The sequence below is a fragment of the Leptospira kobayashii genome (assembly GCF_003114835.2).
Classification (GTDB): Bacteria; Spirochaetota; Leptospiria; order Leptospirales; family Leptospiraceae; genus Leptospira_A; species Leptospira_A kobayashii.
Genome location: NZ_AP025028.1, coordinates 1,618,358 through 2,079,730, shown reverse-complemented (window position 1 = coordinate 2,079,730; position 461,373 = coordinate 1,618,358). Strand labels below are relative to the sequence as shown.

409 protein-coding genes, 2 tRNA genes and 3 pseudogenes (2 of these 414 only partly in view) are annotated in these 461,373 nt (G+C 40.0%); 209 read left to right on the top strand and 205 right to left on the bottom strand.

Translation table 11 applies throughout. The features are described from left to right. The 5 genes from DI077_RS09100 to DI077_RS09080 all read left to right on the top strand — a co-directional run. Window positions 1–612 carry the 3' end of an LIC12015 family putative lipoprotein gene (locus DI077_RS09100; protein ID WP_109019829.1) on the top strand. 909 nt of this gene lie to the left of the window's left edge, so only the last 612 of its 1,521 coding nucleotides appear in the window; its start codon lies off the left edge, out of view; its stop codon occupies window positions 610–612. Window positions 613–720: 108 nt separating this feature from the next. Next, on the top strand, window positions 721–1,122 hold the full coding sequence (locus tag DI077_RS09095) for a helix-turn-helix domain-containing protein (protein ID WP_109019987.1): 402 nt from the start codon (window positions 721–723) through the stop codon (window positions 1,120–1,122). 115 nt (window positions 1,123–1,237) lie between these two features. Next, window positions 1,238–2,830, top strand: coding sequence for a sodium-dependent transporter (locus tag DI077_RS09090; protein WP_109019828.1), 1,593 nt, complete (start codon window positions 1,238–1,240; stop codon window positions 2,828–2,830). A 114-nt stretch (window positions 2,831–2,944) separates the two neighbouring features. Beyond that, window positions 2,945–4,945, top strand: coding sequence for an ATP-dependent DNA helicase (locus tag DI077_RS09085; RefSeq protein ID WP_242935140.1), 2,001 nt, complete (start codon window positions 2,945–2,947; stop codon window positions 4,943–4,945). Next, window positions 4,942–5,814 (top strand): hypothetical protein, encoded by an 873-nt coding sequence (locus DI077_RS09080; protein WP_109019827.1) that lies wholly within the window; start codon window positions 4,942–4,944, stop codon window positions 5,812–5,814. Before DI077_RS09085 ends, DI077_RS09080 begins: the two co-directional genes overlap by 4 nt. Here the strand turns inward: DI077_RS09080 and DI077_RS09075 are convergent. Together DI077_RS09075 and asnS are read right to left on the bottom strand one after the other, a co-directional pair. Next, window positions 5,777–6,580 carry a hypothetical protein gene (locus DI077_RS09075; RefSeq protein ID WP_109019826.1) on the bottom strand — a complete coding sequence of 268 codons (804 nt, stop codon included), beginning with the start codon at window positions 6,578–6,580 and terminating at the stop codon, window positions 5,777–5,779. The genes DI077_RS09080 and DI077_RS09075 overlap by 38 nt on opposite strands. 58 nt (window positions 6,581–6,638) lie before the next feature. Continuing rightward, the gene (gene asnS, locus DI077_RS09070) at window positions 6,639–7,940 is read right to left on the bottom strand and encodes an asparagine--tRNA ligase (protein WP_109019985.1); all 1,302 of its coding nucleotides are present in this window, start codon (window positions 7,938–7,940) and stop codon (window positions 6,639–6,641) included. Between the two features lie 55 nt (window positions 7,941–7,995). Here asnS and DI077_RS09065 point away from each other — a divergent pair, with 55 nt between their 5' ends. From DI077_RS09065 to DI077_RS09045, 5 genes are read left to right on the top strand one after another with little or no spacing between them, the layout of a single operon-like run. Continuing rightward, window positions 7,996–8,853, top strand: coding sequence for a tetrahydrofolate dehydrogenase/cyclohydrolase catalytic domain-containing protein (locus DI077_RS09065; RefSeq protein ID WP_109019825.1), 858 nt, complete (start codon window positions 7,996–7,998; stop codon window positions 8,851–8,853). 1 nt (window position 8,854) lies between these two features. Continuing rightward, window positions 8,855–9,823, top strand: a complete 969-nt coding sequence (locus tag DI077_RS09060) for an acetylxylan esterase (protein ID WP_109019824.1) — start codon at window positions 8,855–8,857, stop codon at window positions 9,821–9,823. Between the two features lie 5 nt (window positions 9,824–9,828). Then, entirely contained in the window at window positions 9,829–11,283 is a 1,455-nt protein-coding gene (cysS, locus tag DI077_RS09055; RefSeq protein WP_109019823.1) for a cysteine--tRNA ligase, read from the top strand. Then, the gene (gene rlmB / locus DI077_RS09050) at window positions 11,265–12,032 is read left to right on the top strand and encodes a 23S rRNA (guanosine(2251)-2'-O)-methyltransferase RlmB (RefSeq protein WP_109019822.1); all 768 of its coding nucleotides are present in this window, start codon (window positions 11,265–11,267) and stop codon (window positions 12,030–12,032) included. Before cysS ends, rlmB begins: the two co-directional genes overlap by 19 nt. Window positions 12,033–12,043: 11 nt before the next feature. Next, complete coding sequence (locus tag DI077_RS09045) at window positions 12,044–13,129, top strand: esterase/lipase family protein (protein WP_109019821.1); 1,086 nt, start codon at window positions 12,044–12,046, stop codon at window positions 13,127–13,129. An 18-nt stretch (window positions 13,130–13,147) separates the two neighbouring features. Here DI077_RS09045 and DI077_RS09040 read toward each other — a convergent pair whose 3' ends face one another. Genes DI077_RS09040 through DI077_RS09015 form a run of 6 tightly spaced genes read right to left on the bottom strand, consistent with a single transcriptional unit; the run spans window position 13,148 to window position 21,788 of the window. Beyond that, window positions 13,148–14,884, bottom strand: a complete 1,737-nt coding sequence (locus tag DI077_RS09040; protein WP_109019820.1) for a sodium:solute symporter family protein — start codon at window positions 14,882–14,884, stop codon at window positions 13,148–13,150. Then, window positions 14,881–15,648, bottom strand: a complete 768-nt coding sequence (gene hisF, locus DI077_RS09035; protein ID WP_109019819.1) for an imidazole glycerol phosphate synthase subunit HisF — start codon at window positions 15,646–15,648, stop codon at window positions 14,881–14,883. The genes DI077_RS09040 and hisF overlap by 4 nt, the downstream gene beginning before the upstream one ends. A 1-nt stretch (window position 15,649) precedes the next feature. Continuing rightward, window positions 15,650–17,122 carry an Asp-tRNA(Asn)/Glu-tRNA(Gln) amidotransferase subunit GatA gene (gene gatA, locus DI077_RS09030; RefSeq protein WP_109019818.1) on the bottom strand — a complete coding sequence of 491 codons (1,473 nt, stop codon included), beginning with the start codon at window positions 17,120–17,122 and terminating at the stop codon, window positions 15,650–15,652. Beyond that, entirely contained in the window at window positions 17,119–17,403 is a 285-nt protein-coding gene (gatC, locus tag DI077_RS09025) for an Asp-tRNA(Asn)/Glu-tRNA(Gln) amidotransferase subunit GatC (RefSeq protein WP_109019817.1), read from the bottom strand. The genes gatA and gatC overlap by 4 nt, the downstream gene beginning before the upstream one ends. Before the next feature lie 12 nt (window positions 17,404–17,415). Beyond that, window positions 17,416–18,822 (bottom strand): undecaprenyl-phosphate glucose phosphotransferase, encoded by a 1,407-nt coding sequence (locus DI077_RS09020; protein ID WP_109019816.1) that lies wholly within the window; start codon window positions 18,820–18,822, stop codon window positions 17,416–17,418. Beyond that, on the bottom strand, window positions 18,822–21,788 hold the full coding sequence (locus DI077_RS09015) for an LPS-assembly protein LptD (protein WP_242935139.1): 2,967 nt from the start codon (window positions 21,786–21,788) through the stop codon (window positions 18,822–18,824). Before DI077_RS09015 ends, DI077_RS09020 begins: the two co-directional genes overlap by 1 nt. A gap of 208 nt (window positions 21,789–21,996) precedes the next feature. Between DI077_RS09015 and DI077_RS09010 the strand changes: the two genes are divergently transcribed. Then, window positions 21,997–22,401, top strand: a complete 405-nt coding sequence (locus tag DI077_RS09010; RefSeq protein ID WP_135354865.1) for a hypothetical protein — start codon at window positions 21,997–21,999, stop codon at window positions 22,399–22,401. 1 nt (window position 22,402) lies between these two features. Here DI077_RS09010 and DI077_RS09005 read toward each other — a convergent pair whose 3' ends face one another. Further along, window positions 22,403–23,494, bottom strand: a complete 1,092-nt coding sequence (locus DI077_RS09005) for a response regulator (protein ID WP_109019814.1) — start codon at window positions 23,492–23,494, stop codon at window positions 22,403–22,405. 68 nt (window positions 23,495–23,562) lie between these two features. On the opposite strand from DI077_RS09005, the gene DI077_RS09000 reads away from it, so the two are divergent. Then, on the top strand, window positions 23,563–25,584 hold the full coding sequence (locus DI077_RS09000) for an ATP-dependent helicase (RefSeq protein ID WP_109019813.1): 2,022 nt from the start codon (window positions 23,563–23,565) through the stop codon (window positions 25,582–25,584). A 47-nt stretch (window positions 25,585–25,631) separates the two neighbouring features. After that, window positions 25,632–26,198 (top strand): MORN repeat-containing protein, encoded by a 567-nt coding sequence (locus DI077_RS08995; protein ID WP_109019983.1) that lies wholly within the window; start codon window positions 25,632–25,634, stop codon window positions 26,196–26,198. Window positions 26,199–26,253: 55 nt separating this feature from the next. On the opposite strand, the gene DI077_RS08990 is transcribed toward DI077_RS08995, so the two are convergent. Both DI077_RS08990 and DI077_RS08985 read right to left on the bottom strand, forming a co-directional pair. Then, a complete protein-coding gene (locus tag DI077_RS08990) occupies window positions 26,254–27,033 on the bottom strand; it encodes a M48 family metallopeptidase (protein WP_109019812.1) in 780 nt (259 codons plus the stop codon). Between the two features lie 34 nt (window positions 27,034–27,067). Further along, on the bottom strand, window positions 27,068–29,164 hold the full coding sequence (locus DI077_RS08985) for a GGDEF/EAL domain-containing response regulator (RefSeq protein ID WP_109019811.1): 2,097 nt from the start codon (window positions 29,162–29,164) through the stop codon (window positions 27,068–27,070). A 98-nt stretch (window positions 29,165–29,262) separates the two neighbouring features. Between DI077_RS08985 and DI077_RS08980 the strand changes: the two genes are divergently transcribed. Together DI077_RS08980 and DI077_RS08975 are read left to right on the top strand one after the other, a co-directional pair. Next, on the top strand, window positions 29,263–29,442 hold the full coding sequence (locus tag DI077_RS08980) for a hypothetical protein (protein WP_109019810.1): 180 nt from the start codon (window positions 29,263–29,265) through the stop codon (window positions 29,440–29,442). 107 nt (window positions 29,443–29,549) lie between these two features. After that, window positions 29,550–29,873, top strand: coding sequence for an STAS domain-containing protein (locus DI077_RS08975; protein ID WP_109019809.1), 324 nt, complete (start codon window positions 29,550–29,552; stop codon window positions 29,871–29,873). Between the two features lie 6 nt (window positions 29,874–29,879). On the opposite strand, the gene DI077_RS08970 is transcribed toward DI077_RS08975, so the two are convergent. Then, window positions 29,880–31,466, bottom strand: a complete 1,587-nt coding sequence (locus tag DI077_RS08970; protein WP_109019808.1) for a tetratricopeptide repeat protein — start codon at window positions 31,464–31,466, stop codon at window positions 29,880–29,882. Then, window positions 31,463–32,992 (bottom strand): PP2C family protein-serine/threonine phosphatase, encoded by a 1,530-nt coding sequence (locus DI077_RS08965; RefSeq protein ID WP_109019807.1) that lies wholly within the window; start codon window positions 32,990–32,992, stop codon window positions 31,463–31,465. The genes DI077_RS08970 and DI077_RS08965 overlap by 4 nt, the downstream gene beginning before the upstream one ends. 65 nt (window positions 32,993–33,057) lie before the next feature. Between DI077_RS08965 and DI077_RS08960 the strand changes: the two genes are divergently transcribed. Further along, window positions 33,058–34,122 carry an LB_137 family protein gene (locus tag DI077_RS08960; protein WP_109019806.1) on the top strand — a complete coding sequence of 355 codons (1,065 nt, stop codon included), beginning with the start codon at window positions 33,058–33,060 and terminating at the stop codon, window positions 34,120–34,122. Here the strand turns inward: DI077_RS08960 and DI077_RS08955 are convergent. The 3 genes from DI077_RS08955 to DI077_RS08945 are packed head-to-tail and all read right to left on the bottom strand — an operon-like array spanning window position 34,119 to window position 37,531. Next, entirely contained in the window at window positions 34,119–35,465 is a 1,347-nt protein-coding gene (locus DI077_RS08955; RefSeq protein WP_109019805.1) for a PrsW family glutamic-type intramembrane protease, read from the bottom strand. The two genes, DI077_RS08960 and DI077_RS08955, sit on opposite strands and share 4 nt — an antisense overlap. Before the next feature lie 59 nt (window positions 35,466–35,524). Further along, window positions 35,525–36,736, bottom strand: coding sequence for a VWA domain-containing protein (locus tag DI077_RS08950; RefSeq protein WP_109019804.1), 1,212 nt, complete (start codon window positions 36,734–36,736; stop codon window positions 35,525–35,527). Window positions 36,737–36,739: 3 nt separating this feature from the next. Beyond that, window positions 36,740–37,531 (bottom strand): AAA family ATPase, encoded by a 792-nt coding sequence (locus DI077_RS08945; protein ID WP_109019803.1) that lies wholly within the window; start codon window positions 37,529–37,531, stop codon window positions 36,740–36,742. Between the two features lie 152 nt (window positions 37,532–37,683). Here DI077_RS08945 and DI077_RS08940 point away from each other — a divergent pair, with 152 nt between their 5' ends. Both DI077_RS08940 and DI077_RS08935 read left to right on the top strand, forming a co-directional pair. Further along, on the top strand, window positions 37,684–39,648 hold the full coding sequence (locus DI077_RS08940; protein WP_109019802.1) for a hypothetical protein: 1,965 nt from the start codon (window positions 37,684–37,686) through the stop codon (window positions 39,646–39,648). A gap of 2 nt (window positions 39,649–39,650) precedes the next feature. After that, window positions 39,651–40,358 carry a carbon-nitrogen hydrolase family protein gene (locus DI077_RS08935; RefSeq protein WP_109019801.1) on the top strand — a complete coding sequence of 236 codons (708 nt, stop codon included), beginning with the start codon at window positions 39,651–39,653 and terminating at the stop codon, window positions 40,356–40,358. A 2-nt stretch (window positions 40,359–40,360) separates the two neighbouring features. Here DI077_RS08935 and DI077_RS08930 read toward each other — a convergent pair whose 3' ends face one another. From DI077_RS08930 to DI077_RS08920, 3 genes are read right to left on the bottom strand one after another with little or no spacing between them, the layout of a single operon-like run. Continuing rightward, window positions 40,361–40,930 carry a lipoprotein signal peptidase gene (locus DI077_RS08930; protein WP_109019800.1) on the bottom strand — a complete coding sequence of 190 codons (570 nt, stop codon included), beginning with the start codon at window positions 40,928–40,930 and terminating at the stop codon, window positions 40,361–40,363. Window positions 40,931–40,946: 16 nt separating this feature from the next. Beyond that, the gene (locus tag DI077_RS08925; protein WP_109019799.1) at window positions 40,947–42,596 is read right to left on the bottom strand and encodes an ABC1 kinase family protein; all 1,650 of its coding nucleotides are present in this window, start codon (window positions 42,594–42,596) and stop codon (window positions 40,947–40,949) included. Next, window positions 42,593–43,660, bottom strand: coding sequence for a Gfo/Idh/MocA family protein (locus DI077_RS08920; protein WP_109019798.1), 1,068 nt, complete (start codon window positions 43,658–43,660; stop codon window positions 42,593–42,595). Before DI077_RS08920 ends, DI077_RS08925 begins: the two co-directional genes overlap by 4 nt. A 54-nt stretch (window positions 43,661–43,714) precedes the next feature. Between DI077_RS08920 and DI077_RS08915 the strand changes: the two genes are divergently transcribed. The 3 genes from DI077_RS08915 to DI077_RS08905 are packed head-to-tail and all read left to right on the top strand — an operon-like array spanning window position 43,715 to window position 46,778. Next, window positions 43,715–45,103: a UDP-N-acetylmuramoyl-tripeptide--D-alanyl-D-alanine ligase gene (locus tag DI077_RS08915; protein ID WP_109019797.1), complete on the top strand. Its 1,389-nt coding sequence runs from the start codon at window positions 43,715–43,717 to the stop codon at window positions 45,101–45,103. 46 nt (window positions 45,104–45,149) lie between these two features. Further along, window positions 45,150–45,641 (top strand): 5-(carboxyamino)imidazole ribonucleotide mutase, encoded by a 492-nt coding sequence (gene purE / locus DI077_RS08910; RefSeq protein WP_109019982.1) that lies wholly within the window; start codon window positions 45,150–45,152, stop codon window positions 45,639–45,641. 21 nt (window positions 45,642–45,662) lie between these two features. Further along, window positions 45,663–46,778 carry a 5-(carboxyamino)imidazole ribonucleotide synthase gene (locus tag DI077_RS08905; RefSeq protein WP_109019796.1) on the top strand — a complete coding sequence of 372 codons (1,116 nt, stop codon included), beginning with the start codon at window positions 45,663–45,665 and terminating at the stop codon, window positions 46,776–46,778. Here DI077_RS08905 and murC read toward each other — a convergent pair whose 3' ends face one another. From murC to rsmH, 7 genes are read right to left on the bottom strand one after another with little or no spacing between them, the layout of a single operon-like run. Further along, window positions 46,779–48,221, bottom strand: a complete 1,443-nt coding sequence (gene murC, locus DI077_RS08900) for a UDP-N-acetylmuramate--L-alanine ligase (RefSeq protein ID WP_109019795.1) — start codon at window positions 48,219–48,221, stop codon at window positions 46,779–46,781. A 3-nt stretch (window positions 48,222–48,224) separates the two neighbouring features. Beyond that, entirely contained in the window at window positions 48,225–49,310 is a 1,086-nt protein-coding gene (locus tag DI077_RS08895; protein WP_109019794.1) for a UDP-N-acetylglucosamine--N-acetylmuramyl-(pentapeptide) pyrophosphoryl-undecaprenol N-acetylglucosamine transferase, read from the bottom strand. Continuing rightward, a complete protein-coding gene (locus tag DI077_RS08890) occupies window positions 49,307–50,449 on the bottom strand; it encodes an FtsW/RodA/SpoVE family cell cycle protein (RefSeq protein WP_109019793.1) in 1,143 nt (380 codons plus the stop codon). Before DI077_RS08890 ends, DI077_RS08895 begins: the two co-directional genes overlap by 4 nt. Before the next feature lie 4 nt (window positions 50,450–50,453). After that, window positions 50,454–51,566 carry a phospho-N-acetylmuramoyl-pentapeptide-transferase gene (gene mraY, locus DI077_RS08885; RefSeq protein ID WP_109019792.1) on the bottom strand — a complete coding sequence of 371 codons (1,113 nt, stop codon included), beginning with the start codon at window positions 51,564–51,566 and terminating at the stop codon, window positions 50,454–50,456. 10 nt (window positions 51,567–51,576) lie between these two features. Further along, window positions 51,577–53,103, bottom strand: coding sequence for a UDP-N-acetylmuramoyl-L-alanyl-D-glutamate--2,6-diaminopimelate ligase (locus tag DI077_RS08880; RefSeq protein WP_109019791.1), 1,527 nt, complete (start codon window positions 53,101–53,103; stop codon window positions 51,577–51,579). Next, window positions 53,100–53,456, bottom strand: a complete 357-nt coding sequence (locus DI077_RS08875; protein ID WP_109019790.1) for a hypothetical protein — start codon at window positions 53,454–53,456, stop codon at window positions 53,100–53,102. The genes DI077_RS08880 and DI077_RS08875 overlap by 4 nt, the downstream gene beginning before the upstream one ends. Next, window positions 53,453–54,379, bottom strand: coding sequence for a 16S rRNA (cytosine(1402)-N(4))-methyltransferase RsmH (gene rsmH, locus DI077_RS08870; protein WP_109019789.1), 927 nt, complete (start codon window positions 54,377–54,379; stop codon window positions 53,453–53,455). Before rsmH ends, DI077_RS08875 begins: the two co-directional genes overlap by 4 nt. Before the next feature lie 73 nt (window positions 54,380–54,452). Between rsmH and DI077_RS08865 the strand changes: the two genes are divergently transcribed. Then, complete coding sequence (locus DI077_RS08865) at window positions 54,453–54,965, top strand: HIT family protein (RefSeq protein ID WP_109019788.1); 513 nt, start codon at window positions 54,453–54,455, stop codon at window positions 54,963–54,965. Window positions 54,966–54,970: 5 nt separating this feature from the next. On the opposite strand, the gene DI077_RS08860 is transcribed toward DI077_RS08865, so the two are convergent. Continuing rightward, a complete protein-coding gene (locus tag DI077_RS08860; RefSeq protein ID WP_242935436.1) occupies window positions 54,971–55,801 on the bottom strand; it encodes a CheR family methyltransferase in 831 nt (276 codons plus the stop codon). Window positions 55,802–55,897: 96 nt separating this feature from the next. On the opposite strand from DI077_RS08860, the gene DI077_RS08855 reads away from it, so the two are divergent. After that, the gene (locus DI077_RS08855) at window positions 55,898–56,644 is read left to right on the top strand and encodes a menaquinone biosynthetic enzyme MqnA/MqnD family protein (protein WP_109019787.1); all 747 of its coding nucleotides are present in this window, start codon (window positions 55,898–55,900) and stop codon (window positions 56,642–56,644) included. A gap of 5 nt (window positions 56,645–56,649) precedes the next feature. On the opposite strand, the gene DI077_RS08850 is transcribed toward DI077_RS08855, so the two are convergent. The 4 genes from DI077_RS08850 to DI077_RS08835 all read right to left on the bottom strand — a co-directional run bounded on the left by DI077_RS08850 (window position 56,650) and on the right by DI077_RS08835 (window position 61,806). Next, the gene (locus DI077_RS08850) at window positions 56,650–57,291 is read right to left on the bottom strand and encodes an LIC11874 family lipoprotein (protein WP_242935136.1); all 642 of its coding nucleotides are present in this window, start codon (window positions 57,289–57,291) and stop codon (window positions 56,650–56,652) included. A 38-nt stretch (window positions 57,292–57,329) separates the two neighbouring features. Next, window positions 57,330–58,757 (bottom strand): ammonium transporter, encoded by a 1,428-nt coding sequence (locus DI077_RS08845; RefSeq protein WP_109019786.1) that lies wholly within the window; start codon window positions 58,755–58,757, stop codon window positions 57,330–57,332. 15 nt (window positions 58,758–58,772) lie between these two features. Beyond that, window positions 58,773–60,593: a SpoIIE family protein phosphatase gene (locus DI077_RS08840; RefSeq protein ID WP_109019785.1), complete on the bottom strand. Its 1,821-nt coding sequence runs from the start codon at window positions 60,591–60,593 to the stop codon at window positions 58,773–58,775. A gap of 157 nt (window positions 60,594–60,750) precedes the next feature. Beyond that, the gene (locus DI077_RS08835; RefSeq protein ID WP_109019784.1) at window positions 60,751–61,806 is read right to left on the bottom strand and encodes a hypothetical protein; all 1,056 of its coding nucleotides are present in this window, start codon (window positions 61,804–61,806) and stop codon (window positions 60,751–60,753) included. A gap of 53 nt (window positions 61,807–61,859) precedes the next feature. On the opposite strand from DI077_RS08835, the gene DI077_RS08830 reads away from it, so the two are divergent. The 3 genes from DI077_RS08830 to DI077_RS08820 all read left to right on the top strand — a co-directional run bounded on the left by DI077_RS08830 (window position 61,860) and on the right by DI077_RS08820 (window position 64,892). Then, window positions 61,860–62,285 (top strand): hypothetical protein, encoded by a 426-nt coding sequence (locus tag DI077_RS08830; protein ID WP_109019980.1) that lies wholly within the window; start codon window positions 61,860–61,862, stop codon window positions 62,283–62,285. Window positions 62,286–62,360: 75 nt separating this feature from the next. Continuing rightward, a complete protein-coding gene (locus DI077_RS08825) occupies window positions 62,361–63,806 on the top strand; it encodes an AsmA domain protein (protein ID WP_109019783.1) in 1,446 nt (481 codons plus the stop codon). Between the two features lie 273 nt (window positions 63,807–64,079). Further along, window positions 64,080–64,892 (top strand): SDR family NAD(P)-dependent oxidoreductase, encoded by an 813-nt coding sequence (locus DI077_RS08820; RefSeq protein WP_109019782.1) that lies wholly within the window; start codon window positions 64,080–64,082, stop codon window positions 64,890–64,892. Here the strand turns inward: DI077_RS08820 and DI077_RS08815 are convergent, their stop codons facing one another. After that, complete coding sequence (locus DI077_RS08815; RefSeq protein ID WP_109019781.1) at window positions 64,893–65,294, bottom strand: SRPBCC family protein; 402 nt, start codon at window positions 65,292–65,294, stop codon at window positions 64,893–64,895. A gap of 92 nt (window positions 65,295–65,386) precedes the next feature. On the opposite strand from DI077_RS08815, the gene DI077_RS08810 reads away from it, so the two are divergent. From DI077_RS08810 to DI077_RS08800, 3 genes are read left to right on the top strand one after another with little or no spacing between them, the layout of a single operon-like run. After that, the gene (locus DI077_RS08810) at window positions 65,387–67,510 is read left to right on the top strand and encodes a 7TM diverse intracellular signaling domain-containing protein (protein WP_109019780.1); all 2,124 of its coding nucleotides are present in this window, start codon (window positions 65,387–65,389) and stop codon (window positions 67,508–67,510) included. Between the two features lie 46 nt (window positions 67,511–67,556). After that, window positions 67,557–67,778, top strand: coding sequence for a ribbon-helix-helix protein, CopG family (locus tag DI077_RS08805; RefSeq protein ID WP_109019779.1), 222 nt, complete (start codon window positions 67,557–67,559; stop codon window positions 67,776–67,778). Then, a complete protein-coding gene (locus DI077_RS08800) occupies window positions 67,775–68,137 on the top strand; it encodes a type II toxin-antitoxin system VapC family toxin (RefSeq protein ID WP_109019778.1) in 363 nt (120 codons plus the stop codon). Before DI077_RS08805 ends, DI077_RS08800 begins: the two co-directional genes overlap by 4 nt. A gap of 49 nt (window positions 68,138–68,186) precedes the next feature. Here DI077_RS08800 and typA read toward each other — a convergent pair whose 3' ends face one another. After that, on the bottom strand, window positions 68,187–69,989 hold the full coding sequence (gene typA, locus DI077_RS08795) for a translational GTPase TypA (RefSeq protein ID WP_109019777.1): 1,803 nt from the start codon (window positions 69,987–69,989) through the stop codon (window positions 68,187–68,189). A gap of 114 nt (window positions 69,990–70,103) precedes the next feature. Here typA and rplU point away from each other — a divergent pair, with 114 nt between their 5' ends. The 10 genes from rplU (at window position 70,104) to rsfS (ending at window position 76,948) form a co-directional block, all read left to right on the top strand. Then, complete coding sequence (rplU, locus tag DI077_RS08790; protein ID WP_109019776.1) at window positions 70,104–70,412, top strand: 50S ribosomal protein L21; 309 nt, start codon at window positions 70,104–70,106, stop codon at window positions 70,410–70,412. Then, window positions 70,413–70,736: a ribosomal-processing cysteine protease Prp gene (locus tag DI077_RS08785; RefSeq protein WP_109019775.1), complete on the top strand. Its 324-nt coding sequence runs from the start codon at window positions 70,413–70,415 to the stop codon at window positions 70,734–70,736. An 11-nt stretch (window positions 70,737–70,747) separates the two neighbouring features. Beyond that, window positions 70,748–71,005, top strand: a complete 258-nt coding sequence (gene rpmA, locus DI077_RS08780; RefSeq protein WP_109019774.1) for a 50S ribosomal protein L27 — start codon at window positions 70,748–70,750, stop codon at window positions 71,003–71,005. A gap of 84 nt (window positions 71,006–71,089) precedes the next feature. Further along, entirely contained in the window at window positions 71,090–72,109 is a 1,020-nt protein-coding gene (obgE, locus tag DI077_RS08775) for a GTPase ObgE (RefSeq protein WP_109019773.1), read from the top strand. Further along, on the top strand, window positions 72,099–72,971 hold the full coding sequence (gene proB, locus DI077_RS08770) for a glutamate 5-kinase (protein WP_109019772.1): 873 nt from the start codon (window positions 72,099–72,101) through the stop codon (window positions 72,969–72,971). The genes obgE and proB overlap by 11 nt, the downstream gene beginning before the upstream one ends. Next, on the top strand, window positions 72,971–74,230 hold the full coding sequence (locus DI077_RS08765; RefSeq protein WP_109019771.1) for a glutamate-5-semialdehyde dehydrogenase: 1,260 nt from the start codon (window positions 72,971–72,973) through the stop codon (window positions 74,228–74,230). The genes proB and DI077_RS08765 overlap by 1 nt, the downstream gene beginning before the upstream one ends. A gap of 2 nt (window positions 74,231–74,232) precedes the next feature. Beyond that, window positions 74,233–74,832, top strand: a complete 600-nt coding sequence (locus DI077_RS08760; protein WP_109019770.1) for a nicotinate-nicotinamide nucleotide adenylyltransferase — start codon at window positions 74,233–74,235, stop codon at window positions 74,830–74,832. Then, window positions 74,829–75,425: a bis(5'-nucleosyl)-tetraphosphatase (symmetrical) YqeK gene (yqeK, locus tag DI077_RS08755; RefSeq protein WP_109019769.1), complete on the top strand. Its 597-nt coding sequence runs from the start codon at window positions 74,829–74,831 to the stop codon at window positions 75,423–75,425. Before DI077_RS08760 ends, yqeK begins: the two co-directional genes overlap by 4 nt. 1 nt (window position 75,426) lies before the next feature. Then, window positions 75,427–76,581, top strand: coding sequence for an LCP family protein (locus tag DI077_RS08750; protein ID WP_109019768.1), 1,155 nt, complete (start codon window positions 75,427–75,429; stop codon window positions 76,579–76,581). A gap of 1 nt (window position 76,582) precedes the next feature. After that, window positions 76,583–76,948 carry a ribosome silencing factor gene (gene rsfS / locus DI077_RS08745; protein ID WP_109019767.1) on the top strand — a complete coding sequence of 122 codons (366 nt, stop codon included), beginning with the start codon at window positions 76,583–76,585 and terminating at the stop codon, window positions 76,946–76,948. Here the strand turns inward: rsfS and DI077_RS08740 are convergent. Next, on the bottom strand, window positions 76,935–79,028 hold the full coding sequence (locus tag DI077_RS08740) for a thioredoxin domain-containing protein (protein ID WP_479724460.1): 2,094 nt from the start codon (window positions 79,026–79,028) through the stop codon (window positions 76,935–76,937). The genes rsfS and DI077_RS08740 overlap by 14 nt on opposite strands. Before the next feature lie 229 nt (window positions 79,029–79,257). On the opposite strand from DI077_RS08740, the gene DI077_RS08735 reads away from it, so the two are divergent. The 3 genes from DI077_RS08735 (at window position 79,258) to DI077_RS08725 (ending at window position 82,920) form a co-directional block, all read left to right on the top strand. Beyond that, complete coding sequence (locus DI077_RS08735) at window positions 79,258–80,829, top strand: TolC family protein (RefSeq protein WP_423241786.1); 1,572 nt, start codon at window positions 79,258–79,260, stop codon at window positions 80,827–80,829. A gap of 2 nt (window positions 80,830–80,831) precedes the next feature. Beyond that, window positions 80,832–82,013 (top strand): M20 metallopeptidase family protein, encoded by a 1,182-nt coding sequence (locus tag DI077_RS08730; protein WP_109019764.1) that lies wholly within the window; start codon window positions 80,832–80,834, stop codon window positions 82,011–82,013. Window positions 82,014–82,158: 145 nt separating this feature from the next. After that, complete coding sequence (locus DI077_RS08725) at window positions 82,159–82,920, top strand: enoyl-CoA hydratase/isomerase family protein (RefSeq protein WP_109019763.1); 762 nt, start codon at window positions 82,159–82,161, stop codon at window positions 82,918–82,920. On the opposite strand, the gene DI077_RS08720 is transcribed toward DI077_RS08725, so the two are convergent. Genes DI077_RS08720 through DI077_RS08705 form a run of 4 tightly spaced genes read right to left on the bottom strand, consistent with a single transcriptional unit; the run spans window position 82,921 to window position 86,885 of the window. Continuing rightward, window positions 82,921–83,382: a MarR family winged helix-turn-helix transcriptional regulator gene (locus DI077_RS08720; RefSeq protein ID WP_109019762.1), complete on the bottom strand. Its 462-nt coding sequence runs from the start codon at window positions 83,380–83,382 to the stop codon at window positions 82,921–82,923. A gap of 22 nt (window positions 83,383–83,404) precedes the next feature. Then, on the bottom strand, window positions 83,405–84,721 hold the full coding sequence (locus DI077_RS08715; protein ID WP_109019761.1) for an aminopeptidase P N-terminal domain-containing protein: 1,317 nt from the start codon (window positions 84,719–84,721) through the stop codon (window positions 83,405–83,407). Further along, a complete protein-coding gene (waaF, locus tag DI077_RS08710) occupies window positions 84,718–85,785 on the bottom strand; it encodes a lipopolysaccharide heptosyltransferase II (RefSeq protein WP_109019760.1) in 1,068 nt (355 codons plus the stop codon). Before waaF ends, DI077_RS08715 begins: the two co-directional genes overlap by 4 nt. Next, complete coding sequence (locus DI077_RS08705; protein WP_109019759.1) at window positions 85,782–86,885, bottom strand: thiolase family protein; 1,104 nt, start codon at window positions 86,883–86,885, stop codon at window positions 85,782–85,784. Before DI077_RS08705 ends, waaF begins: the two co-directional genes overlap by 4 nt. A 77-nt stretch (window positions 86,886–86,962) precedes the next feature. Between DI077_RS08705 and bfr the strand changes: the two genes are divergently transcribed. The 4 genes from bfr to DI077_RS08685 all read left to right on the top strand — a co-directional run bounded on the left by bfr (window position 86,963) and on the right by DI077_RS08685 (window position 90,079). Continuing rightward, window positions 86,963–87,433 carry a bacterioferritin gene (gene bfr / locus DI077_RS08700; RefSeq protein ID WP_109019758.1) on the top strand — a complete coding sequence of 157 codons (471 nt, stop codon included), beginning with the start codon at window positions 86,963–86,965 and terminating at the stop codon, window positions 87,431–87,433. 194 nt (window positions 87,434–87,627) lie between these two features. Continuing rightward, the gene (locus tag DI077_RS08695) at window positions 87,628–88,587 is read left to right on the top strand and encodes a THUMP domain-containing class I SAM-dependent RNA methyltransferase (protein WP_423241776.1); all 960 of its coding nucleotides are present in this window, start codon (window positions 87,628–87,630) and stop codon (window positions 88,585–88,587) included. Next, on the top strand, window positions 88,584–89,735 hold the full coding sequence (locus DI077_RS08690) for an acetylglutamate kinase (RefSeq protein ID WP_109019756.1): 1,152 nt from the start codon (window positions 88,584–88,586) through the stop codon (window positions 89,733–89,735). Before DI077_RS08695 ends, DI077_RS08690 begins: the two co-directional genes overlap by 4 nt. Before the next feature lie 2 nt (window positions 89,736–89,737). Next, complete coding sequence (locus tag DI077_RS08685; RefSeq protein ID WP_109019755.1) at window positions 89,738–90,079, top strand: thiol-disulfide oxidoreductase DCC family protein; 342 nt, start codon at window positions 89,738–89,740, stop codon at window positions 90,077–90,079. On the opposite strand, the gene DI077_RS08680 is transcribed toward DI077_RS08685, so the two are convergent. The 3 genes from DI077_RS08680 to DI077_RS08670 are packed head-to-tail and all read right to left on the bottom strand — an operon-like array spanning window position 90,063 to window position 92,948. Then, window positions 90,063–90,749, bottom strand: a complete 687-nt coding sequence (locus DI077_RS08680; RefSeq protein ID WP_109019979.1) for an iron-containing redox enzyme family protein — start codon at window positions 90,747–90,749, stop codon at window positions 90,063–90,065. The two genes, DI077_RS08685 and DI077_RS08680, sit on opposite strands and share 17 nt — an antisense overlap. Window positions 90,750–90,757: 8 nt before the next feature. Continuing rightward, a complete protein-coding gene (locus DI077_RS08675) occupies window positions 90,758–91,750 on the bottom strand; it encodes a D-alanine--D-alanine ligase family protein (RefSeq protein WP_109019754.1) in 993 nt (330 codons plus the stop codon). Continuing rightward, window positions 91,728–92,948: a KamA family radical SAM protein gene (locus DI077_RS08670; protein ID WP_109019753.1), complete on the bottom strand. Its 1,221-nt coding sequence runs from the start codon at window positions 92,946–92,948 to the stop codon at window positions 91,728–91,730. The genes DI077_RS08675 and DI077_RS08670 overlap by 23 nt, the downstream gene beginning before the upstream one ends. Before the next feature lie 83 nt (window positions 92,949–93,031). Between DI077_RS08670 and DI077_RS08665 the strand changes: the two genes are divergently transcribed. The 3 genes from DI077_RS08665 to DI077_RS08655 are packed head-to-tail and all read left to right on the top strand — an operon-like array spanning window position 93,032 to window position 95,816. Continuing rightward, window positions 93,032–93,676, top strand: a complete 645-nt coding sequence (locus DI077_RS08665) for an HAD family hydrolase (protein WP_109019978.1) — start codon at window positions 93,032–93,034, stop codon at window positions 93,674–93,676. Window positions 93,677–93,710: 34 nt separating this feature from the next. Next, window positions 93,711–94,544, top strand: a complete 834-nt coding sequence (locus DI077_RS08660) for a GerMN domain-containing protein (RefSeq protein ID WP_242935426.1) — start codon at window positions 93,711–93,713, stop codon at window positions 94,542–94,544. A gap of 60 nt (window positions 94,545–94,604) precedes the next feature. Next, window positions 94,605–95,816, top strand: coding sequence for a GGDEF domain-containing protein (locus tag DI077_RS08655; protein ID WP_109019752.1), 1,212 nt, complete (start codon window positions 94,605–94,607; stop codon window positions 95,814–95,816). Between the two features lie 140 nt (window positions 95,817–95,956). Here the strand turns inward: DI077_RS08655 and mqnC are convergent, their stop codons facing one another. Beyond that, window positions 95,957–97,057, bottom strand: a complete 1,101-nt coding sequence (mqnC, locus tag DI077_RS08650; RefSeq protein ID WP_109019751.1) for a cyclic dehypoxanthinyl futalosine synthase — start codon at window positions 97,055–97,057, stop codon at window positions 95,957–95,959. Between the two features lie 126 nt (window positions 97,058–97,183). Between mqnC and DI077_RS08645 the strand changes: the two genes are divergently transcribed. From DI077_RS08645 to DI077_RS08630, 4 genes are read left to right on the top strand one after another with little or no spacing between them, the layout of a single operon-like run. After that, window positions 97,184–99,286 (top strand): heterodisulfide reductase-related iron-sulfur binding cluster, encoded by a 2,103-nt coding sequence (locus DI077_RS08645; protein WP_109019750.1) that lies wholly within the window; start codon window positions 97,184–97,186, stop codon window positions 99,284–99,286. Window positions 99,287–99,331: 45 nt separating this feature from the next. Beyond that, the gene (locus DI077_RS08640; RefSeq protein WP_109019749.1) at window positions 99,332–100,138 is read left to right on the top strand and encodes a FecR family protein; all 807 of its coding nucleotides are present in this window, start codon (window positions 99,332–99,334) and stop codon (window positions 100,136–100,138) included. Continuing rightward, window positions 100,135–101,100: an LBF_2017 N-terminal domain-containing protein gene (locus tag DI077_RS08635; RefSeq protein WP_109019748.1), complete on the top strand. Its 966-nt coding sequence runs from the start codon at window positions 100,135–100,137 to the stop codon at window positions 101,098–101,100. The genes DI077_RS08640 and DI077_RS08635 overlap by 4 nt, the downstream gene beginning before the upstream one ends. Before the next feature lie 3 nt (window positions 101,101–101,103). Continuing rightward, window positions 101,104–103,029 carry a SpoIIE family protein phosphatase gene (locus DI077_RS08630; protein WP_109019747.1) on the top strand — a complete coding sequence of 642 codons (1,926 nt, stop codon included), beginning with the start codon at window positions 101,104–101,106 and terminating at the stop codon, window positions 103,027–103,029. 7 nt (window positions 103,030–103,036) lie between these two features. Here the strand turns inward: DI077_RS08630 and DI077_RS08625 are convergent, their stop codons facing one another. Next, window positions 103,037–104,626, bottom strand: a complete 1,590-nt coding sequence (locus tag DI077_RS08625) for a peptide chain release factor 3 (RefSeq protein ID WP_109019746.1) — start codon at window positions 104,624–104,626, stop codon at window positions 103,037–103,039. A 136-nt stretch (window positions 104,627–104,762) separates the two neighbouring features. Between DI077_RS08625 and DI077_RS08620 the strand changes: the two genes are divergently transcribed. Then, window positions 104,763–106,796: an NHL repeat-containing protein gene (locus DI077_RS08620; RefSeq protein ID WP_109019745.1), complete on the top strand. Its 2,034-nt coding sequence runs from the start codon at window positions 104,763–104,765 to the stop codon at window positions 106,794–106,796. Continuing rightward, window positions 106,786–108,795: a tetratricopeptide repeat protein gene (locus DI077_RS08615; protein ID WP_109019744.1), complete on the top strand. Its 2,010-nt coding sequence runs from the start codon at window positions 106,786–106,788 to the stop codon at window positions 108,793–108,795. Before DI077_RS08620 ends, DI077_RS08615 begins: the two co-directional genes overlap by 11 nt. On the opposite strand, the gene DI077_RS08610 is transcribed toward DI077_RS08615, so the two are convergent. Next, window positions 108,746–109,360 (bottom strand): hypothetical protein, encoded by a 615-nt coding sequence (locus tag DI077_RS08610; RefSeq protein ID WP_109019743.1) that lies wholly within the window; start codon window positions 109,358–109,360, stop codon window positions 108,746–108,748. The genes DI077_RS08615 and DI077_RS08610 overlap by 50 nt on opposite strands. 7 nt (window positions 109,361–109,367) lie before the next feature. Then, entirely contained in the window at window positions 109,368–109,823 is a 456-nt protein-coding gene (locus DI077_RS08605; protein ID WP_174705628.1) for a methylglyoxal synthase, read from the bottom strand. Between the two features lie 55 nt (window positions 109,824–109,878). Between DI077_RS08605 and DI077_RS08600 the strand changes: the two genes are divergently transcribed. Beyond that, window positions 109,879–110,703 (top strand): FcpA-related putative periplasmic flagellar protein, encoded by an 825-nt coding sequence (locus DI077_RS08600; protein ID WP_109019742.1) that lies wholly within the window; start codon window positions 109,879–109,881, stop codon window positions 110,701–110,703. On the opposite strand, the gene DI077_RS08595 is transcribed toward DI077_RS08600, so the two are convergent. The 3 genes from DI077_RS08595 to miaB form a co-directional block, all read right to left on the bottom strand. Continuing rightward, window positions 110,704–111,537 (bottom strand): hypothetical protein, encoded by an 834-nt coding sequence (locus DI077_RS08595; protein WP_174705631.1) that lies wholly within the window; start codon window positions 111,535–111,537, stop codon window positions 110,704–110,706. It lies immediately after the preceding gene. A gap of 67 nt (window positions 111,538–111,604) precedes the next feature. After that, complete coding sequence (locus tag DI077_RS08590; protein ID WP_423241775.1) at window positions 111,605–113,257, bottom strand: LptF/LptG family permease; 1,653 nt, start codon at window positions 113,255–113,257, stop codon at window positions 111,605–111,607. Further along, complete coding sequence (miaB, locus tag DI077_RS08585; RefSeq protein WP_109019740.1) at window positions 113,223–114,602, bottom strand: tRNA (N6-isopentenyl adenosine(37)-C2)-methylthiotransferase MiaB; 1,380 nt, start codon at window positions 114,600–114,602, stop codon at window positions 113,223–113,225. Before miaB ends, DI077_RS08590 begins: the two co-directional genes overlap by 35 nt. 91 nt (window positions 114,603–114,693) lie before the next feature. Between miaB and DI077_RS08580 the strand changes: the two genes are divergently transcribed. Further along, on the top strand, window positions 114,694–115,302 hold the full coding sequence (locus DI077_RS08580) for a DnaJ domain-containing protein (protein ID WP_109019739.1): 609 nt from the start codon (window positions 114,694–114,696) through the stop codon (window positions 115,300–115,302). Here the strand turns inward: DI077_RS08580 and DI077_RS08575 are convergent. From DI077_RS08575 to DI077_RS08565, 3 genes are read right to left on the bottom strand one after another with little or no spacing between them, the layout of a single operon-like run. Continuing rightward, window positions 115,295–116,437 (bottom strand): DUF1574 domain-containing protein, encoded by a 1,143-nt coding sequence (locus DI077_RS08575; RefSeq protein ID WP_109019738.1) that lies wholly within the window; start codon window positions 116,435–116,437, stop codon window positions 115,295–115,297. The genes DI077_RS08580 and DI077_RS08575 overlap by 8 nt on opposite strands. Window positions 116,438–116,444: 7 nt before the next feature. Continuing rightward, complete coding sequence (locus tag DI077_RS08570; RefSeq protein ID WP_109019737.1) at window positions 116,445–117,878, bottom strand: MBOAT family O-acyltransferase; 1,434 nt, start codon at window positions 117,876–117,878, stop codon at window positions 116,445–116,447. 34 nt (window positions 117,879–117,912) lie between these two features. Continuing rightward, window positions 117,913–119,082, bottom strand: a complete 1,170-nt coding sequence (locus tag DI077_RS08565) for a class I SAM-dependent rRNA methyltransferase (RefSeq protein WP_109019736.1) — start codon at window positions 119,080–119,082, stop codon at window positions 117,913–117,915. A 56-nt stretch (window positions 119,083–119,138) separates the two neighbouring features. On the opposite strand from DI077_RS08565, the gene DI077_RS08560 reads away from it, so the two are divergent. Next, a complete protein-coding gene (locus tag DI077_RS08560; protein ID WP_109019735.1) occupies window positions 119,139–121,718 on the top strand; it encodes a SpoIIE family protein phosphatase in 2,580 nt (859 codons plus the stop codon). An 18-nt stretch (window positions 121,719–121,736) separates the two neighbouring features. On the opposite strand, the gene DI077_RS08555 is transcribed toward DI077_RS08560, so the two are convergent. From DI077_RS08555 to DI077_RS08520, 8 genes are all read right to left on the bottom strand, one after another. Next, on the bottom strand, window positions 121,737–122,603 hold the full coding sequence (locus DI077_RS08555; protein ID WP_109019734.1) for an undecaprenyl-diphosphate phosphatase: 867 nt from the start codon (window positions 122,601–122,603) through the stop codon (window positions 121,737–121,739). Between the two features lies 1 nt (window position 122,604). Further along, entirely contained in the window at window positions 122,605–123,294 is a 690-nt protein-coding gene (locus tag DI077_RS08550; RefSeq protein ID WP_109019733.1) for a lipoprotein LipL31, read from the bottom strand. A gap of 69 nt (window positions 123,295–123,363) precedes the next feature. Then, a complete protein-coding gene (mfd, locus tag DI077_RS08545; protein ID WP_109019974.1) occupies window positions 123,364–126,789 on the bottom strand; it encodes a transcription-repair coupling factor in 3,426 nt (1,141 codons plus the stop codon). A gap of 36 nt (window positions 126,790–126,825) precedes the next feature. Beyond that, complete coding sequence (gene panC / locus DI077_RS08540; RefSeq protein WP_109019732.1) at window positions 126,826–127,677, bottom strand: pantoate--beta-alanine ligase; 852 nt, start codon at window positions 127,675–127,677, stop codon at window positions 126,826–126,828. Next, on the bottom strand, window positions 127,674–128,969 hold the full coding sequence (hisD, locus tag DI077_RS08535) for a histidinol dehydrogenase (RefSeq protein ID WP_109019731.1): 1,296 nt from the start codon (window positions 128,967–128,969) through the stop codon (window positions 127,674–127,676). Before hisD ends, panC begins: the two co-directional genes overlap by 4 nt. Window positions 128,970–129,014: 45 nt before the next feature. After that, a complete protein-coding gene (locus DI077_RS08530; RefSeq protein WP_109019730.1) occupies window positions 129,015–130,217 on the bottom strand; it encodes an LIC11435 family protein in 1,203 nt (400 codons plus the stop codon). Then, a complete protein-coding gene (locus tag DI077_RS08525; protein ID WP_109019729.1) occupies window positions 130,207–132,327 on the bottom strand; it encodes a FecR family protein in 2,121 nt (706 codons plus the stop codon). Before DI077_RS08525 ends, DI077_RS08530 begins: the two co-directional genes overlap by 11 nt. A gap of 8 nt (window positions 132,328–132,335) precedes the next feature. After that, complete coding sequence (locus DI077_RS08520) at window positions 132,336–135,164, bottom strand: adenylate/guanylate cyclase domain-containing protein (RefSeq protein WP_109019728.1); 2,829 nt, start codon at window positions 135,162–135,164, stop codon at window positions 132,336–132,338. Between the two features lie 50 nt (window positions 135,165–135,214). Between DI077_RS08520 and DI077_RS08515 the strand changes: the two genes are divergently transcribed. Together DI077_RS08515 and DI077_RS08510 are read left to right on the top strand one after the other, a co-directional pair. Further along, window positions 135,215–135,985 carry an exodeoxyribonuclease III gene (locus DI077_RS08515; RefSeq protein WP_109019727.1) on the top strand — a complete coding sequence of 257 codons (771 nt, stop codon included), beginning with the start codon at window positions 135,215–135,217 and terminating at the stop codon, window positions 135,983–135,985. Between the two features lie 32 nt (window positions 135,986–136,017). Then, window positions 136,018–136,995, top strand: coding sequence for an LEA/WHy family protein (locus DI077_RS08510; protein ID WP_109019973.1), 978 nt, complete (start codon window positions 136,018–136,020; stop codon window positions 136,993–136,995). 16 nt (window positions 136,996–137,011) lie between these two features. Here the strand turns inward: DI077_RS08510 and DI077_RS08505 are convergent, their stop codons facing one another. Together DI077_RS08505 and mgtE are read right to left on the bottom strand one after the other, a co-directional pair. Beyond that, a complete protein-coding gene (locus DI077_RS08505; protein ID WP_109019726.1) occupies window positions 137,012–137,644 on the bottom strand; it encodes an LA_2219 family laminin/E-cadherin/plasminogen-binding protein in 633 nt (210 codons plus the stop codon). 57 nt (window positions 137,645–137,701) lie between these two features. Next, entirely contained in the window at window positions 137,702–139,105 is a 1,404-nt protein-coding gene (gene mgtE / locus DI077_RS08500) for a magnesium transporter (RefSeq protein ID WP_109019725.1), read from the bottom strand. 62 nt (window positions 139,106–139,167) lie between these two features. On the opposite strand from mgtE, the gene DI077_RS08495 reads away from it, so the two are divergent. The 3 genes from DI077_RS08495 to DI077_RS08485 are packed head-to-tail and all read left to right on the top strand — an operon-like array spanning window position 139,168 to window position 141,867. Continuing rightward, complete coding sequence (locus DI077_RS08495; protein WP_109019724.1) at window positions 139,168–139,860, top strand: hypothetical protein; 693 nt, start codon at window positions 139,168–139,170, stop codon at window positions 139,858–139,860. Window position 139,861: 1 nt separating this feature from the next. Then, entirely contained in the window at window positions 139,862–140,905 is a 1,044-nt protein-coding gene (locus tag DI077_RS08490) for an OmpA/MotB family protein (RefSeq protein ID WP_109019723.1), read from the top strand. Next, window positions 140,902–141,867, top strand: coding sequence for a cation diffusion facilitator family transporter (locus DI077_RS08485; protein ID WP_109019722.1), 966 nt, complete (start codon window positions 140,902–140,904; stop codon window positions 141,865–141,867). The genes DI077_RS08490 and DI077_RS08485 overlap by 4 nt, the downstream gene beginning before the upstream one ends. Here the strand turns inward: DI077_RS08485 and DI077_RS08480 are convergent. Then, window positions 141,864–142,835 (bottom strand): acyl-CoA/acyl-ACP dehydrogenase, encoded by a 972-nt coding sequence (locus DI077_RS08480; protein WP_109019721.1) that lies wholly within the window; start codon window positions 142,833–142,835, stop codon window positions 141,864–141,866. The genes DI077_RS08485 and DI077_RS08480 overlap by 4 nt on opposite strands. After that, window positions 142,832–145,771, bottom strand: a complete 2,940-nt coding sequence (uvrA, locus tag DI077_RS08475) for an excinuclease ABC subunit UvrA (protein WP_167837122.1) — start codon at window positions 145,769–145,771, stop codon at window positions 142,832–142,834. Before uvrA ends, DI077_RS08480 begins: the two co-directional genes overlap by 4 nt. A gap of 218 nt (window positions 145,772–145,989) precedes the next feature. On the opposite strand from uvrA, the gene DI077_RS08470 reads away from it, so the two are divergent. Continuing rightward, the gene (locus DI077_RS08470) at window positions 145,990–147,507 is read left to right on the top strand and encodes a S49 family peptidase (RefSeq protein WP_242935425.1); all 1,518 of its coding nucleotides are present in this window, start codon (window positions 145,990–145,992) and stop codon (window positions 147,505–147,507) included. 6 nt (window positions 147,508–147,513) lie between these two features. Here DI077_RS08470 and DI077_RS08465 read toward each other — a convergent pair whose 3' ends face one another. Continuing rightward, window positions 147,514–148,530, bottom strand: a complete 1,017-nt coding sequence (locus tag DI077_RS08465) for an L-threonylcarbamoyladenylate synthase (RefSeq protein ID WP_109019720.1) — start codon at window positions 148,528–148,530, stop codon at window positions 147,514–147,516. Between the two features lie 4 nt (window positions 148,531–148,534). Further along, on the bottom strand, window positions 148,535–150,124 hold the full coding sequence (locus DI077_RS08460) for a glycosyl hydrolase family 18 protein (RefSeq protein ID WP_242935424.1): 1,590 nt from the start codon (window positions 150,122–150,124) through the stop codon (window positions 148,535–148,537). 164 nt (window positions 150,125–150,288) lie between these two features. On the opposite strand from DI077_RS08460, the gene DI077_RS08455 reads away from it, so the two are divergent. Then, window positions 150,289–150,999, top strand: a complete 711-nt coding sequence (locus tag DI077_RS08455; protein WP_109019718.1) for a queuosine precursor transporter — start codon at window positions 150,289–150,291, stop codon at window positions 150,997–150,999. A gap of 12 nt (window positions 151,000–151,011) precedes the next feature. Beyond that, window positions 151,012–151,785 carry a glycerophosphodiester phosphodiesterase gene (locus DI077_RS08450; protein WP_109019717.1) on the top strand — a complete coding sequence of 258 codons (774 nt, stop codon included), beginning with the start codon at window positions 151,012–151,014 and terminating at the stop codon, window positions 151,783–151,785. 15 nt (window positions 151,786–151,800) lie between these two features. Here the strand turns inward: DI077_RS08450 and DI077_RS08445 are convergent, their stop codons facing one another. Further along, window positions 151,801–152,157 carry a hypothetical protein gene (locus tag DI077_RS08445; RefSeq protein ID WP_109019716.1) on the bottom strand — a complete coding sequence of 119 codons (357 nt, stop codon included), beginning with the start codon at window positions 152,155–152,157 and terminating at the stop codon, window positions 151,801–151,803. Between the two features lie 212 nt (window positions 152,158–152,369). Here DI077_RS08445 and DI077_RS08440 point away from each other — a divergent pair, with 212 nt between their 5' ends. The 8 genes from DI077_RS08440 to DI077_RS08405 all read left to right on the top strand — a co-directional run bounded on the left by DI077_RS08440 (window position 152,370) and on the right by DI077_RS08405 (window position 160,475). Then, window positions 152,370–153,374: a cytochrome-c peroxidase gene (locus DI077_RS08440; protein WP_109019971.1), complete on the top strand. Its 1,005-nt coding sequence runs from the start codon at window positions 152,370–152,372 to the stop codon at window positions 153,372–153,374. 106 nt (window positions 153,375–153,480) lie between these two features. Beyond that, window positions 153,481–153,765 carry a methylamine utilization protein gene (locus DI077_RS08435; protein WP_109019715.1) on the top strand — a complete coding sequence of 95 codons (285 nt, stop codon included), beginning with the start codon at window positions 153,481–153,483 and terminating at the stop codon, window positions 153,763–153,765. After that, complete coding sequence (locus tag DI077_RS08430) at window positions 153,762–154,136, top strand: c-type cytochrome (RefSeq protein WP_242935423.1); 375 nt, start codon at window positions 153,762–153,764, stop codon at window positions 154,134–154,136. Before DI077_RS08435 ends, DI077_RS08430 begins: the two co-directional genes overlap by 4 nt. A 5-nt stretch (window positions 154,137–154,141) precedes the next feature. Then, window positions 154,142–155,863, top strand: coding sequence for a methyl-accepting chemotaxis protein (locus DI077_RS08425; protein WP_109019714.1), 1,722 nt, complete (start codon window positions 154,142–154,144; stop codon window positions 155,861–155,863). 54 nt (window positions 155,864–155,917) lie between these two features. Next, window positions 155,918–157,363 carry a hypothetical protein gene (locus DI077_RS08420; protein ID WP_109019713.1) on the top strand — a complete coding sequence of 482 codons (1,446 nt, stop codon included), beginning with the start codon at window positions 155,918–155,920 and terminating at the stop codon, window positions 157,361–157,363. An 18-nt stretch (window positions 157,364–157,381) separates the two neighbouring features. Beyond that, the gene (locus DI077_RS08415; protein WP_109019712.1) at window positions 157,382–158,884 is read left to right on the top strand and encodes a 2-isopropylmalate synthase; all 1,503 of its coding nucleotides are present in this window, start codon (window positions 157,382–157,384) and stop codon (window positions 158,882–158,884) included. A 6-nt stretch (window positions 158,885–158,890) separates the two neighbouring features. Then, a complete protein-coding gene (gene hisC, locus DI077_RS08410; protein ID WP_109019711.1) occupies window positions 158,891–159,976 on the top strand; it encodes a histidinol-phosphate transaminase in 1,086 nt (361 codons plus the stop codon). Between the two features lie 85 nt (window positions 159,977–160,061). Further along, window positions 160,062–160,475 carry a hypothetical protein gene (locus tag DI077_RS08405; protein ID WP_109019710.1) on the top strand — a complete coding sequence of 138 codons (414 nt, stop codon included), beginning with the start codon at window positions 160,062–160,064 and terminating at the stop codon, window positions 160,473–160,475. Window positions 160,476–160,541: 66 nt separating this feature from the next. Here the strand turns inward: DI077_RS08405 and DI077_RS08400 are convergent, their stop codons facing one another. Then, window positions 160,542–160,940, bottom strand: coding sequence for an Hsp20/alpha crystallin family protein (locus DI077_RS08400; RefSeq protein ID WP_109019709.1), 399 nt, complete (start codon window positions 160,938–160,940; stop codon window positions 160,542–160,544). Between the two features lie 10 nt (window positions 160,941–160,950). Beyond that, window positions 160,951–161,394: an Hsp20/alpha crystallin family protein gene (locus DI077_RS08395; RefSeq protein WP_109019708.1), complete on the bottom strand. Its 444-nt coding sequence runs from the start codon at window positions 161,392–161,394 to the stop codon at window positions 160,951–160,953. Between the two features lie 152 nt (window positions 161,395–161,546). Between DI077_RS08395 and DI077_RS08390 the strand changes: the two genes are divergently transcribed. Beyond that, the gene (locus DI077_RS08390; RefSeq protein ID WP_109019707.1) at window positions 161,547–162,008 is read left to right on the top strand and encodes a RidA family protein; all 462 of its coding nucleotides are present in this window, start codon (window positions 161,547–161,549) and stop codon (window positions 162,006–162,008) included. 1 nt (window position 162,009) lies between these two features. Beyond that, window positions 162,010–162,540 (top strand): hypothetical protein, encoded by a 531-nt coding sequence (locus DI077_RS08385; protein ID WP_109019706.1) that lies wholly within the window; start codon window positions 162,010–162,012, stop codon window positions 162,538–162,540. A 40-nt stretch (window positions 162,541–162,580) separates the two neighbouring features. On the opposite strand, the gene clpA is transcribed toward DI077_RS08385, so the two are convergent. From clpA to DI077_RS08360, 5 genes are read right to left on the bottom strand one after another with little or no spacing between them, the layout of a single operon-like run. Further along, on the bottom strand, window positions 162,581–164,845 hold the full coding sequence (gene clpA, locus DI077_RS08380; RefSeq protein ID WP_109019705.1) for an ATP-dependent Clp protease ATP-binding subunit ClpA: 2,265 nt from the start codon (window positions 164,843–164,845) through the stop codon (window positions 162,581–162,583). After that, on the bottom strand, window positions 164,845–165,186 hold the full coding sequence (gene clpS / locus DI077_RS08375; protein ID WP_174705626.1) for an ATP-dependent Clp protease adapter ClpS: 342 nt from the start codon (window positions 165,184–165,186) through the stop codon (window positions 164,845–164,847). Before clpS ends, clpA begins: the two co-directional genes overlap by 1 nt. Then, on the bottom strand, window positions 165,170–166,357 hold the full coding sequence (locus DI077_RS08370) for a GNAT family N-acetyltransferase (protein ID WP_109019703.1): 1,188 nt from the start codon (window positions 166,355–166,357) through the stop codon (window positions 165,170–165,172). The genes clpS and DI077_RS08370 overlap by 17 nt, the downstream gene beginning before the upstream one ends. A gap of 15 nt (window positions 166,358–166,372) precedes the next feature. Then, window positions 166,373–169,522, bottom strand: coding sequence for a SpoIIE family protein phosphatase (locus DI077_RS08365; protein WP_109019702.1), 3,150 nt, complete (start codon window positions 169,520–169,522; stop codon window positions 166,373–166,375). Between the two features lie 24 nt (window positions 169,523–169,546). Then, window positions 169,547–170,215 carry a DedA family protein gene (locus DI077_RS08360; protein ID WP_242935422.1) on the bottom strand — a complete coding sequence of 223 codons (669 nt, stop codon included), beginning with the start codon at window positions 170,213–170,215 and terminating at the stop codon, window positions 169,547–169,549. Window positions 170,216–170,249: 34 nt separating this feature from the next. On the opposite strand from DI077_RS08360, the gene DI077_RS08355 reads away from it, so the two are divergent. Genes DI077_RS08355 through DI077_RS08335 form a run of 5 tightly spaced genes read left to right on the top strand, consistent with a single transcriptional unit; the run spans window position 170,250 to window position 174,807 of the window. Next, window positions 170,250–170,720 carry a hypothetical protein gene (locus DI077_RS08355; RefSeq protein WP_109019701.1) on the top strand — a complete coding sequence of 157 codons (471 nt, stop codon included), beginning with the start codon at window positions 170,250–170,252 and terminating at the stop codon, window positions 170,718–170,720. A gap of 4 nt (window positions 170,721–170,724) precedes the next feature. Next, window positions 170,725–171,846: an AI-2E family transporter gene (locus DI077_RS08350; protein ID WP_109019700.1), complete on the top strand. Its 1,122-nt coding sequence runs from the start codon at window positions 170,725–170,727 to the stop codon at window positions 171,844–171,846. Beyond that, the gene (gene xseA, locus DI077_RS08345; protein WP_109019699.1) at window positions 171,839–173,122 is read left to right on the top strand and encodes an exodeoxyribonuclease VII large subunit; all 1,284 of its coding nucleotides are present in this window, start codon (window positions 171,839–171,841) and stop codon (window positions 173,120–173,122) included. Before DI077_RS08350 ends, xseA begins: the two co-directional genes overlap by 8 nt. 2 nt (window positions 173,123–173,124) lie before the next feature. Next, window positions 173,125–173,397, top strand: coding sequence for an exodeoxyribonuclease VII small subunit (locus DI077_RS08340; RefSeq protein WP_109019698.1), 273 nt, complete (start codon window positions 173,125–173,127; stop codon window positions 173,395–173,397). A 6-nt stretch (window positions 173,398–173,403) separates the two neighbouring features. Then, window positions 173,404–174,807, top strand: a complete 1,404-nt coding sequence (locus tag DI077_RS08335; RefSeq protein ID WP_109019697.1) for a high affinity choline transporter 1 — start codon at window positions 173,404–173,406, stop codon at window positions 174,805–174,807. Here the strand turns inward: DI077_RS08335 and DI077_RS08330 are convergent. Beyond that, window positions 174,773–175,825: a D-alanine--D-alanine ligase gene (locus DI077_RS08330; protein WP_109019696.1), complete on the bottom strand. Its 1,053-nt coding sequence runs from the start codon at window positions 175,823–175,825 to the stop codon at window positions 174,773–174,775. The two genes, DI077_RS08335 and DI077_RS08330, sit on opposite strands and share 35 nt — an antisense overlap. A gap of 45 nt (window positions 175,826–175,870) precedes the next feature. Here DI077_RS08330 and DI077_RS08325 point away from each other — a divergent pair, with 45 nt between their 5' ends. The 6 genes from DI077_RS08325 (at window position 175,871) to ptsP (ending at window position 182,613) form a co-directional block, all read left to right on the top strand. Beyond that, the gene (locus DI077_RS08325; RefSeq protein WP_109019695.1) at window positions 175,871–177,283 is read left to right on the top strand and encodes a hypothetical protein; all 1,413 of its coding nucleotides are present in this window, start codon (window positions 175,871–175,873) and stop codon (window positions 177,281–177,283) included. Next, window positions 177,280–178,056, top strand: coding sequence for an MlaE family ABC transporter permease (locus DI077_RS08320; protein WP_109019694.1), 777 nt, complete (start codon window positions 177,280–177,282; stop codon window positions 178,054–178,056). Before DI077_RS08325 ends, DI077_RS08320 begins: the two co-directional genes overlap by 4 nt. Window positions 178,057–178,064: 8 nt before the next feature. Then, complete coding sequence (locus DI077_RS08315; protein WP_109019693.1) at window positions 178,065–178,853, top strand: ABC transporter ATP-binding protein; 789 nt, start codon at window positions 178,065–178,067, stop codon at window positions 178,851–178,853. A gap of 34 nt (window positions 178,854–178,887) precedes the next feature. Further along, entirely contained in the window at window positions 178,888–179,661 is a 774-nt protein-coding gene (gene mce, locus DI077_RS08310) for a mammalian cell entry protein Mce (RefSeq protein WP_109019692.1), read from the top strand. Window positions 179,662–179,912: 251 nt separating this feature from the next. Beyond that, window positions 179,913–180,818: a UDP-3-O-acyl-N-acetylglucosamine deacetylase gene (gene lpxC, locus DI077_RS08305; RefSeq protein ID WP_109019968.1), complete on the top strand. Its 906-nt coding sequence runs from the start codon at window positions 179,913–179,915 to the stop codon at window positions 180,816–180,818. A 64-nt stretch (window positions 180,819–180,882) separates the two neighbouring features. Further along, on the top strand, window positions 180,883–182,613 hold the full coding sequence (gene ptsP, locus DI077_RS08300) for a phosphoenolpyruvate--protein phosphotransferase (protein ID WP_109019691.1): 1,731 nt from the start codon (window positions 180,883–180,885) through the stop codon (window positions 182,611–182,613). Window positions 182,614–182,663: 50 nt separating this feature from the next. Here the strand turns inward: ptsP and DI077_RS08295 are convergent, their stop codons facing one another. Together DI077_RS08295 and DI077_RS08290 are read right to left on the bottom strand one after the other, a co-directional pair. Then, window positions 182,664–183,968, bottom strand: coding sequence for a peptide MFS transporter (locus DI077_RS08295; RefSeq protein ID WP_109019690.1), 1,305 nt, complete (start codon window positions 183,966–183,968; stop codon window positions 182,664–182,666). Further along, entirely contained in the window at window positions 183,944–184,504 is a 561-nt protein-coding gene (locus DI077_RS08290) for a cob(I)yrinic acid a,c-diamide adenosyltransferase (RefSeq protein WP_109019689.1), read from the bottom strand. The genes DI077_RS08295 and DI077_RS08290 overlap by 25 nt, the downstream gene beginning before the upstream one ends. A 230-nt stretch (window positions 184,505–184,734) precedes the next feature. Between DI077_RS08290 and DI077_RS08285 the strand changes: the two genes are divergently transcribed. Both DI077_RS08285 and DI077_RS08280 read left to right on the top strand, forming a co-directional pair. Then, window positions 184,735–185,583, top strand: coding sequence for a flagellin N-terminal helical domain-containing protein (locus DI077_RS08285; protein WP_109019967.1), 849 nt, complete (start codon window positions 184,735–184,737; stop codon window positions 185,581–185,583). 104 nt (window positions 185,584–185,687) lie between these two features. Beyond that, a complete protein-coding gene (locus tag DI077_RS08280; RefSeq protein ID WP_109019688.1) occupies window positions 185,688–186,422 on the top strand; it encodes an OmpA family protein in 735 nt (244 codons plus the stop codon). A gap of 90 nt (window positions 186,423–186,512) precedes the next feature. Here the strand turns inward: DI077_RS08280 and DI077_RS08275 are convergent, their stop codons facing one another. After that, window positions 186,513–186,830, bottom strand: coding sequence for a YbaB/EbfC family nucleoid-associated protein (locus tag DI077_RS08275; RefSeq protein WP_109019687.1), 318 nt, complete (start codon window positions 186,828–186,830; stop codon window positions 186,513–186,515). A 92-nt stretch (window positions 186,831–186,922) separates the two neighbouring features. Here DI077_RS08275 and DI077_RS08270 point away from each other — a divergent pair, with 92 nt between their 5' ends. Then, window positions 186,923–188,278, top strand: coding sequence for an ion transporter (locus DI077_RS08270; RefSeq protein ID WP_109019686.1), 1,356 nt, complete (start codon window positions 186,923–186,925; stop codon window positions 188,276–188,278). Here the strand turns inward: DI077_RS08270 and DI077_RS08265 are convergent. Both DI077_RS08265 and DI077_RS08260 read right to left on the bottom strand, forming a co-directional pair. Then, the gene (locus DI077_RS08265; protein ID WP_109019685.1) at window positions 188,275–189,231 is read right to left on the bottom strand and encodes an alpha/beta fold hydrolase; all 957 of its coding nucleotides are present in this window, start codon (window positions 189,229–189,231) and stop codon (window positions 188,275–188,277) included. The genes DI077_RS08270 and DI077_RS08265 overlap by 4 nt on opposite strands. Window positions 189,232–189,255: 24 nt before the next feature. Continuing rightward, window positions 189,256–190,062, bottom strand: a complete 807-nt coding sequence (locus DI077_RS08260) for a ParA family protein (protein ID WP_242935421.1) — start codon at window positions 190,060–190,062, stop codon at window positions 189,256–189,258. 59 nt (window positions 190,063–190,121) lie between these two features. On the opposite strand from DI077_RS08260, the gene DI077_RS08255 reads away from it, so the two are divergent. From DI077_RS08255 to DI077_RS08245, 3 genes are read left to right on the top strand one after another with little or no spacing between them, the layout of a single operon-like run. Beyond that, window positions 190,122–190,496 carry a YopX family protein gene (locus DI077_RS08255; protein WP_109019684.1) on the top strand — a complete coding sequence of 125 codons (375 nt, stop codon included), beginning with the start codon at window positions 190,122–190,124 and terminating at the stop codon, window positions 190,494–190,496. A gap of 6 nt (window positions 190,497–190,502) precedes the next feature. Then, window positions 190,503–191,999, top strand: a complete 1,497-nt coding sequence (locus DI077_RS08250) for a tetratricopeptide repeat protein (protein ID WP_109019683.1) — start codon at window positions 190,503–190,505, stop codon at window positions 191,997–191,999. A gap of 35 nt (window positions 192,000–192,034) precedes the next feature. Continuing rightward, window positions 192,035–193,909, top strand: a complete 1,875-nt coding sequence (locus DI077_RS08245) for an AMP-dependent synthetase/ligase (RefSeq protein WP_109019682.1) — start codon at window positions 192,035–192,037, stop codon at window positions 193,907–193,909. Window positions 193,910–193,926: 17 nt separating this feature from the next. Here the strand turns inward: DI077_RS08245 and pepN are convergent, their stop codons facing one another. Together pepN and DI077_RS08235 are read right to left on the bottom strand one after the other, a co-directional pair. Beyond that, complete coding sequence (gene pepN, locus DI077_RS08240; RefSeq protein WP_109019681.1) at window positions 193,927–196,533, bottom strand: aminopeptidase N; 2,607 nt, start codon at window positions 196,531–196,533, stop codon at window positions 193,927–193,929. A gap of 43 nt (window positions 196,534–196,576) precedes the next feature. Further along, window positions 196,577–196,846, bottom strand: coding sequence for an RNA recognition motif domain-containing protein (locus DI077_RS08235; RefSeq protein ID WP_109019680.1), 270 nt, complete (start codon window positions 196,844–196,846; stop codon window positions 196,577–196,579). 157 nt (window positions 196,847–197,003) lie between these two features. Between DI077_RS08235 and DI077_RS08230 the strand changes: the two genes are divergently transcribed. From DI077_RS08230 to DI077_RS08220, 3 genes are read left to right on the top strand one after another with little or no spacing between them, the layout of a single operon-like run. Further along, window positions 197,004–198,650 carry an EAL domain-containing response regulator gene (locus tag DI077_RS08230; protein WP_109019679.1) on the top strand — a complete coding sequence of 549 codons (1,647 nt, stop codon included), beginning with the start codon at window positions 197,004–197,006 and terminating at the stop codon, window positions 198,648–198,650. Next, entirely contained in the window at window positions 198,647–199,765 is a 1,119-nt protein-coding gene (locus DI077_RS08225) for a hypothetical protein (protein WP_109019678.1), read from the top strand. The genes DI077_RS08230 and DI077_RS08225 overlap by 4 nt, the downstream gene beginning before the upstream one ends. A gap of 55 nt (window positions 199,766–199,820) precedes the next feature. After that, on the top strand, window positions 199,821–200,120 hold the full coding sequence (locus tag DI077_RS08220) for a YciI family protein (RefSeq protein ID WP_109019677.1): 300 nt from the start codon (window positions 199,821–199,823) through the stop codon (window positions 200,118–200,120). Between the two features lie 21 nt (window positions 200,121–200,141). Here DI077_RS08220 and DI077_RS08215 read toward each other — a convergent pair whose 3' ends face one another. Continuing rightward, a complete protein-coding gene (locus DI077_RS08215; protein ID WP_109019676.1) occupies window positions 200,142–201,017 on the bottom strand; it encodes a LysR family transcriptional regulator in 876 nt (291 codons plus the stop codon). Between the two features lie 107 nt (window positions 201,018–201,124). Here DI077_RS08215 and leuC point away from each other — a divergent pair, with 107 nt between their 5' ends. After that, entirely contained in the window at window positions 201,125–202,528 is a 1,404-nt protein-coding gene (gene leuC, locus DI077_RS08210) for a 3-isopropylmalate dehydratase large subunit (protein ID WP_109019675.1), read from the top strand. Continuing rightward, entirely contained in the window at window positions 202,525–203,145 is a 621-nt protein-coding gene (leuD, locus tag DI077_RS08205; RefSeq protein WP_109019674.1) for a 3-isopropylmalate dehydratase small subunit, read from the top strand. The genes leuC and leuD overlap by 4 nt, the downstream gene beginning before the upstream one ends. 53 nt (window positions 203,146–203,198) lie before the next feature. Here leuD and DI077_RS08200 read toward each other — a convergent pair whose 3' ends face one another. From DI077_RS08200 to DI077_RS08190, 3 genes are all read right to left on the bottom strand, one after another. Beyond that, a complete protein-coding gene (locus tag DI077_RS08200; RefSeq protein WP_109019673.1) occupies window positions 203,199–203,426 on the bottom strand; it encodes a hypothetical protein in 228 nt (75 codons plus the stop codon). Between the two features lie 105 nt (window positions 203,427–203,531). After that, the gene (locus DI077_RS08195; protein WP_109019672.1) at window positions 203,532–204,197 is read right to left on the bottom strand and encodes an NAD-dependent epimerase/dehydratase family protein; all 666 of its coding nucleotides are present in this window, start codon (window positions 204,195–204,197) and stop codon (window positions 203,532–203,534) included. Further along, entirely contained in the window at window positions 204,198–204,353 is a 156-nt protein-coding gene (locus DI077_RS08190; protein WP_167837121.1) for a hypothetical protein, read from the bottom strand. A 172-nt stretch (window positions 204,354–204,525) separates the two neighbouring features. On the opposite strand from DI077_RS08190, the gene DI077_RS08185 reads away from it, so the two are divergent. Continuing rightward, window positions 204,526–205,062 (top strand): TetR/AcrR family transcriptional regulator, encoded by a 537-nt coding sequence (locus DI077_RS08185; RefSeq protein WP_109019671.1) that lies wholly within the window; start codon window positions 204,526–204,528, stop codon window positions 205,060–205,062. Here the strand turns inward: DI077_RS08185 and DI077_RS08180 are convergent. Beyond that, on the bottom strand, window positions 205,042–206,652 hold the full coding sequence (locus DI077_RS08180; protein WP_109019670.1) for a xylulokinase: 1,611 nt from the start codon (window positions 206,650–206,652) through the stop codon (window positions 205,042–205,044). The genes DI077_RS08185 and DI077_RS08180 overlap by 21 nt on opposite strands. A 126-nt stretch (window positions 206,653–206,778) precedes the next feature. Between DI077_RS08180 and DI077_RS08175 the strand changes: the two genes are divergently transcribed. Continuing rightward, window positions 206,779–208,002, top strand: a complete 1,224-nt coding sequence (locus DI077_RS08175; RefSeq protein WP_109019965.1) for an MFS transporter — start codon at window positions 206,779–206,781, stop codon at window positions 208,000–208,002. 657 nt (window positions 208,003–208,659) lie between these two features. On the opposite strand, the gene DI077_RS08170 is transcribed toward DI077_RS08175, so the two are convergent. Further along, window positions 208,660–209,316 carry a TetR/AcrR family transcriptional regulator gene (locus DI077_RS08170; RefSeq protein ID WP_109019669.1) on the bottom strand — a complete coding sequence of 219 codons (657 nt, stop codon included), beginning with the start codon at window positions 209,314–209,316 and terminating at the stop codon, window positions 208,660–208,662. Between the two features lie 86 nt (window positions 209,317–209,402). Between DI077_RS08170 and DI077_RS08165 the strand changes: the two genes are divergently transcribed. Genes DI077_RS08165 through DI077_RS08155 form a run of 3 tightly spaced genes read left to right on the top strand, consistent with a single transcriptional unit; the run spans window position 209,403 to window position 212,205 of the window. Then, entirely contained in the window at window positions 209,403–210,872 is a 1,470-nt protein-coding gene (locus tag DI077_RS08165) for an aspartate aminotransferase family protein (RefSeq protein WP_109019668.1), read from the top strand. 29 nt (window positions 210,873–210,901) lie between these two features. Next, complete coding sequence (locus DI077_RS08160; protein ID WP_109019667.1) at window positions 210,902–211,558, top strand: class II aldolase/adducin family protein; 657 nt, start codon at window positions 210,902–210,904, stop codon at window positions 211,556–211,558. Then, window positions 211,555–212,205 (top strand): class II aldolase/adducin family protein, encoded by a 651-nt coding sequence (locus tag DI077_RS08155; protein ID WP_109019964.1) that lies wholly within the window; start codon window positions 211,555–211,557, stop codon window positions 212,203–212,205. Before DI077_RS08160 ends, DI077_RS08155 begins: the two co-directional genes overlap by 4 nt. Window positions 212,206–212,478: 273 nt before the next feature. Here DI077_RS08155 and DI077_RS08150 read toward each other — a convergent pair whose 3' ends face one another. After that, window positions 212,479–213,114: a response regulator gene (locus DI077_RS08150; protein WP_109019666.1), complete on the bottom strand. Its 636-nt coding sequence runs from the start codon at window positions 213,112–213,114 to the stop codon at window positions 212,479–212,481. A gap of 14 nt (window positions 213,115–213,128) precedes the next feature. Continuing rightward, on the bottom strand, window positions 213,129–216,251 hold the full coding sequence (locus DI077_RS08145; protein WP_109019665.1) for an ATP-binding protein: 3,123 nt from the start codon (window positions 216,249–216,251) through the stop codon (window positions 213,129–213,131). Between the two features lie 561 nt (window positions 216,252–216,812). Here DI077_RS08145 and DI077_RS08140 point away from each other — a divergent pair. Beyond that, the gene (locus tag DI077_RS08140; RefSeq protein WP_109019663.1) at window positions 216,813–218,282 is read left to right on the top strand and encodes a sensor histidine kinase; all 1,470 of its coding nucleotides are present in this window, start codon (window positions 216,813–216,815) and stop codon (window positions 218,280–218,282) included. A gap of 4 nt (window positions 218,283–218,286) precedes the next feature. Here the strand turns inward: DI077_RS08140 and DI077_RS08135 are convergent, their stop codons facing one another. From DI077_RS08135 to DI077_RS08115, 5 genes are read right to left on the bottom strand one after another with little or no spacing between them, the layout of a single operon-like run. Further along, complete coding sequence (locus DI077_RS08135) at window positions 218,287–218,877, bottom strand: HAD family hydrolase (RefSeq protein ID WP_109019662.1); 591 nt, start codon at window positions 218,875–218,877, stop codon at window positions 218,287–218,289. 23 nt (window positions 218,878–218,900) lie between these two features. Beyond that, window positions 218,901–219,506, bottom strand: coding sequence for a molybdenum cofactor guanylyltransferase (gene mobA / locus DI077_RS08130; protein WP_109019661.1), 606 nt, complete (start codon window positions 219,504–219,506; stop codon window positions 218,901–218,903). After that, window positions 219,487–219,930: a molybdenum cofactor biosynthesis protein MoaE gene (locus DI077_RS08125; RefSeq protein ID WP_109019660.1), complete on the bottom strand. Its 444-nt coding sequence runs from the start codon at window positions 219,928–219,930 to the stop codon at window positions 219,487–219,489. The genes mobA and DI077_RS08125 overlap by 20 nt, the downstream gene beginning before the upstream one ends. After that, the gene (locus tag DI077_RS08120; protein ID WP_109019659.1) at window positions 219,931–220,173 is read right to left on the bottom strand and encodes a MoaD/ThiS family protein; all 243 of its coding nucleotides are present in this window, start codon (window positions 220,171–220,173) and stop codon (window positions 219,931–219,933) included. Beyond that, window positions 220,174–221,115 carry a radical SAM protein gene (locus tag DI077_RS08115; RefSeq protein WP_109019658.1) on the bottom strand — a complete coding sequence of 314 codons (942 nt, stop codon included), beginning with the start codon at window positions 221,113–221,115 and terminating at the stop codon, window positions 220,174–220,176. A 133-nt stretch (window positions 221,116–221,248) separates the two neighbouring features. On the opposite strand from DI077_RS08115, the gene DI077_RS08110 reads away from it, so the two are divergent. After that, complete coding sequence (locus DI077_RS08110) at window positions 221,249–222,322, top strand: HesA/MoeB/ThiF family protein (protein ID WP_109019657.1); 1,074 nt, start codon at window positions 221,249–221,251, stop codon at window positions 222,320–222,322. Here the strand turns inward: DI077_RS08110 and DI077_RS08105 are convergent. The 7 genes from DI077_RS08105 to nirB all read right to left on the bottom strand — a co-directional run bounded on the left by DI077_RS08105 (window position 222,319) and on the right by nirB (window position 231,983). Next, the gene (locus DI077_RS08105) at window positions 222,319–224,475 is read right to left on the bottom strand and encodes a molybdopterin-dependent oxidoreductase (protein WP_109019656.1); all 2,157 of its coding nucleotides are present in this window, start codon (window positions 224,473–224,475) and stop codon (window positions 222,319–222,321) included. The two genes, DI077_RS08110 and DI077_RS08105, sit on opposite strands and share 4 nt — an antisense overlap. 98 nt (window positions 224,476–224,573) lie before the next feature. After that, entirely contained in the window at window positions 224,574–225,935 is a 1,362-nt protein-coding gene (locus DI077_RS08100; protein ID WP_174705625.1) for an MFS transporter, read from the bottom strand. Window positions 225,936–226,152: 217 nt separating this feature from the next. Further along, a complete protein-coding gene (locus DI077_RS08095) occupies window positions 226,153–227,346 on the bottom strand; it encodes a molybdopterin molybdotransferase MoeA (protein ID WP_109019655.1) in 1,194 nt (397 codons plus the stop codon). Next, window positions 227,343–228,257: a bifunctional molybdenum cofactor biosynthesis protein MoaC/MoaB gene (moaCB, locus tag DI077_RS08090; protein WP_109019654.1), complete on the bottom strand. Its 915-nt coding sequence runs from the start codon at window positions 228,255–228,257 to the stop codon at window positions 227,343–227,345. Before moaCB ends, DI077_RS08095 begins: the two co-directional genes overlap by 4 nt. Window positions 228,258–228,266: 9 nt before the next feature. Further along, window positions 228,267–229,058 carry a uroporphyrinogen-III C-methyltransferase gene (gene cobA / locus DI077_RS08085; protein WP_109019653.1) on the bottom strand — a complete coding sequence of 264 codons (792 nt, stop codon included), beginning with the start codon at window positions 229,056–229,058 and terminating at the stop codon, window positions 228,267–228,269. Between the two features lie 6 nt (window positions 229,059–229,064). Beyond that, a complete protein-coding gene (nirD, locus tag DI077_RS08080) occupies window positions 229,065–229,445 on the bottom strand; it encodes a nitrite reductase small subunit NirD (protein WP_109019652.1) in 381 nt (126 codons plus the stop codon). A gap of 15 nt (window positions 229,446–229,460) precedes the next feature. Further along, complete coding sequence (gene nirB / locus DI077_RS08075; protein ID WP_109019651.1) at window positions 229,461–231,983, bottom strand: nitrite reductase large subunit NirB; 2,523 nt, start codon at window positions 231,981–231,983, stop codon at window positions 229,461–229,463. Between the two features lie 423 nt (window positions 231,984–232,406). On the opposite strand from nirB, the gene DI077_RS08070 reads away from it, so the two are divergent. From DI077_RS08070 to DI077_RS08020, 11 genes are all read left to right on the top strand, one after another. Then, window positions 232,407–235,913 (top strand): nitrate reductase, encoded by a 3,507-nt coding sequence (locus DI077_RS08070; protein WP_109019962.1) that lies wholly within the window; start codon window positions 232,407–232,409, stop codon window positions 235,911–235,913. A 152-nt stretch (window positions 235,914–236,065) separates the two neighbouring features. Further along, window positions 236,066–236,350: an LIC10816 family protein gene (locus DI077_RS08065; RefSeq protein ID WP_109019650.1), complete on the top strand. Its 285-nt coding sequence runs from the start codon at window positions 236,066–236,068 to the stop codon at window positions 236,348–236,350. A 341-nt stretch (window positions 236,351–236,691) separates the two neighbouring features. Further along, on the top strand, window positions 236,692–238,131 hold the full coding sequence (gene ccoN, locus DI077_RS08060; RefSeq protein WP_109019649.1) for a cytochrome-c oxidase, cbb3-type subunit I: 1,440 nt from the start codon (window positions 236,692–236,694) through the stop codon (window positions 238,129–238,131). Continuing rightward, entirely contained in the window at window positions 238,128–238,817 is a 690-nt protein-coding gene (gene ccoO, locus DI077_RS08055; RefSeq protein ID WP_109019648.1) for a cytochrome-c oxidase, cbb3-type subunit II, read from the top strand. Before ccoN ends, ccoO begins: the two co-directional genes overlap by 4 nt. Before the next feature lie 11 nt (window positions 238,818–238,828). Beyond that, window positions 238,829–238,975: a CcoQ/FixQ family Cbb3-type cytochrome c oxidase assembly chaperone gene (locus DI077_RS08050; RefSeq protein ID WP_109019647.1), complete on the top strand. Its 147-nt coding sequence runs from the start codon at window positions 238,829–238,831 to the stop codon at window positions 238,973–238,975. A 1-nt stretch (window position 238,976) separates the two neighbouring features. Further along, complete coding sequence (locus DI077_RS08045) at window positions 238,977–239,510, top strand: cbb3-type cytochrome c oxidase N-terminal domain-containing protein (protein ID WP_109019646.1); 534 nt, start codon at window positions 238,977–238,979, stop codon at window positions 239,508–239,510. A 40-nt stretch (window positions 239,511–239,550) separates the two neighbouring features. Continuing rightward, window positions 239,551–240,930: a cytochrome c oxidase accessory protein CcoG gene (ccoG, locus tag DI077_RS08040; protein WP_109019645.1), complete on the top strand. Its 1,380-nt coding sequence runs from the start codon at window positions 239,551–239,553 to the stop codon at window positions 240,928–240,930. Continuing rightward, window positions 240,914–241,399 (top strand): FixH family protein, encoded by a 486-nt coding sequence (locus tag DI077_RS08035; RefSeq protein WP_109019644.1) that lies wholly within the window; start codon window positions 240,914–240,916, stop codon window positions 241,397–241,399. The genes ccoG and DI077_RS08035 overlap by 17 nt, the downstream gene beginning before the upstream one ends. Then, entirely contained in the window at window positions 241,396–243,843 is a 2,448-nt protein-coding gene (locus tag DI077_RS08030; protein ID WP_109019643.1) for a heavy metal translocating P-type ATPase, read from the top strand. The genes DI077_RS08035 and DI077_RS08030 overlap by 4 nt, the downstream gene beginning before the upstream one ends. Beyond that, on the top strand, window positions 243,840–243,998 hold the full coding sequence (ccoS, locus tag DI077_RS08025; protein ID WP_109019642.1) for a cbb3-type cytochrome oxidase assembly protein CcoS: 159 nt from the start codon (window positions 243,840–243,842) through the stop codon (window positions 243,996–243,998). The genes DI077_RS08030 and ccoS overlap by 4 nt, the downstream gene beginning before the upstream one ends. Next, window positions 243,999–244,748 (top strand): sulfite exporter TauE/SafE family protein, encoded by a 750-nt coding sequence (locus DI077_RS08020; RefSeq protein ID WP_242935419.1) that lies wholly within the window; start codon window positions 243,999–244,001, stop codon window positions 244,746–244,748. A gap of 42 nt (window positions 244,749–244,790) precedes the next feature. Here DI077_RS08020 and DI077_RS08015 read toward each other — a convergent pair whose 3' ends face one another. The 5 genes from DI077_RS08015 to DI077_RS07995 all read right to left on the bottom strand — a co-directional run bounded on the left by DI077_RS08015 (window position 244,791) and on the right by DI077_RS07995 (window position 250,317). After that, window positions 244,791–245,417: a dienelactone hydrolase gene (locus tag DI077_RS08015; RefSeq protein ID WP_242935418.1), complete on the bottom strand. Its 627-nt coding sequence runs from the start codon at window positions 245,415–245,417 to the stop codon at window positions 244,791–244,793. Window positions 245,418–245,495: 78 nt separating this feature from the next. Next, window positions 245,496–246,176 (bottom strand): Crp/Fnr family transcriptional regulator, encoded by a 681-nt coding sequence (locus DI077_RS08010; RefSeq protein ID WP_109019640.1) that lies wholly within the window; start codon window positions 246,174–246,176, stop codon window positions 245,496–245,498. 144 nt (window positions 246,177–246,320) lie between these two features. Next, window positions 246,321–247,679: an MBL fold metallo-hydrolase RNA specificity domain-containing protein gene (locus tag DI077_RS08005; protein WP_242935417.1), complete on the bottom strand. Its 1,359-nt coding sequence runs from the start codon at window positions 247,677–247,679 to the stop codon at window positions 246,321–246,323. Window positions 247,680–247,802: 123 nt separating this feature from the next. After that, window positions 247,803–248,537 carry a LytR/AlgR family response regulator transcription factor gene (locus DI077_RS08000; RefSeq protein ID WP_109019638.1) on the bottom strand — a complete coding sequence of 245 codons (735 nt, stop codon included), beginning with the start codon at window positions 248,535–248,537 and terminating at the stop codon, window positions 247,803–247,805. After that, on the bottom strand, window positions 248,530–250,317 hold the full coding sequence (locus DI077_RS07995; RefSeq protein ID WP_174705624.1) for a PAS domain S-box protein: 1,788 nt from the start codon (window positions 250,315–250,317) through the stop codon (window positions 248,530–248,532). Before DI077_RS07995 ends, DI077_RS08000 begins: the two co-directional genes overlap by 8 nt. Window positions 250,318–250,406: 89 nt before the next feature. Between DI077_RS07995 and DI077_RS07990 the strand changes: the two genes are divergently transcribed. The 5 genes from DI077_RS07990 (at window position 250,407) to DI077_RS07970 (ending at window position 254,809) form a co-directional block, all read left to right on the top strand. Next, entirely contained in the window at window positions 250,407–251,123 is a 717-nt protein-coding gene (locus DI077_RS07990) for an Hsp20/alpha crystallin family protein (RefSeq protein WP_242935416.1), read from the top strand. Window positions 251,124–251,557: 434 nt separating this feature from the next. Then, a complete protein-coding gene (locus tag DI077_RS07985; protein WP_109019637.1) occupies window positions 251,558–252,706 on the top strand; it encodes a cytochrome-c peroxidase in 1,149 nt (382 codons plus the stop codon). A 25-nt stretch (window positions 252,707–252,731) separates the two neighbouring features. Further along, the gene (locus DI077_RS07980) at window positions 252,732–253,826 is read left to right on the top strand and encodes a metallophosphoesterase family protein (protein ID WP_109019636.1); all 1,095 of its coding nucleotides are present in this window, start codon (window positions 252,732–252,734) and stop codon (window positions 253,824–253,826) included. Window positions 253,827–253,871: 45 nt separating this feature from the next. Beyond that, window positions 253,872–254,306, top strand: coding sequence for a c-type cytochrome (locus tag DI077_RS07975; protein ID WP_242935415.1), 435 nt, complete (start codon window positions 253,872–253,874; stop codon window positions 254,304–254,306). Window positions 254,307–254,320: 14 nt separating this feature from the next. Then, window positions 254,321–254,809, top strand: a complete 489-nt coding sequence (locus DI077_RS07970; RefSeq protein WP_109019635.1) for a hypothetical protein — start codon at window positions 254,321–254,323, stop codon at window positions 254,807–254,809. A gap of 29 nt (window positions 254,810–254,838) precedes the next feature. Here the strand turns inward: DI077_RS07970 and DI077_RS07965 are convergent, their stop codons facing one another. After that, on the bottom strand, window positions 254,839–256,668 hold the full coding sequence (locus tag DI077_RS07965; protein WP_109019634.1) for an FG-GAP-like repeat-containing protein: 1,830 nt from the start codon (window positions 256,666–256,668) through the stop codon (window positions 254,839–254,841). 420 nt (window positions 256,669–257,088) lie between these two features. On the opposite strand from DI077_RS07965, the gene DI077_RS07960 reads away from it, so the two are divergent. Beyond that, complete coding sequence (locus tag DI077_RS07960) at window positions 257,089–258,855, top strand: methyl-accepting chemotaxis protein (RefSeq protein ID WP_109019633.1); 1,767 nt, start codon at window positions 257,089–257,091, stop codon at window positions 258,853–258,855. Window positions 258,856–258,894: 39 nt separating this feature from the next. On the opposite strand, the gene DI077_RS07955 is transcribed toward DI077_RS07960, so the two are convergent. Together DI077_RS07955 and DI077_RS07950 are read right to left on the bottom strand one after the other, a co-directional pair. After that, window positions 258,895–260,139 (bottom strand): MFS transporter, encoded by a 1,245-nt coding sequence (locus DI077_RS07955; protein WP_109019632.1) that lies wholly within the window; start codon window positions 260,137–260,139, stop codon window positions 258,895–258,897. 18 nt (window positions 260,140–260,157) lie between these two features. Continuing rightward, window positions 260,158–260,739: an NADPH-dependent FMN reductase gene (locus DI077_RS07950; RefSeq protein WP_109019631.1), complete on the bottom strand. Its 582-nt coding sequence runs from the start codon at window positions 260,737–260,739 to the stop codon at window positions 260,158–260,160. A gap of 190 nt (window positions 260,740–260,929) precedes the next feature. Here DI077_RS07950 and soxR point away from each other — a divergent pair, with 190 nt between their 5' ends. Continuing rightward, window positions 260,930–261,373, top strand: coding sequence for a redox-sensitive transcriptional activator SoxR (gene soxR / locus DI077_RS07945; protein WP_242935414.1), 444 nt, complete (start codon window positions 260,930–260,932; stop codon window positions 261,371–261,373). A gap of 98 nt (window positions 261,374–261,471) precedes the next feature. Beyond that, window positions 261,472–261,924, top strand: coding sequence for a PAS domain-containing protein (locus DI077_RS07940; RefSeq protein WP_109019629.1), 453 nt, complete (start codon window positions 261,472–261,474; stop codon window positions 261,922–261,924). Between the two features lie 15 nt (window positions 261,925–261,939). On the opposite strand, the gene DI077_RS07935 is transcribed toward DI077_RS07940, so the two are convergent. The 5 genes from DI077_RS07935 to DI077_RS07915 all read right to left on the bottom strand — a co-directional run bounded on the left by DI077_RS07935 (window position 261,940) and on the right by DI077_RS07915 (window position 267,628). Beyond that, entirely contained in the window at window positions 261,940–262,527 is a 588-nt protein-coding gene (locus DI077_RS07935) for a Crp/Fnr family transcriptional regulator (protein ID WP_109019628.1), read from the bottom strand. 79 nt (window positions 262,528–262,606) lie between these two features. Then, on the bottom strand, window positions 262,607–264,613 hold the full coding sequence (locus DI077_RS07930; protein ID WP_109019627.1) for a methyl-accepting chemotaxis protein: 2,007 nt from the start codon (window positions 264,611–264,613) through the stop codon (window positions 262,607–262,609). A gap of 439 nt (window positions 264,614–265,052) precedes the next feature. Then, window positions 265,053–265,439: a transmembrane 220 family protein gene (locus DI077_RS07925; protein WP_109019626.1), complete on the bottom strand. Its 387-nt coding sequence runs from the start codon at window positions 265,437–265,439 to the stop codon at window positions 265,053–265,055. A gap of 132 nt (window positions 265,440–265,571) precedes the next feature. After that, on the bottom strand, window positions 265,572–266,561 hold the full coding sequence (locus DI077_RS07920; RefSeq protein ID WP_109019625.1) for an aldo/keto reductase: 990 nt from the start codon (window positions 266,559–266,561) through the stop codon (window positions 265,572–265,574). A gap of 2 nt (window positions 266,562–266,563) precedes the next feature. After that, a complete protein-coding gene (locus DI077_RS07915) occupies window positions 266,564–267,628 on the bottom strand; it encodes an NAD(P)-dependent alcohol dehydrogenase (RefSeq protein WP_109019624.1) in 1,065 nt (354 codons plus the stop codon). 281 nt (window positions 267,629–267,909) lie between these two features. Here DI077_RS07915 and DI077_RS07910 point away from each other — a divergent pair, with 281 nt between their 5' ends. After that, window positions 267,910–268,923 carry an AraC family transcriptional regulator gene (locus DI077_RS07910; protein ID WP_242935413.1) on the top strand — a complete coding sequence of 338 codons (1,014 nt, stop codon included), beginning with the start codon at window positions 267,910–267,912 and terminating at the stop codon, window positions 268,921–268,923. A 39-nt stretch (window positions 268,924–268,962) separates the two neighbouring features. Here the strand turns inward: DI077_RS07910 and DI077_RS07905 are convergent, their stop codons facing one another. Both DI077_RS07905 and DI077_RS07900 read right to left on the bottom strand, forming a co-directional pair. After that, the gene (locus DI077_RS07905; RefSeq protein ID WP_109019623.1) at window positions 268,963–269,883 is read right to left on the bottom strand and encodes a helix-turn-helix domain-containing protein; all 921 of its coding nucleotides are present in this window, start codon (window positions 269,881–269,883) and stop codon (window positions 268,963–268,965) included. Window positions 269,884–269,899: 16 nt separating this feature from the next. Continuing rightward, the gene (locus tag DI077_RS07900; protein WP_109019622.1) at window positions 269,900–270,793 is read right to left on the bottom strand and encodes an NmrA family NAD(P)-binding protein; all 894 of its coding nucleotides are present in this window, start codon (window positions 270,791–270,793) and stop codon (window positions 269,900–269,902) included. A 643-nt stretch (window positions 270,794–271,436) separates the two neighbouring features. Between DI077_RS07900 and DI077_RS07895 the strand changes: the two genes are divergently transcribed. Further along, a complete protein-coding gene (locus tag DI077_RS07895) occupies window positions 271,437–272,033 on the top strand; it encodes a hypothetical protein (protein WP_135354864.1) in 597 nt (198 codons plus the stop codon). Window positions 272,034–272,164: 131 nt separating this feature from the next. On the opposite strand, the gene DI077_RS07890 is transcribed toward DI077_RS07895, so the two are convergent. Next, window positions 272,165–272,725 carry a TetR/AcrR family transcriptional regulator gene (locus tag DI077_RS07890; RefSeq protein WP_242935412.1) on the bottom strand — a complete coding sequence of 187 codons (561 nt, stop codon included), beginning with the start codon at window positions 272,723–272,725 and terminating at the stop codon, window positions 272,165–272,167. A gap of 121 nt (window positions 272,726–272,846) precedes the next feature. On the opposite strand from DI077_RS07890, the gene DI077_RS07885 reads away from it, so the two are divergent. Continuing rightward, window positions 272,847–273,992 carry an FAD-dependent oxidoreductase gene (locus tag DI077_RS07885; RefSeq protein ID WP_109019620.1) on the top strand — a complete coding sequence of 382 codons (1,146 nt, stop codon included), beginning with the start codon at window positions 272,847–272,849 and terminating at the stop codon, window positions 273,990–273,992. Window positions 273,993–274,014: 22 nt separating this feature from the next. Next, complete coding sequence (locus DI077_RS07880; RefSeq protein ID WP_109019619.1) at window positions 274,015–275,538, top strand: FAD-dependent monooxygenase; 1,524 nt, start codon at window positions 274,015–274,017, stop codon at window positions 275,536–275,538. A gap of 171 nt (window positions 275,539–275,709) precedes the next feature. On the opposite strand, the gene DI077_RS07875 is transcribed toward DI077_RS07880, so the two are convergent. From DI077_RS07875 to DI077_RS07865, 3 genes and pseudogenes are all read right to left on the bottom strand, one after another. Then, complete coding sequence (locus DI077_RS07875) at window positions 275,710–276,003, bottom strand: beta propeller repeat protein (RefSeq protein ID WP_242935411.1); 294 nt, start codon at window positions 276,001–276,003, stop codon at window positions 275,710–275,712. Window positions 276,004–276,690: 687 nt separating this feature from the next. Then, window positions 276,691–277,074 (bottom strand): annotated as a pseudogene (locus DI077_RS19860) (IPT/TIG domain-containing protein); the annotation flags it as partial. Between the two features lie 595 nt (window positions 277,075–277,669). Then, a complete protein-coding gene (locus tag DI077_RS07865) occupies window positions 277,670–278,266 on the bottom strand; it encodes a TetR/AcrR family transcriptional regulator (RefSeq protein ID WP_109019617.1) in 597 nt (198 codons plus the stop codon). A 116-nt stretch (window positions 278,267–278,382) separates the two neighbouring features. Between DI077_RS07865 and DI077_RS07860 the strand changes: the two genes are divergently transcribed. Continuing rightward, a complete protein-coding gene (locus DI077_RS07860; RefSeq protein ID WP_109019955.1) occupies window positions 278,383–278,856 on the top strand; it encodes a PaaI family thioesterase in 474 nt (157 codons plus the stop codon). Between the two features lie 99 nt (window positions 278,857–278,955). Here DI077_RS07860 and DI077_RS07855 read toward each other — a convergent pair whose 3' ends face one another. Then, the gene (locus DI077_RS07855; RefSeq protein WP_109019616.1) at window positions 278,956–279,816 is read right to left on the bottom strand and encodes a flagellar hook-basal body protein; all 861 of its coding nucleotides are present in this window, start codon (window positions 279,814–279,816) and stop codon (window positions 278,956–278,958) included. Between the two features lie 121 nt (window positions 279,817–279,937). Here DI077_RS07855 and DI077_RS07850 point away from each other — a divergent pair, with 121 nt between their 5' ends. The 5 genes from DI077_RS07850 to DI077_RS07830 are packed head-to-tail and all read left to right on the top strand — an operon-like array spanning window position 279,938 to window position 285,365. Next, window positions 279,938–280,300 carry an RNA recognition motif domain-containing protein gene (locus tag DI077_RS07850; RefSeq protein WP_109019615.1) on the top strand — a complete coding sequence of 121 codons (363 nt, stop codon included), beginning with the start codon at window positions 279,938–279,940 and terminating at the stop codon, window positions 280,298–280,300. Further along, entirely contained in the window at window positions 280,300–281,508 is a 1,209-nt protein-coding gene (locus DI077_RS07845) for an ATP-grasp domain-containing protein (RefSeq protein ID WP_109019614.1), read from the top strand. Before DI077_RS07850 ends, DI077_RS07845 begins: the two co-directional genes overlap by 1 nt. Before the next feature lie 3 nt (window positions 281,509–281,511). Further along, on the top strand, window positions 281,512–282,120 hold the full coding sequence (locus DI077_RS07840; protein ID WP_109019613.1) for a class I SAM-dependent methyltransferase: 609 nt from the start codon (window positions 281,512–281,514) through the stop codon (window positions 282,118–282,120). A gap of 3 nt (window positions 282,121–282,123) precedes the next feature. Next, on the top strand, window positions 282,124–283,011 hold the full coding sequence (locus DI077_RS07835; protein ID WP_109019612.1) for a class I SAM-dependent methyltransferase: 888 nt from the start codon (window positions 282,124–282,126) through the stop codon (window positions 283,009–283,011). Between the two features lie 5 nt (window positions 283,012–283,016). After that, window positions 283,017–285,365: a YhjD/YihY/BrkB family envelope integrity protein gene (locus tag DI077_RS07830; RefSeq protein ID WP_109019611.1), complete on the top strand. Its 2,349-nt coding sequence runs from the start codon at window positions 283,017–283,019 to the stop codon at window positions 285,363–285,365. On the opposite strand, the gene DI077_RS07825 is transcribed toward DI077_RS07830, so the two are convergent. From DI077_RS07825 to DI077_RS07780, 10 genes are all read right to left on the bottom strand, one after another. Next, on the bottom strand, window positions 285,362–285,850 hold the full coding sequence (locus DI077_RS07825) for a rod-binding protein (protein ID WP_109019610.1): 489 nt from the start codon (window positions 285,848–285,850) through the stop codon (window positions 285,362–285,364). The genes DI077_RS07830 and DI077_RS07825 overlap by 4 nt on opposite strands. Before the next feature lie 10 nt (window positions 285,851–285,860). Next, window positions 285,861–286,982 (bottom strand): flagellar basal body P-ring protein FlgI, encoded by a 1,122-nt coding sequence (locus DI077_RS07820; protein ID WP_109019609.1) that lies wholly within the window; start codon window positions 286,980–286,982, stop codon window positions 285,861–285,863. Next, window positions 286,979–287,716, bottom strand: coding sequence for a flagellar basal body L-ring protein FlgH (locus DI077_RS07815; protein WP_109019608.1), 738 nt, complete (start codon window positions 287,714–287,716; stop codon window positions 286,979–286,981). Before DI077_RS07815 ends, DI077_RS07820 begins: the two co-directional genes overlap by 4 nt. Continuing rightward, window positions 287,713–288,645 (bottom strand): flagellar basal body P-ring formation chaperone FlgA, encoded by a 933-nt coding sequence (flgA, locus tag DI077_RS07810; RefSeq protein ID WP_109019607.1) that lies wholly within the window; start codon window positions 288,643–288,645, stop codon window positions 287,713–287,715. Before flgA ends, DI077_RS07815 begins: the two co-directional genes overlap by 4 nt. Window positions 288,646–288,662: 17 nt before the next feature. Next, entirely contained in the window at window positions 288,663–289,460 is a 798-nt protein-coding gene (gene flgG, locus DI077_RS07805; protein ID WP_109019606.1) for a flagellar basal-body rod protein FlgG, read from the bottom strand. Between the two features lie 73 nt (window positions 289,461–289,533). Next, window positions 289,534–289,968: a dUTP diphosphatase gene (dut, locus tag DI077_RS07800; protein WP_167837133.1), complete on the bottom strand. Its 435-nt coding sequence runs from the start codon at window positions 289,966–289,968 to the stop codon at window positions 289,534–289,536. Beyond that, window positions 289,968–291,251, bottom strand: a complete 1,284-nt coding sequence (locus DI077_RS07795) for a M16 family metallopeptidase (protein WP_242935409.1) — start codon at window positions 291,249–291,251, stop codon at window positions 289,968–289,970. The genes dut and DI077_RS07795 overlap by 1 nt, the downstream gene beginning before the upstream one ends. A gap of 44 nt (window positions 291,252–291,295) precedes the next feature. Continuing rightward, window positions 291,296–293,386 carry a polyribonucleotide nucleotidyltransferase gene (gene pnp, locus DI077_RS07790; RefSeq protein WP_109019604.1) on the bottom strand — a complete coding sequence of 697 codons (2,091 nt, stop codon included), beginning with the start codon at window positions 293,384–293,386 and terminating at the stop codon, window positions 291,296–291,298. Window positions 293,387–293,391: 5 nt separating this feature from the next. Further along, window positions 293,392–293,658 carry a 30S ribosomal protein S15 gene (gene rpsO, locus DI077_RS07785; protein WP_109019603.1) on the bottom strand — a complete coding sequence of 89 codons (267 nt, stop codon included), beginning with the start codon at window positions 293,656–293,658 and terminating at the stop codon, window positions 293,392–293,394. Window positions 293,659–293,683: 25 nt separating this feature from the next. Next, window positions 293,684–294,619, bottom strand: a complete 936-nt coding sequence (locus DI077_RS07780) for a pseudouridine synthase family protein (protein ID WP_109019602.1) — start codon at window positions 294,617–294,619, stop codon at window positions 293,684–293,686. 413 nt (window positions 294,620–295,032) lie between these two features. Here DI077_RS07780 and DI077_RS07775 point away from each other — a divergent pair, with 413 nt between their 5' ends. Next, a complete protein-coding gene (locus DI077_RS07775) occupies window positions 295,033–296,328 on the top strand; it encodes a hypothetical protein (RefSeq protein WP_242935408.1) in 1,296 nt (431 codons plus the stop codon). 55 nt (window positions 296,329–296,383) lie between these two features. On the opposite strand, the gene DI077_RS07770 is transcribed toward DI077_RS07775, so the two are convergent. From DI077_RS07770 to rimP, 6 genes are all read right to left on the bottom strand, one after another. Continuing rightward, the gene (locus DI077_RS07770; RefSeq protein WP_109019600.1) at window positions 296,384–296,614 is read right to left on the bottom strand and encodes a hypothetical protein; all 231 of its coding nucleotides are present in this window, start codon (window positions 296,612–296,614) and stop codon (window positions 296,384–296,386) included. Between the two features lie 203 nt (window positions 296,615–296,817). Further along, entirely contained in the window at window positions 296,818–297,639 is an 822-nt protein-coding gene (locus DI077_RS07765) for a sulfurtransferase (protein WP_109019599.1), read from the bottom strand. 469 nt (window positions 297,640–298,108) lie between these two features. Continuing rightward, window positions 298,109–298,531 (bottom strand): 30S ribosome-binding factor RbfA, encoded by a 423-nt coding sequence (gene rbfA / locus DI077_RS07760; RefSeq protein WP_109019598.1) that lies wholly within the window; start codon window positions 298,529–298,531, stop codon window positions 298,109–298,111. 12 nt (window positions 298,532–298,543) lie between these two features. Then, window positions 298,544–301,294 carry a translation initiation factor IF-2 gene (infB, locus tag DI077_RS07755; protein ID WP_242935407.1) on the bottom strand — a complete coding sequence of 917 codons (2,751 nt, stop codon included), beginning with the start codon at window positions 301,292–301,294 and terminating at the stop codon, window positions 298,544–298,546. A 15-nt stretch (window positions 301,295–301,309) separates the two neighbouring features. Next, on the bottom strand, window positions 301,310–302,692 hold the full coding sequence (gene nusA, locus DI077_RS07750) for a transcription termination factor NusA (RefSeq protein WP_109018524.1): 1,383 nt from the start codon (window positions 302,690–302,692) through the stop codon (window positions 301,310–301,312). Between the two features lie 2 nt (window positions 302,693–302,694). Beyond that, entirely contained in the window at window positions 302,695–303,231 is a 537-nt protein-coding gene (rimP, locus tag DI077_RS07745) for a ribosome maturation factor RimP (RefSeq protein WP_242935406.1), read from the bottom strand. 73 nt (window positions 303,232–303,304) lie between these two features. On the opposite strand from rimP, the gene DI077_RS07740 reads away from it, so the two are divergent. The 3 genes from DI077_RS07740 to DI077_RS07730 are packed head-to-tail and all read left to right on the top strand — an operon-like array spanning window position 303,305 to window position 306,522. Beyond that, on the top strand, window positions 303,305–304,426 hold the full coding sequence (locus DI077_RS07740; protein ID WP_242935405.1) for an LIC_12708 family protein: 1,122 nt from the start codon (window positions 303,305–303,307) through the stop codon (window positions 304,424–304,426). Continuing rightward, the gene (locus tag DI077_RS07735; protein WP_109018522.1) at window positions 304,427–305,899 is read left to right on the top strand and encodes an NAD(P)H-hydrate epimerase; all 1,473 of its coding nucleotides are present in this window, start codon (window positions 304,427–304,429) and stop codon (window positions 305,897–305,899) included. Further along, complete coding sequence (locus DI077_RS07730) at window positions 305,899–306,522, top strand: hypothetical protein (protein ID WP_109018521.1); 624 nt, start codon at window positions 305,899–305,901, stop codon at window positions 306,520–306,522. Before DI077_RS07735 ends, DI077_RS07730 begins: the two co-directional genes overlap by 1 nt. A gap of 6 nt (window positions 306,523–306,528) precedes the next feature. On the opposite strand, the gene DI077_RS07725 is transcribed toward DI077_RS07730, so the two are convergent. Genes DI077_RS07725 through DI077_RS07705 form a run of 5 tightly spaced genes read right to left on the bottom strand, consistent with a single transcriptional unit; the run spans window position 306,529 to window position 309,116 of the window. Further along, complete coding sequence (locus DI077_RS07725; RefSeq protein WP_109018520.1) at window positions 306,529–306,831, bottom strand: HigA family addiction module antitoxin; 303 nt, start codon at window positions 306,829–306,831, stop codon at window positions 306,529–306,531. A 56-nt stretch (window positions 306,832–306,887) separates the two neighbouring features. Beyond that, window positions 306,888–307,121 carry a type II toxin-antitoxin system RelE/ParE family toxin gene (locus DI077_RS07720; RefSeq protein WP_109018519.1) on the bottom strand — a complete coding sequence of 78 codons (234 nt, stop codon included), beginning with the start codon at window positions 307,119–307,121 and terminating at the stop codon, window positions 306,888–306,890. 59 nt (window positions 307,122–307,180) lie between these two features. Continuing rightward, entirely contained in the window at window positions 307,181–307,936 is a 756-nt protein-coding gene (locus DI077_RS07715; RefSeq protein ID WP_109018518.1) for a UDP-galactose-lipid carrier transferase, read from the bottom strand. Next, window positions 307,933–308,691 (bottom strand): polyphosphate kinase 2 family protein, encoded by a 759-nt coding sequence (locus DI077_RS07710; RefSeq protein WP_109018517.1) that lies wholly within the window; start codon window positions 308,689–308,691, stop codon window positions 307,933–307,935. Before DI077_RS07710 ends, DI077_RS07715 begins: the two co-directional genes overlap by 4 nt. A 53-nt stretch (window positions 308,692–308,744) precedes the next feature. Then, a complete protein-coding gene (locus tag DI077_RS07705) occupies window positions 308,745–309,116 on the bottom strand; it encodes an HIT family protein (protein WP_242935404.1) in 372 nt (123 codons plus the stop codon). Window positions 309,117–309,145: 29 nt separating this feature from the next. On the opposite strand from DI077_RS07705, the gene DI077_RS07700 reads away from it, so the two are divergent. Together DI077_RS07700 and DI077_RS07695 are read left to right on the top strand one after the other, a co-directional pair. After that, a complete protein-coding gene (locus DI077_RS07700) occupies window positions 309,146–309,982 on the top strand; it encodes a hypothetical protein (protein WP_109018516.1) in 837 nt (278 codons plus the stop codon). 14 nt (window positions 309,983–309,996) lie between these two features. After that, window positions 309,997–310,068, top strand: a tRNA-Arg gene (locus DI077_RS07695). A gap of 4 nt (window positions 310,069–310,072) precedes the next feature. Here the strand turns inward: DI077_RS07695 and DI077_RS07690 are convergent. Further along, window positions 310,073–311,398 (bottom strand): transposase, encoded by a 1,326-nt coding sequence (locus DI077_RS07690; RefSeq protein ID WP_242935403.1) that lies wholly within the window; start codon window positions 311,396–311,398, stop codon window positions 310,073–310,075. A 498-nt stretch (window positions 311,399–311,896) separates the two neighbouring features. Between DI077_RS07690 and DI077_RS07685 the strand changes: the two genes are divergently transcribed. Together DI077_RS07685 and DI077_RS07680 are read left to right on the top strand one after the other, a co-directional pair. After that, the gene (locus DI077_RS07685; protein ID WP_109018514.1) at window positions 311,897–313,288 is read left to right on the top strand and encodes an ATP-binding protein; all 1,392 of its coding nucleotides are present in this window, start codon (window positions 311,897–311,899) and stop codon (window positions 313,286–313,288) included. Beyond that, a complete protein-coding gene (locus DI077_RS07680) occupies window positions 313,288–314,160 on the top strand; it encodes a DUF4435 domain-containing protein (protein ID WP_109018513.1) in 873 nt (290 codons plus the stop codon). The genes DI077_RS07685 and DI077_RS07680 overlap by 1 nt, the downstream gene beginning before the upstream one ends. Before the next feature lie 199 nt (window positions 314,161–314,359). On the opposite strand, the gene DI077_RS07675 is transcribed toward DI077_RS07680, so the two are convergent. The 6 genes from DI077_RS07675 to DI077_RS07650 all read right to left on the bottom strand — a co-directional run bounded on the left by DI077_RS07675 (window position 314,360) and on the right by DI077_RS07650 (window position 325,142). Next, window positions 314,360–317,068, bottom strand: coding sequence for a TrlF family AAA-like ATPase (locus DI077_RS07675; protein ID WP_109018512.1), 2,709 nt, complete (start codon window positions 317,066–317,068; stop codon window positions 314,360–314,362). 247 nt (window positions 317,069–317,315) lie between these two features. Then, the gene (locus DI077_RS07670; protein ID WP_167837064.1) at window positions 317,316–317,891 is read right to left on the bottom strand and encodes a tyrosine-type recombinase/integrase; all 576 of its coding nucleotides are present in this window, start codon (window positions 317,889–317,891) and stop codon (window positions 317,316–317,318) included. Between the two features lie 407 nt (window positions 317,892–318,298). Continuing rightward, a complete protein-coding gene (locus tag DI077_RS07665; RefSeq protein WP_109018510.1) occupies window positions 318,299–320,263 on the bottom strand; it encodes a heavy metal translocating P-type ATPase in 1,965 nt (654 codons plus the stop codon). Between the two features lie 68 nt (window positions 320,264–320,331). Further along, window positions 320,332–323,436, bottom strand: coding sequence for an efflux RND transporter permease subunit (locus tag DI077_RS07660; protein ID WP_109018509.1), 3,105 nt, complete (start codon window positions 323,434–323,436; stop codon window positions 320,332–320,334). Then, entirely contained in the window at window positions 323,402–324,709 is a 1,308-nt protein-coding gene (locus DI077_RS07655) for a TolC family protein (protein WP_109018508.1), read from the bottom strand. The genes DI077_RS07660 and DI077_RS07655 overlap by 35 nt, the downstream gene beginning before the upstream one ends. A 46-nt stretch (window positions 324,710–324,755) precedes the next feature. After that, the gene (locus DI077_RS07650; RefSeq protein ID WP_109018507.1) at window positions 324,756–325,142 is read right to left on the bottom strand and encodes a hypothetical protein; all 387 of its coding nucleotides are present in this window, start codon (window positions 325,140–325,142) and stop codon (window positions 324,756–324,758) included. Window positions 325,143–325,262: 120 nt separating this feature from the next. Here DI077_RS07650 and DI077_RS07645 point away from each other — a divergent pair, with 120 nt between their 5' ends. The 3 genes from DI077_RS07645 to DI077_RS07635 all read left to right on the top strand — a co-directional run bounded on the left by DI077_RS07645 (window position 325,263) and on the right by DI077_RS07635 (window position 329,740). Continuing rightward, window positions 325,263–325,622: a DUF3703 domain-containing protein gene (locus tag DI077_RS07645; protein ID WP_109018506.1), complete on the top strand. Its 360-nt coding sequence runs from the start codon at window positions 325,263–325,265 to the stop codon at window positions 325,620–325,622. Between the two features lie 1,528 nt (window positions 325,623–327,150). Then, a complete protein-coding gene (locus DI077_RS07640; RefSeq protein WP_109018505.1) occupies window positions 327,151–329,409 on the top strand; it encodes a bifunctional DNA primase/polymerase in 2,259 nt (752 codons plus the stop codon). Between the two features lie 16 nt (window positions 329,410–329,425). Continuing rightward, entirely contained in the window at window positions 329,426–329,740 is a 315-nt protein-coding gene (locus tag DI077_RS07635) for a hypothetical protein (protein WP_135354823.1), read from the top strand. 525 nt (window positions 329,741–330,265) lie between these two features. Here the strand turns inward: DI077_RS07635 and DI077_RS07630 are convergent. The 3 genes from DI077_RS07630 to DI077_RS19765 are packed head-to-tail and all read right to left on the bottom strand — an operon-like array spanning window position 330,266 to window position 338,136. Continuing rightward, window positions 330,266–330,685 (bottom strand): hypothetical protein, encoded by a 420-nt coding sequence (locus tag DI077_RS07630; RefSeq protein ID WP_109018503.1) that lies wholly within the window; start codon window positions 330,683–330,685, stop codon window positions 330,266–330,268. After that, entirely contained in the window at window positions 330,678–330,995 is a 318-nt protein-coding gene (locus DI077_RS07625; protein WP_109018502.1) for a hypothetical protein, read from the bottom strand. The genes DI077_RS07630 and DI077_RS07625 overlap by 8 nt, the downstream gene beginning before the upstream one ends. Beyond that, window positions 330,970–338,136, bottom strand: coding sequence for an RHS repeat-associated core domain-containing protein (locus tag DI077_RS19765; protein ID WP_109018501.1), 7,167 nt, complete (start codon window positions 338,134–338,136; stop codon window positions 330,970–330,972). The genes DI077_RS07625 and DI077_RS19765 overlap by 26 nt, the downstream gene beginning before the upstream one ends. A gap of 295 nt (window positions 338,137–338,431) precedes the next feature. Between DI077_RS19765 and DI077_RS07610 the strand changes: the two genes are divergently transcribed. The 3 genes from DI077_RS07610 to DI077_RS07600 are packed head-to-tail and all read left to right on the top strand — an operon-like array spanning window position 338,432 to window position 341,313. After that, window positions 338,432–339,337 (top strand): LA_3334 family protein, encoded by a 906-nt coding sequence (locus DI077_RS07610; protein WP_109018515.1) that lies wholly within the window; start codon window positions 338,432–338,434, stop codon window positions 339,335–339,337. Then, on the top strand, window positions 339,338–340,729 hold the full coding sequence (locus DI077_RS07605; protein ID WP_109018500.1) for a Kelch repeat-containing protein: 1,392 nt from the start codon (window positions 339,338–339,340) through the stop codon (window positions 340,727–340,729). Continuing rightward, on the top strand, window positions 340,729–341,313 hold the full coding sequence (locus DI077_RS07600; protein WP_109018499.1) for a hypothetical protein: 585 nt from the start codon (window positions 340,729–340,731) through the stop codon (window positions 341,311–341,313). Before DI077_RS07605 ends, DI077_RS07600 begins: the two co-directional genes overlap by 1 nt. On the opposite strand, the gene DI077_RS07595 is transcribed toward DI077_RS07600, so the two are convergent. Then, window positions 341,310–341,681, bottom strand: coding sequence for an LIC_13246 family protein (locus tag DI077_RS07595; protein ID WP_423241774.1), 372 nt, complete (start codon window positions 341,679–341,681; stop codon window positions 341,310–341,312). The two genes, DI077_RS07600 and DI077_RS07595, sit on opposite strands and share 4 nt — an antisense overlap. 151 nt (window positions 341,682–341,832) lie before the next feature. Here DI077_RS07595 and DI077_RS07590 point away from each other — a divergent pair, with 151 nt between their 5' ends. Continuing rightward, complete coding sequence (locus tag DI077_RS07590) at window positions 341,833–342,186, top strand: hypothetical protein (RefSeq protein WP_109018497.1); 354 nt, start codon at window positions 341,833–341,835, stop codon at window positions 342,184–342,186. A gap of 10 nt (window positions 342,187–342,196) precedes the next feature. Here the strand turns inward: DI077_RS07590 and DI077_RS07585 are convergent, their stop codons facing one another. Both DI077_RS07585 and DI077_RS07580 read right to left on the bottom strand, forming a co-directional pair. Continuing rightward, window positions 342,197–343,249 (bottom strand): hypothetical protein, encoded by a 1,053-nt coding sequence (locus DI077_RS07585; RefSeq protein ID WP_135354820.1) that lies wholly within the window; start codon window positions 343,247–343,249, stop codon window positions 342,197–342,199. A 32-nt stretch (window positions 343,250–343,281) separates the two neighbouring features. Further along, window positions 343,282–344,745 carry a hypothetical protein gene (locus DI077_RS07580; RefSeq protein ID WP_135354819.1) on the bottom strand — a complete coding sequence of 488 codons (1,464 nt, stop codon included), beginning with the start codon at window positions 344,743–344,745 and terminating at the stop codon, window positions 343,282–343,284. 139 nt (window positions 344,746–344,884) lie between these two features. Here DI077_RS07580 and DI077_RS07575 point away from each other — a divergent pair, with 139 nt between their 5' ends. After that, entirely contained in the window at window positions 344,885–345,217 is a 333-nt protein-coding gene (locus DI077_RS07575) for a helix-turn-helix domain-containing protein (protein ID WP_109018494.1), read from the top strand. Between the two features lie 47 nt (window positions 345,218–345,264). Here the strand turns inward: DI077_RS07575 and DI077_RS07570 are convergent, their stop codons facing one another. Genes DI077_RS07570 through DI077_RS07560 form a run of 3 tightly spaced genes read right to left on the bottom strand, consistent with a single transcriptional unit; the run spans window position 345,265 to window position 348,938 of the window. Beyond that, complete coding sequence (locus DI077_RS07570; protein ID WP_109018493.1) at window positions 345,265–346,176, bottom strand: hypothetical protein; 912 nt, start codon at window positions 346,174–346,176, stop codon at window positions 345,265–345,267. A 43-nt stretch (window positions 346,177–346,219) separates the two neighbouring features. Beyond that, entirely contained in the window at window positions 346,220–347,128 is a 909-nt protein-coding gene (locus tag DI077_RS07565; RefSeq protein ID WP_109018492.1) for a DUF2971 domain-containing protein, read from the bottom strand. A gap of 37 nt (window positions 347,129–347,165) precedes the next feature. Next, window positions 347,166–348,938: a DUF4209 domain-containing protein gene (locus DI077_RS07560; RefSeq protein WP_109018491.1), complete on the bottom strand. Its 1,773-nt coding sequence runs from the start codon at window positions 348,936–348,938 to the stop codon at window positions 347,166–347,168. A 478-nt stretch (window positions 348,939–349,416) separates the two neighbouring features. Between DI077_RS07560 and DI077_RS07555 the strand changes: the two genes are divergently transcribed. Then, the gene (locus DI077_RS07555) at window positions 349,417–350,679 is read left to right on the top strand and encodes a hypothetical protein (protein WP_109018490.1); all 1,263 of its coding nucleotides are present in this window, start codon (window positions 349,417–349,419) and stop codon (window positions 350,677–350,679) included. Between the two features lie 428 nt (window positions 350,680–351,107). On the opposite strand, the gene DI077_RS07550 is transcribed toward DI077_RS07555, so the two are convergent. From DI077_RS07550 to DI077_RS07540, 3 genes are read right to left on the bottom strand one after another with little or no spacing between them, the layout of a single operon-like run. Further along, window positions 351,108–351,638, bottom strand: coding sequence for a hypothetical protein (locus DI077_RS07550; protein WP_135354818.1), 531 nt, complete (start codon window positions 351,636–351,638; stop codon window positions 351,108–351,110). 46 nt (window positions 351,639–351,684) lie between these two features. Next, window positions 351,685–352,011 carry a hypothetical protein gene (locus tag DI077_RS07545; RefSeq protein WP_109018488.1) on the bottom strand — a complete coding sequence of 109 codons (327 nt, stop codon included), beginning with the start codon at window positions 352,009–352,011 and terminating at the stop codon, window positions 351,685–351,687. Further along, window positions 352,001–353,590, bottom strand: coding sequence for a transposase (locus DI077_RS07540; protein WP_242935402.1), 1,590 nt, complete (start codon window positions 353,588–353,590; stop codon window positions 352,001–352,003). The genes DI077_RS07545 and DI077_RS07540 overlap by 11 nt, the downstream gene beginning before the upstream one ends. Window positions 353,591–354,821: 1,231 nt before the next feature. On the opposite strand from DI077_RS07540, the gene DI077_RS07535 reads away from it, so the two are divergent. The 4 genes and pseudogenes from DI077_RS07535 to DI077_RS19855 all read left to right on the top strand — a co-directional run. Beyond that, complete coding sequence (locus DI077_RS07535; protein ID WP_167837094.1) at window positions 354,822–356,303, top strand: amidohydrolase family protein; 1,482 nt, start codon at window positions 354,822–354,824, stop codon at window positions 356,301–356,303. Between the two features lie 686 nt (window positions 356,304–356,989). Then, the gene (locus DI077_RS07530) at window positions 356,990–357,745 is read left to right on the top strand and encodes a helix-turn-helix domain-containing protein (protein WP_109018977.1); all 756 of its coding nucleotides are present in this window, start codon (window positions 356,990–356,992) and stop codon (window positions 357,743–357,745) included. 334 nt (window positions 357,746–358,079) lie between these two features. After that, window positions 358,080–359,225, top strand: coding sequence for an FAD-dependent oxidoreductase (locus tag DI077_RS07525; RefSeq protein WP_109018976.1), 1,146 nt, complete (start codon window positions 358,080–358,082; stop codon window positions 359,223–359,225). 539 nt (window positions 359,226–359,764) lie between these two features. Beyond that, window positions 359,765–359,932, top strand: a pseudogene (locus tag DI077_RS19855) (SBBP repeat-containing protein); the annotation flags it as partial. Between the two features lie 222 nt (window positions 359,933–360,154). On the opposite strand, the gene DI077_RS07515 reads toward DI077_RS19855, so the two are convergent. Continuing rightward, window positions 360,155–360,748, bottom strand: a complete 594-nt coding sequence (locus DI077_RS07515; RefSeq protein ID WP_109018974.1) for a Vps62-related protein — start codon at window positions 360,746–360,748, stop codon at window positions 360,155–360,157. 583 nt (window positions 360,749–361,331) lie between these two features. Here DI077_RS07515 and DI077_RS07510 point away from each other — a divergent pair. Together DI077_RS07510 and DI077_RS07505 are read left to right on the top strand one after the other, a co-directional pair. Beyond that, the gene (locus DI077_RS07510) at window positions 361,332–362,039 is read left to right on the top strand and encodes a FecR family protein (protein ID WP_109018973.1); all 708 of its coding nucleotides are present in this window, start codon (window positions 361,332–361,334) and stop codon (window positions 362,037–362,039) included. A 30-nt stretch (window positions 362,040–362,069) separates the two neighbouring features. Further along, window positions 362,070–362,672 carry a hypothetical protein gene (locus tag DI077_RS07505; protein ID WP_109018972.1) on the top strand — a complete coding sequence of 201 codons (603 nt, stop codon included), beginning with the start codon at window positions 362,070–362,072 and terminating at the stop codon, window positions 362,670–362,672. Here the strand turns inward: DI077_RS07505 and DI077_RS07500 are convergent. The 6 genes from DI077_RS07500 to DI077_RS07475 all read right to left on the bottom strand — a co-directional run bounded on the left by DI077_RS07500 (window position 362,669) and on the right by DI077_RS07475 (window position 371,380). After that, window positions 362,669–365,950 carry an efflux RND transporter permease subunit gene (locus DI077_RS07500; RefSeq protein ID WP_109019006.1) on the bottom strand — a complete coding sequence of 1,094 codons (3,282 nt, stop codon included), beginning with the start codon at window positions 365,948–365,950 and terminating at the stop codon, window positions 362,669–362,671. The two genes, DI077_RS07505 and DI077_RS07500, sit on opposite strands and share 4 nt — an antisense overlap. A 14-nt stretch (window positions 365,951–365,964) precedes the next feature. Next, entirely contained in the window at window positions 365,965–367,065 is a 1,101-nt protein-coding gene (locus DI077_RS07495) for a heavy metal-binding domain-containing protein (RefSeq protein WP_109019005.1), read from the bottom strand. 4 nt (window positions 367,066–367,069) lie between these two features. After that, window positions 367,070–367,513 carry an LIC13259/LIC11441 family protein gene (locus DI077_RS07490; RefSeq protein ID WP_109018971.1) on the bottom strand — a complete coding sequence of 148 codons (444 nt, stop codon included), beginning with the start codon at window positions 367,511–367,513 and terminating at the stop codon, window positions 367,070–367,072. Between the two features lie 20 nt (window positions 367,514–367,533). Next, window positions 367,534–368,901 carry a TolC family protein gene (locus tag DI077_RS07485; protein WP_109018970.1) on the bottom strand — a complete coding sequence of 456 codons (1,368 nt, stop codon included), beginning with the start codon at window positions 368,899–368,901 and terminating at the stop codon, window positions 367,534–367,536. A gap of 39 nt (window positions 368,902–368,940) precedes the next feature. After that, window positions 368,941–369,363 carry a hypothetical protein gene (locus DI077_RS07480; protein WP_135354834.1) on the bottom strand — a complete coding sequence of 141 codons (423 nt, stop codon included), beginning with the start codon at window positions 369,361–369,363 and terminating at the stop codon, window positions 368,941–368,943. A 103-nt stretch (window positions 369,364–369,466) separates the two neighbouring features. Continuing rightward, window positions 369,467–371,380, bottom strand: coding sequence for a choice-of-anchor D domain-containing protein (locus DI077_RS07475; protein ID WP_109018968.1), 1,914 nt, complete (start codon window positions 371,378–371,380; stop codon window positions 369,467–369,469). 596 nt (window positions 371,381–371,976) lie between these two features. On the opposite strand from DI077_RS07475, the gene DI077_RS07470 reads away from it, so the two are divergent. The 6 genes and pseudogenes from DI077_RS07470 to DI077_RS07445 all read left to right on the top strand — a co-directional run bounded on the left by DI077_RS07470 (window position 371,977) and on the right by DI077_RS07445 (window position 375,608). Beyond that, the gene (locus DI077_RS07470) at window positions 371,977–372,336 is read left to right on the top strand and encodes an ArsR/SmtB family transcription factor (RefSeq protein WP_109018967.1); all 360 of its coding nucleotides are present in this window, start codon (window positions 371,977–371,979) and stop codon (window positions 372,334–372,336) included. A gap of 38 nt (window positions 372,337–372,374) precedes the next feature. Next, entirely contained in the window at window positions 372,375–372,866 is a 492-nt protein-coding gene (locus DI077_RS07465; protein ID WP_109018966.1) for an SRPBCC family protein, read from the top strand. Window positions 372,867–372,891: 25 nt separating this feature from the next. Continuing rightward, window positions 372,892–373,350 (top strand): annotated as a pseudogene (locus DI077_RS07460) (VOC family protein); the annotation flags it as partial. A gap of 18 nt (window positions 373,351–373,368) precedes the next feature. After that, the gene (locus DI077_RS07455; protein ID WP_217351549.1) at window positions 373,369–374,100 is read left to right on the top strand and encodes a DNA alkylation repair protein; all 732 of its coding nucleotides are present in this window, start codon (window positions 373,369–373,371) and stop codon (window positions 374,098–374,100) included. 51 nt (window positions 374,101–374,151) lie between these two features. After that, window positions 374,152–375,054, top strand: coding sequence for an AraC family transcriptional regulator (locus DI077_RS07450; RefSeq protein ID WP_242935400.1), 903 nt, complete (start codon window positions 374,152–374,154; stop codon window positions 375,052–375,054). Window positions 375,055–375,125: 71 nt separating this feature from the next. Next, complete coding sequence (locus DI077_RS07445; RefSeq protein ID WP_109018964.1) at window positions 375,126–375,608, top strand: GyrI-like domain-containing protein; 483 nt, start codon at window positions 375,126–375,128, stop codon at window positions 375,606–375,608. Between the two features lie 83 nt (window positions 375,609–375,691). On the opposite strand, the gene creD is transcribed toward DI077_RS07445, so the two are convergent. The 3 genes from creD to DI077_RS07430 all read right to left on the bottom strand — a co-directional run bounded on the left by creD (window position 375,692) and on the right by DI077_RS07430 (window position 379,245). Continuing rightward, entirely contained in the window at window positions 375,692–377,023 is a 1,332-nt protein-coding gene (gene creD / locus DI077_RS07440; protein WP_109018963.1) for a cell envelope integrity protein CreD, read from the bottom strand. A 97-nt stretch (window positions 377,024–377,120) separates the two neighbouring features. Further along, window positions 377,121–378,560, bottom strand: a complete 1,440-nt coding sequence (gene creC, locus DI077_RS07435; protein ID WP_109018962.1) for a two-component system sensor histidine kinase CreC — start codon at window positions 378,558–378,560, stop codon at window positions 377,121–377,123. 4 nt (window positions 378,561–378,564) lie between these two features. Beyond that, window positions 378,565–379,245, bottom strand: coding sequence for a response regulator (locus DI077_RS07430; RefSeq protein WP_109018961.1), 681 nt, complete (start codon window positions 379,243–379,245; stop codon window positions 378,565–378,567). A gap of 106 nt (window positions 379,246–379,351) precedes the next feature. On the opposite strand from DI077_RS07430, the gene DI077_RS07425 reads away from it, so the two are divergent. The 6 genes from DI077_RS07425 (at window position 379,352) to DI077_RS07400 (ending at window position 389,834) form a co-directional block, all read left to right on the top strand. Next, entirely contained in the window at window positions 379,352–383,422 is a 4,071-nt protein-coding gene (locus DI077_RS07425) for a LamG domain-containing protein (protein WP_109018960.1), read from the top strand. Between the two features lie 15 nt (window positions 383,423–383,437). After that, window positions 383,438–385,426 carry an adenylate/guanylate cyclase domain-containing protein gene (locus DI077_RS07420; protein WP_109018959.1) on the top strand — a complete coding sequence of 663 codons (1,989 nt, stop codon included), beginning with the start codon at window positions 383,438–383,440 and terminating at the stop codon, window positions 385,424–385,426. A gap of 4 nt (window positions 385,427–385,430) precedes the next feature. Next, the gene (locus tag DI077_RS07415) at window positions 385,431–387,560 is read left to right on the top strand and encodes a FecR family protein (RefSeq protein ID WP_167837092.1); all 2,130 of its coding nucleotides are present in this window, start codon (window positions 385,431–385,433) and stop codon (window positions 387,558–387,560) included. 43 nt (window positions 387,561–387,603) lie between these two features. Beyond that, on the top strand, window positions 387,604–388,710 hold the full coding sequence (locus tag DI077_RS07410; protein ID WP_135354833.1) for a hypothetical protein: 1,107 nt from the start codon (window positions 387,604–387,606) through the stop codon (window positions 388,708–388,710). A gap of 67 nt (window positions 388,711–388,777) precedes the next feature. Beyond that, the gene (locus tag DI077_RS07405) at window positions 388,778–389,080 is read left to right on the top strand and encodes a hypothetical protein (RefSeq protein WP_109018956.1); all 303 of its coding nucleotides are present in this window, start codon (window positions 388,778–388,780) and stop codon (window positions 389,078–389,080) included. Between the two features lie 7 nt (window positions 389,081–389,087). Next, on the top strand, window positions 389,088–389,834 hold the full coding sequence (locus tag DI077_RS07400) for a Dph6-related ATP pyrophosphatase (RefSeq protein WP_109018955.1): 747 nt from the start codon (window positions 389,088–389,090) through the stop codon (window positions 389,832–389,834). On the opposite strand, the gene DI077_RS07395 is transcribed toward DI077_RS07400, so the two are convergent. Further along, complete coding sequence (locus tag DI077_RS07395; protein WP_109018954.1) at window positions 389,797–391,821, bottom strand: PP2C family protein-serine/threonine phosphatase; 2,025 nt, start codon at window positions 391,819–391,821, stop codon at window positions 389,797–389,799. The genes DI077_RS07400 and DI077_RS07395 overlap by 38 nt on opposite strands. 74 nt (window positions 391,822–391,895) lie before the next feature. Then, complete coding sequence (locus DI077_RS07390) at window positions 391,896–392,072, bottom strand: hypothetical protein (RefSeq protein WP_167837091.1); 177 nt, start codon at window positions 392,070–392,072, stop codon at window positions 391,896–391,898. 59 nt (window positions 392,073–392,131) lie between these two features. Here DI077_RS07390 and DI077_RS07385 point away from each other — a divergent pair, with 59 nt between their 5' ends. The 3 genes from DI077_RS07385 to ruvA all read left to right on the top strand — a co-directional run bounded on the left by DI077_RS07385 (window position 392,132) and on the right by ruvA (window position 394,126). After that, on the top strand, window positions 392,132–392,614 hold the full coding sequence (locus DI077_RS07385; RefSeq protein WP_109018953.1) for a MarR family winged helix-turn-helix transcriptional regulator: 483 nt from the start codon (window positions 392,132–392,134) through the stop codon (window positions 392,612–392,614). Between the two features lie 2 nt (window positions 392,615–392,616). Then, window positions 392,617–393,450, top strand: coding sequence for a DUF2225 domain-containing protein (locus DI077_RS07380; RefSeq protein ID WP_167837090.1), 834 nt, complete (start codon window positions 392,617–392,619; stop codon window positions 393,448–393,450). A 79-nt stretch (window positions 393,451–393,529) separates the two neighbouring features. After that, complete coding sequence (ruvA, locus tag DI077_RS07375) at window positions 393,530–394,126, top strand: Holliday junction branch migration protein RuvA (protein WP_109018951.1); 597 nt, start codon at window positions 393,530–393,532, stop codon at window positions 394,124–394,126. Between the two features lie 48 nt (window positions 394,127–394,174). Here ruvA and DI077_RS07370 read toward each other — a convergent pair whose 3' ends face one another. From DI077_RS07370 to DI077_RS07355, 4 genes are all read right to left on the bottom strand, one after another. Beyond that, window positions 394,175–394,759, bottom strand: coding sequence for an NAD(P)H-dependent oxidoreductase (locus tag DI077_RS07370; protein WP_109018950.1), 585 nt, complete (start codon window positions 394,757–394,759; stop codon window positions 394,175–394,177). Window positions 394,760–394,795: 36 nt separating this feature from the next. Further along, entirely contained in the window at window positions 394,796–395,518 is a 723-nt protein-coding gene (locus DI077_RS07365; protein ID WP_109018949.1) for a siderophore-interacting protein, read from the bottom strand. A 135-nt stretch (window positions 395,519–395,653) separates the two neighbouring features. After that, entirely contained in the window at window positions 395,654–396,238 is a 585-nt protein-coding gene (locus tag DI077_RS07360) for a hypothetical protein (protein WP_109018948.1), read from the bottom strand. Further along, window positions 396,239–397,783: a restriction endonuclease gene (locus DI077_RS07355; protein ID WP_109018947.1), complete on the bottom strand. Its 1,545-nt coding sequence runs from the start codon at window positions 397,781–397,783 to the stop codon at window positions 396,239–396,241. Window positions 397,784–398,056: 273 nt separating this feature from the next. Between DI077_RS07355 and DI077_RS07350 the strand changes: the two genes are divergently transcribed. From DI077_RS07350 to DI077_RS07330, 5 genes are read left to right on the top strand one after another with little or no spacing between them, the layout of a single operon-like run. Next, window positions 398,057–398,383, top strand: coding sequence for an FtsX-like permease family protein (locus DI077_RS07350; RefSeq protein ID WP_242935399.1), 327 nt, complete (start codon window positions 398,057–398,059; stop codon window positions 398,381–398,383). After that, window positions 398,383–399,054, top strand: coding sequence for an ABC transporter ATP-binding protein (locus DI077_RS07345; RefSeq protein ID WP_109018946.1), 672 nt, complete (start codon window positions 398,383–398,385; stop codon window positions 399,052–399,054). Before DI077_RS07350 ends, DI077_RS07345 begins: the two co-directional genes overlap by 1 nt. Further along, window positions 399,051–399,968: an ROK family protein gene (locus tag DI077_RS07340; protein ID WP_109018945.1), complete on the top strand. Its 918-nt coding sequence runs from the start codon at window positions 399,051–399,053 to the stop codon at window positions 399,966–399,968. The genes DI077_RS07345 and DI077_RS07340 overlap by 4 nt, the downstream gene beginning before the upstream one ends. Further along, entirely contained in the window at window positions 399,965–400,312 is a 348-nt protein-coding gene (locus DI077_RS07335; protein ID WP_109018944.1) for a histidine triad nucleotide-binding protein, read from the top strand. Before DI077_RS07340 ends, DI077_RS07335 begins: the two co-directional genes overlap by 4 nt. A 42-nt stretch (window positions 400,313–400,354) precedes the next feature. Then, window positions 400,355–401,320 (top strand): lysylphosphatidylglycerol synthase transmembrane domain-containing protein, encoded by a 966-nt coding sequence (locus DI077_RS07330; RefSeq protein ID WP_109018943.1) that lies wholly within the window; start codon window positions 400,355–400,357, stop codon window positions 401,318–401,320. Here the strand turns inward: DI077_RS07330 and DI077_RS07325 are convergent. The 3 genes from DI077_RS07325 to DI077_RS07315 all read right to left on the bottom strand — a co-directional run bounded on the left by DI077_RS07325 (window position 401,305) and on the right by DI077_RS07315 (window position 404,003). Continuing rightward, entirely contained in the window at window positions 401,305–401,766 is a 462-nt protein-coding gene (locus DI077_RS07325) for a VOC family protein (protein ID WP_109018942.1), read from the bottom strand. The two genes, DI077_RS07330 and DI077_RS07325, sit on opposite strands and share 16 nt — an antisense overlap. Before the next feature lie 222 nt (window positions 401,767–401,988). Beyond that, complete coding sequence (locus tag DI077_RS07320; RefSeq protein WP_242935398.1) at window positions 401,989–403,269, bottom strand: NHL repeat-containing protein; 1,281 nt, start codon at window positions 403,267–403,269, stop codon at window positions 401,989–401,991. 107 nt (window positions 403,270–403,376) lie between these two features. After that, window positions 403,377–404,003, bottom strand: a complete 627-nt coding sequence (locus DI077_RS07315; protein ID WP_109018941.1) for a response regulator — start codon at window positions 404,001–404,003, stop codon at window positions 403,377–403,379. Window positions 404,004–404,103: 100 nt separating this feature from the next. Here DI077_RS07315 and DI077_RS07310 point away from each other — a divergent pair, with 100 nt between their 5' ends. Continuing rightward, window positions 404,104–405,912 carry a sensor histidine kinase gene (locus tag DI077_RS07310; RefSeq protein WP_167837088.1) on the top strand — a complete coding sequence of 603 codons (1,809 nt, stop codon included), beginning with the start codon at window positions 404,104–404,106 and terminating at the stop codon, window positions 405,910–405,912. Here the strand turns inward: DI077_RS07310 and DI077_RS07305 are convergent. Together DI077_RS07305 and DI077_RS07300 are read right to left on the bottom strand one after the other, a co-directional pair. Further along, a complete protein-coding gene (locus tag DI077_RS07305) occupies window positions 405,909–406,574 on the bottom strand; it encodes a hypothetical protein (protein WP_109018939.1) in 666 nt (221 codons plus the stop codon). The genes DI077_RS07310 and DI077_RS07305 overlap by 4 nt on opposite strands. A gap of 203 nt (window positions 406,575–406,777) precedes the next feature. Continuing rightward, window positions 406,778–407,224: a DoxX family protein gene (locus DI077_RS07300; RefSeq protein WP_109018938.1), complete on the bottom strand. Its 447-nt coding sequence runs from the start codon at window positions 407,222–407,224 to the stop codon at window positions 406,778–406,780. A 306-nt stretch (window positions 407,225–407,530) separates the two neighbouring features. Here DI077_RS07300 and DI077_RS07295 point away from each other — a divergent pair, with 306 nt between their 5' ends. The 4 genes from DI077_RS07295 to DI077_RS07280 are packed head-to-tail and all read left to right on the top strand — an operon-like array spanning window position 407,531 to window position 411,759. Beyond that, window positions 407,531–408,910 (top strand): APC family permease, encoded by a 1,380-nt coding sequence (locus tag DI077_RS07295; RefSeq protein WP_109018937.1) that lies wholly within the window; start codon window positions 407,531–407,533, stop codon window positions 408,908–408,910. Beyond that, window positions 408,907–409,449: a carboxymuconolactone decarboxylase family protein gene (locus tag DI077_RS07290; protein ID WP_109018936.1), complete on the top strand. Its 543-nt coding sequence runs from the start codon at window positions 408,907–408,909 to the stop codon at window positions 409,447–409,449. Before DI077_RS07295 ends, DI077_RS07290 begins: the two co-directional genes overlap by 4 nt. Continuing rightward, a complete protein-coding gene (locus DI077_RS07285; protein ID WP_109018935.1) occupies window positions 409,442–410,248 on the top strand; it encodes a mycofactocin-coupled SDR family oxidoreductase in 807 nt (268 codons plus the stop codon). Before DI077_RS07290 ends, DI077_RS07285 begins: the two co-directional genes overlap by 8 nt. Window positions 410,249–410,253: 5 nt before the next feature. Continuing rightward, window positions 410,254–411,759 (top strand): M20/M25/M40 family metallo-hydrolase, encoded by a 1,506-nt coding sequence (locus DI077_RS07280; protein WP_109018934.1) that lies wholly within the window; start codon window positions 410,254–410,256, stop codon window positions 411,757–411,759. Window positions 411,760–411,764: 5 nt separating this feature from the next. Here the strand turns inward: DI077_RS07280 and DI077_RS07275 are convergent, their stop codons facing one another. After that, window positions 411,765–412,895 (bottom strand): MBL fold metallo-hydrolase, encoded by a 1,131-nt coding sequence (locus DI077_RS07275; protein WP_109018933.1) that lies wholly within the window; start codon window positions 412,893–412,895, stop codon window positions 411,765–411,767. A 71-nt stretch (window positions 412,896–412,966) separates the two neighbouring features. Between DI077_RS07275 and argC the strand changes: the two genes are divergently transcribed. Continuing rightward, window positions 412,967–413,989, top strand: a complete 1,023-nt coding sequence (gene argC / locus DI077_RS07270; protein WP_109018932.1) for an N-acetyl-gamma-glutamyl-phosphate reductase — start codon at window positions 412,967–412,969, stop codon at window positions 413,987–413,989. A 235-nt stretch (window positions 413,990–414,224) separates the two neighbouring features. Next, window positions 414,225–414,632, top strand: coding sequence for a hypothetical protein (locus DI077_RS07265; protein ID WP_109018931.1), 408 nt, complete (start codon window positions 414,225–414,227; stop codon window positions 414,630–414,632). Between the two features lie 46 nt (window positions 414,633–414,678). On the opposite strand, the gene DI077_RS07260 is transcribed toward DI077_RS07265, so the two are convergent. Further along, entirely contained in the window at window positions 414,679–415,842 is a 1,164-nt protein-coding gene (locus DI077_RS07260; RefSeq protein ID WP_109018930.1) for a deoxyguanosinetriphosphate triphosphohydrolase, read from the bottom strand. Between the two features lie 51 nt (window positions 415,843–415,893). On the opposite strand from DI077_RS07260, the gene DI077_RS07255 reads away from it, so the two are divergent. From DI077_RS07255 to DI077_RS07220, 8 genes are all read left to right on the top strand, one after another. After that, window positions 415,894–416,526, top strand: a complete 633-nt coding sequence (locus tag DI077_RS07255) for a DedA family protein (protein ID WP_109018929.1) — start codon at window positions 415,894–415,896, stop codon at window positions 416,524–416,526. Then, entirely contained in the window at window positions 416,523–417,002 is a 480-nt protein-coding gene (locus DI077_RS07250; RefSeq protein ID WP_109018928.1) for an LIC11661 family lipoprotein, read from the top strand. The genes DI077_RS07255 and DI077_RS07250 overlap by 4 nt, the downstream gene beginning before the upstream one ends. 174 nt (window positions 417,003–417,176) lie before the next feature. Then, window positions 417,177–418,076 carry a TRAP transporter TatT component family protein gene (locus DI077_RS07245; protein ID WP_109018927.1) on the top strand — a complete coding sequence of 300 codons (900 nt, stop codon included), beginning with the start codon at window positions 417,177–417,179 and terminating at the stop codon, window positions 418,074–418,076. 23 nt (window positions 418,077–418,099) lie between these two features. Beyond that, window positions 418,100–419,110, top strand: a complete 1,011-nt coding sequence (gene dctP / locus DI077_RS07240; protein WP_109018926.1) for a TRAP transporter substrate-binding protein DctP — start codon at window positions 418,100–418,102, stop codon at window positions 419,108–419,110. 36 nt (window positions 419,111–419,146) lie between these two features. Further along, window positions 419,147–419,851, top strand: coding sequence for a TRAP transporter small permease (locus DI077_RS07235; RefSeq protein ID WP_109018925.1), 705 nt, complete (start codon window positions 419,147–419,149; stop codon window positions 419,849–419,851). Continuing rightward, complete coding sequence (locus DI077_RS07230) at window positions 419,851–421,155, top strand: TRAP transporter large permease (protein ID WP_109018924.1); 1,305 nt, start codon at window positions 419,851–419,853, stop codon at window positions 421,153–421,155. Before DI077_RS07235 ends, DI077_RS07230 begins: the two co-directional genes overlap by 1 nt. Window positions 421,156–421,282: 127 nt before the next feature. After that, the gene (locus DI077_RS07225) at window positions 421,283–421,810 is read left to right on the top strand and encodes a hypothetical protein (protein WP_242935397.1); all 528 of its coding nucleotides are present in this window, start codon (window positions 421,283–421,285) and stop codon (window positions 421,808–421,810) included. Window positions 421,811–421,843: 33 nt separating this feature from the next. Next, entirely contained in the window at window positions 421,844–422,422 is a 579-nt protein-coding gene (locus tag DI077_RS07220; RefSeq protein WP_109018923.1) for a DUF1564 family protein, read from the top strand. 16 nt (window positions 422,423–422,438) lie between these two features. On the opposite strand, the gene DI077_RS07215 is transcribed toward DI077_RS07220, so the two are convergent. The 8 genes from DI077_RS07215 to fliS form a co-directional block, all read right to left on the bottom strand. Next, window positions 422,439–423,134: a response regulator gene (locus tag DI077_RS07215; RefSeq protein WP_109018922.1), complete on the bottom strand. Its 696-nt coding sequence runs from the start codon at window positions 423,132–423,134 to the stop codon at window positions 422,439–422,441. After that, window positions 423,127–425,700 (bottom strand): sensor histidine kinase, encoded by a 2,574-nt coding sequence (locus DI077_RS07210; protein WP_109019000.1) that lies wholly within the window; start codon window positions 425,698–425,700, stop codon window positions 423,127–423,129. The genes DI077_RS07215 and DI077_RS07210 overlap by 8 nt, the downstream gene beginning before the upstream one ends. A gap of 8 nt (window positions 425,701–425,708) precedes the next feature. Further along, a complete protein-coding gene (locus DI077_RS07205; RefSeq protein WP_109018921.1) occupies window positions 425,709–426,281 on the bottom strand; it encodes a potassium-transporting ATPase subunit C in 573 nt (190 codons plus the stop codon). After that, window positions 426,281–428,332, bottom strand: a complete 2,052-nt coding sequence (kdpB, locus tag DI077_RS07200; RefSeq protein ID WP_109018920.1) for a potassium-transporting ATPase subunit KdpB — start codon at window positions 428,330–428,332, stop codon at window positions 426,281–426,283. Before kdpB ends, DI077_RS07205 begins: the two co-directional genes overlap by 1 nt. Before the next feature lie 9 nt (window positions 428,333–428,341). Further along, on the bottom strand, window positions 428,342–429,979 hold the full coding sequence (kdpA, locus tag DI077_RS07195; protein WP_109018919.1) for a potassium-transporting ATPase subunit KdpA: 1,638 nt from the start codon (window positions 429,977–429,979) through the stop codon (window positions 428,342–428,344). Window positions 429,980–430,058: 79 nt separating this feature from the next. Further along, window positions 430,059–430,592, bottom strand: a complete 534-nt coding sequence (locus DI077_RS07190) for a J domain-containing protein (protein WP_109018918.1) — start codon at window positions 430,590–430,592, stop codon at window positions 430,059–430,061. Continuing rightward, window positions 430,571–430,981, bottom strand: coding sequence for a flagellar protein FlgN (locus DI077_RS07185; RefSeq protein WP_109018917.1), 411 nt, complete (start codon window positions 430,979–430,981; stop codon window positions 430,571–430,573). Before DI077_RS07185 ends, DI077_RS07190 begins: the two co-directional genes overlap by 22 nt. 27 nt (window positions 430,982–431,008) lie before the next feature. After that, window positions 431,009–431,455, bottom strand: a complete 447-nt coding sequence (gene fliS, locus DI077_RS07180) for a flagellar export chaperone FliS (RefSeq protein WP_109018916.1) — start codon at window positions 431,453–431,455, stop codon at window positions 431,009–431,011. Window positions 431,456–431,543: 88 nt separating this feature from the next. On the opposite strand from fliS, the gene purN reads away from it, so the two are divergent. The 6 genes from purN to DI077_RS07150 are packed head-to-tail and all read left to right on the top strand — an operon-like array spanning window position 431,544 to window position 437,080. Beyond that, complete coding sequence (purN, locus tag DI077_RS07175; RefSeq protein ID WP_174705616.1) at window positions 431,544–432,173, top strand: phosphoribosylglycinamide formyltransferase; 630 nt, start codon at window positions 431,544–431,546, stop codon at window positions 432,171–432,173. After that, a complete protein-coding gene (purH, locus tag DI077_RS07170; protein ID WP_109018914.1) occupies window positions 432,170–433,711 on the top strand; it encodes a bifunctional phosphoribosylaminoimidazolecarboxamide formyltransferase/IMP cyclohydrolase in 1,542 nt (513 codons plus the stop codon). The genes purN and purH overlap by 4 nt, the downstream gene beginning before the upstream one ends. 2 nt (window positions 433,712–433,713) lie before the next feature. Further along, on the top strand, window positions 433,714–434,478 hold the full coding sequence (locus DI077_RS07165; protein ID WP_109018913.1) for a hypothetical protein: 765 nt from the start codon (window positions 433,714–433,716) through the stop codon (window positions 434,476–434,478). 40 nt (window positions 434,479–434,518) lie between these two features. Continuing rightward, entirely contained in the window at window positions 434,519–435,199 is a 681-nt protein-coding gene (locus DI077_RS07160; RefSeq protein WP_109018999.1) for a hypothetical protein, read from the top strand. Window positions 435,200–435,240: 41 nt separating this feature from the next. Then, the gene (gene fsa / locus DI077_RS07155; protein ID WP_109018912.1) at window positions 435,241–435,885 is read left to right on the top strand and encodes a fructose-6-phosphate aldolase; all 645 of its coding nucleotides are present in this window, start codon (window positions 435,241–435,243) and stop codon (window positions 435,883–435,885) included. A gap of 46 nt (window positions 435,886–435,931) precedes the next feature. After that, entirely contained in the window at window positions 435,932–437,080 is a 1,149-nt protein-coding gene (locus tag DI077_RS07150) for a helix-turn-helix domain-containing protein (RefSeq protein ID WP_109018911.1), read from the top strand. 13 nt (window positions 437,081–437,093) lie between these two features. Here DI077_RS07150 and DI077_RS07145 read toward each other — a convergent pair whose 3' ends face one another. Together DI077_RS07145 and DI077_RS07140 are read right to left on the bottom strand one after the other, a co-directional pair. Beyond that, window positions 437,094–438,128, bottom strand: coding sequence for a DUF1574 domain-containing protein (locus DI077_RS07145; RefSeq protein ID WP_109018910.1), 1,035 nt, complete (start codon window positions 438,126–438,128; stop codon window positions 437,094–437,096). A 54-nt stretch (window positions 438,129–438,182) separates the two neighbouring features. Continuing rightward, window positions 438,183–438,914, bottom strand: coding sequence for a pseudouridine synthase (locus tag DI077_RS07140; RefSeq protein WP_109018909.1), 732 nt, complete (start codon window positions 438,912–438,914; stop codon window positions 438,183–438,185). Window positions 438,915–438,963: 49 nt separating this feature from the next. Here DI077_RS07140 and lipA point away from each other — a divergent pair, with 49 nt between their 5' ends. Beyond that, entirely contained in the window at window positions 438,964–439,875 is a 912-nt protein-coding gene (lipA, locus tag DI077_RS07135) for a lipoyl synthase (protein ID WP_109018908.1), read from the top strand. 58 nt (window positions 439,876–439,933) lie between these two features. Beyond that, the gene (locus tag DI077_RS07130; RefSeq protein WP_109018907.1) at window positions 439,934–440,221 is read left to right on the top strand and encodes a hypothetical protein; all 288 of its coding nucleotides are present in this window, start codon (window positions 439,934–439,936) and stop codon (window positions 440,219–440,221) included. A gap of 96 nt (window positions 440,222–440,317) precedes the next feature. Here the strand turns inward: DI077_RS07130 and DI077_RS07125 are convergent, their stop codons facing one another. Further along, window positions 440,318–441,499 carry a lipoprotein LipL45 gene (locus DI077_RS07125; RefSeq protein ID WP_109018906.1) on the bottom strand — a complete coding sequence of 394 codons (1,182 nt, stop codon included), beginning with the start codon at window positions 441,497–441,499 and terminating at the stop codon, window positions 440,318–440,320. Window positions 441,500–441,760: 261 nt separating this feature from the next. Between DI077_RS07125 and DI077_RS07120 the strand changes: the two genes are divergently transcribed. After that, on the top strand, window positions 441,761–443,083 hold the full coding sequence (locus DI077_RS07120) for a radical SAM protein (RefSeq protein ID WP_109018998.1): 1,323 nt from the start codon (window positions 441,761–441,763) through the stop codon (window positions 443,081–443,083). A gap of 35 nt (window positions 443,084–443,118) precedes the next feature. After that, window positions 443,119–445,197, top strand: a complete 2,079-nt coding sequence (locus DI077_RS07115; protein ID WP_109018905.1) for a PP2C family protein-serine/threonine phosphatase — start codon at window positions 443,119–443,121, stop codon at window positions 445,195–445,197. On the opposite strand, the gene DI077_RS07110 is transcribed toward DI077_RS07115, so the two are convergent. After that, window positions 445,198–445,539 carry a hypothetical protein gene (locus tag DI077_RS07110; protein WP_135354832.1) on the bottom strand — a complete coding sequence of 114 codons (342 nt, stop codon included), beginning with the start codon at window positions 445,537–445,539 and terminating at the stop codon, window positions 445,198–445,200. 129 nt (window positions 445,540–445,668) lie between these two features. Beyond that, window positions 445,669–446,475: a PhzF family phenazine biosynthesis protein gene (locus tag DI077_RS07105; protein ID WP_109018903.1), complete on the bottom strand. Its 807-nt coding sequence runs from the start codon at window positions 446,473–446,475 to the stop codon at window positions 445,669–445,671. A gap of 74 nt (window positions 446,476–446,549) precedes the next feature. Between DI077_RS07105 and DI077_RS07100 the strand changes: the two genes are divergently transcribed. The 4 genes from DI077_RS07100 (at window position 446,550) to DI077_RS07085 (ending at window position 449,782) form a co-directional block, all read left to right on the top strand. Further along, entirely contained in the window at window positions 446,550–447,959 is a 1,410-nt protein-coding gene (locus tag DI077_RS07100; RefSeq protein ID WP_109018902.1) for an aminotransferase-like domain-containing protein, read from the top strand. Window positions 447,960–448,111: 152 nt separating this feature from the next. Next, on the top strand, window positions 448,112–448,288 hold the full coding sequence (locus tag DI077_RS07095; protein ID WP_109018901.1) for a YegP family protein: 177 nt from the start codon (window positions 448,112–448,114) through the stop codon (window positions 448,286–448,288). Window positions 448,289–448,488: 200 nt separating this feature from the next. After that, a complete protein-coding gene (locus DI077_RS07090; RefSeq protein WP_109018900.1) occupies window positions 448,489–449,418 on the top strand; it encodes a peptidoglycan-binding protein in 930 nt (309 codons plus the stop codon). A 124-nt stretch (window positions 449,419–449,542) separates the two neighbouring features. After that, window positions 449,543–449,782 carry a hypothetical protein gene (locus tag DI077_RS07085; RefSeq protein WP_109018899.1) on the top strand — a complete coding sequence of 80 codons (240 nt, stop codon included), beginning with the start codon at window positions 449,543–449,545 and terminating at the stop codon, window positions 449,780–449,782. 13 nt (window positions 449,783–449,795) lie between these two features. On the opposite strand, the gene DI077_RS07080 is transcribed toward DI077_RS07085, so the two are convergent. After that, window positions 449,796–449,868, bottom strand: a tRNA-Phe gene (locus DI077_RS07080). Window positions 449,869–449,901: 33 nt separating this feature from the next. Here DI077_RS07080 and DI077_RS07075 point away from each other — a divergent pair. The 3 genes from DI077_RS07075 (at window position 449,902) to DI077_RS07065 (ending at window position 452,556) form a co-directional block, all read left to right on the top strand. Beyond that, a complete protein-coding gene (locus DI077_RS07075) occupies window positions 449,902–450,867 on the top strand; it encodes an alpha/beta fold hydrolase (protein ID WP_109018898.1) in 966 nt (321 codons plus the stop codon). 241 nt (window positions 450,868–451,108) lie between these two features. Further along, the gene (gene coaE, locus DI077_RS07070) at window positions 451,109–451,735 is read left to right on the top strand and encodes a dephospho-CoA kinase (RefSeq protein WP_242935396.1); all 627 of its coding nucleotides are present in this window, start codon (window positions 451,109–451,111) and stop codon (window positions 451,733–451,735) included. Next, window positions 451,732–452,556, top strand: a complete 825-nt coding sequence (locus DI077_RS07065) for an SPOR domain-containing protein (RefSeq protein ID WP_109018897.1) — start codon at window positions 451,732–451,734, stop codon at window positions 452,554–452,556. Before coaE ends, DI077_RS07065 begins: the two co-directional genes overlap by 4 nt. Before the next feature lie 82 nt (window positions 452,557–452,638). Here the strand turns inward: DI077_RS07065 and DI077_RS07060 are convergent, their stop codons facing one another. The 7 genes from DI077_RS07060 to DI077_RS07030 all read right to left on the bottom strand — a co-directional run. Continuing rightward, entirely contained in the window at window positions 452,639–453,751 is a 1,113-nt protein-coding gene (locus tag DI077_RS07060; RefSeq protein ID WP_109018896.1) for a hypothetical protein, read from the bottom strand. A gap of 50 nt (window positions 453,752–453,801) precedes the next feature. Beyond that, a complete protein-coding gene (locus tag DI077_RS07055; protein ID WP_135354831.1) occupies window positions 453,802–454,587 on the bottom strand; it encodes a hypothetical protein in 786 nt (261 codons plus the stop codon). Continuing rightward, the gene (locus DI077_RS07050) at window positions 454,580–455,002 is read right to left on the bottom strand and encodes a hypothetical protein (RefSeq protein WP_109018894.1); all 423 of its coding nucleotides are present in this window, start codon (window positions 455,000–455,002) and stop codon (window positions 454,580–454,582) included. The genes DI077_RS07055 and DI077_RS07050 overlap by 8 nt, the downstream gene beginning before the upstream one ends. A 400-nt stretch (window positions 455,003–455,402) precedes the next feature. Continuing rightward, a complete protein-coding gene (locus tag DI077_RS07045) occupies window positions 455,403–455,789 on the bottom strand; it encodes a hypothetical protein (RefSeq protein ID WP_109018893.1) in 387 nt (128 codons plus the stop codon). After that, the gene (locus tag DI077_RS07040) at window positions 455,786–459,571 is read right to left on the bottom strand and encodes a polymorphic toxin-type HINT domain-containing protein (protein WP_167837086.1); all 3,786 of its coding nucleotides are present in this window, start codon (window positions 459,569–459,571) and stop codon (window positions 455,786–455,788) included. Before DI077_RS07040 ends, DI077_RS07045 begins: the two co-directional genes overlap by 4 nt. A gap of 895 nt (window positions 459,572–460,466) precedes the next feature. Then, window positions 460,467–460,913: a hypothetical protein gene (locus DI077_RS07035; RefSeq protein WP_109018890.1), complete on the bottom strand. Its 447-nt coding sequence runs from the start codon at window positions 460,911–460,913 to the stop codon at window positions 460,467–460,469. Beyond that, window positions 460,906–461,373, bottom strand: the end of a protein-coding gene (locus DI077_RS07030; RefSeq protein WP_109018889.1) for a TIGR04388 family protein. 5,826 nt of this gene lie beyond the right edge of the window; 468 of the gene's 6,294 nt are visible here — the last part of the coding sequence; the start codon falls outside the window, past its right edge; the stop codon is at window positions 460,906–460,908. The genes DI077_RS07035 and DI077_RS07030 overlap by 8 nt, the downstream gene beginning before the upstream one ends.

Genomic DNA, 461,373 nt, shown 5'->3' with positions numbered 1-461,373 from the left:
GAGGTGAGCGGAATTGAAGTGAATCCGATTCCTCCTGTATTCGGGCCGGAAGGAATTGATCCTAAAAATTACGGGCCCGATTTGGTTCTCTATACTAAAAAGGATAAATCCACTTATACTTGGAAAGATTTGGAAAATGATTTTGCATCCGTTCCAAACGCTTTGAAATCAGAATACAAAGATCCTAAATTAAAAATATGGGATATGCTAAACCTCTTCCAATCCACCTTATTGCAGGGCAAAATTGCGCAAGAAACTCCGGAAGTGCAAAAAATTTCCAAAGAAACCAGTTACCTTATGCAATTGGATAAAATGAGAGTTTCTCTCGCTTTAAAAGCATTTCAGGATGAAGTGAAATCTGTACCTGTAAACGTTACGGAACAACAGCTACGAGATTCCTACGAAGCAGGCAAACTTTATGCATATTCCACACCCGATCCCAAAAATCCTCAGAATAGAATCACTCAGAGCTACGCACAAGTTCGGGAAAGAATCAAATCCGAGATGGAAGGGGCGCAAAGGAACGCTTTTGTAGAGCAAAAGATTTCCGGTCTTAAGACTACTTACAACTTAAAAGTAGCTCAAGATCGCTTAAAAGAAGTTACATTATAAGAATTTATGACAAACAGGAAAATAAGTTTTTTATTAAATTTTTTTCTTGTTTTTTGTTACTTTAGACCTAGTCTGTAGTTAGAGGGTAAAATGAATAATCACATTTATATGCTGCGTAAAAAGCGCGGAGTTAAACAGTATGATATGGCTCGCGCTCTCGGCGTTTCTCCGAGTTATCTATCAAAAATCGAAACAGGTGCCCAAGAGCCTACGGAAAAATTCAAAACCTCATGTGCTAAGTATCTAAAGACATCGGTGGATAAGCTTTTTAATGAGAATCTCGTGGAAGACATCTATCCTGAATTTGCCAATGGATTGAAGAACAAACTTTGGGCTGTCCGAAGAGAGATGGGAATCAAACAGTATGATTTCGCTAAGAAATTAAAAGTTTCGACTCCTTTCCTTTCCAAGGTAGAACTTGGGCTTTTGGAGCCACCGGAAGATTTTAAAACTCTGGTTTCTAAAGTGCTTAAGATGGAAAAGGGCGATCTTTTCCTCGCCTCAAAATAGTTACAACTAGCTAAAAATATAAGCAGGTCGGAATTTCCTTCCTGCTTCTTTCTTTTTCCAAAATCTTTTGAAAAAGATTTTGTCACATACCTTCCTTCACTTCTTATAGTCCTTGATGAATTCTTCTCATGATGGATGGGCCACCCGAATCGGGCTCATACTCGCAGTTGCTAGCGGTGCCATAGGTCTTGGCAATTTCCTACGTTTTCCGGGACAAGCTGTCCAAAACGGTGGTGGTGCCTTTATGGTTCCCTACATCATCAGCTTTATTGTGTTAGGTATTCCTGTCTGTTTGGCGGAATGGACGATGGGAAGGATGGGAGGAAAACACGGGCATAGTTCTCCTTTTATCTTCAAAGAGTATTTGAAAGGATATTCTTTGAAGATCACGGGAACCATCGGGGTCATGATCCCTGTGATGATCTATGTATATTACGTATTCATTGAATCCTGGTGTCTTGCTTACGTTTATTACTTTTTAGTCGGCGGACTGGAATTGGGGAGAACTGCAGCGGGCAATATTGCGGAACAAAAAGAAATCATTTCGCAATCCTCCGATTTTTTCCTAAATCTAACCGGTGCTAAAGAAAATGGAGCTTCTTTCGAAAGTTCCATCCTGATTTTCTTTTTACTCTGTTTTGCATTTAATTTTTATTTGGTATATCGTGGACTTTCCAAAGGACTGGAAGCATTTGCGAAATTAGCGATGCCACTTATGGGGATTTGTTCCACGATCGTACTCATTCGTGTATTGACCATTCCCGGAATCGAGTCCGGCCTCGCGGTTATGTGGAATCCTGATTGGTCGACTTTGAAGGAACCTAAGGTTTGGATCAATGCGGCGGGGCAGATCTTTTTTTCCCTTTCCACTGGATTCGGTATCGCACTTGTATTTTCCAGTTTTTTGAAGAAAAAAGACGATGTTGTTTTATCCAGTCTTTCCTCCGCATCTTTGAATGAGTTCGCAGAAGTAGTATTTGGTGGTATGATTACCATTCCTGTGGCATTTTTGTTTTTGGGGGCGACTGTTACTTCTTTCGGGACTTTCGGAATGGGTTTTATCGCACTCCCTGCCGTGTTTAGCATGATGCCCGGGGGAAATCTTTTCGGCGCTCTTTGGTATTTTGTGCTTTTTCTTGCGGCGCTCACCTCTTCCATTACCATGCTCCAGCCTGGAATTCTGTTTTTGGAAGAAGGTTTCGGTTTCAGCAAAAGAAAGTCTTCTTTCATCCTGTTTTTATTTACATTTAGCCTTTGTTTGCCGATTGTTTATTTCAATAAGGATTTTGCCGCTCTGGATATCGCGGATTTTTATATCGGAACGATTATGATCTATATACTCGCATCGATCCAGATTTTCGTATTCTATTTTAAAATCGGGGTGGATCGGGGAGTGAATGATGCCAACCAGGGCTCCCTGATTCCTTTTCCGAAAAGCATTCGGTTTCTGATGAAGTATGTCACTCCCTGGTTTTTGTTATTCGTGTTTATCTCCTTTTGTTATATGAATTTGCCGGAGTATCTGGACAAGATGAGTCCTGAAAAAATGGGTCAGATCGCTTCGAATAAGGGGGAAAATGTAACCGATGCGGAAACAAAAGCCTATATCGCACGTTATGTGGTTTTGGGACTAGTCGCAGTTTTCATATTATTGTATTTTACCGTGAGCCGGGCACTGTCTAAGAGAAGCCAAGGAAATCCTGCATGAACGAACCGGTAGTTATGAATTGGCAAGGCATATTGATTATGTGTACTTCAATTGTACTGGTTTGTTCGATTTGCATTTATTGTATTTATCATCTAGTTAAAAACAGGGAATAATTTGTCCAATACCCAAGATATATTCGCAAAATCCTTACCTAAACTTTGGAAAGATTATGAAGCTAGGCCGGAACAAGTTTCCATGGCTGTCGCTGTGGAGTCAGCTCTACTAAAAGGAGAATCTCTGGCTGTGGAAGCGGGGACAGGAGTTGGAAAATCACTCGCTTATTTGATTCCTGCGGCCCTCTATTCCATCGAAAATGATTGTATCGTTGCCATTTCCACAGAAACAAAATCCTTACAAGATCAGATTCTAAAAAAAGACATAGCACTTGTGAGTGAAGCGATCGGACAGGAAGTCCGTGCTCATGTTGCTTTGGGAGCGAACAATTATCTTTGTAAAAGAAAATACGGTAAGATCATGGATCGGGGAGATTTCGGTCCGGAAATGGAAAGGGAAATCGATCAGTTCGTAAAATGGGAAAGGGCAACGGAAACGGGAATTCGTTCCGAGTATGAAGGTTTTGTTTCCGGGTCTTTTTGGAATTCCGTAGGCCGTGAGTCTGAGAACTGTTTATCCAGAAATTGTCCCAATTTTTCCTCTTCTTATTATTTTTTAGAAAAGGAAAAATGGAAAAAAGCGAATATACTGATCATTAATCACCATTTGCTAGCAAGTCATTTGGCAGGTGATTTTCGGATTTTACCACCTTTTCAACATTTGGTGATCGATGAAGCGCATTCTTTTCCCGAGGCTGTGGGAAAAGCATTCGGCTCCGAGTTGAAATATGAGCTTCTGATCAACCTACTTCATTATCTCTACCATCCCGAAAAGAAAACAGGTTTTGCTTCCAAACTTCCCGACAAAAAGAAAGACATCGTTGCAGACGCCATTCAAAAGGCGGAGAGTTACGCTTCCGATTTTTTCCGATTGTTGTTTTCCGAAATCCCTTTGAATTTTCAATTTTCCTTCCGGCATACCAGCCGCATCAAAGCAGACGATGGCGCTTTGGAAGATTCTTTGTATGATCTTTCCGAAATCTGTTTGGGGATGTTGGAAAAGTATAAAAAAGATAGCGATGATAACGATGAAAAAGAAATCGCTTTGGCTTTGGAAATGGTAGGCACTCAAACCAAAAAAGCAGCAGCTTTTGTGGAAGAGTTTCGTACAAAGAAAAATTCAAATCTGGTATTTTGGATCGAAGCTCCGAATCAGACTGCAAAAGACCGCTATTATCACTTATATTCCCAACCGAAAAACACGGAAGAAATTTTGTCCAAGTCCCTTTTTCCCAATATGGAATCGGTTGTTATGACTTCTGCAACTTTGTCCCCTACTCCGGGAAACTTCCAATATTTCCTGAAAGAGATCGGAACAAAAGATGTGCAAACGAAAACCCTCGCTTCTCCATTTGCATATAACACACATTCGGTTTTATTTGTTCCGAAGCAAGTAGCGGATCCGGTCTCGGACCCTCGTCGAAATAAAATCGATGTTAGTTTCTGGGTGGAAAAACTGATTAAATTATCGAAGGGAGACGCATTCGTATTATTCACTTCCAATAAACTTTTGAGTGAGGTTTACGAAGATTTGGTGGACAAATTGGATTTCCCGCTTTTTTCTCAAGTCCACTTGGGCCCGATCCAAGCGAAAAGGGAATTTATGCAAACGGAACAAAGTGTTTTATTCGGAGTTTCCAGTTTTTGGCAAGGGATCGATATCAAAGGCGATAAACTTAGAAATGTAATCATCACCAAACTTCCTTTCCAGGTTCCGACGGAACCTGTGTTGCAGGCAAAAATGGAAGATATGGAGAAGGAAGGCAAAAGTCCTTTTTGGGAAATGCAAGTACCGAAGACCTGCTTACTTCTCCGCCAGGGTTTCGGAAGATTGATCCGCTCATCCTTTGATACGGGGATGGTAAGCATTCTGGACCCGAGGGTGCATACGAAATCCTATGGTAAAAATGTAATCCAAAGTCTTCCCAAAGGTGTTCCCGTTGTAACGGAATTTCCGGAACTGGAAAGAAAATTCAATAATCTACCGAAGATGAAAGTATGAAGAGAAAAAGTTTTGTTCTGACAATCTTTACGATTCTATCCGTAGGATCTTTTTCCGGTTATGCGGAAAGTTCCGTGGACAGGGATTTTTTTCAAACCGAAACCAATTGGTATGAATTGACGGTCACTGCAAAAATCAATGAACCTTTACCGAAAATCGTCTTTGATGAGGATGATCCCGATTTCGGAAAACCGGGAACTGCTACGAACAAAGGTAGATCGGATCTACTTGCCCGTAAAAAAGCGAAAGAAAAGTTAAGGATGAGGCTGAGTCAAAGGATAGAGTCCTTATTTTTGAATTCTGATCATACTTTATTCGAATATTCGGGGAGTAATCCAACTGTTCGTTCCCGGATCAATTCCTTCATCAGCGAAGAAAAAGAAACATATGATTTCCAACCTAAAAAAAACATTTTGGAATCAAAAGCGAGTCTTCATTTAGCCACAAAACAAGGATTACTTGCTTATCTTCCTATGGAATACGGAACGGAAGAGATTCCTATTTTCAATGAATCCGTACTTCCTGTTGCTTTTACCGGCCTTGTCGTGGATGCGAGACATTTGAATTTGCGTCAGTCCCTGTTTCCCAAGATTCAATCGGACAGAGGCCTTGATATTTACTCACCCGTATATGTAAAAGAATCCTATGCAATCGAAACAGGTTATGTGGTTTATAGAACTGATAATAACGAACGTTATTTGGAAAAAAGGGTCGGGAAAAATCCCTTTTTCGTCTTAGCTTTGGGATTGGCCGGCAAAAACGCAACCGATTTGATTTTACCGAGTGACGAGGTGGCTAAACTACTTAGCCACCCAGATTCAAGAAAGAATCTTACACGTTGCAGAGTGATGATTTTAGTTTCGAAGTAAGAGATAGAAAAGTTTTTTCCGCTTTTTCATATTCTCCGTGGAATAGATAAGCAAATCCCATATCTTCCAATTCTCTTGCGGTTAATTCCGAAACGCGACTTTCCAGATTGCTGATTTTGGAAAATACAAGCGAGTAAGAAGATTTTTTTTCCTCAAAACTAGGAAGTTGCAATTTCCCCGGAATGTTTTCGAAGATTACATTTGCTTCCTTATGACGATCCAAAAACAGTAAGGACATTCCTACCATTTTATGCATTTCAACGTCATTCAGAAGCTTGATGTTTTCGCGGAACAATTTGATCACTTCTTCGTATTTACGTAAGTGATACGTGCTTGTGATTTCTTCCTTGATGAAAGTCGTATCGTTATATTTCTTTTTGTACGCGCTTAAGATCGATTTTGCTTCCGCAAAGTTTTCCGATCTGAAATAAATTTTGAGGGCAAGATTTACGATCGCATAACAGATAGGAGAGTTTCCCGAATTGAAATAAAGAGAGACCTGTTTTGCAGCTTCTTTATCTTTTCCCATTCCGAAATTTACCAGCGCTTCCACCATGGGGGATAAAACTGAAATTCCTTTGGGGCTGGGATTTATACTTTTCCCGGACACTTCAAAGAACGCTAGGAAACTAAGATGTTGTAGATAATGATTACTAGGATTGTTTTTCGCCAAATAAAGGACTTCTTCATTGGAACCAACTTCGAACAGATCCCACGCTTCTTGCTCGATAGTAAGGTTTTGAACTTGTGTTGCTTGTTGCGCCATGGATCACCTCGCTATGGAGATGATCGGCTTTTTTGTAGTGATTCCCTGAAATAAATTTTTAGGGATGTAGTCTATAAATCATTCTGGGAAAAGGAATACATTCCCTGACATGGGGAAGTCCGCAAATCCATGCCAAAATGCGTTCCTGGCCCATTCCAAAGCCGGAATGAGGAACGGAGCCGAATTTACGAAGGTCCAAATACCAGTCGTAGGATTCAATCGGTAGATTTTCTTCTTTGATTCGTTCCACAATTTTATCGTAACTTTCTTCCCTTTCCGATCCGCCTATGATTTCCCCTACATCGGGAACGATCAAGTCGGCACATAGAACCGTTCTCGGGTCTTCCGGGTTTTGTTTCATATAGAAAGCTTTGATGGCGCGAGGGTAATTTTTAATAAACAATGCGCTTTTGAAATGTTCCGTGAGAATTGTTTCTCTTTCCGCATTGATATCTTCTCCCCATTCTATGCTTTCCCCTTTGGATTGTAAGATGGAAATAGCTTCCGAATAGTCGATCTTTGGAAACGAAGACCGGACGGACGCAAACAAGGAATCTACATCTCTCTCAAGGATTTGCAATTCAGGGAGGCATCTTTTGGCTACAGTCTCTACAAGGGTTCGGATGAAACGGTCCTGAAAGGAAATATTTTCTTCGTTATTCAGAAATGCCGTTTCCGCTTCCAGCATCCAAAACTCAGTTAGATGTCTTCTTGTTTTGCTTTTTTCCGCCCGAAATGTAGGGCCGAAACAATACACTTTGGAATGGGAAAAAGCTGCAGTTTCCAGATAGAGCTGTCCCGTTTGAGCAAGATAAGCTTGTCCTAAATCGAAGTATTCTGTGGAGAATAAGGTTCCTGCGGATTCACCTACGGAACCGGTTAGGATCGGAGTATCGATCAAAGTGTATTCTTCGTTTCTGAAAAACTCCCGGATGGCGAAAGAAAGTTCCGAGCGGACTTTCAGGATCGCTATCTGTCGTTTGGAACGGAGCCAAAGATGGCGGTGGTTGTGTAAAAAATCAGGTCCGTGTTCTTTGGGGGTAATCGGATAATTTCCCGAAGTTCCAATGATATCAAAGGACCCGAGGACTAGTTCCCTGCCCCCCGGAGCTTTGGGATTTTCCGAATAACTTCCTAAGATCCGTAAGGATGTCTCCTGAGGGATGGTTTTCAGGAATTTGAAGGTTTCTTCCCCCAATTTTTCCTTTTCTATAACGACCTGAATGATCTTTCCATTGGTTCTAAATTGAAGGAATTGCACATGGTTGTTTCCACGGATTCCGTGAACCCAGCCCAGAACTTCTTGGGGTGCTGAGGTGGGAGGAGTATTTTCTGCGAGCGTTGTCGAAGTATGAGACATGGATGGTTTTTCTGTTTGCCAGTTCGATTTTCTTTGAAATTTTGAACTTAACTGAATGAAATCTCCCACCCTACTCGACGGTAAAGCGATTTCCGCAAAGATTAAAGACGGAATCGCAAATGAACTTAAAAAATCCGGCCCAGGAAAAAATCCACCGACTCTGGCGACCATTCTAGTCGGTGATAACCCGGCTTCCGAAACCTATGTGAGCATGAAGGTGAAGGCATGTCATGCGGTGGGAATTCTTTCCAAATACGTCCGCCTTCCCCAATCGACAACCACAGAAGAGTTGTTAGTTGAAATTGGTAAGTTGAATGACGATCCTTCCGTTCATGGAATCCTATTGCAACACCCGGTCCCTCACGGGATTGATGAGAGAGCTTGTTTTGATGCCATCTTACCTGAAAAAGATGTGGATGGCGTGACTACGAACTCGTTTGGGAAACTTTCCATGAATAAGGCGGCTTATTTTCCATGCACACCTTACGGAATGATTTTACTTTTACAGGAATATGGAATTGAAGTTGCAGGCAAACACGCGGTCGTGGTAGGACGATCACCTATCCTTGGTAAGCCGATGGCGGTTATGTTGACCAATCTGGATGCTACCGTTACACTTTGCCATTCCAAAACAAAAAATCTTCCCGAGCTTGTAAAACAAGCCGACATTGTAGTCGGTGCCGTGGGAAAACCCGAATTCATCCAAGCGGATTGGATCAAAGAGGGAGCGGTTCTGCTTGATGCAGGCTATAACGTAGGTAATGTGGGAGACATTCAAATTTCAGTTGCGAAGGATAAGTCTTCTTATTACACACCAGTTCCCGGCGGAGTCGGACCGATGACGATTGCAGTGTTGTTACTTCAGACTTTATATTCCTATCAGGGAAAATTTTCACCACCGTTAGCCAGATAAAATGCCACAACCAATTAGTTTCGATGAATGTTTTCAGACTTTTCCCAAATTGGATCCTCCCAGTGATTTGGAATCCTTTTGGAAAGAAGGTTTTCAAGAATTAAAAAAAGTCCCGATCAAAGCGACTTATAAAACCGTTTTGAAAGGTAGTTTTATCTGGGAATCTCTAAACGATGTTAGTTTCCAGGGAATCGGAAACTATACGATCCATGGAAAACTTGCCATTCCCAGAAAAAGAGGAGATCGGCCGGTTGTTGTTTTTTTTCATGACTATCTCGCTCCTGAAGAAGAAATTCAAAAAGGTTATTCCGATCTAGGAGTGGCGCAACTTCATATCAGCTTGCGCGGGCATGGAGAAGAAATGATCCAGGCTCCGATTGATCCGAATACAGGAAACAAACTGCCGAATTGGTCTCCCAATTATTTTGCAACGGGTCTTGATGCAAAAGAAGATTTTTATATGAGAAAACTTTACTTGGATGTGATTCGAACCATCGAATTCCTACGTTTGAGTGACGGAATCGACGGAGACCAGATCATTCTTCATGGAAAATCGCTAGGTTCCGCATTATCCGTATTTGGTGCCGCATTTACCGATCGGATCAAAGGTTTGATTTTAGAAACACCTTCTTTTTGTTATATTGATAAAGACCAACTTTCTTTGAAAGCAAATCCTTGGGTCAGGGAAATGGCTCCCAGTCTGGAAAAACGGGCAACAAAAAAGATAGATTATAAAAAAGAACTGGCCTACTTCGATGCCGTTTATTTCGCCAAAAAGATCAAAATACCGGCCCTATTCACCTGCGGAATGGAAGACAATCTTTCCCACCCTAAGGCGATCTTTGCATTGTTCAATCATATGAATTGCGATAAGAGAATGCAGATCTATCCTACGGAAGGCAATGAAGCGGGAAAAGAAAAACAGCCGTTAGTAAATATAGAATTTGTAAAAGAAATTTTTCAACTTTAGAATCTATGTCATTTCAGTTTTATAATTCCAAATCAGGGAAAAAAGAGCCGTTCCTTCCTAAAGATCCGAATCGGGTGAAGATTTATTCCTGTGGCCCTACCGTTTATAATTTTGCCCATATAGGAAATATCAGATCCTTTCTGTTTGTGGATGTTCTCAGGCGTGCCCTTCTTTCGGAAGGTTATGTTTTGGATCAATCCATGAATATAACCGATATCGATGATAAGATCATCAATGCGTCTATCGAGAAAAAACTTTCCGTAGAGGAAATCACCGCGCCCTGGACAAAGGCATTTTTTGAAGATTTAGAATCTTTGAATATTCTGAAATTGGAACACTATCCGAAAGCTACCGAATCCATTGAAGATATGGTCGATTTGGTTCATCGCCTGCAAAAAAACGGACTTGTTTATGAAAAAGACGGAAGTCTTTATTACTCGATTCAGAAGTTCAAAGGGTATGGTGAACTTTCAAAAATCGACGTAGCCGGAATGAAATCAGGTGTTCGAAACGATGCCGATGAATACGAAAAAGACGATGTTCGTGATTTCGTACTTTGGAAAAATCAAAAATCCGAAGGAGAAAAATCCTGGGAAACGGATTTGGGAAAAGGCAGACCCGGCTGGCATTTGGAATGTTCCGCAATGATTCGAAAAGTCTATGGATCGGGAGTGGACATTCATACCGGAGGGATCGATTTACTTTTCCCCCATCATGAAAACGAACATGCACAGTCGCAAGGCGCTTATCCAGAAGAAGAATTCGTAACAACATGGCTTCATTGTGAACACTTGTTAGTTGAAGGTGAAAAAATGTCCAAAAGTAAGGGCAACTTTTTTACCTTGCGGGACATTTTGGAAAAAGGTTACGATAAAAAACAAATCCGTTATTTGCTGATTTCTTCGCATTATAGATCCAAACTTAATTTTTCTTTGGCAAAATTGGAAGAAGCGAAACAAGCTCTGGAACGAATTCAAACTACATTATTTCGAATTCTCGAATCTTTGGATTATGTTTATGAAAATCCGGAAAGAGTAAATATTCAAAGCATCAAAGCAAAAATCAAAAATAATCAGATCCTGTCTGCGTTGACCGACTTTGAAAGTGGGTTTTGTGATGATTTGAACCTTCCTAAATCTTTGGGTTCTTTATTTGAGTTTATCAAAGAAATCAATCAATCCTATGACAAGAACCTTTGGGTCGGAAATGATCATTTGGAACTGGTTTATTATTTTCTATTTGTGGACTCTTTGTTAGGTGTTTTGGACTTTAAGAAAGAATCTCCCGTTTTCTCTCTTGAAGAAGAAAATGAAATCAACGGTCTTGTGGAAGAAAGAGCAATGGCGAAAAAGAATAAAAATTTTGCAAGAGCGGATGAAATCCGTAATATACTTAGCTCACGCGGAATTCAGCTATTAGATACAAAAGAAGGAATCACTCAGTGGAAAAAAGTCCAGTAGACATACTCTTTGGAAAAAGGAATTTTTATGAGTTCCTGGAATCGTTGGAAAAAATGGTTCCTGAAAAAGGTGTAAAAACGATCAAAGAAATTCTGATCAAAGATTCCTTTAACCTTGAAGAAAAAAGAAAGATTCAAACCTTTGTTCCTCCCAATATTAAGATAACATCCGTAAGTGGCCGTGAATTGGATCGTATTGCCAGTGATAAAAATCATCAGGGATATGTGATCATTCGAACCAAACAAAAATCATTTCAGTCTCAAAGCTGGGAACAATTTAAATCTGCGGTGGAATCCGGTGAAGGCCCTATTTTGATTTTGGACAGAATCCAAGATCCTGGGAATTTGGGAAATATTCTCAGAACTGCAGAGTGTTTCGGAGTAAAACACATTCTAATGTCCGATCGGGATACAAGTCCCATTACTCCCGTAGTGGAAAAATCTTCCGCAGGTGCCATTCATCATTTGAATATATTCAGAGTTTCGAATTTAGCACAGAGCTTAGAGTATTTAAAGAAAAATGAATATTGGATCATGGCCACCGACGAGGAAGGTTCGGAGGAAATTTGGGAAACCTTGCCTGAACCCGAAAATTTGGCGATCATACTGGGAAATGAAGGGGAAGGTGTTAAAAAAATACTTTTGGAAAATTCCGATTATATTGCAAGAATCGGGCTTCACGGGTCAGTATCTTCCTTGAATGTTGTAGTAGCTTGTGGTATTACTTTAGATAGAGTTGTAAATGGATAAGAGTTTCATACATGTATCTAAAACGTTTTATATTTCTTGTTTTTAGTTTATGTTTTTTGAATCAGTGTATCTACGATTTTTATAAAAAAGAATTCGAAACGGATAAAAATTCAAATCGTTACTTTTTGTTAGCTGCCTTCGGGTTGATTTCCAATCCGAATCATAAACTTTTTCAATTCCTTCCCGCTACATCCAGAAATCTAAAAAATGAACAATTCATAGATTCTAATTTTTCAGAGAAAAACAACGGTCGTCCTAAAATTATTTTTATTCACGGATGGAATCCTGCGGAAAGAGACTCGGATCCTGTTCCCGGTGATTCTAAAAAAATTGAAAACATCCAAAACACATTTCGGAATGGAATCATTCATTATCAGGAAAATATCAGTTCCGCTAAAGATAAGTATGAATTGTTTTTGTATACTTACCGTACTTCCAGCGGGGTTTTGTTCAACGGTCGGAATTTTGCCTCTGTTCTAAAAAGTACATTCAAAAAAGACGATAAAGTCATCGTGATTGCTCATTCCATGGGCGGGATCGTTACCAGAAGTGCCATGTTGTCTTCCGATTATGAGGCGGGGTTGATTGATGGAGTCGTAACTTTGGCATCTCCTCAGTACGGATCTCCTTTCGCCACGCCTAATTTTTCAGATGATCCGTTATTGAAAAATATGGTTACCTATCTTACCGGTACTTTAGGAGGAAGGGATCTTCGTCATACGAATAAAGGAACGGGGCAGATCACAATCACCGGTGCTGAAAACGATACTTTGGATTATATCAATACCAACCTAACGGATAACTCCAGATTTATTTCTTATTATGGGGAATTGAACGGATGCACTGGAAATGAAACTTTCTATTATGCTACCGGTTGTCAGATTCTAAGTTCTACGAACGCAGGCTTTTCCGTAAATGACGGAATTGTTCCGGGAAATAGCGCTGTTTTGGGCAACCTAACCCGCAAACAGTCGAAGTTTACGGGTTACGATCATTCGATGATGGCATTTCAAACTACGGATGTGGACGATTTGAAAAGTTTGACTTTGTTTCAAGCAGTCATTATTAGTGTCGATGAATTATTGGCTTTGCCTTAAGACATCAATTAGTACAAGTTAGTCCTTTATCGCTTTTTGTATGGAAATTCCCATAAGAGGTAAACTGGATAAAAATATGATCAAAGAAATCACCAAACTTTCCCGATTCCAAAATAGAGATTGAATGCTGTAAAGTCCGCTGAAGATGAGTAAAATTCCGGAAATGACTCCCAGAAGTGAATAAATCAAATGATTCGAATATTCTTTTAATGGAATACCGTTTGATAATTCTTTCGCTAGGCCTTTCCAGAATAGGATCGGTGGTTTAGTTTTATTGTAAAATTCCAATAAAACCGTAGGTGAAGTCCCGGGAAGTAATCTCGTACTGATTAAAAGTACAATCACGCTGGAAACGGAAGTGCATAAAATGGAGTAAGGAAAAGGAACTTTCAAGACTATCGAAAAAACTATATAAAAGAATGGAGATACGAAGAGGGCTAAGATTTCCGTAAACGCTGAAATCCTCCAGTAATACCATCTGGCAATCAGCACAAATCCGATCCCGGAAGATGCTTCCAGTAAAAACACCCAAGCACCTTTGATCGTATCCATTCCGTAAAGTGCAAGTAACAAAGATAAGACGCCTGTCAGAATTTGGATCAGGTAGGATACTTTCAGGTAATAACTGTCCTGTTTGGATTTTTGGAGAATCGGCTTCCAAAGATCCACCACCAAGTAGGAAGCACCCCAATTGAGATGGGTGGCGAGTGTGGATAAATAGGCAGCGAGAAACGCGCTTAGTAACAAACCTTTCATTCCGGGAAATGAGATTTCATTTAAGATGAGTAAAAAACCTTTTCCGCTTTCTTCGGGACTTAAAACAGGAAAAAGAATCAGAGAGGCGATCGCCACTAATATCCAAGGCCAAGGTCTTAAAAAATAATGGGCGAACACAAACCATAAAGAACTTTTGAAAGCTGACTTTTCATCGCTCGTTGATAAAATCCTCTGTGCAATGTATCCCCCTCCTCCCGGTTCCGCTCCTGGATACCAGCTTGACCACCAAATAACAGTTAGCATGATTAGAAAATGATCGAACGGTAAACCGGAATCAGTGGTAAAGGAAGGAAAAAAATGAAATGTGGAAGGTGGCAATTTGTCTTTTAATCCGGATAAACCTCCGACAGAAGGTAGATCCAGGACTTGCCAGGCATAAATCAAACAACCTCCCCAAGCTAGAAAAAACTGAAACACATCTATATATGAAATTCCACGAAGACCCGCAATCGAAGTATAAATAATTCCAATAAACAAAAGTAATGCGAGTAAAAGTCCGCTGGAATACTCCGGAAAAAATACCTGCAATATCTTTAACATTGCCAGATTGACCCAACCGAGGATTACCAAATTCAGAAATAACCCGATGAATACCGATTTGAATCCTCTTAAATACAGGGCTTCTTTACCGGAATATCGGATTTGTATCAGCTCCAGATCCGTTGTGGCGCCGGATCGTTTCCATAATTTGGAAAAAAAGAATACTGTAACGAATCCTCCGATTGCCATATACCACCAAATCCAGTTTCCCGAAATACCGTTGTTACGAACGATTTCAGTGACTGCAAGAGGAGTATCCGCGGCAAAGGTTGTTGCAACCATCGCAGTGCCTGCAACAAACCAGGACATTTTGCCTTCCGCTTGGAAATAGTTTTTTAAATTGGGCTTACTTAGTTTTGAAGAATATACTAATATTCCTAGAATGATCAGGAAGGGAGAAACAAAAAGAATCAGATCAAAGGTAGAAAACTGAATCATAGACGAACTTTAATACCCATCTCTCTCATAGTTTGTTTTGTCTCTTTGATTGAATACTCTCCGAAATGAAAGATTGACGCGGCCAAAACCGCATCCGCTCCACCGCGAAGGATCGCTTCGGACATATGTTCCGGATTTCCAGCTCCACCGGATGCGATTACGGGAATACTCAGGTTGGAAGTGAACTGTTTGAGTAAATTTATATCAAATCCGTCTTTCGTTCCGTCTTTATCCATGGATGTCAGAAGTATTTCACCTGCTCCTAGTTCGGCGGCTTCCATTCCCCATTCCAAAGCATCTCTTCCGGTTTCAGTACGTCCTCCGTTCAGATATACTTCAAAACGTTTCCTTTCCTGGTTGAATTTCGAATCGATGGCACATACGATGCATTGAGATCCGTAAATTTGACTGGATTCCGTTAACAAAGCCGGCCTTTGGAATGCCGCCGTATTGATGGAAACTTTATCGGCGCCCTTATTCAATACCGATCTAACATCATCTAACGTGCGTATTCCTCCGCCGACTGTGAAAGGAATGAAAATTTTACTTGCGACTTCTTCCACAAGATTTAATAAAATATCTCTTTTGTCGCTCGATGCAGTTATATCCAAAAAACAAAGTTCGTCTGCCTGGTTTGCTTCGTAGGCGATTGCGCAAGATACAGGATCGCCAGCATCCACTAGGTTTACAAAATTGACACCTTTGACGACCCTCCCCGCTTTGATGTCTAAACAGGGAATTACTCGTTTGGTTAGCTCGTCCATCTTATTGAATTTGAGAAGGTAGAGTGATTGTCGTATCAGGCAATTGAGCTAAGGAACTTGCAAAGGAAAGAAGTGATTCTTCTTCAAAATGGGAAGTGGTCAATTGCATCCCGATGGGAAGTCCGTTTTCATCAACTCCCGCCGGGCAACTGATTGCAGGAACTCCTGCCAGGTTAACGCTTGTTGTGAGAACGTCGGCAAGATACATCTGAATCGGGTCTTTTGTTTTTTCTCCGATTTTAAAAGCGGTTGTGGGAGAAGTCGGTTGCAGAATTACATCCACTTCCTTAAAGAACGAGTCGTATTGTTTTCGAATCATCACTCTTGCTTTTTGGGCTTTCCCGTAATAAGCATCGTAATAACCCGAACTCAAAGAAAATGTTCCGAGCAGAATTCTCCTTTTTACTTCATCTCCGAATCCTTTGGATCTGGATTCCACATACAAATCCTCCAATTTACCACTACTTCCTTCCACTCGGAGGCCGTATCTGATTCCGTCAAACCTGGATAAGTTGGAGGAACATTCCGCAGTTGCTATCAGATAATAGATGGGAATCGAGTAACTGAATACGGAAAAATCCAATTCCTTCAGGATTGCTCCTTCTTTTTCCAGATTCTTCTTCATATCTTCGTATTTTTTGAGAACGCTGGGAGACCAATCGGATGCATTCTTTGTAGACATTACACCGACTTTCACTCCTTTCCAGGATTTTTGTTTTACATTGGCACTTGAAAACTGTTTTCCGATAACGGTTGTTTGGTCTCTTTCGTCCCTTCCGTTCAAAACCGAAAACAAATCCACAACTCCTTGGATGTCATTCGAAAAAGGACCGATTTGATCCAGGCTGGAAGCATAAGCAACGAGACCGTATCTTGAAATGCGTCCATAGGTAGGTTTCAGCCCCCAGATTCCGCAAAGGGATGCTGGTTGGCGGATCGATCCGCCTGTATCCGAACCTAAGGCAATGGGAACCATTCCTGCAGAAACCGCCGCCGCCGAACCACCGCTAGATCCTCCGGGAATTCTCGTTGTATCGAAAGGATTGGTGGTGGTTTGAAATGCACTGTTTTCCGTAGAAGAACCCATGGCAAATTCATCCATATTGGTTCTGGGTAAAAATATAAAACCTTTGTCTTTTAATCTCGAAATTACCGTTGCATCATAAGGGGATCTGAAGTTTTCCAATATCTTTGAAGAACAGGAAGTGATCTCTCCCGATACACAGATATTGTCTTTGATTGCGATAGGAATTCCGTCGAATTCTGAAACTGTTTTTCCCGATTTTCTTCTTTCGTCACTCACCTTTGCCTGGTTAGTTGCTTTTTCCCGGTTTGTTTCCAAAAATGCTTTGATTTTTGATTGAGTTTCATCGATCCGATCGTAATAGGAATTCACCAAGTCAACTGAGGAAAAGTCTCCTTTTCCGAGGCCTTCTTTGATTTTTGAATAGGATAATTTGAATAGTTCTTTCATGTTTCGATCACCTGAGGAACAACAACATAACCGTTTTCATACGAAGGGGCGATTTTCGCCAGATCTTCCCGACGAAGAGCATTTTCCGCTATGTCCTTTCTTAAAACTTGCATCGTTTGACCGTAGATTTCATCGTCACCGACGGATGATGTATCCAGGTTTTTTATTTCATCCACATATTTTACGATTCTGGAAAAATCACCTAACATTCCTTCAATCTCGTTGTCGTTGATATTGAGTTTTGAAAGTCCCGCAATTGCCCTTAACTGTTTTTCATCCATAATCTTTTTCCTTTAGTATGCATTTCTATCAACAACCGCTTTCCATGGAGTGAGTATGATAATTTTAATATCGAATATCAAACTCCAGTTTTCTATATAATAAATATCTGCTTCAATCCGTTTTTCAATGGAGGTGTCTCCGCGCAAACCTTGGACTTGCGCCCAACCGGTAATCCCAGCTTTCGCGGCATGCCTTCTCATATATTGGTGATGTTCCGTTTGAAATTTTTCAACATAAAATGGTCGTTCCGGTCTGGGGCCAACTACGGACATATCTCCGAATAATACGTTGAAAAATTGAGGTGTTTCATCTAACGATAGTTTTCGTAAAATGGCTCCGATTCGGGTAACCCTAGGATCGTCTTTTGTAGTCCAGAGAGTATCCGAATCCGATTTTTTTTGAACGATCATGGATCTGAATTTCATCATTCCGAATATCCGATTGTCCAATCCGATACGTTCTTGTTTGTAAAAGACGGGTCCGGGGCTGCTTAGTTTTACCAAAATACTGATGATTAGATAAAAAGGACTGAAAAGTATGATAAATAACAGAGAGAACGCGATATCGAAACTTCTTTTGATCACGCGATTGTATCCCAATCGAAGAGGAATGTTTCGTATGGAGATAATAGGAATCCCATCGATGATTTCCGTTCTACCTTTTGCGGTGATGATTTCTTCGTAACTCGGAATTACTTTCAAGTCGATCCCGTAATAATCGGAAGTATCGATGACTTCTTTCAGATAATCCCCTTCTTCATGGGAAAATGCATAAACGATCAAATCCACTTCATTTGATTTTACATAGTCTTCGAGTTTTTTTACATTTCCCAGGATTTGATATTTGGATTCACCTATGTTCAAAGAAACTTTTCCGGTAAAAAGTCCTTTGACTACATATCCGTAAATGGAATGTTTTTGAATCGAATCGGCGAAATTTTTAGCGGATTTTCCCGTCCCTATCACAATCACGGAACGTAAATTATACCCTTTTTTTCTGAGTACTCTTAATATCCCGCGCAGTACCAAATGAGCAAGACTGATACTGATAATCGCACCTAGCGCAAAATAGGTGATCACAAGTCTTGAAAAACTTTCTCCGCGGATAAAGAACAATAGAGCCAATACCAAGACTAAATTCAGTCCTACTCCTGAAACGATTCCGAAAAATTCATCGGTGAAGGATAGTCCTCTTCTCGGATGATACAAATCGATGGATAAGAATGCAATGACTTGAGTGATAGCAAGTACGATCGCTAGAATCAAATAGCTGGTTTCATCGATCACTTGCCTTTGGAATTCGGAATCATCCAAAAGATAATAGCGGATAAAAAATGAAATCCCGAAACTGAATCCTGCAATGAACAGATCGGTAAATAAAAACAAGAGTTTGAAGGATTGGCTTCTTTCTTTCAGCATTATTGCGACTCCGAGGAAACTCCGGCCGTTGTACCATCCAACGGTCGTTTTCTGAATCTATACAATCTTATCCTTGTCGCAGTGGAAGGTGCGGATTCTCCGAAACTGAAGTTCGTCAGGTTGACTGAAAAATAAACCGATTGATCGTAAAACGTCAACTGGTTGTTTCCGCTGAGACCTCCGGGTAATGCGCGCAAATTCATACTGTAACCAAGTCTGTATTCCCAGTTATGAAGATCCAATTTGAAGGTCATCATAAATCTGTTTATATTGAAAACTGCCTTTTGTCTTTTGTCTTGGCCTTGCAGTCCTGTTCCGGCAGCCGTATCTTCCCAAATCGTCGTTTGGTCGTAATTAGTTCCTGTTTGAGAAGTATAAAGTTCCGGAGTTGTGGAAAGTGCGTAAAACTGGCCTTGTGCAAGTGCTGTCAGTCGCCATGGTTCTGTTACACGAGAATCAAGTTCCAACTCTATACCCGCATATCTGGTGAGTTTTGTGTCCGTACGAAAGAAAAAACGATAACTGTCCAAATAATTGTCTTTATACACATGATACCAGGTGGAACCCACTTCCAGACTCCGAAAGGCACGAATGATAGGCCAGGAAAATCCCCCCATTTTATAAGACAGTGTTAAGTTATTGGAAAGAGGACGGTTTTGAGGAGTATGATGAACATAATCGTTATTGATAAATATCCCCGAATAGAAATTTCTTTTGCGTTCCAATAAACTCGGCCTTCTTGTTTTGAATCCGTCAACAAAGTCGATGAATCCTCCGATTCTCATAACCGTATAATACCATCTTTGTGTGTTTGCGATTCCGGGATTGTATTCCGCGGAAATGTTTCTTAAATCGCGGATCGTTCTAAGAGATACATCCCAATCGCTGAGAGCATAACTTTCCAAAGCGAATTCCGCTTCGTGTTGACGGACCGTTCCCAGAACAGGGTCTTTCAATTCCGCTTTCGGTGCGTCCAGCTTTCTGTAAGTTGTACTGAAAAAGATTTCAGGAATACCGAATCTTGCAGTATGTGCCTGGCGAACATATTGATAGGATTGCTGCTTTAATATATTTGCATATGCTTTATTCGTTTGTATATCGGGACTATTGGAATCTGTTCCGCTTCCCGGAAATTCAACGGTTTGTTTCTGTGCTCCCGCGTAGATGGAAGGTGTAAACGATGCGTAAGTCCCTAAAGCGATGGGAGATCTGAATCCCGTTTCCCCAAGTACCATCGTTTGGGTTCTAAGGACGTAGTCTTTGTATTGTCCGTTGATGTCTGTGGTATTTGTATAAGGAATTTTCGATTGAGTCGGCGCTCCGTAAAGGCGATTGATATTGGTTTGAAAAGTCAAGTCCCAATAAATAGGACTGTTCCAATACGGAGTCGTTCCCACTTGGGTTGAATTTCGAATGGTAACGCTGGGGAGACCGTCTTGAGCAGCAAAATACTTGTTAGCCTGCAGTTGGTAGAGCATAGTCCTGCTAAGACCCATATGAACGCTCAAATCACCCCGGTTTTCAGTATAATTCAAACTCCAGTTGAGCAGGTTTCGTATATTTCCATATCTTACATCCCTTTGCGTAAAAAGAGATTGAATCGAATTGGAAGGTTCATATCGGTTTCCGAATTCATAATTGTATCTGTAATTGCTATAGTTTTCGTAGACCAGTTGTAAGTTTTTAGTTACGTCTTTATTGAAGTCATTTGATTTTGCATTGATTCTGAATTCCCCCTTCCACCAAGGATCGTAATCCACCCCAGTATTCCGATAAGGCAGTCCCAAGTTTGGAAATTGTTCTCCTCGATCCACAGTGTTTGTAACTGCGGCATTTCCGATTCCTAAGTTTTTGAATCTGTCTTCATACACGCTTGTAATTGTGTTCTTTTTATAATTGGCGTAACCTACGTTGATGTTATAGTTTAAGTTAGGTGATACTTTCCAGAGTTCAAGATTGACGGCTTGCCCCGTTTTTTCATAAAGATCGAAGCGGAATTTATAACCGTTTGCCAGGAATATGGAATTAGGATAAGGATCGGACCACTGGTAGCTGTTCTGCATAAACCAGCCTTGAGTATTGTTTTTACCCGTTTGTACCATCCATCCGTTTCCTGATTGCGAATTGTACAAAAAGGGAAGAAAGAACATCGGTGTTCCCCCGACCTTGTAAGTGACCATATATGCCACAACGGATTTGTCGTCATGGATCATGATTTTTTTTGCCTGAAAGGATTCGTGAGGAAGCTCCGCATTACAAGCGGTAAAGTATCCCATTTCCAAAAGATAACGTTTCTCATCCAATCGTTTGAGCTTTTGTCCGATGAAAAACGAAGGGTAAACGCTAAGTTTCGAATTATAAACAACACCTTGGTTCAATTTGATGTCGTATAAAAATCTTTCTCCGTTTACTTTTGCCTGACCATCTCTGTATTCTACTCCGCCTTCCGCATAAATTTCCTGCCGGGAAGAGTCGATGGATACGGAGTCTGCTTCCAATTCCCCATCCCGAATCTTGAGCTTTACCTTTCCCCGCAGAACAAGTACCCCGCCTTGGGTTTTATCGATATTGAGAAGTTGTCCTTCTGCAGCATTTTGAATTTGGATAGGAGATTCTTTTTTCTTTTGCGCACCTAAAATACTTTCCTGTGTGATTTCGGGTGCGAGCGGAGGAACCAAAGCTTCCCGCAAACGTTCTCTTTTTATATAAATGGTTCCTTGGTTGTTTAAGCCGAGATTGCGGAGAGTGTCATCCACTTCTCTGTCCGTCATTGTATCGACTGATTTTTGAACCAAATTCCGTTGAATGGATTGGGCGGTTGCCTTTCTTTCTTCTTCCTGAGGATTGTTTTTGGGACCTGCAAAATCGGGAAATAATAGCTTTAATCCCTCCGTATCTTGCGAATGCAATTGAGGTGAGTGAATAAATCCCAAGATCAAAAAGAAAATAAGTAGGTATTGGCGCACGAGGAAAGAATGCTTTGGAAGTATAGAACGACGATTTCAACTCTTGCCAAAAAATCAATGGGAAAAGCAAATCCGCAACTTTTCTGCCGGTGAAAACCAATAAAATGAGTCTGATAAATTTGACAAAATTTCCAGAAAAGGGTTTGCATCCGGACTCAAAACGGACATAATTTTCATGCAAAAGTCCGAGACTTTCGGGAGAGTTTTCATGCTCAAAACATATTCAGGGGAAAGAATTCCTGGAACGGTCAATTACCATGTTTATGTTCACGAAGGGAAAAACAAACGACCTATTTTAATAAATAATCAGTTAAAATGGGAAGACCTGAGATCCGATTCCGATCTGGGACTTAGGAATGAAATTCTATATCGGATTTGTCTTGCCATCTTATTTGATTACTCAGGGAATCTAGAGTTGACTGAGTTTTATTTCAGGGACTTTAAAAAGAATATAGAACGCCTGCTTTGCGAAGATCATTGGTTGATTCATTCTGCGAGAATCGAGGCTTTCCTGGAATCCATTTATGAAGAAGGTGATAATACTACGGAAAGCTCCGATCCGAAAGAGGGTAATGAAAAAATAAGGGAAGGAATCAAATCCAGAGTTCCTTGAATTAGTTTTTTTCAGAAATCGGGAAAGTGATCATCCAAATCCCACCGTCCGCAAGTTCCGTCCTCTCTAATTTTCCTTTATGTTCTTCAATCAGATTCTGTGTGATGTCCAAACTATTTTGGCTGGGGGCAAGTTTGGACGGATCTATTTTCCCATTATCAATGATTTGAATTTTTATACTTTTTTCATCGGTGGTTTCTTCCGATTGAAGTTGGATCGATATTTTTCTGTCAGTTGTGTCGGTATTGTTCAACACTCTTCCGCGGGCATCTTGCAGTAGATTCAAAAATACTTGTTTGATTTTTTGGCTTTGGCAAAAATAAAGAGGAAGTTTTTCCGATTCGATTTCGCACTGGATTCCTTCTTTTAAAAAATATTGATGCAAAAAGGATCTGGTCTCCAACATAATTTGATAAAGATCGGAATAAGTGAGCAAAGTGGAAGTTGTTTGGGAATAAGAAACTAGATTTTTTATAATCTTTGCGATTCGCTCCGATTCACTGCTTATCTTTTTCGCATGTTCCCTAATGGATTGTTTTCCGATTTGGGAAGCTTCTTTTGCTACCAGTTCTGCGAGATTTAAAATAGAAGTGAGAGGATTGTTGATATCGTGGGAAATACTCGCGGCAACGAGTCCGATTGTTTCCCATTTTTGCGTTTCGGATAATTTATTTTGAAAATCTTTCAGCTGTTTTTGAATACGCGATTTGTAAATCGCCATTTCCACAGATATATACAGATCACGGCTGTTAAACGGTTTTATGAGGTATCCGAAAGGTTCCGTGGATTTGGCCCGGTCCAAAGTGGAATCGTCGGAGTAGGCTGTCAGATAGATAATGGGAAGATCTTTTCTTCTTTTGATGATCTTTGCGGCTTCGATTCCGTCCATTTCACCATTTAACATGATATCCATGAGAACCAGATCAAATAATTGGTTGTCTACGCAGTCGATTGCCGCTTGACCTTCCGATACGTATTCGGATGAATAACCGAATTGTTTGAGAGTAGAACAGATATTGATGGCAATAATCCGTTCGTCTTCAACAACGAGAACCCTCTTGGGGGATGTTTGGGAAACTACGTCGGTTACCATAGAATTAAGGGGAGCATTTTATCTAGGTCCGATTTTTCTAGTTTGTCAATCGAATCAAAAATAAAAACATGATACCAGTGAAAAAAGAGACCACATTGAATTCCGCTCAAAAAGAAGCGGTTCTTTGGACCGGTTCACCCGTACTAGTCATTGCAGGAGCGGGAACCGGCAAAACAAATACTTTGGTGCATCGTCTTCTTCATTTGGTCAATTCGGGAGAAGACCCCAGATCCTTATTGCTTCTAACATTCACAAGGCGAGCTGCAAAGGAGATGTTGCAGAGAGCCTCGGCTTTGCTCGACACCCGGATGAATTCGGTGACGGGAGGAACTTTTCATTCATTTTGCCATCTTTTCCTCAGAAAATACATTCAGGTACTGGGACATTCACCGAATTTTTCGATTCTTGACGAAGAGGATGCCATCCAACTAACAGGCATGGCTCGCGATTCCGTTTTAATGCAAAAACAGACAAAACGTTTTCCTAAAAAAGAAACGCTTCATGAAATATTTTCTTCTTCCTTCAACAATCAAACTTCTATAGAAAAAATTCTAACGAAGGATTATGCCCAATTCTTATCGCAAATCAAAGAGATCCAAACAATCAAAGAAAAATACGAATCCCTGAAAATACAAAACCAGTCGGTGGATTTCGACGATTTATTAGGACTTACGAAACAAATTTTGGTAGAAAATGAGAATATTCGAAAGTATCTATCCGGCGTATACAAACATGTTCTTGTAGATGAATACCAGGACACAAACAAGATTCAGGCACATATTGCCTGTTTGCTCGCAAGCATCCACGAAAACATAATGGTTGTAGGTGATGATGCCCAATGTATCTACGGATTCAGAGGGGCGAACGTCCGCAATATCCTCGATTTTCCGAAAATATTCCCGAATACCAAAAAAATCACTTTGGAAGAAAATTACAGAAGCTCCTCCCCTATTTTACATCTGGCGAATTCCGCCTTATCCAAGTTTGTTGAAAAATACGATAAGAACCTTTATACGAACAAAAAAACCACTTCTAAAAAACCTGTTTTTATGAAATTGACTACAGCGGAAAAGGAAGCGACTTTCATCTCTGAAAAGATTCTGGAACAAAATGAATCAGGAATCGCGTTTAAGGATATTTCCATATTGGTTCGTTCCGGATGGCATGCTAACTTGATCGAACTTGAGTTGAATCATAAGGGTATTCCCTATCGTAAGTTTGGCGGTAGAAAGTTTTTGGAACAATCCCATATCAAAGATGTGATTTCTTATCTGAAAATTCTGGTCAATGCGAAAGACTGGCTTTCCTGGAATCGTATCTTGAATCTTGAGCCCGGAGTCGGTCCCAAACAAACCAGTCTGTTTTTAAGTCTTTTACAAAAGGATTCTCTTGAATTGGAAAATCTTTTCTGGAAAGAAGAATCCTTTTGGATCGGTTTTCAAAACGAAGCAAAATCGAATATTTCAAAATTATTGGATCTTTTGCACGGGATCGGTAAAGACGGACCTATTTCTCCTTCGAAAGCGTTGGAAAGTATTTTGGAATACTACCTTCCCCTCTTGGAACAAATTTACGATGATGCCAAAAAAAGATCTGATGATTTGGAATCTTTGCATTTACTCACCAAAGAATATTCCGAGCTTTCCGATTATTTGGGTTTCCTAAGTCTGGAGACAACGGAATCTTTGTTAGATTCTCCGGACAAAGATCGCGAAGAAGAGGGATATGTTACGGTTAGTACGGTTCATTCCGCGAAAGGATTGGAATGGAAAATCGTATATTTTGTGCATCTACTGGAGGGCCAACTTCCTTCGAATTGGATTCGTACTGTGGAGGATTTGGAAGAAGAAAGAAGGCTGTTCTATGTGGGAATCACTCGCGCCAAAGAAGAGCTTTATCTTACCGCCCCTCTTCAGTTGGAGAAAAAAAACATTCAATTTCAATCTGTTACGCGATTTTTATCCGAATTGGAAAACTTGGATGAATTGGTCGAAACAAGAGAATACGATAAATCTTCCGATGCAATCAAGTCGGAAAATATACAAAAACAAGGCCGATTTCAGGACATTCAAAATTACTTTTTGAATTGATTTTCTATTTTTTTTTAAGTCCAATATTGGATAGTTCGGAGGTTTTCATGAAATCACTCTCTTGGAAGAGGACATTATCACTACTTATTTTCGGTTCTTTTTTTTATTTCATTTCTTGTTCTTCTACTCCCAAAGAGGGAGAGGCAAACAAAGAAGGCACGGAACAATCCAACCGAAGTGTTGAAAACATAGATGTACAAGATCCAAACAAACAAGACTCGAATGAAAAGAAGTTCGGCTGTGTGGAAGGAGATTGCGTCAACGGAATCGGAAAATACATCTACGAGAACGGTGATATTTACCAAGGTTCTTTCAAAAACGACCAACGAGAAGGACAAGGTAATTTTGTTTATACCGACGGAGAAAAATTCTCTGGCATTTACAAAGAAGACAAAAGATCAGGTCCCGGAGAATACCAATTCAAAAACGGAGACAAATACGTCGGAGAATTCAAAGACGGAGGCATCAACGGAAAAGGAACTTACAATTTCAAAGATGGCAAATCGTTGAATGGTGATTTTACCAACGATGGGATGGAAGGAACTGGAACTCTGATCGAGGACGGAAAGCCTCGCAATTGCAAAGTACAAGCAAGAAAACTTCTTTGCGAATAAACTAAGATCCCTTAGGCCCTTTCCCGAAGATTCTCGGGAAAGGTGATTTCATCTTTTACAATTTACAATTCGGTTGTTTTCCACTCGACTTTGCTATCTGGTATTTCTGCAAAGACTCGGACATTTTTTCATTCAGCTGTTTGATTCTCGTTTCATCGGAAGGATGAGTGGAAAGAAATTCGTTTGTTTTACTTCCTCCCAGTGCGCTCATATTCTTCCATAAGGTAACGCTTTCTTTCGGATCAAAACCCGATTTTGACATGATATCGAGTCCAATGATATCAGCTTCGGATTCATGCGTTCTTGAAAACGGTAACAGAACACCATACTGCATCCCCGCTCCAAGTACTCCCGCCGCCTGGTCTTTTCCCAATGCTTTCACAATGGATTGCGCCCCGCCGGCGATTTGGTTTTGAGAAACTCTTTCATTCCCGTGCCTTGCGATCACGTGACCGATTTCATGTCCTAAAACAGCTGCTAACTGGTCGGCCGTTTTTGCCACTGGCAAAATACCAGTGTGCACACCTATTTTTCCACCAGGTAACGCGAATGCATTCGGAGTGCTGTCCCGAAAAACAACCACTTCCCAGGATTCCACACCGGTGTCGTCTTCAGTCACCTGCAATTCCGCATTAACGATGCAATTCACGTAACGATTGACGGCCTCTCCCGTATCGATGGGAGTTTTCTTTTTCATTTCTTCAAATGCTTGAACTCCCATCGTGTTCATATCGGGGTCCTTAACGAGTAACAGTTGTTTTCTGCCTGTCGGCGAAGTTTGGCAACTTAGTGCGAAAATAACCGTAGCGGAATAAAATAGGTTTTTATAGTTCATACTCTCTCTTCTTTATTTTGTTTTTTAATTCAGCCTATATGGGTTTAAAGTCTTTCACGAATTCTTTGGCTTCTTGCAATGCCATCGGCTTTGCAATCAAATACCCTTGTATCATATCGCATTTATAATCCGCAAGTAAATCAAATTGGATTTTGTCTTCCACTCCTTCCGCAATTACTTTCAATCCCAAATCATGCGCCATATGAATGATGGAAATCAACAGTAATGCCTCCTTGGAGCCCGGGACGACATTATTCAAAAACGATTTATCCATTTTTACTGTGGAAAGTGGAAGTTTTTCCAAATAAGAAAGGGAAGAAAATCCGGTTCCAAAATCATCCAAAGCGATTTTCACTCCCAAATCCCTCAGATTAGAAAGGATGGGTATGGTTTCGTTCATATTTTTCATTGCAAGACTTTCGGTTATTTCCACTTGCAAAGAAGTGAATGGAATTCCCGTTTTATTATGAACATCCACGATCCAATGGAATATATTCTGATGCTGGAAAACTTCCGCCGATAGATTGATCGCGACCGAAACTTTTTCCGTCACAAATGAAACTTCATTTACGAATAAACATGAGTCGTCTAATACGTATTTGGTGAGAGGGACGATGAGGCCCGAATCTTCCGCCATCGGAATGAAATCAACGGGAGGAACCAGCCCTTTTTTGGGATGTTTCCAACGAACCAATGCTTCCCAATGCCCAATTTCTTTTTCTTTCAAATCGTAAATCGGTTGGTAATAAACTACAAATTCATTTCTTTCGATCGCTTTTTTTAAATCGTTTTGTATCTCCAATTGGTAATGGATTTTTTCCTGCATAGTTTGGGAAAAGTTGGAAACGGTTCCGATTTTACTTTCTTTGGAATGAAACATTGCAATTTCCGCATTCTTCAAAATTTCTTCCGCTTCTTTTCCAGCCATACCGAATGCGGCAATCCCGGAAGAAGCCGTCAGATAAATCTCATACCCGTTATAAGGAATGATTTCCTTCAGATAGTCCAAGAGCTTATTTGCAAAATCATTTGCTTCATTCAATGATAGAAAATCCACAACAAGTACGGCAAACGTATCCGCGCCGAGCCTTGTGACTGTTGCATTACCCCCGGAGACGGATACTATTCTTTTCGCATAGATACGAAGAATATCATCGCCGGATTCGTTTCCCAAGGAGTTGTTGATCCGTTTGAAATTATCTATATTTACGGAAACAACTATAGGAAATCCTTTCGAGTTTAAATTGTATTCGGAAATTCTTTGTTCGATTCTGGCCAAAAAGAGAGCTCTGTTGGGCAAACCAGTCAGGCTATCATAGAATGCATCGTGCGTTAGTTGGTCTTCCGCGAGTTTACGGTTCGTGATATCATGATGAATGGCAATGTATTGAAAGATGGATCCGTCCGGGGCGGAAAAAGGCACAATTGTAGTATCTACCCAAAAGAAGTTACCGTCCTTTTTGATATTTCTGATTTCCCCTCTCCATACTTTGCCTTTTTGAATCACCTCCCACATCTCTTTCCATTCTTCCAAAGTTTTATCATCCGACTTTAGAATCCGATGGGACTGGCCGATCAGTTCCTCTTTATGATAACCCGATACTGAGGAAAATTTTTCATTCACATAAGTGATGATTCCGCTTGCATCTGTTATAGAAACGATCGTCGCTTGATCCAGTGCGAATTTTTGGAATTGAATTTCCCGTAAAGACTCGCCTAGATAGTTCGTTGTGATTTCTTTTTCCCGTCTGTAAACAAGCTCTCTTCTTTCTCTTTCCAAGACCAGAGGGAGTCGAAACAAACTGGAATGTTCTATGATATCGGCGGCTCCCGCTCGCATAACCTGAAGTGCGTTGTTCAACACACTGTCTTTCGCGACTACAATGAAAGGAATATCCAGGTTTTTTTGTCTAAGGTCGGCTAGCAGATCCTGAGCCGTTTTTCCGTCCTGCCAATCCATGCTACAGACTATGGCATCCCAGTCTTCTTCGACCACCCTCTCCTCCCAATCCTTCCAAGATGAGACTACCTGGTAAAGTGGGGAAAAGCCGTGTGTTTTGATCTCTCGAATCAGCCGGTATACTTCTTGAGTGTCTGACTCGACAACGAGCAGACTGAGTGGGCTTCCCATATCCTAATAAGATAAAATTTATCGATTAGAATCAACCTTAAGATTAAAATTCTACTGGAAAACGTTTTGATTTTTTGAAAATTTACATCTAATATACCGTGCACCCGAAATCTTTTGATTCAATCTATCTGAAGAAAGCTTATCTGGAAAATGAACTGAAAAGAATGCTCCAGGATATCGCTCACTTGGATTATCGTGATTTGAACGATTATGATAAGGGAGGGTTTGATGGTTATAACCAAGCTCTCACTGAAATTCTAAAGAAATTAAAAACTTAGTCAAATACCTAATCTCGAAAGGTGAGCCATCTCCTTGCGGTTTCGTACAAAAAGTCTTTACAAATTTAGGATGGTTGACGAGACTAATAAAGCTAGCAGGAAGTTCAATGAATTTCACAACAAAACAAGTTAAAAATCATACAGTCGTTACTTTAGAAGGTTCCCTCGATATTTATTCAGCCCCAGCGCTTAAAAAAGAGCTTCATAAAATCATAGATGATGGCGCAGAGTCAGTTGCCATTGATATGGTGAATATCAAATTGTTGGATTCTTCCGGTATTGCGCTTCTTGCAAATCTACAAAAAAAGCTTAAATCAGAAGAAGGAACTTTTTTCCTACTCAATGTCAGCCAAGACGTTATGGTGATTTTGAAATTGTCCAGTTTGGATAAGTTTTTTACTATTTTGAATGGAGAAGGCGACCTTCCTTAAGCCTTCTTAGTTTACTTTCACTTCCTTTAGCTCCGAGTCTTGGATTTTGGTTTCCAGTTTCTTTGAGCTAAACCACTCCCCCTCTTTATTCCTCTCCAGTTTGTCAAATATCGTAGATTTCCCTCCTTTTTCTTCCACTAGAAGGCCTTTGTCTCCCTTCGGAACAGTTGTCAAAACCGAGCTGATCAATTCAATCGGAAGTTCCAAGCTGAAATCCCCTAATTTCAAACTGGCGATTTTGCCGTTCGTGCGAAGAGAATCGCAAGCAATCACTCTACCATCCGTTAGGCGAACTTGCAGTTTTCCTTTTTCTTCTGGTCTTACAACGGCGACATTCGGGATTTTTCTTTTTTCAACCTTGACTACTTCGACAGGTTGTTTCTCTTCTTTTTTTTCTTCTATGGGAAGTTCTTCTTTCAGAATAGGGATTTTTTCTTCCTCTACTACGGTGAGTAGTTTTTTTGTTTCAACTTTGGATTCTTCCAACGAGTCTTTTAGGTTTTCCTTGATTTCCGCCAGCTCTTTGGCCTCTTCCGTGCCTGTTTTTCCGGTTTCCGCTTTTAGGATTTTTTCTATAATGATAGGTTTTAAGACTAAGGATTTACCCTCTTCAATTTGTTTCGCAGCCTTATCATCGCCTAACTTTTCCGCTTCGCCCTTACTGAATTCAACCAGGGATTTGTTTTCCTGGTAAAAATTTCCGATGAGAAGGAGTCGTCTGTTGGCGCGAATTGCAACTTCCTTATTGTCTTTTTGTTTAACAAGTTGGATGTATTCCTTCACCGCATTGGAAGTTTTGCCCAATTCTTCCATGGAACGGGCTTTGATATAGGATTGGTCATTGGTGAGTTTAGGAAGAGACTCGAGGGTTTTCAAGGTTTCTTCATAATCTCCCGCTTGAAAAAGGGAATAAGCCAGTTCTTCCGGTTTTTTATTGGAAGTTTTCAAATCCAATTTTCTCTTATCACCTTCCTGTAAAAAACTGATAAGTAGTTCCGCATTTTCGGCATAATGGGTTCCGGGAAAGATGTCGATTGCTTTCTTTAGTTTAACGTAGGCTCTTTCCCTTTCTCCCATCATTACCAAACAATATCCGTTGTGAAGTAATGTAAATGCCAGCTCGTCAGCAAGAGATCCTTCCAGAATCTCCTCCAGCTCTTCATACTTTTTGCTGGATATGGAAAACTTGCGGGTTCTTTCCATATAAAAGGCAAATTGCAACCTGATGATCGTTTTCTGTTGTTCTTCCAGTTCCAAAAAGGGTTTAAAATTCAAAGCTCGAACCGCATTGATCACAGCAAGGCCGAACTTATCCCTCCAGCTCATCTCCAATTCCAAACCCTTTGTTTCCGAGTTCATAATCCCGGATTCGAGGATATTCACTTTTACTTCCTGGAGATAATCATCTTTGGAAAGGAACATTTGTTTGAGCCTCTCCCGCAAAGTTTGGGAAGATAACTCATAATTCATCAACTGGTCTCTGAGAATTCCGAATCTAAGTTCCTGGAGCTTCACACCAACTATCGATTGTGATGCGAGTCCGAAAAATCCGAATAATAGGATAAAGATTAGGAAAAAAAGAAATTTTCTCATTCCGGTACTTCAATGATAATCATAGTCACGTCGTCTTTGTATTCTTCGTGAGCCAGCTCCAATTCTTCCATCGCTTTTTCCACAATCTCCGAATTGGAATCGTCTATATGATTTAAGACGATTTCAACGAATCTTTCCAAACCGAAAAGTCCGCCTTCTTTGACCGGAGTTTCGACCACACCGTCGGTATAAAGTATGATTTTGTCTCCGGGCTCGACCGAAAACTCATCCAAAGAGTATTGGATATCGTCTCCCATTCCCAACGGAGGTCCGGAACTGTCGATGTACCTGACTTCTTTGGTTGATGGTCTGATGATAAAAGGAGCATTGTGACCGGCATTTACAAATTTCACTTTGCCCGGTTCGTTAAAAACCACAAATACTCCCGTCGCAAAGAAAGACGCCTGCAGTCTGTTTGCGATGACCTCGCCCAGACTATTGATCGCATGTATGGGAGAATGATTTTCCTTAACAATGGATTGAAGCGACATCGCCATAACAACTGTTACTAATGCAGCGGAAACCCCGTGTCCGGAAGCATCAGCTAGAAAAAAACAATAGGATTCGCTACTATCTTTTTCTTCTTCAAAATGAAAGTATTGATAAATATCTCCCGATACTTCGCGCATCGGTCTGTAAAGTTTTCCGATTTTGAACTTTTTGTATTTTTTGTTAGACGGTAAAAACAGTTCCTGAACTTCTTTTCCGATCTGAAGCTCCTGGCCGATTTCATCGTTCAGTTTGGTAATCGTATTGACCTTGGTTTCGATTTCTTCCGCCATTCCGTTGAAGGAACGGCCCAAATTGTCCAACTCGTCTTCGTTTTTAAAATTCCATTCTATCCTGGTTTTCAACTCTCCCATCGCCATTTTTTTAGAAGCGGAATCCAGGATATCCACCCTTCTGAAAATCGCACGATAGACCAATATGGCAAAGATCAAATGGAATACCACACCCCAGACAACCGCGTAGGCCACTTGGATGTAGAGCTGTTTCAATCTTTCCTGGATGGAAGCAATATTGAAATGTGTGAATAGGAAAATCTCTTCCCCGGTTTTGGAATGGATGGGAAGTAAAAAGTCAACGGTGAAATCCTTCTCATTTAAATCCAAATTGTATCGTGATTTAAACAAACTTCCGTCTTTGTCTGCCGACACTTCTTTAGATTTCCGAAGTAAGAATTCCGACACCTGTGAAGTTGATTCGTTTGAAAAAGGTTCCTGCAGCCATACCCTACCGTCTTGCTGGAAAATAAGGAATTTTTCTATATCGTATAACTTTAAAGTTTTACGAAAAACTTCAAATACTTCGTCTCTTTCTTCTGTAATTCCGATATTTTGCAGATCGGCGAGTATCGTATTTGCCAAATTTTCAGACTGAAATTGGAAATTTTTCAAAAGCAAATCAGATTGGTTTTCGAATATCATCACTGTGAAAAAAATGATATTGAGAAGGGCTAAAAGTGAATAGAATAGACCGATTTTAAATCGGAGAGAATTCGTAGTTTTGATTTTACTTTTCGTCACGGCGGCTATTGATATTGTCGATAATTCAGATAGATAAATCTATCATAAAATAGAGAAAAGCAACTTTGACAGGCATTCCGAACATTCATTCTTCCCGAAAAAACAACAAGGGTATAGTATTCTCTCTTCTTTTTCTTTTATCGGTTTTACCTTCTTTCGCTGATAAATTGAAGCTGAAATCAGGTGAGATAAGAAACGGACGTGTGCTCACTGTTACAACTACTCAGTTGGAATGGCAAGAAGAAGGCAAAGTAAGTAAATATCCTCTTCAGGAAGTCATTGGAGTGGAAGTCGGCTATGACGGAATTCCTTTCTGTATGGAAACAAAGCCATGGGGAAAGGAAAGATGCGACCTATTTCTTCATAAATTAAATTCCGAAAAAATTTCCTTCTCCTACCAGGAAAGCCCTCTTCAATTGGAATCACTTCCGGTTCCTTTGATTGAATCATTGAATATCAGAAATGTTCCGGGCCAAGAGATCATCAGGTTTTTGGAACAGGGTACATCCGGATTCTGGAAATCCAAAAACTTCAGCGGGTTTGCCGGCTTGAAATCCTTTAAAGAAAATCGATTGGAATTGATATCAAACGAGAAAGACAAAAAGACAGTGATTGTCGAATTGGAAAATTTTGAAACTTTTTCCATTCCTAAAAAAAACAAGGTGAAGGAATTTTTAACCACCAATTCGGTGAAGCTGATTCCGGGGTACAAACCTTTTACGGAAAAAAAATACGGCAAATCCACTTTGATTTTCGGAACGGCAGCACTATCCGCCTTGGGAATGATTTATGAATACAATCAATCTGTCCAGGCTATCAATGGAAGCCAGGAATTTATTCCCGGTTCCGACGGTAGAGTGTATGTCGTGAGTAATGTCCTCTCAACTGATAGATATGATTTTCACAATCAAAGATTTCAAATGTACAGCGGGATACTAGTGGCTGTTCTCGCTTATTCTTTATTTGATAATTTTTATATCGGACAAGTGGAATCCAAAGACGGAAATACCGGTTCCGTATGGTTGAAGGCTGACGCAAAAGCAGGAGTCATTTCACAAAACAGGGGTTATGGAGGAGCCGCCTCTAAAGAACAAATCCAATACACTCTCGAAGTAGAATCCAGATTTTAATTTTGACTCTTCCTCACAAATAGGTTCTTTAGATTTTGGCGGGAACGAATCAGGTTCCAATGTATCAAATACTTCCATTCGATTGAATCCAATTCGCACATAGCTCCGCAGTTGCCTTCCATGTTTTCTTTGGACCAAATGATTCTGCCTTTTATATTTTTATAACAAGTCACCCCTACCCATAAATCGAATATCACTCTTGTATTAGGTGGGTAGATTTTGGAAACAGGGACATAAAATTGGTTTAAATAGATATAAAACAGAGAAGTGTTTTCTTCATCGTTTTCCCATTTCAAATCCACTGATCCGAACAATGGGACCGCAAGCATCCTATCTCTGAAAAAATAAGGATTCAATACCCCTCCGAAAAAAAACATGATCCCGATGACCGCCGGATAAATTACAAACAATGCGAAATAATCTTTGATTTCAAGATCTGTAAACGTACGGGTGATCCACTCCGGATGATAGATCAACACAAGAATGGAAACAATGGAAGGAACCAAAAAAAAAGCAGTCAGTAAATTGACCCGGATGTTCGGGATTTGGAACAAACTGATATTTTCATTCAGGATATGTTTTTGGACATTTTGAATCCAACCCTCATGTCTGTTATGCCTACTCAAGATTTCATAGTCTTCCACTGTCATATTCATGAGTTTCAAAACCGAGCCGGGTAACAAGATTCTTGATTTAGCAATTGTTACCTCTAATATGAAGAACAAAACCAAAATACAAAACGGTAAAATCGATGTGATACCGGAATCGGTAAATAAGGAATAATTATAAAGAGCGTGTATGAAAATACAAAAACCGATTCCGATAAAGAGTCTTATGAAACGATAGATTCTATTACCGGAGAATAGGAAAATCATAAGAAAGGCACCGATAAGACCTCCGTTGATCATATGAATGGGAAGTGCCGTAATGGATCTGAGCACCTGAGACCAAAGACCCGAATCGATGAAGTAGAGAATATTTTCGAGCAGTCCGAAACCTCCTCCTAAAACCAATCCGTAAAAAATACCGTCAGTTACGGTAAATTCATCCTGGTTTTTGCGAAAGAAAAGATAAATCCCGAGTAGCTTGGCAAATTCTTCCACTGCTCCGGAAAGTACAATCGCTTTAAATTCATGTCCTGGATAAGGATTGATTGATAATACTAATGACTGTAATGCTAGAGCGATGCCTACGCTGAAAATGGAAAATGCAATCGCAGTATAATGTAAATAAGATTCGGAATGACGATAGAAATGAAACCGATAAAATGAGTAATAAAATACGAGAGTGGCAAAATTGATCAAAAACATGACCAAACTTGAAAAATTTAAAAATGATGCCATATCGTATCTTTATTAACGACATTTATAATCGCCAAATTGAAAGAAAGGATCTTTCTTCGTTAGGATTTACCCAATAATTTTCTGACAGATTTGCGAATGCCATCTATGGTGAGAGGATACATTGTCACTACATCTTCGATTGCCTGAATAGTCGGTGCCGTCCAAAATTTCTTAGGTTCCGGATTCAACCAAACGGAATCCGGGAACTTTTCAATCAACTCTTTCAAGGAATCAAGACCGCTTTTTCTTTTTCTGTTTTTCTCTTCCTGAGATTCTCTATGATAGGAATACGGATTATAAGGAGCACTCATCAGTTCGTAAGGAGCCATATAAGCATCTCCTACAAATATGAGTTTTGTGTTTTTGCGAAACCTTTCTTCAAAATGTTTCAGAGTGATACTTTTGCTAAACTCGTGCGTTTCATACAAGCGGTCATGAAAGATATTGTGAAAGAAAAAGTTATGAACTTCTTTGAAGTGGTACAAACTTCTACTGGCACTGAAGAGTTTACTCACCCGATCGGAATGAGGGGTCATACTTCCTCCTATGTCGAGGATCAAAACCAATCTCAATGCATTTTTTCTTGATCTTTCTTCGATGATTTCGATATCACCCCCGTTTTCACAGGTTCTTTTTACCGTCTTATCTATGTTAATTTCTTTTCTGCCTTCTTTTTGCAGGACTCTGATTTCTTTTAAAGCGATTTGGATGGAACGTGTATCCAAAATTTCGTCTTCCCTATAGGCCCGGTAGTTTCTTTCCGTCCAAAGATTGATTCCTGTGCGAGCACCCTTTCCTTCCATATCCCCACCGATACTTAGTCCGTTCGGATTGAATCCTGAGTTTCCGAAAGGAGAAGTTCCGGAAGTTCCCACCCATTTGTTTCCCCCGTCATGGCGGCCTTTTTGTTCTTCCAGTCTTTTTTTTAATTCTTCTAACACCTGCTCGATGGACATGTTCGGGGCTTTATCTTTTTGTTCCGAGGATAAAATTCTGTCCGCTTTTTCTTCCAGCCATTCCAGAAGTGATTCTCTAAAGGGAATCCTTGTTTCGGAAAGTCCCCCGAAAGTTTTGGAAAATGCCAAATCATAACCGTCGTAATACTTTATATCTTTTGCAAAATTCAAACGACCTACCCTGTAAAGAGTTTCCATGGAAATATATCCGGCAGGATCAGTTAGCTTTTGCAAAGACATGAGAAATGACAGAAGCTCTCCGATGGAACAAGCAACCGACTCATTTCTCAAAGTATAGAAGAAATTTAAAAACATAACTTAGTTTAAATGAACCCGATAGTCGTCTTCCGACTTGAATAAAGTTCCTGCAAAAGGGATAACAGTATTGGATTCCAATTTTTCACCCGAGTGGAGTAATACCTGAATCCAGTCCAGTAATTCGCTTGTAGATGGTTTTTTACGCAAACTTTCTATCCTTCGAACGGAATAAAACATTGCCAACGCCTTCTCCAGGAACTCGGTTTCAATTTTTGGGAAATGGGAATTTACTATCTCTTTCATGATTTCCCTATTCGGAAATTCTATATAATGAAAAATACATCTTCTTAAGAACGCATCGGGGAGTTCCTTTTCGTTATTGGAGGTGATGATAACAAGAGGTCTTTCTTTTGCGACTATATGTTCTTTGGTTTCAGGGATAAAAAATTCCATCTTATCCAACTCCAAAAGCAGATCGTTCGGAAATTCAATATCCGCTTTATCGATCTCATCGATCAGCACTACGGATCTTTTAGGAAATGAAAATGCCTCTCCCAAGGCCCCCAGTTGGATATAGTTTTTCACTTCCCTAACCCTTAGTTTTGTAGCTTCGTCGGAAAAACGGGAATCATTCAATCGGGAGACTGCGTCATAAAAATAGAGTCCCTCTTTGGCAAGGCTTGTCGACTTGATATGCCATCTGTAAAAAGGTAATTTTTTGGACTCGGCGACATGAGTCGCGAGAAGAGTTTTTCCGGTGCCCGGCTCTCCTTTTAAAAGAAGAGGTCTTTGGGTGATTTCTGCAACTAAAACCGCCTCTTTGAGTTCATCAGAAAGAATATAATCAGCCATTTCATCTGCCTTGTCGATTTTGATTGGTTCAGGGCCGGGTTTGCAGGCCCACTAGTCTCCATTTATCCAGAATTTAGGGATTAATCCATTAAAAATTGCTTTTTGTTAGAAATTGAATTCTCTAATCTAGTAAAGGGTTCGAAATTATAAGTATGCCAGAATTCGATAATACAAAACGCTCAATTGGCGTAAATCGCCTGGACGACTCTGCCAGAAAGGACATGTTCAACAAGTTCGTGAGCGCTGGGGGTGAGGTTTTAAAAGAGAAACCTGATCCGAAAGAGGAAGAGAACAAGCGCAATCGTCCGGAGCCTAAAGTCCGCCAAAGTACTGTTTCACGCGGTTCCAGTGATGAAGGAAAGTCCAGATCCAGATCAGGTGGCGGATCGGGAAGAGATTCCAAATCCGGTTCGGGTGGTAGCGATAACAAACCTTCAGTCGATCCTAAACTTGAATACGAGAAAGAAATTTCCAGTTTTATCGCACGATTTTCAGTGAAACTGAAATGTTGGATGGGAAGGGTCACTGCTTTCGGTTCCAGCGATTTGATTCCCGGTTTTATGCACGAGTTTAGCACTAAGGGCAAACAGGCGTTAATTGAGTGTAATTACAGCGCTACTGAGATTTTGGGAAATCCTTCCATCTCACCAGGGTTATCCGCGAAATTGGATAAGATCAATCCGTTGCTTGTGGAACTGATCGCGATGTGTCAGAAACTTTATAATGGTCCTGAGTTGACGGACATTACCGAGCCGATTCTAGTTGCTCCCGAATCTCCCGTTGCAATCGAAAGAGTAAAAACACCGATCTATAATCTCTTCAAAAAGATGTACATTCTCTATCCTTATCAAGAGACATTGAAAAAATCATTTTTACAAGCCTATGATGAAATGCAGAAAATTGAAAATAAACCTGCATTGATTTATGCTTCCAAAAAAAGAAAAATCTCCCAAGAGATAGATACATTATTCAATACATTCTTTGAAAAGTTATACTTAGTAGTGATTCGGGCGGAAAACAAAAACATTCCGCTTGTTTCCCGTTATATGGAGTCATTGCTCGGAATTGTTCCGGAAGACAGACCAGGTCAAAGAAAGGCGGGTGAAAACGTTCCCGGCGGAATAGATCCGAAGGCGAAAGCTGAGGAAGCCAAAAAGCAGGAAGAAGAGAAAGAAAAAGCCAAAGAAGACGAAAAAGAACCTGTTTCTCTTTCCAAAGAAGAAGCTTACGGGCTTCGGCTTATGCAAATGTATTCCATAGCCAAACTTCGAAAAAAATTCGATCCGAAAAATGAATTCGGATTTGTTCCCGATTCGGATAAGGTTCTACTTTCCTATTTTTATTTCAGAGAATTTGACGATGAGTATTCTTTCGTATTAACAACCAAAAAAATAGATTTGAAATTGGTTCACTTGAACGGAGTAAAAATAGATTACCGTCAAAAGATGTTGGATATTTACGAATCCACTAGACCGGTTACGGATCAGTATCGAATTTATCTTGATGTGATTCGCGAATTGCAAAAACACAAGGCAAATCCCGGTGCCAATTATATCGAGGCGTCCAAAAAATTGACGACCATCGAGCAAAAACGAACCGGCCAATCCAGAACAGTTCGAAATGGAATCAAAGAATTTGCGCAAAAGTCAAGGGACATCCTTTTAGACCTCATCAAAGATATGAAATCAAAAAAAGAGATCGTTGTGAATATGAATGACGTGATCACTTTTGATGCGATGGAATCCCGCAAACGGTTGAACAAAAAACCCATCAAACAATGTGTAATGGAAGCATATTGTTTTGCATTGGCCTTGTTTGATCGAATCGAATCGGGAGATTTATACGGTGGTCTTGTTGAGCTCACTCCGGAACAAATGAAAGAGTCTTTCGGAATGGAAGTGCAGGAAAATGCAGCCGAAAATCCCGGACTGGAAGAATCTAGTCTGGCAGGAGGCCAAACGGAGTCTGCGGTACCATCTAATCCTGGTGCTGTTGCTTCTGTGCCGCCTACTTCTTCCTCTTCAGAAGATTCCGATCCTTTAGACGAAGACCTTGATGAGTTAGAACATGTCGATCATGATGATGACGACATCCTCCCCAAAGGAAACCCAATTTAAGAATGCCAACCATTAAAATTTCTATTTATCAAAAGAATATTCACAAGCGATTCACAAAAGACGAAATAGGAAAGATAGCTCTTGCCAGGGCTAATTTCCTTCTTTTACCGGAAAGTTTTCCTTTTTTCTTCCAAGCGGATTCTCCCAGTGCCGCGGCCAAACATGAAAAAGAATACCAAGATCATTTGCTTGAAATTTCAGAAACATTCAAAGGCGTCATACTCGGAGGAACCCATTACAGAAAGAATGAAGAAGACAAATTGGTGTCCGCTTCCCCCATCGTTCAATCCGTAGTTTTAGTCGATTTTTACGAAAAAAAGACGTTGGGACCGGAAGAAACGGAATTATCTCCAGGCCAAACAGAATCCATTTTTATTATGGGTGGTCTTCGGTTCGGGATTTTGGTTGGAGAGGATATTAATAACCAGTCTATTTGGGATCATTTTGAAAAAGATAAAATCGAAGTGATTTTTCATCTTTCTTCGGAACAAGGTGTAAGATCCTATGAAGAAGATTTGGAGTTTTTTGCAGGTCTTTCCAAGAAGACGAAGACTCACATTATACGTGTTTGTGGGGTTTCTGAAAATAAGAAAGGAAGGAGTTTGTATGCATCTCCTTCCGGAGTAAACTGGAAAGTGGGAAAAATGGAAGAAGACAAAGAGGTTTTTAAAACTCTCTCTGTCACGGTTACTTCCAATTTCTTTTTATAAGATTATTTTTTTGCTTCTTCTTTCCAATCCATTGTGATGAGAAGAAGTACGATTCCTATCGATACACAAGAATCCGCCACATTGAATGCAGGCCATCTTTCGAAGAGTAGAAAGTCCGGCCATTCAAAGTCCAGAAAATCGACCACACCGATGAACTCGATTCCCGGTCTTTCCGGGCTGAATCCGAAACGAAAACCTTCTCCGGGAATTTTCACAAAGAACTTGTCACTTAGGTTTCCGAATGCACCCGCCATCACTAAATTCCAACCCCAGGGATTCCCCAAATCGGAATTGGACCAACGGTAAAAAATCAAAAAGAGTATGGCGAAACTAGTCGCAAATAAAGAAGGAAGTGCATTGTTCTGAAATAGGCCAAAAACAAAACCGGTGTTAAATGTTAAAGACAGACGGAAAAAATCTCCGATTACTGGAATGCTTTCATACGCTTGCATTTTTTTGATGATGATGTACTTGCTTGCCAAGTCGAGTATGAGCCCAAAGATCACAAAGGCAATGTATTGGGGTTTATAAACCGATAAAAAAGGTTTTTTAGGAAGTTCGGGAAATTGCATCGATAACACTCTTGTACTATTTTTTATTTTGATAAGCCCATGCGGAGCGCGCAAAAGACCAAAAGGAAAGACCTGCTAACATATAAAATAACAGACTTGGTTCTTTCCAGGATTTTTCTGCATAGTAAATTCCGAAATAGAAAAATAAAGATCCGAGTACCCCGAAACTAAGCAATTCTCGCAAAAGGATTTTGCGTTCCGCAGTATCTTTGTCTTCGGTCCATTGGAATTTAAATTCCCCACGGTTCAGCTTATAAAAAAATTCATTCAGTTCTTTCGGCAAAGAAAGTGCACTTGCCACAATTTCTTCCCCTTCCTCTCTCCAACGTTTTCTCCAGGAACTGCCTTTCAAAACTACCTGTTGGAAAGGTTTTTCCGCATATTCGAACAAAGACCTGGTAGGATCCAAATAGGAAAAATTTCCCATAAGAAGAGCAAGAACCCTGTGTAAACTTAAAAAATTGGGAGGAAGTTGTAAGGCAGCGAGAAGCCTTTTTAAACTAACTTGGATTTCACGTAGAAAACGTAAGTCCTCTCCCGGTTTCAATGTGTCCCAACCTATATTTCTGAAATTCTTGGTGGAGGATAGAATTCGATTGAGTTTGCTCAGAGAGTATTTAAGGATTTTACATAACTCTTCTTTCTTAAGATTTTCACTCACCGCTCCCATTTCTATCAACACTTCCGCCATAGTATGGTAATCTTTTTGCATGGAGCTGATGAGAAGTCTTTCCAAGTTTCTGGAATCGTCTTCGCTGATTTCCTGAACCGCTCCAAAGTCGATAAAACAGAGTTGACCGTTTTCAAGTAAAATCAAGTTTCCGGGATGAGGGTCTGCGTGGAAAAACCTGTATTCGAAAATCATTAGCATATAGGCGCGAATGAGTTTTTCCAAATAGGGATTTTTTCTATTTCCGAATTCATGAGGTGGAACTTCGTAAATTTTTTTACCTTCGATGAATTCTGTAACTAATATCGATTTTGTGCAAAATTCAACCACGGGTTCGGGAAAACAAAAATCCTTTTCCGTTTGAAAGGCAAGGATCGTCTTTTGCAAATAATGCAGTTCGTTCCTCAGATCCAATTCCTTATGAATCATTTCTTCCAGTTGTTTTGCGACTTCTCTTCCTGAAATTGAAAACAAAAAACGATCCACGATCCAAATGATTTTTTTGATGGTTTTTAAATCGGCTCTCGCTTCTTCTTCGATTCCGTTGTAAAGAACCTTGATCGCTACTTTTTTGTCTTTATAATAACCGATATGCACTTGTGCCGTCGAAGCACTTGCATGGGCTTCCACACCTATATCGTGAAATACTTCCTGCATTGGTGTGGAGAAATTGGAGTGCCATCTTTTTTGAATTTCGGAAAAAGGTTTTGAAGGAACTCTGTCTTGCAAGTCCTGGAGTTCCCATAAAAATTCTTCCGGCAACAGATGAAATAAATTGCTGATGAACTGTCCGATCTTTATATAGACTCCGCCTAACGAAAAGAATATATCTTTTGCTTCTTTGCCTTTTTTCGAGAGGAATTTTTTTTTCTTTGTCTCCCAGGAAGATTCCGAAATGAATTTTCTTAGAAGTTTGGATCTAAGATAATAAGCAAAAATCGTCTTAAAAACAAAAGAGTATATTCTTAAAGAACGGACTTTGGGTTCCGGATTCATTCAGATTTCCTAAAATTATATATTGATTCTAAACTGTCCAGAATGTGAATATTATCCTCAATATTGCCTTCTTGTCTATTTTTTTTACCTCGGATAACCTCTACGATTTCCTGATAAATCCCCAAAAATGCATTTGATTTTTCCGAATCCGGGAATTTTGGAATTTGGATCGGGCTTAAGCTTTGGAAACCTTTATAAAGTTCGGAAGTTTTTCCTTCCCAGAATTGAAATCCGTCATTTGATAAAATCAAACGGTGGGAATTGGTTAAAATATCCAATTCGAATTGAAAATAATCCCTTCCACCGGAAACATCCAAATAAATTTCAATTCCGTTCTTCGCTGAAAACCACGCGGTAGCTCTGTCTTCAATAGTTCCTTGTTTGGGGAAAACAAGTTTCGCATAATTTAGCTTTGGTTTTCCAAAAAACCAATGAATCAGGTCCATAGCATGGGTTCCGTCATGAAGGAGAGGGCCTCCTCCCGATTTGGAAAAAGCTAAACCTGGATTTTTTGCCGAAGTAAAAACATTCGCCCGTACGGATTGTACTTTTCCGAAGCTTCCTTTTTGCAAAAGATCGCGGACAAAGAGATATCTAGGATGATAACGTCTTTCATGATTGACCCAGATACGTGCGTTCTTTTTGTTCATCAGATTTCGCAACAGGACTCCTTCTTTTTTGGAAAGTGCCACAGGTTTTTCAATGAGTAGATTTTTAATTCCAAAATTTAATAATTGTTTGGCTGTATCGAAATGACTGGAAGACGGTGTTGCTATAACGGCAAGATGGGAGGCAGATTTTGCGCGAGCGAAGCTTTCGATTTGTTTCCGGTTCAGATTTTCTAAAATCGGAAATTCGGGAGGTAGACCCCATTGGTCCCGGAAGTCATTTCTTCTTTCCTCTTTGGTTTCAATGGCGAGTCCCAACTCGAAATTCTTTTTACCGAAACCGGAAAATAACACACCTGCATGGGTGCATGGTTTTTTGCGAAGCGGGTCCAGTTCCAGTTTACTGGCAATTCTACCCAAACCAACCAGAATGACTTTGATTTTACGATCTGACATCTTAAGTTTTTCTTCCAAATCCTTCCTATCTTATCCAGAATGGTCAAGGGTAATATGATCTCTCATTTTCGATATTCTTTGTTTACCGTTCTCAAAGTATTAAATCAAAAGAATGATTTTGGACCGGATTCCGATTTTCTTTTCAAATTCATTTCCACTTCCTCTGTCGAGTGTAAACCGGGAACACTGTTTGTTCCTTTAAAGGACAAAAGGGATGGTCATGATTTTATCCCCGATGCGATTTCCAGGGGAGCTGATTATTTTTTATGTGAAAAGGGAAATCCCATCTTGCAAAAGTTAAGCGAATCCGACAAAAGAAAGGCAATTTTAGTCAAAGATGGCCTGATCAGTCTAGGAATGCTCGCGCATTTTCATAAAAACCGCTTTTCCCCTCTGATCATTGCAGTAACCGGTTCTTCCGGAAAAACCACAACTAAAGAGCTGATCGGAAACTTGTTTCAGTTTTTACCTAAGTCTAGTTTGGTGGTTACTGAAAAAAATTATAACAACGAAATAGGTGTACCTTTTACTTTATTCAGAATTACTGAGTCCACTCAAGTTGTAGTTTGCGAGATGGGTATGAATCATCGGGGAGAGATAGCGAGACTTTCCAGGATTGCAAATCCGAACATCAGCCTCATTACCAATATCGGTTCGGCTCATATAGAGTATTTGAAAAAGCCCGAAAACATCGCATTGGAAAAAGCGGATATCACGGAAGGTATGGATGAGTCGGGTATGCTCTTTTTACCGGAAGATGCCTCTTATTTGGGTGAAGTGAAAACCTATCTTAAAAAGAAAAAAAAGAATCTAATTCTTTGGAAACAATCCGAAAAATCCGATCTCAAAATTCTAAAAAAGTCCAAAGACGGATTCTTACTATCTTACCGTGGCAATCAGGTTCACTGGAAAATTCCAGGGATCACTCTTTTAAGCAATGTTAGGGGAATGTTGGCTATAGGAGAATACTTGAAATTGCCCGAAGCCCATTTGGTGAAAGCGATCGAAACCTATCGATCCCCTGACAAAAGATTGAACATTCAAAAGAAACATTATACGATCATAAACGATACTTATAACGCAAATCCCGAATCCATGGAATCCTCGATTCTCGCAAGTGTGCAAATCGCTTCGGGAAAACCTCTGGTTTGGGTGCTTGGAACTATGAAGGAGTTGGGAAAATACTCCAAACACTATCACAGGAAAGTGGGAACTGTTTTGAAAGATTTTCCCGAAGGGATTTTACTTACTTACGGAAAAGACGCACGGGAAATCGCAAATGCGAGAAAAATAGGATTCAATCTGTCTTTTGATGAAACGGAAAATGATCGAATTCTCCTTGTTAAATGGATCAAAGAACATGCCTCAAAGGGGACCGTGATTTTGGTCAAAGGCTCCCGTTCCATGAAAATGGAAACATTGGTTGCCGATTGGGAAGAATAAAGGCTTGAATCTAAGGATACTCTGAAAGAATTAGTTTATGCCGGAAATCAAGGGAAAAGTTGCTGTCATCATGGGGTCCTATTCCGATTGGGAAACGATGAAGGAGTCTTGCAAGCTTTTGGAAGAGTTCTCCATTCCCTATCATAAGGAAATCGTTTCGGCACACCGTTCCCCCGAATTGATGTTTGAATTTGCAAAAAGTGCAAGGGAAAACGGATATTCCATCATTATCGCCGGTGCCGGTGGTGCCGCACACTTACCAGGTATGGTTGCCGCACTCACCACATTGCCAGTATTAGGTGTCCCCGTTCAATCCAAAGCACTCTCGGGCCAGGATAGTTTGCTTTCCATCGTGCAAATGCCAAAAGGTGTTCCCGTGGGAACACTTGCCATTGGAACGAGCGGTGCTGCCAATGCTGCTCTTCTGGCAATTCGGATTCTTTCCATTTCCAATCCCGGTTTGCATGAGGATCTTTCTTTGTATGCGGAAAAAAGCAAGGAAGAAGCTATTTCACGTAACAAAGATTTGTTGATTTAATTCTCTCAGGCGACTATAAGAATGGCTAAACGTAAAATTGGAATTTTAGGCTCTGGGCAATTGGGTCAGATGATGATTCAGGAAGCCAATTTGCTAGGTTTTGATGTGATCTGTTATTCTCCCGATTCCAATTCCCCTTCCAAAAAAGCGGGAGCTTTGGAAATCACCGGAGAGTATTCCGATCATAAAAAATTATCCGATTTTCTATCCGGAATTGACGTGCTTAGTTTTGAGTTCGAAAATATTCCGAGCACTACTCTTGATTTTTTAGAAGAGTATTCATCCAAAAACAGGCTGAATATTTATCCGCCTCCTTCCTCTTTAAAGATCGCACAAGATCGTTTTTTGGAAAAATCCCATTTTTTGCATTTAGGACTGAAAACACCGAAGTTTCATCATTTAACAAGTAGTAATGCGAATGATTCGGTCTCCATTCCCTTTCCCTGGATCATCAAAACTTTAAGATTCGGATATGATGGAAAGGGCCAAGTCAAAGTAACAAACGATTCCGAATTTTCAAAATTCAAATCGACCCATTTTGCGACCGGTAGGGAAGAATATCTGATCGAAGAAGTGATTCCATTTGATTTGGAAATCAGCGTGATTTTAAGTAGATTTACGGACGGTGAATCCATTTCTTACGGAACGATTGAAAACATCCACAAACATCATATTCTGGATGTCTCCATATTCCCTGCTCGTGTTTCCGGGGATTTAAAAGATAAGGCAGTATCGATTGCCAAAACTCTTGCCGACTCGCTTTCTTATGTAGGTACTGTAGGAGTTGAGTTTTTTGTGAAAAACGGTGATTTGTATTTGAATGAATTTGCTCCACGCCCGCATAACTCCGGTCATTTTAGTCAGGATTGCGGTTCTTTTTCCCAGTTTTTACTTCATATTCTTGCGATTACAAATCAAAAATTTCCTACAAAATTCAATCCTGAACCCACAGTTATGAAAAATATCTTGGGCCATGAATATACCGAGTCTTTGAAAAAATGTTTCGAATTGATCAGTGACGATCGTTATCGTTTGCATTTATATTCCAAAGAGGATCCGAGAGTGGGAAGAAAAATGGGGCATATCAATTTTGCGGGAAAATTCGAGGATATAGACCCTTTGTTTTTTACGATTTAATCAGGTCTTTAAAAAAGTTTCTCCCCACAAACGAACGTTACCTGCTCCGAGGCAAAGAAAACAATCTCCTGGTTCCAAGACAATTTCGATTTCTTTTAAATCTTCATCGATGATTCCTGATAAAAGAGTATGATTTTTATTTGTTAAGTGATTCGCAATGGTAGCTGTGCTGATTCCTGAGATTTCTTTTTCTCCCGCAGAATAGATAGGTAACAAGAATAGATTTTCAGAATGAGAAAGTGCTTCGGCTAGTTCCTTTTGTAGAATTTCGGTTCTTGTAAAGCGATGAGGTTGAAATAGAACGACTAATTTTCCTTTGTTCCTATAGGACTCTTTCAAAGATTCAATTACCGTTCTGATTTCAGTCGGATGATGACCGTAATCATCCATAACTGTAATCGAATTTTTGATCCCAAGAGTTTCCTGCCTTCTTTTTACACCCACATAAGAAGATAGAATTTTCACTGATTCCCGGAAATCCAAACCTACTAGAAAAGCTGCGAAAATAGCACATAGACTATTCCGAAGGTAATGAGTTCCCGAAAAAGGAAGTTTTACTTCATATCTTTCCCGTTCAAAATCAAAAAACAATCGTTCTTCTTCGACCTTATAATGTATGAAATGAACCCTATCGCCTAACTTTGCCTTTAGATCTGAAAATAGATTCTTTTGTTCCGAATTTTGAAATAGTTCTTCATTTCCCAAAAGCCATAAATGAAATTCAGGGTGTGGAACGTTCGTTTTGGAAAGAAGTTTCAGAACTTTTAAAATCCCCTGGTCGTGGGCTTGCACGATCGCGCTGCCTTTTGTTTCGGGAGCAAGATATTTAACGAAAGCTTCTTGTAGTGTTTTTTCATCTCCGTAATAATCGAGATGATCATTGTCTACGTTTGTTGCGATTCGAATCGCAGCAGTATGTCCGAGAAAGGTTCCGTCCGATTCATCCGATTCATAGACTCCCCAGTCTCCTTTCCCCGCTTTGCCGCCTTTTTTGCCCAGAAGATCCGTATCTCCTCCGATCATAATGCTCGGGTCTTTTCCGGTTTTTTCCAAAATTTGGGAAACCATCGCTGTAGTCGAAGTTTTCCCGTGCGAACCAGCAACCGAGATAGAGGACAATCTTCCGAATACTTTATGAAGGATTTGCGATCTATGAAAAAGAGGTTTGCCCAGATCTTTTACGTTTCGAAAGATTCCGTTGGTTTCATCATTGATCGCGGAACTGAAAACGACAAAATCAATCGAGGCCGGATCAAATCCTGAAATGTCCTTTTGAATTTTAGCGCCTCTTTCTTTTAGGAAAAGAGTAACATCTGATTCCTTTTTATCATAACCAAATACCAGATAACCCAAATCCAAAAGAATATGGGCTAGACTGGACATACCGCTCCCCCCAATCCCTAGGAGAAGAACTTGATTGCCGGGAAGATCTTCGATGATCATAAATTAATGAGGAAAAAAATAAGAAATAGTTTGGTAGGCAGCATTTACATTGGAAAGACGCAATGAGTTTTGACCCATAGTTTTGAGTTCTTCCGGATTTGATTTCCAGTTTAACAGGTATTTTACGAGTGGAGTCGGATCTTCCGAAGTGGATTGAATCGTATAAGCAGCGCCTTCTTTTTCAACATACTCGGCATTTTCCTTTTGATGGTTGTCAGCAGCGTAAGGATAAGGAATCAAAACCATAGGGAGTCCGAACACCAGGCATTCGGCGATAACGCCTGCCCCAGATCTGGCAACGACGAGGTTGGCCCATTCATAGTTAGGCCTCATATCATTCGCATACGAAATGATTTCCGCAGGACCTTTCGCTTTTTTAACAGTTTCATCGTATAAGGAAGTCCCGGTTAGGACCCTAAATCTGAATTTTTGAGAAATTTCCGAATTCTCCATGGTTTTAAGAATCATGTTATTGAGCTGTCTTGCCCCTTGAGAACCGCCTAACACTAGAACATTTACAGTGCTTTTTCGGCTATCGTGCAAGTTTTCATTCTGTCTTATGTTCAATGATTCCGGAACTACTTTTTTGCGAATAGGATTTCCTATGATTTTTGTTTCTATGGAAGCGGCTAAAGAATCCTTAATCGGAAAACTAAGAGCCAGTTTTTCCGCATACTTCGCAAAATATCTGGTGATCTTTCCGGGAATACAATTTTGTTCGCATAAAAATAACTTCTTACGAAAAAGAATCGCATATAGAATGGCGGGGAAACTGGAATATCCTCCCATACCAATAACGGCTGTTATTTTTCTTTTCTGAAATGTCAGAATTGTTTTTATAAATTGGATTAGAAATAAAATCGGATAGATCGGTACGGACAAACCGCGAAATTGAGGAACATTATGCCATAGAACTTCGCAAGGAGCATTCTGTAAATCGGGGTTGTTTTGATTTCTGAGAAGGGAATGAATATAGACATCGGAAATACGGAAGACTTCCTTTTTTTCCACCAAAATTTCGGCAAGTGCTACCCCAGGAGAAATATGACCGCCTGTTCCACCTGCTGCAATAATGACTGATTCATTCATAAAGCCAGATTCTCTTTCTTGGTAATATTGGCAAGGATTCCCATAAGTATAAAAATTGTAATCAGGGAAGATCCTCCGTAACTTAAGAAAGGCAAGGAAATTCCAGTCACCGGTGCTAGGCCCGTGACTACATAAAGATTGATCAGAATCTGAATGGACAATAAAAGCAAGATGCCCGTTCCCAAAAAGAAACCTAACTTATCTTTGACTTTCAAAACCAAAAGATAAATCCGGTAGAGAAAAAATAGAGTCACTGCAAAAAAAATGATAAATCCCAAAAATCCGAAGTCCTCTACAAAAGAGGCAAGCACAAAGTCAGTGTGGCTATAGGCCAAATATCTATGGGAATAACCGGAACCGATCGGGCGACCGAAACTACCTCCGTCAAAAAACGCTCGGAACGAAGTCACTAGTTGATGTCCTTCATCAAATCTGTATTTGTACGGATCGAGCCAAATTTCAAGTCTCTTCTTTCTATAACCGACTTGAGTGACAAGGACGAGTAAAAGAGGTAGAATGGATAAACCCAAAATGAAAATTTTCTTAATGGGAAATCCTACCATCAGCACAAAGAAAAAAATCACAACGAGTATTTCCACCGTTGTACCAAACGCAGGTTCGGCGACTATCAACATCAAAATGATTAAAATCGTAAAAACGGATACAATGTTCTTTCTGTTCCATTGTATTTTTTTAGGATCGAAGGATTGAAAAAAAAGAGATAAGAAAAGAAGTAAACTGATTTTACTAAACTCCGAAGGTTGAACCTGAAATCCTCCTATCAAAATCCATCGGTTGAAACTTCTGCCGTAAGTAGTGCTTACCGATTTCCCTACTCCCGGAATGAACACGGAAACCAGTAATATTACGCTGAGCAAACAAAAAGGAAATGATAATTTGACAAGGAAAGAATACGGAATTTGAGCAAATATAAGGAATAATACGATTCCTATGCCTCCCCAAACCAGCTGTTTTTTCAAATAATAATTCGGATCAGCAAATTCACGTTCGGCGGGAATTACGGATGCACTGAACATCACGATGACACCGAATCCGAATAGAAAAAAAAGAGAAAATAACAAAGGCAAATCAACTTTGTATCTGCCGATGACAAAAATTTCTCTTAAGGAGGAAATCATAATCTCACTGGATTTTTAAGGTAGAAAGGGAAATAATCGCAAGTATGATTCCTACGATCCAAAAACGAATGACTACTTTTTCCTCGGACCATCCTAAAAGTTCGAAATGATGATGTAAAGGAGCCATTTTGAAAATTCGTTTTCCTCTCAATTTGAAAGAACCTACTTGCAACATTACGCTGAGTGCTTCCGCTACAAAAATCCCTCCCAAGATGATCAGTAATATTTCCTTTTTTAGCATAATAGCCGTTAAGCCGAGTGTGGAACCTAAAAACAAAGATCCTGTATCACCCATAAACACTTGTGCCGGATGGCAATTGAACCATAAAAACCCAAGTAAGGCTCCCGATAAACCCGCAAGAAAAATGGAATACTCGTGTGCTCCCGGCAGATAAGGAACATTCAGATAATTGGCGGCCACGGGAGTACCCGAAACGTATGCTAGAAGCGCCATAGTCGCAGTAGCAATAACAACAGTCCCACTTGCGAGCCCGTCCAGACCGTCGGTAAGATTAACCGCATGAGAACTTCCGATGAGTACGATAATCCCGAAAGGAACTGCCATAAAACCCAAAGTAAGAAGCGGTCCTTTTAAAAATGGGATGAACAAATCTGTAATTTCGAAAGGGATTCCCTTACTTTCAACCGTATTCGGTTTTCCTGTGAAGTAATAAAAGGTGGATGTAACTGTTAAGGCGATCAGAACAGTGATGATGAATTTTGTCCTCGCCCTCATTCCTCCTTTGATCTTTTTTACCGATTTCATATAATCGTCTGCGAATCCTAACAGACAAAAGGCGATTGCGGAAAGAAGGAGAAGCCAGATATTCAGATTGGAAAGATTTCCCCAAAGGAGAGTGGATACGCTCAAAGATACGATCATGATGAGTCCACCCATGGTAGGAGTTCCCGATTTGGCAGCATGAGATTCCGGTCCGTCGTTTCGAACGGATTCTTTGAATTTTAAAGACTGCAAAAAATAGATCATCCTTTTCCCGTAAAGGAAGGTGATAAACATGGCAGTGAGTCCCGCCATCATTGCCCGCAACGTAACATAATGAAAGATTCTTAAAAATCCCAAATCATTCCCAAAGGTCTCATAAATCCAATGAAACATATACTCTTTCCTATCGATCCTTTTCCCAATTTTGAAAAGCTTTCTTTACTTCTTCGTGATCATTAAAATCCGTTTTTGTTTTTCCTATAATTTGATAGGTTTCATGGCCTTTGCCGGCAACAACGAGTATCCCGTCTTTTTCCAACATGGAGATCCCGTATTCAATGGCGGATCTTCGGTCTACTATGGTTTCATATCTTCTGAATCCTCGGGAAAATCCGGATTCCACTTCATCCAAAATGAATTTTGGATCTTCCGTTCTGGGATTATCGGATGTTAGTATAACGAAGTCGGAATATTCTTCCGCAATACGGGCCATCATCGGTCTTTTGGTGCGATCCCTATCTCCGCCGCAGCCGAATAAACAAATCAATTGTTTCGGGAGGATTTCTTTGCAGCTCTTTAGGATATTTTCCAAAGCATCAGGAGTATGCGCATAATCGATTACAGCAATACGACTGTTATCTGATGCAGGAATTACCTGAAACCGGCCCGGAACCGTAGGAATAGACTCAATTGCGCGAAGAGTATCTTCCCAGGGAAACCCTAGCTCAAAAGAAATAAATGCAGCTAAGCTAACATTGAATATATTGAAATTTCCGAGTAGATTCGTTTTTACTTTTCGAACTTCGATAAAAGGTACGTCTTTTTCCTTTCTATGAAGTCGGAACTCGCTTCCGGTTAACGAAAGTTTTGTGTGTGAATAATTGAATTCGCCTGCACTTCCCATCAGATAGATGGGAGATTTTAGACCTGCGGCCGTTAGTTTCGCCACCATAAGGTTTCCACCGGGAACGTCCGATGCTACAATTCCGAACTTATTTGCACGGGATGAAGATTCCAAAATTTGAAATAATTTGAATTTACTCTCCAGATAATCTTCCATTGTGGAATGAAAATCAAGATGGTCTTGAGTGAGATTGGTGAATGCAACACCTTGCAATTCGAGACCGGAAGTTCTCCCTAATTTCAATCCATGGGAACTCATTTCGATAAAGACATATTCCACACCCGCATCTACCATCTCCTTTAAGATCAGATTTAAAGAAGAAGAATCAGGTGTAGTGTATCCTGTTTCCAGTATCCGGTCCAAAATCCGGATATGAACGGTTCCGATTAGTCCGCATTTTTTTCCCAGACTTGTTGCTATGTGAAATAAAATAAAAGTTAAGGATGTTTTTCCGTTGGTACCTGTGATTCCGACTAGTTTTAATTTTTTACTCGGGTTTCCGGAAAGTAAAGATGCGATCTTACCGTGCACATCTCCCACATAACCTTCCGCTTCCAAAATATTCGTAAATCCTTCTATTCCGGGAATTTTCAATTGAGAAGAAGAAACTAAAACCGAATGAACTCCCATGTTTTTTGCAGCTTCGATAAACTTCGGATAATTTTCCGTCTGACCTTCCGGCAGAACGAATATATCACTTGGCGAAAGTTTGCGAGTGTCTGCCCAAATGTAATTTATATCAAGAAAAGCGTCCCCTTTTCTAACTTTAATTTCAGGGATTCTTTTTATGATCTCTGCAATTTTCAATGAATCGTATCCTTTATGTTAGGCTCCCTTGGTAATTCGATCGTTATGATCCGATTGCCAAGGCTAATGGGTAAATATTGATATGTTTTACGATACAATGCTTCTATTCTTTCGGCGGAGGTGTAGGAGACAATTCCGATTTTCAACTCATCATTTTTTCGGACCAATTCTTCTTTCTCCGTATTTTTCTGATGAATGAGTCTTTTCAGTCTTGCCGTTTCCAGCCCTTGCCAAACCAGAAAATAAAATAAAAAATAAAAAGGAGCGAGATAGATAACTGGGTACAAAGGAAAAAAGAAGTCTTTATAAGTTCCTTTGATCTTCTGAAAACTGAATGGAAAATGAAATTTCATCCTATAGATTCTATCGGAAGGATTCTTCTTAAACCTCTCAGCTTTGCGGATCTCGAGGCACGATTGGAGCGAATTTCTTCGTCCGTGGGCAAAATAGGTTTTTTGGTTAAAATGGAAAAATCACCCTGATCTTTCAAATCCCGAAACGTCCATTTGACAATCCTGTCTTCGAGAGAATGAAAGGAAATGCATGCCATGACTCCTCCCGGATTTATGAGAGAAGATAAGGAACGAATTCCTTTCTCCGCATGTTCCAGTTCGGCATTTACCTCTATGCGAAGCGCTTGGAAAACCTTTGTAGCGGGATGAGCATCTTTCGGCCAAAGTTTTCTAGGAATGGAGCCCTTCACTAACTCTGCCAGATCCAGATTGGTTTCGAATTTTTTTTTGCGACGAACTTCGATGATATTATTTGCAATTTTTAAAGCCCATCTTTCTTCCCCATAGTCCCAGAATATTTTTTTCAGATCCAGGACACTGCTGGTATTTACAATATCAGCGGCCGTTTTTATGCCCAGCCTGGGTTCCAACCGCATATCCAGAGGTTCTTCCTGTTTGAACGTAAACCCACGTCCGGAATGTAAAAAATGAAACAAAGACACTCCCAAATCCACAAGTACTCCATCTAGGCCGGGGCAACCGATTCCATCCAAAACTTCTCTGTCGATTTCCGAAAAGTTTAGATTGTAGGGAAATACTTGTCTGCCGGAAGGAAGGTTGGCTTTTGCTCTTTCCAACATCACTTCGTCCCGGTCCACAAGGATTAAATGACAATCCGGAAATCGTTCCAGAATCAATCGGGAATGCCCTCCTTCTCCTGCAGTTCCGTCTAAAAACCATTTCGGAGAGGAGGAAGACTCTGTTTGAGAAAGAAGTTGGATGACTTCTTCGGGAAGAACGGGGATATGAGGAGAAAGAGACACGTATGACTTTCTTTCTTAAATACTTTCAAAATCCTTGCAATCTATAAATGAATGAAGAATCATGAAAGTAACGATGGCGCAATTTGAGGAACACTCTCATAGGAAGAATTTATTTAGCGTAAGTAAGCTCAAATATGCAAAAGGAGACAGACCTGCGGTTGATTGCATTTTATGCGGGGTGAGAGACAAAGAGGAAATCGTTCCTAATCTATCCATTGCCAGTACGGAACTTTCCGTAGTTTCCGTTAATTTATATCCTTATAATCCGGGTCACATCATCATTTTTCCCAAAAGGCATATTCTTTCTTACACAGAACTCACGGAAGAAGAAGCTTTGGACATCCATAGACTCACCGTAAAGACCTTAAAAGTTTTGGAAAGGCAATGGAAAGTGCAAGGCTTTAACTTGGGTTATAATTTAGGAAAAAATAGCGGCGGTTCCATCCCTCATATTCATGAGCATATAGTACCAAGATTTCCCAACGAAGCGGGGTTTTTGGATGTATTTGCAAATACAAGGGTGGTTATTTACGAACCGTACGCGATGCTCGAGGAGCTGAAAAAATTTTGGGATATGGAAGTTTGACTTTTTTAAGTCTTTTTTTGATAAACGGTATGTCCTAAAAATTTAAACCGATCGGAAATTCCGAACATGGTTTCCGAATGACCCAGTATCAAAAACCCGAGTGGCTTCAATAATTCTTCAAATTGAGAAAACAATACTTTTTGCGTTTGTTTGTCAAAATAGATCACTACGTTTCTGCAAAAGATCAAATCCATTTTTTCTTTGAAAGGAAACGGATGGTGCAATAAATTGATCTGTTTGAATTCTATTAGATTTTTCAAATGAGGTTTCGCTTCGTAATAAATCTGATCGGCTTTGACATGTTTGTTGAAATGTTTTTGTTTCATTGCCTCACTAACAGGCTCAAGGCGATCGGCCTTGTAAAATCCGTCTTGGGCGGTATTTAACACTTGTGTATCGATATCGGATGCATAGATTTTCAAATTCCAACCCGGCTTATTTGCAAAATATTCATAAACGGTAATGGCAATGGAATAAGGTTCTTCTCCTGTGGATGCGGCGGAACACCAAATACGTAAGGATTTGTTTCCTACTGCTTTGGACTGCTCTTCAAATTCAGGGAAATAAGTATTTTTTAAAAATTCGAAATGATGATTCTCTCTGAAAAAGTCGGTCTTGTTTGTAGTGATCCGATTGATGAGTTCCTGCATCTCTTCACTTGCAAACTTGGGATCTTTTTTCAATTTTAGAACATAGTCTTCATAACTCGCAATATTGAGAGTACGTAACCTTGCATTCAACCTGGATTGGACCATGATCTTTTTGTGAGGGGCTAGAAAAATGCCCGCTTGTTTGTAGACCAGATCTTTGATAAATTCAAATTCAGGGTCGCCTATTGTATTTTAAACTGCTCTAAAATCCAAGGTATCCTCCCATTCATGTCATAGGTTTTCTTTACTCTGACAAGCTGTTTTTTAATATAGAAATGGACTATGAAAATCGGAATTGTAAAACACCTAAATGCCCGCCCTCTTACTTATTTTTTTGAAAACCATCCGGGTTATGAAATTGTTTCCGACAATCCTAGCTTTCTAATAGAAGAACTAAAGGCTGGCAAGCTGGATTGTGCCCTTATTTCCTCCATTGAATGCGAAAGAAACAGTCAAAATCTTTCTTATTCCAAATCAGTGGGAGTTTGTGCCAGAGAAGTTGTACGTTCCATTCTGTACTTTGAAAATAAAAACGAACCGCACCCTCCGAAAGAAATCCGCACCGACAGCGGTTCCCGGTCAAGTGTTGCCCTGCTACAATGTATTTTTCATTTGGTTTACGGTTTTACTCCCAAAGTAATTCCCACGGATGCGAAAGAAATCAATCTTTTAATGGAAAAGAACGAAGAATCCCATTTATTATTTGGAGATCATGCTTTGTTACATAATGCAACGGGAGATTACCAAATCTACGATTTGGCATCCTGGTGGAATCAAATTACGAAAACTAACTTTTGTTTTGCGTTCTGGGCCTATCCCAAATCAAATCCGATAGAGGATTCATTTTTTACAAATGCGCTGGAATACGGACTGGCGCATATAGAAGAAATCATCCAAAATGAAAAAAGGCTTCCTACTGCGATTGTCGATCGGTACTTGCGAAAAGAACTGCATTATTATCCGGACAAGCTCAACTTGGACGGGTTTCGATTGTATATTGATACTTGTAAGAAAATCGGGATACTTTAATTGAATTAATAAAAGCGGATTTTGTAATCCCAGGATTTTGCATCTTGGTTTTCGATCGTATCTTGCAAAGGGAAAGCATAAAGAACATTGCCGAGACCTACGAATCCCCGATTTGAACTGCATTCCGAATCTTTCGGAAAAAGAACTCTGAATTGGATCTTTCCTTCCTTTAGCAGTCTTAAGGTTTCCGTAATGATCTTCTTTTCTCCGACGCTTGCATTCTGCACAATAGTGTCTGTTAGGTTAGGAAATTCTCTTTTGACATTCAGAGACTTCCCTTTTGTTTTGATGCTTAAATTTCCGAGTAAAATCCCATCCAGTAGACTTGGATCTTCGAAATCAATTTTATAGGATACCTTAGCTTTTCTTTTGAAAAATGGGTCCGCATTTTCCGATTTTTCCAATTCACGGAATGTGAAATCCCTAAGTAACAGACTATTATTCGTTTTGGATTTCAACTTGGCTTCGATGGACGCTTTGTCCGAAGGAAGAAATTTTATAAGAGAGTCCATAGACTCTTTCTTCAAAGGAACGATATAAGAAATTTCAACTGTCCCGGAACTGGATTTACGAAATAGAATGGTTTCTTCGTATTCAAAACATCCGAATAAGGAGAGTAAAAATAATGGGATTAAGAAGCGAACCACAACTATGGCTTCCCAGTTTGGGAAGCCAAGGTCAAGGATTATTTGGAAACCGGGTAGGCTTCGTTTCCGTGTTCTAAAATATCCAATCCGACGAGTTCTTCTTCTTCGGAAACTCGTAAGCCAATCGTATATTTGAAAACCAGGAAGATCAGTATGCTAGTTCCGAACGTCCAAGCAAATACAATTCCTATTCCAATCGCTTGAACAATCAGTTGATTCCAGCCCGCTCCGTAAAATAGACCTGTATTGAGGTTGAATAGTCCACAAGCCAAAGTCCCCCAAGCACCACAAATACCGTGAACGGAAACCGCTCCCACCGGATCATCGACTTTGATTTTATCAAAGAACAAAACGCTGAAAACGACGATTATTCCCGCAACGAGACCGATGATCACCGCGCTACCGATCGTGACTCCATCGCAAGGTGCGGTGATTGCCACAAGCCCCGCGAGTCCCCCGTTCAAAGTCAGACCGATGTCCGGTTTTTTAAACATAAGCCAGGTGGTAAACATTGCACCCAAAGCACCTGCAGATCCTGCCATATGAGTCACTACCGCAATCGCCGCAAAACTTCCTCCGTCTACGGAAGTAGTCGAGCCAGGGTTAAATCCGAACCAACCGATCCAAAGAATAAATACTCCGAGTGCCGCCATAGACATGTTATGCCCTAAAATCGGATAGACCCTTCCGTCCGACTGGTATTTTCCAAGTCTCGGCCCGAGAACGATGGCTCCTGCTAGTCCGGCCCAAGCCCCCACACTGTGAACCACAGTGGATCCGGCAAAATCCAGGAAATTAACTCCTTCCTTACCTGCTTCCGCACCGAAATTGATTGTCTCTAAAAATCCGGGATTTCCAAAAAGTCCACCCCACATCATCGATCCTGAAATCGGATAAATAAAACCTGTAATGATAAAAGAGAAAAGAATATAAACCGGAAATTTGGTTCTTTCCGCTAAAGCCCCCGATACAATCGTTGCAGCAGTAGCTGCGAATGCCATTTGGAAAACAAAGAAAGTATATTTGGAAGGATCGAAACTACCGTCTCCGGCGCTTAACAAACTATCTGCGATCGCAGGAGTTCCTAAAACGAAACTATCCCATATTTTGGGTCCGAACAGAAGGGAAAATCCGATCAGCCAAAAAGCCATCGCTCCGACTGTCATATCCGAAAAGTTTTTCATAAGGATGTTCACTGTGTTCTTGGCACGAGTGAATCCTGCCTCTACATAAGCAAAACCGGCTTGCATAAAGAAGACCAAAAAGCCTGCGATGCAAGTCCATAACCAGTTTGTTTCATCTCTTAAAGTGGAAAGGCCCGCTTTCAGGCTGGCGAGCTCATCCGCGGTTGATACGGTTGTTTTTTCTTCTGCCGATGTTGGCACAGCTTCCGAAGAAACGGAAGACACAAGCACGATCGTTAAAAACAGAAGAATCAGTGTTTTTGAGATTCTTATCTTTGTCATTGTTATTCCTTTTACCTAACTGGCCTTTTGGGCAATTCCCTCTAACTTCACAAGAGAAGCTTTGAGTTCCGTATTTTGCGGTGTGTTTTTCACACCCTGTTGTAAAACTTTAATCGCCTTCGGTTTCGCATTTTCTTTTAGATAGCATTGTGCAAGTAGAATGCTTGCTTTTGCAAAGGAGTGATCGGAAGAAAGTGCCATTTTCAAAGCTCTTTTGGCTTCCGAGATTTTGCCTGCTTTATAATAGGCTCGCCCCATCATAAAATGGGATGCAGCTGTAGTGTCCCCTGATGTTTTCAAATATTCTTCCAAATAGCGGATTGATTCCAAGTAATGTCCGTCACGATAATTGATCTTACCCAAGAACATCAAAGTTTCCTTCAAAGAAGGTTCAATCGAAAACGCTTTGGAAGCGAGTGCGTAAGCATCTTCCGATTTCAATTTTGCATTTGCCTGTTTCGCCATATGAATGTAATGCGAAGCTTCGGGGAGCGCGTCGTTGCAATGGAGAAATAAATACGAAAGATCGTCTCCGATCGGAGCCGCACCTTGGTATTCTTTAAAACGGCTTAAGAATTTCAAGGATAAGGTTTTCAAATCGAATTTACCCTTTCCTTCAATAAGTAACTTTTCCCTTTCGTCATGCAACCAACTTAACAAACGTTCCACGCCTGCTTCTTCCTTTTCAGGGTTTCTTTGTTCGCTGAATCCGTCCGATATCAATAACAAAAAATCACCTGGTTCCAAACGTCCTTGTTTTTCCTCGTAATCAAGCTTGTTTACCGGAAGAATCCCCAAAGGAACTCCTTTTGTATCGTACTGTTCGAAAATATCGTCCGCCGCTTTGTAATGAAGCATTCTTTGGTGGCCTGCATTTACATAACCAAAACTATAATCACTGAAAATCCTGACTAAAAATGCTGTGAAATAAGTCGATTCGGGCAATTGTCCTCTGAGGTTTTCGCCTAACTCTTCCATGATTTCAGTGAGTCCCAGCCCCGCAAGAACGGATCTTCTGAACTGGTGATGGATCGCCATGGTTACAAGTGCTGCCGGAATTCCATGACCGGATACATCGATGTTCATTGCGGTTAAGGAATGGCCTTGTCTTACAATGTCCACCAAATCCCCGCTCACTTCCGCCATAGGTTCGTAATGGGTAGCAAAATCCACGCCGTTCCAAGGGCTTAAATCCTGAGGTAAAATCTGACTTTGTACATTTCTCCCCATCTTCAAATCCCATTCGAGCTGGGTGAGAATGGCCGCCTCGCGTGCGCGTGCAGTGACTAACCCTTCAATCAACCTAACGCTCGATAGAGCAAGCGCCAATTGAGAAGTCAATGCTTCCAAAATTTCCAAATCGTCCTGGATATAAAAGTTTTCCCGATTGCTTTCTACGGCAAGGCAGCCCAAAGACTCTTCCTTTTGCATAATGGGAACACACATTACCGAACGTGTTTTTTCTCCTTCGTCGATAAAATCGGGAGAACGGGTCAGGTCGTTTACCAGAATGGGGTTTCCGGATTGAAATACCGTCCCGGAATAACCTTCTCCCGATTTCAAATTTCTTCTGGGAGGTTCGGTTTCGACTACAAACTTAACAGGAACTAAAAATTCTCCATCCCATAACCGGAGTGTGGTATTATCAGATTCAAAAATCTCCTGACAAATGGAAATGACTTTGGAAAAAAGTTGATCTTCTTTGTCTGAATTGGCAAATTCTTTGGAGATATAGAGAAGGATGGAAATTTTATCTTTATCAGTTAATCCTCCGACGACCTTGTTTTGTCCTCGGAAGTTGACTAGCATACGTTTAGATACTTTAAAATCAACCATAGGTGGTACCTTTATCTACTTTGATGCAAAAATCGTACCGACTAAGCAACTAGTTGAGAAAAGCCAATTTCTCACATATTTTTCTACAAACTGCCCAAATAATTGACAGTCGAAATAGTTCGATCCCAAAAAACAGACAACATGCTTAAATAATAGGCTATCTTATGTCTTCTTGTTTTTCCTGTTCCGTTTCCCAGGCATAGGTAAATTGAAAACCCACCTTTGTTTCTCTTGCATAGGGAGAAATCATCCCGGTAAGTCCAGTTTGTTGCAGATAAACCCCACCCCAAAATCCATTTCCGATTACAGAAGGTAAAATCTCACCCGAAGCACCGATGGATGCACCTAGAGATTTATACAAAACTCCTTCCTCAGAAGGATAAGCTATGGATGTAATTCCTGTTAGTAGGCTGAGTTTGGGAAAGGGGAGATAACCGATTCCTAAACTTCCCGTATAAGAATCCCGTAATAAAAAAGGAGGCTTTTCTTCGATCCCGTTTTGGGAAAACATCGCCCTTTCCCAAAAGGTCCGAACCAATTCTCCATAGAGAAAAAATTCCGAATTGATTTGGTACTGAGCGCCTACGGACATTCTTTCCGGTAATCTTTCCTTTAGTTTTTCCGAGCCGAGGTAATTTTCAAAACGATACAGTCCCGGAGATTCCGCAATCCAACCGAAATTCCATTTTCCGAGGATGAGTCCTACGCTTGCGGAAAGATTCCAGGAGTAAGAACTGTAACCTCCCGGGCGATTGGACATGGTCGGTCCCAGATTCACTCCCAAATAAAGATATTCCGTAAGTTCATAACTGACGATTCCGCTCAGTGCGTAATTTTCCATCCGGTTGTCCGCTTCAAAGAAACGATTGTAGATAGGTTTGAATCGAATTCCCACACCCCATTTTTCTCCCAAACGATAAAATCCTCCTCCTCCTAAAAGAAAAGAAGATGAAGAACCTCTACTTTGGGAAGTTCCCAGGTTTGCATCTACGGAATTTGTTTTTGAATTCATTAAAAAAGAAGTATTGCCATACAAATTGGACATTTGGTGGCGAAGCCCCGCTCCTATCGAAAATAAACCGGCGTTATATGCCGAAGATTCGCTGGATGTATAACCTGAAAATTGAGCGAACAAGGAAAAACGAGAAAACCCAGATAAGATCAAAAATAAAAAAAGAAACAAACTGATTTTTTTTGAAGCGGTGAAAATCATTTTACCGTCATCAAACCGACTATTTCATGGAAAGAAAAGGGATTATTTTTCCGATGCCAGCACCAATGTTCAAACAGTTCCGCTCTCCACAAGGTTGGTATTCCCTGCTTTATCCCGCAGATTGGGAATTTATGGTGGTGGAAGAAATCCCTGCCTTCTTTCGGGAAGACGGATCGGGAGCTCTTCAGTTTTATGCATTCGAATCGAAACAGGATCGTTTTGATGCAAGTGAGGAACTTACCAATTATCTTAAAATTCATGAAATAGATTATGATGAGGATAAAGTAGCCCATTTCGAAAATAACGAAGGTTCTTCCATCCGTGCATGCGAATTTCAAAAAGAAGATCGAGTATGGCTCGTTTATCTCATTGCAAATGACAAAAGAATGTTACTTGCCACATACAATTCGGATGAAGCCGTAGAGGACGAATTATTTCAAAATCTTTCGGATATCATTAGCTCCGTTCGTTTTCTATAATTTTTTTACTTTACAACCCCTTTTCTTTCGGAGATTCTTTTCCAGATTTTCTAACCAATATCTAGGGAGTTTTTCATGAAAAAAATAATTTACGCAGTGGGTGGACTCTTGGGTTTACTGATTGTGGTTTTAGTATTAGCTCTTGTTTTTGCGGGAAGTTTTTTAACCAACGAATTTTTAGTAAAACAAATCGAATCTGCGATCAGCGTCCGTGCCAATGTTGATAAGGTGAATATCAATCTTTTCAGTGCACTTTCAAGTATAGAAGTGGAAGGAATCCAGCTTGCCTATAGAGACGAAGTGGCAAACAAAGGAACACCTCTTTCCGAAAGAAAATCCATCTCTTCTCCGGTTCTCTCCATCAAAAAAGCCGACATCAAATTATCTCTACTTGGTATCTTATTAAAAAAATTCGAACTGAAAAAACTTGTGATAGTGGAACCTAAAGTTTCCATCATCATGTTTGAAAACGGTAGCAACAATCTGCAACCTCTCTTCAAAGCACCGGCCATAGTGAACGGAGAACCGAATCCCGCATTGACACCGGAAGCGATTGCGGAACGAAAAAGAGAAGAAGCCGAGGCAAAAGCGGAAGCGGATAAAGAACCTTCCAAACCTTTTTCGGCAAAAGATATTCCTGTTGCCATCAAGATGGGATTAGTCGGTGTTCAGAACGGAGATATTCAAATTACGATGAAAAAAACAGGACAAGTGATCCTGTTAAAAGCACTCGATTTTGAATTGAAAAACATCGATATTGACGGAAGCGATTTAAAAGATCATAACCATGTGGGCGTAAATTTCGATACGGAGGCTTCGATCTTAGGCAGAACGAAAAAGGAAGCTGCAAAATTCATTTTGGAAACCGAAGGAGATGTAACTCCGTTCATTGAAAAATCCGGATTAGTGAATCCTAAAGTTGACTATGAAGTTACTATGGAAAGCGGATCTTTTCTTTCCGGATTTGCCGCGTTCGATGCCATCTCCGGAAATTTACCGCTTCTCAGCCAAGCAGGTTTGAAACTGGATAAACTTACTGAAAAAGCGGAGCTTAAAAAGGATGTGAGTTTTAAAGTTTCGTATAGCAATGGAAAGGTGACTTTCCTGGATGAACCTACTTTCCCTACGAAAAATTACGATTTGCAGATCAACAAAGGATCGTATTTGGTCATCACAAATAATACTCATGAAATGAAGATGGGTGTTTTGTATGATGAAGATGAATCCAAAAAATCAATCGCAGGGGTAGATGAAAAAATCGCTGCTGCTACCAAAGGACAGGGAAATCCGAAAGAACTTAGAAATAAGCTATTGGGAAATGTAATCAAAGGTGATCGAATCAATATTCCGTTTAAAACTTACGGAGACATTCGCAATCCGAACGTTTCCTTAGGAGTTGAGATCGGATCATTGACAAGTCTCGTCGGTGGGGCTGTTAAAGATTTAATCAAAGGGAAAGCAAGCGATGCTTTAAAATCAGTTCCGGGAGCAGGAGACGCTTTAAAAAAGTTCGGTTTTTAATGTAACTTGTAATATCTGATACAGATAAGGGTTGGGATTTCCCTAACTCTTATCTGTTCCTTTCCTCAATCCCTTTCTTTATTTAGCCAAAGAACAAACACAAAAAACATACAGACAGACACAAATATGTCGACCGACTAATACCAGATATTTGGCCGTTCGGGTTATGATTGACACGATCTGATTTTAAATAGGTATAGGTTGGATCGGGAAAATGTATGTTTCCTTTTTAAAAAGACATATAGATCAAAGACAAGCTAGAGATAAGAAAGAATGAAAAAAGTAATACTACTGACAGGTGCCGGCGGAGGGATAGGAATTACCACTGCGAAAGAACTTCAAAGGGAAGGTCATCTTCTTTGTCTGACCGATTTACCAAAAAGTTTGGATTCACTGAAAAAGAATCATCCCGAATTGGTAAAAGAAACGGATCTTTTTCCATGTGATATACGGGACTTGAAACAAATCAAAAAAACCATAAAAAATATTGTTAGTAAATACGGAAAAATTGATATTCTCATCAACAATGCCGGTGTTATGCGACCTGAAGGTTTTGTCGAAACGAGTTATGACGAAATAGAAGAACAAATCCAAGTCAATTTATTCGGAACAATCTATTTCACAAAGGAATGTATCTCTTTCCTTAAAATATCCAAAGGGAAAATCATTATCATTTCTTCCTTGGCAGGTGTTGTCCCCGCTCCCAATCATTCCATTTATTCCGCTACCAAATTTGCTCTTAGAAGTCTTTCGTTATCACTCGGTTTGGAACTAAAATCTTACGGAATCGGAGTTGTCTCCATTCTTCCCGGTACAATTGATTCACCGATGACCAATTATATGGCGGGAAGAAATAGCTCGCCAATGGCATATCTGAATCCGCCTATATCCCCTACTTATGTAAGTCGTGCGATCCGAAAGGCAATCGACTCAGAAGCTCCGGAGATATATGTTCCTTATTCGCAAGGATTAATGGCAAGAATCGGTTTGTTTTTTCCGTCACTACTTTCAAAAATTTATCCCATAATGGCTAAGAAGGGAATTTCCAATCTAAAAAAATGGAGTGAAGAAGGTGTTTTTAAGTGACTATAATTGAGTTTTCATTTCTGAAATTCGTTTCAATTCCGAATTCATCGCATTGTGAACAGAACGTATCTTGGATTGAATGTATTTGTGTAACAGATTCGGCATCCATCCGGAGAGAACTGCTTTATGGGTAAAAGTTACTTGGTTTCGGCTGTTATTGGAAAATTGAAATCTATGATCACCATAAAATACAAATTTAGTGAAGCCGCCCTTCCAACTGATCTCTTCGTAAGGAATGTACGCATAAATGTTTACCAAAGTTGGAAGATAAACATGCTTAAAAAAATAATCGAAAATAAATACCTTTCGGTTCAATTCGACTTTGCCAAGAACCAGTTTGATAAACGGATTCCATTTAGGAAACTCCCTAAAGTCAGTAAAATCATTCCACACTAATTCCATTGGAGCGTTTATTTCTATGGAAGTTATTATTTCTTGCTCTTTCACTTTGGTTACTCTAAAATAAGTCGGATTAGGTTAATATTAAGAAAAACATGAAGAAGTTGCAATTATTATCCACAAATGCTTTTATTTTCTTTAGCTTTTTTACTACCTTACTGTCCCAGCCGATACAAACTAACAACCGCGAGGGGAGCTCTTTTGTAGGGAAATATGTCCATTATTTGGAAGATCCCGAATCGAAATTGGATTTTGCCGCAATTTCTTCCGAAGAAAAAAAATCTTCGTTTCTAAAATCCGAATCCGATACGATCAATTTCGGACAAACTAACTATAGTTATTGGCTGAAGATGGATTTTAAGAACGAAACCGATGAAAAAACAAGGCAAATCCTTGAAATCGATTACAGCAATATTGATGAAGTCGAATTTTATCAACCGCTTCTGAAAAACTCCGAAATTGTTTACGAAGTCCAAAAGACGGGAATGAAATTTCCATTTTCGTCCAGAAAATGGATCAATCGGAATTTCATATATTTGATCGAGTTGTTGCCCGGAGAAAACAAAACTATTTTTTTTCGCACCCGGACAAGTGGCGGACTGATACTTCCCTTGGTTCTGTGGAACGATATCAGTTTCATGTTGCATGATTCCAATGTACAACAAGGTTTGGGTTTTTATTACGGCCTAATGGTTGTAATGTTATTGTACAACCTTTTCATTTACCTCTCAGTGAGAGATATCAGTTATTTTTACTATATAGGATACATATTCGGACTTCTTGGAATACAATTGGTTCTGACCGGACATGGATTCCAATATTTATGGTCCGATTTTCCCTGGATGCAGAGAAATTTTTATGTTGTCTTTTCGGGAATTTGCCTTGTTTCTTCGCTTCTTTTTGCAAGATCATTTCTCAATATCAAGGAACATTCCCCATTACTCAATAAGATTATCGGTGTTTTGGTATTTTTGAATATACTGGTTTTCTTTAGTGTTTACTTTTTGCCGCCGGAATCCACCGTTAAGATCGCATTGATTGTCACGGTTCCGAGCGCAATCATTCCTTTTTTCGCGGGGATTGTTAGTTTTATGAAAAATTACAAACCTGCCAGATATTATCTTTTGGCTTTTTCCGCATTGATACTGAGCGGATTACTTGCAGTCTCCAAGTTTTTGAATGTACTTGGTTCCAACTTTTTCACTGATTACGGATTGTACATAGGTTCGGGAATGGAGGTTGTGCTGCTTTCCCTCGCTTTGGCATCCAGAATTAATATCATAAAAAAAGAGAAAGAAGAAGCCCAGGCAAAAACCTTGGAAATGCAAAAGATACTTACCGAATCTTACGCGCGTTTTGTGCCGAGAGATTTTTTAGCGAACCTTGGAAAGGAATCCATTCTGGATGTAAGATTGGGAGATCAAATCCAAAAAGATATGGCCGTTTTATTCAGCGATATTCGTTCCTTTACAACTTTGTCGGAAAAAATGTCGCCGGCGGAAAATTTTAATTTTATCAATTCCTATTTGGGAAGAATGAGTCCTATCATTCAAAAGCACAACGGGTTTATCGACAAATTCATCGGAGACGCGATCATGGCTCTTTTCGATAAACAGGTTTTGGATGCAGTGGCGGCCGGAGTTGAAATGCAGCTTTATCTGAAAGAATACAATGCATTTCGCGCAAGAAGAACATATGACCCGATTCAAATCGGAATAGGAATTCATTCCGGTTCGCTTATGTTAGGAACGATCGGTGCGGAAGAACGTTTGGAAGGTACGGTTATTTCCGATACCGTCAACCTGGCTTCCCGAATCGAAAACCTAACAAAAGTATACGGTGCAAGAATTGCAGTTAGCGAAAGTGCGATCGTCGAAATCAAAAATAATCAGTTTAGTTTTCGATTTTTAGATAGAGTGAAAGTAAAAGGAAAACAAAAGCCGGTTTCCATTTATGAAATATTGGACGGAGACGAAGAACAGCAACGTGATTTGAAAAACAAAACCAAATCGGATTATGAAAGCGGTGTAAAATCCTTTCATACCAGAGAGTTTTCCGAATCCAAATCTTATTTTGATAAAGTAATCAAAGAAAATCCGAATGATAAGTCCACCCAATTGTATTTAAAACGGCTTTATACTGTTGCCAATCCGGTTACAATCAATAAGGATTCAGATTCTATTTTTCCTCCCGACGAAACGACTCACCCGAATGAATGAGTAAAAAACACTTGTCAAACTTGCGATATCGTTATCATATATCGTTATGAGGACAATTTTAGAAATTCCCGAAGAAAAGATCGAGATTTTGGATGAAATTTCGAAGGAAGAGAATGTATCCCGTGCCGAATTGATCAGAAAGGCGATCGATCACTATCTTTTGGATTTTCCCAGAACCAGGAGAGAGGCGAGTTTCGGTATTTGGAAGTCTCAAAAACAGGATTCCCTTCAGTATGAAAAGTCAATTCGGGATGAGTGGACTTCTTGAAGGCTGTTTTCGATACAAATATACTAATTGATTACCTATCCGGATACAAAGAAGCTAAGGAAGAAATTTCTAAATACGAAGAACCGATGATCAGTATCATCAGTTGGATGGAGGTTCTTGCCGGTGCGAAAGCGGAAGAAGAGCCTATCATCCGGAGTTTTTTGTCTAGTTTTCAGATCATTCAACTAACAAAAGAAATCGCTGAGGAAGGAATTCGATTGCGAAAAAAATATAAATCGAAACTTCCCGATTCTATTATTTGGGCCAGTGCATCACAGAATGGCTGGACACTCATCACAAGAAACACCAAAGACTTTTCCTCTTCCTATCCTGGAATTATCATTCCCTATAAGATCTGAGTAAAGTCCTCAGTGTCTATGAAATCAAAGTTTCTTGCCTAAAAAGATCCTACTTGCCGGATCTTTTTCTCATACTTGCATCTAATACTTTTTTACGCAAACGAAGGCTTTGCGGAGTGACTTCCAAAAGTTCATCATCATCCAAGAACTCAATGGATTGTTCCAAAGTGAGTTTTTTAGGAGGTGTTAAACGAATGGCATCATCCGATCCGGAGGCGCGAACGTTTGTAAGTTTTTTCTCACGTACAGGGTTTACTTCCAGGTCGGTATCTCTGCTATTCATTCCTAGAATCATTCCCGGATAAACCGCCACTTGTGGCTCGATGAAAAGATCCCCTCTTTCTTGTACTTTCCAGAGAGCGTAAGCAGTTGCATCACCGGAGTCCATAGAAATCAAAGCTCCGTTTTTTCTACCTGGAATTTCACCTTTGTATTTATCAAAACGTAAGAAGCGGCTGGACATTACTCCTTCACCACGTGTCTCGGAAATAAAATGTCCTCTGAATCCGATCAGTCCCCGAGTGGGAATTACGTATTCTACACGAGTGATCCCGGAAGTATGAGCGTCCATTCCTTGCAATTCGCCCTTTCTGCGATTGAGCTCTTGGATACATGCCCCCGAATATTGGTCCGGTAGATCCATCACCAAAGTCTCGTAAGGTTCTATTTTTTCACCGTTTTCATCTTTTTTCAAAATCACTTCAGGACGGGATACTTGTAGTTCGTATCCTTCTCTTCTCATGGTTTCAATCAGGATGGAAAGATGAAGCTCTCCACGACCTAAAATTTTAAAACGATCTTTGTCTTCCGTTTCTTCCAAACGAAGTGCCACGTTTGTTTCCAATTCGCGATCCAATCGTTCTCTTAGATTTCTTGTAGTTACGAACTTTCCTTCTTTACCGGCAAACGGAGAGTTATTGACCATAAAGAACATGGATACGGTAGGTTCTTCCACTTGGATGGCAGGAAGAGGGAGAGGATTTCCAAAATCACAAACAGTGTCCCCGATAAATACGTCGGGAATACCTGCGATAGCTACGATATCACCCGAAGCTGCTTCTTCGATTTCGTAACGAGTGAGTCCTTCGTAACCGTAAAGTTTGGAAATTTTATAATTTGCAGTGGTTCCGCCGGTTTTAGCAAGAGTTACATCCTGGCCTTTTTTAATTTTGCCCGCGTACATCTTTCCGATCGCGATACGACCTACATAATCATTGTAATCCAAAGCAGTAACTTGGAATTGCAAAGGTCTTGTATCATTGATCTCCACAGGAGGAACATGAGCCAAAACTTTGTCTAAAAGAGGTTCGATATTGGTTCCGGGAGCTTCGGATAATTCATTAACCGCCCAACCTTGTTTTGCGGAAGCATAAATGATGGGAAAATCCAATTGTTCTTCCGTAGCACCTAAATCAGAAAATAGGTCGAAAACTTTATCTACTGCGAGGCTTGGTCTTGCACCGTCGCGATCCACTTTGTTTACGACTACGATCGGTTTGTGGCCCAATTGAAGAGATTTGCCTAACACAAATCTTGTTTGAGGCATCGGTCCGTCGAATGCATCGATGAGTAAAAGAGTGCAATCCGTCATGGATAGAACCCTTTCCACTTCCCCTCCGAAGTCCGCGTGACCCGGAGTGTCTACGATATTGATACGAGTGTTTTTATACTTTACAGATGTGTTCTTTGCGAGAATAGTAATACCTTTCTCTTGCTCCAATTGGTTGGAGTCCATGATTCGTTCACGGTCTTCTTTGGCAGTGACGGCGCCCGTATGGCGTAAGATACAATCGGTAAGGGTAGTCTTTCCATGATCGACGTGAGCGATGATGGCGATGTTGCGAATTTCCATTATTTTTACCAGGTATTTAGAATGTTCTTTGCTGTCGATGTGGATTTGCATTTGACAAGGAGCTAGACTTGTAAATCCTGGTAAGAACCACTAGTTTGAGATTAGGAAAGGTATATGTTTGCCATCATAGAACTCGGAGCTAAACAATTTAAAGTAGCTCCAGAACAAATTTTCACAGCAGAAAAAACAGGTAGTATCGTAGGTAATACTTTCGATGCAAAGGTTCTACTCCTTTCTGACAATAACAAAGTAAATATTGGTTCTCCTGCTCTTTCGGGCGCAAAAGTTACATTGAAAGTTTTAGAAGATTTAAAAGCGGATAAAATCCACGGATTTAAATACAAAAAACGCAAAAACTACAAAAGAGCTTGGGGTCACAGACAACAAATGCAAAAGCTTCAAGTAGTTTCAATCAACGGATAATTGATTTATACAAAGGTTTTTTACCAAGGAGGTTCGATCGCAGGTTTTGAGATCCAAGGGCATTCTCCCAAAGATTGGGGAGACAAAGGAGAAAATCTTCTTTGTGCAGGAGTTTCCACTCTAGTTCAGAGTGCTCACTCCTATTTGAGCTGGCAAAAGGCTTTGGATTTTGAAAAAAAAGAAGACGGTTACTTAAAGTTTTTGGTCAGGGAACAAGGGTTACCCGATTATCAAAAGCTTTTGCAGATGGTTGAGTTCGGTCTCAAGAGTTTGCAAGTGAGTTTTCCCGATGCGATACGAATCGAAGAAATAGGAAATAATTAAGAGGTATTCAAATGGCTACAAAGAAAGGCGGGGGATCCACAAAGAACGGTCGTGACTCGGTTTCAAAACGTTTAGGCGTTAAAGTTTATGGTGGGCAGTGGGCAACTTCCGGCAACATCATTGTAAGACAACGCGGAACTGAATTCAAACCGGGCAAAAACGTAGGGATTGGTCGTGACCATACTCTATTTGCATTGACTGACGGAGTTGTTGCTTTTGAACACGTATCAAAAGAAAGACAACAAGTATCTGTTTACCCGAAAAGCTAATCTGCTTTCTGGAATCCAGAGAGCAGACCGAAACCCGTTTGAGTTCATTCTCCAACGGGTTTTTTTATTTTGGAATCATAATAAATGCCTAGTTTTATAGATGAAGTTCCCATTCGAATCAAAGCCGGCCACGGCGGAGCCGGAGCTGTACATTTTCATAAAGAGAAATTTGTAGAGTTCGGAGGTCCTGACGGAGGGGATGGAGGAGACGGAGGAGATGTGATTTTGGTTGCAGAATCCAGAATCATGACTCTCGAAATTTATCTGCCAGACAGACTTTACAGTGCTATGGACGGAGAACCCGGATCGGGAAACGAACGACATGGTAAAAACGGAGAGGATCTGATCCTCAAAGTACCTGTCGGCACACAGGTACTAGATGCGGTTACCATGGAACTTATGTATGATTTCACCAAAGACGAGGAAATCTACAAAATCGCAAAAGGTGGTCGCGGGGGAAAAGGAAATACGTTTTTTAAATCTTCCACCCACCAAACACCTCGGTTTTCCCAGCCGGGAGAAGACGGTGACGATTTTTCTGTCATACTCCAACTCAAGTTACTTGCGGATTTAGGGATCGTTGGTCTTCCCAATGCGGGCAAATCCACCCTACTTTCCAAAATCACTCATGCGCATCCTAAGATTGCAGGTTATGCTTTCACTACCCTTTCGCCTAACCTAGGCATTGTTCACAGAACGAACGATATGTTCCGTTATACTGTGGCGGATATTCCGGGAATCATTGAAGGAGCTTCGCAAGGTATAGGACTTGGAATTTCTTTTCTGAAACATATAGAAAGAGTGCAAGGGATTCTGTTTTTATTCGACGGTGGAAATCTCAATCTGGTAGACGAATTGGATATGCTTCGCAATGAACTCGGGTCTTATAATCCTGTTTTATTGGAAAAACCGTTTCTGATAGTAATCAATAAAATGGATATTTGGGATGATCCTAGTTTCACGGAAGAAATCAAAGAAACTTATAAGGATTTGGGTGAAATTCTTTTTATATCCGCAGACAAAGAATTGAATTTGGATTATCTTTTGGAAAGGATTGATAAAGTATTCTTTCCGGAACAAACTAAAATCATTTATGAGAACTAGAAAGGAATATTCAGACCGGATAAAAAAAGCGAAAACGATCGTGATCAAGATTGGGTCCGCTCGTGTTTCCGGAGAAACTTCCAAAATCAACGATTTTTTATTCGGACTTTCCGGTGACATTCGCAACTTACGCGACCAGGGAAAAGAAGTAATCCTTGTTTCCTCGGGTGCGATCGCACAAGGCAAAAAACTCTATCATCAAATCTATAACAAAGAAGTGAACGGTTCCGTAACTCTTTCCGAAAAACAAGCGTTTGCCGCTATGGGACAAAACAGACTTCTCAATCTATACGAAAGTTTTTTTAGTAGAGTCAATATTTCCATTGCGCAGATATTATTCGGAAGGCACGACCTTCACGAAGAAAAAAATCTAACCAATCTAAAGAACACATTCCGTCAGTTGCTAGACTGGGGAATATTACCGATCGTAAATGAAAACGATTCCATCGCAACCGAAGAGATCAAGATCGGAGACAATGATATTTTATCATCAATCGTTGCTTCCATCGTAGGTGCAGATCTGCTTCTGATTCTGACGGGAGTTGATGGATTTTTGGTCGAAGAAAAGAAAATAAATTTGGTGGAAGATATTTCCTCAGCTCTGGAAGGGCACGCAAAAGGACCGTCCGGTCCCGGAACCGGGGGAATGGCAACCAAACTGAAAGCGGCAAAATTGCTTTTGCCTTACGGAATCTATACCGGAATCGTAAACGGAGAGGAGAAAAACGTAATTTCCCGTTTTTTCCAAGATGAAAATTTCGGAACCCTTGTTGCTAATTCCGTTTTTCAACACAGATCGCCTAACGAAAAAGAAGTCCAAGATCAGTTTTTATCCATTTCCAAAGAAGAAGGTGAAATGTAATGAGCTCACAAACGTTAGAAAATACAGCACTGGAAATTGCCAAAAGAGCAAAAGATGCAAGTTTAAATGTACGTTCGTTAAGTACAATTCAGAAAAATAAAGTATTACATAACCTGATTCAAATATTGAAGGAGTCCGAATCCGAGATCATTTCCGAAAACAAAAAGGATATGGATGCGGGCAAATCCAAAGGAATTTCCGATTATTTGTTGGATCGGCTTCTTTTGGATGCGAAAAGACTTTCGAATATCTACAAAAGCGTGGAAGAAATCATCAATCTTCCCGATCCTGTGGGAGAAGTGGTAAGAGGAATCACTCTTGCTAACGGCCTGGAACTTAGCACCAAACGGGTACCAATCGGAGTTGTTATGACCATCTTCGAATCCAGACCGAACGTTATTATAGATATCGCTTCCCTATCCTTTAAATCGGGAAACGCATGCATTCTTCGCGGAGGATCGGAAGCATTTCATTCCAACCGGATTCTCAGCAATTTGTTTCACAAAGCTCTGGAAAAGGAAAAAATTGATCCGTCTTGCGTGTGTTTTGTGGAAAATACCGAAAGAGAAGCGATGATCCCCTACTTTCAGCTGGATCATTTGATCGATTTGATCGTACCTAGAGGCGGAGAAGCACTCATTAAATTCGTATCCCAAAACAGCAAAATTCCTGTCGTCAAACATGATAAAGGTGTAACAAATCTTTTTGTAGATGCATCCGCAGATCCTAATATCGTGATTCCTGTGATCATCAACTCAAAAACCCAAAGACCCGGAGTTTGCAATGCTTTGGAAAACCTGATCCTTCACAAAGATTATCCTTATACCAAAGAATTGTTTTCCGCACTGGAAGAAAAAGGGGTTCAATTGCTTGTCGAAGAGAGACTTCTCTCTTTGACTTCAAAAGGCAAACTCGTCAAAGAAGAAGATTATGATTTGGAATTTTTGGATCTTCGCCTGAGTGTGAAGACAGTCTCCGGCGTGGAAGAGGCGATTCCTTTTATTCAGAGTCATAGTTCCGGACATACGGAATGTATCCTGACCGAGTCGGCCACTTCCATTCATAAATTTCAAACCAAACTGGACAGTGCCGCGATCTTTGTAAATTGTTCCACCCGTTTTCATGACGGAGGAGAATTCGGGCTAGGTGCCGAAGTGGGAATTTCCACCGGCAAACTTCACGTGAGAGGACCTATGGGACTTATCCACCTAACAACTACAACCACATTCGTTACGGGTAGCGGTCAAATCCGATCCTAAAAATGATGATTGTATACGGAGGAAGTTTTGATCCGCCTCATCTGGGGCATTTTTCCATTGTGGAAAAATTGATTCAAAGTTTTCCCGATCCGAAAAAAATTCTGATCATTCCCAATCATATATCCCCTTTCAAAGACAAAAAACTTCTGGATATAGACGATATCTGGAAATTGTCGGAACTCACATTTTCCTCCCTTTTGAGCGACTCAGTCGAATTGGTTGATATGGAAATCAGAAGCAAATCTTCCAGTTATACTTACGACACGATTCTAAAATTGACGGAAAAGTATCCGAACGAACCTTTTTATCTCTGCGTCGGAGAGGACAGCCTTATAGGGCTTATGCAATGGTATCAGTTTGAAAATTTGAATCTGTTGATTCATTCCTATATCATTTTACGTAGAACCACCGAAGCTCCCCATCTTTTGAGTTTTCCCAATCAGGAAATCGAAAACAAATCGATTGTAATGGATAATCCGATCTGGGGCGTTTCTTCTTCCAAAATCAGAAATGAAAGAAATTTAGAATATGCAAAACAATGGATGAATCCGGATGCATTCGAGTTTTTAAAAGAACGAGGATGGTTTCAAACAGGCCAATGAAAACCATCGAAGATTGGATTTTATTTTTTCTTGCGAAAGTTCCTTTGGAAATCACCCAAACCAGGTGGGAACATTGTTTAAGAGTGGCAAATCATGCGGAGAAACTTGCAAACATAAATAGATTGGAGAATCCTAAAAAAGCATATCTCGCAGGAATTTTACACGATATCACCAAACAAAAAAAGTATGATTTCCACATTGCCTTATTCGAATCCGCCGGATTCCCGAATTGGAAAGAAATTCCCAAAGAGGCATACCATGCCTTCACCGCACCGATTTTCATTCAAAAAGAATTCGGATTTTCAAACGAAGAGGTTTTCAGCGCTATGCAATGCCATACTTTGGGCGGAAGAAATCTGACTCTGATTCAAAAGATTCTTTATGCCAGTGATTTTTTAGGATCCGAGTATGCGGAAAAACAGGACAGATTCGAAGAATGGAAAGAAAAAACCGAAGAAAATTTGGAATTCGGTGTTTATTTGAAAGCAAGTAAAACCATCACAAATCTAATGGAAACGGAAAGCACTATCCACCCCTATACGATCGAAACTTATAACCAAACGATACCAAACTTGAATTTTGGAAAAAAATAAAATGAAATTAGAACCGAGCACACCTCAGAAAAAACCATTTTTCCTTTTAATCGCCGCAGGCGGTTTTCTGTTACTGGCCATATTGATTTTAACTTTGAGAAACAAAGGCGGCTTTTCCGTCGAAGGAAAAGTAACATCCGCTAAACGAGTCAATTTTTTAGTACATATCATTTCCGACTCGGATAAGTATCTTTTTTCCTTTTATTCGGAACTTTATCCTACGGAAAAAAAAGTAGCTCTGTTTTTCGTCAATCCTCTCACAACATTCGAAGACGACGATACTACTCTGGAAGAAAAAGGAAAAAAAGCCCCGGATGTATTGGAATCCGCACTCGAAGATATATTCGACCATTCCATCCAATATAAGATCACTTTATCGGAGTCCAATTTCAAACATATAGTAGATCTATTGGGTGGCCTGGAATTGTTTTTTGAGCCGAAATCAATCCGTCTTACCGAAAAATACAATCGTAAAAACCGTATCTATAATCTGGACGGAGAGGATTGTTTCGATGTTCTTAGCCATCTTCAGGACAAAAAAGCTCTCTCTTATATCCAAAGATTGGAAACGGGAGAAAGCATCATACTCACTTTGCTGGAAGCGATTTATTTGAAGAAAGATATTATCACCAAACAGAAGATTGCCCTCATTCATGAAAAAATAGAAACAAACTTAAGTTTGAAAGAATGGGAAAGTTTGGTGGATTATTTTAAAAAAGAAAAAGTGAATTACGGAGTATCCGAATTGCCTGCGGAACCTGTGCTTCGGGTAAAAAAGAAAGACGAAATGTTAAAAGCAAAAAGTGACACTGTAAAAGTCGCTTTTGCAAAATTTTCTTCCGATCTTAAATCAATGTATTTTTCCGACGGAGAAAGAGCAAGGATCGAAGTATTGAACGGAACCAGTAAAAACGGACTCGCACGTTACGGAAAGTCCCTTTTGAACGACAAAGGATTGAAAGTTCTTACAGTTGACAATGCCTGGGAAGAAGATTTCAAAAACAGCGTGATTTTAAATAGATCAGGTAACACGAATTATACGGATTCCATTTCGGAAACATTTCAAGGCAGAAAGGTTTATTACGCCTTAAGAAAAGATTTAGGATTAGATGCAACAGTGGTTTTAGGGGAAGACTTCCAGGGAACCAAGGAATAAAATGTCAAAAATTTCAGAAGAAAGTTTAACTCATTTAAAAAAAATAAAACAGAGCTTAAGCGATAAAAAATGCGAGCAAATCCAAATACTCGACTTGCAAGATGTGAACAGTTATCTTTCCATATTTGTGATCGCCACCGCCAAAACGGAAACACAAGCCAGATCTTGTGCGAAAGATATAGAAAAGTACATGAAACCGCTCAAACTAGCAGAACGAAGAAACCACCTAACGGATCTTCCTAAGGATGCCACGGGGTGGGTTCTTTTGGACTACGGTGAGATCTGCGTTCATATCATGACGGAAGAGATGCGCAGTTATTATTCCTTGGAAAGACTTTGGGGAGATGCCAAAGTTATTTCCCTATAAGTAATTTTGTAGCTTCCAGGCCTTTTACAGGTGTTTCGCAAACCAGGTTTTTACATACATAAACTTGGTGCGAATCTCCCGCCGTTCTGAATTCCAAAAGAGGAATTTCGTTTGCGTATTTTTTTGCATCTTCCTCTTCCATAACAATCCAAACCACATTGGGATTCAAACGGGAAGACAATTCTTTTTTGATTTCTTCCGCTTCCGCGCGGTTTTCCTTTTTAAAGATGACTGCAACTTCGTTCGGTCCCTGACTCCATTTCAAATAAGCATCCAACATAAAAGAATAACTGGTGGAATTTTCCGATAATTCCTTTTTGAAATAGGAAAAAATGTTTTTCGCCTTATCCCAATAAGAACCTACTTCCACTCCGAGTCCGGATAATAACAGAAAAACATGGGCCATCGTGGAATTGCCGGAAGGTTCTACTCCATCGTATCCTTCGATTGTCCTGACAATTAAATCTGTGTTAGTTGAAATCGATTCATAATACACTCCTGCTTCGGATACAAAATATTCCTCAATGATTTTAAGTGTGGATTTTGCATTTCTGAAATATTCGATATTTCCCGTTTCCTGGAAAAGTAGTAACGAAGAATAGGTGAATTCGGCATAATCCGTCAGATTCCCCTGGAAACGGGCTTCCCCTTCCCTGTATCTGCGGTATAAAAATCCATCTTTGTTTTTGAGATTTTTATCTATAAAAGAATAAATGCGAACCGCATCCTCCAGATAAGTTTTGTCTCCCGTGGCTTGGGAAGATAAAATCAAAGCTCGAATGTACAGACAATTCCAGGAAGTGATGACTTTATCATCCCGGAGAGGTCGGATTCTTTGGGATCTGCGGGATAATAATCCATTTTTCGCTTCTAGTAAAGTTTTCTCTTCTGATTTTGAAATTTCCTTTTTCGTTTGGAATGGATTTGTCCCGGCGATGGTTTCGTTTAAGATCGTGTGACCTTCAAAATTCCCTTCCGGGGTAACATTCCAAATTTTTTTGATCCAAGGGTCGGAAACAATTTCATCAAATTCTTTCTCAGACCAAATATAAAATTTCCCTTCTTCTCCTTCCGAATCGGCATCCTCGGCACTCGCGATCCCTCCTTCCGGTAAAGTCATATCCCTTCTGTAATATCCAATAATATCTTGGATGGCAGAACGAAAGAAAGGATCTTGTGTAACTTGAAAAAGTTTGGCAAGTGTTGTCAAATATAGGGAATTATCATAGAGCATTTTTTCAAAATGTGGTACCAACCACTCATGATCCGTGGCATAACGGCAAAGCCCACCACCTACTTGATCGTAAATCCCTCCCTTTTTCATTGCATAAGCAGTATTATAGGCTATTTCCAATGCATGGGGATTCCTAAAAAAATAGGAATGATGAACCAGATAAGATAAACTCATGCTAGGTGGAAATTTGTTTTGTTGGTTCATCTTAAAACCGAAAAATACAGGGTCATACACCTGAAAGAACGTTCGGTATGTTTTTTCAAACACATCCGTAGAAGGCAGACTTTCTCCCAAGGTTTTTCTTTCGGAGTCACGTAGATGATCCGCCAAATCCTTGGCAGCCTGTTCCAGCTCTCCTTTCTGGTTTTGCCAAGCATTTGCCACAAGTAAGAGTACTTCTTTGAAACCTTTCCTACCGTAACGTGCTTCCGGCGGGAAATAGGTTCCTCCCAGAATCGGTTCCTTCTCAGGGGTAAGAAAAAGATTCAATGGCCAGCCGCCTTGTTGTCCCATTGCATGCAACGCATCCATATAGATTTTGTCTATATCCGGCCTTTCTTCCCGATCCAGTTTTATGGAAACAAAATGTTGATTTAAAATTGTAGCGGTATTCTCATCCTCGAACGACTCCCTTTCCATAACATGACACCAATGGCATGTGGAATACCCAATAGATAACAGAATGACTTTGTCTTCCTTTTTGGCTTTAGCGAATGCCTCTTCCCCCCACGGAAACCAATTTACAGGATTGTAAGCATGTTGTAACAGGTAAGGGCTTTTTTCGTGGATTAGGTGGTTGGATTTCTGATTTTGATTAGACTGCACGTTGGTTGGTTTCCTCAGAATTTATTTCCGGAAAGTTTCGAACTTCAGTCTAGGTAATTTGTCTTGGCTTGGCAAGATCGTTTTTCTACCCTGTCTCCTGAGGGGTCAAAAACAAATTCCATTGAACGCAAATCAGTCCCTTTTTTGGCAAATTAACACAGCATCAAGAATGTTGACCAATTGTTTAATATTCTTGGTTTCCCTTAGCCTAACACCTAACCTCGAGGCAGAAGACGAATTTGAAGAACAAATGCGGCGTTACCAATCTTCTCATTGGGGAATCGGTGGAACGGAAGTCCCGGAAGAAAAAATAAATCCGAATAAAAAAGTCCTTCATCTAACAATTGCACAAGCCATAGAGCAAGTGATTGAAAACAATATCATAGTCCAAAATGCAAAATTGGAGATTGTAAAGGCGGACACTCCCGAGCTGAAAAATCAGTCTCGTTTTACCTGGAAGGCACTCGCGGGGATCCAAAGTGCGAAACAATACTTTCCGGACAATAGAAACAACTTATTCGCGGGAACTCAAAGACAAAACGATAAGATTTCCGCAGGAATTGAAAAACAATTCAAAACGGGAACTTATTTTAAAACAGAGATTTCAAGCGTTCGTTTCGATACGAATGCTTTTGAAAATCCTTACAATCCGCAAACCGCCGCCTTCTCTTCTCTTGCCACAAAACCGATGTATACCGGTGCCGTATCGTTTACACTTTCCCAGGAACTTTTAAAATACGGATTTGGCAGAACCGAAGAAGATAGGGAAAAACTTTTAAAAAACCAAACATTACTCGTTCGTGAAAATTACATCAACGTACTCACTCAGCTTGTAGTAAAGATTTTGGTTGATTACTGGTCTCTTGGAATCATAGATTCTCAAATTTCCACTTTTGAAAAAGTATTAAAAAATACGGAAGAAATTCGCAAACTCACCGTTCGGAAACAATCCCTCGGCCTTTCAGAAGGATTTGAAGTAAACCAATGGAATCAAGCTTATCTACGGGCTTCTTCCCAATTGGAAAAAAGTAAAGTCGATCGTTTGGAAGCAGAAAGAAATTTAGTTCGTATCTTGAATGTAGATCCTTCTTCCAGCGTTGCCGGTGTAACTGATCTTACGGAAACCCTACCAGTGGGAATCGATCGTGAAAAAGACAAAGCTTATGCTCTGAAAAACAGAATTGATTATCTTATGTTACAAAGACAGAAAGAAATCGCAAGACTTGCACTTGCCAATGCTAATGATGAAGATCATCCTTCCTTAAAAGCAAGTGTCGCTTATAGTTCCATCGGTCAAAATTTTATTTCTCCTCAGGAAGCTTATATCGCAAGACAAAACGGAATTACATCTCTTCGATTTCCTCAAATTTCCGCAGAAATAAAAATGAGCTACCCACTCTGGGACAAAGCTGCAAAAGCCGGTATCAATGAAGCGGAAGTGAATCAAAAGTTAATAGAGATTCAACTTAGCAATTTGGAACAGGAAATCACTCAGGAAATCGATACCCGTTATGAAATGGTAGTCTCCAGTCATACTTTATTGAACGATTTGAAGAAAACCAAAAAAGAAACGGAAGTATTTTATAACGGTTTAATGGATCGTTTCCGCCAAGGAAGATTTACAGCCGTTAACGTAAAGAACGCACTGGACTCTCTTGCGCAAGCTGAACTTGGTGTAACTCAAGCAAGAATCAATTTTAATATCAACCTGGTTCGCTATGAACTTGCAAAAAACTCCTTATTTGAAAAATACGGAGTCGATCTTTATGCAATTCTCGCGGAAGTCGAAAAAAAGGCGAAAACGGAAACGGATAAATTATAATCATGAAAGTGAACGTATCTGCAGGCAGGAAGGAAGAATTAATTCGTTACAGACGAAAAATTCATTCAAATCCTGAACTCAAATACGAAGAGAGAGAAACTGCCGATTACGTTGCTTCTCACTTGAAATCTCTGGGATATAGTTTCGAAGAGAATATTGCGGAAACCGGAATTGTTTGTCTTGTGGATTCGGGAATTCCGGGAAACACGATTCTAGTTCGGGCGGATATGGATGCTCTTCCCATTTTGGAAGAGAACCATGTTGATTATAAAAGTCGAAATAATGGCAAGATGCACGCTTGCGGTCATGACGGCCATACAAGTGTACTCATGGGACTTTCCTCGGAACTAAAAGAATCATTGAAATCATTCGTTCCGAAAGGAAGAGTTTTACTTTGTTTTCAGCCTGCTGAAGAAGGCGGATCGGGTGCAGACAAGATGATCGAGTCAGGGATTTTGGATCGTTACAAAGTGGATGCATGTTTTGCACTTCATGTTTGGAATCATATCGACTTAGGAAAGTTAGGTGTTGTGGACGGAACAATGATGGCATCCGTTGACGAGTTTCATATTACAGTGAAAGGAACAAGCGGTCACGGCGCTATGCCTCAACATACCGTAGACCCGATCGTAGTAGGTTCACATATTGTCACCGCATTACAAACCATCGTATCCAGAAATGTAGATCCTCTCGAACCATGTGTAGTGACGGTAGGTTCCTTTCATTCGGGAAATGCATTCAATGTAATTCCGGAAACCGCAGAACTTCGCGGTACAGTTCGTACTTATTCAAAAGAAGTTTATCAAAAGGTTCCGAAAAGATTGGAAGAAATCGTAAAAGGGATCGCCAAATCGTTCGGTGCTGAAGTTGATTTCGAATACAAACGGATTGACAAACCCACAATCAACGACCCCGAGATGGCGGACATTGTCAGAGAAGCGGGAAAAAACATACTCGGTCCTGATTCCATCACGGAAGAAAATACCAGAACTATGGGAGGGGAAGATTTTTCCGCCTTTCTTATGGAAAGGCCGGGATGTTACTTCTTTATAGGCTCTCGAAATGAGAAAAAAGGATTCGTTCATTCCCATCACAGTTCTTTTTTCGACTTCGATGAAGACGCACTCTCAAACGGGCTTTCGGTTATGAAAGAAGTCATCCGCTTGTATCTGGAAAAAAACTAAATCCGCCTACCCTAAGAACCAATTCGTCTTTTGTTCTTTCCAACCAAATAATCCTTTAACCTTTTCATTTTATCTAATTTTTCATTTACAAAAATTCTTAAAATGATATTTGTTAGATATCTAACTATCTCGCAGGTTGATTTATATGATCCATTTACAAATCGAAGACGAAATCGCGACCATTACTTTAGACACAAACGAATCCAATAGTTTTACTTTGGAAAGTTTTCAAAAACTAAGTGAGTCTATTCAGGAAGCGGAATCAAAACTCTCCAAAATACTTATATTAAGAAGTGCTCGCCCGGGTGTATTTTCCCAAGGGTTAAACCTTACGGAACTCAGTGGAGACAGATCGGAAGAGTTTCTCAATTTATTCTTACATTACTTTTTCGGAATCCTGGAAAAAGTTTATACATTCCCTGGTGTAGTCATTTCAGAAGTGGGCGGACATGCTATGGGATACGGTGCTATGCTTGCGATCGCAAGTGATTTCAGATTCGGTTTGGAAGGGACAAGGATCGGTCTTCCCGAAGTGAAATTAGGAATCAGAGTTCCTTCTTTCGTCGCAATGATGTTAAGAGACATTATCGGTGCAAGAGAAGCGGACAGTCATATCCTCCAAGGAAATGCATACAAAGCGAGTGAAGCCAAAGAACTAGGATTATACGATGAGGTCTATTCGGATGCGAATTCGGTCAAAGATTCTGCAGTGAAACTGGCACGCAAACTGACTAAAAATTCATTCGGAGCAACCAGATCTTCCAAGGAAGCACTCAGACATTTGAACGGAGATTTGAAAAAACTGCTGGAGTTCGATAAGGAAAAAACATTCGAAAGCCTTTTCACAGACGATGCGATTGAAGGAATTTCGGCTGCCGTTGCCGGAAGAAGACCTCAATTCAAATAATCAGTTTTTGAATTTATTCTGATAAGTATAATTGTACGTTTTTTCCAAAAGATTGTACAATTGTGCGGATTCTTCGGGGTTTAGACCCCAAAGTTTCAAAGAAAAAACTTTTACAGAGATCTCTCTTGCCGGTTTTTGAAACGCCTTTCCTTCTTTGGTCAAACTTACCATAATCTCTCTTTTGTCCAAAGGGGAGATTTCTTTTTTGACTAGGTTCAAAGATTCAAGCTTTGTTATTAGAACCGTAACAGTCGGTTTGGTTCGATGGATTTCTTCTGCAATCTTGGACATATTGCAAGCTGTCTGTTTGCGAAGAAGATAAGTGATAATCTCAAAATGAGATGCGGAAAGTGAAGGGAATCCCAGTTTTTTCAGTTCATCTTCCACCGTTTCAGTCAGAAAATCACTCAAACGTCCTAAGAATTTTACCGCATGAAATCTTTTTTTGGAATTCTTTTTCAAAACAGCTACACTTCTAAAAACATCAGCCTTTCATCGCCTCGATTTCTTCGATCTCTTTAGGAATATCCTTTGTCAAATTGACGGGAGAATTTCCATGAACCAGAATATCATCTTCAATTCTGATTCCTATCCCTCTGAATTCTTTAGGAATCAAAACGTCATCCGGATCAAAGTATAACCCTGGTTCTACGGTAATCACTTGTCCGTTAACAAGTTTTCTGCTTTTTCCTTGCATATAATACTTGCCCACATCATGAACATCCATTCCCAGATAATGTCCGGTTCTATGCATATAAAACTTTTTATATGTTTCCTTTTCCAAAATCGAATCCATGCTACCGGAAAGAAAACCCATTTCCTTCAAACAATCGGCAAGAAAGTAAACTGTCTTAGTATGGATTTCATTGAAAGGAGTTCCTTCTTTCGAATAAAGTATCGCATTTTTTTGAGAAGCAAGAACGATTTCATAGATGGTTTTCTGCGCTTCGGTAAATTTTTTCCCGGCGGGAAATACTCTTGTTACATCGGCAGTGTAGGAATTGAATTCGGCCCCGGAATCAACTAAGATCAAATCATCTTTTTCCAAAACGCTATCATTACTCACATAATGCAGCACGCATGCATTTTTACCCGTCGCGACGATGTGTCCGTAACCTCCTCCCCATGCACCGTGTTTTAGATATTCATGTTCCAAAATCGCTTCCAATTCATATTCGTATAGGCCTGGTTTGGATTCACGAATGATTCTATCATGCCCGAATTTAGTGATTGCAGCCGCTTGTTTTAAAATTTCAATTTCTTCTTTGGACTTTTGCAACCTCATCTCATGCAAGAACACAGGTTCGATGATTTTTTCCGGACCTACTTTGCCTTCCCGAACCCTTGAAGATACAAGTCTTGCGGTAGAAATCAAATCTCTATCCTTGTCCGAGTCCAATCCGAAAAAATAATAAAGTGTGTGATTTCCTAAAAGTAATTCCGACTTTTTTTCATCCCACTCGTTTATTTCAAAAACCAAATCCAGTTTTAAGAGTTCTTTGATTTTTTCCTTGCCCAGACGAATCCCCGTCCAGATTTCTTTTTCTTTGTCTTTAGGAAGACAGAACATTCCCGCCTTATTTTTTGTTATGAATAAAATCGAATCCGCTTCCGTGATTCCCGTGAGGTAATAAAAATCTGAGTCTTGGCGAAACTTATATTCTACATCTCTGTTTCTGATTTTATCATTTGCTCCGAAGACAAACAAGATCTCCCCTTCGCTTAATTTCTGTTTCACGGACTGGATGCGTTTTATGTGAATGGAATAATCCGTTTTATTCTTTTTTAAAGTTTGATTCATGATGATTTCAATATTTCCTCTAAAGATTCGAAAAGTTTTTGGGGTTGTTGGTCTAACATACAACGAAAATGGGACTCAGGACAAATTCTCCCGCCATGGATACCGCATGGTCTGCAATCTAGCCCGCTTACTTCCATAATCCTGTTTCTTTCGGATAACGTAGAATAGCCGAAGGCGGGAACAGTTGCACCGTAGATCATGACAGTAGGGACATTGAAGGCGGAGGCAAAATGAATGGGACTGGAATCGTTCGATACGATTGCACTTGCATTTTGAATCCAAACTGCAAGTTCGGATAGAGAAGTTTTGCCTACAACGGACATAAGTCTTGTTCTTTCGTGGGACTTGAGAGGTTCAATGGACAATAATTGAAAGATTTTTTCTTCTATGGATAGATCCGCTTTAGAACCGATTAGAATTACCGCTTCCGTTCTCTTTCTCAAAATAAGGCTGATAAAACTTGCGAATTTTTCTTCCGGCATACGTTTTGTTTCCCAAAGAGAGGACGGTGCAATGATGATATAATCCCTTTTGGTCACCTTCATTCGATTAGCTGCGGACTCGAAACTTTCTACGTCGGACGCTTTGGGATACAAAAATGGCCTTCTATCCCTTCCGACGGGATATTCGGAAACATCATCATACAAAAGGGAAAACAATTTCTCTACTTCATGAGGCCCTAGTTTCGGCCTGGAAACTTTTTTAGTATGCAAAAAAGAAAACCCAGATTCCAAATATCCGACCCGGAATTTTGCGGAGGAAAACCAGGATAACAGACTGGATCGGAATGAAAAATGAGCGGAATATACCTGATCGTAATGTTCCCGTCGCAAACTTCTCGCAAAACGGAAAAAAGCGATCGGATTTTTTTTGATCGTTTTTTTGTCTATAGGCACAACCCTATCTATGTCAGGATTTCCATCTAGCACCTGTTCTGTTCCTTTATTGACCAGAACATGCAATTCCGACTCAGGGAATTTTCTTTTGACTGCCCGAAAAAAGGGGGTCGATAGAATCAAGTCCCCCAAAAAAGCAGTTTGTATGATCAGTATTTTTTCCGTCATTTTCCGTGTTCTAAAACAGTAGCAAAATTGTTCGTAGCAAGTCCACCAATACTATGAGCTAGTCCCAAGCGCAAATGCTCTCTCTGTTGAAATGATCGGCATAATTCTACAATTTGAGCAAGTCCCGAAGCGCCCACCGGATGGCCCCTGGATTTCAATCCACCGGAGGAATTGATGGGAAGCTGTCCTTCCGGATGGGTGATTTTGCTGATTACTTTCGCCAAAGCTTCCCCCCTTCCGAAAAGCCCCGCATCTTCGGCACCTATGATTTCAAAAGGAGTAAACGCATCATGTAATTCTGCAATCTGAATCTCTTCCGGGCCGACCCCGGCGTCCTTGTAAGCGGAAGCAAAGGCGTGGACACTTGCATCAAAGCTAGGATCTCCTCCCGCCAGGAAGGCAGCTGTGCCATGCCCTATCCCTTTGACTGAGACAGGGCTTTTGTCTACGGACAGAATCACAGATGCGGATCCGTCCGACAAAGGAGAGATATCATACAACCCGAGCGGGCTTGTGATCATGGGTTGTTTTTCATATTCTTCGAAGCTTAAGTTCTTTTTGATCTGAGCAATAGGATTTTTCAATCCGTTATCGTGTAATTTTTTGGATATGGAAAACAAATCTTTCTTTGAGTATCCATATAACTCCAAATAACGGTTGGTGATCATCGCGCCTCCTTGCGCCATTGACATTCCTAAATTTCTTTGGGAGTCGGAAAGAACGGAGCCTAACAGTAAATTGTTTTCTTCCCGGTTCAACTGAGACATGATCTCAGTCGCAACCACTAATCCATGTTTGTATCTACCGGATTGAATGAGATTGACACCTAGTTGCAGTGCGGAAGCGCCGGAAGATGATGCTGTTTCCATACGGATCGCATAAGGATGTTTTAAGCCGAGCGCCTGTACTAGTTTTGCGGGAAGATGAAAGTCTTTAGTGTATCGGTCAGGAGAGAAACTAGCATAGATTAGGAATTCCAGTCTGTGAGAACCGAACTCAGTCACAGAATCCTTTACGGTTTGATAAGATAAACCAAGGTGAGATCCGTTGAATTTTCCAAATGGACTTAAAGAAGGACCATGTATAAAAACTTTAGCCATAAGAATATAGTTTAAGCTTGCTTATAAAGTGAAAGCATTTTATCATTCCTAATAGATATAGAAATGGAGTATCCGTTATGAAAGGTAAAAAAGAAGTACTCGAAATTTTAGCCGAAGTTCTTTCCGCAGAACTTACCGCAATCAATCAATACTTTATCCACGCAAAACTTTGTAAAAACTGGGGTTATCTTACCCTTGCAGAATATCTGAGAAAAGAGTCCATCGAAGAAATGAAACATGCTGATGAGATCATCGAAAGGATTCTTTATTTGGATGGAGTTCCCGATCTTCAAAAGTATATGAAAATTAATGTCGGCAAGACGATGTCTGAATTATTCCAACATGACCTCCAATTGGAATACAATGCTGTCGAAAGATTGAACCGAGGAATCGACATTTGTGTGGCTGGCAAAGACAACGGAACCCGCGAATTATTGGAAAGAATTTTGGTTTCCGAAGAAGAACACATTGACTGGATCGAAACTCAACAGAACATCATCAAAGATATCAGTCTTGAAAAATACTTGGCTGAAAAATTAGGAGAATAAGGATAAAACCATCTCAAACGGTCTACCATGCTGTCTGCGGAGAAGGACTTTCTCCGCTTCTTATAGAAGAAATCGGCAAATCCCACCTTACCGTAATTAACTCCAATCGTGGCGGCGTATTTTTTTCCGGAAAACCCGGTCATATCGTAGATTTTGCTTTATCTACCAGATTCGCATCCAGAATCAATTTACAATTGGTTCAGGAAAAGGGAAACGATTACGAAGACCTTTACAAGGCAGCCAAAAAACTACCTTGGGAAAAATGGATCGAACAGGATCTTTCCTTTCGGGTGGATGCCCAAACAAAAGACAAACTCAGCAATTCACAATTCGCCACCCATAGACTCAAAGATGCCATTCTTGATTATTTAAGGGATAAAAAAATCCCCCTTCCCGGTATCGAAAAAAAGATTCCCGATATAACAATTGCTTTACGGTCATTTTTGGATAAGTTCAGTATAGAACTTTCTCTTACAGGCGAATCTCTTTCCAGAAGAGGTTACAGAGTCGAAGCGGGACTTGCTCCCGTTCGCGAAACGATTGCACAAGCTATGCTCGCGGTATCCGAATGGAAACCGGGAAAAGTATTAGTCGATCCAATGTGCGGATCGGGAACGGTTTTGATTGAAGCCGCACTTCTGGAAAAATTAAACGGAGAGATCAATCGTTATATCCTGGAAGAGTCTTCCGTATTTAGCAAATTATTTCCCGATTTCGTATTTTCCAAAGCGGTGAATCCTCCTCCGAAGGCATTTCGTTATTTCGGGTTCGATCATGATTCCGAAGCGATCCGCATCGCCAAACAAAACGCATACGAAGCAGGAGTCGAGGATTGGATTCAGTTCGAAGAAGGAGATGTTTTGGAACTGAAAAACTCTTTCGGAGAAGAAGGCCATATCGTTACCAATCCTCCTTACGGAGACCGATTGGGAAAACCGATTGATAATTTACGGGAAATGTACTTTCAAATGGGGAAAGTTTTTAAAAATGAATTTCCCGGTTGGAAACTTACCGTATTATGCGGTGAATTTTCCCTTTTGGGAAAATTAGGACTGAAAGAAAAATCCCATTTCCCTCTGCGGCATGCCAACCTAAAGGCAAAAATAGTCGATTACGAAATGAGAAAATCCGGTCTAATCCCTCAGAATCAATGAACTCAAAAGATATCTTAACCCGAGTTTTTGAAATCACCCAAGATCCTCGGGATGGTATTTTATTTTTAAATGAATTCAAATCGATTTCACCTGAAAGTTTCGCACTTCTGTTTGCGGATGCGGAAACGATATTGGATAGTTCCGGAGTATTGTTTTCAGACATCAAACTGCTACACCAATTGGATCTTTTTCCGGTAGTAGTTATAGAAGAAGACTCTTACAATTATCTAAAAGTTTTTTTCCCTCAGACCGGATTTCAAAACGAAGATTCCAAATTCGGAATCGGCTTCCCTTATTCTCTCATCTCCAAAGAAAATCTACTCATCGAAGTGAAAGACTCCATCTCCAGAAAAAAGATTCCGGTTTTGCTTTGGAATAAGGAAATGGATGAGTTCATCCGGTTTTTAAAAGAAACCAAATCCATTCTGCATTCCAATAAAGTGATTTTGGTCAATTCAGAAGGACCTCTGCGGGAAGAAAATTCGGGCAAAGTGATTTCTCTCATTCAATCGGGGGAAGCTTTGGAAAAACACAAAACCAATCTTTCCTATTCCTCTAAAAATAAAAACTTTCTATCGATCGCCGAGTCACTTGTTACCGACTCCGATAATCCTAAGTTTTCCGTCGTATTGACATCTCCCTATACCATTCTCAGAGAGTTGTTTACGGTCAAAGGAAGCGGAACACTGGTTAAAAAGAAAAATAAAATCAGCAAATACGAATCCGTTTCGGAAATCGATAAGGACAAAGTGTTCGCACTCATCGAATCTTCTTTTTCCAAATCTTTGAAACCTTCATTTTTAGAATCGAAATTCGATGTATTGTATCTGGAAGAATCCTACCAAGGCTGCGCCTGGCTGGAAAAAACGGAATTCGGATTCTTATTGTCCAAGTTTGCAGTCAATGGAATTGCAAGAGGAGCTGGTGTAGGTCGTGATATTTGGGATATACTTATGGGTGAAAACACCCCTCTCTTTTGGAGATCCAAACCGGGAAATAATATCAACAAATGGTATATGAATATCGCACAAGGTTTAGAGAAAGATGAAAATTGGTTTTACTACTGGCTCGGCTTGGACTCCGATCTGATTCCCAAAGTCATCCGTCATTTAAAAAATCAACCTGAAGATTTTTATCCCGGTAAATAGTCTTGAAAGCAAAATTCTTTTACGACGGTGACTGCGCTTTTTGTTTGGGACTTGCCGACTATTGGAAATCGCAAATCGATCCTGAAAAAATTGATTTTCTTTCCTTTCGAAATTATTCAGAACCTGAGTTATTGAATTTCCATAACCAGCTAACACTGAATCGATGTGAAGGAAATGTGCAACTGGTTTACGGAAATTCCAGACTGCCGGGATTTTTCGGAGTAAGACGTATGCTCTTCTGGACAAAATACAAATACCTGGCACCGGTCTTGTATTTGCCTTTGGTACCTTTTCTGGGAGTGGGAGTGATGTATTTTTTGAAGTTTTTTAAGTCGAAAAAATAAGTTTTCTACTGGGAGAAATTCTCTCAAGACCTATGTAAAATTTTTCACGTGCGTTTAACGCGAGTAAGTTTCCCTGTTCTACTTCTTCCTTTTCCCTTTCCGTGAGAGCAGTTTCACCGATCAAATCGAACATTCTTTTGCTATGACCTTCATCTGCATCCAAGTTGACAGTGAAGAATTTCCCTTCCGGCAGATTCCGTTTTTCTTTCAACACCTGGTACGCATCAGATACGAGGGAATATTCCAATTTCAAAAGATATTCATTTGCAGGTCCAAGCGCTCCCAACCCGTAAAAAAATCCTTTTTGGATGATGGCCGACATATCGGACAAGTATTCTTTCGTTTCGGAAAGTATGGTATTGGTTTGCAGATCAAATCCTAGTTTTGTAAGAAAGGTTTCCAAAATAGAAACATGAGTGTCCTCTAGTTTACCTTCGCCTAACTCTTCCCAGATATTTTCCACAAGAACGATTTTTGCCTTTTGATTTCTTGTTTTTGCGGCAACCAGAAGAAACCAGTCCACAAATCCGATGGATACGAAATATTCCTGGGATAACCATAAGATCAGATCTTCAAAGTTGATTTCTTTTTTTCGGCCGAGTAGCCATGGGTTTTTTAAAACAGGATGATTTTGTACGTCTGATTTTAATTTTTCTTCGAAAGGATTCATACCCGGAATCACTCACCTTTTCCGTAATTAAATCTTTTGGATTCCAAATGTTCTTTTTTTGCAAATTCCAAACAGGCTTCCACTAGTTCCCGATAAGGTTTTCCCGAATTTTGCCAAAGTATAGGCAGGCTAGAATACACCGGTGAAAAACCGGGAGTGAGATTGATTTCCAAAAAATACACATCGTTTCCTCTTAGAATGAAATCAACTCGTCCGTATCCTGAAATTTGGATTTCCCCCGCCAATGCCAAAGAGGCATTTTGAACGCTAAGCATGATTTCCTCTTCCAGATCAAAAATCAATTTTTCAGGCATCTCTGCTTTGGATTTTATCTTGGAAGAATAAACTTTTCCGGGATAATCGACTCTTGCCACGTTGCTTGCGAAATAATCCGGATCATTTCCCAGAATAGCAACTGTTAGATCACTACCTTCGATGTATTCTTCCAAAAGAATCGTATCAAAAGTTTTGAATAATTCGGAAATCAACGAATCAAATTCTTCCTGATTACGAATGATATTTTTTTCAGAGATTCCTATGCTTGATCCTTCTCCATTCGGTTTTGCAAAAATAGGAAACTTAAGATTCAGAGAAAAGTCTTTCCCTTTTCGGATGACTTGGTCTTCGGGAGTTTTGATTCCTAATTTTCTAGCGATTTCTTTCGTTCTATATTTATCCAGGCTGATATGTTGTGCATAAGAATCCGAGCCGGTATGGCAAATTCCCAAATACTCGCATATGGAGGGAATATAACCTTCTCTGTTTCTGGAGGAATACCCTTCGACCAAATTCCAAACGATGAGTTTGTCTTTTTCATTAGCTCCGACGAATCCTAAAATCGTGGACAGGATTTTTTCCTGAGAATGAAAAATTGTACATCGGTAGCCAAGCCCAATGATTTCCTTACGCAAGAGTTCAATGGAATCCAAGGATTCCCATTCTCCCGTAAGCAGAGTGGGTTTGAAATCGTATACATCGCTAGCGAGAAGTACTGTCTGCAATTAGTTTCTCCCATTCCTGTTCATTCAAAATATGATAAAAAGACTCGTATTCCGATCCGGAAGGTTCAAAGGAAAAATGAACCTTCCCCGTAACTGCGGAACGAAATGCGTGCTGCCTCGTATCCGGAAAATATCCCAAATACCAATTAGGTGATAAAGTGATCTTTCCTCCGCCCCCTGGCAAATCATTTACAAATTGAGGAATTCCCATTCCCGCAATTTTTCCACGCATATAGGATACGATTTCCACACCTTTTTGCAAAGGAGTTCTAAAACCACGTGAACCGGGGATAAGCTCCGGGTCATAGAGATAATAAGCACGCACTCTCATTTCGAGTAGTTTTTTATGCAACTCCAACATAATTTCACCGGAATCATTGATCCCTTTTAAAAGTACCGATTGATTTCCCACGGACACACCGGACTTTAACAGGCGTAAAATTGCCTCTTTTGCTTCGGGAGTGCATTCTTTCGGATGATTGAACTGGGTATTGCAAAATACGGACAGGGAGTCGTTGTTATGTGATTCTATAATGGAACAAAGTTCTTTTGTTATACGAAAAGGAAGAGTCACCGGATTTCTAGTTCCCAATCTGCAGATTTTTACGTGGGGTATGGAGGAAAGTTCTCCTAAAATCCAATCGATTCGTGCATTCGAAAGATTCAATGGATCTCCGCCGCTGATCACAACATCTTCAATTTCGGAGTGAGTCCGGATATAATCGAAAGCGGATTCCAAATCCTCTTTTTCCATCCTTTCTTTGGGAGAGGAAACCTTTCTGCCTCTCATACAGTGTCTACAATAAACGCTACAGGAATGATTGGAAAACAAAAGCACCCGATTGGGGTACATATGAGTGAGTCCTCTTACGGGTGAAAGTCTCTCTTCATGGAGAGGATCGGAAGATTCCTCCACGGACAAAACGGATTCGGAGGAATCGGGAACAATCATCCTGCGGATGGGACATTGGGGATCAAATGGATCGGATAATTTAAGATAATAAGGGGTAGCGGATACGTTCAGGCGAATTGTCTCTGCAATTCCCTTTTTTTCCGAATCAGTCAGTAAAAAATACTTATCTAAATCTTCTCCTTTCACCCGATTTTGAAGCTGAGAAGTAGAATCAAACCAATTGGTTCGGGAAAATAGCTCCTCGCGGTTCTTTTCGATCGTTTGAACATCTAAAATCGAAGGCATAGTCCTTGAATTCCTTACTTGCCAACACACCGCCAATTTCTTTTTTGGTGGTAATGCTTGAAAATCGTGCGGAAGATATTAAGATGGTGGCCTTCGATGTCGATGGTACCCTCTTCTCCTCTGAATCCATCATATTCAAGACCTATGTCCAGGCAATCGAAGAGTTTGCCCTGAAGACAGGAAAAATCACAAATTTACCCACGCATGACCAGATCATGTTACAGATTGGTAAACCAGTCCGAGAAATTTTCGCCAATCTACTACCGTCTCTTCCTCTGGAAGAAAGAGAAGTGATTTCCAATCGGGTTTTGGAACTACTCTGCGATTCCATCCGAAACGGAGGTGGGGATTTCTATGCAGGTGTGGGATCTACGGTTCGGTATCTGAAGGAAAAAGGATACACAATCACTTGTGCCTCCAACGGAAGGCGCAGCTATGTAGAAACAGTCCTGGAAACAGCAGGAGTATTGCATTATTTTGAACCGATCATAGTCATCAATCAGGAGAATGTTTGTACAAAAACGGATATTCTTTCCGAATACATCAAAAAATACGGTTACAAGTCCAACTCCATTGCCCTCATTGGGGACAGATACAGTGATTGGGAAGCCGCAAGAAATAACGGATGTTTATTCGGATATTGTTCCTATGGGCATGCCACAAACGGGGAAATTCCCGATTTTGAGTGGAATTTCAAGGAACTGGAAGCTTTAAAAGAGATTTTTTAAGTGCTAGTTTCCTTAGTTTTCCGAAGTTTATAATGTGGCAATCCCGCAGCAAAGCTCATCACCGGACAAATTGAAATCACTCACCTATATCATAGGCGGGCTCTTTTTCGTACTGGTTTTGATTGAAAAGTCTCTCGGCTTTTCCCAAGCAAACATCAAACAATCATTTAGCACGGAAAGTTTTAGAAATATAGGAAGCGGAAATTCCTTATTCGAAAAAAATCAAAAATCACCAAGGGCAAACGACCCACTAACATCTAATGAATGGGAAGACGATCTTGCCTGGGAAGAAGAAGCATTGGAAGATCCGATTCTCATCGGAGAAGAAAAGAAAAAAATAAAAAACCAAGACGATGGATTTTCCATCCCTGAAATTTCTTTACCGGAAGACAGTTTTCCCGGTGGCGGAAAAAAAATTCAGGACAAAAGCGGTTATTTATCCATTTATTTTTTAAAATTCTACGGCCAGGGAAAGAATAGCCAATCGCAATTAGTGAAAGTCTCCCGGGAATTTCAGGGAGGAGATCCGATTCATTTTTTAGTAAAAAAATTATTGGAAGGCCCGAGTCCTGAAGAAAAGTCCAAAGGGATTCTCAATTCTCTCCCGAAAAAGCTCAAATTTGATCCTAATTACCGATTAGAGGACGGAATCTTACATTTGTCCTTTTCTAAGGATTTGGAATGGGGAGGAAGCCCGGAAATCCTAAAGGATAGAATCGATCAAATTTGCTATAGTTTGATCGGAAATTACGGAATCAAAGGGTTGAATGTTTACGTAGAAAGAACCAGACTCAGATCCCTAGGCGGGGATGGAATGGCCCTTCCCGAAATCTTAGTGAAAAACCCAAGAAAAATCATTTTGTTCTAATCCACCTTAATTGTTGCAAGATTCAATCGTCTATCTTAGGATGAGAAAGTTAGGCTGATAATGCGCAGGTACAGTTTCAGAAGAGCTATTTTTATATTCCGTAGGCTATTTCTACGTACGTACCACCCTACCTTTATCGCTACAAATATATCCGATATTCGTTCTTCCGTAATGATATTCGGGGTACTTTCCGCATTTACATCCGTTGTCTCACTACTGTTTGTCGATTCTCTTGTGCGCACGAAAGAAGCTAGTTTTTGGATCGTATTCTTTCGCATATCCGCATTGCTCATTTGTTTTTCCTGTTACTTACTCGCAAAAAAAAGGATTCGATTCTTCGAAAGACATATATTTTCCTTCACCGGGTTTTTTATCGCATCTTTAATCCTTGTTTATATTCCAATGATGGTTTATGACAAGCCGAATCATTCCTATTACCTTTTCGGATCGGCCATAGTCATTGCAAGTTCCGCCATCATTCTTTGGATCGAGCCTGTTCGTATCTTCGCACTATCGATTCTATTTTTATGCTTATTCATTCCTCTTCATTTGAACTTTTCTCAAATTATGGGATTCGACCGATTTGTATTTTATCAGGACATGTTAATCGTATCCTTTCTATTAGGTGTCGGTCTCACGGCCAATTTAATGATCAATTACTGGAGATTTGAAGAATATCGCTCCAAAATCAGGCTTCGTGTAACCGTTGGTAAACTACTCAGAATCAACCAAAAGATCCATGATCTGTCCAGGATTGATTCCATGACGGATCTATTCAACCGTCGCCATCTACTGGAACAATTCGATCTCTACAAAAAAAGATCCAAACGGGAGGGATTTTGTATCGGTTTGGTGATTTTGGATCTGGACAGGTTGAAATACATCAACGATAAATACGGACACAAACAGGGAGACCTTGCGATTCAGGCATTCGGAAAGACTCTCAGATCCAGAGTTCGTTCCACTGATATTGCCGCCCGTATCGGAGGAGATGAATTTTGTATTTTGGGATCTCCGATTGATCCGATCGGCTTGGAAACACTAACGGAAAGTATACGGGAAAAGATAGAAGTCTTGAGAATCCCCGTTTACAATCAGGCGGGGGAAACAATCCAAATCACTGTTTCCATCGGTGCGACTATCTTTTCTCCTACGGAAGATCCTAGTTTTGATGAACTATATCATAAAATCGATACAGCACTTTACACTTCTAAAAATGAAGGGCGTAACCGGATTACGATCCTTCCCCCTTCCGACTCTCTCCCTGTGTAATTTTTTTAAAAAATGATTGGACAAAATCTGATTACTTTTATCAAATGAAACTGAGACTGATTCTCAGTCTAATCCTTGACGGATAAGGTGTAAAGATTAGAGGGGGGGAATTCTCCCCTTATTTTTTGTCTCCCTACTTTTTAGAAAGAACTCAGTTCATACCTTTCCTGGTACAATAAATCCCTTCTTACCGGTTCAAACCCACCTTCTCTTAGGAATTTCTGAGCTTCCTTTTCCGTTTTCAATCCGAAAGAACGAAGTACATTTTCTTCGATCACTACGGAAGAAATATCATCTGCACCGCTATAAAGTGCAAGTTGCCCCACTCCTTTTCCCAAAACCATCACAGAGGTTTCAATATGGGGGATATTATCCAGGAAAATTCTGCAGATTCCCAATACCTTCAAGTATTCATGCGTGGGAACGGAACGAACCTTGAATCGTTTGGTTTGCGGTTGGAACGTCCAGGGAATAAAAGATAAAAAGCCACCTGTTCTGTCTTGCAAATCCCGAACTACTTTTAAATGGCTGATGATTTCCTCTTTGGTTTCTTCCGATCCGAATACTATATTGGCGGAACCGGGAAGACCGACTTCATGGCAGGTCTCCATAGCGCGTACCCATTCTTCGACGGAAGCTTTTTTAGGAGAAATGATTTGGCGCATACGTTCTGTTAGGATCTCTGCCCCTGCACCCGGAACGGAATCAAGTCCTACTGATTTGAGTTCCAAAAGTACATCTTTCAAAGGTCTTTTGGTAATGGTTTCCAAATTGATGATTTCTACGGGAGAAAAAGCGCGGATGTGCATGTCAGGAAATCTTTGTTTCACTCCTGCAATCACATCTAAATAGTATTGATACTCAATATCAGGAAAGACTCCACCTTGCAGAAACAGTTGGTCCGCGCCCATCTCCACAGCATAATCCATCTTTTCCAAAATCTGATCCAGAGTGAGGATATATCCTTTTCCATTTCCAATTTCGTCCATAAAGGAGCAAAAATTGCATTCTACATTGCAATAATTAGTATAATTCACCACACGGAACATTGTGTACGAGGCCTGGGTATGAGGACGAACTTTTTCCCGTAAGAAACGCGCGACCATTTGGACTTTCAAAAAATCGGCCTCCTCATAAAGAAGGAGTGCCTCTTCAGGGGAGATTCTTTTGCCCTCTATGGCTCGGATCAGTACTTGATCGCTCGGGTTTTCAGCGGAAAAGGAAAATGAAGAAGGGATCATAATTTACCTATATTAAAACCTTTCGAATCATCCTTTCTAAACATAGCAAAAAATGAATTTTCCTGGACATTCATTTTTCTATGAAAATCCTAGGAAATACAACACACCTCAAGGGCAAAAATATAAATGGACATCGGAAGAATTATCTTTCACCTTCTTTTCACCGTTTTCTTTATCGTGGCAAACGTAGTGTTTGTGCGAGCGATCCTATACCGTCTGCGTTTGATCTTCAACGGAAGACCAGCTTTCTTTAACGAAGACATCACCAAAAACCTAAACCTACCGTTTAGACTTAAAAGTTTCCTTGAAAACGTAGTTTTGCAAAAGAAAAACTTCAAGGAACCTCTTCGTGGGATCATGCATGCCTTTATTTTTTACGGGTTTTTAGTTTATACCATCCACACTACAAGCCAGATGATCGCAGGTATCTTCGGTTACCTCATGGACGACCCGTATCAATTTGCACTTCCTAAATTTCTATTTGGTGAAACTGCAAATCATATCTACGAACAAACCGTAAACTACGTTTCCATTTTAGTTCTCATCGGTCTTGGTTTCTTTGCTTGGAGAAGATGGATTAGAAAAGCTCACGGCTTGGACGTTCATTCCCCTGCTTCCGCGATCGTAATCAGTATGATCGGAACCCTGATGATCACCACCTTACTTGGAAATGGTGCAAAAACCGTTGCAGCAACATATTATTCTCATGCAGGATTGATTGACGGCGGTATCGGAAAAGTTTGGGAACTCGTAGGAGTATCCAATTCCGGTGCGGATCTGGTAACACAGATTATGTGGTGGGGTCATATCCTGACCGTTTTTGCTTTTATGTTGTATGTTCCTACATCAAAGCATGCCCACTTGATCTTTGCACCTATCAATTACTTCTTTGCAACCGACACTCCCCGCGGACAACTTTCCAAACTCAATTTGGATGATGAGAATGCTGTTTGGGGTTCCAACAGAGTGGAAGATTTTCCTTGGCCGAACCTGCTTGACGGTATGTCTTGCATCGAATGCGGACGTTGCCAGGTAGAATGCCCTGCGAACAGAACGGGAAAAATGCTCAACCCTAAAGCAATCATCGTGGAACTAAAACACCAGTTACTCGAAAAGATGCCGGAAGTAGAAAAAGCCCGCGCAGGAAAAACTCCGGAAGAAGCTGCAGAAGCCGTAGCAGCTCTCGAAACGGGAGTTATCAATTCACATGAAGGCTTAAGCGAAGAATCCATCTGGGGATGTACTACTTGTTATGCGTGCGTGGAAGCATGTCCGGTAGGAAACAACCAGGTAAACGCCATCATCGAAATGAGAAGACATTTGGTTCTTGCCGAGTCCAAAATGAGTCCGGAACTTCAAAAAGCATTTACCAATATGGAAAACAATTCCAATCCTTGGGGTGTAGGTGCACATACAAGAGCGGATTGGGCGGAAGGCCTCAATGTAAAAGTTCTTTCCGAAGCGGAAGACAAAAACGTAGACGTGCTTTATTGGGTAGGTTGCGCAGGGGCTTTCGACGAACGTAACAAAAAAATCTCCCGTGACTTTGTAAAAATCATGCAAAAAGCGGATGTTAACTTCGGAATCCTAGGAACAGAAGAAGGTTGCTCCGGAGATTCCGCGAGACGGGGAGGAAACGAATACCTCTACCAAACATTAGCTCAACAAAATGTGGATACCATCAACGGTTACGGAATCAAAAAAATAGTAACCGCTTGCCCGCATTGTTACAACACAATCAAAAATGAATATCCTCAGTTTGGCGGAGACTTCGAAGTAATCCATCACTCAGAATACATCAACCAACTTTCCAAAGACGGCAAGATTGATGTTAAAGTGGCGGATGATGCAAGCCAAGGCAAATACACTTACCATGACTCCTGTTATATCGGACGTTATAACAATAACTACGAAAACCCGAGAGATGTTGTTAAGAAAGTATCCGGTGGAAAACTGGAAGAACCGAGCGATCACCATACAAAAGGTCTATGTTGCGGTGCCGGCGGGGCTCAGTATTGGATGGAAGAACACGTGGATGAGTCCAATCCGAACAGTATGCGTGTAAACAGCAAACGAACCGGTCAGCTTTTGGATACAGGAGCCACTACGATTGCCACTGCATGTCCTTTCTGTATTACTATGATCACGGACGGCGTCAAAGCCGCAGAAAAGATTGATTCGGTAAAAGTGAAAGATATTGCCGAACTGGTGGCTGAAAATCTAAATTAAGGTTTGACCTAGACTCCTGAAGGAGGCGAATATAAGGTTTCTCTAATGAAAGATCTTATGTTTCCTGCCTCCTTTAGGATTTTCCTATTCTCTCTCGTATTCTTATTTTTATCTCAAACCACCTCCCCTCAAACTCAGGAAGAAGATCCTAAAAAAGATGGGATCATCATCACCGTGGAAAAAGGCCAAACTCTCTCTATCATTTCCAAGACCTATCTGGATGATCCGAGAAAGTGGAAGGAGCTCCTTAAATCCAACAAGATTGACAATCCCAATCTGATTCTACCGGGGATGAAACTTTGGGTACCAGCAAGTTTAGGGAAAAAACCGATTGCCGAAGTAAGTCGACTAACAGGCGCTTCTGAGTTGTTATTATCCTCAAAAAAAGAAACCACTTGGTCGAGTGCGAATGTCGGCACAGGACTTTATCTTCATGATGAAGCCCGCACCAAGGAAGAATCATTACTAGAACTTCTTCTGAATACAGGATCCAGTTTGGAACTTTCTCCCAATAGTCACATAGTAATGGAGAAGGTAAAAAATGAAAAAGATCCCGATTCCTTTTATCTGAAAAAAGGAAGAATGAGAGCCATCATCACAAAAGGAATTCCCACTCGTAAAATGTTTATTCTTCGCACGCCTGCGGCGATTGCAGAGGTAAAAGGTACTGAATTCATTACAGAAGTGGACGAAAAGGAGAATACTAGTCTTGGTTGTTATGAAGGAAGAGTGGATGTATCCGCACAAAACGTGACTGTTGAAGTAAACGCAGGTTATGCTACATACGTTGAAAAAGGAAAACCTCCTACAAAACCGTTTTTAATCCCTGCTCCTCCGGAAATACAACCGTGAAATCCTATCTTTACCTGATTTTTTTTATAAATTTATCATTACTCACTCATTCTTTATTCTCCCAAACAGCCGCTATTCAGAATGAAAAAGGGGAATTCCAAATGACAGTTTTGTTGGATGGAAAAAATCCTATCATCAAAGAATATGAAATCGAACTGGCACAGGAAAAAGAAGAAAACAAATCGGAAGAGCTTAGAACTTTAAAGACAGTAAAACCGGGAAGAATCGTTCTGGATGTACCGAATCAATTTCAATATTTCCGGGTTCGAGCGGTGGCACTCTTGAATATCAGAGGTTACTGGACCGAATTCCACCAAATCAAAAGATTTCCTTTTTCAAAAAATAAACAGGAAGTAAGAGAAGTAGTCGTTCCGCAACCAATAACAAAACCGGATTTGTTTTTCTCTTTGAAAAGCCGCAACGGACAATTGGAACAATATTTAGCGGAACCGAAGCTCCGATTGAGCTCCAAAGACGATACCAAATCGAATCAAATCTTTTATCGTTTGCAAAATTCACCTTGGCAGTCTTCGGAAAACATCGTAATCGATTTTCCGGAAGACGGAAATTATGAACTGGAATATTATAGTGTGGATCTTGTAGGGAACAAAGAGGTTTCACAATTTTTACAATTTACGGTAGATAGAACTCCACCGAGTACCACCGCCCGTTTTTCGGAAATAAATTACGTTGGAAACGGACAAAACTATCTTCCCTACCGATCGGAACTCCGTTTGGAAACCTATGATGCAGGCTCCGGTACTGACTCTACTCTTTATCGTTTGGTTTGCGACAAAAGCAGTCCGAAGGATTGGATAAAATACAAATCCCCTATTCCACTTCGAGACCTAGGTTTGGAAAAATGCGAAGAAGGCGTTTTGGAATATTATTCCCAAGACCAAGTGGGCAATCCGGAAATTCCGAATCGTATCTTACTCAATCTGAAGACAGAATCAAAATAATCCATGTTTCGAAAACTTCCCTTGCTTTCCATTCAATCCATTTGGGATGTCATTCTTTCCAAAGCATTTTTAAAACTATTCTTCTCGTTGTTTTTTTTAATCATTTTACCATATGCAATCTTCATTAGTTCTTTTTTATATTCCACCTATACCGAATCTCTCGATTGGAACTACAGATTCCAATTAACAAGAGTTCAATTACTATCAATCGATCTGGAGAACCATATTAGGGATCAATTGTCAATTCAATCTCAGGAAAAAACCCATCATTTCGAAGGAACGTTTTCCGAACTGGGAACATCAGCATCTTTTAAAAATTGCAATTTGAATCTTGATGATCTGTCGGAAGGAAGAGAAAGGACTACTTTTCTGTTTTCCTGCAAGGAAGAAAATCGTTATAAAAACTGGATTGCATTAGTCGACAAAGAGAAAGTTTGGATTTACTCTTCCGGTTTTTTAGAAGATCAGGTTTTGGAAACTCCGTTTAGCGAACCGAATGAAACCATTTTTTTATCCAATGCTGGCAATCCCAACGGGATCTCCAGTTTGATTGAAGAGGATTTTTCCATCAATCCAGATTGGAAAGAATTGATATCTCCTTCGCTCGGCACTGAGGAAAGATTTCCCAAAATCAGAGAAGTAACATATCACGCGGAAACTTATTTTTTATCGGGATTTCCCATGTACGGACTTCCTTTTCAGGTTTTTGTGGCAAGTCCCAAAGAATCGGTTTTGATTCCGATTCGAAAAAATCTGATTAAAAATACGATCTTTCTTATCATACTAGTGATGCTTTCTATCGGATTCTCCGCATGGATTGCAGGAAGGGAGATGGAGGATAAAAGAAAATTATCAATCATCTTCCAGGAATTTCCACATGCGGCCGCATTATTCGACTTAGATGGAAAAGTGCTTTTGATCAATCCGAATCTGGAATCGAAAATTTCCATCAAAAACCTGCGCATTGCGAATCGAACCGCTTATGATGTGATTCTCAAACAAGTAATTGAGTTTTTGGAAGATGCTAAAAACGAAAAGAAAACCAGCGTTACCAATCGTAAGGAAGAATGGGAAGCATTGAACGAATCGGGAGGGATCTATCATTTGGAAGTACAATACCATCTATGGTATTTGGAAAACAAATCCAATAACAATCCCAGAGGCGCGTTGATTCTCATCCAGGACATTACCGAAAAAAAACTGGTTTTTGAAAAGGAGATGAGTTATGCGAGAAATCTTCAAAAAAAATACCTTCCTCAAAAAAGAATAGAAATCCCGGAACTCAATTACGATTATTACTACCAACCTTTGATCCAGGTGGGTGGGGATTATTACGATTTTCTTAGTCTTGGTAATGACCGTTATATTTTTGTAATCGGAGATATTGTAGGCCACGGGGTTCAGGCGGCTATGATGATGACGGTGGTAAGAGTCATATTCCACCAAGTGGTCAAAGAAACGAATGACCCGAAAGAAATCCTTACCAAACTCAATGCAGGTGTTCGGAATAATTTGCCGGACTCCTACTCCTTCGTTCCTCTTATGTTTCTATGTTTTGATTTTCAAAATAAAAAAATCCAATACGGAAACGCAGGCCATCCCGGAATGATTCGGATTTCCAACGGGAATATAGAATGCCCGGAAAGACTCAATCCAATGTTAGGGATGCTGCCGAGTTTCACTCCGAAGGTTTTAGAACTTCCTATTCTGCCGGGAGACAGATATTATCTCTTTACCGATGGGCTTCGTGATGTTCGAAATACGAAAAAAGAGGAATTGGGAGATGATGAATTGGTATCCCTATTCGTAAAACTCTCTTCTGCGGATTTATTCACTGTAAAGGAAGAATTGATCAATAAAATCAAATCCTTTGCACAAGGTGCTACCTATCCGGATGATATCACCTGGATAGGTCTTGAAATAAAATAAAGATAGATTAGTCCTGATAAGGAGGACTTGCCAGTAGATCAATGTCTTCGTTGTTTTTCTGGAAATAATTCATATCCCATTCCGTATCAAACAACAAAGCCGCATTCCCATGCATATCTTCCACCAAATTGGCATTACTTGGAACTTTCGCCCGATCCGCAAAAGAAATCCAACGGGATATTCCGTAAGGCAACACATGTAAATTCGTATCTGCTGCGTATTCGTCTTTCAGTCTTCTTTGAAATACTTCAAATTGCAGTTTGCCCATAGCGCCGATGATGGGAACCCCGCCGCCGATGGTTCTGGAAGTAAACAGATGTAATATGCCTTCTTCTGCCAACTGATCCAAACCTTTTTTAAAAGATTTGAGTTGCAAAGTGTCCTTACAAGAAATCGTGGCAAAAAGTTCCGGAGCAAAACTGGGAAGAGGTCTGAGCATAGGTGCATTTCCAGAAGATAGAATATCTCCGATTTTAAATGTTCCAGGATTTACAAGACCTATGATATCTCCCGGATAAGCCAAATCCACTGTGTTACGATCCTGGCCGAAAAATGCAAATGAGGATGATAATTTCACCTGTTTGTCCAAACGGTTGTGATTTACATTTAACCCGCGTTCGAAGACGCCGGAACAAACTCTTAAAAAAGCGATTCTATCCCTATGCGCCTTATTCATGTTTGCCTGTACTTTAAAAACGAATGCGCTGAAAGGAGAATTTACGGGATCCAGTAAATTACCGTCACGAAGGGGAATATGATCCGGAGCAGGCGCCAATTGTAAAAATTTATTTAAAAATAATTCGATACCAAAATTATTTACCGCCGAACCGAAGTAAACTGGCGTTTCTCTGCCGACTAAAAATGCGGTCGGATCGACGGAGCCGATTCCATTTTCCACCAAATCAATCTGTTCTCTGAATGCGGAAACGATCTCCGCATCGAATTGTTCGTCGAGACTTTTGTCATTCGGTCCCGAAACACGGAACGCAGCCTTTTGTTTTCCTCCGGGGGTTCTGTCAAAAAGATGAAGTTGTCTTTCGCGTAAGTCGTAAACTCCCTTAAAATCGTATCCGGTTCCCAAAGGCCAAACATCAGGCACTGCTTTGATTCCCAATACCTTTTCGATCTCATCCAAAAGAGCATACAGGTCTTTTGTGGGGCGATCCATTTTATTGATAAATGTGATGATGGGAATTCCACGATCCCTACAGACCCGGAACAATTTTACAGTCTGCGGCTCTACCCCTTTTCCTGCATCCAATACCATTACGGCTGTATCGGCTGCCATTAAGGTTCTGTATGTGTCCTCGGAAAAGTCTTCGTGGCCCGGAGTGTCCAGTAGATTTAAAATGGAGTTGTTGTATTCAAATTGAAGAGCTGCCGATGTGATGGAGATCCCTCTCTCTTTTTCCATTGCCATCCAATCGGAAGTGGCAGCCTTCCCTTCTTTGCGGGCCTTTACAGCTCCGGCAAGCTGGATCGCTCCCCCATAGAGCAATAATTTCTCTGTAAGCGTGGTTTTTCCCGCATCGGGGTGCGCAATGATGGCAAACGTTTTGCGACGCTTTACCTCTTTTTCGATCAATTCAGGGGACATAAAGGCATTTCCAGTCTGGGAAAATCGGGGAATCTGTCGAGAATAAACAAGATCTAGGTAAGTTTTGAAAGAATTGAGCGAGTAAGAGATTGACGCGCAAATTATGTCCCATTAGATAGGGAGGGGAGCTTAGAATTTGAAACGGATCATTTTTATCTTATTTCTATTCGTTTCGACCCAAATCGCATCCATTGATTTTCCTAATTTTCAATTGGGCGAAGAAGCCGCAAAAGAGGAATTTAAAAAAGGTTTAACTTATAAAAACCTAAAAAAATATTCCGCAGCAAAAGAGAGATTTCAAAAATCGGTTTCCTTGAAAAAAGATTTCCACCTGGCACGTTTGGAACTTGCAAACAATTACTTTTTGTTAGGTGAATGGGAACAATCTCTCGAAGAGTTGGAAATTCTTTCCACTCAAAGAAAATCGGACCTACTACTCCAAACTAAAATCGAATCCCTCCGATTGAATATCGCCGGCGGAAGTTCTTCTTTGGAGAGAATCTTTTTCAAAACTTTGGATGGTGATCAGTTTCGGGGAAATAGATTTCGAAATCCGGTGGACATAGCTTTCGATGAAGACGGTTTTTTCTATATAGCCGGTTTTGATACTTCCAATATCGTTCAATTCAATGCAAACGGAGAGCCTGTTTCCAATTGGAAAGGAAGTATCACCAAAAGATTGGAAAAACCCGTTTCTCTTGCTTATCACAAACAAAAGTTATACGTATGTGATTTTGCAAGGGATGAAGTTTTGGTTTTTAATCTGAAAGGAAAATTATTAAATACTATAGGCGGCCCGGGTAGCAATCAGGGAAGTTTTCACGGCCCTGCGGGAATCGCATTCGACACATCGGGGAATTTTTATGTTTCCGATTCGGGAAACAACAGAATTCAGAAATTCAATTCAAACGGCTCTTTTGAATTCGCGTGGAATGGAAGTGATGATACATTTTTGAAAAACCCTGCAGGGATTTTTGTTTATCAAGACAAGATCTATGTGGTGGATAAGGATAATGTTCGCATTCTGGTTTTTGATTTTGACGGAAATTTACTGTCAAAGATCACAAAACAGGAATGGAAACGTCCCAGAAACATACGCATTTTGGAAAATGAAATGTACGTGACGGATGAACTAACCGGCATTTGGTCCTATTCCCTGGAAATGGGAGAATGGAAACTACTTCCCAGATTCAGAGACAAAAAGGGAGTATATCGGGTGTTAAATCGTCCGTTTGCCGTAAATATCGATCCGACCGGTTCTTTCTACGCGGTTGATTTCGGAAAACATAGAGTCGATGTTTTCTCCGGGAAGAACAATCTACTTTCCAACTTGGACTTGAAAATCGAATCCGTAGATACCTCCGAATTCCCAAACATACATATTTATACCAGACTGAGAAACCGTGCAGGCAAGGAAATCATAGGCGTAGATAGATTGGCATTTCGGGTGTATGAAAATGATAATATGACTCCTTTGTTTTCTCTGGCAAAGAAAGAAAAGCTAAATGAAAAAATGAATCTTGCCTTCGTTTATGAAAATAGCGAAATTCTTGGGAAATCGGAAGGATTGTTGAATGATTCTCTGATTCCTTTTTTCCGATCTCTAACGGAATGGGACAACATATCATTGTTTCGGGCCGGCAAAGATTCAAATCTCATCATTCCCTCCACGAAATCCCAGAAAGAAATTTTAGCAAAGATAAGAGATTCTAAAAAAGAAGAAAATTTTAATTTCGGTAAATCTGCAATCTCCGCACTAAATCAACTAACAATGAATATCGGACCGAGAATCCTGGTCTTTCTTGTTGCCTCTGAAAGCAAAGAGAGTCATTTTTTACAATATTCCAAATCCAGAATCGTAGATTATGCGAAAGCACATTCGATTCCCATATTCGTATTGTCCACTTCATCCTCTCCTTCCGTTAAAAAATCATGGGTCGATATCACGGAACCGACGAATGGGAAGTTTATTGTTTTGGACGGAGAAGGAGAAGAAAGAAATTTATATTCGATTTTCAGATCCTACTTCGATTACAGATACATTCTTTCCTACAAAACGGATATCAATCCCGAGTTGGTAGACAGATATATCAAACTGGTTGTAGACGTGGACTACAGAGGAGTCAAAGGAAAAGATTTGGGAGGGTATTTTGTACCTTATGAAAACTAAATTTTTTCTTATCTCCCTGATCTTAATCGGTTTCGGTTCGATCGAGTCCCAGACGGTATTGGAAGAAATTGAAATAGGAAAGGAAAAACAATCCCAGAATGATTGCAGGAAAGGAATCGTTCATTTCCAAAATGCGCTTAGAAAAAACAACAATTCCATCGAGGCGAAGATAGGATTTGCGGAATGTTCCAAAACATTAGGGTCGCTAACCGATGCTAAACGGGCATTCGCCGAGGTATTGTCCCGTTCTCCTAAAAATTTTCCTGCGGTGATCGGGCTCTCGGAAATCAACATAGATTTGGAAGAATTTTCCGAAGTTCCCAAACGAATCGACCCTCTACTCGAAGAATTTCCGAATCATTCCAGTTTGCGGATTTTGGAATCGCGTTATCTTTATGCGATAGGAAGAAAGGAACTCGCGATTCATAAGCTGAAAATCTTAAGTGAAAAGCTGGGGTATCCGAAAGACGTAGAGAAAATGTTAGGTGAACTTTATTTGCGATCTTCCCAATGGAAAGAATCGGAAGAAAGTCTGAAACGGTATATTTCTCAAAGTCCAAGCGATCCGGACGGATTCTATCTGATTGCAAAATTGGGTTTGTACAGGAACTATTTCCATGTCCCAAATTTACTCAGTTCCCTTGCCGATGTGGAGGAAAACATCAACAACGCTTTGAATCTGGATAAAAAACACGAATTATCCAGATTATTATTAGTGAAGTTGAAAATGATTCAATCTTACTCTTCGGGAAATTTAGATACGAATATTTTGGAATCCGGATTCAAATTGATCTACGAGTTAGCTCGTGAATTTCCAGAGAACAAACATTACCATGCATTGGAAGCCGCGCTCGGTGAAGAATTGAACCGTTCCAAGTTTGCAAGTTTTCATTACAGAAGGTCTTTGCAAATCGATGATTTGGATGAAATAGAAAGATTCGCAGCGGAAGAGTATGTAATCAAAAACGAAAAGGAAGAATCCAAACTCAGACGGGAGTTAGGTGATTACAGAAGGGACAGATATATCTCTGAAAAATACTCATTATTCTTCAAGTCAGCGAAATTCCATCTATTACGAGCGAAAGATCTCAATCCTCAATCCCCTACGATCCGGCGAGAATTATTGGATTCCTACAATCTAAGCGGGGAATCCATTCAATACATCAATCTGCTTTTACGCCAAAGAGAGGAAGATCCAACCAACTTCAAAATGCAAAACAAACTGGAATTTGCGATTGCGAATCTAAAACAATCTCTGGAATCTCAAGAAGGTTATGTGACAATAGAACAAAGCGGAGTACATAACTCCGTTGTTTCAACAAGTCCGGAAGTTTTTGTTTTCGATTTGGAATCGAAGGTAGCTTTTCCGGAACATTATTTTGCAGGAAGACTATTATCCAAAGCTTTAAGATACAATTTACAGAACTTATTCAATGTCAGACTTCCTTCCGACTCCGAGTTTCAAATGATTCGGACTTCCCTGAAAGAATTGGATTTTCATCCTTATTCCAAGACGATTCCGTTTTCCGTCGAGTCTTTGACCGTTTTAGATAAGGAGAGAAGAAATACGGCTAAAATCCGTTATGTGGTCCATGGAAATTACCAGTATGCGAATGATTCCATCGATGTGGAGATCTATCTCTATGACAGGACCACTTCCAAAAACATAGGCGTTTGGAAAACAAATCAAAAAGGAAGAGACGGACTTTCCACCATACTGAATCGCATTTCGGAAAAAATAAAAAACTCGCTCCCCATAGAAGGAAAGATTCTTAAGGTAAAAAAAGATGAAGTGCTTGTATCTTTGGGCAAAAGAGACGGACTTACTGCAAAAACGGTGGTTCGGTTCGTAAGAAAAGGATCTTTGATCACAGAAGGTGATGTAACTGCACTCGGACAGGATATCAGCATTATAAAACCTAAGAACAGAGGTTGGGAAAAGGAATTGGCTACGGGCGATTTTGTAACGGTTCGTTTAGAGCAGGATACAAAGAAGTAAGATAAATAAGGATCTGGTCTGAAATTTCCTCTTCCTCAGACTCAGTAGGATGCAGAGGACTAAATTCGATCTGAAACATATCGTTTTTTGAATAAATGGAAACCACTTCCTCTCGAAGCAAAATCTTCCGAATCGGTTCGAATGTATTGCTGTTCTTTTCCCCTGTCCAGCCCTGTCCGTTCGAAGTAAAACTCTTGTTAGAGAGAATCCTTTGTATATTTTCTTTCGGGGTATTTTCCCAATCCAATACTATTTCAGGATAATATAAAAAAGCACCTTCTTCCCGGGAATAAGACAGATATCCGGTTTGAAGTTCTTTTAAATCCTTTTCTGAAATCAAAACCTTCGTAGATTCCTGCCCGATCTCGTAATTGAATGTTTTACTGAAACCGGCATACACTACTCCCTTTCCCATGGAATTCCGATCAATCCGAATCTCAAGTCCAATCACTGACTTATCCTTTCTCATTTCCTTTTCCAGTCTTTCCAACGCGAAAGAGTCCAAAGAAAAGGATTTTTTTCTTTTTTTCTTTCCGGAGAAAAATTCTAAAATTTTCGCGAACATAGATAAATCAATGTTTAACGGCAAGTCTGGAACCGTAGTCAATCAATTGGCGATTGTATTCTTTCTCCATAAGTGGGGATGAAATTAGAAAATCGGCGCTGGCACGGTTGCATGCCATTGGAATATTATAAAGAACTGCAATACGAAGAAGTGCTTTTACATCCGGATCATGCGGTTGCGCAGTCAATGGATCCCAGAAAAACACCATGAAGTCGATTCCATCGTCTACGATCTTTGCTCCGATCTGTTGATCTCCCCCGAGTGGGCCTGAAATAAAGCGATGTACAGGCAACTCAGCCCGTTCGTGGACTAACTTACCAGTAGTTCCTGTTGCAGACAGTCTGTGTTTGGCAAGAGTCCCCTTATTATAAAGGACCCATTCCAACAAGTCTTCTTTTCTATTATCATGGGCGATCAGAACTATATTTTTCGTAATCTCCATTTTTCTCTGAATTTGTGTCATGATATGATAGTTCTTGCCAAGTTCCTAGATTCAAGGAAAGTTTATAAAAAGCGTTATGGAAAAAATACTGTCTCGTTTCTACATTTCAATTTTAGTCCTTATTTCTATTTTTCCTCAGGGAAGAACCAACGCTGATTCCCAAAGCTCAGTCTCCAGAAATACATCCGATTCCAAAATCGAACAAATTCTACCCACTTCTCCGGACAAAGATTCTCCTTGGGGAACCGGACCGGAACGATTTCAAGAAATGGAAATCCTGGATTTGGTAGATGAAGCTTCTTCCCAACGAAGATGGAAGGAAGCGAATAAAGAATATTCCATAGCGATCGAAGGATTTGAAATCGCGACCAAATCGGTTGCAAAAAAAAGAGAAGAAGCAAAATCCCTTGTCTATTACGAAGATCGTTATGATTGGCAAAGAAAAGCACGCAACGAAACAAGAGAAAAGGAATTTCAAAAAACACTTTCGGATGCTCGTAATCAGGCCGTCCTCCGGTTGATCAAAGCAATGGCTTTTTTGGATAAGATAGAAAATCCGAAAGTAAAATCAAGCGAGCCTTATTTGGATTTGAAATCAGGGCTGTATAGAGAATATATCAAACATCAAGATGCATTTAAAAATTATATGCAGTCGGCGGATTTTTTAGAAAGATACATCAGTCTTTCCGAGAAAAACGAAAAGGAAGCGGAACCACATCGCTTACTTGCTTTATCGTATGAAAAACTGGAATTCAATGCGACGAAAGGTAAAAATCCCTCCATTGCGGAAGAATGGAGAGAGTCCAAAAAGAAACATCTACTCCGATTTGCAGAATTACATTACGGAAGAGAATCGAAAGAATTTACTGCAATCGAAGAAAAGATCGCTCGGGATATCTGATCACATCCCGAGTTTTGCTTTCAATGCCTTGTTTTCTTCTACCAAATCTCTGATTTCCTGTTCCGTATATTGAAAAAGTCTATCTTGAGCTTTCAAGATTTTGTCCAAGTTCATCTCTTCGATTCTGGAATAATTTAAAACTTCTTCGGTTGCTTTCTGAAGCTCTAACGCTTGTTTAAGTTCTCTTTCTCTTAATACATCCAATTGTTCGCTCGCTTTCACTCTGCCGTGAAGCTCAATCATCTCTTGGTTCTTAAGATCTGTTACTTTTTCTAAAGCAAGATTGATTCCCGCTTGGGATTTTTTTACCTGTTCTTCGTATTGAAGTATGGATTTTAATGCGTCGTTTTCTCTTTTTGAATCTTCATATTCTCTGTGAGCAAGTGTAAAGACTCCTTCGAAAAAACCTACGTTCTGCAAACAGCTGTTACCTATGTCTAAAGCGGCTGCCTTATAAAATTCCGCTTGGATCGAACGATCCAAAATCAATCGTAATTCTTGGGTACGAATCGGATTTTCCAAAACCAGAAATCTTGAATTTTGATCAAAGTCTTTCTGAATTTGCGCTCCCCCGTCTTCCGAATGAACTAGGATCAAAGATAAAAAAGGATGTAATTCGAATTCTTTTTTGATTTTGGTCTGAATGGTTTTCCATTCAGAAAGGCTGATTTGCAAAAATAGAATGTTTATATCATTGGCTGATAGTTCGATTTTTCCAATTTCACTGAGAGAAATATTATTCACTTGGATTTTGATTTTCGGATGTTTCCATAACTCCAAAGGAAATGCACGGTTATGGGAAAGATTCCAAATAATAGAAGTTTTCAACGATATGACTCCAAAAAGATCTTCTAATTGATTGAACACGCCAAGGAGGGAATTTTCCAGCAAAATTTTACCTTTATCCCCGTTTCCTAAATTGATTTTTCAGGTCCTGCAGGCGGTTTTTGGACCGGTCCCAAACCTCGCCGCATTTGTCCTTAGCTTTAAAATAAAAACCCAATTTGGCTCGAATTGATTCAGGTAGCTTTGCATCTGTTCTAGATATCATAATATATACGGAAATTCCGGCAATTACCATATTTGCAGACCAAGGACCAACCCAATCGGGAACATTTGCTTTATAAGATATCCCCGAACCAAATATAAAAAACAAATAATAAATTAATAGAAATACAACTGCAAGCGTAAAACTCATTCCTTTTCCGGATCTTTTGACTACAAGCCCCAAGGGAAAGGAAAGAAAGAAAAAAATCTGACAAGAGAGAGGGGTTGCAAACCGCTTATGAATCTCCACATTGAAAGAAGTAAGTGTTTTTTTAGATTCATTCAAAAGTTCTGTCAATTGGGAAAAAATGGAAAATTTTTGCGTAAGCTCCGACTGATCCATCGTTCCGTTCGATTGGCCCAAAATAATCTCATATTTCAGTTGCTCAACAATACCACGGAGCCCTTCCACACCTTTGATGGACATTCCCATTTCCTTTAACATCTCTAGACCGGGGATATTTTCCAGACCTTCGCTTTCTATGGAATTTCGAATATGGATGAGCATGGGAAGTGAAAAAGTATCCGGTTTTACATTGATTCCAAGGGTTTTGGTTTCTTGTTTGGGAGGAACATTATAGTCCATTTCTCCGTTTAGAAAATTGGTAATGCTAAGCCCTCCGTTTTCCGTATTCCATTCCACAACAAATCCTTTTTTCAATCGAATTGACTTTTCATATTCTCCCTTGGGATTCTTTTTCTCGACTAACATTCCTTCCTTGGCGTTGATGATCTGCGTGACTTTGGATCCGCCCATGGGAATGGCAAGGTTATTGAACATGATATAATCGGTTCCTTCCGCGGAAATCTGCCATTCGCGAATCTGAACCTTACTTAAATTTCCATCGTTATCCACTCCGCCCGAATAGAGGGTCCTGCCTTTTTCAGCAAAAAGATCCTGTGTTTTATCTCCGGAAAACTGTCCCGGCTGAATAGCGAGTAACGGATTGTAGGTGGTAATCCAGTTATCAAACTCCTTCATCTTTCTTGTATTTTCCGGCCCAAGATAAAAATTAAGATAACCTACAATCAGAGTCATCACGAAGCCGAATGCCAAAAAATTCGAATAGATAAACGGGAAAGATACACCGGAAGCACGCATCGCAGTGATTTCCGAATCACCTGACAGGCGTCCTGCGGCCATAATTCCAGACATCAAACAAGCCATTGGAATCGTCATAGGCAACGTATTTCCGAAAACATACCCCATATAATCCAAAAGTCTGAAAAAATCGATTCCTTTGCCCACAAATAGACCGATCATCTTTTGAATGGCTACCGCCATGTATATCATTGTAAAAAAAGACAATGCTACCAAAAAAGGGCTTAGAATTTCTTTTAGGATATAAATACGTAAGATAGGAGGTTTGAATTTTTTTAAAAAACCACCCTTATCCGTATGAACTTGAAAACCGGGGGGAAGATCCTCTTTGGAAAAAACCCTTACGGTTCTTAGATCTACCTTTTTCGTATTATCCACGAACCGCCTTTCCCCTAAGGGTTGCACTGGATGCTGATTCGACTTGCACCGGGATGGTTTTTCCGATCCAATCCTTAGGGTCGCTACTTTCTCCCGAAGGGATCGGGAATACGATCATTCTACCGCAATGGGATCTACCGCATAACTCGAGTTTACTTTTTTTCGAAGTATTTTCGATCAATACATCGAATGTGGTTCCTATTTTCGAATTATTTCTTTCATGGGAAATTTTAGTCTGTAAATCCACGAGTTCGATGAGTCTTTGCGATTTTTCCTCTTCGGGAACATCATCGATAAACTTCCGCTTGGCGATCGTTCCTTCCCTTTCGGAATATTTGAACATATAAGACATGTCGTATCCGACTTCTTTTACAACTTTTAAAGTTTCCTGGAATTCTTCCCTGGTTTCTCCGGGAAACCCTACGATGATGTCGGAAGTGATCCCTACATCGGGGATTTTTTTCCGGATCATATCGACCACATCCAAGTATTCTCTTTGAGTGTAACTTCGTTTCATATCCCGAAGCACTTTATCGTTACCCGCCTGCAAAGGCATATGAATCTGAGAAGAAAATCTTTCCTCTCCCGCCATAAGATCGATTAGGTGAGTTGGGAAATCTTTAGGATGAGGGGAAGTAAAACGAAGCCTTTCTATTTTGGTTTGTTTTAAAATCTCTTCTACTAGTACGGCAAAATCCGAATGTTCGTGAGCATAACTATTTACATTTTGTCCGAGAAGAGTCACTTGTTTGACTCCTAGATCGATCAGTCCTTGGATTTCTCTGATAATCGATTCCGGCTCTCTGCTTCTCTCTCTTCCACGGGTATAAGGAACCACACAAAAAGTACAAAAATTATTGCATCCCCTCATGATTGTGACGAAGGCTTGGATTCCGTTGATTACCTTCGGTTCCAATTCATCATAAGTTTCCAATTTGGAAAGTCGGGTGAGTTGTACATCTCTTTCCCCTCCTCTAATCTTTTTAATCAGCTCGGGAAGATTGCGATAATTGTCAGGGCCTACAATCAAATCCAAAGGGAGTTCCTGGTGGAATAAATCTTCTCCCAGGTTTTGCGCCATACAGCCCAAAACACCGATCACAAGGTTCGGATTTTTTTTCTTTAAGTAACCGAGGGATTGAAGTCTGCCGTAAATTTTTGCGTGGGCGTTTTCGCGGACAGCGCAAGTATTTAGAAAAATAATATCCGAGTCTTCAATGGTAGTTGCGGATTCGTAATTTTCTTTTTTGAAAAGCTCACGGACGATTCCGGAATCGTATTCGTTCATTTGACACCCGTAGGTTTCTACGAAAACCTTACCCAATTCAGCTGGGTGGGAAATAGATTCCGATTCTTGCAGGGACAGACTCATATAATTCTATGATTTTTCGAAAAATCGTCTTGTAAAGCAAAGAACATCCCTTATCTCATAGGAATCCAAAGGATTACGCCTTGGAATCATTATGCCGAAAGTCAGGAAGGAAACATATTACGAAACCCTTTGCGTTTCCAAAACGGCAAAAAAGGAAGAAATCCTCTCTCAATACGAGGATTTAAAGGGGTTCTGGGTCTCCCTACTTCCCAAAGCTCCCTTTGAGGCCGAGACAAAACTGATAGAATTGACCCGCGCTTTTCAAATTCTGAACAATCCTGCGGATAGAAAAGAATACGATGAATCATTGGATTTTGATTTTGTACTTTTGGATGGAAAAACAAAAGATCCTGAAATGGAAGAAGCGTATTCGGTTTATAGAGCCACTCATGGCAAAACCTACCAAGAAATACTAACCGAGTTTAGTCGATTTAAAGAGGAATTGGGCGATACTCTTTGGATGTTAAAAACAAGCACACTCTATCTTTTAGGAATATTATTCTCATATACGATCGTAACTTTATCCCTTTCTTTTTTAGAAACATGGATCAGAAATTACGAAATGTTTTACCAATTCGTAAATAGATATCTGATCCCCGGATTTTTGATTTTGGGTTCGGTCGGATTTTTGCTTTTTAGAAATTTTTTTCTGATTCCAAAAGCAAAACGAAGAAAAGAGCTGAGAAAGAAACTTAATTAGATCCGGCCAATTCCTTCGGGAATAAAATCGGTAAAAGGTTCGAAAAACAAGCTCCGCTCAAATGGAGGGAATCCACAAAATCCTTGCAGGTCCAACGATTGTCACTCACAGGATCGATGATAAAATAAGGACTGTTTGGTTTTGAATCCAATGTTCGAATGATTGCGAATGTTTCTTTATGAAACTCTTTCCAGATTCCCGATTCTTCCATACGGCGTCGAAGAGGTTCCGCAACTACCGGATAATAAAATACGATCGGAATATTTTTACCTTCCATAATGCGGACTATCTCCTTAAAGAAATAAATCTGAGTCGGAGCCAATTGGTAATTCTTTAGATACTGATTGTAAATGTTCTCTGCATCTTTTTCCAAAAAGAAATCCGCATTTGCAAATTTGATCTCGTTGGGCAATGCTCCGAATTTGATTCTATTGGCAAGCTTGATCTTATCCAGGTAACCTCTTTTGTGTTCTTTGCCTGTGATTCCGAGTCCTGCCACAGGAATAAAACCGACTTCAATCTCCTTATTATTTGCTTTGATTGCCGAAGGATCGAGAGGGTATTTATAAAGTGCAAAAAGTTTCTTTAAAAAATAAGTCTCCACTTCATCGACCGAAAATCCGTCCGCATCCGTTTTCCAAGGGTTAATCGACTTTAGTCTGTAAAAATCCAGATGTTCCAAAACAAATTTCATATCATAGGAACCGTTTAACGAATAGTCGATGGAAGAACGAGTGAATAGAATGGGATCGATCTCCACCATCACGTAAGAAATGGGAAGCTTCTCCTCCAATATCCTATGCAACCAATAGTATTGAAAGGAAGGAGGACCAAGAGGTGCCGCAAAATTAAAACTATTCGTATTCGGAACAAATTTCCGAATCTGTTCCGAATCAAATTCTCCGGAACGGGAGCTACCGAAGATCAATCCGATTTTTTTAGCAGGGTCTTTTTTGTTTTCTTCCAAAAGAACCTGATAGAGATCTTCTTTCAGTTCGTAAAAACTTCTTTCAATCTTTTTCCAACTATGTGTATTTTCTACAACGACAGGCAAAAAGAAAAGTTTATCGATTCCGAAAAGAATCAAACAAACAAACAAAGGGTAAAATAGAAAAGGTTGTTTTTTCCAGCTCATATATATTTCAGAATTGAAAGTAAATAAATTCCGTTCCTCCGGGAGCGAGATAACCGAGCAAAACCAAAGAGAAAAATCCGAATACTACTAGAAAACCAAGACTCTTGGCAGTAGACCAGTTAGCACGGGGAAAACTTTCTTTGGTTTGAAGATAGTTAAAAAGAAATGTAACTACTAACGAATACAATACGAATTCGGTTTTCACTATCCTTTCTCCGGAATGACCGAAGAAAGCATTGCTTAAAAGCTGTAAAGACCTGGGCATATCGGGTCCGTTGAAAAATGCAATCGTGATGGCGAAAAGTGAAAATGCATAAAAAACACCTAAAACCTTTCTATAGGTTGGCAAAGGTTTTTTGGTATCGATTCCTTTCGATTTTCGGTACGTTTCCCATTTTCTTTCTATACTGAGGGAAATTCCGTGTAGAAACCCCCACATAAAAAAAGTAACGTTTGCTCCGTGCCAGATCCCTGCAGCGGAAAAAGTGACGATGAGGTTGAAATATTGTCTGATTTCGGAAACCCTGGAGCCACCTAACGGCACGTAGATATAATCCTTGATCCAGGAGGAAAGAGTCATATGCCATCTCGCCCAAAGCTCCCTATTGGAAACCGAGAGAAAAGGAGCTTTGAAATTTTCAGGCAAATCGATTCCGAGTAATTTACCGAGTCCTCGGGCTAGATCGGTATATCCGGAAAAATCACAGAACACTCTCGCCGCATAACCGAACATAGCCAACCAATTTGTCAATTGGTCGAATCCGTTCGGATTGGAAAAAATCGGTTCGATGATAGGAGATAGATTATCTGCAATGACTACTTTTTTAAGAAGACCGAGAAATACCAAATACACCCCTTCCAAAAGCTGGTGTTTGTTCGCAGTCCATTTTTCCAATTGATAAAAGAACTCTCCGTGGCGAACAATGGGACCCGCTACCAATTGAGGAAAAAAGAAAATGAATAACCCGAAGCGGAGAAAGTCAGGGTTTTCTTTTGCATCCCCCCGTTTCACATCAACAGCATAGGCAATCATTTGGAAACTATAGAAGCTGATTGCCAAAGGTAATGTGATCGACTCAAATCCGAACTGGCTATGTAAAAAATCCTGAATGTGTTCCGGTTGAAAGAACTGGGAGCCTGTAATGTACAAAAGACTGTCCCAGAAAAAGTAAAAGTATTTGAAGAAGAATAGATTACTTAAATTTACAAATAAGAGAAGATGAAAAAATTTCGAGTTCGGATCTTTTTGCACTCTTTGGTTGCATAGATGATTGAACAACACCAATGCTAAAAAATGAAATGCGAAAGGGAGTGACCACGCCGCGTAAAACAGTATGGATACTAAAAACAAAAATACCAATCGAAAACTTCCTTTAACGGACCAATTTACGATGTACACAATTAGAAAAAAGGCAAGAAAACTGAGCGATGTGAATTTCATCTTAGATTGTTCCCATTTTTAAAATCTTTTCCGATTAATCAACTTGAATCACAAGACCTTTAAGGTATTCCCCTTCCGGATGATAGATGGAAAATCCGTGATCCGGGCTTTGGGTCATTTTATATAAAACTTTTACATTCCGTTTTGCGTCTTTTGCCGCACCGAAAATAATCTTTTGAAATAAATCGGGGGATATATGTTGGGAGCAGGAAAATGTAAATATAAGCCCTCCCTTCTTGATTTTGGAAATCGCTTTCAAATTGATCTCCTTATATCCTCTGGTTGCTTTGGGAACGGTTGCCGCCGATTTGGTAAACGCGGGAGGATCGAGGACAATCAAGTCATATAGATCCGAATCCATCGTCTTCAGATATTCGAAACTATCCGCCACTATACTTTTGTGTTTTTTCAAAACTGCCGAATCGAAATTCAGACTTAGATTTTTCTCACACAACTCAATCGCCGATTTGGAAATGTCCAAAGTATGAACCTGTCTTGCCGCATTTGACAATGCATAAACACTAAAGGCTCCCGAATAACCGAATGTATTTAAAACCGTTTTGCCTTCGGAATGTTCACCTAACAAGAATCTGTTTTCCTTTTGGTCCAGAAAAAATCCAGTCTTTTGACCTGCTTCCAAGTCTGCGATAAATTTAAACCCGTTCTCCAAAAACCCGGAAGTTTTGGCATTCCCTTTCCAATATTCGGAAATCATCTCATCGGAATGATCCGATTTTTCCCTTTTTTCCAAAATGGTATCAAAACCTTTTTCTTCCAAAAAAGAAAACAAAGTCTGTTTATGAAGTCTGGCTCCCGGTGTGCGAAATAGAATTACGGCAGTCGTCGCATAACAATCCACAATAAATCCCGGGCATCCATCCCCTTCGGAATTTAAAAAACGAAATGCATTTGTCTTTTTGGGATCGATCAGATCTTTTTTTCTCTGGAAAATAGCCTCAAACCGATCTTTCCAAAACCCAGGGGAAACATCCGTAAGTGCTTCCGTAAAAGAAAAAAGCCGAATCCTGATTTGACTTTTTGGGTCGTAATGCCCCCAACCTAAAAAACTTCCCGAAAACGACTCTACGCGTACAGTTTGCCCGGAGAAAATATCCTTAGGAATGGATTCAATCGCCCCGGAAAATACCCAGGGGTGAAAATTGAGAGCTGCTTTTTCTTTATCTTTTTTAAGTCGAATCGACATAAATTTCTTTAAAATGTCATTTAAATATTACAAAAATATGAATACTGAATATAGGAATGAAATCTTCTCTATTTTCGCTTTTACTCATCTTTCTTCTAACTCTTGCGGAACTTACCGCTGAGACTGCTATTCCCCTCCAGATTGAGAATCTGGATTCTCCTGTCAGCTTAGATTCTGAGGCAGGTTCGGAATCCCCCTGGCTCGCCAAAGAAGGAGCCCTCTCTCAGGAAGAAATCCAAGGCATAAACTTTTCGGATTTTAAAAGGGAGACCTGGAAACCGGTCCGGGTTCCGGGAAATATCCTGAAAGATGTTCCCGAAATGAACCAAAAAAAGACAGTCTCTCTCTTAAAATGGATCCGTCTTCCCAAAGACGCAAAAGGAAATCTGGCAATCCGCTTGGGAGTGATCAATGATAGAGATAGAATTTATGTGAACGGCAACTTTCTAGGAGGAAGCGGAAAATGGGATTCGGAAGATCCCCAATGTTATGACAAAATCAGACTGTATTCCATTCCTGATAAATTTTTAAATTACGGAAAAGAAAATTCGATACTGATGATCATTCAACCTTACTTTGATTATACGGTAGGAGTAGAACAGGACAGAACCGAAATCGGCCTTGCCGATAAACTTTTCAAAGACTACTATCGGGAAGAATACACAAAGCTGTTGTTTCTTATGATTTACCTGACGGTCGGAGGTTACTTTTTATTTTTATTCGTTCGCAGAAGAAGGGAATCGGAAAACTTTTTCTTCGGACTTTTTTCAATCGGACTCGTAGTTTATAATCTGCTTCGAAACCAAATCAAATATGAATTCGGTATCAGTTTTCTGCCCATGAAACAGGTGGAATACATTATTTTAGTGACACTCATTCCTTTGATGTTTCATTTTATCCGGAAATTATTCGATTACAAATACAAACTTTTTTATAAGATTCTGGATGCTCTTGAGCTCGGATTCATCATATCGTTTTTATTCACTTCCGATATAGAGTATTATAACTTTATGACGACTAATGTGATTCAACCGACCTGGTTGCTTTATGTGATCGTTATCTTTTATTTTTTGATAAGAAAAATAAGGGAAAAAGATAGAAAGGCTTATTACATACTTGCCGGACTTATCATTATCATTCTGGCGACGGTTCTGGATATACTTTCGACCCGTGGAACGATTATCTTCCCTCGGATTTTAGGTTACTTCTTTCTGGCATTTATCATAAGTTTGGCGACAATTCTCGCAAACTCGTTTGTAAAACTGAACGAAGAAGTGGAAGATCTCAACAAAAATCTTGAGAAAAAAGTTGAAGAACGTACAAATGCACTCAATCAGACATTGAAGCAAGTCAACGAATTGAAAGATCAACAGGACGGGGACTATTTTTTAACTTCACTGCTGATCAATCCCCTTGCCCGTAACGATAATAAAAGCCAGAATATTCTGACCGAATTTTATACCAAACAAAAGAAAAAATTCGAATTCAGAGGCAAAAAACACGAGATAGGCGGAGATATTTGTATTTCCTCGAATTTGGAACTATCTTCCAAACGTTATACAGTATTCGTAAACGCGGATGCAATGGGAAAATCAATACAAGGGGCCGGAGGGGCCTTGGTCCTTGGAGTCGTATTTCACGCAGTCCTTGCACGCTCTCAAACTACGAATAATCAATCAAAGTCTCCCGAAACATGGTTGAAAGAACTATTTCTCGAACTTCAAACCGTATTCGAAAGTTTTGACGGCTCCATGTTGCTTTCCTTAGCGCTAGGATTGATTGAAGAAAACACTGGATTTCTTTATTATATAAATGCGGAACACCCGTGGACGATTCTTTACAGAGATGAAAAAGCGTCTTTTATCGAAGAGGAATTGTGGATTCGAAAACTGGGAATTCCGAAAAACGATGATAGTTTCTTCATCCAAACTTTGCAACTTTATCCGGGTGATGTTCTTATTTGCGGATCGGACGGACGGGATGATTTGGCACTACCTACAAGTAGTTTGGAAAATAGGATCATCAATGAAGATGAAACATTAATCCTTGGCTCCATAGAAAAGTCGAAAGCGGATTTACAGATGATCGTTCAGGATCTATCCGATTACGGAGAATTCACCGATGATTTAACATTGCTTAAAGTTACTTATTTGGGTCCGGAACAAACCAAATCGGAAATTCCTGAACATTTGCAAACAACCTGGGAAGATGCTAAAACAAAGGCGAAATCCGAAAAAATCAAAGAAGCAAGTGTTTTACTGGAATCCATTGTCAGGGAAATTCCGGAACAGGAATCGATACTTTCCCTACTCGGACAAGTCTATTATAAATTGAAAATCTGGGAAGATGCTACAAATTATTTGGAAAAGGCGATCGCACTTCGACCGGACAAAGAGGATTTGATTTTACTACTCTCCATTGCTTTTAGAAAGAAAGGAGATTTCAACCGTGCGATCGATTGGGGAGAAAAACTCTTTCTCAGAAATCCCTGGAATACCAAAAATACGATCCATCTTACAAATCTTTATTGGAAGTCCGGAAACAAAAAAAGAGGCGTAGCCGTTCTAAAGAAAGCGATGTTAAACGACAAAGACAATGAAACCTATCTGGAATTGTACGACAAACTGGAGAATTGAAACTCTTCGTTTTTTTTATTAAGAAGCCGATTTATAAAAATAAATCAGCACAACAAGTCCGAGGATCAGTCGGTAAATCCCGAAGGAAATAAAACTTCGTCTTCGTAAGAATTGTAAGAACAAACGGATGATTACGATACAAACCAGAAAAGATACGATGCTTCCGAAGAGTAAAATTCCTACTGTTTCCGAATTCAAAATCGCTCTGTGTTTATAGAGTTTGTACAAACCGGCGATCGTTAACACAGGCAAGGCGAGGAAAAAGGAAAATTCAGCGGAATCTTTTTTGGAAACTCCTAAAAATCTAGCGGTTATGATGGTTGCTGCAGAACGGGAAACTCCCGGAATCAAGGCAAAACATTGAAAAACGCCGATCAGAATCGCGTCCTTCATTCCGATATGTTTTTCTTCCGATACTGCAGTTTGCGGATTCTCGCGGCGGGATCTCCAAATTTCTACACCGATCATCACCAAACCGCCAATAAACCATGCTAAAGAAAGTATCAATAGAAGATAAGGACTTTGTTTGATCTGATCCAATTTGGATTTGAACACAAAGCCGAAAACAAGGATTGGCAAAATACCGAAGAGTATATTTCGGTAAAACAAAAATCCCGTCTCTTTCGATTTGTCACCTTTCAGATACTGAAAGGATTCGAAAGCATGCGCCGTTAGTTTTTTATAATATAAATAAAATACGGAAAGGATTGCTCCCGATTGGATGAAGATATCGAATAAATCTTCGAAAGATTCACTGATATCCCCTAACCCGGTAAAAGGGAAAAAATGACTGAATAGAAAAAGGTGACCTGTAGAGGAAACCGGAAGGAACTCCGTGGCGGCTTCGATCAAACCACGGAGAAAGGCGTTAAGAGTATTGTCCAGATTACTTTTTTTCTACTGTTGTAGAAGGGTTCGGTTCAATTGCTTTTCTTTTAGGAGCAAGATACGCATCCAAATCGAATTTCTCATTTCGTTTGATTGTAATTTCTTCTTTGATACGTTCCACTACCAAAGGAAGTTGCTCTCTCGTTTGAACTTGTTTCATTTGAGCTTTTGCAAAAGATAAACATTTATCAATTGTTAAAGAAGCAATGTTTTTGTCCGTATTGCGCATTCTTTCGCATTCCGCTTTTGCTTGGTCATCGGAGATTTGAATTTTTTTCTCAACCTGCTCCGAAACGTACATTTGCGCGATAGTTTGCATTTCAACTTGTTTTAAAACCTCTTGTACATCGGGGCGAGAGAAATAACCTTTTTTCTCCGCAACAAGTTTTGTCATGATCATCTGTCTGTAAGTTTGGTAAAAGTTTTTCTTTTGCAATTGGTAGTTCAAATCTTGGAACTGACCAGGCACTTCGGAAATGTCTTTTTCAATGAACTCAAGTAATGTCTTTTTTTCAATATTTTGCAATCTGCTGATAGAATCCAAAGCGGTATCGTAAGCAGCTTCGAAATCTTTAACAGTGATTTTATAACCGTCTAAGGTTTCAATGACAGGGCTTGTGTCCCCGCAATTGACTAAAAGAAAGCTGGAAAAGCTAAGGATAGAAAGGATTAGAATTTTTTTTGCCATGGAGGGAAATCCGACCGACTTTATTGTATATTTTGTGAAAAGATTTTCTAAAAACAGACCGTCTGTCCATCACTTTTTTACTACAGGAGGTTGGTCCAGAGAAAGAAAGATGAGTAAAGACAATAGCTTTTTGATCTTTTTCAGATCGTCCTTTTCGTTCGGCGAATAACGTAGAATGGACGGCTCTTGCGGGTGAATGAGTAGTCCGGGAAACTTTCCCAATGCCTGAATGATCTTATCCGGGTTGCCTCTGAAATAAGTTCCGCATTTGAATCGGACTTCCTCTCCTTTTTCCGAAACGGATTCAAAGCCGAGAGTGGACGAAAGAGTCCGGATCTTTTCCAATTCCACAAACGTATTGGCAATCGTAGGAAGTTCTCCGAAACGGTCTTCCATCTCAAGAGACAACTCTTCTATTTCATCCAGATTACCCGCGCCTTCAAATCGTTTGTAAAATTCGATCTTTTGTTTTGTATCCGGAATGAATTCGTCGGGAAGATAAAAATTGGTAGAAAGATTAACAGCCGTTCGCACTTCCACATGAACTTCTTCGCCTTTGACTCTGGAAATCGCTTCTTCCAACATTCTCACATAAAGGTCGAATCCGACTTCCATGATATCGCCGGATTGTTCTTTCCCGAGCAAATTCCCCGCGCCCCTTATTTCCAAGTCCCGCATGGCAACCTTAAATCCCGATCCAAGCTCCTGGTATTCAAAGATAGTGTTCAATCTTTTTTCAGCAAGCTCAGTGATCAGCTTTTTAGAAGGGTAAAATAAATAAGCGAATGCTTTGCGATCGGATCTACCCACTCTTCCCCGGATTTGGTAGAGCTGGGACAAACCGAACATATCCGCCTTCTTTACGATCAGTGTATTTACATTCGGCATATCGATTCCGGATTCTATGATCGTAGTAGTGACTAAAATATCATATTTTCTATGATAGAAATCGACCAGAGTTTCTTCGATCTCATCTTCTGTTAGCTGGCCATGTAAAATTCCCACTGCTGCTTCGGGAACCAGAGAGCGTACATAATTTGCTTCTTCTTCAATCGATTCCACTCGATTGTAGAGATAAAAAATCTGACCACCTCGTTCCATTTCCTTGCGGATCGCTTCCTGGATCAGAACATCGTCTTCTTCCAAAACATAGGTTTCGACACTTTGTCTGTTTTTAGGCGGAGTGGAAATAATGGATAACTCTCTAATCCCCGTGAGTGCCATATGAAGAGTGCGGGGAATCGGAGTCGCAGTCAGAGTCAAAACATCTACAAGTTGTTTGAATTTTTTAATCGCTTCCTTATGATTAACACCGAACTTCTGTTCTTCGTCGATTACAAGCAATCCCAAATTTTTCGGTTTTACTTTGGAAGAAAGAATCGCATGGGTACCTATGAGCATGTCGATTTTTCCTTCACCAAACAGACGCAAGTCCTCTTTGATTTCGGAAGGAGAACGGAACCTGGAAATAAATCCTAGTTTTATGGGATAATTTTCGTATCTTAGTTTGAATGTATTGAAATGTTGCAATGCCAGGATCGTGGTAGGAGTGAGTAACATCACTTGTTTCCCCGCCATAATCACTTTAAAAGCAGCGCGAATCGCTACTTCTGTTTTTCCGTAACCCACGTCCCCGCATACCAACCTGTCCATGGGCCTACTGGACTCTAAGTCCTGTTTGACGGATTCGATCGCCGAGATCTGATCGGGAGTTTCTTCAAATTCAAATGCCGCTTCAAACTCTTCCTGCCAAATCGTATCGGGAGGAAAGGAAAATCCGTTCAGCTTCATCCGATTGGAATACATAAGGACCAGATCTTCGGCTAATTTATCTACCGATTCCTGTACTCTTTCCTTTGCTTTCTTCCAGGAGTTTTTGCCAAGAGTATCAAGTCTCGGAGAATCGGTTCCTCCGATGTACTTTTGAACAAGAGAAATTTGGTCCAAAGGAACAAATAATGTATCTTGTCCCGAATATTCTAATTTTAGAAAATCCCTTTCTTTTCCATCCGCTTTTGTACGTTCGATTTTTACGAATCGCCCCACACCATGATTTACGTGTACTACGTAATCACCCTCTTTCAAATCAATGAAAGATTCGATCATCTGCGAAGCTTGTTTTTTATATCTTGTCTTTCTTTTGTATTGACGGCCGAAGAGATCGTTGTCTGTAAATACGAACAAATGTTCGTCGGCAACGGAAAATCCTTTTCTCAAATCGGAAATGGCAAGATACAGCCCGGGTTTCTTGGAAAAAATATCTATTTGTTTTGGTTCATCTGATTCGGGATTGAGAGTTGTGATTTTGTCATCGGGAAATAACCCTTGCAATCGGCTGAGTTGAGCTGCGAAAGAGGAAGTGATTAAAATCTTTGCTTGGTCATCGCTTGCAAGAATCTCATCAAAATATTCTTTTGCTTCTCTGATCTTTCCTCTGAAACTTCTGGACTCACTCAAAGGAAAAACGGGGATATTGTTTTCTTTTTCAGGTAAAAGATGAAAATGAACGGAAGGGTAATTTTCTTCCGTAAGCAAGGACCACTCCTCGTCAAAAGAAAGTAGTTCCTTCGGCTCCAAACACAAAGACTCGTCTTTCTTCTTTTCGAACAAAGTCTCATATTCCCTTTTCATCCCGAAGGCTCTCTCTTTGGATTCCTGGTATTTAGGGAAGATAAAAACAGGCTTTGAATCGAATAGATGCAGGATTCCTTCATGCAACCTAACGAGAGGAAGGTGCTCTTCTATGATGACATTTTCTTCTTCGATAGGAAGGCGTTTCTCCGCATTCTCTTCCAAAATGGATTTGTATTTTTGGATCTCATCCATACTCGGAACCGATTCGTTCGCGGCGGTGATGAGAACCTCTTCGATTTTTTGAATCGATTTTTGAGTATTGGGATCATATGTTCGGATTTCATCCACAGTATCTCCGAAAAAATCGATCCTCACCGGATGATTCGAATAAGGAGTGTATATATCCAAAATTCCGCCTTTCAAACTGAAATGACCGAATTGTTCGCAAACTTCTTCCCTGTGATAACCCAAACGTACCAGTTCCGTTATCAATTTGGATAATACAAAATCCTTTCCTTGTTGCAGTAAAACGGATTTTCCCCGCAAACTCTTCTTATGCGGAATTTTTCTGAGTATGGAAGATACGGATGTAATAAAGATCGCTTTTTTATCGGAAAATATCCGATTGATGGAAAGAATTCGGTCTCTTTTCCATTCCGTTTGCCATTTGGTATATTCGTAAGGAATATTTTCCGGGCCTGAAAATAAATAGATGATATCATTCGGTAAAAAACTCAAAAGCTCGCGATAAAACGCTTCCGCTTCCTGATTGGTAGGCAAGATCACAACATAATGATCGTTACCTGGAATCTCTTTGAATAACTCGGATGTTATTAGGGAATGAGCGGATTCGGGAATCCCACTTAAACTCACTTCCGATTTTTTTAATTGTTTGAAAATCTCTTTATAATCAAGAGAAATCGATTTGGCAAGTTCTTTGGTTTTCAAGTGGTTCTCTCAAGTTTTGGAAAAACGCTGATTGTCGATGAGCCTTGTTTTTCCCAAGAAGACTGCAATTGCAAGCAACAGATCCCCTTCCAATGTCAATTTTTCCTGTAAGGTATGCGGGTCAACCGACTCAATATAATCAATCTTTACATCCGGAGAAGACAAAAGAAAATCGGCCAAAATTTCATGAAACACTTTCGGATTCTTTTCTCCGTCTTTAAGAAGTTTTCCTGCAAGAGTAAACATTCTGGGAATCAGACTTGCATTCTCTCTTTCTTTTTCCGTCAAACGGACGTTCCTGGAACTCATGGCAAGTCCGTCTTTTTCTCTCAGTGTGGGAACTCCGATGACTTGGATGGGAAAATCCAATATACGAACCATCTCTTCGATGATTCTGAATTGTTGGTAGTCTTTCAGTCCGAAGAAAGCTAAATCAGGGGTTACCAAATGAAATAGTTTACTGACAACAAGCATTACCCCTTCAAAATGATTGGGTCTTGTTCGCCCGCAAAGATTCTTTTGAAGCCCCGGCTGTTTCATAATCAGATCGGGATTTCCATCGGGATAAATGGTTTCTTTTGTCGGTAAAAATACGAGATCCACACCGGCATCTTCGCATTTTTTCAAATCGCCTTCGATATCCAATGGGTATTTCAAATAATCTTCCGGGTCATTGAACTGAGTGGGATTGACAAACAAGGATACTACGGTTTTGTCTGCCTTTGATTTCGATTGTTCTATCAATGAGATATGACCGGAATGCAAATAACCCATAGTAGGCGCAAAACCGACCGATTTTCCATCTTTTTTCCAAAGGGAAATCGAAGACTTCAGCTCTTCTTTGCTTTTACAAACAATCACTTTGAATCTTCCTCATATCTCACCTTAACACTTGTTCCATGTTCCTCATCCAAACCTTCAAGTTCGGACATCAATTTGACATGAGGGTAAAGTCTGTTCAATGATTCTTTTGTGATTTCCTGAAAGGTAACACGTTTGAGAAAACTATCCACACCTAACGAGGAATAAATTCTACTTCCTCCTGCAGTGGGAAGTATATGATTGGTTCCGCTGATATAATCTCCCATCGCAACAGGAGAATAATTTCCGAGAAAAACGGACCCTGCATGTTCGATTCCTTTAAATACGGAATGAGGGTCTTCCGTTTGTATTTCCAAATGTTCGGGAGCAAGAAGATTCGAAAATGTTACACAATCCTCAAGACTCGGAAAAATACAAATGCATGAATTTTCATAAATCGCTTTTTTCTTCATTTCCAATCGTTTCGGTCTTTCTACGAATGCAATTTCCAATTCTTTGGAAACGGACTCCGCAAGCTTTGCACTTGTAGTGAGCAAAACCGCCGATGAGTCCTCTCCATGTTCCGCTTGCGATAACATATCGCAAGCCACCCATTTCGGATTGGCGGATTCATCAGCAATGATACAAACTTCACTGGGACCTGCGGGGCTATCGATCCCGATCTGGCCAATCCCGGCTAAGTAGGATTTGGCGGCCGCAACGTAGGAATTTCCCGGACCAACTACAAATTCCGAGCGGGGAATGGTTTCCGTGCCGTAAGCAACGGCTGCGATTCCTTGAGCTCCACCGACGGTAACGATACGATCAATTTCTAAAATTTGTGCGAGCCATACCAGGATCTCGGGAAGCCCTCCTTTCTGGGGAGGAGTCACCAATTGAATCTCCCTCACTCCTGCAATTTTTGCAGGAATGATTCCCATCAGAACGCTGGATGGATAGAGCGCTGTTCCTCCCGGTGCATAAACCGCAAGGGATGGAATGGGGGTGTATTTTACACCTAACAGGTTCCCATCGACTTTCACATTCCAGGAATCCCTTTTCTGTGCACGATGAAATTCTTCTATATTTTTTTTTGCGGTTAAAAATGCGGTTTGAATGTCTTGGGGAACATTCGTTTGAATCGAATGCGGGTCCAGAATCACGGAATCCAATCGGATGGAATCGAATTTCTCTGTAAATTCCTTAACTGCTTTGTCCCCGTTCTCTTTCACGGACTGAATGATGGGGATTACTTTTTCTTTGGCGGAACTCAAATCCTCTTTTGCTTTCTTCAGCAAATGTTGAAAACTGGAAGGACGACCGAGATCCGCTTGCACAATCGAAACAGGCATAAGAATACCTTATTTCGAATTACACTCTACTCTCAAGCTTTTTGTCTAATAACGAAGCGAGAATTCCACCTGATAGGATGAGGATACATTATATCCGGACGCAGGCTGGATCGAAGAGAATGGGTCTGCCGCCATTTTAGCGTTAACTCTTGCAGTCTCCTGTCCCAAAGGAAGACCGGGGGCGGTTTCCAATCCGGCTACGTTCCTTCTAGCGGAAAAATAGGCGTCTACGAGATTATAAAGCACAAATAAACCGAGCACTCCCGCACCTGTTTGAATCGTTGTTAATTGCTGTTTGGCAGAGTTGAAATTCGCTTGTGCGGAGTTTCGATTCATTAACCACAAAATTTGAGAATTGGGATCTTCTGCCAGGAACACTCCAACCAGCACTGCACTTTCATAAGAAGACTTGGCCGATTGAAATTTGGAATACGAACTTGCGTAGGCACCTGCGATCCCTATGGCAACAACGGGATATACGTAGAATTTCCAATTCTCGCCATCTATGTATTTTTGCCCCCAGCCGGGAATCAGGGAAGATCTCCAAAATGTAGACCAATAAGGTGTTTCATAATAGTCTTCCGGAATTTCCTTCTTCAAAATCCTTTCCTGTCTTGTAGCGAATCGTTTCGCCTTTTCTTTGGTTTCGGAGAAAACAATTCTCTGTCTTACATTCAAAGCTTTCTTTCTGGGGTTTTCCAAAACCAAATCATAGATCCCGGTATTCATACTCGGGTCTATATCAAAAACCGCACGGGCTCTGGTGGCCGATTCCACTTCTACCTTCTTGGCAGGAATTTTTTTTCCATCGATGACCATATAGACTCTCATTTGATCGACAAAGTCAGTACCTTGCAGATCAAAAACCTTTTGTTTGTCTTCTTTGGAAATGGAATAAATACTATCATTGGTTAAAGTAGGAACTTTGGAAACCACTACTTCCAATCTTACCCATTCGGAATAAGCACCGACTTTCCCCAGTTTGTTGATAACACCTACCCTATGTTCGTAGACTCCCGATCCCAGATTGGTTACATTGTACGAATTGGATGTAGTCTTTTCGGACAATACCATATATCCGTTTGAATTTTTGATTTCCAAAATATATCCGGAAGCTCCCGGGATTTCCTGCCAAGATATGGATTGAGGGGGTTCATCGGTTGAAGCAGGCTCTTCCGCATATACACTCATTGATATAAAAAATATCAGACTAAAGCCAAAAGATCCTTTTAGGATTCTATTCCACATAGATTTTTCCAGGAGTTAAAATTTTAGGAATCTTCATAGCAGGCAAAGATATATAGAATTCGGATCTATGATAAACCGACTCTTTTTCACCGGAAGTAGTTCCATACAAGGAACAAAGTTCCACGCGAAACCTGCCTTCATTTAATTTCTGCAAATCGTTGAAACCGTATTTGGGTTGTGTCACTCTTTCGCTAAACACCTGTTTTTCGCGCACTCCGCTGATATCGATCAAACGAATTCTATAGCCGATTGCTTTTTCAGTCGGTTTCCAGGTAAATGCGATACTTGTTTTGGAAAGCAAATCAATGGTTTCTCCTCTGGTAGGCGTAACAAGAACCGGTGCTTCCATGGAAGTGTTAAAGGAAAAACTCCAGGAATCACTGGAAGTGTTTCCCGAATTGGATGCTCCCGTCACCCGCCAGTAGTATTTCCCGAATTCTTTTAATTTCACTTCCAGGTAATGATTTGAAGTGGTTTCTTTCAGGATTACGGAACTGAAATCGGGAGATTTCGAGACTTCCAAAACATATTCCGATTTTGCGGATAATTTTTTCCAACGAAGGACCGCTCCTCCGTTTTCGTTTGCTTCCACATCAGAGCCGTTATTCGGGGAAACCAGATTCAAATCCTCTTTTGCGACGATGGAAAAATTTCCGATCGAGGACACAATATCCTCTTTTCCGCTTTGCGTTCCCCGAACCCTCCAAAAATAATTTCCTTCGTTCAGATCGGAACCTAGTTTTAAAAAGTTGCTCTGAGTCGTTTGTTTGATGAGTGTCTTTGAAAAATTGGAGTCGGAACTGACTTCCAAAGCAAAAGACGGAAAGTCCTTATTGTCCTTCCAGGTGAAGAAAATATTATTTTGAATCTGATCTTTGGTAAATACTTTCCCTTTGGCAGGTTCCAAAATTACGGGAGGTTCCAGATTTAGTTTTTTACCGACGGTGAATTTACTTACGGAAGAAGTCTTTTCCTGTACATCCGGCATATTTGATTTTGCAACGACTCGTGCAAAATACGTTCCGTCTCCCAAACCATCGAAGGCAATGGATTGATTCTGGGTCTGTTTGGATTTTAATCCCTTTGTGAATCCCGGATCTTCAGCGATTTGAGCCGTATAACTACTGTATAAATCCAATTGGTTCCATACAATCTTAACGACAGGAAGATCGTTTGTATAATTGTAATTGTCTCCTTCTTTCGGAGAAAACAATCGAAGAGGAGGATCGGTCAACACTCTGAATCTGCCGGTTTCGGAAAACTGTTTTGTCTTCGATTCGGGATCAAGGTATGCGATTCGCCAATAATAAGAACCATTGCCCAGTGATTTGGAATAAGATCCGGATTTGATTTTATCTTTTAATATCAGTTTGGCGAAATCGTGGGAAGCGGACACTTCGATCGTGGGAGAGGTTTTAAGTGTTTCCTGTGTTACTCCATTGAATGCAAAATTTACGGTTTCATTGCCTGATTCTACGAAATAATTTTTCTTATCGGGAGGTGACACCAAACTGAATTTAGGTTTGGAAACCTTCACACCCTCTTTGGAAACACTCGCCATCTGATCTTTCCCGACGGTTTCTTCTTTTCCATTGGAATGAATCTTCGCTTCCCCTTCTCCTACTTTTACATTCAACTCGTCTTTTGTCTTATCCAGTTTGACATCACCTTTGCCGACTTCTACGGTTTTGTCACCTGACGTAATGTTCATTTTGGTTTCCCCTGTGCTTCCTCCGTCACGAGCAGCATCAAAGGCACCATAAGCAAAATTGATATTTATATTTTTCTCGGAAATATCCAAAAGGATCATTGAGTTTTCGGCAATATTGATTTTGGTTCCGTCATTTAAAGTAAGGACCGCATCGGAAAATCCTTCCGTACGAATCGTATCTCTGTTTTTTACTTCGGATCTGGATTCGATATTATCCCAAACAACCTGATCGTTGTATTTTCTAAGTACGGTTTTTGTTTTAAAAGTAAGTACACCGATGGTAGGACTGTCCGATTCTCCGGGACGCGCTGTTAGATTTTTATACAATAAAAATGAAAACAGCCCTATCAAAGAAAGCAGGAAGGTGACTACGTATTTTGTATCATTGAAAAAACGCATAAGTTCCCCTATTTGTGGGTTCTTGTAAATACGCCGTCCCAATCCTTTCCGGGAGAGGAGAGTTTGTATTCCAAACACCTTTCTATAATTAAATGAGAAGCTTTGTCTTTTTTGCCTTTCGCCTTCTCCGCATTTTCAAATAAGGAAATCGCCTTGTCCCAATCCTGGTTTAGGTAAGCCGTAAAACCGGATTCGTACAATTCTCCTGCCTCTATTATATTTGGACTTACCTCGGATCTAAAGCCGATGAGTTCGTGGATTTTTACGGGCTCATTTTTTCCTTTTACCCGAACTAAATCCAGATAGCGGGAGAACATTTCCGTCTCTGTAGCTTGTTTTACGGAATCACTGATCAATATATTGACTCCGTAATCCTTTCCTGCCGCTTCCAAACGGGCTGCGAGGTTGACAGTGTCTCCCATCATTGTGTAGGAAGCTAGTGCGTCCGTTCCCATAAATCCGACTTTCGCAAGACCGGAATTCAATCCGATCCGACAATCCATCGCTTGCGCTTCTTTGGAATACAAATCGTTCTTGGTCCAATATTCCCGCAAATCCGCAAGCTTAGCAATCATTTCCACACTGGCGCGGGCTGCTTTCAATTCATGTTCCGGAACAAGAACAGGAGCATTGAAAATTCCCACGATCGCGTCCCCGATGTATTTGTCCAAAACTCCATCGTGGCGTTTTAGGATGAGTGTCATCGCAGAAAGATATTCATTGAGAAGTGCCGCAAGGTCTGCGGATTTCAGCTGTTCGGAAATCGTCGAAAAACCTGCAATATCGGAAAAAAAGGCAGTGATGCTTGCTTCGGAACCTCGTTTCAATGCGGCGAGATCCACCATAGCTTCCTGAACCACGACAGGATCGATCATGCTACCCAAGATACTTTTTACTTTTTCCCTTTCTTCCAGACCATGCCCCATTTCCACAAAGTATTGAGTGAGCATTCCCACCTCATCCTTGGTAGTCGGTTTGATTCCCACGCGGAAATTTCCTTTTGCAATTTCCAAAGTAGCGGATAACAATTGTAAAATGGGTTTGGTGATCGTTTTTGAAAAGAAGAATACGGCAAGAATCGCGGAACAAAGACCGATTCCCATGATATAAAGATTTTTTCTTTGGATATCATATACGTCTTCGAACGCCTTATCCTCGGAGACGATTGTAATCACTCCCGCATCCGCAAGTCCTATCTTTTGAAAGGAACCCAGAAAGGGGGACTTTAATTCAGGATCGATATAACTACTTTGTGCTTTATTAGCCGCACTCGTTAACATGGTGCGAACAATCGGCATGGATGATAAATCGGTAGCAGCTAACACCAAATCTTCTTTCGGGTGGGCGATAACAATTCCCTTTCCGTTTACCATAAATACGGTCTGAATTCCTTTTTTCTCAAAAGCACTGATGATTTTGTCAAGTTTGACAATCATCACCAAAATATTGTCCAGTTGACCGTTTTCGGAAGCAGGTATTGCAATGGCAAACGAAGGTTCCTGAAAGCCCGGACTGGAATTCAATAAGATGGGTTGGCCGTTGAATGCTTCCGCCAACGCATCCTTATTACGGACAACTACATTCTGAAAGTCTTCTTCCGTAAGTGAGGATTGTTTCAATTCTTCTTCATTGAACACATGTTTTTTGAGAACCAACGAATCGCCTTGTTTCTCAAAAATCCCCAGATAGATGAACTCCTTATCACTTTCAAAGAATGTACGAATCAGTAACTTTCTTTGGTCTTCCGGTAGTCCTTGTGAAGTAAGTGTCGTTGCGATCTGGCGACCCTTTACTACAACGCTGAGCACATCATCCTTTACTTTCAAACCCACGATTTCCGCCAATTCCAAGTTATTCGCCCGAAGGGACAATTCGGTAGATCGTTTGAAAAAGAAAGATGCTAATATAATAATAGTGGATACTGATAAGATAAACAGAAGGGAAATCACTCCCATCATTTTTACCTGAATGGAAAATTTGGACTTGGGAGGTTCTTCCGTAAGTGTTGGAACGGGGGCGGTTTCTTCCTTTTCTTCAGGAATAGAGGTCCCGTTATTGGATTGAGTTTCCATTTCGACCGGCTCTGTTGCCGGTGGTTCCGGAACTGCGACCACTTCCTTTGCTTCCACAATTTCGATGTTAGTCGGTTTAGGTGCTTCGATTTCCTGGGAAGATTGTTCTTCCAAAGACTCTCTTTCCAAAGAGGACACTGAGATTGAGATGGGTTCCGGAATAGAAACAACCTCTTCTATCTTTTTCTCAAGAACGATCGTTTTGGCTGTAAAAGTTTCCGGTTTCGGCCTTACTTCTTTCACAAGATGAGAACCGATGATTGTAATCGGAGGAGAGTTTTTGGTTTGAAGATTCTTTTTGGAAAAAGGTTTTTTTGCGTCTTTTGAAAACTCTTCTAACAAGAGATAGTTTTCTCCGATCAGTCCGAATTGTTTTGCTACTGATTCCCAAGATAGATTTTGGTTGGAAGAAAGTAGGATTTTTGCAAATTGCAGGCGGGCATTCTCTTCCTCATCTGCGGATATCAAAACCGTAATGGTTTTGTTTTCCAAAGTCGCGGCCCAAACATCGCTTAAATCCTTCACTGCTTCAGGATCATTGGAAAGATAAAACGGGTATTCTATGTATTGGCAATAACTTGGTATTCCCCAAAGAGGACCGCCAAACCTATATTCCTTTCCAATCGTCAAACTTCTCGACTGAAAGAAAAGATAAGTTCCGTCTGCCCAGTTCCAAGTCTCTAAACTTTGCGGGGCTCTGTCCCAAACCAGAAAACGTATTTCTGACTTGGCAAGGAAGGGAATATCGGGAGAAATTTCTAGCATACCTGTTTTAATATCGACTATTTAGTGATTATTTTCGATTCCATTTCTATATGAAATTTCTTACGTTAAATTGCAACGGAATTCGTTCTGCCACCTCAAAAGGATTGGTAGATTTGATTAAAAAAGAGAAACCCGACATCTTTGCATTCCAAGAAACAAAAGCACCTCTTTCGGAAATAGAAAAAGAACATTGGACAAAGCTCGGTTATAAAGCATATTGCTGTGTTGCGGAGAAACCTGGATACAGTGGCGTAGCGATCTTCGCTAAGCCTGAGCCAAAAAAGAGTGATATTGGCTATGGTGATGGAATTTTTCTTTCCGAAGGAAGATCCGTATTATTAGAATTTTCTGATTTTTATTTTTGGAATCTTTACTTTCCCTCCGGTACAAGCGGTGAAGAAAGACAAGCGATCAAATATATTTTTTTGGATCGGGTGGTTGAGTTAACAAAAGATTTACAAAAAAAGAAAAAACCTCTTCTGATTTGCGGAGATGTAAACATCGCGCACACTGAGATCGACATCCACAATCCGAAAGGAAATGAAAAAAACAGCGGGTTCTTGCCGGAGGAACGTAAGTGGATGACGGACTTTCTTTCCCTGGGAATGATCGATTGTTTTCGAAAATTGCATCCGGAGAAAAAGGATCTTTATTCCTGGTGGACCTATCGTTTTCAAGCGAGGAAAAATAATAAGGGATGGAGGATCGATTATTTTCTGGGTTCTAAAAAACTGGAATCATTACTTAAATCAGCTAAGATCGTAACGGAACCTGCGGTATCGGATCATGCACCCGTAGTGCTCGAAATTCAATTCACTTGACAACCGGATTTTCAGGTGGAAGTTTTGAAGTCATGAAACAACTCATTGTCTGCATTTTCACCTTCACTATAGTCAATTGTTCCGTATTGGGGGTATTGAAAGATAAGGTTCCAAAACCCGAATTTAGTTTTGAGTCCTTGAATATCAAGGAAATTACACTAACGGACATTACACTCAACATGGTAACTTCCGTGGAAAATCCGTATCCTCTCAGTTTACCTAAATCCCTTTTGGAAATGGATTTGAATATAGAAGGAACGAAACTTTCCCATATCTCCACCGACCTCGGGGCCATCGAATCAAAAAAAACAAAAGACCTTTCTTTTGAAATCAAAATCAAATACGAAGACATAGTGAAACTCTATCAAAAGATTCCCGGCAAAGCGCTTCTTACCGTAGGCATCGACGGAAACTTAAAAGTTCCTCTACCTTCCTCGCTTGCGATGGTAGGACAGGATTCAATCAGCTTTCCTTTCCAAAAGCAAAGAGAGATTCCCGCAGTCCTTCCTTCCGTAGATATTAAAAATTTCAAAATTCTAATTCCTACAAAAGACCAAATCACATCCTCAGCTAACACATCTACGGTGGCAAATACTGCGATCAGTTTTTTGGACGGTCTACTTTCCGGAAAATCCAAAACCCAAGCGGCCCAGTCCGCAGCAAGCGCCGGACTTTCCAATCTGGATTTAAAACTCAATACGGAATTTGATTTGAATTTCCAGAACAAAGCCGCATCCGAACTACTTTTCCAGGATTTGAATTATGATCTGAAGTTAGGTGGAGAAAAATTTCTGAACGGAACTCCGAAAGAAATCATCAATAACGGAAAGGAATCGATCGTAAAAGTGAATACCGCCTTTCCGGTGAATACGATCAGCTCCGGACTTTACAAAACCATTCAATCCAAAACGGCTGGGTTTGACTTGAACGGCGGCTCAGGATTGCAAGTACCGGGACTGGGAGAAACGATGAAATTCAATTACGCAAAAAACGGAAAGTTCAGCTGGTAAGTTTTTAAAACCGGACCTATTTCTTTTTCTGTAACATTTGTTTAATTTCGTCTCTGGATTTGCTGGCAAACAAACGAATCTGATAGGTTACTAAAAATTTAGTAACCGTAGGCAAACCGTCTTTTGACAGATGTTCGTAATTCCAACGGGAGGCATCGTTTTGAATGATCTTGGCTATATCATTGATCCTAGGAACTCTTCTATCAAATGCAATTGCTTCCAATTTTCCCGTATTGGTATTGAGACCGATGGATACATAACCATCGTCTACAAAACTGATCAGATCGAATTTTTTTAGTTCTTCTTTTGCAAGCTCATCTCCGCCGGGATCGGGTTTCCTTTGGATTTTGTCCGTAGACCGGATTTGGCGGACTTGGTAACTGTCTGACGCCAGATACACTCGGAAAAGTTCATTCGGCATTTCCGATTTCTTTTGGAAAAAAGGAAGCTCCGAGGTTGAATTGGGAACCGCTTCCCCTCTTTCATTGAGAATCACTTCTCCTTCTCCACCGGGAGGAGGAAGTATATCACCCACCGGAATGATAACGGGATTTGAGTTCGCATTTTCAGAATTAGTTGTAGTTTTACAAAGAAAAAATGAGAAAGAGCAAACTAGAAGAAGTACGCAGAACAAAAAACGAGAATTCATTATTTTAGAATGTTTGCCCACCCTGGAGTGAGTGGCAAGAATTTTACAGAAAGAATATTATACAAGATATTTGGCAAGTAGCGTGGCAAGGCCCAAAAAGAAGAAAAATCCGCATACATCCGTCGAAGCCGTCACAAAGATGGAAGACGCAATGGCCGGATCGATTCTAACTGCTTTCAGTAAAATAGGAACCAATGATCCTATGAGTGAGGCGACTAACATATTTACAAGCATTGCAGACCCTACTACAAAACCTAAAACCATATTCCCCTTCACCAGATAAATCATCACACCCGTAATCGTTCCCAGAACAAGTCCGTTGATGCAACCGATGATCACTTCCTTATTGACCGCATCCCACCAATTGGAAAATGTCAGATCTCCTGTGGCGATATTCCGGATAACAACAGTTACCGATTGTGTACCCGCGTTTCCTCCGAGTCCAGCTACAATCGGCATTAGCGTTGCAAGTACTACGATTCTTGCAATGGTATCCTCAAAATAAGCAACCACGGTGGAGGAAATAAATGCAGTGAGTAAATTCACATTGAGCCAGATGATTCTTCTTTTTACGGATTGTAAAATCGGAGTGGCGAGTCTTTCGTCTTCCGAAACCCCGGCCATTCTCAAAATATCTTCGGAAGCTTCTTCCTCGACAATTTCAAGTACATCATCCAAAGTGATCCGGCCGATGATTCTTCCCAGGTCGTCGACTACGGCGGCGCTGACAAGATCGTATTTCTTAAAGGAATTGGCTACCTCTTCCTGATCCGTATCATAATGAAAAGAGTAAACCGAATAATTGGTTATCTTTGCGATCTTTGTATTGATCGGTGTAAGAAATAACGTCTTGAGAGGAATAAATCCTTTTAATACTCCGTCTTCGTCGGTAATATAAATTTGATAAATATCTTCGATTTCTTTCGCTTTTTTTCTTAGATTGATGATCCCCTTCCTGACATTGTCACCTAACTTTGCAGTAGCGAAGTCCTTGGACATTAGTCTTCCGGCGCTGGATTCTCTAAATCCCAACTGGGATCTGATTTCAAAGGAGTCCGATTTGTTCAATCGTGACAACACTTGATCTCGTTTTTCGGGTGTTAGGTAAGAAAGAAGATAAGTGGTTTCATCCGTCTCATTGAACTGGATGGTCTTGGAAATTTCCTCAATGGAAAGTTCTTCCAAAAACTTTTGCAAGTCTTCGTCTTCCATTTTGATCAAAGTATAAGATTGTTCTTCGGAAGAAAGAAGGCGGAACAGATAAAGAGACTCTTCTGTTTCCAGATCCCGAAACAAAGTGGCGATGTCGGCGGGGTGTGCCCCCTCCAACATTGTTTTCAAATGGGAGTTTGCCTGGTTTTGGATTTCAAGTCGAAGGGAATCCAAAAACTCGTTATAGGATTCGCTTTCACGGTCAATTTTGGTGCGAAATAAGGTCTCTTTTCTTGCTTCTTCTTCCATATCGCCGTTTTTCCTATATTTTACAATTGACTATTATGTCACCTAAAAGCTAGTCTTTGCTTATGTCTTCCCCCTTTCGACTTTTCTATGTGACCATTTTTGTCCTAGTTGTTTTTTCCAGGTGCGCCCTTTTTGAACCGAAACTTACAACCGTTCCGGACCCTCTGGTTCGGGAAGAAGTCATGAATGAAGAGCAGAAAAATGCCTCGAAAGTATTAAAACAAAAAGTGGTAGCTCTTAAAAACGAAGTCAGTTCCCAAAAGAAAACGAACGAACTCACATCTCAATCCATCAAAATTTCCAAATCCAAAATTTTAAAACATTCCGCTGTTTCCTCCCTACTCAGGGAAAAAGAAAAACTCGCCTTATTGAAAGACGACAGCCAAGGCGCCAAACGATACTTAGATGAAGCACAAAGTTCCGATCTGGAAAAATCCAAAGAAGAAACAAGACTACTTGTTTGGATCCAAAAAGAAAAAGAAGACACCGCTTATCTTGCCATGAAGGAATCTTTGTTGTCCGAATCCATCGCGGAACTGGAACTGGTTCGTGCGGAGATCGCAGTTAAATTTCAGGAATCTCAAGGCAAAACCCCGAAAGACGAAGACTTTATCAAAAAACAAACTTTCGAATCTCAGTATGGAAACAGAAAAACGGAGACGAGAAAAAAGACGGCGGATTGGGAAAGAGTCAAAAACGAAGCTCAGAAACTCCCTAAAGTAAATATTGAAGATACATTGGAAGATGCAAAGTAAAATGTACAATCGACTACTTCAAACAAAATGTTTGCTGGTATTATTATTATTCCCTGCAAGTCTATTGGCGGATTGGATTTACTTTCCGATTGAATACAACCAACTTTACAAAGAAAAATACGCTTTGGAATTGGAATTGCAGGATCTTCGCAAACAATACGAAAACGATCTGGCATTGCATGAAGAAGAGAAAAAAGAACTTCAATCCAAGCTCAGAAACCTGACGGAAGATCTGGAGCTGGAAAAAAGAAATCGCGCCAAAGACAAAGAAGACTACGGAGATAAAATGCGTGATTACGATATCCGCATACGTGGTCTGGAGAAAAAAGGAACGGATAAGGAAAAAGAAATTTCCGATGATGCCAGAAGAAGAGAAGAAAAAGACAAAAAGGAAATAGATTCTCTCAAGAAAAAACTGGAAGACCAGGAGAGAGCCTGCCTTCAGAAGGAACAAGCGTTACGCGATTCATACGAATCCAAGACGGACGAATTCAAGGAACGTATCCGTAATCTGGAAAATGAAATCAATAATCTGAAACAATTGACTAAAAATCAAAAAAGAGAATTGGATCGTCTCTCGGAACAGGCAAAAGAACTGGAAGAAAAACTTTCCAAAGAGATCCTGTCCGGTCAGATCCGGTTGAAACGATTTCATAATAAATTGGTAATCAATATTGATGATAAGATTTCTTTCGATAGCGGATCTGCGGAATTGAAACCTGCCATCCTTCCCGCCATAGATAAAATCAAGGAAATCCTGGCTTCCTACCCTGAAAATTATATCAATATCGAAGGCCATACGGATAATGTTCCGATCAAAACAAAATTCAGAAACAACTGGCATCTTTCCACGGAACGGGCATTAGCTGTACTTGATCATATCCTCACAAATAAAAACCTAAACCCCAAAAATTTTTCCGCAGCCGGATTTAGCGAATACCAACCCATTGTTCCTAATTCCACGAAGGAAAACAAAGCTCTCAACCGCCGCGTGGACATTGTAGTCGTTCCCAGAGCTCTCGGAAACCAAAACCCACAAGAATGAAAAGCGAAGGATTTGAATTAACCCATGCGAAAGGTAAAAAAAGAAGGAAGTTGCTTACTTTTTTAGGGATCTCCGGAGTCCTCTCCCTTTCCATATTTTTCATAGAATGGTTCGGCTCGAAAGAAAGCGGGAGTCTTGCTTTGTTTGCAGATGCGGGTCATATTGCAACGGATGTATTTGCTCATGTCATTTCTTTTTCGGCAATTTTTATTTCCGGCAAAAAACCGAGTAAAAAATTCCCTTTCGGATTTCATCGGTTCGAAGTATTGGCTGCACTTGCCAACGGACTCTTGCTTGTAGGAATCGCCATTTTCATACTTTATGAAAGTTACGGAAGGATCATAAGTTCCACACCGATCCATGTGGAATCTATGCTTCTTTATTCCGTCATAGGACTGATTATCAATTTTATTTCGGCGGGTTTGTTATTTCGGGTCAGCAAAGAAAGTCTGAACCTAAAATCTGCATATTTACATGTGTTAAGCGACTTACTCGGAACGGTTGCGGTTGTGATCGGTGCGATCATCATCCATCTAACCGAATATACCGCAATCGACAGCATACTCAGTCTACTCATTGCGATCTTTATTCTAAAGACATCCGTATCTGTTGTAAGAGAAAGTCTTGAAATTCTTTTGGAAGCGGAGCCTCCGGATTTCGAAAAAGAACATCTGATTGAACACCTATTGGCATTCCAGGGAGTGAGAGAGGTGACAAAAGTCCAGGTCAGAAAATTGACTTCAGGCATCTATTCTTTGGAATTGCAATTACTCGTAAAAGAAGATGCGGATAGAGATTCGATTACCCTCCAGGTTCATACTCTTTCCAAATCCCATTTTGGCGTACAATTTGTACATGTGGAACTTATTTCGGAAAAGATAAAATCAAAATTGGATTCCGTGGCCATTCAGGAAAAAGAACATCATATAGGACATAGTCATCACGGCCACCACCATCATTAGCCGGATTTCTTTTTTTTAGTAAGAAAACGTGTTACGGAATCTTCCCAAATAAATAAGGCGAAGTCAGGATGAATCTTTGGCAATTCTGCAGAAGCTGTTAGTCCGTAATACTTGGAAAGAGATTCCAGTAAGGTTTGAATGGGAAAAGGAAATATAGCTTCCAGTTTTGAAAAATAATTGGATACAATCAGATCTTTTGCATTTTCATTTCTCCAAAAATGGAGCTTGTCCCATTCGCTTTGAATGATTTCTGGAAGACTTTGCGGAAACATTTTTAAAACAAATCCGAGTAGTAATGAAACGAGTCCGAATAATTCTTTCAATCGCAGTTCAAGACCGATCGATTTGTAATCGGTGATCACCAAATCTTCCTTTGTTAAAGGGTAATTTTCCAAACTGATCTTCAAATGATTCACAAGACTCGCAAATGCGGTTTTGATCTCTTCGGTTTGGATGGTTTCTTTATGCTTTGATATATCCACGGAATAAACCGAAAAACTTTCCTTCTCAGGCAATACCCAAAGTATGCAATCGGCGGAAACTCCGTTTGTAATAAAAGATTTTGTTCCTGTTAGATGGTAAGAATCGGAAAGACAGGACTTTATATTTTTCAGTTGGCCTTCCCATTTCGGTTCGGATACACCCGTCGCAACGATGAAATCGGTAGAACGGATTTTTTCCAAGAGCTCTTTGCCTTTACCGGTTTCGGAATGCAACAAAACTCCCCCCGCTACATTGATTTCCACCATAATGGAAAGCGCCAAATTGATTCCATCTTCCAAAAGAACCAATTCCTGAAGACAATTTTGAAACTTCAAATAAGACCCGGGAATTTCAAAATCTTCCAACACCTGATAAATGCCTGACTCTAGTAGTAAATGCTTTCTATCTTTATAAAAAGAATGGAGTATCTCCCGATCCTTCATTCCATTTAATTTTTGTTTGGTGGATTCCAAAATCAGGCTCACTTCTTTTTCTTAACCTTCTTCGGAGAAGCTACTTTTTTATCGGAACCGGAACTTACTATTTCCGTTTTCAAAGCTGCGGCGGCAGGTTTCGGAAATTTTTTATCGAAACTTTTTTCCTCCGCCAATACTTTCTTCAAATACTGTCCGGTAAATGATTCGGAGACAAGAGCCACTTCTTCCGGTTTTCCTTCCGCAATCACCCGTCCGCCTCCTTCTCCCCCTTCCGGACCGATGTCAATCAAATGATCGGCTGCTTTGATCACATCTAAGTTGTGTTCGATGATGATCATGGAGTTTCCCTTATCCACAAGGGTTTGCAATACCTGAAGTAATTTTTCTATATCACTGAAATGAAGTCCTGTCGTCGGCTCATCCAGTATGTATAAAGTTTTTCCGGTAGGTCGTTTGGAGAGTTCGGTGGAAAGTTTGATCCTTTGCGCTTCTCCTCCCGAGAAAGTCGTTGCTGCTTGTCCGTGTTTGATGTATCCGAGACCCACATCCACAAGTGTTTCCAGTTTTCGTTTGATGGAAGGAATGTTTTCGAAAAACACGACTCCTTCTTCCACTGTCATATCCAAAATATCGGAGATATTTTTTCCCTTGTACTTAACTTCCAAAGTTTCACGATTGTATCTTTTGCCTTTGCAGACTTCGCATTCCACATAGATATCGGGAAGAAAATGCATCTCAATCTTTAGGATTCCGTCCCCTTCACATTTTTCACATCTTCCTCCCGCCACATTGAAACTGAATCTTCCCGGGCCGTAACCTCTGACCTTCGCCTCTTCCAGTCCGCTGAAAAGTTCCCTTACATGATTAAACAAACCTGTGTAAGTTGCCGGATTGGATCGGGGAGTTCTACCGATTGCGGACTGATCGATGTTGATCACCTTATCTAGATGTTCTTTTCCTTGGATTTTTTTATGTTTTCCGGGAACAAGTTTGGATCCGTTGATGGAAGACGCCAACTCTTTGTACAATATCTCGTTGATGAGAGTCGACTTACCCGAACCGGAAACTCCTGTGATCACAGTGATCGTTCCCAAAGGAATCGAAACATCGATGTTCTTTAGATTGTTATGCGTAGCTCCCAGAATTTTTAAAAACTTTCCATTTCCGGTGCGTCTTTCCGTCGGCATAGGGATGCGTTTTTCGCCGGTCAGATATTTCCCTGTCATAGAATGAGGATCTTTTTTAATTTGTTCCGGAGTTCCGAAAGATACGATCTCTCCTCCGTGAACACCCGCACCAGGACCCATATCCACGATAAAATCCGCTTCTTCCATGGTTTCCTTATCGTGTTCTACAACAAGAACCGTGTTACCCAGGTTACGTAAACCCTTCAGAGTATTGACTAGTTTCGTATTGTCCCTCTGGTGGAGTCCGATGGAAGGTTCGTCCAAAATGTACAGAACGCCCATTAAGCGAGAACCGATTTGAGTAGCGAGTCTGATCCTTTGCGCCTCTCCTCCGGATAAGGTTCCTGCAGAGCGGCTTAAATTCAAATACCCGACTCCCACATCATAAAGAAAACTAAGTCTCTGCAATATCTCTTTTAAGATGGGTTTACTGATGATTTCATCCGCACCGGTCCATTTACTTTCTTTGGTAAATGCGAGCGCCTTGCCGATGGAAAAACTAGTATACTGGTCGATTCCTATTCCTTGGACTTTAACGCCCAACGCTTCCGGGCGAAGTCTTTTTCCTTTACAAACATGACAATCATGGTTTGTCATAAAAGATTCAAACCATTGCCTCATGGAATCGGATTTTGTTTCCCTGTATCTTCTTTTCAGATTGGGAATGATCCCTTCGAAATTCCGTGAAAACTCATAATGCGAATTGGCTCCCCGAAAATCATAATCTATCTGGATGGATTCATCTCCGTAAAAGATAATGTCTTTGATTTTTTGGGGAATGTCCTTCCAGGCGGTATTCAAACTGAATTTGAGTTTTTTGGAAATGGCGGTAACTGTCGCCATATACCAATAGGAATTGGATTTTGATCCTCCCCAAGCTTCGATACAACCTTCCGCAAGAGATGCGTTTTCGTCGGTAACAAGAAGCTGTTCGTCAAACTCAAGTATGGCGCCAAGTCCATCACATTCCGAACATGCCCCGAAAGGAGAATTGAAAGAAAAAAGACGCGGAGTAAGCTCCGGAATGGATACATCATCACATTTCGGACAGGATAATTTCTGAGAATAGAGATGGTCTTTTTCACCGTCTTCTACAATCAGAATTCCATCTGATGTTCGTAAGGCGGTTTCTACGGAATCCGTAAGTCTGGATTGGATCCCCGGTTTCATTACGATCCGGTCGACCACTACTTCGATGTCCGCTTTGAAATTTTTCTTCAGAGGGATTTCATCTTCCAAAGAATAGATTTCTCCGTTCACACGAACCCTGTTGAATCCGTCTTTTTTGAATTTTTCCAAAACTTCCCGATGTTCCCCTTTTTTGCCTTGGATGACGGGAGCTAGGATTTGTAGTTTGGTTCCTTCCGGAAACAAATTGATCCGATCTGTGATTTGATCGATCGAGAGAGAAGAAATCAAAGTTCCGCATTTGGGACAATGCGGTTTTCCTACACGGGCATACAATAATCTAAGATAATCATAGATCTCTGTGACAGTTCCCACTGTGGAACGAGGATTTCTATGAGTTGTTTTTTGTTCTATCGAGATGGCAGGAGAAAGCCCTTCGATCAGATCCACTTCCGGTTTTTCCATTTGCCCGAGGAACTGCCTCGCATAACTGGAAAGTGATTCCACATAACGCCTTTGACCTTCCGCATAGATGGTGTCAAAAGCCAATGAAGATTTGCCTGAACCGGAAAGTCCGGTGACAACGATTAATTTGTCACGAGGAATGTCCAGATTTACGTTTTTAAGATTATGTTCCCGAGCGCCGCGAATACGAATGAAAGAATCCACATCTTACAGATTGTTTTCCTCTTTCATTCTGGAAAGAATTTTAAGAGATGGAACTCAAGAGGAAACCCAGATTGTTGCGATATTTTTTTCTTATCCTTTTTTCCCCGATCCGCGTCCTATACTACTTTTACCTACGTCTAAGCCTTTTTTTACAGAGAAAAAAAACAACTCTCTCTCTGGAGTTTCCCAGTTTCTTCGAAACCGCAAATAAATCCTTTTTGGTCCGCAAATTTCAAGGAAAAGAAACAACTCTTACCCGATTGGATTTTTTAACCGGTTTGCGCTCCCTAGGCAAAGTTCCCTACCTGAAAACCCTGAAGATTTATCTACCTCCTATGGATTGGAGCCTTTCCGAATTTTGGGAAGTGAAAGAAGAGCTGAATCGTCTGAAATCAGGAGGAGTCTCTATTCAAGGTTATGCGAAGGAGGGAGGACTAGGAACACTACTTCTTCTTTCCGCCTGTTCCGAACGATATGCCGGAAAAGATTCCGAATTTCACATCCAGTTGCCTTCCGCAGAAACCGCATTTTACGGTGATTTTTTAAAGGCATGGGGTATTGAAGTGGAAGCATTTGCAAGCGGTCCTTTCAAATCTTTCGCGGAAAGCTTCACCCGAAACGGTTTCTCCAAAGACGCACGTAAAAACACGGAAGATCTGATTTTAAACCTGCAAAACATTCTACTAACAAGCCTTAGTTTAGACGGGAAGCTGAAAAAAGAACTATTTTACAAACCGATTCAAACTGCGGAAGGATTCAGATCGATCGGATTTATAGATTCCATTCTGACGGAAAAAGAATTTCTACCCGACGACGAACCCAGATTAAACGAAACTATAGGTTATCATTTTCATAAACTACGCAGTTTTTCACTGCTTCCCAAAAAAGCAAAACTCATCGCAGTCGTACCTTTGGAAGGAGGAATTGTGGGGGGAGATTATTCCAAGAAAGAAAGAGAGATAGGAAAAATATCCGCTTATTCAACGATTGCCCTATTACGGGAGTTAAAGGAAGACAAATCGGTATCTTGCGTTGTTTTGGAAATCAGTTCTCCCGGTGGTTCCGCATTTCATTCGGAACTCATTCACCAGGAAATTCTCAATCTGAAAGAATCAAAACCTGTATTAGCCTACTTCAAAGATGTTGCCGCTTCAGGCGGTTATTATATCGCAAGTGCTGCGGAATCCATTACCGCTTCCGAGGTATGCATTACAGGTTCCATCGGTGCAGTGATGGTGCGTGCCAACTTGAAGAAATTATACAACAGAGCCAAAGTGAAAAAGGAATCTGTAGGTTTTTATCCGTATAGAGACATTCTTTCGGAATATACCCCTCTCGGAAAAGAGTCGGTTCGTTATCTGCAAGAAGAAATCAAAAGAATCGAATCTCAGTTTTATGCAAGAGTGATCGAAGGAAGAAAAATAGAACCGGAAAAAATGAAAACCCTCGGAGGCGGAAGAGTCTATCTACCGAATGTTGAAAACAAAATAGTAGATAAGTTAGGTGGTATTCTGGATGTTTTGGAATCCATCAAGGATAAGTTTCCCAAAACAAGATTTGCCGTTTCCTACGAACTTCCCGAATACGATTTCAGATCGGAACTTCCTTCTTTCGGTGGTTTGCATCTGAAACAAATGCTTGGAGAAATAACCGGGATGGAGATTTTTTTGCAGAACGGATGGATGAATCGGGATCTGTATCTCTCTTCCGTTCGGATACGTTGGAAAAACCGTTAAAGAAAACTATTTGTTTCTCGCCTTCTCCAGACGGTTCATAAGTGCATATTGATCCGGACCGTCTTTTGGGATTTCACAATAACAGATATCCAAATTCAATTTGTCAGCATCCACAAAAAAGGAATAAAGTTCTTTCATATAATCTTCGTTTGTCGAAAGGATTCTATCCCATTTATGAATCGGAGAAAAACCGAAACCGATAAATCCGATTTTTTTCCGGGAAAAAACAGATTCCAAACCGCTTATGTTTGCCGGTTGGTTTCTGGAAACCAGATCCGCAAATTCTTCTTTATTTAGCAAAACTACTTTTGCCTCGGGAGAATAATGCCTGTATTTCATTCCGGGACTTTCCGGAACGAGTTCCACCTGGTCTTTGAGTTTATCCGAAGAAAGAATCTCCGAAGAAGGTAACACCAAACGCGGAATAACACTTCGCAAATCGATTTCCGAAATTTTACCGGGGCGAAGCAAAACAGGATTCGGTTTTGTCATATCCACTACTGTGGATTCGATTCCTATCTCGGGATCGTCCGCAATTAAGATTCCATCCACAAGATTTTGAAAACATTCGATGACATCTTCCCTTCGGGTAAAGGAAGGTTTTCCCGATAGATTCGCCGAAGGCGCGGAGATAGGAACACCCGATGCTTCGATCAATTTCCTTGCAGCAGGATGGGAAGGGATTCGCACAGCAATTGTTTTGCGATCAGGAGGAAAGATGGAATCGTTTTGTTTCTCCAAAACAAGTGTGAGAGGGCCCGGAGAAAAAGTTTCGAAGAGAAGGAGCGACTCTTTGGAAAGGACGCAATATCTACGAATCTGGTCTATACTTGCAAAATGAGCAATGAGAGGATTGTCAACGGGGCGGTTTTTGATCCAGTAGATGCGACGGCAGGCGTCAAAATTCAAACTGGAAGCACCGATTCCATAGACGGTTTCGGTGGGAAAAACGACCACTCCCCCTCTTTCAATGATTTTTCCCAAAAGGATCGGATCATCGGAAAGAACGGCAGTGGGTTTCATGAATTTAATTCACGGCTGTTTTTTTAATCGTTTTTTCTTTAATCTTTGTTAGTTTGATTTGTTTTTCTTCCGCAACGACTTTTTTGGAAGAATCATCCAATTCTTTGTCAGATATTTTCTCCACGGCGGGAAGTTTGCCTTGAACAAGTAAGCTCAGGTATTCGTTGATTTCAGGATCATTGTCCGTTACCAATTGCCAGAAAGAAAATCCTCCCAGATCATATTTGCGGAGCAAGGTCATTTTTTCTTCGAACGCTTTTCTGTTCATATAAAAAGCAACACGATCGCATCCACCGCTAGTATACCAGAGAGAAGGATCTTCGTAAGCGCGGTTTTTGTGAATGTCGGCAAACTTCGATAAGTTGCGCCAAGACCCCATTTTGTTTTCGGATGTAAGAATCTGATTGATATCCGTCGGTTGGTGTTTTTTATGAGCTCCGCTTCGGATTCTCTGAGCATCCGAATGGTAAATTGCTTTGGCGGAAGATTTGCAATTCAATGCCCAATCATATCCGTAAGTAGGAATCGCCATATAAAGTTTGGATGTAGGAACTCTTTTTTTAGCGTAAGTGATGATGTCTTTCAACCAAACATTCGGAGCTTGCGGTCCGGGGCCGGGGTTGTGGTATTTTCTGGGATGTAGTTCATAAGCCATGATTTTGACACGATCCGCATGTTTGGCAAGGAACGCATAATCATGAGTTGTCGGTCCTCTCCAATTTTCACGGAAGTCCAATTGAATCGGCTTGGAGAGTCCCTTGCAATTGAGATCTTTTTTCTTATCGGAAGGAGTTTTCGGGTGAACCGCAACGGAAAGAAGTTTTCCTTTTTTATGAACTTCGCGTGCAAGTAGTACGAAAAAATCTTCGAACTTTTCCTTTTTATCGCAGCTCATTCCTTCGTAATCAATATCGATTCCATCGTAACCGTAAGTTTCAATCTCATTCACGATGATCTGAATGTGTTTGTCACGAATATCTGTTCTTCCGCCCATTCCGATATTTTCCTGGATCTTTTCTTTCGGGTTTTCCCAACGGAAAATAGTAGGAATGATTTTTACTTTCGGATTGAGTTGGCGTAGTTCTGCGACTCTTTCTTTTCTGGCAGTCTGTGACCAGGAAGAAATCAATTCACCGTTATTGGAAAGTCCGCCACGCATCGTATAGATAAACGGATGGATTTCATTATAAAGATGAACCGTCTTCCGCATTGCGCTCCAATCGGTCGACCAGGCGGATGCACGAAAAGATACATTTTCATCTATGGAGAAATCGGGAGGAACTTCTTCCTTTGTAATTTCTTCCAAAACGGAAGTCGGTTTTTCTTCCTTTATTTCCGTAGAATTGGATTCGGAAGACTCATTTCCCTCGGATGAGGTTTCAACGGAGTTTTGTGCAACTTCTTCGGATTTTCCAAAGGGAGATTGGTTTTTTAAAGAAAGGGAAATTCCCCCTTCCTTTGCCATCAGGTTCATTCCCAAGTAAAAGGAGAACGCGGATAAAAATACCCAAGAGGCAAATAAAAATGTATATTTCGCTTTCGGGGAAAAAGAGGTCGATTTTCGTTTTGGTTCGGACGTTGGTTCTGATTGCATTTCGGACATGGATTTATTCTTACTTATTGTATCGTGTGTTTAAAAAAAAGAGTAGAGTATAAAATCTGATTGGTGGTTCAATCGTTGATTGTATCCATATTTTGTAAGGAGTCCCGCCCTTCTAGCGTAAATTTATTTATCACTGGAATTTCAGGAAATGTTCTATGCCCTATTTAAGCAATAAACCGGTTGTACTGTATGTGTTATTATTAAGTCTTTTTCTTACCTTCCTACTTATGGCGGAATTAACAGGAAGTAAATTATTTACCGCATTCGGATTCACTATGACGATGGGTGTGATTCCTTTTCCCGTTACGTTTATCATTACCGATTTATTAAATGAATACTTCGGAAGAAAAGTAGTAAGAACGACTACCATCATAGGTATGGTGATGATCAGTTTGGCTTATGTTTTAATCGTTGTGGACATGCAAATTCCCGCAAACCCGGACTCTCCCATCAGTGATTCTGCATTCAATACCGTCTTTGCCAATTCGGGACTAGTCATCATCGGTTCGGTTGTGGCTTACCTGATCGGTCAATTTATTGATATACAGGTATTTCATTTTTTACGCAAAAAAACCAAAGGCAAACATATCTGGCTTCGTGCCACAGGTTCCACAATTTTATCACAATTGATCGATTCTTATGTTGTTATCTTTATCGCACTCGGAAAATACCATGCGGTTTCAAAACTGGTTTCCATTTCCAACACAAACTTCTTATACAAGTTAGGTGTTGCCATTCTGATCACTCCTTTGCTTTACCTGGTTCATATGTACATTGACCGTTATTTGGGAGAAAACCTGAAAAAAGAACTAACCAGTGCAGCCATGGAAGAAACCGGAAAGGAAAATACGATTCAACCTGCCTAAACGGTATACACGATGAAACATATACCCAGAAAAAAGGAACTGAAAGAACTACTCCGTACCGGAATTGCCAATATGGGGCACAGAGGCGCCCGAGGGCTTTTTCCGGAAAACACATTCGTCTCCTTTAGAAAGTCTTATCCTTTCACAAAATACTTCGAACTCGACACTATGTTATGCGGCTCCGGGGAACTTGTGGTCATCCACGACGAAACGATAGACCGTACAACCAACGGAAAGGGAAAAGTATCGAATTTGAGTTTGGCAGAAATTCAAAAATACGATGCAGGTTCTTTTTTTTCCAAAGAATTTGCAGGAGAACGGATCTCCACATTACAAGAATTAATCGAAAATATGCCGAATGATACAGTCTTTGATATTGAAGTGAAATCCGAAGGATTGGAAGAAGAAAGAATTCGTCTTGCAGAGGCACTTGTTCCTTTGATTCGAAATTTAAATATCAAAAATAGAATTTTTATCTCTTCTTTCGATTCCCATCTTTTGGAGAAAGTAAAATTAAAAGATCCGGGTTTGTTACGGGGACAACTTCTGGACAAAGAATGGGACGAATCCCTTTGGGAACTTTCCGAACCTGATCTGATTTTACCTCACCATAGTTCCGTTAACGTGGAATGGGTAGCAAATCTATCGAAAAAGGATCTGATAGTAATTCCATATACTGTGAATGAAGAAAAGGATTGGATACGTTTGATCGATGCGGGTGTATCAGGAATCATTACAGACCGTCCGGATCTTTTGAAGGTATTTTTAGAATCCCGAAAAAATTAAAAAACTTTTTCTAATTTATGAAATTTTGGAATTCGATTTTCGATAAATCCAAATCCTGTTCCCCCATGGATCAAGATAGGCCGTATAACTTTGATTTATCGCGGGCAATGCCCAGGTTTCATATTTTTCTTCTTTAAACTCATCCAAAGAAAGTTCAGAATCTTCCTCCACTTCCAAAGTGATCGTACCAGGATCCACATTGCACCCCGGTTTCCTTCTGGAAAATACGATTTTGACTCCTTCCTTCGTACATAATTCAGAGTGTCCTTCCGATTCTACAATCGAATCCCAACCAAACAAACGCTTGTAAAAAGAAGAGGAGACTCTAGTGTCTTCTCCTCCGAACAAATTTACGGAATAAAAACGGATCATAAAAATACTGCTTACTGTTTACATACTAAAAAACTCATCCAGTGAAAATGAAACCAAAATCGTCGACCTCTGCAAATTTATATGAGCTATTTCGGCGGAATCTCTTTAGTCAAGATATTGCAAATTCTTGCCAAGCATCTTGATTTTTTAGTTGAATCCTTGTAAAAATATGATAGTAGTGACTGATTCTTTCGGGGGTAGTAGTGCAAATTATTGACAAGATTCAGTTTTTTTCCGTTATCATTTTGAGTTTCTTTCTCATTCAATGCAAAGGGTTCAAGTCAAATCAAGACAACTTGGTCACTCCAAGCGAAGTGACTAGCCCTACTACCAACCCGATCACTCCCGAAAAGATCGCTCTAGGAAAAATGTTGTTCTTCGATCCTAGACTTTCCGGCTCCAATTGGATCAGTTGCGCCACATGCCACAATCCGAGCCTAGGATGGTCCGATGGTTTACCCAAAGGGCTCGGTCATGGAATGCAGAAATTAGGCCGCAACTCTCCTACAATCATCAACGCCGGTTTCGGTGCTCTGCAATTTTGGGACGGACGCGCTCCTTCTTTGGAAGAACAAGCCAAAGGACCGATTCAATCTCCGGGAGAAATGAATCAAAATCCCGAGGAGCTTGTAAAAGAATTAAAAAAGATTCCCGCCTATGTTGATTTGTTTGATAAAACATTTCCAAAAGAAGGTTTGACCTTTGATACGATTGCAAATGCGATTGCAAGCTTCGAAAGAACCGTCGTCTCCAAGAACTCTCCTTTCGACAAATGGAGGTCAGGCGATGCAACGGCAGTGAACGACTCGGCCAAAAGAGGTTTCGATTTGTTCAATAGCAAAGCAAAATGTATACTATGTCATCAGGGATTCAACTTCAGTGATAACGGATTTCATAACATAGGTTTGAAAGAAGAAGAAGGAGTGGTGGATGTGGGGAGGTTCGAGCATCTGCCGATTAAAATATTAAAAGGTGCATTTAAAACGCCCACTTTGAGAGATATTACACTTTCCGGACCGTATATGCATAACGGGATGTACAATAGTTTGGAAGAAGTCGTCGAACATTACGACCGGGGCGGAGACAATAAAGAAAACTTAAGTCCGAATATTTCTCCTCTCGGATTATCCGAAGAAGAAAAAAAAGATCTGGTTGCCTTTATGAAAACCCTTACGGGCGATCCAATTACCATTTTGGTACCTAGGTTGCCTCAATGATAAGCTTAAGTTTGTCTTTAAAGTAAAAATAATAAGGAATCAGAATATGAAATCAATCTCAATACATCCATTGCGCAACAAAACAATCATTGCTATTCTAACAGGCATGCTAGTATGTTCCGGGCTCTATGCAGTGAAAGAATTTTCAGTGGCGCAAAAAAACAAATCCTTCACGGAAAAAACATTATCCATTCATGTAGGAGATACCGTTAGTTTTCCGAACGAAGATGATTTCTTTCATAATGTATATTCTCTTTCTCCCGCAAAGATCTTCGACTTGGGTTCGTATAAGAAAGGGGAAACCAAAAAAGTCGTCTTTGATAAACCCGGGACGATTACGGTTCAATGTGCGATCCATCCCGAAATGAAGATGGAAATCATTGTTAAATGATAGAAAGGCAAAAAGAAAAAGGATTTCGGTTTTTATCTGTTATCTTTTTGGTATCTGCCTCGTCAGTAATGCAAAGTTGCAATTCGGTCGAGGACTTAGAACTCACAAAGGGAAAAGAAATCTTTGAAAAATATTGCATACTTTGTCATGGATCGGAAGGTTTAGGAAACGGCAAATTGGCAAACGGTAAGAATGTAAAACCTGCCAATTTGCAAATCAGCAAATTAACTGACGAAGAAAAATACCAAATTATCACGAAGGGAGGACAAGCAGTAGGAAGATCTTCCTTTATGCCTCCCTGGGGACAGGAATTTTCCCATTCCGATTTAAAAAGCCTTATTCGTTATATCAATACATTGAAAAAACAGTAATATCATTGAAAGCAATCTCATTCTTAGCCAACACGAAGATCAAAACAAAACTTGTATTAGGTTTTGGATTTCTTTCCATATCATTGATCTTATGTTCATTTATGGGTGTTTGGAGCAATCTGCTTTCGTCCAGCGCATTGAAGCTCATAGTGGAAAACAAACTCCAAAAATTAAGTAAACTGGAAAATATCTCCCAAACCATTCAATCCATCGAACTCAGTGCCAGTCGATTAATAGCTACAGACGATATAGTTGTAAACGAAGAAGAAAATTCGAAAATTAAAAAATCCCTTGAGTCCATTTCGAAAGGACTGGAATCTTTGAAATCGACCGACGAATCAAAATCCGATCTGGAGTTATTTGCCAAACTCAATTCTTCCTTTGACCAATTCAAACAACTGAACGAACAATTTTCAACGTTCGGCGTTGAAATGAGAGAACAAAAAAGAATTATTTTTGTACGAGGAATCTCCCCCATCGCAAACGATTTAAAGATCCAAATCTCCGAATTCATTTCCATAGAAAAGAAAGAAGCTGAGAAAATCACTTCCGATACAGTAAACTTCAATTTGAAAGTGATCTATGCTTTGGTGATTTCCTCTTTGGTTTTGATCGTTATTAGTTTTTTCAGTTCCAAATTCATTATCAATTCCATATCGGAACCGGTATTTACGGTCTTAAGTTCCGCAAGTTCCATCGCTTCGGGCAAGCTAAACAATCGGATTCCCGAGGGAAATCAGGACGAGTTAGGTGAGATCCTAAACCTGATTTCGCATATGCAAAAGAACATTCGGGACATCATTATGGAAATGTCATCAAGCGTGAGTGCAATGAATCATATTTCGGGAGAATTTGAATCGGAATCAGTCGAGTTTATCAAAATCGCTTCCAGTCAGGCAAATAACCTGAATCAGGCGGCAACCGGACTTTCCGAAATGGTGGATTCCATCGAAAACATCAGTAATAGAGTGGAAACGATTGCGGAAAATATCTTCAAAGTCAACATCCATATGGAAAATCTGGACAAACTCAGTTCCAAAGTTTACGACTCGGTCCACCGCTTCTGCCAATCCACAAACTCGTCTTTGGAAAAAGCAAAACAAGCTGAGGATTACATTCAGAATGCAACTAATTCCATGGAAATGGTAAGTAAGAGCGCGGAAAAAATCAAAGACGTAATCGAACTCATCACTTCCGTATCCGATCAAACCAACCTTCTTTCTCTCAACGCTTCCATTGAATCTGCAAGGGCAGGAGATGCAGGAAGGGGTTTTGCCGTGGTAGCGATGGAAATATCCAAACTTGCCGACAAAACGATGAGCAGTGTAAAGGAAGTGACCTCGCTTATCTCAATCACAAATAAGGATATTTTTTCGGGAAGAGACAATGTAATCAAAGTTAGAGATACTTTCCGGACCGTGATCGAAAATCTACAGGATTTGAATCTCAGTTTTCATACGATTGAAACTGACATCGAAGAACAGAAAAAAGATTCCTTGGAAAATACGAAAAATATTAAATCCCTATCTGAATTTGCGAAAGACGTACAACTTGTATCCCAGGAACAAAAAACCAGTTTGAATACCGTAACAAAATCCATCGGTGATCTGATGGAAGGTTCCGAAACCATTCACAATACTGCAAAGGACATCCAAACTTTCGCCCGGAAATTATCATCCATGAGTGCCAGTTTAAAATCCATTTCAGCACATTTCATCACGGATTAGAAAAAAGTTTAATTCTTTTCCGAAAACACGGGAAGACGGATAGTATTCTCGTAGATGGGGATTTTATTATTTATCGGATTTATATTTTCCTTTCTGGCCTGCGAGTCTTTCTATTTTTCCTATGTATATCATGCGGACAATCTGTATCTTCCCTTATTTGTTCGGGATATTCTTAGCTCCATACCATTAGGGTGGTATCTTCCTCCTTCTTCATATTTTTTTCCCGACGGTGCAATCGTATACGGACTGAGTCTTATCTTTCCGGAAGAATACATTCCGAGTCTCTACGGAGCGATTTTATTTCCGGTTTATCTTTTCATTCTTTACGTTTTTTTTCGCAAAAGAATGGGAAAGAAAAAATCGGTCTTAAGTATACTTGCCTTTGTTCTGTTCTTTTCGGTATCTTCCTCGTTCGTAGGTTTCATTTATCCGAACAAACAAAATCCTTGGGGACTGATTTACACCAATGGACACCATATAACGGGATTTATGCTTTCTTTTTATATTCTCTTTCAGGTATTTCCCCGAAACCTCGGCGCGGACCTATTAAAAAAAAGTAACACATGGATTAAATTGGTTTTCGTTTGGATCTTTCTCGGTTTTACATACGGTTCCGACAGGTTGATTCTTGTTTTTGCAATACTTCCTTTTCTTGCAGGCAATCTATTTACAAAAAGAAAAGAAACAAAGATCTACACTATCCTGTTTTTTGTTTTAGTCGTCCTTACGGGAGAATGGATTCTTTTTTCTTTCCCGAAAGGAAATTTTTTTCCTGTGGAATCTTCCTTCTCCATTTTACTTAGAAAGATAGACGGGTTGTCCGTAGGAAGGATTCTGTTTTTATTTGGAAATTATTATTTTGATTTTTTTAAGTTATTCTTTTACCGAGCAAGTATCTTTTTCATACTCCCCTTTTGTATTTTAATATTTTATTTTTTCATCGTAAAAAACAAAAATCGATTCCGGAGAGAAAGTATATTTTTCATTTCGCAAGGAATTCTTTCCTTACTTGCCACGGGAATCATTGCCAGGTTTGTTTACGAACACCCTTACCCGATTCGATACTTCCTACCTTTTACAATAACATTAATTATCCTAACTACTCTTTTATGTTTTTCCCGATGGAGGGCTTATTCGTTTTTTACGGTTTATATAAAACAGATAAGCCTTTCCGTGATACTTTTGCTCTCTTTTCTTTCCTGTTTGATTTTGTCGGATTACGGTTTTACTCTAAGAGAGGAAAAAAAGATTTTAGTCGGACAATTGAAGGAAGTTTCAAAAAACAGAAAAATTCTCACTAATTACAAAACCCAAAATCCCCTCCAATTCTGGAGTGAAGGTAAAATCAAATCCTATCCCGTTAGCCAAAAAAAAACCCCCTATTTTTGGATCACAAATGCCTTTCCTCATCCTTTTTGGAACACCCGGCTTCCCTTATCCGAACAAATCACTGAGCCGTATCTTGAATGGATTCCGAACTCCTTGACAAAGGACTTCTAGGTATTGTTCTGGAAAGAGATGGAAGATTACGTTCGCATATTTGATACCACTCTCCGAGACGGAGAACAATGCCCCGGTGCCGCCATGAGCGAAGATGAAAAAGTGGAAATCGCACAACATCTGGCAAAAATGAAGGTTGATATCATCGAAGCAGGTTTTCCTGTTTCTTCTCCGGTTCAGTTCAAAGCGGTAGAACGAATTGCCCGGGAAATAGAAGGGCCTATTATCTGTGCTTTGGCACGATCTCTAAAACCGGATTTGGAAGCGGCAAGAGACGCATTAAAACCGGCTGCAAAAAAAAGAATTCATACATTTATCGCATCCTCTCCCATCCACATGAAACACAAATTGGACAAGTCACCTAGCGAAGTTTTGGCGATGGCAAAAGACGCAGTCAGAATGGCCCGGGGATTTGTGGAAGATGTGGAATTTTCTCCGGAAGACGCAACTAGGTCAGAATGGGAATTTCTTCGGGAGCTCGTGGAAGTCGTGATCGAAGAAGGTGCGACCACAATCAATATCCCGGACACTGTCGGATATACAACCCCGCAAGAATACGGAGAACTCTTTCATTTCCTGAAAACAAAAGTCAAAGGAGCGGACAAAGTCATATTCTCAGCGCATTGCCATAACGACTTGGGACTTGCCGTGGCCAATTCCCTGGCTACGGTCCTCGCAGGTGGAAGACAGATCGAATGCACAGTCAATGGGATCGGAGAAAGAGCCGGGAATACGGCTATGGAAGAAGTTGTCATGGCACTTCGTACCCGAAAAGACAAATTCGGAGTGGAAACAAAAATAGACGGAACTCTGATCACGAGAGCGTCTTACTTGGTTAAGACGATTACCGGAATGGTCGTTCAACCTAACAAAGCCATTGTGGGAACCAATGCGTTCGCTCACGAATCCGGAATCCACCAGGACGGTGTGATCAAAAACAGACAAACTTATGAAATCATGACGCCTGAATCCGTCGGCTTGAAATCCAATAGAATGGTGCTTGGTCGTCACTCGGGACGAGCCGGATTCAAAGACAGAATCATCAGACTGGGATTCGATCCGAAACCGGAAGATCTGGACAACGCCTACCAAAGGTTTTTGGAAGTTGCCGACAAAAAGAAAGAAATCTTTGATGAAGATATCATCGCTCTTTTTCAATCGGAAACCCGCAAAACGGGAGTTGATGAGAAATACGAACTGGTTTCTTTCGAACAAACTACCGGTTCCGAAAAAACACCCGTATCCAGTTTGACTTTGCTTGTAGACAAAGCCAAAAAACAATCCACCTCGGAAGGAGACGGTCCTGTAGATAGTATCTTCAAAGCCATTGACAAAATCACAGGAGTCTATCCTCTGCTCTCCCGTTTGGTGATCTCTCCTGTTACGGAAGGAACGGATGCAATGGCGGAAGCATCCGTAACCATCGAATACGAAGGCAAACGAGTGGTTGGAAAAGGGGATTCCACGGATATCATCGAAGCTTGTGCCAAAGCCTATATCAACGCACTCAATCGGCTTTAAAAAACAATGACAGCAAAAAACCCATCCGACTATATCCGTAGAGAGGTCATCGATTTCAAACCTTATGTGCCTGGAGAACAACCGGGCCTCGGCGAAAAGGTAATCAAACTCAATACAAACGAAAATCCATATCCTCCTTCACCTAAGATCCAATTGGCGGTGAATGAAATTATAACGTCCGGGGTTTTACGAAAGTATCCCAATTACCATTCAAGCGAATTGCAAAATGCGATCGCAAAAAAATACAATCTGGATCCGAACCAGATTTTAGTAACCAACGGCTCCGACGAAGCGCTTAGACTTTTATTTTACGCACTACTTGCTCCAGGAGATACCGTAGTGGCACCGGAACCTACCTATTCCTTTTATCCGGTTCTTACCGAAGAAGTGATGTTAGGTGCAAAATACAAAACGATTCCTCTCAGATCGGATTTACATTTTGATTTTGAAACACTTTCCCGGGAACAAGGAAAACTGCTTTGTTTTGCCCACCCCAACGCACCTACAGGCATACTGGAAGATAGAAATAAACTTTTGGAACTTGTGAAAGGATTCCAAGGAGTTGTACTTTCCGATGAGGCTTATATCGATTTTACGGAACCGGGAACGAGCCTGATTCCCGAAATTGCAAATCATCCGAATCTGGTAGTCACAAGAACCTTTTCCAAATCCTACTCTCTCGCAGGTCTCCGTGTGGGTTTTATCGTGGGGGAATTGAAACTCATCGATTTGATCCGAAAACTGAAAGATTCTTATAATGTGGGGATTTTGGATCAAACGATCGCAGTCACAGCTTGGAACGATGAAGAATATTTCCAAATCTGCAGGACCAAAGTTTTGGAAGAGAGAACAAGGCTTTCCAAAGAACTCACAGATCTTGGATTTGAAATTCCTCCCAGTGCTACGAATTTTATTTTCTGCAAACCGAAGCCGGGAATTTCTCCCGAAGGAATCTATCTCAAGCTCAAAGAAAAAAACATTCTGGTTCGTTATTTTTCCAAAGGAATCCCCAAAGACTATGTTCGAATTTCCATCGGGACCAAAGAGGAAAACGACAGACTACTTGCGGAACTCAAATTGATTTTAGGATAACCTACTTTTTTTGATTTATAAAGGTTGAACAAAGCCGAAAGGTCATACATTATTTGTTCCTGAAATATAATTTGGAGAGTAAAGTATGAATCCGATGATCAAAAACATTTTGGCAGTCCTGGCAGGTTGCATTTTAGGAAGTGTTGTGAATATGGGAATCATCACGGTGAGCGGAAGTATCATTCCACCGCCTGACGGAGCGGATGTTACTACGATGGAAGGTCTGAAGGCTTCCATTCATTTATTCCAACCGAAACATTTCATTTTCCCTTTTTTAGCTCATGCTCTCGGTACATTCGCAGGCGCATTTCTGGCAGCTATCATCGCAACAAATCATAAAATTAAATTTGCATTGGGTATCGGAGCCTTCTTCCTTGCTGGAGGAATCGCAAACATCCTGATGCTTCCTTCTCCTCTTTGGTTTACTATTTTGGATTTGGCGGGCGCTTATATTCCGATGAGTTATCTTGCGGGAAAATTGGTAACTAAGAAACAATAAATAAAAAAAGCCCCTAAGGCTCTCACCTTAAGGGCAAACACACACATCGTTTGGGATGACTTATTTTTAACCTTGTTCTATCTCGACCTTTTTCTTCTTAGGTTCGATCTTAGGCAAAGTTAGTTCCAAAAATCCGTTTTTGATTTTTGCCTTTGTCTTTTCGGAATCGACCAACTTACCAAGAGTAAATTTTCGATAGTAATTTCCTTCTTTGAATTCCAGATAAGTAGGATTTCCTTTTTCAAAAAGGTTTTCTTTAAACTTACCTTCCACAACAAGACTGTCCTTTTCCAAAACAATCTCGACAGTGGATTCATCCACTCCCGGCATTTCGAAATGAAATACGAGTGCTTCCGCGTTCTCGAAAACATTTACGTTCGGAGAGTAAGTGCGAAGCTTCTCTTTGTTTTCCGTTTTAACTTCTGTGGTTTTTGATTCCGGTTTATCTTGTATAGCAACTGTCATATGATCCTCCTTATTCGGCTACGATGGATATCTTTTTAGGTTTGTCTTCTTCTCTGCGAGGAAGGTGAATGTTCAAGACCCCGTTTGTGTATTTGGCTGAAACCGCTTCTTGATTTACTCTAAAAGGGAGCTCAACGGTTCTCACAAATTCTCCGGAAAAAATCTCACGTCTGAGAACTTCGGTTCCTTCTGCGAGTACCTCTTCTTTCTTTTTACCTTGAACGGTCAGAAGATTATCTTTTACAGAGATTTCAATTTGGTCAGGGGTTAGACCGGGAACAAGAAATGCCACAAGAGCTTCCTCTTCCTTCGTATATACGTTCACGGGAGGAAAACTACGTGTGTTTCCAAATTGGGAGTCCAAAATGGATTTGGTGATCTCTTCATTCAATCTGTCAAAATCTCTCCAAAACGGGTTGGAACGGGTAGGATTGTCTAGAATTCGAAAAAGCATCTGAGTTTCTCCTTTAGCACTCTCTTATTTTTAGTGCCAATTCAATTAGCACTCTACATATTAGTCTGCCAAAAGTCAATTCCGTTCTGAATTTTTCCGCCAAATTTATTTTTTTTTGCCAATGGACCCAGATCCCAAAAAACTACCTGGAGATGGATATCGAAGCCAATTTAAAGTCCCTGGGACTCGTTTTACCTCCTCCTCCGAAAGCAGTAGCGCTTTACCTCCCTTCCATTCGGACGGGAAATCTGATTTTTACCTCCGGGCAGTTGCCGATGGAATCAGGTGCCCTGACCGTCAAAGGTAAATTAGGTGGAACAGTAACTCTCGAAACGGCAAAAGCGCAAGCACGCATTGCCTGTCTGAACGCGATTTCCACTCTACTTTTACAAATCCCTTCTTTAGACCAAGTGGAGAGGATTTTAAAATTGGGGGTTTACGTAGCGTCCCTTCCCGATTTTACGGAGCAACATCTGGTAGCAAACGGAGCATCCGAGCTACTGAATGAAATATTCAAGGAGAAAGGACCTCACGCTCGTTTTGCGATTGGAGTATCTTCCCTTCCTTTGGATGCTTGCGTAGAGTTGGAACTCACCGTAGAAGTAAAAGGTTAAAATGCGGATTCTATTTGCCAACCTAATCCAGTTTTTACGTTTTTCCGTCAATTCCATCGGAATTGTATTACTCGGTTGGATTCATATTGCACGCTCGGGATCTTTGTTTCTATTTCATTTTTGGAAAAAAAAGATCTTGCTGGATCAGATCTTTTTCATACTGCTTTTTTTACAGTTGGTTTTTAGCGTCTTACCTTGGTTTAGTTATGAGATCCGGTTTTTTGATTCCCCCGAGACGGTAAACATCGGACCGAAGTGGAATTTTTTATTCATACTGGTTTCGTTACTTAATTTTTTCTTTCTCGGTTTTTGGAAAAGCTCTTGGGTAAGGGTTTGGTTTTTTGCAACACAATTGGTTCTGGCGATCATATTGATTTGGGGATATCTGGAACCTACCAGATATTATTTTGATTTTATCAACGAGAAGGAAGTTAATTTCAAAATCACCTTCTATATCTTTTCCATCGTCTCTGCATTTTCCTTTTTATTCGGATTTTTAACCTTTCAAAAAGAAGACAGCATTTATGATTAAAGAACCGTAAAAACGGTTCTTTAATCATTCTACTTCGCTTTTAGCTCAACTCTTTTTCCAGATCAATCTTAGGTTTCCCATTTGTATCTTTTACGATCACCACTTTCCATTTTTCATGGGAATCGGAAGCAAATAAGATCTTTTTGGAAAGAGGTTTGCCGATCTCAGTGTCAATGATTCTTTGAATCGGTCTTGCACCCATTTCCTTATTATAACCTGTCTCCGCGAGAAAAGTACGAGCCTCTTCGGATAATTCGATCAGCACATTTTTTCGTTTTGCTTTCTCTTTTAATTCCAAAAACATCCGATCCACGATTCTTTCCACGATCGGAATTGTCAAAGGATGAAATTCAATAACGGACGTTAGCCTATTTCGGAACTCGGGAGAAAAGGTCTGTTCGATCGCTTTCATACTTCGATCGTCATAACTTGACTGTTCAAATCCAAGTAGTGGTTTGGAACTTTCCCGGGCACCTGTATTTGTGGTAAGGATCAGTATCACTTGCCTAAAGTCCGCTTTTTTGCCAGTGCTATCGGTAAGAGTCGCATGATCCATTACTTGAAGCAGAATATTATAAATATCTTCGTGGGCTTTTTCTATTTCATCCAACAAAAGCACACAATGAGGCGTTTTTGCAATTGCGTCTGTTAGTTGGCCACCTTGATCGTATCCCACATAACCGGGAGGAGAACCGATAAGTCTGGAAACGGAATGTTTTTCCATATACTCCGACATATCGAAACGAAGGAAGGCGACTCCCATTTTTTCCGCAAGGGTTTTCGCCACTTCCGTTTTGCCCACACCGGTCGGTCCCACAAATAGAAAACTACCGATCGGCCTTCCTTCTCCTGCAAGACCGGAACGGGAATAATGAATCGAATCTACAACTTGTTCTATGGCATGATCTTGTCCGAAAACTACGGTTTGCATATCGGCCGCCAATGACTCCAATTTCTTTTTGTCATCGGTCTTCACGGTTTTGGGAGGGATTTTTGCAATCTTTGAAACCAATGCTTCTATTTCGGGAAGGTTAACTTGGCGTTTTGCATTTTCCTTTTTTTCATCGCGTAACTTAACAAAGGCGCCTGCCTCATCCATAAGGTCGATTGCTTTGTCCGGTAATTGTCTGTCCCGGATATAAAGATTGGATAATTCCACAGCGGATTGGATGGATTTCGGGCTGTATTTGACTCCGTGGAATTCTTCATACTTCGGCTTTAGGCCGTTCAGAATTTTCACAGCATCTTCGACACTCGGTTCCTCTACTTCGATTTTTTGAAACCTACGAGATAGCGCATGATCCTTTTCAAATATGGATTTATATTCTTTATAAGTTGTCGTTCCTATACATTTCAATTCTCCATTGGCGAGTGCAGGCTTCATCAGATTGGATGCGTCCAAACTTCCTCCGGACACGGCGCCTGCACCTACAATGGTATGGATTTCATCCACGAAGATAACCTTATTCGGATCTCCCACAACTTCATTCAGAATGTTTTTGAGCCTTTCCTCAAACTCACCCCGAAACTTGGTGCCTGCCATTACAAGCCCCATATCCAAAGAATAGATGATAAAATGTTTAAGACTGTCGGGAACTTTTCCCTGTACGATTCTTTGGGCGAGTCCTTCTACAATGGAAGTTTTACCGACGCCCGCTTCTCCAACAAAGATAGGATTGTTTTTGCGTCTGCGCGCGAGAATATGAATGGTTCTGTCGATTTCGTCTTCGCGTCCGATGCAAGGATCCAATTTTCCCTGTTTGGCTTTCTCCGTCAGATTGACGCAAAATTTGTCCAATGCGGATTTGTTTTCTTCATCCGCTAAAACTTCCTCTTCTTCCCAAGGCAAAGCTTCTTCCGTGTTTTTACTTTTTTTGGTTCCGTGGGACACGAAACGAACCACATCCAAACGGGAGATATTTTGTTTTGCCAATAGATAACAGGCTTGGGAATCCTCTTCCCTAAATAATGCTACCAGCACGTTGCTTCCGTCCACTTCCGTTTTACCGTTGTTTTGAACATGAAACGCTGCGAATTGGATGACAAATTGAACTCCCACCGTATAACGGGGTTGCACTGAGAGAGAAGGAACCGAAATCGTTGCAAGGTCTTCTACGAAGTAAGTTTCCAATTCCTTGCGTAACAGTTCTATATCGCATCCCACACTGAGAAGCACTTCCTTCGCTTTTTCATTGAAAGTGAGTCCGTACAATAGATGTTCCAGTGTAATGAATTCATGATTGTATTTCGCCGCTTCCTTTCTTGCGGTCTCGAGAGAATTTTCCATGTCTTTAGATAGATTCATCACCCCTCCTCTTCTTCTTTTGCTAGCTGGCATTGTAACGGATGTCCCGCTTCATCAGCCAATTTATGTACTTCTTCCACTTTGGTACGGGCAATATCCAAAGGATAAACTCCGCAAACCGCCGTTCCGGTTGTATGTGCCGTCCACATGATATGACGAGATTCTTCCATAGTTTTTCGAAAAACATTCGCCAAAACCCAGATCACAAATTCCTGGGGGGTGAAATCATCATTGATGAGAATCACCTTATAGCGATTTGGTTTTTTCAATTTTATCTTTTGCTTTTCCTGCAAAAGAACATCGTCTTCCGATTGATTGGATCTTTTAGTTGCCATTTCCATCTCCGTTGCGTAAGGATTTGATGGGTGAATGATGATTGTATTCTTTGATATTGGCTTCTTCCATAAGAATTTCTTTTTCCAGATAATGATAAATCGCCTGTCTTCCGGATTTATTGTAAATATAGTGCATACTGTACATGGGAACCGCTTCGTATCCCCTGAGAAATTTATGTTCCCCTTGTGCTCCTGCTTCCACACGTTTCATTTTATTCCGAATTGCAAATTCAATCAACTGATAATAGCAACATTCGAAATGCAGATTGGGAATATGGGAAGTGGCTCCCCAATACCTTCCGAAAAGATAATCCCCCCTGTAAAAATTAAAACTTCCTCCGATCGGTTTTCCGGATTCATCACTTGCGAGCACCAAATGGATTCTATGTTTCATCACTTCGAATATGGTTTGGAAAAATCGATGGTTCAGGTAGGCTTGTCCCCATTTTCGGGAATGGGTATCCTGATAGAAAGTGTAGAAAATATCTGCGTGTTCTTTTAGAATTGCTTCCCCCACTAGGGTTTCTATTCGAATGGGAAGTGCCGCAATTCTTTTACGTTCTTGTTTGATGGTTTTGCGTCTGTCTTTGACAAGGGTGGCAAGATAATCTTCAAAACTTTGAAAGTCTTTATTGAACCAATGGTATTGGTGAGTGATTCTCGGAACAAAACCGGACAACTTGCCGCTTTTCAATTCTTCTTCTTTACAAAATAAAACATGAACCGAAGAAACGGATTCTTCTTCCCCTTTGGAAACAAGCGCATCCAAAAGGGATTTTTGAATCTCTATCAGTTTTTCTTCTTCTGTAATATCAGGAGATACCAAAACTCTTGACCCTGTAACAGGTGTAAATGGGACAGCGGAAGAATATTTGGGATAATAAGGAATACCTGCCCGATGGAATGCATCCGCCCATTGGAAATCGAAAATATATTCTCCGTAGGAATCTTTTCTTTTATAAAAAGGCAAAACCCCCAAGAGAACGCCCGCTTCACGGTAAGAAAGAATTCGAATGTCCCAATCCCCCGATCTTCCAATGCAACCGGAAGACTCCAGAGTCGATAAAAACTCCCATTCCTGAAACAGGGAATCTTCCGGAACAAGGCGATTCCATTCTTCCTTGTTAAAGGAAAAGAAACTCGTTTCGCAAACGATATTGGTGAAAGTTTTCGTCACTCTGAAAGTTTAGACTTATGCAACAGGCTCAATCTTACTTTGTTTTTTACGAATATGATCCAAAAGCCGTGCTAAACTCGGATTTTCTGGATCCAAAACCACTGCTGAGGTCAAAATGATCTCTGCACGGATGTAATTTTTCTCAGCTAAGTAAGTCTGACCCAAGTTGATCAGGTTTTTTACATGTTGAGGGTCACGAAGTCGAACCCTTTCTCCGAAATCTATCGCTGTTTTCAAGTCTGCCACTTTCCTAGCACAGAAAGCAGTCACATACATGATCTCGGTATCCATTGGTTTTAATTCGCTATAATCTCTCGCAAGAGACTTAGCCTTACCGTAATCCTTCAATTTCAGATAAAGTTGGATGAATTTCTTTTTGATCTCTGGGATATTTGCTTCCAAAGAATTTGCTTCTTCCAGATAAGCAACCGCTTCCTGCAAATCCTGAGAATCGGAGGCTTGCTTCGCTTTTCCCAGAAGACTTTGGATTTCCTTCAGTTTTTCTTTTTCTATTCGGGCCTTTTCCCTCTCTTCCACAAAGGAAACACGTAACAAAGATAAGTCGTCCGTTAGACTTCCTATTTTTTGCAACTCGTCGTAGATTTTCTCCAAATCACCTTGCCCTCGTTCTACGACTTTCAAAAAAAGCCTTTCATCTTCGTTGATGATTCTTTTCCCTTCGGAAGTATGGGAAATCAAGAGATCATCCCTACCGTCGGAACCGGCAATCACTACGTCACCCGGCTCGAGTTGGAAAGTGCGGATATAAATATCCCCTGCGACTCCGCTTGTTCCCAACTTACGAAACATCAATTCGTTCTCCATAAAACTCGCAATCCCGTCCCGATAGAGAACGATCCAAGGGTGTTCCGCATTGATAAAATACAGCAAACCACTCTCATTATCAATCAGTCCCAAAACAAGAGAAACAAGCATGGAACCGTCAAATCCTTCAAAAACCTTATGAAGCTCGATAAATGTATTTTTGATCCAACGTTCCGGATAAGTTCTGCGCGCTTCATTAGAAAGTTGTGTTCTAGTGATGATGGATTCAAACACCGAACCAAGTACAAGTGCACCGCCCGCACCTTGCATGGATTTTCCCATGGCATCCGCATTCAAAAACACCGTATAAGATTTGCTATTGAGAAAGATTTGATTGGCAATATTCAAATCTCCTCCAATCTCTTTCGAATGTTGCCGGAAGGTGAATTTTTTCTTTTGTTCCAAAAGAAAGTCCACTTGTACATTATCATGATTGGCATGATTGGCGGAAAAAGGTTGAAGAAGAAGAGAAGTTAGGAAATAATCCCCGTCTTGCTGGTGTTTGAGAGCTTGGACTTCCTTTAGAGTGTTTTCCAGTTCTTTGGTCCTTTCCTGAACTTTGGATTCCAGCTGTTCCGCATACTGCTGTAATTTTTTGCGGGCAGCCTGAATGGAACGCACCATCCTATTGAAGGAACGCGCCATAAATCCGATATCGTCTTCCACATGGATCACAAGCCTGTGTTCCAAGTTACCAGAGTTAACTTCCGTTAAGCCCTCAATGATCTGCTCGATCGGCCTGATGAGCGCACGTAAAAAGAACAACCTGAATCCTAAAATAACGATCGCTGCAATCGCAATCACTCCGTACATCCATGGGAGAGAGGATTGATGTTGGAAATCACGATAGTCCAAATAAGGAAAACCGATTTCATATACTTTGTTTTCCTTTTTATCTACGATAAAATAGCTGATGAAAAAATGGAAGTTGGGAGCATTCTCTGCAAACAGAATCTTTCCTCTGTAGTTTCTTTCACCGGTGTGGGTCATGGGAGAAAGCAAAATATTCACTTTGTTCCAAATCGTTTCTTCCGGCAAAGGAGAGTCGATGATCGAAACGGCAGTGGAATGAAAACTGCTCATCGGTCCTGATTTTAAGGAAAAAAGCGCCTTTCCTTTGGTTTTCACTTCATTCGGTGCGATTTCCTTCCATTTGTTTCTGGTATATAAAATCTTTCTTTTCAAGGAATTCAAATAAGATACAAGTCCGGAGGAAGTGGTAACACCTCCGGTATCCACAGCTGACTTGATTTCGGACACATAACCTTTGCTATCCGGTGGCATCTTAGCAAGAATCGGATCCAATCTGTCTCTCAAAGACTCCGAGTCGGAAATGGAGATAATCTCCTCATACAACCAGGAGTTCCAAAATTCGGGCACATATTCCTTCGGAGAAAGAGTAGTATTCTCCGGATCTTTCAAAGATTTACCTTCCTTCGAATTCAAGTCATAGGTGAAAAAGAAAGAAACTTTCTTTCTACTATCTTCGTCAATCACCGCACTTCTAGCCTGCTGGAAATAAATCCTGTCAAAACTAACTTCGGTTTGCTGGATGGAAACATAAGCAACCAACTGGATGATAAGTAGAAATGTAGCGAGAGAAATCCCGATGATTCTGGAAAGTATCGTTGTTTTGTCTTTCGTATTGTTGATATAAACGACAATCGCGATAAATAAACCGACTACCAGAAGTAAGTCGGTGATGGTTTGGAACAAACCTCTCTCGATGGCACCGTCTCTGGATTGGGCATTCAAAATACCCGGAACGATCGTAATGAGTAAAAAGGAAAATAGGATGATGGCAAGTACGAATCTCAATTCCTTTGTAGTCTTTATGATTTGAACGACTCCTACTGTGGCAAAAATCGCGAAATAAACCAGCACGGCAAGAGAGTACAGTTTGTAGAATTTCGCCAAAGGAAAGTCCCAATAATGACCTGAGAAAAAATAAGTTCTCCCGGCACCTAAACTGATATAGGCGAATGATACCGTAAAAACCGCAACCACTGCCATCATCGAAATAAACAGATACTTTCTGAACCTAGGATACGTATCTTCGGGGTACGACAGAAAGAAACTTGCAAGATAAGCGGCTCCAATCAATGCGGAAGGAATCACAAGCCAGCGCATGTACGCCGCTGCAGGCCCGAGAAAGGAAAAATTGATCATGTACGCCAGGTGAAAAAAACCCAGCGATAAGGTTCCCATTCCCAAGAGATAAGTAGCTCGGGATTTTTCTTTTACAGTCAGAAATAATTGGGCATTATAAAAGGTAAAAATCACTCCAACGAGTGATCCAAAGGAATAAAAATCGAACGAAATTGGTCCCCAGTTTGCCATGTTGACAGAAATATTTACATCATTTCATTCTCTGTCAACTTTGTTCTTTTTTTTATGATAATAATGATAAACTCCGAAACCAGTCAGGATAACCACCAAAAGGATAGTAATGAATTTGTTATATATGTTTAATATAACAATGATTTGGTTCCAGTTTTGCCCGAGCTTGTAACCTCCACCGAGCAAAATTCCGCACCATAAAAAAATCGCGACCGTATATAGGAAAATGAATCGGACAAAGTTCATTTTGGTAATTCCTGCCACAATGGACACGAAAAACCTAACCCCGGCCGAAAAACGGGAAAGAATGATGATGGCTATGGAATTTTTGGAAAACCAGCCGAATGTCTTTTCCAGAGAATCCTCTTCATAAAGGTTTCGTAAAACCTTGATATTGGTTTCTTTGAGGAACTGAAGAACTTTTCCGCCAAATCGAAACATGACGTAGGCACCCAACCAATTTCCCGCCAAGGTGGCAGTGATTACCCCCCAAAGCGGCAACGGAGGATGATCTTGTGCTGATAAGAATCCGGAAAAAATAACAAAACTATCCCCAGGCCAAGGAGGAAAAATATTTTCCAGAAAATTGGAAAACGCGAAAAATCCCCACAATGCAAGACTGGGAAGACCCATCACCCATTCCAAAATGGACTGCAAATGCAAGGAAAACTCCACTGGTCTTGGAGATAACACAAAGAGACTCGGATTGCAAGGAAGATTTTAAAAAATGATGGAACGGAAACCTCACTCTCATTTTGATTTCCCTATGCCCTTTTTCCTTATCATCATCAGCTTGTTTTTCACTAGGTGCAATCCATCTTCCTTTTCCAAAGAATCCTATTCGTTTGAAAGAGTGAATGTTTCGCATTTGCCGGATCGGATTCCTCCTACGATCCCAAGATCTTTTTTGCCCGAATCGGTTCACTTTTTGGATTCGGTGGAACTTCGGTCCGGATTTTCCAATGCAAGAGAATCCTATTTGATTTTGGAAACCCAACTTTCCAAAGAAGAAATTCAGAATACGATTGAAAAGAGAAGTGCCTTGGGAGATTGGAAACTTTTACAAAAGGACGAAGAACCGAAAAAAACAATCTATCTCTTCGAAGGTTTTATTAAAAAATCACTATCTGTTTTCATTATTGAAGAAGAAAACAGACGTTTGGTGAAATACTTCTTCAAAAAAGAATCTTCCTATTAATATCATGGCAAACTGGACAGAAAACAAAAACGAAATCATCGTCTATGCCATCTTAAGCGCTATTTTTCTCGGAACTTGTTTCACTTTATTTTTTGTTTTCAAGCCTTATCTTTGGGCCGGATTTCTTGCGGTGCTTTTTTATCTCACTACCCGCAAACTTCACCTCCGTTTGAGAAGTTTACTAGGAATCAAATTCCATTCCATTTCTCCTTATGTAATGGTAATAGGAATGTTAGCAGGTGTTTTCGTTCCATCCTATCTGATACTTTCGACGATCATTCGGGAATCTCTCAATTTGGTGAGTTATGTAAGAAACCAACTGTCGGAAGAGTCGATCGTCGCTTTATTGTTAAACTCTCCCTATCTGACCGATTTTTTTACGGAAAACGAATTTTTCTGGATCAAGCTCCCCAATATCTATCGTGAATATGTCGGCCAACACATGGATGTATTGAATCTGGATTCCATCTACAGCCTACTCAAAAATTCTTCTTCATTTTTATTGGGCTCGATCGAACTACCGGGAACCATCATCTTCAATGCTTTTTTTACATTCATACTTCTTTTCTTTTTGTACAAAGAAGGACATAGAATGGAACATGCCCTCTTTTTACAGCTTCCCTTTCCCCAAGAAATAGAGGAAAGATTGGGAAGAAGGATAGAAGACGCCATTCGAACCGTAATGCTTGGAAATTTATTCATATCCTTGTTACAGGGAGTACTGATTTACATTTTGCTTTTGTTTACTCCGGTTTCGAACAAGTTTCTGCTCTCGAGCATCGCTACAATTTTTTCACTTATACCCGTGATCGGAACATCGGTAGTCTGGCTGCCTGTAGGTATCTACCTCGGACTCGTACAAAACCAATGGACTGCAGGGATTTTATTTATGATCGGAGGAGCTACAGCCTATTTGATTTTGGAAAACCTGGTCAAACCGAAGATATTGGACAAAAGACTCAATACACATCCTTTTTTGATTTTTTTATCACTTATCGGAGGATTACAAGAGTTCGGTGTTGCGGGTATCATAGTCGGCCCGATGGCACTAACACTTGTTACCATCCTTTGGGATTTCTGGAAAATCTTCAGAGAAACAAGGTTTCAAAATACAAAGAATGCCTGAACCGATCCCTTCCCTTTCCGTCAGCGACGTCAACCGGCTGATCAAATCCACCTTACAGGATACAGATGGTCTGAAAAACATCTGGGTGAAAGGAGAGATCTCCAATTTTTCGCAAACCGCTTCGTCCGGTCATATGTATTTTTCTCTAAAGGATCCTGCAAGCGTAATCAAATGCGCGTTCTTTTCCTTTCAGGCGAAAAACTATAAAGGGAGACCTCTTAAAAACGGAATGGAAGTCAATTTATTCGGCTCCGTATCCGTTTATGAACCGGGAGGATACTATAGCATTTCCGTTCAAAAGATAGAAGAGCTGGGCCAAGGGGACATTCTATTACAAATAGAAAGACTGAAAGCATCCCTTCTGGAAAAAGGGATCTTTGATCCTACCCACAAAAAACCTTTGCCAAAATATCCTAAACGTTTGGGCATCGTTACCTCACCTAAGGGTGCTGCCGTAGAAGATATCATTCGAATCGCCACCGATTTAAATCCTTCCATTCAGATTTTGGTTTCCCCTTGTCTCGTGCAAGGGGACGAAGCTGCTTCCTCCATCTCTGGAGCCATCCGAGCTTTGAACGATCCCAAATGGGAGGTGGATGTGATCATTGCAGGACGGGGAGGAGGATCTTTCGAAGATCTCATGGCATTTAACACGGAAGAGGTGGTAATGGCATACTATCATTCCAAAATCCCCATCATCTCCGCCGTAGGACATGAAGTAGATAGAGTTCTTACCGATCTTGCCGCAGATGCAAGTGCACCCACTCCCACTGCTGCGGCCAAACTAGCCATCCCCAATGTTTCGGAAGTTTTGGTAAAGATGGAAGAAGTGGAAGACAGATTGCGATTTGCATTAAAAAACAGAACCAATATCGGGCGCGAAAAACTGATAGGAATCAGCAACAGAACCTTTTTTCAAAATCCATACGTAATCCTTGAAACAAGATCGATTGCGATAGATGAAATTATGAATCGTTTGTCCCTACTTGGCAAAAATTTTCTGATGCAAAAGAAAACAGATTTTGCCAAAACTGAAATCTTAAAGATCAGAATGGAACAATACACCAAACAAAAAAGAAAAGAATTGGAACTGACCCAGTCCAGAGTGGAAAATTTTTCCCCTTTGGGGACTTTGAAACGGGGATATTCCGTTTTGCGAAATCACAAAAAAGAAGTAATCTCATCCATAGATCAGATCCAAACAAAGGACAAACTGGAGATCATTCTTTCGAAAGGAAGACTGAATATTGAAGTGATTGATAAAATTAAGGAATAAATATGTCCGATAAAAAACAAATTACATTTGAAGACGCATTACGCGAATTAGAAGATATCGCCGATAAATTGGAAAAAGGCCAACTCTCCCTGGAAGAATCCATCAAAGCTTACGAAAGAGGAATGGATTTGAAAAAAGTCTGTACCGATAGGCTTACGGAAGCGGAAGCAAAGATTGAATTTTTGGCGAAAGGCCAAACGGGTGAAATCGTAAAGACAGCAGTGAAAAAGAAGAAAGAAGATACATCATCCAAAAACGAAGACGATTTATTTTAGAAACATTTGAACTGGCAGGCATTCTTTATATTATGTTATCTTCTGATAACAATAGCAATCGGATTCATTGCAGCAAGAAGAGTAGGAAACGCAAAAGATTTTATTTTAGCAGGAAGAAGCCTCCCTCTCCCCATCTCCACCGCCGCACTTTTTGCCACCTGGTTCGGAAGTGAAACCATACTCGGTTCTTCCGTCGAATTCGCCAAAGGCGGTTTCTTATATGTCATCCAAGATCCGTTTGGCGGTGCCCTCTGTTTATTTTTATTGGGTCTTGTATTTGCCAAGTATTTGTACAGAATGCAGATACTTACCTTCGGCGATTTTTATCGTGAAAAATACGGAAGATCTATGGAGTTCATCGGTGGGATCTGTTTGATTCTTTCCTATTTCGGCTGGGTGGCAGCACAATTCGTCGCTCTCGGAATTATGATGCAGGTGATTTTCGGTATCCCCCAATTGATAGGAATCATAATCGGAGCCGTGCTTGTGGTATTTTATACTTATCTGGGTGGGATGTGGTCCGTATCTTTGACGGATTTTTTTCAATCCATCTCCATCATCATCGGACTCGTTTTTGTTTTGTATGAGATGAATCAAATCCATCCCATCCTAATTACCCTGAAGGAAACTCCGGATGGTTTTTTAAATTTTTTTCCTAAACCTAACTATCATTCCTGGGTGGTCTATTTTTCGGCATGGATGGTGGTGGGTTTCGGAAGTTTACCGCAGCAGGACATTTTCCAAAGAGTGATGTCTGCCAAATCCGAAAAAGTGGCCGTCCGGGCATCTTTCCTTTCTTCTTTTATATATCTCTCATTTGCAATGATTCCTTTGTTCTTAGGATTGCAAGCGGCAAGGTTACTCACAGGTTTTGATTTGGAAGGGGAAAATTCCCAATTACTCATTCCTACGCTTGTTTCCAAATTCGCCTCACCCTTCGCTCAGATTTTATTTTTCTCCGCACTCATCTCAGCGATTCTTTCCACAGCCTCAGGTGCGATCCTTGCTCCTGCCTCCATACTATCTGAGAATATTCTAAAATACACATTAAAAGACAGAAACGATAAAAACATCCTATGGCTTTCCAGAATCTCGGTGATCATCATTTCCGTTATTTCTTTCATTCTTGCAGTGGGAAAACCTTCCATCTACGCGCTTGTGGAAGATTCGGGAGGAATATCTCTTGTTACACTTTTTATTCCCATGATATTCGGGCTTTTTACAAAAACAACTTCGCAAAAAGCGGCACTCTTTTCCTTATTTGCAGGACTAGGTACATGGATCGCACTGGAATGGCTCCATGACGAGATGACCAGTCACTTTTATGGAACCATTGTTAGTTTGGTTGCGATTTTACTGGGAAGACTTGTCTTTCCTAAGAAGACAGAGCCAAGTCCACTAGCCAGTTAAATACGTCCTTCATATCGATTCCAAGTGCTTTTGCCTGTTGCGGGATAAGGCTTGTGCCGGTCATTCCGGGAAGAGTATTTGTTTCTAAAACATAAGGGATTCCGTTTCGAATGATAAAATCGGTTCTGGAATATCCTTTGCAACCCAATGTCTTGTGACAGATCAAAGTATAGGATTGCAATTTGTCCATTGTTTCCTTAGGAATTTCCGCAGGAGTGATCTCTTCACTGGCACCTTTCGTATATTTGGCGGTAAAATCGAAAAACTCCGTTTTGGGACGGATTTCGGTCGCTACCAAAGGAAAACTTTGCCAACCGTCATTTTCTTTTTTTTCCAAAACTCCGATGGATACTTCCGTTCCTGCAATCAACTCCTGAATGAAAACACGATCCTCCGAAACAAATATCTTTTCTATAAGTAAAATAGCTTCTTCCGGCGTCTTCGCAGGTCCTGCATTCACACTTGATCCGCCTAATGTCGGCTTAATGAAAACGGGAAAAGAGATAGGCATTTGCAATACGAATCTTTTTGCATCTATGTCTTTTTTGGATACTTCCAAAAAAGGTGCGACTGGAATGCCCGCCTTTTCAAACAATTGGTTGGAACGGAATTTATCCATGGCAAGGGCGGATGCCAATACCCCCGAACCTGTGTAAGGAATCCCCATAACATCTAAGAATCCCTGAATGCGCCCGTCTTCTCCCGAACCACCGTGCAATCCTATAAATACCGCGTCAATCCCTATTGAGCTTAACAAATGTTTGTCGCTATTTGCATAAATCTCGTTTTTTTCCTGAAACTGAACCGCGAAGTCAGAAGGAGAAATATTTTCCGGATCCGGATAATTTCCTTCGAAATCTTTCGGAATTTTCCAAACTCCGTTCTGATCTATAAATATCGGTTTTACCTCGAACTTTGTTCTGTCCAAAGTTTTAAAAATAAAATAAGAAGATCGAATCGAAATCTCATGTTCCGAGGAAGTTCCTCCAAAAATTAAACCCAGTTTTGTCCGTTTCATGAAATCACTTGATTCCTTTTTCCTAATAGATATATTAGGAAATAAGTGGGATCAGCCATAAAAAAACAATTCCTTATTCTGATTTGTTTGGCTTTCTTTGTTTCCCCCCTTTTGGCAAAATTGCCCAATAGTTTTACCGAAGACCTACCTTCCGATTATCATCAATTTTGGTTTTTGTACGAGAGTGAAAAAAGGGCAAATCAGGATTTGTTTGCCATTCGTCCGTTCTATATGAGTTTTCAGGACAAAACGACCGCATTTCGTTTTAGAAGTTATCTTTCTCCCGTTTATTACAAAGAAGAAACAAACCATTGGTATACTTGGTCCAGCTTGTTTTTTTTCAGTGGCACAGGAATCAAACACGAAGAAGGCGATGAAGAGGACGATTTTTTTCTCACTCCCCTCCTTATGTGGGGAAAGGGAGAAACTGCACGGGAAAACTATTTCAGCCTATTTCCCATTTATGGTAAAATCAGAAACAAACTGTCCTATCAGGAGTTAAACTATTTTCTATTCCCCATTTATACCGAATGGAAATACAAAACATTCGAAGCGAGGGCGGTGCTATGGCCGTTGACTATGTACGGACAGTCGGAGACAAGGAGTGAATTAAGAATTTTTCCTTTTCTTTCCCGAAAAGTACATGACGGAAAATACAAACGGTATTCAGTTCTTTGGCCTTTTTTCCAATGGGGAGAGGAAAAATTGGATAAAAAAGAACCGACTAACTATACTTTGTTTTTTCCATTCTATCTGAGTAAAGATTCCCAAGATGGAAATATGAAAAGTCGTGCCTTTTTATGGTTTCCGGTTCTGAATTCCCTTTTCTCCTACGGCTATGATAAAAAGACAGGGCATACCAACTACTCCGCCTTATTTATCTTTTTTCAATACCATAGTTCCGAAAAAAAAGATCTCACTAAGTTCGTAATTTTTCCATTGTACGGTTATTCTTATTTTGCAAATAAAGAAGCCGAATTCATCACTCCGTTTTACATATCTCTTTCCCAAAACACAAACCATCTGAAATCAAAATCTTATTTTTTACTGCCTTTCTTTTCTCACAGTAAACAAGAGTTTGTTGGCACAGGAAGGGAAGATGTTTATTGGAAATTCTGGCCTTTCGTCCGTTATCATAATGATTCCGAAGGAAATATGGTTTGGAATACCCTTTCCATCATTCCCGTTCGATTTGAAGTTATGGAAGAAGTATGGGAGCCTATTTTTTCGGTAATCGAATACAGAAAACTAAAGAACGGGGAAAAAAGACTTCATCTTGTAACAAGACTTTATTCCCAACGTTGGTCCGAAAAAGAAACCAATATACATATCCCTCTGCTTGTAGAGTTTCAGAAAAACGAATCAGGATTCCGTTACCAATTCCTTTACGGACTTGTAGGAATCGATACTAGGGAAGAGAAAAACAAATTCCAATTTTTATGGTGGCTTGAAGTATGAAACTTTTTTTTGAAAAGAAAATCCAACCTTTGTTGTATGCAATCGGATTTACCGTATTACTACTGTTTCGTTCTTTCGGTCAAAGCCATCAGGTTTTTTTCAAACGGAAGGAAATACTGGAACAGATGTTTATAGCAGGAGTCGGTTCCCTATTTGTAGTTTCCATTGTTTCCATTTTTACGGGAATGATTATGGGACTCAACACAGGTCTAGGGCTTCGGGATTTCGGGGCGGAAGGTCAGATCGGTCTCTTACTTACGATCACTTTGACCAGGGAGATGTCTCCTTTTATGACTTCTCTCATCCTCGCAGCATCGGTAGGATCGGCGATGGCAGCGGAAATCGGAACCATGAAGGTTTCGGAAGAAATAGACGCTTTGGAAGTCATGTCCATAAGTCCGGTTCGTTATCTGGTGATGCCTCGTATCTTCGGATTTTCCATTATGGTTCCTGTGCTTTGCGTATATTCCTCCACATTAGGGATCTTAGGAGGAGCCATTGTAGGTCATTTCCAATTAGGAATCGATATAATCAGTTATTTTCAGGATGTATTTTACAGAATATCTTCCATCCCCGGCCTCAAAGATCTATACGTGGGATTATTGAAAGGATACGTATTCGGATTGATTATCTCCACTGTATCTTGCAGCCAAGGTTTACGCACGTCAGGTGGTGCCATTGGAGTCGGTCAAACCACAAGGCAGGCGGTTGTTACATCCTTTCTTATGGTGATCTTTTTCGGTTATGTACTTACCGCCATCTTCTACAAATAGGAACTGATATGGATACTTTAGCAATTGAAATGCGGAATGTTCACAAGGCTTTCGGATCCAGAAAGATCCTGAAAGGAATGAATATAAAGGTAAAGAAGGGAGAAACAATGGTGATCCTAGGTCCTTCCGGAACGGGAAAATCAGTCAGTCTCAAACACCTAACAGGCCTTTTAGATCCGGACGAAGGAGAATGTTTTATCTTCGGAGAATCCATATCTCACGCAGAACCTAGAAAAAAGGAAAGTTTACGTTCCAAACTGGGAGTATTGTTTCAATCGGGGGCACTTATCAATTGGCTCACTGTTTATGAGAATGTAGCTCTTCCTTTGCGAGAGCATAAAATCGCGGAAGGAAAAGAGCTGGATGATATAGTAATGGAAAAACTTCGTTGGTTGGATTTGGTCCCTGCCAAAGATACTTTGCCCGGAGATATTTCGGGAGGTATGAAAAAAAGAGTCGGTCTTGCGAGAGCACTGACTTCCCGGCCGGAGATTGTGATGTACGACGAACCCACATCGGGACTCGATCCCGTCATGTCCAATGTGATCAATGATCTTGTGATTCGAATGCAAAAGGAATTGGGACTGACTAGCATCGTTGTGACTCATGATATGAGTTCCGCTTACCGGATTGCCGATCGGATTAGTTTTTTATACGAAGGTCAGGTATTGTACTGCGGAACTCCCAAAGAAATCCAGGAATCTCCCCACCCGGTCATCCAACAATTCATCAACGGAAGAACGGAAGGCCCGATGATCCTGGATCACTCGGAACTAAAGGCGGTGAAATCAAATTGACGTATCTACAGTTTCCGGCCGATCATTAAAGAAAATGTCAACCTTCGGACGCAGTATCATTGTAGGAATCTTGTTTGTATTTGCTTTCTTAACGATTGGTTATTTTACAATTGTTACGGAAGGCGGTCCTTTCCAAAAAGAAGGCTTTCGACTTTCCGTTTATTTCCCTGATGCGGAAGGGATCAAAGTGGGTGGAAAAGTAACCATCCACGGAGTTCCTTTCGGATATGTTTCCAAAATCCGGTTGGTGCAAATCGACGAAGAAGGAAATCTTTTGAAAGAAGGAGATGTGGGAATCGGTACAAAGGTGGAACTGACACTACTTCTCAAAGCACCTGTCCAACTTTTTGAAAATTACCAGATTACCATCAAAAACGAAAGTCTTTTGTCAGGAAGAGTCGTTTCTCTTGATCCGGGTTCCAAATTCGAAATCGATCCCAAAACAAAACAGTTCCAGATGGACGGACCAATTTATTCCCAAGTCACAGTTCAACCCAAAGGGAGTAGATTCCTTCCCATTCAGGGGAAAGTGACTCAAGATCCACTTGTATCCTTATCAGAACTGATTTCAGAAAATAGATCCGACATCCGCAAAACAGTCCAAAATATAGCGAGCATTACAGGCAAAATCAACCAAGGCCAGGGAACTCTGGGAAAGCTCATCAACGAAAGCGATGTTCACAAGTCGGTGAATACCACATTAGGTGATGCCCAAGTGGTTTTGAAAGAAATCCGGGAAGGTTTGGAGGATACAAGGGAACAAGCACCCGTTACAAGTTTCATCCGATCGGCGCTTTCCGCCTTTTGAGGTTAGGATTATGTCTGTTGCATCGATGAGACACTGTTGTAAAAATGAGACAGTTTCCAAGAGGACGTAGGGATTTCCCTAAGATTTTTACAGTTTTTCAGCCCTGATTTTCCTCCCAAGACTGCCTTTGTAGCCCATTTTAGGGCAAATTTAAGATTTTTTCGAAATATTGCCAATAACCTCTTATTGGCACGAAGTTTGCACTAAGGTATAGGAACAGATAGAGAGTTTTGGAAAAGAGAAGAGAAAATATGAATACGATCCATAGAAAAACGATAAAAGAATCCCTTACATTGAAAGGGATAGGATTACATTCCGGAAAAACAGTCACTCTCCGCTTGCACCCCGCTCCTGCTAACACAGGTCTGGTCTTCTTTCTTTACAGAGGAATCAGCAAAGTTCGGATTCCCATTTCTCTCGACCATGTAGTGGATACAAGCAACGCGACCACCATCGGAGACGGCAGTTCCAACCGGATCCAAACCATAGAACACTTACTGGCAGCAGTACATACTCTCGGAATCACAGATTGTATTTTGGAAATCGATGCGGTGGAAGTTCCCATTATGGACGGATCTTCTCTTCCTTTCTGGGAAGGAATCCGCTCTTCAGGAATCAAGGAATTGGAAGAAACCATCGAGCCGATCCGCATTTCCCATCCAATGTGGGTGGTAGACGGGGACAAATACCTAGTGATGCTTCCTTCCGACGAACTCAAAGTAACTTACAATATCGACTTCAACCACCCCCTCCTCAGAGGACAATCCTACACAACGAAATTAGATGAAAATATCCTGGGAGAAGACATTCTTCCTGCCCGTACATTCGGCTTTCTAAAGGACGTAGAGGCCCTCCAATCCCGCGGTTTGGCACTGGGTGGCTCTTTGGACAATGCAGTCGTTCTTACGGATGACGGATACCTGAACGAAAGCCTTCGTTACGAAAATGAATGCGTTCGCCACAAAATCCTGGATTTAGTAGGAGACTTGGCAGTGATGGGAAGGCCTTTTTTGGGTCATTTGATCGCATCCAAAGCCGGCCATGCACTGGATATTTCCCTGGCTAAATGCATTATGAGCAAAGTAACAGGGGATGAGCTCACCAGTTTCAAAAGCAAACGAGTTCCCCTATTCTCCAAAAGCGAAGTGGCTCAGTAATTATTAGTTTTTTTCTTTTCAACTGAGTCCTCATTAGGGATAGTTCTGCCAAGGCGATAAGACCATGGTAGAAGAGAAGGTTATATTCAAAGGAATCTCCGCCTATTCCGGTGTAGTTTACGGAAAAGTCTATAAATGGCGCCCTCCCCGAAAGAAAAAAGAGGAACGCACCGACCTCTCTCCCAAGGAAATAAAACAAGAATTAGATCTTTTCAAACAAAGTTTGGAAAAAACGGAAGCGGAGCTTACCTCTCTTATCTACAATCATTCCCATGATCCGGCCCAAAGGGAATTGGTAGAAATCCTCGAATCCCAGGTGGTATTTTTCAATGATCCCCTATTTCGTGCCCGTGTCGTGGAAAGGATCACTCAAGGAAAAGAAAGCGCTAATCTCGCCTTAGAAACAGCCGTTAGTTCTTTATACGAAGAATTCCAAGCCATCCCGGACGAATTTTTCAGAGAAAGAGCGGATCATATTCTGGATATAGGCAAAAGACTAGCCGCTAATCTGGAAGCCGAAAAACCACCGGATGCGAATGCCAACCTGCCGGACCATATCATCCTCGTCGCAAAAGAAATCACTCCTTCGGAGATGATTACCATAGACAAAAGCAAAATCAAGGGAATTGCAACGGATTACGGCGGTAAGACGGGCCATATGGCGATCATTGCCCGTAATTTCGGAATACCTACCATCGTTGGGTTAAAAAACATCACCTCGCACGTGGATGACGAAGATTATGTTTTGTTAGACGCATCCAAAGGAATTCTCAACAGATTTCCCAGTTTATCGGAAATCAAACTCCACGGATTACAAAGTCAATTCAATGCTTCCGTTCAGATAGAGGAAAAAAAAGAATTAAAAACCAAAGATGGAATTCGTTTTTCCATTAAGGTCAATGTTGATTCCGCGGAAGAAGTTCAGACGGCTTTCGATAAAGGCGCCGTAGGGATCGGACTTGTCAGAACCGAAATTTTATTTATCAATTATACGGATCATAAACCTACGGAAGAAGAACAATTTTCCGCATACAAACAGATATTAGTTTCTATGGATCAGATGCCGGTTACCTTTCGAGTTTGGGATATAGGCGCCGATAAAATGGAGAACGGTTATGAGGAAGCGAATCCTTTTCTAGGGAGCAGAGGAATTCGTTATCTACTACGTCATCCTCATTTTTTCAAAGAACAGATTCGCGCTCTACTTCGCGCCAGTGAATACGGAACCATGCATGTCATGTTGCCTATGATCACTACTCTTACGGAAGTATTGGAAGCAAAATCGCTTTGGCAGGAATGTATCCTCGAACTGAAAGAAGAAGGGATCGAGATCACCAAACAAATCCCTCTAGGAATCATGGTGGAAACCCCGGCTTGTGCTTTGAATCTTCCTTTTATCGGAAAGTATGTTGATTTTTACAGTGTTGGAACCAATGATCTATTGCAATACCTTCTCGCAGTGGAAAGAAATAACCACGTTGTAAACGATTTATATAATCCTTGGCATGTTGTATTTTTACTTCTTTTAAAAAATATTGCGGATGTGGCAAAGTCCCAACGCAAACCCATTTCCATATGCGGAGAGATTGCAAGTGATCCTATGTTTACCGCAGTCCTGATGGGACTAGGATTTAGAGATCTATCCTGCGCCGTTCCTTTGATGCAAAAAGTAAGGGCGAAAATTGCCGAAACTTCCACTTGGAAATCAAAACTGCTCGCAGAACAAGTATTAGAGCTCGCAGGAGAAGAAAAATACCAGGAGATCGAAGAGCTGGTTGGTAAAACTTCCGGGTAAAACCGGCTTCCCAAAAACCGGTAGATAAAATCGAAATCCCGTCTTTTCCGTCAGTCTTTCTGCAACCAATCTTTCAATACAAACCAAAGACAGAATAACAATGCTCCCGCTCCCCAAGATGTAATTACGAAAAAAAGATAAAAATGGAAAGGCTCCGCAAATTGTTTCACATAACCGGACAAATACCCTGCAAAATAATGACCCACTGCATTGGATAAAAACCAAATACCCATAAGCATACTTACGTACTTCACAGGAGCGGTTTTGCTAACGAAAGAAAGTCCGACCGGAGATAAAAACAATTCGCTCACTGTATTCCAGAAATAGGCACCGAATAAAAACCACACACCTGCAAGAACTCCCGTACTTACGATCTTGGAAGCCCAAACCATTATCAGAAATCCAAGCCCTAAAAAAAACAGACTGAATGTAAATTTCAAAATAGGATCCGGATCCATTTTCTTTTCTGAAAGTTTTTTCCAAAGATAGGCGAAAATCGGACCGAGGGTCAGGATCAGAAGAGGATTGATCGATTGAAAGAATGAAGCGGGAATTTCATATTGAAAGAAGGTTCTATCCGTATGTCTGTCTGCGAACAAATTGAGCGAAGATCCCATTTGTTCGAACGCCATCCAAAAGAAAATACTGAAAAAAGATAAGATAACAATCAGTCCGATCCGTTTTTGTACATTACGATCGTTTTCTTTTGTTAGCCGGGCAACTTCTTCCGATTCCAATCTTTGTTCCGGGTCTTGCAACCAAACGGATTCCGGCAATTTCCGAGATCCGAAATAAAATACCGCAATGCCGATCGCCATTCCGATCCCCGCAGCACCAAACCCGTAATGCCAATCTACTTTTTCTCCCAGACTTCCGCAGACTATGGGACCGAGAAGTCCTCCTAAATTGATTCCCATATAAAAAATGGTAAAACCGCTGTCCCGAAGTCCCGGCTTTTCTTTGTACAATTTTCCCACAAGAGTGGACATATTCGGTTTGAAAAAACCGTTTCCAAATATGATGAGCCCCAGTCCCAGATAAAAAAAATTGAGATTCGGCACAGCCAAACTCAAGTGCCCGAGTAACATCAAAAAGGAACCTGTATAGATCGCTTTTTTATAACCCCAATATTTATCGGCAATATATCCCCCCAAAACAGGAGTTAGGTACACTAAGCTCGTATAAAGCCCGTAAACTTGCCCCGCATCTTCGTCTGAAAAATGCAGTTCTTTGACAAGATAAAGTACGAGTAAGGCTCGCATCCCGTAATAGCTCATCCGCTCCCACATCTCCGTGAGAAAAAGCGAAGGCAAACCTTTGGGATGTTTGTCTATGGTTTGGTTCTGGATTTCCATGTAGTTTCCGAAACTCCTTCCGCCTGATTTGCAAATCGTGCCGCAGTAAAAAAGTAGTCGGACAATCGGTTGAGATAGGTGCGAATGGACTGGGAAACATTTCCCCCCGATTCTATATAACGAATCACATCTCTTTCCAATCTACGGCTAACAGTGCGGGCAATATGCAATGCGGAAGCAAGTTCCGTACCACCGGGTAGAACAAAATTTTTAAGAGGAACCAAGCTTTCGGTTAGTCGGTCGATTTCGGATTCCAATGAAACGATATCTTCTTCTTTGATAATGGATTCTGTTTGGCCTTTGGGAATGTATCCCGCAAGTTCCGAGCCCACTTCAAACAGAAGATGTTGGATTTCGGAAAGCACTTCCGTAAATTTCGGATCTTTCAACTTACAGAATGTAAGAGCGAGCCCTAAAAAAGAATTCAATTCGTCGCAAGTTCCATACAGTTCCACTCTTCCGTCCGTCTTGGGAACCCGAATCCCCGAGGCAAGATAGGTCTGTCCTGCATCGCCTGCTTTCGTATAGATTTTCAAAATTATTATCTCTATCCTTGCAAATTTTCTTTACAGACACAGATTGAAGGAGCTATATTAGAAGGGAAAGGCAAAATTCATTGGGTCTACGAGGAAGGCAACCCTCGCCCCATACCGAAGTACAAATTCTTTTACCATGGGTGGAAGATTTTGTACTAGCGGACTTGGGTTTTTCTTTTCTCCGCCTGTAGGGAAACAAGCGGGTCATGTACACACAGGAGGGTGTGACAATGATTATCAATCACAACGTAAGTGCGCTCGTCGCAAGGCGTTCGCTTCACAATACCAACCGAGACATGGACAAGTCCATGGAGCGTTTATCGACCGGAATGAGAATCAATCGTCCGGGCGATGATGCTCCTGGTTTTGCCGTTTCGGAAAGACTCAGAACACAAATCAGAGGACTCGGCCAAGCGGAAAGAAATGCCCAAGACGGACTTTCTTTTTTACAAGTGACGGAAGGCTCTCTGGAACAAGTCAATTCCATTCTGCAAAGACTTCGTGAATTGTCAGTCCAATCATCTAACGGGATCTATTCGAACGAAGATAGAAAGCTAGTTCAATTGGAAGTATCCCAGTTAGTCGAAGAGGTGGAACGAATCGGAAACACTTCCGAATTCAATAAAATCCGCCCGTTGGACGGAAGATTTTCCCACGCAGGAAAATCCCCCATGTCACTTCAAGTAGGCTCCAATGCGGGTGAGAAGGTGGAGATATTCATCAATACGATGAATAGTTCTTCCTTAAAATTAAAGACAGGTGGAACAAAACTAGCACTCTCAACACCGGAGAAAGCGAATAACTCTCTTCTGGTGCTTGACGATGCCATTTCCAAAGTAAACCGTATGCGTTCGGATCTAGGTGCTTATTACAACCGCCTGGATATGACTTTGAAATCCTTGGGAAACAATTATGTAAATATTGTTTCTTCGGAATCTCAAGTCCGCGATGCGGATATGGCATTGGAAGTTGTGGAGTTCACCAAAAATCAAATTCTCACCAAGTCCGGTGTCGCCATGCTTGCTCAAGCAAACACTAGACCCGAACAAGTGGTGAAACTACTGACGGACAGGTACTAGTCCCGGAAGGGGGAGTTTTTCCCCCTTCTCCCAGAAATCCTCTTGCTCTTTTAAAGACATATGAAGGAATTTATTTTTAATCACTCTCATTCTAGGAGAATCCCTTGAAACAAATTACCGCAGCGATTGCATCGCTATCCTTACTCTTTTCCGTATCTTGTTCTTTATCCGACAACGCGAAAAGACTTATTCTCAGCACCTCCATCGGTTGTGGCGTAGGTCTTGCATTAGGTGCCGTTTATGACGAAGCACAACGAAAAAAAGACAGCAAAAACACAAAAAACAATTTCCAAAAACAAATCAAACAAGCTCTTACTTTAGAAAAGAAAAAACCACAAAACAAAGGTAAGATTATCGGGCTAGGCGCAGGTTGCCTTGCAGGTCTTGGAACCGGTTTTTATCTCAATACTATGTACGATAACATGAACGAGCAACTTTCCAAAGAAGGAATCAAATTGGAAAAAGTAGCCGGTGCGGACGGAGAAACGGAAGCACTTCTAGTTAAGATGGACGGGGGAATTTCCTTCGAAGACGGAAAAGCGGATCTAAAAGGCAAAGGAAAGGAAAATCTTGATAAGTTGGCGGAAGCACTCGCAGCTTACCCTGAAACAAAAATCAATATCGCAGGCCATGCTAACAAAACAGGTCCTGAAGATACCAACTTGAAACTTTCTCAAAACAGAGCTGAGACAGCAAAAGATGCAATCACCGGAAGCGGGATTGAATCCAAAAGAATCGGTTCCGTTCAGGGATTCGGTTCTTCCAAACCGGCAGCAGGTTTGAAACCGGAAGACGGTGCGAACCGCCGTGTAGAAGTGGAAATTCTTTCCGCAGGTTAATTCTCTCGAATCATTCTCCTAGCCCGAAAGAGCTAGGAGTTTATCATTTGAAAAATCAGATGCGAAATCTGTCTTATTTTTGATTTTCTCTTAGAGACCTAGTCCCGGAAAACCGCCCATAGCCTGCATTTGTTTGGCAGCACCCGCTTGCGCATCTTGCATCGCTTTCGAGAATGCTTCTTGGAAAGATTTTTCCAAAAGGTTTTTGTCTTTTTTTTCAATCAATTCATCTTCGATGTTTACCGCTTTCAAATTGAATTTTCCATCCAATGTGACGGAAAGTAGTTTGTTTTTGGAAACTCCCACAAAATTCAAACTTTGAAGTTCCTTCTCCATGGTTTTCACCTGAGAACGCATCTTCTTCATTTGTTTCATCATCTCGAATTTATTGCCACCGCCACCGAACATAATTACCTCTTTAGAACAATACCTTTCATAAAATTGCCCCCCAAGGTTCTTTGCAATTGAAAAACGGCAATGAAAAAGTCGATACTTAAATCATGATCCATCCTGATAAACCCTGGAAAAGAATTTGGGATCTAATTACATTCTGCGCCACTACTTACTTTGCCATCGAAGTTCCTCTTCGAATCGTATTTGATTATAAAATCGGCACGCAAATCGCCCTCTATGAAAGGATCATTCAAATTCTTTTCGGAATTGATATAATACTCAATTTTTTCACCGGATACTTTCAGGAAAGGACTCTGATTACCAAAAGAAAACTCATAGCGAAAAGGTATTTAAGTTCCTGGTTTATCATCGATTTTTGTTCAGCCTTTCCATTTGATATATTCGGCCAGTTCTTTTATTCCTACTTTGGTCTAACGGATAGTTTGCGGGTACTACGGCTTGCCCGATCGGTGAAAGTATTCGAATTATTCAAGTCCCTTAGAATGTTATCTATGGGAGAAAGAGATGATTATCAATATAAAGTTTTGGAAGTTTTGAGTCCCGTTACGTTTCGTTTGGCTTTTTTTGTTTACTGGACTTCCCTATTTGCGCATTGGGTGGCCTGCGGATGGATTCACCTGAATCCCGGTTTTCTGAAAAACAGCGATAATATTACTCGCTATATCAGATCACTTTATTGGTCGGTAACCACTCTAACTACGATCGGTTACGGAGATATCACTCCCACAAGCAACGAACAAACGGTTTATACTATGGGTGTAATGATCGTAGGAGTCGGAATCTACGGTTATGTAATCGGTAATATTTCCACTATTTTATCAACCATTGATATTTCTAGAATTGCATTTCAAGAAAAATTGAACTCGATCAATTCGTTTTTAAAATACAAAAAACTCCCCAGTCACTTGTCCAATCGGATCAGATCCTATTATTTCAACCTTTGGGAAAACAAACATGGAGTAGACGAAGATGATATTTGGGAAGATTTGCCGGTCGGAATCAAAGCGGATGTGAGTTTTTATTTGCACGAGAAACTCATCGATTCGGTTCCGTTTTTCAAAGAAAAAAGTGAAGAACTGAAAAGAGAAGTGGCAATCGAATTGAAACCGGTTTTGTTTATGAAAGGAGATTGGATCTATCGCGAAGGTGATTTTCCGAACAATATGTATTTTATTGCCAAAGGGCAAGTAGAAATCTATCAGGAAAATACGAAGACAGTCATCGCCACATTGAATGAGGGAAGTTTTTTCGGAGAAACGGATTTATTCGAAAGAACAGAAAGGAAACTCTCGGCAAAGGCAATCCAATTTTGCGATCTATACATCTTGGATTTCGAGAGCCTGGATAGAATTTTGAAACACCATCCCGAGGAAAAAGTCAAAACTTTAAAACCAAAGAAATCCGCAAAAGTCAAAAAAAAATCATCGAAAAACAAACGTTAATAGGAATCTTCCAAAAAGGAAACCATCTCCCGATCCAAAACGGGACAATCCTCGATGATGAACTGATAGTGATTGTATTCATGCAAAGTCAATCCGCGCGCATTCGGTATTTCTTTCAAAATTCTGGAATACGACGGATCGGGCAACATCTCGTCTCCGTATTTCAGATTGGCCCGCATAGCCCTTACAACCAATGTAGGTGCTGAAACGGAAGCATAGGGAAGATGATTGTTCTTTTTCATTTTTAAGAAAAAATCGATGGGATGTAGAAATAAGCCCAAAAGTAAACCCTTGTTCGTAAGACTTCCCCCCAAGGAGTTGAGTTCCGCTTCCATCACATAAAGGGGAATATTGCACTCCAAGCCGCCTACCCCGTCCCGGAATCTTCCTGAAAGTTCATAATCAAACATCTGTTCTATTTTCTTATTCCAGGAAGTCAAAAACGGTGAATCCGCGATCTCTTTGAAGTATTCTTCCTTGGAAGTGAAAAAACGTCCCATCCGACTGAGAGAAAGTCGAACCATATTCAAGTTTCTTAATTTTCGAGAAACAGGTTGGATGCCCGCTCCATCCAGGAGAATTAATTTCGAAAGTCTTTCCCCTGCCAACTTTGCAAAGGCAAGAGATACCCAGGCTCCTAAGGAATGGGCAACGATTCGAATCCGACCGAGGCCTAATAAATCGATTGCTGCAAGTAAATCTTTCGCATGTACTTCCGCATCATATATGCCTCGGGGTTTGTCACTTCTTCCCCTGCCCCTCAGATCGTAACTGTAGATATCACAATCTAGCACTTGTAATACGTCAGCCAGCCGGTTCATAAATTGGAGATTTCCGGATAAGCCGTGAATGAGCACAATAGGATCTGATTTTTTTTTGCCTTCGTATTTTCGAAAACGAAGAGTAACCCCGTTTACTACCATATCAAATTCTGAAATATTACTTTTTTTCATAAGACGAATCGCTCGGATGCCGGATCAACCGGAGAAAGGAAAAATACTTTCAGGATCAATGAGTTTGATCACTTCGTCCGCCAAAATATCAAACGCATGCCAGGGATTGGAACCTTTCTTTAAAAATTCGTTTTTTTCCGTTTTGGTTTTGATGGACTCTGATTTGGGAATTTCGTTGAGAGTGGGAATTTCCTCTATGGTTTTCAGTCTTTCCAAAATATCTCTGTGTTTTTTGGATGCCCCGAAAAGACAAGGAAGGAATGCCGATTTTTTTTTGGCGCTGAATAAAGACTCCGTTTGAGCAATTTCATCTAACAATAGATTGACGGCTCGGATCGCCCATTTGCTGGGTGTAACCGGAATCAAAACCAACTGTGCGACATAGAGTGCGCTTGTGAGTTCGTATTTTGCAGAACCCGGTGTATCGATCACAACATATTCGTATTTTGATTTTACGGATTCCAAAGCCTTCTTCAGTTGTTGGGATAGAAAAAAAGAATCGGAAGCGATTCTTACCAACTTGGACAGTGTCAATGTGGAAGGAATGATATCGATCCCTTTGCCGGGAATAATGACTTCCGAAACGGAAGATTTTCCAAGCAAAAGAGTCATTATGTTTTTATCTTCGATGGAATCGGGGGAAAGGTTCGGTAGAAAGAAGTCCGTCAGATCGGCTTGCATATCCATATCGATCACTAAGGTCTTTCCCCTACGGGAAAGTGATTCGCTCAAATGGATCGCAGTTGTAGATTTTGCACTTCCTCCCTTTATATTGGAAACCGTTACCACCTTCATACCTACCGAATCTAAATGGAAGTCCTGATTTACCAAGAAATTTTTTGAAATTTCCTTGGTCTTCTATTCGGGTGTAAAAATATTTGTAATCAGATATGGCTTACGACATCAAATTCAGAGTCTGGGACAAACAGTCCAAAGAATTTTCCTCAAAAGGTTATGCAATCACTTTGGAAGGTAAATTACTCCGGTTTGGCCAACCTGTGCAAAACGAGGAAAACTTCATTTTGCATGCGTTTACAGGGCTTAAGGACAAATACGACAAGGAATTGTATGAAGAAGACATCATTGAACATACGATCGCCAAAGGCGGAAATCTAACTCAGGAAATCGGAGTGATTCGTTATAACAATAATCATGCGGCATTCTATTTGGATGATACTTTGCCTCTGCTTCAGTTGTTTTCCATCCGCAAAATCGGAAATCCTTACGAAAACCCGATTTTGTTCGATCTTTATAATAAAAAATAAATAACATTGAAATGGTTTCTATTTCCCCATTATAGAAACATATTTCTGTTTCTCATACTTGGAGTTTTTACCCTTCCCTTAACCGCACTTTCCCTGGAAGAAATCTGGGTCTCCGTAAAAGAAGCAAAAGAATATTATTCTCTCAGTGACAAATCTCCGAAACGTTTCGAATTGAGTTTGGGAGATGACCGTCCTCAGTATCTGACCAAAGAAGTAACCAACCATGAAATTTTCAGCTTCTGCCAAAGGTTTTTGGAAAAATACCACGGAAATTTTGCAGTTCCGAAATTAAGATCCGACATACGTTACTCTCTGAACGATGCTTACGGAGATATCACATTACAAATATTATCCGGCAAAAACATATTTTCCTGTTTTTCCAAACTTGCGGAAGACCAGCCTTATATTCGAATTGATTTCCAGATTGATAAAAAAAACCTAAAGCCGTTTCGATGGGATTACTTCGACAAAACGGGAAATCTTTTTTTTTCCGAAGAAGACGAATCCAGAAACGGAAAAAAAGACAGTTTCACCCGTTTCGAATCCAAAGCTTGTCCCAAAGAAATTACAAAGGATCGAAATGGAATCGGTGGGATCGATGAATGGTGGCATTATGACAAATGTTATTTAAGTAAAATCGAATATGATGAAAATGAAAACGGATACAAGGAAAGAACATGCCATTTTGATTTCGGAAAACCGAAATATTGCGAAGGCATAGGAGAAAAGGAAGAGTCCGATGCTAAACTTGCCTTACAATCCGGAAATCTTGACTTGGCATCCGCACTTTACAAAAGGGCTTTGGAAGAATTGAAAAAAGAATTTGCAAAACCTTCTTCAAGATCCTGCTCACTTCTCAAAGATATCGCCTCAATCGATTACCAACGAAAAGATTATTCCTCCTTTGCACATTCCCTCGATGAATTTTTAAATATCTCCATTTGCGAAACATCTTCGCTGGAAATTTTAGTCTACAAAGGATATTACCAACTCTATATTTCCGCAAACTATAAAGAGGCGAAAAAAACATATAAAGAAGCCGCAAAAATCTACTTCCGGGAAAAAGGAGAAGAAAATCCGGAATTGGTTTTGAACCTGGCCTATTCCCAATTTCAAGACAAGGATCCTCTTTCCTGTTTGACCAGCTTAGAAAGATTAGGCGAGAAAAGGTTACCGGACAGTGCGCGGTTTTATTTTTATTATTACCGTGCATCTTGCAATCTTTCCGCCGGCAAAGACGGTTTAGCCATTTCCGATCTGAGAAAGTCGAGAGAGATAGGAACGGAAAAAGAATATTATGCAGTCATACTTTTCAAACTGGCACTTAGTCATTACCGGTTGCAAAAGAAATCGGAAGGAAAAGTATTTTTGGAACAATGTTTCTCCTTCGATCCAGAAATGATCCCCCTGGCGGAAAAAGAATCCGCATTCTCGGAATACTTTCTGAGTCCCGAAGGACAGAAGATAAAAATAAAATATTACTTGAATAGAGAACAGAAATGAAAACACTTCTCTGGAAGAACGGAGCTCCTTAAGAAATGAAAAATTTTACAACCCTGAATGACGTATTTTATTATGCTAAAAAAAACTACGGATCGAAAGAGATTTTTTTTGCCAAAGACAGCCAGAAAGTTTTTCAGGGAACAACGTTTAATGATGCATTTCGAAAAGCGGAAAACGTAGGACTCGCGCTTCTACAACTTGGTTTGCAACCCGGTGACAAAGTCGGCCTTATGGCCGACAACCGTACGGAATGGGCAATCGCCGATATGGCAGTACTTTTGAACGGTTCAGTGGACGTTCCCAGAGGTTCCGATTCCACTCCACAGGAAATTCAATATATTTTAGAACATTCGGAAAGCCGTTTTTGTTTCGTGGAACATGACAAACTCTACCAATCCTTAAAAGCAATTCTTCCGCAAACGAAAGTGGAAAAAACAATCATACTTGAGCCTGGATTTGTTTCCAAAGACCCGAATGTTTTCAGTTTGGAAGATCTGATAAAAAAAGGAGAAGATTACAGAAGCAACCTTCCTTCTCTGGAACTCAGAGCAAAACAAGTCAAACCTGACGATTTATTTACCATCATCTATACCTCGGGAACTACGGGAATGCCGAAAGGAGTTATGCTCACCCACCAGAATATGGTTTATAATGTGGTGAAAGTTCCGGTTAAGGTCGGTTTATCGGCGGGCGACAAAACTCTATCCATCCTTCCGGTTTGGCATATCTTCGAAAGAGCCATCGACTATTCCATCATTGCGGAAGGAGCAAGCATTGCTTATACGAATGTGCGCGACCTAAGAGATGATTTTACGAAAATAAAACCGACTTTTATGGCATCTGCTCCGAGACTTTGGGAAAATCTATACCTTGGCATCAAACAAAAGTTAGAGAAAGCTCCCGAAAACAGAAAGAAACTTTTTGATTTTGCTTATGACGTTTGCAAACGTTGGAAGGACGGAGTGGATTATCTTTCCGGAAACAAATTGCATATCCAGGAAGAAACTCCTTTCGAAAGAGCGAAAAACACTGCGGTTGCACTTACCAATTCGATCAACCTGTTCCTTTTGGCAAAAATTTTAGACGGAGTCGTATTCTCTAAAATTAGAGAAGCCTTGGGAGGAAATCTTCATGGAACGATTTCCGGAGGAGGAGCACTTCCTTCTCACGTAGACGAGTTTTTCAACGTGATCGGAATTCCAGTGTATGAAGGTTACGGAATGACGGAATGTGCACCTATCATCTCCGTCCGTTCCGTAGGGAAAGTGATCCAAGGTTCCGTAGGTTTTTGGCCGGAAGGAACCACCGTAAAAATCCTCAACGAACAGGGAGAAGTTGTTCCCAGAGGAAAGATGGGGATCATTCATATAAAAGGTCCTCAAGTCATGAAGGGTTATTATAAGAACGAAGAAGCCACGAACAAAACGATCAAAGACGGATGGTTGAATACAGGCGACCTAGGTTTCATTTCCTTCAATGATACACTTTCCGTTCGGGGAAGAGTCAAAGATACGATCGTTCTACTCGGCGGGGAAAACGTGGAACCCGTACCGATTGAAAATCTACTTCTGGAAAATCCGCACATCAATCAGGCAATTGTGGTGGGACAGGATCAAAAATCACTGACTGCATTGATTTGGCCGGATAAGGAAAGATTAAAGGAAGCGGGAGTGAATTTCAAAGAAGGAGAGGATCTGAATGCGAACAAAGAAGTCCGCAACTTCTATCAGAACATTGTAAAAAAACAAATCTCTTCCGAAAACGGATTCAAGTCCTTTGAAAAACTCACGGACTTCCGATTTTTACCAAAGCCGATGGAAGTGGGAGATGAACTTACAAACCTTTTCAAAATGAAAAGGAATGTAATTCACGATAAATACAACTCACTCATCAAAAGTATGTATAACTAAAATCACACTTCTACATTTCATAGCCCCCATCCTTTTCTTATGGTTGTGACAATCTCAGTCACTTCCCTGGAAAGCTGGGGGATCTTTAACAAATTTTCCAAAACTTCAGCAGCAATTGTAGGTCTTTGTCCTGTCTGTAACCAAGCATTCTGAAATAGCTTTGTAAGGTTTGCTGCAATCTGAGGATTGATGGAATTCAATTTTTCGATCGACTCGCCTAAGAATCGATATCCGCTTCCGTCCGCTTTGTGAAAAGAGAGCGGGTTGCGTGCAAAAGATCCGATGAGAGAACGAACCCGATTGGGATTCGACCAATTGAATTTTTCATGATCTTTCAATCGTCTTACCGTTTCCAATGCCTCTGTTCCGAACCCAACCTGTGCCGCGAACCAATAATCCAATACCAAAGGTTCCGATTTCCATTTTTCGTAAAACATAGCGAAACTTTCCGCCTTCAACTCATGGTTCATTTCACTTAACAAGCGCACTATGGAAAGTTCTTCACTCATATGTTTGGCATCTCTTTGTTTTTGCAGTGCCAAACCTCCCAAACGGTTCAAACTGTTTTTAGAATGAAACAGATAGTACAAAGAAGTGTTTTGCAATCTCCTTTTCCCAATTTCGGTTCTGGTTTGTGTAGGCAAACTGATTCGATTTTCTTCATAAATTTCCTGAAAATTGGTTACGAACCTATCTGCAATGGTTGCAAGCCATAGGTTTCTGTTTTTCTCTATGATTTCATAATCAAACACCTGCAAGGACTCGGCTAAATTTCCGATGGAAGGAAAACTCAATAGGTAACTGAGATAATCTTTAGCCAGATTCTTTCGATCGGATAGGGTGTTCTCAATGACTTGTAAAACTTCCGGCATTTTTGTTATTTCTTTTCCTTCGAGGCTAGACTCAAAACATTGTTTGATCACTTCCTGAAGTGCAAAAAACCGAGAGAATCCGTCTTTTTCCTGTTTGGCGAGAAAAACGATATCCTCCCTACTTCTGTCGAACTTTACCTTTACGGGAGCGGAAAAATTCCGAAACACGGATGCGATCGGCTTTTGCAGGAAACCATCCCAGTTGATTTCGGATTTGAATCCTTTTGCGATAAACAACTCTTCTTTTAAAACGGTTCCGTCTGCATCGAATAAGGCGATCGGAATCGGGAACAAAAGGGGAAGATTCGTTTTGTCCGTATCCGTAAATTCCAGAGAATAAGTCCCCGTATTTTCATTCCAATCTTCGGAAACTTCTATATTCGGTGTTCCTTTCCGATCATACCAATTACGAAACATAGGAAGTTCCAATTGATTTGCTTCTTCCATGGAATGAATGAATTCTTCGTAAGTGACTCCCTGCCCGTCATAACGATTCAGATAGTTTTTCAGTCCTTTTTTAAAACCTTCCCTTCCCAAGATCACGGATAACATCCGAATCACTTCAGCACCTTTTTCATAAACGGTAACTGTATAAAAATTATTCATCTCCACATAGGATTTCGGTACGATCGGATGAGACATCGGTCCTGCATCTTCCGGAAACTGATGATCCATAAGAAGTGTAACATCTTTGATTCGTTTTACGGCAGGATCCGTTTTGTCTTCTGTAAACCATTGGTCCCGAAATACGGTAAGGCCTTCCTTTAGAGTGAGATTGAACCAGTTTCGAAGAGTGACTCTATTTCCGGTGTAATTATGAAAATACTCATGAGCTACGACACCGAGTATGGATTCGAATGTTTCATCCGTTGCCGATTTTTTATCTGCGAGTACAAGCTTGGAATTGAATAGATTCAATCCTTTGTTTTCCATCGCCCCCATATTGAAATCGTCTACAGCAACGATCATATAAAGATCCAAATCGTATTCCAAACCGAAAGTCTCCTCGTCCCAACGCATCGCCTCTTTCAAAGAATACATCGCGAATTCGGTTTTATCCTGATTCCCCTTGTCTACAAAAATCTTTAATACAATTTCTCTACCGGATAACGTAGTATAGGTGCTTCTTATTTCCGCCAAGTCCCCTGCCACGATGGCAAATAAATACGTAGGTTTAGGGAAAGGATCTTCCCAAATCACTTCCTGTTTTCCGCCGTGAATTTCTTTGGTTTCTATATGATTCCCATTGGAAAGAAGTATGGGGAAATATTCTTTGTCCCCCACAAGACTTACCGAAAACCGGATCATATTGTCAGGCCTGTCAACCGAGTATGTGATCTTACGAAATCCTTCAGGTTCGTTCTGGGTGCAAAGCATGGAATTGGATTGGTACAGTCCCTCAAGTCCGGTATTTCGTTTGGGGGAAATTTTATTTTCAACTACCAGTTGAAATTGATTCCGAGGGGGGTCGCTAAGAGTTAACCCTTCTTTTGAAATCTGATAAGCGCCAGGATCGCAAATCGCTCCGTCCACTCGTAAGGACAAGAACTCCAATCCCTCTCCATTTAAAAATAAAGGAGGCAAACTTTTGCCATTTTGGTCGGAATTTAGACAAACTTCGTATTCAGTTCGAACGATCGTGTTCTCAGTATCCAAATCAAAACGGATATGGGCTTTTGGAGTTAACCAAACAGGGGGAGAATAGTCTTCGATATAATTGACTTTAAAAGAGGAAGGAGAGGGAGATTGCATCTCTCCCTCTGTAAAGAATTAGGGATTAGAAGAAAAGAGAATTTTAAAACTGTTTCTCTTTTCTTTTGTCCTCGGCAAAAGTGACTTTCAAATTCCGCCCGTCCACCTCCTGGCCGTTCATTTGTGCCACTGCTTGTTCAGCTGCTTCATTGTTTGCGTAAGTAATAAATGCAAAACCTCTGAAGTTTCCCGTTTCTCTATCATACACCATCTTTAGGTCTTGGATTGCACCATAAACGGAGAAGATTTGTCTGATACTTTCTTCCTTAAGGGAAAACTTCATATTGCCAACGTAGATTTTCTTAGAACTCATTCCTGTCCTCGTAAACGATAAGATGCTCCAGGTCGGTCTGACAGGAACGGGATAGACTAAATCCCATCTATTAAAAATGTCAATCTTAAATATTTCTTGCCAATTTGCAAAATTGCTTCAGGGTATTTTACTCACAGCCCGTTTAAGGATTTAATCTTTGGAAGAAAAACGATATATCATCTGCATTGACGACGAATTCTTCATTCTCTGGAATTTAAAAGAACAACTGAAAAAAGTCTTTGGCAATGATTTTACGATAGAAACGGCGGAAAGCGCGGAATCGGCGAAAGAAATCATAGCGGAAATCAATGAAGCGGGAGAGGACATACCAGTCGTTATATGTGACCAGGTGATGCCGGGGCAAAAAGGGGACGAATTTTTAATCGAACTCCAAACCACAAACCCCAACACAAAAAAGATCATGTTAACCGGCCAAGCCCCTGCTCAGGCTGTGGGAAATGCCCTCAATCACGGTTGTTTGTACAGATATCTCGCAAAACCATGGGATGCGAACGATCTGGAACTTACCATAAAACAGGCAATAGATTCCTTTTACACAGACAAATCCTTGGAACAAAAAAATAAGGAATTGGAAAAATCCTTATTCTTCAACCCGGAAACAGATTTTCCCAATTTTGAAAGCCTCATTAGGGTTTTGTCAAAACCGGACAAAACGTTCCAAAATGTCTCCATTGTTCTGATCAAAATCGTTTCCTACCCCAATATCATCAAAAACTTCGGAATTGAAATCTACCGTAAAATCGTATCGAGATTCCTTAGGATGTTATCGACTCATTTGAAAGATGAGGCAAAAGTGTATCATCTCTATGAAGATGAGTTGGCGATTCTTTCTGAAAACTCGGAAACGGATCTTATCGGTAGTGTGGAAGCATTCCGTCTACTGATCAAATCCGACGATATTATTCTGGATGAAGTGAGTTTCCATCTGCATTGTTATTTCTCTTCCGCTGTAGGAAGAGAGGACGCCTATTACAAAGCAAAGCTTGCTTTGTTCAAAGCGGAATCCACTAATTCCATCGAATTTGTGCCTTATAATGACGATTTATCAACCGATCATCATTTGCAAAATTTTCAACTCAGCCAAAAGATAACAAGAGCGATCCATGAAAAGAATATAGTCCCCTTTTTCCAAGGAATTAGGGATAACAAAACCCAAACGATCACCAAATTCGAATGTTTGGCAAGAATCAGAGACAAAAACAACTTTTTAGTTCCTGCGGTATTTTTGGATCTCGCAAAGTCCACAGGTTCGATTCGAATGATCGGCTTACAAATGATAGATGAGTCTATGAATTATTTCAAAGACAAAACATTCGAATTTTCGATCAACCTGACGGAAGCGGAACTTGAATATAAAAGTTTCAGCAAATGGGTCGCAGCAAGATTAGCTCATTATAAAATGGCCGCCAGTCGTATCACATTCGAGATTTTGGAAGATATTAGTTTTTCTGAAAACAAAAACAGCGTCAATACCATCCGGGAACTGAAATCGATCGGTTGTCAGATTGCAATCGACGACTTCGGTGTGCAATATTCCAATTTATCCAGGTTACTTGAAATCGATCCGGATTATATAAAAATCGACGGACAATTTATACGCGAGCTTCCTCACAATCAAACAGCCGCTTTGTTGGTAAAAGGGATCGTAGATTTGGCCCATGGGATCGGTGCCAGAGTTGTCGCTGAATTTGTTTCCTCCCAAGAAATCCAAAACACAATCGAATCTATGGGAATTGAATTTTCACAAGGTTACTTATTTATGGAGCCGTCTCAAAACTTATGAAAGAAAAACTTCATTTTCCGGACCATCGGTCCGGTTCGGGAACATTTCCTAAATTTATTCTGATAGTGATCCTATTTACCACTATTTTTAGTTTCTTCGGATTCGGTTTTGTAGCACTCGACGATATAGAATTCGATCCTATTTTCCTTTTCATCTTCCTACCGGTTTTTATCGCATTCTCTATCATTCCTATCCTGCTTATCTATAGGTTCGTTTCCACTTCTAAAAAAACGACAATCGATCCTGCAACACAGACCATTGAATTTTGGGAAGGGAAAAAACAAACAAGTGCAATTCGTTTTTCGGAACTCCAATCCTTTTTGCAAAGCAGATATACTTATACCGTTAAGACTAAAAACGGTTCCAGAACAGTCACAGTTTATACAGTTACTTCTCCCGAGGCACCTAATATCGTTTTTGCGGAATCTACCAATCCGATATTGGCTCGTAATTTTGCAGAGACCTTCGCAAAGACATTGCGGGTCCCGCTCACAAACGAACAAGGGAATAAAAGAGACACTCATGAATTGGATCTACCTTTTTATAAAAGGCCGAATCCGGAGTTTGATGCGTTTTCTGTTCCGGAATTCAAACAAGAATCCTGTTTGGTATGGGAAGAACGTGACGGATCGTATTATTTGACTTCCACTTATAATCCCGCATTTTTCAAATGGCTCGGCACATCCATAAGTATAGTATCCTTTATCGTTTTAAATCTGGTATTCGGTTCCATATTGGAGTTGAACGTGTTTTATTGGGAAAGTTTTCCTCCGGATTTCTGGCAATTGGCATTTTTGGGCGGAACCTTTTTGATTGCAACATTTCCGATCACTTACGTGTATTTCAAAGGCATGAGGAAAAAGGAAATCATTCTATCGAAAGACAAGATCATTTCTCCTTCCGGTTCCATAGAGTATGATAAAATAGAAGAGATTTATCAGGAGAACGGAGATATTGTTTGCATTGGGGATCATGTACATTTGAGAATCTCGCTTTTCTTTTTTTGTGATAACGAAAATTATGAATCTGTAAAAAAAGCGCTTATCTACGGGATTACAATGCATACACAAGGAAAAGGCGGCACCGGTTCCGCTCGTTTTACAACCGAGTTCTAAAGAATTTACTTCTATCCGTTTTCAGGTTTTAAAGGCTGACATTACAGAGAAATTTATGAAACAATTTGTAGTTCTTTTACGTTATTTAGTACCATTGGAGACTGTAGAAAAATTCGTAACAGTCCACAGGGAATATCTTTCTACAGGCTATTCGAAAAAACTATTACTTGCCACCGGGCCGCAAAACCCTCGTTCGGGGGGAGTTTTACTGGCAAGGGCCACAACGAGGGAAGAAGTTCAAAAATTTTGCGACCAAGATCCGTTTTGCATCGAAGGCGTTGCGGAATACCAAATCATCGAATGGGTTCCGGTTAAATGGTTACCTGAATTCGAATCCTGGAAAGACGGAAAGTAAAAGATACTCACTTTCAAAAGTTCATAAATTCGAAACGGAATTGAGAATTTCTTTTGCAAGTAAAACCAAGCTCGGCCTGGGATTTTTTCTATAACAAACATAGAACTTTCTTTCTGTAAAGAGTTCCGGGATTTGAATCTGTTTTAGCTTTTCATTCAAAGAATACTTGGAAATAAAACCGATCCCGAGTCCCGCTTCCACCGACTTGATCACGGATTCCACACTTCTAAGTTCCATAGCGATCTGAGGTTTAAAATCCAACTTCAAAGATCTTAACTTTTGTTCTACGGCTCTTCTCACTGCGGATGCAGGGTGAAAAACGATAAACGATTCTTTTTTCAAATCACTGATACCATTTTTTTTCTTATTAAAAATAGGATGATTTTTAGCGGCAACGGGAATGATCGTATCCGATAAAAATTCATGACTGATCAAATTGGTTTCCATTGTTTTGCCGGTTAAAATCCCTATGTCCACTTTGCCGCCGATCACCAATTCCTTTGTTTCCCCTGCATCCCCTTCTATTACGGAAAGTGAAAGATCGGGGTGGTCTTTTCGGATTTGTTTGATAATCATAGGAAGAATCCATGCGGACACGGTTCCTCCTGCTGAGATGGAAAAATTTCCCTTGATATCCTTCTCAAAACTTTTCATCCCTTCTTCGCATTCCCGCCAAACTTCCCGCATACGCTCAGCATAAGTTCTGAAGATCTCTCCTTTGTAAGTGAGTTTGACTTGCCTCGGTCCCCTCTCCAAAAGGCTTTCCCCGAACTCCCTTTCCAAAAGGGCGACTTGCGACGACAGGGCCGGTTGTGTCAGTCCCAAGGAATCCGCAGCTCTTTGAAAACTCCCCCGGTCGACGATCTCCAAAAAATAACGAACTTGTCTGAATTCCATAAACCCTCTATATCAAGATATATAAGTTTTACTTATACATTATATCAATCCTATTTATTTGCATTATACAAGAAAAGAAGTTATAGTTTTCTTCAGAGGTGCAAAAAATGAAATCCATGTTTGATAAAATTTGGGAAAACCATACCGCAGGAAATCTTTCCTCGGGAGAATCCATTCTGTTTGTGGATAGACATTTGGTTCATGAAGTAACTTCCGCACAGGCCTTTCAAGGTTTGCGTGATAAAGGTAGAAATTTGCTTCATCCCGAACTTACTTTGGGGGTAATCGATCATAATGTTTCCACTAAAAACCGTTCTGATAGAAATGCGAGCGGACCTGTTTCTAAAAAACAAATGGAAACTATGGAACAAAATTCGAAAGAATTCGGATTCAAACTTTTAGGCTGGGATCATCCTGACCAAGGAGTGGTTCATGTGATCGGGCCGGAATTAGGGTTCACTTTACCCGGTCAAGTGATCGTATGCGGAGATTCACACACATCAACTCATGGCGCCTTCGGTTCGTTAGCTTTCGGAATCGGAACTAGCGAAGTGGAACATGTATTTGCAACGCAAACGATTGTGCAAAAAAAACCGGGGTCCATGTTGATTCGTTTTATAGGAAAATTGCCCACTGGAATCACTGCAAAGGATTTGGCCTTGGGATTAATTGAAAAAATCGGAACGAACGGAGGACAAGGTTATGTGGTAGAATACGCCGGAGATGTGATCTCTTCTTTTTCCATGGAAGAAAGAATGACTCTTTGCAATATGAGCATTGAAGCGGGCGCACGGGCAGGACTTGTAGCACCCGACGAAATTACATTTCAATACATCCAAGGTAGAGAATTTGCTCCTGGAGCAGATGAACTAGTCAAAGCCATCGGTTTTTGGAAATCTTTGCGATCCGATCCGGATGCAACTTACGACCAAGTCATTGAAATGGATGTTTCCGAATTGGAACCGAAGGTGACTTGGGGAACAAAACCTTCCCAAACGATTTCGATCACAGGCAAAGTTCCAGATCCATTTAACTTTGGTTTATCGGAAAAGGCTTCTACGGAATCGGCCTTGGAATATATGGGATTAAAATCGGGAGTGGCGATTCAGGATATAGAGATAGATAAGGTGTTTATCGGATCTTGTACAAATTCCAGAATCGAAGATTTAAGAGCGGCGGCAAAACTTGCAAAAGGTAGAAAAGTCCATACCAGAGTACAGGCATTAGTTGTTCCAGGTTCCGGTAGAGTGAAACGACAAGCGGAAAAGGAAGGTTTGGATAAGATCTTCAAAGAAGCTGGATTCGAATGGAGAGAGCCCGGTTGTTCCATGTGCCTTGCTATGAACGATGATATTTTGAAACCGGGAGAAAGATGTGCTTCCACTTCCAATAGAAATTTCGAAGGAAGACAAGGAAAAGGAGGACGCACTCATTTGGTAAGTCCCGCCATGGCGGTAGGTGCCGCGGTATCGGGAAAATTTGTTGATATAAGATCCTGGAGGGAATTATGAAAGCTTGGAAGAAACATACCGGAATCGCAGCATCCATCGTGAAAGACGATATAGATACGGATCAAATCCTACCCAAACAATTTATGAAATTGATCGGCAAGGAAGGATTCGGAAACCATTTGTTTTTCGATTGGAGGTATTTGGATGAGGAAGGAAAAGTCCCCAATCCGGAATTCATATTGAACCGAAGTCCTTATGACAAAGCAAGCATTCTGATCTCAGGTGCAAACTTCGGTTGCGGATCCAGTAGAGAGCACGCCCCTTGGGCCATCGCAGGTTTCGGTTTGAAAGCTGTCATCGCGACTTCGTTTGCGGATATCTTTTCCATCAACGCTCCTAAAAATGGGATCGCACTCATCCGGTTGAATGAAAAAGAGATTTTTGAGCTTTCCGAATTTGCCACCAAACAAGGAAAAATCGGAATTTCCATAGATTTGGAAGAAGGGAAAGTTTATGCGGGAGAAAAAGAATACTCTTTTATACTTGCCGAAAACGCAAAGCAAAGAGTGGTGAACGGCTGGGATGACATAGACATCACACTACAAAAAAAGGAAGAAATCGATTCTTTCAAAAAAGAATACTTCTCTTCCCATTCTTATTACCAATTGGCCACTTAAAAACCATACGGGACTTCTAAAAGGGAGTCCCGTATACAAGGCCAAAGTAAACTTTATTTTTTCTTGTCTTTGCTGATAAGGCTTTTCAGCTTCTCTTGGGTTTCTTTGTCTTGTAGTTTTTCTTTTGCAGTTTGAATCGCTTTTTGACCTTCTTCCGACTGCGCTTTTTGAATGATTGTATCTACCAATTTGCCGTCACCTTCCGAAGAATCCTTGGAATTGGAACTAGCGCATTGAATGGTAAGTGTAAGTAGTAAAAGAAAGATCCATTTGGATTTCATTATAAGTCTCCCTATAGAAAATTTAAACAGGGAAAAGGAAGAGTCAATTTAAAAACAAATGACCCTTCCGAAGTATAGGAAATCAAGTCCGTACTTGTCCGGAACTTATTTTGCCAATTCGATAATATCTTCTACTTCCAGGATATCTTTTTCATATCCGTTGAGACTGACTGAGATCATCGCACGTCCCAACTCTTCCAGAGTGGATACTGACTTAGGAAAAAATTTTCGTAACATCGGATAAGCCCAGGTAATATAATGATAATACACGATCGTATTTTTCAATCCGGGGGTAGGATGCAAATAACCGGGTCGAACCGCATAAACTTTGGCAAAACCTAGTTTTCTCAAATCATTTTCCGTTTTCCCTTTTACCCGCGCCCACATGATGGATCCTTTTTCAGAAGAATCCGTACTTTTGCCTGAGATATAAAAGAATTCCGAATCGGGATTTAATTTTGAAATTAATTTTGCAAAATCCAAAGTTAAAGTATAAGTGAGTTCCCGATACTTTTCTTCCTTCATTCCCGCAGATGATACCCCCAAACAAAAATAACAAACGTCATACCCTTTTAATTCTTCCGTATAACCGCTCAGATCGGAAAACTGAGGGACAATAATCTCTTTCACTTTCGGATGTTTTATGTTAGATGGTTTTCTACTAACAAGTAAGACGGATTCGACTGCTTCCGATTTTAAACATTCGTGTAGTACCCCTTCTCCTACCATACCGGTTGCTCCGGTAAGTAAAACTTTGATCTTCTGTTTCATTTATTTTTCCTTCTCTTCCGATTTTGTTTTATCATTTCTACGTATCATCTCCACCGCGTCTTTTCCCAAAGCCAATCGCAAAGGAGGATTTTCCGATTCCGCCAAGCTTCGCCCGAGTCCTCCGGAACTTTCCGTAATAAACCAAACTTTTTCCATTATTTCACCTATCCGGTCACTTTATATTTTGACAGAGGAAAAGAAAGATCGGAAAGAAAAAACATAACATTTTTACGTTTTTTGTATAATTTGTCAAAATAGATAAAACCATAACGAAATCTCCGAAACAGTATATCATTTGACAAAAGACAAGTTTTTGTCAAAATAAGCTATGGTAAAGAAAGCCGATGTTTTGGAAGAGGAGACACGCAGAAAGGAAATCTTGGAAGCTGCTTTGGATTGTTTTTTGCAATTCGGTTATTCCAAAACTTCTATGGATGATATTGCCAAAAAAGCGAATCTTTCCCGTCCCTTACTTTATCTTAAATTTAAAAATAAAGAAGATCTGTTCACGGAAATATTCAATTATCTATTGGAAGGAAGATACGAGTCTTCCGAAGAAGTATTAAAAACAAATTTAAGCCCGAAAGAAAAACTAATTCGGATCTCGGAAATCTTATTGATTGAACCTTGGAGCAAGGTTGCCGGTCGTCCGATGACTTCCGATTATTACGAAGCTTGTTCCCGACTCTCTCCGAAAGTTATGGAAAAATACGAAAAGTTCATTATCAAATCAGTTCAAACCATCCTAGGAGATAAAGAAAGTGCGGAAATTTTCTTTTTGGCAATGGACGGAATGAGTGCGGATGTACCAACAGTAAAAACGTTAAGAAGGAGAATGGAAATTTTAATCGGTAAATTTGTTTAGTTCCGAAAAGTTTTTCCTGTTCAACTTGTACAATCTTTTAAAAACTTTAAAATTCTTTTCATAGATATCTTTCACATTCGGATTGGGAATCCATTCATCCTTTACAGGAATCATTTCTTTTAAGCCTTCAAAATTTTTAATCTTTCCTAAGCCCAAAGCAACCAGAGCGGCAGCCCCCATAGCACCTACGTTTTCCGGTTGATGCACCCTTTCCACTTTCCTTCCTGTGATGTCAGCAAGAGTCTGGCAAATAAAAGAAGATCTCGCAACTCCTCCCACAAAACGGATGGTTTGCGAACTACTTACCTTATTTTCCGAAAGTTCCAAAATCCATTTTTTATGAAATAGAATTCCTTCTACAACGGAACGAATGAGAAGTCTTTTTCCTGTATTTAAACCGATATTGAAGAACATACCGCGTGCGTTCGAATCTTCAAACGGACAACGATTTCCGTGCAACCAGGGAGTAAAGATCAATCCTTCCGATCCCGGTTCGGTATCTTTGATGGAATCAAACATATATTCGAAAAGACTTTCGTAGATGGCATCGGGACCATCGGTGATTTTTTTCTTCTCCAGATACAAATCGATTTCATCCAATGCAAGGTGGTCTCTTACCCATTGTAAACATTTCCCGGAAGTCTCCTGCTCTCCGAAATAATTATAAAATCCGGATCTTGCTCCCACTATGGAGGCAATTCTGGAATCAACATCAACTTTTCTTTGTTTGGTGACTGTGGACACCCAGCCGGAAGTACCTGCATAAATATGAGTATCTCCTTCCAAAACCGCCCCGGCTCCCACACCGATGAGTGATGCGTCTCCTCCTCCTCCGAATACTGCGGTCCCTTCTTTCAATCCTAAGAATTCTGCGGCTTCCTTTGTCAGACCATCCACCTGATCGGAAGAATTGATGATCCGGGGAAGATGTTTCAAATTGATTTTAAAAAGTTTAGTAAGTAAACGGCTCCAATTTCCTTTCCCTTTTCGGGAATCGTATAAGAAGGTAGTGAACGCAGTATCTCTTGTCATCACAGCTTGGTTTGTACATTTTGCGATTAGGAATTCCTTTACGTCCAACCACCACCTAACTTTAGAGAAAAGGTTCGGTTCGTTTTTTTCCACCCACTTATATTTCCAAATAGGATCTTTTACGCTTCCCGCGACAGCTCCTGTAATCCATAGAGATAACAAAAGTTTGAATGCATTGATTCCTTCGATTTTCAAACCATGACCCAGCCCTTTTCGTATCTCTTCCGTTGCCCTTGCATCCATATAACTCATTGCACGACGTACCGGGTTAAAATGCGAATCCACCAAAACCAAACCTTGCATCTGGGAACAAAAAGAAATCCCTTGGATACTCTCGGGAGAAATTCCGGTTTCTTTCAAAATTTCGCGGGTAGTTGTTTGCAGAGCCTTCCACCAGTCATCCGGGTCCTGTTCCGCTCCTCCGTTTTCCAATAAATGGATAGGATATTCGGAAAGAGAGGCATGTGTAAGCTCCAAACGTTCTCCAAGCAGAAAGAGGCAGGTTTTTACACCTGTGGTACCTACGTCATAGGAAAGTATATAAATGTTATGGCTCATGGTCTTCCTTGTCTCAAATTTCCGGGCGATAGAAAAAAGTGAGTGATCACTCACTATGAAACTGGAAAATCTGCCACAAAAGCAATTCTTTTTCCAAATGGGAAAAGCAGATCTAAGGAGAATGGAATGAGCCAAAATTCGATCCAAGTCTATCCCTATCGTTGGGTGATTTTATCTTTGTATATATTGATCACTGCCGCCATATGCATGCAATGGCTGACGTTCGCTCCCATTGCCCGGGATGCAAAGGAGTTCTATTCGGTAAGTCCTGTCCAAATCGACCTGCTTTCTCTCATATTCTTAGCTGTGTTTGTGATCGTTGCGATCCCCGCTTCCTATATCATTGATACTTACGGTATTCGGAAAGGAGTAGGATTCGGTGCGGTTCTAATGGGGGTCTTTGGAATTCTCAAAGGAATTTATGCGAATGATTATACAATTGTTCTGATAAGCCAAATCGGTCTTGCGATCGCCCAACCTTTTTTACTCAATGCAGTTACAAAGATCAGTGTTTTATGGTTTCCGATTCAGGAAAGAGCCACGTCCGTAGCCCTAGGAACCCTCGCTCAATTTTTAGGAATCATCTTTGTGATGATTTTGACTCCTATCCTTTTGGAAGGAGGAGAGAAAGGTGAAAAAATTCCCGAAGTGATGCTGCTTTACGGAATCATTTCACTGATCTCAGCAGTTTTATTTTTAATCTTCAGCAAAGAAAAGCCACCCACCTCACCAAGCATACACGGGGAAGACAGCCGACTCCCTTTTTGGGAAGGAATCCGTTTTTTATGGAATAAGAATGATATGAGAAAGATATTGTTTTTATTTTTGATCGGGCTTGGAGTCTTCAACGCAGTGAGCACATGCATTGATCAAATTTCAGAAATCAAAGGTTTAAACATAGAAGAGTCAGGACTTGTAGGAGGTATTATGCTGATTGCAGGTATCTTGGGCGGAGTGATCATCCCTCCACTTTCCGACCGATTGCAAAAAAGAAAAACTTTTCTGATTGTTGCGATGGGAGGATTTTTATTCGGGCTTGGTTTATTTACTATTTCAAATGATTTTATCCCCCTGCTTATTTCCTCGGCAATCATAGGTTTTTTTCTCTTGGGGATCGGAGCTCCGATCGGATTCCAATACTGTGCAGAGATCACTTCTCCTGCGCCCGAGTCCACCTCACAAGGATTACTTCTTCTGGTAGGACAAATCTCAGGGATAGTTTTTATACTTGGGATGAATTATTTCGGAATGATTTCCTTTTTGTATTTGTTTCTGGGTTTGTCCGCCTTGAATTTCATTTTGGTATTTTTTCTGAAAGAATCTCCTTTTATGGAGGCTCGGAAGGGTTAACCTTTGATGTGACTTGTAATTTTCACGGAACGTCCTGTGTTTTTTAAGTTAGAGGTAAGTTTCCTTATAAGATGGGATTCTGGTATCCCCGCCCTGATTTGGGAGGGGTAATCCACCCGCCACCCAATGAGTTCCAACTAACACATCCGCCTTGAACCAGCAATCCCTCTTTCTATTTTCCCTAAAATTCTTATAAAAAGTTCGGCTTTTTGCCATCCTACCTAGGTTCGATGAGTTTTAAATAAAAGGTAATATATAAAATCCAACTTTTGCGGCAACGATCGACCGAGCGTAGCCGCCGAGGGAGAGCGTGATCGCGTAATTAATAAAGTTAAGGAAATAGAAAGGAATGCGAGCCGCCCATACAAACATAAATAAAGTCTCTCTTCTCTTAAAAGCAAGTGAGATGTTTCTCGCAGTGGCTATAGCACATCTCAGGATTGATGTGAACTTCCGAAAGTTAGTTGATTAAAGATTTACGTGACCATTGGTTAGACTTGCAAGCAAGTCTGTGAATCTGGACTACCGCATTCGCTAACCGTCCAGTTCACATTCTCGCTCCCTATGGGTCGCTGCGAATGGCCAGGACAGCCCGAAACTCGTGCGTCGTAACACTGAGGTTAAGCGCACAGGAGCGTGCAACATCAAACGATTATATCAGATTCCGCCGCCAAACGCCCGTCTGATAAATTGCATCACCCCGATGATGACATCTTCGTCTCTTTCAAACACGTCCTCACCTAAATAGATTTTCATTCTCTCTTTATAATATTCCGTTGCGTAAGAGAACTGAAGACTCATAAATATATTATCCAATAAAAAAGCATGGATGGAACTGTTTGTATCGACTGGAATGATTCCTTCTTCTTTTGCTAAATCGATAATTTGGGTATAACATTTTGCAGAAATGGATTCCAGTTCACTGGAAAGCCGGTTGATCAGTTCGGAATTACTCTCCGAAGTCATCTCGTTGTAAAGTCTGATGATATCCTGGTTTTCTCTGGAATGAATTTGAATGATTCGTAGTATCTTTTCTATCTTACCGAAAAAATCGACCTTCTCCAATAGAACCGATTCCAATGCCTTTTCGAGTTGAGAAACTCCATGATGGACCGCGGTTAGAAAAAAGTCTTCCTTCGTTTCAAAGTATTTATATAATGAGCCGACACTGATCCCTGCTTTTTGGGCGATCGTGTTTGTGTTTGCGCTTGTGAATCCCCTGTTGGCAAATTCAGACACGGCAATTGACAGAATTCGATTTCTCTTTTCTTCCGAGATTCGATCAAAACTATCATTGAAGTATTTCCGGGACATCGTTCCCTCTTTTTTATAAATTCTTCTTGACAATGAGTGATTACTCACTCATTGTCAACTAAAAACTATCCAAAGGGAATTTAAGTATGTCCACTGGCTTCGCAATCAACCAATACCCCGATGTAGACCAAGTCTATAAAGATCTGAGATCTCTGATTTCGCAGCCGATCCGCTCCATCCGTAAAGCGGAAATGGATAAAATTATATCTGAATACTACGATAAAAAATGCGCTCGCTCGAAAAAGATGATCGCAGAAGCCTCCGAATACATTCCGGGAGGAGTTCAACACAACCTTGCCTTCAACCACCCTTTCCCTTTGGTTTTCACAAAAGCTTCCGGTGCACATCTATTTGATTTGGACGGAAACAAATACATCGACTTTCTGCAAGCCGGTGGCCCTACGGTTCTGGGAAGTAATCCTCCTGTAGTTCGCAAAAAAGTTTTGGAATTATTAAATAGCTCAGGCCCCGTCACCGGATTATTTCATGAATACGAACTTAAGTTAGCTGAAAAGATCGTTCAGCTCGTTCCTTCCGTAGAAATGTTTCGAATGTTAGGTTCGGGGACGGAAGCATGTATGGCATCCATACGGGTGGCAAGACTTGCTACCAAGAAAAAAAATATAGTAAAAATGGGCGGAGCTTATCACGGATGGAGTGATCAGTTGGCATACGGATTGCGTCTTCCCGGCACAAGACATTTTGAAGCGAACGGAGTTCCCAAATCGGTATTCAAATACACTCAGGAATTTTATCCGAACGATTTGAACGCTTTGGAATCCGTTTTAAAGAGAAACAGATGGAGAGGAGGAACCGCCGCGGTCTTAATGGAACCGATCGGCCCGGAAAGCGGCACTCGTCCTCTGGATAAAAATTTCAACGCAGGAGTAAGGGAATTATGCGATCGATTCGGCGCCTTACTGATATTTGACGAAGTAGTCACTGCGTTCCGAGTGGGACTCAGCGGTGCACAAGGCTATTACGGAGTCACTCCCGATCTGACAGTGTTCGGAAAAGTGGTTGCCGGGGGTTATCCGTCTGCGGGCGGGCTCGGCGGTAAAAAAGAATATATGAAATATGTTTCTGCGGGGATCCAAACCGGAATGAAAAAAGCTTTGATCGGTGGCACGATGGCTGCGAATCCTCTTAGCTCCGCCGCAGGATATTATACCCTATGTGAAATGGAAAAAACCAAGGCTTGCGAAAAAGCGGGTAAAGCGGGCGACCGCCTAACGTTAGGACTTCAAAAACTGATCAAAAAATACAACCTACCTTTCGTTGCGTTCAACCAAGGCTCTATTTGCCATTTGGAGACAGTAGGAACAATGTTACTTGAAATCAATTTCAGTAAATTCTGGACGATTAAAAAAACAATTGCTGAAGCTCATAAAAGAAAACATGCAATGGAAGAAATGGGCGCTGCTTATATGGCGGAAGGGTTAGTGACTCTTGCAGGAAGCAGACTTTATACAAGCGCAGCCGATACCGATGCAATCATCGACGACGCTTTGAAAAGATTTGATCGGGTGTTCCAGAAAGTCGAAGGTGTGATTTAGAGTCGGCGCATTTCGAAAGGTAGGATACAATGGAAATTCAAACTGCAAATAAAATCGTAAGAGATACGGGAGTGCGCCTACTGAAGGCAGGACTCATCACCAGAACTTGGGGCAATATCAGTCAAAGAATCGATGAGGATCATTTCGTCATCACTCCTACCGGCAGAACCTATGAAGACCTAAGCCCCGATGAAATCGTAAAGGTAAATCTTCACACCTTGGAACACGAAGGAAGGATCAAACCTTCCTATGAAAAAGGACTTCACGCGGAAACTTATAAACTCAGACCCGATGTGAAATCAATCATCCATACTCACCAATTGCAAGCAAGCGTGGTGGCGTCCGCCAGAAAAAATATTCCCATACTATCCGATAAAATGAAAAAGATCATCGGCGGTCCGGTTTTCTGCACGGATTACGCTTTGCCCGGATCTAAAAAACTGATTCGTTCCGCTATCGAATGTTTGGCGAAATCGGGAAGCAAAGCAGTTTTACTTGCAAACCACGGTGTATTATGCATCGGATCCGATATGGAGAATGCTTTTTCCGTTTCTATGGAATTGGAAAGATCGGCGGAAACATTCATACACGAAGAATTTAAAAAAGTCTCCCACTCCAAAAAATTTGAAACCAAATCGGTAAGAGAATGGTATCTTCAAAATTTCGGGAAAAAGGAATTTGCATGAAGGCACCTGAGCATCCGTCCGAATTGCTTCGTTTGATTCCCGATTTGCAAAAAGAAGGAATTTTGGAACAAGGGAATTCTGCAAGTATCCGAATCGGGAATCGTGTCTGGATCACTCCTAGCGATGTAAACTTCACTCAATTTTCCAAGAAAAAAAATCCTAATTGGGTGGAGTTGTATTTAGACCAAACCTCTTTACCGGAAAATTCCCCCCGATTTGCAAATCTTCACCTAACTTTATATAAAGAAAGAAAGGACTTCAACACAATCATCCATACAACTCAGGAAAATATACTTACTTGTTCTATGGCGGGAGAAACAGTCCTACCTTATTTGGATGATATGGCTCAGATCGTAGGTCCTTCCGCGAAAGTAGTGTCATTCGGGGAAACCGAAGAAGCACTGAAGAAAATTGTAAAGGGAATCAAAAGAAGAAATGCGGTTATGATCAAGGATCAAGGTGCGATTTGCGGCCATAGAACCTTGGATGATCTGCACGCAGTCTGCCATGTATTCGAGAAAGCATGCAAATCTTTCATCGAAGCAAGGATTTTAGGCGGTGGAAAACCTGTTCCATGGCTGGAAGCGGAAGCAATTCGTTTTGTTTACCAAAGAAAATATTCCAAACAAGCGGACAAAAACCGTTAGTCCGTAACTTTTAGTCCAGTTGAGAAGAAACAATAGGATGTCCCGCTGCAGTCTTCCAGGGAACATCCTGTTACCAACGAACAGACATTTGTTCCGGTCCGATATGCCAATCGGGCCATGCTTCATCGTATCTCTTAAGGATTTGGTTTCAAATCCGACACTGGAGCAAGTAAGCTCCAGGAACAAAGCAACAAAACAGAATAATACAAAGGTATGAAATTGATGGCTCTTAAACCAGAAAAACAATCGGAAAGTCATATCAAATTAAGACTATTACAACAGTCCGATGTCATTTGCTTTTCGAACTAATTCAGCTCGGTTGTGTACATTTAACTTTTTATAAATATTTTTTACGTGGTGTTGGATTGTGTATTTGCTCACACCTAAAAATTCAGCCACCCGATTGATCGTTTTGCCTCTGACCATTTGATCCAAAATCTGATTTTCCTTATCTGTAAGTTTAATCGAACCCAAATTGGTTTTAGCTTTGAAATGATTTAAAACTCGAAATGCAATCGTAGGAGTAATGATGGCTCCTCCTTGTAACACAGTGTCTATGACTTCAGATATATCTTTCATTTCGGACTTTAAAATATAACCGATAGCCCCGTTTTTTAAAGAACTGTAAATGAGTTCATCCGAATTCATATTACTAAGCATAATCTTGCTTATATTCGGATCTCTTTCCGAAATCTTTCCGGCAAGTTCCACACCGTTCATCCCCGGCAACATTATATCCAAAAACAATATGTCCAATTCTTTTCCGTTCTCATCTTTCCAATATGCTTCCGCCGATTCCCAATGGGATACGGAAAGAACGCCGGGAGTTGCTTCCAGAATTGTCAAAATCTGATTTCTGAAATTTTCATCATTCTCAACGATTCCAATTTTTACTTTTTTTGTTTCCATAAACCTTAATCCATTTATTGAAGGGAAAATGTTTCCTTATTCAATTTCAATTCCATATGATACATATTTTCATCTAACTTAAGTTTCATTTTTCCGCCGAGTTTGGAAATCCTGAATACCAAATTTTCCGTTCCACGTCCGGTTTTGTGTTTTTGCAAGCGGTATCGGGAACCGGCCTTCATATTCATAAGTATTTCATTATCTTCTAATAAAAAATTCCACTTGGAAACGCCTTCTCCGTATTTCAAATCATTACTGGTGATCTCATTGACTATGCTGTACAATTCGATCATACTGTTTTCATTTCTTTGGGAGGAAAAGAAATGAATCAATTTCTCGTCAGCTTGAAAATCAAAATCCCTATCCGCATCGGAGTAACGCCTGAGCATTACCAAATTGATTCCTTTGATGAAATTTTCGCTCAAAAGACCCAGATCTTCTATCTTCAACATCTGATCTCTTAAAATCTGAATGGCTGCATTTACGTTTCCAATGATTTTTTCGAATAGGACTCTATCCGTTCCTTCCTTGTTCAATAATTCTTCCGATAAAAATTTCAAATCGGTAAGCCTTGCTCCCAAATGATCATGAAGATCCAAATTGATCCTTTGCCGGACGTGACCCACTGCAATTTTCTTTTCGGATTCTCTTTCCAAATGTTCCTTATGACTTTGCAATAACCGAAGCATATTGCTAACGCGAAGAGTAAGTTGTTCATAATCGAAAGGTTTTATCAGATAATCATTTACGCCCGCATTCAAGGCGGCCACCAAGTCCTTATCTTGGGTTTTTGCAGTGAGCATTAAGATAGGTAATTCCAAAGCGGTATAATTCTTTCTGATCTCCTTTGTAGTTTCCAAGCCGGAAAATCTAGGCATCATCATATCCAATATAACCGCTTGAAACAAATGTCCCGGCTTCAACAATTCAAGTGCCTCTTTGCCGCTGGAAACGGTGACTGCTTGGATTTTTTGCAACGAAAGATAATTTTGAATTACCTGCAAATTGATCGGCTCGTCATCTACCACGAGTATTCTCACCTCTTCAGGAGAAAAGATCCGATTGGCAGTGTATACAGTATCGATGGAAGGAAATGAAATAAGTTCGTTCGGTTTCATTTCATTTTTATCATTGATAAATTCAGGAGTATTACTCGTTTCAATTTCGGTTTTTTCATCTAATACAGGTAAGGTGAAATAAAACCGGGAGCCTTTCTTCCGTTCCGACTCTACACCGATATCTCCTCCATGCAAATTCACAAGAGCACGACTGATCGCAAGCCCCAGCCCAGTTCCGCCTGAATTGCGTGCATCTCCGCTCTCCACTTGTTCGAAAAAATCAAAAATCCTTTCCTGATTTTTTTCATCGATTCCTATTCCGGTATCCGTCACACTGATTTCCGCCATCCGATTCGGGAGAATCTTAGCAGTAACTATGATCGATCCTTCCTCTGTAAATTTTACCGCATTGGCGATTAAATTCTGTAAAATCTGCTGAAGTCTGTTTTCATCGGCAAATAAAGTGGGAAAATCTTTGGGAATCCTGTTTTCCATATTAACTTTAGTTAAATTAAGATTCACTTGATTGAGTGTAAGTGTGAAGTTGACCGCTTGATAGAGATCAACGGGAATATTCTTCAGGCTAAGATCGCGATGTTTGAGTTTGGAAAAATCAAGTATGTCATTTACAAGCCGGGAAAGCCTTTCTCCGCTCGTAACTATCATACTCATTTGGTCTTCCACGAACTTGGACATAGATCCGCCGACTCCTCTTCTGAGTGAATCCGCAATCCCGATGATTCCTTGCAATGGGGTCCTTAATTCATGAGACGTATTTGCCAAAAATTCATCTTTCAGTTTATCAATGGAAACCAAACGATCATTTGATTTTTGCAAGTCTTCGCTTAATTTCTGAGAAAGATGATAGGAGCTTGCAAATTGTTTGGAGATAATGAAAGCCTGAGCGACAAAGAACAAGGAAATACCGTAAGACAATATATAAGTCGTATTAATGACCATATTCGCATAAAGTATATCGTTCGCGATGAATACGAAAAGTAACATGCAAATAATAAGCCCGATCCAAGCACCGACCCTGTCATTTCGAATGGCTTGGATCAAAACATAAACTATATAAATGCATTCGATAAAAATCAAAATACCGAAGATCGGTATGGTCTGAGAATAAATATACAAATCGGTAAAGATTACCGTCAGACAAAGCATCAAAAAACCGGATACCAAACCATACATCACTTTTTTCGAAAACTCATTCGGAAATACGGATCTGATAAACAGAGCGAGCACCATTCCACCGACGTAAACAGATAAGAGTTCCATCACATAACCTAAGTTAAAACCAAACCAAGGAAAAAGAGAATAGAAAAACCGCTCGCCCGTCAAAGCGATCCGAATGAATGCAACAACACCGATAAATGAAAAAAACAGATGGGATAAAACTCCGCGAAGCAGTGCAAATAAACTGAAATGATAAAAAAACGCGATGCACACTCCCCCGCAAATGAATATGTCCAGCCAAATCGTTTTTTCCCGAACGGAAACAAGATCCTCGTGTTTGCCTATATAAACTTTTGCCCAAACGCCTGATTTGGAATGGAAGAAATTGGATACTTCGATGACGATTTCGTTGGATTCGTTCAATGTTAACGGAGCGCTCACTCCCGGTCTGTACAATGGAAAACTTGTTTCTTTTGTTTTTCCCACGATACCGCTTGACAATACCTTCTTTCCATTTATATAAAGATTATAAGAAGTCGAAGCTTCGAGCATCTTAATCGCCATACCTTCCATCGGTTCTTTCAAATATAAATTCATTCGATAAGTCGCATAACCGAAGCTAGGATAAGTTCCTTCCCCCTTTTTGTAATCAGTCCAAGTACCCGGAACATTTTCAAATTGAGGTATGGATTTGTTTGTTAATTCGGAATAAAGAACGTTCCAGTAAAATTCCCACTCTCCTTCCAGGCTCAAACGTTTTTCCAAATTCCAATTCTCTCGGAGATCCAGAACGCCTTCTTTTACCAGAGGTGGTTTTTCAATCAAAAACAATTGTTTGCACTGAAACGCGAATAAAATTACAATCAAACAAATCCATTTTCTCTGAAGAAAGGAAGACATCTTAAGTATGTTTTAAATTCAGATTCCAATTCAGGAAACTATTTTACTGGAATCAATCTCTTAGATTCTTTTTTCATGAATGAAATCCCATCCCGTAACTACTCATTCGAGTGATCAGGACGGATAAAAAAAATAAGCAATAAATTGACTAAATCGAAGATTAGAAACTCATCTTTTGTCACAAATAGAAGTTTTGATTTTTACTCTTTCCGAAACTCCGATCTCGTATCAAATGTTATAGCAACAGATAACCCCAGTTCTGTTTTCGGGAAACCAGGGCCTCCCGGTAATTCCACTCATTTTTCGAAAGTTTCCGGTTTTAGGTATTTTTACCTGAGTTTTGCCGAAAAAAAACCTTATTACGAATGGGACATCCGGGGAAAAGCGGAGGCAGATTTTTCAAAATTTTTCCGAAAACTGCCAGAAAACGACTCCTTACAGGTATTATATTTTCTTAATTGACAACAATCTAATTTGCTTATATTTTTAACTCCTCTTGGAAACAGCGTCTCTTTTTGATTTTTCTTCGTCTACTTATCTTCCTGGGATGATTAAATCATAATGGAAACAGCTACATTATTAAAAAAGAAGATCTTGCTCGTTGAAGACGAAGCCATTATTGCAATGGCGACCAGTAGGCAGTTAGAAGACTCGTTTCATATCATTACTGCTTCCAGTGGCACCAAAGCAATCAATTACATTCGTTCGTCCGAGGACCAAATCGATCTCGTCCTGATGGATATCGACTTAGGTTACGGAATGGACGGGACCGAAACCGCAAAAGAGATCCTGGAGATCAGAGACATCCCCATCATTTTTGTTTCATCTCATATGGAACCGGACATTGTAAAAAAAACCGAATCCATTACCTCTTACGGCTATGTATTAAAGTCGTCAGGGATTCACATCTTAGCCACATCCATAAGAATGGCATTTCGTCTCTATGAGGCAAGAACTCATGTTATGGAAAAGAATACGGAACTCGCTGTTACTTCCGAAGAACTCGAAGCTGCAAATAGGCAATTGATTGATTCCGACATTGAGCTTAGAAATACGGCGGATAGGTTCAGAAGCACTCTGGATTCTATGATTGAGGGGTGCCAGATTTTAGGATACGACTGGACCTATTTGTACATCAATGAAAGTGCAGCAAAATATGCAAAAGGAACTATTCGCGATTTCTTAGGCAAATCAATGTTCGAATGCAATCCCGGAATTAAAGAGCAGGAAGTTTATCGCATTTTAGCTTCCTGCATGAAAAATAGAGAGTATTGCCATAGAGATATTGAATTTGTTCATCAGGACGGAAGCAAAAGTTATTTTGAGTTCAGCATCCAACCGATCAAGGAAGGTTTATTTATTTTAACGTACGATGTCTCAGAAAGAAAACAAATGGAGGAAAAACTAGCCAATCTCCTCTCTTTCAAAGACACACTTATGATAGAATTGCAACATAGGGTGAAAAATACTTTAGCGGTTGTTAGTAGCTTACTCCATTTGGAATCCGCAAAAATCGAAGACAAAGAAATCAAAAATATTTTCAAGAACACGGAAACCAGGATTCTTGCCATGGCGGGAATCTATGAAATGTTGTATAACGATACGGGAAGCGAATTAAATCGAATCCAATTTGATCATTATGTTCTGAGATTATGCAAAACTCTTGCGAATGCTTATAATATCGACGACAAGATTCAAATACGTTTTGATCTGAACCAGGCGGAAATGGATCTGAAATTAGCAGTCGTTTTGTGCTTAGTCTTAAATGAACTATTAATGAATTCGATCAAACATACTTATTTGGAGAACGGAAAAGGAGAAATATTCGTTTCCGTAAAATCTGTTTCGGGAAATCTTATTTTAAAAGTAATTGATAACGGAACCGGATTTGCTGAACCGAAAATCAACGAACAATCGGGAATCGGGCTTTCTCTCGTTCAGCTTCTCATCAAACAAATCGGGGGAATGATTGAAATCCAGAACATAAATGGGATTTCCGTTTTGATCGAAGTTCCTTTGGACAAAGGGTAAGATTTTATAGATATAAAATTTCATCCAATCTTAGGACTGTATGAGTCGCAAAATTCTTGAATGGAAAATTTCCTTTCGGATCGATGTAAACGGTTTCTACCCCAGCCGCTATCCCTGCTTCCAAATCGTAGATATAATCTCCGATCATCAAAGTATCTTCCGGTTTTGCGTTCCAAAGTTTGAGTAGATTTAGAATACCTTCCGGACTCGGTTTCGGTTCCGCATGCTCTCTGCACAAAATAAATTCGGAGGAAAAATATTCGCTAAGTCCCGATGCCTTCAGAGTCTCAATCGAATTCTCAAAACAATTTCTGGTAAGAATTCCCAACTGATGCGACTTATTCTTTATTTGTTTCAATAACTCGGGACTTCCCGGAGAAGCGACCGCTTTCTTCGCAATGTTCAATTCGATTTCATTCAGATGGATGTGTTTTACTTTTGCTTCCTCGGGAGAAAGACGACCCAGAGAAGTCAAGATATCCGAATCCAAAGGCAAACCGAGTGTACGTTTAATCGCTTCGAAATCATGCATAGCAAGAGTTAAAGTGCCATCCATATCGAAGATCCAATTTTTTTTCGTTTCTAGTAATCTCATAATGATTCTGCGTATAATATTGATTATAAATCCTGCCGTGAATTGATGTTCCGAAAATAGATTTCTTCTTTCTCGGGAAGAGTGAGTATTCGGGGATTCATTTTTGCCAATCTCTTTTGCAAGGAGAATTCTTTAGTCGCATCCGAGCTTAGATTTCGAAACCAATCGGATAGACAAAGAGAGGAATAAATTCCGCAAAGTGGCTCAAGACCCTTTCTAGACTCATAAAATACTCCTGAATCTTCGGGAAGAAATGAATCCAATAACCGCCGCAAGGTTCTGATTTTAACGAAAGGCATATCCACAGGTAGAAAAAGAATAGATTTTCCGGAAATGCCATTCTCTTCCAAAAATTTCCAAGAAGAAAGTATCCCCTTCAAAGGGCCTTCGACCGGAATATCCGTATCTACAATGAATGATTCGGAAGGAAAGTATTTGGAATATTCCTGAATTTGTTCCGCACGAAGAGATATATATACTGTCTCAGTCAAAACTCCGATCCTGCGATTCGTTTTTTTTATAAAATTAGAATGTTCTTTAATTTGAATAAGGCCCTTATCCTTTCCCATTCTAAGACTATAACCTCCGGCTAAAATTACAGAGATCGTTTCAGTGTTTATGGGTCTCATCCTGGCAACCCTTGGACCACTCCGAACTTCCGTCCGTATAATATTCCTTTTTCCAAATGGCTACTTCGTGTTTGACACGATCAATGATGTACCTATTGGCAAGATACGCTTCGTCCCGGTGAACCGCTCCCGTACTGACAATCACTGCGACCTCTCCGATATTCAAAACCCCAAGTCTATGAATACAATCGGCAAACTGAAGATCCCACTGTTTTTTGGCATCTTCTATGATATCACTGATCATCTTATCCGCCATCTCCGGATATGCTTCATATTCCAAATGGGTAACTTGTCTTCCTTCATTGATATTTCGAACAATACCTGCAAAAAAAACATAACCTCCCATGGAAGGTAGATCCGGAAATCGATTTGGAATTTCCAAAATTTCCGTTTGTATATGATTCGAATGAGTCTCCGTATTCATTTACCCGCCGCTGGAAGGAGGAAGGACTGCGATCACTGCGCCATCAAAGATAATCTCCTCTTCCCTAACAATAGTTTGGTTGATGGCAAATCGACTTATTTTCAATAAAGAGGAAGCCTTTGGATTTTGATTTTGTAAATAAAGCTTTAAGTCCGAAAGAGTGCGAACTCCTTCCAAATGCAAATCCCACTGAGCCGGGAAAAAATCTTTCATTGCGGCAAAACAAAGCAATTGAATTTTCATCTAACCTCCAATGAATTTCATGGAAAGCTCCGATCCAGTAAAAAACTTCTTTTTGGTCCGCATAGCCGCTTGTAAAACCAGATCCAAATCGGAACTGTTTTCCGGCAAATCGAAGGAAGTTTCATCACTTAAACATCCGTAGATTTTTCCGGTCGCATCCATACGCAATCTGTTACAACCTTCGCAAAATGGTTCCGAATGATTGGCGATGATTCCGAAAATATATCCTTCTTCTGTCCTGCTGTAATTCGCAGTGGAATCGGAAGCTGTCAAATAAGAAGAAAACTCGTATTTTTTACCGATAGTATTTCGAATCTCTTCGGAAGAATAAAAAAATTCGGAATGTTCCTTTTGCAAAGGTCCCATTTTCATAAATTCCAAATACCGGACAGTGATCCCTTTTTTTCCGAACCAATCTAACAAAGGTAAGATTTCGTTTTCATTATAACCTTTTAAAACCGTACAATTCACTTTTACTTCCAAACCGCTTTCTTTGGCTTCCTCTACGCGGGATAACAATTTGGATAAAGGAAACTTACGGTCGCTGATTTTTTCAAATCCGGATTGGGAAAAGGAATCCACTGAAAAATTCATCCTGGTAAGTCCTTTCGATTTCATCTTTTGGATGAGTCCGTCCGCAAAAAAACCGTTGGATGTAACAGCGATTTCACGAATTCCGAGGTCATTTACTCCTCCGATCAGTTCGGGAAGTCGTTTATGAAGAGTCGGTTCTCCTCCTGTTAAATGGACTTCCTTAATATTGATCTTAGTAATCAGAAGTTTTAATTTTTCAGTTAATAATTCGGGACTTAAAAAATGATAATGAGATTTGTCCTCGGAAGATGAGGATTGATCTTTAGGAACACAGTAAACGCAGGCGAAACTACAGTGAGAAAGAACACTCACTCTTAGCACTTCGAATTTTCTTGTTTCCTGTTCCACTCTAAAGTCGATATTGATCCTGTTTTCCCAACTGAAAACAAAAATAGATCACCGTATCAATATTAATCTTCCCGAATCGGGCTGATTTTAATTTCTCCTTGCTCGAAAATTCCAATCGGATTCCTTTCTATTTATGAGTCCGGAAGAGGAGAGTTTTTTTAGAAGGCAGATCAAGGTCCCTGAAATAGGAATACTCGGCCAAGAAAAATGGAAAAACTCCTCGGTTCTTATCATTGGCCTAGGCGGGTTGGGTTGCCCTGCTTCCCTTTATCTGGCTCTCTCGGGAGTGGGAAGATTGGGACTTGTGGATTTCGACCGAGTGGAACTTTCCAATTTGCACCGACAAACATCGTTTACACAAACTGATATAGGCAAACCGAAAACGGAAGTGGTGTCCCGATTTTTAAAGGAAAGAAGCCCTTGGGTCCGGCTGGAAACTTTTTCCTCTTATATTACAAACCGGACGGATCCTAAGCTATTTGAATCCTGGGATCTGATCTTGGATTGTACTGACACGATCTCTTCCAAATATGCAATCAGTGATTTTTGTTTGATTGGATCCAAACCACTCGTCACAGCTTCGGTATTTCGGACGAGTGCTCAGCTTGCCGTTTTCTCGGGAGAAGGAAGACCGTGTTACCGTTGTTTGTATCCCCATTTGGAAGAAGGTGATACTCTCAGTTGTTCCGATGCAGGAGTGCTCGGAGTACAGACTGCACTGGCAGGAACCTACCAGGCATCGTTCGCTCTTCGGTATTTACTTAAACCCGAAACCATCCCGACTGACAGGATCTATTCATTGGAATGGGATTCTCCTTTTTTATTCGAATCCAAGATCAATCCTGATCCTCATTGCATTTCCTGCGGAGAAAAGAAAGGTCTTTCAAAATCGGAAAAACAGATTTTGGAAATCAGTGTGGAAGATTATTGGAATTCAAAATCCACTGATACGATTCTGATGGATGTAAGGGAATTCGAAGAGACGGAATCAAATCCCATCCCCGGTTCGATCTTGTTTCCTCTCTCCCGTTTGGAAAAAGAAGGAACACCGGAATTATCCGGTTACAAAAAGATCATATGCATTTGCGAAACGGGAGTTCGTTCCAAACAAGCAGTTCGTTTTTTAAAAACAAATACGGAAAACTACTCCTTGATCGGAGGAAGAAGATCCTTACAAAATTTTCTACAAAATCAAAATACGATCTAAAGATTTTGTTTTTTAACGGAAACCTTGATTCCGCTGAATGCCGCATTGCCTGAAAAAACATCGATCGACTGATCATCCGTTAGGTCGTTGATACTCACTCCCGAAAATTCAGTGGCGACCTTTTGATTCGTTCCGTTTCTGTTATGACCGAATCCGTGAGGAATGCTCACAACTCCTTTCATCAATTCTTCCGTAACTTCGGCAGAAATCAAAACACTTCCCGCAAGTGATTCCACAATGACTTTTTCATCATCCAAGATTCCCAATCGGTTTGCGTCTTCCGGATGAATCATCAGAGTACAACGAGGTTTGCCCGTCATCAGTTTGGGAAGATTGTGCATCCAGGAATTATTGCTTCTGAGATGCCTTCTCCCAATCAGTAAAAAGTTGGAATGTCCTTCCGAGAAGGTTTCCCATTCTTTGCATTTAAGAGAAAGTCTTGGAAAATCCTCTTTCAATTTCAGAGGAACCAAACGGATCTTCTGATCTTCAGTACAAAGTCTTTCCGGAAAACAAGACTGCAAAGGTCCCAAATCCACTCCATGAGGGCTGTTTTTCAAAAGATCCAAGCTCATATCGCCACCTAACTTCCCTTTGGGTCCGTAAGGCCCTGTTTTTAAAGCATGATCGATGATGCTCGCAGGAGTGAGTTTTGTTCTGATGATTTCTTTCGGTAAAGGTTTGCCGGCACGCACCAATTCCAATCGTTTTGTTAGATCGGAGAATATTTCCCAATCATGCAACATACCCGGTTCGGGATCGAATAAAGGTTGGGAATAACGGGTGGTATTTCGAACTGCGAATACATTGAAAATCAAATCGTAATGATCGTGTTCCAATGTGGAAGTGGGTGGCAGAATATAATTTGCGTGTTTTGTGGTTTCATTCAAATAAAAATCAACACATACCATAAAATCCAAACCGGAAAGTGCCAAATCCAACTTCGTTCCGTTAGGTGTAGAAAGAACAGGATTGCCTGCCGAGGTAAATAACGCGCGGATCTTTCCATCTCCGGGAGTGAGTATCTCTTCCGCCAGAGCAGCGACAGGAAGTTCTTCGCTGAATTCGGGGAGTTTTCTAACTCTTGACTGATACGCATTGAAACTTCCGGGTGAAGAACGCATGGCGGAACCGGGACCGACCAAATCGACCGCAGGAAGAGTGAACATAGCCCCTCCTCTTCTGTCTAAATTTCCGGTAATGATATTAATCACATTGATAAGCCACTGACAAATGGCACCGAACTCTTGCGTGGAAACTCCTACTCTTCCGTAACAAACAGCTGTCTTGGCATTCGCAAATTCCAAGGCGATACGTTCTATGTTTTCGGAGGATACACCCGTTATTTTTTCGACTCTCCCGGGAGAATACTCTCTTGCCCGGTTTTGAATCTCATCCAGGTCTCCTTGCGAAATCAAATCGTTCTTTCGGATCATTTTCTTTTCAAATAACACATGTACAATGGCAAAAAGAAAATACGCATCCGTTCCAGGCCTGATAAAGATATGTTCATCGGCATGTAATGCCGTTTCGGTTTTGCGAGGATCGACTACTACGTATTTTCCACCTCTCTCCTGAATGGCCTTCAGTCTTTTCTTCACATCGGGAACACTCATCAAACTACCATTAGATGCAAAAGGATTTCCTCCCAGAATGAGAAAAAAATCGGTATGATCGATATCGGGGATGGGAACGAGCAATTGATGCCCGAACATAAGATAAGATAAAAGTTGATGAGGAAGTTGATCTACCGAAGTTGCGGAAAAACTGTTTTTGGTTTTCAATCGGCTTGCAAACCGTTGTCCGAACAGCATCGACCCGTAATTATGAACGTTCGGATTTCCGTTATAAACAGCTACGGAATCGTTTCCGTATTCTTCTTGGATTTTTATAAGCCTGGTGGCGATATCGGAGAACGCTTCCTCCCATGACACCGGCACCCAGCCTGATTCGGTTCTTTTGATTGGGAATTTGATCCGATCGGGATCTTGGTAGAGACTTTTCAACTCAGGACCTTTGGGACAAATATGGCCTCGGCTGAACTTATCTTCCGGATCTCCTTTGAACCCTGTAATGGATCCGTCTTTTACCTCAATCTGCAACCCGCACATCGCTTCGCATAAAGTGCAAGACCTATAATGAATTTGATCCATAACCCTCTCCTAAGACAACGAATATCTTAGAAGCCAATTTGGATTATGACAAGAGGAAATTCATCCTCTTGTCAAATTCTTTAGGAAGAAAGGGGCTTTTAAGTTGCCGCCACGAAAGAAGGTTCTTTTTCATTTTGTTTGGGTGGTAAAATCCGATCCAATTCATCACCTACTTCTTTTTCTTCTTCATGAGAGAACCGGATGAGTAAGGTAAAAAACGCCGCCACGGATACGGTCAGACCTATGATCAGAAGTGCATTTTGATAACTCAAATCTCCTCTGAATAAAAATCCTGCGGAAACTGCACCTGCATTTCCACCCGCCCCTACGATTCCGGAAACAGCACCGATCGCTTTTTTATTGATAAAAGGAACGACTGAGAATGTTGCTCCTTCCGACATTTGCACGAACAGACTGAAGATAATCATGGAAGAAATCGCAAGTATAAGAGTGTTCATCTGAGAAAATAGGATCAAACAAAGGCCTTCACCCGCAAGCACCATCGACAACCAAACAACTCTTCCGCGAAGACCCCATTTGATTCCGAAACGATCCCCGAAAGCTCCTCCCAATGTTCTTGCAAATAAATTCATAAGTCCGAAAAGACCTGCAATGAGTCCTGCAGTAGCAGGTTCTAACTTAAACTGATCCACATAGTACAAGGCTGCAATATTATTGATGGTAAGTTCTATACCGAAACAAGCTCCGTAAGCCAGAAACAAAAACCATACCCGAACATCTTTCATTACCAAAAGAAAATTGCTTAATGAATTTTTTTTAGCACCATGGAAGGTAGGATATGCTTCTTTGATATCTTTGAAATTTCCGCCGGGAGTGTCTTGGGTTCCGAAATAATAAATAATCCCCATACAGAAGAGTGCAATTCCGGGAACGATCATTGCCAATCGCCAGGAAACACCTGTTGTAAATCCGAAAGCCACAAAGAATCCGAATATAATCGGCATTACCATCTGAGTCACACCACCTCCCAGATTTCCCCAACCTGCTGTAGTTGCATTTGCGGTTCCGATGATATTCGGTGCAAACATAACAGATGTATGGTACTGAGTGATTACGAAAGAAGCTCCTATGGCACCGATCGCCAGACGGAGTAGTAAGAAAGACAGATAACTATCCGCAAAGCCGATCGACATTACAGGAATGGATCCAAGTGTTAATAAAAAAGTATAAGCGATACGAGGCCCGATTTTATCGCAAAGCCAGCCGATAAACAATCTCATAAAGATCGTGATGGCGACGGAGGCGATGATGATGTTTCCTATTTGCGCTTTTGTAAGAGAAAGTTCTTCGCGAACATACACCATAAGTGGAGCGATCCCGAACCATCCGAAAAAACAAAGAAAAAAGGCAATCCATGTAAGATGGAAAGTTCTCATCTGCGGAGTAGCGAGACTGAATAAGTCGATTTTGGTAGCTTTTGAATGAGGTGTAATAGTCACGAGATAATCTCTCCCTTTGCTATTAAACTGTGCAAAAAGCGTACCAATGAAGTAAAATTAGGAATGCTTGAAAATGCCTTTAAAACGACCTTTCAGCCTAATAAGCAGGTCAAGAAATTATACAAAAGTAATTCCAGATGCAAATTGATTAGAAAAAGGTAGGAGTGTTTAGATTTTGTGCAATCTGAAGCGAAACGAAGCTGATTTTTCTCAATTCTTACCAAGGTAAAAATTCGATCCAATCCCCATCTTGGATCTGTTCCGAATCCGCTGGATGAACTGCCAACCCATTTGAAGACAACCCTGCCCGGATATCTCCGCTTCCGTTAAAGGATACTGCGGACAGATAAGTCTTATCTTTTGTCTCCAAACGAACTGGAAAGAATTCCGTAAGAGATCCCTTTTTGTTTCTAGCCCCCAGAATAGGCAACCGCATAGCAGGAATTTGTTTCTGACCCATACTGGCCCGAAGGAAAGGTTCCAAAAAAATGCGACTGCAAATTTGAACACTGAAAGGATTTCCCGGCATTCCGAACACGATCGTATTTCCGCGTTTTCCAAACCAAATGGGTTTGCCTGGTTTGATCCCCACCTTATGAAAAACAAGCTCAACACCTAATTTCTGCAATACGGAAGGAACAAGATCCATACTTCCCATGGAAACACCTCCCGATAAAATCAAAATATCGGATTCAAGTCCTTTTGAGATCGCTTCCGTTAATAAGGATTCTTCATCAGGGATATTTTTTACGGATTCGGGAACGATTTTGTATTTGGAAAGAATCGAGGAAATCGTATAGGAATTGGAATCCCTAATCTGCCAATCCAAAGGAGTTCTATCGATGGGTACTATCTCATTCCCTGTGGAGATAATTTGAATCTTGGGAAGTGTTACAACGGAGACTAGGTTTTTTCCAAGAGAAGCAAGAATGGAAATTTCGGAAGTACCCAGAGTATGCCCCGGAAACAATATACTATCTCCCTTATGCAAATCTTCTCCTTTCCTCGCAATGTTCTGCCATGGTCTTACATTCTTTAAGGAAAAGGAAACCTGTTTGTTCCCCCGGTCATCTTCCGAAAGAAGGGAATCTTCTATCTTGATCACAACATCCAAACCGAGGGGAACAGGTGCACCCGTCATAATCCGAATCGCCTCTTCCCCTTTTTCCAACAGGAAATTACTTCCCGCAGGTAACTCCCGATTGTAATGATAGATTTTATTCTCAGAGAATTCCGAAGAGGATATGGCAAAGCCATCCATAGCAGATCTGTTAAACGGTGGGTAATCTCTGTCCGCCCGGATTTCTTCCGCAAGAATTCTTCCGTCGGAAAGTTTCAAAGGAATGGATTCGAAAGTATGGTTTTTTGAGAAAGAAAGTATTTTGGCAAGTCCTTCCGAATAAGAAATCAATGTCCTTCCCCTCTCATCATTTTTTTTGCATGGAATATCGCCGGTAAAATGGCAATCATACTTTCTTTGGCTCCATTCGTACTTCCCGGAACGGAAACAACCAACGTCTTGCCGATTCTTCCCCCGACGGAACGTGATAACATGGCAAAAGGAGTTCGGTCCTGTCCGAAGGATCGCATAACTTCTGCAATGCCTGGAATTTCCTGATCCAATAACGACTTCACGGTATCAGTGGTATTGTCTCTAGGACCGAGCCCTGTTCCTCCTGTAGTGACGATGAGATCCATTTTCTCTTCGCACCAGTGCAAGATGACTTTGCGAATTTCTTCCGGTTCATCGGGAACGATTTTAAGTTCTACAACTTCCACCCCTTGTTCCAAAAGTAATTCGCCGATCGCCTTTCCCGAACCGTCTTCCTTTTTTCCCGCATAACAAGAATCAGAACAAACAAGTATGCTCGCTCGTGCTCCTGCGGCAAATTTTGCAATTTGAGAATCGGATTTGCCACCCTTCTTTTCCAAAAGGCGAATGGAAGATATTTCCAAACCCTTATCGATCGGTTTCAGCAAATCATAAATCACCAGAGCGGCTACAGTGACACCGGTAAGTGCCTCCATTTCAATTCCTGTTTTGCCGATGGACTTGGCTTGGGTAAGGATACGGATCGCATTCTTATCTTCTAAAATTTCGAAGTTTATGGAAAAAAAATCAATGGGGACCGGATGGCAATGAGGGATAAGTTCCGAAGTTTTTTTGGAACCGAGAAGTGCTGCTGCTTTTGCTACTCCGAACAAATCTCCTTTGGGAAGATTGTTCCCTTTGACCCTAAGGATCGTTTCTCTGCTGCAATGTACAAAACCTTCCGCTTCTGCAAAACGAAGGCTTGTTTTTTTTCCTGTGATATCATTCATCCCTATCCCTTATAAGGTTTGGGGAATCTCTGAGAAGCTATTTTTCAATTTTTCCATTTCGGAATAAAACCCTACGATCTCTCCAATCACAAGCAAAGCAGGAGACCTTACCTGATTTTCTTCTACAATCGTTTGGATGTTTTCCAGATTGCCGGTAAATACTCTTTCCGAACTCAGCGTAGCGTTTTGAATGATTGCAATTTTTGTCGTTTCCGAATTTCCGGATTCCAAAAGTTCCGAGACGATCGTATCCAAAGAATTCAAACCCATATAGACTACCAATGTTTTGCCGACACAGTTCAGGTTTCGAAAACTATCCGTATTCGCTCCGTCCTTCTTATGGCCGGAAAGAAATAAAATCTCTCTTGCATAATCCCTATGAGTCAATGGAAAACCGAGTGAAGATGCAACCCCGGATGCAGTGGTAATTCCTGCGATGATTTCACATTGGATTCCGTTTGCAAGTAAGGAAGAATATTCCTCTCCCACTCTTCCGAATACGGAAGGATCTCCTCCCTTCAAACGGGCAACTATCTTGTGTTCGGTTGCTGCCTGAAACAAGCGGGAATTGATGTCTTCCTGCAAACAACTATGTTGCCCCAATCTTTTACCTACGTAAACAAGTTCCGCTTTCTTTCTACAAACACCTAAAATCCTGGGAGAAACCAAATCGTCATAGAACACAATGTCCGCTTTTCGTAAGATTTTCAATGCTTTGACAGTAAGCAGTTCCGGATCTCCCGGACCTGCTCCTACCAAATATACCGTACCGGCTTTGTTTGTATTCTTTGCGGAGATCATATAATCTTAACTTGCTTTATCTACGTTCTTCGATACGGGGAAATCCAATTCCAGGTAGACCGACCCATTTTCAATTAACACCGGATAAGTTCTCACTTTGTAATTTTCTCCACTCAGACATTCTCCGCTCGTGAGAGAAAAGTTTCTTTTGTGAAGAGGACAAACCACCTTAGGTTCTCCTCCCGCATCACCCAGAAATCCTCTAGCTAATACCATATCTCCCGTATGAGGGCATGCATTATCGCATGCATACCATTCGTTTCTGGATTCAAAGAAGAAAATCGCTACTTGTCTATCTCCAACTTTTGCAGAAACCCCGCCCTCCGCCGAAAAATCGGAAACAGGACCTATAAAAAATTTAAATTTTTCCTTAACGGTTGATGACATATTTATATTTATCTCCTACTTAGTTTGCACCAGATCTTTTTCCGCCCAATCCACAGGTCGGATCTGGCCTCTTTCTTCGATGAACTTGATATTGGAATCCGTTTCGGAGCTGTTAACGAAATGTTTGAATTTCTTTTGTTTTTCAGGATCTTCCACTACATCCTTCCACTCGCAAAGATAAGTGCCCACAAGTTGATTCATCTCTTCTTCCAACTGGGAATTGATCCCCAAACGGTCGTTAATTACAACATCCTTGAGGTAATCGATTCCTCCTTCCAGTTGTTCCAACCAAGTGGAAGTTCTCATCAGTTTGTCAGCGGTTCTGATATAATACATCATATAACGGTCGATATATTTAATACAAGTGGCTTCATCCAGATCTTCAGCAAATAGGAGTGCATGTTTCGGATTTACCCCTCCGTTTCCGCCGATATAAAGATTCCATCCCCTTTCGGTTGCTATGATTCCGAAATCCTTACCGCGTGCTTCCGCACATTCCCGGATACATCCGGATACCCCGCACTTCAACTTATGAGGTGCGCGGATTCCTCTGTATCTTTCTTCCAACTTGATGGCAAATGAAGTACTATCCTGAACTCCGAATCTACACCAAGTGGAACCAACACAACTTTTTACGGTTCGCATTGCTTTACCGTAAGCGTGTCCGCTTTCAAAACCATAATCCAACAAATCCTTCCAAATAGAAGGAAGTTGATCGATCCTGGCACCTAACAAATCAATTCGCTGGCCTCCGGTGATCTTACAATAGAGGTTGTATTTTTTAGCAACATCTCCTATGGCAATGAGTTTGTCCGGAGTGATCTCTCCTCCCGGAATCCTAGGAACAACGGAATACGTTCCCCCTCTTTGGATATTGGCCAGATATTTATCATTGGTATCCTGGATCTCTCTGTGTTTTAAAATCGGTTCGTTCCAGATACTGGCAATGATGGAAGCCACTGCGGGCTTGCAAACTTCACATCCGTTTCCACGTCCCACTTCCCGGATCACATCCGGAAATGTTTTCAAAGATTTCACTTTCACAACTTGAAAGAGTTCTTTGCGGGAATATTTAAAATGCTCACAGAGATGTTCCGTAACCACTTTGCCTTGCGTTTTCAACTCTGTTTTCAGAATCGAATTCACTTGAGGCAAACAACCACCGCAACCGGAACCCGCCTTGGAACAGTTTTTCAAGCTGGCAATATCGTAACATTCCTTGTCTCTGATGGCGGATAAAATATCTCCTTTGGAAACATTATTGCAGGAACAGATTTTGGCTTCATCGGGAAGAGAATCCGCTCCGAAAAGATTTTCCGAAGAGACGGAACCTACGATGAGTGTTTCAGGTTCTTCCGGAAGCTCCATTTTGTTTAAGTAAAAAGACAATAGATTGCCGTATGCTTTCGCATCTCCGACAAGAATTCCACCTAACAGGTATTTACCATCACTGGAGATAACTAATTTTTTATAAACGCCGCTTCTTGGATTTTTGAATACGATAGGAATATGTTCCGACCCGCCCAGTGCATCCCCGAAAGAAGCCACTTCCACTCCGATCAATTTCAATTTGGTGGATAGATCGGATCCTACATAAGTTTTGGGTTTGCTTCCCGGACTACATAGATTGAATGCCAACGTGTCCGCCATTTCGTATCCGGGAGCAACCAGTCCGTAAATAAAATTGCGATGAAGTGCAACTTCTCCGATGGCATATACTCCGTAGACATTGGTTCCCATGCCGTCGTCGACTATGATTCCACCTTTTTCTCCGACAAGAATTCCGGATTGTTTCGCCAATTCATCTCTCGGTCGGATTCCCGCAGAGACAATCAACATATCGAATGTTAGGCTGCCTCCGTCTTTGAATTCGAATCCTTCTATTTTTTCATCACCCAAAACTTTTTCGGTTTGTTTGTTTAAATGGATCTCCACTCCTATCTCTTCGATTTTGGATTTTAAGATGGAAGCTCCCCCTTCATCCAATTGTCTGGGCATAAGTCTCGGAGCAAATTCCACAACATGGGTTTCTTTCCCCAGGTCAACAAGTGCTTTTGCTGCTTCAAGCCCCAAGAGTCCGCCTCCTAGAACAGCAGCTTTCTTTATTTTTTTACTGTATTCCAGTGTTTGTTCCAAGTCTTCGATGGTTCTATATACGAAGACTCCCTCTTTATCCAATCCTTCGAGAGGAGGAACAAAAGGAGAAGATCCGGTTGCAAAAATCAATTCATCGAATAAAAGTTCGGTTCCTAAATTGGTGACGAGTTTTCTTCCTACCGTATCGATCGATACGGCAGGTTCAGATAACAAAAGTTTAATTCCGTTGGTGCGATACCAATCAGGAGTACAAAGATAAAGTGAGTCAGCGGATTTATCCGTAAAGTATTCCGACAAGTGGACACGATCGTAAGCTCGTCTTGGCTCTTCCCCAAGTACTGTGATTTCAAATTTATCAGTTCCACCGAATTCCACCAATTTTTCGCAGAAACGGTGACCCACCATACCATTCCCAATGACAATTAACTTACGTTTGTTCATTTTGCATCTCCACTAAGAATTCTTAGTTGTTTGGAAAAGAAGTTATACTTCTATCCTTCCTACAATATGCACGAAGTGTACCTAACTCAGGCAAATAGTTCAAAAATAAAACTATCAGAGGACGGAAACTGCGTAAATAGGCGAAAACATCCCAAATAAAGGGTATTTTGCTTAAAAAATTAATAAAATCGATCCATTCATTGGCTATAGGAAAAGGTTGGTATAGAAGGAGAATGTTTGCAAGAAAGCTCACTTATAGCAATTTTTAATAAATTTGCTTAATATGTAAGCAGATTCCATGATAAAAAGAAAGCGCGTTTGTCTTTTTATCCGCTCCCCGGACAAATTAGATTCATTTTACTATGGGAATAAGCATTTTTACCAATATTTCAGCAATTGGCATAGTTATTGCTGATCATTTGTGTGCTTACGACAGAAACACATCCATCTACTTGCTCCTACTGCGGTGTAGGTTGCGGGGTAATAATACATAAAACCGGCCCGAACGAAATTTCCATTGAAGGGGATAAAGATCATCCTGCAAACAAAGGTCTACTTTGTTCGAAAGGTATGAACCTGCATTACACTGTAATGGATAAAACAGATAGGATCCTTTATCCTTCCGTCAGAAAATCCAGAGACCTTCCCCTGACACGTGCAAGTTGGGACCAAGCACTGGATACGATTGCCGACAAATTTAAAAAAATCATCCAAACACATGGACCGGATTCGGTAGGTTTTTATGTATCGGGACAACTATTAACGGAAGAATATTATATTATAAACAAATTAATCAAAGGTTTTATCGGAAGCAATAACATAGATACAAACTCAAGGTTATGTATGAGTTCCGCAGTTGTGGGCTACAAAATGGCTTTGGGAGAAGACAGTGTTCCCATATCTTATGAAGACATAGAGCTTGCGGATTGTTTTCTGATTGCCGGGGCAAATCCTGCATGGTGTCATCCCATTCTATTCAGAAGGATCGAAGCTCATAAAAAAAACAACCCTGATGTGAAGATCATAGTGGTAGATCCGAGAAGAACGGACTCTTGTGAAGAAGCGGATTTGCATCTTCAAATCAATCCTGGTACGGATATTTATTTATTTCATGCAATTGCAAGAATACTCATCGAAAACAATTGGATAGACCAAAATTTCATCGACTTACACACGGAAGGTTATGAAGAGCTGAAAGCCTCCATTTTAAGTTATGATCTGCAATCCTCCGCTGCCATTTGCGGAATCGAAGCAAAAGATATATATCTCGCTGCCGAATACATTGGAAAATCCAAAGGATTTTTATCTCTATGGGCGATGGGCTTGAACCAAAGTGTAATCGGTGTTAATAAAAACTTGGCGCTACTCAACCTTTCTCTGCTTACGGGAAAAATCGGCAAACCGGGGTCAGGTCCCTTTTCTCTCACAGGCCAACCGAATGCGATGGGAGGAAGAGAAGTAGGAGGTTTGTGCAATCTGCTTCCCGCACACAGAGACTTAGGCAACCCGGCACACAGACAGGAAGTCGCTGACTTTTGGGGAGTGAATGAACTGCAAAGTAAACCCGGGTTCAGTGCGGTAGAAATGTTTGAAAATCTTCGTTCCGGAAAGATGAAAGCAGTTTGGATCATATGTACAAATCCTACAACAAGTATGCCCGATGCGAAGATGGTAGAGCTAGGATTACGTTCTGCGGAACTGGTTGTGGTTCAGGATATTTCCCAAAATTCAAGCGCCATTCCTTATGCGGATGTAGTTCTGCCTGCGGCAGGTTGGGCGGAAAAACAAGGAACCATGACCAACTCCGACAGAAGGATCACCTATCTGACTCAAGTGATCGATCCTCCCGGTGAGGCGTTGGCCGATACATGGATCATTCAAAAATTTGCGGAAAAGATGGGATACTCCTCCTCTTTCGCCTACAAAACGGAAGAAGATGTATTCCTGGAACATTGCAGACTGACAAAAGGAACCAAAATCGATATCAGCGGTTTGGATTATTCCATCTTGAAAGAAAGCCGTTCCGTTCAATGGCCTTATCCTTACAAAGGCCACGGGGGCACTCCCCGATTGTTTTCGGACAATGTATTCTATAGACCGAATGGCAAAGCCAAAATTTCCAATGTTTCCCAGGAAGATACCTCGGAAAAAACCACGGAAGAATATCCATTCCTTCTTACCACAGGCAGGATTCGAGACCAATGGCATACCATGACCAGAACCGGAAAAGTTCGTAAACTCATGGAACACAAATCGGAACCTTATTTGGAAATCCATCCGAACGATGCAAAACGATGTTCGATAGAAGACAATTCCATTGTAGAGATTTCCAATCAAAGAGGACTTGTCCGGGCAAAAGCAAAGATCACGGAATCAATCAAACAAGGTACAGTCTTTTTGCCGATGCACTGGGGTAAAAAAAACAAAAACGACGAATCCAGAGCAAACAACCTAACAAGCTCCAGCTTCGATCCTTATTCAAAACAACCAGGTTTTAAAATTTCCGCAGTTCAAGTCAAAACTTACGTAAAAGAAAAGGAAAAAATAATCATCATAGGAGGAGGAAATAGTACACATGCATTTATCAAACATTACAAAATACTTGCGCCTGACGATGATATCACAGTCATCTGCAAGGAAGAAAATCCTCTTTATAATAGAATACTTCTTCCCGACTTTATCAGCGGAGAAAAGGAATTTCATGAACTTTCGAGTGCGGATTCGGAAGAAGTGCAGTCATGGAATATAGATCTTCATACATCCACTTCCGTTACTGAAATTTTACCCGAGGCGAAAAAGGTAAGAGATTCTCATGGAGTTTTACATTCTTATAATAAACTAATACTTGCTACGGGAAGTTCACCTCAGATTCCAAAATACATCTCACCGGGCATGGTGGGTGTATTCAGCTTAAGGGCAAAGTCGGACGCGGATAAGATCAAAGGTTTTTTTGTACCAGACTCTCATGCTTTGATCGTAGGGGGAGGACTACTCGGATTGGAACTTGCTGCGGCACTCAAATCTCTTGGAGTGAAAGTGACAGTGCTTGTTCGAACGGACCGGTTGATGTCCAAACAACTGGATAAGATGGCTGCAGAGATTCTAAAGGAAGAAATTGAAAAAAGAGATATAGAAATTCTATTCAATTCGGAAATTGCAAAAGTCAACGGATTCGGAAGAGTCACCCATGTGGAATTGAAGGATGGAAAAAAAATATCTCCGGACGGAATCGTATATGCAATGGGAACAAGCCCCAATATCTTTTTGGCAAACGGACTTGGACTGGATCTGGGAGAAGGAATCAAAGTAAACGAATTTCTACAAACAAAAGACCCGGACATTTATGCGATCGGAGAAGTAGCAGAACATGCAAGCGGAGTTTACGGAACCGTGCTTGCTGCAGAAGAACAATCGGAAGTAGCAGCATGGCATATATTCGGTTATAAATTCAAAACCTACTCGGGATCATTGCATTCCAATTTATTGAAAATTCCTGGTCTTGAACTTGTATCTCTTCGCCTTCCCAATATTCCTTTTGAAAATCTTACGGATGAATATGAAGAAGTGGTCTTTTTAGATAGAAAAAGAAGACGTTATAAAAAATGCATCATCAAGGGAGACAAATTAGTTGCGGCGATTCTCATCGGGGACAAGGCGGAATTTGTAGAATACAAATCTCTTATTTCCACAGGTACGGAGTTAGGTGACAAAAGAAACAAACTTCTCGCTGGCACGACCAATGCCAAACCGCCGAAAGGTGCCCTGGTCTGTTCTTGTAACAGCGTAGGAAAAGGAAACATCGAAGAAGAAATCGCAAAAGGAGTCACCACCCTGGAAGGAATCATTTCCGCTACAGGTGCTGGCAGCGGATGCGGAAGTTGCCGACCGGAAGTTTCTAAAATCCTTAAAGAAGGAAAGAATCGGGACTGATCGCTGTGCGGTAATCGATTTGGATTGACTGCAAAACCTGTATTTTCAAATCCTGCCAAACTAATGACATAAATTTGCTATTTTTGTACTTTTTCTGCGAACTTTTTAACACAGACCTCCCGTCTAATGTACAAAAGAGGAGGTGACCAAAAATGAATGCTATAACGATTTTTGCGTTAGCTTTGTTAGCGGTTCCTGTTTTTGCTCGATTTGCAAAAGTATCGAAAGAGGCGATAGTCCACTATCATCTGATAGGGCTTGGCGGTTTGTTTATGCTAGTGGGAGAAGCCACTAGAATTACGGCGGATAAAATAGCGCCGATCGCATTCCTGCTCCCAGCGATAGATGTCGTCACAGCGATACTGGCATACGCAGGTGTTGTCTTTGGAACGGTTTGGTTAGCACTACACTATATCAAACATCCCAAAGAAATATAAAACCTTTACATAGGTGAAAATGAAGTAGGTAGAAATTTTCTACCTACTTTTTTATGTACGGATCATTTCCAAAACGAATCCAAAAATAAAACCCGATTATTTTAAAATACTTTCCACCACAAAACAAGCGATTATAGGAATAAAGATTCTAATTCTCAAATAGAATTATGGAAAGAGGTATATCATTTTATTTCAGTCATTTACTAACACAATTTTATCTCTTCACAAGTTTGATATATATCATAATAATCCAAGCCGGATTCCCGACACGATTTCTTGCTTTCTCTCATCTAATCTTTTGGATGGAGACATCCTTCTAGGAAATACCGGAGAAACCGAGAATGAGTTCACTCGAACAGAAATATAACGATGGAATCGTAAAAGGATTCTTACTCTCTGCTTTAGTATGGGGCGTAGCTTCCATGTTAGTAGGAGTTTGGATCGCTTTTCAAATGGTATATCCCGAATTAAACTTCGGGCCCTATTTTACATTCGGAAGGCTTCGGCCATTACACACCAATGCGGCAATCTTCGGATTTGCCTTAAGTATTATCTTTGCTACAGGTTACCATACTGTTCAAAGACTGTGTCGTGTCAGAATCTGGAGCGATAAACTTGCAAAAATCCATTTCGTTCTTTATAACATAACGATCGCACTTGCTGCTATCACACTTCCGCTTGGAATGAGCCAATCGAAAGAATATGCGGAACTAGAATGGCCTTTGGATCTTTTAATTGTTGTTTGGTTTGTAATTTTCATCATAAACTATTTTGCAACAATCTTTACCAGACAGGAAAAACAACTTTATGCGGCCATTTGGTTCTATATAGCATCATGGGTAACGATCCCCATTCTGTTTATAGTGAACAACCTATCGGTTCCTGTGAGTTTCTTGAAATCCTACTCCGTTTTTTCGGGAGTATATGATGCCAATATCCAATGGTGGTACGGACACAACGCAGTCGCGTTCGTTTTGACTACGCCGTTTTTGGGACTAATGTACTATTATCTCCCGAAACATATCAAACAACCGATCTACAGTCATAGATTGTCCATCATTCATTTCTGGAGTTTGATCTTTCTTTATATCTGGGCGGGCCCTCACCACCTACTTTACTCCCCTCTTCCCGATTGGCTGCAAACAACAGGCGTCGTTTTCAGTGTGATGCTTTGGATGCCTTCCTGGGGAGGAATGTTAAACGGATTTCTTACTTTAACCCAAGCAAAAGAAAAAATCAAAACGGATGCCACCTTAAAAATGTTACTCGTTGGAATTACATTTTACGGTATGTCTACCTTTGAAGGTCCATTACTTGCGATTCGTGCGATCAGTGCACTTGGTCACAACACGGATTGGATCGTAGGACATGTCCACGGAGGAACACTCGGTTGGGTAGGAATGATGTCCTTCGCAGTGTTATACTACCTTGTTCCCAGAATATGGAATACAAATCTTTATTCCGAAAAGCTTGCGAACATTCACTTTTGGATCGCTACACTGGGAATCCTACTCTACATCGTTTCCATGTGGGTTTCCGGAATCACGGAAGGTTCCATGTGGAGAGCTGTCGATGAAACGGGAGCATTGAAGTATCCTAACTGGGTTCAGATCACCGAGACCTTAAAACCGTACAGATTGTTCAGGGGGATCGGAGGAACAATGTATTTTGCGGGATTGATCATCATGATTTATAACCTAGCGAAGACGATGTCAACATCCGGTTCAGGTTTTAAAGAAATAGATCTGAGAGTTGGATTGAAAGAGGAGAACGCAGCATGAATTGGTTCGACAGATTATTGGATTGGTTTTCCGGGTTTACGGACCAATGGGAAAAGAACGGAGTCAAATTCACTCTCTATACTATGATCGCGATTCTGATCGGAGGAATTTTCGAACTCGTTCCTCCTTTCTTTCTCTCCAAAACAGCGGAGCCGATCACCGGAATCAAACCTTATAATGCGCTGGAACTCGCAGGCAGGGATATTTATCAAAAGGAAGGATGTAGCAACTGTCATACGCAAATGGTTCGTCCTTTCAAATGGGAAGTGGATCGTTTCGATCCGCAAGGCAGTTACGGAAAAGACGGTTACTCCAAAGCGGGGGAATTCATATACGACCATCCTTTTCTTTGGGGTTCCAAAAGAACGGGACCGGATTTAGCGCACGAGTCTCAGATCCAACCTTCCGCTGCATGGCATAAAACCCATTTGATCAATCCTAGAGATACTGCGAAAGGATCTGTCATGCCGGCCTACCCTTGGCTCTTTCTGGAATCGGCAAAATTGGATCCTGCCCAGATAGCAGATCATATGCGGGGACTTCGGAAAGTAGGAGTTCCTTATACGGATGCCGATATTGCTTCGGTACAATCTCTGGTACTGGGAAAAACGGAAGGAGACGCGCTCATTGCTTACCTTCTTAAATTGGGGAAAGACACTGCAGCACTTTCCAAGGGATTGCAATAAGGTAAGAGCGAATGGACATGGATACTTTGCAAATTTATAAAGCATTGCGGCTCCCCATTATGATGATTGCAATTTTCATCATCGCTCTTTATGTATATCGCCGCTCACGCAAAGAACGGATAGAAGAACCCAAATATCGTATGTTAGAGGAAGATTGATATGAGTGACCCGAATAAAGAATTCGACGGTATAAAACAGGGAGAGAACCCTCTTCCCGCATGGTGGAAATGGGTATTTTTAGGTTCAATCATTTTCGGGATTTTATATCCGATCTATTTTCACGGCTTTTCCGATTGGGGAACAACCGAATATTATTCCGCGCAAGTGAAAGAATACACGGAACTATTTCCTAACAAAAACGTTGCCATTCAATCACAAGACGGCTCCAATCCGATGCGTGGAAATGCAAATGCAATCGCTTCCGGCCAAACCACATTCCAAACCTACTGTGTTGCCTGTCATGGACCAACTGGTGAAGGTTTGGTGGGACCGAATCTTATGGATAAGGAATGGTTACATGGAAATACAGATGCACAACTGTATGAGAACGTAATGAAAGGAATCCCTTTTGAAAGAACGAAACTGGGGAGAGGTCCAATGCCTCCTCACGAAATGAGTCTTGGATCCGAAAAAGTCTACCAAGTATTGGCTTGGCTTGCTTCTCGCAACCTCGAGATAAAGCCGACCAAGTGAAAACGGAACCGGGGATTGTTTCCGAAAAGGTAAAATTATAATGATCCTATCACGACCTATTTCAGGGAAGATCGGAACTGCACGAAAGTTCGTGCAGTCTTTTCTTCTTTTGCTTTTTTTTGCCACCCCTTGGTTTCGCTTCGACGGAATGCCTCTCATCAGATTGGACATTCCGGAAAGAAAGTTTTTTCTTTTGGGAAATATTTTCACACCTCAAGAAGGATATTTCCTGCATCTATTCCTGATAGCAATGGGTTTATCATTATTCTTCTTTACTACGTTAGTCGGTAGAGTCTGGTGCGGTTGGGCATGTCCTCAAACCATTTATACGGATATCTTCGATTCCATAGGAAGAAAGATACAAGGATCCAAATATGGTAGGAAGGATGCACCTTTACTTCCGAAAATAATCACACATCTTTCCTGGATCTTAATCAGTTGCATTGCCTCTGCTGCATGGATTTCCTATTTTGCAGATCCGTATCTGATGGTCGGATCCGTATCTGATTTGAAACAAAGCGGTTTAATCCCCGGTTGGATCGGCTTTTTTGCTTTCTTCGCTTTTGCGATGTATGCGGATATCGCCTGGATCAGAGAACAGTTTTGCAAATACGCATGTCCCTATGCACGTTTTCAAACGGTAATGATGGATGCTCACTCCATAAACATTACCTATGATTTCAAACGGGGAGAGCCTAGAAGAACAGGCAAGGTAAAGATAGGAGACTGCACTTCATGTAATATGTGTTTGGTTGTTTGTCCGACAGGGATTGATATCAGAGAAGGAACAAATGTAGGCTGTATTGCCTGCGGAAAATGTTCCGATGCATGTACGCAAACTATGGCCAAGGAGAATAAAAAAACTCTAATCGGTTATTCTACCGAAAATCAGATTTATACGAGGGATTCTTCGATCAAATGGATTCGCCCGAGGACAATCGTTTATGCAAGTTCCTTACTAATCGTTCTATCTGCATTGAGCCTGCTTCTTTGGCAAAGAGTTCCGCTTTATTTATCCGTCCTTCCCGATCGAAACATTCCACCCATATCTCTCGGAGAAAATATTGTTCGTAATTTTTATGAAGTGCAAATGCAGAACCTGACACAAACGGATAAAGTATTGAAATTCGAAATCTTAAGAAAAGACCTAAAAGGAAATGGAAAAATTCTAATCGGAGGTACGGAAGAAGGAACCGTTACATTGCCGGCAAATTCGAATAAGAGATACCGTCTATTTATCGAATTACAATTAACGAAGGAAGACGTTAAAAACAAAAGCCATTCGATCTTATTGAAAGTTTCCGATAGCGGAGACCCCAATTTTTTTAAAACCGATGAAGTTCCTTTCCTTTTACCGGAAGGACTTGCCTTCCATGAAAATCATACAAAGGGGAAAATCGTATATGCACAAAAGCCTTAAACAAGCCTTCCTTCTGATCGGAGTTACATTTCTGACTCTTTTCCTTGCCACTTTTATTACGGTTCGAATTGCTTTGGCAGGTCATACTCCTCCCGTAGATTCCAATTACTACGAAAAAGGATTAAATTATGACCAAACAGTTGCTACACAAAAAGAAATGTTATCCGAAGGATATGATTTTGAGGCAGCTTGGTTTCAAAAACAAACTTCGTTAAAACCTGGCAAACAAACAGTCGCAGTGAAATTCATTCGTGGAAAGGAAACCGTTTCGGAAGCGGACTTAAAACTCAAGCTGGAAAGAAGCGCTACCGATTCTTTCAATCGAACTGTCAAATTGAAAGAAATTTCAAAAGGAATCTACCAAGGAGAAATTGAGATTCCTTTTGCAGGATCCTGGAGGGCCGTCCTCTCTGCAAACTCGAAGGAAGGCCATTTGGAAAAAACAAGACAGATAGAGATTGAACCTTGAACCAAACAGTTGTTCAAACAAACTGTTTCCACTGCAATTCTCCCATAGAAGAAGATCATCCCGTATTTACTGAAAAAAACGGAATCAAACGGGAATACTGTTGCAATGGTTGCGCTACCGTCTCTTCTCTTTTATTGGAAAACGGGTTGGATCAATTTTACCAAATACGTGGAACACAAGTCCTCGAGCCGAAAGAGCCGGAAAATGAAAATTACGAATCCGATTCCAGAATGGACAATCCGTCCGTACATTCCGAATATGTAGAAGTCATTTCAGAAAATCGGAGCGCAGTATTTGTCACAATTCGAGGGATCCATTGTTCCGCCTGTGTTTGGTTAATCGAAACTGTTCTATCCCGCAGTCCCGGAATTCAAGATGCAAGAATCAATTTCGGAACAGGTAGACTTAAATTAACCTTTGACGCAAAAAAAATATCCTTAAGTAAAATATTCAAAATCATCCGGGATTTGGGATACAAACCGAGTCTCTACTCTCCACTGAAAGCGGAATCAAAAGTTTCCAAACCGTTCAAGGATCTTACCTTTCGAATGGCCGCTGCCGGTTTTTGTTGGGGCAATATCATGTTGTTCTCTGCAAGCCTTTATGTGGGATATTTTGAAGGTATGGACATCAATATAAAAAATCTTTTCCATTATGTTTCCTGGATACTCGCAACTCCCGTATATTTTTATTCAGGTTATCCGTTTTGGAAAGGAGCCTATGAATCCTGGAAACGTCACATACTTTCCATGGATACGTTATTGTTTTTAGGAGTGAGTCTAGCCTATTTTTACAGCATCTATGTGACGTTACGAAACCAAGGAGAAGTTTATTTCGATTCCGTTTGTACTATTTATTTCTTTATACTTTTGGGAAAATATTTGGAAGCCATGATCCGTTTCCAAGCAGGTACGAAGATCGGAGAATTATTATCATCTCTCCCGGAAGAATATGAAGTAAAAAGAAACGACTTCTGGGAAAAAACGTCCACTTCATCGATTATTAAAAATGACATCGTACGTTTGTTACATGGTAGTCGTGTGCCCGTGGATGGAAAATTGGAATCAGCGGAATCTTTTTTCGACGAATCCTTCCTCACGGGAGAAAGTAAACCGATTCGAAGGACCAAAGGAGAAGAAGTAAAAGCAGGTTCCATTTGTCTTTCTTCAAATATAACCATTTCTTCCAGCGGAACCGCAAGAGAAAGTTCCTTGGCGCAAATAGGAAGATTACTGGAAGACTCCCTCCTTACCAAACCTAAAATTCAAAGAGTCACGGATCGGTTGGCATCCATCTTTATCAAAATCGTTTTGGTCGTAGCGGCCTGTACTTTCGTATATTGGTGGAATTTTGTTTCATTGGAAACGGCGATACTAAATACGATCAGTGTTTTGATAGTAGCTTGTCCTTGTGCGCTCGGCTTAAGCGTTCCAGCAGCACTAGTCGTAGGTTATTGGATGCAATCCAAAGAAGGGGTTCTGATCAAAAATCCGGAAACAGCGGAAATACTCGCAAAAGCAGATCGAATCTTCTTTGATAAAACGGGAACTTTGACCACCGGTAAACTCGAATTAAAGGAAGAACGATTTTTCAGTAATGCAAAAAGGCAGAACGAATATCGTAATATAGCTGTTAGTTTAGAATCTAATTCCTCTCATCCGGTAGCAAATGCGTTCGTAAGAACCTTATCTCTTTCCGATCAAAGAACAACTTCAAATCACCTCCCGATACTGCCTGAATGGGTTTCCATGGAGGAACATCCGGGACTTGGAATCGAAGCTAAAGATGAAAAAGAAAATTTTTATCGTATAGGAAGTAAAAAATTCGCACTTGCATCCGAAACGGAAAACGACGGATGGATTTATCTGAGTAAAAACGGATTTCCGCTTGCGGCATGGGAATTCGGAGACAAGGCGAGAGAAAAAGCGAAGGAAAGTATTTCATTCATCAAAACACTGATCCCTCACCTTGAAATTCTTTCGGGAGATGTTGGCGGAAAAGTAAAAGCCTTGGCGGATGAACTGGGAATTGATGATTATTCTTCCAATCTTTCTCCATCGGAAAAAAAAGATAGAATCAGAGAAGCACAACTCAAAGGAGAAACAGTCGTTATGTTAGGAGACGGAATTAACGATTCCGCTTGTATTGCCCAAGCGGATTTGGGTATCTCCATGGGAATGGGTTCCGATCTCTCATTGGATCGTTCGGACGTAGTGCTAATTCAAAACAGATTGGATTCTCTTCCAAAATCCATTTTGATATCAAAAAAAACGAGATCCATCATTTTACAAAATATTGTTCTATCACTTATTTATAATTCGATAATGATCCCTCTGGCTGCACTAGGACTAATGCTTCCTGTCATCTGTGCCGGTTTTATGACATTCAGTTCTCTCACCGTAGTTTTGAATTCTCTATCAATGAAAAGGAGAGTATTTTCATGAATGCATTGTATTTAACAATTCCGATTGCATTATCAATCGCATTCGGAGCATTTTATGTATTTTTCAAAAGTTATCGTACCGGACAGTACGAAGACATAGAAGGTCCCAAATACAGAATGTTATTTGATGAAGATCGTCCTAAGGGAGGTCAATAAATGGAAATTCATTTTGCATTACTCGGTTCCGCATTCTTAAGCGGTATCGCAGGTTCCCTTCATTGTGCCGGGATGTGCGGCCCTTTGGCCGGAACCTTATCCATTCTGATTCCCGACAAATCAAAGAACACAAGCTTACAGCTCGCATACAATTCCGGAAGACTAGTTTCTTACTCTATAATAGGACTTTTGCTCGGATTATTGGGAGAAGGAACGAATTTAGTATTTTCTAAACTCTTACCTATACAAGAGATCGCAGCTTGGATGGGAATTTTGGTCCTTCTATTTTTGGGAGTCGGTTTGGTATTCGGAAAATTCGCCATTTCAAACTCCTACCTTACAAGACTAATGGGAAAGGTCACAAAACCGATTTTAGGTGATTTAAAAAACAATTCTTTAAGTTCTAAAAAAACGATTTCACTCGGATTTGTCTTCGGATTTCTAACCGGATTTCTCCCTTGCGGAATCCTCTACCCAGCTTTTGCCACAGCATTTGCAAGTGGCTCTCCATTTCTCGGATCGGCAATCATGGCCTTCTTTTTTTTAGGAACATTCCCTTTATTATTTTTATTTGGAATCGGGTTCAGATCCATTTTGACAAAGGTAAGGGGACAATTCATTCGTTACGCGGGAGGAGCGATCGTAATCGTCTCCATCTTTATGATCCTTTTGCGTTTCCAACACAATCATGAAGGACATTCGACTTTCACCAAAGAAACAGGCGAAGATATACATTGCCATAGTCATTAAACGAGGATTTTGAGAAAGTAGGCAAAATCCTATCTTCTTATTTTATTCAGCAAACTCGGAAGTTCTGGATTTCGGGAAAAAAAACCAACGCAATACTGCCTGCGACACTTGCGACCATTTCTCTCTGTCTTCGAAATGACTCGGAGAACCTTGAATCAGATGAATTTTTTTGACAGGTGCCTCTATTTTGGATAGTCGGAGCTTATTTGTTTCAATTCCGCGAAAGTCCAATTGCCCAATGATATTTAAGATAGGAATTTCGGAAAAAACTAAGTTCAACGTCGGTAAACCGTCACCGATAAGTACCAAACTTTCAATTTCATCCCGAAGAATTGATGTTGTGCGAAACAATCGTTCGGCAATCGAAGAGAGACCCAAATAAGCAAATGAAAGTCCTTTCGTATCGGAATTTGTCAGAAGCTCTTTTGTAATGGCGACAAGCCGGTCGGCCAAAAGCGATTCGTCCAAACGGTTTGCGGAGACTTCCTTTTCTTCGTCAGTTAATAAACTTCGAATAAAAAATGTTGCTATTTTGTGATCGTTTAAATTTTTTTCAAGCTGTAGAAATCTTTCCAGGAATTGATCTTCCTTTTCTCCTAAAATAAGTATCACTAAAAATTCGGAACCCACTGGTACATATAAATTTCCGGACAGCTCGATTTGGTTCATCCATACGGGTATTCTTATATACTTGCGCTGTTTCGTATCTTCCATAAAATCGTGAATGCTAGAAGCAGAAAAGAAAAATCAATCCAATAACTTACGGAGAGCTAATCTGTTTTTTACGCATACCTTCCGTTTATCGATATCAACCCAGCCCCTGCTTTTTAAGTCAGTCAATGCTCTGACCAAAGTTTCCGTAGTAACACCGATGATGGATGCGATGACTTCGCGGGTGATAGGAAGGTCCACCTCTTCCGCATTTCTATCCATAGATTCCAATAAAAATTCGGAGAGTTTTGCATGGACTTGTCTTGTACCCAAAGAATAGATTTTATTTTCAGCTTCCACCGAGTCTTTCGCTATTTGATAAAAAACAAAACTTTGAAAATCGGTGTCAGAGCCTAACAGTCGTTTCAACTCGGATTCTTCTATAAACTGAACGATGGAATCTTCCAATGCAATTGCATTATGAAGATAAGTTCCGCCATAGGCTGCGTCCCGGATTCCCAACCATTTTCCGGAAGTATAGATTTGGAATGTCTGCTGTTTTCCAGCCGTTCCCGAAGATCGAAACGAACGAAAAGATCCTTTTTCAACGATATAAAATCCTGCGGCAGACTCACCTTCCGTAAAAAGAATTTGATTTTTAGCCACCAGTTTGCGAATAAATTTGATCTGACTTTCCTGAGTAAACACTCCTTCGGAAACTCTATCGAACGGAGCGTATTTTTTGGTTTCGGATTTCGGTTGAATAACAGCTGCCATGATTTACAATCACCCTTATTTCTTTGGATGCCTTTATACTAGCGAATGAAATCCCCTTAGTCAATGGCCGCCGAGGGATGTCGCCATTTGAGAAGATTTCCTGCGGATTTGGCGGGTGAAAAATCATTTGAAATGGCAACTCCTTTAGACTTCGAATGTGATTGTATCATTCAGCTCCGGAACAATCACTTCCCCATTACTTGTCTTTTCTATTTTTTCCCGCAATGAATGGGCGGCTTCCGGTTCACCGTGAACGATACAAATCTTCTCAGGTTGTTTTTTTAGATGAGAAATCCATTCCAATAACTCAGATTGGTCGGCATGTGCGGAAAGGCCGTCGATACTTTCCACATCACATCTCACTTCATAGTATTTTCCCCGAATCTTAATCTCGGTATCCCCACGTAACAATTTTCTACCGCGTGTCCCGGCAGCTTGGTAACCTACCAACAGAATCAAAGATTCATTATCACCTAATGATTGCTCCATATAAGAAAGAACTCTTCCTCCGGTCGCCATTCCACTTCCTGCAATGATAATTCTAGGACCTTTGTTCTTTGTATTTCTTTTGGATTCTCCCGCATCTTTGATACGAATTATATCTTTGCTAATTTCTCTGCATTCGGCTTTCGTCAATTTATGCCATTTAGGTCCGTAGTTTTGAAACACTTCGAATACGTGCAATCCCATCGGTGAATCCATATAAATAGGAATGTTAGGAATCTTTTTTTCTTTTCTAAGCCGCCATAATAAAAACATCAATAGCTGGGTTCTTTCCACTGCGAAACTAGGAATGATGATGGAGCCATTCGAATCCGAATATTGGTTTACCAGTTGGATGAGACGTTTTTCTGGATTGCCTCTGTGAATTCGATTTCCATAGGTTGACTCAAGGAGCAAAATATCCGCATCTTCGGGCTTTTCCGGCGTGTAAAGTAGAGGATCCCCATCTCTACCGATGTCTCCCGAAAAAACCAATTTTTTTTCACCGACTCTAATCTCGATAAAACTGGCACCTAAAATATGTCCGTTGTATCTGAAACGAAACTGAACATCGGGAGTTACGGAAATCCAATGATCCAATTCAACCGAATGAAATAAGGAAAGAGTGTTTTCCACATCATTCGAGTCATACAGAGGCAACGCAGGTTTATGTTTCGAATAACTAGAGTTATTTGCAATGTGTGCATCCTCTTCCTGCAAACGGGCGCTGTCTTTTAATACTATGCTTGCAATATCCAAACTGGGTGCAGTTCCGTAAATCGGTCCGTTGTATCCGTCTTTTACAATCCTTGGCAAAAATCCGCAATGATCAAGATGTCCGTGCGTAAGTAATACCAAATCGACGAGTGTTACATCGACAGGGGCTTCTTTCCAATTCAGCAAACGCAATTCTTTTTCACCTTGGAAGAGACCGCAATCTATCAGAATTTTTTTCCCGAATGCCTGGAGCAGATATTTGGAACCGGTTACTGTTCCCGCTCCTCCTAAAAATTGAATCATGCCGATCTCTCGATTTATTTGAACCATAAGCAAATAAGAGTATCTAATGGATCGGATTTAGTCAACGCTCGACTAGGAATTGAGCGAAACCGGAAGGTGTACGGCGGATTGGGAGGGAAAAAATCAGAGCATTTCTTTTATTTTGGAAATGTATTTGCGACCGACGGGCAATTGAGTTTCATCCTCATCTTTTAAATACACTGCATAGTTTCCCATATTGTCCGTTTGAAGATGTGACAATTTTTCCAAATTGATGATATGCTGTTTATAGATTCTTAAAAAACGACCAGGAGGTAATTTTGTTTCCAAACTTTTTAAAGACTTATACGTTACATACTCTCTTTCATCCGTATGAACTATACTGAAATTGTCTCTGGAAGAAATAAAATTGATATCTTTGTAAGGAATCAGAAAGTGATTTTCTTTTTCCAAGATAAAAAGTCCATGCTCATTAAAGACATTACCGGAAGCTTTTTCCTCTTTTTTTTGCAAAAACTGAATCGATCGGTCAACCGCTTTGAAAAACCGATCTTTTGAAAACGGCTTCAGTAGATAATCAATGGCACCTAACTCGAAAGCTTCGATCGCTTTATCACGCAAAGCGGTAATAAAAATGATATAGGGAGGGTTTTCCAGTCTTTCTAAAATTTCCAAACCCGAAAGAATCGGTAGATTGATATCCAAGAACGCCAAATCGAATTCTTCCGATTGTAAATATTCCAAAGCTTCTTCCCCGTCTTTGGCTACCTTGGACAAACGCAACTCCGGACGAGATAAACAGTAATTAACGAGCAAGTCTCTTGTAGGAGCCTCGTCTTCCACAATCAAAGTTTTCCATTCTTTACTTTCGTTAGTCATTTTGAATCAAATGTGATAATTCTTCGTTCTTAGGTTTTTCAAAACTGACGGTGACGACAGCCCCGCCTTCGGGATGATTTTCAATTTTTACTTCTGATTCGTAAAGGTAAAATTTAAGTCTTTCTGATATGTTGGATATACTTCTGGAATAAGTATCTTCGGCTTTGATTCCAACCCCATTATCACGAATAATGATATGGGTTTTTGTTCCTTCGATATAGGCATTGACGGAGATGAGCCCTTTTCCTTTTTTATTCCGGAGTCCATGAAGATAGGAATTTTCAACAAGCGGTTGCAAACTGAGAGGAGGTAGTTGGCATTTTCGAAAGTCCCCTTTTTTATTTACTTCAATTTCTATAAAATCGGAAAACCGAAGCCGAAGCAACTTCAAGTAGTTTTCCATAAATTCCCATTCAATATCGAAGGGAACCAATTGTTTGTTCGCCTGATCCGTAAGGAAACGATAATTATCAGCGAGCATTAAAATGGCGGAATCTGCCATTTCCGGATTCGTTTGCAGATAGGAATGAATGATACTCAATGTATTAAACAGAAAATGAGGACTCATTCTATCTTGTAAAATTTTTAAATTATTTTCCGCATGTCTTGCCTTTTCTTCCGTTTCCTTTCTTTCCGTGATATCATTTCGAATCGCCAAATATTGATAAGGTTTTCCATTTTCATCCATAATGGGAGAGATGGTAGTATCTACCCAATAAAATCTCCCGTCTTTCGCCTTATTCTTGATTTCTCCTTTCCAGATTTTTCCTTGAGAAATAGTTTTCCATAAATCTTTGAAAAAATCTTTCGAATGATATCCTGAGTTGATGATGCGATGATTGTGTCCTAACAATTCGTCTCTGGAATATCCGCTGATTTTGCAGAAATTCTGATTCACATAGATAATGGTTCCCGCTTTATCCGTGATTGCAACAATCGAAACTGTATTCAATGCAGTTTGAAAATCGGAGAGTTCTTTCAGGGAACTTTTTAGCTCCCGTTCGATTTCCTTGGTTCGGGTGATATCAATCCCGATAAACCATTTTCTCAAGCCGGATACGGGAAATTCCGAAGACAGGTTCGATAAGGAAATTGTTTTTGATTTTCCATTTTTGGCAAATAAATCCAATTCCCAATTTTTAAAATCGGAATCGAATATTCTAGAATCAACTCGGGGGGAGAAATGATTCATTTGCGGATTCAAAAGATTTTTTATTAAAAACTGTTCTTTTCCAATTACCTCGTTTTCTTTATATCCGAATACATTCTCACATTCGGTGTTCCATGAGATAGGGCTTATTAAATGATCCGTTTCCATAAATAACACCGGCATGTTTTTCAGTATTTGCCTGAGTAAACTTTCATTTTCAATTAACAACTGCTTGTTTTTTTTGCTTTCAATTATTCTCCACAAATTCTTTTTTATGAATTCTGCATAATGTATAAACTCAACGAGATTTTCCTGAACTCCTTCCAATGAATAAAACAGCAACACGCATTTTTTTGCTTTGTTATCAAAGACGGGTATTTCAAAGACGGATTTCATATTTCGGAAAAATGAAAAATCATCCGAGTAATGGTTTTCAGGTATGTTTCTCCAAACTATTTCATCCGAATCAAAATAGGAATCAAAAGCTCTTGTCAGTTCGGAAGAATCCGGATTCGATTGTTCCAGTTTTTTCTCTTTTTCAGAAAATAAAGTTGCTTCCAATAAAAAAGATCCTTTGGAAGAATCAGAAACCCAACCTTCAGCATAATTCCATTGATGAAGTTCCATCATTTTTTCCAAAACGATGAAGACTACTTTCGATAATGAATACGAATCATCATATAAATTCGTAAAAAATTCTAAATATTTAATCTTTGATTTTGCCTGACTCAATTCTGATTCGAGGGGGGGGATTATCTTATTTATATTTTCCATTCTTTATACCAAGCTCAAACTCAATGCAATATAGAACAAAAAATACACTGGCAGAGGATTTAGACGACTCGAATTCAAAAAAAATAAATTTACTCACATCGCAACTTATTGCGGGTAATCCTGTAAATTTGCAGATCGCTTTGAATTTACGTCGGATTCCTTACCTACCATTGACAATTTATCGTAGAAATGTTAATAGAAAGGAAATTACAAATTTGGAGAACCATTTTATGAGTAGCTTAACTAAATCTATCGATCCTTTTCACAATCTAAATAACTTGGAACATTTTTTCCATAACTGGAACGAATTGTTTCATAAAGATTGGATCCATCATATACCGGCTGTCAATGTTAGTAAATCAGCCACAGGTTACAAAATGGAACTTGCAGTTCCGGGTCTTGATAAAAAGGATTTCAAAATAGATATCGACGGCGATTTGCTTACAATTAAAGCCGAAAAGAAAACTGATACGAAAGAAGAAGATAAACACTACAGCAAACGGGAATATAATTATTCTTCATTTAACCGCTCATTCACGCTTCCTGAGGCAGTAGACAGAGAAAAAATAATAGCGAAATACGAAAACGGAATTTTACAACTTTCCGTTCCTTTGAAAGAAGGTAGTTCGAAACCAGAATCCTTGAAAATCGGCGTACAATAATTCTAGAACTTCCGAATACTTACACTTAACATCCGCTAATAAATGGCGGATGTTCTTTTTTTTCCGCAATAAAAGAACAATGTTGGGTTTTCGGCTCATATAAAATGAGCTGGCTATAAAAAAACAAATAAAGAAAAAAAAATCAAAATTTGAAATTATTTTCTTCTACAAAAAAATCCAGGATAATGAGTATTTTGTAAATATTTTCAAGAAACAAAGTTTGCCCTAAATCAGTATTTTCTAATATACTGAAAAAATACCACCTAATTTTCCGTTAAAGCGGACATTTTTCAAATCATTTATAAAAACGCAAGATCCCACCGTTTCTATTTCAGGTCTTGACTCATTTTAGAATTAGAGTTATTCTAACTCTTTAATAAGAGATTCGTATAGAGAGGGTTTCCATGAGTTCACTCAAGAAATTTTCTAGAAGGATGAAAGTCTTTACCCTGTTGGGACTTCTCCTTACATTTCTGATTTTCTTCGGATGTAAAGAAGATAAGACTCCGAAAGGAGCGAACGACTTTTCTTATGTTCCCAGCGGAATCTTGGGTCTGCCGGATGTCCCTATACCCAAGGACAACCCCCCTTCCAGGGAGAAAATAGAACTCGGTGCAAAACTCTACAATGATACTCGTTTTAGTTCCGACGGTACTGTTTCCTGTGCTACTTGCCATAAACCAGACAAAGCATTTACGGACGGGCTCAAAGTTTCCCAAGGGATTCGAAAACTAACAGGCACAAGGAATGCACCTACAGTATTAAATGCGGTCTTTCTCAAAACACAATTTTGGGATGGAAGAAGACCTGATTTGGAAGGACAATCCAAAGACCCTTTGTTAAATCCGGTGGAACACGGACTTTCCAGTCACGAAGATTTATTGAAAATAATTCGTTCCGATTCGGATTACCTTGCAAAATTTAAGAAAGTTTTCTCAGTAGATGAAAACTTGGTCACGATTGATCATGTTGCGAAAGCGATCGCAGCTTTCGAAAGAACGATCATTTCCGGTGATTCACCATTTGATCGTTACCGTTACGGAAAGGACACAAATGCGATTTCTCCAGCCGCGATACGGGGACTCGCCGTTTATCTCGGAAAAGGACGATGTCAGGATTGTCATACAATCGGCGATACAAGTGCTGTTTTCTTTGATGATAAATTTCACAATCTGGGAGTCGGTTTTAAAAAGATCCAACCTCGTTTGCAAATCATTTTAGAAGAAACCGCTAAGGCAAAAAAATCAGGATCGAAAAAAACCGATGAAGAGATTCTAACAAACCTGGAAAGCTCCGAATTGGGTAGATTTGCAGTCACAGGAAACACCGAAGATTTAGGTGCCTTCAAAACTCCCGGCCTCCGAAACATCACTCTCACTGCCCCCTATATGCACGACGGAAGTTTAAACAGTTTGGAACAAGTCATCGAGTTGTATGATAAGGGAGGAGAGGAAAATCCTTTCTTAAGTAGCGGAATCAGACCTCTGGGACTCAGCCCGGGGGAAAAATCGGATCTGGTTGCTTTTCTAAAAACATTAACAAGCCCGAAATTGCCGGGACTACCATCACCAAACAATAAATAGATCTTATTTTTTCAAGGAGATATCTATGAAAGAAGGAAAATTGAATAGAAGTGACTTTCTACGCGGGGCCGGAGGACTTTTGGCAGCGTCCGTACTTCCGATCAGTCTTGTGGAAATTGCCTGTGGCGGCGGTGGAAGAGAAAAAGGAGCATCAAACGAAGGTTTTACGTTTGCCTTTATCTCCGATCCCCACTTAACTCATATTAAAGGAACTTCCTTCGTAAGAAACTTTGATAGCGGACTGAAAAAAGCAATAGAGACAGTAAATCTTTTATTTCCCAAGCCTGACTTTGTGGTCTTCGGAGGGGATTTGGCACAACTAGGCAAAAGAGAGGAACTGGATCATGGAATGGAATTACTTTCGAAAGTGAACGTTCCTATCAAATTCGTAATCGGAGAACATGATTATTATCTGGATCTCGGAAAGTATTGGGAAGATAAGATTAGCAAATTACAATATTCTTTCGATCACAAAGGCGTTCACTTCGTAGTATTGAATAGTATTCTTACTTACGAGCCTTGGGTTCGGAAATGGAAAACCCCTGAAGAAAGAATGAATCAGATGGCAAGACTGGACAATCCTCAAGGATCTCCCTTTATGGTGGGAGACGAACAAATTGCCTGGTTAAAAAAAGATTTGGAAAAAGTAGATAGCAAAACACCTCTTGTGATTCTTTCCCATTCCCCTCTCTATAAAATTTATCAACCTTGGAATTTTTGGACGGACGATGCGGAGAAAGTACAAACGGAGCTAGGCCGCTTCGATAATGTTACAGTCTTTCACGGACATGTACATCAGGTATTGTACAATCAGATCAAGAATATAAGCTTCTATGCACTGATGTCCACCGCGTGGCCATGGCCTTACCCGGAAAGCTACCAGCGAGATAAAAATTACATACCGAAGATGACCGTGTTTATGAACAGGCAGGACCCTTTTCATGAAAGAGACGGTACAGGTTGGGCTTTTGTGAATATGGAAAACGGACGGGAAGAGATGCATTATAAACTTTGGGAAAACAAAGATCGTGTTGTGAAATACGATGATAAGGCAGGGCATCCGATCGATTCGGAATACCAATTACCTGAATCCAGAATTCTCCCTCAAACCCATTACTAGTGCGGGAAGAGATACGGAACAACGAACATTGATTAGGAGTTTTATATGAAAGAACTTTGGAAATCCATTTTTAAACGAAAGGGAATCTGGTTGCTAATTTCCAACTTGGTAACCGCACTGGCATTTGTCGGTCTATTGTTTGGTGATGATTGGGACAAATCGAACGAAGCGAAATGGAATACCGCTTTTATGGAAACCGTTTCCAGAGGAGAAGCTTTGTTTCACGGTCCTGAGTTAGGAGGCAATACGGTTCAATGCGCCATGTGCCATCCGAATGCAACAAACACTCATCCGGAAACATATCCTAAGTTTCAAAAACAAATAGGAAAAGTATCCACACTGAGAGAGATGATCAATTGGTGCATTCAAAATCCTCTGCAAGGCAAACCGCTTGCATACGATGATCCGAAAATGATCGCTTTGGAAGCTTACATTGTGTATGAAAGAAGGAACTCCCCTCTCAATCCGGGAAAACACTAGTTGCGGAGATTATTATGAAACTCAAATCATTTGCAAGGGCATCCATGATTATTTTCCTATCGATTCTAGTTTTCAATTGCGGAACGGAAGTTAGTGAAAAGGAAGCTAGAAACGATTTGGAAAAAGGAATCTCCCGGTTTGCCAATCTGGAAGAATTTAAATTACTCAGTCGGGAAACAGCTTACCAAAAAACGTCCGGTGGAACTGCTGAATTTCTTTTTCTACTTTTTTCCGCGAAAGCGAAACTAAAAGAAGATGTCAGAAATTACGTACACCATGCCCAGGAAGGAAGGTATCATAGGGAATATGTAGGTTGGGTTTTTCAGAATTCAAAATCTTCCGAAACAACGACCCGCCTACTCCATTTTTCCCTTTTGGCAAACCTTTCCTCGGAACGTTGGTATGATCGGAAAATCGGGGATGATGTTAGTCTAAGAGGTGTTTTACGATATAAAAAAGACGAAAAAGGAAAGTGGAATTTTTTAGGCGCATTTGACGAATGATGCATGCAGGAAGCGAAACCACCTAATATTTAAAATGCGATGGAATTGCCGAGGGACTGGCCAGCAGAAGTGGAAAGAATCGATGTGGAAGTTCCGCCCGAGCTCAAATCCTGATTGCCCGGGCCGGAATCTTTATTACTTTTAAAATAATATATTTTGTTTGCTGTAGGAGAAGAAACAAGTAGGTCGGAAAAACCATCCCCATTGAAATCCAAAAGCCGCAACATCTGCGCAAAACCCGTCAACGTAGTAATACCGGTTAACACCGCATTACTACTTCCACCGGAACTCAGATCAGCACTTGCAATCCCACCGGAACCTGTGTTTAGAAACAAATAAACATTCCCTTTTCCGGAAGATCCGAAAATTGTACCCACTAACAAATCCGGAAATCCGTCTCCATTCGTATCTCCCACCGACAGTATATTTCCGAAACTACAGGTATTGGGAGTGCAAGTGGAGTTGGAAGGTCCAACCAAAATCGTGTTTGGCGTAGATGAAAAAGGAGTGGAAGAACTGCAATCGGAATGATGAATGAAAACAATCCCTTGGTTTGTATTAAAAGCGGATCCGCTCGCGATTAAATCAGCACAACTGTCTCCGTTCAAATCAGAAAGAACGATTGTTCCACCAAAAGCACATCCACCTGTGAAAGTACATCCGGGAGAAGGAGATGTAGGTCCGAGTAAATATTCCTGCGGACTAGGTGGCAAAACTCCCGCATTTGATAAATAGATATATGCCCTGCCTTGGCCGCTATTATAAGTGGTAGCGGAAACGACCAGATCGGCATATCCATCTCCATTGATATCTCCTACCGCAGACTGACTCCCGAAATTATCATTTGCACCAGGTACATAGGAACGATTCGCAGTATTCGTATTTTGCGTTGCAATTCCCGATGCCCCTTGGCTATAAAATAAAAAAGTCTCATCGTTCCAGGGGGAAGAAAGTACAGCATCATCATAACCGTCGTTATTTATATCCCCTCCCATCACAAAAGATCCCAACCTTCCGCCACCGGTAACACCGTCTAACACAGTACTGGCTACACCACCGGAATTCAAATTTCGACTTAAAATCCCGTTTGCTCCCGAACTATGGAATATATAAACTCTTCCTACGGCACCATTGATAGCCTGGCTCCCTACAATCATATCCGCATAACCGTCTCCATTGAAATCCCCTGCTCCACCCCAATCCCCGAAGAAAGTTCCGCTTGGCAATCCGTCCGTTACTGTGGAATCAGGTAAGCTCGAAGGAATTCCCGTTTCAGGATTTGTCAAATAAACAAAACCGTATCCTTGGACCGCATTCCCCGGGGAAGCGGTTACCAAAAGGTCGGGATAACCATCCCCATTTGTATCGAGATTGGTTCCTTTTTTAACTTGGATGGTTGTTATTGGTCCGGTTTGTCCGAATCCATTGATTCCCTGAAGGGAAACAATATGTTTTGTGCCCTTCTTCCAATAAGAACCCGTCACTGCACTGGTAGGAAATTGATATTTCCAAGTTCCCGAGTTAACTCCTACGATGGAAGTGGCAACTCCATCCAAAGAAATGATAATGAGCTTAACATCGGAAGCAGCTTTTCCAACCAAAAAGCCGGTGTGAACAACCGAACGTTCGGATAAGTTGGAAATGGTAACAGCACCTAAACTTCCTTGCCCGGAAAACAAAAGAAGTGCTCCGAGAGCATACGGATTGTCTTTCGGACAAAGAGAGTTATTTATTTCCACTAAACATTCAGCAGATGGCCGTATAATCGGATTAGCCCAGCAATGAATCAATAAACCTGTAAGTATGGAAAGAATGGAAATTCTCAATAACGAACGATGCAATTTCCAATAAAATAACATATTCCGGATCCTTACTTTGACTTTTGTATATAAAGGATTCTTAATTCATCAATAATTTAATGAAATAGTTCAAAAAAAATAAAGAATTTCCGTATCCATTTCCGACCGCCGGTTAAGTCGAATTGATTATTGCCTAAATATTAAGCAAAGAAATCCGGATTTAAAAAAACTGAACGCAAAGCTAAGTGCTAGGAGAAATAATAATATAACAACGGAAAGGTCATGATGTGAAATCTAAAATATCTTTCTCCTCAAAAAAACGACTGCGTTTGTCGAAAAGCCGGCGAAAACCTCGCGTTTTGCAATTAATTAATTTCAATATTGTCATTTTATTTTCAATAATTTTATCGATTTTTTCGTCACATTGACTGGAGTTGCATCCGTATAAATAGGTTTTATACCTGCAAAAGGAGATCAAGCTTGTTTAATAATTTAAAAGTCGGTATTCGTCTGGGATTGGGGTTCGGAGTTATTATTTCCTTTTTGTTCATTCTATCGGGAATCAGTGTATTCCGACTAAGTCAGGTTAACGAAGCTACCAAACTGATCGTGGAAGATCGGTATCCAAAGACTATATTGGTCAATGATATAAACAAACGCACGATAGATAACGGTAGGCTGATCAGAAATATACTACTGGTGGATAGTGAAGTAGAGAATGAAAAATATTATAAAAAAATCGGAGTAAATCGTGACAAAATAAACGAGTCTCTCGCAACTCTGGAGAAAAGAGTTATTACGGAAAAAGGAAAAAAATTACTCAAAGAAGTTATAAAAAATCATACAACTTTGGATGAAAGATACATTACTCTATATCAATTATTGAAAACCGATAAAAAGAAAAGTCTCAATTTTTTATTCACGGAGTTCTTACCTGTGAACAATGCTTTCGGAACATCTCTCGACAATCAGGCAATATTTCAAGGAGAGTTGATGGATGCATCCTCTAAAGAAGCAAATGACATATACTCCTCTACCCGCACACTTGCACTCTCATTGACTTTAATTGCAATGATTTTGGCTATCTTAACCGCTATTTTGATCACAAAAAGTATCACCAAACCTCTGACAGAAGCAGTCGACGCAGCAAACAAACTGCAAATAGGAGATTTATCCGCTCAAATTGCATCCACATCCAAAGATGAAATCGGGCAATTACTGCAAAGTATGAAGGCGATGATTTCCAAATTCAATCAAATGGTGGAAGGACAAAGAAAGGTAGTGGCTGCCGCAAACGAAGGGAATTTTAATAAGAGAGTCGATCTGGCGGGACTACAAGGTTTTCAAAAAGAAATCGGAGAAGGATTGAATCAATTGGTAATTACTACGGGAGAAAGCATTGAAGACGTAGTCCGGGTAATGGGAGCCGTCTCCGAAGGGATTCTCACTAAGTCGATTGATAAAGCATATCTAGGCAGTTTTGCGAAACTGAAAGATTTTACGAATAATACAGTGGCAAAGTTATTCCAGGTTGTAAATGAGGTGAATCATCGAGCCGATTCCATAGCGAATGCCGCAGACCAAGTCAATTCTGCAGCACAACAAATTTCACAATCTACCGTTGAACAGGCAGCAGGCGTTGAAGAAACAAGTGCATCAATCGCACAAATAACCATTTCCATTTCACAAAACAATGAAAATGCGAAAATCACGGATAAGATCGCTTCTAAAACCTCCTCCACCGCCAAAGAAGGAGGAGAAGCCGTCAAAGCAATGATTTTGGCTATGAATGATATCGTTGATAAAATCGGAATCATTGATTCCATTACGGATCAAACAAACCTGCTTGCTCTGAACGCAGCCATTGAAGCCGCTCGTACGGGAGAATTAGGAAGAGGATTTGCTGTTGTTGCTTCGGAAGTCAGAAATTTGGCGGAACGCAGTCAAGTGGCGGCACAAGAAATCGGTGAAGTTGCAAAAAATAGCGTTTTACTTGCGGAGAGAGCCGGCATCTACCTGGATGAAATCGTTCCCAATGTCAAAAAAACTTCCGATTTGGTTCAGGAAATATCAGCATCTTCGGAAGAACAATCCACAGGTGTGAAACAAATCAATTCCGCCGTGATCCAATTGAGTCAAACGACCCAGGCCAATGCTTCCTCTTCGGAAGAATTGGCATCTACTGCTGAGGAGATGACCGGTCAGGCAATTCAGTTACAAAAGACGATGGCCTTTTTCAAAATATAAAAGAATCTTTAAAAGAGCGACGACGGAGAATCCGTCGTTTTAAATCTCCAATTGGACTTCTACGGGTTTAACCACCTTCTTTTGATTCACCAAAAGATTCACACGGCTCATGATGATAACGGTTATCATGATTGCGAATGCAACGACATATCCCAGGTTTGCATAACCTTCCAGATAACCGCTGGGAGTTTGTACTACGATGAGTCCCGCTGAGGCAGCCGCAATTCCACCTGACAACTGTTGTAATGAAGAACTGATTGCCATATAAGCTCCCCGGTCTTTGATTTCCGGAACGGCCGAAGTCAATGCGTTAGCAGAAATCATTCTACCTGTAATTGACACGAACAGAAGACAATTGATTGTGATTACAAACCATATAGGGCTGATTCCCATTCTGGTGTAATAGATAATGATGCAAGTTGCCGCAAGGGATGCGATTACAAACACAGGATATTTTCCGATCGAATCGCTCAATTTACCGATCAAAGGTCCTGCGAAAATCGAAACTATCCCTGTGATCATGTAGATCAGCGGGAGTTTTTCCAGAGAGATTCCCATATTATGAACTGTAAACGCGCTCCCGAAAGGCATCAGCATAAACCCTCCTGTCGCAAGCAAAGTTGTCGCTAAAAATCCGGGTAGGTAACTCGGGTTACGAACGGTATTCAACAAATGCTTTAACGCTCGTTTTTCGCCCTCTCCTTCCAAATGGGAAGTGAGAGGTTTTAAATAGGATAATGCCACTAGACCAACACTCGCACTCACTCCTGCAATCATGATAAAAGGAGCCTGCCAGCCCCATAGATTCGAAATGTATATTCCCAAAGGAAGTCCGAATACTTGGCTCGCCGCAAATGCAGTCATTACAAAACCCATAACCCTTCCCCTCATCTCCAGAGGAAAAAGATCGGCAATGATAGCAAAACTAATCGATGCGATTACACCACCGAAAATGCCTGTGATGATACGGGCAACAAGTAAGGAAACATAAGTAGGTGCGATTCCACAGAATACGGTTCCTAAGACAAACCCCGAGTAAAAGAATAAAAGTAACTTTTTCCTATCAAACCGGTCGGCAAATCCCGCAGCAAGAATTCCTGATGCACCGGCACTGAACGCATAAGCGGATACTACCAGCCCGAATTGCGTAGTGGAAATATTAAGTTGTTCCAGAACTTGGACACCTAATGGTGACAAGATCATAAAATCCAGAACAACCGTAAATTGAATAAAAGCCAACAGGGAAATGACGAAGACCTGGTATTTTGTAAATTTTGTTTTCATGAAGTTTCCTTTAAAGTCTCAATACTTAAGAACCGGATAAGGAATGCCCATACGGGCATTTCGAAACGAATTCCCCCACCAGTCCAATTCGTTTAACAGCGATATAACGGCACTTTCCGATAGAGTTTCATCCATCCGATCGGGAATTTGCATGTCGGAAAAAGAAAAACTAACGGAATCTCTAATTGTTGCAACCCGTAACTCCGCAAATAAAATGCGAAGTTCTTCCACCACCCGACTCTCCCCCAAATCGCCGCCGTAAGAAATAAATCCCATCGGCTTGGAATTCCACTCATCCCGGATGGAATCAATTGCAAGTTTCAACAATTCCGGATAACCGCAGCTAGGTTCAGGTGCAATTACCACAAACGCATCGGAAGAAAAAATCCGATGAGCCAGTGCGGACTTTTCCAATGTCGATTCTCCCTGCCGGGAAAGAAATGAAAAATCATGTAAGTCAATCAGATCGATTTTAAAACGGTGATCCGAATCAGCTTTATTCATGAAACAACGAAGAGCTGTCTCCCCGAGATCTCCTGCGTTCTCTAGAATCACCCCCAACCTGAGGGGGGAGTCGGTATTCACATATTTCAATAGCATCAAATCACTCCCGAACGATATTCTGTTTCCAATATTTTACAACTTAAAGTGAACTTGAAGTAAAGCCCCCGGAGTTATTTTTTTTCATAAATTTTCAAAAAAAATTCGGATATTTAAACCCATCTTCAAAAACTAAAGTTAAAGTTAACTTGACATTATATTTTTTGAAATTTCCATTTCGGATATGGAAATGGAAGAGTTTCTTACAATCGGACAAGTCTCCAAACGAAGCGGGGTAGCCTCATCTGCTCTCAGGTTTTACGAAGAAAAGGGTCTCATCACTTCCCTTCGAGCCGGTTCCGGTCATAGAAATTACCCGAGGCATGTACTTCGCCGTATCGCATTTATCGTATTCGCACAAAAAGTCGGTCTATCCCTGGATGAAATCGCCGAAGAAGTTGCCAAACTGCCGGTTGATCATACTCCCAGCGGGCAGGACTGGTCCAAATTATCCAAAACATGGACGACCAGAATCGAGGAAAAAATCATGGAATTGGAAAGACTCAAACGAGGACTTTCCCAATGCATCGGATGCGGTTGCCTTTCTTTATTCCATTGCAAACTCGCAAACCCCGGAGATCGTTTGGGACGTTTTGGACCCGGCCCCTCACGTTGGATGGGGAAAAAAAGATAGAACGGTTTTATTAACAATTGTTAATAAACAACCGAACAAACACTCGCGTCTATTGATTGTGAACGAAGTACAAAAATCGTTCCGGAAAATAGTCGCAAATGAATATTTCAAACTCAGATCATTTTTCAATACAAACATCCAAAAATAAGGATGAGTTTTTTTGGATTAAGGATTTTCCGTCGAACCGGCTTCTCTACGTGAGCTCCGCATTTGAAAGAATCTGGCGGAGGCAGACAAAGACAATACTTGAGAACCAGTATTCGTGGTTGGATATTGTGCATCCGGAAGACCGTAAAATTGCGATCCAAGTATTTCAGCTTGCTCCCGATGATCCCGAATGGATCGATCCGTTTAGAATTATATTTTCTGACGGAACCACCAAATGGATTCGATGCCGCGCATTCAAAATCATAGGAGAAGATGGCAATGTAAGTAAGATCATCGGATTTGCCAAAGACGTTACCCGAAAAGTATGCGGCAAGATTGAAAACCAATCGTCGTCTTTGCAAGGAACGGAATCATTCGGATCAGAATTGTGTTCGGCGATTTGAACTGATTCGAAATTTTTATTTTTTATCTTTCCAAACTCTGTTTCGTATTCGACTTAAAGAAACGGCGGTGATTCCCAAATAAGACGCGATGTAATGTTGCGGAATGCGTTCTACGATATCCGGTTGGTTTTTAATCAACTGTCTATAACGAACTTCGGGACTATCCCTGATCCGGGACAAAAATAAATTCATATACGTATCAAATCTTTCGAGTGCGAAGTCCAGCAAAACTTCCTTTAGTTTTTCATTTTCACGATAAATGATTTCCGCATTCTCAGCGCTTAACACATACACATCCGTAGGCTCTATGCTTTCCAAACTAAACTGGCTATTATTTTGTGTACCTCTGTAAGCATGTAAGGAACCGATCGCTCGGTTTTCAAAGAAGAAGGCAATCGTAACATCTTTGTTTTTATCTTCGAACCAAATACGCAAGCACCCCTTTTTGATGAAATAGATTGTTTTATTATTTTCTCCTTTACGAATCAAAGTTGTTTTTGCGGGAACGGATAACTCTTGTAACATTCCATAGTATCTCTTCCAGTTTCTATTCAAACTGGGAACTCTTTCCTTTAATTGGTTGAAAATGGGAAAATCTTGCATGGTTCCTTCCGGCTTTGATGGAAAATATCAATACCAGGATGAAATAACAAGATTTTATTCTTACATTGTAAATAAGTTATTATGCGACTTGAAATTTATCAGTGATTCTTTTCAATATTTCCGCATTGTTCGATAGACTCACTGAGGTGGCGGATACTTCTTCCGAACTGCTTGCCGTTCCCAAAGTCTCATCGTTCAGCTTGGAAATTACATTCGTGATTTCCCGAACCGCACGTTTCTGCTCTTCGATCGCCAATTTTACCGCCTCGGATTCTTCTCCGATCCGATCGGATTCCAAATCCACTTCCGAACTTAAGTGATCCTGAGTCTTTGTGATCTGGAATAATTCTTCCATTACGACCGCCACTTCCTCCACGGTTTGAATGATCTCACGAAGAGTTGTCAAAGTAATTTGAATTCCATCGATTCCATTGGACAATCCCGAACGGTTCCCGCCGATGATTCCTGAAATGGATTTGATAGACGATGTTGTTTTCTCAGAAAGTTTGGAAATCTCATCGGCAACGATCGCAAATCCTCTGCCCGCATCCCCTGCTCTTGCCGCCTCAATGGATGCATTCAAAGATAGAAGTTGGGTTTGATCCGCTATTTCGTTGATTATTTTTATAATACCGGTCATCTGTTCCGAAGATTTCAAAATAGTTCCGAACACGGTTCCCATTGAATTCAAAGACTCTTCTCCTGTTTTTACTTTCTCTGAAATCATATTGGATTTTTTTAATGTGTTCTGTATTTCCTTTCCGATTTGCCGACTGCCTTGGGAAAGTGATTTGATCTTTGAATGAAATTCCCTTATGTTTCGATACTGACGTTCTACTTTTTCGGATATTTGATCCATCGCAGCACTCATTTCTTCCGTAGTTGCAGACATTTCTTCGGAAGATGCCGCGGTCGATTGGGCGACAGTCGCAAAAGAAAGAGACGACGTGGTCAATTGATTTGCAGAAGAAGATAGATCCAAAGAAATCTGTTGAACGTTTTTAATCGACTTGGATAGATTCTGAATGAAAGAATTCATATCTCCGCTTATCATTCCGATTTCATCCTGATAAGATGAGTTTAAATTGCATCTTAAATCACCTTCCGACATTGTACGAAAAACCTTACTTACCGATTCCAACGGTCTTAATCGATTGTTTAAAACCCGATAGAGAACATAGGCGGAAACACTTGCAGTCAACAAGGAGATGATAATAATTCCTAAAACCAGTTTGTTTAAGGAATTTGTAATCTCATGAAGTGGCTGAATCGCCGCAACGGATAGTTTCCACTTTTCCAAACGTTTTAAAGTTGCGAATCTTTTTTGACCTCCGAAAACAAAATCCATAATTTCACCTTCCCTCATGGAAAGTAATCCGGCACCGAAACTTTGTTTGGAGATATCCAGGTTCAGAATCAGATTTTTATTTATATGTGCGATGACACGACCGTCGTTTTCCACAATGGAAATATATCCTTCTTTCCCCAACCGGGCGTTGGCAACTAACAAATCAGATATGGAGTCCAAAGACAAAGCCAAACAAAGTATACCGATCTTCTTGCCTTTCTCCATAACAGGTGTTGTAAGAACAGCCACAGTGCTTCCCGTAATAGGAGACTTTTTTGCCTTACCGATTGAAATATCGGAATTGCGAACAGATTCTAAAAAACGGTTCAAATCTTCCCGTTCGTCTTTCCTCTTTCCATATCCGATTGTTTTTCCTTCCACCCCATCCGCCACAACCAGGGATTTTTCCGAAAGACCGAAAACAAAAATATTTTCGTACACTCCGAACCGGTCCATCATCTCTTTAAAGTAAGGACTTGCGATAGGCTTTCCCGAAAGAACGGATTGAATCGCTCTTTCGTCTCTTGCCATTGTCTTGGCTATTTTTTCATGAGATTGTAGGAATTGATTAAAATCCAATCCCACGATATTAACTACCGTTTTCATCTGATCCTGGTAATGGTCTTTGATCTGAAGGCTTGCAAGATAAAAAGCAGTACCGCCAATGAGTATTGTTAGCAAACTCAAAATAGCGAAACTCCAAACAATCAAAATGAACTTAAGACTGTGTTTTTTCATACGTCTCTCCGTGAGATCGGGAGATTCCACTCCGGAACGGAATTCATTCCGCCTTCCCGACTTCTAGTTTTGAGACTCTCTTTTCATCGGATTTTTTATTAACAATTGTTAATTAGTATTGTTTGGTGATTCCCGGTTTTTATGCCCGAAATGGTTTTGCATAAGGAGGATACAAGGAATTGGCGACGCTATTCCATCCCTTACATCTAAATTAATCAGATATAATACGTTCCAGGCGAACCCCCGAAAAATTATTTGCTTATACGGAAACCTATTCACTGTTCGTCGCATATAATTAAAATACATTCGGGGTCAGGCTACTACGGGCTACGCGTTCGCTTCGGTCGCATTATGCGACCGCTTACGCGCCCTCCGTATCCTTTTCGCGGGGATTGTTGTGTAATATGAGGAATTGTTTTGGAGAAGGATTAGAAATAGATTACGATTGTTTCCCTTTCCCTTTATTTGCCCGATAAAGCAAAAACAAATTGGATCCAAGCACAATCAAAGCACCGAAAAATTCCCTGATTTCCTCAATATAAGGTTTGTCTTTCGACATAGGCGTAGAGAGCATATTTTCACTTCCTTGAAGATACCATTGAAATGCACCGTCGGAAAGAATCAGAAGCTGCAATAAGACAGCACCGAATAAAATATAAATCAAAGGTAGATAAAACTTACCGGCTACGGCAAGACTACATAAGATAGCCGCCAATCCATAGATAAAAATCCAATGAATTGGATCGGGATCATTGTACTGCAATGCAGCCGATGTAAAAAATAGAAGAGCGAAAACAACATTAATGATTTTAAATAAAATACTCATTATGTTATTACTGATTCGGTTTCTATTCCGAGGCAATCTTAAAATATTGCCCTATTTACGACTTTCCATTCGGTAAACCGGTCAATCGACGAAACTTCGAACCGGTCGTATTTGCTCGGCCGGAATCACCGATCAACGATCGATTTTTTTCTGCAAGTGCTCGGGATAACGTTCTCCTTGAGCTTTGATCTTCCCCGCCACCGTTTCAATTTCCTGAAGGTCGGCCTTTGTCAGTTCGATCCGGTCCGCTTGGTTGTTCTCTGTTAGACGTTCTTTCTTAGTTGTTCCCGGAATGGGAACGATCCATGGCTTACGGGCAAGCAACCATGCAAGTGCAATTTGTCCGGGTGTTGCATTTTTTTCTTTCGCTACTTTCTCCAAAAGATCGACAAACACTTGATTGGCTTTCAGATTTTCCGATTGAAAGCGTGGAGCTATGCTACGAAAGTCGGTGCCATCGAATTTAGTCTGCGTAGCGATCTTGCCTGTCAAAAATCCCCTCCCCAAAGGGCTGAATGGCACAAATCCGATTCCCAGCTCTTCCAAAGTCGGAATGATTTCTTCTTCCGGCTCTCTCCACCAAAGCGAGTATTCGCTCTGTAAGGCGGTCACCGGTTGAACCGAGTGAGCACGACGGATTGTTTTAACCCCTGCTTCGGAGAGCCCGAAGTGTTTCACCTTACCTTCTTTGATTAGATCTTTCACGGCACCTGCAACATCTTCAATAGGAACAAGGGGATCCACACGATGTTGGTAAAAAAGATCAATTGCATCGACTTTCAGTCGCTTCAACGATGCTTCTGCTACTTCTTTGATATGTTCCGGACGACTATCCAAATCGTTCCATTTTCCGCCTGCATCCGGTTTAAAACCGAACTTAGTAGCGATCACAACTTTTCCACGAAAAGGGGCAAGCGCTTCCCCTACCAATTCCTCATTCAGGAACGGACCATATACTTCCGCAGTATCAAAGAATGTCACTCCCTCTTCAACAGCACTTCGAAGGACGGAAATCATTTCGTTTTTATCTTTCGGAGGGCCGTAACCGAAACTCATTCCCATGGCTCCGAATCCAAGTGAAGAAACTTCCAAGCCGCTATTTCCTAATTTACGTTGATTCATTGTTATACCCTACTTTCCTTCAATGATGCTATATCGATTACAAAACGATACTTGACATCGCTTTCCAACATTCGCTCGTATGCTTCGTTGATTTTCTGAATCGGAATCACTTCTACATCGGAAGTAATTCCATGTTTACCGCAAAAATCCAACATCTCCTGAGTTTCCGCAATTCCACCGATCACGGAACCAGCGACGGATTTGCGCCCCATAATCAAAGGCACAGTGTTCAATACAGGCTCCAAACCTCCCAGATAACCGACTAACACGATTGTTCCGTTTAGAGATAACGTAGGAAGATAGGGATTCAGATCATGAATGCTCGGTACAGTATCGATGATCAGATCGAATTGACCCGTTACTCTTGACATCTGTTCTATGTTAGTTGAAAAAACGACCCGATCCGCACCTAATCGTTTCGCATCCTCTTCTTTTCCTTTTGTGCGAGTGAACAAAGTGACTTCCGCACCCAAAGCTTTTGCAAATTTGATCGCCATATGACCTAGACCACCTAGCCCAATAACTGCAACTTTATTTCCTTTCCCGATCTTCCAATGGGCCAAAGGAGACCATGTGGTAATTCCAGCGCATAACAAAGGTGCGGCTCCCTTCGGATCAAGACCATCCGGAATTTTCACGACGAATGCATCGGAAACTATGATTTTTTCGGAATAACCCCCATACGTAGGCATCCCATCGTGGCGATCCGTTCCATTATAAGTATATGTGGGAAATTGTTCACAATACTGTTCCAAACCTTGTTTGCATGCCGAACAATTCCTGCAGGAATCCACCATGCAACCGACACCAACAGAATCTCCTATTTTAAAACGAGACACAGCAGAACCGACGTTAGAGACTCTTCCTATGATTTCATGACCGGGAACGACCGGATAAACACTCCCACCCCAATCGTTGCGCGCTTGGTGCAGATCGGAATGGCACACTCCGCAGTATAGAATTTCAATCTCCACATCGTCCGGACGAGTGACACGGCGCTCAATTTGTAATGGTGCCAAAGGTGTAGTGGACGATTTCGCTGCGTATCCAAGTACTTTTATAGTCATATTTTATTTCTCCCCATTTGCAAAAGCGGCAGAATCGTTTGTCATCCGCCTTGCCAAAGATACTCTGAAAGATAGCCTGTTTCTTTCCGTTTATCAATATCCGATCCTATTTATTCCTGCCTAATCCTACGATTCATAAGAAAAATGGGTATTTTACAAGGCAGGTACAACTCCAGATACACCGAATTACGATTAATATTTTGAATTAAAATTCTCTATAAACTGATAGCCAAAAATGGAGAAGCTCGAAATCATTCCTCCAACGATTCCTGCCTAATCCTATGACCAATAGGAAAAAATTACAGACTTCCCGACCGGCAGGTAAAATTTCAGATAGAGAAGGTAGATCCGTTATGTCGGAAAAGATCAGCGAAACAAAACGACTCAAGTTAGTACAACTTTTAGAACATCTGGTCCCGGAAGAACGGGTCATACCTTCCGTAGTGGAAGGGGTAAGATTATTTCGTGTCGATAGGTCGTCTCCTCGTGCACAGAAAGCTTACGAACCGGGCATCATCATTCTGGCACAAGGCCAAAAGCGTGTATTCTTAGGTGATGAAATCTATACATACAACGCTCTCAATTATCTGGTTCTTTCCGTTCCACTTCCCATCGAATGCGAAACCACAGCCAGCTCCGAAGAACCGATTTTGGGAATCTATATCACGGTCGATCCCTCCTCCGTAGGAGAAATTTTACTAGAGATGAACGATGATCTTCGTTACAACGAGGAGTCTCTTCCGAAAGGAATTTATACATCTCATTTAACAGACGTTCTTACCGACACTACGATCCGGCTTTTGGAAGCGCTCTCATCTCCGATGGACGGACGAATCCTCGGCCCTATGATTGTAAAAGAGATCGTATATCGGGTTCTATGCAGTGAGCCGGGAGGAGCTCTTCATGCAATGGCATACCATAACAGACGTTTCTTTAAGATTGCCCGCGTTCTCAATCGGATACATGAGTCTTTTAATGATCTTCTTGATGTAAAATCTCTGGCAACGGATGCAGGCATGAGCGTGTCCACATTCCACTCCAGTTTTAAAGCAGTAACAAATGTATCTCCCATCCAATACATCAAAAACGTCAGACTCCACAAAGCACGCATACTTATGACCCAAGACGGATTGAATGTTTATAATGCTGCACTTCGCGTGGGTTACGAAAGTCCTTCGCAATTCAGCCGAGAATACAAACGTTTCTTCGGAGTCACCCCCGGAAAAGATACAGGTCCGGAAGCAAATGACGGAAAATATCTAAACTTTGAAAGCCAATCCATCTTGAGTGTGTGAGTCAAGTATAAGTAAAGAAATTTACGATTTCGGATTTTCTCAATGAAATGATTGTCTGAATTCCAAAGGAGAAACATTCGTTTTCGTTTTGAACAATTTGTTGAATGACTGCGGATGTTCAAAGCCCAACTCATATGCAATTTCCCTTACGGACAAGTCGGTAGTGGATAATTTCTCTTTGGCTTTTTCAATCAATTTATCATGGATATGTTGTTGTGTACTTTGTCCTGTTAATACTTTCAAAAGTCCGCTTAAGTAATTGGGAGATACGTTCAATGCTTCGGCAATGTATTGAACGGTCGGCAATCCTCTTTTTGCCAAAGAATCACCGTTGAAATACTCCGAAAGAATATCTTCCAAACGGGTAAGAATTTTATGATTCGTAATCTTCCTTGTTATAAACTGACGATGATAAAATCTTTCACCGTAAGTTAGCAACAATTCCAATTGAGCAATCATTACATCCTGACTGAAATGATCGATGTTTGAATGATACTCATTTTCGATGTTTTGTATAATGTTCGTAATCGTAGCTTCTTCCTTATCGGAAAGATAGAGTGCTTCGTTTACGGAATAATCGAAATATTCATATCGCTTTATCGTTTTGGCTAAAGTAGTATTCCATAAAAAATCGGGATGAACGAGAACCATCCATCCCGAATGTTTTAATAATGAGTCTTTATCAACCTCGATTCCGAAAACCTGACCGGGCGCGATAAAAAGAAGTACACCTTCGTCAAAATCATATTCCTGCTGACCGTATTTCATTTTGCCGTTAAAATTTCTTTTAAGTGCAATGGAGTAAAAATCAAATACCAAACTGATGGATTCGTTTCTGGGCAAACGTTTGATGAATTCAAAATTGATCACACTGATTAACGGATGTTCCGGTTTAAGAAACCCCATCAGCTGATGGTATTCGCTGATCGTCTTAAGTCTTTGAGGTTGCAAACTCGTCATGCTCTAAATTCTACCATCAATTTTGTTTAAATGCGATAGCAAATTCTTTCGCAAAATCAGACAGCCTCACTTTACCCATCTCAGGTCTGTTCCGAAAATAATTCTCCGAGAGTGTACCGTCATGAAGCGCAGCATTCAACTCCACTAAACCGGAAGCAATTCGTGGAGCCATTCCGACAGCTTCCAATCCGTTTTGCATCTGTTCATTGGTGATCACTTTCCATTTCAAATCGGGCTTTCCGATAGCCGCGCCTAAGATAGCGGCCACTTCATTACAAGTAAGTTCTTCACTGGCAACATATCTTACTTTTCTATCAACAGGAGGTAGTCCTATTTCTTCTGCAATCGCTCTTGCAATATCAATCGGAGAGACCCATGGCACCTTGTCCTCTTCTCCGTAATTCGACGCGATAACGCCGGTTCTTTTTATCGTATCCAAGAAGCCGTATAAATTATAATAAAAGGCTGTCGGGCGCATAAAGGTGATGGCAACGTTCGAAAGTTTGTTTAAGACACCCTCTACGTAATGATGACCTAGAATGATACCTGTGCCCTGATCCAAATGTGCGCCGATGCTACTGAGATGAATCACGCGTTTTACTCCCGATTCTTGAATCGCTTGCACGTAATTATTCCCGATTCGATGATAATACTCTATCAGATCAAGATTATGATCAAAGTAGTTGTTTGGCGGTATCATACAATATGCGACGTCAGCTCCCGTAAAACTTTTCACAAGAAAAGAAACATCTTCCAAAGGTCCGATAGCTGCCTTTGCCCCTAACGCTTCAATCTCTTTTTGTTTTTCCAGCTTACTACTGATAACTGTTACAGAATGTCCTTTTCCCACCAAATCTATCGTTAGCGGCTTACTGATATTTCCTAGCGAACCTGTTATGATAATTTTCATAACTCTATTTTGATAGATTCCTATGTTTCGCAAGAGTTAATCAACGGATGGGCGTAGCCGAATCTACTTTAGTTGTATCCAAGTCTACGATGGACGGATTCGGAATGAGTGAAAGATATTAGAAAGCCCATGAGCATAAAATAATATGTTGGGCGAACCCCCTTCGGGGTCAGGCTGACTCCTGGCTTCGCGTTCGCTCCGGTCGCATGATGCGACCGCGTGCCGCGCCCTCCGCATCCTTTTCGCGGGGAGTCTTAACATCAGGCAATTTGTTTCATTTACAGGCCTCTCCCTATTTTATGACATTCGTATTTCAAAACATTACATACTTGCATCAAGATACGTTAGTACAAATCACAAAGAGCCAAAACAAGTATCACATATAGGATACAATCTAACAACCGATATCCTGTATCATCAACTTCTCCGAATCAGGCAATTCCCTAATAATCAACTTTTTACTAACAATCAAAGAGAATGCTTGCATTGTTTGAATTATTTCTAAATAATAGGCGAGAAAATATATTGTCATAAATCAGATGTTATGTGAAAGATGCCTATCCGACTATAATAATAATGAACTTGTATCGGAAATCGAATCCATTCAAAGATGAGGTAATTTTCGAAATTCATTTCAAAAACTGTGGAAGTAAATAAAATGAATATAACTAGAATAATTTGGATAACGATTTCGTTATTACTATTAAAAAGTTGCTGCACAATCGGAATCAGACCTAAAGAAGTTTCAATCAAACCAAACTTTGAAGGAATTAATTTAAAACAACAAATTGCAGCAAAGGTTTCAGCAGATTTTACAGTAAAACTAGCATGCTGCCCGAGCTGTTCCGATCAAAAATTAGCTGATGCGACTAAATTAAACCTTTATAACTATTTCGTTGAAACAAATAAGAAAATTGATGAAAATGAGTCAAAGATAGAGGAACTGAACAAAAAAATAAACGACCCTCATGTTAGTTTGACGATTAAAACTCAAGCCAAAAAAGAGAAACAAACTTTACTCGACGAAGACAAGAGAATAATAGCAAAGCTTGAGACTTCAATTGAACAAGGAAAAAAGCTCATCATTGTAATGCAAAACTGTGGTGACACTACTGCTGCAATACATGCGCAAAGAACCTTCAAAACCCAGCTTCGTGAAGAAATTAAGAAAGCCGAGCATAATAAAACATATATTGAGAGTCTAGTTAAATCCATAGAAATAGATAATGATATAAATTAATAATATCATTACCGTTTGTCATTCTTAGTTTCAATGGTTTATATCATAACTTTAAAGAATTTCGGCAAATAATGCATCAGTATCATTCGCCGAAACAGCAATTAAGAATTGAATTTATAAAATTGGAATGATCACTCTTCCCATCCATTCTTTAAAATCTCAAAAATTGTTTCGAGAGCCTTACTCGGATTAGTGGCATTGCTTGCTCTGTAAAAGGCATCTGAAATAAAATGAGCAATGGAGCCGGCTTCCACTTCGCTCAACTTCTTCTTTGCCTCTTTTTGAATCGTTTTTGCGAGTGAACTCTCGTATCTCATCATGATTTGTCTCTCATAGACCGAAAGCTCCGGAGTCGACTTGATCAGATTTCTAAAGTCTTGAACGAGTTTACGATTGGCAGGATTGAATGCAGGATTCTTCAATCCGAATTCAAGGAGAGCATCCAGTATGGAAACTCCTTTCTTTCGGGATACGACAGCGTCGATAAGCCTTTCTTCTCGCTCCACATCCTCATCGAAAACAAGAGACTCTTTGTTTTCAAAATAATTAAATAAGGTCGGCACGGAAACATTGGCGAGTTTGGCAATTTCCGCGGTAGTAACCTCATGATAACCCCGCTCTATAAAGAGTTTGGTTGCCATATCGGAGATAGCTTTGCGGGTTTGTTTCTTTTTTAATTCTCTTAGTCCCAAAACGAAAACCTTCCTTTTTTAGTTGAAACGAATATCTTATAAATTTTTATTGACTTAAATATTTAAGTCAATAAATAAATATTCAAAACCTTATATTTTTGGAATAAAAAGGAGACTCTCTATGTTTCAAACAAATCACACTCCAATTGCAATCATAGGCGCCGGGCTCGGTGGCCTGACACTCGCGCGAGTCCTACATGTTCATGGTATTGCAGCTACGATTTTCGAAGCGGAAACATCTCCAAATGCGCGGGGACAAGGAGGGATGCTTGATATTCACGAATACAACGGACAGATTGCACTGAAAGAAGCGGGGCTCTACGATCGGTTCCTTGAAATCATCAATGCAGGTGCTCAAGCGTCTCGGATACTTGATAAGTACAGCAATGTTTTACTTGATGAACCGGACGAAGGCACAGGTGGGCGACCTGAGGTTTTGCGAGGTGACCTTCGCAGGATTCTCTTGAATTCACTTCCTGCTGACACGATTTGTTGGGGATACAAAATCAAAGAAGCGTCTTCGCTTGGCGAGGGAAAACATTTGCTCACATTTGCAAATGGCTCAAGCGTCACGACAGACCTCCTCGTGGGTGCCGATGGTGCTTGGTCAAAGGTTCGTCCACTTCTCTCTCAAGCAAAACCGGAGTATGTCGGCACATCATTTATCGAAACGTTCCTGCATGACTGTGACACTCGTCACAAAGCGAGCGCGGAAGCGGTTGGAGGCGGAGCGATGTATGCACTTTCTCCCGGAAAAGGGATTTCTGCACATCGTGAACCCAATCAGGTATTGCACACTTATGTGCAATTGACCAAACCAAAAGATTGGTTTGATAACATAGACTTCTCTAACCCGAAAAATGCATTGGACTATATAGCCAAAGAATTCGATGGCTGGGCTCCGGAACTCATAGCTCTCATTACGGAAGGAGAAACGAACCCAGTACTTCGCCCTATCCATACACTTCCGGCCGAACATAGATGGGATCGCATTCCCGGTATTACATTACTGGGCGATGCTGCACATTTAATGCCTCCCTCAGGCGAAGGTGCCAATCTGGCAATGTTTGACGGTGCGGAACTTGCAAAAGCAATCGTTTCCCATCCAGGTGACCTGGAAGCCGCTCTCAGCTTTTACGAAACACAACTCTTTCCCCGCAGTTCTGTTGAAGCGGTAGAGTCGGAAGGTGTCTTGGAACTTTGTCTCGGTGCAAACTCACCTCAGAGCCTGGTTGATTTTTTCAACAGTGTAAAAACGATCAATTAACAATTTATATACGGAAACTCTTATGAATCACAATAACAACAAACAACCGATTTACGATGTAATCATTTCAGGTGCGGGACCTGTAGGCCTATTTCTTGCTTGCGAACTGGCACTGGCCAAATGTTCAGTAATTATCTTGGAAAAGGCGGAAAATCCGTATTCTCCATTAAAACAACTTCCTTTCGGAATACGGGGGCTCTCGGCACCTTCCATCGAAGCTCTCTACCGACGTGGGTTGCTAAAAGAACTTGAGATATATAAACGTTTGAAAAGTCCTCATCAAAATTCAGGCATAGGTACACGTCGCCAGGTGGGACATTTTGCCGGCATTCCCTTTCATGATGGTGATATCGATATCTCGCAGTGGAAGTACCGCCTACCAAGTTCGACTGACACCAGTTTGATTTCCGAAATGGAAGAACTGGAAACGATACTGACCCGTCGCGCAGAAACCTTGGGTGTGGAAATCAAGCGAGGGGTTGCATTGACTTCCTTTTATCAAACCGAGGAAGGAGTCACAGTTCAATCAGGCGATCAATCTTTTCAAGGCAAATGGCTCGTGGGCTGCGACGGAAGCCGTAGTATTGTTCGTAAGGCGGGCGGTTTTGGATTCGCCGGCACGGAACCTGAATTTACAGGTTACTCTGCGAAAGTGGATATCGCAGATCCTGAAAAGCTTAAACCCGGCAGAAACGTGACAGCGAAAGGTATGTATTTGCAATCACAACCGGGCTATCTAATCATACAGGATTTTGATGGTGGTGCTTTTCATAATGGGGAAAAACCTGTTACAATCGAACACCTACAAAATGTTATACGTCGAATCTCGAACACCGACGTTACCATTATTACGCTGCATATTGCAACTACTTGGACCGACCGGGCACGACAGGTCACATCCTACCGCAACGGACGGATTCTTTTAGCAGGTGATGCCGCTCACATTCATTCACCGTTAGGTGGTCAAGGACTGAACCTTGGACTCGGCGACGCCATGAATCTGGGTTGGAAACTCGCAGCAACCATTCGAAAGAAAGCTCCGGAAGCTTTACTAGACAGTTATCATTCGGAACGGCACCCAGTAGGTGCGCAGGTTCTGGATTGGTCACGAGCTCAAGTAGCCATCATGAGTCCTAGTTCGCATGCCCGTGCACTCAATGCAATTATCCGCGATCTTATGGATACTCGCGATGGTGCCACTTATTTTGCGGGAAGGGTGTGGGGTGTTTTCACTCGCTATAATCTCGTCGGCAGCGATCACCCTCTTGTAGGCCACAGTGTTCCCAACTTTGAACTCGAAGACGGTTCAAAAATCGGCGAATTCATGGACGAGGGACAAGGGATACTACTTGATTTTGATAGGAACCCTTCCCTTAAAACGTTGGCGAGTGAATACGGTGATGCTATCAAATACACTAGCGGCCGGGTGAAAGAACAATTAGGTTTGAGCGCTTTACTTGTTCGCCCTGACGGCATCGTGGCTTGGGTTTCTGTTGGGAAACCGGATGAAAAATCATTAATACAAACAGCTGATTTGTGGTTTTAAAATAAAGAGAGATCAACCGCTTACACTTCCGACTCAAGGAGCCTAGAGTTATGTAGAGCGGCTATTCAATAAAAAGGATCGTAGATTCTAAAATTAGCCATATCGAAATCAATTCAAAACTTTTCTTATAATTTCGGTATTTATTCATTTTAGATCTTTTTTGCCATTACATCAATTAGATGCTCTTTTGAATATAAACCCGGACGTTGATGAAACATAACACGCATTTGATATTGAAGTCGTGCAAGACAAACTCAAATTATTGTTTGTAGCACCAAAGCTTTGATTGACCCAATTGGCTCCCGCATCAGCGGTCCTCCAAACAGTCGTATTATTACCTACGATAGTACAGGTATTTGCATCGAAACAATAAGCGCCATTCAGAGAAGTAGAAGTGTTGGTAACGAATGGAACTGTCAAAGAAGTCCAATTTGTACCATCCGTAGTTTTTGCTAAAACACTCAATCCAACCGCTATACAATTATTGGCATCAACGCAATGAATGGAATTAATAGAAGTGCCGTTTGAGACAGTTTGGGTTGTCCAAGTAGGAGTTGCAGTACTTGCATTTGTAGTTTTATATATTGTCTTTGTATTCACTTCACTACCATAACAAGTATTCGTATCGATACAATATATAGAGCCCATTGAATAGGAAGTGCTAATGGATGACCAGGTCGAACCGTCTGTAGTTCGTTGAACCGAATTTGTACCCGTAGCAATGCAGAACGTTGACGTTGGACAAGATATGGCATAATAAAATCCAGTATTCCCTATTTGACTGATCGAAGGAGTCGATGATGACGCGTTAGTTATTTTAAGTATTTTATTAGAAAAGCTTTTAGCACCTGCAAAATAACAAGTCGACGTATCAGGGCAAGACAATCCTCCTGATAAGGAAGAGATGGTTTGTAATACGGAATATCCTGTATCCGCATTAGTCCAATTAGTTCCTCCATTCGTAGTTTTTAAGAAAAATGTGTTTGAGGAAGAAGTTGCTTGATTTAACGCAAAACAAGTATCTGCATTCGGACAAGAGATTCGATAAGCGTCATTTGTAACTCCGACAACGGATGTCCAAGGAGAAACTACAAAATTATTGGAAGAAGTTAGAGTTGAACCATTCACGGCAACACTTATCGTTCCGGTTGTAACCCCTGATGGAGCAGTGACAGTAAGAACACTGCTGGTTGCATTGGTTACAGAGGCAGTAACTCCATTGAATTTAACTACGTTATTTGCCAAAGTAGTTGAAAAGTTTGATCCAGAAATGGAAACAGATGTCCCGGCAATACCAAATGTAGGAGAAAAGCCCGAAAGCGAAAGCGAGGTTGAAGTTGAAGTACTCGTACTTGATGTCCCGGTTGCAGAAGCACCGTTCGTCCCAGAAGTTTTTACACTTGAAGAAGATCCCGTACCTCCAAAAAGCAACGGTAACAAAATACTGCTACTGTCGGAAGATCCACCTGATTGATTGCAATAAATGTTCAAAAGCAAAAAGATTCCAAGGGCCAAAACATTAAAAAATTGATTCATATATTCTCGCATATTCTTTAAAATTAAACCAACACTGAAAAAACCTTCTTGATTTTCAATTAAAAATCACCTTACTCGCATTAAAATATGAGCCTATTTTTTTCGCAAATTCCATTAATTTCACAATATTGATGTTATTCTGCCTTCAAAATAGGTGTTCACCTATGTGATAAAAATACATTCCATCTACTCGTGCATTACTAGAAGTATTTTGGGCGAACCCCCGAAAATATATCCCATATTTTATCACTTATTCTCTGTTTATTGGACAATTTTATCAATACTTTCGGGGTCAGGCTACTACGGGCTTCGCATTCGCTCCGGTCGCTTTGCGACTGCTTCGCACCCTTCGTATCCTTTTCGCAGGGATCCACTCTATATATAAAGAAAAGTCGATTTTGTTTAGGAATGTTTCGGTTTAGGAATAATATTCATCTTCACAAAATATTACACATTTCACGCAATTATATAGTTTTTACGAGTCTCGGGTGAATTAAGCCAACTAACACGAAAATGTTATGCCTTAGATTGCAAGACACGACTAGGATTCCTTTACCGAGTTTCCTTTCGCTAATGTTCAGGAATCTAATGGTGGTCAGGCAATTAACAGATCTTTAAATTGATCAAAATAAGATATATCGCCTGTTAACTTCCACATTTGAATGCATCCTTCGTACAAAACGAGAATGGACTTTGCTTTTTTTTCCGCTTCTTTTCGCTTAAGGGCCAGTTCACTTTTTTCCAAAAATTGAATCAGTTTGTCTTTCAATTGACCCATTGTGTTAGTAATCTCAGTGGTAAATTCACCCGTCGATTGTGCGGATAGATTGGCGAACGGACACCCTTTATATGACTTTGACCGACCCATTAATTTTAAAAAGCGGCTCCACGAGGTGATGAACGCTTTATAATTATTTGGATTTTTATTAATAAAATGATCGACCAATTCGTACAAGTTGTCCCTTTCCAAAAGTAGGAAGGCATGGCCCAAATCTGTTTTACTCGGATAATAATGATAAAAACTTTTTTTGGAGGTATTTGATTTTTCAATCACTTCGTTGATGCCGGCCATTGCATAACCGTGCGAATAAAATATATCTTTTGCGGCACTGAGAAGTCGAGCACCAGGGTTGGCTTCAATGCGCGCACTAAGAGTAAAAACGGAGGAGGGTTTTCTGGGACGATTTTTCACGTATCACAGAATACTATAACCTTGCCTAAAAGAAAGCAAAAAAAGAGACAAATTTGTCTCTTGACGGAGACCAGTCTGTCTCCAAATTTAGTCATATCTTGTTTTATGAGGAAATTATGGAAATTTTAGAATTAGCTAAAAATGTGATTCCAAAAGATATTTTTAAATTTAAAGGAGGGAGTGATTTGATTGAAAATGTTCAATTTTTAATCGAACAATGCCACCCAGCCGCCACAAAAATGAAGGTTCTTAGTTTGGAAGCCGATTTCTCTAGTGCAACAATCCCCTATGCAATGGAAAACCGAGCACTCCATGGTCTTATGCACGGAGGCTGTTATTTCACGGTTGGTGACACACTGACGGCGATTATGTGCATGTTTCATATGAAAAAAGAAACGGAGATCATGGTGACAACGAACGCGTCGATTCGTTATTTACGTCCGATCAAACGGGATACAGTGAAGGCAAAAGTTAGATTAACCAAAAAAAACGGCAACCATTTGGATTTTACATGTGACTTTTTTAATGAAGAAAACAAAAGAGCCGCACAAGCGAAATACAGTTATGTTTTAACAGAAATACAAAACTAACACACAAACAGATTATTATCATTTTCGGAGGTAACTCCAGATACATTAGCCACTGCTTAAAGAAAAGAATTTGTGCGGAATGTATCTAAGATATACACCCTACCGTATAACTTCGAATAACCTTCCGAGTAAACTATCTTGGGTTTGCATTGTTTTGGAATTCGCTTCGTAAGCGCGATTCACTTCGATCATATCCACCATTTCAGTAACAACCGATACGTTGGATGCTTCCAGAAAACCTTGCAAAATCTGAGGTTCGAGTCTTTCCGGAAAGGCAGTCGGCTCTCCCGATTCGGGAGTATCGGAATAAAAAGAGTCCCCTTCTTTGTCCAAGTGGCGGGGATTCTCAACGGTTCTGATTTTTAATTTATCCAAAAATGCAGCGTCATCATATCTGTTCTCGGAAACATTGGTTCCGTTTTTGGGATCGGTTCCAATGCGCGCATTGATATATACTTCCCCGTTTTCCTTTACCAAAAAATTTCCTTGATTCACTTGGATGGGACCCTTCTCACCCAAAAGAGGAAACCCTTGAGGAGTGACTACAAATCCGTTTTTATCCAATACGAAATTCCCCCCCCGGGTCATTCGTTCCCCTCGGTTGGTTTGCACCATAAAGAAACCCGGATTTTCGTTCCCAGGTTGGTCTTGGATCATAAGATCAAAATGATTGTCGGTTTTTTTAACAGCGCCTTGTTCGAAACGGGTATAGACTTCATTTACTTCGGCACCAAACCCCAGTTTACCGACCACGGGTGCTGTATCGAAGGAGCCCATCGGAGTTTTGCCGATTCCGTCTTCCGAAAATCTGTGGAGCAACATCTCAGGGAAAGTTTTGAATACGGTCGTGTCCCTTTTGAAAGCGGTCTTATCAACATTGGCAAGATTATTTGCAATGACATCCATTCTTACTTGTTGGGAAATCATTCCGTTAGCGCCAGTATACAATCCACGTATCATAAAACTTTCCTCTTCTAAAGGAAAGATCGGTAGTTCTCCGATTTTTCCTTACAGAAAATGGGACATAGTATAAAAAGAGTTGAACTTTTTGTAGGAATCGCTTTCCTTTAAAGTAACCTCTATGAAGTTATCCATTGGCAACCTCCCCCAAAGTCTGAACGAAGACCAACTCAAGGCTCTGTTTTCTGCCCACGGTACGGTAACGAGCGTAAATATCAAACGAGACAAAATTACCAAGGTATCCTTGGGTTTTGGAACCGCAGAAATAGAAGATTCCTCTGCCGAAAAAGCGATCAAAGCTTTGAACGGAAAAGAAGTCGAAGGCAAAAAGATTGTAGTAGTCAAACAAGAAGATTTGGCGCACCAATCTTCAGGCACCGGCCAACAGAAAAATCTTCCACTCAACCAAAAATCCGCATTCGGAAAAACGGTCGGCGGTGGAAATACGGGCGTTCCACGCAGAGGTGGGAATCGCGGGTCTTAGTGGCAAAGAAATTTATCGGTAGCTTTATCTCCATTGGAGCCGGCAAAAATCAACTCCCCTTGATACTTGCCGCCAAAGAACGTGGCTTACATGTCATTGGAATCGATAAAAACTCCACAGCAGTAGGATTTTCCCATTGCGATATAAGAATATTAGAATCTACTAAAGAATATAGAAAAATACTCCATGCGATGAGCAGAGTTCCGATGACGGAAAAACTCCAGGGAGTCGCAACAAGATCTTTCGGCGACGCCACTTATTCCGCATCTTATCTTTCCGAAAAATTCAAACTGATAGGAAACCCAAGCACTTCCGTCTCTCTTTTCTCCAACAAAAAGCAAATCAAATCCCTCTTGGAAAAAAAAGGAATCCTCGTTCCCAAAAGCCAAACAATCGGCTTGGAGAAAAAAAAAGGATCCAAAAAAAACGAGCTTCCTCAGTTTCCCGTGATCGTAAAACCGTCCTTAGGTTTCGCCAAACGCGGAATTGAAATCATTGAAGAAGAAAAGGCTTGGAGTGATTGGCAAAAAACGATTAAGTCGGATCAATGGATTGTTGAATCCAAAATCGAAGGTGATGAAATCACTGCCTTGGGTTTTGTAGTTTCCGGCAAATTCTATCTACTCTCTCTTTCCGATAAAATCACTACCAAAGAACCCCCTTTTTTGGAAGTTGCCCATATCACTCCGTCCGAAAGAATCGATATGGCAGGCGAAATCAAAATGATCTGTCAGGCCATAGTGAATTTGACCAAACTGAAAAACGGACCCTTTGTCGCTGAATTTAAAATCAATTCTCAGGGAGATTGTTATCTTTTGGAATCCGCCCCCGAAGTCGGCGGGGAATTTCTCGCAGAACAATTATTACCCAAACATTACGGTTATTCATATTTCTCGGATCTCATCTCTCTTTACTTGGGAGAAAAACCGAAACCGAATTTTCTGCACAAACCGAAAGGAAAGGCAAAAAAAACAGCTATCATATTCCGGATTCCCCACAAAAAACAAAAGTTAGTTGGAGAAGAACCCGAATTGAAACTTGCCGACGGTGAATCCTTATTTTTCAAAGAAAGCCTGATTCCGGAAGGAGAATCCTTGGAAAAACGCGAAGGCAATGCCAAAAGGCCATTTGTTTACGGGATCAGCACTACTTCCGAAGTGGGAAACAAAGATTGGATAGCAGACATTCAAGATAGAATGAACGGTTGATTTATGAAAAATGTTTGGGATGAACATTATTTAAAAAACAAATCGAAACTTTCCTTTCCTGACGAAAATCTGATTCGAATGTTATCCAGGGTAAATCCACCCAACAAACAAGCACTCGACTTCGGCTCGGGTTCAGGCCGCCATATCCCTCTGCTTCTAAGTCATGGTTTTCAAGTCTCCGCCTCTGATTCTTCCATCGAATCGGTCGCTCAAATTAAAGAGCTCTCACTTCCTGTCACACTCCATCACACTCACTCGCTTCCCTATCCGTTTTCCAAAGGCCAGTTCGGATTGATTGTTTCCTGGGGAGTCTTTCATTATAATACGAAAGACCTCGCAAAATCAATGTTAGTAAGCCTTATGGATTCTTTGGCACCAGGTGGTTACCTTTTAGGCTCCATCAGAGCAAATACGGATACTCATTTGAAAATCAACGGCGGGAAAATGAATTTAGCCGACTTACAAGGCGGTTATGCGGAAACCTATTCGGAAGAAGATTTGAGAAATTTTTTAAAGCCGTTTTCCGAAGTGGAAATAGGTTATTCGGAAAGAACTCCTCTCGGGCGTTTGGAGGAAAGAATCTGCCATTGGTTTTTCCAAGCAAAAAAATAATAAATGAGCGAAGCTTCCGATTTCCTAAATAAAGAAAATCCTTTTGATAAAACATCCGACTGGAAGTTTTTATACACCACCACGGGAAACCATCCCGGACTATCCGTTTACAAATGCGAAGATCATGAATGGCAGGCGATTTATCCGAGACCTCCTCAGAAAGAACTGTATTCGGAAGCGTATTACAAAGGTAAGTCGGAATACTCTTATATCGACGAAAGAGAAACTGAAAAATACCAAGCTTATGTTTGGGATGCGAGAATCAAAAACATTCGGAAATTTATTTCCAAAGGTCATTTTTTGGATATAGGATCTTCTTTCGGAGGCTTTTTAAAAAGAGCGAAAGAAAAAGGATTCACTGTCCAAGGTGTAGAGATTTCCGATTATGCCGCGGGTTATGCAAATGAAAACGGTGTCCCTACGTTTCACGGAACTTTTTTAGAAGCAAAATTTCCGGACAAGTCCTTCGATGTAATCACTCTCATCGAAGTGATCGAGCATTTGGAAAATCCGAAACTCATTTTTCAGGAAATCACCCGCATCCTAAAACCGGGTGGCCTTTTGGTTTTGCAAACCGCGAATTTCGAAGGTTGGCAGGCAAAAGAAGAAAAGGCAAATTACCATTATTATATGCCAGGTCATGTATATTATTACTCGGACAGTGTATTGAAAGAGATACTGACCCGATTGAATTACGACCGCTTCATCTCTTACTTCGGAGTGGATTTTCCACTCTCTGCTAAACTTCTAAAATCAAGAGGAAGTTTTAAAAGTATCCTGGATTATATAAAATGGATACGAATCGCATTTTACCATTTTCAATCCAAACGTAAGAAAAATGGTTTTCCACTTACATCCAGTTATGTACTTTATGCTTTCCGTTCCAGGTAGGTTTTATGAATACAATCCCAGCCCATCCACTGCTCATCAAGATCACTACGATTCCTGAAACTCCCGGCTGGAAAAGGAAACTGATTCTATCCCTTCGCATCCTACTTGTATCCATTCATCGTTTTACGGTCGATGATTGCCTGATGAAAGCATCGGGACTCGCTTATACTACGATTGTCACACTTGTGCCGACTCTTACAGTCGCATTCGCATTACTCACAGTCGCATCGGGAATACAAACCCGCCAGGACGAGATTTTTCACGATGTAAATAGTTTTCTACTGAAAAACAATATCCAATTCGACATCACACCTTATTGGGAAACTTTAAGCGATATCATCAACACCGCATCCCAAATCGGTGCGATCGGGTTTATTGTTTTCATCTTCTCTGCAACAGCTGTTTTGCGGTCTTTGGAAAAAACATTTCATTCCATCTGGAGAATCGAATCTCATCGCAGTTTTATCAATAAATTTGTTTTTTATTTTTTCCTGATTACATTCGGCCCTCTCATCTTCGTCGTAGGGAAAGGAATATCGGACAAGATCTCCGATGCAATCCGCCCTCCTCATCTCAAATCCATCGTTTATACCCAAGACGGTAAAATCTGGGTGGCAGGCGACAAAGGAAATATAGGAACGATCACCGATCTGAAGGAAGACATCCGCTTCATTCCTCAAGATGCCGTGGATTACGAAAATATGTTATGTGTTGATTTCAATTCGATTGAAACCGGTACTTGCAAAAAACCGAATATATACAAAGAAAATTTTTTCAGAATCCGTTCTTCCGGAAATTATCTCTATACGATCTCCGAAGAAGGCAGTTTTTTATTCTCTTACGATTTGGGAAAAAAATGGAATCTTCATTCATTCAAAAATATTTTTATCAAAGATTTCGGTATCTCCGACGAGAAGACGGTTTTCATTTTAACGGAAGATACGAGAACTCTTAGATACGATATAGGTTCGAAATTACAAGAACTGAAAAAATTTACGGACAAGTCTATTACTCCTGTTAAAGTAAGATTCTTCACGGACTTGGATGGTTTTATTTTGGATAAGGAAGGAAGACTTTGGAGAACTACGGATGGAGGAAGCAATTTTACATTTCAGGTCATCTCCAAAAAAACTCTAAACGATATTTTCTTTTTAGATAGAAGCACCGGCTTCGTGGTCGGAGACAATGGAGCGATATTCCGATCCAAAGACGGAGGAAATACCTGGCAGGACTTCAATCATAAAAAACATTCCTACGAAAGAGTTTGGATGTTCAAGTCTCCTAAAATCCAAGATTATGATCTGTTCGTTTTGAATAGTTTGGGAGATATCTTGATTTCGGAAGATGAAGGTAATTCCTGGTCGATCGCCTACAAATCGAAAGGCGGAGACATTCTGGATTTGATTCACCTCTCCAAACAGGAACTGCCGACAAACGACAAAGCAGGCGCGGAAACCACGGATCCGGCCGAGGCGGATCAACATGGAGAAGAAATATCTCAACTCAATGAAGGAATGTTAGGAATCGTTGGAGTCGGAGAATACAAAAAGCTGATTCGAATTGAGAATGATAGCAAAGGAAATACCGTTTGGAAAAAATACCAGGGAGGAGCAAAAGTTTTCTCTCTGTATTTTTTATTCCAGATCATATTACCATTAACGACCGTTTGGTTATTTTTTCTTATGCTTTATACACTCATCCCTAATACAAAGGTTCCCTTAAAGGCGGCGTCCATCGGTGCTGCCATCACAGGAATTATACTCATACTGTTTTTCTGGGGATTTATCAATATCTACATCACTTCCTTTACGGAAAAAACAATGTTGATCTATAAAGCTTTGGCTGCCATCCCCATCTTTTTATTGACTATCTATTGTTTCGGACTGATCGTTTTATTCGGAGCGGAAGTGACCGCAACACTCCAATTTCCGGACAGATATCTTCTTCCCAGTCATCCGTTTGAAGACATCGACACTTTCGTCAAACACGAGTTTTATCATGCTATCCGATTCATGGCGAATGTTTACGATTACCAGGATAAAAAAGGAAAACTCCTCAGCGTTTCAGAATTGAATAAAAAAATGATGATTCCGACCAAGGATTTAAGTTTTATCCAATCTGCTTTGGAGAAGGCGGATTTTATATCCATTTCAGACAAAGGAAAAATTTCACCGGTCAAACTCAAAGAACAAATTACTCTTTTGGATTTGTACAATGAAACGGTATCTTTTACCTTAGGGGCTCCTCCTGACCCGAGCACCGGTCTCTCCAAGGTAGGGATAGAGTTACAATCGATCGAATCAGGATTGAAAGAAAAACTTGGATCAATTAACCTGAAACAATTACTGGCTTAATTGTATTTATTAGATTTGGCAGGCGGCAACATAGCAGACATTTGTTTGTAGATTTGTTCCGCCAGCCCCATAGATTCGTTTTTAGAAATGTCTTTTGCGTATTCGTCATAAAGCATATCTTCGAAAATCTCTTCCGCATAACCGCCATCGATTAACTTTTCCTTATGAACGGAATTTTTCATTTCTTTCAACATCATCTTAACGAATACGGATTCGAATTCCACTGAAGCATCATATAATTTTTTGCGATAAGGATCATTCGAAATTTCTTCCCGGATGTTATGAGTCACAGTCAAACTGGAAGAACTTACCTTTCCCGAAAGATCGGATCTTTCTTCCATCAGCTTTTGAAACTCGGTCTGATTTGCAGAAGAATCCTTTTTCGACTCTATGCTTTTTTTAGCTGAATCCATTCGATTCAGCATTTGTTCTTCTTTAGAACGGGAGATTCTTCCCGAATAATCTTGAATTGAAAATATATCCATGGCCTTTCTCCTACTGAATGATTAGCTCTGCCCGCAGAGCTCCTTGTTTCTTTAATGCTTCCAAAATGGAAATGATATCTTTCGTAGAAGCACCCACTTTATTCAAAGCCGCAACTACATCGGAAACTTGTGTGGCTTCTTTCAAAACAAAAACGGATTCCCCTTTCTCCTGTTCCTGAATGGGAAAAAAGTAACGCATCTTTTGAGTATTCGCAACTTGGATCGTCAAACCCTGTTGAGAAATAGCCACTTCGTCGATGGCAATATTTGCTCCCATAACGATGGTTCCTGTGCGTTCATTAATCACAACCCTTGCGACACTGTCGGGAGTGATAGGAAGGTTTTCCAGTTTGGCTAAAAATGCCAGGTCGATTTTAGGCTCTGAAGTTTTCGGAGCATTCGGATCTTCCGGTGGTGATGCATTAGGTGCCATAGGAACGGGAACTAGAATCTCGGTTGCGGAAACGACCTCCGGTGTGACTCCCAAATTGGAAGTAATCGCATCTACAATGCTATTCATCGTAGAATAGTCCTTATCCATCAGTGAAATCTTGATATGTTTTATAATGGGAGCGTTGGGAATCGACTTTTCAAGTATTCCTCCGCCTGGCACAAAACCGGTATTAGATCCTATTTTTTTATCAGCATTTCCCTTTGATTTTTTTTCCTTACCCCCGAAGATAAGGACACCGGAAGCCACAGCAATCGTTTCTCCGTTTCCCGCCTTCAAAGGAGATTGCAAAAGCACTCCCCCTTCCAAAGAGCGCGCATCTCCGACGGAAGAAACAAGTATGTCGATCCTATCGCCTTCTTTCAAATGTATGGGAATATTCGCAGTGATAAGTACGCTTGCAGTGTTTCTAGCTTCCCGAAGGGATTTTTTCGTATTTACACCTAACTGCGCTAAGTAGTTTTGTAATGCTTCTTCTGTGAGTGGATTTTTCGTGTCGCCTGTTCCGTTCAGCCCTACTACAAGACCGAAACCTGTGACCTGGTTTTCTCTGATCGCGTTGATCTTTGCCACATCTTTCAAGCGGGTTTCCACCGCGAAAAGAATATTAGGAAATCCGAATACTATCAAAACAGCGAAAAGAGATCCGTAACTTTTAGAAGTATGTAAGAATGAATTCATTCGTTGCTTTCCCCGAGTACTCGTTTGATTGTTTTTAAGAGTATCTCTTGTTTTTCCAAATCGGAAAGTTCCGCTTTACGAGTGGTGGTTCCGTCCGGATTGGTAATCGTTTTCATTTGGATATTGGGAGAATTCAATTCCTTAGGATTGAGAGTTCCTTGGAATTCCAATCGGAAGTTTGCAACAAGATCGCTTGAGATATTCCGGTTTTTGTCCAAGTCTTCGGGAGAAATCGTTCCTGATAAACGAAGATTGATTCTTTCTTCGCCGTAATTATAAGTTTTTGATCCTTCCAACTCCAGATTTCCCGATCCGGGATCAATTCCTGTTACAAGGACTGCCATAATTCCCAAAACTTTTGCATTGGTTTTGGACTTTCCTACTTTGGAACGCATGAACGTACTATTTGTGTTATATGATGGTAAATCGGAGATCAATTTTTTGTCAGGAACAGTTTTGATATCGTTATCAAATGTCGCTTTGTATTCGGACTCATATTCCACTTTGAATCCTGTTTTTAAAATTACTTTTACTACGGTTCCCGGTGAAACCGATTTAGGATAAGAATATGGATCTTTGTCTTTCCAAAGAGAATCCGCATAAAGCCCGGAGTCTTCTCCCTTTTCTTCGGTTCTAAATAAGCCGAAGAAATCGGAAAAAACAAAAGAACAAATAATGACTAGGACGATTTGTATCGAAATTTTAAATGAAAATTTAAGAAAACGGGTCATCATTCCGACTCCAACAAACAGATACCAGGTGATTGAATTTTACCTTCCAGTTTTTTATTGGAAGTGATATTGATAAGACTGATCTTATCACCTTCGTTTCCCGATTCCAAAGCCCTGGAACGTGCCTTGATCATTATATTTCCGATCGTATAAACAAGCTGGACTTCTTGTCCTCTTTCCACCATATGAAGCAAACGAAGTTGTTTCTTCTGAATGGGTTTGTCCGTTAAAATTTCATTGAGCGCTGTCTTTCCGATAGGATTGTCCAAATCGTATTCTTCAAAAGAATCGGAACTGAAGAAGGACCGTTTTTCCACATCGTTTTCGGTAATGATTTGTTTGGAATCAATAAGTCGTTTCGCAAACCATGCTTCTTTTTTTTCTTCAATAACAAAAGTAAGTGGATAGGAATGAATGAGTCCGTTTTCGGAATGGAGATCCAAAGGAAAAATTCTTTTTCCTCCGTGAAATTTATTTCCCATTCTTCTCCAAACCAGTTCCACACCCGTGGAAGGAATTTTGATTTCATTTCCTTCATAATGGATTTTAAATTGGTTTTCATCCAATCCGTAGCTATCTTGCAGATACTCACGTAGCTTATTTTCCAACTGAACGGCGGAAACGGATTTTACCAAAGGAAGTACCAAGGTTTTGGTTCCCTTTACTTCCCAATCCGATGGGTTCCCTGATTCCTTCGAGGCGGAGTTCAATCGGGAACTTACATCTTCCGGTTTTAAAAACAGAGGTGACTTTAAATTTTGGTATAGAACAGGGTTCCAGGTAGATTTCCAAGGGAATAAATCATTCGCGTATACTTCTTCCGAATGAACGATGATTTTATTCTTTAAATATAATTTTTGAGTTTGGGATTCGGATGCATACAAGGATGCACCGAAAAGCCCGAATATCAAAATCAAAAATACCTTTCTCATGATTCTATATCTTTATCTTATCGTTTTAAGCCGATCGCCGTAGAAAGCATGTTATCCGAAGTTTGAATGGTTTTGGAATTGGATTCATAGGCTCTTTGAGCTACGATCATATTCACCATCTCTTCCACGATTTTCACGTTACTCATCTCGAGAAAACCTTGTAATACTCCGCCGTATCCTTCTTGTCCTGGCATTCCAGGAATCTCGGGACCAGATGCTACTGTTTCACGGAAAAGGTTTTTTCCTACCGCTTGCAAACCGGCCGGGTTTACAAATCTGTAGAGTTCAATCTGTCCGATCGTGGTGGGACGAATATCGTTTCCGATTTTTACAGTGACTTCTCCCTCTTCCGCGATGGAAAGAGTATTGAGAATAGCATTTTCAGGTAGAATGATAGGTGGTTCCAATAGATAACCGTTTGAAGTTACCACCTGTTGGTTGGAATCGATTTTGAAAGATCCGTCTCTGGAATAAGAGAATGTTCCGTCAGGCATTTGGATTTTGAAAAATCCCATTTCTCCGGTAAGAGCCAAATCAAGTTTATTTCCAGTTGCCTGAAAAGAACCGATTTCGAATAACTTTTGTGTGGCGGCGACTTTTACACCGTGCCCAACATTCACACCGGTAGGAATTTCCGAAACGGAACTCGCAGGGGTGCCAGCTAGTACCTGATGTTGGTAAACTAAATCTTCAAAATCAACTCGGTTCTTTTTAAATCCAGTTGTATTAACGTTTGCAAGGTTGTTAGCAACGGTATCAATGTGAAACTGTTGCGCAGTCATTCCGGTAGCGCCGGTCCAAAGTGACCTCATCATACAAAAGCACCTCTTTCGAAATCTATCGGTCGATTTAAGAAAAAGAGTAAGTGTCTTTTTTACGATTTATGTCTTATTTTCCGGTGCTTCCGAAACCACCAGTTCCCCGCTCTGTGTTTTCCAAGGTAGGTACCACATGGAATGCGATCACTTCGTAACGTTTGATCAAAATTTGAGCGATTCTAGTTCCATTTTCCAATAGAAAATCCGATTTTCCCAGATTCAAAAGAGGGACAAAGATCTCCCCTCTGTAATCCGAGTCTACCGTTCCCGGTGCATTCGGCATGATGATCTTGTTTTTGGTAGAAAATCCGGATCTGGGACGAACTTGCCCCTCAAAACCGGAAGGGATCGCGAAAGCAAGTCCGGTTGGAACCAGAACGACCTCGCCTACAGGCAAAGTGATCGGGGCTTCCAGACAGGCACTGAGGTCGTAACCTGCGGCACCGTCTGTTTTTCTTTCTGGCAGGATTGCTTTTGGGTTTAGGATTTGGATGGATACTTGGATCATAAGGAAGTTGGTATTTTTTGAAATGCGGATTCGCTCATATCTCCCACACAGGAGAGATGTAATTTCGGGATGGAAAAAGTGAGTCTCGCTCTTTCGTTCAATTCGTCGAGGCTGACGGATTTCAAAGCCTTCATCCTTTCTTCCAAAGAATAGTATTTTCCGAAATAGATTTCCTGAAGACCGATATTATTCATTCGATTTTCCGGTAGTTCGTATCCGATCGCCATTCCACCCAATTGGTTGGACTTCGCGTCTTCTAACTCACGTTCGGTGAATCCGTTCTTAACAAGTGTGTCCAATTCCTTCAAAATGAGACCGACACATTGGTTCGCCTTTTCCTTGGAAGTCGCACAAGAAATGGAAAATAACCCCGTAGAACGATAGAAAGAAGGAAAGGAGTAAATGGAATAACAAAGTCCTTCTTTTTCACGGATGTTTTGAAAAAGCCGGGAAGCCATCCCTCCTCCCAGAATCGTGGACATGAGCTGGGTTACAGTCACATCTTTGAAATTTCGAGGAGTTCCGTTCGCTCCCAGCATGATATTAAACTGTTCTATCTTTCTGCGGGAAAGATGTTTCGTATAATGTTTTTTGGGTGATGGCAATACGATAGGATTACTCACTTTTCCCTTAGGATTTTCAAAAGGAAAATACTTACGGGCAAGTCGCAAAACTTCGTCCCATTTGAAATTTCCGGAAACGGACAATACCATGTTCGAAGGGAAATAATGTTTTTCGTAAAATTTGCGGATGGATTTCCGTGTAACGCCGGTAACCGAGTCTTTGGTTCCGATAATATCCCGGCCGTAAGGTGAAGTTCCGAATATATTTCTGAAGTAATAATCATATACAAAATCATCAGGTGCATCTTCATAAGAACGCATCTCCTCAATGACTACTCCTTTCTCGACTTTGATATCTTCTTCCCGAAACAAGGGACGATAGATCATATCGGATAGAATATCGAAGGCTAGCTCCGCTTTATCTTTGATGGAGATTACATAATATTGTGTATATTCTCTGCTGGTGGAACCGTTGAGTATCCCGCCCACTCTCTCAATCTCGGTTGCGATCTGCTTAGAAGTTCTGTTTTCCGAATCTTTAAAAAGCATATGCTCTAAAAAGTGAAAATAACCTAACTCTTGCTTAGTTTCGGCGAGAGAACCTTCTTTGACAAATAAGCCGACTCCCATGGAAGCTGCGTGTTTCATGGGTTGAAATAAGACTGTTAAACCGTTGGGGAGGACTGTGCGGTAGAAATCGTCAGACGAAGAAGGCAAAATACCTACCTTTCCCTCCTTCCTAAGGAAGAAGGGAGAATGTTTTAGTTGTCTAGCAGAACGTCTTTACGAGAAAGATCGATCTTTCCTGTTTTATCAACAGAGATGACCTTCACTTGAATTTTTTGGCCTTCCGATACTATATCCCGAACGGATTGAACTCGTTTCACATCCAGTTTGGAAATATGGCAAAGACCTTCTTTTCCGGGAAGGATCTCAACGAAAGCGCCGAAATCAGCGATACGTTTGATAGTTCCTTCGTAAATTTTTCCCACTTCGATCTCTTCAAAGATACCGTCGATCATTGCGATCGCCTTCTCTTTGGATGTTTCGCTAGGAGACGCGATCGTTACTTTACCGCTATCATCCACGGAGATTTCAGATCCGGATTGTTCAATAATGGCACGAATCATTTTTCCACCAGGACCAATGAGTTCACCGATTCTATCTTTAGGAATTTGTTTCAAAGTGATACGAGGAGCATTGGAAGAAAGATCGTCTTTTACGCCGGAAATCGCTTTGTTCATTTCCCCGAGGATATGATCACGACCAACTTGCGCTTGTTCAATGGCTTTTTGCAAAACTTCCAAACCGAGACCGTTTACTTTCAAGTCCATTTGGAAAGCAGTAATCCCTTTTTTGGTTCCTGCCAGTTTGAAGTCCATATCACCGAAATGATCTTCAATCCCTGCGATGTCGGATAATACCGCATAACGGCCTTTTTCGTCCGAAAAAAGTCCCATCGCAATCCCGGAAACGGGAGCGTGAATGGGAACACCACCTGCCATAAGAGCAAGTGTTCCGGAACAAACGGAAGCCATGGAAGAAGAACCGTTTGATTCCAAAATTTCCGAAACAACACGGATCACATAAGGAAAATCAGCTTGGCTAGGCAGAACTTTTTTCAAAGCTCTTTCGGCCAAATTTCCATGTCCGATCTCACGTCTTCCCGGACCGGATGATCTTCTCACTTCCCCGACTGAGAACGCAGGGAAATTATAATGAAGCATGAAGTTCTTTTCTTTTTGGCCTTCCAGAGTCTCATAACGTTGGTTATCTGAAGTACTTCCGAGAGTGATCACTCCCAAAGATTGGGTTTGACCTCTTGTGAAAACGGCAGAACCGTGAGCACCGGGAAGAACATCTATCTCGCAGGAGATGGGACGGATTTCGTCGGTTTTTCTTCCGTCAAAACGAATCCCTTCGTTTAACACCAATTCGCGGACGACTTCGTATTCCAATTCATGAAGGAAATGTTTGATTTCTTTGGTTTTATCTTCGGGGGCCAAAAGCTCTTTGAAGTGTTTCACCGTTTCGTCGTTGATCTTTTTGATATCTTCGTTGCGTTTTGCTTTTTCCGCGTTTTTGTTCGCAGCTGTGAGTTTTGCCAAAGCAAAATCACGAATTTTTGCGTGAAGGTCTTTGTCAGGAGCTTTGAGAACCACATCTTTTTTAGTGACTCCCAATTTTTTAACCAAGCTTTCTTGCAATTCAACAGCCACTTTCAACTGTTCTTGAGCAAATCGAAGAGCATTCATCATATCCTCTTTGGATATTTCCTGCGCTTCTCCTTCAATCATTACGATGGCATCTTTGGTTCCTGCAACAATGAGGTCCAGATCGGATCTGGTGATTTCTTCATTGGTAGGATTGAGAATAAATTCTCCATTGATTCTTCCGATCCTTGCACCGGCAATAGGGCCCGCAAATGGAATCGGAGAAACGGAAAGTGCAGCGGATGCCGCGCTAATCGCATGTCCTGCCACTGACACTTGTTTGTCTGCGGAAAGAACTTGGACTTGCAATTGTACTTCTGAAAAGTATCCTTCCGGGAACATCGGGCGTATCGGTCTGTCGATGATACGAGATAATAGTACTTCGTGTTCGGGAGGTTTTGCTTCTCGTTTGAAGTATCCACCGGGGAAACGTCCAACCGAGTATAACTTCTCTGCGTATTCGCAAGTTAGGGGGAAAAAATCTTGTCCTTCTTTCGGTTCGTCTGCCGCACATACTGTAGCAAGCAAAACCAAATTTCCAGTCTTATATACAACCGACCCATGAGCTTGTTTCGCCCATTTGCCGGTTTCGATGGTGATAGAGTCTCTACCCCATGAGCCGGTGAACTCTGTAGCCATAGGAATTATTTCCTAAGGCCGAGTTTTTCAATCAGCTTTCTGTAACTATCGATATTAGATCTTTTAAGGTATTCCAAAAGACTCTTTCTTTGGTTCACCATAGCCAGGAGTCCACGTCTGGAGTGGAAATCCTTTTTATTTGTCTTAAAATGTTCAGTAAGATCCTTGATTCTAGAGTCAAGTAGGGCAATTTGTACTTCTGCAGATCCAGTATCATTAGGTTTGCTACCGTGAGTGGCAATGATCTGCTGTTTTTGTTCTTTTGTGATCATATTTCCTCCAAATTCTAAAAACCCTTCAATTAGAAAACATAATTTTTTGAGAAGGATTAAAAAATACTTTCCTGTAACGATAGGGCAAATGGGCTGACTTGTCCTCATATTTGCACCAAGCCAAGATTTGGTCTGTTCGTTCTTCCAACAGATAAAATCCGGTTTCCGTGGCTTTGGGTAACTTGTCCCAAATATAACCCCCATGGATCACTGCTCTGGACTCGCGCGCGTCCAGATACCGGTAAGGGAGGGGCAGAATCTCCTGCCAAGTGCGGGCATCCTCAAAATCAATCGTTTCATAGGGAAGAGATCCTTGCAAATCCCAAGGGCCGATGGTTTCCCGCACCAATCTTCCCAATTGAAGGGGAATCCCCCAAAGATCGGAAAGATCCATAACAATTTTACGAATGTAAGTTCCCGAACTCACATGAACCCGAAAAGAGAAACCTTTTTCGTTCGGCTCCCCGTCCCAAATTTTATGAATCTGAATCTTTCTCGTTTTTTCTTTTACCTTTCTTCCCCGTCTGACATGATCGGACTGCCTCATTCCATCCACTTTGAGTGCGGAAAGTAACGGTGCATTTTGTTCCGTCCAGCTAGTGATTTTGGACAATTCCGAGGAGAGGCTTTCCTTTGAAAATGTTTCGGAAGAAAGATAGGATTCTATTTTTTCCGAAGGCCATTCTTGGGTAACCATTCCGTCCGGGTCTCCCGAATCCGTTCTTTTTCCTACGACTACTTCCGCGTAATAGGATTTGTCTAGTCCGAGGAATAACTCGGAAAAGGCGGTATAATCTCCAAAAGGTATAATGAGAAGCCCTTCTGCAAACCTGTCCAAGGTTCCTGTATGACCGATCGAGTCCAAATGCAAACGTTTCTTCAAACGAATGACCACGTCGGACGAAGTCAATCCTTCGGATTTGTTCACAAATAGATAACCGGATCTTTCATTGAGAGCCATTCTTAATTTAAAGTAAATTCGCACAGACAACCCAGTCAAATAGAATAGATTAGGATTCTTGATTTGTTAGTATCTACTTTTGTGTTTTTATAATGAATTCGATTGGTAATATTATCGATAAAATAAGTATGCCCGGCACCACCACCTTACTACGGGTAAGTGATAAGTAAAAAAGGGCAAAAAGACGCACTTTTAAGAAGAAAAATTTTTACATATCCAAAGATCGGTTTTCAAAACTAGGATTCTGTGTTAGGTGTTTTTCCGTAAGTCCCACGAGCCACTCCCCCCAACCCTAAACAGGGTGGGGGTTTAATACCCGCGCGAAATATTATGTCTCTAATATTTTCACACACATCTATTTCAAGAATGTTGAAATAGATGATAAAAAAATAAGACCCGATTTTATGGTTCTTATGAGCCTACTGTTTAGATTCTTTATCTTATCCATACTGGTTAACCTCGGTTCTATCTACGGGATTACGGTAGTCACCACAAGCGGGAAAACATTCGAAAAGGTTACGATTGAAAAAGATACCGATAGAGAACTGGAAATAGTAGATAAAAACGGAATTTTCATTCGAATCAAAAAAGAAAAGGTCCTCAAGCTAATTCCCGATTCCCAAGGCCAGGCACCGGAGTTAGCCGTGGACGAAAGCGTTCCTACAGGACCTGTCACCTCCCCTGCCGCAGTCGGTTCTCTTCCGGAACATTCTTTGTTACTTTCTCAATCCGTTTCGAATGACGGTGCCTTCCAAGGTTCCGATTTATTCGGAGAAAGACAAGCCAGACGCAAACATAAAAATTATAAAGATGTATATGAATCTTATTTTCTCACCTCCAGCATAGAACTGTTAGGTTTACCAAAACAGTTCAAGTTGGGGATGACGATCATGAATCCTATGGTAGATAGAACCAATACGGATTCCGATCTAAGACTACAATCTTTGCCTGGAGGTCCGGATCAGACGGATATCGTAAACAAGTCGTTGTCCTCGGGAACCCTCCTCTATGATCCGGCCCAAGTGAGAACCAGAAGGGAAAAGAACGGATTACCCGATTATCTTTTCACAAGAGCCATGTATGATCATGAAACAAGACTCGGAACTTTTTCCGCAGGATTTTTATTTATCAATGCAAATGATCCCATCTATGTGATGCGGGGATATTGGGTGATCGGATGGAAACCTCCCTTTTTAGAATGGTTGAATCCTCAATTCAGCATGAACAACAAAATGCTCAATGATTACGGAGGGATATTCCAAGGAACTCATAACTACAGACTTTCTTTCAGTCATGAGTTTTTCAAAGGAGAAACATTCAGAATCACTCCGAGCCTTGTGATCGGTTATGCGGACGTAAATGATAATATCGATCGCAAAAAAGGTGTGAGTGACATCAGCCCCCGGCTGCAATTCGATTATTCAAAATTCTTTTTTGCAATGAATATGATGTACAGGGAAACACCATCCCTTGTGGACAATGCATCTTACACACCGAGTGACGGAGTCTATGCGGATTCAAATCAGAATGACGGGAGAGTGACGGACCCTTCGAAAGTATTCGGTTATGCAAATCAGTACATTCTGAATCAGATTTCAACAAATGCACCGAATGATTTTGTGAAAAGGGAATTAACCCAACACTACCAACAACAACATATCATCCATAGCATCTTCTTTTTCAACCTGGGATATACTATGAAAATTTAGATGCGTCTCAAAGCTGTGGAATTCTGAATCCGTTTCGAAAATAAAACGATCGGATTCAGAGCTTTTCCAGATACAAAGAGGCGTATCTGTAAGCAGTTTTCAGTTGAGTTTTCAAATCACTGCCTGTTCCGATTCCACCCAGATAAAAAACGATCCAGATCATAGATGTGATCGCAACATATTTCGAAAGCTCCTCCACCAAATCGGAAAGAGGAACTTCCCCTGAATAGATTTTCAAAATTACAGCCAGCCATTCCTTCTTGCCCAATTCCCCGTAGACAATCATTACTGCCAGATCGAATAAATAAGAACTTATAGAAGCATATTCGATGATTGATTTGTGATTCCATTTTGGTTCGGAACAAATTCTCCGAACTCTTTGCGATCGATTTGAAATATCCTTTCCAGTAGAGAAAAGATTCCCTATGAATCAATCGAATCCATTTAAGATCCTATCCGGTTTTAACGAATTTTCACATATTTGTTGTTTTACGATTCTATTTTCCCCTTGGGACGATTCGGGTCTTTCCCCCATTCATTCCATGATCCGTCGTATAAGTTTGCATCCTTTCTTCCTAATAATGCAAGCGCCGTAAGAGGAACGGTTGCAGAAGCTCCCCCATTGCAATACAACATGATCTTTTGAGGAAGTTTTTCCGAATCAATACCTGCGTCCGCAAATGCTTTTTTTAACTGTTCCACCGGATGAAACTTTCCCGTTTCAGGATCGATCAGAGTCGGATGAGGTAGATTCACTGCCCCCGGAATAAACCCGTTTGCATATACTTCCGGTCGCCTAGCATCAATTAGAAGAGTATCGGAAGACCTGAACTGAACTTCATCCGCAGTCAGCCTCAATTGGGTACGTATGTTCGGGATGAAATTCGCTTTCGGATAAGAAGGTATTTCGGAATTCACAGGTCTTCCTTCCAGTTTCCACAACCTAAACCCACCGTCCAAAATCTTCACATTCTCATGGCCGTAATAGCGCAAAGCCCAAGCCAATCTTCCGGCAAACATGGAATTATGATCATCGTAAGCAACGACCAGACGGTTCTCACCGATCCCCAAACTTTCCATCAATGATTTGAATTTTTTAGAGGGAGCGATATTGACCGGAACGGGATCGTCCAAATCGACTATATCTTTTGTCCAATCGACAAACACCGCGCCGGGGATATGTTCTTTCTGATAAGCATCTTTTTCCGCATGATACCTTGGTTCCGAAGTTTCCACCCTTCCCCTGATATCTACAATCCGAACATCCGCATTTCCCAACTGTGAAAAAAGCCAATCTGTGCTAACAATCATATAAATCCTACATATAGAACGATAAATATCGGTATAGCCAAATGCGGTGGCGACTGTCACTTCTTTGTCTGATGGATTTTGAAAAAACGAGGGCGACCTCTCGTATCCTTCGGATCCGAGACCGGGCTACTACGGGCTCGCGGATTCCCGCTCGGTCGCGAAATACGCGACCAAGCCCTGCGTATCCCTGGTCGGAGGGAAGATTTGTGTTTTTTAAATTTGTCCGGATGGGTTGTTATTGGTTTTTTCTATACCATCCCCGCCCTATAGACATTGGGTGGGGTTAACCACCCGCCACCCAATGAGTTCCAACTAACACATTCGAAGCGAATTGACAACTTTTACTTCTATTTCCCTGAAAATTCTTAAAATAAGTTCGCCTTTTTGCCTGAGCATAACGGCGTATTTGTTAGTTGGCTTTTAGATAAAGAAAGAAGCGGAAAGTATTGAAAAAAAAAACGAAAGAAATCTATTTTTCTTCCGTTTCCTCGTCCTCTTCTTCGAAAAATTCTTCCGAAGCTTCCGGATGAGTTTCTTCAAAAAGAGTTTTCGGCTTGGATTCATCAATCAATCGAATCACTTCCAAAGACTTGATGTAATTATTGTCCCAGGCAAAAGTAAATCTAGGGTTTGTATGCAGATGGAGTTGTTTGCCTACAAGTGAAGTTAAAAATCCGGCAGAGGACGTTAGCCCTGCCATCAATTTTTTTCTTTCGTTATTATTGCAAAGCGCAGTGAAATAAACGGTCGCCTTCTTCAAATCATCCGTAATCTCGATCCGATGAAAGGAAGGTAGAAAAATCCTGGGATCTTTCACCTTTCCTTCCAAAATCGCGGTAGCGAGAATGCGAATGATTTCCGCTTCGAGTTTTTTCTTTCGAATCGGATTCATAGTTTCTGTCCCTTAAAGTTTACGGGCAATCTCTCTGATCTCGTAAGCTTCAATTTCATCGCCTACTTCAAAATCATTGAATCCATCGAGTAAGATACCGCATTCAAATCCTGTGAGAACATCAGCCACATCGTCTTTCATACGTTTGAGGTTCTTGAGTTTACCTTCCCATAGAATCTCACCTGATTTGTTCGAGATCACTCTAACGCTTGCTTGTTTGGTCACCTTACCGGATTTAACCATACAACCTGCAATGTTACCCACTTTGGAGATCTTGAATACATCTCTGATTTCGATTTTACCGATGACGTTCTCGACTTTTTCAGGATCGAGTAGTCCTTCCATAGAAGCTTTTACTTCATTCACCACATCGTAGATGATGCTATAGTATTTGATTTCTACTTTTTCTTTCTCAGCTAACGAAACCGTTTTCGGATTGGCTCTTGTATGAAATCCAATCACAATTGCATTCGAAGCGGATGCCAGTATGATATCCGAATCCACAATCGCACCCGTTCCCGCGTGAATCACATGCAAACGAACATCGACAGTGGATAGTTTTTCCAATGCTTCTTTGACCGCTTCCGTAGATCCGCGAACGTCCGCTTTGATAATGACTTTAAGTTCTTTGAGAGCACCTTGTTTGATGATCTCACTCATATTGTCCAGAGTCACCCGAGTGGAGTTCTTAGACTGACCTAGTCTCTCATACTCTTGACGGCTATGGGAAATGGTTCTAGCTTCTTTATCATCTATCACCACATCGAAAGGAGCCCCTGCATCAGGCACTCCGTCCAAACCGGTAACAAGTGCCGGGAACGCAGGACCTGCTTCCCGAATGGACCGACCTAAGTCGTCATACATGGCCCGAACCCGTCCCGCATGCACTCCGGCTACGAATGCATCACCCACTCTGAGTGTTCCGTTTTGGATGAGAACTGTTGCAACAGCACCACGACCCGGATCGAGTTTTGCTTCTACTATGGTTCCTTTTGCACGGCGGCGAGGATTTGCTTTGTGATCGAGAAGTTCCGCTTGGATGAGGATCATCTCAAGTAGTTTATCGATTCCTATATTATTCTTTGCTGATATTTCACAGAAGATGGTAGTTCCACCCCATTCTTCCGGTTGAAGCCCGTAGTTGGAAAGTTCTTGTCTTACCTTTTCTGGGTTGGCCGTAGGAAGGTCGATCTTATTGACTGCAACAATGATCGGAACCGTTGCTTCTTTAGCGTGGTTGATCGCTTCAATGGTTTGAGGCATCACACCGTCATCCGCTGCAACAACAAGCACTACGATATCCGTAATGGATGCTCCACGAGCTCTCATGGAAGTGAACGCTTCGTGACCCGGTGTATCTAGGAATGCCACCTTGCCGCGATTAGTTTCTACTTGATAAGCACCGATATGCTGAGTGATTCCGCCTGATTCTCCTTCCGCTACACGCGAAGAACGAATCGTGTCCAATAATTTTGTTTTACCATGGTCGACGTGACCCATAATCGTAACAACCGGAGGACGAGTGATATAATCTTCAGGAAGATCTTTTTCTTCTTCAATGACTGTTTCATCATAAAGAGAAACGATTTTCACCTTACAACCGTAATCATCCGCAAGGATCGAAGCAGTTTCTGCATCAATCACGTTATTGATCGTTACCATCATACCCATCTTCATCAGTTTGGATATGATCTCACCCGGTTTTAGATTTAATTTTTTAGCAATCTCTCCCACTTGAATGTTTTCAAGGATAGAAATCTCTTTCGGTACAGCGGCAAGTGCCGCTGCCTGAGCTTTTTGTTTTCTAAAACTTTGTTTGAAAAACTTAGTATTTTCGTCTTTTTCAGTGCGAGCCTTGTCTTTTTCAAAGACTCTTTTTTTGCCTGCACTGGAACCTGCTGGTCCTCCGGAGCCGGAATTTCCACCACCAAATGCTGGATCGGAAATCGGTTTGGCACCTGGGCCACCTTGACCAATGGGACGAGCACCTCGGTTTCCACCTTGTCCGGGACCACCTGGTCCACGATAACCACCACCACCTTGGCCTTGTCCGGGACCGCCCGGTCCGCGATAACCACCGCCACCTTGGCCTTGTCCGCCGCCCGGTCCGCGATAACCACCGCCACCTTGGCCTTGTCCACCGCCTGGTCCGCGATAACCACCGCCACCTTGGCCTTGTCCACCGCCTGGTCCGCGATAACCACCGCCACCTTGGCCTTGTCCGCCGCCCGGTCCACGATAACCACCGCCACCTTGGCCTTGTCCACCGCCCGGTCCGCGATAACCGCCGCCATCATTTCTTTGAGGAGGTGCATTTGTAGGTCTGGATATAATTGGATTTCTATCTTCTTTTTTGAAAAAACCGGGAACAGTTTGTCCTTGGCTTCTTCTATCGTCATTTCTGTAGTTTGGTGACGACGTATCTCCGGAAAGAATGGATTCAGGTTTTCTGTCCATTGGCCTGGATTCAGGCAATTCTTCTCTTTTACGTTCCGGACGAGAAACAATAGGAGAGGCTTGGGAAGGTGCTTGAGGACCTGATCCTAAACCGCCTTGTCTTTTTGCTTCTTCTCTAATGAGTTCATTTAGATCTTTTTTTCTATTATCAGCTGTAGAAGAACCGGTTCTCGGTTCCACAGGAGTGGCGCTAGCTTTGGACTCAACAGAGTTGGGCTTTTTTTTGATGACAAGTTTTTTTTTCGTCTTATCACCGCTAGCCGCACCCTGTTGCAGGGTTTCTTTAATCGACTTTTGTTCTTCCATATAGTATTGCTAGCCTTAGCCCTCTTCCACCCATTCAATCGACTCACGAAGTAATTTCAAAATTTGATCCGCTGTAGTGCGACCAATTCCCGAAATCGCGGACAACTCTTCCGGACTCACATCAAGCAATGTTTCCACATCCTTGATTCCGCCTGCTTCCAAAAGTCCAACGATCCTTGGAGTGAGGCCAGGTACATCGGAGAGAGGAGTAAGATCCGAATCATCTTCAGAAGTAGATTCATCACTCACTTCTTCCATTGCTTCCTGTTGCGCGTTGAACAATCTATCCAGTTTTTCACGCGCTTCCGGAGAAGCCAGTTCTTGGTTGTACTGAGAAACCGTTTTGATATCGATCTTGTATCCTGACAATTGGGAAACCAACTTCACATTGGAACCGTTCACACCAATTGCAAGAGACAAAGACTCATCCGGAACGATCACTAGGGCATCCCCTCTTTTTCGATCCACATGAACCTCAACCGGTTTTGCAGGAGAAATAGCATTGGCAATAAAAACACTTGGTTCTTCTGAATGCAATACGATATCGATCCTTTCATTTCCAAGTTCACGTACGATCGCTTGGATACGAACCCCTTTCATACCGACACAAGCACCCACAGGATCTACATCTTGTTTGGTTGTATAAACAACTACCTTGGTCCGAAAAGAAGGAATACGTGCTACGTCTCTGATTTCAACGATTCCGTCATAAACTTCGGGAATCTCCATCTCGAATAATTTTTTCACAAAGTCACCCGAAGCTCGTGATAAAGTGATCACAGGCATCGGTTCTCTGGGTCGAATTTCCACTCTGGATATAATTGCTTTTAGGCGATCTCCCTGGCGGTATTTCTCACCTGGATTTTGGTCTTTCTTAGGCATAATGCCTTCGACCTTGCCTAAATCGATACTCATCGCGTCTTTTTTCCATCTTTGGAAATATCCGTGAGTGAGTTCCCCTTCCTTGGATTTGTATTCTTGGAAGAGAAGGTCTTTTTCCATATCGCGAAGTCTTTGGAAAACCATTTGTTTCGCTTGGCTGGAAAGCACTCTGGATAGGTCTTGCGGTTTTTCGTAAATACGAAGTTGGGAACCGACAGAAACGCTAGGGTCTGTTTTGCGGGCTTCCGTTTCCGTAATTTCAAGAGGAGTTTTCGGTTCCCCTTCCACTACTGTTTTCAAAACGGAAACAACGATTTCGTTTTTATTGTCAGAGCCAAACTCGACTTGGCAAAGTTCTTCCGTATCCGTTTCCAAACCTAATTTCTTTCGATAGGCGGTGAGAAGGGATTCCTGGATGATTCCGAGTACAAGATCTCTGTCCAAGGACTTGTCTTGGCAGAACTGTTGGATGGCTTCAAAGAGGCCGATTTCTTTCGTCGCTTGTTTAGTTGCCATAATTATAATTCTAAAAATAAATTTCCTTTTCGAATTTCTGTTAAAGGCTTTTCGATTGCAGGAATTTCTTTTCGTTTCGACGCCTTTCTGTCGTAAGGCACTAAATAAATCGAATCCCCAACTCTCTCGCCCAAACGAAAAATCCGTTTGTCCCAGTCCCCGTCTTCCAAGAGGACTTCTAGTTTCGCTAATAGTCCTTGGAATCGATCCAAATCCTCAGGGATGCGCAGAGCACGCTCTACCCCACCTGAGGAAACCTGAAGAGTGAAGTCAAACTCCTCTCCCCAAAGATCCAGCTCCTCTTTGAGTCTCCTTGATACTTCCTCACAATCAAACAAACTGACTGAGCCAGTTTTATGTGTAAGGTGATCCAGTGTAATCTCAATGAGGGCGTGGTTTTTCCGATTCTGTACTTGGAGCGAAAAAAGTGCAAGAGGCGGTTCGAGAATTTTATTTAAAAGTTCTCGGATGTTTTCCTCGGTGTATACCAAACCATATCCAAAAGGAACTCCGTCAGGGATTCCTAGTAAGAGACCCAATTCATGTTAAAAAATAACACGACACTTGTCAAGCTAGGAAAACCGAGTTGTGCTGTAAATAAAAAAATAGGGAATGGAAGCTGACCCTATGCGACTTCTCTACCTACTCTTAATTCCTTCCTTATTTTTCACATGCCTTCGTTTCCGGGTGGACAACCTAAAAGATGAGATTCTATTTCGAATCCCTCTCGGAGGAACGGCAGATACCTGGGAAGGAGTGGTAGTCAACCAAGTACTTACCAATGTTCCAATGACAGTACCTGTCGGTTCCAATGTTGTGGCACTTGCGGATACAAAACAATCCATTATCAAACTTTTCGATCGAAACGGCCGCCTGGAAGCCACAATCGGAAATCCCGATTTCAAATCCTTATCCGGAATCCCCCACTACCCGTTTCGTTTCGGCGGCTTAGGAATTGTGGCCATCACCGAGGACGGAGACCTTGTCATCCAAAACAGAATCTCTTCCAAAGGAATGGAACTTCCTCCCGGCCAGGAAAACCTTTACAAGTCCTATAGCGGAAATTTTTCCACTTCGGGAACGACGATACTTCCTTCTTTTCTGGTTCAGATTTCCCAAAAAGGTGTCGTGAAATTTATGTTAGGAGCTTCGGGAAAAAATTCCGAACCGTTCCGATACATCGAAGCTCTGATTCCCGGAGAAGGAGAAAGGTTATTCGTTTATCATAGAATTGCGGAAGAAATGAGACTTTCCTATTTTGAAGAAGGGGAACTCAAAGGAAATATAAAAGAATCCTCTCTTTCCGTTTTCAAAAGTAACGATGCCAAAGACTACGATATCACTTTGGATAAAATTCTTCCTCATCCGGAAGGAGAGTATGTTCTCGCCTCGTTCAGCTATTTTTCCAAAAAAGACAAACGGTTTAAATTCAGAAGGATTTACCGCTATTCCTTTAGCGATTCGGAAGCGGTATTTATGAAAGAAATTCAAGATCCTTCCGAGATTCTATTTTCCATCAGATCCAATAATGAATTTTATATTTGGGAAACGGAAGACCAAGGGAATTCCATTCGTCTGCAAGTACACGACAGTGAAGGAAATCACGTAAATAACAAACGTTTGCCGTTCGCTCCTCCGAGAGGGCAATGGAGAGAAACTTATACCGACTCGGATGATAATATTTATTCCGTGCGAATCCGTTCGGGAGCTTTAGAAGTATATCGTTGGATCTAGATGATAAAACATCCCATTTATACGAATGAAGAATCAAAGTTCATTGATGAATATTGCCATCATACTTTAAATTATCCTGAAACTACCCTAATGGGAATGGCTGCGGTTTCGGTCTTCCATGCAAATGAAGATCTATGGTCCACCGCGGAAGAGATATGGATTGTATGCGGAACCGGAGGGAACGGAGGAGACGGATACGCTCTTGCCCAAATCCTTTTCCAGGAAGGACAAAATGTACGGATCTTTTCTTATGAAAAACCGAAAAGAAAAGACAGTTTGTTTTATGCGGAGCAATGCATTCGTGCGGGGATTCCCATTCATTCCTTTGAAGATCTTGAAACATGGGAAGAAAAAAAAGAAGCGGATTCCATTCTGCTTGTGGATGCCATCTTGGGAACGGGATTTACCCCTCCTCTGAAAAAAGAAATTCTATCCGTGATCGAATGGATCAATTCTTCCGATTTATTTTTCTATAAACTTTCTTTGGACACTGCTTCCGGATTTATTGCGCACAAACCCGATTCCATTTTTATAGAAGCGGATTCGATTGAAGAGTTGGGAACCAGAAAATGGGAAAACCTGGGTTATTCAGTCGATAATAAAATCATTCCCAGATATTACGAATCCATAGGTTTCCCCGTTAGGTCCCTAACGGAAACTAAGTCGTTTTCCAACCGTTTTTATTGGGAAAAATGCAATTGGGAAGAGATCCCAGAATTAATTGCAAGAAAACCGAACTCTTACAAGTATACTTCCGGTTCTTCGATTTTTTTCGGCGGAGAAGAAGGAATGCAAGGAGCGATTCTGCTTTCCCAGTCCGCCTTTCAGAACTTAGGTGGAGGAATTTCCAAAGTATTCACTCCTTCGCAGGTCACAAGAGATTTGATATTACAATCCGATCCTTCCCGAATGGTTTCTTTCGGGGACGGAACGGATATGGAATCCGATCCTGTTTTTTTAAAAACAAAAACAATTGTGGTAGGGCCCGGAACCAAAACTTATCTTGAATTTTTAAAGAAACTAAAACTAAGAGAAGATCAAACCCTGGTATTGGATGCCGGTGCCATTCCCGGCCCGACAGATACAATTCCCAAAGGAAATGTAATTCTAACTCCTCACGTAGGAGAATTTGAACGACTAACAGGAGTAAAGGCGCTAACCGTTCAGGAAGCTTATCCGGTTGCCATGGAATTTTGCAAAAAGAACAATGTCTCCCTACTTTATAAATCGCATATCAGTTTGTTTGTTACTAGCTCGGGGGATTCTTATGTTTGGGAATCTCCGAACCCCCGTCTTGCCACAATGGGAACCGGGGATTTGCTTGTGGGAGTGCTTGCCAGGTTTCTTTCTTTGGGATTCGAAAATACGGAAGCAATGTATTATACCTTATCTTTTTTGGAAGGTGTGAGAGAAATGCAGGAACCTTACCCTACGGCGGGGGAAATGCTTCAATTTTTGGTGAGGAAATTATAATGGGCCAAGGTTATCATTCCCGCTCTCCGGAAGAATTCAGGGATTTTTTGAAATCAATTGATCAGAAATCGAGAAAATTAAAATGGAAACAACTCATCATCATTATCGATATAATGCTTTTGTTATTTGTTTTTTATTTGGCATTTCGTGCTCTCAATCCGGGAAGTTTCCAGGACCCTACCCAATCCGCAAAACAGATCATAGACGGAAATTCGGTTTATCTTTCCTTATCCAGAGAAAAGGAAGACGATTTTCAAGGGTATTTTTTGTTTTTGGAAAATACATCGGGTGAGGAAATTACAATCCCGAAAACCGATTGGACCGGAGAATTCAGAATCTTAAACAAAGACGGAGTTCTTTGTTATTCGGAAAAATTAAACTGGGAACCGAGAAAGATTCTTTCGGGAACAAAGGGATTTCTCTACCATTCCGTCTCTTTGAAAAAACTCAAGGAAATGGATCCGGTTTGCAGAAAAGAAGTTTTTGATGAAAACTATTCTTTCTTTCGTTCCAAATTCAGTTCCCTAGGTCTTGGTTTTTTTTCCCAAGTTGTAGTCTCCACACCAAACAGAAATTATACCTTTCAGATCAAACAGAAGCCCTATCGGGAAAATAAGCAATAACAGGTCCTATGCAATTTTAAGTTCCTTGTAATTTTTAATTTCATTGAGATCCTTCTTGATTTTTTCTTTTTCCTCTCTGATCTCAAATTCATTTTGAATGCCCATCCAAAATTCGACAGAATTACCAAAGAATTTAGAAAATCTTAAAGCAGTATCCGCGGAGATCCCTCTTCTTTCATGAATGATATCGCTTATGCGAGTTGGAGAAAGTTTAGTTTCTTTGGCAAGTCTATAAGCAGAAATACCCATTGGAAGAAGGAATTCTTCGTTCAAAATTTCACCCGGATGTACATTTTTAATTTTTTTCATAATAACTCCTAATGATAATCGACAATTTCGACTTCATAAGCATTTCCTTCATTCCATTAAAAGCAAACACGCCATTGGTAGTTAATCCGAATGCTAAACTGAGAATTTCTATTGCCATGAAGTTTTTCCAATCTGTTTGCAGGGGGAATTTTTAAATCATCGATTTCTTTCGCTCGAGCAATCATAACCAGTTTTCTATAAGCTACTTGTTGAATCTGGGTAGGCAACTTTTTTGAAAATTCTTGATTCCAAATTTTCTGAGTTTCATTGTCCCGAAAAGATAAAATCACAGCTAATATTACTGTTTTCCATTACTATCGTCAACCAGAAATATAACTCGATAGATAGACTACTTAAACTTTTTGGGAATATTCAATTTATCTTCCAAAAAGTTTACCGCTTGGGTCAAAACAAAACATCTTGCAAAGTATTTATCGTTGGCTGGTACCAAAACCCAGGGAGCATCCGGATGATCCGTCTTCACAAACATTTCATTCGCTGCGACTTCATACTTTCCCCATTTGTCGCGATTGCGGTAATCTTCTTCGGTCAATTTCCAGCGTTTGAGAGGGTCGTTTTTTCTGTAATCGAACCTTTTAAGTTGTTCTTCGGAATCGATATGCAGCCAAAACTTGATTACAATTGTTCCGCCATGTATCAGTTGTTTTTCGAAGTCCACGATCTCACCAAAAGATCTTTTCCATTCTACTTCCGTGGCAAATCCTTCGATCCTTTCCACAAGCACTCTTCCATACCAGGAACGATCGAAAATTCCGACAAATCCTTGCTTTGGAATCCGATTCCAAAATCTCCAAAGATAATGTCTTAATTTTTCTTCACTAGTCGGTGCAGCGATGCTATGAACCGTATAAAGAGTCGGATCGATTTCTTCCGTTAAACGACGAATTGCACCACCCTTTCCCGCAGCGTCCCAGCCTTCAAATACGAATACGATGGAACGACGGGTCTGCTTCGCGTAAAGAGTGGCGATTCGAATCCTTTCTTTCAATTTTTTCATTTGTAATTTGTAATTGGAGCGATCCAATTTTTGAGTCAGATCCAGATTTTTGAGATCGAGAATTCCGGTTGGAAAAGTATCTTTCATAGACTGATCGCCTCGTTTTTTAAAAGACTTCGTTCCGCATCGGAATCCATTTCCAAAATGGACTCCATAGATTCAATCAGAGAAAATAATAGTTTTGTCTTTGCTTTGCTCAAATCATCGGCTTCTATGATCGTCCAGGGAGAAATTTCAGTATGGGTATCGGAGAGACATTCTTCGAATAACTTGCGATATCTGGAATAATTTTTAAACTGATCTTTATCGTAAGACGACAATTCCCAATTTCGTTTTTCCTTTTTGGATTCGGAAAATCTTTTTTTTTGTTCCTTCGGATTCAAATGGAAAAAGAATTTATGAAAACGAACCTTTTCCAAAGACAACATAGCTTCCGTATTTAAAACGTACTTTAGATTTTCCTGATATTCTCTTTTTTTGATTTTTTTCTTTGCCAAAAGATAAATCATCTTTCCGTAATAAGAATTCAGATAAAAAAGAGATTCACCAAACCGTGGTAATATTTGCCAAAATTTCCATAAAAAAGGAAACTCATTTCCTTCGGAAGCTTGAAGATCGGGAGAATGGACCTTGAACTTCTTAGGATCCAAACGTACTGTCAGAGTTTTCAAAAGTTCACCCCTACCGCTGGAAGACCAACCTTCAATGATAAAGATATGTGCGATTCCCTTGTCAAAACTTCGTGTTTGCAAAAGAAAGAGTCTCTCTTGCAATCTTTCCAATTCCTCATCGGAAACTAAAAACTTATCGGAAAGTGAAGCTGTGTCTTTTAAAGAAATCATTCCCAAAAGAAGAATGGATTTTTCCGGTTTGGAAAGAATTATTTGAATTTGATTTAGAGCGGTTTGGAAAAACCGGGACCCAATGCCTTTTCCAAATGAGGGATTCCTTTTTCCTGACCTTCATATCTGGGAACCAAGTGAACATGCAAATGCGGAACCTTTTCCGCAATCGCCGCAAAATAAATTTTTTCCGGTTTCACTTCCAATGTGGAACCAGATTCCAGAGCGGAATAAAGAATCTCTCCGTAATCCGAACATTCTTCTTTTGTGAGGGAAGTCCAGGATTCCACATGTCTTTTGGATTCCAAATACAAATACCCGGAAAGGGATTTGTCGGAAGGTGCTTCCCGCAATACCCAATGTTTCGTTTCCCGGATGATATTTATTTTTTCCTTTTGTGAATCGCAAATCGGACAGGTTATCATATTCGGAAAATTCTCCGATATAGGAAACTATGGGGAACTCTTTTTTTAAATCTATTATCATCTTCTTTGTCGGATTTTCCCTGCAAGGTCTGGAAGCGCAAACAACCACATTTTACAACGAATTTTGGGATGGGATCGCGGAAGATGTGTTTTTATCCCCTCAGAAAAAAGAAGAAACGGAAATCGGGAAAAGAGTGCGGGAAAAGAATTTTGAAGAAATCAAAAACCTCCGCAGTTTTATCAAAAACAGATTGGTTTATGAAAATACGAAAGATAAGATACTCGCAGGAAACCGGGAATCCAAAGTCGGTTTGATCCAAGACCTGGAAAGTCTGCCCGATTTGGGAGGATTTTTGTGGTATAGGGACAACCAAACAATCCTTCGATGGGGGGATTGGTCCGATTTTTATGAGGATGGATTCAGTGCAGAAAAAATCCGTTTGGAAGGCCAGTTGCCCTCTTTTCGCTTAGGAAACGATGAGTTTTATTTTTTCGCAAAAAATATGTCAGGTTACTCACCCGTGGACTTTCGATTCATCGGATGGGAATCCACCTTCTATGTATTTGGCGATGATGGCTCCCTTCGTTTTTCAAACGATTCCCATATAGACAAATCCCTCCGCGTTTCCGAATTTCGCAAAACCTTCGAAACCATTCGGGAAAAAATCCCAGGTTGCGAAATCCTGGAAGAAAATGATTTGAAAATCTTCATCATCCCTGCCAAAAACCACCCCATCTACTATGTTCTTTACGGACTGAGATTGTTCCTATATGTCTGGACCGTGTATCTCTTCTGGGTGTTCCTTAACCTCGCTTTCCCTAACCTAAAAAAGCATTTGCCCCCATCTCCCCCCGAAACAACATGACCTTACAAACTTAAGCCCTGGTAGTTCAACGGATAGAACATCGGTCTTCGGAACCGACAGTGGGGGTTCGATTCCCTCCTGGGGCAAGTCCTAGTCCCTATCACCAAGTCCCACATCCGTATCGTCCAAAAGAAGCTTCTTCAAGCCTTCACTGTATCTCAAGTTCCCTAAGAAACTAATTTCATCTAAGTACAATTGGCTCCACTTCGGAGAAATATAATGGTAACTACGGAATGATTGCTTTAATGTATTGTTCCTTGCTTCTGCACCATTAGAAGAGACTCCGTCTTTTGTAATCCATCTCTCCCGACTCAAATTGTATCTATGGTCACTACTCTTCTTGGAATGATTCACCATCCTATGATTGGGTCTATCCCATATAAATGTATAACCTTCATCTGTGAATAAAGGAATAGCTTGAGGTATCTTAGAATTTAGATCTTGAAGTAAGTAACTTTGATTATTCAGAGGGATACTTTTGTAAAATGTCATTCCATGATTCACTCCGACTGTATGGACTAAGATCCCCTTCTGTTCCCCTCCTAAGCTATTAGATAAATAGATACTGGAAGTTCCAGTTTTGTATCTTCTACTTCTATGTTTATTGGCTCTAAGGGATGAAGAGTATAATACAACGCTATCCGCTACCGCAACTGGCTTATTTGCTATCAAAGGTCTTAGATCACCACTCTTAGGTAATTTTATAGGGTTTTTATTACCATATTCTTCTAATTCATTATAAAGTTGCTTTTGAAGTGTTTCATTTAGAAGTGAAGTAACGACCTGAATTCTTCTCTTTAAGTAATAGGCAGTTTTGTAAGGTAAGTTTAATTTTCTACTGATCTCAGTGGAAGTAACAACCTTTGGATATTGTAAAATCTGATCATGAAGTATATAGGAAAAATAACTTAGGGGCAGTTTGAAGTTATCAAATGGTGTCTTTGAAGTAATAGATACTTGTTTTTGGCAATTGGAACAACGACCTACTGTATCTCTATTTTTTACTTTTAGAAATACAAGGGAAGGTTCATTACAGTCACAATTTTTATTAAATAATTTTGCTAAGATAGTAAGGGATTTAATTTTGTAATGTCTATTTACCTCCTCATTCATCAGTAGAGGATTTTTGTAATCATAAGAATTCCTGAAGGTTTTTGTATTAATAAAATGGGAGATAAGTGTGGAAGGGTTTTCTTCTTTGAGGGACTTCGGGTGGAGTTTTCCCTCTGCGGAGTGAGGGGAAGCGGAACGTGAGGAAGAAGTGACACCTTGCGTTAGTAAGGGGTCTGCTTCGGAAGTGGAATTTGGGGGAAATGTGTGGGATGGGGATAGGCTCCTTGTCATTTTAACACCTGCCCTCTGTTTAGCTGTAGGTTCTAGCGGAAGTCCTATTTTTAGATGTTTTATTCCTGACATAGAGGGAACTTCTATACTAAAATTTAGGAAATGTCAAAGGAAAATTGTTAGGAACTGAGCAAGAAAGAGATGGAAGTGGGAGATTTTTTATTTAAAACTTAACTTCAAGTTAGGTTATTTCCGATAATTGATACGACTAATTTTTATAAAGAAAGCAAAAGAGTTTTGCTCTTTTCTATAAAAAAGGGAGTTTCAAAAGAGCAAAATATCAAATTAACGAAAGTGGAGCAACCGATAAATCTTCCTAAATTAGGCAACAAAGATCTATTATTCTTTGTTAAAACCTGTCCAGATTATATATGATTTGGAGAAATATACGGTTTTTAATAATCAAACTATTATTATGTCTAATCCGATAAAAGGTAATGCAACAATGAAACTCTATATAAGTTTGATCAACGCAAAAGAAGATTAAAAAGAATTGATTGTAAATTAAGGATAACCAAGAATGCTCAAGATGTCCAATTAACATTATGTTAACTAGAGAGAAAAATTTCAATGAAAGCAAAAATATTAAATATCAATAAGCTTTATGGCTACCTATATAAATCAATTGATTTCAATGAAGACATTAATTTGATTGTAGGCATAAACGGTTCTGGCAAGACAAGTGTACTAAACATTATTAACTGGATGTTAACTCCTTCCCTAGCACATCTTGCCGTAACAGAATTTGAAAGCCTAACGCTAACATTTCATTACCAAGAAAAAGAGTATTTGATTGAAATCGAGCAAGATGATAAAACGCTAATCTATAAACTTCAAAATCTCACCGATAATAAAATATTCATACCCTTGACAGTTAGATTAAAAATCCCAACATCTAAACTTAATCAGAATGAAGCTCAAAAAGAACGGCTTTACAAAGAATATGTTGGACTTGGTCCCGATAAAGAAGAAACTGAAACTTGGGCTTTTCTATACAATGAACTACCCAAACCAGTTGCCATTGGATTAGATAGACATCTTTTTACCGAAAAAAAAGATGAAGTGATAATATTCAATGACAAAACAAGACTATTTACCAATGAAAATTCAGGTGAAGTATCACCACTCGATGAAGTTAGAAATTTAGCAAACAAAGAATACAATATTTATAGAAACAAAATCGTTAATTTAAACGGAATACTAAATAATAAAATCATGATGTCGGCATTTGATGAAATAACATTGGATAGTTTAAGCGAATTAGAAAATATCTCAATTATTACAATTCAACAAGTTGAAAATCTACACAAAAAAGTTGAAACTTTTTTCAAAGAAACGATTAGTGATGGAAATAATTTTCAAAGTAGAATAAAAAAAACAGATTCTTTATTAATGAAAATCGAGAGATATTTTAATAATTTAACAAAAGTTTTAAAACAAGCAGAGAGTTTCAAAGAAGATAAACGTTTCACAATCCTCTATTTATCCAATATTAGCCAATTCAAAAAGTTAAAAGAATTTATTAACGAATTTGAGGAATTTGATAAGAAATCTCAAGAATACTACTCAGAAATTAAATTATACTTAGAAACAGTAAATAGATTTTTAAATGACTCTTCAAAAGAACTTACTTTCCATAAAGCATTGTCACAATTAAGTTTCAATGTTCTAGATAAAGATGGCAAGGTAATATCAAAAAATCGAGACATCAAAACTCTTTCATCGGGTGAGAAGCAAATTTTAATTCTACTTACATATTTACGTCTCTTCAATAAAGACGGTACAATCTTTATTCTTGACGAGCCAGAGCTTTCTCTTCACCCAAAGTGGCAAGAAGAATTCTTAAATGCAGTAAAAACTCTTACGCCAAAAAACACGCAAATAATTATTGCAACTCATTCCCCTATTATAGTTGGGAACAACAAAGAATATTGCAAAGTATTACTTCCATACATGAGCTAATGATGATTACGGATGAAAGCAGTATACCATCAAAATCTGATGCTTTTTTAAAAGGTATTGATGTTTTTTATCTTCAATTCAATGATGTCAACTTTTATATAGAAGACGAAGATCAAGAAAATTTCTATTTTGAGATTTTTCGAAAACTTTTTGCCGACATTAAATTTTCTAAAATTTTTCCTTTGCGAGGAAAATATAATGTTATATATAACGCAGAATTGAATCAAAACGATAAAAATAAAGTCTATATTGTAGATAAAGATTTTGATGATTTATTGTCTCAAAAAAAAACTTTCAAGAATCTTTTTTATTTAGATCAATATTCAATTGAAAACTATCTAATACTTGAACATTCTTTTATTGAATACATTATTGAAGAAAAACCAAAGTCAAAGCGTTCCGAAATTTTAAAAAATTTAAATTATGCGAAATCCTTAGATCAAGCCCTCGAATTATTTGCAGATATAACTTTATTGCATTTATTAGTTCAAACTTATTGTTTGAAAGTGAAAAATGCTTCTGATCCACCCGAAAAATATATAAAGTTCGGTGATAAAATTACACTGAATCAAGAACAATTAGAAAATTATAAAAAAGAAATTCAAACCGCTTTATCTATAACAAATAATAGTCTTCTTGTTGACACTGAAGTTAAGAAAATCCAATCCAAATTTAAGCTTTTCGACACCTATGAAATATTGATTCATATCCCAGGCAAATATTTAATAAAATATTTCAAATGGATGATTGAAAAAGAATTTTGCATACCTAGCAGAAACATTGATTCGTTCAATTTTAGACTTGCTCGATCAAATAACTTTGAAAACCTAACTTTTCTAAAAGATGCAATCTCATTTTACCTTGAGCATTAAATAACGCAAGTATGTCGATTCAGTATTCCCTTAGTATATAATAACTATATAGCATATCCGTCACAGCATCGACCGCCTAAAAATAAAGAAAATAATCTAACCAAGTATGAAAGCGGAAAAATTCGATGGAATTCAATCAGAATTAAATTTAACATTTAAGGATTTTCAATTTTGCAAATATAATATGAAATTACAATTACTAACGAAGATATCTATATTCCCTTTTTTGAAATGCTTCCTTACCGCCCTCTAAACCTATCAACTTGTCTCTCGTTAAAAAATTTTCAATGGTAGTGCTTATAATCTTTGTTTTATTGTTTGTTTCATCAATATCGAGAATATGAATAAGCTCTGCATCACCATTGATAACAAAATTTGCATTATGTGTAGCAAATATTATTTGTCTATCCCTCTTACGACTTTTAATCACCTCAACTAGATAATTTGATATTAATAAACTATCTAAATGAGCTTCAGGCTCATCAATTATTATCGGATTGTTTCCTAATAATAAAAGTATAACTAATACGGCAGTGCATCGTTGCCCAAATGAAGAGCTTTCGATAGCTTTATTATCGTATCTTACTTTCACCTTTTTAAATTCAGAATAATCTAATAGATTTTTTTCAGTGATTAATTTATATAACTCAAAATTTGAATCAATAGCAAATAACTCTAATAGAAACGGCTTTAATATTGAAGTAGATTTAAAGTCTCTAATCTTTTCACAAAAAATCTCCCTCTCCGACAATTGATCAGGCGAAAGGCAAAACAATATTTCTTTTAATTTCGCTTCATTCCTTACGTTACTCAAATCCATACGATATCCAAAAAGTAATTTGAAATCATTAAATATCTTTTCGCAGGCAGCCTCCAAATCAAACTCCAAATGCAAGGAAATCGGTTTTACAGAAGGGTTTTCGATATTTTCTAATATATTGCTAATAGCTATAATTTGCTTCTTTATTTCATTCTGATAATCAATACTTGCGTTTTTCATATCTTCTAGATTATAGTCAGCAATCGTTGCTTTTAATAATTGAACCTCTTGATTTTTTTTTGTTAATTCTTGGTTTAATTCATTCGCAATTAAATTTGCATTCGTAATATCTTTTTGATTTTCTTCAGTTAATCCCTTATTTGATAAGTATAGCCGTAATTTTTCTTTTGTAGACAGTAACTCTTTACTTAATATTTTTTTTAACTCCTCAACAGCGGAATAGTCAACTGCTTTCGCATTAGACAATAATGTTTGTATTCCTAGAATTATAATATTTATTTGTTCTGAATATAAATTAGAGTTATCTTTTATATTATGATTTTCTAGGATTTTATCTAATTCATCACCCAACTGCTCATAATTTTTTTTCGATTCGTTAATATCATTCAGTTTACTTGCGATTGTATTTATCTCTGAATTAATTTTAATATATTCCACATTTGAGAAAGACTCAATTATTCTTTTATTTGTTTCTATCTCTTTATTTTTCTGAATTAAATCCGCTTCCAAAAAAGTCAGCCTATTCTTATGGCTAATGTGTTGGTCGAATAAAGAAATCTCACTTTTTAACTGTTTTTCTAGCTTAGCAATTGTTCCGTTTTCATCTCTCCTTAAAATTCTTGCATAAATTGCGGCTGTTAATTTCAGATGGTCTTTTGCAAATTCCTCTACTTCATTCTGACTTAAAAACTCTATGTATTTTTCATCCGAATCTTCATCTATTTGAATACAAGAACCAATTGAAACCAATTTACCATTTTCACTACTTCGAATTTTTTTATCTTTAAAAAAAACATTCTCTGATGGTCTAAGTTTTTCATGAATTAAATTGAGTATTGTGCTCTTCCCAACTCCCCGCCCTCCAATAAGGCATGTAAAATTAGGGCTAAAATTTATTTCATTTTTTCCTGAGAAGCAGAAGGAATCATTTTCAAAAGTTAGCTCTTCAGGAAAATCAAATACAATCTTATCAATCCTTATAGGTGGATTAATTGGAGAATTTTCGCCAATATGAAGTCGATTATCAGGCTCGAATAATATTTGTTTCAGTCCATCGAATGTCGGATCTGCTTTTATCCAAGTGAAGCATTTGCCTATACGATCTTTAGTCTGCGAATATGAGAAATCATGTGCATCACTACAATCTAATAATAGATCATTTACTTTTTGTGCTTTTAAAGCGTTTTTGGCATTATGAAATAAAGAGACCGATTCAGATGAAGTAAATACTAAATCAGCACTATTGATTATCGTTTTTTTAGTTGCAATAGAAGAGTCTGTCCATTTCAAATCTCCCCATTCTGTTTTTCCAATTGCTGTAAGATATTTGCCTGTGAAACAATCTTTTTTCAGAGATTTAAATATTTCATCTTCTTTAATATTCAAGTTATTAAATCCTTCAGTCAAATCGTTTCCAAATTTACTTAACTTAGATGGGGGACTATTTTTTTTAATTTTAATGCCTAGTTCAGAAACACTCTCCCTTGTAATTGCTCTACTCCATGCTTCTCCCGTATTAAGAACATAACTTTGTTCAAGAGTTTGAAGAAACTGGCTTTTAATTGTCTCAACAGCAATTTCATTTGAGAATATAACATGTAAATTAATTCTTTTAAATTTTCCAAATTCTATCCCTGTAAATTTATCAATACGAAATTCAACGACGGGTAAAAGTAATTTAATATTTTTTAACCGATTATTTTTGCTTTTTTCGTATAATAATTTTTCATATCCATCTAAAAATAAATAATCATTAATGCCAATGACTGAAAATTCAGGAGGTAGATTTTCTAAATCTGAGATAAACCTCTCCCAAGTTTCTTCATTTTCATTACCATACTGTTGAATTATCGAAGAAGGTGTATGTACATGCAAATCCCATTTACTCCATTTTGATCCTGCATTCATTTTTTACCTCTACGGTAGATATTTTTATCATCAAACTTAGTGAATGGCAAATAATGACAAAACGAGTGATTGTTGTCAAAAAACTTTTCTGCTTATTCTGTAATTAATTCTTTTTTATTGAGCATTTATCCTTATTTTTTAAATTTCAAATTCTTCGGTATAACTGTGAAACATTGTAGTTCGAGGTTCAGAGCGAAAGCCCAAAACCACGTTTATCTTCAATAAAATATATTTGAATCTTATTTTATTAAATAACCGAAGAATCTAAAATCTCTTTCGCAGTTAAACGGTTATGTCCATAGACCCTAGCAGTAAAAGCAGGATCAAAGTGGTTTGCAAACCTCGACACCGCATCCAAGGACTTCCCTGATTGCAGTAGATGTGTTATCCGACTATGCCTAGACTGATGAGGGTGAACCTTTCTATTTAATTCCACCAATCCGACTCTCTGAAAATTTCTATGCACAAGCTGTCTGCTATACGGTCTCCCAGTATCCAAATTCTCAAATAGAAATACTTTTCCTTTAAATATTTTCATGATTTCCTGGAACAATGGTAATGAGATAATTAAAACGGTCTCTTTACCACCCTTCCCAATAACTTTCGCCTCAATATGAGTTTCTAGCCGAATGCATTTATCAAGACGGATAGAAAGAACTTCGCTTATCCGACATCCTGTTAGATAGAGTGCCTTAAAAATTAAACTATATTTCTTCGGAAGTTTAATAGTAAGAATCTGAATTTCAGACTCACTTAAAAACTTGGAATCAGTAAGAGATATATTAGGTTTGGGAACCTTTATCTCTTTAAAAACAGTTTCCAATCCATTTCTAAAAATAACATCATTCCGATTCGGATGATTCTTTAAAACCCAAAGCTTAATTGATGTTTTAGCTAATCGGACAGACGCTGGAGATAATTCCTTCTTTAAAAATTGGAAATACTTCCGAATCGTCTCCTCCGTAATGAGACGATCCCCTAACCATGCCTGAAACCGTATAACACCTACTTTATATTGAGGAATTGATGGTAACTTAGTATATGTTTTTGCTATGGATTTGATACCAGGATCATAACATGGGATGAACTAGTTTTCAAGAAAAATTAGACAAGTAGAATCAACTTTTTGACAAATTCGGGATTTACCAATACAAAGATTTGATTATGCTCAGAAGGCGATTGAGATATTTCCTATCCCAATCGGTTAAGATGATTCAAGATATTATAAGTTTAAAACTTTTTCATCTGCATTCGAATTGAATTTAAGATAGCCAAAAGTGCAACTCCAACATCTGCAAAAACAGCCTCCCACATTGTAGCCAATCCTCCCGCACCAAGTAACAGAACAATTGCCTTAACAAAGAAAGCTAAACAGATATTTTGCCATACTATATTTTTAGTAGTCCGTCCAATTCGAATTGCCATCGGAATTTTCTTCGGCTGATCGTCTTGAATTACGATATCAGAAATTTCTATTGTAGCATCGCTGCCGAGTCCACCCATAGCAAGCCCCACGTCGCTTAACGCAATTACAGGTGCGTCATTGATACCATCTCCAACGAAAGCGACAGATTCGTTCTTGGTTTTAATCTGCTTAATTCTTTCTACTTTGTCTTCTGGTAATAGATCTCCATAAAATTCATCCACTCCTATTTTGCTTGCTACAAAACGAACAACCGATAATTTATCGCCACTTAACATAGTTGTTTTTACATTCAGCTTGTGCAATTCCTGTATTGTAACTGCTGAATCTTCTTTGATTTTGTCTGAAATAGAAATATAACCAACAAATTTTTGTTCTATAGCAATAGCAATCACTGTAGAAACGAAAGTAGAAGTATCGACATCATAACTAACTTTGTATTTATCCAATAATTTGAAGTTACCAACTAAAATCTCCTTATTATCAATGGTTGCATGCATACCGTAACCTGGAATTTCCTCCACATCCTTTAGCATAAGATTATCATTGATCTTGACCACAAAATTACGAATGGCTGTTGCGACAGGATGAGTGGATTTATTTTCTATGGCATTTACATAATCTAAAATTTGTTCTCTTTCGTAATTTGGTTCAATCTTCACTTCCTGAACTTCAAATACTCCTTCTGTCAATGTTCCAGTTTTATCCATAACGACATTCTGAATGGAAGCCATCGCATCCAAATAATTTGATCCCTTAATTAAGATTCCATTTCTGGATGCGGCACCAATTCCACCAAAGTAACCTAACGGAATAGAAATAACCAAAGCACATGGACAAGAAATCACCAAAAATACCAATGATCTATAAAACCATTGGTTAAAAATAAATTCTTCTACTAGAAAGTAAGGTATTATGCAGATACCTGCCGCAAGAAGCACAACAACGGGAGTGTATATCTTTGCAAATTTACGAATGAATTTTTCAGTTGGAGCTTTTTTGCTAGCAGCGTCTTCCATCAATTGTAAAATTTTTGCAAGTTTACTATCTTTGTAATTAGTAGTAACTTTAATATTTGCTAGGTTACCAAGATTAATCATCCCAGCTAGCACTACCTCGCCTTCTCTTTTTGTATCTGGTTTACTTTCGCCAGTCAAAGCGGAAGTATTAAAACTTGCTACCTCGGAAATCAGGATTCCGTCAAGAGCCAATTTATCACCAGCTTTGAGTTGAATTGTTTCTCCGATGGAAACTTCAGACGCTTTCTTTTCTTTGCTATCGGAACCAACAACCACATTTACAATATCTGGTCTCTGATCCAAAAGGTGTTTGATATTCAATTTTGCCTTTTTGACGGCAAGTGTCTGAAATATTTCCCCAACGGAATAAAACAGCATGACCGCTACCCCTTCAGGATATTCCAAAAGATAAAATGCCCCCATAGTGGCGATACTCATCAATACGAATTCGGTAAACACATCTCCTTTTAAAACTGACTCTATGGCTTCTTTCAGAACAGGAAAGCCAACGGGAAGATAAGCAAGTATGTACCAAACAAACCTAATCCAACCTGAGAACCATGTAGAAAAGTAATAATCGAAGATGATTCCCACACCTAAAAGGAAAAGAGATCCGATCACTGGAAAAAACATTCGGAAATTTGAATGATCCGAAGAATCCTTTTCCTCGCTGAAAGACTCATTACTTACGCATTCCGTTTCATCAGAACAACATGATTTTTCTTTTTTTGTTTCTTTAGGTAACTTCTTCATTTTTTATAAATCCTTATTATAAGAAAGTAAAACTGACCATAGGATCAAATACAGTTTAAGCCAAGCCATCATTCTTTCTCCAGCCAATAGTAGAATACTGGTAAGATGACCAATGTGAGAATTGTGGATGAAATGATTCCTCCGATGACTACCGTCGCTAAAGGTTTTTGGACTTCGGAACCAAGTCCCGATCCGAATGCCATTGGCAAAAAACCGAACGAAGCAACAAGTGCTGTCATAACAACAGGTCTGATTCTGCTAGTCGCACCTTCCATGGTTGCTTCTTTAACAGATATTTTTTTCTCATCACGAATTCTATGAATGGTGTCCAATTTAACAAGACCGTTTAACACGGCAATGCCCGAGAGAGCAATAAAACCCACAAAAGCAGATACACTTAAATCCATCCCTCTGAGATAAAGCAGCCAAATACCACCTGTTAGTGCAAAAGGAACACAGAAAAAAACAAGAAGTGCCTGCTTGAAAGATTGGAGACCGATATACAATACGATAAAGATCATAAAGAGTGTTGACGGAATGATGATTGACAGTTTCTCTTTAGCCCGTGTGAGGTTTTCTATCTGTCCTCCCCAAAAAACAGAATATCCTACTGGAATCTTCAAAGAGTCAACTTTCGCTTTTGCTTCTTCATAAAACCCTTCCAGATCTCTTCCCCGCAGATTAACAGAGACTGCAACAAAACGTCTGGAACGGTTCCTCGATATCGTCATTACCTTTTCATTTCTTTCTATGGATGACATAAGTCGGATCGGAATCATGCCTCCGTCATCCGTTCCTATATTAATATTAGTTATCTCCGATTCTTTATTGCGAAATTCTTCGGAAAGCCACATCTTTATAGGAAACCTTACTTCTTCTTCATAGTAACTACCTACTTCAAAACCACTCATTGCAGCTTCCACCGTAGTATTAAATGAAGTTAGTGGGATATTATAGTAATTCAGTTTTGCTAAATTAGGAACCAAATCTATTACTTGAGCTTTTCTTAAAGCCATGATCGGATCAAGCTCGACTTCCTCTGCTCCCTCAATTCCTTCCAAAACATTTTTCAATGATTCCTGTAATTGAAATAATACATTCAAATCTTTACCCAAAATTCTTATACTAATGTCTGCTCTACTCCCTTCTAATAATTCATTGAAACGTGCTTCCAAGGGTTGACTGAGTGTAAGTTCTGAGTTAGGATATTTTTCCTGAACTGTGGAATGTATCTTATCCAAAAACTTTTCCCAATTATCCGTCTTTAATAGTTCGGGAAGGGTTTCTTTCTTTAATATGATAAAGGTGTCTGCATTGAATGGACCCATCGGATCATTCGCAACAGAACTGGTTCCGATCCTTGAAAAAACACTTTCAATTTCGGGAAGTTTGCTGAGCATTTTTTCCACATCTCGTTGTTCAACGATACTTTCTTCCAAACCGATATCACCTTCACGAACGATAACCAACATTAGGTCGCCTTCTGTCAGTTTTGGTAAAAATACAGTTCCAAGTCGGAAATAAACAATACCAGTAAGAATAAAAAAAGCAATGGAACAAATGATGAGTGTTTTAGGTTTTTCTAAAATCTTTGGCAAAAAGCCTCTATATGCCTCAATGATTTTGCTTTCCTTTGTGGAATGATTGGCTTTTAAATTCGGTTTGATAAAAAAATACAAAAGAGGGGGAAGGAAAAATATGGCTAAAAAAAGACTGAATATTAAAGCCAAAATAACAGTTTCTGCCATAGGTCGGAACATTTTACCAGGTATTCCATCCATACTTAAAATAGGAAGATACACCAGTATAATCACAATCACACCGAATGACACTGGCTTTAAAACTTCTATGGAGGATTTTAAAATGATTTTTCTTTTTTCCTCCTTGGTAGTATAAACTTCCTTTTCAAATCTCGATAAAACACTTTCGGTAATTACGATGGATGCATCTACCAAGAGACCGAAGTCGATTGCCCCTAAACTCATCAGGTTAGCTGAAATTCCAAAGTAATTCATACAAAGAGATGCAAGTAACATTGATCCAGGAATTATAGATGCAACAATTAATGATGCTCTCCAATTCCAAAGAATAAAGAAGAGCGTAACGATAACAAGTATAGCTCCTTCTATTAGGTTTTTTAATACCGTATGGATTGTTGAATTAATCAAAAAAGATCGTTCTAAAATTACGTTGACAACTACGTCTTCAGGAAGATTAAGTTTTGCTATCGCTTGATTCAGTTCTGCATTAACCTTGTAACTATTCTCCCCCCTAAGCATAAGTGCGGTTCCAAGAACTATTTCTTTTCCTCCTGAGGAAGCCCCACCTAGCCGAAACCTCCCATGTTCATTTACATTTGCTACGTCTGAAATATTAATGGATTCACCATAAGAGGTTCTGCGGACTGGGATTTTGGATATTTCCGAGATATTCTTTTTAATACCATAAGTCCTTACGATGGCAATTTTACCATTTTCCTCAATGACACCTCCTCCAAAGTTTTCGCCTAATGTAGATATTGATGTAATCAATTGATCAACGGTAATTCCTTTATTTTTCATTTTCGAAGGAATCAAATCAATGTGTATCTCTTTCTCATAACCTCCGTTAGAATCCACTTCAACAATACCTGGAACTAATGCTTTCAATTGAGGGCGAACTGTATAATCCTGAAGCGTCCGAAGATATAACAATCTATCTTTATCGGAAAGTTGCTCCAATTTAGAACCAGATTTCGCCTCTACGGAATAAAAGAAAATTTCCCCAAGTCCAGTAGCATTCGGAGTAATTTCAGGAGAAAGCCCCTTCGGCAATCGACCTTTCGCACTCGATATTCTTTCTGATACCATAGTGCGGGCTAAGTAAATATCAGTATCTTCTTTAAAGATCAAAGATATATTGGAAAGACCGAATTTTGAAACGGAACGAACATCAATCAAATTCGGTAGACCCAAGAACTCGGTTTCAAGTGGGAAAGTAACGATCTTTTCCACCTGCTCAGGATCAAGCGATCCAGTATTGGTCGTAACAATAACCTGAACATTTGTTATGTCAGGAACTGCATCTATGGAAATTTCTTTTAAATTGAAAAATGCATAAATAAAAAGAAATAAAATGATACTTATGTATAGAATGGAATTATTTAAAATTGTATTCAAAAGTCTGGCTAACATTCTTTAATACTCCTATGATTTCTTTTTCATTGGTAATATATAGAAGATTCAAAAAAGCTTCTATATGAGTCTGCTGGGCATCTAAAATGGCATGATGTGTTTCATGGAGTTGATTTTCCAATTCCAAGTAACTGATGAGCTGAATTCGTGCTTTGGTAAACTCCACATCCGCAAAATTCAAGTCTCTTTCAATTTCATCTAACTTTGATAAATTGAATAATTTGATATTTACTTTTGATTGTTCGTAATCCAAAAATGCCTGATTAAAAGTCATACCTATCAGACTTTCCTGATAGGTAAGCTTACTCGCCTTAGCTTCCAGGTTGGTTTCTGCGGAGCCGACTTTGTTCTGATACCTATCCCAAAGAGGAACTCTAAATTTCAATCCAAGATCGAAGAAACGGTTGGAGACACCTGAACGGTCTTCCCCTACCTGGCTGACTACGGAATAGTCAGGATATTTTTCCAAGTTTGCCATCCGAAGCTCTGTTTTCGCTTTTTCTATTTCTCCTTTTGCGGCAAGAATCATAGGATTCCGATTCATTGATTTTTTAAGAAGATCCGCTTGATCAAATTTGATTCCTTCGTTAAAAAAAGGGAGAGATAGAATGGGAACCGATTCCATTCGCAAAAAGAAATTCATTGATTCATAATTTTTGGAAGCATCCAATTCCAAATCGTTAAAATGTTTCTTTAAGCCGAGTAATCGCCTTTCTATAATAAAAAGATCCGTTTTGGCTTGAGGGGTTATAAATGGTCTCGCCTTTATATAAGTCTCCATCTTGGAAAGCCTTCTAATTCTTTCTTTAACATGATTCCTTTTTTGATCTGCAATGAAATAACGGTATGCGAACTTAACCGAATTCAAACGAATTGAATTATTTGCTTCCGCATACTGAACTTCTTTTATCTTTGCATCATTATCAACAAGCAGTTGTTTGAGTTCTTTTCTTCCTGGGTAATAAATTGGTTGCTCAAACTGGAAAGAATATTCAGCTCCAGATTCGTTTGCAGCTTTTCTTTGTCCGTAGTCGATGGTAACGGATGGATTTTGGGTCATTCCTTCCTGCTTTTTTTTATAATACAATGATTCCAAATCGGAATTCATCGACATAAGCAAAGGTGAATTTTTCTCTGCTAAATTTATAATTTCATTTAAACCTACCTCTTTTTTGCTGGATTCAGCAGAAACCAAAGGATAAACGAATAGAAATATCAGTATAGAAATAGTTTTGTGGAAAAGACGATTTCGTCTTAGAAAATATGAGTACATACAACTAACCTCCTCGTTATCAAAGTATTCACTCTAATAACGAAGGTTAAATGATGATACGGATTGAGTTGATACTTTGAATTGTATCAGAAGGGATTTGGAGAAATACTTTGAAGTAAGTTAAAACAAATAAACCTTTCTTAAAATCAATTTTCTGATCAAGAAAGGAGATATAGTATTGAAGCAAAGAAAAGAAGAATGTAAGGTTTGTGAGTTTATCTTTACGAGATAAATCAAGTGTTCCTGAATCCCATTCGCACCCTGCCGACTCATCAGATTCTTCTGAATTATGACACGGCTCTACGTTCAATCGCAATGAAGTTGCAATCTTATCAAGATTATTCAACTCACAAAATAAGTTACAGCTAGATGCCAATATAGTAGCGGATATTAAAGAAAAAACCACTAGTATTTTGGCACTTACTGAACCCATATTTACATATTCTTTCTGGCAAAAAATTGTAAAGTAAAATTTTGGTTGAAAAATTTAGCAATATAACAACTGCATTGGAGAACGAAGCAAATAGACCAGTGTTAAGGAAGCAGACCTAAAATGAATCTAATTATTAAAGAAGCTTTTGGAAAAGAAATGAAAATTGCAAAGGAACTTTATTTATCAAAGAAATGGGACGAAGCTTTTACCCATTTAGAGAAAGCTCATATTTTGGGACAAAGAAATGCAATCCCTCATACAATCAATCATTGGTGGATGCTAAAAGTAGGAATCAGAAAGAAAGATGGAAAAGAAATTCTAGGTCAGATCATAAGACTCTTAGTCGCAGGAATAGGTTCACTGCTAGGAAGAGCACCTATAGGCAATACAGGTGGTTCCAATGTAGGGATTATGACTCCGTTACCTATCTCCAGCGATATTGCTAAACTTTTTATAAAAACAAATTTGCCGCTTCGGTAAATACAATATTCTTTTCCGAAGTCCTGAAGACTTCATGGCAACTAACATATTTCAAATTTTAGGGTTACAAAACTACCGATTGTGTAACCTCCCATTACTTTTGGCTTAGTTTATGATAAAAAACCTAACGAAAGTTTGCAAATCAAAAGCTGATAGCCTTCGCACTTTCTAACAAATTCAACCTACTATGAACTAATAGGAGTAAACCTATGAATATTACTAGTATCAATTCGGAAGGCAGTAATGCAAATTTACTAGAGCAACTAATTATATTAAGGATTAAAAATATCAAACCTAGGATTAGAAATGGTAAATTTCCAAAATGACGGAGAATAAAAGTAGGTAATTAACAATGTGCTATTTATAACAAAGATCTTTATTTAGATTTTGAATATTATCCATCAACAAGATAAAAAAAAGAAACTTTGAGTAAATTATACCTTCAGAGTAGAAAAAATTATGTACTCGCCCTATTCCAATACACCATTCCCGATCTCCACAAAAATGAGCTTCTACATCTCTTTACTTCGCCATCATAAATTCGATTTTGCGAGCTTCCAATGTTGAAGTATACCTAAGATAGTATTTCCTACCAAAGCCTCTAGATTTTGATTCTATGAGCAAATAAAGGGTGTTCTAAGAGCCTTTAAGACCTAATAAAATCTATGTCACAGGAAACAAAAAATTCAAATAGAATCGCTATTCCATATACAAGATACCTAGGATTATTTTAAAGCTTCAGCATCAATAATGAAAAAAATCTATCTGAACTACAATTTTCATAATCAGCTCTAAAATGTTCAGGTTTAAAACTTAATTTCATATATTAATGACACTTTGAATCTAAGAATTTCTATTCTTTAGGTATAAAAAGCTATTAAGTAAAATTTAATATAAATAATTTAGAGGTAAAAAATATGATTCTTACTTTTCTAATATAGATTAAAGTAGATTTAAGGGTATAGGTTAATTAATAGTTAGATAAAATTTTAAATTTTTATAAATACAATAAATATTTGATTCTTTCAATACTTCGCTTCGCTCAGAATAATTTTCAAATGTTGCATCACAAATTAATAAAACTAAAATTTGGTATTAATAATATATAAATACAATATAGATTATTAGTCTCATTTTTTAGTTTTTAAAAATATACGACAACATTCTATTAAAATTAAATAATAAATATATACCTTCAATTCACATTATACCTATACTAAAAACAACATTTGAATTTTTTATATAATTATATGTAAACAGTTTAATCAAATTGCATAACTATAAAACATGTAGCGCAAATTATAATTTTGATTAAATTTATCCAAGTAAATAGAATAGAAAAACATAAAAATATTCATTAAGGAATGATAAAATATTTTTTATTAAAATAAATCATAATTAATGAATATACATTTGACTATACAACTTATCAATAAATTTTGGTATAAGATACATTGAAATTATTTTTTAGTTTTATTGTATTTTATAATTCAATACGTCCAATGAATTATGGGGTGATAGGGTATTTATGGGAAACGGGAATTCAAATTATTATAATCTAATAGACAAAAGATTACCAAAAAAACTGCAAAACTTAGCATACATCTTACTTAAAAAGTATGTAGAGTATGATGAAATAAAAAAGAAGCCAGTAAAAAAACCTCTCAGCGGAATCAAATGGGCTGATATAAAATATAGTTGGAATGAAACCTACCTCGACAGAGTTTCCGAATACTTCAAACTAGAAACTCGTTACAATAAAACCTCCAGAAAACATTACTTAAATAACCAATTAAACATTGGGCTAATCCTTGATTTTACTGATTTGCTAGTCATTGATGTAGACAATGCAGAAAATACTTTCAAACAATTAGAAATAGTTTCGAAATTTACTTCTATTAGCAATTCCAAAGCTATTTCTGAATTATTAGAGCTTTTCAATAATACATTTTCAGTTACATCTGGAAATGGCGGTTTCCATTACTATTTCAGATTGGAAAACAAACCCAATTCGAAATATTTTACACGTAAAACCAAATGCCTAAAGTTAAATAAATTATTAGATTTTGGCGACGAACAAGTTTTAAAATCAGGATTATCCGAAGACCAAGCCTTGGACTTTGATTTGCTCGGCACTGGAAACATAATTCTACCCCCATCCAAATTCTTTTTCAAAAGAACGGAAAATAAAACGGTAATGTCTGATGATTGGGAGCATAATGAATATCAAATATACAATGATAATGAAATTCTAAGTATTGATGAGTCTATATTGGATCAGATTTTTGACACTTCAAAGAACAGTAAACAAAACTTGATCAAAAAGAAAGTAAAACAGATACCCCTCCTCCAAAATAATATACTAAATTTAATCAAAGATTTTCAAACCAATGACATTAATCAATATAGCCAGGCAATGATAGATGAGTTATCAAAAGATCAGGAGGCAAGTTTAATTTATAAAGATTATATTCAGACTCAAAATCCAAATGTCCTAGTTCAATTCGAAGAAAAAAAAGAAATCTTCCTGAAAACCTTACTCCATGACAACTACCCTTATGAATTTTTCTATGACCAATGGAAAACCAAGAATTGTGCCTATAATAATTATTCCGTCAACAAACCAGAAGTCTTCAGAGCAAAGTTTTTAACTAACCTTTATACATCACAATTTACAAAAAAGTATTCAGAAAAATTAGATAGATCATCATTCGAATATGGATTCATTAAATCGCAATTGATCAGAAACATTCCAATAGAATTAATCTGGACAATTATTAAACATGATTTCCTCGGAGAAGTAAAGATAACAGATCGCAATTATTTTATTCAATTAGCCGATAAAGTTCAAGCTGATATGAGGGCATCTAATAGGGTGTCTGGAGATAGAATCTACCATAAATTAACGAATTTTTCCGCCGACACGCAGTGCATAGACTATACATACTATTTTAAAGGCTCAGCATCTAACTGTGCAAAAATATTTCAAACGATAGTAGAGCGTGCTTTAAAACTTGCATCAGCAAATAATATAATTCCAAAAAATAATTTCCATTTAAATTATGAATCAATGTATCAAATTTCTCTTCTATCTGGAGTTAGCTTACAAACCACATCACGCTGTTTAAAAAAGCTAGAGTCTAAAAGATTTATAAAGATCCGAAAGAAAACAGCGACATTATTAAATGAAGATAATGAGCCAGAAATTAAAGAATTAATTTTTTTAGGTACTATTGAAATTAGCCGTGATATGAAATTCAAATTGATAGATTCATCTGTATACACTCCAGAACTCCTCCCTGAATTATCTAAAATAAAGGGAATTGGAAATCTTGGCTCAATATTATTTACAAAATTATTCGATTCAGAATATTCTAAAAATTTAAAAGAAATCTATCAGTTATTTCCAAACACTAAAAACAAAACAACGACCATAAAACAAAAGTTAAATTTATTAGTTGAGTATGGATTCGTGGAATATAATTCGGAACTAAAAGCATACAAATCTTCAGAATTAGGATTATCAACCAAACTCAAGAATGCAAAGGATACCGAATATAAAAAATCAATGCTTGAATTTATAGCCAAAGTCGATCCTGAACACATCCCTAGTGACATATCTAATTATAGAGTTACAAAAAATTTCAAAAACGGTAGTAGATTAAGAATTCCTAAATTGAAACCTTTTAATACATTCTCTCATTATTCTAAAGAATATTCACAGAATAGAACATATTGGAATGAGTATAAAAATACAAACTATAAGGAAGAAAAAATGCGATCATAAAAAAATAGGAGAAAATATGACAAAAATTTCATTTGAGGTGCGTTTAAAGAAGGTTAAGGATTACTATCATAATTATTTGATAGATAAGGTATTAGATGTAGGTAATATAGATTTTTATGATTTCCTAACTGATTTTTACATGAAATCTGGTTTCATGTATGAAGAAGTAGTGATATTTCATAACAATATGATTGCGACTGAAAGCGGAAAGTTTTGCTCTTCTAATGAATATCTTAAAGAATCAATAAGATATATTAGAAATCATGAGATAAAACGAACGCAAAAACCTATGCTAACCTTTCTAAATGTTCCTTCATTAGTAACAGTTTAATGATTTAATATCGGAACTCTTGCCAAAGCAATTTGGACTCATCCGATTAATAATTTTCATTGAATCTATTGCATTAGCTCTTAAATTAAGCTATAGAAATGTACACCTTGCAGATTTTAAAAAGAAACTTCAGGAAAAGTGTTTGCCTTGCTATTTTCCTAATCCATTTAATCCCCCCTCTCCCCTGAAGGAAAGAAAACTGAAGTAGATTTCAAAGGCGCAAAAGGAATTCACCCTTACTATTTAAATCAAACCCTTGGCTACAATTCCCAGGAATGTAAAGATAAGGAAAAATGTATAAAAAACTGTCCCGAGCTACCACGAAGAGTAGGTATTTCTTTTTATGTCTTTAAAGATAGGGAAGGATGTCTGCGTGCTTGTAATGAAATGTCCTGCAAATTAAATTAATCAGACCTAATTACGATCATAATTACTTTAATATTATTGTCAAATTCGCTCCTTCACCTGAAGATTATTTCTGTCAGGCGAGGTCGTTAGTTTTATGATAAATACTATCAATCAAAGTTACAATTTGACATCGCAAAAATTTAACTCGCCACCTGTTATGGAATCTTTTAAGAAGATAATTCTCCTTAATTTACATACTCTTGAAACAAAATCTGTTATTTCTAAATTTAGTTCATCAATATTTCTAGAGCTAAATTTAAAAATAGACAATTGACTCATGCAACCTCGGAAGTCGCTCTTATCAAAATAGATTTCTCTATCGCAATGATAGTTAGGTGGATAAAGAGTTCTACCGAAAAAGACAGAATTATTTGGAAAGTATTCCGTTTGCTTTAAAAAAGAAATCAATGAATATTCTTTATCTGCATCCGCAAGGCTTATTAAACTTTCGTTTTTTACTCCTTGATTTTTCCCACACGAAAATAATGAGAGCGCTAAAAATAAAATCTTAATTGTTAGTTTATTTATTCTACTCATAATAACCTTTATTACAATCAACATTTCTACTACACTCTGAAAAGCACTCAGTTTTAATACGATTTACATATTGTTGGTCTGGACCATACATTTGAAAAACTGGTGCATTATTACATTTTTCCAAGCAATCTCTTTTCTCTTTACAATCAAAATTCCATACTGGCTTTTCTCGGTGCTCTTTTGCTTTAGATTTTGGTTTTTTTATTTGATTTTCACCTAACAAAATATTATCCAGTAATAATACAGCAAAAATTAATAATATAGATTTTGATAATTTATTTATATTAAATATTTTTTGTACAGTTGTCATTTATTTGCCCACTTGCGCTAGTTTGATTTAAAACATTAACGATGCTATTTAAAAATAAACTCCAAATGCTCGTAACGGTAACAGATCCATAATTGTTTGACGTAGTCTGAACACCGACCGAGCCTCCAGAACCACAAGGAACAGATGTTGCCGCATCAAGTACACGTCCAGTTATATAACCACTAGGAAATGTATCTTTATAACGGTTAACATAATTATTCTTTATTGCAACACATATGCTATAACCATCCAAACGCCCACCAGGACCGCAGTTGATAGTCAATATTGTATCATAATAATAATCCTTCTTCGCTTGACGCCTACCTTTGCGTTCTGGATCTAAACGACCCTCTCTGGATGCCCTATCTAATGCATGAACAGGGTGATATTTCTTAAAAAAATCAGTAAATTTATTAACAGCACCCATTGTTTTATCTACATACCAATCCACTCCCTTACTAATATCCCAATTCTGATAATCTTGCCTACGATTGATATCTTTTGCTCTACCCTTCTTGTAAGCCATTGCTATCCAAGCTCCCTTTTGTAGAGACCCCATACTATTATCATCTTTCACCATAGCATACACAACTGCCGCCATCATCCAGGAATTGCTGATTCGATTCCCACTTGGGTCTTTATATTTCACAGGATTCCCTTCCACATACATACTTCGGTTCATTCCTTGTGTTTGCCCAGGAAAGATCATATTATCATTAGATAGGAACCTTCCCAAAGAGGCGTCGTAATATCTTGCTTTATAATAATAAAGCCCCGTCTCTTTATCTTCTTCTTGCCCAGTATATTTATATTTCATTATATCTGGTCCGTAGGAATCTGTTCGTAGAATCTCACCGTATGGTTTATATGTTATATGACTCTTTCCACCTCGTTCGCCACCTGCTAGAACATTTCCGTTCCCATCTGTAACCATTGTCACTGATCCCAAATGATCAGAGTGGTAAAAATACATTCCATCCACCCGTGCATTTCCTGCGGAACCAGAGCCTCCGCTTCCACCACTTCCTGAGTTCTCATCAGCTACGGACTGAGTCGTTGCAGGAACTCCTGTCATTCCAAGCAACCAAATAGGAGTCCCTGTCTCACCTTCACCGCCACCCAAAAGAAGAGGAAAACATCCCACTGTAGAAGTAAAAGAAAAAATAACAACCAAGAGGCTAGTAACATAACGTGGCAATTGTTTTTGAAAGAAGACGGATGTAGCTGGTAAAAATGAAATTCCAAATGCTTCAGATGTGATCTTTTTTGCAAAGGAATCTTTGACTTCTGGTAAGTGACCTTCTTTTGTTTTATATACATATACAAACAACGCAATAGTCAATAATAACCAAGGAATTCCTCTATGCCCTTCTCTGAACTTTCCATCTACATATAAATTCGTTTCCGCAAGTATGGTAATAAAATTAAATCCAATTCGATTTTCCCAATATTTAGTGCAATCAATGGCTACGTCTTTGCAAAATGGATTCACCATCCAATCATTAGATGCTAAAGATTGAATTAAGTTCGCATCACTTCTGCTGTACTGTGCTGCTAGATCACCTTGCGCTCCAATGACAAACATAGTATGTTTTTCTGGCTGACCTGGAGATCTATAAATTTCATAACTATTACCAAAACTATAAGTAACTGTTCCCAGGTTTAACAATGTCTTCTTAATTCGATTTCCCGCAAAATCGTATTTATATTCAAATCTGTCTCCACCGCTACTTACCACTTCCGCAAGCTTCCCTATTGCGTTATAGCGATAAGTATCTCCGTTTCTTTGAATCATATTTCCAATTTCATCGTAGGAATAACTAAGGATTCCTGTATTTGCGCTATTTGCTTTCGTAACCGCATGAATATGATTTGGATTATCATACGAGTATGTAAAAGCCCCCTTTTTAGTTAAGTTTCCATTCCTTTGATAAGTATATCCTTCTTCTCCATACTTTCCTATCGCTTTGGTAACTCGATTCAAATTATCATATTCAAAATTTTGATTACGGCTTTCATTCATTTGATCTTGAATGGATATAATATTCCCTTTTGCATCGTAGGACATACTTACCGATTGTTCTAAAGAATTATCCTTCAATCTAGTTTGATAAGATAAAGGTCTTTGACGTAGCGGATCAAATTCTATTTTTGTAAGAATTCCATTTCCCGTTTTTCTTTCTATATAGTATCCGTTTCCATCTCTCTTAGGTCCTTCATAACTTACAACCGTATGGTTCAAACTATTTCCATCATGGGAATCCATGGTTAAAAATCCAAGCTGCCCCGTTCCTGTATAATGATTTCTAACAAGCGTTCCTTCGGGATACTTAGTAGTTTTGACTCGATCGAACGCATCATATGTTCTTTGGAAGATCACCTGCAAATCATCCAAGATTCGTTTTTCGGCGATTACGTTTCCCTTACGATCATAAGCGAATTCAGTGATTCCAGTTTCATCGGTAACTTTAGAAAGTCTTCCAATTACATTCGTAGTTGCAACCGAATTGGACCTGTCATATTCAAAAAGAATTGGGTTTTCACTTCCTGGAATAAGTTTCGTCACTCTTCCCAAATGATCCGTCTCATATCTATGTGTGATTCCCCTTGCATCAGCTTGAGTTAATAATTCACCCGCAACATTGTAAGTATAAGTGGTCGTTCCCGAATTGCTATCCGTCTGGCTTGTTTTTCTACCACCAATATCATATTGCATCGTAGTGGTCCCGCTTCCTGGATCTGTAACTCTAATAAGTTTTCCTTGCGAACTATAAGCATAACTCATAGTTTCACCGTTAATTGATTTAGTAACCAGTTGCCCGAAATCATCGGTTATCAGCTCTTCCGATCTGATAATTTCCGACTGAAAACTAGTATTGGCAGTTGTTTTATGGAGTCCATAGGTGAATTCACTTACCTCACCAGTATAAGATATAATCTGCCTTGGACGCTCACTTGTGTCTTCACTTGCAAGATAGTAGCTGGTTAAACTCCAAACAGGGCTATCTCCTGTTAAATAGCGATTCGACCGTTGGATCTCTCTTCCTTTTACATCGTATCTACTTTCTTCCGTAAATGTATTTCCATCTCCCGCAAGAGATTCTGTTTTAGTAGTTTGACCTAGTAAATCCTTTGTTTCTTTTAACCAAACGTCACCTTCATCCGTGTGAGTCGTTTTAGTTGCGATAATTGAACTTCCATCAAATGAGTAATCATAACTTTCCAAAGTTTCCCCGTTGATGATTGTCTTTGTTTTGCGATCGTAAGTATCATATTCTGATTCTACTTTATTTCCATTGGAGTCAACTACACTCATCTCCAAATCACTCTTGGGATCAAACACAGTTGTAGTTGATTGACCTAACGCATTTCTTACTACAGTCGGCTTACTCCTTGTCAAATCACCATATTCGTAAGACAATGTTCTTCCTAAAGAATCAGTAACACTGCTTACATTTCCAATTCCATCATAAGTATAAATTGAAGTATACCATTCCCCATTTCCGACAAGCCTACTTTGAGTGGCAAGGTCAGCAGCTTGGTAGGTTTGTTTGGTATGCTCCACTAAACTTCCGTCAATATAGGTTTTATTTTCTGTTGGTTGAGCTAAAATTTGCAATGAGCCATTAGATTGATAACTTGTTTCTTTCCTCGTAGTTCTTCCGTTCCAAGTTTCTTCCACTACACTCGGTTCATAAGCAAATGCACTTTGGTAAGTGATAGATTGTGTTTTCTGATCTTTAACCTGTCCATTTTCATATACCATGGTTGTAATAGTTGTGGGTAGCTTTAACTTGGTTCCTCCATGTGGTGCATAACTGGAATAAGCAAAAGCAATTCTTTCCACTAAGCTATCGTTACCTGCATAGCTCTCTTTACTAGAGACCATCCCTGGAAAGGTCGGATTTTGGATATAGCTAGTAACAGTTCTTCCGACAAAACCGCCATTGATATAGTTTCTTTCGGTAACTGTTTCAAATCCATAACTGATACTTGTATCCAAATCACCTGGTTTATAACGTGAGTTAGAATAAGAATAATCTGTGCTTTCTATAGGCAATCCCGCACCTTTTGAGGAAGATACACTTGTAAACAACATCTGAGGAGCAAGGTTTGGTAGACTGGTACTATAACTTCCAGTTCCTTTAAGGACTGCTCCAGAAACAGATTTTTTCCAGTTATAATTGAGAACTGTTTCAGCTCCGTTCACACCATTGGTGACACGTTTGAGGAGTCCCCCTGTAACAGCAGGAGAATCCAATACCAATTGTCTTGTGACGGCATTCTTTCCGTATTGATAGAAGAAATCAGGTATTCCATCTTCGTTCCTATCTTCAAATCTGCTTGCTACAATCTCTTCCGACTCCACAGCAAAATCAAATCTGCCAGAAAATTGACCATTACCTTGCCCATAGTAAACATGATAGGAAAGATTCCCCATTTCCTTCACAACAAAATCTAGTGTCCCGTTTTCATCTATATCAGTGAAATCAAAGCTTTGTGCTTTTTCCATATAAGGATCATTCTTTTCTGCAAATCTGTCTGGTTTGATAACGGTAGAAAGACCAGAAACAATCACATTCCCAGTATCAAAACTTCCACCTGTATTCATAATTACTTTCACTTGGTTAGTAAAAGTATAAGGGTCTTCCGTTCCGTAATTGTATGGATTAAAATGACTATTCCTATTGGTTAAAGATAATAGATCGGGTAGTCCGTCTTTGTTTACATCTACTAGCCAATTTTTTCCACCTGCTCCTACTGCGTCTCTGGGAAGTGCTATGGCAAATTGATCCATTCGATTTTCAGCTAAAATAAGTTTGGTGACTATCAAATGATAAACGGAAGAATCCAGACTCACATTTTTAATTCGATTGATTTCCTGATCTAATTCATCCGCTTGCCTTTCCGTTAAATCCTTCATTACATCTTCAGAAAACTGACGATCTACGGACTTATACAATTCATCTTTTTGTTCTTGCGTAGCTTCTCCAGGACGGCTCACTAAATCCCAGTAAAGTGCTCTTTGGTCAGGGTGTAATTTCAAAGACAATGCATTGATAACTCCTTCCGTTGCCCCCCATCCATTTACGACATGATTGATTTGATCTTTGTATGCTTGTCTTTCTGCATCTGCGGCAGCTAATTCTTGATCATGTCTAGTAGTTACCGCACTTAACTGAGATTGTTCTGGCGGAGGATTAACATTGAGTATATGTAAATGTTCAGGAATTCCATCTCCATCTATATCAGAAAATTGATTCATTCTGTGAGCAATAAACGGATTGGTATCCATTGTCTCTAGAACAAGACTTCTTCCTGTAAACCAAATGACTCGTTCTGATTGGAAACCCCTACCCACAGAAAGATAAACGGACATCCTGTTATCATAAAAATGAATAAAGTCTGCCCTTCCGTCCCGATTTACATCGACCGCATAATCTCTATTTGTGTAATTGGAAGTTCTTGTATAGTTCTGTGAAGATTGAGTCAATAATACTTGAGGGTAAGCGATAGGATTATCCAAGCCTGAACCATTGGAATAAGCAACATGCAAAATCCCTGACCTTTCATAGAGAAAATCCGTCTTACCATCTCCGTCTATATCTGCTGTGTCGGAGTACGTATTATATTTAATTGGAAACCTAGGAGAATCAAAGCTCGCTCCTGTAGCAAAATCATTTGTGCGAATATAAATTTGATCTCCATCCATTTTTCCGAGCAGTCTGGAAAATTCAGAAATACCATCTCCATTGATATCTGTCGCAAAATTAGAACGATTAGGACTTAAAACTCCGTTATTACAAGAATCCATTCCGAAGAATGTATATTCCCCGCATTTGATTCTTACTGCGGGAGGGCACATCGGAAATACAGTACAAATACAAGCAAGTGGTCCCCAATTGCACATATCCCTATTTTTATTTCCAATAGGATAACGAGCGATATACTGAGTTTCAGGATTATATCTGTTTATATCCACATTTAAAGCGTTAAAATCAAATCCATCACTGGAACCACCAGCCGCTTTCGGATAGAAGGAAGGAGTCATTTTATTCTTTAACTTGTCTTCCTTCACTTGATTCTTAGAAGGCTGGCTTACTTTCATAGAGATAACAGCAAAGATGATTTGTTTGATTAATTGATAACCTCTATCTTCCATATCAATTTCAGAACCATAACCGTTAGAAAGAGGTGTAGCACCTCCTGCATTTAGCTTTGCCATAATTCCAGAATGTCTAGGTGTATAAGAAAACTCTAAAGGCAGATGAGTGGAAAGGGATAATAAAGAGTCCTTCTTAAATTCAACCTTAGTAAGTAAGCTATCTCCCGTCCCAGGTTCACTTCCATAAGATAGAATATAAGAATGAACCAAAGAATCATCGGAGTAAAATTTTACCCTATTCAGCCTCCAGTTCTTTAATGTGTAAGCTTTTTCAGAATATTCAGGGTATGCGTCTGATCTGCCTTCGTATTCAAATTGAATATATCTCTTGCCGCCTGCATAAGTAATCTTGGAAGGATACAATTCCCCCTGGTTGACAATCCATTCATACTGGATTGTTTCTCCATGCACTTCCCTAACCTCCGCAAGACCCCAAATACGAACTGCTCCATTAGGATGAGTTAATTGAGCACCTACCCCGCCAAACGTATACCTTGTTCCTTCTTTATCATAAGCAATAAATCCAGTTGGTCCCTGACCTGAATCCCCTTGAGGATAAAATGAGACATAACTTTCCTCTTCTGTATAATAAACAGAACGATTCCCTAGTGAATCTACTAACTGACCATGGTCGGAAGATAAAAATCTATCGGTGGAATTGTAATTAATTCCATAACCTAAATCTCGTTTAATGTAACCTGCACCTGATAGTGACCACCCTCTTCCCAAAAGTCCGTTACCCGATCCTGAGTGATAAGAAAAGCTAAGCTCGGGAGTAAGTCCCTTTGTCCCTTCAGGAATCTCCAGGGGAATGCTCGTAACTGCATTACCACTTGAATCGCCGTTTATATCGGGTAAAGGAAGCGGTAATTGCCCCCCTCCCATGAAAGAAAAACAACAAACAGAAATTAACAGAAGGAAAATTGCAAAAGAAACAAATTTACGCAAAATAAAATCCTCTAAAAAAACATTCAAATATTAAATATAATTTAAGTAACTCATGCTCTCCCGTTTTCAATATTCTTGTCAACTAAAGGCAAAAAAACTAATATCAAAAAATTACAATCGTTATATTACGATAAAATTAGGCTCACTCATTGATGATTTTTTTTAATAAAAAAAATAAAATTTCCCGAAAAACATGATACACAAACAAATGTTTACCTGTTTTCAATAAATTTTAAATCATTTTAGGGAAAACCACAATATAACAATAAATCATTGAAACTTTTCCCTCCCAATATTTCTTTGCTAATCATTGCTTCAAAAGATGTTAAAAAAAGTTTACGGCTGTTATCTAGTCAATTTATTGCAAGTGTTTGTCGGTATTTTCGCCACGCTACCTCTCTTCAGTGCTGAACTGCGTTTTCCTAACGGAGAAGTGTTCCAAACGGAGTTCGTCTATGAAGATGAGCGCATTCTCTCCGTTCGCTTCCGAGGCAAGGAATATAAGGTTCCCAAAAAAAATTTAGAATCCTATGATTTAAATAAAAAAAGTTCATCCGTGTCCTCTTACAAGCTCTCTTCCTTTGTTTTAAAGGATGGTAGCTCCATCCGTGGAACAATTGCAGAAGAAAAACCAAATGAATATACGATTAAAACAGAAATTGGTTTTCTAACGCTGTTAAAATCAGAATTAAAACCACCTTATCCAATCCAGTCGGCACCCCCTGATTTCCCAGAAGAATATAGATCTACGGACAAAGAAACAAACCAAACAAAAGTTGGCTTATCATTCAATTATCTTCCTACGTTACCTCCTTTATCCCAATCAACTCCTGCTCTAATTGGTGGTAGTATATTCGTAGAGCCAGCATTTCTCCGTATTACAGAAAGATGGCAAACAGGTTTCAAGTATGAATACCAAACGAGTCGGAACCTAACGATTCATTCTGGTTATACATATTTTCTCTATTCCAAACAACTCTTTGATAATCCTATACTGGACTTTTATACTTCTATAGGGCTAGGTGTTTCCCAAGCGGCATTCAAAGCCGAAGGAAGCAACCTTGCTTTCACAGGAACGAATCCATTAGTCAACTGGGAGTTAGGTTGGCAGGGATTGAAAATCTCAAAATCTTTTTATCGGATTGGCTGGAAAAACCAATGTTTTATTGAGGAAAAAGGTGCTTTTTGCGGCTCAGGGATTGAAATTTCAGGAGGATGGGCATTTTAAATGAATATAAATATTAAAAACCCATTCATTACTTTTCTTATTCTATTAATCTTATCTACCCTCTTTCTTAACTGTGGAAGTAATGCCATCGGGCAGGGAGTTGATGCAAAGGATGCCAAACTAGAATGGGCGATAGCTTCCGAAGTATCAACATCAGGAGCACGTATCACCTGGAAATGTTCTGCGCCTTCCATGGGTTACTTGAAGGTGACCTCTTCAAATGGTTATGATTATACAGGGACAACATTTTTTCCTCTGGATGTCCATTCCATACCTTTGGGAAATCTAGCTTCCGATACAAATTATAGTTACACTCCCACCTGCGGATTGAGTGAGAAAGGCTTAGGGTTTCCACTTAATTTTAAAACAGTAGCAGATAATAATGTCATCTTCAAACGAAGTATTTGGATGATCGGAGGAATCGGATCAGATAAAAATCCGATTGCAGATATAGACTATTATGATCCAGATACAAACCAATGGGGTTCTTCCATTACAAAAATCCCTACTCCCAGAATCAATGCTCAGATTGTTTCTCATAAAAATAAAATCTATATCATAGGCGGACTCACTAAATCTGGAGTAAGTTACTCTCCGTCAAGACTAGTCGAAGTTTATGATCCTTTCCAAAACAAATGGACTACACTTTCCTCTATCACTTCCACATTACAAGGTGGAGTTGCTGGGTCTGTTGGAAATGATATATACATTCTTGGTGGATCAACTTCCGCTGATATGACCACAGGTACTATTCTAAATACAATCTATAAACTCCAACCTGACTTGGGAGCTTCTGGAACCTGGAGCGATTATCTATCGACTAACGTTTATCCTCGGATTGATATGGCGGGTTGCACTTACCAAGGTTCCATTTTTTATACGGGAGGAAGATTTTATAACGATGGACTTGCCTATGCGACAAGTGATGCTTATTCCCCCTCACTCAATTCCGTAACTGCAAAGATTGAAGCTTCCGTATCCATAGCACGTCATGGTTCGGCATATGCATGTTATAGACCAAATCCTGATGATCCTAATCCTTCTGATCCAGCACTTTTCCTAGTAGCTGGTGGTTCGACAGCCACGGATATAGTTCAACCTGTCTCCGCAATCACTTCGTCCAATCGGTTTGAGTATATGGTTCTTGGAACTGCGGCAAATGCATTTGTAACTGGTTCCAACCTTCCTGCCAATCTATATGCCCCTAGTATGGAAATATCCTATACCCAACGAAAGGCTTTCTTATTCGGAGGAGCTTCCGAAATCAACCTTCCTACGGATAGCATCTATTCCTTAGATCTATCCAGTCCTGGTTTGCAACCATGGGAATCCGTATCGGTTAAAATGCCTAGGTCACGATTCGGACACAAAGCTGTGATACTGAGTAGGTAATGATGAAAGTAAAAATTCTTATTCTATTATCTATCAGCTTCTTCTTGATTCAGGTTCCCGTTTCCGCAGATTGCATTTCGGAAGAAGATAGTTTTGTATTTCGAATGAAAATCAAAGAAGGGAAGTTTAAGGAAGCCTCTGATGGTTTAGAAGTTCTTTCTAGCCGTTGTCCTGAAAATGCAAAACTCGAATTATTGGAAACAGAGCTTTGGATAGATCAAGGTGAAGAGCTTTATAAAAACAAACAGTTCAAGTCTGCTTTCCCTTTCTTTAAGAATGCTTACGGTAGGTGGAGAACCAATCCCCTCGTAAAACAAAGATATAACGAACTTTCCGATAAGATTTTAACAGATGAACCTATCACTACAACAAAGAAGGCAGTGGTGATCCAGGAGAAAATAGAATTACCTGCGACTACTGAAAATCGAAATGAATGGGAAGAAAGGGTAAGGTTGTTTTCCAAGTTAGATACACTGGAAGAACGAATTTGGATTCTGACATTGGTCGTAGGCATACTGATCAGCTTGAATCTGGTATTTGCCGTTGGATTTTTAATTCGTTTCTTATTAAGAAAATCTACTTAGTCTTCTTTATTATCCCTAAGAATGTCTGTAAGACAAGTTATCTCAAAAATAGGATGTTCAAAAATTCCCTTCTCTTCAAGTCGCTCCCTTTCTTCGCTAATCCCATCCATGTGAATCCATTCTTTTACTACTTCTTCATGGACACATATAATACCATAAGCAAAAGCACCTAGGCTTTCGACATAGATTTCAAAGCTTCCCACTTCAGCCAGGACAATCCTTTTCCTATATTCCAAAATTTCAGAGCGTTCCTTCAGTTGCATTTCATGATGCAAATTCACAACCCTCATTATGTTCTGAAATTTCCTTTTTCCGTCCGCATCAAGTTTAACACCTAATTCTTTATTAATAATGCACCTCTTACACAACTAACAAATGATAGCATATTATATCACAAAATATTAGAAATTAAATAATTTTTATTGTAGATGAATTAAAAAGTTTTAAAATTATCCGATGAACCCAACAAGGACACAAAGGAATAACAAACATTATCCGATTAAATATAGAATCAAGTTTATGCCGAACGAAGATAATTCTGGTCATTTGGAATTAACGCTTATTAGCTTTCCTTTTTATAATAGCCAAAGATCCTCCAATGATATTTATTTGACTTCAAATGGGAAAATGATTGGTTTTATGGATAGATTATGTTTTGGACATGGAAGAAATTCGGCTATCTTTTTGCCCGCAGACTACCCGAATCAGTTTCCAGTATCAGTTAAGTATAAATTTCCTAAAAGTGAAACCGATGAAGATTACGGAACCATAGAAGATATTGCAGTAAATTTAATTGAAACATTCCAAGAAATAAATGATTCCTTGAGCAATGTTCAATCAAATATTCTGTTTGACATACTCAAGACGGACTAAATCATTTTCTTTAAAGTCTTGTTTTAACAGATGGGTATACTTTATCTCCAACCAAGAACAAAGTAACTTCTTCTTTTAACTTCAATCCTTTATACTTAACTATGCCCACATTTTTACAAATATCGTATTCTCCTTTCGGAGTTGTGGTTTTATCATAATAAACAAACTTAACCTGCGCTCCGATGTTATAACAGTCGACTTGTTCTGTCTGCCCATGAACAACTTCAAATGTAAAAATAGATTGAAAACTAACTTTATCCTTACTCAAAAACCCATCTAGGTCTTCATCTTTTATTTTTACTTCAACAGGACTTGCTAAAGAAAATTTTTGCCATTGCCCAGTAAATCCTAAAAGAGGATTATTACCAATTCGTAAATCAAATTCAGTATAAAGCTTCTTTTTCTTGGAATCATAAGTAAATTCTTTTATATCAATTTCTCCAATGACTTCAATATACTTTTTCTTTTTTTCCTCAGAGAATTGTTTTTCTAATTTTCTATATTCTAGGCTCTCCAATGTTTCAAGTGAATTTACAAAGTTCGGATAGTCATTTCCATTATAATAGGTCAATAGAAAAGGATCGTTATTTTCCCAACGAGTAAGAGAATCATACGCTAATTTTTTTAAGTTATTTTCATTTATCTTATTCTTGAAATAATAATCTCTAAAGTAATGTTCAAATTGAATTTTTGCTACCCTATTTTCAAATTCTACTTCATACCTAGTTTTACCTACTGGTTGAACGGAGTCCCCACAAATGTTATGAAATTCAGATAGAAATTGTTTATAATTGTCTTCATTTGAAATGTTTACTGCATTCATTAATCTCACTAAAGCAATATGCTGACTCTCTCCTTTCCAATCTCTCAATACTATCATCTCTTGGTAATTTGATTTGGAAAAATAAATAGATGAATCACTCCCACTGTCTGGTATTTGACTTCGCTCTAAAAACCCAAATTTCGGACACGCACCTGACCAAGCGGATCTATCTGCGGTTGTTTCTGCTGATTTGCATGATGAATAAAGTATAAAGATAATTATTAGTAAATATAGCTTCATTTTTGATTTCCTAAGTCTCCTTAATCGCTCCATCATCTAATCGGTGCTACTTGTGTAATTTCCAATGATGAAGATTTTCCAAAATTGTATTTTGATGAATTCAGATCATAGTAACCTGATACTTGCTTGTTTGTTGAATAATCTACACCGAGTATAAAAACTCTATTTAACGCTGGAGAGTATTCCATTTTCCTAACCATAATCCGTTCCCCAGGAAACGTAAAGATTGTAGAGGTTGTTTTTGTTCCGACATCGAATAATTTCAAAGCCAGATCATTGTCAGTTTTAGTTTGAGTGACAGTTCCACTGCCATCCGTATTGGTTACAGTGGTTGTATAACCCCATACCAAGACTTTGTTTCCACCCACTGCTTCAATTGCTTCGATACTTTTAACAGCGATATTGTTACTATCTGCTCCAATGGGCAACCAATCCAATGTGGTATCACTAGTGAATTTATATAGGTTCCCTAGATGTCGTCTCACATTGCTTACATGAGAACTTTCATGTGTAGAGTAAAAGTATGTTACTCCGCCTACTTCCAAAACTTTTCTAATATCTTGCAATCTACCTACAAAGTTTGTGGAATTCCATTCATCGTAATTTGGTATATTACTACAATGTATTTTGGTCGTTAAAGTTTTGGTAGTTGGATTATATTCTTTTATTTGGTCATCCGTAGAGCTGTTTGGTAATCCTGGATTTAAAAGATAATTCCCTGATGATCTCTGGAATGCCCAAGTGTTAGTGGATAGGTTTGAAACATCCAATCGGGATGTACCACTTAATACAGAGAGGTATCTCTGGTTAGTTGCTTTTTCTATATGCGAAATTATTAATTCATTACCTGATGTAATATAGAAATACTGCAAACGACTTTCAGGTAAAGTAATAGTTTTTATCACGCCTTCTGAAGAAGCATACTTTAAACTAGTTATACCAAATTTATTTACACCGTAGTAGAAAATCCCATCATTCGCATCAACTTGAACCGTATCACTATTTTTGGTTTGGATAGAATTTGAATTTGGAACGGTAGCCATTGCGGCTAAATCAAAATCGACGCATGTCACATTACCAGATAGATCAGAACGAGCCAGAGCACAATTCCTGACAACATTACCATCTGAGAATTTAACATTTGTTTCAAATAATAAATAAACAAATTTAGTTCCTGGGTAAATTTTCTTAATTTTAACCGTTTGACTACTACCAGAAATAGCGATTGTTAGATTTCCGTTTGCATCGACGGCGTAGAGGTTCGATACTCCAGTATTCGCACGGACGGAGGTGGTAGAACTGGTATTTGTTACAGCTAGAGCGTTCGCATTCGATAGATTTAGTGTAAAATTGGAAGACTGATTGCTACCTGCGGTGTTTGCCAAAACAAGCAAAATTCCTAATTGGTCATCGCCTTTTTCTTTATTACTGCACCCTACATTTAAAACGACGAAAAGAAATAAAACCACACTAAAGCAAGCTCGGTTGTATTTCAAAAAATTAGAATATCTCAATTTTGCCCCTCTTTGCCCTAATTCTATAGCATAACGAATTTATCAAGTCAACACTAAATTGATAAATTTATCATTATAAGTATACCATGGTTATATAGCGAAAAGAGCTTAAAATTGAAGGATGGATTATAATCCCATTCTAAAAAGTATTGCAAAAAACATTAGAGAAATCAGAGAAAAACGGGAAATGACCCAGGAAGCAGTAGCAGGTCTGGAACTGAATGTTAGGGTATACCATAAAATTGAAAGTGGGCAAGGAACTCCGAGCCTGAAGAGTTTACTCATCATCGCCGACTCCCTGGGTGTGCACCCGAAAGAATTGTTAGATGTTCCGCTTTTAAAAGACAGACCCTTGAAAAGAGATTTTCCGAAGAGGAAGAGACAACTTTCTAAAGCAGTTAAGAAATCAGTAACTACTCCTGTTAAAACGAAAAACCATCCGAAGAAAGTTTAATTATTACCTCACAGTTAGTATAAGAAGTATTATCTTTCAATTGCTCATCATAAATTGTTTGATTTAATGTAATTTTCGAATTTTTCTTTGTCTGTTGAAACAAGTGTAAAGTTTTCTTTTTTCTTTGGTGAAATCTCACTAACATACTTTATTTCATAACGGGCTTTTGGGATATGTTGAAAATCGGCAACCTTATCAAAAATTGTTGCTGGAGCCAAATTAAAAATAGTTTCATCACTTAAAAAAGGCAAATATATCTGATAAAAGAATCTTCGATGCTGTATAAAAAGAAAATATAAGGGGCAATTTTCTTTCGTATGCCTTTTATATAATGAAACTGTTGTTTTTTGACTTAATTCATTATTCATTCCAAATAGTATAAAATGATTTTTAAATCTCATTTCTATTTGCTTATTAAAATCCCTAAATAACAAATCAATGGAATCTTGTATTATTTTTCGCTTTTCTCGGTCAAAGACAGAAAGAGCCATTTTTAATAATGCACAATAGATATCAAGATTATCTAAAACTGGAGCTGTATATTCGCATGTTATTGTTCTAATCTCATAGTTAATATTTGTTATAAATTTTGGATCAATGAATATATCCCCATCTTTATTGTAATAACGAGCACCATTTTGATCGAATTTATGATTATTTTTTAACAACCCTTGTATTGGATTTAAAAATAAGGAAAGTTCATTTTCATAACAATTTGCAAAATGAATATTACACTCGTCACATTCATCATAATTATATAATCTAGATTCCAAAAGATTTGGAACGGCATGTGCTTCTTGATTAAATTTATCTTTGTTTTTAATTCTATCATTTTTATTACAATAGAAGCACTTACTATGATTTTTCCATATGGTATACTTTTTAGAATAATCATACTTATAAAGTAACCTATAATTCCGATAATATTCAATTATTGGGATGAACTCTTTTTTTATCATTTTTTCAAACTAAACATAAATGAAATTACATAGTGAATAAAAATTATCTATAAGGTACAATAGACTCATCTATCGAAATATTATTTATACTTTTAGAAGTTAAATATTCCTTAATACTTTTTATAGTAAATTCAGAATTTTGATTTGTTGGCGAAATTGTTAAATTTGTTATTAATCCTGATATTTCTTCCTCAAGCGGGATTTTTAAATAAGGGAGTATAATAGAATCACGTATCCTATGCTCTACTGATAAATTTGAAGTTAGTAAATTTTCCTTATCAAAAATTATTCTCCATTCTTTTTCTTCTGCAAAAGATTCATTTTTAAATGTTATGGCATAATTTTTTATAATCAGCAGAAAATATAAGACAAAATGCTCATAGTTAAAGTCCTTAAATCTAGTTTTAAAATAAATATAAAGGTAATCCAAAATTAAAGGAATTACTTCACTTATAACTTGCTTTTGAACTTCTCCATTATAATGAATTTTTCGTATTACGCCCGATTCGGCAATCATTCCCCTTAAATTTTGGGTATTAAAACCAATAGCAATTCCTACATTTGATTTTGTATATCCTCTCCACTGGCTAAGCAGATCTCCATCTTCGCAAAATGACACTATATAGTTTTTAGATTCACCAGTAATAGACAAAATGCTTTCAGTCAGTTCCCCCACAAGATCTTTAAAATCTTTATCATGATGACTATTTTTATAAGTTAAGATGCATTCTTTAATTAAATTTAATCCATGAACAATTTCTTTTGAGTCATTTAAGTAAGATGCATTCGAAGCCCATAATTCTTTACCCTTCGTTATTCCCAAAAAACCAGTAAGATCCGTATAATGGTATATTTTATCTGGAAGTTGTTCCCCTGGGTGGACATGATATTTGTTCCATATAGGTGAAAGAATATTATCAAGATCTACTATTATTTCTTTTTTAGTCTTCATATATTTGATTAACTAAATATCTACAGATAGCTAAAAGTTAATATTTTTTTTCTAACTTAAATAATCCCAGGCAAAGCAATGCATGCAAAACCCTATCGCTTGTGGTTATACTGAAATCGGAAATGTGGGAAATGCCATGAGCGATCTTATTTCTTAAATTCCAGCCTCTTTGATCTGTAAATAAAGTGCGAAAGTAAAGAGATAAGTCGTCTTCTAAAATTGTCTGTATAATTTCATCTCGGAGAATCTCATCAAGATTTTTCAGAAGATACCCGCTTGACCTGCCTTGTTTCCAAATCACTCCACCACACGTTTCTAATAAATTTCGTAAGCCAGATTCAATTTGAGGAATTAATAAATGCTGAAAAGCCAAATGGTTATTTTTAAAATACTCTTCTAAAGCAATTTCAATGATGGTATAATTATCTTTATTTATTAAAGGTGATTCCTTTATAAAATCTTCGATTGAAACTTTAGAAATTAATTTTTGATTACAACCTGAAACAATAGATGCGTTCAGAAAGACAGAATTATAAGATAATGTTCTTGAAATTTCAGAAATGAGATGACCTTCTAGGTCGTCAGCAAGTGGCTTAATTGTTGCGACAGTCCGACCTTTGCTATCTTTCAATTGCTGAGTAATAATATATCTAAATGGATATTCATGTGACAATTCGATCACTTTCTCTTTTGTTCCTTCTTTGGAAGGGATAAAGTAGTTTGCTATGTTGTTTATTATTTCTTCAGGTTCCCCTTTCAAAATAGAACTAGTAAATACATGCATATCTTCATTTGTAATTTTCATTATATGAGAAATTCGTTTCATTTCAGAAGGAACCCTAGCACTAAGAGTTTGAATTTTACTCAAAACAGCATCGGCTTCATCATTCAAACCATTTGTCTTGTAAAGCTTCTGAACAACCTCTAACCAATGTATTGATAAAAACGGAGATACTTCATTCGCAAATGTCTCAATGCTAGCTAAAACCTTTTCCAGAATTCTTTTTATCTCAATCGAATTGTTCTTTGTTCGGAAATATTTCACAAGACGGCGAGCGGCAAATTCAATTGCAGGCTGGTTAATTTTTAAATCCAGGCTATTCAAATCAGTTAATCGGGAAAAACGGTCTTCTAACTCTTGTATTATTAATTTTTCTTCTGATTCTTCAAGAATTCCTTTGTTTTCGTAAATTAAAATATCAAATGCTTTTCCCCAAAGCCCAGGTTTTTCATCAGTTGCGACTCTTCTTTCAAAATCAATAATACTCTTTTTACATAAATGAGCTAATTCTTCATGCTTTAAAGAAAGTGATAAGTTTAAAGCTCTTGATAATTTATTAAAAACAGTATATTCGTATTTACAAAATTTTTCCTCAGCTATTAATAATATGGCTTTTATATGTTGAATACATATCTCATGAGATGGTCTGTTACCAGTAACTTTCTTTGAAAAATCCCAAAGAAGACCTGAGTACCTAGCTTTTAATATAGGATTTATGCAAGCGATTGCCCTTGATTCCCAAATTTTAATTATATCCCCAGTTAATTCATTTGCAGAAGGTGTTTCAGAAACTGAGCCATCGTTATTTTTCCAAACAAAGGTAGGAGCATAGAAAAAACTATTCGAATCCCTTGTATCAATATTACTTGATTCAGAAAAATTAAAAGCAAAGCTTTCTGCTTTAAAATTAATATCTGAATATAAAGAGCTATCTTTTATCTGATTAAGGTCACTTGCTACATCAGATTCATCAAAATTTTTATGATCTAGAGAATCATATTTACTCAGTATTTCATTTAATGTATTCATATAGTCACCTCTGAGATTTAGCCCTCATTCAGCCTAATTACTTATGATCCAATTTACAGAACGTAACGAAATTCCAGCTTATTCAATTATATTTGGCAACTTTCCTCTAATTTGGATTTGTGAAAAAATTCGATCTATCAATACTTCAAATCCTGGATGATTCCGAAGCTTCTCTATCTTTTGATCTAATGTTAGGGGTTGAATTATTGGATGAAGGGACTGAAGATTGCGATATGAAATTGGCTCCATATAGGTAAAATTTTGTATAGCAACTATTTGTCAAGCCAATAAATTCATATATTTATCTTTCAAAAGAGGTAGGCATTATAGATGGGAGTCAATTTTCCCAAGTATTTGCAAACTATTCAGTTATATTCCGCTTGCATAGATTAAGTCATCACTTGATAATCAACCAAGCAAAAATAACAAACGTAGATCAGCCGTTATACAACAAGCTCAAAAATTAAAAAAACTATTAATGAAAACTACAATATTAATTGGAGCTGGCTTTTCATACGACCTAGGAATGCCTTTATCGTCAGATTTTACGGAGACATTCTTATCTATTTATGATAAAAACTCAACTTTAGAATTAGAAAAAAAATTATCATCGAACCAGCCATTCGGAGAGGGTAGACCGATCAATCGCAAGGCGATCAATGAAGGGCTCGAATTAATTTTAAATTATAAAAACAATAATGGTAAAAATTATGAAGAACTATTAGCGAAGTTACAAGATTTAGAGCACGAACCAAGAAAAACTCAGTCAGATAAGGACTCTTACTACTATTTATTTTCCTCTTTATACAAAATAATACATCACATTTTCTGCTTTTACCAAATAGCCTCTTATCAAGTATTATATCCTGTAAATTCAAAATTTTATGCAAATTTTCGAGATATACTAAATGAAAAAGAGACATGGGTATTTTCTTTGAATCATGACAATTTCATAGAAATGTTATGTTCTGATCTGCAAATTCCCTTAACTTACGGGGATTCTAACAGAATTGAATTTCCCATTGATAATCGATCGCTAGATAAAAAAATAAAATTAACATTTAGCTATAGAGAAAATTTATCTTTGAAAAATTCCAAATTTTTCAGTGAGAAATTTGGAATTAACCTTATAAAACTTCATGGAGGTTTAAGTGAACTCGAATATCAAGATAAGAAAAAACTATGTAATATTGATATTGATGGAAAAAGCTCGCATGAAATATTCGAAGAATTTTTAAAAATCGACGAAATGGCTTATTACCAAAATGGAAAAAGAATTCCAAGTGGCAAAGATATGGTAATAACTAACAGTTATGGAGAATTAGATATAATCAGTAAATCCATGCTAACAGGTGGTAAAAAATATAGCAAAACACTAAAGATTCAAAAAGGAGAAGAGAAATTAAGTTTATTTAACGATGTACTAAATAATACAACTGAATTACTTATACTTGGATACGGATTCGGTGATAAACATATAAATTTCCGTATTGCCGATCAATTAGCGAAAAATAGTAACTTTTCGATTAGAATAATAGATCCAGTAAAAACAAAGATACCAGAATCCTTTGAAGCCTATGATTATGACAATAGAATTAAAAGGGCATTTTGCGGTGCACCAGTTTGGTTTGATTATTCAAAAACAGAAAAGTGGAATAGCCTACAAATAAATGAATTAAAAAAAACCACTCAATACAGATCAGAAATTAAAGAAATAGTTAGAAAAAAACTATTCAAATAAGTAGCTTGAGTAAGTCGTATAACTTTGTGTTACCGCTTACGCTGTGGGATTTGCTTCGCAAACCCTTGCTCGGTCTGCGACACATAGTCTTCCGTCACGTTTTTTACTAAGTTGACGCAGTTGATATAGTTGGACACAAAGCTAATGGAGAAATCCACATTATTGCAGAAGATGGAGAGGGTTGGTTACTTTTAGATAATAGCCCACAACATCTTAGAATATGGGCATCTGCGACTACTCTTTGGACATTAAGTTACATTCATACTAATTTTAAAGCGACTCTTTATTACAAGGAACGTAAATCATCGGACAATAATACATACTTCTTTGAAGGAATAGAACAAATCCACATGGAGAAATGAAAACAATAACTCTTAAACTTTTTTTGATAAGTATATTTTTCATACGAATGATTCAATTTTTTAGTATTAATCAACATTATTTATTTTACTAAGTTTATTATTAAACCTTTTACAAACAATATGAGCAATATCTTCCCTATTCTTGTAAAAGTGATTCATAGAAACACAAATATCGGCTAAACGGTAATCTAATTCGTTCATCTTGTATCCAGAAAGAGAACAATTATTAAATCTCTGAACTAAATGCTTGAAGGCTACTTCCAGTGTTTTACTTCTCTTCACCTGAACCTTGTAGTTATTCATCCTCTCCTGTATCCTTTTAAAATATGAATGGCTGAAGAACACACCAGAAATTCTTCTTACATCAAAATTGAATTCCGCCTTATTCAACTTATCTAGAATTTGGGTCTCCTTTCTAACCCAAGGATCACTATTCCAAACAGTATTAAAAACCTTAACCTTATTAGCAATTGCATCATCCTCTATTTTCCTAGACTGCTTGAAATATTGGGAATTTAACCTATCACGAATTAAAGCAACTTTCGATTTAAATGAAGTAGTTCCTTGGGGAATATCCTTTCTAATTATAGAGACCAAAGTTCTTTTATTAAAATTAACACAAATCTTCTTAATAGTTAGCGTATTAAGTATTTTTACTTGGTTGTTTCTGGTTCTTCGCTTTTTCTTCATAAACTTTCACAATATCAAGGGCAATTTCATAGATTTCTTTCATAGTATGGTATCGCTTTAAATCTCTTACCGAATCAATAATCAAACATACGTTTTCTTTTTTAAGCTCACCATTTTTAGGAATTGGTTTTATCAATTCTGCATCAGCATTAATTCCCGTTATTTTTCTGCCAGTCACATAGCATCTTCCATCCTGCTTTGCCAAAAGCTCTCTGAAAGTGGAGACAGTAAAACGAAAGGTTCCGACTTTCCCTAATTTTAATTCATCTTCAGTTTCCATACTTTCTAACTCCTCCTACTATCTTACTCCGACTTGATTTCAATTTTAATTTCTTATTGTAGATTCTCCAATTCTCCCGAAGCTCATTCTGTCTTTCGGAATAGACCAAGTAATACAAATTCCAACTTTTCTTATAAATTTTATACAATTGGATGTATCTTGTATTTGTTCGGGACATATCAATCAATCCCACAGCCAACCAGCGTTTTAAAATAAACAGAATCTCTAATCTATTATAGCCTGAAATTTTGATTAGTTCCTCTAAGGAAGTCCACTTTCTATGTTCCAAAAGAACCCAGAGTTTCCTTGCAATCAGGTTTGATTTATGCTCGTTCCGCCTTTTAGCATTGTCCCAATTCGTTTTCCCAGGATTCTTCCAAAAATGATTATTCTTTTCAATTGCATGTCTCAGGGATTTTGGAAGTTTATTTAGCGTTTCTTCATCTAAACTATTTATAAGATTCGTTGACCCTTCCAGCCTTCTCTCCTCTAAAGAAAGCGGCTTATAATGAAAGAATTTAAGGTTTTGGGTGTTTCTATTATAATTAGTTAGAGAATAGTCCCTATCACCAAGTCCCACATCCGTATCGTCCAAAAGAAGCTTCTTCAAGCCTTCACTGTATCTCAAGTTCCCTAAGAAACTAATTTCATCTAAGTACAATTGGCTCCACTTCGGAGAAATATAATGGTAACTACGGAATGATTGCTTTAATGTATTGTTCCTTGCTTCTGCACCATTAGAAGAGACTCCGTCTTTTGTAATCCATCTCTCCCGACTCAAATTGTATCTATGGTCACTACTCTTCTTGGAATGATTCACCATCCTATGATTGGGTCTATCCCATATAAATGTATAACCTTCATCTGTGAATAAAGGAATAGCTTGAGGTATCTTAGAATTTAGATCTTGAAGTAAGTAACTTTGATTATTCAGAGGGATACTTTTGTAAAATGTCATTCCATGATTCACTCCGACTGTATGGACTAAGATCCCCTTCTGTTCCCCTCCTAAGCTATTAGATAAATAGATACTGGAAGTTCCAGTTTTGTATCTTCTACTTCTATGTTTATTGGCTCTAAGGGATGAAGAGTATAATACAACGCTATCCGCTACCGCAACTGGCTTATTTGCTATCAAAGGTCTTAGATCACCACTCTTAGGTAATTTTATAGGGTTTTTATTACCATATTCTTCTAATTCATTATAAAGTTGCTTTTGAAGTGTTTCATTTAGAAGTGAAGTAACGACCTGAATTCTTCTCTTTAAGTAATAGGCAGTTTTGTAAGGTAAGTTTAATTTTCTACTGATCTCAGTGGAAGTAACAACCTTTGGATATTGTAAAATCTGATCATGAAGTATATAGGAAAAATAACTTAGGGGCAGTTTGAAGTTATCAAATGGTGTCTTTGAAGTAATAGATACTTGTTTTTGGCAATTGGAACAACGACCTACTGTATCTCTATTTTTTACTTTTAGAAATACAAGGGAAGGTTCATTACAGTCACAATTTTTATTAAATAATTTTGCTAAGATAGTAAGGGATTTAATTTTGTAATGTCTATTTACCTCCTCATTCATCAGTAGAGGATTTTTGTAATCATAAGAATTCCTGAAGGTTTTTGTATTAATAAAATGGGAGATAAGTGTGGAAGGGTTTTCTTCTTTGAGGGACTTCGGGTGGAGTTTTCCCTCTGCGGAGTGAGGGGAAGCGGAACGTGAGGAAGAAGTGACACCTTGCGTTAGTAAGGGGTCTGCTTCGGAAGTGGAATTTGGGGGAAATGTGTGGGATGGGGATAGGCTCCCAAGTCCTCAAAACTCCGGCAAATCGCAATCAAACAAGAATTAGTTGGAATCGAACAGTTTCGTGAGCGAAAAACCGAGCGACAATAGGAGCGAGTGTTTTTCGTAAGGAGGACAGGAAGTCCGACGTCGAACGAAACCGTGCCTCGGAGCGCAGGCGAAGCAGGATGCGGAGCCAGCAGAGAGGGCGATTCCCTCCTGGGGCAAGTCCTCAAAACTCCGGCAAATCGCAATCAAACAAGAATTAGTTGGAATCGAACAGTTTCGTGAGCGAAAAACCGAGCGACAATAGGAGCGAGTGTTTTTCGTAAGGAGGACAGGAAGTCCGACGTCGAACGAAACCGTGCCTCGGAGCGCAGGCGAAGCAGGATGCGGAGCCAGCAGAGAGGGCGATTCCCTCCTGGGGCAAGTCTTCAAAACTCCGGCAAATCGCAATCAAACAAGAATTAGTTGGAATCGAACAGTTTCGTGAGCGAAAAACCGAGCGACAATAGGAGCGAGTGTTTTTCGTAAGGAGGACAGGAAGTCCGACGCCGAGCGAAACCGTGCCTCGGAACGCAGGCGAAGCAGGATGCGGAGCCAGCAGAGAGGGCGATTCCCTGCCTTGAGGCAAGTCTTAGTCCCTATCACCAAGTCCCACATCCGTATCGTCCAAAAGAAGCTTCTTCAAGCCTTCACTGTATCTCAGGTTCCCTAAGAAACTAATTTCATCTAAGTACAATTGCGACCTGTCCTCAGAGCCTCCGCACACCGCACCTAGGCGGTGGTTGGTGGATTCACGGCAGATTATGTAAGATAATAAATGCTCTCAATTCATCCGAGTCCGCTCAAATCCGTTTCTATCTCAGGTACTTTGCGAAATTAGGCTCGCCCTTAAGGCAAACGGTTTCTTATAATGGGCGAAAAGATGAAAAAATCCAACTGCATTGAATCTATGTTAGGATATATAATGTATCGACTTGTTCTTATGCTTATGCTCCTGGTCACATCACTAACACACGGATGCTCTGTGTTTACAAACTTGTTATCTGGTGGTATCTCTACGGCGAAGCTACAAAAAGCCTCCCTCGTCATTGAAAATGTAACTATCGTAGATCCGCGAACAGGTTCAAAAAAAATCAGTCAGTCAATTGTGATCAGTGACGGGCGCATCGAAAGTGTCGGCTCTACACTGATCCAGAAGCCCAATAAAACATACAAACGTATTAACGCACAAGGCCTATTTGCAGTTCCTGGATTTAACAATATGCACTCGCACGCACTTCAGGCAGAAAATTCCCCCGCCGTACTTTTGTTAATGCTCGCAGAGGGAGTCACTGGTTTCCGGCAAATGGCTGGATCAACAGAACTGCTTTCTCAAAGGGCTGCCGGAGAACTTCCGCTGACAGAAAAGGCTCCCGCGTTGCTCGCGATGCCGGCCGAGCCGATCATACCCATAAGTGCTAGCACGAAAGATGAGCTCTCTGAATTGATGCAAAGGCAAAAGAAGGATGGTGCCGACTTTATTAAAGTAGGCTGGATGAGTCCTTCATTATTCTACGAAGCAATCGTAGAAAGCCAAAAACTAGGCATCCCCATTGTTGGGCATGTTCCAGAGGGCGTTGATCCAACACGTGCAGAATTTGCAAATTTCCGAACCATTGAGCACCTTGGCCCAGGAGATGTAATTTGGATTGCCTGTTCTTCTCAAAAAGCAATCTTACTAAGCGAGTCAATCGATAAACCAACCCGAATCCTTCCGAATTTCAAACTCCCAAATTTTGCCACTCCGATAATTCAAAGCTTGATCGCGGGAAAGATGAAACGATTCTTGATTAACCCTGTTTTAGAAGACAGTCCTGCCCGAGTTTCAAGACTCCAAAAAGCACTTACCAGCTTCGACAGAAATAAATGTAATGCCCTTGCGGAACAATTTGTACAAAACGACAACTGGATGGTGCCTACTTTAGTTAGGTTGCGTACACAATATTTCCAAAATGATCCCGAATACCAAAAAGACAAATCAATCCAGTTTATAGCTCCACACGCTTACAAAGAATGGCTTAGTGTATTGAATGACTTTAATCGGATCTCCACAGAACGTAAGCTAATATATAAGGAAACCTATGAAAGTCAGAAAGTCCTTACAAAATTATTTTCGGATGCTAAAGTTCCAATGATGACAGGCACCGACGGTAGTGGCCAAGCACCTGGTCTTTCTTTACAACAGGAATTCAAAGAACTTGCCGCTGCTGGCATTTCACCTCTGCAAATTCTGCAAATGACTACCATACAACCAGCGCGATTTCTAAAGAAAACATCCACAATGGGATTGATTGCCAAAGGAATGAATGCTGACATAGTCCTATTAGCTGCTGATCCAACATCCAAAGTAGAAAACCTAGGGACCATATCGGGCGTTATACGAGCTGGCAACTACCATTCCAAATCCGATTTTGACACATACAAGAAAACGATAGCCGAAAGTTCAGATAAAAATATAAACCTATAAACAGGAAATTGCGTGTGGAGACCTTCTCTTCTTGTAATGATATTTGCTTTGGCCCGTTTTTTGCAACTAATACCTGGTTAATGATACCCTTTATCTTACCAGGTAAAATGGTGTCTGAAGTTTCTATCACCAGGTCCCACATCCGTATCGTTCAAAAGAAGCTTCTTCAAGTCTTCACTGTATCTCAAATTCCCTATTTCATCTAAGTATAATTGTGACCATTTGGGACTTATATAATGGTAACTTCGGAATGATTGCTTTAATGTATTGTTCCTTGCTTCTGCACCATTGGAGGTGGACTTACCCCATTCAAAACCATACAACTAGCTAGCTCCTAAGTAGTAGGAGTAATACTATGAATAATACTAGTAGCAACGAACCGATACACGTAATCACCTCTGAAGAAGATGGTCTTCCCATGAAAAGGAATAGATCGTAAGAGAGACGATGGAACCAGGCAATTCGGTTTCCTTTAAATTATGTGGAGGAAGTTATGTTGAAAATTCATAATTTGGATTGACGACTACAACAAATTAGCTCCTCATAAGGGATTAAAAATGATGTCGCCGAGAGAATTCATTTTATATGAACTAGAACTCGCTGTCTGATTTTTTGGGGTAAGTCCAGCAACCACACAAGTTAAACAAGATAACTTATTTCTAAATTCACATTGACAACCTTGCAAAATGGACGACGACTTAAAATATAAACACATCAAACCCGACAAATCGCTTGCTGACTTTGTAGAAAGTTTTTGGCTTTTGCAAAACTTATCAGACAGCGGCAAACAGATTATCGTTTTGCCAGACGGACGAATTGACTTGATTTTCACTCAATCGGCAAAAGAACCTTTTCAGGTTGTACTTTTAGGAATTGAAACGCAACACAGACAAGCGACTGTTACACCAAAGATGGAAATATTTGCTATAAGTTTCAAACCGCTTGCTATAGAATATCTTTTTCAAAACAATATCGCCATCTTGTTGGATAAAGGAGAGATTTTACCGATTGATTTTTGGGATTTTAGTGTGGAAGTCTTGAATGACTTTGATTTGTTTTGTGAAATAGCAACACAAAAAATCAAATCAATTCTGCCTAAGGAAATTGATGAACAAAAACGAAAATTATTCGAACTTATTTATTCGTCAAACGGAGCTTTGACTGTTCAAAAACTTTCTGAAAAAGTGTTTTGGAGTAGCCGCCAAATCAACCGTTATTTTAACCAGCGATTCGGACTTTCTTTAAAAGCGTATTGTAACATTGTTCGCTTTCGTGCTTCGTTTAAACACATAAGTGAAGGCAAACTTTATCCAGAGCAAAATTTCACAGACCAAAATCATTTCATCAAAGACGTAAAAAAGTATGCAGGCGTTACGCCAAAGGAATTAAGCAAAAACGACCAGTTTATAAATATCATACTGATGAAACATTTTAAGATTTGAAACGACCGATCTATACTATTCTCTAAGTTGGGGCAATATAATTTGAGCAGGCAGATTGCGATGAACTAATTAAACAAAAGAGAATTCCCATTAGAAAGCATTTGTATGCTTTTCATGGTGACGTATTCTTTTGTCACATCAATATAGAGTTCTCATTTTGCGGATTCAGCAGAGGTAGGTTTTATAGTACTAACATTTTTCTGCTCACAGTTTTTCAAAACACCCATCACATTGTTTGTTCCATTTTGATCGGGGGAAAAGAAGAAAATAAATTCTGTTTCAATGACCGATTTATACTATTATTGATTCCACGTTTGTTGCATAATTAAAGACGATGGAAAATAACAAAGACCAAGTAATAATAATTGGTGCAGGTATTGCGGGCTTGAGTTTGGCAATTCAACTTGCAGAGAAAAAAATACCGTGTGTGGTATTGGAAGCAAAAACCAGTTTTGGAAGCGCCACAACAGGGGTTCGTATTTCGGCTAAAGGAGTGAGGGTACTTGAAAATATAGGCATTCGCAACATAGGCGAAAAAACAGAAAAACTAATAATGCACTTTGGTAATAGTCAAGTAAAGTTTGACATGAAAATTGAAAAAGGTGCGAGCCCTGCGATTATAGTAACCCGGTTGGCTGTATTTGAAAAACTTCGTGAACGTATAAATGATTTAAGCATCAAGGTCATCTATAATTTTACATTGGACAGTGTGATTGAAAACGCTGATAGTGTAGTTGCTGTTTCTACTGATGAACAACACATTCAAGGCAAATATTTAGTTGGTGCCGATGGTGTTGGTTCTAAAGTAAGAAGTCTGCTAAATCCAGCTAGTAATTCTAATAAACGATATGCAGGTTATTTGGGGCTTGGTTTCATTTTTCCAAGTGATGAAAAAGTAGAAATGTCTTTATTTAATAGCATCAATGGCAATATCGGTCTTGGTTCTATTGGGAAAATAAGTTCGAAGGACACCCATAAAAATAATTTCTTATGGACACATATACATATGACCGAAGCGGAAGCAAAAGCCATAACCGATAAAGAAGTTTACGAACGAATAGCAGAAAGAGCGAAGACTTGGACACCATATTTGCAACAAGTTTTTCAAACATGTAAAATCAATCCAAAAACAATATTGTATCACCAACCAGTATATAATGGTACTGTTCCAGATAAATGGTATAGCGACAAACTGTTTTTAATTGGTGATGCAGCGCATCCTTATGGACCTGGTGGACAAGGTATAAGCATGGCTCTGATGGATGCGGAAGCTCTGTGTAATTTGTTTGTTACCGGAATTACCGAAGAAAAGAAAGCCAATTTCCAAACTTCAAGAGCAGCCATTGCAAAATCTAAAGGCGAAAGTGCAGAAGAAAGAAACAAGCCCGAAAATCAAATTACTACTAAACGTGAACTGATGTTTAAGAGCATAATTATGAAGGCATTTCATTTGTTTAGTGGCGGAAAAATGGAATTGTAATGAATGTACGGAATGTGCAAACATAGTATTCACCTGACATCAAGATAGGCGGCCGTAAAAAAATAATTCATTTTAATTTCAGTTGTCATTGGTTATTTCGGTTCTGGGGAGCTCTATTAGGATATTCAAACATACCGCCCAAAGGTTAGAAGTAAATACTGGAGCGCTATTCATTCGTAGAAATCCGCAAATAAACCTTTTTTTAATTTTTTATGTTCCAGTTCATGAACTGGAACGATGCAACCATTCAATTCTACTATAATCTAACTCATAGTAAATGGAGCAGCTTAGATTACATTCAAACAAAAGTATTGCAACGCGATAAACCATTAACATAAAGATTTCTCATAAAAAAAAGTCTATTCGCCTTTTTGACCTTAGGGCTTTGTTTAGCTCTATTCTCCGGTTGCAATTCACCTTCCGATGATAAAGCAATAGGTGCTCTTATTCCTTTTTTACAGGGAAGTGGCACTTCTTCCTCAACAAATACCTCTACTCCGACGGATACCTCTACGACTACCACATGTGGAACTGCAGTATTATTAGGGGCAAGTGGTAAAACTACTTATGGGCAAGGGATCACTTCCGATAGTTCCGGCAATGTTTACATTACTGGTTACACAAATGGAAATTTAGGAGGCCAAACCTTGACAGGTAATCAGGATATATTCCTTGCAAAATACGATTCCGGCGGAACAAAAAGATAAATAATATACGGTTGATGTGCAAGTAAGTGCATCAACCCTGTAAATACCTCCATCAAACCAATATTAGATCAAAACCAAGTGAAACGTTTCTCGCGGTAACGGAGGCCAAGGATGGCCGAAGTTTTTTCGTCGCAACACGATGTTGCGCGAAAAAGAACGGGGAATGCGAAACGTTCGATTCCTTTCTCTACTTCGCTACCACATCCTCAAACATTCTTTCTCTCAAAGCACCAACAAAGCCTCTTTCAAAACATAAAAGACTCCGTTCGGCTTATCGAAATTTGACTGTGCGTAAAAAGTATTCATTTCCTTCACTCTGTAAGTATCTACGCTTTTTTTAGCACCTGAGCCGCGATCACTCCAAATTTGTGTGAGCTCATTCAACTCACCAAGCCGGCAATAGTCTCGCCGAACGCAACGTATAATATCAGTCTTCGGAGCATCATAACCTTTGGTAACGACATGACCTAACGAGCGATAACCATCCGGAGGTTTCGGCCACCAAATAGCGCCGTTATAATCTCCTCCACTATCTTTATCATTCCATACTTGTATATACTCTACCGGTTCCTTTAACAAAGGAAAATCCGGATCATCTTCTCCTTCGACTTTAACGATTTCTATGGAAGTTCTCGGTTCCGGTTTGCCATGACTGGGATAGTGGCTTACTCTTTGTACATAATCCCCTAATATGTGCCAACTGCTATCTGTCGGCACCGGTCTCCAGAATACCCCACAGTGATCTGCTCCCGATCCCCTGTCATCGTATATCCATTTGTAATTCGCTGTGTTGCTTGTTTTTAATGTTGCCGGCATCGTACATTACCTCGTGTTAAATTTATATATTATCAATATATAATTCCATTTTCATATTATAATCCGACCTATAACGGATCGGGGGCCAGCCTAGTTGCATGTAGGTAATTTATTTTGTAAAGAAAAAAAGTGAGACTAACAAAAATGACATAAACAACAAACTATTGCTTTTATAAAATTAGGATTATCCCCAACGATAACCGAATAACCTTTGCTTAGTTGTGAAAATTTATGGTTTTTTATACTTTAATATCCATTTAGCCATCCATCTTTATCCCACTTGTTATATGCCTTTTTCAAAACAAACAGGAAAACAGCGGTTAACTGGCAGATAAATGGTCCCGAGGAGGAATCTCCGCACTCATCCGCTGTTCGAAGGTTCATTCATCGGCATTGACACCTTGCCTTGTTAAGGAGTCTGCTCCTGAGAGGGAATTTTTTTTTTGGGGGGGGGGAAGTGTGGGATGGGGATAGGCTCCCAAGTCCTCAAAAATTCAAATCCACCTAATTTTTTTTCTATTCAAGAAATGGATTTAGGTCATGATTATTGTTCATAAACCGCAATTAATTTCGAAGGGAACTTATGAACAAAAAGACAACGATCCGCTGTACTTTCACATTCATTCTTGCATTTGCAATGATAAGCAACTGCGCTAAGCCGAAGAACACGACAGAAGGAATTCTTACCTTCACTTTAGGTAACATAACAATAGAAAGATCCGGAAACAAAATTTCTGCAAAAACCGGCGATCCGATCCAAAAAGGAGACACTCTCCGATCCGGCGAAAAATCAGCGGCGATCGTCGAATTCGGAGAAGAAGAAACGATCATAGAAATCCAATCAAATTCAGAATTCCAATTTGTAGACACAGGTAAGAATAAAGAATTGATATTGAATAGCGGGAGATCCTGGCTGAGGTCCGCTAAATTACAAAAAGATGCGACATTAAATCTGAAGACCCCTACTTCGGTGGCAGGAGTTCGTGGTACAACATTTTTCACTTTCGTAGTGGGCGACATGTCCTTGACCTGCCATTGCGAAGGAGAAGTTGATTTAAAAAGTCTCAAAAACAATTCGGGACGGGTCAATGACAGGGATTACCTAGCGTTCGTCAAAAATGATAAGATCATCTACATCTTTCCTGAAGATCTGAAAGCGTTAAACATACCTTATGTACATGACCATAGCGAATTGAGTTCCAGTAAACTGGGTAAACAAAACAAACTAACCCAAGAACAGTTTGCACTTGTTATGCAACTTGCTGAAAAAAAATTTGCGGAGCTGAAATAGTTTTGCAAATCAATCAGTAACGTTTAATTTATGAAGTCAACCATTGGTTTGAAACCGGTAGCCGGATCTTTCTTTTTATCAATCATATTTTCGATTTATGTTTTGAGCCATTCTCTCTATGCGCAAACGAACAAGCAGGATCAGATTGGTAATATAAGAAAAGAATATCAAAAAATAAATTCGGAACTTGGATCATACCGGGAAAGAAAAGTTACCTGGCAACCGCCAAAACCTTACGAAGGTTCCTATATGGATCATGTCAATTATACGGGATACCTCAACTCTTCCCATGACCTGATACTTCTGAAATTTTCGCGCGGTGAAGAAGGTTATTGGGCAGAGTATGAATATTATTTCAAAAACAAGGAGCTCCTTTTTATTTATATTTATAGCGGTGAACCCGACGGAAAAGAAAAACAAGAAAGGATTTATTTTTGGAATAAAAAAATAATCCAGGCTTTGATCAAAGAAAAATTCGCAGAAGAAAAGAAGACGATAAATGATCTGGAAAACAAAACGTACGATACGATCATGAATGATATAAACAAATTCGCCCGGGATTTCCTGAATGATGCGGAAACCGAGCGAAAAAAGTTTTATCAGGCACTATCCGGCTCTGAACTAAAAGGTTAAGAATTATCGCTCGAAGTTATCTTCTCCAAAGGATAATCTATAAAATCCGTTTTAGTTTTTTTCCAAAGAAGATAGATGGGAGGATAGACTAGCAGCTCCAGAATAAAACTAGTTACAAGTCCCCCAACCATCGGAGCTGCGATTCTCTTCATTACATCGGCTCCTGTGCCTTGCGACCACATAATGGGCAATAGCCCCATCATTGCCGCCATAACAGTCATTATCTTAGGTCTTACTCTATGAACTGCTCCGTGAACAATCGCTTCGATCAACTCTTCCTGATTGCGAAGTCGCCCTTTCTTTCTCGCATCTTCATAAGAAAGATCCAAATAGAGTAACATAAATACTCCTGTTTCCGCATCCAAACCCATAAGCGCAATCATACCGACCCAAACTGCAATGGAAATTTGATAATCCAATAGATAGAGCATACCGATTGCACCGATCAGTGAAAATGGAACAGCGAGTAAAACGATCAAAGTTTTTGCATAAGATTTGGTATTGAAGTAAAGTAGAAGAAAAATGATAAAAACGGTTAGAGGTAGAATGTATTTCATTCTTTCCCTGACACGAAGCATATTTTCGTACTGTCCGCTCCAAACGATCGAATAGCCGGTCGGTAATTTGATGGACGCCGCGACAATTTGTTTTGCCCGATCGACAAATCCCCCTATATCCGAAGTGGAAGGATCAACATAAACATATCCCGCCAAAAATCCGCTTTCATCCCGAATCATGGAAGGGCCTGTTTTTGTCCTTATCTCTGCAATCTCGGAAATGGGTATATGACCGAATTCTCCTGTAGGAACCAATATGGACCTGATTTTCTCAATTGAGTCTCTCAATTCTCTCGGATAACGTATGTTTACCGAAAAACGTTCCCTTCCTTCGAATGTTTGAGTTACAGGTTCTCCTCCGATGGCAGCAACTACGATCTGCTCGGCAGCTTCGATGGAAATATTATACCTAGCTAACTTCTCCCGCTTCATTTCTATATCTAAAAAGTATCCTCCCGCTGTTCTTTCGGCAAAAATACTTCTGACATCTTTATCCGTTTTTAATAAAGTTTCGATTTCAATACCGATGCGTTCGATTTCCTCCAAAGAAGTTCCTAACACTTTGATTCCGATGGGAGTCCTCATTCCCGTACTCAACATATCAATTCTTGTTTTAATCGGCATGGTCCAGGCATTGGTAGCACCGGGAAATTGCATCGACTGATTCATCTTTGCAATTAGTTCATCTTTTGTTAGGTGATCAGAAACGAAAGGTAAAAAAGGAAGTTGCAGTGCACGAGGCCAATTCGAATAAAATCTTTCCGCCTTGCTCCACTCCTCCTTGGGTTTCAAAAGAATCACAGTCTCCATCATTGAGAAAGGTGCGGAATCGGTTGCGGTATCGGAACGCCCCGCTTTTCCAAACACCCTCTTCACTTCGGGAAAAGATTTCAGTCTCTTATCCATTGCGGTCATCAATTTCTCCGCCTCGGAAACGGAAATCCCAGGCAATGTCGTAGGCATATAAAGAAAAGATTCTTCGTAAAGCTCGGGCATAAACTCCGATCCAAGATGAAAATAAACCGGTATAGTCAAAATCACCAGTGCAAATGAAGAAACAATGATCGTCTTCGGCTTATGCAAAACCAGCCGGCATACAGGCTCATAATATTTGAAAAGGACTTTGCTGACCGGATGTTTTTTCTCCGGATAATATTTTCCCACTAAAAGAGTTGTGGCTACTTTGGAAAGGAGAGCGCTCTTAAATCGGAAAGGCTCCATTCTTGTAAAAAGCATTCGAAAAGCCGGATCAAGAGTTATAGCAAGAACTGCAGCGACCGCCATTGCAATATTTTTAGAATATGCTAATGGTCGAAACAATCGTCCTTCCTGATCGACAAGTGTAAAGATAGGAAGGAATGCGACTGCAATGACAAGCAGTGAGAAAAATACCGAAGGACCTACTTCCAGTAACGCCTCCAAACGAACCGTATGATAGTCACCTACCCGGCCACCCGATTCCCACTCCTCTAATTTTTTATAGGCATTCTCCACCTCTACGATGGCACCATCCACCAAAACTCCGATGGATATCGCCATTCCGGATAAAGACATTATGTTTGCATTAATGTCCAAAAGATTCATGGGAATAAATGAAATGATGACTGAAATGGGAATCGTTAAAATCGGTATGATTGCCGATGGGAAATGCCAAAGGAAAATCAGAATTACAAACGAAACAATCAACATTTCTTCCATGAGTTTGAACTGTAAATTCGATATGGCATGATCTATGAGTTCCGATCTGTCATAAGTGGTAATCAATTCGGCTCCTTTCGGAAGGCTATTTTTGATTTCTTCAAGTTTGTTTTTGACTCTGTCAATTACGGTCAGTGCGTTTTCTCCATGCCGCATGACAATAGTTCCACCAACGACATCCCCTTCTCCGTCCAGATCCGCGACTCCTCTTCTGATATCAGGACCGAAACCAACGGAAGCGACGTTCCTTAACAAAACGGGAATTCCGTTCATATCCGTTGCGAGAGGAATATTTTCAATATCCGAAAGAGAAGTTAAATAGCCTCTCCCCCGAACCATATACTCGGCTCCCGAGAGTTCTACCAATCGTCCTCCCGTCTCTTGATTGCTTTCTCTGATTTTCTGAACAATCGTTTCAAATCCTATATTATAAGAACGTAATGCACTTGGATTCACTGTAATCTGATATTGCTTTTTAAAACCGCCGATTCCTGCAACTTCGGAAACTCCGGGAACCGAATTAAGAAGATATCTCAAATGAAAGTCCTGATAGGTTCTTAAATCCGCAAGAGAGTTATTCCCCGTTTTATCAACTAACGCATACTGGAAGACCCAACCTACCGCACTTGCATCCGGTCCTAACTCGGTTTTGACACCGGCAGGCAAAAGCGGCTGAATTCTGGATAAATACTCGATCACTCTGGATCTTGCCCAATAGATATCCGTTCCATCCTGGAAGATTACATACACATAAGAAAATCCGAAATCGGAAAATCCCCTTACCACTTTGATTTTAGGTGCACCTAATAATGATGTTACGATCGGATAAGTAACCTGATCTTCGATGATATCCGGGCTTCGATCCCAACGGGAATATATGATCACTTGTGTGTCGGAAAGATCGGGTATCGCATCCAATGAAATTGTCTTCATCGCAACGTAGGAAGCTATCAGCATCACCAGAGTTAGAAGAAGTATTAAATATTTATTATATGCGGAAAATTTTATAATAGAACGTATCATCTTTATTTCACCTTTCAATGATTGTGAGAATTGCTTCCGAAACGGATTTTTGCTTCCGAATCGATCAGGAATGTAGATTCGGACACGACCTGTTGCCCTTCTTCCAATCCGGAAAGGACCTCACTCCAAGTATCCACATTCCTGCCTATTTTTACGGTAACAGCTCGAAACGAATTCGCATTTGTCTGGACATAAACAATTTTGCGGACGCCAGTATCCAGAACGGCGGAAGTAGGAATGGTCAATAACTTCGGAAAAGAAATCTCGATCATCGCCTCTCCGAACATTTGAGGTTTCAAGATGTGCCCCGGATCGATCACCTCGCTTCGCAATCTCAAAGTTCTGCTATTCTTATCCACGATGTTATCGATACTTTTTATTTTTCCTTGAAATTCCTTATCGGGAAAAACATCGGTTTTGAAGCGGATATTGAGTCCCGGCTTTGCCATTGAAAGCTCGGTCTCATATACTTGAGAATAGATATGTGCCCGACCGGATTTACCGCCTATGATTAGTTCGGAGGGATCTCTCCTACCGGAAGTCCAAACTTGGATCTGCCCGGTTGACAATCCCAATTGTTTCAGCCGCAATTGAAGGTTCGCAATTCCAAGAGAAGAACTCGATTCGGGAAGAAGTCCGGAAGACTGAACCGCTTGTTTGTATTCCAATAGAGCATTATAAAGCTCGGGATCATAGGCAACACTCGAATACAAGCTGATCTTTTTGATAAGATTTCTTCGACTAACAAGTTCAGTTCGAATACCGATGGATTGTTGTTTTTCCGAAGAAAGATAAATTTCGGACGAATCGTCGGCATTAGATTTTCCGATCTTACCGGTATCCATCTCATGATCATCTTCCTTCATTGTTATTTCCGGAGAATGATCGGAATGTTCGGAATGATCCTCTTTTTTTACAAGATCCATATTGCAAATAGGACAAGTTCCCGGACGATCTGATGTATAGAAAGTATGCATCGGACAATAGTAGATTTCCTTTTTCTTCGCGCAGGAAAAAGTGAATAGAACTAAGAAAGCAGTCATCATAAGAAAAAGGGTTTTTCCTTTTCTTTGACTTGTAATTCTTTGCCAAATGCCGATTACACCGTTAAACATATGTTCAATCATGGAGGATTTGCCCGCAGTTCTTCATGTTGGAGAGATAGGGATTGTGAATTTCCTTTCCTTTGGCAATCCATTTCTTTTTAACCATTGGACAGTAAAAAATGGAAACTCCCGACTGATCGTGATGTCCTACGATCGGTTCGAGTTCGGAAGAAAGACGGTAAAATAATTCCCTTTTTTGTTCTTCATCCGTCACCTTACCCAGTTTTTCCGCAAAAGGAAGTGCCTGTTTGAAAGCGGATGTATCTTTTTTCCGGTCTGCTTCCTCTTTTAATAGCCCCACTAATTTCTTAGTATCTATTGTTCCGGTCTTTCCTTCGAACAATTCCGTATGAATCCTTGCGACTTCTTCTAGAACAAAAGTTTCCTTTCCCGCATGAGCGAACAAAGAACCGGACACTGCAATCGATAGAAATAAACCTGTTATTAAAACTTTCATAATGATCTCCTATATATCTGTTAATGTTTTGTGTGAACTGGTAAAGATGGCTCTTCATAGATCAGGCTTAAGAGCTTGAGAGTGTTCAAAATCATCTCTCCTTTTTTTTCTTTGATCTCTTCCAAACGGATCTTTGTATTCAAAACTTCCGTTTGTGCGATCAGTGTATCCTGATAGTTTGTTTTTCCGGGTGCATATAAAGTCGAACTGGCACGAACTGCTTTTTCCATTTCGGGCAGTAATTTTTTCTCTATAATCTGGATTTGACCGGATAACCCTTGTAAGGACTCAATGCTTCGATTCAATTCGGAAGTGATTTCGGCACGAATCTTATCTACTGAGTTTCTGCCGGCTACTGCCAGATGTTCCGTTTCTCCCGTAATAGAATCCCACTTTAACGCGGACCAAACGGGAACCCTCATATTCAACCCGAAACTGAATAGATCTCCTCTATATTCGGTTACATCCATTGGGGCAAAATCCAAAGGTCCTTTATCCAATGCGAAGGTTTGGGACCGTCGTTTCATATAGGAAAAGAAAACTTCCGTTTGAGGAGCTATCGTGTATTTGGTTAGCTTCGACTGTTCGTTCAGTCTTTTTTCTTCGGCGACTGCGATTCGGTATTCCGGTGCATTTTCAACGGACGAATTGCGAATCGAAACCAATCCTTCGATTTTCTTTTGGCTTTTCTCTAAAAACGAATCCAAATCAATCCCGTTAAGATCCGCTACGGAGACTTTATCGGGTATTTGAAAGTATTCCAATTGAGCGATCAAATCCTTATCAGCAGTGGAATATTCGGTTTCCCTTTCCAATGCTTCTGTTTTGGAAATCGATACCTTGATGACTCCCGTCAAAGGAATGTTACCGGACGAATAATATCCTTCGGCAACCGCTCCTTGTGCATTCAGCAGTTTAACGACTTCCGCATTGAATTGTTTTTTCCGTTCCAAACGTTTGAATCGGTTCAGTTTGATCAAAAGATCTCCTAACATCCGATTTACGCCTGCCTGATAGGATAACCCCGCTTCCCCTTCCATGATTTTAGAAATCTGTTTTTCCGTTCCCAACTTTCCCGGATACGGAAATTCCTGTGATACGGAAAGTTCGACTCCCGTCATAGTGGGAGTATCCAAGGATCTATCATTCAATGAATATCCGTTCCGAGTCGGATAGTTACGATAAGCGAAACCGATTTTCGGATCGGGAAGAATGCCTGATGCTTCGGAATGCGATTTATGTGCATGTGTAAGCCCGGCCAGCGATTTGGATTCCGGATGATCCTTTGCCAGTATCTCCAGAATTTCACTCAATCCACTACTCTCACCAAACAAAGGTAAGGATATGGATATACATATAAAAGTATAAAATGCGTGTAAACGTCTCATAAAATTCTCCTTAAAAATAGGGAAAGAACGAGTCGTTTTTTAAATCAGGAAAACTTGGAGTATACTGAGGTGGTGAGAATGGAAAAAAGGCGGTTTCGCTTTTAAATCGGCAATGGAAAGCCGGGAAAAAACCAAAAAATCATTAGAATGAAAATCGAATGAGAATAAAGGGATCGGCTCTAACTGAGGTTTGACGACTACACTGTCTTTGAAAAAAGTATCAACCGATACAACGGAGACATCATTTTCCTCACAGCAATTGTTTTCGGAACCGGCTTGATTTTTGTCATTTTCGGAAGATGGGTGGCAGGGAGAAAGATCCGAGTCTATCGTCTGCTTTTCCACGGAAGCCATCCCCATCGGACAGATCCCTGTAACATTGGAAAAAGAGGCACAGGTTACCAACACTAGGAATCCAAGTGTTGTCGTTACGACTGTAGCCTTTTTCCACGAGAGGAACATCTTAATTAATTAGACTCACATTTTTTGAAAATGTCAAGAAAGAAAGACATACTCAGATATTGGAACTATATCAAAATGGAAAAAACATTAGAAAAATAAAGATTTAAGGAGAATAAATCTCCGCGCTGGATAAAGTAATATTATCTTTTCTTCCGCCAACGATCAGAACTCTTCCGTCACCCAATCGAGTCATTGTATGATAATCTCTCCCGGAGCTCAGTTTCCCTGCAAAGGTAAAAAGTCCCGTATTCGGATCATACAATTCTGCGTTAGATAGGAAAATATCGGAACTATTACCTCCCGCAACAAAAACCTTTCCATTATTCAAAAGAACCATTTTGTATCTTTGAACAGTCGGCCGATTAATACTGCCTGAGAGGGAAAAGGTTTCCGAATTGGGATCATACAATTCGACTTTAGACAATGGATTGTTATCAAAGGGACTAATTGTTCCACCGATCAACACTTTTCCATCATTCAATAATAATGCGCTATAATCACTTCCTGAAGCATAAATACTTCTTCCGGAAGAAGCGAATGTTCCCGTAACGGGATCATATAGCTCAGTATCCTTCGCCCAGGAATTACTTCCAGGACCACCACTGCCTACAGCGATCAAAACCTTTCCGTTATTGAGTAACGTAGCAGTATGGTCGTGTTTCCTGGAAATCATATTGCCAGTCAACGTGAACACTCCCGTATTTGGATCGTACAACTCAGCGCTGGTGACAACAGTGGCACCTCCAGGGTTACTGATTCCACCGGCGACCAAAACCTTTCCATCATTCAGTAAGGTAGCGGTATGGCCGAATCTTCTTCCTACATTTAAGCTGCCGGTAGTAGTAAATGTTTCCGTATTCGGATCATATAATTCCGCAGCTACATAAGTACCGCTATGCTGGTTACCACCGACAATGAGAACTTTTCCATTCCCGAGTAATGTGGCAGTGTGATATGTTCTCACTTCGGTCAAACTGCCCGTAGTTGAAAATGTGCCTGTATTCGGATCATATAATTCCGCACTGGACAGATAGCCAACGTTGCTGCTATAACCTCCTGCAATCAAAACCTTTCCATTGTTCAGTAAAGTTGCAGTATGAATATCTCTAGGTACGTTCATACTTCCTGTAACATGGAAAGATCCTATGGGGCAAAACCCATGTAGTTTTAAAATTAAATCGGGTAAATAGCTATCATTGGAAGAAATAGTGAGTTCCGCATGCTTAGAACTACCGGGAGAAAGAGTTGGTCGGAATGTGGCGGTGAATGTGGTGCTTTCTCCCGAATTTAATGTCAGTCGGGAAGGAAGAGTCATACTGAATTCGGATTGATCCGCACCAGTTAACGTAAGCGAGGAGATACTTAATACCGAATCGGAAGCTCCCGTATTGGAAATCGTAAACGTTGTCGTTTTCGTTGTATTTAAATTGGTTTGTGCAAAGGTGTAATTGTTATAAAGATTCTGAATTGAAAATTGGTTCCCGCCTTCTTTTAAAGTGAGAGTAGGAACTCCCGGAGCCGAATGGTGGGCCCTGATATATACGGCGAAATCCGAAGTATTGGAATCATTCGGAATTCTGATTTCGACTTCTTTGTATCCGAAGCTAGTAGGAGTAAAAGTAATCGTAAATGTTTCAAAACTATCGGGAGTAATTACACTCAAAGCCGGTTGTGCAATGGAAAATTCATTTGAATTGATCCCACTCAAAACAAGGTTAGGAGTAGAAGTTAGAGTTAAATCACCAGTTCCTATGTTCTTTAGGGAAAATGTAGCAGTAGCAGATGTCTCCGTAGTCCGAACTATCGGGAAGTTAAGCAACGCTCCTTTCAAATAAGTCGTAGTGGCATCCTTAACGATGATTTCCCCGCCCAACCCGCTGGAGCCCATCATCATAAGATTCGTCAACAAACCGTTAGATGTTCCCTTCAGGTCACTCAGTTGATTTGTTAGCTGGTTGCAGGAAAGAAAAAAAACAAGAAAAAGACAACCCTTTGTAAATTTGACGCTTTTAAACATAATTTCACCTCCTGAGAGATCCGACCGGATTCAATATCTTCCGAAGAAAAAGTCGGTCAAGTGGAAATTTATTGCAAAATAAAATAAAAACAACTAATAAACGTTATTCTTTTTAATTCATGAACTTGTATGAACAACCAAATATCATACTTTCCTTGCAGTGACACGAAAAAATGTATCGGAATCCAAGCAAGGGTGAGAGGATGCGAATCCGGGAGAGCAGCAGTAAGGCGTAGTTATACGCAATCACCAAAAATTTGACTTAAAACAAATAATAACTATTGACAACAGTATCGCAACACGTTATCATTTATATGTGATTCTAGGCTTTGCCGATAAAAGGACTGAAAAAGTTTGGAAAGGTGAGTTTTCTAAAGATCTACCTACTGAAGTTCAGCTGAGCCTCGTAAAAACTACTCTATCAAACATAATGCATAATATATTGTACATACCCCTCTTCCTCGCAACGACCGCGATCAACTGACGCTCATCATCGAACTAGTCCTCTCAGCTCACAAAAATCCAAATCTCAACAATGCTCGAATCAAAAAAGTGCTGGACTAAAACCAAAATATAACCATTTGGTTATATAACTAATGAATCATACAATTACACCTTCTGATCGCTTGGATGCGACATTTGCGGCACTTTCCGACCCTACCAGACGAGCGATTCTAGTTCGTTTGGCAAAGGGAGAGGCATCCGTAATGGATTTGGCCAAACCTTTTTCCATGAGCCAGCCCGCGATTTCCAAACATCTGAGAGTTCTAGAGAAAGCCGGTTTAGTATCCCGAGGACGAAGCGCTCAAAGAAGACCCCGTCACATCGTAGCCAAACCTTTGGCGGAAGCAAGCGACTGGCTGGAAAACTATCGCAAAATCTGGGAAGATAACTTCCAGCAACTGGATCTGCTTCTGGAAGAGCTGAAATCCAAAAGTCCGGGCAAAGAAATTTAAAGACTTAAGATGATAAAAAGACCGCTAGGAGAAACAAAATGATGAATTCGGGAAAGTTGGAAATTACAACACCGTCAGACAGGGAGATGGTGATGACCAGAGCTTTTAACGCACCGAGAACGCTCGTATTCGAATGTTATACGAAACCGGAATTATTGAAGCGCTGGATGACAGGGCCTGAGGGCTGGAGCTTCGTGGTTTGCGAGGTGGACCTGAAGGTGGGAGGAAAGTTCCGTTTCGTATGGCGAAATGTCAGGGGAACCGATATGGGAATGGGAGGAGTTTATAGAGAGATCGCCGTTCCGGAACGGCTCGTCAATACGGAGTTATTCGACGAAGACTGGACGGGAGGAGAAACTCTAACCACTTTGATACTCACAGAACAATCGGGAAAAACGTTTTTGAAAAGCACGACCATCTACTCTTCCAAAGAAGCCAGAGACGGAGCACTCGGAACCAATATGGAACAAGGTATGAACGCAAGTTTTGACAAATTGGAAATCCTGCTGGAAAACCTCGAAAAAAACTAAATTAACAAAGAATAAATTCAAGGATAAGAATATGCAAAAGATTACACCATTTTTATGGTTTGACGGTAAAGTTGAGGAAGCTATCAATTTTTACACTTCCGTTTTTAAAAATTCTAGGATAACAAATGTTTCTCGCCACGGAGCATCCGTTATGTCTGCTACATTCGAACTGGAAGGACAAAAGTTCCTCGCATTGAACGGAGGTCCTCAGTTCAAATTTACGGAAGCAGTTTCATTTTTCGTAAACTGCGAAGACCAGGAAGAAATAGACGAATTCTGGGAAAAGTTATCGGAAGGCGGATCCAAACAAAGATGCGGTTGGTTGAAAGACCGATTCGGTTTATCCTGGCAGATCATTCCTCCGATTTTAGGAGAATTGTTGCAAGACAAAGACCCTGCAAAATCGCAAAGAGTTTTGCAAGCTATGCTCCAAATGGACAAGATAGATATCAAAGCCCTCAAAGCAGCTTCAGAACAAAACTAACAAAACAAAGGATTTGCGATGAAAACCTCCACCTCTATAAAAGCGATTACTGCAGAACAGTTTGTTAAAAATCTGAAAAACCACAAATCGCAGAAAGAACTGGAAAAAATCCTTCGTTATTTCAAATCGGGGGAAGGCGACTATGGAGAGGGAGATGTGTTTTTAGGAGTGCGCATGGGGCAAGTTTTCGCACTTGCCAAAGAGTCGATAGAAATGCTCCCGAATGAGATAGAGAAACTTTTGGAAAACGAGTTTCATGAAGTAAGAGCCGGAGCATTGAGCATTATGGACAAACAGGCTCGTTCCAAAAAAACGGAGGAAAGCCGAAGAAAAGAACTATTCGAACTTTATATAAGAAGAACGGACAGAATCAATAACTGGGATTTGGTTGATGTTTCCGCACCATATGTTGTCGGTGGATACTTATTCGATAAATCAAGGGCTATTTTATACAAATTGGCTCGTTCCAAAAACATCTGGGAACGGAGGACTTCCATTGTTAGCACCAGTTATTTTATAAGACAAGGTGATCTGGAAGATACCTTTAAAATCGCGGAAATGTTACTGGGAGACAAACAGGACTTAATCCATAAGGCCACAGGAGGCTGGTTACGCGAAGCAGGCAAAAAAGATAAAAAAAGACTTGTTCGTTTTTTGAACCGGCATTCAAAAATCATGCCAAGAACTATGCTTCGTTATTCGATCGAACATTTCGATAAAAAAGAAAGAGAAATTTTTTTAGAAAAATAAAAACTCTGTGATGATACAAAATGAATCACCGATGTTTCAGCCGGTCGATTCTTGCTAGATGAGATAGACCGGTTTTATGAAACTTGTCTGGTGCAATACTACGATAAGATCCAGTCTGCAATCGAATTCATCGAAAGGAATTTAACAAATAAGATCTCCGTCCAGGATGTATCGGACCATGCTTTCAGTTCCCTTTGGCATTTCCAAAGGATTTTCCGGTATATGACAGGGTACTCAGTACATTCTTATACTAGAATGCGACGCCTTTCCGAAGCGGGGAACGAACTTCTTCTCTCCAAAGATAAAATCATAGATATCGCCTTAAAATACCAATACGAGTCTCCCGAAACTTTCCTACGGGAATTTAAAAAAAATTACGGAATCACTCCTTCCCAATACAGAAAATCCAGAGAACATCGTATATTCGAAAGAATAGATATTCATCAGGATGAGTATAAAAATGTTTTCGACGGAACGGGAATAGAGCACAAACCTATGATTAGAAATCAAATCGTATTTATAGGTAAAAAATTCAAAACAACCATGCAAAGAAACAAAAGCACGATTGATATTCCGAAAATCTGGGCTTCTTCCTTCGCCGAAAATATCTTTGAAAAGATCCCGAACAAACTAACACAAAATACAGTACAGGGAGTTTACAGCAATTGGGACATCGACGAAAATTTCGATTTTTTAGTCGGCTGTGAAGTAAAGGAAGATTCCCCTCTTCCCGAAGGATACGTCCGCCATATCACTCCCGCAGCAAAGTATATGGTTTTTACCATACCCGGAAATACTTCTGAAAAACTCATTCACGGCTGGAAATACATATACGGGACTTGGATGCCAAATAGTAAATACGAACGTGGGTTTTGTGATGATTTCGACGTATTCGATGAAAGATTTCAAGATCCGAAAAATCCAGTCTCCGATATTTATATCTCTGTCCGCTAAAAAAGCACAAAAGGTCAAGAATCCTGTCCGGCAGTCTGGTATGCTTTTCCGAAAGAACTAAGGAAAACTAAATGTCAAATCACCCAAAAGAAAATATCGGCGAAAAACAAATCACAGGAATCTCAGCGATTACTAAAAACGCGGACGAAATGAACGGAAAAGGCAAAATTCCTGAACTCTGGCAGAGATTTTTCACAGAAGGGATTTTGGAAAAAATACCTTCTAAAAAAGATCCCCATCATATCATCGTAGTCTACACCGACTTCGAATCCGATGAAACCGGAAATTATAGAATTCTAATCGGAGCGGAAACGGAAAAAACAAATGAAATACCTTCCGGTATGACGAAGACAATGATCCCTAGCGGAAGTTATACGAAACATACTACGGAAACGGGATCGTTTGCCACGATAGGAATTAACGCTTGGCAAAAAATTTGGGCGGATGGGGAACTGAAAAAACAAAGAAATTACAAGGCTGATTTTGAAGTGTATGATGAGCGCTCCGCGAATCCGGAATCGGCACAGTTTGATATCTATGTAGGTGTGAAATAGAAACAGGTTTTAACGGAAAAATCTTCGGGAGCCGACACCTCGGTCCCGAAGATTACAATGGGCTTTGTGGAAAAGAAAAACGATTAGGTCAATCTCTCCTTTCCGAACGAATACCAATCCACCTTTCTTGTAAAGTGCATTACGATCGCTAACAGAACGAATACCGCAATCGAACCCAAAAGAAGCGCCTGATCTTCCGAAGACAATACGATATAAAGAAAAGAATAAAGGCATAGATAGAAAAAGCCGGACAGAATTCCTTTCTTTTTATTTTTCAATACGGACGCCGCATAATACCCGATCAGCGATGATACGGCAAGAGATGCCAAGGAATAGGATAAGGCAAATCCCAAATGTTCCGAAAGAGAAAGATTCAAAATATAAAACACCACCATACAGGAACCGATCAGCAGATATTGGATGGGATGAAGAATGATCCCCCCGAAAACTTCCAGTAAAAAGAACAAGGTAAAACTGGTTACAAGTATGAGGAGTGCGTATTTTACAGATCTTTCCATTTTCTGGTAATGATCCGCAGGGATGATGAGTTTCACTCCATTCGCCGAGGCAAGGATCAATTCGGCCGTATTTACATCCATTGAACGGATGATTTGCGGATAGTTCCTTCCGAAGTAGGAAGATTCCCAAACAGCATTAAACCCGGATTCGGTGATGGTTCTGTCTTTGGGAAGAAGGTTTCCTTCGAAAGAAGGATCGTTCCAATCGGAAGAAATTTGTACTGTATTTTCCTTTCCTATGGGAGCAATGGAAAAAGATTCGGAACCCTTTAAGGAAATATGCATTTGAAATTTGGCACTACCTTCTCTTTCCGTCAGATTCAAATCGGTATGAAAACCGCTTGGAAAATAAGGGCTTTCCGTCCCCGGTTGCAGATTTTTTTCTTTGCCCGACCAAACGAATCTGATTTCTTTTCCCAAACCCTTTCCATCCGTTACGGATGTGACAAGCCTAACATCACTCCAATAGATATAACTTGTTTCCGAAGGGAAATCGGTTTCTACTGGGAGTTTGAATTTTCCCTCCACTTGAATTTCTCCGTTGTACAGAACGGCTTGGTAAATACTTCTTTTTCGAATCTCGGACTTTAAGTCCCCCGTGATACGAATTTCTTCGGGCAAAAAATATGTGTAATGGGTTTCATAATCCCACTCCGTCTTTTTCGAACCATCACTCGAAGATTTGGGAATTCTAACATTATAAGGAATCACAAGGAATGGACCCGCAATCACCTGATTTCCTCCCCATTTGGAACTGATCTCCGTGACGGCTTCTTCGGAAGATCTGTGCCTGTCTTCGATCAAACTCCCCACAAGTCCGAGAGGAATCAAAAAACCTATTGCCATGAGCCCAAGTATCACCAAACGTAAGTTCACCGAATTTTGTATCTTAATCATAATCTTTCTCCTGATAGAACCAGGATAGGAGATGATGATGGGTTACTTATGGGGGAAATGTGAGGATTGTGTGAGGATGGAATTTTTATAGATTTTTTTATGAAAACCGGATCGAGGCGGAAACCCCCTTTCCTTCTCTATTTCCGATCGAAAGTTTTGAGTTATGAAGTAATGCCACCTGCTTGACAAAAGCAAGTCCGAGACCCGAACTTTTTTTCCCTGAGTCTGGCCTCGGAAGGGAATAAAATCTGTCGTAGATTTTGGAAAGAGCGTAATCGGGAATTCCCATTCCTTCATCCAACACTTCCAAAGTAAAATCCCCTTCTTTTTCCTTTTTCAAACGGATTTGAATCTGAGATCCCGGAGGGGAAAAATCCAAAGCATTCTGGATTAGGTTTTGAACGGATAGAGATAAAAGGAAACGATTTCCCCGGATCGTAATAGTTTCAGTTTCAAAATGAGTTCGAATCGAAACGGATTTTCTTTCCGCCTCAGGTAAAAAACTCGGAATCAACTCTTCAACTAACTGATACAAGTTGATATTTTCATCGGTATTGATTTCTTTGTTTGCTTCCAAAGAAGATAGATCCAAAAGTCTCTCGATCAGATTTTGAATCCTTTTTCCTTCCGAATGGATATTCAAAATCAGACTTTCCCTTTTTTCCTTATTTGTTTCAAGTAACTCCGCTGAGGCGAGAATGGAAGAAAGGGGGCTTTTTATTTCGTGGGTAAGAGTTTGCACGTAATTTTCGATATATTCCTTCCCTTCCAGGGAACGAACCAATTCATCCATTTCTATTCCCAGTTCGCGGATCTCTTTCAGATTGATCTTCGGAAAATTCACTTTTTTTCCCGAACGAAGTGCACTTACGTAGCCGGATAGTTTACGGATGGGAGAAAAAAGCAAATAAGCGAGAATTACGAATAATACAGCGATCAAAACCGCTACAACCAAACTGATCTGCCAGAATTTCTTACGAGCGGTTTCAATGAAAGGAACCACGCTGCTTTTGGGTTTTACGATCGTGATCACTCCCAAAATTTCCTTTTCCATTTGAATAGGTGCGGCGACGAAAAGAGCTCCTTCTCCGTTCGGATCCAGTAATTTGCTCGATCTAACTCCGTATTTATTCTGTAAGGTGAGAAATACATCGTTGTATTTGGAATAATCCAATCCTTTTCTATACCCTTCCGAATCGAATACAACGATTCCTTTTTCATCTGTAACATAGATTTGCAAATCCACATTTGTTTTGGTAAGGCTGTAAATCTTTGCGGTGAACTTACGTCCTTTGGCATTTAAAAAAAGAGGAGAAAGGATTCTGTTCGCAGAATCTGAGATTTTTGCTTTTGGGGAATGTATCAGAAGGGATTTATAATCTTCTTCCAATGCTGCGGAAAAGAGATGTGCCGTATCGTTTAACGACTCTTCCACGGTTTCCATATAACGCGGACGAATCGACTCTTCGGTTTTATTGATTAAATAATAAAACCCAAGTCCCAGGATAAAAAAAAAGCGATTACAATTCGAATCCAGAGATTCATAGATTTTCCTTTAAGCCGTAACCCTGTCCCCTTCTGGTTTCAATCGGATCCAGGTCGGATCGAATTTCTTTCAAGCGGGAACGGATGTTTTTGATCACTGTATCTACTGCCCGGTCGAAACTATCTTCCGGCTCCGTCCAAACCATGTCCATGATTTCTTCTCTGGTAAATATCCTACCCGGATGATTCAAAAACAAAACCAAGGTTTTGTATTCATAGGGAGAAAGAGGAAGGGATTTATCCGAATAATAGATGATCTTTTTTTTCTCATCCGACCGAAACAAAGAATCTTCGGATTTTTTATCTTTCGGAAGGGATCTTCTTAAAACCGCTCGAATCCTGGATGTCAATTCTCTAGGGCTAAAAGGTTTCACAACATAATCATCAGCACCTAACTCAAGACCTACGACCTTGTCTATCTCGGCATTTCTTGCGGTGAGTAGAATCACGGGAATTTCCAGATCCAAACGGTTCCGAATCTCCTTCAAAACCTCAAATCCTGTTTGATCCGGCAGACCGACGTCCAAAAGAATCAAATCCGGGTTCTGATTTAAGAGAGATATCCCTTCTCTGCCCGTCATGGAAGAAAGGCAAAAAAAGCCTTCCGCCTCCAGAGCGATCCGAATGGTTTCTAAAATCCCCGGTTCGTCTTCTATGATGAGAATGGTTTTTGACATCGGCTCTTTGGGAAAGCTCCCGGAAGAGCGAAAAAGAGCAAGGAAATCCCCAGATTTTCTGATTGCCCCAGCCCCTCTACGGGAATTTACTAAAAAATAGCCCGCTATGAAGAAGACATACCTTCTCGTTTTTCTAGCTTTTTGCGCACAAATCGGATGTGCTTCCCCATTTGACTGGTCTGCAGCAAAGGATTTTGATTTTCTGGTTTCCCTTTTCGGATTCGGAAAATCCAAAACGTATGCGCTCGGAGGGAATGTTTCCGGGCTTACAAATCTTACCGGGCTGAAATTGCAAAATGCAGATGAGATTCTATCCATTGATGCAAATGGTACTTTCCAATTCAAAAAACAGTTCAAAGAAGGAGAGAGTTATCAAGTAACTGTGAACTCTTATCCTGTAGGTTCGAACGGCGGCCAAACTTGTATCATTGCAGGAGACGTAGGCACATTCGGAGCTGCGGACGCAATGACCGTTTCCGTGACTTGTGCTGATGCAGCTCTCATTGAAGTCAGTGTCACCGGGCTTTCAGGATCAGGGCTTAGTTTTTTGAATAATGGGGGCAATTCTCTTTCCGTAAGCGGAAATGGAACCGCTGCATTCTCCGTACCACTATCTAATGGAGCGGGTTATAATGTGACTGTGGGAAACCAACCGGTAAATGTCTGGCAAACTTGCGTTGCAACCGGTGCAAATTCGGGTACGGTAGCTCCACCGCTTCCGAATAAAATCACGATCAACTTTCAATGCACAACTAACACTTATAACGTGAGAGCCTATGTAACCGGGCTTGCCACACCTTACACAGGTACTGTGGATGTAAGGGAAAGCGCAAATGCGATCGTGGATATCACTGCAATCAATACTTCCGCAGCTGCTTCTGCCAGTGCGGCTTCCATACTTACAACTCTATCCAGCGGATCCGCATATACTGTCACCGTCTCTGCAAGCCCTACGGTTCATACATGCACTCCCGTCGGAGGAACAGGCACTGTAGGAGGAGGAGATGTAATCGTTCAAATCAATTGTTCTCCTTTCAATTATACTCTCAGCGGAACGATCACAGGACTACTGGGAAGCGGTTTTACTTTGACTGCGGGAGGATTGACTCAAAATATCCCTGCGGGAAGCACCAGTTACGCGTTCAGCCTGCCGCATGGAACGAGTTATACGGTGACACCCTCCGTCCAACCCTCAGGACCCAGCGTTTGGCAGACATGTGTGATCAGTTCCGCAACAGGTACGATCAATGCGGCCAATGTAAGCGGAGTGAATATTACCTGTACGGCAAATACTTATAATGTAAATGTACAAATATCCGGTTATGATCCGACGGATTCAGGCAACTTGGTTTTAGGATTGAATTCGGCCACCCCTGCTCTCACAATCCCTCCAGCCAATTCAGGGTTAGTTCAATCGGTTGGCACTGTTGCAAGCGGTAGCAATTACAATATCTATGTAATCAGTAATCCAAGCGTGACTGCACCTCCTACCGGTCCATCAAAGTATTGTACGGCGGTTGCAGGTTCGGGAACGATTACCAACGGATCCGTCACCGTCACAATCAATTGCATCAATTCACCTAGTGTAATTGTAACGGTCCAAGGATATGCATCCGGTTTTACGATTACGGAAACAGTCCAAAACAATTCCCGAACGATTGCAGGAAACGGAACTTATTCTTTTCCGGTTCCTGCAGGTGGGAATTACAATTTAACCATTCCTACTCTTCCTACAAACCAAGCTTGCGTTTATACTTCCGGTTCCGCCTCCGCATCGATCGCAAATATCGAAGTGGCGGCAACTCTTTCCTGTACTCCGGTTGTTTCCTTTACAAGTCCCGGCGAATCGGCAACGAACACGGGATCACCGACAACAATCAGCATAAATTTCAACAAAAATATTGCAAGCGGACTCACCTTCAACGGAGGAACCAAGATCTGTCAGGGAAATTTTCAAGTGTCCATGAATGATTTTGTAAGTTGTGTCCCCATAACCACGGCAACAAACAGTGTTTTGGCGACAAGAGTGGATCTGGATGTATCCGGCACGACCTTATGGTATGGAACAGCTTATAAAATCAAAGTATTGAACGCAGTAACCGACACTAGCGGACAATCCATGTCATACTCCACGTCAAGTTATCTTTCTTCCGCAGGTTTCAATACGGGTGGCCTTCTTCGCAGATATGATTTTGCATCCGGTTCCTTAAGCGATTCCGGCAGCCAGGCAACTAACCTGACCAATTCGGGAGGAGCGAGTTTCGTAACCGGTTCGGATGCGGATGCAAGCGGGGCCCCCAGACTCGATGGAACGGGCCAATATCTGACGGGGGCAGATACGGGGCTTCCTGCGGGTGCAACGGCAAGAACGTTATGTTCCTGGATCAGTTTAAACAAACAACCCACCTCCGTTACCGACATTTACCCGATCATCAGTTACGGAACACAAAGTAACGGACAAGGCACGGAACTTGTTTATACACATAACGGAAGCAATACGATACTTTCCTTAACAACATTCGGTACGCCTGCCCTCAGTCAATCCATTGCACTACCTCTCAATACCTGGATTCATCTTTGTTCCCGTTTTTCAGGAACAACAGGGGAAATTTTCGTAAACGGAAGTTCCGTCTCATCAGGAACTATCGCAATCGCAAATACGACATTAGGCGGTGAATTAAGAATCGGCAGAAGGATAGGAACAAACGATTATTTCCCCGGAAAAATCGACGGAGTGAGAATCTACAACGCCTCTCTCGGCAATATTCAAATCGGATATCTTTCCATACAAATTCCAACGGGGCTTCGTGCAAGGTACAATCTGAACGCATCCGGCACGGACACAAGCGGATTTGATTTCGATGTCCAAGGATTCGGGACTACTGTTGCCGCTTCGGATCGTTTCGGAAACGCTAACAGCGCCGACCGGTTTACTAGCGGAGGACATTATTATAACCAGACCAGTACGACTTTACCGACAACTCAGACATCTACGGTGACGCTCTCCGCATGGATCAAACCGACTACGATTAACGCAGAGAATGTGATATTAAACAACGGAAATTCCAGTATAACAGGGTATACTATCTATTTAGGATCTTCGGGGGAAGTCTGCGGAATCTTAGGTGGAGTCCAATTGGCCTGCAGTACTCAAAAAGTTTCGAAAAACGTATGGACTCACGTTGCTTTAAGAGGAAACAACGGAGATTGGGATATTTTCTGGAATGGTATCAAAGTCAAAGACATTGACTCACCTACTCCTTCCGTGACTCCGAATGCTCCGACGACAGCCAACAGTTATATTTCCATCGGGAACCATCCGAATCCGATCGGTTCAGGACCTTTCACAGGAGAGATAGATGATGCCCGTATTTATGAAGTAGCTCTCTCCGATGCACAAATCCAACATCTCTCGGGATTCCACCCTTTCCAAACTTCGGGAGCTCTGGATCTTGCGACTAACACAAACCACAGGCTTTCCTTACACCTGCAAGCTGGCACACTGGGAGGAGACTCAGGCCTCCCCGGAGGATCTTTCAATAGTACGATCTGGAACGATTCAGGCCCGAGAAGTGCCAATACATCCGCTTCTGTGGGAACATTGAATTATTTGTTATCCGGAATCGGAGGACAACCTTCCGTACAATTTGCAACCGGCTCTTATTTCACTAGCAATGGAAACAATCTGACAGCCGGAACGGACGCAAGTATCTATTATATATTCCAAACGGCAAACACAAACGCCACAAGTGAAATTGCCAACTTTCATCCTAGTGCGGGAACTTGCACTGGGGGTCAGGAACTCTTTTACGATACTTCCAATCAGTTCTTTTTTGCAAGCTGCGGAATAGTTTCCATCTTGAGTTCCGGATTTTCCACTAGCACGAATTATATCGGTGAGGCTTATGTGATTTCGAATTCTTCCGTCTCCAGCTTTTACGCCCAAACGGGATTTTTTACTACAGGGCTTACTGCTATAGGCGCTTTTACCGTACCTCAGTATTATACGATTGGGTACAATCAAAATGGCGGTTCCCCTGCATACTTTAATAACGGGCAGATCGCCGAGATCCTCTACTTCAATGTATCTCTTAGTCTTGCGGACCGAAATAAAGTCCGTTGTTATTTATCTACAAAATATAAAATACCGTTATCAGCTTCGATCAATTGCGATTAAAGGAAATATTATCCCATGTCAGAAAATCAATTCAAACCCTCCGCTTGGACCATTCGATTAAAATTGATTTCAATGATTTCCATCATTATCATATTCGGACTCTCTTCCATGATTTTTCTGGCTTCAGGGTTTTTCAAAGACGATTCGGAAAGAAGAATCCAGGAAAACAACCTTCAGCTAGCAAGCATTATAGGACAGAAAGTGGAGAATGAATTTTATTCTATTGCTTATAAAATCCACAATATGGCTACGATCCTGGAACAGTCCTTAAGCAGACCGCAAACGGGAGTATTTGTGGATTTGTTTTTTAAAAACAATCAGGATTTTATCTATATGGCGATTGCGGATATAGAAGGCGAAAACATTAAGATCAAAAATAAAATCTATAATGAAAAATACCTGAACGAAAACAATATCACTCTGGAAACCATCGAAATTGTCAATTCCTCCTTTGCTAAAGAATTTATACGGGCGGGATCGGGTGCCACAGTCGTACAAAATGTAAGCTCCGGTTTTTTAAGTCCCATCCTGGGCATCAGCATTCCTTTCCAAACGAATAAGGGAAATTCACTTGTGCTTGTTTATGTGGATGCGATCGAATTTATGAAAGCATTTCAAACGGCAGGTATTACTACTACATTCCTAATCAACGAAAAAGGAGACCTCTTAGCTCACCCCGATCGGGAAATGGTGCTCGCTTCCAAAAACCTGATCGATTCTCCGATCGTAAAAAGCCTGATGGAAAGCAAACTGGACAACGGACAGAACAAATACACGGACAAAGATAATATCTCCTATCTGGGTTCTTTTAAAAAGATGGGACTTGCCGGACTCGGGATCATATCCACTGCAAAGGAAAGCGACGCATTCGAACAAGTTTACATCATCCAAAGAAGAAATATTTACATACTGCTTATCATTCTCAATCTTTCCGTCATAATAGTATTCTTTTTTTCCAAAACAATCAGCTCACCTATCATACGCTTGGTGAGTGCCACAAAACAAATCGAAAGCGGAAATTTCCATGTGGAGATCAAACCGGCGACAAGGGATGAAGTGGGAATTCTTACCAGCTCATTCACAGGAATGGCGCACGGATTGGAAGAAAGGGAAAAAGTGAAATCGATTTTAGGATCAATGATTGATCCGACGGTTGTTCAGGAAGCGATGATTGATATGGCCGCTTTGAAACGGGGAAGTGAAAAAAACATAACCGCATTCTTTTCCGATGTGGCCGGATTTTCCACGATCAGCGAACAATTAAAATCCGAAGATCTGGCGGCACTGCTCAATGAATATCTTTCCGCAATGACCATCATCCTCAAGGAAAATGACGGGGTTTTGGACAAATACATCGGGGATGCAATCGTAGGAATCTGGAATGCTCCAGTGGATGTATCGAATCATCCTAGTAAGGCGGCGAAAGCTTCCATTGAAATGGTTCGTAAACTTGCCGATCTCAGGGAATATTGGACCAAAAACAATTTATACACTTCAGAAGCCCGCGAAATGGATGCGAGGATAGGACTCAATACAGGACCGGCTAAGGTCGGTTTTATGGGAACGGATGCACTCGCCTCTTATACCATGATGGGTGATACGGTCAACCTGGCAGCCAGATTGGAAGCTGCGGGAAAAGATTATGGCGTCAATATACTTATCAGTGAAACGACAAAGACCCATATCCAGGACGAATTTTTCACGAGAGAATTGGATCTCGTTCGTGTGAAAGGAAAAAACGAACCTGTAAAACTATACGAATTGATCGCCTTCCAAAATGACGTCAAAGATTCCATTGCGGAAAGTGCGAAAGAATACGAAGCGGGATTCAAACTCTATCTCAAAAAGGATTTTGCCAAAGCAATCACCAAACTGAATAAAGCGATCAAAGCCAAAGGAAAAAAAGACAAAGCCGCGCTCATGCTGATCGAAAGATGCGAAGAGTATATGGCAAATCCTCCCGAAAAAGGTTGGGATGGGGTTTTTACAAGAACTCATAAATAATACAATGAATTATTCTCGTTTTGAAAAATGGATGATCATCTTGCAAATAGGAATTTTATTCCTATTATCGGGATTATTATATTATGAAATGACCAAACGATTGGATGCAGGCAATGCGAAAATCATAGGAACTATTACTTTCAAACAAAGGACCGTTCAAAGAAAATATGCAAGTAGAGTCGTATGGGAGGATATGGAACAGCACTTTCCATTGCGGAACAAAGACTCCATCAGAACGGCCACTGCTGCCGATGCGGAAATCACTTTGAACGACGGTACCAAAATTCAATTGAATGAAAACAGTATGATCCTTCTCAACCTGGATGAGGACAAAACCAATATTGACTTTGCCTACGGGTCTCTTTCCGCACAAAATGCGGGGAGCGGAGATTCCAAGATACAAATCAAAACGGGAGAAACTTCCGTTTCCGTTGGAAACGGAGACGTGAAACTTTCCAAAGAAGAAGGCAAAAACCTATCCGTTGCCGTGGAAAAAGGAGAAGCGGAAATCGTCTCCCTCGGCAAGGAATCTCAAAAAATCGGTTCGGATGAAAAAGCAACCCTCCAAGGTAGCGATGGAAAACTGGAAATCAAAAAGCAGGAGTTAAAACAGATTGCGCCTAATGATTTAGCCCGCTTTTATACTCAGGAAAATTTACAAACCGTAAATTTCGAATTTCAATCGAATCCTACTTACAAAAACTCGAAACTGGAAATTTCACAAAACAGTGGTTTTACGGGGAATATCGTCTCTGAAAAAATAACAGGTTCCAATTTTAAAAAATCCTTAAAAGAAGGAGTTTATTACTGGAGATTGAAATCCGAAGAAGAGATAAGTTCCGTTCGTAAATTCACAATCTACAAAACAAAATCGGTCGATTTGGTATCTCCATCCAACGGACAAAAAATAGGCGCCGCCGAAGAAACCGTTTATCTCAATCTATTATGGTCTAAAAGCGAATTGTCCTCCAATTACAAATTGGAAATTTCGGATACAAAGGATTTCGGAAAATTAATCCAATCCACTACCACGATGGTAAATTCCATCTCCCTTCCTTTGGGAAAAGGCAAATACTTTTGGAGAGTGGTATCGACGGACCCTTCGGGAACGATACTTACCTCTTCCGTATTTTCTTTTAATATTTCGGAAGCTGACAAACCCAAACCTCCTACCTTGTTCAATCCTCAACCAGGATCAAACATAGATTTGGTGTTAGCCGAGAAAACGGGAATCAGATTCAATTGGTCTTCCACTTCCTCTTCTTCCGAATTTTTTCTCTCCCAATCTCCTAAATTTGAATCCGTAATTTTACAAAAGACCGTTGATGGAAATTTTTTAGACATAAAAGAAAAGTTGCCGGCGGGAATTTATCATTGGAAGGTATCTTTAAAAAACAAGGACGGATCTATCGGAGAATCTTCCGCCGTTCGTTCTTTTGAAATCAAAACCTTAGGAACGATCAAACTTCATTCTCCCAAGGAAGATGTTTCCTTTTCATCGAAGGATGTATACTTTTCCGGAATTCCATTCTCTTGGGAAAAACTCTCTTATACCGGAAACTATCAATTGCAGATTTCTACAGACAGCAGTTTTTCCAAAATCGTAAAATCGTATTCCTCCGCTCAGAATAAACTTACCATAAAGGATTTGGACGAGGGAGAATATGTATGGAGAGTGGTTTTATTAAATTCCGATGGCTCGGTTCTTATCTCCAGTAGTTCACAAAAACTAACTGTAACTTCTCCACTGATAAGTTCTAAAAATTTTGAGACTGGCGAACCCGGTTCCGAAGAGGAAATCCCCGACTTGAAATTGATTTTTCCTTCGGAAGGTCAGACATTGAATATGACGAAGTCAAATTCAATTCGATTTCGTTGGAGTCCTGTTCCCGGAATCAAAGAATATAGATTCAGATTGTTCAACGGTAAAAAGGAAATTTATTCGGTCGTTTCCAAAAACGCTCAGGTTGATTTTAAAAAATTAGACCTGTTAGACGAAGGTGAATTCCGCTGGACGGTAGCGTCCGCCGATTCAGGGAAACCGGGAGAAAATACATCCACATTCAAAGTGGAATTGGATGCCATATTGGAGGAAGTCGAGGTATTATCACCTGACGTTCAATATGAAGAGTAATTTATCAAAATACTTATTTTCTGTTTTATCTTTTTCCTTGAGTATGAGCTTATTTGGAGAAACAAATCATACCATTCAATGGAAACCGATCGAAAATGCTTCCGGTTATAGCATTGAAGTCAAAGACGCAAAAGGAAAAGTCCTTACAAAAGAAACCTCAGAACCTTCCGCCAGTTTCCCTTTGGGAATAGGAACTTATACATACAGAATCGGAGTGTATAATAAATTCAGGAAACTTGCTAAGTTTTCCTCTTGGAAGGATTTGGTTGTGCGCCAAGTCAGTTCACCTATCGTTCGTTCGCAGTCAACTCTTGCCAAAAGAGAAAATGGAAAAGATATACTTACAATATCCGGTGATAATTTTTACGAAGGGACAAAAGCCTATATCATCCAGGACGGCAAAAAAATTCCCGTAGAACTAGAAACAACTTCCGACCACAAAACAAGCATTGTCAAAGTAGAATCTTCCAAATTGAATAAAAACAAAGATTATAAATTGGTTTTGGAAAATCCAAAATCGGAACCTGTGGAAATTCCGATTCAGTCCGCATCCATTATTAAGTCTGATGAAGACATTGCCACGAATGAAACCGATTCCAACCAAGACCCAAATGCAAAAGATAAGGATAAAACTACGAAGTCGGATTACACTCCTCCGGCTATGTGGTCTCTGTTTTGGAGGCAAGCACTACTTCCCGGTTGGGGACATTTGTACGCAGGGGATACTAAAACAGGATCAACCTATTTAGCCGCTTTTTTAGGCACATCCCTCTTCGCATTGGACAAACAAGATCTCTATCAATCTTCCAGAGATCATTTTCGCATACAGTCCAACACTGTGACTGCATTTCGTTTGATGGATCCTAACGCAACATCAGTCCCCTATTATGCGGGAACATTAGTGAACTCCCATAATGCGGAGAATGTAAGAGAAAGACAATATGCATTACAAACATCTCTTACCATGGTAGGCGCGGTTTATCTGGTTTCGCTTGCGCATATTCTAATCACAGGGTACCAACGTAAAGATCCGGATCCGCATAAACCGGGAATGTCTATGGGACTAAAAAGCGATGACCCTGGCTACCAAACCAGAAGTTTGGACCCTCAGTACTTGAAAATGGATATACGTTATAGTATCTTTTTCTAAACGAGAACTCCATTTTCTGATTGTAAGAAGTTCAAAAAAAGGCAGTCTGACGTACCAGGAGAGACCTATGAAAAAAATATTCCTTTTATCCATTCTATTTCTCACGACCCAAATCTTCGCCATCTCAGAATTGGAAAAACTCTTTCTCAAGGAAGCAGTGACTCCGGAAGCACGCAAAACGACCAAAAGCTATTTTGCGAAAAGAGCGGTAGATTATAAAGAATTAGCTGCAAAATACGAAGCGATCTCCAAACAACCGCAAGGTGGAAAAGCTGCGGCTTCTGCAGAAAATCAGAAAAAATACAAAGATCTTGCCGACAAAGCGCAGGAAGAATCCGCGAAATACCAAGCGGAAGCTGACAAACTATAATCCGAAAATGAAACCCAAGGCGATCTTCAATTGGAGCGGAGGAAAGGATTCCTCCCTCGCTCTTTATCATATTTTAAAAAACAATGAATATGATATTCAAAGTTTACTCACATCCATGAATCATTCCGTCGATCGAATCAGCATGCACGGAGTAAGAGGATCGCTCCTGGAAGAACAAGCGGCAAGTATCGGTATCCCTTTGGATCAAGTACTGCTTCCGGAACATCCTAGTATGAGCGAATACGAATCCATCCTCGGAGCTAAAATAAAAGAATGGTCGGAGAGAGGAATTGGTCATTCGATATTCGGAGATATCTTTTTAGAAGACTTGAAGAAATACAGAGAAGACCAGCTGGCAATCATGGGATGGAAAGCAGTATTTCCCATTTGGAAAAGGGACACGACTGATCTCATACATGAATTCATAGATTTGGGATTTAAAGCGGTTTTGGTCTGTATTAACGATAGTTATCTGGATTCTTCCTTCTCAGGAAGAGAGATCGATCGTGATTTTTTGAAAGACCTTCCTAAGAATGTTGATCCTTGCGGAGAAAACGGAGAATATCATTCCTTTGTATACGACGGACCCATTTTCAAAACTCCCATTCGGTTTTCTTTAGGAGAATCCGTTTACAGAACCTATCCCGTAGTGGGAACGAAGGATGACGATAATTGTTTTCAACCTCCTTCGGAAAAAAAGGCGCCGGGATTTTATTTCAAAGATTTGATTCCAAAAGATCCAGTCCTAAGATAGTAATATCATCTACCGTTTTTTGTCCGTCTCTGAATTTCTTCACCTCTTCCAAAATCTTTTCGATGATATCTTCCGAATTTTTATAAGCATTCTTAGAAATGATATCTTTCAATCTGGATTCCCCGAAGATATCACCTTCCCTATCCGATTCTTCGTACAATCCGTCCGTAAATAAAAGTATCTTGTCCTTACTTACAATCGGCAAACTGGAATGAGAATACTCTTCCGATTCGTGATACCCGATCAATCTACCTTTTGTTTTGAGAGAAATGATTTCGGAATTTCTTACTAAATACTGAATGGGATGGCCTGCGGAACTATAGTGGATCAATTGATTGGTAAAATCAAAATCCAAAATAAAACATGTAAAAAACAAATTCAATTCATTGTATTTGTTCGTATAATTTTCATTGATACTTTTTAGCACTTCGGAAGGCAATTGCAAGGAATTGATCCTTTTTTCACATTCGCTGATGATCATCATCGTAATCAACGCAGCTTGCACTCCGTGTCCCGTTGCGTCCGCGATAAAAGTTCTCACATAACCGGGAGAAATCTCTCTTACGAAATAAATATCTCCCCCTATTTCCGAAAAAGGAATACTCACTTCCGTAACCTTCAATCGGTTCAATTTCAATTCTCTTTTTCTTAAAATCGCTTCCTGGATTTTTTTGGCCATATTCAGATCGGATCGGATCAATTCCAAACTTTGATTCAATTCGCTCGTTCTTTCCTGAACTTTCAGATCCAATTTTTCAGTAAGTTCCTCTGCAGTCGAAAGTGCACGATCAAATTTAATGGATAAAAAATAGGCTTGGGAAATGATAAAAAACAAAAATCCCAAATGGCTAATGTAAATGCTTCGAATGATATTGGTGTATGATAACAAATCCCAAACGACGGTTCCGATAAAGACAAGCCAGCCGAACAAAAAAACACGTGATCCGATCCGTCCCGCATTCACACAACGCAAAAGCACATAGAAAAGATACAAACCGATTGCAAATGATAACACAAGGTAAGCTAGAAATATAAACTCCCATCTCGTAATCAGAAAAGACAAAGATAAAAATAGGCAGACAAAATATACAAATGGCAGATATTTTCGATCCACTTCATTTCGAAAAAATGTGGAGAATATTCCGATAAGAATGGGAGGCAGTACTAAAAATGAGCTCACATCCAAAACCTGTTCGAAGAAACTATTCATTTCAGGAAACCATTGGTGCAAATAATGTTCTTCGGTAACTAGAATCCTAAAGCTCATAGTAAGACAGAATATTCCGAAGAGTAAAACTCCCTTATCTTTTCTTCTCAAGAGAAATAAACCGAGATGATAAATTCCCATAATGAATAGAATTCCCAAACTGAATATATCGGTAAACAGCTGGTAATTTTGAACTTTACGGATATTCTTTTCCAAACCGAATAAGATCGGTCTTCTAGGACCTGGATTTTTATCTTCGAAATTTATCGCTTCGATAATGATTTCCGTTTTTCCATTCTCATTGGGGAACGATAGAAAAGGACGGACTAGAGATCGTTGTCTCTTCTCTTTGGAAAGAGAATACTTTCCGTTTTCGTGTATCAATCTACGATTGACGTACAATTTGTAACTTTCGGGAAACTCATAAAGCTTTAAAGCCAAAACGTTTGAGCCAGGCTTTGTAATTACATTCAATCGATATACTGCTTTTCCCTCTTTAGGATATTTTCCTCCTTCTATCCAAGATCCCGGAACTTGAATAAACGAATCGGAGAGGATTCTATTTTTATCCTTTATATCTTCAAAACTATCGTTCCAATAAAACTCCCAATTACCGTCTAACTGGAACACATTCCTATCTTCCATCCGAAAGGAACTTAAATCCAAAAATCCGTCCTGTACATTAACCTTCGTTTGTTCTACTCCGGAACATCCGAAACAAAACAAAAAGGATACAAATAGTCCTAAGATGAACCTTTCTATCAAATGCAGAGAACCCATGAAAGAAGGTTTCTCTTAAAATAGAGGGAAAGAAAAGGAGAATTTTGTCTTTCTCCTTTCTTTCGTATCTAAACCTAAAACGCGGACTTCAAATAATGGACACCGACAAGAATGGTCCCGACTAGCCCTGCGAGACTCAAAGTGGCGGAGATCATGGCGACGGAAAGTCCTATGGGGGAATCCCAAGAATACCATTTGCCAAGTCCTTCCTGGTAAAATTCTTTCTTGTCAGTTTCTGTAAGTGCATTCATTTGTAATTTCCTTGATTGTAAATTATCTTAACAATCAAGATACTTAACTATCAAGATATATGCAAGAAAAAAAAACATCTAAATCCAAAGAATCCGTCCTTGAATCCTACCTAAAGGAATCCAAAAATTTAAGTACTGCGACCATACTCTTTCACCAAAAAGTAGCAGAAAAACTCGGACTCCATATAACAGATCATAAATGTTTGGATTTCCTACTTACGAAAGGAGCACAAACGGCAGGAGAGCTATCTCGTCTAACGGGACTTAGCACAGGAGCTATCACTTCGCTCATAGACCGGTTGGAAAAAAAAAATTTGGTAATCAGAAAGAATGATCCGGAAGACAGAAGGAAAGTACTAGTACATCCCGTAATGAATCCCAAATTCTTTTCACTCATAGGAGAGATCTTCGGAAATCTTTCGAACAGTGCCGAAACACTACTCTCTTCCTATAACGAAAAAGAACAAAAATTAATCCTTGAATACACGATTCGATCCAAAGAAATGATGGAGAAAGAAAGAGAAAGATTATCCGGAGGATAGTAGTGATAGAGAAAGAAGAGACAAAACAAATAAGCGCCGTCATTCTACAAGACGTACAATGTCCGGTTTGTAGTTATGAAGAAGTTAAAAACTATACTTTAAAGGCAAAAACTCTTCCCATCCATCATAATATTTTCGAAGTTCCCGTTTACGATGACAATCCGAAATACATTCATTTGGACTTCAATGAATTGCAGTTTACCGTTTGTCCCATTTGTTTTTACACCGGTGCTTCCAAAACCGATTTCAATTTTCATGGAAGTATTTCTCATACCGACAAACATACAGAAACGGATAAAAAGATTTTGGAATATTGGGAACAAAACACCAAAAAAATCAAATCTGAGTTTAACACTCCTTCCATTAGCGCGGAATCTTTCGTCCATCCCAGAACTCCCGAAGCGGTTTTATTGAGCGTAAATCTCGCGATACATAAGGCGAGCACGGAGTTAGGTGCTAAAATTCCATATTCCATGATCAAGCGAGCTCACCGGTATGTGAGACTATTCTGTTTGAATTACAAATACAACAAAACGGAAGATTTGGAATTGCTGAAAAAAGCAGTCGCGGATTTGGAAGAAGTATTTCGACTTTCCGATTTTCCCGAAAAAACATATGAATTCGAAGTTTGTTATCTGATCGTGGTTTGCTCGATTAAGTTAGGTGATGAATCGAAAGCGGGTTCTTTCATCAAGGTTTTGGACCAAACCAAAGCTGAGATCGGCTTGGAATCGAAAACAAATCCTAAAGTTCCGTTGCAAGAGATTACAAAATGGTCAACGCTTGCCAAGGAAGTTTGGCAAAATAGAACCGATCCATCCATTTGGAACATATAACCGATTCGCTATTTTAAACCCTTATCATTTATATGCTTGCGGTAAGAGGCTGAGATTTTAAACTTAAAAGACATCCGGTATGATTGCAAGCTTAAGAGGAAACCTACTCAGACTCGATTTGGATTCTATTCTGATAGAAGTTTCCGGAGTGGGATACGAAGTGATGATTCCCTTCCCTTTGCATTTGGAATTAAGAGAATCCATCGGAAAAGAAATCTTTATCCACTGCTTTCATTCTATCTCCGACCGAGGCCAAAAACTTTTCGGATTTCAAACAAACAAAGATCGTGAGCTATTCAAATTAATCAAATCACTTCACGGAATAGGAGAATTGACGGCGCTTAAGATACTTTCCTTTTTTCGTGCCGATGATCTATACCAAATTGCGCAAGCTGACGATAGAAAAACGTTGGAAAAAATCCCTAAAGTCAAAGGCAAAACTTCGGAAAAGATATTATTCGAGATCAAGCAAAACCTCAAAAAATTGGAATCTTTTCTACAAGACGACTCCGGAAAGGATTTCGGTCCGGCGCATGTCCAAGACGATCTCGCCATTCTCGCATTGATTCAATTAGGTTACGATGAAAAAACCGCAAAACGGGAAGTAGACTTAATTCGTAAAGAGTCTCCCGATTTGGAAGCCGGAGAAATTGTAAAAAAAGTCATAACGAAATAAGTTCCGAACCGAAGAAATACATTCTTGATACGGATATTGATTATTCCATCAAATCCCTTTTTTACCCAGTGTTCCTACTTTTTCCAACCATTTCATTCGGAACTTTTCCGAAGACATCCGAATCGGCCCGATTGAAGTCACCCGAACCGGTTTAATTCCGCAAAACTCTAGTACGGTGCGCTTCATCATACGATTGCTAGGTTCTCCATATATAAGCCAAAAATACCATGCAGGTTGATCCATGGTGGAGATGATTCTAGAAGTACGCCCCGTCAGAAATTTATCCCACCAAACGGAACCTTCCCGTTTTTTAAAAGCGAAACCAGGAATCAAAACCCGGTCCAAAAATCCTTTTAAGAGTGCTGGTACGGAACCCCACCAAACAGGGTATATCCAAACGATATGATCCGCCCAAAGGATTTTTTTCTGGGAGTCCAGCAAATCCGATTCCAACTCGGTTCTCTTTCTATAACCGTATTCCAAGATAGGATTGAATTTTAGATCCCGGAGACGGATTTCTTCCACAGAATGTCCTGCCTCCACTGCACTTTTTTTATAGGACTCTGCCAAGGCAAAACAGAAACTTTCCCGATCGGGATGACCTTGTATGACAAGTATTTTCTTTTGAACCATAAATTTCGTATTTATATAACTAACGACAAGCGAGCGTTAGTCCAATCCTTTTTTACCGAGAGACCAATAGGCCCTCACTTTGATATTGCGTGAAGGGACTGACTCCTTTTTGATAGGAGGCAAAATCGCCTGAATGGACTGAGCTTTTCCGGTAAGTATAAAATTGGAATTTTTATAATCGATGGAATTATTTTGAAAGCCGGCAATGATTTTTTTTAAATGTGAATCATCGGATTCTTTGGGAACCAAAACCACTTCACCTAACTCTAGCTTATCGATGGCTGCTTTGGCAGAAGCTGGTCTAGTAACTTCAAAGAAAAAACGGATATTGGTTTCCGGTTTCGCTTTTTTCAAATTGGAAGCAACTCCGAAGGAAGTTTCGTCTCCGAAAAAATATATATTAGGAAAATTGCATTCTGAAATTGCAAGTGATCCCCTGGGACCGAAGTATTGAAATTCATCTCCTACTTTCAATGATTGAATCCAATTTCCTGCCAAAGAATCCCTATTATGAAAATAGGTTAAAATTTCCATTTTACCGGTATCCTTATCCAAAGACACAGGTGTATAAGTACGAAATTGCAAACTTGATCCGATTTGAATTTTATCTCCCGGCTTCCAATCCACTTTCTTAAATCCGGGACTTTCCCATTCCACCAAACGAAACTCATCGGATAAAACTTCGACTCTCACCGCCTTCATTGTCGAAAAGTTCAAAACCTTTTCGACTACTCCGATCACACCTTCTTTTAAACCCATATGCCTCTTCTTAAAAACCGATCTTTATTCTTATAGACTGATAGATATAAACTTTCGCTTTTGTTTTGATTGAAATTTACCATCATTTTTAATAAAATCGTTTTCACAAAGCTGCGAAGGAAAAGGAACCCAAAATCAAAACATCCGAAGCAACATCCATTTGCCTTCGAATTTTCCGAAAATGGGATTGATCAGATAACGTACATTTTTGGGATTTTCGGAAAACCGAAACTGCAGCTCCGATTCCAGAGCGGAATCAAAATGAAAATCGATAGAAATTCCTCCGGAGCTAACCAATGCTTGTTGGATGGTAAGATTTCCCCGGCTCCCCTTTTTTTCATCCAAACGGTCCGAATCGAAAAAATATACATTGAAATACCCGTCTTTGTTCTTTAGATCGGAAACAACTTCTTCCCGAGTCCAATGTGCCTTGGCATCTACAAACAATCCCATCTTTGGAAAGATCATATCGGGTAAATCATTCAAATGACCGAGGCAGATGGATCTAAGCAACTTTTCAATTTCAATATAAATCCGTTTTGCTTCTTCCTTATCCGCATAACGACCGTATAGCTTTCCTATTTGCAAAGGAATGGGACAATTCGGATTCTCCTTGGGTGGGATATCCGCAGTTTTAGGCGTTTTTTCCATCGCTACTTTGGAATTGCATCCGACAAAAGAAAATCCTACGATCAGTATGATAAGATACAAAAGTCTCATTTACATTGTACGATCGAGTAATTCTTCAAACCTGTCGCCGGTAATGATCTCCATGGAATTGCCGCTGGATGCGATCATTTTTTTTCCACCCTCAGTGACCTCAAAGTTTCCAATGATGCATCCTTTGGTGGCGCCTCCTTCTTCCATTTGTTGAATCATATCCCGGATAAATACATCGGACACTTTTGCATCTTTCCATTTTCTGACTCGAAACAATGCTCTTTGATTCACATCCTCTTTCGAAGAACAAAGCAGATTGACACCGTCTCCTTCCGGATTGGCAAGTTCTTTGGTGACTCTGTATCCGAGACTAAGTATCATTCGAGTCACCTGGTTTTTAAATTGAGTTCCGGTCATGGCGATAAATTTTTCGAACTTATCTTTGCCTACCATGTCCAATTTGCCTGCTAGTTTTTTTCCATTCTCATCCACAAGTCCCTTCAGATTAAAGGGCTTGGAAGATCTCATTCCACTCAATTCAAAATAACGGGAGTTAGGAAATAGGCTAACGGAAAGAAGACTCAATTCCTTTGGAAGATCATATTCATTGGAAAGTGAATCCATATTTCCAACCCCTCTTTCCAATTTGTATTTGAGATTGGCAAGTGCTATGACTTCCGGATCATCCAATCTTTCGCTTTCCGCCTCGATCAAATACTCGGAAATCTCATCATAACGACCCATGTAGATGGAAACCATGGAAAAATGAATATTGCTTTCTATCATCTCACTCGTCCAACCGTTTAACCTTGCCATTTCCATACACAGTCGCGAGTATTTCAAAGCGTCGGGAAAATTCTGTTGGAGAATTGCTTCCGTCATTAAAAATTGAAAGATCGTATAACGGACGTATTCGTCTTCTATTTGATCCGCGACGGCAGTTCCGATCTTTACTGCCTCTTTGTGTTTGTTCTCACGGGAAAGCGAGAGCGCATATAAAAATCCGGAGACTGCTGATTTTTCCAAATCATATGCTTTCTCAAAATACCCTCTTTCCTTTCCTGCTCCGGTCACACCTGAGATCACACCTTTCGCAATAAAATATAGAGACGAGTTCATTTTTTCTTCGGGCAATCTGGAAAAAAAATGATCCGCGATTTTGAATTCTTTTTGTCCCAGAGCCATAAAACCCAAGCGCATACATGCCACCGGATTGGATCTATCCGATTGTAAAGTATCAAGATAGTGAAAAAAGGACTCTTCAAAATAGTCTTTATTATAATATATATCTGCAACCCGGTTGGAAACAGTGACCAAATCGATTTCTTTCGTATAACGGTTGTTTTTCTTTATAATTTCAAGATGTTTTGCTTCATTCAACGGGTCATTTTCCATCGAATAAATTTTTGCCATCACAAAATGGCCGTATGGGTTTTGATGGTCTTCTTCCAATTTTTCGCGTACCATCGCACGCGCATCCAGATAGTTTCCTAGCGCTGCCAGGCCGAGCGCCTTACTATAGCTGTCCCTTTTCTGTGTGATGATAAAACTAAGCAAAAATCCGAGTAGGATGACTGCCGTACCAACAAAGATAAAAAATGCCAAATTCGCCTACTTCCCTTGGTCCTATTTAATGTTGGAAAAAATCGCCAACAGGACAATTATGACTCTATCGTGACGCCACTTTCGTATTTTTCGTTTGCCTGGAGGATTCTCCTCCGAGACCGCCTCTACTCGATTGCCTACGGTAGCGTAGCATCGGTACTGTTCCTTCTGTTTTTTATCTCCGTGCGTCTTCATTTCCATCTTTTTGGAAGTATCTCTCTATCTAGTATCGTTTCCTTTGAGCAAAGTCCGCAAATTCTTTTTTACACAAGCTTGAGTTCGATTGCGAGTCTCTTTTTCTTCCACACCCTTCATAGAATCGGAGATATCGGAGTCATGATGGCTGTCGGGGGAAATAGAACCGGATGTATCTGGCTGCATACTTTGGCTCTTTTCTGCTTATTTTTACCGAGTGCGGTTTTGGGCGTTATTTCCAGCTATTTCCTAATCGATCTGAATCCCACTCATTTGAGTAAGGAAGTTTTGGCAGTTTTTTCAGGGTTTGCCTTTCTCGTCCTATTCGGTTTCCTAATTTCCATACCCACTGTAGGCCTAACTACTTTTACAGATCCATATAAATCCATTCGGAGACAAAAATAATGTTACTCCGAGTCCACAATCTGGTCAAAAGATACACCGAAGAAGCTGCCGTACAATCCGTATCTTTCGATGTGAATCAAGGGGATTACGTTGCCATCATCGGTCCTTCCGGTTCGGGAAAAACAACCCTCCTCTCTCTGCTGACCGGAATGTTATCTCCTACGGAAGGAGATATTCTCTACGACAACCGCCGCCTAAGTTCTTTGAACCAAAGAGAGCTTGCGGAAATCAGAGCGCGTGATTTCGGTTTGGTTTTCCAATTTTCCGAACTTGTAGGAAACCTCAGCATTCGGGAAAACATACTTCTTCCCGGATTATTCACCCGTAAATTTTCAAATGCAGAATACCAAAGAAAATGCGATTATCTTCTCGGCCATTTGAAATTGGAATCCATCCAACATATGATTCCCCGGGAGCTTTCCGGAGGGCAGATTCAAAAAACGGCAATTGCACGTGCACTGATCAACGAACCCTCGATTCTTTTGGCGGATGAACCGTCAGGGGATTTGGATCCTGAAAACAGTTATCTCGTGCAACTTCTGCTAAATGAATTTAACAAAAAAAACCTATCCATCATTTTAGTGACTCATGATATGAAACTCGCTTTCGATGCGCAAACGATCTATGAAATGAAGTCGGGAAAATTCGACCAGGTAATCAAAGGAAAATGAAAGAAGACCTGGCCATTGGTGTAGACATCGGCGGCGGATCGGTCAAAGCAGGTTTATTCAATCGGCTTGGCGAAGAATTGGACAAATCGGTTCTGCAAACAAGCGGAGAATTATCCAATGCCCGATTTTTAGAAATCGTTCAAAATACCATCAGTCCCTTGTTAAAGGAAAAAAACATTCGTGGGATCGGCATAGGTTCTCCCGGGCCTTTGGATTCGGAAACGGGTTATTTGCTATCCAGCGCCAATTTTCCCTTATTAAAAAACGTACCTATTTCAAAAACAGTTCGTGATCGTTTTTCATTACCCGTTTATTACGAAAACGATGCCAACTGTGCTGCATTAGGTGAATCTTATTTCGGTGAATCGAAATCTTATGAATCCTTGCTTGTCCTCACTCTGGGAACAGGTATCGGCGGCGGGTTTGTTGACAAGGGAAAACTTTTTTCAGGATACAAAGGAAACGGGATCGAGATCGGCCACATGACATCCGTTATAGACGGTGCAATCTGCGGTTGTGGGCAAAAAGGTTGCGTTGAAAGTTATTTTTCCACAAGAGGATTCATCAACCGTTATGCCGAAAAAACAAACAATCGTCTGACGAATGCCGCCGATTTTTTCGATTTGGTAAAAGCCGGAGACAAAGACGCAAAAGAAATTTTAAGATTCGGCATTCTCTGCCTTGCCGAAACCGTTCGAAATGCCATACATTTACTCAATCCGGAAGGAGTTGTATTTGTAGGAGGTATTACCGAATCCTGGGATCAATTCGGAGAGGATCTTTCTCACAAGATCAGAGCAAGGATCTTTCCGGTTCTAAATGAAAGATTGAAGATAAAACGGGGAAAGAACTTGGCGGGTAGTCTCGGCGCAGCAAGTTTGGTTTTTTCCCACGGAATGAGAGGACCAGAATGAACGATGATTGTATTTTTTGTAAAATCGCGGAAGGACAAATTCCCGCAAAAATCGAATACCAAGATGAAGATATTTTGGTATTTCATGATATTACACCGCAGGCACCTTTGCATCTACTGATCATTCCCAAAAAACATATAACAAACGCAAACGAAATAAGGGAAGAAAATGCGGGAATCATTTCTAAAATTTTTACAGAGATTCCGAAACTTGCATTCCAATTCGGAGTCAACGAAAAAGGTTATCGGATCGTAAATAACTGCGGAAAGGACGGAGGACAAACGGTCTTTCACCTTCACTTTCACATGTTAGCCGGTAGACATCTGGCCTGGCCACCAGGATAAGACAAAGATTTGATCATTTAATATACAAAAGGAAAAGGATTTATGAAAAAATGGATTTTAGGTGCGACTGTTTCCGGGATCGCAATTTTTTTTCTTCTTAAAAATTTCGATCTAAAGGAGTTTGAAAGGATAAAAGGAAATATTCGATGGGAATACTTTGTGCTTCTTATATTTACCAATCTCTGGGCTTTCATTCCTTTTTCCTTGCGTTGGTATTTTCTCTTGGATAAAAAAATCAGTCTCTGGGCTTCCTTTGTTTCTTCCATCACAGGTGTAGGACTCAATATGGTACTTCCTGCACGCGGAGGGGATGTCGTACGATTGATCATAAACAAAAATGATTCCGGTCTTCCTTTGCCCAACTTGGTTTCAAAACTATTTTTGGAAAAGGTGATGGATCTGGGAACAGTAGTGGTTCTTGGTGCGGTTGCACTGATTTTTTTAGGACTGGGTGAAGCCAAGAACCTAAGTCTGATTTTAGTATCGGGGACAGTGATTGTTGCAATGATCGTTGCACTAGTTTCGCTCAGATTATTTCTGGAACCGATTCGCAATCTATTCAAAAAGTTATTTTCCATTATCAACAAACAATCGCTATATGAAACAAAACTGGATCATCATTTGGTGGAATTCAGTGATTTTTTACGCGGAGATAAACTAATCAAACCTCTTTTGCTTTGTCTTCCCACTTGGGCCTTCGGTTATGCGATCAGCTATTGGGTCACAGGAAAATTGATCGGAATGGATTTCACTGCAATGGAATGTCTGTTATTTATCTTTGTAGGTGCGATGGGAGTTGCGATTCCTTCCGCTCCTTCCGGGATAGGAGTCTTCCATGCGTCTGTAATTTCCGGATTTATTCTATTGGGGAGAGATCCTGGCGAGGGGTTTGTATATGCCACAGTCGTGCATTTAGCACAATTTGTGATTCTCACCACACTCGCCTTGATTCTATATTTTGTTTGGACTGTTACTTCTAAGGATAAAAAAAACTATCCTAAGGCCTGAATCACATCGGCAGGAGCTTGGACCAGTTCCACAAGCACTCCTTCACTCGATAAGGGGAACTCTTCGTTTCCCTTCGGGTGGATGAAACATACATCAAACCCGCTCGCACCTTTGCGAATCCCTCCGGGAGTAAAACGAACTCCTTGGGAACCGAGCCACTCAACAGCTTTCGCCAGATCATCAATCCAAAGACCGATATGATTGAGTTTAGGATCATGAACTTTGGGACTCTTGTTCGGATCAATCGGTTGCATCAAGTCAATCTCAACTTTATAAGGTCCCTTCCCCATGGAGAGAATGTCTTCATTTACATTTTCCTTTTCACTTTGGTATTCCGAAACTTTTGTAAGTCCCATAATTTCCACCCAAAATTTGGAAAGTTTTTCTTTCGATTCGCCGCCGATTGCTATTTGTTGAATGCCCAGCACTCTAAAAGGTCTGCTCACGTATTCATCCTGATGATCCCGTTCCGGGAAGATTTGATTATCTTGTAAGTTCGATTTTCCAAGATAATACTTTTTTCAATTTCGAAGAACCTTAGATTTTTAGCTACAAACTTCTTTCACGAAAAAGTAGTTACGTCTACTTATTCATAACTAATACTACCCATCTTCCCTACGTCGAAAATCCCTCGTAGGAAACGAACTTTTTCCGTATGTTTTTTCAGTTCAATACCTGTTGAAATAACCGCTTAACAATATAGAGTTGCAAAATTTGCCTTTTGCGGCGGTGTCGATCTGAAGAAAGTCGTTGTTCGTATGAGGTATTGTATATATTTTTCCGGAAGAAGTCAAAATTCCGTCCCCCCATTTGTTTCCGAAAGAGGCTCCGCCAGGCACTGTTGAACTAACGTATGTTTCAGGATCAAAAATCAAAACCTCGGATGCATCGGCAGGCATAGTATAGATTTTACCATCAGGGGCTAAAACCCCTCCGCGCCATTTGCTGGTTCCTGATACCGACAGATTCAAATAGTAACTTGAATTAGTTGATGGATTGAGGACCATAAACGTATTCTCCGTAGAAGGAATCCCGAAAATCAAACCACTAGAAGTAAGAACTCCCTGTCTCCATTTTCCAAGACCTGTTTTCGGACTGGGAACGGTTGTGGCGGTATCATTTGTCGGATCGATGATTAAAATCTGATCGGTATCAAGGGGGATACCGTAAATTTTTCCATTGGGTGCAAGGGCTCCTCCTTCCCATTTATTTGTTCCCGTCACAGGAGAAGCAAAACTATAAGCTATGTTTGCGGAAGGATCAATGACTAATATGGAACTTTCATTTACAGGTAATCCGTATATCTTTCCATTGGGAGCGAGTACCCCTCCACGCCATTTCGCAGTGCCAGTCACCGGGGAAGGAAATGTACTTACCGAATCGGTCACCGGATCAATCACCAATATGGAAGCGGCATCCCTGGGGATCGCGTATATTTTCCCGTTAGGTGCGAGAACTCCTCCTTCCCATTTGGCGGTTCCGGTGAGAGGAGAAGGGATTAATTTAGAAGTGTTTGTTACCGGATCAAACACCAGAATATTACTTTCATGGTAAGGAATCCCGTAAATCTTCCCATTCGGTGCGAGAACTCCTCCCAACCATTTGGCGGTTCCGGTTGTAGGAGATGGCACAAAACTAGTCGTAGGTGATCCTGTCCCCAGAGCAGCCTGCAATTTTAGTTCATTTTGAACCAAATACCAATATTTCGTCTGAATCGATTGTAAAATGGAAAGTTCGCAAACAGTTTTATCCGGCAATTTGATACAAGGATTCAGATCTATTTCAAAAAAAGATTCTAAGGTAAGTAAATCAAGGTACGTTTTGGATGTAGAATCACATTGATTGTCCAAATCGGGGGACTTACAAAATAAAAATAAGACGGCAATGGAAAAATAAACAAGAATAAGATGCAAGGAAGACCCAAATGCTTTCGGTACTTTCACGTTCATATTTTGCCGATGTCATTTTGTTTACTACCTGTTTCGAAATCCAGTAGGATTTTTGTCCAAGAAACATTTACTCCGTATTTGGAATTGCAAAAATAAATTTTTGACTTTTAGCCGAAAACTTTCGCTGCAAACCGAACCAAACTCTGTGCGGAATTCAAGTTTAACTTTTCAATTAGATTGGATCTATGGCCTTCCACGGTTCGGATACTTATGCCTAGTTTTTCAGCAATCTCACGATTCAAATTTCCTTTGGCGATTAGCTCCAATATTTCTTTTTCTCTTTTGGAGAGATCCTGCAATTTGGCTCTTGTATCTTCCCATTCGGATCCCAAGGGCAAAATGGACACCATTCCGTCCGGAAAAACTTTTTTACCTGCAATGATTTCCTTAACGGATGCTTCAATGTATTCCGAATCACTATCTTTGAGAATATAGCCATCAGCACCGAGCAAATACGCTTTTTTCACCATATCCCAATCTTTCATCATCGTAATAAAAATCACTTTGGCATGAGGCTGAAGGGCTTTAATCTTTTCAAAAATCACGAGACCGTTTTGTCCCGGTAAAATCATATCGGAAATCAGAATATCGATTTTTTTAAATGAAAAATCAGCGATCGCCTCTTCCGCCGAAGAAGCTTCTCCCACTAAACTGAAATCGGGAATATTTTGAATCATTGACTGAATCCCTTTACGAATTGCAGGATGGTCATCTATCAGATAAAAGCGGATCATGACTTTCTTTTTTGAGAGAACAAGACAATATTACATTTTTCTGTTTCTAATAATAGCAACAAATTGTTCATCGGAATCTTTTTTTTCCGAGAGAGCAAAATTGGGATATTTGGATCTTTCCGCATGGAATCCTGAAACCAAAGACCAGATTGAACTTTCGGGTGACTGGGAATTTTATTGGATGGATTGGCTGGAACCGGGAAAAGAGAAAAAAGAAAAATCCTATTTACGCATGCCTTCCTACTGGAATCAATCAACTAACTCTAGTTACGGTTTTGCGACATATCGTTTACATATCTTACTCCCGGCCAAATTACAAGAAAATTCGAAACTAGCACTCCATCTCAGTGAAGCGGATACTGCGTATAAAGTGTATGTAAACGGTGAATTTCTGGTTCAGTCCGGTAATCCATCCCAATCCGAAGAAAATTCGATTCCCCGATGGGAAAAAAAGACAGTCATTCTCCCGAAAGTCACGAACCAAAACATAGAGCTTCTCATCCATGCTTCCAACTTTGAACATACGATAGGCGGGATATGGAAACCGCCTGTTATCGGTTTGGCGGATTCGATGCAAAAATCGACTTGGATCCGATTGAGCTACGACTTGTTCTTATTCGGAGCACTGTTCATCACTGGAATATTACATTTGTTATTCTATTGGATACGTAATGAAGAAAAAAGTCTTTTGTATTTCGGATTGACTGCTCTCGTTTCCAGTATTCGTCCTTTAGTCAGTGATGAAAGGATTCTACTCTATCTGTTTCCAGAAACTCCATGGAGTGTAATCGTAAAGTTAGACTACTTAAGTTTTTATCTTGCTTGCCCACTATTCTACCGTTATATGCATTTGATATTTCCCGAAGTCATATCCGGACAACTTACGAATGCGGCGGCATCACTTTGTTTGTGTTTTGTAGGAGTTGTTATCGTATTTCCCGTATCGGTATTTTCGAAAACATTGGGCCTATTTGATCTGATTTACCTTACTTTTTCCATTTATCACTATGTGGCATGCGGTAGAGCGATCATACGAAAAAAAGCGGAAGGAGTGAAACTGCTGCTTATCGGAATGAGCTTTATTTTTATTTTTGCAATTAACGATATTTTATATTATATGCATTTGGTCAATACCACCAACACAATCTCTTTCGGAATGTTCGTATTTGTATTCATACAAGCATTTTATCTGGCAAGGGAATCAAGCAAAACCTACAGGTTCAGTTTGAAAAGCAAAGAAAAAATGAAATATCTGTTAAAGGAATCAATCAAAAGAAAACAAAGAGATAAACTCGCCGTGGTCGGTCATTTCACTTCGGAAATCGTTCATGACATCCAAAGTAGACTTCTTAGTTTGAAATTTTCCAATCCGAATGCGGATTCCCATTTAAAAAGAGAATTGGAGGAAATCAGAAATATAACGGAGAATATACTTGATTTTGCCAAAAACCAATTTCATTTGAAAAAATCGGAAATCCCGATCGAATCTTATCTTAATTCGTTGCGACCGGATATTATAAATCTATTTCAAAACAAAGAAATCGAACTTATCTATGAACTGAATTATAAGGAAAATCTGACGATCGATCCTTTCAAAATCAAATCTGCGATTTTAAATCTGGCACGCAATTCTTACGATGCAGTTCCCTATTCCGGTTGGTTTAAAATTCAATCCGAAAAAGAAAACGGACTTCTTTATCTTATCTTCAGCGATAACGGAGAAGGTATAAGTAAAGAAATTTTGGAAAAGATCCATTTGGAAAAACTATCCACAACAAAGCAAAACGGACATGGCTTCGGATTGTCTTCCGTTAAAAGAATTGTAGAAGCTCATAATGCACAGTTTTTAATCGATTCCCGTCCCCAAGAAGGAACGAGAATCACTTTTATATTTACCTTACCAAACTAGTTGCAAATACTCAAAGAACCTTCTGCTGTTATAGTTGTAATTACATTTGCAATCGTAGGATCAAACGCATACTTGGATTGCCACCCTTTCGAGTCGTAAGTATATTCATTACCTTGAAAGGCAACTGTGCTTGGAATTTTTCCTCCGGAAGCATATGTATATGTAATCGTAAATCCATTGCTTGCCGATTTAGGAAATCCGTTGGAATCATAATTGGAAACGGTTATCGTGCCCGATCCCACATCATGAGCTGTCTGTTGATTGGAGGTATTATACGTAAATGTATTATTGGAAGTACCGACCAATTTCGATGTGATACCTCTAGTTGCATACTGATTGGTCAATCCTGGAAAATCAACAGGCCCCAAAGCACCTGCCGTGCCGCTTGCATATGTAACCACTACAGTGCTTCCGCTTGTCGGTATGCAGGTATAAACCTTACCGGAAACAGTGCAATTATAAACTCCTGGTACAGTTCCTCCTGTCCCCGTCCACTTGGAAGGAAGATTAACACAATTGGATGTTGAACTGCCCGAACCGGAAGCAGCAAGTAGTAATGCAGCAACTCCTGTCGAATCATCTTTTTCGTCTTTCTTACAATTTACCGATACAAACACTGCTAATACCAATGCTGTTGCCAAAAACATAAATTTCTTTTTCATAATGCACTCCCAAATAATAAGTATATATTAATATAATAAAAAGCAATATCTATACGTATAAATACAAAACTCGGACTAAGTTTTAAGTAGAACCACGTAAGTTTGATTTTTTTTCAAAAGAGAGAACGATTCGAAAGATTGTAAAAAAAGAAAACCATCTAACATTACATAACGTTAGATGGTTTAATAAAAGTAAATTAGGTTTATAATGCTTGTAATATGATTTGGTCGAGTGAGAAAGCTCCCCCACCGCTGATTGCAACTCCAATTGCAAGTCCTGCTGCAAGTAGGTGGAATTCATATCCTTCGCCTTTTTGAGCACCAAACCAATTGAGAAAAAATCCATTTTGTCTATGGGCAAGTAACGCAGCGCCAATCATAATCACCGCAATGGAAATGGCGGAAAATCGAGTGAGTAGTCCCAAGATGAGTGCCACCGATCCGAACGATTCACCGATAATCACAAGTGCAGCAATGATTCCGGGAAGGCCAGCCTGGCTTGTCAAAAATCCGTAAGTTCCTTTGAATCCGTATCCTCCAAACCATCCGAGTAGTTTTTGAGCTCCGTGAGGAAAAATCACGATCCCAAGAGTAATTCTTAGAATCAAGGGAGCAATATCATTCGTTGTAGCAAGTAATGTTTCTAACATAATTGGTATCCTTTAGTTATTTAGACGATTAATAGTTTAATATTAAACTACATAGGGTCAAACTATTTTTAAAAATCCGGGCAGAAAAGCGAACTTTTTAAAAGAATTTCTCCGATTTTCCGGTTTGGATTTGAGGAAAATCAAGGCTTATGATAAAAGGAACACATTGGGTGGCGGGTCTAGTACCCCACCCAAATTCAGGGCGGGGATAGAATATTCCCAACTACCTCCACCATAACACAAATACCGTTCGCTATAACGGATATTCTTCTTGCGAAGTTCCGGATCAATTCTTCCTATGTTCTAATGAAGAACCCGCCGCCCGAAGGGAAACATAAACTCTCCCTTTTCGCATTGATTTCCATGTCCGTTGGACTGACGATCGGAGGAGGACTCTTCGTTCTAACAGGTACCCTTGCCAAAGAAACAGGCTTCTTTTTGCCGGTAGCTTACCTGGTTGCTGCCGTTCCGATGTTTTTCATCATCTTCCCCATTGCTTCGTTAGGTGCTTTCCTTCCAGCAACCGGTGGAAATTATTTTTACGTAAGCCGATTCCTTTCTCCTATGCTCGGATTTATCATCGCTTGGTTTTTTGTTCTGACAGCATGCCTTGGCCAAATCCCTCTCTTTACATTGACTGCGGCGGAGATTACCAAAAACTTCTTTCCTTTTGGATCCAAAGAGATCTGGGCATTCGGAATTCTCAGTTTTTTTTATCTATTAAATTTAATCGGAATCAAACCTGTCTTAATCATTCAGAATATAATGGTGTCCGTTTTGGTCATCGCACTTCTATTCTGCATTTTTCGCATAACAGATATAAGCAATATTAAAATATATTCCTTCGATTCTTTTCCCAAGTTTACAAAACTATTAAGTGCCGCGTCCTTACTCAGTTTTACTTTTTTCGGTTCCAACGCGATTGTAGAATTGGGAAAAGAAACAAAGAATCCACGTTCCGTTTTAGTAAGAGCGTTTTCCTTATCTTATCCTTTGGTAGTGATTTTATACATAAGTTTCAGTCTCTCGATCGTATCAAATTTGGAAAGGAATCACAATTTCGAATCGGAAGATCTTCTTGTTCAAGTTGTAAAAACAAAATTGAATTCGATTGAGTTTATCATCTTTATGTTGGGAGGTCCCATGCTTGCAGTGGTAACTTCCTTAAATGGAATTTTCTTAATCGTATCCCGTTCCCTTCATGCCATGACGGAGGATAAAATTTTTCCCGCAATTCTGAATAAAAATCAATTCGGTTTATCCTATCCGGCAACTTTCACAATCATATATGCTCTTGCCTGCTTCGGTCTCTTTTTAAATCACAACCTGGAAATACTTGCAACTTATTCCACGATCGGATGGTTTTTAGTTGTGATCGGCCAACTCTATTGTATCATTATCATTCGAAGTATTCTCAAAGTGCAAAAACAGGAGGGAGGACTTTTAAGCAGCTCTTTCATTTTGATATCGGTAATCCTCGGAACAATCAGTGCCGTCTTCTTTACTGGAACCTTAGTTTACAACCTAACAAAGGGAAAAAAACTATTCGACTTATTTTTTATCATCTTAATCGGAATTATTTATTTTTTCGTAAGAAGCTATATATTAAAAAGAAACAAAACGAATTTCAATCATCTAAACGCAAATCCGATTCAAACATTAAAACAAAACGAGGCTCTAAAATGAGTAGAATTTCTCTCACAGAATACAATTCCGTCAGTACAGAAGTAAAAAAAGAATATGATTATCAAATAGATAAAAACGGAAGAATCACAAATATGAAGAGGACTTTGCTTCACTCCCTTCCAGCTTATAAATCTTATATGGAATGGTATGTTTTGAAAGACGAACTTGTTCCTTTTTTAGGTGAACGTGCCTTTACTATATTTTCCCACGCCATTTCGGCAGAAACGGATTGTTTGATCTGTTCTACTTTTTTCAGAAGAATCCTAATCGAATGGGGAGAAAGTCCGGAATCATTGAAACTCAACAAAAGAGAGCAATTGTTAGTCGATTTTGGAAGGGAGATAGTAAACAGATCCAATCAGGTTTCGGATGCATTATTCGACCAGCTAAAGGAAGTTTTCACCGAAAAAGAAATCGTTTTACTCACATCGTTCGCAGGAATCATGATCGCAACCAACTTACTAAATAATGTATTGAAAATTCCGTTAGATGAATATCTCGAACCGTTTACCAAAACAAAAGGACAATCCCATGAGTAAAGAATTTCAAAACCAAGTTGTATTTATAACAGGTGCAGCCCACGGACAGGGAAGAGCGACTGCAATCGCATTCGCTAAAGAAGGGGCAAAAGTAGCAGCCCTCGATATTGCAAAACAACTGACTTATCCCGCCTATTCTTTGGGAACGAACGAAGAATTGGTTTCTTTAAAAAAAGAAATCGAATCGTTAGGCTCCGAAGCATTGATTCTTACCGCAGATGTAAGAAATAATCGGGAAATAGAAAAAGCCGTAAAGGAAACTTCGGAGAAATTCGGAAGGATAGACGTTCTATTTAATAATGCGGGGATCTGTGCGTACGGATTGTCCCACGAATTAACGGAAGAAGCATGGGACTCCATGATCGACATCAATCTGAAAGGTTCCTGGATCGTAGGAAAGCACGTCATCCCCATCATGATCGGACAAAAATCAGGAGTCATCATAAACAACTCATCCGTTGCGGGTCTTCGGGGAATGAACCGATTGTCCCATTACGCTGCTTCCAAATGGGGACTGACCGGACTATCAAAATCCTGGGCCATTGAGCTTGCTCCTTACGGAATCAGAGTCAATTCATTGCACCCTACCGGAGTCAATACACCAATGAACGACGGTTTAGCGGAGATGGAGGGTGCCACTCCGATAGAAATCGCGGAAAGATCGGCTGGGAATCTGCTTCCCGTTCCCTGGGTGGAAACGGAAGATGTTGCGAACTCGGTTTTATTTCTTGCATCCGAAAAAAGCAGATATATAACGGGAGCACAGTTTGTTTTGGATGCGGGGCTTTTAACAAGGTAATCATTATGAAATCGGAAAATTATAATTCACTTAACCATTATATCGTAAAAAAATCCATCTTTCGGATACTTCAGTTCTTCTCTTTGTTCTTACTCATCTCTTATTGCGCAAGTTCCCCCATTCAGGAAATCAAATTAAAACCGAATACGATCCAAGTTGATTGGGACAAAAGGAACGAGGAAGCGGTTAAAATTTTACAGGACTTGATCCGCATTCCTACGGATAGAAAAAACGAGATAGAAGTCATCAAATACTTACAAGCCTATCTCGCAAAAGAAGGAATTCCTTCCGAAATTTACTTTCCGAAATCCAGACCGGATCATGCGAACTTAGTAGCAGTCCTCGAGCCGGAAAAATCCCAGATACTCGAAAAAGGCCTGATTTTGGCAAATCACATAGATGTTGTGGAAGCAGATGCTAAAGAATGGAAAGTTCCGCCTTACTCCGGTTTGATCAAAGACGGTCGTGTTTGGGGGAGAGGCGCCATCGATATGAAAGGAATGGCGGTGATGCAACTTATGGCATTTTTGGAACTTAAAAGATCTAAAGTCCCTCTCACTCAAAAGGTAATGTATCTCGCGTTATCCGACGAAGAATCTGGTTCGAAATTCGGCGCAAGGTTTATGATTGCGGAACATAAACATCTGTTCCAGGATTACGGTTTTCTGATCAGTGAAGGAGGAGTCGCAGTCAAAAATGCAATCGTTCCCGAAGTGACTATTTTCAATATTCAGTATGCGGAAAAAGGAAATCTTTGGCTCAAGCTCAAAGCAAAAGGAAAAAGCGGACATGGAAGTACTCCTCCTACCGAATACGCATCCTTGAATCTGATTAATTTTTATAAAGAAATATTAGCATTCGATACAAACATCAAAATCACGGAAGAGACAAAAGGATTTTTTTACCAACTGGGAGTGATCAGCGGATTTCCAAATTCGCTTTTTTTAAAGAATGCGGGCAATCCTTTATTCAAACCTTTTTTAGCAGGTCCTATTCGAAAGAACAGACACCTAACAGCTATGACGACGAATACGAAATCCATCACCGGCCTTTTTACAGGTGAAGAAGAAACCGGTTATAATGTCTTGAACGGAGAAGTATTCGGCAAACTGGATGTGAGAGTATTACCGGGAGTGAATACAAAAGACTATATCGAAAAGATCCGAGCCATTGCGAAAAACTATTCTGTGGAAGTGGAGGTCTATGATGAATTGAGTGCCGACTCTTCACCGATTTCCTCTCCCCTTTTCCAAATCCTAGCCAATGTTGCAGTATCGAAAGTGGAAAAAAGTATAGCAGCCCCATTCATGTCTCCCGGCAAGACCGACAACGCCAGCTTTCGAAGGATAGGAATCGACTGTTACGGTCTGATTCCCGCCATTCTGGAACCGGATGATCTGGACACAATGCACGGAAAAGACGAAAATCTGAAAATCGAAAACCTAAAACTGGGAAGCAGTATCCTGTTCGAAACCATTATACAGTGGGGAGATACCCGCAAACCAAAGTAAGTTTCCTATTTCACATTTTCCCACCAAGGTTCGGAATGAAACGGTGATCCGACTTCTACCACCTGACCAGGCTTTGGTGTTACCAAATTCGTTTTCGATTCATTTGCAGCTTTTACAGTAAGAATGATCGGTTCTTTCCATTCGTGAATGGCAAGATTGAATGTTCCCCAATGTACAGGGAGCATCGTTTTGCCATTCACATCCGAGTTTGCTTTGACAGCATCTTCCGGATTCATATGAATTCCATCCCAAGACCAGTCATACGCACCAACCTTAATCGCCGTTAGGTTAAATGGTCCCAATCTTTTTCCTATTTGGGAAAAATGAGGGGAATAACCGGTATCTCCGCTGACAAATACTTTGTTTTTAGGACCGATCAAACTCCAGGAAGACCAAAGAGTCGATTTACGATTGAAAAGCCCCCTTCCCGAATAATGAACTGCGGGAGTGCAAACAAATTCCACCGCACCTACCTTTCCTTTTTCCCACCAATCCAATTCCACAATTTGGGATTCATTCACTCCCCATTTTTCCAAATGAGCTCCTATCCCGAGAGGGACGAAAAATTTGGTACCTTTTTCTTTTAAAAACTGAACGGTAGACATATCCAAATGATCGTAATGGTCATGGGAAATCACGACTGCATCTATTTTGGGAAGTAAAGCGAGCGGAATCGGAGGAGGAAAAAACCTGTCGGGACCGAGACTCGCAAAAGGAGAAACCTTGTCTGCAAAAACCGGGTCGGTAAAAATACGAATACCATCTAACTCAATCAATACGGAAGCATGACCGAACCAAATCGCACGTAATCCTTCTCTTACGGGAGTTTGGAATAAGCCGGGATCGGGATTCAAAACGGGAATTTGAGAATCAGGGACTCTCTGTTCGCCACCGAATAACTGCCGTTTGAGAACCTGAAAATATCCGCTTCCGTTAAGCATTTCTACAAACGGCTCGTTTTCAAAATGTTCTCCTTTATATTCGGGAGAGGATTTGATTCGTTCCAATCTCTTTCCTTCCGGATCCCCTCCGAAAGAGCTGAGGCAGGAAGTCTGTATCAGGCAAAATATAAGAACTAACAGAATGGCAAATATAGTAAAACCGAGTTTTTTGAATTTCATAATTGATCCCTTCATTTAGACCAAACGATTTCAGAATTGACAGCTCGGTCTGAAATAAAAGACATTCAAGGCAAGGACCTTTATTTATGTCAAAGTCAAAATTAGCGATCATCGGTGCAGGCGGACTCACAGGAAGAGAATTACTCCGTTTGCTTTCCGGCCATGACGGCTTTGAAGTGGTTCATGTTACCTCGAACCAGGTAAACGGAAAATCCCTCCGGGAAGTTTTTCCAAGTGAGCCCGGGATGCCGGATCTTTCCTTTGTAAAACATGATTCGGAAATTCCTTCCGGAACTACAGTAGTTTTGGCCACTCCGAATGAGGCTTCTATGGAGATGGCTCCGAAGTTGCTGGCAAAAGGTCATAAGGTGATCGATCTTTCGGGTGCCTACAGACTCCACGACGAATCCATATTCGAAAAAGCTTATAAATTCAAACATCTTCATTTTGATAAAATGAAAGATGTAGTTTTCGGTATCCCGGAACTGTTTCGGGAAAAAATAAAAAACGCAAACTTTGTATCCAACCCCGGTTGTTTTTCCACGTCCGCGATTTTGCCGATCGCACTTCTGGGAGATTTGAGAAAACAAATTTCCTCCCCCATCATCATTGATTCCAAATCGGGAGTCAGTGGAGCGGGAGGAAGGACGGAAGAAATCGGATTCGCATACACTCACGTATATGAAAATTTCAGATCTTACAAAGTTCTCTCCCACCAACACGAACCCGAGATCGCAGAATATGCATTTGTCGGCTCAGAATCAAAGGACATAGTATTTACCCCTCACCTATTACCCGTTTACCGGGGAATACTCTCTACGATTTATATCCAGCTCTCCGACGGAATAGGCGAAGATACGGTTCGGGAAAAATTTTCGAACCATATCAAAAACGAACCTTTTATCCGACTGCTTCCTACTCCGGAAGATGTGGAGATAAGGAAAGTTCAAAATTCAAACTTTTTAGATATCGGATTCAGAATGAGAAAAAATCATCTGGTGATCGTTTCCGCTCTGGACAATTTAGGCAAGGGCGCCGCAGGACAAGCGTTACAGAATCTAAATCTGATGCACGGATTTGCGGAAACAAAAGGATTGTTAGCTGGTTAACCGAATTTTATTTTGCAGTGCTTTTTTTGGGGAGACGGACCTACTCAAAAAATCCGGGACATTTCCCCACCTACTGGAAGCGGGAATAGGTAACCTGGAAGCAGGTGTAAATACATTCGATTATTTATTAAAACATCCTGAAATTGAAAGCATTGTATTTATAGGATCCTGCGGAGCTTACCCTTGGGCGAAAATTCCCACAGGTTCGATTGTAGTTTCTTCCGAATTCGACCATTTGGAAATTGCTGCAAACCTCGGGATCACAAAACAGATCTTAAAGGAACAAAGCTGGATTGGATTTGCAAAGGACAACCCTACTTTACTCTCACTGTCGGATTTTGCTAAAAAACAGATCCGATTTAAGGATAATATTTTCTTTTCCAAAAAAACAAATGCGCCTACTTGTCTCAGTTTGAAAGACCTGGATCTTCCTCCAAGCAAGGAATGGGAAAGCCTGGATGTGGAAAATTTGGAATTGTACGGACTTGCTACGGTCGCAAGGAAATTAAATAAAAATCTTTTCGCAGTATTATCCGTTACAAACCAAGTGGGAAGCGATGGTTCGGCGGATTGGCAGAAAAACTGGCGTAGTTTTTCAAACGCCTTACAAAGCCTGATCCTGGAATGGAGAGAGAATTTTTAATAGAATCTCGGAAGGAATTTTCAATAGGATCGATCGGACTTCAATTTTAGTAAGGTTGCCAAAAGATTCCTTCGGACTTTAAAGTTTCGACCGCATAACGGTCAGTCATTCCTGCAATATAATCACAGATGATTCTATCTCTTCCTTCTTCTTTCTCCCTTTCCAAATAGGAATCGGGGATCTTGGATGGATTTTTCTCAAAGTATTGAAATAATAGATGGATTGTTTCTTTTCCGTTTTCACTCATTCTCATCACATCGGGATGCCTGTACAATTGATTCCAGAGAAAATGTTTCAATTCTTTCAACTCTTCCCTAAGAGTATCCGCAAACCCAACGATTCTTTTTTTATTACGAAATGATTTGTAAACATCTTCTAGCGAAGATACACCAAGATTTGATAAATTGGAACTTGTAGTTGTAATCAGATTGGAAACAAATTCATTTAATATATTTCTGTAAGTCGCCCGCAAAACCAATTCGTCTTTGACAGCAGGATATTTGATTTTGGATTCCAAATAATTTCTTCTCCAAATTTCAACTCCCATCAAATCTTCCAGTTTTAAAAATTGTTTTTCTAAACCGTCCTCGATATCATGAGTGGAATAAGCGATTTCATCCGCATAATCAACGATTTGCGCCTCAAGACTCGGCCCGTCTTCCCTTCTTTGGATATTCAAATCGGAAAGATCGTAATCTCCTCCGTGTTTCATAATTCCCGCAAGGGTCGCATAACAAAGGTTTAGTCCCGGAAAATTGGGATATTTCCGCTCCAATTTCTGAACCACCCTGAGAGACTGTTTGTTATGTTCAAATCCACCCCTTCCCCTCATGATATCTGCAAGAGCTTCCTGACCTGCATGTCCGAAAGGAGAATGTCCCAAATCATGTGCCAGGGAAATCGCTTCGCTCAGATCTTCATTCAAGCCCAAAACCTTGGCAATCGTTCTGGAAACACCTGCGACTTCCAAAGTATGGGTCAATCGGTTGCGATAATGGTCTCCCACGGAATAAACAAAGACTTGCGTCTTGTATTCCAGTCTTTTAAAGGATTGGGAATGTAAAACCCTGTCTTTATCCCTCTGGAATGGGAGGCGATACGGATGATCTTCTTCCTGATAAACCCTTTCTGCGGACGCATTGCTTTTCACTGCATAAGGAGCTAGATTTTTTTCTTCCTCTTCCAGGAACGCCTGTCTTCCTTTTAGCATAAATTCTCTTTCCTTTTTCCGTTAAATCCTAATAACAGTATAAAACACCGCATGGACTTTTTACAAACTCTAGTAACCTTTTTTATGCAATACGGATATTTTGCCGTATTCGGAGTGCTGATCCTTTGTGGTTTTGGTCTCCCCGTCCCTGAAGACATTTCCCTGACCGCAGGGGGGGTAATTTCAGGTTTAGGTTATACCAATGTGCATGTCATGTTCTTTGTGGGGATGGCCGGGGTTTTAATCGGTGACAGCTTCGTATTCTGGTTGGGAAGCCATTATGGAGAAAGAGCTCTGAAGCTACCGATTCTCAAATCTCTCCTCCATCCGGAACGATTTGAAAAAGTCCAGACCCAGTTTAAAAAATACGGAAAATGGGTCGTTTTTGTGGGTAGGTTTATGCCAGGGCTTAGAATGCCGATTTTCTTTACTGCCGGGACTTCCGGACAGATTTCCTTTATTCGTTTTTTACTTACAGATGGGTTTGCAGCCTCCATTTCCGTTCCGGTTTGGGTTTACTTAGGATTTTACGGAGCTCACAATTTTGATGAGCTGATGAAATGGGTGCGTCAGGGCCAAACCGCGATCCTTGTGATCGTAAGTGTCGTTGTGATCGGTTTTTTACTTTTTTTATGGAAAAAAAAAAGAAATGAATCCAAACCCGAGGCGACTATCAGCCAATGATTCGAATTTTTATCTTCCTTCTTTCCATCGCCATACTCATCGTCGATTGTACAAATTACACTGCCTCCGCTTCCAACCAAGCCCCTCCTTTGCTTGTCAGTGCAGTTAACAACGGAAACTCCAATTTTATATTAAGAGTTAGAGCAAGTAACCCGGAGATCATTTTTCAGGGTTACAGACTTTTCCATGGAAATTCGGAATCGGAAGCGAGGAACCCGGGAGATTTAAATTCAGGAAGTGATTGCAGTTTGCAAAACGGACAGATCACTGTTCTTACAAATCAACCGACGGAGTATGTTTTTGAAATCGATCCTGTAGCCGCTGTGGCTACTTCTGGAGCGGTATGCCGTTTCAAAAGAACCGTTTCCTCAGGCCAGTACATCAGCTTGAGAGCGATTAGCCTTTCTCTTTCCACACAAAATAGTTCCAGCTCTTTGCGTGTTTCCGGGCCTTCCAACGCGATCATTCTGCCTTAAAAATAAAACTTTCTTGCATTTGCGTCAAATACATGTATTTTTCTTCGGAAAGATGAGGTTTGTTTCAGATTTTTAGACTTTTTCTAAAAATTACACGGAACATGAGTTGAAACCCTTTCCCCGTCTGGGAGAATTGGGACTTCATTTAAATAGAAATCGGAGGATGATGAGACAATGATTCGAACCAGCAAATGGTCAAATTTACTAATAGCATCTTTATTGGTGCTCAGTGTGGTAGCTTGCGGAAAATCTAGACAAGTTAAAATTTCCGGAGAAGCGGTAGAACGCTCAAAAACTCCCGCAAAACTTCCTGCTGAAATTGAAAAGTTATGGAAGAACAGACAAAATGAAGCCGACCTTCGCCAAGCACTTGTTTTACTGGAAAAATTCGCAAACGAAAATCCTCAATATACGGATGTTAAGGTAATGCTTTGTACAGGAAATTACTTGATGGGTGACGGGCATTTGTGGCTGAAACTGACTGGGGAAGATTCAGATGCTGCCGTTAAGGAAGAATCCGTTAAGTTCTATGATGCTGCAGTAAACTGGTGTGAGGCGGGACTTGCAATGAATCCTGCATTCAGAAAGAAACTGACCGAAGGTGTTGAACCTGAAAAAGCTCTGGATACTTTGACTGTGGAAGATATCGATTCTCTATATTGGAGATATGCTTCTCTCGGAAAATGGTCGAGACTTGTAGGATTCACTACCCTTCTAGGAAACAGAAGCAAGTTCTCTGCAATGGTGAACAGAGTGAAGGAATTGGAAAAACAACTTCCTGCCAAAGAATATTTTTATTCGGCAACTCTTCGTTACGAAGCAACTAGCAATGCTCTTTCTCCAACGGGAGACAAAAAGCTAGGAGCAAAACTTTTCGAAGAAGCGATCAAAAAACATCCTAATTATTTTGCAGTGAGAGTTCTTTATTCCGAAAGTTTACTCAAAGGGGATGAAACTAAATTTCAAAGCCAACTGAACTTTGTTTTGAAAGGCAATCCTAAATCTCTACCTGAGATTGAGCCCGAACAAATTGTAGAACAAAGAAAAGCCAAAAAGCTTCTCGACGAACTCTAATCTAAAACTACCAGGAAAACAAAATGATCAAAAAGCACGTAATTACATCCGTTTTATGTGCTGTGATTGCCTTGGCAACTGCCGGGGCAATTTCAGCTCAAACTACTGTTAAACTAGCAACTGTTGCTCCGGAGGGTTCTCCTTGGACTAACGAACTTGCTAAAATTAAGAAAAAAATCGATTCCGAGTCCGGCGGACAAATCAAAATCAAAGTTTATCCGGGGGGACAAATGGGTGGGGAAAACGAAATCCTCCAACAAGTGATCCGTGGTAAACTGCAAGGTGCCGGTCTCACAGCAGGAGCACTTGCCAATACGATTAAGGAATTGAACGTACTTGAAATTCCTTATTTATTCAGCAGTTATTCTCAAGCAGACTGTGTTTTGGATGACCACTTACAGGAAGATTTCAGAAAATTATTCGAAGCAAAGGGTTTAATCTTTGTTACTTGGGCTGAAAACGGATATAGAAGTATCGGAACAAAATCCAAACTGGTAAAAACTCCTGACGATTTGAAAGGTGTTAAAATCCGTATCCAAGAATCACCTGTCCATATTGCTTATTGGAAAGCGTTAGGTGTTAGCGGAATCCCGATTGCTATCCCGGAAGTTCTTCCTTCTCTCCAAACAGGGGTTGTGGAAGGTTTTGACAACACTCCTCTTTTCACTCTTGCTGCTGAATGGCAAACTGCGATCAAATTTTTCAGTTTGACCCGCCATATCTACCAACCGGCTGCGATCGTTTACTCTAAAAAATTCTGGGATACTTTGAATGACGATCAAAAGAAAATTCTGATGGGAGAAGGAAACGGTCTGGCTCCAAGTGCGAGAGTTGCCGTGCGTGCCATTGAAAAAAACATGATTGCTACTTTGAAAAAAGCGGATGTTCAAGTGTATGAACCGAGTTCGTCCGAACTAGCTAGCTTCAAAGCAACTGCCAATACGGTAGCTGGTCAAGTAGTTGGTAAAATCGGCGGACAGTCAAAACAAATCTACGACAAAATCCAAAAAGCAAAAGCCGCTTGCGGTAACTAAATAAAAATATAAACCTTCAAGGCGCGGAGAATCTCGATGAAAGTCGTAGAAAAAATACTTAACTATCTTAGCTTCGGCGAGAAGTGGGCGGGGGGAATTTGTTTTCTCCTACTCACTCTCTTAATGATTGCCGATGTCGCAAAACGTGAGGCAGTTGATAAAGTATTCAACTGGCTTATGGCAATTTTGGATGCATATCCAAATACGAGCGTTGCAGGAATTGTAGGGGATTGGTCGGTTTACATTACCGGTTCCATCCATTCAGGACTCCAAGGAACCTTGGAGTGGCTGGGTCGTGGCGGTATTGTTTGGGCGCAAAAACTTTCCCTTTATTTTATGCTTTGGGGTGGCTTATTCGGATCTGCGTTAGCAAGCGCTAAAGGGTCTCATCTTCGCCCTGAAATCGCGGACAAGGCATTACCTAAAAAATTGATTCCTTATGTAAAAATTGCAGAACAATTTACCATTTCCGCATTTTTCCTGTTTCTATCCTTTCTTTCCGTAATCTATGTTTTGGAAAGTATAGAATTGGATGAAGTTAACCCTGTAACGGAGATTTCATTATGGAAAGTTCAATTGATTTTCCCTTATGTATTTACTTCGATGGGACTTCGTCATCTTGCTTATGCAATCTTTCCAAAACTTATCCCGAGTGATGTAAATGAAGCGACAGAAGCATTGGAAGCCGCTGAAAAAGAACAGTGGAAACTTTCCGATACGGAAATTAGGGGGGATAAATAATGGGTTCTTGGGGAATTCTTGCACTACTCGTCGGACTGATCTTTCTCAGACAACCACTCATTGTACTTATGGGTGCCGTTACTTTATATTGTTATTACTTTCTACCGGAACCTCCTCTTGAGTCTTTCAGAGAGTTGAATAGCGTAATCGGCGACTTATTTTTTGCGGGAGACAAAGAGATTCTACTTGCGATTCCTCTTTTTATCATCGCAGGAAATTTAATGACCCATGGAAGTATTGCGCGTCGTTTGATTCGAATTGCGGAAACAATGACTGCTCCGATTCCAGGTGGACTTGCCATTGCTGCGGTTTTCTCCTGCGGGATTTTTGCAGCGATTTCCGGTTCGTCCCCTGTGACATTGATTGCAATCGGCGGACTTATGTACCCATCCTTAACTAAGGCTGGTTATCCGACGAACTTCTCCATGGGGCTACTTGCTTCCGGGGGGACTTTAGGGATCATCATTCCACCGAGTATCCCTATGATCGTTTATGCGATTATGGTGGGTGTTTCCGTTACTGATTTGTTTATAGCAGGGATCGGGCCGGGGATTCTTTTGATGTCATTACTGATGCTCTACTCGATCATCCGGGCGGGCAAGACAGTGAAACGTGGCAAATGGGTATGGTCGGATATCAAAATTGCTTGGAAAGAAGGTACTCTTGCTCTTTTGATGCCAGCTGTTATTTTAGGAGGAATCTATTCAGGTTTCTTTACTGCAACTGAATCTGCCGCCATAGCCGTGTTTTACGCTATCTTGGTTGAAGTTTTTGTTCACAAAGAATTGGAGATTCCTAAAATTCCAAAGATTATGGCAGAAAGTGCCGAGATGTTAGGAATTTTATTTCTGATTTTGATTTTGGCAGTGAGCTTGAACAAGTTCATGATCGAAAATGAAATTCCACAAAACTTAGTAGCAACCATGTCGGGACTGATTTCAAGCCCGGTAACATTTCTCATCGGAGTGAATATCTTACTTTTGATTGTAGGGATGTTTATGGACATCATGAGTGCGATTTTGGTATTAGCTCCGCTCCTTGCACCGATGGCTGTGAACTACGGAATCAATCCAGTTCATTTTGGAATTATCATGATTGTAAACTTAGAGATCGGATATCTGACCCCACCGGTCGGAGTGAATCTTTTCGTTGCATCTGGGATTTTCAAACAACCATTGGGTAAAGTCATTCAATCGGTCGCACCGATCGTTGCTTTGTTTTTGATAGGTCTAATGCTTGTAAGCTGGATTCCTGAAATTTCACTCGGTTTGATCGGAGGAACGGAAGGCACACCTAGCCCTTAGATTTGATTTTCGACTTGGCTAAAAGGCTGTTTTAAGGTTGCCTGTTGGTCCAGTTTTTGCCGTGAAACGCAAAAACTGGGGCTGACAAAACCTTGTATTTTTTTGGCGATTGGCGGATTCTAAACAAATGCAAATCCCCTATCATAGAATTTTTTCCTTGGTGACCTTTCCTCTTTTGATTCTTTTTCTGACAGCCGACCTTTTTGCGGAAGATGAAAACTGGCTTCGCAAAGGAGATTCTTTTCCTAAAATCATTTTCACAAACCAATTTGAAAAAGAAGCACCTATCGCTCAAAATACGAAGAAAGTAATTTTTGTTTCCGATATGGACGCAAGTAAGATCGTACATAGTGTTTTGGAAAAAGATGGAGATTCTCTATTGAATCAGTCAGAATCCGTCCTGATTTCCGATATCCATAAAATGCCAGGTTTGATCACTAAATTCGTAGCCTTACCCAAAATGAGATCTTATTCTTACACCATCCATCTTATCCGTGAAGAAAATATAGGCTCTACCATTCCTCGTAAAAAAGGACTAGTGACTTTGATTTTTCTCGACCGGGAAAAAATAACATCCATTGAGTTTGTTGACGAAGCATTCAAATTAAGAGAGTTTATAAATTCAAATCACTTAAAAACCGAACCAAAAAATTAGACCAAATCTATTGAAACTTGACCCTCCTTATTTATGAGAGATGAAGATTCAATTATTGATTTTAATGAATTTATACGCAAAGGGTTTAGCAAAAAGGAATTTTCTGAAGAAAATAGCGAAACTGTTACTTACCGATTTCGTTATATCAAAGATATAAATACTTCCTTTTTGATTCCCGAAGAATTAATCTTAAAACGGCGGCAAGCAGGCTGGCGGCGAGGTAGTTCTTACTCCGGTCTAGTAAGGAGTCTATTGGAAGGGTCTGCCTTTCCTATCTACCAAGGATTGATACCTAAGATTCGAAAGAAGGTTACTCGCACTTACCAAAATACCGGCTTAGCTTTGAAAAAAGTAAGCTGTAGGATACATGACAGAGATTTGGTGGAAATGGACATAATGGCACAAGCTTTAGGGATTTCGAGGAGCAGATTACTTGTGTTGATGTTGGAATGGGAAGAACTTGGTTGGTTGGAGGTAATGCGTGCGTTGGGTGTTGTAAGAAGTACCACATCTTTCCAGTCACTCGAATCCCACCAATACCTAAGAAAAAACTACCAAACACCGATCCCCACCTACACAATCCAAATCAAACATTGCACAAACTCCTCATAAAAACCGATTACAAAAGCTATTTCCATCGATAACCAATACCTGGCTCAGTAAATAACCATTGAGGCTCGCCCGGATGATCTTCTATCTTTTTTCTTAACTGTGCGACATGCACTCGTAAAGAATTCATTTCATTTTGAGCATCATCCCCCCATATAACTTTAATTAGCATTTCATATGTCAAAACCCTGCCTGAATTTTTGATAAAAAATGCCAATAACTGAAATTCAGTTGGTGTTAGACGAACAACATTATTATTTTTTAATATTTGACGGTTCGTAATATCAATTTTCAGATTTCCGTGATGCCACGGCGATTGAGATTCATCTTCCGGGATACGACGCAAAGCCGTCCTCATACGAGCCAGCAATTCTCCCATAGAAAATGGCTTAGTAACATAATCATCCGCTCCGCTGTCTAGTAGCCGGATTTTGTCCTCATCTTGATTGATTACCGAGAGCACGATCACAGGAATTTCGGTCCATTGCCGGACCTCTTTTATCAAATCTTCCCCTGATCCATCAGGTAATTGCAAATCCAAAAGAACGAGTTTAGGAGATTGCAAAGCGATAAGCTCGATTGCTTCCTTCTTAGAAGCAGCTTCCAAAGTGAAATAGCCTTTCGCTTCCAAAGCGATACGAAGAATTTTTCTGATACGAGTATCATCATCCACAATCAAGATAACATCAGATTTGGGTAGATGAGAATTATGCATCTAATGGAAAAGGAACTTCAATCTGAAAACAAGCTCCACCTTTTTTTCTATTTTCTGCTACAATATTACCTCCATGCAATTCTATAATGGATTTTGTAATTGCCAAGCCGAGGCCGGTCCCGATCTTTCCTGTAGATTCCCCTCGAAAAAATTTCTGAAATACCACGGAGGAATCTTCGGGAAGTCCCATTCCTTCATCTTCCACTTTCCAAACCGACATCCCTTCTTTCATTTCAACGGATATCATAATCTTAGAATCTCTGGGAGAATACAAACAAGCATTATAAACCAAATTAAAAATCGCATGGCCAAAGAAAGTTCGATCCAAAATCAAAGGGATCTCCGGATTTACAACATTCGTAATAATTTGATGTCCTTCCTTGGAAGAACCCAAATAAGATATTACATCGGAAATAATTTCATTCGGATAAATCTTTTCTTTCTTTAAAGCAAGATGGCCAGATTCAATCCTGCTAATGTCCAAAAGATTCCCAAGTAACAAATTTAAGATCAATGCACTGGATTGAATTTCTTCGATCAATGCCCTTCTAGCTTCCTGATTACCGTCAATCTCAGGATCCATTAAAGCAGTAGCAGAACCGTTAATAGCCGTTAGAGGAGTTTTTAATTCGTGAGACAAAGAATTAAATAGCAAATTATAAAGTTTTTCAGATTCGACTAATAGATAATTTTTCCTCGCGTCTTCCGATAAAGTGTCCCTCTCCAAAGCAATGGAAACCTGATTTGCAATCGTGTTTAACAATATTTCCTGTTCCAAACTAGGCTCTTCCTTAGTTTGAACCGTGATAACACCGGTTGTTCCACCGGGAGATAATAAAGGATAAAAACTGCTATCTGTCAACGGCAATGTATCGGTAAATCTACCGGCCGGCTTTCCATTTTTTATTACCCACAAAGCAACCGCTAATTCTTTAGGATCGGAAATATCAGGACTCAACTTTCCATTATGAAATAAATGCATACGAACCGGAAAGGGAAAAAGTCTTTTAAAAAACAAATCCCCTACTTTTAAAATTTCATTACCCAAGGAAGTTTGAGAAAGCGTTGCAGTCAGTTCGTATAATATGGATAATTTTTCCTCTCTGGATCTTAATTTAACCTCATTCTTTTTCAACTTTGCCGTCAAACTTCCGTTCACCAAAGCAATGATGATAAAAATAAAAAACATCAATAGATCTTCCAGTTTAGTGATAAAAAAAGTAAATCTAGGAGGGATAAACAAATAATTCCATAAAAATGCCGACAAAAGTGCAGCAACTAAAACAGGACCTCTTGTATAGAATACTCCGGACAAAGCCACAAAAAACAAATATAGAATGGAAATCGGCCAGTAACCTATATAGGGAAACACCAATGAATTTGCAAAAGTCAGAACACCTACCAGTAAGGAAACGCTTAGATAACTTCTAACACTCGAAGAAGGAATCAGCAATTTCCAAAGGCTGATCTTCTTTCCCGCTTTTCTTTCGATAGGTACAACTATAATTTCCACATCTTGCAACAATCCGATCAAGCGGTTAGGAACGGATTTCTTAAAAAAAGAGAACCGGTAAAAATCTGTATTTCTCCCGATCATAATCCGATTAATTCTCTTTTCTCTCGCAACATTCACAATCCCGATAACGGGATCGGACTCATACGAATGAACCACTTCAGCTCCCAATTCTTTAGCCAGATTGATATGGGAACGTATTTCTTTTTTCTCCTCCGGACTAAGTCCATCCTCCGCTTCCGTAAAAATCGCAACCAATTCACTATTCCTTTCGATTGCCAGTCTTTTCGCTTGTCGAAGCAAAGATTTGGAACTGGGACTTGCGGAGATGGCAACGAGCAGGCTCTCTTTCCCTTGAGGCAATCTCTTCTCCACGAAACGAGCCGTGTAATTCAAAGACAATTCCCGAAGGTAGGTCAAATTTTCTTCTTTGAAGAAATTTTCCTTCGCCCATTCGATTTTTTCAGGAAGATAAACTTTTCCATCCTTCAGTCTTTTTAATAATTCATCAGGAATAATATCAATTAATACGAGTTCGTCTGCTCTTTGCAAAATAGAATCGGGAATTGTTTCCTTTACGGGCGACAAAAGTGTTTTTTCAACTAAATTCACCTGACTTTCCAAGTGTTGTACATTTACGGTCGTCAAAACATGAATCCCTGCTTCAAGGATTTCAAAAACGTCTTGATATCTTTTTTTGTGTAAGGAACCGGGAATATTTGTGTGTGCAAGCTCATCTACCAAAACAAATTCAGGCTTTCGCTTCAATATCGTTTCAGTATCCAATTCATCCCATTCCTTGTCGCGATAATGAATCTTTTTCAAAGGAAGAATTTCAAGTCCGTCCAATAACTGTTCCGTTTCAAACCGGCCATGGGTTTCAACAATTCCAACGAGAACGGATTTTCCTTCCTCTCTCATTCTTTGCGCTTCCTTTAACATAGCATAGGTTTTACCTACGCCGGGAGACATTCCGAAAAAAACCTTCAACTTTCCCGATGTGTTTTTTGCATCCTGTTTGGCTAAAACCAAATATTCTTCCGGGGTTTTCATTCGATCCTTCACAAGCTTTCTAAACGAAGATTGAGTAACATAACATTGATTCTTTCCCTACCTAGGATTCCGAAAATGGGACTCTCTTTCATTCGATCAATTGCAAGATCGAGATTGTCTGTCGGTATATTCCTATTTTTTGCAATATAAGCAACCTGTGCTTTGGCACAATCGAGAGTGATATGAGGATCAAGCCCGCTCCCTGACTCATACAAAAGTTCCTGGCACCGATTCCAATCAATTCCTTTCAAACCAAGATCCGATTTTCTCTCCTCCACTTTTTTGTGTAAATCCAAACTGGAAGGTGCCAACTGGGAAGCAAGAGACGGTAGAGTCGAATAATCTCCTGCACTAGGCCGGGAAATGAAATAAATACCTGTCTGATGTTTTTGTGCCAACAGATAAGAACCTTTTATTTCGCCCTCTTTATTTTTAATCAGACTTCCATTCGATAAGTCCGGAAAAATTTTCGAACCAATCAGAGTCACAGACAAGGGATAAACAAATCCTAAAATCAAAATGGAAATTATAATAAAACGAATTGCAATCCCCAAATCATTTTGCGTATTGATACGGCTCATTAAAATACTCCTGTTAAAATCAAATCAATCAGCTTAATTCCTAAAAATGGCAGAACAATGCCTCCTCCGCCATATAGAAAAACATTTCTAGCCAAAGCGGAATCGGCGGATTTCGGTTCATATTTCACACCTTTTAAAGCCAATGGAATTAAAGCAGGAATGATCAAAGCATTGAATATCACTGCGGACAAAATCGCATTCTCGGGAGAAGATAGTTTCATAATGTTCAGAGGTGACAAGGGAGTAAACAAAGCGGGCAGGATTGCGAAATATTTTGCAACGTCATTGGCGATACTAAATGTGGTCAATGCCCCTCGGGTCATCAATAGTTGTTTTCCTATTTCAACAATTTCAATCAACTTACTCGGGTTACTGTCTAGATCAATCATATTGCCGGCTTCTCTAGCGGTTTGGGTTCCTGTATTCATAGCAACGCCTACATCGGATTGAGCTAGCGCGGGAGCATCATTCGTTCCATCTCCGATCATTGCCACAAGATATCCTTTGGCTTGTTCCTCTCGAATCCTTTCCAATTTCCGTTCAGGAGTCGCTTCTGCAATAAAATCATCCACACCTGCCTCGGCGGCTATCGCCGCCGCCGTCAACGGATTATCCCCGGTGATCATCACCGTTCGAATCCCCATCCTTCTCATGTATGTAAATCTTTCTTTCAGTCCGCCTTTGACTATATCTTTTAGTTCAACTAACCCTAGTATGGTTTTACCATCGGCTACCAGAATAGGAGTCGAGCCCTTTCGAGCCACCTCCTCGGATATCTCACTCACTTCATTAGGGATCATTCCATCCTGCGATTCTACAAATTTTCGAATGGAATCTATGGAACCTTTTCGTATATTTTTTGTTAATTTCCCATCACTATAAATTTCCACTCCGCTCATTCTGGTAGTCGCACTAAAAGGAATCCAGCGAACGATTAAGTCCTGTAAATTTCTCTCTCTGATAGCAAATTTCTGTTTTGCGAGAATGACAATCGATCTGCCTTCCGGTGTTTCATCCGATAGGGAAGACAACTGAGAAGCATCAGCCAGATCCTCTTCCTTGATACCGGGTGCCGCATAAAATGCTCTTGCCTCACGGTTTCCCAGAGTGATCGTTCCGGTTTTATCCAATAACAATACGTTGATATCTCCTGCTGCCTCCACAGCTTTACCGCTTTTGGCCACAACATTGTAACGGATGAGTCTTTCCATTCCCGAAATTCCAATGGCACTGAGTAGAGCCGCTATCGTCGTCGGAATCAAGCAGACAAACAAAGAAAGCCAGATGGAAAAACTTAAATTCCAACTGTAACCTGTTTCTTTCGAAACAAAATCGGCAATAGGAACCAGAGTGATTACTGCCAGTCCGAATAACAATGTCAAAGAAGTAAGCAAAATTCCCAAAGCAATTTCGTTAGGTGTTTTATTTCGGGAAGCCCCTTCGATGAGAGAAATCATCTTATCCAAAAAACTTTCTCCGGGATTTGCAGTAATTTTGATATAGAGAAAATCTGATAAAACTTTAGTCCCTCCTGTTACAGCGGATCTATCACCACCACTTTCCCGAATCACAGGAGCCGACTCCCCCGTAATCGCTGATTCATCCACGCTGGCAATACCTATGACCACATCTCCGTCTCCGGGGATCATCTCTCCCGCCTCAACATAAACCAAATCACCTATCTTCAACTCGGATGAGTTTACAATTGTGAACTCTTTATCATTTTCCGATTTGGCTTTTTTTGCAAAACTGGAAGATCTTGTTTTCTTCAGACTATCCGCTCTAGCTTTTCCTCTTCCTTCCGCAAGCGCTTCCGCAAAATTAGCAAAGATCAAGGTCAAGATTAACCAGAGCAATATGGTAACGTCAAATTGAACATATCGCCCCAAAAAGAAATGATACATGATCTGTAACGATAACAATACGGTCCCAACCCAAACAGAGGCCATGACGGGATTTAAAAACGCTTTTCCCGGAGAAAGCTTCGCAAAAGAGCCCATTAGGGACTGAACGAATAATTCTTTAGAAATGAATAATCCTGATTTTTCCATAAATTCCCTTTAAAATAATTTCCCATTGGAGAGTAAGATTTGTTCGAGTATCGGTCCGAGCGAAAGGACTGGAAAAAAAGACAATCCGGCAACAATCAGAATCACGCTCAAAAGAAGTCCTCCGAACAATAAAGAATCCGTTCTAAAGCTTCCAAGTCCCTTTTCTGTAGTCTTTTTCGCGCCCATATTCCCGGTAAGCAAAATGACCGAAGCAATCACGGAAAATCGACCGACTAACATACAAAACCCCAAAGCTAAATTCCCCCAAACCGTATCCGCACCGAAACCTGCAAAAGCGGAACCGTTGTTTCCCGAAGCTGAAGAAAATGCATACAATACCTGGGACAATGCATGGGGTCCTTTTGCGCTATAACCGGAATCGATCATCAAAGTGACAGCCGATCCGATCAGAATACAAACGGTTGGAGACAATATCCCGACTAACACGCATTTAATATCATAACTTTCTATTTTTTTTCCCAAATATTCTGGTGTCCTACCGGTCATTAGTCCTGATAAAAATACGGTCAATACCAAAAACAGTAACATTCCGTACATACCGGCCCCCACTCCGCCGAATATCACTTCACCGATCATAATCTGAAAAAGCGCCACCCCGCCAGCTAACGGAGAATAACTATCATGCATGGAATTGACGGATCCGTTGGAAGCAGCACTTGTTGCCGACAACCATAAACTCGATTCGGCGAGACTAAATCTGGTTTCTTTTCCTTCCCAATATCCGACAGAACCGATTTCGGAGATATAGACTACCGCCCAACCCAAGAGTATCAAAGCGAGCATCACGAAGAATACAACCCAAGCATGACGAAAAGACCCTACTGCTTTTCCATATAAAAACACAGAAGCCGCAGGAAGGAATAAGATCGAAAACAGCTCTAGAAAATTGGAAATAGGTGTCGGGTTTTCAAAGGGATGGGCGCTATTGACTCCGAAAAATCCTCCCCCGTTTGTTCCCAATTGTTTGATGGACACTTGAGAAGCGACAGGGCCTAACGGAATGAATACGGGATTGCCGTCAAAGCCCGAGGTTTGAATGGTATCCGCAAAAGATTGAACCACTCCTTGGCTCAAAAGCAGAATTGCCAAAATAAAACTCAAAGGAAGCAGTATAAAAAATACGGAACGATACAAGTCTTGCCAAAAATTACCAAACTCTTGTTTTGTGGTGCTGGCAATGGCTCTTCCTGCAAATGCCAATACGGCGATACCTACTCCCGCACTTACAAAATTCTGGGGAGTCAGGCCAACGGCTTGCGAAAAATAACTCAACTGGGACTCTCCGGAGTAAGCCTGCCAATTCGTATTTGTAATAAATGAGATGGCGGTATTCAACGCAAGATCCCAATCCATTCCCGAAAGCTTAAGCGAATTAAAAGGCAATTTGTCTTGAAAACTCAAAATCAAAAACAACAATACCCCACCTATCAGATGAAATACGATCAAACTTTTCAAATACTCTTTCGGTTCCTGGCCCTTCGGATTTTCCAAACCCAAATAACGAAAGACCGTTTTTTCAGTAGGAAGAGACTTTGCTTCCAGAATCCAGGCCATGTAGTATCCCGTGAAGGGGGCCGCCAAAAGTAGCAGAGTGAAAAAGACAAACAAGTATGAAATATCATTCATACCTGAAATTTTCCTATAAAATGGGATTCAAGTCAACGGAAGATAAATTAAGAAAGGGAGATAGTGTATTAAGATTTTATTAAGATGGACCCTGTTTCCACCAAACGCTGAGCCGATCCAAAGAAGATTTGGAATCGTTTGCCCAGATGCTATTCGGATGATTTTTCGCGATATCTAGATAGATTCTACAAACAGGATCGAGTTTACTACGCAATTGTGCGAGAGCATTGTTTTTCGCCTCATCCAAATTCAAAGGGGAGAGTTTTGTTTTTTCAAAATAATTCAGAATCGCTTTTGTTTCTTCTTCTTTCGCTTTTTTATAAACTATAAAAATAGGATCGGATGGAACCGGATTTGATCTTTCAGCACGAGTTGCTTCTTCTTTTTTTCCCGAGGCAAAAGATTCGAAACTTTTGTTCGATTCGAAATACTTTTTCAGATACTCGTAATTCTTTTGGAGTTCCTGAAATAAGATTTCGGAAGTAAACTCCCCCGTATCGGGATGGTATTTTTTGGCAAGCCTATGGTAGCTCGCTTTTAAATCGTCTTCAGTGGAAAAATGATTCAGTCCTAAAAAGGAAAGAGCCTCATCTAACAGTAATTCTTTGTCCATGAAAGCCCGGAGTTTTGTAAAAAATGACTCTTTAGCTTTCTTTTTACCCGAAATTCCCAGAGTTCTTTTTTGGCGGAATTCATTTCCTTTTCCAAAAGATTTTGTACTCTCAACTGCGCGTCTCTAGCTTCATCAAGGAGATGAAAAACTTTTTCCGCAAATTCGATTTCTTCTTCGGAGGAAGGATGGGAATCACCTATTTCATATGCTTCCCTATCCAAAGTCTCCAGTTTCCTGATAATGGATTCGTTTTTGAACTCAAGCTTAACGGCTGAATCTGAATCCCCGTAGGAAAGAAGTTTTTCTTCTTCCTGGAGATTGCTGAAAAGCAAACTGAGAAGCTTGTATTTTTTTTCGTAGAATGAAATATCGGATGCCTTCCTGCTCATAATAACAAAGTCCTTGTTATAAACCAATTAGCCGGTAATGGAAATCCCAGTAGGTCTGACTGCAGGGCTTTGCGGAGAAGTGCCTTCTTTTTTTTCCAACTCTTCCCAGGATGTTTTCAATTCGGTCAGAATTTTAATACATTCTTCGACGATTTGTTTGTCCTTTTTCATATTTGCCTCTAACAGACGTTTTTTGAGGTAAATATACAGAGACAAAAGACCGTTCGCGACTTCCTTACCCTCTTCCATATTTAAAGATAATAATAATTCGGTGATAATGTCTTGGGCTTTGATGATATGATTGTTTACCACATCATATTTGCGTGGATTCATATTATCCATTGCAATGCCCAAAAATCGAATGGCTCCGTCAAAGAGCATCACAATCAGCTTGATCTGACTGACAGTCGATATCTCGTTCGCTTTGTACTCATTGTATCCAGAATAGGCACCGGTCTTTCTCGCAAGCGACATTTTTTTCTCCTGAATATTCCATCGACCAAAAAGGATACTTGCTTAATGCTCCAAAGGAATATTCTTAGATTATCTCATGATAAAAGTGCTGGCAACCGGATTTAGAAAAAAAGAGAAAAAGGTCTTGTTTCTAGCTTCCGGCCGGGGTTCCAACTTTGAAAATGCGGTCAAAGCCATTCGCAAAAAAAAGGCTCCGGTTGCCATTCTGGGCCTCGTTACGGACAACCCCCAAGCAAAGGCACTGGATCTAGCCCAGAGCTTTCAAATCCCTTCCTATACTCTTCCCTATGCCGATTACAAAGACAAAAAAGATTATCACAAAGATCTTTTGAAGAAAGTGCAGGATCTATCTCCAGATTTGATCGTCGCCTGCGGGTATATGCGCATTTTAAAACCTGAATTCGTAAATTCCTTCCCGGGAAAAATCATCAACATTCATCCTTCCCTACTTCCTTCCTTTCCGGGACTTGATTCCCAAAAACAGGCAATCGACTACGGAGCGAAAATTTCAGGTTGCACAGTACATTTTGTAGAGGAAGGAGTGGACACGGGTCCCGTCATTTTACAAAGATCAGTAGAGATAGGATCATCTTGGGGAGAAAAAGAACTTTCCCTCGCCATATTGAAAGAGGAACATAAAATCCTTCCTCTCGCCATACAATTATTTTGCGAAAACAAACTTAGAATCAACGGAAGAAAGGTAGAAATACTAAAATGATCGAAATCAAAAGAGCTTTAGTTTCTGTGTCTGACAAATCGGGAATCACGGAAATTTGTTCCTTCTTAAGCGGGAACGGAGTGGAAATTCTCTCCACAGGCGGAACATACGACGCACTTTCCAAAGCAGGAATTCCTGTGAGAAAGGTAGACGACTTTACCGGATTTCCGGAAATCCTTCACGGACGGGTGAAAACTCTTCATCCGAAGATCCACGGTGGATTATTAGGCGATACGACGAACCCCGACCATGTGAAACAAATGAAGGAAAATCAGATTTCCCCTATTGAGCTCGTCATAGTCAACCTCTATCCTTTTGTAAAAACAGTTCAAAAACCGGACTGTAGTTTGGAAGATGCAATCGAAAACATAGATATAGGTGGACCGTCTATGCTTCGTTCGGCGGCGAAAAACCACAAAAACGTTGTGGTACTTACCGATCCGAAAGACTATGCACCTTTTACGGAAGAATGGAAAAAGAACCAAGGCAAAATTTCAAAAGAAACCGCATTTCAATATGCCGCCAAAGTTTTTGCGGAAACAGCAAGTTACGATACCGCCATCTCAACTTACTTCAATAAAAAACTGGATATCAAATATCCTGACAAAATTTCTTTTGCATTCACCAAAAAACAAAAGTTACGTTATGGTGAAAACCCTCACCAGGATGCCGCTTTCTACGAACCGATTTTCTCAAAATCGCAATTTGAAGCTCTCCAGGGAAAAGAACTTTCCTTCAATAATATGTTGGATTTCGATGCGGCATTCCATGTGGCATCCTTACTTCCCCAAAACGCGGTATCGATTGTAAAACATTTGAATCCTTGCGGTATCGCTTTCGGAGATACGGTTTTGGAATCCTTCGAACTTGCCCGCAAAACAGATCCGATTTCCGCTTTCGGAGGCATCATAGGAATCCACGGAAAAGTGGAAAAGGACGCTGCGGAAGAAATCACCAAGAACTTTGTGGAAGGAGTGATCGCAGAAGGATTTTCTCCGGAAGCATTGGAGATTTTCAGTAAAAAACCGAATATCCGTCTTATTCCCATTGCAAAATTCGACGAAGCTTTGGATGAACTGGATCTTCGTTCCCTCCACCACGGACTTCTTATACAAAACAGAGACTATGATTTGATCACCAAAGACAAGTTAAAGGTTGTTTCCAAAAAGAAACCTACCGATGACGACTTGGAAGGATTGATGTTCGCTTGGAACTGTGTAAAATTCATCAAATCGAATGCGATCGTTTATACGGATCAAAATTCAACTTTAGGAATAGGCGCGGGACAAATGTCCAGAGTCGACTCTGTTGAGTTAGGTGCTGTGAAAGCGCAAAAGGTCGGTCTATCGGTCGTAGGATCTTATGTGGGAAGCGACGCATTTTTTCCATTCCGGGACGGAATCGATGCCATAGCAAAAGTCGGCGCCAAAGCGATCATCCAACCGGGCGGTTCCATCAAAGACGAAGAAGTGATTCAGGCCGCAGACGAACACGGTCTCATTATGGTATTTACCGGTATGAGGCATTTCAGACACTAAGTATGGAATTTTTTCTCTTTTTCATTTTCCTGGCTTTATCCATTATACTAACGGGCGTTCTGAGCTATTACTCGGATCTTTTGTTTTTTAATGCAAAGGAAAATTATCATAGAGATGAAATTACAAAACCATGGGAATCCGCTTTGCAGTCAGTGATTTCCTTATTTGAATCGGGAGGAAATCTGGCGATAGGAGCCTCCCTGTTTTTGTTTTTTGCCCTTTTCGCATGGTTTTGGTCCCTACTAGGAGGAATCATCGGTTCCCCGCATTACACCAGTTCCTTCGGAAATTATTTTTTCCATGCACCCATTTTGTTTTTCGGATTTTTGTTCGGGTTTCCCTTTTTCAAGGAAGGGTTCGGGCAAATCGGATTCGGAAAAATAATCACTGACAACGGACGTTCCGTCCTCTCCGGACTCGGCCTGGGAACCTTGGCGGCAAACCTCTCCATTTGGGGACTCTACCACGAATTCTTTTTTCTATTTGTACTGATCACTGGGATTCTCATCCTTTGGCCTTTGCTTTCCTACTGGAATCACCGCAAATTCTTTTCCGTTTCCATCGGCCCTGAGCCAAGATATACGGAAGATTGGGGAGGTAGCGATTACAATGAATTTGAAGACTACCGGAACGATTTCGCGGATGAGGAAGGCCACTCCCGAACAAAATCCGCCCCGAAATCAAATCAAAATACCGATTGGGACGACTTCGACGGAGGTCTGGGGGACGATGCCCCGAGCCTGGATGACTTCGAAGATCCGAAATAATGGGCTTTCTAAATTTATTTTTTTAGCCGATAATTTCCGTATGAAGAAGTCGCATAATTTTCTCTTTCTGATTGTATTGCTTCCTAGTTTGTTATGGGCACAAGGCACCGACCAAACTGTTGCGAGTATTGACGGTTTTGCAGAAGCCTCCTGGGGAATGACGTTCGAATCCATCCGGGAAAAATTTCTATCCATGGCGACTAACCCGGAATCCAAAGAACAAATCGAAATCATAAACGAAAAGAAAGATGAAAAACTTCTGATCAAAAGGAACGGAATTTTTTATCTCTACCGGTTTTATAAAACCCCGGAACTACTCAGAGAAGTCCGACCCAAAGACAACAGAAGGGAATCCGATCCGAGCATTGACGGCCAAACAGAATACAGAGAAGCAGGAATCTTATTCTCCGTAGGAGCAACTTTCAACCTGGTTCCTTCCGAAAAGATCAAAGCAAAATTGGAAACAAAATACGGAAAACCCAGAAAAGATAGCATAGGAGATGATAAAGTTTCCGGCGCGGCGATTTGGGAATTGGTGGATCGCAGATCAAGTCCGCCAATCGGTGGTTTTGCGGTTCAGTGGAGGGAAGGATACAAAAAAAACCCGTATACAAGACGTATTGACTATTTCTCCGCAAATATCCGAGACATTATAGCGAAGGATTACAAAGATTTCTTTAGCGTACAGGAAACAAAAACCTTGCGGGATTTAATCCCATAAGTACCTTGCCTTAGTGAGAGCAAAATCTCCACCGAGGCAATATGAATTTATTTTTAGACACAGCCAATATTGACGAAATCAAAAAGGTTCACGAGCTGGGCCTTTTGGATGGAATTACAACAAACCCCTCCATCATTGCAAAATCCGGTCGCAAATTCACTGAAGTTATCAAAGAGATCACAAGTATTGTAGAAGGTCCGGTCAGTGCCGAAGTTCTTGCTACGGATGCCCCTACTATGATCAAAGAAGGATTGGAGCTCGCTGCGATCGCAAAAAACATCGTGGTAAAAGTACCTTTGATTCCGGAAGGAATCAAAGCAGTTGTGGAATTTACAAAAAGAGGGATCGCTACAAACGTTACTCTTTGTTTCACTGCAAACCAGGCTCTACTTGCAGCAAAAGCAGGCGCTACTTTTATTTCTCCGTTTGTAGGAAGATTGGATGATATCGGATACGACGGATTGGAACTCATCACTGAGATCAGAGATATTTACGACAATTACGGAATTGATACGCAAATCCTTGCAGCATCCGTCAGACATCCGATTCATTTCAAAGAAGTTGCTTTGCGTGGGGCTGACTGCGTTACCTTACCCTACAGCGTATTCGAAATGTTATTCAAACATCCGTTAACCGACAGTGGACTTGCAAAATTCGTGGAAGACGCTAAAAAACTGACTTGGTAGTTTTTTAGAATCAAACTGTTTTAACAGGAAGAATGTAGAGGAAAATATGCTGATTCCTTCTCAGTTTCCCCCTCTGCTTCCTATCAGCATTTTCCATACTCTATTTTTCTTAGTGATGTTATTCACTAAGAAAAAGCCAAAACTTTACGATTATATAGCGGCTGTTTGGATTATTTTTATCTGTCTCGCCTGTGTTCGTCGAAGCCTGCATATTGCTTATGGTCCGGATTCGGATATATTCTTTCTAAGATTCCTGCATTATCCCCTGGCATACGGGCCTTGCCTTTATTTATATGTCAGAATATTAGTAAGGGGAGAAACAAAATTCAAATCTAAGGATTTATTTCATTTTATTCCCTTATTGATTGTTATTTTCACTTCGGTGGTTCCTAGTCTGTCTTTCGAATCTTTCCGCATTGATGATTTTTCTTCCACAAACAGGAACACATTATTTTTAACCCTGTATTTTGCAGTCCCTTCCCTTGTCTCTCTCTCCATATATACTTTCTTAGCTCTCAAACTATTAAAAAAACATAGGGAAACGGTGTATGACCATTATTCCTACGAATCCATTGAAATTACAGTCAGTTGGCTTACAAAATTAACGATCTTGTTTTTCTTTTTCTTAAATCTACAATCCGGCTTACTCGTTTATTCCAATGTCTATCATCCGGAATCCATTTCTCATAAAATCAACGGTTCCATCATAGTAGGTTACCTTTATCTATTGAGTTATTTTCTATTAAGACAAAATACAAGTTTTCCATCGCAAGAGATCTCTCCCCCTCCTTCGGAAAAAAAGGAAAAATACGCAAAATCAGGACTTTCCACTGAAAAAATGGAAGAGATCATCACTTCACTTTTGGAATATATGCGAAAAGAAAAACCGTATTTGCAAAATGAATTGGATGTGGAAGGAATCGCGAAAGCGATGAGCATCAGCGTAAATCACTTAAGCCAATGTTTGAATGTAGGACTTTCCAAAAACTTTTTTATGTTTATCAATGACTATCGTGTCGACGAAGTGATAGCAAGATTCCAAGACCCGAACTTTAACGATTATAATATTTTACGAATCGCTTTCGATTCCGGTTTCAATTCAAAATCATCCTTCAATTCGATATTCAGAAAAGCCACGGGATTCACTCCTATGGAATATAGAGAAAAGTTAAGTAAAGAGACTGTCCTGAAATAACTTTTATGTCTATCTAACGACTCACCGGATCAGCATATCTTTCCCAAATATCCTTCATCTGGTCCACAAAACAGAATACGGATTGATGAGAAGCATCGTTGAACAAATCGCATTTGCTTTCCTCATTCATATCATAAGGGATTGCATCGTAAGATTTGGAGAGTTCCGCAACTTGCGACCACCAAACATTCTTTATATTATATTTTTCGTATTCTTTGAAGTATTTTCCGTATACTTTCGGCCAAACCACAAGCGTTTTGATTTGATTTGCCCGAGTTAATTCCAAAAAGGCCTTCACGTAAGGAAGCTGGGACTTGCCCATTTGGAAGGATCTCATATAAATAGCGCTGATTCGAACCGCATCTTTTTCCAATTTTTCCGTCGGGTTGGCGGTAGTGGCGTACATCAGGTAATCGCCTTTTGTATAATTGATCAGTTGGAATTCCTTATTATAAAATGCCTTGTATTCTTTCAGTCTGCCGGACTTGAGCCGTGAGATAAAAAGCCCCATATTCGGCTCGATGGCACGAATGGTAAACACCTGATCCAACCAATGTTCATATCGGTCTTTCCAAGGAACGTCCTTCCATACAAATTCCCTACATTCTTTATCACATGCTAGGCGGAGAAAGGGGGAATTGACAAGACCTTTGGAATCGTCAAATGCTTCCGGACTCAAAGACAAAATCACAAAATCCGGCTTCACTCCTTTTTTCAAAAGCTCATCCAACCAAAAATAGGAATACATAGGGATCGCTTGCGGTCCGCTGAAATTGTACAATGACCAATCTTTTTGTTTTTCTTTGGGAATTCCCATTTCGGAATAGGGGTAGGAACGGGAATCTCCGAACACCACAGCCAATTTGGTTTCTTTGATTTTAGGATCATGAATCAATCTTTCCGCTAAAACACGTCTTTGGTGGTAAAAAACGGAATTGCCAGCTTGCAAAAACTCTCCATGGAAAACCGGCAGTAGAAAAATTTTATCAATGACTAGTACGGCAAAAAAAAGAACAACCGGATAAATTAAAAAAGGACGTGATAACAAAAAAATTCTCCCTATCTATTAAATTTTAATTCTCAATCCACGGATTCAAGGATTTTACTTTCCTAAAATTTCCTTCTCTGTGACGGAAATAAACTTCCCCTCTTCCAGTTTCTTTTTTTCCAAAGAAAGCCCACCCACTCTCACCCTGAATAAATCAATAACGCTCAGATCTTTGGCATGAAACATACGTCGGATTTGTCTTTTTTTTCCTTCTTTCAGAATCACCCGCAGATGATTCGTATTGTCCGGATCTTTGTCCATCTCAAGACCTGCAGCGGTTACCTGAAATGCTCTCAAAGTTTCCCCGCCCTCACGAACACCTAACCTTAGTTCTTCGGCAATTCGTTTCCAATCCACTTTTTTTTGCAAAGTGACTATATATTCTTTTTCAATCTTATTACTTGGATGAGTGACTCTTTGAATAAAGTCTCCGTCGGAAGATAAAATCAAAAGCCCCCTGGAATCCAAGTCCAAACGTCCCGCATAATTGTATTTGTGAAATTCTTTCGGCAATAAATCAAAGATGGTTTTCTCATGAAACTTATCTTCATGGGAAGATAGAAAACCCACAGGTTTGTTGAATGCGATGATCTTCGGTAAGTCGCCTTCTTCATCGATTCGTACCGTTTTTCCATCCACCAAAACCTGATCCTTTTCCAAATCCACCCGGTATGAGAGATCGGTAAGTGTTTTTCCGTTCACTTTGACTCTGCCCGCCAAAATGATTTCCTCTACTTTGCGCCTTGCGCCTACACCGGAACGAGCTAGAAATTGATTGATTCTCATCTTTTTCCATTTTACAAACACTACCCCACAGAAAAAGTCTAATCGAGAGATGAACCCGCTTAAAAAAAAGCCCCGTACAAAGGAATTAAATCCGGTTCCGGTCCATCCGGAATGGATGAAGGTGAAAATTTCGTTCCCAACGGAAAACGATCCTGTTTCCAAAGTGCGCGGAGAAGTATCCTCCAAAAAACTCAATACAGTCTGCGAGTCCGCTTCTTGCCCCAACCTAAACCATTGTTGGAGCCGCAAAACAGCCACTTATATGCTTTCCGGTGATATCTGCACCAGACGTTGCCAGTACTGTGACGTCGCTTTCGGGAAACCAATGCCGTTGGACTCGGAAGAGCCGATTCGGGTCGCAGAGTCAGTTGCAGAATTGGAATTGAATCATGTGGTACTTACCGCAGTCAACCGGGATGATTTGAAAGACGGAGGTTCCGAACACTTTGCCCGAACCATTTTGGAAATCAAAAAACGCAAACCGAATTGTTCTATCGAAGTATTAATCCCCGATTTTAAGGCAAAAAGGGAATCTTTGGACATTCTCTATTCCGCGAAACCGAATATCATCAACCACAACATAGAAACTGTGAAAGAGCTGTTTCCCAAAATCGCTCCTCAGAAAAATTACCTTCGTTCCTTGGAAGTTCTAAAGGATATATCCGAACATGGATTTCTTACCAAAAGCGGACTTATTTTGGGACTCGGAGAAACCAAGGAAAACGTGGAATCATGCCTGGAAGATCTGTATGCAAATGGTGTGAGAATGCTCACCATAGGACAGTATTTGCAACCAAGCCCCACCCATTACCCTGTCCAGGAATACGTTCACCCGGATGTATTTGCTTTCTGGAAGTCCTTTGCCTACAAGCTTGGATTCAAAACGGTAGCTTCCAGTCCTTTGGTTCGTTCTTCCTACCATGCGGATGAATTCGCAGCTGTTTCGGAGATGACCGGTTAGATATCTAACCCGGAAACCTCCATTTAAGGAAATCCGAAACCTGACCGAAACTTGGGGTATGGATCAGGGACTCGCCGAATGGCAGGAAGAAATCGCAAAAACATTCTTTCTATCCACACTGTACGACCTAAGCAAAATCCAAGACAAACTATCCGACTTTGAAGTGAAACAAATCATTCTTTCCGGGATGCAAAAGATTCCCGATATGGAAGTAGAATGGGGGGAAACGGATCGATTCGGAAAAAGTACACTACTTCTCAAATACAAATCCAATCTACTTGTGATCGAAGCCACACCACTGATCAACACGATACGAATTCTTTGGAATGAATTCCAATCCCGTTAAATCGAATTTTTAATATAAGGACTTCTCGGAAATGATCCGGGCATAAAAAAAGCCTGGGAAAACCCAGGCTTCTCTTCTACGTAAGGGGGAAAAGAATTAGAATTTAGATTTTTGTTGGAGGTCGTAGACTACTTCTTCTACGTTGTCCATGTCAATTCTCTTGATTCCATTCTCTGTATGAACAATCAATTGACCGTTTTCTTGGTTGATGATCGCTCCGATTACAGTTTTTCCGTCCACTAACACGATCTTTTCGATTCTTTCGTAGTAGTTAACAATGTCTTTTTTAGATTTGAATTCTTTTGGCTCGGAAGCAAGAGTTTGTTCGAATTTTTTCTTCTCAGCTTCTTGTTTCTTAGCTACTTCGTTTTCAAGTGCTTGTCTTTGTTTATCGTTTTCTTGTTTTTTGATCTCATCTAATTTGTCAGTTTGAGCGCTTTCGTTCAACTTAACGATTTGATCAGCAGTTTCTTTATCAACTGTAACGATAGTTTTGATTTCTTGTTCTTCGTTTTTAGTTAAGTTTGCAGAAGCAACAACCGGTTTTTCTTTCTCAACAGTTTTCAAAGCTTTGTTTAGATCAAGTGATTCCACTTTTTCAATCTTAGACAATTCTTCTGATTTTTTGGAAAGAGTAGACCCTTGGTTCTTTTCAAGTACAACTTCTACACTTGCAATGGATTCTTGCAGTTTTTTAAGGTCAGCGTTTCCGTTGATCTCTTCTGCGGAAAGTTTTTCAAGAGCAGGAACTCTCGGTGCGAATGCAACCGCTCCATCCACAACTTTTACTTGAGAAGGCTTACCGTTTCCGGACTCAACGATGAATGATGTTCCACGAACACCCGCAATCGCAGTCGGTGTAACAACAGTAAAGTTGTCTTCTTTCTTAGCTTTGTTAACTTTTGCGAAAACTTTTCCGGATACCAGAGAGATTTGAGTGTCTGTGGTTCCTGCGTTGTTTTGTGAAAGTTTGCTGAAATCAATTACGGATTTAGGAGAGATACGAATGCTCGATCCATCAGGGAACTGAACGTCCACCTTTCCATTATCCCCTGTGACAACATTGTCGCCAGCTTTGAGAGAAGTTCCCAATTGAGCTTTTTCCTCAGTTTGGTCTGCGTGTTGGATTTTAGAATCCCCTACTGCGAATACCACGACTGCGGCAAGTTCATTTGATTTCTTAGACGATTCGCTCACGTCGGTCTCTGGTTTCTTGCAAACTGCAAGTCCAAGAACTGCGATCAGAGCGCTGGTAATGGCTAATTTCGATGCTTTCATGTCTTCCTATCCCTTAGTGAAATTCAACTTTGCTACTTAGTAAAACAAACTGACCGGTATTTTTTTCTCTCCGGTTTTGCTTTTTTTTTGCATTTAGGAAAAAAATTTCCGAGTAACAGGCAAAATTCTATGTTTATTTGCACTTTGGCAATTCAAATTTCGATTTTCTAGGGATAAGACTGAAAAATTTACCTTTGAATGGATCATTTTCCCAGGAAAATAATCTTTGTCTTAATTCGCCCGGGAAAGGATACAGAAATTATGGTTGATGTTGCCACACTCGAAAAACGCCCCCCCTCTACGATCGCCCTCTTGGAAGAAATGGAAAGAGCTTACAAAGACTTACCTATGGAAGCCATCGTCAAACAAGACATCCTACGTCAGGGGATTCATTTTTTGCCGGAAGCCTTTCAAGTCATAGGCGAATACAAATCCAAAGACTATTTCATATTCTCATTTGATCATATTCCTTTGGCCGATCTGAAAGACGGCGCGGATACAAAGGCTCCGGAGGAAATTAAAATCCACGGGGGATACTTCGGACTACTCAAAACGGTGATCTCTACAAGAAACAATCCCCATTCTCCTTATAAAATGAAATCCGTAGACGGAATTCCTACATTATTTTTGGGGGAAACTTCCATCGGACAGGCGGAATACCCTCCCATTCCCAGTTGGTACAAACACAAAACAAAAAACGGAAAATTTCCGGGAGAAATAGCACCCGTTATAGAATGGGGTTACCTTCTTTATCTAACGGTGTTTCGCAATTGCCAATACTTCGGTAAGGACGAGGAATGCGCGTATTGCGATATCAATCACAACTACCGCCAACAAAAAGGAGCGGGACGTCCTTATACGGGTGTGAAAGACGTAGAAGATATTTTGGAAGTACTTTCCTGGGTGGATCAGGAAGACCAGGTAGCAAAAGTATATACCATTACCGGCGGATCTGTTCTTACCTCTCTTAAGAAAAAAAACGAAGTGGATTTTTACCTGCAATACCCCGAGGCAATCGAGAAAGCTTTTCCCAAACGTTGGATGGGAAAATTGGTAGCTCAAGCCTTTGAAAAAGAAGACTGTCAGAAATTCAAAGACGCCGGAATTGAAATCTATCATCCTAACTACGAAGTTTGGGACAAACAATTGTTTGAAAAGATTTGCCCCGGCAAAGCGAGTTGGATCGGTTGGGACACTTGGATCCGCAGAGTTGTGGATTCCGCCGAGGTATTCGGCCCGGATAAGGTAATTCCCAATTTTGTCGGTGGAGTGGAACTTTCCGAGCCTTGGGGCTTCAAAACGGTGAAAGAAGCGATCGATTCCACAAAACAGGGATTAGACTTTTTTATGAATAAAGGCATTGTGCCTCGTTTTACGGCATGGTGTCCGGAACCTTATACCACATTGGGACAACAAGCAGGCCCTCCCCTTGTTTATTTCTGCGAACTTCTCAGAGCCTGGAAAGAAACCTTTGAAAAATACAATTTACCGACTCCTCCCGGTTACGGTGAGCCTGGTCCAGGAAAAGCTGTTTTTTCCGTCTCCGCTTTTATGGATGTGATAGGATATTCTGGACGAAATTAGTTCGTTTTGCTACAAATGAATTCATACGTCCGAATATGGGTAGACAAATTCAATCTTTAATCGTTGTTATCGCGTTCAGTCTGTTCGCTTTGGTAGGATGTGATGGAATTTTTATCATACCGGAAGACAATTTGGTTTTCAAAGAAGGACTTCTCGATCTGCGTACTTTTACGTTTGGTGAAGAGTCCGTCGTTGATATCAAAGGAGATTGGGAATTCTATTACGGAGAATTCCACTACCCTCCTTTTCACGGAGAAAAAAAACTAACCGGGTATTTGAACATTCCAGATTCCTGGCAGGGGTTCGTCGTCGATGGGAAAAAATTGCCCAGGTCGGGACACGCCACGCTTCGGGGAACCATCCTTTTGAATAAAGATACGATCGGTCAGGAACTAAGAATATTTATCCCTGATGTCGCCTCATCCTACAGAATGTTCGCCAACGGAGTGTTACTTGGCGGCCAAGGAAAGCCGGGGATCAATCAATTTGACGATACCCCCATGATCAAATCCAAGTATTATACTTTGATCCCGGACACGGAAAGAGTGGAAATCGTATTTCACATCGCCAATTACGAAAACAATTTCGGAGGTTTCTGGGCAACACCGAACATTGGCAACAAATACGCATTAGACCGCGAAAGAATGGTCACAATCGCAAGAGAGTTATTTCTTTTGGGGGCATTGCTGATTATAGGATTGTATCACTGGGGATTGTATTTTTACAGAAGAAAGGAAAAATCCATTTTCTATTTTGCATTATTCTGTTTCTTTCTGGGGATAAGAATCGCTTTTACGGGAAACCGCTATGTTTTGGAACTTTTTCCCGAAATGCATTGGCCCACGGTTTTTAGAATCGAATTCGCTTCCTATTACTTTGCAGTTCCCGTATTTTTACTTTTTATCCACCATTTGTTTCCGTTAGATGCAAACCGCAAATTCGTCAAACTCATATTAACCGTTTCTTTTGTGTTCGGATTGACACTGCTTCTTCCGATTTCCATTTTTACGATCCTTCTTTACGGATTTCAATTCGTATCCTTTATCACGATTGTCTATGTGATTCGGGTCAACGCAATCGCAATTGCCAATAGAAGGCCCAATTCGAAATTATTCTTAGTCGGACTTCTCGCCTTTGCTGCCTCTGTGGCGGTTGACATTGTCCGTCACAGTATGAATGACAGAGGCATGGGACTTACTCCCTACGGTCTTTTGAGTTTTATCTTTTTCCAATCGTTGATTCTTTCCAGTAGGATCGCAAGCGCATTTACCCGTGCGGAAGAACTTGCGGAGAGTTTGAAAATATCCAATGATTCTCTTGTGGCAATGACGGAAAACCTGGAACTGATCGTGGAAGACCGCACTTTCAGATTAAACTCCACCTTGCAGAGATTAAAGAAAGATCTCCTTTTGGCAAAAAAAATCCAACAAAAGATTTTACCGACCCAGGAATTATCCATCCCTCATATCAAGTTTCATTTGTATTTCCAACCTCAGGAAGAAGTGGGAGGAGATTTTTACGATATATTCGAATTGAATGAAGGAACCGTTCGTTTCTTTCTTGCTGATGCAACGGGGCATGGAATCCAAGCGGCACTTTATACAATGGCAATCAAGTCCGAGTATGAATCCATCAAACGTTTCATCACAAAAACGGATGATTTGATGAATCACTTGAATCAGAAAATCCAAAACAAATTCGCAGGACTTAAAATCGTTTTTTCCTGTTTTCTTTTGGATATAGACACGAAGGACAATAAAATCTATTATACTTCCGCAGGACATCCGGATCAGATTCTGATGGGTGCGGACGGAGTGAAATTTCTGCCTAGAACGGGAAATATCATCGGTCTTAGAAAAGAACAGGAATACACTCAAGATACTGCGAAGTTCGGTCCGGGAGACAGATTCTTTTTATTTACCGACGGAATCGTGGAACAAAAGAACGGTAGGCGCGAAGAATTCGGCCAGGAGAGAATCTTACAAGTATTAAAGGATATGAAAGAGAAGCCGGGAGACAGACTGATCGCCGAAATGGTGATCAATCTGTTTACATTCCAAGGAAAGGTAAATCAGGAAGACGACCAAACCTTGCTTGTGATCGACTGGGTTTGATCAGTCGTAAACTTCACCAACTAACTCTGTCACTACGGGAGTGAGGATAAACGAAAAAGGAGGAAGCAAAAAAGCCCATTTTGTAGTTTCTTTTTGGATCAATCTGAACTTGTTTCCTTTGTTCTTTTTCGCAAAATCTGAAAATGTTTCCAAACTTTCCGGGAATTCCGCATTTCTTTTGACAGGAATAAAAATAAACACATTCAATCCGAAGGAAGTTGTTTTTAAATAATGGTCGGGTTTTGCTTCACTGGTAGGCATTCCGTTGAACCTGGTTGCCTTTTCACTGATGGCACAATTGAAAACTAAAAACAAGATGGGAACGATGAGATAACGAATCATGAGCATATGCTTCGGATACAAGCTCACAGAACAAGTTTTTTTCTTATGAACACCCTTAGTCAAATGCCTAGTTTTTCCTTTTCCCCCACTCGAAAGCATCTTCCAAACGGTTCGGCAAAAACAGTAAATCTATATTTGAACTTCCAAGTCCCCTTTCATGTACAAAACCACTTTGCCGCCGATAAGAACTCTCGTCCCTTTCAGCTCCGTTGTAAAATATCCTTTTCTATGGGATAATTGTTTGGATTTGAATTTTGATTTTCCCAAACGTTTCGCCCAAAACGGTGTGAGTGCACACTGAGCGGAACCTGTGGCGGGATCTTCGTTGATTCCGAGTGCCGGCCCGAAGAAACGATATACATAATCATAATCTTCCGAGGAACTGAGAGAAGTAACAATCCAACCCCTTCCGCCTGTTTTGTTTTTCAATGCTTCAAAGTTGGGTTTAAGATTCAAAACTTCTTCCTCGGAAGAAAAAACAAGAATATGATCTTCCGAATTCCAATAAGCGATCGGCACATTTCCGAATAAAAATTTCCACAAATCCGGATCCATTACCGAATTTTCCTTTAAAGCATAAACGGGAAAATCAAGTAACAGTTGTTTATTGTCACGGGAAACATTCAGAATTCCGGAATTGGATGAAAAAGAAACGGATTCTTTCTTATAATCCAGAATATCGAACAAAACGGAAGCACAAGCAAGTGTTGCATGGCCGCAGAGATCCACTTCCGTCTCCGGTGTGAACCATCGAATCCTATACCCGTCCCCTTCCTTGACAAAATATACAGTCTCCGATAATTGATTTTCCAAAGCGATGGATTGCATTAAAGAAACAGGCAGCCACTCTTCTAAGGGAATCACTGCCGCAGGATTTCCGGAAAACAACCCGTCCGCAAACGCATCCAGCTGATATATTTTTAAATTCTTTCTCATACTTATAAATTTAGATTGAATTGACTGATCTGTAAATATACAGTTTTATAAATCTATTCATATACAGTTATATCATGACAAAATACGAAAACCTTGCAAAATCTTTAAAAAACGAAATTCAATCTGGACTTTACAAAGAATCGGAAAGGATACCCTCTCTTCGTGAAATTCAAGACTTGAAAGATTGCAGTTTGACCACTGCAAGGGAAGCCTATCGCATTCTGGAAGAAGAAGGACTCATAGAAGTCAAACCTCAGTCAGGTTATTTTGTCCGGAGAAACATCGAAGAAAAAATCTCAGGACCGCAAAACCGTATTTTTGAAACTGTTTCCGCAGATGATCGCATCCAAATGATTATGCGGGATGTAATGAACCCCAAATTGCTTCCCTTCGGCGCGGCCATTCCCGAAGACAAGTTTTTACCTTTGCCACAATTGATCGCCGGTTTCAAGACAGCACTTCTTTACAAAGATATGCATAAATACGGAGACCTGGAAGGATTTGCCGGCTTACGGGAAAAAATCGCAAGAATGTCCGGCAGAAACGGGTTTCAACTCTCGATGGAAAACATTCTCATCACCAACGGATGCACGGAAAGTCTTTCCATCTCCTTACAATCCTGTACAAATCCGGGAGATACCGTTCTTGTTCCCTCACCTACCTATGTGGGAATCTTTCAAATCGTAGAAACATTGAAATTAAAATTGATCGAGATCCCTTACCGCAAGGAGATAGGACTTGATATTTCTGAAATCAAACGGCTTTGCAAAAGGCACAGACCAAAAGCAATCATCATCACTGCCAACTTCAATAATCCGAACGGAGTATTGTTGAATGATAATACAAAACAAGAGTTAGCAAATATACTTCAATCCGAGAAGATAGCTTTGGTCGAGGACGATATGTACGGAGATTTGCATTGGGGGAAAACGAGACCCCGCCCTCTCATATCCTATATGAATTTTTCGAAATCGACTCCCCCTTCTTTTCTATGCAGTTCCTTTTCCAAAACGATTGCACCGGGAATCAGGATCGGCTGGATCGGTTCCAAAAATTCATTGAAAACAGTATCTAAGATTGCCAGAGCTTTTAAGATTTCACATAATCTTCCGACTCAAATCGCAGTATTCGAATATTTGAAAAAACAATCCTATGACAGGCATCTTATCTCTTTACGAAAGAGCTTTGCTAATCATTTCCAACTTTGGTCGAAAACATTACAAACTGCAAGCGATGGAAATTTGGAAATCGATATTCCCGAAGGAGGATTCGTTCTTTGGGCAAAGACAAATTCAAATACTCAAAAATTACTCATCGAAACCCAAAAGAAAGGAGTTATTTTTGCGCCCGGGGTAATATTCGGAGTATCGGACCAATGGAAGAATTTTTTTCGTTTGAATCTTGCCCTTGTATGGCGCAAAGAAGTGGAAGAAGCTTTATTCGATTTGGGAAAGATGATGAGACAAAAAAAATCAAAGAAATAAAATACCCCGCAATCACAAAACAGAAGAAAGCCGTTCTGTAAATTTATTGTTGATTAGGGTTAAACCTTAAAAACCGAAAAAGTTTTTCAAAGTTTTTAATTGACGAATGCTTTCAACTGATAGAGAGTCTTTGATACTAAAGAGGTAAGAAGATGTCAGCAAAATTTGAAATTTACAAAGATAAGGCCGGAGAATACAGATTTAGATTGAAGGCCGCCAACGGTGAAGTCATTGCCACGGGAGAAGGTTATTCATCCAAACAAGCTTGCGAAAACGGTATCGAATCCGTTAAAAAGAACGCTCCCGCTGCAGAAATCGTAGAAGTATAATCTAAGAAAATGAAACCTGTTTCGATTCATTTCGTTACAGGTGAATTATTTTAATGAAGGTGTATTTCAGCAGATTTTCATACGAAAGACCTCAGCCTGATTCAGGCATTACCAAATAACAATAAGAAAGTGTAAATCACCTACAAGAATACAGATTAAAATCTGAAAAAATATCCTATCATAAAACAGGAAATATACGAATGTCACGAGAACTAATTTTAAAAATCGCTTCCGAAGAAGTAGGAACGAAAGAATCTCCGAAAAATTCCAATCTTACAAAATACGGGGCTTGGTATGGTTTCGATGGCTATGCATGGTGCGCGATGTTTGTTAGTTGGGTTTATCATAAAGCAGGCGACCCTCTTGGAAAAATCAACGATGATAAGGGATATAGAAGTTGCCAATCCGGTTACAATCACTGGCGCGCTTCCGGCGAACTCACTTCTTCCCCGAGGCCGGGCGACATCGTATTGTATGATTGGGAAGGAGATGGAAAATGCGATCACACCGGGATCTTTGTGAAATGGATCACGCAAAATAAAAAATTCTATGCTTACGAAGGAAATACCGCCTTCGGAAATAACAGTGACGGCGGCGAGGTAATGTATCGACCTAGATTTACAAATAACGTAAAAGCATTCGTATCTCCGATAGTCTTGGGAGAAAATATATCGCCCGTTAGTCTTGATTTGAAAAAAGGTGATATAAGCAGCATCGTACTGGAACTTCAAAAACTATTAACGGCGATAGGATATAAGGTTTTAATTGACGGAGATTTCGGCGCAGGAACGGAAAAAGCGGTAAAACAATTTCAAAAGGACAAAGGTTTGATTGCCGATGGCATAGTTACTCCGGCACTTAGAGGACTTATGGAAGAAACCAAAATACATAAGTCCTCGGGAGCGAACCGATATACTTCCGGCTCTTATCTAAAATTAGGAGCGACTGGCAATGCAGTTGCCATCTTGCAGGAAGCATTGTCGGAAAACGGATACGATACCGAGACGAGCGGTGTATTTGACAAAAAGACCGGTATGGCAATTAAAAACTTCCAAAAGGATCATCGGCTGAAACCGGACGGGATAGCCGGTCCGGAAACTTTTGCAGCTTTAAAGATCAAAAGTATTTAAAACTTGATTCGGCATCTAAATTTGAAAAAAAGATCGCCCCGAAAATATTGATGAGAGACACTCTACATAAGATAAAATTAAATGAAAGAAAATTGTGTAACGAAAAGTGAACAAGGAGTGATGGTTGAAATATTTAGAAACCTCTCAAATCATCCCAAGTAAGGGAATGTCCTATACTATGTACGAAATCGAAGGAGAAGACACCATATTACGGATGTTAACTTTCATTCCGGACAATGATGAAATCCATATTTATCCGAAACCGCCGGTGAAAAAATTATACAAACCGGAGCTTTGCAAGAAGGTCGAGGAAAATGAATTCCTGGGTCTTTGGTCAATGGGTGAGGAAAGAAAAAAGGGATAAAAAGAAGTGACCTTGGCCCCGGACAGAATCGAACTGCCGACACGAGGATTTTCAGTCCTCTGCTCTACCGACTGAGCTACAGGGCCTTGGCTACGACCAAAATACTAAGGAGGTCGCTCATGTCAACGATCCTTTCAATTTTTATAGTAAATCGCTCCGGATTCCGAATATTTCAGATCGGTTTCTTCTGCTTTTTTTTATTTTTCCTTACCAATTGTGCATCTCTCGTCCACAAAACCGGGCTTATGTGGGAAAGATCCAGATCGGGACTTTCCATAAAGGAAATCTCGGTCGGAGAGTTCAAATGGAAATATTCCGAAGCGGGCAATAGAAACTCGGAGCAAGTCCTTCTCGCCATACATGGGTTTGGTGGAGATAAAGATCATTGGACCAGATTTGCCAGATACATTCCGAACGAATACAGAATCATCTCACCTGATTTACCCGGCTTCGGAGAAAATAGCAGAATCGAAGGACTTTCCTATTCAATAGAAGAACAAGTCGAAAGACTCCATGAATTTGCAAAATCATTGGAATTGAAAAAATACCATATCATCGGCAACTCCATGGGTGGAGCCATTGCAGGTGTTTACTCGGCAAAATATCCGGATGAAATCCTCACATTGACTTTGCTCGACAATGCAGGGATCAAAAGTCCTGAGCCTAGCGAAGTGATGAAAATAGTTCTCTCCGGAAAACCAAACCCGCTTTTGGTAGGTTCAGTGGAAGATTTCGACAGATTGATCGCATTCAGTTTTGTAAAACCTCCTTATTTGCCCAGGACATTGAAATCCTATTTTGTGGAAAGAGCTGTTTCCAATCGAAACTGGAACGAACACATCTTGCAACAAATCAGAAAGGAAGGTTATATTTTGGAGCCACTGCTTCCGAAAATCAAATCACCTACTTTTGTTATCTGGGGAAAACAAGATAATATCATCCACCATAGCTGCACAATCATTCTGGAGCAAAAACTGAAATCAAAGAAAAAAATCATGATTCTGCCGGACGTAGGCCACGCTCCTATGATCGAACAACCCGAAGAAACCGCAAACCTTTGGATGGGTTGGATAGGAGAAAACTAACTTAAAAATGATGTCGGTCCAATATGATTCGGCATCATTTTAGTACTTTATTATTTCCTAATAAACAATAAACACAACCATTCCAATCAGCTTTCGGTCTATCTTTTTAAAATCCGCAAAAAACCACTACAAAATCCATTTCGTCGTCACGATTCTCCATTTCCATTAGCAAAATTATAAATTTTTCTATTTTATAGAAAAAAAGGCTTGTACTTTCCTCACCAAAAAATGATATAAACCCGTGACCAAAGAAGGAAACAAAAGCTACTTGTTGGGAATTACCGGATCCATTGGTTCGGGAAAATCCACCGTATCCAAACTGTTTTCCGAATTGGGGGCAGTTCGAATCAGTTCCGACGAAATCGCAAAACAATTCACAGATCCGAACACGCCGATCCAAAAAGAGCTGGTACAAATATTCGGGGACACGATCATCGATTCCAAGGGAGTCCCTATCAAGTCCAAAATTGCGGAAATCGCATTCTCTCAACCGGAGAAATTGCAAGCAATGAACGCACTCATTCATCCTCTTGTCAGAAAGGAATTCAGGCTCCAATTGGAAAAAATTCCGCCGGGCAATATCATCGCCTGGGAAGTTCCCCTTCTTTTCGAAACGGACGCGCACACGATTTGTGATGGAAAATTATGCGTCACGGTTTCACCGGAAGTGGCATGGGAAAGGGTCAAGGAAAGAGGCGGAATGACGAAAGAGGATTTTGAAAAAAGAAACCTCGCCCAAATGGATTTGGAGAAAAAAAAGGCCCTCTCCGATTTTATAATACCGAACGATAATTCAATAGAAGAGCTAAAAAAAAACATAAAGTCCGTATATGAAACAATTCGAAATACGGCCAAGGATATGAGATGAAAGAGCGAGTTTTTTACGTAATCAACTTAGACAAACAAAGGATAGGCGTATTATCCCTTTTCCTTTTTGCCTTATTTTTTTCCTTTTTCTTTCTGGGCGTTTCCGTCGGGAAAGGCAGACTGGAAAGCGCTCCGTCTCAAAGTCTGCAATCACAAACGGCAGTTTCCGAAAATGCGGAATCCAAAACTACCGAAGGATCGCAAACGGAAGAATCAATTCCCGCTCCGAACTCGCAAGAATTGGCACTAAAAGGTTCGAAAGCCAAGGAAATTGCAACAAACAACGGTAATCTGGAAGTCCCTATGGCTGATGTGGGAAATACGACTAATCCTTATTATGCGGAATCTTCTACTACCAAAGATGAAGAAGAGGAAAGAAAAGCACAAGTTGTGGATCTGACAAAATCTTCCCGTACATCCAAACAAGAAATCAAGAAGAACGAAATTCTTCTAAAAAACCAAGCCCCATCCCGCCCTTCTCTTTCTAAAAAAGAAAAAAGTTTATCTGAAAAAACAAAAAAAGTTTCCAAAAGAGCGGAACTTACTTCTCCGCAAACACAAGGCAAACTTTATACGGTTCAACTGGGCGCATTCGGAACCAGAGATTCGGCGGAATCCTTTCTCTCTAAGCTGATAGGCGACAATAAAGGAAAACTTTCTTCAAATCCTTTTATAGTTTATAAAAACGGATACTTCGTAGTTCAACTAGGCAAAACAAATAACAAAGAAGGACTTCGCAAACAACTCTCCAAACTGATTCTTGCCACAGAAGTAAAATCCAAAGCAATGATCGTATCCTTCGTTCCTCTTTCCCGCTCTTAATCTTTTAGCAAAATTCTCCCTTGGCATAAAGGCATTCTAAATCAAATTTAGAATGCCTTCTCTTTTTTCGATTGTGGATAGCTTACTTACGAATCTCAGGAATCACGATCTCAACAATCTCATTCGGGTGATTCGGATTTTTCCAACGAAGAAGGGATGGCTTTTCATTCATAGGATATTCAAATACTACATCAATTCCGGTAAATGGTGCAGATTTGGGTTCCATCGTATGCTGCATACCCAATGGGTAATTTAATTTGTTTGTAGTAAAGTAACTGCCCGAGTATGTTTTTTGTTGGATTTCTACATTCTGCAATGCTTGGTATTCTTTTCCACCTGCAACTAACCAAAACTGACTGGTAGAAACGATGATTTGTTTGTCCGAAGTATTTAAAAATTTCAGCTGAACTCTGCAACCGTTATAAAAGTCCTTCGGATACCAAATGGAACTAATATTAGGTGAATTTAAGCCGATACTCAATAAAGCGCCATACGGACTAAGAAGTCTTTTCATTCGAAAAGGAAGTTGTTTTATTTGATAATTTCCTGCATAATCCCCTCTTTCCGCTTTTGGAATGGACTGAAGAGCGGCGCTGATCGCCGATTGAATAGCATCCTTCGTGTAACTTTCAATCACTCCTTTCGACTGGAACAACCAGAATGGGAATAAAACTAAACCGTAATATTCGGAATAAGGATCAATTTCAATCTGAGGTAATTCTTTTTTTACCCCTTGGTTATCATAATAAATGGGAGTAAAAACCCATCGATAGCGGTCGCTAGTCGGAACTAACCCGAGAGTAAGATAAGTAAAAACTTTATATGAATACTCATTCTTAAAAGCATAACGTAATTCTATGATGTTTCGTTTGGTAAACTCTCTGTATTCCTGAGTAAAATCATAATCGTAATTTTCACCCAGGGCATCCAGGTAGATAAAGTTTTCTCCATCTTTATTTAATTCCTGAATAGCCGCCTTGATACCTGGAATCAGACTTTCCATCGCAACGCTTGCTCCATGAGCGGCATAATGATTCGTATCCAAATTTTTTAAGACAGTGACTCCAATCTTTTGGCCTACTAAACTTGGAGTTGGCTTTAAATCATGGGAATATGAATAATAAGTACAAAATGAAGAGAATACCAAAGGAAGGATTAACGCAAATTTAGATTTCACCGAAATAGTCGAATTCATACAGATATTTTTTACGCTCACTCCAAAACTCAAGTTGATTTTATTGCGTTTTATTCTTTTACTAACTCTGCTTTCAATACTCCGGGATAATCGACTTTCCGCAATACCGCACCTGTCGGAACGGAAAAATACAAAGAATACTTTCTAAACTCTCTCGGAGCAAGCCAACCCGAAGAAGCCACAGAGGTTTCTACAACTCCTCCCTTTAAAGGTACCCCAAGATCACTTGCAACAAACGCAGCCGAATAATAATCATCTTTATTCAAACGAATCTCCGGAAACACCAATTCACCATTGTAAGTCGTAGTCGGTTTATTATGCCCTTCCTTCAAAGAAAAATAGAGTTTTATACCCGGGTATTGTCGGAAAAAATCTTCAGCCGCAAATAGATTCTTATTTTCCAAGAATACTTTTTCGGTATATTCGTCCGATTTCAAAGATGCCAGCAAATTGTGTTTATCCATCTTTTGATCGAAAAATTTAAAGAAACGAAATTGATCCGTTTGATTTTCAAGTCCGATATCCAATTGATAGAACTCTTCTCCCCACCATAAACCTTGGACCGGGCCGAGATAACTGATTCGAAATACATTCAATTTCCATTCAGTAGAAAGAAATTCCTGATGAACAGACCTGTAAAACGGAGGTTTTAAACCGGAACATGAAAATCCAAGAAACACAAGCGAAAGAATCAAAATTCGGATATAATGCATAATGTATTTTCTTTTTCTAAACTCAGTTTGATAAAATGAATGATTTAATATAATTTTGCATGGCTTGGAATCATCCGCCAATCGTTTTTGTTTTTGGAAATCAAAGAGCCCAAGTTCACTCATAAACATATTTGGATCTGCTTTTATGATTTTTTGTAAACTCGGTATTACTCTGAATAATTGTAGTCTCTTGTCCAGTTTCATTTATTTCTTTAATCACGCGAATTACAATAAAGTCAAAATCAGTCACAAATTTTACCGTCAAGAAATCCTTTCCGGTTGCTGAATTGAAAAACTTACAGGTTTTATCAACCTTAGAACATTCAATTTTGGTATTCTTAAATGTATATAACTCTCCAGCTACATAAGCATAAACATCATATAAATCAACTTTCTTGGTAATTGAAAAATGGATTGTTTCATCAACTTGATTTCCATATTTATAAAAAAACAATCCTTCGATCTTCTCTCCATTCTTTTGATTGCATCCAAAAGCAATTAAAACAGTTATTATCACAATGTTGCTGATCATTTTCATTTTTTAACTCTCTTTTCAAGAGATGATCATTTGTTTGGCGGACGCCTCGACACTTAACGATATTATCAACATTATCGTTAGCACGACCCGGCTCTCCCTCGACGTGGGCGCTCGGTCGATCCGTGGCGCGGAGATCTTTACTTTTCTTCGGATTGAAAAGAGAGGGAATTTCATTAGAACAACTGTTTCAAGTTTCTAATTTTAAGTTCTCTTAGTCAATCTTATGAACTTAGTTTAAGAAAAGTATTTTAGGCTAATTTAATGTTCTTTTTGTTTAATTATATAGTTTTTGCGAGACTCAATCCTATCAAATTAGCTTAGGAAAAGTATTTCAATCTAATTCAATATACTTTTTGTTTAATTATATTGTTTTTGCGAGGCTCAGAATCAAGTTCAGATTTTAATTAATTTCGGTCACTCGAATTAAAAATCGGTATACTTCCCATACCTCTCGTAATTTACCTTCGCCACCAAATATGCTTATTATTCCATTACTTCCGTTTTTTCTTGTAATTCTAATTGATTCTGCTTTATTTTTTTCTTCGATTACCTCTAACTTCGCTATCTCTTCATAGCGAAAGAACTCATTACCCTTCTCTAGAAGTATATTATAAATTCCTTTATCGGTAAAAAGAACAGATTGGTCCTCTGAATCATTAAAATTCAAATATATTCCTAACAATTCTTCATCCTCACTTAGTTTTACGTGAGAGTTAAGTATTTCCTCTCTGAAATATTTAAGTTTTTTTAAAATTCGATGCGTAAGTTCTTTTATTCTTTTCTTCATTTTATCGGGATTCTTAAAATTTCCTTCCCTCCCTCTGTAATAAAATTATATCTTTTAATTAATATATCATATAACCTAGGATTAGCAAGAACACCTTCAATATTCAATGAAGTAGCTCCTTGTGCTTTCGCCACTGATGTTAAATTATCTATAATTTTAAAAGGATTCGCTATATTATCATCTATCATTTCGATATTTACTTTAGCTAATTTATTTTGCATCGAAAATGTACCACGTACAACTCCATTGATGCCAATATCACTTTGCGTTAGTGCTCTAGGTGCAATAGTAGCTGCGTTAATTACAGCCGTTTCCCCAGCGACAACCGCTTGCCCCACCTCCGCTGTAGTTGTTGCAGCAGTCGTTGAAGTAGAAGCTGGTTTTGGAGTGCTTCCAAATATCTTTTTAAACTTTGTTACAAAAGAATTTTCAGCCAATACAACGGCCGGTCGTGCTGATAAAAGAAAAGGTGCCGCTGTTAACCCTGCGTCGATTGCAATAGAATTTAGCCGATCACTAAAGGTTGCAAGTTCAATTCCCCTTTGAGACATGATGCCTGTGTCCCAGAGCCCAGCATAAAATGCCTTCCTGTCCTCCCCCTTTAATCCCAAACGATCTGCATATTCATTTGCTAGTTTATCTATTTTCTTTAAATCATCTGCAGTCAAATCTCCATTTACTACTCTCTCAACTGATTGAGAAAAATCTGGAGAATCTAGTAGAAATTGTGCACCATACTTTTGGCCTAGCCGAAATCTCTCTACAGTATCTACTCCTGGGTAAGCTTGTGATATATCGTTATCACTAACTTCCCAACCAAGAAGTCTCTTAGTCACATTAGCAACGGAAGGATTATTTATATATGATTCATTATGAACCCAAATACCTTTCTCACCCACAAAGTAAGTGTGATATTCTTCTACTTCAAAGTTATATACTGTTTCTTCTCGATTCTCAATGGAAATAGATACAATATTTAAGGTTGAACCATTCGAAGAAAGCGTTGTGTCTCCTGACACAAGATCCTTTGCTTCCGTCCAAACTGTATTCTCTAATCTGAAGTCTTGGGCATTTGCTTCTGGCTTTAATACTCGAAAACGGTGATTCCAAGTCGTTTCAAGAATTGTCCCATCATTAAAGGATAGTTTATAGATAGCGTCTGTTTGACGAACAAACGTATTTAATACATTGCGATATGATACTTCCCCTGTCTCATCTGATTTAGATAATACTACATCACTAATCTTTATCTCTTCTATCGCCTTCAATCCATCTTTTGTGTGAATGAGTGTTCCCGCTGTAAAACAAGTTCTAGGATGTACTGTTCCATCCGGACTTACATACACTGCATCAGATGATGCCGCATCTCCATTATAGAAATTAGCTACGTTTGCGATTCCATCTGTAAACCCACCTACGAACTGATCCAAACCGCTTAATCTGGATGTTCCCCAAGCTTCGTTCCCTTGAGGTCCTGATACTACCGCTGCTGCTTTTATCAAGGCATCTCTAGCATCTGGAGATAGTTTATCTATTTCCTCTGGACTTAATTTGTATTTTTCTGCTAAATACTTATCTTCTCCTACCTTGACCCTTCTCGCCATCTCAACATCATTATTGTTACGCGCTTGATCCAGGTTCTGTTCCACCCAGTTGATCTCTGCCGCATGGAATCCATCAGGGCCGTTCGTTCCAAGTGTGATTCCTCCGGCAGATGCAGAGCTACTAACTCCGCTTTGATCTACAGTTATGCTAATCCCATGTCCGTTCTGATTGTAACCTGCTGTTGCTGATGCTCCGGTCGCAGAGTTCCAAGCAGCCCCTACACTAAAACCATTCCCTGCATTGTATGTATAACCAGCTCCGTACGTTCCGTTCGCTGTGTTGTAGTTTATCGTCGCACCTTGCACACCTACATTAATTTGAGATCCTCCATGTTGGCTGAACGTGATACTTGCGTTTGCTGATCCGTTACCAATTCCAACGGCTCCTCCCCAAACTGCCTGACGATCATAACTAATTCCGAGTCCCACTCCCGTCTTTTGAAGGGCGGATGCCGCTGTGCTTAAGAATGCTCCTGGTTCAAATGTCGTTCCCATCGGAACACTAGGACTCACTCCAGCTGTCAATACCCCGATCGCTCCGTTTGCTACTCCTGCCAGCACACCCTGGATTCCATTCCTTGCTCCGTCAATTGCTTGGATCGCTCCCTTTACTACAGCCGCTCCTACTTGTGTCGCGGCTCCTCCTACGGCTCCGAAGGCACTTCCTATCGAATTCAATGCATTCCCGATACTTGCCAACGGACCTGTTACTGCCGCTGCTGCTCCCAGTGTCACTGCGGTTGTAACCGCTGTTACTACGGTTGATCGGATCGCTGAGCTTTGTGCTTTCTTATCCGCTTTCTTCTGTTTAATAGCCCCGTATTGTTTACGGAACGCCGCATCGGCAACGTCCTTATCCATTCCCGTTGCCTTTACGATCTCATCCACTACTATGCGTTGGCCTAGTTCTTCTACCAGGCCCTCTTTGTTTTTTAATGTAGGGATGTTCGATGTGTATTTCATTCCTGGCGCGGACATTCCCATCGCCTGGTTCATATATGCTAATGACTGTGCTTCCATGCCAGCGTCGGTTACGCCGGCAAACGCGATTCTGTTTCCATCACTCAAAGCTCGTTGGATGTCTCGCTCAGGAACTCCTGTTGCTACAATCGCAGTCTTGATAATTCCTCCGACTGCACCTACTACTTGGCTTCCTATATTTCCAATCGGATTCGAATTCACTGCCTTTCTTACTTTCTTTGCTGCCTGTGCCCCTTGGTAATCCGTGAGTAACTGACCAACCACATCTTTAGGAAGACCGGTTGCATTTGCAATCGCTCCTGTAGCTGCTGTTTTGATGATTGCATTTTCATTGGCTTTAATCGCTGCTAATTGGTCTTTAGGACCGGAAATTTTATTAACTAATGCATCCGCAGCTTTGTCTCCCGCCACCGCACGATAAGCTGCTGTTGTCACCCCAGCGGTAAGTCCTGCGATCGAACTTCCGAATGTTGCTCCAAGGACTGTGCTGGCACTTCCAAACACGTTTCCTACGCTGGCTGCAAACGAACCCATCGCTCCCATGGCACTTCCCAAGAGTAGAGATGCTCCACCCGTCATAATGGCAAGTCCCCCCATCGCAACATTGGTTAGGTTGTTCTTGGCCATATTACTCTTGATCTTACGCTCTTGCATCTTGCCCCGCATAAAGCTAACAAGTTGGGTTGCCATTGCGATTTGATCATCGCTTCCTCCGGTCGCACGGATAAATGCCGCCGCCAAACTAGAGTTTATTTGATCTTCTACTTTGCTCTTAAGGGATGCTTTGATTCCGGCCATTCCTCCGGAGATATAAGCAATGATCATATCTTTAAGGAAAGAATCTGCTGCCTCTTGAGCAGTTTTTGCTTCCTGGAATTTTTTCTCGTTGGTAGATTCCGTATTTCGGATTTGCGTTGTTGCCTGGGTCAGCATTTTCGAATCATGACCGAGTCCGTTCGTGAAGAAATCATTCATCACTGCGGTTTTTTGGTCTTCTACATCGTTCCAATCTTCTTCTCCCCATTCATCAAACAGGTCTTTGCCTTTCGGGGCTGTTACTGGATTTACTGTTGATAAACTGATATACCTGGTTTCATTTTGAGTTCCAGAGTAATAACCTTTATCTCCTTTACCGGCAATTTTACCATCGCTGATGATTTTGGATAATGTCACTCCGCCAAACGTTCGATGTTCCAAGCTCCTGCTCGCGGAACCTCCTGTTCCGACGAGCGAGCTCCGGCCATCCATGGCCTCGCCACCGCTAGAAACATCTCTCTTGCTCTTAAGATTAGAAATGATTATGATTTGTTTGGCGGACGCCTCGACACTCAACGATATTATCAACATCATCGTTAGCACGACCCGGCTCTCCCTCGACGGCAACGCTCGGTCGATCCGTGGCGCGGGCTTCTTTACTTTTCTGCGGATTGAAAAGAGAGGGAATTTCATTAGAACGTTTACTCTTTCAAGTTTCTAATATTAAGTTCCCTTAGTCAATCTTATCATGTCCATGCCAGAAATCCGTTTTAGTCTAATCAAATATACTTTTTGTTTAATTATATAGTTTTTACGAGGCTCAAGGGAATTTCATTAGATTTCTACTCTTTCAAGTTTCTAATTTTAAGTTCCCTTAGTCAATCTTATGAACTTAGCTTAAGAAAAGTATTTTAGGCTAATATAATGCACTTTTTGCTTAATTATATAGTTTTTGCGAGGCTCAGGCTCTCCCTCGACGGCAACGCTCGGTCGATCCGTGGCGCGGGCTTCTTTACTTTTTTCCGGATTACTAAGCGAGAGAACTTCATTAGAACGTTACTCTTTCAAGTTTCTAATTTTAAGTTCCGTTGGTCAATCTTATCATGTCCCTGCCAGAAATCCGTTTTAGTTTAATCAAATATACTTTTTGTTTAATTGTATAGTTTTTACGAGGCTCAGGTTAGATGGTCTGTCTGAATATAATCCAGGCAAAACCCTTATTAAGTCACCTACTGACTTATCCTGATAAATATAATGCAGATAAGCGTTTCCCTTAGAAGTATTGATTTCGAAAATATCACCTATTTTAATCTTAGCCATCAATAACCTACCGATTTTAAAGGTTCATATCCTCATTCTCCCATTGAAATGAATCAATTATCTTCTGAATAACTTTAATCTCGATTGTCTTATCGTCAACTCCACAATTATAAGTTGTAAAGATGCATTTATCCAAAGATAAAAAATAATATATTTTCCAAAAAGTATCGGCTTCTTTTTCTTCATATTCAAATTCAAGCATCAATCTATTGTCGCTCCAATTTAGAATAATTTCATTTTTTGGAAAAACTGGCCACCCTTTACTTCTGCAAAAAGAATAAAATAAATTTAGAATATCAGCTTCTTCAACAGGATTTATTTTATCTCTATGAATAAGAGAAAATTGCAGAACTCCCACCCCATCATCTTTGAAAATACTTATTTCTTCATCTTGGGAGCATTCCCAGTCGCTAGGTATTATTATTGAAAACCAATTTTCCCAAATAATTCTATCTTCATTCATAAGTATTTATTGTTCCTTTATGTCCAGGTCCATAAACTCTATCACATTCATTACAATACTCTTTTAATTGTTTTTCACCTTTTTTAATTGCTCTAGGATTGTTTGGCTTTAACTCAATGACCTCCTTTGAAGCTTTATTATAAGCATCCATTCTTTTTCCTGAAGGTAAAACAACTTCCTTTTTAAATCCAGGGGGATATTCCATTTCCGCATGAGCTTTTTTTCCTTTTTCCAAAGCTGCTTTAACCTTTGGATTATTAGCGCCTTTTAACTTAACACCTGCCTCCACTACTTCATCAGAATTCTTTAATATAACCTTGCCAGCTTTAACTCCAACTTGACCTCCCTTGATGGCTGCAAGCCAAGCTCCCGCCCCTCCCGGAATTACTGGCAATGCCAAGGCTACTCCATCTATTACAATAAATGTTCCCGCAATCGCTATATCTACATTATCACCTCG

Coding starts and splice junctions, on each gene's coding strand:
- DI077_RS09095 (WP_109019987.1), top strand. CDS start 721: ATGCTGCGTAAAAAGCGCGGAGTTAAACAGTATGATATGGCTCGCGCT.
- DI077_RS09090 (WP_109019828.1), top strand. CDS start 1,238: ATGAATTCTTCTCATGATGGATGGGCCACCCGAATCGGGCTCATACTC.
- DI077_RS09080 (WP_109019827.1), top strand. CDS start 4,942: ATGAAGAGAAAAAGTTTTGTTCTGACAATCTTTACGATTCTATCCGTA.
- DI077_RS09075 (WP_109019826.1), bottom strand. CDS start 6,580: ATGGCGCAACAAGCAACACAAGTTCAAAACCTTACTATCGAGCAAGAA.
- asnS (WP_109019985.1), bottom strand. CDS start 7,940: ATGTCTCATACTTCGACAACGCTCGCAGAAAATACTCCTCCCACCTCA.
- DI077_RS09065 (WP_109019825.1), top strand. CDS start 7,996: ATGAAATCTCCCACCCTACTCGACGGTAAAGCGATTTCCGCAAAGATT.
- DI077_RS09060 (WP_109019824.1), top strand. CDS start 8,855: ATGCCACAACCAATTAGTTTCGATGAATGTTTTCAGACTTTTCCCAAA.
- cysS (WP_109019823.1), top strand. CDS start 9,829: ATGTCATTTCAGTTTTATAATTCCAAATCAGGGAAAAAAGAGCCGTTC.
- DI077_RS09045 (WP_109019821.1), top strand. CDS start 12,044: ATGTATCTAAAACGTTTTATATTTCTTGTTTTTAGTTTATGTTTTTTG.
- DI077_RS09040 (WP_109019820.1), bottom strand. CDS start 14,884: ATGATTCAGTTTTCTACCTTTGATCTGATTCTTTTTGTTTCTCCCTTC.
- hisF (WP_109019819.1), bottom strand. CDS start 15,648: ATGGACGAGCTAACCAAACGAGTAATTCCCTGTTTAGACATCAAAGCG.
- gatA (WP_109019818.1), bottom strand. CDS start 17,122: ATGAAAGAACTATTCAAATTATCCTATTCAAAAATCAAAGAAGGCCTC.
- gatC (WP_109019817.1), bottom strand. CDS start 17,403: ATGGATGAAAAACAGTTAAGGGCAATTGCGGGACTTTCAAAACTCAAT.
- DI077_RS09020 (WP_109019816.1), bottom strand. CDS start 18,822: ATGCTGAAAGAAAGAAGCCAATCCTTCAAACTCTTGTTTTTATTTACC.
- DI077_RS09010 (WP_135354865.1), top strand. CDS start 21,997: ATGCTCAAAACATATTCAGGGGAAAGAATTCCTGGAACGGTCAATTAC.
- DI077_RS09005 (WP_109019814.1), bottom strand. CDS start 23,494: ATGGTAACCGACGTAGTTTCCCAAACATCCCCCAAGAGGGTTCTCGTT.
- DI077_RS09000 (WP_109019813.1), top strand. CDS start 23,563: ATGATACCAGTGAAAAAAGAGACCACATTGAATTCCGCTCAAAAAGAA.
- DI077_RS08995 (WP_109019983.1), top strand. CDS start 25,632: ATGAAATCACTCTCTTGGAAGAGGACATTATCACTACTTATTTTCGGT.
- DI077_RS08990 (WP_109019812.1), bottom strand. CDS start 27,033: ATGAACTATAAAAACCTATTTTATTCCGCTACGGTTATTTTCGCACTA.
- DI077_RS08985 (WP_109019811.1), bottom strand. CDS start 29,164: ATGGGAAGCCCACTCAGTCTGCTCGTTGTCGAGTCAGACACTCAAGAA.
- DI077_RS08975 (WP_109019809.1), top strand. CDS start 29,550: ATGAATTTCACAACAAAACAAGTTAAAAATCATACAGTCGTTACTTTA.
- DI077_RS08970 (WP_109019808.1), bottom strand. CDS start 31,466: ATGAGAAAATTTCTTTTTTTCCTAATCTTTATCCTATTATTCGGATTT.
- DI077_RS08955 (WP_109019805.1), bottom strand. CDS start 35,465: ATGGCATCATTTTTAAATTTTTCAAGTTTGGTCATGTTTTTGATCAAT.
- DI077_RS08950 (WP_109019804.1), bottom strand. CDS start 36,736: ATGTTTTTAAATTTCTTCTATACTTTGAGAAATGAGTCGGTTGCTTGT.
- DI077_RS08945 (WP_109019803.1), bottom strand. CDS start 37,531: ATGGCTGATTATATTCTTTCTGATGAACTCAAAGAGGCGGTTTTAGTT.
- DI077_RS08940 (WP_109019802.1), top strand. CDS start 37,684: ATGCCAGAATTCGATAATACAAAACGCTCAATTGGCGTAAATCGCCTG.
- DI077_RS08935 (WP_109019801.1), top strand. CDS start 39,651: ATGCCAACCATTAAAATTTCTATTTATCAAAAGAATATTCACAAGCGA.
- DI077_RS08930 (WP_109019800.1), bottom strand. CDS start 40,930: ATGCAATTTCCCGAACTTCCTAAAAAACCTTTTTTATCGGTTTATAAA.
- DI077_RS08925 (WP_109019799.1), bottom strand. CDS start 42,596: ATGAATCCGGAACCCAAAGTCCGTTCTTTAAGAATATACTCTTTTGTT.
- DI077_RS08920 (WP_109019798.1), bottom strand. CDS start 43,660: ATGTCAGATCGTAAAATCAAAGTCATTCTGGTTGGTTTGGGTAGAATT.
- DI077_RS08915 (WP_109019797.1), top strand. CDS start 43,715: ATGATCTCTCATTTTCGATATTCTTTGTTTACCGTTCTCAAAGTATTA.
- DI077_RS08905 (WP_109019796.1), top strand. CDS start 45,663: ATGGCTAAACGTAAAATTGGAATTTTAGGCTCTGGGCAATTGGGTCAG.
- murC (WP_109019795.1), bottom strand. CDS start 48,221: ATGATCATCGAAGATCTTCCCGGCAATCAAGTTCTTCTCCTAGGGATT.
- DI077_RS08895 (WP_109019794.1), bottom strand. CDS start 49,310: ATGAATGAATCAGTCATTATTGCAGCAGGTGGAACAGGCGGTCATATT.
- DI077_RS08890 (WP_109019793.1), bottom strand. CDS start 50,449: ATGATTTCCTCCTTAAGAGAAATTTTTGTCATCGGCAGATACAAAGTT.
- mraY (WP_109019792.1), bottom strand. CDS start 51,566: ATGTTTCATTGGATTTATGAGACCTTTGGGAATGATTTGGGATTTTTA.
- DI077_RS08875 (WP_109019790.1), bottom strand. CDS start 53,456: ATGAAATTTCATTTTCCATTCAGTTTTCAGAAGATCAAAGGAACTTAT.
- DI077_RS08865 (WP_109019788.1), top strand. CDS start 54,453: ATGGCGCAATTTGAGGAACACTCTCATAGGAAGAATTTATTTAGCGTA.
- DI077_RS08855 (WP_109019787.1), top strand. CDS start 55,898: ATGAAAATCGGAATTGTAAAACACCTAAATGCCCGCCCTCTTACTTAT.
- DI077_RS08845 (WP_109019786.1), bottom strand. CDS start 58,757: ATGACAAAGATAAGAATCTCAAAAACACTGATTCTTCTGTTTTTAACG.
- DI077_RS08840 (WP_109019785.1), bottom strand. CDS start 60,593: ATGGTTGATTTTAAAGTATCTAAACGTATGCTAGTCAACTTCCGAGGA.
- DI077_RS08835 (WP_109019784.1), bottom strand. CDS start 61,806: ATGATTTTCACCGCTTCAAAAAAAATCAGTTTGTTTCTTTTTTTATTT.
- DI077_RS08830 (WP_109019980.1), top strand. CDS start 61,860: ATGCCAGCACCAATGTTCAAACAGTTCCGCTCTCCACAAGGTTGGTAT.
- DI077_RS08825 (WP_109019783.1), top strand. CDS start 62,361: ATGAAAAAAATAATTTACGCAGTGGGTGGACTCTTGGGTTTACTGATT.
- DI077_RS08820 (WP_109019782.1), top strand. CDS start 64,080: ATGAAAAAAGTAATACTACTGACAGGTGCCGGCGGAGGGATAGGAATT.
- DI077_RS08815 (WP_109019781.1), bottom strand. CDS start 65,294: ATGGAATTAGTGTGGAATGATTTTACTGACTTTAGGGAGTTTCCTAAA.
- DI077_RS08810 (WP_109019780.1), top strand. CDS start 65,387: ATGAAGAAGTTGCAATTATTATCCACAAATGCTTTTATTTTCTTTAGC.
- DI077_RS08805 (WP_109019779.1), top strand. CDS start 67,557: ATGAGGACAATTTTAGAAATTCCCGAAGAAAAGATCGAGATTTTGGAT.
- typA (WP_109019777.1), bottom strand. CDS start 69,989: ATGGAAATTCGCAACATCGCCATCATCGCTCACGTCGATCATGGAAAG.
- rplU (WP_109019776.1), top strand. CDS start 70,104: ATGTTTGCCATCATAGAACTCGGAGCTAAACAATTTAAAGTAGCTCCA.
- rpmA (WP_109019774.1), top strand. CDS start 70,748: ATGGCTACAAAGAAAGGCGGGGGATCCACAAAGAACGGTCGTGACTCG.
- obgE (WP_109019773.1), top strand. CDS start 71,090: ATGCCTAGTTTTATAGATGAAGTTCCCATTCGAATCAAAGCCGGCCAC.
- proB (WP_109019772.1), top strand. CDS start 72,099: ATGAGAACTAGAAAGGAATATTCAGACCGGATAAAAAAAGCGAAAACG.
- DI077_RS08765 (WP_109019771.1), top strand. CDS start 72,971: ATGAGCTCACAAACGTTAGAAAATACAGCACTGGAAATTGCCAAAAGA.
- DI077_RS08760 (WP_109019770.1), top strand. CDS start 74,233: ATGATGATTGTATACGGAGGAAGTTTTGATCCGCCTCATCTGGGGCAT.
- yqeK (WP_109019769.1), top strand. CDS start 74,829: ATGAAAACCATCGAAGATTGGATTTTATTTTTTCTTGCGAAAGTTCCT.
- DI077_RS08750 (WP_109019768.1), top strand. CDS start 75,427: ATGAAATTAGAACCGAGCACACCTCAGAAAAAACCATTTTTCCTTTTA.
- rsfS (WP_109019767.1), top strand. CDS start 76,583: ATGTCAAAAATTTCAGAAGAAAGTTTAACTCATTTAAAAAAAATAAAA.
- DI077_RS08735 (WP_423241786.1), top strand. CDS start 79,258: ATGCGGCGTTACCAATCTTCTCATTGGGGAATCGGTGGAACGGAAGTC.
- DI077_RS08730 (WP_109019764.1), top strand. CDS start 80,832: ATGAAAGTGAACGTATCTGCAGGCAGGAAGGAAGAATTAATTCGTTAC.
- DI077_RS08725 (WP_109019763.1), top strand. CDS start 82,159: ATGATCCATTTACAAATCGAAGACGAAATCGCGACCATTACTTTAGAC.
- DI077_RS08715 (WP_109019761.1), bottom strand. CDS start 84,721: ATGAATCAAACTTTAAAAAAGAATAAAACGGATTATTCCATTCACATA.
- waaF (WP_109019760.1), bottom strand. CDS start 85,785: ATGACGGAAAAAATACTGATCATACAAACTGCTTTTTTGGGGGACTTG.
- DI077_RS08705 (WP_109019759.1), bottom strand. CDS start 86,885: ATGGCTAAAGTTTTTATACATGGTCCTTCTTTAAGTCCATTTGGAAAA.
- bfr (WP_109019758.1), top strand. CDS start 86,963: ATGAAAGGTAAAAAAGAAGTACTCGAAATTTTAGCCGAAGTTCTTTCC.
- DI077_RS08690 (WP_109019756.1), top strand. CDS start 88,584: ATGAACTCAAAAGATATCTTAACCCGAGTTTTTGAAATCACCCAAGAT.
- DI077_RS08680 (WP_109019979.1), bottom strand. CDS start 90,749: ATGAATCCTTTCGAAGAAAAATTAAAATCAGACGTACAAAATCATCCT.
- DI077_RS08670 (WP_109019753.1), bottom strand. CDS start 92,948: ATGCCTTCGATTTTAGATGTTCAAACGATCGAAAAGAACCGCGAGGAG.
- DI077_RS08665 (WP_109019978.1), top strand. CDS start 93,032: ATGGTGGCCTTCGATGTCGATGGTACCCTCTTCTCCTCTGAATCCATC.
- DI077_RS08655 (WP_109019752.1), top strand. CDS start 94,605: ATGCGCAGGTACAGTTTCAGAAGAGCTATTTTTATATTCCGTAGGCTA.
- mqnC (WP_109019751.1), bottom strand. CDS start 97,057: ATGATCCCTTCTTCATTTTCCTTTTCCGCTGAAAACCCGAGCGATCAA.
- DI077_RS08645 (WP_109019750.1), top strand. CDS start 97,184: ATGGACATCGGAAGAATTATCTTTCACCTTCTTTTCACCGTTTTCTTT.
- DI077_RS08640 (WP_109019749.1), top strand. CDS start 99,332: ATGAAAGATCTTATGTTTCCTGCCTCCTTTAGGATTTTCCTATTCTCT.
- DI077_RS08630 (WP_109019747.1), top strand. CDS start 101,104: ATGTTTCGAAAACTTCCCTTGCTTTCCATTCAATCCATTTGGGATGTC.
- DI077_RS08625 (WP_109019746.1), bottom strand. CDS start 104,626: ATGTCCCCTGAATTGATCGAAAAAGAGGTAAAGCGTCGCAAAACGTTT.
- DI077_RS08615 (WP_109019744.1), top strand. CDS start 106,786: ATGAAAACTAAATTTTTTCTTATCTCCCTGATCTTAATCGGTTTCGGT.
- DI077_RS08610 (WP_109019743.1), bottom strand. CDS start 109,360: ATGTTCGCGAAAATTTTAGAATTTTTCTCCGGAAAGAAAAAAAGAAAA.
- DI077_RS08605 (WP_174705628.1), bottom strand. CDS start 109,823: ATGACACAAATTCAGAGAAAAATGGAGATTACGAAAAATATAGTTCTG.
- DI077_RS08600 (WP_109019742.1), top strand. CDS start 109,879: ATGGAAAAAATACTGTCTCGTTTCTACATTTCAATTTTAGTCCTTATT.
- miaB (WP_109019740.1), bottom strand. CDS start 114,602: ATGAGTCTGTCCCTGCAAGAATCGGAATCTATTTCCCACCCAGCTGAA.
- DI077_RS08580 (WP_109019739.1), top strand. CDS start 114,694: ATGCCGAAAGTCAGGAAGGAAACATATTACGAAACCCTTTGCGTTTCC.
- DI077_RS08575 (WP_109019738.1), bottom strand. CDS start 116,437: ATGAGCTGGAAAAAACAACCTTTTCTATTTTACCCTTTGTTTGTTTGT.
- DI077_RS08570 (WP_109019737.1), bottom strand. CDS start 117,878: ATGAAATTCACATCGCTCAGTTTTCTTGCCTTTTTTCTAATTGTGTAC.
- DI077_RS08565 (WP_109019736.1), bottom strand. CDS start 119,082: ATGTCGATTCGACTTAAAAAAGATAAAGAAAAAGCAGCTCTCAATTTT.
- DI077_RS08560 (WP_109019735.1), top strand. CDS start 119,139: ATGAAATCTTCTCTATTTTCGCTTTTACTCATCTTTCTTCTAACTCTT.
- DI077_RS08550 (WP_109019733.1), bottom strand. CDS start 123,294: ATGGCAAAAAAAATTCTAATCCTTTCTATCCTTAGCTTTTCCAGCTTT.
- hisD (WP_109019731.1), bottom strand. CDS start 128,969: ATGCCTGTTTCGATTGTGCAAGCGGATCTCGGTCGTCCTTCCAGTTTT.
- DI077_RS08530 (WP_109019730.1), bottom strand. CDS start 130,217: ATGTGGAATAGAATCCTAAAAGGATCTTTTGGCTTTAGTCTGATATTT.
- DI077_RS08525 (WP_109019729.1), bottom strand. CDS start 132,327: ATGCGTTTTTTCAATGATACAAAATACGTAGTCACCTTCCTGCTTTCT.
- DI077_RS08520 (WP_109019728.1), bottom strand. CDS start 135,164: ATGCTAGAAATTTCTCCCGATATTCCCTTCCTTGCCAAGTCAGAAATA.
- DI077_RS08515 (WP_109019727.1), top strand. CDS start 135,215: ATGAAATTTCTTACGTTAAATTGCAACGGAATTCGTTCTGCCACCTCA.
- DI077_RS08510 (WP_109019973.1), top strand. CDS start 136,018: ATGAAACAACTCATTGTCTGCATTTTCACCTTCACTATAGTCAATTGT.
- DI077_RS08505 (WP_109019726.1), bottom strand. CDS start 137,644: ATGAATTCTCGTTTTTTGTTCTGCGTACTTCTTCTAGTTTGCTCTTTC.
- mgtE (WP_109019725.1), bottom strand. CDS start 139,105: ATGGAAGAAGAAGCAAGAAAAGAGACCTTATTTCGCACCAAAATTGAC.
- DI077_RS08495 (WP_109019724.1), top strand. CDS start 139,168: ATGTCTTCCCCCTTTCGACTTTTCTATGTGACCATTTTTGTCCTAGTT.
- DI077_RS08490 (WP_109019723.1), top strand. CDS start 139,862: ATGTACAATCGACTACTTCAAACAAAATGTTTGCTGGTATTATTATTA.
- DI077_RS08485 (WP_109019722.1), top strand. CDS start 140,902: ATGAAAAGCGAAGGATTTGAATTAACCCATGCGAAAGGTAAAAAAAGA.
- DI077_RS08465 (WP_109019720.1), bottom strand. CDS start 148,530: ATGAAACCCACTGCCGTTCTTTCCGATGATCCGATCCTTTTGGGAAAA.
- DI077_RS08460 (WP_242935424.1), bottom strand. CDS start 150,124: ATGCAATCAGAACCAACGTCCGAACCAAAACGAAAATCGACCTCTTTT.
- DI077_RS08455 (WP_109019718.1), top strand. CDS start 150,289: ATGCCCTATTTAAGCAATAAACCGGTTGTACTGTATGTGTTATTATTA.
- DI077_RS08450 (WP_109019717.1), top strand. CDS start 151,012: ATGAAACATATACCCAGAAAAAAGGAACTGAAAGAACTACTCCGTACC.
- DI077_RS08445 (WP_109019716.1), bottom strand. CDS start 152,157: ATGATCCGTTTTTATTCCGTAAATTTGTTCGGAGGAGAAGACACTAGA.
- DI077_RS08435 (WP_109019715.1), top strand. CDS start 153,481: ATGCTAGTATGTTCCGGGCTCTATGCAGTGAAAGAATTTTCAGTGGCG.
- DI077_RS08430 (WP_242935423.1), top strand. CDS start 153,762: ATGATAGAAAGGCAAAAAGAAAAAGGATTTCGGTTTTTATCTGTTATC.
- DI077_RS08420 (WP_109019713.1), top strand. CDS start 155,918: ATGGGGATTTTATTATTTATCGGATTTATATTTTCCTTTCTGGCCTGC.
- DI077_RS08415 (WP_109019712.1), top strand. CDS start 157,382: ATGGAAGATTACGTTCGCATATTTGATACCACTCTCCGAGACGGAGAA.
- hisC (WP_109019711.1), top strand. CDS start 158,891: ATGACAGCAAAAAACCCATCCGACTATATCCGTAGAGAGGTCATCGAT.
- DI077_RS08405 (WP_109019710.1), top strand. CDS start 160,062: ATGAATCCGATGATCAAAAACATTTTGGCAGTCCTGGCAGGTTGCATT.
- DI077_RS08400 (WP_109019709.1), bottom strand. CDS start 160,940: ATGACAGTTGCTATACAAGATAAACCGGAATCAAAAACCACAGAAGTT.
- DI077_RS08395 (WP_109019708.1), bottom strand. CDS start 161,394: ATGCTTTTTCGAATTCTAGACAATCCTACCCGTTCCAACCCGTTTTGG.
- DI077_RS08390 (WP_109019707.1), top strand. CDS start 161,547: ATGGATATCGAAGCCAATTTAAAGTCCCTGGGACTCGTTTTACCTCCT.
- DI077_RS08385 (WP_109019706.1), top strand. CDS start 162,010: ATGCGGATTCTATTTGCCAACCTAATCCAGTTTTTACGTTTTTCCGTC.
- clpA (WP_109019705.1), bottom strand. CDS start 164,845: ATGAATCTATCTAAAGACATGGAAAATTCTCTCGAGACCGCAAGAAAG.
- clpS (WP_174705626.1), bottom strand. CDS start 165,186: ATGGAAATGGCAACTAAAAGATCCAATCAATCGGAAGACGATGTTCTT.
- DI077_RS08365 (WP_109019702.1), bottom strand. CDS start 169,522: ATGGCAAACTGGGGACCAATTTCGTTCGATTTTTATTCCTTTGGATCA.
- DI077_RS08355 (WP_109019701.1), top strand. CDS start 170,250: ATGATGGAACGGAAACCTCACTCTCATTTTGATTTCCCTATGCCCTTT.
- DI077_RS08350 (WP_109019700.1), top strand. CDS start 170,725: ATGGCAAACTGGACAGAAAACAAAAACGAAATCATCGTCTATGCCATC.
- xseA (WP_109019699.1), top strand. CDS start 171,839: ATGCCTGAACCGATCCCTTCCCTTTCCGTCAGCGACGTCAACCGGCTG.
- DI077_RS08340 (WP_109019698.1), top strand. CDS start 173,125: ATGTCCGATAAAAAACAAATTACATTTGAAGACGCATTACGCGAATTA.
- DI077_RS08330 (WP_109019696.1), bottom strand. CDS start 175,825: ATGAAACGGACAAAACTGGGTTTAATTTTTGGAGGAACTTCCTCGGAA.
- DI077_RS08320 (WP_109019694.1), top strand. CDS start 177,280: ATGAAACTTTTTTTTGAAAAGAAAATCCAACCTTTGTTGTATGCAATC.
- DI077_RS08315 (WP_109019693.1), top strand. CDS start 178,065: ATGGATACTTTAGCAATTGAAATGCGGAATGTTCACAAGGCTTTCGGA.
- mce (WP_109019692.1), top strand. CDS start 178,888: ATGTCAACCTTCGGACGCAGTATCATTGTAGGAATCTTGTTTGTATTT.
- lpxC (WP_109019968.1), top strand. CDS start 179,913: ATGAATACGATCCATAGAAAAACGATAAAAGAATCCCTTACATTGAAA.
- ptsP (WP_109019691.1), top strand. CDS start 180,883: ATGGTAGAAGAGAAGGTTATATTCAAAGGAATCTCCGCCTATTCCGGT.
- DI077_RS08295 (WP_109019690.1), bottom strand. CDS start 183,968: ATGGAAATCCAGAACCAAACCATAGACAAACATCCCAAAGGTTTGCCT.
- DI077_RS08285 (WP_109019967.1), top strand. CDS start 184,735: ATGATTATCAATCACAACGTAAGTGCGCTCGTCGCAAGGCGTTCGCTT.
- DI077_RS08275 (WP_109019687.1), bottom strand. CDS start 186,830: ATGTTCGGTGGCGGTGGCAATAAATTCGAGATGATGAAACAAATGAAG.
- DI077_RS08270 (WP_109019686.1), top strand. CDS start 186,923: ATGATCCATCCTGATAAACCCTGGAAAAGAATTTGGGATCTAATTACA.
- DI077_RS08265 (WP_109019685.1), bottom strand. CDS start 189,231: ATGAAAAAAAGTAATATTTCAGAATTTGATATGGTAGTAAACGGGGTT.
- DI077_RS08255 (WP_109019684.1), top strand. CDS start 190,122: ATGGCTTACGACATCAAATTCAGAGTCTGGGACAAACAGTCCAAAGAA.
- DI077_RS08245 (WP_109019682.1), top strand. CDS start 192,035: ATGAAAAATTTTACAACCCTGAATGACGTATTTTATTATGCTAAAAAA.
- pepN (WP_109019681.1), bottom strand. CDS start 196,533: ATGCAATCTCCCTCTCCTTCCTCTTTTAAAGTCAATTATATCGAAGAC.
- DI077_RS08235 (WP_109019680.1), bottom strand. CDS start 196,846: ATGAGTTCTAAGAAAATCTACGTTGGCAATATGAAGTTTTCCCTTAAG.
- DI077_RS08225 (WP_109019678.1), top strand. CDS start 198,647: ATGAAAGAAAAACTTCATTTTCCGGACCATCGGTCCGGTTCGGGAACA.
- DI077_RS08220 (WP_109019677.1), top strand. CDS start 199,821: ATGAAACAATTTGTAGTTCTTTTACGTTATTTAGTACCATTGGAGACT.
- DI077_RS08215 (WP_109019676.1), bottom strand. CDS start 201,017: ATGGAATTCAGACAAGTTCGTTATTTTTTGGAGATCGTCGACCGGGGG.
- leuC (WP_109019675.1), top strand. CDS start 201,125: ATGAAATCCATGTTTGATAAAATTTGGGAAAACCATACCGCAGGAAAT.
- leuD (WP_109019674.1), top strand. CDS start 202,525: ATGAAAGCTTGGAAGAAACATACCGGAATCGCAGCATCCATCGTGAAA.
- DI077_RS08200 (WP_109019673.1), bottom strand. CDS start 203,426: ATGAAATCCAAATGGATCTTTCTTTTACTACTTACACTTACCATTCAA.
- DI077_RS08195 (WP_109019672.1), bottom strand. CDS start 204,197: ATGAAACAGAAGATCAAAGTTTTACTTACCGGAGCAACCGGTATGGTA.
- DI077_RS08190 (WP_167837121.1), bottom strand. CDS start 204,353: ATGGAAAAAGTTTGGTTTATTACGGAAAGTTCCGGAGGACTCGGGCGA.
- DI077_RS08185 (WP_109019671.1), top strand. CDS start 204,526: ATGGTAAAGAAAGCCGATGTTTTGGAAGAGGAGACACGCAGAAAGGAA.
- DI077_RS08180 (WP_109019670.1), bottom strand. CDS start 206,652: ATGAGCCATAACATTTATATACTTTCCTATGACGTAGGTACCACAGGT.
- DI077_RS08175 (WP_109019965.1), top strand. CDS start 206,779: ATGAGCCAAAATTCGATCCAAGTCTATCCCTATCGTTGGGTGATTTTA.
- DI077_RS08170 (WP_109019669.1), bottom strand. CDS start 209,316: ATGTCCCGGAAATACTTCAATGATAGTTTTGATCGAATCTCGGAAGAA.
- DI077_RS08165 (WP_109019668.1), top strand. CDS start 209,403: ATGTCCACTGGCTTCGCAATCAACCAATACCCCGATGTAGACCAAGTC.
- DI077_RS08160 (WP_109019667.1), top strand. CDS start 210,902: ATGGAAATTCAAACTGCAAATAAAATCGTAAGAGATACGGGAGTGCGC.
- DI077_RS08155 (WP_109019964.1), top strand. CDS start 211,555: ATGAAGGCACCTGAGCATCCGTCCGAATTGCTTCGTTTGATTCCCGAT.
- DI077_RS08150 (WP_109019666.1), bottom strand. CDS start 213,114: ATGGAAACAAAAAAAGTAAAAATTGGAATCGTTGAGAATGATGAAAAT.
- DI077_RS08145 (WP_109019665.1), bottom strand. CDS start 216,251: ATGTCTTCCTTTCTTCAGAGAAAATGGATTTGTTTGATTGTAATTTTA.
- DI077_RS08140 (WP_109019663.1), top strand. CDS start 216,813: ATGGAAACAGCTACATTATTAAAAAAGAAGATCTTGCTCGTTGAAGAC.
- DI077_RS08135 (WP_109019662.1), bottom strand. CDS start 218,877: ATGAGATTACTAGAAACGAAAAAAAATTGGATCTTCGATATGGATGGC.
- mobA (WP_109019661.1), bottom strand. CDS start 219,506: ATGAGACCCATAAACACTGAAACGATCTCTGTAATTTTAGCCGGAGGT.
- DI077_RS08125 (WP_109019660.1), bottom strand. CDS start 219,930: ATGAATACGGAGACTCATTCGAATCATATACAAACGGAAATTTTGGAA.
- DI077_RS08120 (WP_109019659.1), bottom strand. CDS start 220,173: ATGAAAATTCAATTGCTTTGTTTTGCCGCAATGAAAGATTTTTTCCCG.
- DI077_RS08110 (WP_109019657.1), top strand. CDS start 221,249: ATGAGTCCGGAAGAGGAGAGTTTTTTTAGAAGGCAGATCAAGGTCCCT.
- DI077_RS08105 (WP_109019656.1), bottom strand. CDS start 224,475: ATGGATCAAATTCATTATAGGTCTTGCACTTTATGCGAAGCGATGTGC.
- moaCB (WP_109019654.1), bottom strand. CDS start 228,257: ATGAATGATATCACAGGAAAAAAAACAAGCCTTCGTTTTGCAGAAGCG.
- cobA (WP_109019653.1), bottom strand. CDS start 229,058: ATGATCTCCGCAAAGAATACAAACAAAGCCGGTACGGTATATTTGGTA.
- nirD (WP_109019652.1), bottom strand. CDS start 229,445: ATGTCATCAACCGTTAAGGAAAAATTTAAATTTTTTATAGGTCCTGTT.
- nirB (WP_109019651.1), bottom strand. CDS start 231,983: ATGAACAAACGTAAGTTAATTGTCATTGGGAATGGTATGGTGGGTCAC.
- DI077_RS08065 (WP_109019650.1), top strand. CDS start 236,066: ATGAATGCTATAACGATTTTTGCGTTAGCTTTGTTAGCGGTTCCTGTT.
- ccoN (WP_109019649.1), top strand. CDS start 236,692: ATGAGTTCACTCGAACAGAAATATAACGATGGAATCGTAAAAGGATTC.
- ccoO (WP_109019648.1), top strand. CDS start 238,128: ATGAATTGGTTCGACAGATTATTGGATTGGTTTTCCGGGTTTACGGAC.
- DI077_RS08050 (WP_109019647.1), top strand. CDS start 238,829: ATGGACATGGATACTTTGCAAATTTATAAAGCATTGCGGCTCCCCATT.
- DI077_RS08045 (WP_109019646.1), top strand. CDS start 238,977: ATGAGTGACCCGAATAAAGAATTCGACGGTATAAAACAGGGAGAGAAC.
- ccoG (WP_109019645.1), top strand. CDS start 239,551: ATGATCCTATCACGACCTATTTCAGGGAAGATCGGAACTGCACGAAAG.
- DI077_RS08035 (WP_109019644.1), top strand. CDS start 240,914: ATGCACAAAAGCCTTAAACAAGCCTTCCTTCTGATCGGAGTTACATTT.
- ccoS (WP_109019642.1), top strand. CDS start 243,840: ATGAATGCATTGTATTTAACAATTCCGATTGCATTATCAATCGCATTC.
- DI077_RS08020 (WP_242935419.1), top strand. CDS start 243,999: ATGGAAATTCATTTTGCATTACTCGGTTCCGCATTCTTAAGCGGTATC.
- DI077_RS08015 (WP_242935418.1), bottom strand. CDS start 245,417: ATGAACCAAATCGAGCTGTCCGGAAATTTATATGTACCAGTGGGTTCC.
- DI077_RS08010 (WP_109019640.1), bottom strand. CDS start 246,176: ATGGCAGCTGTTATTCAACCGAAATCCGAAACCAAAAAATACGCTCCG.
- DI077_RS08005 (WP_242935417.1), bottom strand. CDS start 247,679: ATGATTCAATTTTTAGGAGGAGCGGGAACAGTAACCGGTTCCAAATAT.
- DI077_RS08000 (WP_109019638.1), bottom strand. CDS start 248,537: ATGACTAACGAAAGTAAAGAATGGAAAACTTTGATTGTGGAAGACGAG.
- DI077_RS07995 (WP_174705624.1), bottom strand. CDS start 250,317: ATGATGGAACTTCATCAATGGAATTATGCTGAAGGTTGGGTTTCTGAT.
- DI077_RS07985 (WP_109019637.1), top strand. CDS start 251,558: ATGAAAGTCTTTACCCTGTTGGGACTTCTCCTTACATTTCTGATTTTC.
- DI077_RS07980 (WP_109019636.1), top strand. CDS start 252,732: ATGAAAGAAGGAAAATTGAATAGAAGTGACTTTCTACGCGGGGCCGGA.
- DI077_RS07975 (WP_242935415.1), top strand. CDS start 253,872: ATGAAAGAACTTTGGAAATCCATTTTTAAACGAAAGGGAATCTGGTTG.
- DI077_RS07970 (WP_109019635.1), top strand. CDS start 254,321: ATGAAACTCAAATCATTTGCAAGGGCATCCATGATTATTTTCCTATCG.
- DI077_RS07965 (WP_109019634.1), bottom strand. CDS start 256,668: ATGTTATTTTATTGGAAATTGCATCGTTCGTTATTGAGAATTTCCATT.
- DI077_RS07955 (WP_109019632.1), bottom strand. CDS start 260,139: ATGAAAACAAAATTTACAAAATACCAGGTCTTCGTCATTTCCCTGTTG.
- DI077_RS07950 (WP_109019631.1), bottom strand. CDS start 260,739: ATGCTATTGAAATATGTGAATACCGACTCCCCCCTCAGGTTGGGGGTG.
- soxR (WP_242935414.1), top strand. CDS start 260,930: ATGGAAGAGTTTCTTACAATCGGACAAGTCTCCAAACGAAGCGGGGTA.
- DI077_RS07940 (WP_109019629.1), top strand. CDS start 261,472: ATGAATATTTCAAACTCAGATCATTTTTCAATACAAACATCCAAAAAT.
- DI077_RS07935 (WP_109019628.1), bottom strand. CDS start 262,527: ATGCAAGATTTTCCCATTTTCAACCAATTAAAGGAAAGAGTTCCCAGT.
- DI077_RS07930 (WP_109019627.1), bottom strand. CDS start 264,613: ATGAAAAAACACAGTCTTAAGTTCATTTTGATTGTTTGGAGTTTCGCT.
- DI077_RS07925 (WP_109019626.1), bottom strand. CDS start 265,439: ATGAGTATTTTATTTAAAATCATTAATGTTGTTTTCGCTCTTCTATTT.
- DI077_RS07920 (WP_109019625.1), bottom strand. CDS start 266,561: ATGAATCAACGTAAATTAGGAAATAGCGGCTTGGAAGTTTCTTCACTT.
- DI077_RS07915 (WP_109019624.1), bottom strand. CDS start 267,628: ATGACTATAAAAGTACTTGGATACGCAGCGAAATCGTCCACTACACCT.
- DI077_RS07910 (WP_242935413.1), top strand. CDS start 267,910: ATGACCAATAGGAAAAAATTACAGACTTCCCGACCGGCAGGTAAAATT.
- DI077_RS07905 (WP_109019623.1), bottom strand. CDS start 269,883: ATGACGAGTTTGCAACCTCAAAGACTTAAGACGATCAGCGAATACCAT.
- DI077_RS07900 (WP_109019622.1), bottom strand. CDS start 270,793: ATGAAAATTATCATAACAGGTTCGCTAGGAAATATCAGTAAGCCGCTA.
- DI077_RS07885 (WP_109019620.1), top strand. CDS start 272,847: ATGTTTCAAACAAATCACACTCCAATTGCAATCATAGGCGCCGGGCTC.
- DI077_RS07880 (WP_109019619.1), top strand. CDS start 274,015: ATGAATCACAATAACAACAAACAACCGATTTACGATGTAATCATTTCA.
- DI077_RS07860 (WP_109019955.1), top strand. CDS start 278,383: ATGGAAATTTTAGAATTAGCTAAAAATGTGATTCCAAAAGATATTTTT.
- DI077_RS07855 (WP_109019616.1), bottom strand. CDS start 279,816: ATGATACGTGGATTGTATACTGGCGCTAACGGAATGATTTCCCAACAA.
- DI077_RS07850 (WP_109019615.1), top strand. CDS start 279,938: ATGAAGTTATCCATTGGCAACCTCCCCCAAAGTCTGAACGAAGACCAA.
- DI077_RS07840 (WP_109019613.1), top strand. CDS start 281,512: ATGAAAAATGTTTGGGATGAACATTATTTAAAAAACAAATCGAAACTT.
- DI077_RS07835 (WP_109019612.1), top strand. CDS start 282,124: ATGAGCGAAGCTTCCGATTTCCTAAATAAAGAAAATCCTTTTGATAAA.
- DI077_RS07830 (WP_109019611.1), top strand. CDS start 283,017: ATGAATACAATCCCAGCCCATCCACTGCTCATCAAGATCACTACGATT.
- DI077_RS07825 (WP_109019610.1), bottom strand. CDS start 285,850: ATGGATATATTTTCAATTCAAGATTATTCGGGAAGAATCTCCCGTTCT.
- DI077_RS07820 (WP_109019609.1), bottom strand. CDS start 286,982: ATGAATTCATTCTTACATACTTCTAAAAGTTACGGATCTCTTTTCGCT.
- DI077_RS07815 (WP_109019608.1), bottom strand. CDS start 287,716: ATGATGACCCGTTTTCTTAAATTTTCATTTAAAATTTCGATACAAATC.
- flgA (WP_109019607.1), bottom strand. CDS start 288,645: ATGAGAAAGGTATTTTTGATTTTGATATTCGGGCTTTTCGGTGCATCC.
- flgG (WP_109019606.1), bottom strand. CDS start 289,460: ATGATGAGGTCACTTTGGACCGGCGCTACCGGAATGACTGCGCAACAG.
- pnp (WP_109019604.1), bottom strand. CDS start 293,386: ATGGCTACAGAGTTCACCGGCTCATGGGGTAGAGACTCTATCACCATC.
- rpsO (WP_109019603.1), bottom strand. CDS start 293,658: ATGATCACAAAAGAACAAAAACAGCAGATCATTGCCACTCACGGTAGC.
- DI077_RS07780 (WP_109019602.1), bottom strand. CDS start 294,619: ATGGCTCTCAATGAAAGATCCGGTTATCTATTTGTGAACAAATCCGAA.
- DI077_RS07775 (WP_242935408.1), top strand. CDS start 295,033: ATGAGCCTACTGTTTAGATTCTTTATCTTATCCATACTGGTTAACCTC.
- DI077_RS07770 (WP_109019600.1), bottom strand. CDS start 296,614: ATGATTGTCTACGGGGAATTGGGCAAGAAGGAATGGCTGGCTGTAATT.
- DI077_RS07765 (WP_109019599.1), bottom strand. CDS start 297,639: ATGATTGTTAGCACAGATTGGCTTTTTTCACAGTTGGGAAATGCGGAT.
- rbfA (WP_109019598.1), bottom strand. CDS start 298,531: ATGAATCCGATTCGAAAGAAAAAACTCGAAGCGGAAATCATTCGCATT.
- infB (WP_242935407.1), bottom strand. CDS start 301,294: ATGGAAGAACAAAAGTCGATTAAAGAAACCCTGCAACAGGGTGCGGCT.
- nusA (WP_109018524.1), bottom strand. CDS start 302,692: ATGGCAACTAAACAAGCGACGAAAGAAATCGGCCTCTTTGAAGCCATC.
- DI077_RS07740 (WP_242935405.1), top strand. CDS start 303,305: ATGGAAGCTGACCCTATGCGACTTCTCTACCTACTCTTAATTCCTTCC.
- DI077_RS07735 (WP_109018522.1), top strand. CDS start 304,427: ATGATAAAACATCCCATTTATACGAATGAAGAATCAAAGTTCATTGAT.
- DI077_RS07730 (WP_109018521.1), top strand. CDS start 305,899: ATGGGCCAAGGTTATCATTCCCGCTCTCCGGAAGAATTCAGGGATTTT.
- DI077_RS07725 (WP_109018520.1), bottom strand. CDS start 306,831: ATGAAAAAAATTAAAAATGTACATCCGGGTGAAATTTTGAACGAAGAA.
- DI077_RS07715 (WP_109018518.1), bottom strand. CDS start 307,936: ATGAAAGATACTTTTCCAACCGGAATTCTCGATCTCAAAAATCTGGAT.
- DI077_RS07710 (WP_109018517.1), bottom strand. CDS start 308,691: ATGATTTCTTTAAAAGACACAGCTTCACTTTCCGATAAGTTTTTAGTT.
- DI077_RS07705 (WP_242935404.1), bottom strand. CDS start 309,116: ATGATAACCTGTCCGATTTGCGATTCACAAAAGGAAAAAATAAATATC.
- DI077_RS07700 (WP_109018516.1), top strand. CDS start 309,146: ATGGGGAACTCTTTTTTTAAATCTATTATCATCTTCTTTGTCGGATTT.
- DI077_RS07690 (WP_242935403.1), bottom strand. CDS start 311,398: ATGTCAGGAATAAAACATCTAAAAATAGGACTTCCGCTAGAACCTACA.
- DI077_RS07685 (WP_109018514.1), top strand. CDS start 311,897: ATGAAAGCAAAAATATTAAATATCAATAAGCTTTATGGCTACCTATAT.
- DI077_RS07680 (WP_109018513.1), top strand. CDS start 313,288: ATGATGATTACGGATGAAAGCAGTATACCATCAAAATCTGATGCTTTT.
- DI077_RS07675 (WP_109018512.1), bottom strand. CDS start 317,068: ATGAATGCAGGATCAAAATGGAGTAAATGGGATTTGCATGTACATACA.
- DI077_RS07665 (WP_109018510.1), bottom strand. CDS start 320,263: ATGAAGAAGTTACCTAAAGAAACAAAAAAAGAAAAATCATGTTGTTCT.
- DI077_RS07660 (WP_109018509.1), bottom strand. CDS start 323,436: ATGTTAGCCAGACTTTTGAATACAATTTTAAATAATTCCATTCTATAC.
- DI077_RS07655 (WP_109018508.1), bottom strand. CDS start 324,709: ATGTACTCATATTTTCTAAGACGAAATCGTCTTTTCCACAAAACTATT.
- DI077_RS07650 (WP_109018507.1), bottom strand. CDS start 325,142: ATGGGTTCAGTAAGTGCCAAAATACTAGTGGTTTTTTCTTTAATATCC.
- DI077_RS07645 (WP_109018506.1), top strand. CDS start 325,263: ATGAATCTAATTATTAAAGAAGCTTTTGGAAAAGAAATGAAAATTGCA.
- DI077_RS07640 (WP_109018505.1), top strand. CDS start 327,151: ATGGGAAACGGGAATTCAAATTATTATAATCTAATAGACAAAAGATTA.
- DI077_RS07635 (WP_135354823.1), top strand. CDS start 329,426: ATGACAAAAATTTCATTTGAGGTGCGTTTAAAGAAGGTTAAGGATTAC.
- DI077_RS07630 (WP_109018503.1), bottom strand. CDS start 330,685: ATGAGTAGAATAAATAAACTAACAATTAAGATTTTATTTTTAGCGCTC.
- DI077_RS07625 (WP_109018502.1), bottom strand. CDS start 330,995: ATGACAACTGTACAAAAAATATTTAATATAAATAAATTATCAAAATCT.
- DI077_RS07610 (WP_109018515.1), top strand. CDS start 338,432: ATGTTAAAAAAAGTTTACGGCTGTTATCTAGTCAATTTATTGCAAGTG.
- DI077_RS07605 (WP_109018500.1), top strand. CDS start 339,338: ATGAATATAAATATTAAAAACCCATTCATTACTTTTCTTATTCTATTA.
- DI077_RS07600 (WP_109018499.1), top strand. CDS start 340,729: ATGATGAAAGTAAAAATTCTTATTCTATTATCTATCAGCTTCTTCTTG.
- DI077_RS07590 (WP_109018497.1), top strand. CDS start 341,833: ATGCCGAACGAAGATAATTCTGGTCATTTGGAATTAACGCTTATTAGC.
- DI077_RS07585 (WP_135354820.1), bottom strand. CDS start 343,249: ATGAAGCTATATTTACTAATAATTATCTTTATACTTTATTCATCATGC.
- DI077_RS07575 (WP_109018494.1), top strand. CDS start 344,885: ATGGATTATAATCCCATTCTAAAAAGTATTGCAAAAAACATTAGAGAA.
- DI077_RS07570 (WP_109018493.1), bottom strand. CDS start 346,176: ATGATAAAAAAAGAGTTCATCCCAATAATTGAATATTATCGGAATTAT.
- DI077_RS07565 (WP_109018492.1), bottom strand. CDS start 347,128: ATGAAGACTAAAAAAGAAATAATAGTAGATCTTGATAATATTCTTTCA.
- DI077_RS07560 (WP_109018491.1), bottom strand. CDS start 348,938: ATGAATACATTAAATGAAATACTGAGTAAATATGATTCTCTAGATCAT.
- DI077_RS07555 (WP_109018490.1), top strand. CDS start 349,417: ATGAAAACTACAATATTAATTGGAGCTGGCTTTTCATACGACCTAGGA.
- DI077_RS07545 (WP_109018488.1), bottom strand. CDS start 352,011: ATGGAAACTGAAGATGAATTAAAATTAGGGAAAGTCGGAACCTTTCGT.
- DI077_RS07540 (WP_242935402.1), bottom strand. CDS start 353,590: ATGAATGAGGAGGTAAATAGACATTACAAAATTAAATCCCTTACTATC.
- DI077_RS07530 (WP_109018977.1), top strand. CDS start 356,990: ATGGACGACGACTTAAAATATAAACACATCAAACCCGACAAATCGCTT.
- DI077_RS07525 (WP_109018976.1), top strand. CDS start 358,080: ATGGAAAATAACAAAGACCAAGTAATAATAATTGGTGCAGGTATTGCG.
- DI077_RS07515 (WP_109018974.1), bottom strand. CDS start 360,748: ATGCCGGCAACATTAAAAACAAGCAACACAGCGAATTACAAATGGATA.
- DI077_RS07510 (WP_109018973.1), top strand. CDS start 361,332: ATGAACAAAAAGACAACGATCCGCTGTACTTTCACATTCATTCTTGCA.
- DI077_RS07505 (WP_109018972.1), top strand. CDS start 362,070: ATGAAGTCAACCATTGGTTTGAAACCGGTAGCCGGATCTTTCTTTTTA.
- DI077_RS07500 (WP_109019006.1), bottom strand. CDS start 365,950: ATGATACGTTCTATTATAAAATTTTCCGCATATAATAAATATTTAATA.
- DI077_RS07495 (WP_109019005.1), bottom strand. CDS start 367,065: ATGTTTAACGGTGTAATCGGCATTTGGCAAAGAATTACAAGTCAAAGA.
- DI077_RS07490 (WP_109018971.1), bottom strand. CDS start 367,513: ATGAAAGTTTTAATAACAGGTTTATTTCTATCGATTGCAGTGTCCGGT.
- DI077_RS07485 (WP_109018970.1), bottom strand. CDS start 368,901: ATGAGACGTTTACACGCATTTTATACTTTTATATGTATATCCATATCC.
- DI077_RS07480 (WP_135354834.1), bottom strand. CDS start 369,363: ATGTTCCTCTCGTGGAAAAAGGCTACAGTCGTAACGACAACACTTGGA.
- DI077_RS07475 (WP_109018968.1), bottom strand. CDS start 371,380: ATGTTTAAAAGCGTCAAATTTACAAAGGGTTGTCTTTTTCTTGTTTTT.
- DI077_RS07470 (WP_109018967.1), top strand. CDS start 371,977: ATGAATCATACAATTACACCTTCTGATCGCTTGGATGCGACATTTGCG.
- DI077_RS07465 (WP_109018966.1), top strand. CDS start 372,375: ATGATGAATTCGGGAAAGTTGGAAATTACAACACCGTCAGACAGGGAG.
- DI077_RS07455 (WP_217351549.1), top strand. CDS start 373,369: ATGAAAACCTCCACCTCTATAAAAGCGATTACTGCAGAACAGTTTGTT.
- DI077_RS07445 (WP_109018964.1), top strand. CDS start 375,126: ATGTCAAATCACCCAAAAGAAAATATCGGCGAAAAACAAATCACAGGA.
- creD (WP_109018963.1), bottom strand. CDS start 377,023: ATGATTAAGATACAAAATTCGGTGAACTTACGTTTGGTGATACTTGGG.
- DI077_RS07430 (WP_109018961.1), bottom strand. CDS start 379,245: ATGTCAAAAACCATTCTCATCATAGAAGACGAACCGGGGATTTTAGAA.
- DI077_RS07425 (WP_109018960.1), top strand. CDS start 379,352: ATGAAGAAGACATACCTTCTCGTTTTTCTAGCTTTTTGCGCACAAATC.
- DI077_RS07420 (WP_109018959.1), top strand. CDS start 383,438: ATGTCAGAAAATCAATTCAAACCCTCCGCTTGGACCATTCGATTAAAA.
- DI077_RS07415 (WP_167837092.1), top strand. CDS start 385,431: ATGAATTATTCTCGTTTTGAAAAATGGATGATCATCTTGCAAATAGGA.
- DI077_RS07410 (WP_135354833.1), top strand. CDS start 387,604: ATGAGCTTATTTGGAGAAACAAATCATACCATTCAATGGAAACCGATC.
- DI077_RS07405 (WP_109018956.1), top strand. CDS start 388,778: ATGAAAAAAATATTCCTTTTATCCATTCTATTTCTCACGACCCAAATC.
- DI077_RS07400 (WP_109018955.1), top strand. CDS start 389,088: ATGAAACCCAAGGCGATCTTCAATTGGAGCGGAGGAAAGGATTCCTCC.
- DI077_RS07395 (WP_109018954.1), bottom strand. CDS start 391,821: ATGGGTTCTCTGCATTTGATAGAAAGGTTCATCTTAGGACTATTTGTA.
- DI077_RS07390 (WP_167837091.1), bottom strand. CDS start 392,072: ATGAATGCACTTACAGAAACTGACAAGAAAGAATTTTACCAGGAAGGA.
- DI077_RS07385 (WP_109018953.1), top strand. CDS start 392,132: ATGCAAGAAAAAAAAACATCTAAATCCAAAGAATCCGTCCTTGAATCC.
- ruvA (WP_109018951.1), top strand. CDS start 393,530: ATGATTGCAAGCTTAAGAGGAAACCTACTCAGACTCGATTTGGATTCT.
- DI077_RS07370 (WP_109018950.1), bottom strand. CDS start 394,759: ATGGTTCAAAAGAAAATACTTGTCATACAAGGTCATCCCGATCGGGAA.
- DI077_RS07365 (WP_109018949.1), bottom strand. CDS start 395,518: ATGGGTTTAAAAGAAGGTGTGATCGGAGTAGTCGAAAAGGTTTTGAAC.
- DI077_RS07360 (WP_109018948.1), bottom strand. CDS start 396,238: ATGAGACTTTTGTATCTTATCATACTGATCGTAGGATTTTCTTTTGTC.
- DI077_RS07345 (WP_109018946.1), top strand. CDS start 398,383: ATGTTACTCCGAGTCCACAATCTGGTCAAAAGATACACCGAAGAAGCT.
- DI077_RS07340 (WP_109018945.1), top strand. CDS start 399,051: ATGAAAGAAGACCTGGCCATTGGTGTAGACATCGGCGGCGGATCGGTC.
- DI077_RS07335 (WP_109018944.1), top strand. CDS start 399,965: ATGAACGATGATTGTATTTTTTGTAAAATCGCGGAAGGACAAATTCCC.
- DI077_RS07330 (WP_109018943.1), top strand. CDS start 400,355: ATGAAAAAATGGATTTTAGGTGCGACTGTTTCCGGGATCGCAATTTTT.
- DI077_RS07320 (WP_242935398.1), bottom strand. CDS start 403,269: ATGAACGTGAAAGTACCGAAAGCATTTGGGTCTTCCTTGCATCTTATT.
- DI077_RS07315 (WP_109018941.1), bottom strand. CDS start 404,003: ATGATCCGCTTTTATCTGATAGATGACCATCCTGCAATTCGTAAAGGG.
- DI077_RS07305 (WP_109018939.1), bottom strand. CDS start 406,574: ATGAAAAAGAAATTTATGTTTTTGGCAACAGCATTGGTATTAGCAGTG.
- DI077_RS07300 (WP_109018938.1), bottom strand. CDS start 407,224: ATGTTAGAAACATTACTTGCTACAACGAATGATATTGCTCCCTTGATT.
- DI077_RS07295 (WP_109018937.1), top strand. CDS start 407,531: ATGAAGAACCCGCCGCCCGAAGGGAAACATAAACTCTCCCTTTTCGCA.
- DI077_RS07290 (WP_109018936.1), top strand. CDS start 408,907: ATGAGTAGAATTTCTCTCACAGAATACAATTCCGTCAGTACAGAAGTA.
- DI077_RS07285 (WP_109018935.1), top strand. CDS start 409,442: ATGAGTAAAGAATTTCAAAACCAAGTTGTATTTATAACAGGTGCAGCC.
- DI077_RS07280 (WP_109018934.1), top strand. CDS start 410,254: ATGAAATCGGAAAATTATAATTCACTTAACCATTATATCGTAAAAAAA.
- DI077_RS07275 (WP_109018933.1), bottom strand. CDS start 412,895: ATGAAGGGATCAATTATGAAATTCAAAAAACTCGGTTTTACTATATTT.
- argC (WP_109018932.1), top strand. CDS start 412,967: ATGTCAAAGTCAAAATTAGCGATCATCGGTGCAGGCGGACTCACAGGA.
- DI077_RS07260 (WP_109018930.1), bottom strand. CDS start 415,842: ATGCTAAAAGGAAGACAGGCGTTCCTGGAAGAGGAAGAAAAAAATCTA.
- DI077_RS07255 (WP_109018929.1), top strand. CDS start 415,894: ATGGACTTTTTACAAACTCTAGTAACCTTTTTTATGCAATACGGATAT.
- DI077_RS07250 (WP_109018928.1), top strand. CDS start 416,523: ATGATTCGAATTTTTATCTTCCTTCTTTCCATCGCCATACTCATCGTC.
- DI077_RS07245 (WP_109018927.1), top strand. CDS start 417,177: ATGATTCGAACCAGCAAATGGTCAAATTTACTAATAGCATCTTTATTG.
- dctP (WP_109018926.1), top strand. CDS start 418,100: ATGATCAAAAAGCACGTAATTACATCCGTTTTATGTGCTGTGATTGCC.
- DI077_RS07235 (WP_109018925.1), top strand. CDS start 419,147: ATGAAAGTCGTAGAAAAAATACTTAACTATCTTAGCTTCGGCGAGAAG.
- DI077_RS07230 (WP_109018924.1), top strand. CDS start 419,851: ATGGGTTCTTGGGGAATTCTTGCACTACTCGTCGGACTGATCTTTCTC.
- DI077_RS07225 (WP_242935397.1), top strand. CDS start 421,283: ATGCAAATCCCCTATCATAGAATTTTTTCCTTGGTGACCTTTCCTCTT.
- DI077_RS07220 (WP_109018923.1), top strand. CDS start 421,844: ATGAGAGATGAAGATTCAATTATTGATTTTAATGAATTTATACGCAAA.
- DI077_RS07215 (WP_109018922.1), bottom strand. CDS start 423,134: ATGCATAATTCTCATCTACCCAAATCTGATGTTATCTTGATTGTGGAT.
- DI077_RS07210 (WP_109019000.1), bottom strand. CDS start 425,700: ATGAAAACCCCGGAAGAATATTTGGTTTTAGCCAAACAGGATGCAAAA.
- DI077_RS07205 (WP_109018921.1), bottom strand. CDS start 426,281: ATGAGCCGTATCAATACGCAAAATGATTTGGGGATTGCAATTCGTTTT.
- kdpB (WP_109018920.1), bottom strand. CDS start 428,332: ATGGAAAAATCAGGATTATTCATTTCTAAAGAATTATTCGTTCAGTCC.
- kdpA (WP_109018919.1), bottom strand. CDS start 429,979: ATGAATGATATTTCATACTTGTTTGTCTTTTTCACTCTGCTACTTTTG.
- DI077_RS07190 (WP_109018918.1), bottom strand. CDS start 430,592: ATGGACAAAGAATTACTGTTAGATGAGGCTCTTTCCTTTTTAGGACTG.
- DI077_RS07185 (WP_109018917.1), bottom strand. CDS start 430,981: ATGAGCAGGAAGGCATCCGATATTTCATTCTACGAAAAAAAATACAAG.
- fliS (WP_109018916.1), bottom strand. CDS start 431,455: ATGTCGCTTGCGAGAAAGACCGGTGCCTATTCTGGATACAATGAGTAC.
- purH (WP_109018914.1), top strand. CDS start 432,170: ATGATCGAAATCAAAAGAGCTTTAGTTTCTGTGTCTGACAAATCGGGA.
- DI077_RS07165 (WP_109018913.1), top strand. CDS start 433,714: ATGGAATTTTTTCTCTTTTTCATTTTCCTGGCTTTATCCATTATACTA.
- DI077_RS07160 (WP_109018999.1), top strand. CDS start 434,519: ATGAAGAAGTCGCATAATTTTCTCTTTCTGATTGTATTGCTTCCTAGT.
- fsa (WP_109018912.1), top strand. CDS start 435,241: ATGAATTTATTTTTAGACACAGCCAATATTGACGAAATCAAAAAGGTT.
- DI077_RS07150 (WP_109018911.1), top strand. CDS start 435,932: ATGCTGATTCCTTCTCAGTTTCCCCCTCTGCTTCCTATCAGCATTTTC.
- DI077_RS07140 (WP_109018909.1), bottom strand. CDS start 438,914: ATGAGAATCAATCAATTTCTAGCTCGTTCCGGTGTAGGCGCAAGGCGC.
- lipA (WP_109018908.1), top strand. CDS start 438,964: ATGAACCCGCTTAAAAAAAAGCCCCGTACAAAGGAATTAAATCCGGTT.
- DI077_RS07130 (WP_109018907.1), top strand. CDS start 439,934: ATGGATCAGGGACTCGCCGAATGGCAGGAAGAAATCGCAAAAACATTC.
- DI077_RS07125 (WP_109018906.1), bottom strand. CDS start 441,499: ATGAAAGCATCGAAATTAGCCATTACCAGCGCTCTGATCGCAGTTCTT.
- DI077_RS07120 (WP_109018998.1), top strand. CDS start 441,761: ATGGTTGATGTTGCCACACTCGAAAAACGCCCCCCCTCTACGATCGCC.
- DI077_RS07115 (WP_109018905.1), top strand. CDS start 443,119: ATGGGTAGACAAATTCAATCTTTAATCGTTGTTATCGCGTTCAGTCTG.
- DI077_RS07110 (WP_135354832.1), bottom strand. CDS start 445,539: ATGATTCGTTATCTCATCGTTCCCATCTTGTTTTTAGTTTTCAATTGT.
- DI077_RS07105 (WP_109018903.1), bottom strand. CDS start 446,475: ATGAGAAAGAATTTAAAAATATATCAGCTGGATGCGTTTGCGGACGGG.
- DI077_RS07100 (WP_109018902.1), top strand. CDS start 446,550: ATGACAAAATACGAAAACCTTGCAAAATCTTTAAAAAACGAAATTCAA.
- DI077_RS07095 (WP_109018901.1), top strand. CDS start 448,112: ATGTCAGCAAAATTTGAAATTTACAAAGATAAGGCCGGAGAATACAGA.
- DI077_RS07090 (WP_109018900.1), top strand. CDS start 448,489: ATGTCACGAGAACTAATTTTAAAAATCGCTTCCGAAGAAGTAGGAACG.
- DI077_RS07075 (WP_109018898.1), top strand. CDS start 449,902: ATGTCAACGATCCTTTCAATTTTTATAGTAAATCGCTCCGGATTCCGA.
- DI077_RS07065 (WP_109018897.1), top strand. CDS start 451,732: ATGAAAGAGCGAGTTTTTTACGTAATCAACTTAGACAAACAAAGGATA.
- DI077_RS07060 (WP_109018896.1), bottom strand. CDS start 453,751: ATGAATTCGACTATTTCGGTGAAATCTAAATTTGCGTTAATCCTTCCT.
- DI077_RS07055 (WP_135354831.1), bottom strand. CDS start 454,587: ATGAGTGAACTTGGGCTCTTTGATTTCCAAAAACAAAAACGATTGGCG.
- DI077_RS07050 (WP_109018894.1), bottom strand. CDS start 455,002: ATGAAAATGATCAGCAACATTGTGATAATAACTGTTTTAATTGCTTTT.
- DI077_RS07045 (WP_109018893.1), bottom strand. CDS start 455,789: ATGAAGAAAAGAATAAAAGAACTTACGCATCGAATTTTAAAAAAACTT.
- DI077_RS07035 (WP_109018890.1), bottom strand. CDS start 460,913: ATGAATGAAGATAGAATTATTTGGGAAAATTGGTTTTCAATAATAATA.